This window comes from Aliarcobacter butzleri (assembly GCF_900187115.1).
In the GTDB taxonomy this organism is placed as follows: domain Bacteria; phylum Campylobacterota; class Campylobacteria; order Campylobacterales; family Arcobacteraceae; genus Aliarcobacter; species Aliarcobacter butzleri.
This window is the reverse complement of the sequence record NZ_LT906455.1, coordinates 1,960,829-2,347,607: the sequence shown is the minus strand read 5'-3', so window position 1 is coordinate 2,347,607 and position 386,779 is coordinate 1,960,829. Positions and strand designations below refer to the sequence as shown.

Sequence of the window (386,779 nt, the reverse complement as noted above, 5' to 3'; positions counted from 1 at the left end):
TTATTTATAAACTCTTTATTTAATCGTAATTGTAGATATTATATCGAAATTTTTTATAAAAGAACTTCAATAAGATATAAATAACAAAATTTAGCTAAATATAAGAGTTGTACACGTAGTGAATAAGTTGTGAATAATTTTTTTCTTTTAGATAAAATATTTTTATACAAATACGATATAATCGAATTTTAAATTATGTGAATAAAAATTATGAATAAAGAGTGAAAAGTTGAAAATATTAGGAATAGACCCAGGAACTAGAAATTGTGGATATGCGATTGTTGAAAAAAATGGAAGAGATTTAAAACTTATTGAAGCAGGTCTAATCAAAATAAAAACAAAAATTTTACAAGAGCAAATTGTAGAAATGACAGAAGGCTTAGATTTGCTTTTTAAAAACCATAAAATAGATCAAGTTTCTATAGAAGATATGTTTTATGCATTTAATCCAAAAACAGTTATAAAACTAGCTCAATTTAGAGGAGCAATTAGTTTGAAGATTTTACAAGAGTTTGGAAATTTTAGTGAATATACTCCACTTCAAGTAAAACAAGCAGTTACTGGAAATGGAAAAGCAACAAAAGAACAAGTTGCTTTTATGGTAAAAAGACTTTTAAATGTAAAAAAAGAGATAAAACCACTTGATATTACTGATGCAATCGCAATTGCATTAACTCACGCACAAAGATTGTAATTAAACTTTAGATATAATCAAAACTTTAAAAAATTAGGATGATTTTAATGACAAAAATAGGAATATTAGCTTCATATAATGGTAGTGGATTTGAGACTATTCAAAAGGCTATTGAAAATAAAATACTTGATGCAAAAGTTGTAGTTGTTATTACAAATAATACAAATGCAGGAGTTTTAGAAAAAGCAGAATCTTACGATATTCCATATTTTATAATAAATGATAAAAGATATCCTGGTCAAGACATTGATGATAAAATTACAAGATTACTTTTAGAGTTTGGTTGTGATTATATATTTTTATCAGGATATATGAAAAAAATAGAATCAAAACTTTTAAAAGCATATCCTAACAAGATAATAAATACTCATCCAGCAATTTTACCTTCGATTTATGGAGGAGTTGGAATGTATGGTAGATTTGTACATGAAGCTGTAATTAAAAACGGTGAAAAAGAATCTGGGGTTACAATACATTTTGTAAATGAGGTTTATGATGAAGGTGAAAAAATTTTAGTAAAAAAACTAAAATTAGAAGAAAATGAAACAGTTGACACTCTTGAAGAAAAAATAAAAAATTTAGAAAAAGAGGCAATTGTAGAAGCTTTTAAAAAGATATTAGGTTAAACCTAATATCCTTATTTGATAATATTTGCTAACTCTTGTGGAGTTGAAATTTTAGTTATATTTGTAACTTTTAAGTTATCTAAAGTATAAACTATAATTTTTCCATCTTCTTTAGTAAAATTATCTTTGTTTGTATCATCTAAAAGTAAAATTGAAAAAGGATATTTTTTCATTTTTGGAAGAGCTATATATTTTGAAATTAAACTTGGCATTCCTGAAATATCAGCAATATAAACAGCATTGTTTTTTTCTAAAATATTCTCTTTTTCGCTTAATGGTAAAAGATAATCTCTTATCATATCACTTGTTGCTTTATCACTAGCAAATAAAATTGTTTTGATATTTGCGTTTAATGTATGTTCTTTTTCAAATTGGTCTTTGATTTTTAGTTCAGAAACTGTACTATCAACAGCCAAAGGATTAGCAAATGCAACAACACCTAAAAAAATTGTAAGTAGCAATTTTTTAATCATAAATTTTTTCCTTTAATTAAAAATATCAAAAGTTTATCTATAAAAAGTAAATGAAAAGTTAATTTTCTTTTGATAAAGTTGGAAGATGCCATTTTCTATAATAAGCAATAATTCTCAACGCTACACCCAAAATAAAAACTATTGATAAAGTAAATAAGTTTCTTATTTCAAAAAGTTCTAAAATATAAACAGCAATACCTACAATCAAAGCTACACTTGCATAAAATTCTGAAACTAATATAAATGGAACTTTATTGATTAAAATGTCTCTTATAGTTCCACCACCAACAGCAGTTATAAAAGCAAGAATTAATACACTTAAAAAATTAAAACCACTATTTATTGCAATAATTGCTCCAGCAATAGAAAAAGATACCAAACCAATAGCATCAGAAATAACAAATGCCCATTTTCCTTCTAAATCATCAATCTTATGAAGTTTGAATAACATAGCGATTAAAACTGTAGTAATAACCAAAATTAAAGGAAGATTTGAAGTAAAAACATAAGGTGTTCTATCTGCAAGAACATCTCTTATCATTCCTCCACCAAAAGCAGTTAAAAATGCAGCAATAAAAACTCCCAAAATATCAAGTTTATTATAGACCCCCATTAGAAATCCACTAAGAGCAAAGCAAATAATTCCTATAATATCAGCAATTTCAAATGCACTCATTTATAAAATCCTTAAAATTTAAAAAATTGATAGACCAGTTTTTGTAGTAAATAATTCTAGAGCTTTTGTTCCAATTAGTGAATTTCCTTGAGTATTTAGTTTTGGAGAATATACACAAATTGCCATTTTTTTAGGAACAATTGCGACAATTCCTCCTCCAACACCGCTTTTTCCAGGAAGTCCAACTTTATAAGCAAAATCTCCACTTGCATCATAATGACCGCAAGTAAGCATAAGTGAACTTATTCTTTTTGCTTTTGATTCAGTGAGAATTCTTTCATTTGTTATTGGATTTATTCCATGATTTGCCAAAAAAAGCATTGAACTTGCAAGTTGAGACGGGCTCATCATAATAGAACATTGTTTAAAATATGTTTTTATAACTTCGTCAATATCATTGTGAATATTTCCAAAACTTTTAATCATATTTATTAGCGCGTAGTTTCTGAATCCATGTTCTAGCTCAGAGTGAAAAATCTCTTCATTAAAATCTATGGTTTTATCATTTGAAACCATTTTAATAAAATCTAAGATTTGATTAAAAGTGTCATTTTTATAAATAGAAACCAAAGTATCAGCTGTTACTATCGCACCAGCATTTATAAATGGATTTCTTGGAATTCCATTTTCATATTCAAGTTGAACTAGTGAATTAAAAGGATTTCCCGATGGTTCATGACTAACTCTTTTATATAACTCTTTTCCATAATAGTTTAAAGCCAATGTAAATGTAAAAACTTTTGAAATGCTTTGTATGGAGAATTTTTTATCTATCTCTCCAACTCCAAAAGTTTGACCATCAAACATTTTGATTGCCATAGAAAATTGATTAGGATTTACATTTGCAAGAGCTGGAATATAACTAGCAACTTTTCCTTCAACAAAAAGAGCTTGAATCTCTTTTTCAATCTCTTCTAAAATAGTTTGATAATTCATTACTTTTCTAGTAATTCTTTCATTGCAAGAGCAGTTTGTCTAATTTCCCATTGTGCGTGAGAATCATCTCTTAATCTAAAATAGTTTGCAAGTTGAGTTGGTTGAAAAGCTCCCCAAATTTGTGAATAACCAGCTTGTGGGATTATTCTTCTAGCTTCTTGAGGTTTAACACCATTTTCTAGTAGTTCAAAATATAACTCTTCACTTTGTTTTATTAAAGCTTCAACTTTTGGATTATTTTGTAGTTTTTCACTAATATAAAATTCAAAAGGAACTCTTTTCCCACTTACATATCTTCTACTTAATTCTTGCCAATTTACTCTGTGTCTCACCATTTGGCTTCGTGTTGGGAAATCAACTTTGTATAAAAATACTTTGAAGTATTGTTTTATAATTTCACACTCAATTTCTGTATTGTAGATAGTTCTAATATCAAAACTATAGGCATTTTCATTGTTTTCAAAATCATAAACTAAAGCTCTATAATTTGTAAGAAGATATTTTCCATCACAAATAAGTTCACCAAATTTTTTTACATTTGAGTATTCTAAAGCTAATATCTCTTTATGTTTTTCATTTGTTGGGTCAAGTAATACTGGTACAAACTCAAAACTTGAACTTGGAAGCCCTTTACTTTCAGCTGCAAGTCTGTTGTATAATGATTCACTTCCTAAAGCATTTGGATTTTGATAACAAATTGAAGCAACTTGAGTAATAGCTAAGATTCTATTTTCTTCATTTAAGTTTGCTTTTGAAAAATCCCAATTTTCCACAAATGCAATATTGTCTCCAAAAATATTCTCTTTTTTATTTATCAATTGAATCATTTTATACCCTTTTTCTTAATTGGATGAATTATACAAAAAAAAGTATTTGAATTCATTAAGTATGAAGTTATAAATATTAGTTTTGATATTATATTAAAATTATTTTATTATCGAAATGAATAAAAATGAACATAAAGAAGATTATAAAAATTAGTTTTATGATAATGTTATTTATAGTTTTAGTTATAGGAATTATAAATACAATAATTATTTATCAAATCAGAGAAAACAATTTCACAAAAGAATTAATCACAAACTTAGTATCAATGCAAGAAAATATGAATGAGTTACTAAAAGATATTACTAATGTAACTTCCGTAAAAGAGTTAGAAATTAAAAAAGAAGCTTTTATAAAATATGAATTAAAGTTTGAAGCTATTGAAAAGAAATTTAAGCTTAAAGATGAAAAAGATTTTGTTGATTTATTTATTCCAGATATTTATAAAGATGAAGTTATTTCTACAAAACTTACTCTTTTATATGAAAATGAAAAAGAGATAGAAGATGCCTTTTATATTATTTATGATTTAGAAAATAAAAAGTTAGATTTAAAAGAGGAGTTTGATAAAAATTATCCTATTGAAAATCAAATAAGAAAAGAGCTTGATTTAAAAATACAAGAGTTAAAAAGTTACAAATTATTCAAATTATTTAGTGACGTGAAATATTATAGTAAAGAGACACTTTATCAATATAAAAATCAAATAACTTTAAATAAATGGATAGAAAAGATAGAGTTATTACAAGCAGAATATAATCAACCAGAAATCGATGAGTATAAACAAATAGTTTCTAAATTAGGAAATCAAGTTGTATTATTAAAACAGATAGAAGAAAAAGAGAATGAACTAAAAAATAAGGTTTTTGATGTAATTAATCAAAATAAAATTTATAGTTCTGAGATTGAAAAAAAGATAGCAGAATTGTCAGCTGATTTTATTAATTATACATATTTTAGTGTTTTATTTTTACTTTTAATAATTGGTTCTTTCATAATAATTTTAGAATATAAAGTTTACAAAAATATAGGTTTATCTGTTGATGAGATTGAAACAAAAGTGCAAGAGGGTTTAGAAGAGATAAAAAATCTAAATCAAGAGATAGAAAATACTCAAAAAGAAGTAGTTTTTACAATGGGTGCAATTGGAGAAAGTAGAAGTAAAGAGACAGGAAATCATGTAAAAAGAGTTGCAGAATACTCAAAACTTTTGGCTTTATATTATGGTTTAGATGAAAAAGAAGCAGAACTTTTAAAACAAGCAAGTCCGATGCATGATATTGGAAAAGTCGCAATTCCTGATGCAATATTAAATAAACCTGGTCGTTTTGATGAAAATGAGAGAGAAATTATGAATACACATGCAGCCTTAGGTTATGAAATGTTAAAACATTCAAATAGACCTTTACTAAAAATGGCTGCAATTGTAGCAAATGAACACCATGAAAAATGGGATGGAACAGGTTATCCAAAAGGATTAAGTGGAGAAAATATTCACATTTATGGAAGAATAACTGCACTTGCTGATGTTTTTGATGCTTTGGGAAGCCATAGAGTTTATAAAAAAGCTTGGGATGATGAAAGAATTTTTAATCTTTTTAAAGAAGAGAGAGGAAAACATTTTGATCCAAAGCTTGTAGATATTTTCTTTGAACATTTAGATGAGTTTTTAAAAATTAGAGAAACTTTTAAAGATAAGTTTTAAAAAGATTTATTATGACTTATATTGTTCCAAACTATTTTATAGAAAAAAATGATAGTAGAATTGTTGATTTAGAAGAGATTTATTGTATAAATTATATTACAAAATATCGAGAAGATTTTTTATCGATTAGAAATACAATGCACGCTCTTATGATTCCTTTGATTGGTCAAAAAATCATAACTACAAAGGAAGAAAAACTAGATATAAACTCATCAAATATCTGTTTTTTGTATCAAAACAACTATTTTTTAAGTAAAAGAGTAAATGAAAATCTAAAATACAAATCAATAGTTTTGTTTTTTAGTGATAAGTTTATATTGGATTTTATAAAAAAATATAAAATAAAGAGTGATAAAAAGCTTGAAACTGAACTTTTTAATTTTGATTATTCAAAGTTTGAAGAGTTAAAAATAGCTATAAAATCTTTTGAAAACTATTTGGAAAAGGATTTTTCAAAAGAGCTTTTAAAACTAAAAATAGAGGAGTTATTTCTTTTAGTTTTACAAAAAGATGAAAAGAGTTTGATACAGTTTTTTAATAAAATTATAAATACTACAAAAGATAGAATCAAATATATTTTAGAATCAAATCTTGATTTTGTAAATAGTTTTGAAGATATTTGCAGTTTAACAAGACAAAATCCTTCAAAAATTAGAAAATATTTTAAAGATGAATTTAACACAACACCAAAACTTTGGATAAATGAAAAAAGATTGGAAAAAGCAACTTTGTTATTAAAAACAACAGATGAAACAATCTCTCAAATTGCAACTTCATGTGGATATTCAAGTGTATCTTGGTTTATTTTAGAGTTTAAAAAAAGATATAACTTAACACCAAAAGATTACAGATATAAAATATAACTTTTCTTATACTATTAATTTTTCAAAAAATATAAAATTTCTTAAAATAAAAAGGAATTAATTATGAATAAAAATAGTTGGAATGCAGATGATTATTCACAAAAAGCAAGTTTTGTTTCAAATTTGGCTTTTTCTTTAGTTGATATTTTAGATGTGAAAAAAGATGAAAAGATTTTGGATTTAGGTTGTGGAGATGGAACTTTAGCAATAAAGATACAAAATCAAGGTGCAAATGTAATTGGAATTGATTTAAGTGAAGAGATGGTTTTAAAAGCAAGAGAAAAAGGTATAGAAACTTTTGTTATGAGTGTTACAGATTTAAAATTTGAAGATGAGAGTTTTGATAAAATTTTTTCAAATGCTGTATTACATTGGGTTAAAGATTTAGATAAAAGTGCAAAAGAAATAGCTAGAGTTTTGAAAAAAGATGGAAAGTTTGTAGCTGAATTTGGTGGTTATGGAAATATAAAATTTTTATGTGAAGCGATGGATGAAGTTTTTTTAACGCATAAAGATTTTGGAGAGTTTAATAATCCTTGGAATTTTATAAGTGATATTGAATATAAAAAAATATTAGAAAAAAATGGTTTTGAAGTTGAATCAATAGAGTTGATAGATAGACCAACAAAAATTGAAGATATAAAAGTTTGGTTGGATATTTTTGCAAATGGAATCACTAAAAATTTAACAACAAAACAAAAAGAGATTTTTAAAGAAGAGGTTGAAAAGATTTTAAAAAATAAAATCTACTCAGAAGAGTTTGGTTGGCTTGCTGATTATGTAAGATTAAGAGTTGTTGCAAATAAATTATAAAACAATTTTAAAAATATTATAGTGATTTTCATAAGAGTAAAGTAGCTGAAAATTGTGTCTATCAAGTATTTTTTTTACGATGCTTAAACCCAAACCAAAACCATCTCTTTGAGATAGTTCTTGTGTAAAAGGTTTTAGATAGTATTCAAACTCTTTTGAGAGTTGTTTTCCTTTATTTGAAATAGAGATTTGGTTTTTATCTACTTTTATGATTATTGGAAATGAAATAGCGTATTTTAAAGCGTTATCAATCAAGTTTTTGAAAGCTATTGAAAGATAATATAAATCGGCATTTATTTTAAAATCTTCATTTATATCTATTTGGATTTTTGATTCATCTTCTAAATAGAGTTTTCCTAAAGATTCTAAAACTAAAGTTTCTGCACTAAATGTTGTTAGATTTAATTTTGCAAGATTTAGTTTTTCAAGTTCAATTAGTTCATTTGTTAAACTCTCTAAATCTGAAAAAATCTTTTTTAGTAACTCTTTTTGTGAAAAATCATCTATTTTTTCAATCGCAAATTTTCCTTTTGCTATTGGAGTTCGTAGTTCATGTCCTATATCTCTTAAAAGCTCTTCTCTTGTTTTTATAGAGTTTTCAAGTGAACTTGCCATACTATTAAAAGTTTTTGCCAAAGTTCCTATTTCATCTTTTGAGTTTATATTTATTCTTGTTGTTAAATCACCATTTGCAAAGTTTTTTATCTCTTTTGTTATTGTTTTTAAAGGAGAAAGGAGTTTTAAAAGATATAAAAAAATTAGAAAAAGTGCAAAAATATCTAAAAATACAAGGAAATTTAAAATTATTTTATCGTTGAGGTTTTGCTCATCTGGTGTTTTTAAGATATATTCTTCATCTAAATAGTTTAATTTTATAATAAATTCATCTTCAAAATGTTTTTTTAAAATAGTAATATTTCCAAAAGTATAATTTTGCTCATAAATAATCTTTGCATCGGAAATTTTAAAATCTTTCATTATTTTTAGATTGTTTTTATGAAATAGGTAATTTATATGGTTTTTATTTTCAATATTTCTAAAAACTTCTTCTATTACTTTTAAATATTTATCTTTTATTAGATTGTCCATTCTTTTAGAATTTATATTATCAACCCATAAACCAATGATTGTCATTAGAATTAGACTTATTACAAATAAAAAAGAAATTTTTTTAAAAATTGACATTTTAACCTACAAACTTATAGCCAATACCCCAAACGGATTTTATATATTTAGGGTTTTTAGAATCATCACCAATTTTAAATCTAATATTTGATATATGCATATCAATAGTTCTATTTTTTGTATTTATATCCAAAGAGCTTGCATTTAGAATCTGCTCTCTTGAAGAGATTTTATTTTGATTTTCAATTAAAAATAGAAAAATCTCAAACTCAATTTTTGTTAAATCTACTGGATAATTATCTACTAAAACTGTACGATTTTCTTTATCAATGATAAAATTACCAATATTTATTGTTTTATTAAAATCTTTTTTTAAAATATGTTCTATTCGTAAAACTAGCTCTCTTGGTTCATAAGGTTTTGCTAAATAATCATCTGCTCCAAGTTCAAATCCATGGATTTTATTTCCAATATCTCCTCGTGCACTTGAGATAACAATAGGAATATCTTTTATCTGTTTTAATTTTTTAAATAAATCAAATCCATCCATTTCAGGAAGCATCAAATCAAGAATGATTATAGAGTAGTTATTATCTATTTTAAAATGTTCTAATACATCTTTTGGTTGGTCAAATGCAACACAATCAAAGTCGTATTCTTTTAGATATTCAACTATTAGTTTTTGCATATCTTTATCATCTTCAATTAATAAAACTCTTTTATTCAATTTCCCATTCCTCTAAATAATCTGCAAACTCTTCTCTTTGTTTTTTATTCAAAACTTCATGTATTTTTTTTATTCGTTTTACTTCAAGTTTTGTAGCTTTAGTTTTTAAATCCATAAGTATTTTATAATATAACTCTTCATTAAAATTGTCAGATTCAATTATATCTTCTAAAATATCTTCTTGTTCATGTTTATATTCATAAAACTCTTTATAATCTTTTTTTAAATCAAGTAAAGCTTTTTTTATAACCTTTACTTGATCTTCATTTAAATCTAAATAGTCTAAATCTTTGTATGAATATTTATGCTTATTATCTGCATTTAAAATTAAAACAAAACTAATTAAAAGTAGAAATATCTTTAATATTTTCATATTCAATTAATCCTTTTTCAATATCACTATGACAAGCTTTGCAGTTTGCTTTACTTTTAACTTGTGGATTTTCAAAAACCTTTTCTGGAATCTTTCTATGTTTTTTCTTCCAGTAACTCGTTTGGCTTAGAGCTATTATATCTTGATTATTAATTGAATTCAAAAAATTCCAACTTGCTTTATAAGAAGAGTTTTCTGCACTGTTTTTTATTAAAAAATCTAAAATATTTTTATTTGTTTGAACATCAAGAGAAGCATCATCTCCAAAATGATTCTCTAAATCTGCCATAATTAGTTCCCATGACTTTTTAGGTAAAAGATTTGGTGGGATAAAGAGTATGGCAACTTCCACACTCGCTTACAAAAACTTCATTTTGTGCTTTGTAATCTATTGGTTCAAATTTTGAAGCAATAAATATATTTTTTGGCTCTATTAAATTAAATACCAAAAATCCAATAAAAAGTATAAACATGAAAAGAGCAAATAATTTTTGGAAAATATTTAATTTTATACTTTCACTCTCATTTGTCATTTTATAACCTGTAACAATTGAGTTTAAAGTTTGATGTTTCTTATGTAAAAATCTATCTAGCATTACACCACTTATATGAGCAACAATCAGTGCTATAAGAAGATTTGCTAAAATCTCATGAATCTCTTTGAATAGTTTCATATTTTTGAAATAAGAGTCATTTAAAAAAGCTAAAATACCTTTTCCCTCTTGTATCCCAAAAGCTAAAATACCAGTAACAATTACTAAAAAAGTTACTATTAACATAGCTATCATTACATAAGATGCTAAAGGATTATGACCAATATATTTTTGATTTTCTTCAAAAATATTATTTAAAAACTCTTTTATATTCTTTTTACCTCTTGGAAAGTCTTTAAATTTTGAATATTTAGGTCCAAAAAATCCCCAAAACAATCTAAAAGCTAAAAGAATTAATATAGCATAACCAGCAACTGCATGATAATTTAATAATTTATCATCATCAGTTAAAAATGCTAATAGTATAAAAACTGCAAACAAAGAGTGAAAGACTCTTGTTGGCAATGACCAAATATATGATTTCCCCATAATTTCCTCCTACTTTTTATCCCATTTCCCATAATTTGGAATATCTACATCTTTGTCACTAAAAACACCTTTTTGTGCATTTTTATGACAAGCAGTACAGTTAAATAATCCTTTTACTTCTTTTTGTGTGATTAAATCTTTTCTAATTTCCTTATGCTTTCTTTTTATATAAGGCATAGTTGAAATAGCATCTGGAATTTCATTTGGTGCTAAACTCTCAACTATTTTTTTACTTCTTTTGAAATTCATATTTTTTTCAGCACTATTATCATTTAAATATTTTGATAAAGTTTTGAAAGTTTCTTCATCAACTGAAGCATCATCACCAAAATGATTACTTAGATTTTCCATCATTTTATTCCATGCGTTACTTGGTAAAAGACCAGCTGGATATGCAAAATGGCAACTTCCACACTCTTTTTTGTAAACTTCATTATTTACAGGTGCTACGCTTATTTTTAAATTCTCAGCGTATAAACAACAACTAATGATACTCAAAAAGATTAACTTTTTCATATTTTCCCCTTATTTATTTATGATATATGTTATAACATCACCTTTTTGAATAGCTGTTCCTTCTTTGTTATAAACATCATTGAAATTTCTTTTTAACCATTTTTCAATTTCATTGATATCGGTTAATCTTTTTTGATTTGTTTTTGGTGAAAGTGGTTCTATAGTTTTACCTGTAAAGAAATTTTCATGCGATTTTGTCAAATCAGTACCATGACATGATGTACATGAAATCTCTTTACCTTTTTTTCCTATATGTTTTGAAGTGAAAATTTCTTCACCTCTTTTTGCATCAAAATTTTTAAAGTTTGGGTCTTCTTTTAAAGCTTCTTGTTTTAAAGAGTTTAAATATTCATCAACAGTTGAACTAAAACTAAAGCTTATCAGTAAAGCAGTAAAAATTAGAATTTTCATAAAATACTCCTAAATATTTTTATATTTAGAAGTTTAGAATAATAGTTTAAAGTTTTATTCTGAATTTACTTGACAATTTCTTGACATATATATATTCAGATTGTGGTTGATTTTTTAAATTTTACTTTTTCTAAAAATGAAATAGATTTTACGATGAGTAAAATAATGAGCCAACCTAAAATCATTGATATTAATGTATGACTTAAAAAATGATCACCAATAGACATTTTATATCCACCAGTCATCCACGCAAGAACTAAAGCAATTCCTAAAGCAATTTTTTGGTTTCGTGGTTTTTTAAATAAGAAAAATAATGCCATTAAAGAAAACCCCATACTTGCGTGACCTGCTGGCCAACATTTTATTTTTGATTTTTGTATAAAATCTTTTGGATATGAATCAAAAATTCTAACATCAGGATATCTTCCCCCATATTCTGCAAGATTATTTGGACAAGGCATATTTGTAACACCTTTAATTGATACAGTAAGAGCAGGAACAAGAATCATAGAAAGAAGTAAAATAACTAAACCTTTTTTATACTGTTCAATTATGTTAATCTTTTTAAATAAAGATATAACAACTAAAATTAAAATTAAAATAGAAAATATTTTAAATAATTTTTTAAATCCATCATAAAAAATATATTTCAAAATACTATCTTTTCTATCAACAATCCAAGACTTGCCTTCAAAATTATAAAAATAAGATTGAAGACTCATATCCCAATTTGTAAATTGAAAGAATAAAACGACAGCTATTAATAAAATAGCTGTAATTATTATTTGTTTATTGAGGTTTTCTTGCGTCATTTAAAATATCCATGTCCTTTTTATAAATTTTTGTTTCAACTTCAAATAGCCCTAAAAGAGTATGAAATAGATTATCTTGAGAAAAATCTCTATTTTTATATGAATTTAATTTATCTATATCATAATCTTTAGACATTTCTCCATCACCTAACCAAATAAATGATGCTACATTTATTTGTTCTTTTGGAGCTATTGCATATGGCATACCATGTAAATATATACCATTTTCTCCTAAACTCTCACCATGATCACTTATGTAAACAAGTGCAGTTTTTTTCGTTTTAGAATAAGGTTTTAAAAAGTTTATTGCTTTTGATAAAAAATAATCTGTATATAAAACAGCATTATCATAAGCATTTTCTATCTCTTCTTGAGTACATTCTTCTAGTTGATTTGTTTTACAAACGGGAGTAAATTTTTCAAACTCTTTTGGATATCTTTTATAGTAAGCTGGTCCATGATTCCCCATTTGATGAAGTACTATCAAAATATCTCTATCTTTATTTTTTTCAATATAATTTTCAAGTCCAACAAGCATACCTTCATCTCTGCACTCTTCTTCATTACAGATTGTATTCGTAGCAGGTGTTTTAAAATCTTCATAATCAACTCTTAAAGCAACACCTTTTGAATCTGAATTATTATCTCTCCATAACACAGCTATATCTTGTGTATCTTTTAAAACATCTAAAACATTTTCAGTTGAAATACCTTTTTTATAACTATAATTATCTTTTCCAAAAATTGAAAACATACAAGGAATTGAATGTGCAGTTGAAGTTCCACAAGAGTACATATTTGGAAAATTTATAATCTTTTCTTGTTTTAAAAGAGGATTTGTCTCTTTTTTATAACCATTCATAGAAAATCTATCTGCTCTTGCTGTTTCTCCAACTACTAAAATAATTAGTTCTTTTTGTTCTTCTATTGGTTCTACTATTTTTGAATCTTTTCCAATCTCTTCAAGAGTTGTTGGAGCTACATCCATAGATTTATTTATATAATTTCCTATACTATACATCCAAAATATTGGATTTATATTATATCTTAGAGGTTTATGCTCTCTAAAAAATGAAGTATAAAATTTACTAAAACTAAAGATTATTACTAAAATTAAAACTAAAGATAAAAGTATAGTTTTTAGTTTTGAAAATAGTTCACTTTTAAAAGATTTATATTTGATTTCTGTTTTATATATAAAATATGCTGGAAGAATTGCTAAAAAAATTACATATAAAACAAGTTTGAAACTAAATAAATCTTTTGATTCATTTAAATTTGTTTGTAAACTATTTCTAATCATCTCTGTATCAATAACAACACCATAACTATCCATAAAATAAGCAGTAAATGCTGATATTGCAAATAGAGTAATTAAAATTGGTTTTGTTGTATATTTAGAGCTAAAAATTGTAAAAATAAAAGTTAATAAACTTACCAATAAAATTGTCATTGATAATATATAAACTATATTTAAACCACTAAAACCATAAGTATTTATAACATTCTTAAAAAATGAGAAATTATAAAAAAGAGTAAAGAAGATAGAACTAAATAATATTAGTCTTTGTTGAGATAAATCCTTCAAAAATTGCCTTTGCATTTAATATTTACGAATTTTAAGTTTTAATAATTAATAAATAATAAATAAATTTTTGAATTTGATTAACAAAGTTTTTTTAAACTATTATTACTTTATTTCTTCCCGCAGCTTTTGCTTCATAAACTGCTTCATCTGCTCTTTTTATTGTTTTAATAATATCTTCATTATTTTGATATATCGTTCCTCCAATCGAACAAGTCTTTTTACCAATTTTAGGAAAATCGTAATCTTCAATAGCTTTTCTTAAGTTTTCAAGTATTTTAGAAAGAGTATTTTCTGAATTTAGTTGTAAAACTAAAATAAATTCTTCTCCTCCCCAACGAATAAGAATATCATTTTTTCTAGAAGAGTTATTTATTATTTCAACAAATTGAATTAAAACTTCATCTCCAACATCGTGCCCATAAGTATCGTTTACTAATTTAAAATGGTCAATATCTAACATTGCAACAGCAAGTTTAGAGTGATTTGTATTATATTCATAAATTAGTTTTTTATAATTTTTATCAAAAAATTCTCTATTATAAGAATTTGTAAGTTTATCTCTTATGATTTTTTCTTCTAAAGATATATTTTTTAAAATAGTTTCAGAAATATCAGTAAAACTAACTATCATCTCTTCTTCATCAAAAATATTTACTGAAACAGAAAAAGCATGTTCTTTAAAATCTTTATCAATCATAGAAACAATTCTTTTTGATTCTTCTATTGTTTTTATTTCATTTATCCAATGAGTATCTTTTTTATAAAAGAATTTATCTTTTTCTAAAAAGAATTCACAAATACATTTATGATATTTTCTGAAATTATCAAGATTTTCAAATCCTAAAAAGTCAAAAAACTTTTGATTTGCAAACTTTATATTTTCTCCATCCGTTAGTATCACAATATTATCTTGAGATTCAATCAATCTTTCAAGATTTTTATAAGACTCTTCTAATTTCTTTTGTACGATTTTTTCATTTGTAATATCCCTTGCTGAAGAGTATATAAACTCTTGCCCATCAAGTTTTATTTTTACAAGGCTTATTGCAGCATCATAATAAGAGCCATCTTTTCTTTTATGAACTCTTTCTATAAAAGTTGTATCATATTTTATAGTAGAGATAAGATTTTTAAAATCTTCAATTGTTTTTATGTCTCTATCCCAATCCAAAATTGTAAGATTTTGCATCTCTTCATCGTTATAACCTAAATATTTCTGAGTTTGTTTACTATATTCTAAAAGTTTTCCTGTGTTTATATCAGTTACAAAAATAGCATCTGAAGATAGATTGATAAATGTTTGAAATTTTGTTTTCTCTTTTAATATCTCATTTTTTAATTCTTGCTCTTTTGTTACATCTTTTATTATAGAAAATAGTATAAGACCACTTTCTGTTTCAATTGGTGAAGAGTTTACTTCAACAGTTCTGATAGTTCCATTTTTTAGCTTGTGAAAAAAGATAAAAGAGTTTTTTGTTAAAGTTTTTGCTTCTGTGTATTTTTCCTTTAATTTTTGATGAGCTAATAAATTTATTTTTGAAATATCCATTCCTTTTATTTCATCGATAGAATATCCATAAAAATCAACTGCACTTTGGTTTGCATCAATTATTTTTTGATTATTTGGATTTATTAAAAGCATTACTGAAGAGTGAGTTTTAAACATATTCTCAAATCTATTTTTTACAATTTCCATTTCTTGAATTAATATTTTTTCTTTAGTTACATCTATGTGTGTTCCCATCATTATGATAGGTTCATTCTTTTTACTCCACGATATTACTTTTCCTCTTGCTTCTATCCAAATCCAAGAACCATTTTTATGTTTCATTCTCATTTCAGATTCATAATAATCAAGTTCTTTATTAAAGTGCCTTCGTAAAAGTTGTTTACTTTTTTCTAAATCATCTGGTTGTACAAATCTCATCCATGTGTTTATAGTTGTAGGCGAAATCTCATCTAAAGTATAACCAATCATTTGTGCCCATTTTTCATTAAAGATAACTTCGTTTGTTTGAACATTCCATTCCCATGTACCAGCATTTGTTCCTGTTATTATATTTGCTAATCTATTTCTTTCTATAATTAAAGAATCTTCTTTTTCTTTTAAATTGCTTTGATCAAACATATAACCTACTATTCTAGTAACACTATTATGTTCATCTCTGATTAGATTTGTGTAGTCATAAAAATATTTATATATACCATCTTTCATTTTTATTCTATATGATTGTTCAAAATTATTTATACCATTTTCTATAAAATCTTTAACTTCTTTTTCAACTTTATTTATATCATCTGGATGTATTAAATCCATATAATTAAAATAACTAGATAACATCTCTTCTTTTTTGTATCCTAAAATATTTTCACAATTGTTAGAAATGTATTTTATAGGAAAATTCTCTTCATAAGCCCACTCTATTGTTATAACTGGACCTGATGAAAATAAATCTCTATTCTTTTTTAATTCATTAATAGCAATTTGTTCTTTTTTATAGCTCTTTTTAACAATGATAAATACAAAAATAGAAGCTAAAACAAATAAAATTAATAAAATAGTAACTGTTAATAGATTTTTTTCCCATCTAGCTAAATAATCTTCTTGGGATAAAGCAACTTGTACATAAAATGGATATTTATCCATTACTATGAAACTTCCAACTCTTTTTTCATTATCAGTTGAAGCTATATATTCTAAACTTCCTGATTTTTCTCCAGCTTTTATCTTTAATGCAATAGGATTATTTGAGGGTAAAGGTTTATTTATCTCCGATTCATTAAGTAATGGATATTTTGCTATTAATTCTGTATTTTCAGAATTTCTTAATAAAGCCACTCCTTTGTCATTTGTATTTATTGAAGATAAAGTTTTGTTTATAGTATCTATATCAATAAGAGCAGTTAGAACACCTATTAACTCTTTATTTTCATCTCTTACAGCAAGAAGTTGTGCTAGTGAGTTTTTACCTGTTGTACGAGAAACTATAACATTAGAGAAACTTTCTGTTAAATCTTTATTATCTTTAAATATTTGGAATTGTGGTCGATCTGATATATTTATATTATAATTTAAAGGGTTTGAAGAGTATAAAATATATCCATTTTTATCTATAAAATTTATAACACTGATGTCTTTAAAATTTTTTACTAATGAGTTAAACTTTTCAAAAACAATTTGTCTTCTTATTTTGTCATTTCCTTCTAAAAATAGTTTATTCTCTTTTGGTAATGTAAGTATTATATTTTGTGCAAAATTAAGTATATTATCTATTTGTTCAAAGTCATTCTCAAGTTTCTTTGTAAGTAAAATTGTAAGGTTATTTGTTTTTATTATTCCCGTTTCAACAGATCTTTTGTATTCAAGATATCCTTGAAATAAAATAACAGTTAAAACAATAAAAATAGAAAGTATAAACCAAATATTTGTAAAATTTTTTATATTAATCTGTTGTTTCAAGTTATAAATTCCTATATTTAATGTGATTATTTATTATATTGATGGTTTTCAAAAAAGCGACGCATTATATCTTATTTATATTGAGTTCATAATTATAAGTGTTTAAGCTCTTTATTCGTTATTTATAATTATAATAATTGCTATTAATAGTAGGAAATGATTTAAAAATGATAGATTATTATAAAGAAATTTTTCAATATATAAAGAAAAATATTTTTGACAAAGATTTAGCCCATGATGTTACTCAAGAGACTTTCGCAAGAGCTATAAAAAGTGCTGATTTAAATCAGATAGAAAATGAAAGAGCTTTGTTATATAGGATTGCTAAGAATGTAATGTTTGATTTATACAAAGAGAAAAATAAAATAAATAAAATAAGTTTTGATGAAGAAGAGTATACAGATAATAGTAATACAACAGAAGAAAATATAATAAAAGATGAAGAAGTTATGTTATTAATGAAAAGTTTAGATAATTTACCTAAAAAAAGAAGACAAGCATTTACTTTGCACATAGTTGATGGTTATACAAGAGAAGAAGTAGCTGAGCTTATGGGAATATCTTTAAATGCTGTTGAACAACATATAAGTAGAGCAAGTAATCAAATAAAAGAGAATTTAATTAAAGAAGAAAACAATGCCAAATAAAAATATTATATTAGAAAAAGCAAGATATTGGTTGAGTTGTTTTCAAGAAGGACAAAATATCTATTTAAATAAAGAGTTTTTGTCTTGGATAAATAATGAAGAACATCAAAGAATTTTTGAAGAAGAAAAAAGATTTAGACAAATGTTCTCAAATCTCTCAAAAGAGTGTAAAAAAGAGTTAACAACAAGAGTAAAAGAAGAATTAAGAAGAGAAAAGTTTTTAAATAAAATCAAAATTATAACTCCATTTGCAGCCTGTTTTTTGATAGTTATATTTGTATATGTTTTATATTTTAAAGATAATTTTTCTCAAAATATATATAGTGAAAATAAAATAATTCAAGATATTTTAATGCCAGATAATTCAAAAATAACTCTTGATGCAAAAACAAATATAAAAGTGGCATATTCAAAAAATAAAAGAGAAGTTTTTTTAGAAAAAGGAAAAGCTTTGTTTGAAGTAAGTCCAAATAAACAAAAACCATTTTTTGTAAAAAGCGATGATATTTTTGTAAAAGTTGTAGGAACGAAATTTGAAGTAAATAAAAAACAAGATAGAGTTAATATATCTGTTTTAGAAGGAATTGTAGATATAAATCATAGTGATTTAAAAATAACTCAACTTAAAAAAGGTGATGTTTTAGAGATAAAAAATGATGGAAAAATAGAAAAACTAGGAAAAGTATCTGTTGATAAAATGGCTTCTTGGCAAAGTGGAAACTTGATTTTTCATCAAACACCTTTATTTGAAGTAATAAATGAATTTTCAAAATATAGTAATAAAAATATAGAATTAATATTAGTAAAAAATGATAAATTTCCAATAACTGGTGAATTTAATATAAATGAATTTGATAAATTTGTAAATTTATTACCTTTAATTTATCCTATAAAAGTTGAACAAATACCAGAAAATAGGGTAATTCTAAAAGATTAAAAATTTATTTAAAAATTTTGTCAGGAATTTTCATTTTTAAAGACTTCCATTATAGAGATTAATTCTCATAATTAATAGATATAAAAAAGGAAGCAAATATGAATTTTTCTAAAAGAATAGCAATATCTACTTCACTTTCTATTATTTTAAGTTCTTCGCTTTTTGCAGCAGAATTTAATATAGAAAGTGGAACTCTTGAGAATGCTATAAAAACTATTTCAAAAACGTCAAATATGACATACTTAGTTGACACAAGAATTTTAGAGGGGAAAAAAGTTTCTAAAATAGAAAATATTGAAGGTATTGAAAATGCTTTAAAAGAGGTATTAAAAGGTACAAATCTTGAAGCAGTAATCAAAGATAATACAATTATTATCAAAAAAAAGGATATTTTAGGCAAAGGTTCTGTTTTGGAAGAAGTTTCTGTAAATGAAACTTATTCTACAGCTTCAAATTCATATACGATAAAAGAGACAAGTAGTGCCGCAAAACTTGATTTGTCTTTAAAAGAAACTCCTCAATCAGTTACAGTTATTACTCAAAAACAAATACAAGAGCAAAATCTTCAAGATTTAAATGAGGTTTTAACTCAAACTCCTGGTGTAACGATAAGTCAAATGGGACAATTTGGAGCAGGATATACTTCTTATTATGCAAGAGGAACAACAATTACTAATTTTCAAAGAGATGGTTTACCTTCATCTGAAATCAATATTGGTAGATTTAATGGTTTTGTGGGGCTAGAAGATACTGCTATTTATGAAAGAATTGAAATTATAAGAGGTTCAACTGGACTTACAAATGGAGCAGGAAATCCAAGTGCTAGTATAAATTATGTAAGAAAAAAACCAACAAAAGATTTTCAAGGAGATGCGAAAATATCTTATGGAAGTTGGGATACATACAAAGGAACACTTGATATATCTGGTGGATTAAATCAAGATGATAGTATAAGAGGGAGATTAGTTACTTCTTATAGTGATGGAGGGAGCCAACAAGATAGATATAATAAAGAAAATAGTTTATTATATAGTGCACTAGATTTTAATTTGTCAGATAATACACTTTTAACAACATCTATCACATATCAAAAAACAGATGTAGACAATGCTTCCCCTCATGGATTTAGCTCGGTGACAACTGACCCTATATCACAAAAACAGACAACTTTTGGAAGACATGATAATGCTGCTGCAGATTTTACATACACTAATATAGAAAGGTTAAATTTATCTTTAGGTTTAGAACATTATTTTAATAATGATTGGAAAGCATCTGCAAATTATTCATATACGAAAACAGAAACAGAGAGACTTTATGCTGTTGCTGGTTCAAGCTCTTTTTCTTATATTACTGGAAAAATGGGTGGACAGATGGGATACGTAGAAAGAAATCCTGATACTCACTCGATTGATTTATATGCAAATGGAGATTTTAATGCATTTGGAAGAGAACATAAGTTATCTTTTGGAGTAAATGGGCATCAATCTAAAACAGATGATCCTGCAGAGGTTAGAAAAGCTTTTAGTGTTGATATAGATGGTTGGAATGGACATATAGCAAATAAACCAGTATTACCTAAAGCAACAAGTAGGTATGTTTTTGATGAAAAGCAAATTGGTGCTTTTACTGCTTTAAATCTTGAATTGTCTGATCCTTTACATTTAATTTTAGGAAGTAGAATATCTAATTTTGAAAGAGTAAACAATAAAGGAACATCAACAGAACAAGAACAAAAATATAATGGGGAAGTTACTCCATATTTAGGTTTAGTATATGATATAAATGAGAATTTTGCTACTTATGCTAGTTATACATCTATCTTTAATCCAACTTCTAGTGCCAAAGATACAAGTGGTAATTATCTTGAACCAGAAGAGGGAAATACAGTTGAATTTGGTATAAATTCAGAGTTTTATGATGGAAAATTAAATAGTAGTATTGCTTACTTTATAACAAAACAAGATAATTTAGCTGTTACAGATGCTCCAAATCTAACTCCAGAGGGTAATACGGCTTCTAAAAGTGTTGATGGTGTAGAGATGAAAGGATGGGATTTAACTATTGGTGGAGAAATTTTACCAAATTGGGATATGACAGGTGGATATACATACACAGATGCAAAAGACCAAAATGGAGATAGATTAAATTCAGGTTCTGTACCTAAGCAAACACTTAAATTCTTTACTACTTATAAATACAACAAATTAACTCTTGGTGGTGGATTAAATTGGCAAAGTGAAATTCATAGCTCAACAAATAATTTGAATAAACAAGAAGCTTATACTGTAGTAAATGCAATGGCAAAATATGATATCAAAAAAGATTTCAGTGTTATTTTAAATGCTAATAATATTTTTGATGAAGAGTATGTTTTAAATACTGTTGGTTCTCAAACTTGGGGTGCTGAAAGAAATTATACTTTATCTCTAAATTATAAATTCTAAATAATAAAATAAAAAAGGATTAAAAAATCCTTTTTTATTAGGAAAGACAATGATAAAACAATTAACAAAACAAGAAGAAAAAAAACTATTTAATCAAAGACTTCAAAGAGTACATATAGCACTTGGGATTAGTTTTTCCTTTTTAATGTACACAGCACTATTTTTTGGGATTTTTGCAATAATGCTTCCATATATAGAAAACTGGGAAAATCCTTCACGACATCTTAAAATTGTTGATGTATCAAATATTGATTATACAAAAATGGTAGATAAAGTTTTAAATGATTCTGATTTTCCAAAAACTAAACCAATAACTATAACACTTCCTGGTTATATGAAAGACCCAACTTTAAAAATATCAACACAATTTGTTGCACCAAAAGTTTTTGACCCAAATACTTCTTTAGAAATAAAAGAAGAGAGTAAAGTTTTTGAACTTGCAAAGTTTTTAAATTATATGCATTATGGAAGACCATTTGGAGAATTTGGTTGGTATATTTTTGGAATTATGGCTGTTGCCTGTATCATTTTAATGATAGGTGGTTTATATCAAATCTTAACATTAAAATACAAAAATAGTACAACTAGTCAAACAGGAACATTTTCTAAATGGCATAGAAAAATTCTTCTTTGGACTATGTTACCATTTATTATTATTACAATAACCGGAGCTTTTTTTAATCTTGGTAAAAAATTTGCTCCAGCAATGGCTTATGTTGTTACAAAAGGAGAGATTTATGAACCTTTTAAATTGATTAGTCCCGTTTATAATCTACCTGAACCCAAAAAAGAGAAAAAAAATGACAATGTAGAGATGCTTTCTATAAATGAACTATTTAAAAAAGCTCAAAGTATAGCTCCAGAGATTAATTTTTATAGAATTAAACTTACAAATTGGAGTGATTCTAATGCAATGATAAAATTTGAAGGTTATAATCCATATATCCCATTTTTAAATGGAATTACAAATAGACCAAATGTGATTTTAAGCGCAGTTGATGGAAGCTTGATATATGAACAAAAAGTAATGGATAAAAATTGGGGTTCTATGTTTTATGATGCTATGGTTTATATTCACTTATTGTTTAGTGTAGATGATTTAACTAGGTTATTTGTGGCTTTTCTTATGATTACAACTATTTTAGCAATAGGTTTTGGGAATCTATTATATCTTGAAAAAAGGGCTAGAAAGTTTCCTTTAAATATTCCAGTTTATCAAGGCTTTGGAAAACTTTCTCTTGCAGTTATGATTGGTGTTATTCCTGCAACTGGATTATTATTCTTTTTACAATGGATACTTCCTTTTGATATGGAAAATAAAAGTTTAATTCAACAAGGTCTTTTTGCAACTTTTTGGGTAGGAACATTTACTTATTCTTTTTATAAACTTAATTCTTATAAAACGGCAAAAGAGTTTTTATATCTTGGTGGAATATTATTTATTTTAAGTCCAATTGTTCATTTTATAAATAGTGGTTTTTCTCCTATAAAACTTTGGAATCAAGAGGTTTATACAGTTTTAGGTACTGATATAGGACTTTTTATTTTTGGTTTGATTTTACTAATTATTGCTAAAAAGTTACCAACTAATAGAGAAAAAATCCAAGCTTTTTGGACTTCAAGAGGTGTTAAATGAAAGATTTAATTCAAAAATTAAAAATACCAGAAAATAGTGGAAAAAAAATAGGTTTATTTAGAACTATTTGTGCAATATTTGGTGGACTGTTTATCTCTTATTCTGTGATGGCAATTTTTACTATGATTATACCATTGAGGTTAAATGATTTAGCACTATTTTCTATAATAATGAGTGCATTGCTTTGGGCTTTTATATCTCTTTGGATAAGTTTAAGTTCTAGTAGATATATAGCACTTTTAAGAACTATTGTTCCAAGTATAATATTTGGAATATTACTAATAATACTTTATAATATTTAAGGATAGAAAATGAAAAAAGCAATTATATTTTTGAGTTTAAGTGTTAGCTTATTTGCACATAATTTGATAATGAATGTAATAGATAATAAAGATAATACAATAACAGTAATCGGAGAATTTAGTACAGGAGAAGATGCAGCAGGAGCATTAGTAAGAGTAGAATCTTTAATAAGTGGAGATGTGTTGTATAAAGAGAGACTACCAGAAGCAAGTGAACTTACTATTACTATTCCAAAAGAGCCATATCAAGTAGTTCTTGATGGAGGACCAGGACATACAATAGTAAAAGAGGGAATAGCTCCATTAGAAGGGTTTAAAGAAGAATTAAAAAGTAAGAATGATTCTACAAAGAAATTATCAGTAGCACAAAATGCAAATAATGAATGGGATTTAATAACAATAGTGTTTTTTGTATTGTGTTTAATATTATTTGCAATGGCTATTTATTTTAGTAATAAAAATACAAATAAGATTTTACAACAGCTAAAAGAGAATTGATTTCCTCTTTTAGTTTATAGTCTATTTTTGTATGATGTATCTAATTGTTGGACCATCACTATCTATTAGTAAAACTTTATAACCGTGATTTTTAGCATCTGCTGGAATATTATTTATACTTTGCGGGCAGTCACTAATAACTTCTAATATTTCACCATCTTTTAACTCTTTCATTGCTTCAAGAGTATTTATTGCAGGATATGGACAAGGTTCACCTTGCATATCTATTCTATAATCTGGAATAATTTTATCTTTGTTCATAATATTTCCTTTATCTATTTCTTGATTTATTTAGGTATCTTTTTTCTAATACTAAAATAACTATAAAGAAGATTAATAATAATCCGTAATTTATAAATAAACCACCATAATTTCCAAATTCTTGAAGTAGATTTATTTTTGGCCAAGATGTAGCTAGTACAGGTGAAATATCATCCCAAACAAAGGCTAAAAGAGTAGCTCCTATAATATTTCCAATTCCAACTATCCAAAAATGAACTTGTCCTTCTACTGCTCTATACATCCATCCACATTCACAACCACCAGCAAGAACAATTCCAAATCCAAATAAAAATCCACCAATAATTACATTTGGTCCAGTCCAAAATATTTTTGGAGGTTGTCCCATCATAATATAAGTAAATACACCTAAAGTTGCAACAGCCATACCTATAATAATAGCTTTTGCTAATTCACTTCTTCCTGTTGTGAATATATCTCTAAATGCAGATGTGAAACAAATTTGTGCTTTTGCAATAGCTAAACCAAAAGCACTACCAAATAACATTGCCATTCCAAGTTTTGTAGCTTGTTCAATAAATATTAAGTATGTTGCCCAAATAATAATTCCTATAAAAACAACTGTTCCAAAAGTAAAGAATTTTTTAACTTTTTCTTCATTATGTTCTAAAGGTTTAGCACAAGATACTTTTTGCATTTTTATTTTTGATTGGAAAAAAGAGCTCATAGCCAATTTTACTCCAAAATAAACTCCTACAATCATTGCCGCTGTAAATACCCAAGCATGAAAACTAAATTGAGGAATACCAGTAAAGAAACTTGCTAAATTACAACCCATACCAAGTCTTGCTCCAAATCCTGCAATAATTCCACCAATTAATGCTTGCCAAATTCTTATATTATTCACTGGTAGTCTGAACTTTACATTATTTCCCCAAAATGCAGCAGCAATACAACCTGCAAACATTCCAATAATCATAACACCATCAACTCTAGTAAATATATTCCCATCTATTTTCATAAGTTTGTAGTATCCCCAAGATGATACATCTACATTAAATAATTGTAAAAAATGACCACCCCATCTTGTAAATTCTCCTGTAACAGCCCAATAAGTGCCAGTTATTCCAAAATAATACGCACTTAAAACTCCAAGTGCAATAACAGCAGGAATTGGTGCCCAAAATTTAACTAAAAAATCTCTTTTGAAATTTTGCCAAAAGTTCATTTCTTCTCCTAACAGTAAAAAGTTTAAAATTGATATTTTTATAAGACAGTGCTTGAATATTTGAAAGTTCTATGAAGTCAAGATGTCAATTTGTACCACAAATCTAAAATGTCCATAATATCGAAAATAAAATTAATAATATTTAAAGTGGTAAAAAAATATTTACTTTTTATTTTTTAAAGTTCGTTTAACCATATTTTAAGCAATTATAAGAACTTAAGTTTTTTTTGGATAAAATCCGCGAAAATTTTATATAAAAAAGAAGAAATATGAGAGATATTAGAAACATAGCCGTAATTGCACACGTTGACCACGGTAAAACAACACTAGTTGATGAATTATTAAAACAATCAGGAACATTTTCATCTCACCAAAATGTAGAAGAAAGAGTAATGGATAGTAATGCTATTGAAAAAGAAAGAGGGATTACAATTCTTTCAAAAAATACAGCAGTTGATTATGAAGGTGTAAGAATTAACATCATTGACACTCCGGGACACGCCGATTTTGGTGGAGAAGTTGAGAGGGTTTTAAAAATGGTTGACTCTGTTTTACTTCTTGTTGATGCACAAGAAGGAGTAATGCCACAAACAAAATTCGTTGTTAAAAAAGCACTATCTTTAGGACATAGACCAATCGTTGTTGTAAATAAAATTGATAAACCAGCAGCTGAGCCTGATAGAGTTGTTGATGAGGTATTTGACCTTTTTGCTCAAATGGATGCAACTGAAGAACAATTAGAATTCCCAGTTATTTATGCAGCTGCAAGAGATGGATATGCAAGATTTGATGCAAATGATGGAAATATGGATTTAAAACCGCTATTTGAAACAATTTTAAAAGAAGTTCCAAAACCAATTGGTGCTGATGAAAATGGTTTACAACTTCAAGTATTTACACTTGATTATGATAATTTTATTGGAAAAATTGGTATTGCAAGAATTTTTAATGGAACAATTTCTCAAGGTGAAACAGTTTTATTATGTAAAGCAGATGGTGAAAAAGTAAAAGGAAGAGTATCTAAACTTATTGGATTTAAAGGTTTAGAAAGAGTTGAAATTAAAACGGCAGGAGCAGGAGATATCGTTGCAGTTGCTGGATTCGAAACAATTGATGTTGGTGATTCTTTATGTGATCCAACAAATCCTATGCCACTTGACCCAATGCACATTGAAGAACCAACACTTTCTGTTACTTTTGCTGTAAATGATTCTCCACTTGCTGGAACTGAAGGTAAATTTGTAACTTCAAACAAAATTGATGAAAGATTAAAAGCTGAAATGAACACTAATATTGCGATGAATTATGAGCAAATTGGTGAAGGTAAATTTAAAGTAAACGGAAGAGGTGAGCTTCAAATTACTATTTTAGCTGAGAATATGAGAAGAGAAGGCTTTGAGTTTTGTATAGGAAGACCTGAAGTTATCATTAGAGAAGAAAATGGTGTAAAAATGGAGCCATTTGAGCACTTAGTTATTGATACTCCAGATGAATTCTCAGGTGCTATTATTGAAAAACTTGGAAAAAGAAAAGCTAATATGACAAATATGGTACCAATGGGGCAAGGATATACAAGATTAGAGTTTGAAATTCCTGCAAGAGGATTGATTGGTATTAGAACAGAATTTTTAACAGAAACAAAAGGTGAGGGTGTTATGAACCACTCATTCTTAGAGTTTAGACCATATTCTGGAACAGTTGAATCAAGAAAATATGGAGCTTTAGTTTCTATGGAAAATGGAGAAGCTCTTGCATACTCAATCTTTAACTTACAAGATAGAGGAGTAATGTTCGTAAAACCTCAAGATAAAGTATATATCGGAATGGTAATTGGGCAACATGCAAAAGATAACGATTTAGATGTAAATCCTATAAAAGGAAAACAACAATCAAACGTAAGATCTAGTGGTGCTGATGAAGCAATTAAATTAATTCCACCAAGACTTATGTCTTTAGAAAATGCTTTAGAGTGGATTGAAGATGATGAATTAGTTGAAGTTACACCTCTTTCTGTAAGAGTTAGAAAAAGAGAACTTGATCCAACAGTAAGAAAAAGAACAGCAAAAAAAGAAAAGAATGCTTAATTTTTTTCTTTTAAGTAAAACTTTTAAGAAAGTGAAGCATTAAGAAAAAGATTATTAATACAAAAAAATTGTCATTTTGTTTAGAAAGGTAAGAAGATATATTATTTTCTTACCTTTTTTTATGTCTATCTCATACCAATTTGTATATTTAGTGTACAATAAAGAGTAAATATTTTTTACAAATCGCACTAAAATTTATACTATATAGGAGGTGTGGGATGCTAGAAATAAAAAATGAGAAAAGGGAACTCTTTTGGGAAATATTCTCTAAGCAAAATAGATTATTAATAGATGAATTCCAAAAGTATATGGATAAGTTTGCTGTAAATTTCAATCTTTATAAAGATGGAAATTTTATTGAAAGGTCTCTTCCTTTTGATGTTATTCCTCGAATTATCGACTCAAAAGAGTTTGATAAAATAGATAAAGGTCTATCTCAAAGAATAAAAGCTTTAAATCTTTTTTTAGAAGATTTATATACACAAAAAAAGATTATTAAAGATAAAGTAATCCCCGAAGAGTTCATCTTCCAAGCCAAAGGTTACTTAAAAGAGCTAAATGGCTTCTCACCGAATAAAAAAATCAGAACACACATAAATGGTATAGATTTAGTAAAAGACACAATTACAAATGATTGGGTTATCTTAGAAGATAATTTAAGAGTTCCAAGTGGTGCTAGCTATCCTTTATCTATTAGAGATACATATAGAAAAATTTACTCAGATTTTTTTGAGGAATTAAAAATAAAACCAATAAAAGGGTATCCTCAAATTTTAGAAAATGCTATGGATTATGTAAGTTGTGGAGGAATAAATGTTGTTTTAACTCCAGGAAGATTTAATTCTGCATATTATGAACACGCATATTTGGCAAAAAAAATAGGTGCCCAACTTGTAAGAAATGATGAGTTGATTGTAAAAAATAAAATTTTATATTTTAAAAATTATGATGGAAAACTTATAAAAGTTGGGGCAGTTTATAGAAGATTGGATGATGAGTTTTTAGATCCAAAATTCTTCAATCCTGAGAGTTTAATTGGTGTTTCTGGAATTATGGAAGCATATTTAGCTGGAAATGTAGCAATTATGAATGCTCCTGGAAATGGAGTTGCTGATGATAAAGGAATTTATTATTTTGTTCCAAAGATGATTAAATACTATTTAGGAGAAGAACCAATTTTAAATAATGCTCCAACATATTTACCATATTTTGAAAAAGATAGAAAATATATTTTTGAAAATATCCATAAGCTTGTTATTAAAGATGTTGCAGAAGCTGGTGGGTATGGAGTGATGTTTGGGCATACAATGACAAATATTCAAATAAATGATTTAAAAACAATCATAGCTTCAAATCCAAGAAGATTTATTGCACAAGAATTAATAGAGTTCTATGATGAAGAGTGTTATATCAACAATGAAATAGTTTCAAGAAAAGCAGACTTTAGAGCTTATGTTGTGATGGCTGATGAACCAAAAGTTTGGCAATGTGGCTTAACAAGATATGCAATGGAAGCAGGGAATTATTTGGTAAATTCATCTCAAGGTGGTGGATTTAAAGATACTTGGGTAATGGAGGCTTGAAATGGAACAATTGCTTACAACAAATGTTGCAAATAATCTTTATTGGTTTGGAAGATATTTAGAAAGAGTTGAAGCTACTTTGATAGAGACACTTTTTCATTTTGATAAAATAGTAGATATAGATAAAGATTCTGGAAAGAAATTTTACAAAAAACTAGGCATTGATATAGAGTACACAAATGCAAAAGATTTTTTAAAAGAGTCTATCTTTGGAAAACACGATGCAAATATCTATAAATTAATATCTTATGCAAAAGAGAATGCAATTATAAGTCGTTCAAATATTGATACTGAAGCTTTTGGTTCTGTTATTGAACTAGCAGATTTATTAAAACATTCAAGCCATGCAAATTTTAGTATTGATTGTAGATTTATCGAATATATTTTATCTTTAATTAGCCAAATTTGGGGAGAACTAACGAGAAGAGAAAAAAGAGACACTAGTGATTATTTCATTAGATTGGGAAAGTTTGTTGAAAAAGTAGATTTTCATTTAAGAGTTGGACATGATAAAGAATTTTCTTTAGTTGTAATAGAAGAAATAGATAAAATTGCAACAATACTTGCTCCAAATGCTAAGTTTAAAACATATGATGAAAATGATACATATGAAGCAATTTTAAATTCAGTTAATTCAAAAATAAATAAAATAATAGTTGAGGAAGAATGATTACAAGAGAGATATTTAAATCAAATTTACCAGTTGGAGAAAAACTATCTATAAAAAGAAGTAGGTTTGAGCCAAAAAGTAGTTATAAAAATAGTGAAAAACTTAAAAGAATTTCTATTGTTAGTGGAATTCATGGAGATGAATTAGAAGGGCAATTTGTTATTTTTCTTTTAGCTCAATGGTTAAATGAAAATAGTGATAAATTAAGAGGAATAGTAGATATTTATCCTGCTGTTAATTCCCTTGGAGTTGATACTATAACAAGAGGGTTTCCTTTATATGATATTGATTTAAATAGAGCTTTTCCTGGAGATGTAAATGACTTTCTTCCTGGACAAGTTGTATATGCTTTAACACAAGATGTAAAAGGAAGTGATATAGCTATTGATATTCATTCAAGTAATATTTTTTTAAGAGAGATACCTCAAATTAGAATAAATAAAGAGTTTTCAAAAGATACACTACCTCTTGCAAAAGAACTTAATTGTGATTTTATTTGGATTCATGATGCAGTTACTGTTTTAGAAGCTACTTTTTCTCACACTATGAATTCAATGGGAACAAAAACACTTGTTGTTGAAATGGGTGTTGGTATGAGACTTACAAAAGAGTATGGTGAACAACTTTTAATAGGAATTCTGAATCTTATGAAAAAAGAAAAAATCATAGAGTGTGATGAAGATTTTGATGTAAGAAAACCATTTAGTTCTGAAGTTGGAGGAGTTTTTTATTTAAATGCTCCTAAAAGTGGTTTATTTGTACCTGCACTTGATCATTGTGCGATTATTCAAAAAGGTACTAAAATAGGTGATATTGTTGATCCTTTAACTGGAACTGTACTTGATACATTAATTGCACCAAATAATGGAATATTATTTACATTAAGAGAATATCCTGTAGTTTATGAGGGTTCTTTAATAGCTAGAATTTTTGGAGTTAATAATGGAAAAAATTGAAATCCTAAGAATAGAGTCATTAAGTAGAGAACCTTTAGTTGTAGAAGGGTATTTATTTAAAGGTACAAATCCAAAAGCTCCAAAAATTGCAATAATTGGGGCAATGGGAGGAGATTCAATCCTTCCTTTATATTGTGCTTCAACTTTAGTTGATTTTTTTAACAATAAAGTAAAAAAAGAAAAAATTAAAGGAGATATATTTATCATACCTTCTATAAATCATTATGCTTTAAATATTGGAAAAAGGTATTGGCCTTTAGATAATACAGATATAAATATGATGTTTCCAGGATATGAAGAGGGAGAAACGACACAAAGAATTGCAAAAAAAGTTTTTGATGCTCTTAATGGTTATGATTATGGAATTATTTTAGAGAAACGACATGATACAGCAGTTTGTTTACCTTATATAAAATTATATAAAAGTGGATATGAAGATTTGGAAGCAGCTAAAAAATTTGGTTTTAAATTAATTCACCATAGAGTTATGAAATCAATTGATAGTGTTACTTTACAATATAATTGGCAACTTTGGGGAACAAAAGCTTTTTCTATTATTTGTCCAAGTATTAATCAAGTAGATAAAAAAACTGCAAATCAAATAAATCAAGCAATTATTAGATTTATGGATAAAACAAAGATTTTGAATTATCATATATTTAATGGATATGAATCAACAGTAATGGATAGAAAAATAATAAATGTAGTTAAAGCACCTAAAAGTGGTATATTTATTCCAACAGAAATACCTGGAAATTATGTATCGAAAAATCAAGTAATTGGAGAGGTTGTACACTCTTTAGAAGGCAATGTTATCCATCAATTTTTAGCACCATGTAATGGAATGATTACTTGTTATTACGCAAATTCTTTGATTTTTGAAAATGCGATTGCATTTAGAATTGCAAAAATCGGCTAAAATTTTAGTTGATTTTTTCTAATTCCAAAAAAAACTATTGACAATATTTCGAAATTAAAATATAGTTCTACCAATTAAGTAGGTGATAAATATGAAAGTTTCAAAAAAGACAGATTATGCGTTAAGAGCTTTGTTTGCAATAGCAGAAGCTGATAATTTAATTTCAATAAGAGAACTATCAGAATCTGTTGATGTTCCAAGAAGATTTTTAGAAAATATTATGCTTGAAATGAATAGAGCAGGTTGGGTAAAGAGTATTCCTGGTCGTTATGGTGGTTATGTTTTAGCAAAAGGTTCTGATGAAATAACTTTAGGTGAAGTAATAAGATATTTTGAAGGTATGATTGCTATGATATCTTGTGTTTCAGTATCAAATTATGAACCATGTAGCCAAGAAGGAAAGTGTTACTTTAGAAGAGTATTTTTAAATATTAGAAATTTAACAGCACAAATTCTTGATAAAACAACAATAGCTTCTTGTTTAGGACAAGCACCTGTTACAAAAGAAGATATTTATAAAGAAGAATTTATCGGTGGATTGGGTATTTAAGGATGTTTTCTAAATACCTTTTTTTTGATATAAAAGAATTAATTTAAAAAGTTTTTTTAAAAACTATTGACAAATATTTTTTTTACTATTATAATTTCACCAATTTAGTAGGTGATAGATTAAAATTTAAAAAATATCATCTAAAGACAAAGGATAAAAAATGATGTGCGACATGTGTAAAAAGATTAAATATAAAAACAAGAAAAAGGTGAGATTTTTTTAAATCTTTAATTATCACACATTTAGTGTATACATATAAAAAAGAGAAAATAAAATGATAAAAAATATAAAAAACATTGCATTAGCATCATTGCTAATTTCAACATTAGGTTTTGCAGATGATTTTGCATACGATAAAAAAGCTGAAGCAGAAAAAAAATCGATTGAAATCTTAAATGTTTCATATGATCCAACAAGAGAACTTTATGAAGAGTATAATAAAGCATTCTCAAAATATTGGAAAGAAAAAACAGGACAAAATGTAACAATTAAACAATCACATGGTGGTTCTGGAAAACAAGCAAGAGCAGTAATTGATGGATTAAAAGCAGATGTTGTAACTTTGGCACTTGCTTATGATATTGATGCAGTTGCTGAAAAAGGACATTTAATTCCTAAAGATTGGCAAAAAAAATTAGATTTCAATTCATCTCCTTATACTTCTACTATTGTTTTTTTAGTTAGAAAAGGAAATCCAAAAGGAATAAAAGATTGGAATGATTTAATTAAAGATGGTGTTGAAGTTATAACTCCAAATCCAAAAACTTCAGGAGGTGCTAGATGGAACTATTTAGCAGCTTATGCTTATGGTTTAAAACAAGAACTTGGAAGTTTAGACAAAATTGATTTTAACTCACAAAAATATAAAGTTGCTGATGAAAAAGCAAAAGAGTATGTTTCAAAACTTTTAAAACATGTTCCAGTTCTTGATTCAGGTGCAAGAGGAGCTACAAATACATTTGTACAAAGAAAAATTGGAGATGTACTTTTAGCTTGGGAAAATGAAGCATTCTTGGCAATAAACGAGCTTGGAAAAGATGAGTTTGAAATAGTTGTTCCATCTATTTCAATATTAGCTGAACCACCTGTTAGTGTTGTTGATGTAAATGCTAAAAAAAGAGGAACATTTACTGTTTCAACTGAGTATTTAAATCATCTTTATTCAAAAGAGGGACAAGAAATAGCTGTTAAAAACTATTATAGACCAAGTCTTCCTGAATTAGTAAATAAAGAAGATTTAAAAATATTCCCAAAACTTGAATTATTTAAAATCGATGATGTTTTTGGAAGTTGGGCAAATGCACAAAAGGTACACTTTGATGATGGTGGAACATTTGATTTAATTTACAAATAGTAAATAAATCAAAAAATAAAAGGAGTTTTAAATGGCAAAAGTTTATATACCTAGAACTCTAAGATTATTTACGAATGGCGATTTTGAGATAATACTAGGAGGAGAAAAAATATCTGATGTTGTATCAAATTTAGTTGGCAAATATCAAGATTTAGAAAATTATATATTTACAAATGAAGGAAGATTAAAAAGTTTTGTAAATATTTATTTAAATGAAGAAGATATTAAACGTTTAGATAACTTAGAAACAAAAGTTTATGATGATGATAAAATACTTTTAGTCCCATCTATTACAGATTAATCGTAACTATGGCAAGATAATAAAGATGATAAACTTTTATAAAAGAAAAGATAAAGTTTCATATAAATTATCAGAATTAAAATAGCCAGTTATAAGGGAAGTAAAAGTGGAGAAGATTGAAGATATTGATAGTGAAATTTTATTTCCAAATAGAAAAGATTTTATAAAAGATAATATAGCAAAAGAGTTTAATAAAGTAGCAATATTTGATATAAGTGGATTTGGAAATATAAATCACTATTATGGATATGATTTTGGAGAAAAAATCCTAAAAATGGTATCTATAAGATTAGAAAATAAGTTTTTAAATGGAAAGATTTACTATTTAGGAGCAGATATTTTCGCAGCTACTTCAAATGAAACTGTTTCAAAAGATAGATTTGTTCAAGCTGTAAAATCTATTATTTGGTATTTTGGATATTCTCCTATTGAATTAAATGGATATAAAGTTTATATACCATTAAGAGCAGGAGTTGCAATAAATTATGCAGAACTTCTGTTTTGCGCAGAGTATGCTTTAAAACAAACAAGAGTTTTAAAACATAATTTAGTTGTATATGATAATGAAGAGCATCATATTTGTAATCCTTCTTCTTTATCAATAGAACAAGAACTATATTGGGAAATGCAAATAATTCAAGCTATAAAAAAAGATAAATTTGAGATTTTTGCGCAATCAATAAATAGCCAAAATGAGAAAAAATATGAAATATTAATTCGTATGAAAGACTCAAAAGATGAAATTGTAAGTCCATATTTTTTTATTAATAGGGCTAAAAAAATAAATTTATATAATGAAATCACAAAAAAAGTAATTCAAAAATCTTTTGAGTTTTTTGAGGACAAAAATGTTGAGTTTAGTATAAATTTTTCAATTAGTGATATTTTAGAAAAAGATGTTGTAGATTTTTTGATACAAAAAATTTATGAATTTGATATAGGATATTTTTTAACAATTGAAATAACAGAGAGCGAAGGTATTGATAATATCGAAGAAGTTGTCTCTTTTATTAAGATTGTAAAAAATTTGGGTGTGAAAATAGCAATAGATGATTTTGGTACAGGGTATTCAAATTTTTCTTATTTAGTAAAACTTCAAGCAGATTTTATTAAACTTGATGGTTCAATTATTCAAGAGATAAATAAAACAAAAACAGCTAAAGCTGTTGTTGAAGCAATAGTGTTTTTTGCCCAAAAAATCGGTATTAAAACTGTTGCAGAGTTTGTTTCTTCAAAAGAGATTTTTGAAACTTGTAAAGAGTTAAATATTGACTATTTTCAAGGTTATTGGTTTGATGAACCAAAAAATGTAAAAGAATTAAAATTATAAGAAAAGGAATAAAAGATGGGATACGCAAAGAATATAACAGAATTAATAGGAAATACACCACTAGTACAATTGCAACAAGCAAGTAATGAAAGTGGAGCGACAGTATTAGGTAAATGTGAATTTTTAAACCCAACACATTCAGTAAAAGATAGAATTGGAACAAATATGATTAATACAGCTTTGAAAGAAGGATTAATCAATAAAGATACAATAGTAATCGAACCAACAAGCGGAAATACAGGAATAGCATTGGCTTCAGTTTGTGCAGCATTAGGAATAAAACTAATCCTTACAATGCCAGCATCAATGAGTATTGAAAGAAGAAGACTTCTTCAAGCATTAGGAGCAAAACTTGTTTTAACTCCACCAGAAAAAGGTATGAAAGGTGCTATTGAAAAAGCAAATGAATTAAAAGAGGAAACACCAAACTCTTTCATTCCTCAACAATTTGCAAATAAAGCAAATCCAGAGATTCATAGATTGACAACAGCTCAAGAGATATTAAAAGATACTGATGGAAAAATAGATATCTTTATAGCAGCTGTAGGAACAGGTGGAACATTGACAGGGACAGGTGAAGTTCTAAAAGCACATAACCCAAATATAAAAATAATAGCAGTAGAACCAGAAGCAAGCCCAGTGCTAAGTGGAGGAAACCCAGGACCACATAAAATCCAAGGGATTGGAGCAGGATTTGTACCAGATATATTAAATACAAAAATATATGATGAAATAATTCAAGTGTCAAATGATGCAGCAATAGAGACATCAAGACAATTAGCACAAAATGAAGGGTTGCTTGTAGGTATTAGCGCAGGGGCTAACGCATATGTAGCAAGTCAAGTAGCTGCAAGACCAGAGAATAAAGGTAAAACAATAGTAACAATTTTATGTGATACAGGTGAAAGATATTTAAGTTCAGGATTATATAATTACGAAGAAGAGTAAGACCTCTTCTTCATCTCTCTTTGAGGAAGATCTTCAAAACTTACTTACAGAATATATCTTTTTGACAATTTAAATTTAAAGAGATATAATTTCACCTATCTTGTAGATGATTATTTTAACCATCTATTTTTTTTTTATGAAAATTTTATATTTCACCTATTGAGTGGATTATATATTTAAGGGATTATTTAATGAGATTAAATTTTGGCATATTAAAAAGACCAAAATCCACAATTCCTGGATTTGGTTTGACTTTAGGATATACAGTTTTTTATTTAAGTATTATTGTAATTATTCCACTTATAGCTCTGTTTACAGAAGCTTTTAGTATGGGATGGCAAGCTTTTTTAGATGCAACAACAAATGATAGAGTAATTGCAAGTTATAAACTAACTTTTTTTACATCTATAATAGCAGCACTTATAAATACTTTTTTTGGACTTATTGTTGCTTGGTGTTTAGTTAGATATGAGTTTTTTGGAAAAAGAGTTTTTGATGCAATCGTTGATTTACCTTTTGCTTTACCAACAGCTGTTTCAGGGATTGCACTTACAACACTTTATTCATCACAAGGTTGGTTTGGACAAATTTTACAACCACTTGGAATAAAAGTTGTTTTTACTCCTATTGGAATAACAATAGCTTTGATTTTTATTGGTCTTCCTTTTGTTGTAAGAACAATTCAACCAGCATTTGAAGAGTTAGAAGTTGAACAAGAAGAAGCAAGTGCAAGTTTGGGAGCAAGTAGATGGCAAACATTTTATAAAGTGATACTTCCTACTATTTTTCCAGCACTATTAACTGGATTTGCTTTATCTTTTGCAAGAGCTTTAGGTGAATATGGTTCGGTTGTTTTTATAGCTGGAAATATGCCAATGAAAACAGAGATTAGTACACTTTTGATTATTACAAAACTTGAACAATATGATTACGCAGGAGCAACAGCGATTGCGGTTGTAATGTTATTAATCTCTTTTGTAATGTTACTTTTAATAAATATTCTTCAAAGATGGAGTTCAAGAAGAAGAGGAATGGAGGCAATATGAAAACACGAAGTAATTCACAAACATCACTAGATGAATCAAAAGTTGTAAAATATTTATTAATAGGAACAGCTATAACATTTTTAATGGTTATGTTAGTAGTTCCTTTGATTACAATATTTGCAGAAGCTTTTAGAAAAGGAGTTGAAACATATTTTTTAAGTTTTGAAGATGAGTATGTTTTAAGTGCAATTAAACTTACATTTATAACTGCAATTATTGCTGTTCCTCTAAATTTAGTTTTTGGGCTTGTAGCTTCTTGGGCAATAGCAAAATACTCTTTTTTGGGGAAAAGTTTTTTAATAACTTTGATTGATTTACCTTTTGCGGTTTCACCAGTTATTTCAGGATTTGTTTATGTTTTATTGTTTGGAGCACAAGGTTGGTTTGGTTCTTGGTTGATTGAAAATGATGTACAGATTATTTTTGCAGTTCCTGGAATTGTATTAGCAACTATATTTGTAACTTTTCCATTTGTTGCAAGAGAGTTAATCCCTTTGATGCAAGAGATGGGAAATGATGAAGAACAAGCTGCTTTACTTTTAGGAGCAAGTGGTTTTCAAACATTTTTAAAAGTTACTTTACCAAATATAAAATGGGGACTTTTATATGGAGTTATTTTATGTAATGCAAGAGCAATGGGAGAATTTGGAGCAGTTTCAGTTGTTTCAGGACATATTCAAGGTGTGACAAATACGATGCCTTTGCAAGTTGAGATTTTATATAACGAATATAACTTTGTAGCAGCTTTTGCAGTTTCAACACTTTTAGCAATTTTGGCTTTATTAACTCTTGTTTTAAAATATATTTTAGAGTGGAAAGTACAAAAAAGAGCAAAAAAATTAGAGAATGAAGAATAATTTATAGGAAAAAATATGAAGATTGAAGTAAAAAATTTAACAAAAAACTTTGGAAATTTTGTAGCACTTGAAAATATAAATTTAGATATTGTTGATGGTGAATTATTGGCACTTTTAGGACCATCAGGAAGTGGAAAAACAACTCTTTTAAGAATGATTGCTGGACTTGAAACAGTTGATGATAAAGATAGTGGAGAGATTTTATTTAATGGTATAAATGTTGCAAAAAAAGATATTGGTGAACGAGATATTGGTTTTGTTTTTCAACATTATGCACTATTTCGTCATATGACTGTTTTTGAAAATATTGCTTTTGGTCTTAGAGTAAAACCTAAAAAACAAAGACTTTCAAATAAAGAGATTGAAGAAAAAGTAAATAAACTTTTAAAACTTATTCAACTTGATGGTTTTGCTTCTCGTTTCCCTTGGCAATTATCTGGTGGTCAGCGACAAAGAGTTGCACTAGCACGTGCACTTGCAGTTGAGCCAAAAGTTTTACTTTTAGATGAACCTTTTGGTGCGCTTGATGCAAAAGTGCGAACTGATTTAAGAAGATGGTTAAAAGAGCTTCAAGAAGAACTTGGAATTACGACTATTTTAGTTACACATGACCAAGAAGAAGCACTTGAAGTTGCAAATAGAATAGTAGTAATTAGTAAAGGAAAAATAGAGCAAGTTGGAACTCCTGAAGAGGTATTTCATAGTCCTAAAAATGAGTTTGTAATAAACTTTTTAGGAAATGTAAATCTATTTCATGGACGAGTTGATGATGGAAAGTTAAATCTTGAAGATAACTCAGATAATAAATATTTGATTAGACCTCATGAGTTAGAAATAATTTCTGTAAATGATAAAGAAGCAATTTTACAAGCAAAAGTAAAATATATTCAACTTGCAGGTTCTTTTGTGAAAATAGATTTAAGTCATTTAAATGATGAAACAAAAACTTTGATGGTTGAGATATCACACTCTGAGTTTAAAGAGAAAAATATTCAAAAAGGAAATATTGTAGGTATTCGTCCAAGAACTTTAAGAACATTTGAAGATGGTGCAGGAATATAATTTATATTAAAGTTAAAGTAATTTAACATTTACTTTAACTTTTAAACTACTTTCTCCACTACTTTGAATAATACCTTTTAAAGGGGCAATATCTAAATAATCTCTACCATAACCTAAAATAATATACTCTTCATTTGGTAGTTTATTATTTGTTGGGTCAAAATCTGCCCAACCATAAGTAGGAATATAAATAGAAAACCAAGCATGAGAAGCATCTGCTCCAAATAGTTTTTCTTTACCTTTTTGAGGAATAGTTTGGATATAACCACTAACATAACGTGTTGGAATTCCAATACTTCTAAGAGCAGAAATTGCAAATTGTGCAAAATCTTGACAAACTCCTTTTTTCTCTTTGAAAACGACTTCCGTTGGTGTTGTTATATCTGTGAAGCCTGATACGAAATCAAAATCATTATATATTCTTTGCATAAACTCATTTGTTGCTTCATAAAGATTTCTTTCATCCCAAAAAGATTCTAAAGCATAATTAATTATTTCATTTGATGCAACTGGAATTGATTCTGTTTCAAATAAAAAAAGTTTAGATAAAACATCATCTTTATAATATTTGTTAAGTCTCTCTTTTGCTTCGCCAAAAGTAATAGAAACATTTTTCAACTTTTCTAACTCTTCATTTATGTTTTCTTCAATTCTTTCAACTTTTGATTTTGCTACTACTTTTAAAGTTGTATGCTCTTCTCTTATGAGCATAAAGTTATTTGTATTTTCAAAATAATCAATAAATTCATTTGTTTCATAAGGTGTTGGTTCAATATTTAAAGAGTATTCTAATAGCTTTTGTGTATCACTATTTTTTGGTTTTAGTCTTGCAATATTATGGCTAAAAGTTACAAGTCCAGCATAATCAAATTTTGTTTCGTGGTAAATTTCATAAATCATAATTACTCGTTATAGTGTGAAAAATATGTTTTTGTAAGTTCTTCAGAAGTTTTACTTAATAAATCTGAAATGATTGAAAGAAAATTTTCTAACTCTTTATAAATAAATTCATCCTCTTTGGTTTCTAAGAGTTTATCTGTATTTGTTAAAGTTATCATAGAAAAAGCTTTAAATACAGGTTCTTCAAAATTACTTAATCGAGAATTGTTTATTGTTTTTGGTAACTCTTTTAAGTCTTCTAATAACTCTTTAATTATATAAATCAGTGATTTTGGATATTTAGTATTAAAAAGTAAAAAATCTAAAACATTTTTTAAATCTAAAGAAGATTTGTAATATGTTCTATATGAATTATAACTCTCATAAGAGTTAAGCATGGAATCAAGTACATCATACTCTAAAAGTTTGTCCAACTTTAAAGTAAGAAGAGAACGAAGTTTAGAGATTAAAAGTTGAGAAATTTCAACTTTACATCCAATATCAAAAAGAATTAGCCCCTGTTCTTTAAAAATACTTTCATCAATTAATTCTTTATATGCCATAAGATAAATTAGTAATTTATCAAGTTCATTAATATGGTCTTTGTATGAAAAAACTTCTCTTTTATTATAACTATTCCACTCTTTTTGCATTTTTTCATAAATTCTCCATGCATCCATTGTTAAAAGATTTTTAACACTTGTATTTAGATTTGAGAGTAAACTAAGAGAAAAAGAGAGGCTTCCTACTCTATTTTTATCTTTAATTAATGAAATGATTTCAGTAAGTGGTTGTTTTAATTTTTCCTCTAAAAAGCCAGGATAAGTCATTGTAAGATGAGTTAATGCGATATTTAATATTTTTGAAGTCTGTTTTGAACTTATGTTATTGTCATATCTATTTATATTTAACATAGCTTTTAGATTAAATCTAAGCATCCTTGCTGTTGTAATGGCTCTGCTTAAATATCTACCCATCCAAAATAGATTTTCAGCTCTTTTTGTTGAAATATTTTCAAGTTGAGAATCTATAAAAGTTCTATTTTTGAAAATATAATTTCCAATATAAGTATCATCTTTTCCTAAAATCCATAAATCTTTACTTGTTCCTCCTTTTTGATTTGAAACAACTAAAGAGTCTTTTGAAGGAGAAACTCTAATTAATCCTCCTTGTAGGACATTATATTCACCATCTTGTAAATATGAAAAAGCTCTAATTACAGTATTTCTTGGTTCAACTTTTCCTTTTGAAAAAGAAGGAGTTGTAGAAAAATCAATAATCTCTTGTCCCACATAATAGTGAGGTGCTTTTTTTATTTTTTCTATTAAATCTAATAGTTGTTTATCATTTAATTTATTTCCAAAATATACTTCAATATTATCTGTTCTATCTATTTTTTTTACAATTAAAGTTTTTAAATTCTCTAAAACAAAATCTAACTCTTTTTTTTGTCCACACCACCAAGTAGCAATTTGTGGTAAAATCAATTCCTCATCTAATAAAAATTTTGAGATATTTTTCATAAATGGATTTAATCCAATATTCTCTAAAATACCAATTCCAATAGGATTTATCATTGATAAATTATTTTCTCTTACAACATTTACTAATCCAGCAACTCCCAATTGTGAATTATTTTTAAGTTCAAGTGGATCACAATATTGTGCATCAACTCTTCTAATTAAAGTATCAACTTTCCTTAGCCCTTTTAGACTTTTTAGCCAAAGATGATTGTTTTTTACAAGTAAATCTTCACCTTGAACTAGAGTTAAATCTAAATATGAACTAAGATATGAGTGCTCAAAATAGGTTTCATTTAGTGGACCAGGAGTTAAAAAGGCTATTAGAGGATTATCTTGATTTGAAGGAGATAATGACTTTAGCATATTTTTATAACCTTCTATAAAATTTGCCATTTTTTTTATCTCAATATCAGGATATAAATCATTTGAAATAGAGTTCATTGTAAGACGATTTTCTATTGCGTATCCTAAACCTGAAGGTGATTGAGTTCTATCATTTATAACCCAAAATTTACCATCAGGACCTCTACTTATATCACTTGCATAAAATCGTAAAGAGTAGTAATCTTCATTTTTAAAGTTAAAAACTTCAGGAATAAAACTCTTATGTCCAAAGACTATTTCAGCAGGAACAATTCCCTCTTTTATGAGTTTTTGTTCCGTGTATAAATCTTTAAAAATTAAATTTAAAAGTTTTGCTCTTTGTTTTAAACCTTTTGTTACTTCATTCCACTCTTCTTCTGTGATAACCAAAGGAATTGGATCTAAATTCCATCTTCTATTATTTCCTTCTGGGTCATTGTAGATATTGTAAGTAACTCCATTATCTTCAAGTCTCCAATCAATTTCTAGTTGTTTTTGTTCTAATTGTTTGATACCAGCTTTTTCTAAACCTTCTATTATTTGTTTCCAATGTGGTCTAATATTACATTTATTATCAAACATTTCATCAAAAGATGATTCTAATTTACAACTATCAAAAACTGACATCTAATTTTTTATCCACCTTTGTCTTAAATCTAATGTATGAGGGTATTCTTTATTTTTTGGCATTTCATGGAAATATAGTTTTTTATTTCCAACTTTATTTTTTATACTTCTTGAAGCTTCAAGCGCAAAAGAAGAAGAGTTTGCCTCTCCAAAAAGTTGAGTTTCCATAGGAGTTACTTCTCCTTGAGAGTGATTAAAATCCCAATATCTGTTTATTCTTCTTGATTCTGCTTCATAAGAGTTTACAGGGAAAGTTTCATAACTTCTTCCCCCTGGATGTGAAACAAAGTAGTTAAATCCACCAATAGACCTCATATTCCATTTATCTATTATATCAAAAGTTAAAGGTGTATCTACTTTAATAGTTGGGTGAAGTGCTGACCAAGGTTGCCAAGCTTTATATCTTACACCACTAACAAACTCTCCTTCAACTTCAGTTTTTGTTAATGGAACTTGAACTCCATTACAAGTTATTACATATCTCTCTTCATTAAAATCTTGAATTTTTATTTGAAGTCTTTCAAGTGAAGAGTCCACATATCTTGCTGTTCCTTGAGAACTTGATTCTTCTCCTAAAACATGCCAAGGTTCAATTGCTGCTCTAATTTCTACATGCATTCCATTTATCATAGTCATTCCATATAATGGGAATCTAAACTCAAAAAATGGGTCAAACCAATCAAGTTTAAACTCATATCCTTCATCATTTAGATACTCAACAACACTTTTTAAATCTTCTCTTACATAATGTTCAAGTAAAAATTTATCATGAAGTCTTGTTCCCCAACGAATAAGATTGTGTTTATATGGTTTTTTCCAAAAACAAGAAACTAAAGCACGAACTAATAACATTTGTAAAAGTGCCATTTGTGAATGAGGTGGCATATCAAATGCTCGAAGTTCTAAAATTCCTAATCTTCCACTTGAACTATCGGGTGAATATAATTTATCTATACAAAATTCACTTCGGTGAGTATTTCCTGTAATATCTGTTAATAAGTGTCTAAATAATCTATCTGTTAGCCAATAAGGAACATCTCCATTTTCAGGAATTTGTGAAAAAGCAATTTCAAGTTCATAAAGATTTTCAACTCTTCCTTCATCAACTCTTGGCGCTTGAGAAGTTGGTCCTATAAATGCTCCTGAGAAAAGATAAGATAAACCAGGATGGTGTTGCCAAAATGTGATTAGACTTCTAAGTAAATTGGGATTTCTTAAAAGTGGTGAATCACTTGGCTCCATAGCACCAATAGTTACATGGTTTCCTCCACCAGTTCCTGTATGTCTTCCATCAATCATAAATTTTTCAGTTCCAAGCCTACAAACTCTTGCATCTTCATATAGTTTTAATAAGTTATCACTTAACTCTTTCCACGAGCTTGCTGGTTGGATATTTACTTCAATAACACCTGGATCTGGAGTTACTTTGATTCTATCTGTTCTTAAATCATAAGGTGGTTCATAACCTTCAATAATAACAGCCATATTTAATCTACTTGCAGTCTCTTCAATAGAGGCGATTAAATCCAAAAATACTTCTGTTTTTTCAATTGGTGGCAAGAAAATACAAAGTTTATTATCTCTTACTTCAATACTTAAAGCTGTTCTTACAAAAGCTGAATATTTATTGTTTAAAGTTGTTTTATTATTTATATTTTTAGCTCTTTTTTCAACTTCACTTATATAATCTCCAAGTATTGGATATGAAGCAAATAAGTCTGCTTGAAAATCTTGGTCTAATTCAACTTGTGGTTTTACTATTAAAGATTCTAAAGGAAGCCTAAATCCAATAGGTGAGTTACCTGCACTTAAAAATAGATTACCTCGTCTAAATTCCCATTTTGATGTAATCCATTTCGTAAATCCAAAATTAAGAGGAAGAACATATCCAACTTCATTATTTAATCCATAAGTTAATTTTTGTGCAATTGTTTTTCGCTCTAAAGGATCTTTTAAATCATATTTTAATGGGTCTATATCAATAGGAAGTTCAGCCTCTTTCATAATATAATATATTGGGTCTTCAAAAGCTGGAATTACATTTTCATCACTAACTCCTAAAATTAAAGCTAAAGTTGAAATAAATGTTTTTGCATCTGCCGTTGTGTAAGGGTAACTTTTATTCATATTGGCTAATAAATCTGGATTTTTCCATACTGGTTTTCCATCTTTTCGCCAATAAATTGTAGTTTGCCATCTTGGAAGTGGCTCTCCTGGATACCATTTTCCTTGAGCGTGATGTAATAATCCACCATTTGTAGAAGAACTTAAAATTCTTCTTGAAAGATTATTTGCTAACTCTCTTTTATGTTCTCCATCTGCTTGAGTATTCCATTGAGCTGATTCCATATCATCAATAGATACAAAAGTAGGTTCTCCTCCCATTGTAAGTCTTACATCATTTTTTATTAAATCTTCATCAACTTTAAATCCAAGATTATAAATAGCTTCCCATTGTTCATCTTTATATGGTTTTGTAACCCTTGGTGATTCAAAAATTCTAGTAACTTTGTTTTCAAAGAAAAATTCAGTTTCACATTTATCACTAAATCCTTCAATAGCGTGAGCACTATTATAGTGAGGTGTACAAGCAAGAGGAATATGACCTTCACCTGCAAAAAGTCCACTTGTACTATCAAGACCAATCCATCCTGCACCTGGAATATAAACTTCTGTCCAAGCATGTAAATCTGTAAAATCTGCTTCAGGACCACTTGGACCATCTAGTGATTTTACATCTGCTGTTAATTGAACTAAATAACCAGATACAAAACGGCTAGCAAGTCCAAGATGTCTTAAAACTTGAACAAATAACCAAGCAAAATCCCTACAACTTCCAAGTTTTTTCTCTAAAGTTGTTTTACAAGATTGCACACCTGGTTCTAGTCTAACTGTATAATCTAAATAAGAGTTGATTTTTTGATTTACTTCAACTAAAAAATCGATAATTGATTTCTCTTTTTTATCAATACTATCAACAAAATCTTTTAAAATCTTATTCTTTTCATCAATTTTTAAATATGGTTTTAACTCTTCTTGTAAATCTTTTTTATATTCAAATGGATAGTTTTTTGCGCTATCTTCAACAAAAAAATCAAAAGGGTTTATTGTAATCATATCTGCAATGATTTCAACATCAACACAAAATTCATCTGTTTTTTCAGGAAAAACAAGTCTTGCTAAATAGTTTCCAAAAGGGTCTTGCTGCCAATTTATAAAGTGATTATCAGGTTTTATTTTTAAAGAATAAGCTTCAATTGGCGTTCTACTATGAGGAGCTGGACGTAATCTTATAATATGAGGAGATAAAGATATTTTCCTATCATATTTATAGTGCGTTTTATGGGAAATTACTACTTTTAAAGCCATTGTAAATCCTTAATCTTTGATATAGATATTATATAAATATTGGATATGATATTTTTTAAAAAATTGTATAAAGAATATACCTTATTAAATTAAAAAATAAGATTATATTTTAAGATATAAAAAAGATTATCCAAATGAGTGTTTTGGTATCCTTTTATGATAAATTAAAAATAAAGAATATAAAAGATTTTATAAATGGATTATAATTATGAAAAAAGAGTATAAGCATGATAAACTCTCATCAGAAGAGATAAATAGATATAGTAGGCATTTGATTCTACCAGAAGTGGGATTAGAAGGGCAACTAAAAATAAAAAATTCAAAAGTTTTGGTCGTAGGAACAGGAGGACTTGGAGCACCTGTTATTTTATATCTTGCAGCTGCTGGAGTTGGAACTATTGGTTTGATTGATTTTGATACAGTAGATGAATCAAATTTACAAAGACAGATTATTCACTCAACAAAAGATGTAGGAAGACCAAAAGTTGATTCAGCAACGAATAGTATAAAAGGTATAAATCCAAATGTTGAGGTTATTGCATATAATGATAAATTGACAAGTAAAAATGCTTTAGAGATTATTGAAAAGTTTGATATTGTTGTAGATGGAACAGACAATTTTCAAACAAGATATTTAGTAAATGATTCTTGTGTTATTTTAAAAAAACCATTTGTTTATGGTTCTATTTTTAGATTTGAAGGTCAATCAAGTGTATTTAATGCTTATGATGGTCCATGTTATAGATGTTTATATCCTGAGCCACCACCAGCTGGATTAGTTCCTTCTTGTTCTGAAGCCGGAGTAATAGGAGTATTACCCGGAATTATCGGAACAATACAAGCAAATGAGACTATAAAATTAATTTTAGGAATAGGTGAAGTTTTAAAAGGAAGACTTCTAACTTTTGATGCTTTAAAAATGCAATTCAAAGAACTAAAACTAAGAAAAGATGATAAGTGTCCTGTATGTAGTGAACATAAAGTAATAACAGAACTTATTGATTATGAAGAATTTTGTGGTTTGAAAGCAGCTGGTGAAAAAGTTGATATTGAAGAAATAAGTATATTGGATCTAAAAAATTTAATAAATGAAAAAGAGCCTTTAGAACTGATTGATGTTCGACCAAGCTCTGATTTCCAAATTCAACATATTGAAGGTTCAAAAAATATTCCATTTGCACAACTAGCACATAGAATAAATGAAATAGAAACATCTAAAAAAGTTGTAATAGTTTGTAAAATAGGTTTTTTAAGTAAACAAGCTATTTTAGAACTTGATAAAATAGGTTTTAAAACTAAAGCTTATAGTCTAAGTGGTGGAATCACTTCTTGGATAAATAGTTTAAAATAAAAATAATTTATTTGAAAAGATTAAATAATAATCAAATCAAATAATTTATAATTAAAGTTATTGTTATATAAGCTTATACAACCAATATAATGTATATTTATAATAATTTATATCTTAAAAAATAATTTATTTGATATTAATATTACTTTGTTATTATTCCTCCAAAATATAGTCTATCGTAGGAGGATAAGGTATGAATTCAGTGATAAAGAAGGTATCACTTTTTCAAAGTTTAGCTGTAGCAGTAATATTAGTAATAGCTGTTTCAAGTATTAGTGTAATTGTAAAAAATTCTATAATATCAGATGTAAAATTAGGCTTTAAAGAAAGAGTTATAGATATAAGAGCAACTTTTGAAGTTTTAAATGATTCTATAAAAGAATCAGCAAAAACTGTTTCAAATGTATTTAGTGCAAAGTTAAATAACATTGAAATAGATTATTCAGAAAAAATTGAATTAAATGGTGTTCAAACTGCAACTTTAAAATCAAATGGAATTATTTTAAATAAAAACAATGAATTAATAGATGAATTTACAAAAACTACTGGAGCAGTTGCAACAGTATTTGTAAAACAAAATGATGATTTTTATAGAGTTGCTACTTCTTTACATAAATTAGATAATTCAAGAGCTGTTGGTACTTTTTTAACAAAAGAAAATCCAGCTTATGAAAAAATAATAAAAAAAGAAAAATATATTGGAACAGCAAAATTATTTGGTAAGAATTATATGACAGTATATGATCCTATAATTAAAAATGGCGAAGTTATAGGAATACTTTTTGTTGCTTACAATTTCGATGGTTTATATAACATTTTACAAAGTAAATTAGAAAAAATCAAATTTGGTCAAAATGGATATTTATTTGCAATAGATACAAAAGAAGAGATTTTAACTCTACATCCTACATTAAAAAATAAAAAAATCAGTGAATTAGATAGTAATAATCAAACAATATTAAAAAATATTATTACTCAAAAAGATGGTGTTTTAGAATATGATTTTATTGATAAAGATGGTAAAAATAGAAAACTTTCTGCTTTTACTGTTTTTGAAGATTGGAATGTTATTTTAGTATCAAGTGCGAATTTAAGTGAATTATTAGAACTAAATAACACACTAAGAAGTTATTCAATATTTGGTGGGATTTTATTGTTATTTATACTATTAGGTGTAAGTTATTTTATCATTAAAAAGACAGTTAATGAACCATTAGTTCTTATAAACCAAGGATTAAATGAATTTTTCTCTTACTTAAATAGAGAAAAAAATAAAATAAGTTTGATTGATTTAAATTCAAAAGATGAATTTGGTCAAATGGCAAAAGTATTAAATACAAATATTGATAAAACAAAAATGGGAATAGAAGAGGATAGAAAGCTAATTGATGAAACTATAACAGTTTTAAGTGAGTTTGAACATGGAGATTTATGTCAAAGATTACATATTAATGTTTCAAATCCAGCATTAAAACAGTTAAAAGAAGTAGTTAATAATATGGCAGATAATTTAGAACATAATATTGATAATGTACTTGAAATTTTAGAAGAGTACTCAAATTACAACTATATAAATAGTATTTCTACTGAAGATTTAAAAGAGCATTTATTAAAATTGGCAAATGGAGTAAATAGTTTAGGTAGTTCTATTACAACAATTTTAAAAGAAAATAAATCAAATGGATTAACTTTAGAAAATAGTTCAAATGTACTTTTATCAAATGTAGATAAGTTAAATACAAGTTCAAGCGAAGCTGCCGCAAGACTTGAAGAAACAGCTGCTGCAGTAGAAGAGGTAACTTCTAATGTAAGAAATAACACTCAAAGTATTCAAAAAATGGCTACTTTATCAAGTAGTGTTACTGCTTCTGCAACTCATGGTGAGAAATTAGCAAATCAAACAACTCAAGCAATGGATGAGATAAATAATCAAGTAAATTTAATAAATGATTCTATTTCTGTGATTGACCAAATAGCATTTCAAACAAATATTCTTTCACTTAATGCAGCAGTTGAAGCTGCAACTGCTGGAGAAGCTGGAAAAGGATTTGCAGTAGTTGCACAAGAGGTGCGGAACCTAGCAAGTAGAAGTGCTGAAGCGGCACGTGAGATAAAAGCAATAGTAGAAAATGCAACATCAAAAGCAAATGAAGGTAAAGAAATTGCTAATAATATGATAGAAGGATATAAAGAGTTAAATATAAATATATCTGAAACAATAAATTTAATAGGTGATATTCAAAATGCAAGTAAAGAACAGCTTTTAGGAATAGAACAAATAAATGATGCTGTAAATAGCTTAGATAGACAAACACAGCAAAATGCTATGATTGCAAGTCAAACAAATGATATAGCAATTGTAACAGAGAAAATTGCTAAATTAGTTGTAAAAGATGCAAATGCAAAAGAGTTCATTGGGAAAAATGAAGTAAAAGCTAAAAATATTGATATTTTAGAAGAAAAAAGTGTAAAACCAACACAAAATGATATCTCAAAAAAAGCTGAAACAAAAAGCAATAACATTTCTAACAACGACGAATGGGAGAGTTTTTAAACTCTTCTTTCAAATATTTCATAAGTCTCGTTGATTATAATCAATTCAATCTTTATAAAATTTAATTAAAATCACAACAAACCTAAGGAGATAAAAATGCTTATAAATAAAGAATTACTACCATTAGTTGATATGGATTTTATGAATGAAACACATTTTGAAGATGTAGATTTGATAAATGAACTTCATCAAAGTATTGTGACTTATGAAAAAGATAGCTCAAATGAGAATTTTGAAATTTTAAAATTGCAATATAAAAATTGGCAAAATCACACAATAAATCATTTTAAAACAGAAGAAGATGAAATGCAAAAAAAAGGTTTTTTCGCATACCCTTTTCATAAAGGTGAACATGATTCTAATTTGTATGAAATAGATACAGTTTGGAAAAACTTTGAAGCAAAAAAAGATATAAATGAACTAAAAAATTATATAGAAAAAGATTTAGTTGATTGGTTAACAAATCATATTTTGAGTATGGATACTGTAACTGCAAGATTTTTTAAGACAGGAATGAGTCCTTGTGGAATGCATTAGTTAGCAATATATAATATCAATTGCTAATTAATTAAGCTCTATAAAATAGTAACTTTTAAAAACAATTAGCACTTAATATTGACAAGTGCTAAAAAATTTGTTAAAATTTCATCAACTTGATAAAATTAAAATCAAGTATATAATTTTAAAAGGAGTTTGAAATGCTTTTAACAAAATTTGACCCATTTAAACAAATAAGAGAATTAGAAAAAAATTTTTATAACCAATCAAATAGTGAAGGTGTAACTGCTTTTGTTCCTGTTGTAAATACAAGAGAAGGCGAGTTTGCTTATCATGTAGATGTTGATCTGCCAGGTGTTAAAAAAGAAGATATTAAAGTTGATATAAATAAAAATGTTTTAACAATTAGTGGTGAAAGAAAAACAAAAGAAGAGGTAAAAGAAGAAGATTATTACAAAGTAGAAACATATTTTGGGAAATTCTCAAGAAGTTTTACTCTTCCAGATAATGCAGATATTGAAAATATCGAGGCAAGTAGTGAAAATGGCGTTTTAGAAGTGATAATTCCAAAACTTAAAGATGATACTACTAAAAAAACAATCGCAATTAAATAAATATTAATAGTAGTAATTTCTGCTTTTCATTAAATCTTTAGGACGAATTCCAAAAAATTGCATAAACGCAGTTGAAAAGTTTTGTTGGTGTTTGTAACCAACAAAACTTGAAATCTCAGAAATAGAAAACTCACTTGTTTCAAGTAACTGCTTTGCATAAAGCATCTTTTGTTCCAATATCATTTGTCCTATTGTAGTATTAAAAAGTTGCTTAAACCCATACTTTAATTTAAACTCATTTAATCTTACCTTTTTTGATAAGCTCATCAAATCAGAAAAATCATTCTCTAATAAAATAAGATTCCGTACTTTGTGTAAAGCTTCGATATCATCTTGATTAAGCTTAACTTTTTTATTCTCTTGCTCTTTAAAATTTAACATTTCACTAAATTCATTATAGATTAATTCTAATACTTTACTTTGTAAATAGATATTTTGAAGTTCACCTTCAAAAGGTGAATTATATAATTCATTTGCTAGATGGATATTTTTTGAAGTTTGATTTTTCAAAGTTATACTTGGAAGTGAAGTAAAATCTTTTGAGTGAATTTCGAGAAGTTTTGAAAAATTTTGCTCAAGAAAATCTTTTTTTATCATTATTTCAATAGATTTAGAAGAATTTTTATTAAACATCAATGAAACATTACATTCATTTAAATATTTTACATAAGAGTTATTTCCATTAACAATATCAATTTTATTTTTGTTTTTAAATTGTATAGTTCCATTAATTAAAATATTTATGAATAAACTATCGAATTTTGCATTTGGATTTTCGATTGTAACATTCCCATATGAATTCGATAATCCATGTTTAAAAAGATAAATGTATTCGGAAATAATTTCTTTTTCAGAATACATAAAACCTAAATGATTAGGTAATGAAAATAGGTGTTTTTTAGATAATGAAGAACAAACGAATTCATTCATATTATCAAATGAAAATCTATTTAACACTTTTTCCATAAAAAGTAATCCTTATATAATAAATTATTTATTGAAACTAATAATACATATCATTATAATTCAACCTTATTAAAAAACACATAATAAGGAAAGAAAATGTTGAAAAATAAGAAAATCTTGTTTTTGTCTTTATTTGTGAGTTCATTTTTATTTGCAAATGAAACTACAAAACTAGATGAAATTAAAGTAAGTGAAACTTCAGAAAATTCTCAAACAATTCAAAATGGACAAATATCAAGAGAAAATAACTTAGGCATTCTTGGAAATAAAGATTTTATGGAGACACCATTTAATACCATAAGTTATACAGCTGAATATATAGAAAATTTACAAGCACAAAATATTCAGACTATTATTTCAAAAATAGATCCTTCTGTATATAGTTCTGGTTCTATTGGTATGTTAACAGAAAATTATAATATTAGAGGATTTTCAAGTCTTCCTAATGATAATATATTAAATGGCTTATATGGAATGTCTCCTCATTATCGAACAAGTCCTGAGTTTTTAGAAAAAATCAATGTTCTAAAAGGACCAAATGCTTTATTGAATGGTATGGCACCGGGAGGAAGTATTGGAGGAGCTGTTAGTTTAGTAACAAAAAAAGCTCAAAACACTCCAACAAGAAGTATCAGTACCTCTTATAGCTCAGATTCTTTATGGGGAACTCATCTTGATTTGGGGCAAAGATTTGGTGAAAAAAATCAATTTGGTGCTAGATTTAATGGTGTATATAGAAGTGGAGATACAGCAGTTGACAACCAAGAAGCTAAAACAAAATTAGCTCATATTGCATTTGATTATAAGGCAGATAGAGGACAATTATCAGCGGAATACTTACATTCTTATGATCATATTGATGGAATAAATAGAGGAATCACTCTTGTTAACGGCTTAAGTGTTCCAAATCCTCCTAAAAATACTACTTTGTTTGCACCAAATGATACTTATATAACAACAATAGATGATATGTTTATGTTGATGGGAGATTATGATATTACAGATAATATTTTTATTTATGGTAAATATGGACATAGTGAAACTGATATGGATGCATTGGCTGGTTGGAAGAGACAAGTAGTCAATAAAAATGGTAAATATGATGATACTTTTGTACATCAAAGAATGGAAATGGATAAAGATTCTGCAGATATTGGAACTAGATTTAATTTTAATACTTTTGGCATAAATCATGAACTTACAACAAATTTAACATACTATCACAATAATAACCATTTTGAAATGAAAATGTATCCTACTATATATTCTACAAATATTTACAATCCAAATTACAGTGGTTTAAAATTAGATAAGAGTTTTAGTAATGTAAAACCTAAAAAAAGCGCAGAGACTGAATTATTTAGCTATGGTTTTGCAGATAATATGAGTATGTTTGATGATAGACTAAATATTATATTTGGTTTAAGAGAACAAAATGTCATACAAGAAAGTTTTAGTATTGTAACAGGACAACGAACTTCAAAATATGATGAAAATGAACTAACACCCGCTGTTGCAGTTTCTTACAAATTTACAGATTCTGTGATGGCTTATGCAAACTATATAGAAGGATTAACTCAAGGTCCAACTGCACCAACAACAGCAGCAAATGCTGGAGAAATGTTTTCTCCTTATCAAACAAAACAATATGAAACTGGTATTAAACTAGATTTTGATCACTTTACAAATGCATTAAGTATTTTTCAAATTGAAAAACCAAATGGTTATACAGATCCTATATCAAATGTATATAGTGTAGATGGTGAACAAACAAATAGAGGTATAGAATACAACTTTTTTGGAGATATATTTACTGATTTAAGATATATGGGAGGATTTTCTTATATTGAAGCTAAAAATACAAAAACAGCTGGTGGAGTAAATGAAAATAAATATGCTACGGGTGTTCCAAAATATCAAGGAAAATTAGGTCTAGAATATGATATTACGAATAGTTTTAGTGTGAATGCAAATGCGAGTGCCATGTCAAAACAGTATATAAATGCTGATAATTCACTATCAATTTCTGGAAGAACTATTTATGATGTAGGTGCAAAATATAAATCGAAAATTGGGAATTTCCCTACAACTTTCAAAGCAGATATTTATAATGTTATGGATAAAGATTACTGGGCTGGAGAGTTAGGTAGTGGTTTGGGTGCACCTAGAACATTTATGTTCTCTGTTAAACTTGATTTCTAACAATATAAAATATAAGGATAAAAAATGAAAAATATAAAAAAATTACTGTTTGTTAGTGTAATGTTTTTTTTAAGTTTAGTAAACTTAAATGCTCACTCACTTTGGGTAAATTCTTTTGAGTCATTTACTCATAAACCTGCCCATATTATAGTTGGTTTAGGTTGGGGACATTTAATGCCAATTGATGATATTTTAAACTCTCCAAATGGTAGAGTTATTGTTGAAGAGTTTAAAATAACTTCACCAAATGGTGAAATAATAAATCTTGATATTCCATCAAGTGACCCTAAGGAAGCAACAAAAAAAGTAAAAGATTTTGATGTTCTTAGTGCAGATTTGGGATTGCAAAAAATTGCATTAAAAGAGAATAGTCAAAAAGGTGTTTATAAAATAGAGGCAAAAAGTAAACCTACTTTTTATACTGAATATATAGATACAAAAGGTAATAAAAGATTAAAATTAACAACAATGGATAAACTTGATGATATTCAAAAGATTTTAATGTCTGTTAAATATGAAGCATTTGCAAAATCTTATTTAACTATTGATAAATGGGAAGAACAAAAAGCTACAAATAAAGGTTTAGAAATCATTCCAAAAACAGATTTATCAAATGTAAAAGTAGGAGACTTAGTAGAATTTGAAGTTTTATTTGAAGGAAAACCTCTACATTTAACTGCATCTAGTATGGATTATATAAGTGCGAATAGTAACTCATTTGGACAAAATGATGGATTTTCTTTGATGTCATATATTGAAAATGGAAAAGCACAATTTAGAGTTCAAAGTGCAGGACAGTGGAGAGTTTCATGCAATCATAGAGATACTGTAACTAAAGATGGAAGTTTTAAAGATTTATTTGGAAAAGTAGAATATGTTTTTAATGCATCAACTATAACTTTTAATGTTAAAGAGTAAAATATTTATAAGTGTGGGTTTGAAAAGTATTCCACACTTATATGATTTACAAATTTTAAGACAATCTTAAAACAGTTATCTCACTTGAAGCTCCTAATCTCATAGGTGGTCCCCAAAATCCAGTTCCTTTATTTACGTAAACTTGAGTTGTATCATTATGTTGGTGAAGTCCTTTTACATAAGGTTGTTCAAGTTTTACCAAAAAATTAAATGGAAAGATTTGTCCACCGTGAGTGTGTCCACAAAGTATTAAATCAATATTTTTCGTATCTTTTATTTCATTTATATATTTTGGTTGATGTGCTAATAAAATTGTAGGATTATTTTCACAATTTTCTAAAGCTTTATTTATATCAGGAATATATGAACCATATCTAAAACCAAATCTATCGTAAACTCCAGCTAAATAGAAACCTTCATCTTTTTCTCCAATATAAACATTTTGATTTTCTAAAGTTTTAATTCCCAAAGAGTTTACATAATCAATGATTGGTTTTACTCCGTGAAAATATTCATGATTTCCAACTATAAAATATGTTCCATATTTTGATTGTAAATTTTTTAATTCATCAAGTGCTGGACGCGCAAACTCTAGTTTAGTATCAACTAAATCACCAGTTATCACAACTACATCTGCATTTAAAAGATTTATTTTATCAACCATTGATTTTATAAAATTTTTTGTAATCAATCCACCAATGTGAATATCGCTTATTTGTATTATTTTATAAGGTTTTTTTAGATTATTTATTTTTACATCAACTACTTCAAGTTCAACATGTCGTGCATTATCGATAGCTTTAACATTTGTTGCAATAACTGCTGATATAACACCGATATCTAAACCTTTTTTAAAAAATTCTCGTCGATTTTTAGTATATTTTGTTTTTGAAATCCCAAAAGAGATGATTTCATGTAATAAAGTAATAATAAATGTTAAAAAAATCATCCCAATTGGTAAAGATAGGAGAAAATAGAGCCAATTTGGCACTACGGGGAAATATCTAGCCATTGGATACATAAGTACCCCAAAAAATGTTAGATATAAAAATAGGCTAAGATATTTTTTGGTCTTATAATTAAAATCAAGTTTATTTATAAGACGCTTTTTGATTATCAAAGTTTGGAAAGCAAATACAATAGTAAAAAGTATAAAAAACAATGATATATTCATGGGGAATTATATAAATTTTTGGTTAACAGCTTTTTAATAGAAGATTAATAATTAATTAAATCTAAAAATAATTTTATTAGTAAACAAGTAATTCAATGGTATTCTAAAATATATAAAAATATATTTATTTCTCATTTTGATAGAAATAGTATAAATTAAAAAAAGGATAAATATGATTAAAAAATTTAGTTTAATAGTTCTATTTAGTATAATAGCATCAGTACAAAGTGTAGCTCATGATTTTTGGATACATTCTACGAGTTATACTCTTCCTTGGAATAAATTGGGAGCTATAACAAATTTATATATGGGACATGGACATTTATATCCTGTAGATGAAGTCTTTGATGGTGATGTTAAATTTAAAATAGTTCAACCAGATAATAAAGAAAAAGTTATCGAAGAAAAACTTTTAGGTTACAAAGAGATATTAAAAAAAGAGGGAACTTACATAGTTTCAGGTAAAACAAATCCTGCTTTTTGGACATATTACTTTGATGAAAAAGGAAATAAAAGTTGGAAAGCTGGAACAAAACAAGATGTAAAAAATATAATCTCAAGTAAACAATATAACAAATTTGCAAAAGCAATTTTAAATGTTGGAGAAACAAAAGATGAAAATTACTCAAAAGTTCTAGGAGATACTTTAGAAATAATTCCTATGGAGAATCCAAATAAACTTGTTGGAAATGGTCAATACTTAACAGTAAAAATACTATTTAAAAATGAGCCTTTGGCTTCCTCAAAAGTTTATGGTAGTTATGCAGGATTTTCAAATAATGGAGATTATGCTTTTGTAACAACTACAAATAAAGATGGACTTGCAAAAATTAAGTTAAGTCACTCTGGATATTGGATATTAAAAACAGACTATTCTGAAGCTGCATCAAAAGAGCTAGAAGATAAGGTGAATGAAATTTTTTATGTAGCAACATTAACTTTTCAAGCCCAATAAATATAATAATGATATTAAAAATCATAAAACTATGCTATAATTTTGTACATTTTTAAAGGAGTAAATATGAAAAAAATCTTTGGATTGATTGCTTTATGCGGAACATTTCTTTTTGGTGCTATTAATTTACAAACAGCTTCAAAAGAAGAACTTATGAGTATTAAAGGAATAGGTGAAAAAAAAGCTGAGCAAATTATGGAATATAGAAAAACAAATACTATAAAAAGCGCAGATGACTTGAAAAACATCAAAGGTTTTGGTGATAATATTGTTGCAAATGTAAAAGAAAACAATATAGATACTATAAAAGAACAAGCTAAAAATGAAGTAAATGAAAAAGTTGATGAAACAAAAAAAGATGCTCAAAAAAAATTAGATGAAAAATCTGAAGAGTTGAGTAATAAACTTAACGAAAAAGCTTCAAGCTTCTTCAAATAATATTTTAAAACTAAGGCAAATCTCTTGCTTTAGTTTTTTACTTCATTTATGTTAAACTTAAATAAAATTTTTTAAGGTCATAAATGAAAATCCTATTTTCTCCAAGTGAAACAAAAAACTCTGGAGGCTTGAATAAATCTTTTGATAATTCTTCTTTTATTTTTCCTGAACTTTACAGTTTTAGAGAAGAAATTTTAAATAAATATAACAATTTTATAAAAACTGCTTCAAAAACACAACTTGAAAAACTTTTTGGAACAAAAAAAGATGAAATAATAAATTCATATAAAAAAGATATCTTCCAAAGTCTAATTATGAAAGCAATTTTAAGATATGAAGGTGTTGCTTATGACTATTTGGAATATAAAGTTTTAGATAGAAACGAACAAAAATATATAGACGAAAATGTTTTGATTTTTTCGAATCTTTTTGGAGTTTTAAAAGCAAGTGATGAAATTCCTGACTATAAACTAAAACAAGGTGAAACTTTTGACAATTTAAAAATAGAAAAGTTTTACTGTGATAGTTTCTCTTCAAAACTTGATGAGTTTTTAAAAGATGAAGATATTATTGATTTAAGAGCTGGATTTTATGAAAAATTTTATCAAATCAAAAAACCATATATAACAATGAAATTCATAAAAGATGGTAAAGTTGTAAGTCACTGGGCAAAAGCTTATAGAGGAATTATTTTAAGGTTATTAGCTCAAAATAATATTCAAAATATAGATCAATTAATGAGTATGGAAATTGAAAATCTTTCAATTGAAGAAATTAAAAAACAAAAATTAAAAACGGAAATTATATATTCTATAAAATAAAGGAAAATGAGTGAAGAGAATTCCATTTTTAGGATTTTTACTTGATAAAAAAGGCTCTGCTTTAGAGCTAAAATATGAAGAACTAAATAGTGTAGAAGCAACTGATAAAATTTTATGGGTTCATTTTGATTATTCTACACAAGAAGCAAAAGATTGGATAAGAAATCAATGTAATAATTCTATAGTAGCTGATGCTCTTTTAGCAGATGAAACAAGACCAAGAACTACACTTTTAGGAGATTCTTTACTTCTTGCTTTAAGAGGTGTAAATTTAGATCCTCAGTCAAGACCTGAAAATATGATATCTATTCGATTATTTATCTCTTCAAATATGATTATTAGTACAAGTAGAAGAACTTTATTGTCTGTTACTGAGATTATTGAAGAGTTAAGAAAAGGTACAGGAGTAAAAAGTACTTCTGAATTTTTAGTAGAGTTGACTTATCGTATGATTGATAGAATGGATGATGTTATTGACCAACTTCAAGATAGAACGGATTATTTAGAAGAAAATATAATTGATATGAAAAATCAAGAGTTTAGAACAGAGATTTTAAATGTAAGAAGAGAAACTATTATTTTAAAAAGATATTTAGCTCCACAAAAAGAGGCTTTAATCAAATTAAGTAATGAAAAAATATCTTGGATTGATGAGTATAAAAAAGTAGAGATTAGAGAGACTAATGACCAGTTGATAAGACATATAGAAGAACTTGATACTATTCGAGATAAAGTTATTTTAATTCAAGAAGAATTAGCAAATAGTTTAAGTGAAGAGATGAATAAAAAAATGTATATGTTATCTATTATATCTGCAATTTTTTTACCACTTACTTTTTTAACTGGGCTTTTAGGAATAAATGTTGGTGGAATACCAGGTGCTTCAAATGATAAAGCATTTTATATATTTACTATAATTTTACTTTTAGTGATATTTTCTCAATATGTCATTTTCAAAAAGAAAAAGTGGATTTAATCTTTTTTTACAAAACTTATAGAAATAAAAGAAAATAGTGCAAAAATTGCACTATATAAAAATAAGTATTTTCCATAAGTAGCTCCAGCACTCAATGCCCCTACAAATCCACCCAATCCATAACCAACGCCAAACATAAATTGTTGAGCTAGTTTTTTATTATCATAAAGTGAATATAAGTAAATAACAACAGCACTATGAAATAAAGCAAATGAAAAAGCATGAATAGCTTGAGTGAAAAATACAACTTCTAAAGAATTAGGATACAAATATAAAAGTATCCATCTAAAAGCTGTCACACCAACACAAAATTTTATGATATTTAAAAGATTATTTTTTAAAATTGGTGCTTGATAATAAAGCATTAAAATTTCACAAATAACACCAAATGCCCAAAGATATGAAATAGTTTCTAAAGATAAACCATGTTCTAATTCATAGATTGTAAAAAAGTTGTAGAATGAACCAAAACTTACTTGCATAAAAAATATGCTTGCCCAAAAAGCAAAGTGTTTCATAAATGAAAAAACTTCATTGCTAATTGGATTTATTTTTTCTTCAAAATCATTTTTTAAAAGTAATAATGAAAAAATTACTGTTAGAACAACAACTCCTAAATAGTAATGAAGAGCAATAAAAGGTGTTGTTAAAACTTTTGCTAAAACTAAAGCAATTATAGTAAAACCAATTGAGCCAAAAAGTCTTGCTTTTCCATATTTGTCTTTTCCCAATATTGTCACAGCAGTAACTTCAAGATAAGGTAAAATCAAAGATAAACAAGCTGCTAAAAAAGCATTATTTAACATAAAAATATAAAAATGTTCTATTGTGATATAAAAAAGTGCAACCGCAATAACTGTTAAAAACAGTGCTTTTTTAAACATTTTTTTATTTAAACTAATATGTTTTAAAAATAAAAAAGGCATAGCAAATTTCATCAAAGGAGCAACAGCTAAAATAATACCAATATCAAAAGCACTATATCCAATATCATTTAGAACTTTTGGTAAAAATATTACATATATTCCAACAGCAGCAAAATAAAAGAAATAAAAAGCAGATAGGTTAAAAAATAGCATTATTTTTTATCTATATCAATCACAATTGTACCAGATACTAAATCTTGAAAAGTTTTTTTATCTTTTCTTAAAAATGGAAGAAAGGCTAAAATGATAGTCATAGAACTAAATAAAAAAGCTATATATCTTAAAATAGCTTTTGGTAGAGATATTTTTTCTTTTGTTTTTTCGTTTAAAAGTTTTAAACTATAAGCTTTTAATCCAGGAGTTTGTCCTTTTGCTATCCAAAAGATTATAATAATAAGTCCATATGTTAAAGAAAGAGTCCATCTTGCTTCTTGACTACCTTGGAAATCATCTTTTCCATCCATAAATATATAAGTAGTTAAATATGCAAGTGGCATCATAATCATAAACATATCGACAATGAAAGCTTTAATTCTTGAAGGGATTGATGCACAAATAATTAAGCTATCTTCAGTTGTAGTATTTTCTAAAGAACTATTTTTTTTGTGCTTTACATCTCTCCATTTTGCCATTAGTTTCCTCTACTACCTGGTTTTATAGCAACACTTCCTTCTTTACACATAGGACAATCTTCTGGGCTATACATCTCAAAAGCAAAATCTTCTAGTGCAAAAAGTGGTTTATCTAAAGGTAATTTACAGTTGTCTTTTCTCTCAATTGAACTTCCAACTCTTGAACAAAAACCTCTATTTGCTAAAGCAGCGTAAGCTACTACAATTCCACCAGCTTTTTCGATTTCTCTTGCAGCTTCTAAAGCGCTTCCACCTGTTGTGATTATATCTTCACAAACAAGGTATTTTTCACCTTCTTTTACTTCAAATCCTCTTCTGATAGTCATTTCACCATCAGCTCGTTCTGCAAAAATAAATCTTACATCAAGTGCAGTCGCAAGAGCAAAACCAGCTATTAGTCCACCAAGAGCAGGTGAACAAACAGCATCTATTTCTAAATTAGATTTTTTAATCTCTTTTGCTAACTCTTCAGTTAAATATTTTGCAGTCTTTGGATCTTCTAATACTTTTGCTGATTGTAAATAAAATCTTGAGTGATTTCCACTACTTAATTTAAAATGTCCTTCTAGTAGTGCAGAAGCATCTTTATATATTTGTTCTATTTTCATAATCAAACCGTTAAAATTTCTTTTTCTTTTGCTTTTAAAGTTTCATCAGCTTTTAAAACATAAGAATCAGTGATTTTTTGAATTTCATCTTGAGCTTTTTTACTTTCATCTTCAGTAATAGCTTTATCTTTTAAAAGAGTTTTCACTTTATTATTTGAGTTTTGTCTAATATTTCTAATAGCAACTTTTGCATTATCTGTCATAGTTTTTGCATGTTTTGCTGTTTCTTGTCTTTGTTCAACTGTCATTGGTGGGAAAAATAGTTTAATTATTTGACCATCATTATTTGGATTTACTCCAATATTTGCATTTTGGATAGCTTTTTCAATTGTTCCTAAAAGATTTTTTTCCCAAGGATTGATTGTAATAGTTGTTGCATCTGTTGCTAAAACAGAACCAACTTGACTTAAATCAGTCATTGTTCCATAATAATCAACTTTTATACCATCTAAGATATTTGTATTAACTTTACCTGTTCTTAAAGATTTATAATCTTTTTTTAAAGCTTCTATAGATTTTTCCATATGTTCTTTAGTTTGTGCATATACTTCTTGTAGCATTTATGCTCCTTTAATTAATAAAATTTTCTTCTTAAATAAAAAGAGATTTTTATCTCTTTATTATTTTTCAGAAGATGTTGGAATTTGGCTTGTTGGTGCAACTGGTGCAGTTGGAGTTTGTGTTACTGGAGTTGCTGGGATTAAAGATTCTGTTTTTACTGAATCGATAGCACTTTTATTTCTTTGTTCATTATAAAAGTATCCAAGAACTAAAGTATTTATCACAAAAGCTAATCCTAATGCCATTGTTGCTTTTGTTAAAAAGTTTGCTGGACCTTTTGCTCCAAAAACTGATTCGTTACTTCCGCTATATGCTCCAAGTCCTATACTTGAGCTCTTTTGAAGTAAAACAGTAATAGTTATAAGTACAGCTAAAACAAATTGAACTATTAAAAGTGTAGATGTCATAATCTAATATCCTTTTTAAAAAATAGCATTAATTTTATCAAAAACTTGTTAAAATCTTGTTAAAATCAAAATTACAAAGAGAAAAATTGCAAGTTAAAAATCAATTTTCAAAATATGCTAATGAATATAAAACTCACAATATTATTCAACAAATTGTAGCAAAATCACTTGTTCGAGAGTTAAAATCTAAACCAAAAAGAATTTTAGAATTAGGTTGTGGTTCTGGACAAGTTTTTTCAAATATTTTTTGGGAAATTGAGTTTTATAAAGCAATAGATGCTTCATTTTCGATGTGTGAACTTCATCCAAAAGCAAAAAATATAGAAGTAAAATGTCTAAATTTTGATAGTGAAGAATTTTTTAATGAGATAAAAAATGATAGTTATGATATGGTTTTATCATCTTCTGCATTACAATGGTCAAGCGATTTATCTAAAATTATTGAGTCATTATCTAAGATTACAAAAGAGATAAATACTGTTTTATTTACCTCAAATACTTTTAAAACTATACAAAAAATCACAAATACAAAATCACCAATTTTAGATGAAGATAGTATAAAAAACTCTTTTTCTAAATATTTTGAGTGTGAATTTGAAACTATTTTATACAAATTAGAATTTGATAATAAAAAAGATTTATTTGATTATATTAAAAAATCAGGAGTTAGTGGAGAAAAATCTCTTTCATATAGTGATTCGAAAAAATTATATAAAGAGTATGATTTAAATTATTTAGAATTTGAAGTGATTTTTGTTAAAACAATCTCTAAATTATAGAGTTCATATCGTATATATTTGAAATTTTCACTATCTTTTATAGAAGTTAATTTTATAAATTCTTCTAAAACTCTAGCACTTTCTTGTGCCCTTTTGAAGTTTGCTATTAGAATTGAATTTAGATTATCTCTATTTTGTTCACTTTTAATAGACTCTCTTAAGACATCATTTTTTACATCTCTAGTTTCAAGAAGTTCATAGTAGTTTTCAGTACGAGCTAAATGTCTAAGATTTTTAAGTTTTGTAGCGACTTCTTTATTATTATATACATATCTAAATATATCTTCTACTACTCGAATGCCTTCTCGTAATCTATTTAAATTCGCATCAATAAGTCTTAAAGAAGAATTATTATCCATAATTTACAGTAAAAAGAATAAGACTAATAAGTCTTATTCTCTATCTCCACTATTCATAATCCCAAGAATTTGTAATAATGATATAAATAGATTAAAGAAATCTAAATATAAAGATAGTGCAGCTTCTACTGGTGAATCATATCCACCTTTTATAATATTTTGTGTATCAAATAAAATAAATGCAGAGAATAGTAATGCACTAACACTAGCAATTGCTAATTGCATCATAGATGATTGAATGAAGATATTAGAAATACCTGCAACAATTACTATAATTAAAGCAATGAATAAAAATTTACCCATAAATGAGTAATCTTTTTTAGTTGTCATTGCAAACATTGAAATTCCACCAAATGCAATTGATGTCATTAAAAAAGCTTGACCAACAATAGAAGCACCGCTAGGCATTGCAAAAATTGCAGCCAATAATGGAGCAATAGTTAATCCAGTAATAAATGTAAATACAAATAATACTGCTAAATTAACACCTGGAGTATGTTTTACTCTTGGTATTACAAAGAATATTAAAGCAAGTTCAATTGCAAATAAAACCCATTTCATTGGTCCCATAAGTAAACTTACTATTCCTAATCCAACATATGCACCAGCAGTTGCAGCTAATAATGAACCTGCAAATAGTTGGTAAGTAGCTTTTAAAAAGCTCATTAATTGTACTTGAGAAGATTCTTGTGAATATTGAGATGATTGATTTGATAAATAATCTCTATTATACATTTTCTTTTCCTTTCTAAATTTTGTACAATTATAGTACTAAAAAAAAGTAAATCAAAGATTAATAAATCAACAGTTTTTACAAATTCAAAAATTTAAGCTACATTTTAGCAAAGTACTCTTGACAAGAGAAGAAAAAGGTATTATAATTCCCGTCCAATTTGACAAGACGAAGTTCAAAATCAAGTTATGATCTTTAAAAGAAGAAGTTTAAGAAGAAGTAATCTTTGTAAACTAAATATGTTAATCAAACAAACAAAGAGAAAAAAAACAAGAAGTAAAACTCTTGTCTATTCAAAAAAACATGAGTGATAATTTTGTAATTTAAGTAATTATAAAATATGTCAGTTTCAAAACTACATAAAGATTAAAGAGATTTAATCAAAAAATTTATGGAGAGTTTGATCCTGGCTCAGAGTGAACGCTGGCGGCGTGCTTAACACATGCAAGTCGAACGAGAACGGATTATAGCTTGCTATAATTGTCAGCTAAGTGGCGCACGGGTGAGTAATGTATAGGTAATATGCCTCTTACTAAGGGATAACAATTGGAAACGATTGCTAATACCTTATATTCCTTTTTATCAAAAGATAAAAAGGGAAAGATTTATTGGTAAGAGATTAGCCTGTATTGTATCAGTTAGTTGGTGGGGTAATGGCCTACCAAGACGATGACGCATAACTGGTTTGAGAGGATGATCAGTCACACTGGAACTGAGACACGGTCCAGACTCCTACGGGAGGCAGCAGTGGGGAATATTGCACAATGGACGAAAGTCTGATGCAGCAACGCCGCGTGGAGGATGACACATTTCGGTGCGTAAACTCCTTTTATATAAGAAGATAATGACGGTATTATATGAATAAGCACCGGCTAACTCCGTGCCAGCAGCCGCGGTAATACGGAGGGTGCAAGCGTTACTCGGAATCACTGGGCGTAAAGAGCGTGTAGGCGGATTGATAAGTTTGAAGTGAAATCCTATAGCTTAACTATAGAACTGCTTTGAAAACTGTTAATCTAGAATGTGGGAGAGGTAGATGGAATTTCTGGTGTAGGGGTAAAATCCGTAGAGATCAGAAGGAATACCGATTGCGAAGGCGATCTACTGGAACAATATTGACGCTGAGACGCGAAAGCGTGGGGAGCAAACAGGATTAGATACCCTGGTAGTCCACGCCCTAAACGATGTACACTAGTTGTTGTGAGGCTCGACCTTGCAGTAATGCAGTTAACACATTAAGTGTACCGCCTGGGGAGTACGGTCGCAAGATTAAAACTCAAAGGAATAGACGGGGACCCGCACAAGCGGTGGAGCATGTGGTTTAATTCGACGATACACGAAGAACCTTACCTGGACTTGACATAGTAAGAATGATTTAGAGATAGATTAGTGTCTGCTTGCAGAAACTTGCATACAGGTGCTGCACGGCTGTCGTCAGCTCGTGTCGTGAGATGTTGGGTTAAGTCCCGCAACGAGCGCAACCCTCGTCCTTAGTTGCTAACAGTTCGGCTGAGAACTCTAAGGAGACTGCCTACGCAAGTAGGAGGAAGGTGAGGATGACGTCAAGTCATCATGGCCCTTACGTCCAGGGCTACACACGTGCTACAATGGGGTATACAAAGAGCAGCAATACGGTGACGTGGAGCAAATCTCAAAAATGCCTCCCAGTTCGGATTGTAGTCTGCAACTCGACTACATGAAGTTGGAATCGCTAGTAATCGTAGATCAGCTATGCTACGGTGAATACGTTCCCGGGTCTTGTACTCACCGCCCGTCACACCATGGGAGTTGAACTCATTCGAAGCGGGGATGCTAAAGTAGCTACCTTCCACAGTGGATTCAGCGACTGGGGTGAAGTCGTAACAAGGTAACCGTAGGAGAACCTGCGGTTGGATCACCTCCTTTCAGAGAAATACTTTAAGATTTGTTTCTTAAAGTATGAAAAAAAAAGATTGATTACATATTTAGTTTATAAAGATTATTTAGAACTAATAAGAAATGAATAGGTGAAGGGGCCTATAGCTCAGCTGGCTAGAGCGCTCGACTGATAATCGTGAGGTCTCAGGTTCAAGTCCTGATAGGCCCACCATGAATAATCTTAGAATCGGGTCCTAAAAGAATGAATATTTTTTTGGGTGATTTTGGGGAATTAGCTCAGCTGGGAGAGCGCCTGCTTTGCACGCAGGAGGTCAGCGGTTCGATCCCGCTATTCTCCACCATCTTATTAATAGATAAACTATAGAAGAAGAATAAATTCTAATATAAGTTTTATATAGAGATATATAAGATTTATATTAGAACTTATAAAAAGTAAGTTTCTAATGATATTTAAAAACATAATGTTAAAGTCTTTAATTTTTTCGTAAAGATTAAATAATAGATATAAAGAAGAGATTTTTTATAAATATTAAATAATTAAAACAAAAAAAATTTCATATCTTAAAAATGTTTATTATGAAAATAATAGATATAACATAGATAGAACACAACTAAATTATTAGATATATTGAAAAATGTACTTAATAAGATAGTAGCCAAAGAATATTATCAAACTAAAAGTATTAATTTACTTTTAAAAGGCAAATAACTCTTTCGAGTTATTTATTAATAAGCTATTAAGGGCTAATGGTGGATGCCTAGACTGTAAGAGGCGATGAAAGACGTATTAGGCTGCGATAAGCCTCGGGGAGCTGCCAAAGAGCTTTGATCCGGGGATTTCTGAATGGGGCAACCCAATATAATGAGAATTATATTACCCTACGGGGAGCGAACCTAGTGAAGTGAAACATCTCAGTAGCTAGAGGAAGAGAAATCAAACGAGATTCCCAAAGTAGCGGCGAGCGAAATGGGATTAGGACAAACCCAATGCTTGCATTGGGGGTTGTAGGACCATGATATGAGACTAAAGAGGATAGATGAAATACTTGGAAAAGTGTAGCATAGAAGGTGAAACTCCTGTAATTAAAATTCTCAATAGCTCTAATGGTATCCTGAGTAGGTCGGAACACGTGATATTTTGACTGAAGCCGGGGGGACCACCCTCCAATCCTAAATACTACTTACAGATCGATAGTGAACAAGTACCGTGAGGGAAAGGTGAAAAGTACTCCAGCGAGGAGAGTGAAATAGAACCTGAAACCATTAGCTTACAATCATTCAGAGCCCTATGATTTATCAGGGTGATGGACTGCCTTTTGCATAATGAGCCTGCGAGTTGTGGTATCTGGCAAGGTTAAGTCAAGTACGAAGCCGTAGCGAAAGCGAGTCTTAATAGGGCGAATTAGTCAGATGCTGCAGACCCGAAACGAAGTGATCTATCCATGAGCAGGTTGAAGCTGGTGTAAGAGCCAGTGGAGGACCGAACCCGCAGGCGTTGAAAAGTCTTGGGATGACTTGTGGATAGGGGTGAAAGGCCAATCAAACTTCGTGATAGCTGGTTCTCTCCGAAATATATTTAGGTATAGCCTTGTGTTGTAGCATATGGGGGTAGAGCACTGAATGGGCTAGGGCTGCTTACCGCGGTACCAAACCCTATCAAACTATGAATACTATATGTGGAATCACAGGAGTCAGGCGGTGGGTGATAAAATCAATCGTCGAGAGGGGAACAACCCAGACTAACAGCTAAGGTCCCTAAGTTACATCTAAGTGGAAAACGATGTGGAGTTACTGTGACAACCAGGAGGTTGGCTTAGAAGCAGCCATCCTTTAAAGAAAGCGTAACAGCTCACTGGTCTAGTGATTCTGCGCGGAAAATATAACGGGGCTAAGATGTACACCGAAGCTTTAGATTCAATTTTTAATTGAGTGGTAGGAGAGCGTTCTATTCAGCGTAGAAGATGTACCGGTAAGGAGCGTTGGAGCGGATAGAAGTGAGCATGCAGGCATGAGTAGCGATAATTGAGGTGAGAATCCTCAACGCCGAAAACCCAAGGTTTCCTACGCGATGCTCGTCATCGTAGGGTTAGTCGGGACCTAAGTCGAGTCCGAAAGGGGTAGACGATGGCAAATTGATTAATATTTCAATACCAACATATAAGCGCGATGTGGGGACGCATAGAGTTAATCGAGGTCACTGATGGAATAGTGGCTCGAAGGACGTAGGCTGTTAAGTAGGCAAATCCGCTTAACATTAGGCCGAGATCTTACAGGCTCTTGACACTCTTCGGAGGAGATGGAGAATCGATGATACTGTCGTGCCAAGAAAAGCCACTAAGTTTATTATATGTTGCCCGTACCGTAAACCGACACAGGTGGGTGGGATGAGTATTCTAAGGCGCGTGGAAGAACCCTGGTTAAGGAACTCTGCAAACTAGCACCGTATCTTCGGTATAAGGTGTGCCTACTTTTGTATATGAACTTGCTTCAAAAAGCGAAAGAGGTTGCAACAAAGAGTCCCTCCCGACTGTTTACCAAAAACACAGCACTTTGCTAACACGTAAGTGGATGTATAAGGTGTGACGCCTGCCCGGTGCTCGAAGGTTAACTGATGATGTCAGCGCAAGCGAAGCATTTGATTGAAGCCCGAGTAAACGGCGGCCGTAACTATAACGGTCCTAAGGTAGCGAAATTCCTTGTCGGTTAAATACCGACCTGCATGAATGGCGTAACGAGATGGGAGCTGTCTCAACCAGGGATCCAGTGAAATTGTAGTGGAGGTGAAAATTCCTCCTACCCGCGGAAAGACGGAAAGACCCCGTGCACCTTTACTACAGCTTGACACTGTAGCTTGGATATTCATGTGCAGGATAGGTGGGAGGCTATGATGACTAGACGCCAGTAGAGTCGGAGCCATCCTTGAGATACCACCCTTGAATATTTGAGTTACTAACTGCGTACAATTATCTTGTATCAGGACAATGTCTGGTGGGTAGTTTGACTGGGGCGGTCGCCTCCTAAAAAGTAACGGAGGCTTACAAAGGTTAGTTCAAAGCGGATGGAAATCGCTTGTTGAGTATAATGGCATAAACTAGCTTGACTGTGAGACATACAAGTCGAACAGAGACGAAAGTCGGTCATAGTGATCCGGTGGTTCTGTGTGGAAGGGCCATCGCTCAAAGGATAAAAGGTACGCCGGGGATAACAGGCTGATCTCCCCCAAGAGCTCACATCGACGGGGAGGTTTGGCACCTCGATGTCGGCTCATCGCATCCTGGGGCTGTAGTCGGTCCCAAGGGTATGGCTGTTCGCCATTTAAAGCGGTACGCGAGCTGGGTTCAGAACGTCGTGAGACAGTTCGGTCCCTATCTTCCGTGGGCGTAGGAAAGTTGAAGAGATTTGTCCCTAGTACGAGAGGACCGGGATGAACGTACCACTGGTGTACCAATTGTTCTGCCAAGAGCATCGTTGGGTAGCTACGTACGGATGTGATAAGAGCTGAAAGCATCTAAGCTCGAAGCCAACTCTAAGATTAACTTTCCCTGAAGTTCCCAGCAAGACTAGCTGGTTGATAGGCTGGATGTGTAAGCGTTGTAAGACGTTTAGCTGACCAGTACTAATAGAACGTTTGGCTTATTTTATACATTTCTTTGGTTTACTATCTTATTAAGTATTTTTACTTAATATGTGTTTGAAATTTTTTAGACTTTAACATTATCTTTTATTCACACTTAATCTTCGAGTTAAGTAATAAGATCAATTACTTCTTTATTTGCTTTTATTACTTAACTTGCTGGTGGTACTAGAGAAGAGGAAATACCCAGCTCCATTCCGAACCTGGAAGTCAAGCTCTTCATCGCCGATAATACTGCAGGGTCCCCTTGTGGAAACGTAGGTCATCGCCAGCTCTTTAAGTTTTTTCTCAAAGCCTTTCCTAAGTTAGTACTTCCTTACTACCTTTGGTGAGGCTTTTTTTTAGCACTTCCTTCCTTTATTTACTCTCTTTGTATTTATTCCAAGTAGTATATTGTGTTATGTACTCTTTTTTAGATTTTTTATCCCTTTATGTTTCAGCATATCTTACATTGACACACTATTAAAAATTCCTTCTCTCTACTATCTAGTGCTAAGTTTTATTTTTATTATGCCTTCCTTCCCTTTTATCTTTTTAAGCATATTTTATTTCATTATTTCTTGTTTTTTATATATTATTTGATTTTTCAACTGTGTAGTTCTATTTAGAGTTATTTTTATTAATCATTATTGCTTCTTTTATATACGTTAATCCTCTACGTTTTAATTCTTCAATATAACAGATTAAACAAAAGAAATACAACTCTCCTAATTTTATAGGCATAAAAAAAGCCAAGCTTTTATAGCTTGGCTCCTCTTATTTTGGAAACAACAAATCTTATAATCTTGACTCGTATCTTCTTAACATATATAGTTTTTTTAACATTTTTTTTCTAGCAGAAATTTTTTGCTTTTTTCTGATTTCAGTCATTGGTTCAAAATATCTTCTAGCTCTAGTTTCAGTAACGATTAGGTTTCTGTCACATTGTTTTTTAAATCTTCTATATGCTTCGTCAAAAGATTCATTATCTTTAACTTTAATGCCTGGCACTAAAATCACCCTCTTTCTTTTTAAATTTAGGGGTTGATTATATTTAAATAATACTTAATTCCTATTTAACTTATATTTTAATAGAATAAGCTTTAAAGAAAAAAGGATTATATTTTGGAATTAACTCATTTAGATGATAAAAATAGACCTAAAATGGTTGATGTTTCAAGCAAAAGTGAAACAAAAAGAGTTGCTGTTGCATCAGGCGAAATAAAAATGTCTAAAGAAGCTTATCAAGCAATTATTTCAAACAATACAAAAAAAGGTCCTGTTTTACAAACAGCAGTTATTGCTGCCATTTTAGGAACAAAAAAAACACATGAATTAATTCCTATGTGTCATCCGTTGCTTTTAACTGGAATTGATTGTGATATAGAAGAAATTCCCCAAAACAATACATTTAAGCTTTATGTTACTGCAAGATTAAATGGACAAACAGGAGTTGAAATGGAAGCTTTAACTGGTGTTTCTATAGGATTGCTTACAATTTATGATATGGTTAAAGCTATTGATAAATCAATGATAATTTCAAATGTTCAGTTAGAAAGTAAAAGTGGTGGAAAAAGTGGAGATTTTAAGAGGTAAAAATGATAGATTTAAATGATAAAAAATTAGAATTAGATTATCCTTGTAGTTGGGAATATAAACTTGTTGTTTTAGAGACTACGAATATAAAACAAACGGTAAAAGAAGTTATATTCGAAAGAGAACATAAAGTAAAAGAATCAAAAGTGAGTAGCAAAGGAAAATTTAAAAGTTATACTTTAGAGATGCTTGTTCATAATGAAGATGATAGAAAAGAGATTTTTAAACTCTTAGGTGAACATAGCGATATAAAAATGATTATCTAATTTATAGCTTTATTCAAAAGATAAAGCTATAAGTTCTCTTTTGAATAATTCTTGGTTTAATTTTTTTATTGCAGTTTGATAGTGTTTTTGAATAGTTTCTTCATCATCTCTTACAATACTTTTAATTTCATCTATAGATTTTCCTTCTTCAAAAGCGATAAAAGTTTTGTACTCTTTTCTTGTAAATTTTCTTTTTAGTACTTCTTGTAATTCTTCTTCACTTTTTAGTGTTCCAACAAGTTTTGTAATATGTTTTTGAATTGAATTTGTGAAATTCATAATAAGTATTTTCCTTTTTAGTTATTTAACCAATTTTCTAAGTTTTTTAGATCATCATAAGATGTCATATCTAATTTAATTGGAGATATTGATACATAATTTTCTTTTATTGCTTCAAAATCACAACTTTGATCTTCTGAAGCTTTCCAAATAAGTGGATGAAGACCAATCCAATAGTATTCCTCACCTCTTGGATTTATATGTCTATCAGAATCTGTTCCATACTCTCTAAATCCTGCTTTAGTAATTTTCATACCTTTGCATTCATTTGGTTTTATTGGAGGAATATTAACATTTAAAAACTTTCTTTCATCTAATGGAAAAGAGTTATTTAAAATTCTAGTTGCAAGTTTTACAATAGTATCTTTTGCTAATTCAAATTCCCATCCATTTTGGATATCTTGACATCTATTTTGACATACTTGAGAAATCGCAATAGCTGGTATTTTATGAATCACTGCTTCCATTGCTGCACTTGCTGTTCCACTATAAGTTATATCTTCACCCATATTTGCACCAATATTTATTCCACTTATTACTAAATCAGGTTTAAATCCTTCTTTAAATAAATTTCCTAAAGATAAAAAAATACAATCTGTTGGGCTACCATCATCAATTTTATAAAAATCATCTTTTATACTAATAAGTCTTAATGGTTTATCTAAAGTTAAAGAGTGACCACATGCTGATTTATTATTAGCAGGGGCAACAACTGTTATTTTAGCAATTGGACTTAAAGCATCTATTAAAGCTTTTAATCCAACGCTATCATATCCATCATCATTTGTCAGTAGTATATGCTTCATCTACTAAATAAACTCCTTCTAATTGTTTTATTAAATTTTCTACATTTGAAGTTACTTTAAAACCTGTTTCAAGTTCTAAATCTGCTAATTTTGATTTAATTATAAGTTTTAGTTCTCTTTTTCCTTGATTATTGGCAATAATATCAAATAATTTATACATAATATTTTCATCTTCACTAAAAGCAATAGCGATATTTAAAGGTGGTTCTTGAACTTCTTTTTGTTTTATTTTTAATTTTTCTTTTTGTGCATCAAATATAGTTTCTATTTTTAAAACACTAATTCTTGTAAAACTTTCATTTTTAGAAATTCTTACTTTAAATGCAATTGGTTCTTCATGATTGTATTCATCTTGAAGCTCTTTTAATTTATCTTCAAAAAGCATAAATTCGATTGTTCCATGAAAATCTAAAATTGAAACAATTCCAAATTTATTTCCTTTTTTTGAAGTTTTTTCTGTAATTGATTCAATTTTCCCTACAAAAAGTGCTTGGCTTCCATCTTCAAGTTCATCAATTTGAGAAGATAAAGTAAAGTTTATTTTTTCTAAATCTTTTTTATACTCATCAAGTGGGTGTCCTGAAACATAAAAACCTAAAGTGGCTTTTTCAAATTCTAAAAGTTCTTTAGGATCAAATTCATTTAGATGTTCTAATTCAATATCTATTTTTGTTAGTTCTTCACTATCTCCAAAAAGTGAACCCGTCATCATTTTTTTAGCTGTTGCTGCTTTTCCAACTGTATCAACTATCTTTTCTATTTGGTTTAATAAAGATTTTCTTGTATAACCAAAACTATCAAATGCACCAGCTTTTGTTAAAGATTCTATAACTCTTTTATTTACTTTACTTCCATCAATTCTTGATATAAAATCTGGTAAGTCTTTAAATGGAGCATTTCCTCTTGCATTCAAAATAGCATTTATTGCAACATCACCAGCACCTTTAATTGCACCCATTCCAAACATAACAACTTCTTTACCATCTATTTTTTTTGCAGAAAATACTAAATCTGATTTATTTATATCTGGTGGAAAAAGTTCTAATCCTAACCTTTTTGTTTCATCAACATATTTTACAACTTTATCAGTATTATCTTTTTCAAGTGTTAATAGTGCGGCCATAAATTCTGCTGGATAATAACATTTTAAATAAGAAGTATAAAATGTTACAAGTGCATAAGCAGCTGAGTGAGATTTATTAAATCCATATCCAGCAAATTTTACAATTAAATCAAAAAGTTCTTCTGCATAAGCTCTTGTATAACCTTTATTTTGTGCACCATCTGCAAATTCACCTTTTAATCTATCCATCTCTTCTTTGATTTTTTTACCCATTGCCCGTCTAACAAGATCGGCTCCTCCAAGTGAAAAGCCTCCTACGCTTTGAACAATTTGCATAACTTGCTCTTGATAAACGATAACTCCATAAGTATTCTCAAGAATTGGTTTTAATGCAGATTCAAGTTCATCATGGAAATAGTCAATTTTTGCACGACCGTGTTTTCTTTCGATAAAATCATCAAGCATTCCTGATTCCATAGGTCCTGGTCTATAAAGTGCAAGAACGGCAATAATATCCTCAAAATTTGATGGTTTTAATCTTTTACATAAATCTTGCATACCATCAGACTCTATTTGAAATAATCCAATTGTATTTCCTGTTTGAATTAAGTCGTAAACACCTTTGTCATTTACATCTGTTGTGATGAAATTTACTCGTTTTCCATGTCGTTGTTCGATTAATTTATTTGCTTCTTCAATAACAGTTAAAGTTTTAAGTCCAAGAAAGTCAAATTTAATTAAGTCTACATCCTCAATATATTTTCCATTGTATTGTGTTGCCAAAGTATCAAGACCACTTGGTTTAAAAAGTGGTGTTTTTTTCCATAAAGGTTCATTTGAAATTACAACTCCAGCTGCATGAGTTCCAGCATTTCTATTTAATCCTTCTAATGCTAAAGCATATTCCCAAACCCTTGCAGCTTGTGGATCTGCTTCACAAAGTTCTTTTATTTTTGGTTCTTTTTCCCAAGAATTTTTTAAATCTATTCCTAATTCGTCAGGAATTAATTTTGCCATTGCATCTGCTTTTGAATATGGCATATCAAGAACTCTTGCAACGTCTCTAATAACTCCTTTTGCTAAAAGTTTACCAAAAGTGATAATTTGAGCAACGTTAGCACGACCATACTGTTGAACAACATAATCAATAATTTCTCCTCGTCTACTTTGACAAAAGTCCATATCAATATCGGGCATTGAAACCCTTTCTGGATTTAGAAACCTCTCAAAAAGTAAACCATAAGGAATAGGGTCAATATCTGTGATTTTTAAAGAAAATGCAACTAAACTTCCAGCAGCCGAACCCCGTCCTGGACCAACTGGAATTCCCATTCTTTTTGCAACAATTACGAAATCCCAAACGATTAACATATATCCTGGGAATTTCATATTATTTATAATTTCAATTTCAACTTCAAGTCTATCTCTATATTCTTGATGATGTTCAGCTGGAACAATTTTTAACCTATCTTCTAATCCTATTCTACATTCATGAATGAATAAAATTTTGTCATTTTCAAGTGAATATTCATTGTCTGGCTCAGGTAAAGTCAAACCAGCTTCTTGTGATTTTTGTCTTGTAAATTTAAAATTTGGAGGAGTTGGATTTCCTAGTTTTATAGTTAGATTACATTTATCAGCTATTTCTTGTGTTGTTTCTATGGCTTCTGGAATATCAGAATATAATTTTGCTATTTGTTCTGGTGATTTCAGATAAAATTCATGAACACTATGTCTTAATCTATTTGGGTCATCATAAAGTTTATTCATTGCAATACACATAAATGCTTCGTGTGCATCTGCATCTTTTTGTTCTAAATAGTGAGTATCATTTGTGGCAACTACTTTTATTCCTGTCTCTTTTGAAAGTTTCAAAATTTGATCATCAACAAAAAGTTGGTCAGATATTCCATGACGCATAATTTCTAAATAAAAATCGTCACCAAAAATCTCTTTATATTCAAGTGCAATTTTTTTTGCCTCTTCATAACCTTTTGCACCAAATTTTACATTTCTTTCACTTTGTGTATTTAGATGCCAATTTATTTCACCTTGTAAACAAGCTGCACTACAAACTAAACCTTCAGAATTTTCTTTTAAAATTTTTTTATTAATTCGAGGATAATAGTAAAAACCATTTATATACGCTTGAGAACTTAGATACATAAGGTTTTTGTAGCCAATTTCATTTTTTGCATACAAACATAAGTGATATCTTTGTCTATTTGTTTTATCACTTATATCTTCACTATTGTGAATATATGCTTCCATTCCAATGATTGGTTTTATTCCTTCATCTCTCATGGCATTATAAAAAGCAATCGCTCCAAACATATTTCCATGGTCTGTCATTGCTACACTTGTCATTCCAAGTTTTTTTAATTTTTTTGCTAGAGGTTTTATTTTATTTGCACCATCAAGTAATGAATATTCAGTATGTAAATGTAGATGGGTAAATTGTGGAATTTGTGACATTTTATAATCTTTTTATTTTTAGTATATCCAAAAAATGATTTTGGCTACTTTAACATAAGAAGAGATTAACTTCTTATGCTAATAATCCATTTTTTACATTTTCATAAGTTTCTTTTGACGTAAGAGTTTTTACTATTTCAAGTGCAAATTTCATAGCAGTTGCAGGACCTCTTGAAGTTATTACATTTTCATCTACTACAACATCTTCTTTTGAGTAACCATCAAGTCTAATTTTTTCTTCAAAACTAGGATAACAAGTAAAATTTTTGTTTAAAACATCAGCTTTATGTAAAGCATAAGGTGCAGCACATATAGCTGCAATTTTTTTTCTTTTTACTTTAAACTCTTTTAATAAATTTTGTACATTAATATCTTCAGCTAGAGTAAAAGCATTTGGAAGACCACCTGGTAAAACAATCATATCAAAATCATCGGCTTTTACATGTTCTATTTTACAATCAGCTTCAATTTTTATATTATGAGCACCAATTATTTTTATATTTTCAACACTTGCAATTATAACTTCAATATTCGCTCGTCTACAAATATCAATTATTGAAATAGCTTCAATCTCTTCAAAACCATTTGAAATAGGAATAATAATTTTTGGCATTTGTGCTCCTTTTAAATTTTTATTAAAATATTATATATAAGTTAGTTTTAACTTCTCTTATATAAAGTAGATATAAGTAATTTTTAAATAAAATCTTAACAATTATAAAAAGGGGTTTTTATGTTTAAAAATATTTTTTTAGCAGCTACACTTTTATTTTTTATGTCAGGATGTTCATATAAAGATAAAGATGTTCAAAATGAACATGAAAAAGTAGAAACTATGAAAGATGGAATGTCTGTTGCAAACTATAAACAAGAAAATATTACACTTCAAAATAGTTTAGAAGCTACGATATCTTCTCTTGCGACTCAAATAATGACAAATAAAAAACTCGATACAACTAAACCTGTTCTTATTACATCTTTTGTTAGATTAGATCAATTTAAAACAACATCAGAGTTTGGAAGAGTAGTTGGAGAAAGTTTAATAGATGAACTTTCGAATAGAGGTTTTAATATCATTGAGTTTAGAGGACAAATGGCAGTTTCTATAAACGATAAAGGTGAATATTTTTTATCAAGAAAACCTCATGAAATCAAAAATGAAGTTCCTAGTACATATATAGTTGTTGGAACTTACTCAAGACAAAATGGAAAAGTTATATTAAATGCAAGAGTAATTGATAATATCACTGGAAAAGTAATATCTAGTGCAAGATCAACTTATGTTCATAATCTAGCACATGATTGTGTTTTATTTGGAGATTGCCCTCCAATGAGAACTGTAAAAATAGTTAAAGAGAAATAATCTTATGAGATTTAAAATGTTAAGAGTATTGAAACTTTTTTTAGTTTCAATACTCTTAAGTACTATTTTCACTTCTTGCTCATATAAAAATCCTGTTACAAGAATTACAGATTTTCATTCAATGATTTCAGATATGGTTGATAAATCTGCAATAAAAATAAAAAGAAATATCCTTTTAGGAGAAGTTGTATTAGTTTCTGATTTTGTAAATTTGGATAAACTAAAAAATAAATCTCAGTTAGGCTTTTTATTATCAAATATTTTAAAAGATAAATTATCTTCTTTAAATATAATAGTTCGTGAAATAGAACTTGGTAAAGAGTTTGAATTTGGTAGTTCAGGATTTAATTTACTTACAAGAGAAAAAGACAAGATTCTTTCTGATAAAGTAAAATCAAAATATGCAGTTGTTGGAACTTATTCTATTTCTAATAAAAGTTTAAATGTATTTATAAAACTAATAGATATCAATACAGGTAACATTTTATCTTCATCATTTGCTAGAACAGATATTGATGATGAAATTGTGAATCTTGAAGGAAATTATTCTATTGAAGAAAAAGATAAACCAAAAGAACCAATTATTAGACAACCTTTGGTTTTATAAAATCTCTTGAATTAAGAATTGAGGAGTTATAACTCCTTTAAATTCATTTTTGGCAACTGACACAATTAAGTTTAGAATATTTGGAATATTTTTATTTGAATCATTAAATTTTATAGCTTCAAAGATTACTCCATTACTATCTAAAGTAAGTTTTAGATGATTTTTATCACGACCAATTAAATCATATTTTACTAAATTTACATTTGAGATTTTGAAAATTGGACGATGATTTTCTAACCCGTAAGGTTCAAATCCTTCAATAATAGATAAAAACTCTAAATCAACACTAGAAACATCTAATTCTCCAAGTGTATCAATTTCAATATGTAAATCATCTTTAAAATTTTCTAATTCTTCATTTATTATTTTTTCAAATTCTTCTATATTTTCCAATTTTAGAGATAATCCTGCAGCATTTTTATGCCCACCAAAACCTATAAGTAAATGAGAAGCTTTTGAGATAAGTTCATATAAATTTATATTTGAATTTGCTCTTACACTTCCTTTTGCAATATCATTTTCTTGAACTGTAAAAATAAAGGCAGGTTTTTTATATAAATTAGATAATTTTGAAGCAACTATTCCAATAACTCCTTCATGCCAGTTTTCATCCCAAACAATAATGGCATTTTTATTTTTGTCAATTTTTAAGTTTGCTTTATTTGAAATATCTTCTTGCAAAGTTTTTCTATAATTGTTTAGTTCATCTAATAAACTTAAAGATTCATTTGCACTAAAAGAGTCTTCAGATAATAAAAAATCTAAAGCAATAGTTGCATCATCCATTCTTCCTGCACTATTTAGTTTTGGAGCAATAAAAAAACCAATATCATCACTTATTAAAGACTCTTTTGACAAAATACTATTTAAAAGTTTAAAAGCTTCTCTTGAAGATGATTTTAGTTTTTTTAATCCTTGTTTTGTAATAGTATAATTTAGTGCAGTCATAGGCATAATATCTGCAATTATAGCAATACATAATAAATCAAGATAGTCTGACATATTTACATTTAAATTCATCTCTTTTTTTATTGCAGCACATAAATACCAAGCAACTTGAGCTCCACAAATATCTTTAAATGGAAAAGTACAATCTTTTTGTTTTGGGTTTATTATTGCAAGAGCTTCTGGTATTTTTTCACCAACTGTATGATGATCTGTTATAATTAAATCAATATTTTTTTCTTTTAATTTTAAACTTGCTTCATAAGCAGATATTCCATTATCTACTGTAATTACTAATCCTTTTTCTATTAAATCAACAATTTTAGTAGATAATCCATAACCATGTTCAAATCTATTTGGAATTATGTGATTTACTTTTATGTTTATTTGTTTAAAAAAATCAAGCATAATGGTTGTGGAAACAATACCATCTACATCATAATCACCAACTATAGTAATAGTTTCATTCTCCAAAATTGCTTTTTTAATTCTTTTTGTAGCAATATCTATATCTTTAAATGAAGTTGGAGGGGGAATATCTGCAAGCTTTGAATAAGGATTATTTACATGCCTTGCAGATAATAGTTCAAAAAGTCTATCTTTAGTTATTTTTGACATTATTTAGGTGAATTTGCTTGTCTTACAAATTCTAAAATAATTGGGTTTGGAGTTTCCAAATGAGAAGTAAATTCAGGATGGAATTGAACTCCAACAAACCATGGATGTTCTTTTAATTCAACGGCTTCAATTAAACCATTTGATTGTCCAGAGATTATCATTCCTGCATTTTCTAAAGCTTCTTTATATTTTGGATTTGCTTCATATCTATGTCTATGTCTTTCATAATATACTTCATCATTTCCATAAGCTTTTTGTAATTTTGTACCTTTTAACGGTTCAAATGGATATTCTCCAAGTCTCATTGTACCACCCATTGGTGATTCATGAGTTCTTAATTGTTTATTTCCACTTTGGTCAATAAATTCATCAATTAAGTATATTAAAGGATTTTTTGTTTGTGCATCAAATTCAATAGAATTTGCATCTTCAATTCCTAAAACATTTCTTGCAAATTCTATGATAGATAGTTGCATTCCAAGACAAATACCAAGATAAGGGATTTTATTTTCTCTTGCATATTTAATTGCTGCAATTTTACCTTCAACACCTCTGTGTCCAAATCCACCAGCAACTAAAATTCCATCTGCATTTCCAATAACATCGTAAACACCAATATCTTCTATTCTTTCACTATCACACCAGTGAATGTTTATTTTTGTATTTAGATGTGCTCCTGCATGAATTAAAGCTTCAATAAGAGATTTATATGACTCTTTTAATCCTAAATATTTACCAACAAAAGCAATTGTAACTTCATCTTGTGGAACTAAAATATTTTTTACTAAAGTATCCCATTTTTCCATATTTGGTTTAATTTTTATATTAAAGTGTTCTGATAATGGAGTTAAAATACCTTCTTTTATAAATTGAAGAGGCACTTGATATATTGATTGTGCATCACCAGCTTCGATAACAGCATTTCTATCTATATCGCAAGATAATGCTAATTTATCTTTTAATGCTTTTGGTAACTCTTTTTCAGTTCTACAAACAAGCATATGAGGAGTTATTCCAATTCTTCTTAACTCTTGAACAGAGTGTTGAGTTGGTTTTGTTTTTAGTTCCCCTGCTGCTTTTATAAATGGAACTAAACTCACATGTAAATTCATAGTATTTGATTTTGGAAGTTCATGACGAATAGAACGAATAGCCTCTAAAAATGGAAGACTTTCTATATCTCCTACTGTTCCACCAATTTCAATAATTAAAAATTCATTATCTTCAGCAGCATCAAAAATTCTATTTTTTATTTCATCAACTACATGAGGGATTACTTGAATAGTTTTTCCTAAATAACCACCTTCTCTTTCTCTTTTTATAACACTTAGATAAACTTGTCCTGTTGTAAAACTATTCTTTTTAGATAATGATTTGTCAATAAATCTTTCATAATTTCCTAAGTCAAGGTCAGTTTCAGCTCCATCTGCTGTTACAAAAACTTCTCCATGCTCTAAAGGACTCATTGTTCCTGGGTCTACATTTAAGTATGGGTCAATTTTTAACATGCTTACTTTGAAGCCTGATTGTTTTAATATTGTTGCAATAGATGCAGAAGTAATCCCTTTCCCCAGTGAACTTAAAACTCCACCCGTTACAAAAATGTATTTTGTCATTTAAAATTTCTCCAATAAAAATTATTCAAATATAAAGTAAAAAAGTGATTGTATCTAAGATATGATAATAAGTAAGTTATACAAGATAAGAATTAACCTATCTTATATAAAAATTATTGAAGTTTATCCAATCTCGGATAGATAAATGTTGCTTTTCTATAAACTACAACTTTTTCTGGATTCTCTTTTGCATAAGCTTTTAAAGTAATAGTTATAGGAGTATCTTTTGTATTATCACTAACTAAAATTTTATTCGTTTCAAGAATAACAACTTTTTTAGCTAATTTCCCTGGGCTTAAAGTAAATGGTTCAAATCTAGTGATTTTAATATCAGGATTATCAACTATTTCTAAATCATAAGTCAATGTTTGAGACTCTGTATTTTGGAAAAGTAATAAGAAGTTATTTGTTACAACATTATCCTCTTTAACTTTATATAATTCTGTTGTTTTATTTACATTTAAAAGCATATGCTCTTTTTCTCCACCCATAACAAAAAGTAAAGAAATTACGATTAATAAAGCAACAAAATACATAATTGTAGATTTTCTTACAAATTTTGTTGGAGTGTTGTATTTTATAGCATTTGTACTTGACCATTGAACTAAAGAAGGTTTTCCTAATTTCCCCATAACTTGTGTACAAGCATCAACACACTCTAAACAGTTGATACATTCAAGTTGTAAACCTTTTCTAATATCAATATGTGTTGGACAAACAGTTACACATGATTCACAAGTTGTACATTCATTTTCGTTACTTGCTAAATCTTTTAGTTTAAATACCATTTTCTCTTTTTTGTCATTATAGATATTTCCACCTCTATTTGTAGAATAAATTGCTTGATAAGTATTGTTATCATATAAAACAGATTGAACTCTTGAATAAGGACAGATATATACACAAAAATCTTCTTTTAGCATTACAACATCATATACTAAAAAACCTGCAATTGCCAAAACAAAACCGATTAAAAATAAGTGTTCGCTAGGATCTTGTAAATAAGCGAAGAAATCATCAGGTGGAACAAAATACCACATAAAGTTTGAAGCAGCAAGAAGTGCTAAACAGGCCCAAATTAATATTCCGATAATTTTTTTTACTTTATTTTCAGCTTTACTTAAATCAGGCTCTTTTTGTTTATTTTTAATTCTTCTTAAACCTAAAAGTTTAGATTCAATTAAATCTCTATAAATAACTCTAAATATTGTTTGAGGACATGCCCAACCACACCATGCTCTACCACCTAAAGATGTAACAGCAAATATTCCTAAAAATAGCAACATTAATAAAAATGGCATCAAATAAAGTTCTTGCATATCAAAAGCAATTCCAAGTAAATGTAATTGTTTTTTATCAAAAGATAGTAAGAAAATTTGATTTTCATTTATTTTTATAAATGGTAAGCTAAGTGCAACAATAGTAGCTAAGATATATCCAAAATATCTTCTGTATCGATAAGGAGTCTTATCTAAAAACTCATTTTTTTCTTCCATTTTACAACCTTTACGACTTTTTTTAAAATTTTATATAAAACAACCTTATGATTTGCATAATCAATTATAATTTTTACTTATATTGTATTATTTAATGATATTATAACTGATATGTCTTATCAAATAAAATAAAAAACTTTTTAATGATATAAAAATTTAAACTAATTTTAAGAAATGTTGTGAAATAATTCTATTATAAATTTAGGGTTTGATTAAATCCGAAGAGAGCAAAGAAACTTGCAACTCTATGCTTGGTAAGACAAGAAGTGTTTTCCGGTGTGAATTATACCTTCGTAGAATTTACAATGTGTCATAATTAAAAAGGATTTATTATGAGAATTAATACAAACGTATCATCTTTAACAGCTCAAGAAGCAGCGGTAAATACAAATAAAAATATTTCTACTTCATTAGAAAAACTTTCTACTGGTTTAAGAATTAATAAAGCAGCAGATGATGCTTCTGGTCTTGCGATTGCAGATAAATTAAGAACTCAAGCTACTTCAATTAATCAAGGTATTTCAAACGGTAACTCTGCAGTTGCTCTTTTGCAAATTACAGATAAATCAATGGCTGAGCAATCAACTATTCTTGATACAATTAAATCTAAATTAATTCAAGCAAATACTGATACAACTTCAGTTGCAGGTAGAACGGCTATTGCAAAAGATATTACAAAATTGTTACAACAATTAAATAATATTGGTGAGCAAACTAACTATAATGGTACTAACCTTTTACAAAATGCTAGAACAACTGCAAATGCTTCAACAGAAGGAAACCTTACTGCTGCAAGAACTGCATTAGGTGGATTATCTTTCCAAATTGGAGAAGGTACTCAAGATTTAATCAAAACTAAAACTATCAACTCTAATGTTGCTGGTCTTAAATTATCTGCTCTTGCAAAAGCTGTAAGAAGTGGTGGTAAAATGTCAGCTGGTGCAACTGCTGGTACAACTGGGGTATTTACGAGAACTATGGCTCAATCTGGGCAAAAAGCGATTGATACAGCTATTTCAATTCTAAATGGATATAGAGGGGATATCGGTTCTACTCAAAACCAAGTTGAATCAGCTATTAGAAACTTAACAACTCAAGCAACTAATATTAAAAATGCTGAGTCTACAATTAGAGACGTTGATTACGCACAAGAATCTGCAAACTACAATAAATTAAATATTATTGCACAAGCAGGGTCATACGCAATTAGTCAAGCTAACTCTACTCAACAAAATGTTTTAAGACTACTTCAGTAGTTATAAAAAACTGGAAGAAATTCCAGTTTTTTTAATTAAACTTTTAATCTCATAGCATTTGTTATTATTAATTTTATCTTACTTTCAGAATTAATATGAAATAATAAACCAAGAATAAATAACATATTATTATTTATGTTATAAATTAAGGGATTTATTATGAAAATCAATACAAATGTATCATCTTTAACAGCTCAAGAAGCAGCTTCAAATACGAATAAATCGATAACGAACTCGTTGGAAAAACTTTCTACAGGATTGAGAGTAAATAAAGCAGCAGATGATGCTTCTGGTCTTGCGATTGCAGATAAATTAAGAACTCAAGCTACTTCGATTAATCAAGGTATTGCAAATGGTAACTCTGCAGTTGCTCTTTTGCAAATTACAGATAAATCAATGGCTGAGCAATCAAGTATTCTTGATACAATTAAAGCTAAGTTAATTCAAGCAAATACTGATACAACTTCAGTTGCAGGTAGAACGGCTATTGCAAAAGATATTACAAAATTGTTACAACAATTAAATAATATTGGTGAGCAAACTAACTATAATGGTACTAACCTTTTACAAAATGCTAGAACAACTGCTGATGCATCTAATATGGATAATCTTACTGCTGCAAGAACTGCAAAAGGTGGATTGTCTTTCCAAGTTGGTGAAGGAAGTTCCGATTTAATTACAACTAAAACTATCAACTCTAATGTTGCTGGTCTTAAATTATCTGCTCTTGCAAAAGCTGTAAGAAGTGGTGCTAAAATGTCAGCTGGTGCAACTGCTGGTACAACTGGAGTATTTACAAGAACTATGGCTCAATCTGGACAAAAAGCGATTGATAAAGCTATTACAACGCTGAATGGATATAGAGGGGATATCGGTTCTACTCAAAACCAAATTGAATCAGCTATTAGAAACTTATCTACTCAAGCAACTAATATTAAAAATGCTGAGTCAGTTATTAGAGATGTTGATTATGCACAAGAATCTGCAAACTTTAATAAATTGAATATCATTTCTCAAGCGGGATCATATGCAATTAGCCAAGCTAATGCGGTTCAACAAAACGTTCTAAAATTACTTCAATAATTAGAGAAAGGAGAAGATTAAAATATAATCTTCTTCTTTTAATTTTTTAAATAACTCTTTCTAAACAAGTCTTATAGTCTTCAATTATATTTTTTAGTTGTTTTAAAAATATCTTTTTTATAGCTTTTACTTTTTTTATTTCAGCTTTTATTTTTTTGTCATTAAAATAGTATGATAAATAAGGTAGATATGCTTCACAATATAAATTAACTATTTGATGAATATTTAAAAAATTATTTTTATCAAGTTCTAAAATAACATTTTCAATCTCTTTTAAAAATCCTATATATAAAACTTTATCACTTTTTTCGACATTTTTTAGAGTAAGATTCAACTCTTTTTTTATATAGTCTAATTCTTTTTTGATAGCTTCTTTAGAAATATTATCCAAAGAGTCAAAAGAGTTTGAATCAATAAAGTTTGATATTTCAAAGTTATCATAGATTTTATATTTCGTTAAATCGATTTTATCTGCTTTTTTTGCCGCTATTCCTAAGAATTTAGCACCATTTTCTGCTAAATTATATACTTTTGTAGATTTGTTTTTTCTTTTTAATTTATCTTCTACTATTTTTATAGAACCATAAAATAAAGGAGTTGTGTAAACTACTTTTTTAAAGTTTCCTTTAACTTTTATTAGGCTTTCTCTTGCTTCAAATTTACTTCTATTATCTTCTTTTTCTAAATTTAATTTTCTTACTCTAACTCTATCTTCATTTGAATGAGTAGCACCAGTTTTTTGGTTTAGAGCTAAATCCAAACCTACGATAAATATCTCTTTAGGATTAAAACTATAAAGCATTTCAAGAGTAATTTCTCCAATACTAAATCCACCATAAGATATATTGCCTTTGTATAAAGGGTAAAATACTTCAAAAAGATATAAATTCTTTTTTGGAAATTTTTTTAATAAATTTTCATTTGTTATTGAACCTGCAAAGATTATTGTATCTTTACTCATTTTCTTCATAGTTTCATCATCAAATTGTGTTTCTGCTAAAAAACCTTGTTCATCAAGAGTTGTTACAATATCTACTCTGATATTATTATCTAATAATTTTCTTAATGACCTTCCTATACATACTATAAAGAATTTATTTTGATTTTCTTTTATCCAGTCTAAATTTTCATCCAAAGATGGACCAGCAGCTATATATAAAATTGGTTTTTCATCAAATAATTTTGAGTTATTTCTTATACTTCTAAGATTTAGAAATTTATAGTTTTCTTGAAGTCTTTTAGTTGTTCTATTTGTATGAATATATATTCTTCTATTATAATCATATGCCATTGGATTCATCGTGTGAAGTAAATTTAGTATTGTATCTATATAACTACTTATATTTACATTTGTTATTGATAATTTTAAAAGATAGTTATCTATTCTATATGCATCTAAGTATGTATAAATCTTCTTTTCTTCATCTTGTACACTGTCCATGATAGAAAAAACAGCACCATTTTTTGCAAGAATTGTATAATCAACAGTAAATAAAGAGAGTCTAAAAATTTCTAAATTTCTTTCTAAAATCAAGTATGAACTAGCATTAATTTTTTTTGCAATTTTAGGGATATGTCTTCCTAATAGTGTTCCTAAAAATATAAATTTATCAATTTTCTTAAATTTTTTATTTTCTCTTTTTTCTAAATATTCTTTGGTAAAACTTGTATAATCTTGAACATCTTTAAGTGTAAGATTATTTAAATCATTTAACTCTTCTAATTCAAATCTTTTTTCATAATCTATTTTAGGTGGATTTTTCATAGCAAAATATGGCTGTATTTCAAAGATAGATTGTTTCTCATCAAAATTTACTTTATTTATTAACTCATCATTGAATTTTTTTGGATTTTTGTTATATAGATATTTGTCATTTACTATATCATATATGTCAAATTCACCATTTTCCATAAGAAATTCTAGAGCATATTTTTCTTGATAAGTTCCATTTTCTATCATTCTTGATAGCTCATCTACTCTATGATATAAATTTCTATCATACTCACTAAGAAAAACTAGATTTGCTAAAAAAGTTGTTGTTAGCGCATTTTGTAATTGTATTTGTGCTTCAGTCATATTTTAACAACAATTTATTTACAAATAAATCTAGCAACATGTGCATCATCATTTTTATATTTTGCATAACCGAATCCTTCGGTAAAATATAAAACATCAAATCCAATTTTCATTATATCAGATGTGAATTTAGTCGGAGATATGTATCTTCTATAATGAGTTGAAGTTGTTTTTTCTTGAAATTCATCTCTATTTGTTCTAAATTCAAAAAAGCAAAGAGATTCATTGTCTTTTATTTTTTTTAGGCTATTTAAAAGGATATTTTGTTGATTATCGTTTATAGCATGTAGAAAGAATCTAGAATAAAAAACTAGCTTTTTATTTTGTGAAGTTATTATTTCTTTGATTTTTTCGTAAAGTGATTGTTCTTCAATATCATAACAAAAGAAGTCCAATAAATCATGGTTGAAATTTTGTTTACAATTATTTATAGCCTCTAAAGAACCATCTATACCAATAGTTTGAAATCCATGAGAGCTGAAAAAATAGCTATCTCTTCCATCTCCACAACCTAAATCAATGATTATCGTATCTTCTTGATTACCAAATTCTTGTATTGCAAAAGCTGCAAATTGAGAAGGTACAGTAATTTGTTTCTTTTTTGTCTTATAGTATGTATTCCAATAATCAGTCATTTTGTATATTTCCTTTTTTGTTATAGATTGTTGTATTTGTCGTAAGTCCAGTTTTTGATTGGTTTTTGCCAATCGCCATATAAATTACTTAAATATGCTATTTTGTCATTTGGAACATTAATAGAATGATTTTTGTAAACAATTTGACTTGTTGGGAAACAAATATTAATTGGAGCTTTTAAATATTTACCACAAACACCCCAATAAATTATTGAGTCTCTTTTATAACGAAACATCAAGTCTAAGGCTACTTCATCTTCTTTAAAAATTGAATCATTAAATATTTGTAATTCAATAAATAAAGTTTCTTTTATTCCCTCTACTATAATCTCTTCTTTTTCTATTTTATATTTCCAATTATTAGTTTTACAAAGAGGATGAATAAAATTATTTAAATAAGATTTTAGCATAGTTTCTATTTTTTCTTTATCTTCAATAAGAACTGCAAAATCTATATCTTTATCCCAAGGAATTAGAGCTTCATCTCTAATAATTCCTAATAATGTACCGTGATCTATATAATAACTAATATGATTTTCTTCTAATAGTTTACAAATTTCAAACATAAAATATTCAGATTTTTCAACTTTTTCTTTTGAGTAAAATTGAACTTTTGATTCATTTACATATAATCTTCTTATTTTATTTTTATCCAAATTTAAATCTTCAACAAGTTGTTGATATATCTCTTCAGAATAAGAACTTGCAATGATTATTTCATCAAAGTCCATAGATATTAAATCTTTTGGTGCAACAACAAGTTTTTCGAAAAATAAAGTGTTATGTTTATCTTTATTATTGTCAGAAAAGTTAATAATATTTAAGTCATTTTTGTACTGATTATAGATATTTTTAGCAAACTCTCCAGTACCAAATATAATTACATTTTTCATAAATATTCTTCTCCAATTACATAATAATATCCAAGGCTTTCGTGTAGATTATTTGCCATAAAATCTTGTTTTATATTAGAAATCTGGTTTGGTTCAAAGATTATAATATTCTTTTTATTTTTATCTTCTAAATACTCTTCAAACATGTTTGTATCAACTATAAATTTACACCAAACACCTCTTGAAGGTTCTATTTTATTTTTAAATTCTACTCCTAAAGAAGATAGTAGTAATAATTGCGAAAAGTTTATACCATAAGATAAGTTTATCATCTCAGTTCTCATACCACCAGTTCTACTTGCTAATTCTATTATATAAATTTCATTATTACTTGTGATTTTTAGTTCTATATGACAAGCACCAAATTTTATTTTAAAACTATTCAAAATATTTTCAACTATTTTTGAAATGCGTTCTTTCAAATTAGTATTTAAACTTGCAGGAATATAATGTTTTTTTTCTATAATATTTGGTACTTCTCTAAAAAATTCATGTGTAATTGCAATGATAGAGTGGTGACCCTTGCAACTAATAGTTTCAATACTATACTGTTCACCTTGAATATATTCTTCAACTAAGAATTTTTCTTCTTTTGAATATTTAGAAATCTTTTTAATAGCTTGATTTAATTCTTCTTTTGAATTAACAAAACTTAAACCTCTTCCTCCTGAACTATCTATTGGTTTTATGATTATTGGAAAGTTTTGTGGCTCTTTAAAATTTGAAACTGATTCTATTTTGTAGTTTGCTGTTGGTATAGAAGATCTAACAAGAGTTTCTTTCATCAAAAGTTTGTTTGTTGTTAAAAGAGCTGTTTCGTAGGTATTTGTATTTAATCCCATAGCTTCACCAACATAACAAGCTGAAACATTTCCAAGTTCTGTAGCACTAGTTAAAATCATGTCTATTTTATATTCTAATGCTTTTTCTAATACAAGTTCTTTATTTGAGAAGTCTATATGTAAAAATTCATCACACCATTTTGAACCTATACAATTTTTATCTCCATCTAAAACAATTGTATAAAAAAACATTTTTTTTGCTTCAAGGATTAAATCCATTTGAAGCTGACTTCCTCCGAGAATAAAAACTTTTCTCATTAATTTATAGTTCCCCAAATAACAACATCACTATTATTTACTTTTACACCATTTTGGATATTTTCATACTTTATTGACATAGTTTGAAAATCTCTTAGATTAAGTTCTTTTTCTAATAAATCTACTATTTCTTGTTTAGTATAAAATTTACAAAAAGCTCCATCTTCTCCTGTAATACCATTTTCTAAGATATAACTATTCTCTTCAATTTTTGTTCCTTTATGATTTCTAAAGTCATCGATTTCTCTAAATCTAATAAAAAAAGGAATCTCTTCTTTTATTAGATTATTTACTTTAATATCTTTTAGAAGTTTTATGAAATCATTTTTAGGAATATAATAAATAGAATTTGGAAGAACTAATACATCAGCATTTATGTTTTTATTGTTATTACAGAATTTTCTCATATCATCATTATAAAATTGATATTCTTCTTCTTGTTTGAGATTTATAAAATTTTCTTTGGCAAATTTAATAAGTTCACTATTAAAATCTACTCCTATAACATTGTTGTTATATTGATAAGGTAAATTTAGATTGCAACCATTAGAACATCCTAATTCTAAGTAAGTAAGATTTTTTTGAGTATGTAGTTTATATTTAAAAAAGAATTTTATGAAATATTCATCAGGAAATTTAAGTCCTTGGATATTTTGGATACTCATCACTAAACCTTTATTAAATTCTTATTTATTATATCTGTAACTTTATAAGCTTTTTCTTTATTAAATCTAAAATCATTAAAAAGATTAATTATGCGGTTATGGATTTTTTGTGCATTTGAATTTTTAATTGGATTTGATGAATAATTATAATCTACTTGAGGATAATGACTACTAGCAAATAGTCCTTCTATTTTAAAAATATCATCTAATATTTTTTCTTTGTTATCAACTAAAATAGAGAATCTCCAATTATTAAATTCTTCTCCTAAAAAAATATCTTTAGGTAAATTATTTATATAGATGCTGTTTAATTCACTTTTATGTTTTTGCATAATAGGTATTTGAGTCAATATTTTATTTTTATATTCTAAAAAATCAGTATCTTTTGTTTTGTCTTCAAAAATATTTGAGAAAGAATGTCCTTTTAAAAAACCATATCCACCATAACCAATATCAACATATTTAGAATAACCTGAACTAAATAAAACCATATCGGCAACTGTTTCTTCAATGTTTATATCAAATTGTTGAATTGATGGACACATATCATTTATGATAAATATATTGTTATTTATAGATTTTATATTTTTAAAAAAATCCTCTGTATTAATATTTATTCCAAAAGTTTTAACAAATAAAATACCATCAATATTTTTATCTTTTTTTATTTTTTCTAAAACAATATTTTCATCCATACATAAAGTTTTAAGATTGATATCAATAAATTCAAAATTTATATTAGCTTTAATAAATGTATCTGGTACAATCGGACAGATATTTAAAGGTAATAAAAATTTATTTTTATTTTTCAAACTTTTTAATGTTTTATATAAAACTGTTGCTGCTCTATCTTCAAATATTATCATTTAAGCTTTCCAAAATCTCTTTTACTAACATTTGACCACCATTTTTACTAATATATTTATGAGCATTTTCTTGAGCTTTTAATCTATTTTCTTGTGTTAATAAGCTTTTAATTGCAGTTATTAGTTTCTCTTCTAAATGTAAATCGCAATATGTACCAATATAGTTTAAAAATCCTACTTTTGACCATCCCATGGTATCTGCTTTTGCATTCTCAACTAATAAAATTCCTATTGTTGGTGTTCCTATGTGAGCTAACTCATATAAGGTTTGTCCACCTGCTGCAATAGCTATATCAGATGTTCTCATTGACTCAATCATTTGTTCTGTAGATGCATTTGTTATTAGATTTATATTAGCATTATTTGAGTGCCTTTTTATCTCTTCTAAATTATTAAAGCCAGGACCAATAATCACATCTCTTTTGATATTTGGGAAGTTTATATTCAAAATTTCTAAAATCTTAGGTGTTAAGTTTCTAACATCTGAACCACCAAAAGTTATCATAATTTTAGATACATTTTCTTTGATAATATTTTGGATATTTTCTTTATAAAACTCTTTTCTTAATGGTATATATTTACTTCCTAAAAGATATTTAACATTTTCTTTTCTATTTTCAAATGAGTTTTCTTTTTCTCTCAATATTGTCCAATCAACAACAAATCCTTTATTTAAAATGTTTCTTTGTTTCTCATCATCAATAAATATAATTGGTATATTAAAAGATTCAATTTTTTTTATTTGATTATCTTTTACTAAAATGGAGTCTAAAAGTATCAAAGACTTATTTTTTAAATTTTCTTCTAATCTTGATTGTTCAGTTTGCCAATCAAAAATTTGATAAGGATAGTTCATTATGTTATCTATTGAAGAATCACCATTTATTATATATTCTATTTCATATCCAAAAGAAGCAAAAATAGTACAAATGGAAATAGTTCTTGTAATATGCCCAAAGCCTAAAGTTTTACCTCCTTCTGTAATGACTAGAATTTTTTTGTTATTCATTGTTCTAATCTATCTGCAAATTTGTAATCTTTTTTTGCAACTTTTCCTAAAATATCATTTAAGTATTTAGGATGAAGTCCATAAAAAGGTCTTACACTTTTTATATTTTCAAGAGTAAAAACTTCACCTTTTTTTATATCAGAATTTATATATAAACTTCTTGCAAATCTTCTTTGTTTTTTTCTTTTCTCATTTAAACTATAATCAACAACTCCAATTAATTTTTCAGCATCTTTTATAGCTTCTACCATTTGTTTAAACTCTTTTTTATCCATAGAAAATCCACAATCAGCTCCACCAATAGATTTATCTATAATAAAATGCTTTTCTATAACTTTTGCTCCTAAAGTCACTGCAACTACTGGTGCAACAATTCCTAATGTATGATCAGAAAATCCAACTTCAACACCAAAAGTTTCTTTCATATTTGAAATAGTTTTCAAGTTTGCTTCATTTAGTGGTGCTGGATATTCACTTGTACATTTTAGAAGAATAATATTTTCATTTCCAACACTTTTACAGATATTAACAACATCTTGAATTTCATCAATAGTTGCAATACCAGTACTAATGATAATTGGTTTTTGTTTACTTGCAGTGTATCGAACCAATTCATAGTCAGTTATTTCAAAAGATGCAATTTTATATGCAGTTGGATTGAGTGTTTCTAAAAAATCAACAGCAGTTTTATCAAATGGAGTTGAAAAAATATCAATATTTAAACTTCTTGCATAATCAAAAAGTTCTTTATGCCATTCCCAAGGAGTATAAGCCTCTTGATATAGTTCATAAAGATTTCTTCCATCCCATAAAGTTCCACCACTTATCATAAAGTCTTCATTTCGGCTATTTAATGTTAATGTATCAGCTGTATATGTTTGAAGTTTTATTGCATTTGCTCCACACTCTTTAGCTGCTTTAATTGAATCCAAAGCTGTTTGTAAACTTCCATTATGGTTTGCACTAAGTTCAGCAATGATGAATGTTCCATCTTTTTGTAAATCAAATTTTCCAATTTTCAAAATTCACTCCTTTTAATAGCTTCATACATAAATTCAGCTCTTTGCCAATCTTCTAAAGTATCTATATCTTGAACTAAATATCTTGGTAATATTATTGGAATACTATCTTTACCAAATGTGATTTCATCTGATTTTATATTTAAATTCGTCCAGTAAAATTGTCCCGCATCTTGAAAAGCTTCTTCTAGGTCTTGACTACGTTTCATAAAATTTTCTGGCCAAAACATCTCACATCTTTCATTTGATGTTATTTTAAAAGTTCTTTGAATTGGAAATGGCATCGAAGTACAAGAAAAAGCATTTTTAGCATTTGAGTCTTTGAGTCTTTCATAGGCTTTTATTAGATATTTCTCTTGTAAAAGTGGAGCAGTTGCATAAATAGTGCAAACAAAATCTATATTTTCTCCTTGTTCTTTTAAAAAATTAATAGCATGATTTATAACTGCACCAGTTCCTGTAAAGTCATCACTTAACTCTTTTGGTCGTAAAAAAGGAACTTCTGCTCCAAACTCTTTTGCAATTTTTGCAATTTCTTCATCATCAGTTGAAACTACTACTTTATCAAAAAGTTTAGATTTTAATGCAACTTCAATACTATAAGCAATAAGCGGTTTTCCATGAAAGTTTTTTATATTTTTTTTAGGAATTCGTTTACTTCCACCTCGAGCTGGAATTATGGCTACACATTTAGTCATTTAGAATTTCCAATAAATTTTTTATAACATATTTTTGTTCGTCTATTGTTAAACTTGGATACATAGGAAGAGAAAAGCATTCTTCATAATATTTATCCATGATAGGTGTTTTTTCATTTCCAAAACCTAAATTTTTGTAAAAAGGTTGTTTATTTATAGGAATATAATGAAGTTGTAATCCTATGTTTTTTTCTTTCATTTTATTAAATAACTCTATTTTTGAAATATTTAGTTTTATAAAATCCACTCTTACGACATAAAGGTGATAAGATGAATTTTCATTGTATAAATATAGAGGTTTTACGATGCTATTGATGAAGATTTCATCATATCTTTTTGCTATCTCTTTTCTTTTTAATATAAAACTATTTAATTTTTTTAATTGACTTATTCCTAATGCACAAGCAATATCTGTAATTCTATAATTAAATCCTAAAGAGTGCATCTCATAATACCAAGGAGCAATATCAGGAAATCTTTGCATACCATGAGATCTAAGTTCTAATAACTTTTCATAAATCTCTTTTGAATTTGTAGTAATTGCACCACCTTCACCAGTTGTTATATGTTTTACAGGATGAAAAGATAAAATACTGCAATCGCTATTTTGGCAACTTCCTGCTTTTGTATTTTCAAAAATTGCACCTAAAGAGTGGGCACAATCTTCTAAAATCTTTATATTATAAGTATCTTTTAAATGTTTTAATTTTTTCTGATTTATAGGATTTCCACTAAAGTGTACAACATAAATAGCTTTTATTGAACTATCTTTTTTTAATTCTTCTTCACATAAATCTAGATTAATATTTCCATCTTCTTCAATATCAACAAAAATCGGTTTTGCTTCTACATAAAGAATAGCATTTGAAGTTGCTAAAAAAGAGTTAGCAGTTGTTAATACTTTATCATTTTTATTTAAAAGTGCTAATGAAGCCAAATGAAGTGCAGCTGTTCCATTTGATACAGCTACACAATATTTTGCATTACAATATTTTGCAATATTTTCTTCAAATTCTTGAACTTTTGGACCAGTCGTTAAAAAATCTGATTTTAAAGTTTCAACTAAACTATTTATATCATCTTCATCAATAGTTTGTTTTCCATAAGGTATAAAATTTATCATATTCTTTTTACCATTTCTAAAAATTCTTCACTACTTAGCCATTGAGTATTGTTACCTGAATTATATTCAAATCCTTGAACAACAGGTTTGCCTACTTCTCCTAATAAATTTTTTTGATAATCCATTCTTGTTGTAAAATGAATAGTTGGTTTTATCACATAATGATCTTCAAATTCTAAAGTTAAATGGCTATCATCTGCTGGACACATAATTTCGTGCAGTTTTTCTCCTGGACGAATTCCTATGATTTGATGAGGTAAATTTGGAGCAATGGCTTTTGCCATATCAACTATTTTCATAGAAGGAATTTTTGGTATAAATATTTCTCCACCTTGCATTCTTTCAAAGTTTTTTAATACAAAATTAACTCCATCTTCTAAAGTTATAAAAAATCTTGTCATTTTTTCATCTGTTATTGGAAGTTCTTTAACTCCTTCATTAATAAGTTTTTTGAAAAAAGGTACAACTGAACCACGGCTTCCTACAACATTTCCATATCTAACAACACTAAATTTAGTATCTTGAGTTCCAACAAGATTATTTGCTGCTACAAAAAGCTTATCTGAAGCTAATTTTGTTGCGCCATAAAGATTTACAGGATTTGCTGCTTTATCAGTAGAAAGTGCAATTACTTTTGATACACCATTTTCAATTGCTGCATCAATGACATTTTGAGCACCGTTTATGTTAGTTTTTATACATTCCATAGGATTATATTCTGCTATTGGAACATGTTTAAGAGCTGCTGCATGAATTATGAAATCAACATCTTTTGTAGCTTTTTTTAGTCTTGCTTCATCTCTTACATCACCAATAAAATATCTCATACATTTATCATTATATTCTTGTGCCATTTCATATTGTTTAAGTTCATCTCTACTATAAATGATTATCTTATTTGGTGTATATTTTTCCAGTAAAATTTTTGTATATTTTTTACCGAAACTTCCCGTTCCACCAGTTATTAATATATTCTTACCATTAAACATTTATTATTCCTTAGATGAGTCTTTGTCTTAAGAACATAATATCAAATATTACATTTATTTTATATTTTAATAGTATATATGTAATAATTAAAAAGTACATTTTATATTAAGGTGAATTTTAAATATGCAAAATACAATTCCACAAGATATTTTGAAGATACAAAAGAAACTTGCAACTTTTGAAAAAGATTCAAGAAATTATAAAAAATACACAAAAATACTAGCAAAACATATAAAATCTCACTCTATGCAAAGAAGAGTAAATTCCCACATAAAAACAATTGAAAGTATTGAAAAAATAGAAAAAGAAAATATCTAAAATAAAAAATATTACAAATTGTAATGAAATTTATGAGTTAAAAAAAAATCTGCTAAGATTCCAGCATAAATATAAAAAGAACAATAATAGGAAGTAAATTATGGATGAAAATCAAAAAAAATCGTTAGAACTAGCTATAAAACAAATAGATAAAGCTTTTGGTAAAGGTACTTTAATTAGACTTGGAGATAAAGAAGTTATTCCTGTTGAAACTATTAGTACTGGTTCTTTAGGACTTGATTTAGCTTTAGGTGTTGGAGGACTTCCAAGAGGAAGAGTTATTGAAATTTATGGACCTGAAAGTTCAGGAAAAACAACTTTAACTTTACACGCTATTGCAGAAGCTCAAAAAGCTGGTGGCGTTTGTGCATTTATAGATGCTGAACATGCACTTGATGTAAAATATGCAAAAGAAATAGGAGTTGATACAGATAATTTACTTGTTTCTCAACCAGATTTTGGAGAACAAGCTTTAGAAATACTTGAAACTGTTATTAGAAGTGGAGCTGTTGATTTAGTAGTTGTGGATTCAGTTGCTGCACTTACTCCAAAAGTAGAAATTGATGGAGATATGGACGACCAACAAGTTGGAGTTCAAGCAAGACTTATGAGTAAAGCATTAAGAAAAGTAACTGGACTTTTAAGTAAAATGAATTGTACGGTTATTTTTATTAACCAAATAAGAATGAAAATTGGTATGACAGGATATGGAAGTCCTGAAACTACTACTGGTGGAAATGCACTTAAATTCTACTCTTCAGTTAGACTTGATATTAGAAGAATTGCAACTTTAAAGCAAGGTGAAAATTCTATTGGAAATAGAGTTAAAGTAAAAGTTGTAAAAAATAAAGTTGCAGCTCCATTTAAACAAGCAGAGTTTGATATTATGTTTGGAGAAGGTATTTCAAAAACTGGTGAACTTGTTGATTATGGTGTAAAACTTGATATTGTTGATAAAGCAGGAGCTTGGTTTAGTTATGGAGATTCAAAAATTGGACAAGGTAGAGAAAACTCTAAAGTATTCTTAAAAGATAATCCAGAAGTTGCACGTGAGATTGAAAATAAAATCTTAGAATCTATGGGTGTAAATGATGAACTTATAACAAGTGGAACTGATGATAGCGATGATATATCTGGTTTAGACGACTAAAAAATCAAAGGATTTTTCCTTTGATTAACTTCTTAAAAATTTCTACATTAAAACCTTACAAAAGCAAATAACAAATCTTTTTTAGCTATAATCTTACAAATTATGAAAATAGGAGACCTAGTGGTATTTATTGATAATATTTACGCTGATGAAGTATTAGATTCAAGAGGAAATCCAACTGTAAGAGCTACAGTAATTTTAAGTGATGGAACAAAAGGAAGTGCTATTGTTCCAAGTGGTGCTAGTACAGGAAAAAGAGAAGCTTTAGAACTAAGAGATGGTGATAATAGATTTTTAGGTAAAGGTGTTTTAAAAGCTGTTGAAAATGTAAACACAAAAATAGCTGATGAACTAATTGGATTGAGTCCATTTAATCAAGCAGAAGTTGATGCAACTATGAAAGATATTGATGGAACACATAACTATTCAAATCTTGGAGCAAATGCAGTTTTAGGTGTATCTATGGCAACTGCAAGAGCAGCGGCTAATTCTTTACAAATCCCATTATATAGATATTTAGGTGGAGCAAATGCTATGACTATGCCTGTTCCAATGTTTAATATTATAAATGGTGGAGAACACGCAAATAACTCTGTTGATTTTCAAGAATATATGATTATGCCAACAGGTTTTGAAAACTTTAATGATGGATTAAGAGCTGTTGCAGAAATCTATCAACACTTAAAAAAAGTTATCGATTTTATGGGTGAAAGTACAGCTGTTGGTGATGAAGGTGGTTTTGCTCCAAATTTAAAATCAAATGAAGAACCAATTTCTGTTATTATGAGTGCAATTGAAAAAGCTGGATATAAAGCTGGTGAGCAAATCTCTATTGCTCTTGATGTTGCAGCTTCAGAATTAATCGATGAAAAAACAAAAAAATATGTTTTAAAAGGTGAAAACAGAGAATTAACTTCTGCTGAGCTTGTTGATTATTATGCTGATTTATGTTCTAAATATCCAATAGTTTCAATTGAAGATGGTTTAAGCGAAGATGATTGGGATGGATGGAAAATTTTAACTGAAAAATTAGGTTCAAAAGTTCAATTAGTTGGAGATGATTTATTTGTTACAAATGCTTCAATAGTTGCTGAAGGTATCAAAAAAGGTATTGCAAATGCAGTATTAATTAAACCAAATCAAATTGGAACTGTAAGTGAAACTATGCAAACTATTAGACTTGCACAAAGAAATAACTACAATTGTATTATGAGTCATAGAAGTGGTGAAAGCGAAGATGCATTTATTGCAGATTTTGCAGTTGCTTTAAATTGTGGCCAGATTAAAACAGGAAGTACTGCAAGAAGTGATAGAATTGCAAAATATAACAGACTTCTTGAAATAGGTGCAGAAATAGGTTATGCTGAATATTTAGGAAAACAACCTTTTTCAAAAAAATAGTATATGAAACAAAAAAAAACTAAAGGATATCAAGGATTTATCTTAGTAGCAGTGATATCACTGCTAGCTACGATATATCTTTCTTATCATACAGTTAATGTTCTCTTTGGTGATAACTCTTTGCAAGTTTATAGTGATTTAAAACACAAAAAAGAGTGGTTAGAAAGTGAAATATTGAGATTACAAAGAGAAAATGCTTATTTACAAAAAGAGTATTTTGAACTAAAAAATTTGGAGCCAGAAGAATGAAAACTTTATTTTTATTTACATTGGGTGCTTTATTAGCAATAAGTTTAAATGCAAGAGAAAATCCATTTGCTTTGTATGAAGAAGAAACAGGTAAAATGTATGAATTTAATGAAAATTTAACTACACCTGAAGCAATTCAGGAAGCTGAATATATAAAAAAAGTACAACAACAAATGCAAAATGCAAATAAAAATGAAAAAAAGAGTACTCCTGTGCCTCCAACACCAGTTGTTCCAAAAACATATACTAAACAAGAAGTTGATTCTTTAATTCAAAAAACAAAACAACAAACTGAACAAAAAGCAAAAGAAATTGTAAAAAAAGAGATTGCAAAAAAAGAGCCTGAACAAGTTGTATATGTTAAACCAAGAGCAGATGTTGCAGATGATAATGAAGCTTTGACGACAAAAAATATTTTACCATTTGTTAAAATTGAATTTAATGATAATAAAATATTAATTCATACTACTCATGAGATGTTTAAAAAGTTCTCTATTGAAAAAGAGAAAAAATTAGCTCTTGATTTTAAAGGAAAAGTTTCATTTAACTCAAAAAAAGACAACTTAACTTCAAAAAATTTTAAATCAGTTGCAGTTGGAAATCATGAGAAAGCAGGGTTTTTTAGAGTTGCAGTTGAGTTAGCAAATAAACCTTCAAAATATAGCGTAGATTATAAAGAGAATATTGTAACAATTACTTCTAAATAAAAGTAAGAATTTCTTACTTTTATTATTGATGACAAGCGAAAGCTATTTCATATCCTAAAGCTGTAACAGCATCTATATCATCTTGAGCATCTCTTCCACCTGTTGTTAAATAATCTCCAACAACTAAAGCATTTGCTCCATGTTTAAATACATCATATTGTTCTTCACCAAACATTAACTCTCTTCCTCCAGCAATCATTAACATTTGATTTGGAAGATAACTTCTTGCAAGTTTTACTAAATCAAAAGCTTCTTGTTTTGTTAAAGGATTTTTAACCAATGGAAGTGCATCATTTGGATGGAAAAAATTGATTGGAACTGACATAGGTTCTAAACTTGCAATTGATTTAAGCATTGAAATTCTATTTTCTTGAGTTTCACCTAAACCAAAAATTCCACCAGTACATAAATATAATCCTGCTTTTTTTGCATTTAAACAAGTTTCATATCTATCATCCCAAGAGTGTGTTGTACAAATCTCATTGTAAAACTCTCTAGCAGTTTCTAAGTTATGGTTATAATTTTCTATTCCATGTTTTTTTAACTCTTTTAATTGCTCATAACTTGCAATTCCATTACAGGCAATAAGTGAAATATCTGGAACAGCTTTATGAACAGCATCAGCTGCACGACATACATAATCAAGCCTTTTATCATCAAGACCAGTTCCTGCTGTAACTAAACAAAATCCAACAGCTTTATTTGCTCTTGCTTTTTTTGCTTCATTTACAATATCTTCAATCTCTTTTCTTCTATATCTTTCTATATCAGCTTTGTACTTTACACTTTGTGTACAGAATTTACAATCTTCATTACAAGTACCACTTTCTATATTTGATATTGCACATAAATAAATTTTATTATCGCTCATATTTAAACTCTTCTTTCATAAAATTGTTTTCATTTATATTTCTAAAATAGCGAGTGATTATATACTCATTTTCATTAATTTCAAGTTGCATACACGAAATTATTGGTTCTTCTCTTGCACAAACTTCTCCTGGATTTAAAAACAGAGTTTTATTTGTATATTCACAATGAAATTTGTGTGTATGCCCAAAAATAACTATATTACTATCTGGAGTTAAGTGATATGGTAAGTGCATAAGTTTAAATTTTAAATCTTCTATTTTGAAATAATATGGTTCAGATTTAATATTATATTTAGAAGCTAAATCAAATAAATCTCTATCGTTATTTCCAAAAACTACAATATATTTTAGATTTGATTCTTTTAAAAGTTGAAGATTCTTTTCACAACAAAAATCTCCAGCATGAATCAGATATTCACAATTTTTTTCTTTTAATAAATCAATTACCTCTTTTGCATAGCCACTTTTTAGGTGACTATCCGATAGAATACCAATCTTCATTATTTTTTATCAGTACTTTTTTTTGTAGTTTTTTTTGCCGTAGTTTTCTTCTCTGTAGCAGATTTTTTTGTCGTTGTTCTTTTTGTTGAACCTTTAGAATCTTTTTCTATAATTTCTAAACACTCTTCTAAAGTTAAATCTTCAGCATTTTTACCTTTTGGGATTTTGAAGTTTTTTCTTCCTTGTTTAATGTATGGACCATATTGACCAACAAGAATTTGGATTTTTTCTTTGTCAAAAGTTTTTATAGTTGATTTCTCTTTTGCTTCATCTATATCTTTTATTATCTCTAATGCTCTATTTAAATCGATAGTATAAGGATCATCAGTTTTAAGTGAATAAAACTTAGTTTTTACTTGTAAATATGGACCAAATCTTCCAATATTTGCTTTTATTTCATCACCATTTTCTGTGTTTCCAACAACTCTTGGAAGGTTAAATAAAAATAAAGCTTCTTCAAGCGTAATTGTATCCATATTCAAATTATCAGGAATTGCTACAAATTTTGGTTTTTCTTCATCATCTTTTGTTCCAATTTGTACAAATGGACCAAATCTTCCAACTCTTGCACTTACTGGTTTTCCTGATTTTGGGTCAATTCCAAGTTCATTTACTTGTAAATAATCCTCTTTACTTACGCTACTTTCTTTTTCATCGATAGTTTTTTTGAAACCACCATAAAAGTTTTTCATTACTTCTTCCCAAGCAATTTTTCCTTCTGCAATTTCATCAAACTCTTCTTCAATTTTAGCTGTAAAACCTAAATCTACGATATTTGAAAAATGATCAACTAAGAAACTATTTACAATTTCTCCTGTTTGTGTAGGAATTAGTTTATTATCTTCTGTTTTACTTACATATTCTCTTGCTTGAATAGTTGAAATAGTTGGAGCATAAGTTGATGGACGTCCAATTCCTTCACTCTCAAGTTTTTTAACTAAAGAGGCTTCTGTATAACGAGCAGGTGGTTTTGTGAAATTTTGCTCACTTTCTAGTTTTTCTAACTCTAAAATAGTACCTTCTTTTATATTTGGTAAAATTTTCTCACTACTATCAAGTGCAGCCTCTGGATTATCACTACCTTCTGTATAAGCTTTCATAAATCCAGCAAAAATAATTCTTTGACCTTTTACTTGAAATTCAAACTCTTTATTTTTACCAGCTTCAATTTTGTAAGTTGTATTTGCTATTTTTGCTTGAGCCATTTGAGTAGCAAGTGTTCTTTTCCAAATAAGGCTATAAAGTCTATATTGAGCAGGTTCAACAAACTCTTTTATTTGACTTGGTCTTAAAGCAAGATTTACAGGACGAATTGCTTCGTGAGCTTCTTGTGCACCTTTTGATTTTGTTGTATAAACTCGAGGTTTATTTAAAGCATACTCTTTCCCATACTCTTCTTCAATTACAGCTTTTGCTGCAGTTGTAGCAACTGTTGAAAGATTTAAAGAGTCTGTTCTCATATAAGTTATAAGTCCACCTGTATGATTTGGAATATTTCCTACATTTCCTTCATAAAGTTGTTGAGCTATAATCATTGTTTGTTTAACTGAAAAACCAAGTTTTCTACTTGCTTCTTGTTGTAAAGTTGAAGTTGTAAAAGGAGCAGCAGGATTTCTAGTGCTCTCTTTTTCTTCAATATCTACTAATTTATAACTTCCTTGTTTTAATGAAGCTTCAATTTCTAAAGCTTGTTTTTCATTTGAGATTTTTAGAGTTTTTCCATTTTCTTTTGCAAGTTCAGCTTTTAACTCTGGATTTATAAAATCAGCTTTTATTTTCCAATACTCTTCAGGAACAAAGGCTCTTATTTCATTTTCTCTATCTACGATTATTCTAACTGCAACTGATTGAACTCTTCCTGCACTTAACCCATATCTTACTTTTTTCCATAAAAGTGGTGAAAGTTCATAACCAACAGCTCTATCTAAAATACGTCTTGCTTGTTGAGCATCAACTAAATTTTGATCAACATCTCTTGGATTTTCTAAAGCCTTTAAAATGGCATCTTTTGTAATTTCGTGAAAAACTATTCTTTTTATTGGATTTTTTTCGATTTTAAGGGCAGGAATTAAGTGCCAAGCAATAGCTTCTCCCTCTCTATCTTCATCGGCAGCTAGGTAAATTGTGGTGTCTTTTGATATATGTTTTTTTAAATCAGTTATAACTTTTTTCTTATCTGTACTAATTTGATATTTTGGTTTAAAATTATCATTTGGATCAAATCCTAAACTCGATTTTGGTAAATCTCTTACATGCCCCATAGAAGCCATAACAATAAAATCATTACCTAAGAATTTTGAGATTGTTTTTGCTTTTGCTGGAGACTCCACTATTACTAAATTTTTCACTTAAACTGCCTTCGTATTTTCTAAAAGTTTGAATTCTAACATAAAAAGTGTAATATTATAATAATGTATAGATACTTTTTACAAATATTTATTATATTTAGGAATAGGTAAAGTCTAAATTTTAATTTTAAATAAAATTAATTATAAATGATAATTTCTTCCTCTATATTTATGTCAAATGCTTTTTTGATTTTTTCTTTTGCTAAATTTATCAAAGTTATGGCATCTTCAAAAGTTCCATTTCCATAATTTACTAAAAAATTTGCATGTTGTTCAGAAAATCCCATATCCCCAACTTTATGACCTTTTAGTCCAACTGCTTCTATAAGTCGTCCTGCAAAATCACCTTTTGGATTTTTAAAACAGCTTCCAGCACTTGCCATATTTGGTTGGTTATCTCGCATTTTTGTAAACTCTTTTAGCATATCTTGTGAAAAGCCATACTCTTTACGAAAAACTACTTCATAAACTATAGTATTTATTTTTGTTTCTCTATATGAAAAATCAATATCTTCTTTATTGATATATCCATCTTTTGTTTTTATTTTTTCAATATAGTTAAAAACTTCCCAAGATTTAAGTCCAGCATTCATTTTTACTAAACCGCCTAAATTTCCAGGTAATTTTGCTAAAAATTCTAAATTTGCTATATTATTTTTTCTTGTATATGTTAGAAGTTTTCCACTTGTTGTTGCACAACCTACATATAAAAAATTTTCATCTTCTTTTATGTAATCAAATTCTTCACCTAAAATGGCAAATCTTTTTTCACAATTTGGAGAAATAAGTAGATTATTTGCTCTTCCAATTATTTGATAATCTTTATAATCACCTATTTCATTTATAACTAAAACTTCTTTTAAAGGACCTATATGAATAGATGAATATCTTTTAAAGTCAACTATTTTTACGCTATTCATCTACTTCTTAACTCTTCATATTCGCTTGGAATTAAAAAATCTTCTGCTTTTATCAAATTTTGATAGTGCCCATGTTTATAACCTAAACTAAAAAGTTTATCCAAGGCTTTATATTGGATTTCACTCATTTTTACTGAAGTATCGTTTGCATAAAGGTCTAAATATTTATCTAAAGTTGATGCATCAACTCTGATAAGACCTTTTTCAAGTAACATTGGAGCTAAAGTTTTTCTATTTTTGTTTGCAACATCAACAGCTTTTATTAAAGCATTTTCATATTTTATAGCATCATGAAGTGGAATAGAACGTCTTAAACACATTCCACCAAGTGGAAGAGGTAAATCTTCTCCTTCACATAATTCAACCCAAATATCCCAAATTTCTCGTTCAACTTCTAACTCATTATTATAAGTTAAAATAGATTCATGGATTAAAACTCCAGCATCAACAGTTCCATCAAGAACTGCTTTTTCTATATCTAAAAAGTTCATGTAAGTAATTCTTGCATCGGGATAAGCAATTTTAAATAAAAGGGCATTTGTTGTAAATTCACCACTAAGTGCTACTTTGAAGTTTCTTTTTAAAGTAGTTCCTTTTCTCTTTATAAGTTTTGGTCCATAACCTTGTCCAAATGAAACAGCAGTTTTAAGTAAAGCATAATCATCTTTTACAAATGGATATAAAGCAAATGAAATAGCACAAATATCATAAATGCCTTTTAGTGTTGCTTGATTTAAAGTCTCTATATCTAAAGCAATATTTTCAAATTTTGCGTCATCTAAACTTACCCAGCCAAATTTAATAGCATAATACATAAATATATCATCGGCATCAGGTGAATGACCTACACTAATAATTTTGCTCATATATTACTCCTTTTCAATCTTTACTTGTTTATATTTGTATTCATTTGGACTATTCTTTACATTTAAAATAGCAACTGTTCCTGTTAGTTTTTCATCTATTTTTAGAATTTTATTTATCTTTTCATTTTTAGAGATAATTTGTATATTTTCGCCATCTTTTACTTTTGCTATATTTGCAAATGTTTGACTTGCTTGTAATATAGGTAAATCAACTCCAACTAAAGAATAAACTAAAGTTCCATTAAAAGATTTTAACTCTTCAATCTCTTCTAAATCAAAATCTTCACAAGAGTTTATTTTATTTTCTAAATCTTCATCTAAAATGAGAAAATCAAAATCTGAATATTTTTTTATAGTTGCTAATAATTTGATGATATTATCAACTCTTTCGTGATTTTTTATATCTTCACCAATAATTAAAATTTTAGAATTTGAATTTTTATAATCTTCAAATGCTTCTTCAAACTCTTCTTCTCCAGCGCTACTTTCTGCTGAGATATATCCTAAATCAAGATTATTTATAAACTCTTTTGTTTTTTCATCATAGTTTTTTGCAAAAGTATCAAGAAGTAGGGCACAAATTCCTTCTTCACTTCCAACTTCATATTTTATAAATTGAGTGTAAAAAGGTTTTAAATTTGCATTATCAATAGGAAACATATATACAAATTTTGTTTGATTTTTTTCTATACTTTTTAAAACTTCATCTTTTAATTCAAGATTATTTTCAAAAAATGTTCCAAAAGATATGATAAAATCACTTGTTTTTATATTTTCAAATTTATTCATTTTCATTTGCCTTTATTAAAAAAATCCAACTTTAGTTTCACTATCAAATTGACCTTTTTGTTCTTTTGTTATTTGTTCTTTAAAATCTTCAAGTTTAAAAATAGGATTGTCATTTACTGCTATTTTATATGCTGTATTTTTTATAACAAGTTCTATTTGCCCACCAGTAAGTTCGTATTTTGCTAACTCTTCTATATCAAAATCTTTTTCAAGTGGTAAATTTGAAGGAAGAAGTTTTTTCCAAAGAGCAATTCTTTGATTTTTATTTGGTTTTACAAACTCAATTTTGTAGTTGAATCTTCTTGAAAAGGCTTTGTCTAAATTTTCAAGTAAGTTTGTAGTTGCGATTAATATTCCATCAAATCTTTCAATTTGTTCTAAAAAGATATTTTGCATTTGATTGTGCATTTTATCACTACTACTTGTATTTCCACTACTTCTCGCACTTAAAAATTGGTCAGCTTCATTTAAAAGTAAGATTGGCTCACTTTTTGTTTGGCTTCTTAGTTCATAATATTTATCAAAAATACTTCTAACATTTTTTTCACTCTCACCAATATACATTGATAAGATTTTTGAACAGTCAAAGCTTAAAACCTCTTTTTTCAAAGATTTTGCTAAAGCAAGGGCTGTTAAAGTTTTTCCAGTTCCAGCAACTCCATAAAAGATTATTTTTGCTTCAATTCCTCTTTTTTTATCTTTTATTCCCCACTGTTTCAATCTATTTATTACATCTTTATCAACTTGTTTTAAAAGTAAATCTAAAGTCTCTTTTGTTTTTTCATTTAAAATTACATCATCTAAATTTTTTGTTGTAGAGATTAGCTCAAACATATCTTGCTCTTTTATGATTGTATCAAGTTTGATTTTTCCAACAGATGTACTTTTTTTAGTAGGATGAGAAATTTTGTATAAAACTTCATCTGGAATATAAAAATTTCTATTTATTCCACCAAAAGGAGTTAAAACTTCATCATAATCAATAAGTGATTTTGAAACTAAAGTGGAACTCTCTTCAAGTAAACTTCTATATTTAATTTTTTCATAATCATCACTTGAGATTAATTCAATTAAAGAATTCATATCTCTTAAACTTCCATCTCCTCCAGAATATTCCTCTTTTAGAAGTGCTAAAAATAGAGTTTGTTCTTGTTCATTTAGATTATTTTCTTTAAAAAAATCTTCAAGCATAATTGAGTTAGAAGTAACTTTTATTCTCTCTTTTATTCTATTTTCTAAAAGTAAAAGTTTTGATTTTAGCCTATTTGAACTAGGACTGTTTACATCAAAATTTTTCTTAACTACATTTAGCTGTTGAGCTAAATCTATTCTAAAAAATTGGTCTTGTAAATATTCCAAATGGTCTGAATAGTTTTTGATTTCTGGTAGTACAAAATCGCTACTTCCATTTTCTAACATTTTTAAATAAGCACTTGATAAAGATACATTTGAGTTGATTAACTCAAGTTTTGAAGCTTCACTTAACTTTACTTGGTCAAAAGAAACTTGTATTAACCAACCAAACTCTAAAAGAGATTTTATTAAATCTAATTTTTCTAAATGTTCATAGTTTTTTGTATCATAAAATTCAGTCAATATATCAATTACGCAAAGTGTATCTCTTCCATTTACAAACTCTTTTGACATAAATTGTAATATTTTAGCTTCTTCAACCGAACATTTTAGTTGGGCAAAAAAAGTCGTATCCTCAATATTTTTTGCCTTTATAAAATTTATTACCTCTTTCATTTCTCTCCTATAATTTTACTATTTAGTTTTTCTTTAAACTTTTCTAAATCACTTTTTTCTTTGAATTGGATTTTAAAATCTTCATTTGTTGTTAAAATATGTAGATTTTCATTCTCTTCTTCCAATTTTTTGATATTTTTATAATCTATTTCTAAAATCTGATTGTTTTTTAAATCTAAAATAAAATTATTTTTTACTTCTAATAGTTTATCTTCACAAAAAGCTTTATATGAACCTTTTGAATATATAAAATCTTTACAATTAATAGTTTTTAAATAATCTTCAATTTTGTCTGAATTTATATGATTATAAACGTTTAAAGAGATTACAATTGTAATAATTCCAAAAAATAGTCCTATGAAAATCATTTGAATTCCTTTAAAAATTATTATCATATCTCAATATCTCTTAACTACAAATGAATAAAAAAATGCTAGAATATGAGCATTTATAAAAAAGGAGTTATATGATTAAAATTATTACATTTTTTACAAAGTTATCTTTACCACTTTTATCCCTTTATGTTTTTAGTGGATGTTCAAATTATGGTAAAAATGCAGATGTTTTATCAAGTGAACTTGCAATTGCAGAACAATGTAGAAATATGAATATAACATTTGAAAAAGATTGTTATGATTTGATTTCATATAAGAACTCTTTTGCTCAGCTAAGACTTGGATTAGACGCTCAATATAGGGGATTGTTTGACGAATCACTAAAAAGATATACTATGGCTAAAGAACAAGGTAATTTTTATGCAATATCTTTAATTGCTGATTTGTATAGTAATGGATTAGGCGTTGATATGGATGATAAAAAAGCATTTAACCTTTTAAAAAGTACAAAAGATATCGATCCAATAGCTGCTTATAAAATATCATATTTCTATTTTTCACAAGGAAACTATGTAGATGGAGTTAAATATTTGACTCTTGCTGGAGAAAATGGCGTAAAAACTGCACAAAATGAATTAAGTATTCTTTATTCAAATGGGCAATATATTGAGCCAGATTTAGAAAAAAGTGAGTTTTGGACTCTTCAATATCAAGAGAACAATGACGATTTTATGAAAAGAATTTATGGAAGATAGATGATAAAACAAATTTTACTCTCAACCGTAGCTGTATTTTTATTTACAGCTTGTTCATTTAAAATGCCATCATTTTTAAGTTTTGATTTTTTTGGTTCGACTGATTACACAGCACTTTTAGATGAAGCAAATAAATGTCAAGAAATAGAAAATGAAGCTACAAAATTAGATTGTTATAAAAAAATAGAAAATACTAACTCTTTTGCACAAATTAGATTAGGAACTTATTGGGCTGATAAAAAAGATTATAAATCGGCTTTAAAATATCTGAATCAAGCAAAAAACAATGACAATATTTATGCAAATTTACCTTTGTCTTTTTTGTATTATAAAGGTGAAGGTGTAGAAAAAGATTTAAATAAATCTTTTGAATTATTAGAAAAATCTAGTGATATTGATCCAACATCTGCTTATCAACTTTCAAGATTTTATCTTCAAGGAATAAATACAAAAGTTGATAATGAAAAAGGTGTTGAACTACTTGAATTTGCAGCTTCACAAGGTGTTTTAGAAGCACAAAAAATGCTAGTAAATACATATAAAAATGGACTTTTTAAACAACCAAGAGATCAAGTAAAAGTTGATTTCTGGCAAAAGAAAATAAAAGAAAATAAAGAGGATATAAATCGTAAAATTTATATCTTATAAAAAAATTTATACTTATGTTTAGGTCGCAAATTATAATTTTATTCTAAGCGGGTATAAAATGAAAGATAATATTTTATCGGGTTTAACAGTCGGAATAATTGCTCTTCCTTTATCTATGGCTTTAGCAATTGCAACTGGTGTTCCACCTGAACTTGGTCTTTATACAGCAATTATTGCAGGGATATTTGCAGCACTTTTTGGAAGTAGCAAAATAAATATCTCTGGACCAACGGCCGCATTTATAGTAATCTTAATTCCTATTGTTCAAGAGTTTGGAATTACTGGATTACTTCTTTGTGGTTTATTATCTGGAATTATTTTAGTTTTAATTGGGGTTCTAAAACTTGGAACTTTAATAGAGCTAATTCCTTATCCTGTAACTGTAGGTTTTACTTCTGGAATTGCAGTTGTGATTGCAACTTTTCAAATAAAAGATTTTTTTGGATTAACAATTCCTAATTTTGAAGGAAGTTATTTAGATAAAATTTATTTAATTTTTAACTCTTTTCACACGTTTAATATTTACGAATTTTTTATAGGTGCATTAACTCTTTCTTTACTTATTTTTTGGCAAAAAACAAAAAGTAAAATACCTTCAGCTTTGATAGCTTTGACTATCACAACTATCGTAGTTGCATTTTTGAATATCTATTTTAATATAGATATTTCAACGATTAATTCTACATTTAATTATAAAATTGGTTCATTAGAAGGAACAGGAATTCCTCCTATACCGTTACAATTTTCTTTACCTTGGTCTTTTTTAGCTCCTGAAGATATAAATTTTGCTTTGATTTATAAACTACTTCCTCATGCAATTGCAATTGCAATTTTGGGAGCTTTAGAATCTCTTTTATGTGCTGTTATAAGTGATGGTATGACAGGAAATAAAACTGACCCAAATAAAGAGTTAATTGGACAAGGAATCACAAATATGATTGTTCCATTTTTTGGAGGAATTCCTGCAACTGCGGCGATTGCAAGAACAGTTGTAAATATAAAATCAGGTGGAACTTCAAAGTTATCTTCAATTGTTCACTCTTTATTTATTTTAGTTTCAATTACATTTTTAGCAAAATATCTTTCATATTTACCTATGGCGTCACTTTCAGCCCTTTTACTTATGGTTGCTTGGAATATGTCAGAGGTAAAACACTTTGTAAATATTATAAAAATTGCTCAAAAAGATGATGTATATGTTTTATTAACTTGCTTTTTTTTAACAGTGATTATTGATATGCAAATTGCTGTTGCTGTTGGAATTGGACTTGCATCAGTTTTATTTATAAAAAGAACAATTGATTTATATTCAATTGAACTTGTATCTAATCAATCACGAGAATATCAAGATAATTTAGAAAATATATTAATTTATGATATTAATGGACCTATGTTTTTTGGAGCCGCACAAAAAGCTCTAAAAACACTTTTGAATATTAATGAAAAAACAAATATTGTAATTTTAAATATGAAAAATGTTTCAATGCTTGATGTAACAGCAATGGTTGCTTTGAAATCAATAGTTAATAGTTTTGAAACAGAACAAAAGAAACTAATATTTTGTGGACTCAATCAAAACATTCAAAACAAACTACAAAGAGCAAAATTTGACTATGTAACAACCTTTTCAAATCTTGAAGATGCTATAAAATATTCAAAACAACTAGGAAAAATAAAACCTTAATTACTTAAAGTTTTTTATTATTAAAAACTATATAAGTAAATAAGAAAGATAAAATTCCTAAAAAAAGAATAATTCCTAACCAATAAATAATTGATATTTCTACTAAATATCCTGCTACCAAAGTTGCACTTGCTGGAAGTAAAAGTTGTAATGAACCTAATAGTGCAGCAGTTGCTCCAACTGATTTTTCTTGAGAAGACATAGCCATAGAAAATAGACTTGCTTCACAAAGTCCTAAACCAAAAAATGAGATAAAAAATCCTGCAACTATTCCATCAAAACCAATAAAAGTAATATTTGCACTAAAAAAACTAATAATTGAGCCAATAACTAAAATAAAAGCTCCTGAAATTGATAGTTGTTTCATATTAAATACTTTTAATAGTTTAGTAGAAAGTAACGCTCCAAACAAAAGTGCACTTCCTGTTAGTCCAAATATTAAACCAAATGTTTTTGAATCAAGTTTATAAATTTCTTGGTAAGCAAAACTAGCTCCTGCAATATATGCAAATACAAACATATACATCAAACAAGCTGTAATAGCAGGAGTTAAGAATTTTCTGTCTTTTATAATTTTGAAATAGATAATAAAAATATTTTTAAAATTTATTTTTACTTTCTTTTCCTCTTTTAAAGTCTCTTGTAGTGTAAAAAAAGACATTATTGATAAAAGAATTGCTAATGAAAATAGTGTATAAAATACAGTTTTCCATCCAAACTCTTGTTCTATATATCCTCCAAAAGTTGGAGCTAAAATAGGAGTTATTGCTCCAATAGTAATTAATATTGCAAAGATATTTGCTGCAACTCTTCCTTTTGATACATCTCTTACCATACTTATAATACAAACATATATTAAAGCGACACTTAAACCTTGAATAATTCTAAAAAGTAAAAACAGTTCAATATTTGTTGAAAGTGTAATTAAAATGGAACATAAAGAGTAGAGTAGAACTCCTAATATTAAAGGTATTTTTCTTCCAAAATAATCTATTATTGGACCAAAAAATAGTTGACCAATTCCCATTGAAAATAGATAAAAAGTAAGGGTTAATTGTACTTTTGAATAAGAAGTTCCAAAATATGATGCAATATTTGGCATAGATGCTAAATACATATCAACTGCCATATAACAAAGTACTTCTATTAAAGCAATAGTAAGAATAAATTTAAAATTAATTAATCTTTTTTTCATAAAATTCTTTCAAAATATATTTCAATACAAGTGTATTGAAAATGAACTTTATCGAAAAATCAATTAAGATAGCTTTATAACAGAAAAGTTTTTAAATCTTCAAAAATCTCTTTTTGTTCTTTAGGAGATATGTTTATATATTTTAAAGTCATTAATGTGAACATTGCTTCTGAAAATAAAAAAGCTAATCTTAATTTTTTACCTTCATCTGTATTTGTATCAATAGAATTTAAAGATGCACTATACCAATCTTGTAGTCCTTCAAAAACAAATTTTTCTTGTAAAAGAATAGTAATAATTTTAGATATTTTATCAAATTCTTCGTTGTCATTGTGTTTTGATATATATTCAATATGTGCTTTTAATTGAGAATATTTTGAATTGTCATCTTTTAATAAAATCTTTATTTGACGATTATAATCCTCTTCATTTTTTTCTAAAACGGCTTTTATCATTCCCTCTTTATTTCCAAAGATATATTGAACTCCACCTATTGAAATATTTGCTTTTGTAGCAACTTTTCTAATACTTAAGCCTGAAATCCCATCATTTAAGAGAATTTCTTCAATGATATTTATCAAATAATTTTTATCTATTTTATTTTTTGTACTCAAGTTATAACTCCTATATAATTGCATATTATTTAATTAAGATTTAATTTATCTTTAAATAGTATTCTGAGTATTAAATACATACGTATGTATTATTATAAAGGTTAAATAATGTCTTTTTACTTAAAAAAAATATTTTTATTTTTATTAGTTAGTTTATTTTTTGGGTGCAATAATGAGAATAATAATGATATTTCTTCTGAAATACAGCAGATTGAAGTAGGATATATAACACTAAAAAGTGAAGAAGTTCCATTACAACAAGAGTTATCAGGAAGAATAAAAGCTATTTATAAATCAGAAGTTAGACCTCAAATTGACGGAATCATAAAAGAGCAACTTTTTAAAGAAGGAAGTTTTGTAAAGAAAGGTGATATTTTATATGTAATTGATCCAGATTCATATCAAGCTATTTATGAAGAAGCTTTAGCAACATTAAAAAGTTCAGAAGCAAACTTGATTACACTAAAACTAAAAAATGAGAGATATGAAGAGTCTGTAAAGTTTGATGTTATATCTAAACAAGAAGCAGATGATGCCAAAGCTGCTTATTTACAAGCAATTGCTTTAGTTGAACAAAATAAAGCTTTAGTAAAAAGTGCCAAAATCAATTTAGATAGAACAAAAATAAAAGCACAAGTTTCAGGATTTATTGGAATATCAAATTATACTGTTGGATCATTAGTCTCTCAAAATCAAACAAATGCATTAACTACAATAAGAGATACAACTAAAGTTTATGTAGATCTAAGTCAGTCTAATAATCAATTATTTAAATTAAAAAGATTAAATAAAGATAGTATAAAAGAAAATGATATAGATGTAAATATTATTTTACCTGATGATACTGTATATAAACATACTGGAAAACTTAAACTTCAAGAAATATCAGTTGATGAAGATACGGGATATGTAACTTTAAGAGCAGAATTTCCAAATCCAGATGGAGAACTTTTGGATAATATGTTTGTAAATACAATAGTTGAAAGTGGTAAACAAAATGCCTTTTTAGTTCCTCAGCAAGCTGTTACTTTAGATGCAAAATCAAATTATATTGTTACAACTATTCAAAAAGATAATACGATACAAACAAAAAATATAACAGTAATAAGAGCAATAGATAATAAATGGCTTGTAACAGATGGTATTACTCAAACAGATAAAATTATAATTGAAGGCTTGGGTAAAATAAATGAAAAAAGTATTGTTATTCCAAAAGATGTTAATAATTTATATATAAATAGCTTAAAAGAAGAAATAAAATGATAGCTCGTTTTTTTATAAATCATCCTATTTTTGCTTGGGTTATATCATTGATTATAATGCTGTTAGGAATACTTTCTATAAAAAATTTAGCAGTAGAACAATATCCTGATATTGCTCCTCCAACTATTGAAATAAGGGCTACTTACTCAGGAGCAACAGCTAAGGCTATTGAAAATAGTATTACTCAAATTATAGAACAAGAGTTAAGAGGATTAGATGGTTTATTATATTTTTCTTCAACAAGTGGTTCAAGTACTTCAACAATAAATGTTGTATTTGAAAAAGGAATTGATCCTGATATTGCTCAAGTTCAAGTAAATAATAAAGTACAACAAATTTTACCAAGGCTTCCTGAAGATGTTAGAAAAGAAGGAGTTAGTGTTGTAAAAGCTCAAACTGACTATTTAATGATACTTTCTATTCATGATGAATTAGGAAAATCTAGCGAAAATGATATTTCAGATTATATGATTAGTAATTTAAAAGATGGACTTGCAAGAGTAGATGGTGTTGGAGGAGTTGAACTTTTTGGTGCAGAATATGCAATGAGAATTTGGCTAGACCCTAAAAAATTAAAATCATATAATTTAATGCCATCTGATATAAATAAAGAAGTTACAATACAAAATACTCAAGCATCAGGAGGAAGTATTGGAGCAAGACCACACTTAAATGGTCAAGAGTTAAATGCAGATGTTGTATCAAGAACAAAATTAGAGAATGTAAGAGAGTTCGAAAATATTGTTATAAAAAGTAATAATGCTGGATCTAATGTACTTTTATCTGATGTTGCAAAAGTAGAGATTGGAAGTCAAGATTATTCATTTATATCAAAATTAAATGGTTATCAAGCAAGTGGTATAGGTATAAAGTTATCATCTGGTGCAAATGCCATAGAAACAGCTAAAAAAGTTAAAGAGTACATATCTTCATTTGAGAGTTATTTGCCAAGTGGTTATAAAATTTCATATCCATATGATACAACTATTTTTGTCGAAGAATCTATAAAAGAAGTTGTAAAAACACTTTTTGAGGCAATATTTTTAGTAGTTATTGTGATGTTCGTTTTTTTAAATAGTTGGAGAGCAACTATAATTCCTGCTATTGCTGTACCTGTTGTATTGCTTGGAACATTTGCTATTTTAAATTTTTTAGGATTTTCTATAAACTCATTGACAATGTTTGCTATGGTATTATCCATCGGTTTATTAGTTGATGATGCTATTGTTGTAGTTGAAAATGTTGAAAGAAATATGAAAGAAAAAAATCTTTGTGCGAAAGAAGCAACTATTATTGCAATGAGTGAAATAACAAGTGCTTTGATTGGTGTTGCTACTGTTCTTTCGGTTGTATTTTTACCAATGATATTTTTTAGTGGTTCAACTGGAATTATATATAAACAATTCGCTGTTACAATTATATCTTCTATGTTATTGTCAGTTATTGTAGCAATTACTTTATCTCCTGCAATTTGTGCAACATTTTTAAAACCTCACAGTCCTAGTGAAAAACAAACAGGTCCTATTGTATGGTTCAATAATAAGTTTGATAGTTTGACAAGAAAATATAAAATGAGTATTTTTAATTTTATAAATAGACCTCTAAAATGGATGACTGCTTATATTGTAATAATAGCTGTAACGATTTTATTTTTCTTAAAGTTACCAACAGGATTTGTACCATCAGAAGACCAAGGTGATTTGATGATTCAATTTACTCTTCCAGTTGGAGCTAGTGCAACTCGTTCTGAAAATGTTGAAAAAATAATAAGAGATTATTTTTTAAAAGAGGAAAAAAACAATGTTAATTCAATATTTACTATTGTTGGATTTACATTTACTGGAAATGGACAAAATGGTGGTTTAGGTTTCATTGAGTTAAAAAATTGGAAAGAAAGAGCTGGTAAAGAAAATAAAGCAGATGAAATTGCTCAAAGAGCAATGATAGTTTTTTCTGATAGCAGTTCAGAATATTTTATTAGAGATGCAGAAGTTTATGTGATGAATCCATCTTCTATTCCAGGGCTTGGAAATTCAGATGGTTTTGAGTTTCAGTTGCAAGCTGGAGCAAAAATGTCAAGAGAAGAGTTACTTAAAGCAAAAGATTCTTTATTAGAAACACTAAAATCAAGTGAAATAATAGTTGGCGCAAGAGTTGAAGGAACAGAAGAAACACCTCAAATCAAACTTGATTATGATAAAAAGAAGATATATTCATTAGGTTTATCTTATGAAGATATTGATAATACATTAAGTTCTGCTTGGGCAGGAACTTATGTAAATGATTTTATTGATAGATCAAGAGTAAAAAGAGTTTATATACAAGCTGATGCACAATATAGAGCAAAACCAGAAGATTTATATTTATGGAATGTTAGAAATAAAGAAAATAAAATGGTCTCTTTTGAAGAATTTACTAAAATATCTTGGGAACCAGCTGAAAAATCACTGACAAGATATAATGGTTTAGCTTCATATTTATTTCAAGGACAAGCTGGTTATGGGATAAGTTCTGGAACTGCTATGGATGAAATGGAAAAGTTAGCTAAAGCTAATAATAAAGATACTAATTACTCTTGGAGTGGCTTATCTTATCAAGAAAAATTATCAGGGGGACAAGCAATTTATTTATATAGTTTATCTTTGATAGTGATATTTTTGTGTTTAGCTGCCTTATATGAAAGTTGGAGTATTCCAATATCTGTACTATTAGCTGTTCCATTAGGAATTATTGGCGCAGTTATAGCAGTTTATTTTAGGGAATTAAATAATGATGTATATTTTCAAGTTGCACTTTTAACCACAGTTGGTCTTGTATCTAAAAATGCAATTTTAATTGTAGAATTTATTGAAAATGCTTATAAAAATGGAAAACCATTAGTTAAATCCGCAATTCAAGGAGCAAGTTTAAGATTTAGACCAATAATTATGACTTCATTGGCTTTTATTGCTGGAGTTATTCCTTTAGCAATTTCAACTGGAGCTGGAGCAAATAGTAGAATTTCAATAGGTACTGGAATTATTGGAGGAACTCTAACAGCAACTATTTTAGCAATATTTTATGTGCCACTTTTATTTATTTTGATTAAAAAAATATTTGCAAATCAGAGTGAACAAGCGAAGCTTTCAAGGAAAAAAGAACAAAAAGGTATAAAAAATGTTTAAACTTTTATTTATATTAATAAGTATTTTTATCTTTTCAGGTTGTAGTTTAAAGCCAGAAATTGAATATAATGATTCAGTAATACCAACAGAACTAAAAAACAGTCTAGACAAAAATAGTAATTTAGAGTATATGCAACCAAATTGGGAAAATTTTGTAAAAAATGATAAATTAAAAGAATTGATTAAAATAGCACTTGAAAATAATAAAGACTTAAAAATAGCAATTTTAAATATAGAATCAGCAAGAGCTACTTATAGAGTAGAAAAGGCAAAATATTTCCCATCGATTGATGCAAAAGCAAGTAATACAAATGCAAGAGATGTTACATCTAACAATAATACAGAAACTTCTCGTACGTATTCTGCTAAATTTGGAGCTTCTTATGAACTTGATTTATTTGGAAAAACAAGAAGTTTAAATGATTCGGCATTAGAGAGTTATTTAGCTACAAAATATGCAGCAACTTCAACAAAAATTAGTTTGATATCAGAAATTATTAATACATGGAATACTCTTTCTTCAAATATTGAACATTTAAAAATATTAGAAGATAGTATTGCAAATTTAAAATTATCAACACAATTAACGCAAAAAAAATTTGATATGGGAATTATTTTAATTGATGATGTTCTTAGTTCAAAAACAAGTTTAAAAGAAGCAGAAGTTACTTTATTGAACTATAAAACAGTTGTTGAGAAAAATAAAAATATGTTAGAGTTATTAGTATCAACAACTATTCCTGAAAATTTATTACCAACTAGTTTTAAAGATACTGAAAATAGTTTGATGTTAATACAAGCTGGTATTTCATCAAAAGTTTTATATTCACGTCCTGATATTATACAAGCAGAATATAATTTAAAAGCAAAAAATGCAAATATAGGAGCAGCACGAGCTGCATTTTTCCCTTCAATTACTTTAACAGCTGATTATGGTTTAGCGAGTAACTCTTTGAGTTCATTATTTAGTGGAAATAATCAAACTGTATGGTCTTTTATTCCAAGTATAAATTTGCCTATTTTTAAAGGTGGAGAAAATATAGCAAATTTAGATTATGCAAATGCACAACAAAAAATAGCTCTTGCTCAATATGAAAAAACTATACAAACAGCATTTAAAGATGTATCTGATGCTTTGGTTGAAAGAGCAAATATAAATGAACAATTAAATGCACAAGAGGATTTAGTAAATACGGCAAAAAAAAGTTATGAAGTAGCATTAAACTCTTACAAATATGGGATAGGAAATTATTTAAATGTATTAATTTCACAAAAAAAGTTTTTTGACTCACAAAGAGCCTTAATAGATACAAAATTAAGTGATTTGATAAATAGGGTAAGTTTATATACTTCTTTGGGTGGCAATGAGAAAATAGATTAAATCTATTTTCTTTATTATTTAATAAAATTATATAAAGTTTTTATCTCTTCTGCCCAAATAGATTCATCAATTGTTTCTAAAACTAGAGGAATATCATTCATTCTTTTATCATTCATTATAAATTCAAAAGCATCCCAACCAATTTTTCCACAGCCTAAACTATCATGTCTATCAACACGACTACCAAGCTCTGGTTTTGAGTCATTTATATGCATTCCACTTAAGTATTTAAAGCCTACGATTTTTTCAAATTCATTCCAAGTTTTATCATAAGCTTCTCGTGTTCTAATATCATAACCAGCAGTGAACATATGACAGGTATCAATACATACTCCCACACGGCTTTTATCCTCGATTTTATCTATAATATAAGCTAAATGTTCAAATTTATATCCAAGATTACTTCCTTGACCTGCTGTATTTTCAATCACAAGTTTTACACCACTTGTTTTATCTATTACTCTATTCATTGATTCAGCAATATTATCTAAACACTCTTCTTCACTTATTTTTCGTAAATGACTTCCTGGATGAAAATTTAGTCTATCTAAAGCTAAAATTTCACATCTTTGTACTTCATCTAAAAAACTTTCAATAGATTTTTCTCTTGCATCACTATCTGGATGCCCTAAGTTTATCAAATACGAGTCATGAGGCAAAATATGTTTTGGTTCTATTTTTGATTTTTCTAACTCTTTAAACCATAAATCTATTGTTTTATTATCAAGTGCTTTTGCACTCCATTGTCTTTGGTTTTTTGTAAAAAGAGCAAAAGCTTTTGCTCCTATTTGAGTAGCATTTATTGGAGCATTAAAAACTCCACCACTTGCACTTACATGTGCTCCTATGTATTTCATTATAATTCCTATTATTTATGAGTTTATTTTTATAAATTTTTATTATCTTATTTAAAAGTAACATTTATAAACATTAGTAGATTTTTTCTTATACTTTTTTTAAGCTTTTATATTATCCTAAAATGGCTAAGTATAGAATTACTATTTAAAACAATACAAAAAATTTTATTGTACAAAATATATATTTACAAAAGGTCAATTTTATATGGAAAAGGTAGTAATTATTGGTGGTGGATATGCGGGAATTTACGCATTAAGAGAATTAATAAAAAATAAAAATATTAAAATAACTTTAATTGATAAACATACTTATCATAACTTGCAACCAGAAGTTTATGATTTAATAGCAAATAAATCTACGTTTGCTGATGTAACTATCGATTTAACAACTTTATGCAGAGGATTTAATCATAATTATTTAGAGTTTAAAAATCTAAAAGTGAGAAAAATAGACCAACGTGCAAAAAAGATTTACACAGAAGAACAAGAAATAGTTGAATTTGATTATTTGATTATGGCAGCAGGAACAAGAACTTTTTTCCCTCCAACTATTCCAGGTCTTAATAACGCAGATGATATAAAAAAACTTCATAGAGCAATCACTTTTAAACAAAGTTTTGAAAGACAACTTTTTGAAAAAATAAAAAATGAAGCAAAAGAGTGTGCAGATACACATATTGTAGTTGTAGGAGCTGGACTTTCAGGAGTTGAAATAGCAGCTGAAATGGCATATTATTCAAATAAATTTTTCAAAAGAGGAAATTTTAGTTGTGATAATCTAAAAATTTCTTTGATTAGTAGTTCTGTTTCTATTCTTCCTGGATTAAAACAAGAGTTAATAAATATTTCACAAGAAAGATTGAAAAACTTGGGAATAAATATTATTACAAATACAAAACTTCAAAAAGTTGAAGATGGATATTGCTATTTCTCAAATGGAACAAAAGTAAGCCACTCTTTTGTAATTTTTACAGGAGGAGTTGAAGCTTCAACAATAACTTCAGAATTAGAAGATGTTTCGAAAAATGCAAAAGGTCAAATTGTAGTAAATGAATTTATGCAAACTGATAAATATGAAAATATTTTTGCTATTGGTGATATGGCTGAGGTTAGAAATTTAAAAGGTGAGATTATGCCTCCAAATGTAACAATTGCAAGAATTAGCGGTACAAATGCTGGAAGAAATGTTTTAAATATGATTGCAAATAAATCTTTAGAAAAATGTGATCCAAAACTTGATGGGATTTTAATTGCCCTTGGTGGACAATACGCAGCTGGTGATATTTATGGGATATTAACAGTTAAAGGAAGATTGGCTTATGAGATTAAAAAATATGTATTTAGTTCTTATCGAGCACCACTTATAAAATTGATTAAAAAAGGTTATGCAAAACTTAGAAGACTCTAGGTTTTACATCAATCCCTTAATATTTTTATTAAAATATCATTTGTTTTATCTCTAAAAACAACCTCTTTTTCATTTCTTTCAAATAACTCTTTTAAGAAATTATCAGGATAAGTAGCTGATAAATTTTCTTTATTAAATGTTTTTAAATCTTGACATTTAAAAGTACTTCTACAAACTTTATCATCATATATTTTCATATCTAAAATAGCAGTTCCTGCACTAAAAACTTGAACTTGTGTGTAATCATTGTATTTGAAAATAAACCCTTTATCATAAAACTTCATTTGTGGAGTTTTAAATAAAATAGTAGCACTTGAAGTAAGTTGCGGCTCATTTGTACTAAAACAACCTGTAAATAAAAATATAGAAATAATTGTAATATATAAACTTTTGATAGCTAATCCTTTGTTTTAAAACTTTTGACTATAATTATAACTAAAATAAAAATATATTTAAAAGGAAAATTTTTTGTTAGTACATATTTGTTGTGCAGTTGATAGTCACTATTTTTTAGAAAAAATACAAGAAGAATTTCCCGATGAAAAATTAGTTGGTTACTTTTATGACCCTAATATTCATCCTTATAGTGAATATAGACTTAGATATTTAGATGTAGAATACTCATGTAAAAAGTTAGGAATTCCATTACTTGAAGGTCCATATAACCTTGAAGAGTGGTTAAAAAAAGTAAAAGGGATGGAACATCTTCCTGAAAAAGGTGATAGATGTACTGTTTGTTATGATGATCGACTTGATGTTAGTGTTCAAAAAGCAATAGAACTTGGACATGATAAATTTACAACTTCGCTTTTAATTTCTCCAAAAAAATCTCAAGAAAAATTAGAAAAAATTGGTGAGAAATTGACACAAGAAACTGGTGTAGATTTTATATTTAGAGATTATAGAAGTGGAAATGGTGGAGTTGTTCAAGGAGAACGTGTAAAGGAAAACTCTTTATATAGACAAAATTATTGTGGTTGTCTGTTTGGATTAAGTGCTCAAAGAGAGATTCAAAAAAAGATTATGGATGAGATGTTTAATCCAATTTCAAATCAAATAATGCCTGAATCAATAGAAGAAAGACTTGAACTTTATCAAAGAAGAAACGATTTAGAAGATTCAGGAGAAAAGTATAAACTTATAAAACAGAGATTTTTAAACTATAGACTTTTAAGTGGTAAAGTAAGTGTTGCAAAAAAAGTTGTTCCTTCATATATTATGTGTTATTCAACTTTAAGCAAAAAAGCTACAAATGGAAGAGTAGAATATGAAAAAGATGGAATAAATTATCTAAATCGTGATGAAGTAAAAATAATCGATATTCAAACTTTTAATTCACTTTCAAATAGCAATTTTAAAAATGTTTTAGAACTTTTATACAAACCTTTAAGTTTTCAAAAAGAGTTAGAAATTAGAAACAAAATAGTTAAAAATTCATATGATTTAAGTAGTGTAATAGTTCTTGATGAAATCATTGATGAAAAATATGAGATAGAAATAGATTCACAAACTTACGAAGATATAAAGGAAGAAATCATATGAAACTATTAGTTTGTGCTATGGAAACTTCATCAAATATTCATTTAAAAGAGCTAAAAAAATATTTAGATGATGATATTGAACTTATTGGAGTTTTTGATAAAGAACTTGGAAATCCACTTTATGATTTGACAACTCTAGCAATTATGGGATTTGTTGATGCTTTAAAAAAATTAAGATTTTTTTTCCGTCTTCGTGATGAGTTAGTTGAACTTGCTTGTGATTGTGATAAAGTCTTATTGATGGATAGCTCAGGTTTTAATCTTCCTTTGGCAAAAAAATTAAGAGAAACTTATCCTAACAAAGAAATAATCTATTATATTCTACCTCAAGCTTGGGCTTGGAAAAAAGGAAGAGTGAAAAAACTTGAAGCTTATTGTTCAAAACTTTGCTCAATCATTCCTTTTGAGAGTGAAATTTATAATGATAAAAATAAAATCACTTATGTAGGACATCCGCTTTTAGATGAAATAAAGGAGTTCAAAACAACATTTATAGAAACAAATAAAATAGCCTTTATGCCAGGAAGTAGAAAAACAGAAATTACAAATTTACTTCCTATTTTCAAAGAGTTAGTCAAAAAAATCCCAAATAAAGAGTATATTCTGATAATTCCATCAAAATTTGATGATGAATATATCAAAAAGATTTATGGAGATATTAATGAATTTTCAATTTCAAGAAATGCACATGAAAGTTTATTAGAAGCGGAATATGCTTTTATTTGTAGTGGAACAGCAACTTTAGAAGCTGCACTTATTGGAACACCATTTACTCTTTCATACATTGCAAAAAGATTTGATTTTTTTATAGGTAAATTATTTGTAAAACTAAATTTTGTTGGACTTGCAAATATATTTTTTGAAAAAATGGGTAAAGAGCCACTACATAGTGAATTCTTACAAGAAAACGTTACTGTAGAGAATCTATTTAATGATTATAATACTCTCAATAAAGAACAGTTTTTCAACAATTCTAAACTCTTAAGAGAGTATTTAAAAAATGGAAGCTCACAAAATATGGCGCAGATTATAAAAAACTAATACTTTTTTAGATATAATAGCTACCATTTTAATAAAATATAGTTAAATAATAATATAGTTCTTTATTAGTAAGAACAATTGAAAAAGGAATTATTGTATGTTAGATATTATGCAAATTCAAGAGATTCTACCTCATAGATACCCGTTACTACTTGTGGATAGAATTACAGATATGGAAGTAAAAAAATCTATTAAAGGTTATAAAAATATTTCTATTTCAGAACCAGCTTTTCAAGGACATTTCCCTGGACATCCAATTTATCCTGGTGTTTTAATTTTAGAAGGAATGGCTCAATGTGGTGGTGTTTTAGCTCTAAAAAGTTCTGATTTAACAGACGAAGAGATGAAAGAAAAAGTAATTTATTTTATGAGTATTGATAATGCAAAATTTAGAAATCCAGTTCGTCCTGGAGATAGATTAGATTATGAATTAACAGCGGTTAAAATGAAAAGTACATTGATGGTACTTGAAGGAAAAGCTTATGTTGATGGGAAACTTACAGCAGAAGCCGAATTTAAAGCTATGATAGTAGATAAATAGGCTAAATAAATGAACAATATTCACAAAACAGCAATAATTGAAGAAGGTGCAATTTTAGGTGATAATATCACTATTGGTGCATTTACAATTATTGGTAAAAATGTAAAAATTGGTGATGGAACAATAATTGATTCTCATACACTAATTGATGGTAAAACAACTATTGGTAAAAATAATCACATTTTTTCTCATGCAAGTATCGGAACAATTCCTCAAGATTTAAAATTCAATGGTGAAGATGTTGAATTAATTATTGGGGATAATAATAAAATCAGAGAATATACTTTATTTAATCCAGGAACAATTGGTGGAGGAAGTGTAACAAAAATTGGAAGTAATAACTTATTTATGGGTTATGTTCATGTTGCACATGATTGTATAATTGGAGATAATTGTATTTTTGCAAATGGTGCAACTTTAGCTGGTCATGTTGAGTGTGATGATTTTGTAGTTGTTGGTGGATTAACTCCTATTCATCAATTTTGTAAAATTGGAACTCAAGTAATGATTGGAGGAGCAAGTGCTGTTGCTCAAGATATACCACCATTTTGTTTAGCAGAAGGAAATAAAGCAGTTCTTAGAGGCTTAAATCTAACAGGGCTTAGAAGAAGATTTGATAATAGAGAAGATATTGATGCTATAAAACATGCCTATAGAGAACTTTTTGAAGTAGGAAAACCTTTACAAGATGTAGCACGTGAACTACTTGATAATGATAAAAATAAATATGTAAAAGAATTAGCTAGTTTTGTATTAAATACAAAAAGAGGAATTCCTTTTAATAGAAAGTAGATAATAAAAAATGAGTAAATTAATATGTGATTTTTGTGGAGCAACAGATACAAAAGATAATCCAGTAATTACTGGTGATAATGCTTGTATATGTAAATCTTGCGTAAATGCAGCTCACGATATAATGAATGGTAATATTATTACTGAGAATGATAAAAAAGACGAAGAGTTAAAAGAGATAAAAATAAAGACTCCACAAGAACTAAAAAATATTTTAGATGAATATGTAATTGGTCAAGAAAGAGCAAAAAAAGTTTTATCTGTTGCTGTTTATAATCATTATAAAAGAATCTTTAGACAAAAAGAGATTAATGATGATATTGAATTAAATAAATCAAATGTTTTATTAATCGGACCAACAGGTTCTGGAAAAACTCTTTTAGCACAAACTATTTCAAAATATTTAGATGTTCCTTTAGCAATTGCAGATGCTACAAGTTTAACTGAAGCTGGTTATGTTGGTGATGATGTTGAAAATGTAGTAACAAGACTTGTTCAAGCTGCAAATGGCGATATAAAAAAAGCTGAACGAGGAATAATTTTTATTGACGAAGTTGATAAAATTGCAAGAATGAGTGAAAATAGAAGTATCACTAGAGATGTATCTGGAGAAGGTGTTCAACAAGCACTTCTTAAAATAGTTGAAGGTGCTGTTGTAAATGTACCACCAAAAGGTGGAAGAAAACATCCAGGACAAGAAGCTCTTCAAGTTGATACAACAAATATTTTATTTATTTGTGGTGGTGCTTTTGATGGACTTGAAGATATTATTAAGAAAAAACAAGGTGCTAATGTTCTTGGATTTAATCAAGATAAAAAATCAAAAAACAACGAAGATAAAATCATATCTAAAGTAGAAACTGATGATTTAGTAAAATATGGACTTATTCCAGAATTGATTGGAAGATTACATATGATTGCTACTTTAAATGAAATAACACAAGATGATATGGTTCATATTTTAACTGAACCTAAAAATGCTCTAATCAAACAATATGTTAAACTTTTTGAGTTAGATAATGTAGTTTTAGAATTTGAAAAAGATGCTTTAAAAGAGTTGGCAAAACTTGCAATTGTTAGAAAAACAGGAGCAAGAGGATTAAGGTCAATTTTAGAGGACATTATGCTTGATATTATGTTTGATCTTCCAAAATATAAAAATAAAACAGTAGTAATTACAAAAGAAGTTGTTGAAAAAACTCAAGAACCAAAAATAGTAAATAACAAAGGATAGAAAATGATTTTAGATAAAATAATAGGTCTTTTTTCAAATGATATGGCAATAGATTTAGGAACAGCAAATACGATAGTTTCAATAAAAGGAAAAGGTATCATTATAAATGAACCATCAGTAGTTGCAGTACAAACTGATAGACAAGGTAAAGATAGAATCTTAGCAGTAGGACAAGAAGCAAAAAGAATGATAGGAAAAACTCCTTTAAATATTCAAGCAGTTCGTCCTATGCAAGATGGAGTTATTGCAGACTTTGAAATGACTGAAAGAATGATTAGATATTTTATTGAAAAAGCGCATTCAAGAAAATCTTTTGTTAGACCAAGAGTAATTATCTGTATCCCTTATGGAATCACTCAAGTTGAGAAAAAAGCAGTTGAAGAATCAGCAATGAGCGCAGGAGCTAGAGAGGTATTTTTAGTTGAAGAGCCAATGGCAGCAGCAATTGGTGCAGGAATTCCAGTTTCTGATCCTGCTGGTTATGTAGTAGTTGACATCGGTGGAGGAACAACTGAGATTGGAGTTACTTCTTTAGGTGGACTTGTTTTATGCAAATCAATTAAAGTTGCTGGAGATAAAATAGATAGATCAATAGTTGAGTATGTAAGACAAAATTATAATCTATTTATTGGAGAAAGAGCAGCTGAAACTATAAAAATTGAGATTGGAACAGCAGTTAAACTTGATACTGAATTAAAAATGAAAGTAAAAGGAAGAGATCACTCTGGATTCTTATCTACTATTGAACTTGGAAGTGAAGGTGTTAGAATCGCTATAAAAGAACCTTTAAAAGAGATAGCTTCAGCTATTAGAAGTGTTTTAGAAAATATGCCACCAGATTTAGCAGGAGATATTGTTGATAATGGAATTATTATAACTGGTGGTGGAGCTTTAATTAGAGGAATTGATACGTATTTAGCAGAAATTGTAAAAATTCCAGTAAAAATTGCAGATGAGCCTTTATTATCAGTAGCTTATGGAACAAGTCAAGTTCTTGACGAACCAGAGTTATTAAAAGTAATAAACGATATGAAAAACTCTCAATAATTAAATGAAACATCTTTTATTTATTTTTCTTTTTGTGGCTTTAAGTTTATCTTACCTTTTCGAGGTAGATGAACTTTTGGTTAAACATTTTACATTTTTTTCAAATCTAAAAAGTATGTATGTTGAAAAATATATCGAAGCTTCTGAATTTTTCAAAAAACATCTTGAACATGAAAAAAAGATTAAAGAACTTGAAACACAAAATTTAGAATTAAAAGAGTACAAAATTCTTTATAATACTGTAGAAACTCAACTTAATACTTTAAAAGAGTTTTTAATTCATGTAGAAATCCCAGAAGTTAAACCACAAATTGAATTAGTAAAAGTTTTATCTTATGTTGATTTTAATGATTTTACGAGAGTTTGGTTGGATAAAACTCCTCAAGATGAAAAAATTTTGGGTTTAATTTCTGAAAATTTTGCAGCAGGAATAGCAGTAAATAGAAATGGAAAATCAGTTGGATTATTAAATGGTAATAAAGATTGTACTTATGCTGTATTTGTAGGAGAAGCAAGAAGTCCAGGAATTGTTACAACTGCTGGAGCAGGTACTGATGAATTAAAAGTTAAATTTATTCCAATTTGGTCTGATATAAATATAGGTGATGAAGTTATAACTTCAGGAATGGATAATATCTTTTTTGAAGGATTAAAAGTTGGAAAAGTTTTGGAAGTATCTGAACAAGCTAATATGAAAGTAGCAACGATTAAACCTTATGTAAATGCCTTGAAAAAGAAATATTTTTATATATATAATGACAATTATCAACAAGAGCAATTAATAATGCAAAGTCATCAAAAGATTCAATAACTAGCCATTATTCTATCAACATCTCCCCAAGAAAGATTATCTTTTTTATTTTTAAACATATTATAAATATATCTTGCAAACATATCTGTTTCAAGATTTACTTTTGTTCCTATTTTATAGTTTTTAAAAAGAGTATTTTCTATCGTATGAGGAATAATAGTAAGTCTAAATTCATCTTTTAAAACTTCATTTACTGTAAGTGAAACTCCATCTATTGTGACACTTCCTTTTGGAATGATATATTTCGAGTACTCTTTTGGTAAACTAATAAAAAAATCAGTTGAATTTCCATTTTGTTTTATTGTTTTTACTGTGCCTAAACAATCTACGTGACCTTGAACAATATGACCTTCAAATCTATCTCCCATCATCATAGCTGGTTCGATATGAACTTCATTTTTGTAGTTTTCCATTGCTAGGATTTTTTGAGATTCAGGTGAAAGTTCAACTGTAAAAGTTTCATTTGTAATTTTTACAACTGTTAAACAAGCTCCATTGATTGCAATAGAATCTCCAATTTTTGGATGGTATTTTGCTTTTAAAGTTAAAAAATTGTTTTTAAAACTAACAACTTTTGCCATCTCTCTTATAAGTCCTGTAAACACTTAAAAAACCTTTTTTCAAATTTTAGATATAATATCGAAAAATTGTTAAGAAGCTAATTTTAACTTACTTAAATAAAATCTTATAAAGAAACAGTTGATTTATAAAAAATTCAAACAAATTTTCTCTTATTCAAAAGGAATAAAATGAATTATGATGTAATTGTTGTAGGTGGTGGACATGCTGGAATTGAAGCATCACTTGCAAGTGCAAGAATGGGCAAAAAAACTCTATTAATTACGATGTTAGTAGAGCAAATAGGAGCAGCAAGTTGTAACCCTGCAATTGGAGGTTTAGCAAAAGGTCATTTAGTTAGAGAACTTGATGCTATCGGTGGAGAAATGGGGCTTTGTACTGATAATACAGGAATTCAATTTAGAATTTTAAATGCTTCTAAAGGAGCAGCTGTTCAAGGAAGTCGAGCTCAAATTGATATGGATAAATATAGAGAATATATGAGAAAAGTTTGTCATAATACTCCTAATTTAGAAGTTTATCAAGATGAAGTTACTGCACTTTTAGTAAAAAATGATAATGAAGTTTGTGGAGTAAAAACAAAATTAACTGAAGAATTTATTGCAAAAAAAGTTGTTTTAACAACAGGTACATTTATGAGAGGACTTGTTCATATAGGTGAAAATAAATATGAAGCTGGTCGTGCTTGGGAATTACCTTCAACAACTTTATCAACTCAACTAAAAGAGTTAGGTTTAAGAGTTGGAAGATTAAAAACAGGAACACCTTCTCGTCTTGATGCAAACTCTATTGATTTTTCAGTAATGGATATGCACGGAGGTGATGTAAATCCTGCTCCGTTTTCATTTAGAACTAATAAGTCAGATTTTGCTCCAACACAATTTCCATGTTATATAACTTATACGAATGAAAAAACTCACGAAATAATATCTTCAAATTTTTATAGAGCACCACTTTTTACAGGTCAGATTGAGGGATTGGGACCTAGATATTGTCCAAGTATTGAAGATAAAGTGAATAGATTTGCTGAGCGTGATAGACATCAATTATTCTTAGAACCACAAACTGCAATGTGTACAGAATACTATATAAATGGTATGTCAAGTTCTCTTCCAATTGATGTACAAAAAGCTATGATTCATTCTGTAAAAGGATTGGAAAATGCAAAAATTATTAGATATGGATATGCTATTGAATATGATTATGTTGATCCAACTGAATTAAAACATACTCTTGAAACTAAAAAAATTAAAAATTTATATCATGCAGGGCAAATCAATGCTACAACAGGTTATGAAGAAGCAGCAGCTCAAGGGTTAATTGCTGGAATAAATGCCTGTTTATCAATAGATGAAAAAGAGCCTTTTATTCTTAGACGTGATGAAGCTTATATTGGAGTTTTAATCGACGATTTAGTAACAAAAGGTACAAATGAACCATATAGAATGTTTACAAGTAGGGCTGAATATAGACTTCTTTTGAGAGAAGAAAATGCTGATTTAAGATTAAGTCAATATGGACACAAGTTTGGTTTGATAGATGATGAAACTATAAAAAAAGTTGAAAACAAAAGAAAAACCATTGAAGAAGCTATTGAATTTATGGCAAATGAATGGATGACTTCTAAAAAAGAGACTTTAGAACTTCTTGAAAGTATTGGTGAAGAGAAAATCAATGACAGAGTTTTACTTGTAGATTTGATTGGAAGAAATAGTATTGATATTTTCAAATTTGAAAAACTTGTTCCAAGTTTTGCACACCTTGATAATTATTTAAAAGAACAGATAATTATTGAAGCGAAATATTATAGATATATTCAAAAACAACAAAAACAAATAGAAAAAATGAAAAAAATGTTAAAAGCAACTATTCCTGAAAGTTTTAGTTATAAAGGACTTCCTGGTCTTTCAAATGAAGTTGTAGAAAAGCTTGAAAAACATAGACCACCTACGATTTTTAATGCTAGCCTCATATCGGGTGTTACACCTGCAGCTTTAGATATTATACATTTGAACTTAAATATATTTGTCACAAATACTAAAAAATGAGAATGGACATTAAAAAGTGATAATATGTACATTAAAATTTGATAATGAAAGTTTAATCTAACTATGGCAACTAAGAAAAGTATCATTTCAGAGTTTATGAAAAATAATCCTGATGATATTTTTCAGTTCTTATTTCCCCTTAAAATAGTACTTGATGAAGTAATTTATAAATTTTATTGTTTTTGGCAATCATTTAAAAAAAGATTTTTTGTAGTATGAATTTTTTGTATATATTTGGATATTTAACTCTTTTTTTAATTTTGATATATATTTTTTTTAAGGTATATCAAAAAAGTGGGATTTTCAGAGTTTTTAAGAAAAATGAAGAAATTAGTAATAGATTAAACTCTGATAAAAGATTTCTGTTTAGATTATCTATCCTTTATTCAATAAGTATTTCATTGTTCTTTTTAGGGACTATTTTAATTTTTAGTTTAGATACAGTCCATGTAGTAGAAAATTGGGAATTGCTAAAAGTTAGTTTTAAAATCTCAAGTGTATTTATTTTTATATATCTTCTTACTATATTATATTTAATTGGTATTTTTTCATCAATAATTAAAGTATTATTTGGATTAATTTTATTTAGTTATTTGGGATTAATATTTATTTTCTCAAGTATAATAAATCATATAAATTATAAATATGATATATCTAAGCCAATATCTTTTTCTGTTTAAATTTTACAAAAGAATAAAAATTCTGCTGGAAAAGGACCAATAACTTATTATTTATATGTAAACAATTATAAAAACTATAAAGTAGAAAAATTACAAGTATCAAGCAAAATATATAATAGCTTTGATGATTTCTCTTTTGTTACAATCGGAATAAAGAATGGTTTTCTAGGTTTTGAATATATAAATAGCATAAGAAATGTTACAGAAGATGAAGAAAAAGAATTAAAAACAAAATTAGAAAAAAACAAAAGTTTAGTTGATATAAGTGAAAAAACAAAAGAACGAGTAATATTAAATAGTACATATGAACGTGCTGAAATGTGGCTTGAAAGAAAAAATTGCTCTAAAGCATTATCATTTCTTAATCACACAATAGATTATAATTTTTATAAATCATTGAAAAAATTAAGTGATATGTATGCACATGGTGATTGTGTTGAAAAAAGTCAAAAAGAATCAGAATATTGGTATAAAAGATACAATGAGAGTTTAAGTAAGTCAAGGTAATAATCCAGAAGATATATTAATGATATTAATTTTAGTTATTTTATTAATTAATATATCTTATGGCATAATCCAACTACCTTATTATAAATATTAAATAAAGTATAAATTAAAAAGAAATGATTATTAAATGAATTATGTTGTAGGCATCGTAACTGATGGAAGTAAAATTTTATTATTAAGAAAAAACAATCCTGATTGGCAAAAAGGCTTATATAATGGAGTTGGTGGAAAAGTTGATTTAGATGAAACACCATTAGAAGCCATAATAAGAGAGTGCCAAAAAGAAGTAGGATTGGAAATCTCAAATTGGAGTGAGATAGAAACAATTCCTTTACAAAGTGGAGTAGATTTAACATATTTTTTTGCAGTTATTGAAGAAGAAGAGCTAAAAAAGGCTCAAGGATTAGAAGATGAAAGAGTAGAATTTTTTGATATAAATAATCTTCCTAAGAATATTTTAAAAGATTTAAAAGAGCAAATAGATAAGATATTTTTAAAAATTGAATCAAAAAGTCATAAAAAAATAAAAAGAATTGCTGCATATGTATCAATAGTAATGGTAGTTTTTCTTTTATCTTTGATGATAATAGGAAAAGTTGCTAAAGGAAATTATTTATATTTTCTTGTAAAAGAAAAAGCTGAAGAAGATATAGATAAAAAAGCTAAATTCAAAAAAGGTTTTTATGAAAGAATGGGAATTACTGAGTAAAATTAAAAGATTAATCTTTTAATTTTCTTAAGATTACACCACTTTCTATGTGATTTGTAAATGCAAATTGGTCAAATAAAGCAAACTTTTCAATCTCATGAGTTTTAGTTAGTTCTTCCAAATCTCTATGTAAAGTTTCAGGATTACATGAAATATATATTATATTTTCAAAATCTTTTGCTAAATTTCTAGTTGTATCATCAAGTCCAGATCTTGGTGGATCCATAAAAATAGTATCAAACTCATAATCATCAAGATTTATATCTTTTAGTCTATTAAAAGCTCGCACTTTATTTAAAGCTTGTACAAAATCCTCTGCACTCATTCTAATAAAACTTATACTTTCTATTTTATTTAAAGAACAATTTCTTAAAGCTGATTTTATAGATGTTTTAGAAATCTCTGTTGCTAAAACTTTTCTAAATTTTGTTGAAAGTGGAATAGTGAAATTCCCACCACCACAGTATAATTCACATAAATCTTTTGATGAATTTTTTGTATTTTCTAAAACCCATTCAATCATTTGAACATTTACATTTGTATTTGGTTGAGTAAATCCATTTTCTTCATAAGCAAAAAAGAAATTTTGATTTGAAATATTTAAAGTTTCATTTATATAATCATTTGTTAAAACAAGTCTTTGTTTTTTACTTCTTCCAATGATTTTAATATTTAATTTTTTTTCAATCTCTTTTGCTTTTTGTATCCAAGATTCTTCTAACTTTTTGTGATAAATCAAAGTTACAAGCATATCTTTTGTACTACTTCCTAAAAATTCAACAGCAAATAGTTTAAAAGATAGTTCTAAATCATTTTGAAGTTCATCTATTAGTTTTGGCATAAGTTCTTTTATATGAAAACTTACCATCTCACATGAATTTATTTTTAAAATATTTTTTTTAAAGTCATTCATTGCATATGATAAAATCTCTTTATTATTTTCGCCTTTTTCCCACCAAATTCTAAATTCAGCTCGATTTCTAAAGTTTGATTCATTACTTTTTATGATGTCAAAATCTATATTTGTAAAATTTGAGAATCTTTCTTTTTCTCTTTGTATTTTATAGTTTAATTGTTCTTCATAAGTTTTATCAAAAAGAGTACAAGATGCGCAAATTCCAAAATAGTTACAGTTCATTAAATTAGATTCCCCTAAATTTTTTGTTTAATCTAGTATTATATTCTATTGTATATAATACGCCTATGAAAGAAAATTGGCAAGAACAACTACAAACCTTATTAAAGTGCGATTTAAAAACACTTTATCCTTTAGCAAGAAGCATAAATAGAAAATTAGAATTTTATGTAGGTCCTACAAATAGTGGAAAAACATACAACGCAATGCAAAAATTGAAAGAAGCAAATAGTGGATTATATTTAGCACCTTTGCGACTTTTGGCTCTTGAAGGATATGAAGATTTAAAAGAATCAAAAATAAATGCTTCTTTAATAACAGGAGAAGAACAAATTTTAGATATTGAAGCTTCTCATGTTTGTTCAACGATTGAAATGTTAGATTTTGATTTAGATGTTGATGTTGCTGTTATTGATGAAGTTCAAATGCTTGAAGATGATGATAGAGGTTGGGCTTGGGTAAATGCAATTATAGGATGTCCTGCAAAAAAAATCATTATGACAGGAAGCGTAAATGCTCTTGATGCAGTTAAAAAAATAGCTGCTTATTTAGATGAAGATTTAGAAGTTATAAAACATACTAGAAAAAATGAATTAAAAATTCTTGACAAATGGACTTCTTTGGAAAAATTAGAAGATGGAACAGCTTTGATAGCTTTTTCAAGAAGTGATGTTTTAAAACTCAAACAAAGACTTCAAAAAAAATACGCTGTTTCAGTTATTTATGGAAATTTATCTCCTGAAGTTAGACGTGATGAAGCAAAAAGATTTAGAGAGAAAAAGAGTCAAATCTTAATAGCAACAGATGCAATTGCAATGGGTTTAAATCTTCCAATTAAAACAATTTTATTTACAACTGATACAAAATTTGACGGAGTTAGTAGAAGAAAAATAACAGTTAATGAAATAGTTCAAATAGCAGGACGTGCAGGACGATTTGGACATTTTGAAGCTGGATATTTAGGTGCAACAAGAAGAGATATTTTAGCTTATATAAAAGAGGAATTTGAATCTTCAATAAAAACAATAAAACCACCTTTTAAAGTAAAAATAAATAACAATCAATTAGAAGCACTTTCAAGTCATATAAAAACAAATTCATTGACAAAGATTTTGAAATTTTTTGCAGACAATATGTCTTTTAATGGACCTTTTGTAGCTGCAAATATCTCTTCTATGATAGAAGCAGCAAGAATAGTTGATAATAAAAATGGTTTGAGTTTAGAAGAAAAATATCTTTTAGCTCAAGCTCCAATTACTACAAAATCAACTATTATTTTACAAGCATATGATTCATATATTGCAAGTGTGATAAAAAAAAGAGTAAATCACTATAAACCTTCAATTACTTTACCTAAAAAGGCAATTACTCAAAAAGATTTACTTTTAGTTGAAGATGAGGTAAAAAAAATCTCTTTATATCTTTGGCTTTCATATAAACTTCCAGAGCTTTTCCCTGACCATGACAAAGCATATATTTTAAGAAACTCTTTTAACAGTTTTATTGAAAAATCTTTAAAAGGAAATTTAGTTGAAGAGAGTGGTTTTGAAAAAGATTTTCATAAAAAAAGATTTCCAAAAACAAATAAAGAGAAAGACGAAAAAAGAAGCAATAAATCAAGAAGACAAAAACAATTTAATAAAAAATTAGCTAAAATCTAAAATTTATTAGGATTTATAATTAATTATAAGGATATTTTATAGTGTTTAAATTTTTCAAAGTTGATGAAGAAGATTTTTACAATGAGCTTTTTTCTGACAAAATAGACCTTAAAAAAATCCAAAGATACATAGATAAAGGCATAGATATAAATAAAAAAGATGAAAAAGGTAGAAATATCCTTTTTTCATTAGTAGTAAAAAAAAGATTTGAATCTATAAAAATATTGTTAAAAAATGGTATTGAAGCAAATATAGAAGATAAAGATGGGAAAACAGTCTTAGGTGAAGCAGTAGAAAAAGCTGATCCTATGACAGTTAGATTTTTACTTGAAAATGGTTTTGATATAAATAGAAAAAATAGTCAAGGAAGAACTATTTTACAAGAATCTGTTCTTTTAGGTGGATATAAAATATTCCAGTTACTAACAAAGTATGAGCCAGATTTTAATTCAAAAGATAATACTGGAAAAACTATTTTATTTGATGCCATTGAGAGTGAAAATATAGATATTATCAATGATGTTTTAGAAAATATCGAAGATTTTAATATATTAGATGAAAATGGACAAACAGCTCTTTTTAAAGCAGTTTTAAAAGATGATATAAATATCGCATTAAATCTTTTATCAAAAAATATCAATGTAAATATAGTAGATAAAAATGGACAAAATGTACTTTTTTATGCCATCTTAAAAGGTGCTAGAAATATACCAATTATAGAAAAACTAATTGATAAACGTATTGATATAAATATAGTAGATAAAAATTATAAAAATATAATTGATGAACTTTTAAATATCGTAAATATACAAAAAAATGAACTGAAATTTGAAGATAAAAGATATGAGCTAATCAATCCAAAAAATGATTATTTAGCTCTTGCTCTTTTATTTATAAAAAATGGATTAAAAGTTGATACAGTTGATGCTGATGGAAAAACAACTTTACAAAAAGAGATTGAAAATAAAAATTTTGCAAATGTTGAATTTTTAATAGATTGTGGAGCTGATTTAAATATAGTTGATGAATATAATAGGAATTTATTTCATATTGAAACATTAAAGGGTTATTCAAACTATAAAATGATGGATTTATTGGTTGCAAAAGGTGCAAACATTGATTCAAGAGATTTAGATGAAAAAACTGTAGTTGACAATGTTGTAGAATTGATTGCTATTACAAGAGGATTTAAAAAATCAAATCCAACATTAGCACCATATATAAATGAAAAAGAGAGATATGATATTTTACTAAAAAAAGTTTTATCATATAAGCCAAATTTAGAAGCTAAAAGATTAGATGGGAAAAATATTTTATTTGATTTGGTTATGTATAATGATTATGAAACTTTAGAAATTATTGTAAATCACGGTATAAATCTGAATCTAACAGATAAAGAAAATAAAACTGCTTTAATGTGTATGGTTGAAGAGGGATTAAAAATAACTGAAAAGTTAGATAAAGCTTACTTTATAAAAAGATTGGTGAATTTCTTAAGATATAGAGTAGATGTTGATATTCAAGATAATAATGGAAGAACAGTAATTCATAATGCTGTAATTGCCGATGATTTATTGGTAGTTGAAAAACTTTTGACAAAAAAAGCAAATCTATCTTTAAAAGATAATTACGGAAGAACAGCACTTCATCACACACAATGGAAAGGAAACTATCAAATTGCAAGATGGTTGATCGCTTCAGGTGCTGATATGAACCAACCAGATAATAGTGGTTTTAATATATTAAATTATGCAACAATTTTAGGACACATAAAATTGGTTGTGACATTGGTAAATTCTGGAGTTTTGATGTATAACAAAAATCCAAAAAATAAAAAAGTTGCAGAATTTTTCAAAAGTAAAGAGAAAAATTTAGATAAGTTATTAACAAGTGAAATAAGCGATTATAAAATGAAAAATGCTCTAATAGAAGTAATTCAAAACTTAAAAAAAGAGCTAAATGAAGCAGTAAAAGGTTAAAAATGGGTAAAAAGTCAATTATTATTTTAGCAGCAGGAGCAGGTACTAGAATGAAATCTGATACTCCAAAAGTATTACATAAGATTTCTGGTAAACCTATGCTTTATTACTCTATAAAAGAGGCTTTAAAATTGAGTGATGATATAACAGTTGTTTTATATCATCAGTTTGAAAAAGTAAAAGCAGAAATTGAAAAATATTTTTCAAATATAAATTTTGTAATTCAAGACCATAAAAACTATCCAGGAACTGGTGGAGCTGTTATGGGAATCACTCCAAAGTATGAAAAAGTTTTAGTTCTAAATGGTGATATGCCTTTAATTCAAGCAAATGAATTGGAAAAATTTGAAATAAATGCGACTATTGTAATGTCAGTTTTAGAGCTAGAAAGTGCTGATGGTTATGGAAGAGTAATAATTGAAAATGGAAATGTTAAAAAAATTGTTGAACAAAAAGATGCTTCAGAAGATGAACTAAAAATCACAACTGCAAATGCTGGAATTTATCAGTTTGAAACAAAATTTTTACTTGAAAACTTACCAAAATTAGATAATAACAATGCTCAAAAAGAGTATTACATCACTGATTTAGTTGAAATGGCAATTAGTCAAGGAAAAGTTTTAAAACCTTTAGTTGTAAATGAAGAGAATTTTAAAGGTGTTAATTCAAAAGTTGAATTAGCAGATGCTGAGGTAATTCACCAAAATAGAATCAAAAAAGAGTTTATGAAAGCTGGAGTAATTATGAGATTGCCTGATACTATTTACATCGAAGAGGGTGTTGAAATTGAGGGTGAAAGTATCATAGAAAATGGTGTAAGTTTACTTGGAAATGCAAAAATTATAAATTCTCATATTAAAACAAATTCAGTTGTTGAAGATTCAATCGTAAAAGATAGTGATGTTGGACCAATGGGACGAGTAAGACCAGGAAGTGAGTTAACAAATACTCATATTGGAAACTTTGTAGAAACAAAAAAAGCTAAATTAACGGGTGTAAAAGCAGGGCATTTATCATATCTTGGAGATTGTTCAATAGATGAAGGAACAAACATAGGATGTGGGACAATTACTTGTAATTATGATGGAGTTAATAAACATCAAACAATTATAGGAAAAAATGTTTTTGTTGGAAGTGATACACAATTTGTTGCACCTGTAAATATTGAAGATGATGTTTTAATAGGAGCTGGTTCAACTGTAACTGGAAATGTTAAAAAAGGTGAATTGTATCTTACACGAGCAAAAGCAAAAACTATTGATGGTTTCTTTTACAAACATTTTTCAAGTAAAAAGAAATAAAAATGCTTTTAAAAAATAAAAAAATATTAGTTGGAGTTACTGGTTCAATTGCTATTTATAAAGCTTTGGATTTGATTAGACTTTATGTAAAAGCAGGTGCACAAGTCCGAGTTATTATGACTGAAAGTGCAAAAAAGTTTATAAATCCAATTACATTTGAAGCTATTTCACAAAACAGAGTTTTAGATGAAAGTAGTGAAAACTGGGATAAAAGCCAAGATTATAATCATATAGATATTGGAAAATGGTCTGATATTTTTGTGATTGCTCCAACTAGTGCTAATACTATAAATAAATTAGCTTGTGGTTTGGCTGATAATTTATTACTTCAAACGGCTTTAGCTTATACAAAAACTAAATTAATTGCACCAGCAGCTAATACAAATATGATAAATAATCCTATTACAAAACAGAGCCTTGATAAATTAAAACATCTTGAATATAAAGTAGTCTCTTCTCAAATAAAAGAACTTGTTTGTAAAGATGTTGGCGATGGAGCAATGGCAGAACCAACTGATATTTTTGATGCTACTTGCAAAGAACTTTTAAAAGATGAGTATTGGATAAATAGAAAAGTTGTTTTAAGTGGCGGTGGGACAATAGAAAAGATAGATGATGTAAGATATATTTCAAACTTTTCATCAGGAAAAATGGCATCAAACTTAGCAAAAGCTTTATATTATAAAGGTGCAGATGTTTGTTTAGTAAGTTCTCGTGGTTATGAAAATTTACCAAATGATATTCATTTAATAAAAGTGCAAAGTTCATTTGAAATGTACGAATCTTTAGTAAGTTCATTAGAAATTGCAAAAAAAGAGAGTAAAAAACAGAGTTTTTTATTTATGGTAGCTGCTGTTAGTGATTATCTTCCAACTTTTGCACAAGAAGGAAAACTAAAAAAAGATTTAATAGGAATAAACTGGAATTTAGAGTTAAAACAAAATATTGATATTTTAAATTCTTTAGATAAAAGTGAAATAATTTCTATTGGATTTAAAGCAGAAATGGATGAATTAATAGCTCAAAATAGTGCAATTTCAATGTTAGAAAAAAAGAATCTTGATGGAGTTTGTTTAAATATTTTAAACGAAGAAAATAGTTTTGGAAGTGAAAATAATAGTATTGAACTCATTTTAAAAAATAAGAATAAAAGTTCTACATTTAAAGGTTCAAAATTAGACATATCTTTAGAAATTTTAGAAAAATTACAAGATGAGTTTAAATAATATGAATGATGATAAAGGCTTTCCTTCTCATATTGCCATCATTATGGATGGGAATGGAAGATGGGCAAAACAAAGAGGATTAAAAAGAACTGCTGGACATGAAGAAGGTGCGAAAGTTGTAAGAGAGATTACAAAGTTTTGCGCAAAAATTGGAATAGAATATTTAACTTTATATGCTTTTTCAACTGAGAATTGGGCAAGACCAAAACTTGAAGTTGAATATTTGATGAAACTTTTAGAAAAACATCTAAAAAATGAGTTAGAAGTTTTTTTAGAAAATAATATTAGATTTAAAGCAATTGGAGATCTTAGTAAATTCTCAAAATCTTTACAAAATATTATAAACCAAATAGAAGAAAAAACTTCTTCTTGCAGTGGTCTTACACAGGTTTTAGCTTTAAATTATGGCTCAAAAGATGAAATTATTAGAGCAATAAAGAAATTGAATGAACAACATCTTGAAATAACAGAAGAAAATTTAGAATCATGCCTTGATACAGCAGGTATGAGTCCAGTTGATTTGCTAATACGAACTAGTGGTGAAGTTAGACTTTCAAATTATCTATTATGGCAAAATGCTTATGCAGAGATGTTTTTTACAAAAACTTATTGGCCAGATTTTAGTGTTGCTGAACTTAAAAAGATTTTAGATGATTATAAAAATAGAGAGAGAAGATTTGGTGGGATTTAGATTTTTACAAATAGTAATTTGTATTATTTTAACAATATTTCTATTTTTAAAATTATCTCTAAACCTACAATTTTTATTTTTTTGTATATTCTCGTATCTTTTAGTTTTTTTATCTTTTATTGATTTAAAATATAAAGCTGTTCCAGATTATTTGCTTTTGCTTGTATTTGTTTTATCCTTTTTTATTACAGATTTTTCTTTAGAAGATAGTTTTTTAAATGCTTTTATTGCGAGTGGAGCTATTTTTTTATTAAACTTTATCGTAACTTTTTATATCCAAAATATAAAATCAAGAATTTTAAAAGATGAAAATCTTAAAAATCAAGTGGCTTTGGGAGAAGGTGATATCCCTATAATTGCAAGTATGGCTGTTGTTTTAGGATTAAATTCGCTAACTTATGCTATATTGCTATCAGCGATTATTGCTATTTTACATACAATTAGCATAAATTTTATAAAAAAAGATATTCAAATTCCATTTATTCCATCATTAGTTTTAGGATTTTTTATCGAGTATTTTTTTAATTTAGAACATTTTATAAAGGCATTTTAGTGAAGTTACAGCGCTATTTATATTCTCAACTAGCAATTACATTTTTCCCTATATTTTTTGGATTATTTTTTATTACAGCAGTAATATTTTTGGTTAAAATCTCAGCTTTAACAGCAATTATAACTGTAAACTTTTTTGAATTATTTAGAATTTTTAGTTATACAATTCCTGATATTATTTTTTATACTATGCCAATATCTTTTTTTATATCTATGGTTATAACTTTATCAAAACTTTCAAGTGAATATGAACTTACTGTTATTACTTCATTTGGATTAAATCCATTTAAAATTTTGAAGATTTTTTTACCATTAACTCTTCTTTTAACACTTTTACTTTTAGTTGTATCTGTTGGACTTATTCCAAAAAGTGATTTTGAAAGAAAGCAATTTGTAAATATTAAAAAAAATGAAGCAAATTTTAATATAAAATCTGGTGAATTTGGTCAAAAATTTGGTGACTGGCTGATTTTTATAAATGACAAAAAAAATAATCTTTATGAAGATGTAAAACTTTTGAAAGTTCAAAAAGACAATGATCAATTTGTGATTAGTAAAAATGCTGTTTTAGACAATGACAATGGTGTTTTAAGCATTAGATTAGACGAGGGAAAAGCTTTTTTGATTGATAAGGAAGAGTTTAATCAAATAAATTATGAAGCAATGTACATAAATGATTCTATTTCCACAGCTAAAACAACTGTTTTTACGACAACTTATGATTATTGGAAAAATAATATAAAAAACAAAGTTGATTTAGATGATTTGACATTCTTTATTTTAACTTCTTTTTTTCCTTTGATGTCTTTATTTTTAGTAATTACTTTTGGGTATTTTAATCCAAGATATGAAAAAAATAGAGCAATTATGTATTCATTAATTTCGATAGTATTATATTATGTTCTAATCAAATCAATAGGAGATAAAATATTTTTACACACGCTTTATATTATTCCTATTCTTTGGCTTAGTGGGACATATCTTTTATACTCTAAAACTATAAAAAAAGAGTATTAAAACTCTATGAACTTAAAGTTTGTTGTCGCTTATGATGGAAGTTTATTTCAAGGAAGCCAAAAACAACCAAATGGCAAAACAGTTGAAAATGAACTTTTAAAGGCTTTTGAAAATATAAATATTAAAACTCAAATAGTTTTAAGTGGAAGAACAGATAAAGAAGTTCACTCATCTGGACAAGTGTTTAATTGTCAAATACCTTCGTATTGGGAAGATTTTTTTAAATTAAAAGAGATTTTAAACAAAAATCTTCCAACTTCTATAAAAATAAAAAAAATATCAAAAGTAGATGAAAGTTTTCATTCAAGATTTAGTGCAAAAAAAAGGGTTTATAGATATTTAATTACTACAAAAGAGACAACACCTTTTAATGATAAATTTATAACTTATGTAAAAAGTGTAGATGAAAAGCTTTTAAAAAAGGCTATAAAAGAGTTTATTGGAATTCATGATTTCAAATATTTTCATAAAACAGGAAGTGATAAAGAGAATACAAATAGAGAAATTTTTGATACAAAATTTTATAAATATAAAGATATTTATGTTTTTAAGTTTACTGCAAATTCATATTTACGAAGTCAAATTAGGCTTATGGTTGGATTTTTACTTGCAATAAATGATAAAAAATTAACTATTGAAGATTTAAGAAAACAACTAAATTGTGAAAAAATTATTTTTAAAACTCCTATAAAACCAAATGGTTTGTATCTTGCGAAGATAAAATATTAGTTTATGAAATCTCTAATTTTATTAATTTTATTCTTATTTTCAAATAGTTTTGCTTATGAGTTTAAATTAAACCAAAAAGATAAAAATTTAATAGAAAAATCAACTCAAAAATCTTTTATATTAAAACGATTAGCAAAATATGAAGAAGTAAAAAATAAAGCTAAAAATCTTGATATAAATAATAAATTGACTCAAATAAATCTTTTTATAAATGGAAGTCTTGCTGAATTTGATAATGCTTCAATGGGAATTGATGATTATTGGATGACACCTAAAGAATTTTTTATAAAAGGTCATGGAGATTGTGAAGATTATGTAATAGCAAAGTATTTTACACTTTTAGAATTAGGGGTAAAAAAAGAAAATTTATATCCAGCTATTGTAAAAGTGCAAGGAAGTGCTAGTTTTCACTTAGTATTACTTTATGTAGAAGACAAAAATAAATCACCACTTGTGTTAGACAATCTTAGTTTTAAAATTTTACCATTTTCGAAAAGAACAGATTTAACTCCAAAAGTTGCTTTTAATGAAATTGACTCTTATACCTTAACAAGAGAAAAATTTCTTCAAAAAGCAAATGTTGATTGGGGAAAAGAGAATAAATGGGAAAAACTACTAAATAGAGTTTATAAGTTGGATGAATAGATAAATAGCTTTTTTTAACTATTTATAAAAAACACTTGACAAATATAGACTCAATAAGTTATAATTCTTTAGCAGTTTAAGATATAGAGTGCTAAATTTACAAAATGGTCGTTTTATGATAGATAAAAAAGAGTTTTTATTACAGTCTATTATTAAAGCTTACATAGAGCATTTAGAGCCAATAGGTTCAACACAGCTTAAATCTATGTATGATATTACTTATTCTCCTGCAACAATTAGAGGTTACTTTAAAAAACTTGGAGATGAGGGATATCTTGCACAAGAACATATAAGTAGTGGACGAACACCTACAAATGAAGCTTTAAAACAGTATTGGAAATCAAAACTTAACTTTAAAATTGATGGTGTAAATTTACGAGCATTAGAATATTATGCCTCTAAAATTGGACTGAGTATTTTTATAAAAAAAGAGAAAACTGATATACTAAAAAATATTATAAATGTTGAAAATAGATATATGATATTGGAGTTTTCTTCATTTGCAATTAGTGTTAGATATAGTGAAGCTCTTTATAGATTTTTAGTTGATTTGATAGATTTACATATAAAAGATATTTTAAAAATATCAAAAGATGTAGGTGCTTTTGAAGTTTATAACTCAATAAATCAAAGCTTATTAGCTTCAGATTTTCAAATCTTTAATTATAAAGAGTTTTTATCAATAGCATTAAATTATAGTTTTGATGAATATACAATAAATAGATTTCTAAAAGGTCAAATTTTAGATGATTTAAAAGAAGGTTTATATTTTGATAAACTATTACCAGCAGATTATATTGGAATATGTAACTATTGCAAAATAGATAACGAAGAAGTAAAAATGTTGGTTATTGGTGAATTACCAAAAGATTATGAATATTTTTATGAAAAAATTACAAATTTTTAGGAGTTAAATGTGAGTGAAGAAAAAAAAGATGAAATTTTAGAGCAAGAAACTGTTGAAACAAAAGAAGAAATAAAAACAGAAGAAGCTGAGCAAAAAACTGAAAGTTTAGAAGAAAAAGTTGCTAGACTTGAAAGTGAATTAAAAGAGAGTGAAGAGAAATTTTTAAGAGCTTATGCTGATTTTGAAAATATGAAAAAAAGATTAGAAAAAGAGAAATATCAAGCAATAGATTATGCAAGTGAAAAATTTGCAAAAGATTTATTAACACCTCTTGATACTTTAGAGATGGCATTAAATTCAGCTAAAGCTGATGTTGATGCAAATGAGCTTTTAGAAAAACTAAAAGAAGGAATTGAGCTTACACTTAAAAACTTCATAACGACTTTTGAAAAACATAATATTACAAAGGTTGAAACTGATGGTGAGTTTGATCCAAATGTTCATAATGCTGTAATGCAAGTTGATAGTGCAGAACATAATTCTGGACAAATTGTTCAAGAGTTACAAAAAGGTTATGTATTAAAAGATAGGTTATTAAGACCTTCAATGGTAAGTATAGCAAACTAAAAAATGACCGTAATGTCACTAAACTAATGATTTAAATAGAAAATTAAAATAAGAAACAAAACTTGAGGAATCAACACAAGTTCTCTTGTGCTTTAGATTGGTTCTTAGGTTGGATTTATTCAACCGCTAAAGAACATATAAAGATGAAAGGTTCCTTAATTTTATAAAATAAAATAAAGGACTAAAAAATGAGTAAAGTAATTGGAATAGATTTAGGAACAACAAACTCTTGTGTTGCTGTTTATGAAAATGGTGAAGCAAAAATTATCCCAAATAAAGAGGGGAAAAATACAACTCCATCTATCGTTGCATATACAGATAAAGGTGAAGTTTTAGTTGGTGATCCAGCTAAAAGACAAGCAATAACAAATCCAGAAAAAACTATTTATTCTATTAAAAGAATTATGGGACTTATGATGAATGAGCCAAATGCAAAAGAAGCTCAATCAAAAGTAGGTTATAAAATTGTTGATAGAAATGGTGCAGCAGCAGTTGAAATTGCTGGAAAAGTTTATACTCCTCAAGAAATTTCTGCAAAAATTTTAGGAAAATTAAAAGCTGATGCAGAAGAGTATTTAGGTGATAAAGTTACAGATGCAGTTATTACTGTTCCTGCATATTTTAATGATGCACAAAGAAAAGCTACTCAAGAAGCTGGAACAATTGCAGGTCTTAATGTATTAAGAATTATCAATGAACCAACTGCAGCATCACTTGCTTATGGTTTAGATAAAAAAGGTGAAGAAAAAGTTTTAGTTTATGATTTAGGTGGAGGAACTTTTGACGTTACTGTTTTAGAAATTGGAGATGGAACATTTGAAGTACTTTCAACTGATGGAAATGCTTTTTTAGGTGGAGATGACTTTGATAACGCGATTATTGATTGGTTAGCAAAAGAGTTCAAAGATGAAAATGGTTTTGATATTAAAAATGACAAAATGGCATTACAAAGATTAAAAGATGCGGCTGAAAATGCTAAAAAAGAACTTTCATCTGCTGAATCAACAGAGATTAATTTACCATTTATCTCTATGGGAAATGCAGGGCCAATTCACTTAGTTAAATCTTTAACTAGAGCAAAATTTGAATCTATGACTGAAAAACTAATTGATGAAACTTTAGACCATATTAAAATTGCTCTTAAAGAAGCAGGATTAAGTAAAGGTGACATCGATGAAATTATCATGGTTGGAGGAAGTACAAGACTTCCAAAAGCAAACCAAGTGGTAAAAGAATTCTTTGGAAAAGATTTAAATAAAGGTGTAAATCCTGATGAAGTAGTTGCTGCTGGTGCTGCAGTTCAAGCTGGAGTTTTAAGAGGTGATGTTAAAGATGTTCTTTTACTAGATGTTACACCATTAAGTTTAGGAATCGAAACTTTAGGTGGAGTTATGACAAAACTTATTGATAAAGGAACAACAATTCCTGTTAAAAAATCACAAGTTTTCTCAACGGCTGATGATAATCAACCTGCTGTTTCTATTCATGTATGCCAAGGTGAAAGAGAGTTTGCAAAAGATAATAAATCTTTAGGTATGTTTGAACTTTCTGATATTCCAGCAGCTCCAAGAGGTGTTCCTCAAATTGAAGTAACATTTGATATTGATGCAAATGGTGTTTTAAATGTAAGTGCAAAAGATAAAGGAACTGGAAAAGAAAACAAAATTACAATTTCAGGTTCATCTGGATTAAGTGATGCAGAAATTGAAAAAATGGTTGCAGAAGCAGAAGCAAACAAAGAAGCTGATGCTAAGAAAAAAGCAGTTATTGAAGTAAGAAATCAAGCAGATGCATTATTACACTCAACTAGAAAAACTTTAGAAGAAAATGAAAATGCAATTAGCGAAGATGAGAAAAAAGCTATTATTGATGCAGCAGCTGATTTAGAAGAGACTTTAAAAGATGAAAATGCAACAAAAGAGCAAATTGAAGAAAAATTAAAAACTTTAACTGATAAATCTCATAAATTAGCAGAAGCTATGTATAAAAAAGAGCAAGGGGAGCAAGCAGGTGCTCAACCAAATCAAAAAGCAAAAAAAGATGACGATGATGTTATCGATGCTGAAGTAGAGTAAAAGCTCTACTTCATGCAAACTATATTTATTTTACTTATTTTTGTTTTTCTTAGTTATATTTTATGAAAAGCTTAATACTTATTCTATTTTTAACTTTTTTGGTTACAGGATGTTCTACTAAAAAAGAGGTTTTTGAAGAAAAAAAAGAAGTTAAAAATAGAATGGAACCAGTTTCTTTTACTGAGATAAAAGGTTTTTTTGAAGATGATTTAAATTATGCTTTAGAAGTTTTCAAAAAAGATTGTCAAAAATCAAAAAAATATGAACAATTTAAAAGTGTATGCCAAAAAGCTCAGTATGAGACTGATGGAAGAAAATTTTTTATAGTAAATTTTCAACCATATAAACTTTATGATAGTAATTCACATGATGAAGGAACAATTACAGGATATTATGAACCTTTATTATATGGTAGTTTGAAAAAAAGTGCCAGATATAAATATCCAGTTTATAAAATACCAAAAAATTTAATTACGTCAGATAATGCAAATTTAGAAGGTTACAAATCTCGTGGAAAATTAGTTGGTAAAAAAATAGTTCCTTATGATACAAGAAAAGAGATAGAATCAAATCCAAATAATCCAAATCTTGAAGTTATAGCTTATGTAGATGATAAATTTGATCTGTTTTTCCTTCATATCCAAGGTTCTGGAAAAATCCAGCTGGATAATGGAAAACTAATAAATGTTGCTTATGCTGAGCAAAATGGAAGAGCATATACAAGTATTGGTGGTTATTTGATAAATCAAGGACTTATGACAAAAGATGAAATGTCTGTTCAATCAATGAAAAAGTTTTTTGCAAATAACCCTTCAAAAATGGATTATATTTTTAATTTAAATGAAAGTTATATCTTTTTTAAAATCTCTAATCAAGGAGCAACGGGAGCTTTAAATACTGTTTTAACTCCAAAAAGAAACTTAGCTGTAGATAAGAGTTATATACCTTTAGGAACACCTGTATTTTTAAATACACAAAATCCAGTATCAAAACAGCCAATAAATCAAATGATGGTTGCAGCTGATGTTGGTGGAGCGATTAAAGGTGAAATTAGAGCTGATTTTTTCTGGGGATTTGGAAAAGATGCTTTTGAATATGCTGGAAGAATGAAAGAAAAAGGTAAAATGTACATTCTTCTACCTAAAAATTAGAAAATGGTTGTTACATACAACAACCATTTCCACAGCAGTAAGTTTTTTGTTCTTCTTTATAAAATTTGATTATAAAATTATTAAACATCTCTTGAATTTCAAAGATATGTTTTTTACAAAATTTATTATTCATAATATTTTTCATCTCAATAGCTTTTAATAAAGCATCATCTTTTGAATCAAATTCTAAATTATTTTTTAAATCACTTTTTTGAAAACAGCTGCATCTATCTTGTACAACAATTTTATACATAAATATCCTTTAATAAAAAACAAAGAGTATCAAAAACTTTATTAAAGCAATTTAAGAAGTAAAAAAAGATAAAATATCTACCAATAAATTTTTTAAAGGCAGATGATGCACATCACAAATCAAATATCTCAATATTTTGGAAAATTTGCTAAAAAAGAGTTTCCTACACCTATCCAAAAAATTATAAATTTAAGTTATGTAAAACTAATGAAGCTAAATATGGCTGAATTTAAACATCCTAGATATTATAAATCTTTAAATGATTTATTCACAAGAGAGTTAATCATAAAAAGAGAGATAGATAAAGACAAAGATTCAATTATTTCTCCAACTGATAGTTTTATAACTGAATGTGGAACTCTAAAAGATGACACTGCTTTACAAATAAAAGGTATGGAATATAGTGTTGAAGAGTTATTGACTTATTATTGTAGTGAAAACTTTGAAAAAGTTAAAAATGGTTCTTTTATGAACTTTTATTTAGCGCCAAAAGATTATCATAGATATCATGCTCCTTGTAACTTTAAACTAAAAAAGCTTATTCATGTTCCAGGAAAGCTTTATCCTGTAAATTTAAAATATCTAAATAAAGAATTTGAACTTTTTGTACAAAATGAAAGAGTTATTTTAGAGTGCGAAAACAATGGAAAACTTTTTTATATGGTATTTGTTGGAGCTTTAAATGTTGGTCAAATGGTATTTGAATTTGAAAATAGAGTTGAGACTAACAAAAATGCAAAAGAGATAAAAGTTTACAATTATGACAATATCGAAATAACAAAAGGTGAATGTTTAGGATATTTTAAAATGGGTTCAACTGTTGTTATGATTTGGGAAAAAGATAGTGTTCAAATTGATAATTTACTAAATCAAAATGTGAAATTTGGTCAAAGAATTGGAAAATTATAAAGTTTTAATTTTTTTACTAATCCTACTTGGGATTTCTATTTTAATTATATATTTGCTAGCAAAAGCTAAGAAAAGATGTGAAGAAGAAGTTCTTCAAAAAGTAAAAGAAATAGAAGAAAAATTATCAGTTGATAAGCTAACTGGTTTAAAAAATAGGGTTGCTTTAGATAATGATATAAAAAATGCAGAATTTGTATCAATTGCTTTACTTGATTTAGACTCTTTTGGTGATATTAATGAACTTTATGGATTTGTATCAGCTGAACTAGTTTTGGTTGAAGTTGCAAAAATTTTAAAAGAGTTTGAAAAAAATTATAATGTAAGCGCTTATAGATTAAGTGGTGATATTTTTTGTTTATTAGATAAAGATAATATGCCATTTTTTCAATTTGAACTATTTATTGAAGATTTGATTTTAACATTTAAAAATAAATTAGTTCATATTGATAAATTAGGAATAGATGTTTTAATTAGTATGACATTAGGAATTTCTATTGTACAAGAAGAGCCAGTTAGAACAGCTGCAATTGCACTAAAAAAAGCAAAAAAAACAAATCAAAGATTTCTTGTTTATAACAATGAGATTGATACAAAAGAAGTTGTTAAAAAATCTATTTATTGGCGAGAAAAAATACAAAAAGCTATTTTAGAAAATAATGTAATACCTTTTTATCAACCAATTTTCGATAGAAATAAAGAAATTGTAAAATATGAAACTTTGATGAGAATAAGAGATATTGATGAAAATGAGAAAGTGATATACTTTACACCAAATCTATTTTTATCTGTATCTTTTAAAACAAAACAGTATTTACAATTGTCTCATATCATTATCTCAAAAACATTTGATAATTTACTAAAAACAAAAAAACAAATATCATTAAATATAAGTTTTAAAGATATTTTAAATAATGAGTTTATAGAGTTTTTAGATAATAAAATGGATAGATTAGAGAAAAAAGATAAACAAAGAATAATATTTGAGATACTAGAAAGTGATTATATCTCTGATTATGAACATTTAGAAGAGTTTATTTCAAAGTATAAAAAGCATGGTGTAAAAATTGCAATAGATGATTTTGGAACAGGTTATTCAAACTTTATAAGAATTATGAGAATAAGACCAGATTATTTAAAAATAGATAGTTCTTTAATAAAATATATAGATATAGATAAAAACTCTTATGAAATTGTAAAATCAATTATTGCCTTTTCAAAAGCATTAAATATCAAAACTATTGCTGAATATGTACATACAAAAGAAATTCTAGATTTACTTTTAGAAATGGGTGTTGATGAATTTCAAGGTTTTTACTTAGGCGAACCTTCTTTAAACATTGAATAGTTTTAATTAAACAAAAGTTTATTTTTGTACAATTTAGAAATATTTATTAAAGGAGAGAAATATGTCAGTTATTACAGAAATTGGAACATTAGCATTAGCAGGTACAAAAAAAGGAAAAATAACAATCTCTAATGTAACAGAACCTTATGGAAAAGATACAGATGATATTGTAAGCATAGGTGTTTCATTAAATGGAATAGATGTTCAATGGAAAGCTCATATTCCTTATGAAAATTTAGAAGAAGTTATTGCTATTTTACAAAAAGCTAGCGATAGCAAAAAATAGCCTAAAAAAATCTTTTGTGATATAATAACCTTTATTAAAGAGGTAAGTTATGTCACAAATGAAAGTTATTGGAAGAAGAGAAGTTATTGATATTTTAGACTTAGAGCTTTATGGCTTAGATGCTAAAATAGATACTGGCGCAGATTCAAATTCGTTACATTGCGATGATATATTTATTGATGATGAAAAGTTTGTTCACTTTTCTTTATTAGATGAAGTTCATCCAGCTTACCATGGTAAAAAAATAAAAATGCCTCTTTATAAATTAAAAAAAGTTAAAAGTTCAAACGGAATAATCCAATTAAGAGCATCAATTCAAGTTGTAGTATCTTTTTTTGGGAAAAATTATAAAACAGTGATATCTTTGACAGATCGTTCAGATATGAAATATCCAATGTTAATTGGAAGAAAATTTTTAACAAATCGTTTTTTAGTAGATGTTTCAAAAGAGTATTTATCAAAGGTTAATTAAAAGGTAATAATATGAGAATCTATATCTTATCAAGAAATGAAAATTTGTATTCAACAAAAAGACTAGTACAAGAAGCAACGGCAAAAGGCTGGGAAGTAAAAGTAATAGATTATTTAAAATGTACGATTGAGATTATGAAAGGTGAATTACTTGTGAACTATGAAGGAAAATTGTTACCAATTCCCGATGCTATAATTCCTAGAATTGGTGCAAGTAAAACTTTTTATGGTGCAGCAATGGTTAGACACTTTGAAATGCAAGATGTATTTAGTACAACAGGAAATCTAGCACTTACAAGAAGTAGAGATAAACTTAGAAGTTTACAAGTTTTATCAAAAAATGATGTGGATTTACCAAGAACAGTTTTTGCTTCAAATAAATCAAATGCAAAAGATGTTATTGCTTTAAGTGGAGGAGCACCTTTAGTTTTAAAAATTTTAGAGGGAACTCAAGGTGTTGGAGTTGTTTTAGTGGATAGTAAAAAAGCTGCTAAATCAGTTCTTGATGCTTTTTATGGGATGGATGTAAATTTACTTGTTCAAGAGTATATTGAAGAAGCCAATGGTACAGATATAAGAGCTTTTATTGTAGATAACGAAGTTGTTGGTGCGATGAAAAGACAAGGGGCAGAAGGAGACTTTAGGTCAAACTTACATCAAGGTGGAAGTGCAGTCGCTTATAAACTTAGTAGAAAAGAAAAAGCAACTGCAATAGCTGCAGCAAGAGCAATGGGACTTGGAGTTTGTGGTGTTGATATGATACCTTCAAAAAGAGGACCGTTAGTTATGGAAGTAAACTCGAGTCCAGGACTTGAAGGAATAGAAAAGTCAACAAATATAAATATAGCTCAAAAAATAATGGATTACATAGAAAAAAATATAAAACCAAAATCTTCAAATACTCAGAAAAGAAAAATAAAAAAAGATAATATAGGTGCATGATGAAAAAAATTTTATTGCTTTTAACGCTTTTTATATACTCTTTTTCTTTAGAACTTGGAAATAAAGTTTTAGAGCCAGAAGAGGCATTTAAAGTAAAATTTATAAAAAATGAAGATAGTTTAAATATCAAATTTGAATTAGGAAAAGATATATATTTATATCATGATAAATTACAAATAAATATATTAAAACCACAAAAAATAGAGATTACAAAAGAGTTAAATATCCCAAAACCTGTAAATTATGAAGAATTTATTGTGCATTTTGATGATTTAAATTTAACTATTCCTTATAATCTTTTGAAATCAAAAGTTGATTCAAAAGAGTTTGAAATTGAGTTAAAATTTCAAGGATGTTCAAAAGCTGGACTTTGTTATGCTCCAATCAATGAAAAATATCTATTATCTTTAGATGAAATTGCACAAAAAGTCGAAGCAAAAAAAGATTTAGAACAAAAAATTGAAACAAATAAAAATCTTAATGAAACAGATAGTATTGCAAATAGTTTAAAAGAGAAAAACCTACTTTTAGTTTTACTTACATTTTTTGGATTTGGCTTACTTTTATCTTTAACTCCTTGCGTTTTTCCGATGATTCCTATTTTATCATCAATTATTGTTGGTGCTTCAAAAAATGAAACTATGACGGCTAGTCGTGGTTTCTTTTTATCTTTGGTTTATGTTTTATCAATGAGTGTTGCATATACAATAGCTGGAGTAATTGCAGGAATTTTTGGAGCAAATTTACAAGTAGCACTTCAAAATCCTTATGTATTAGTTATTTTTGCTTTAATATTTGTTGCCCTTGCATTTTCTATGTTTGGTTATTTTGAAATTAGACTTCCTCAAGCTATTCAAAATAGAGTAAATAAAACAACTGATGGAAAAGAAAAACAAGGAATATTAGGAATTGCAATTATGGGATTCTTATCTGCTCTCATCGTTGGTCCTTGTGTTGCACCTCCACTTGCAGGAGCATTAGTTTATATTGGACAAACAGGTGATGCAATTCTTGGTGGATTAGCTTTATTTGTTATGAGTTTAGGAATGGGAGTTCCATTACTTCTAATTGGTTTAGGTGCCGGAAAATTTATGCCAAAACCTGGTGGCTGGATGGAAAGTATTACAAAAATTTTTGGAATAGTAATGTTAGGTGTTGCAATTTGGCTTTTAGATAGAGTTTTAGATGCAAGTATAATTATATATTTATGGGCATTATTACTTTTAGGAAGTGCTATTTATCTAAAAATTTATCAACATATTTTAACTCAGTTGATTACTGTTATGATTTTTATTGTGGGTGTTATTTTATTTGTTGGGGCAATTAGTGGTGCAACAAATCCTTTAAATCCTTTGGAAAAATTTACTTCATCAAAAATGACACAAGTCTCTGATGAAAAGTTGATTTTTAAAAAAGTAAAAAATATTCAAGAACTTGAACTTGCAATTAAAAACTCAAATAAACCAGTTATGTTAGATTTTTGGGCATCATGGTGTGTTTCATGTAAAGAGTTAGAAGAGATTACTTTTCAAGATGAACAAGTTATAAATAAACTTCAAGAATTTACTTTATTAAAAGCTGATGTAACTGAAAACAATGATGAAGACAAAGCTTTACAAAAAAAGTTTGGTGTTGTTGGACCGCCTGCTTTAATATTTTGGGATAAAGATAAAAATGAAATTCAAGCTTCAAGAATTATTGGTTACAAAAATCCAAAGGACTTTTTGGAAATAGTAAACAAAAATTTTCAAAATTAAATGATATTCATATATAATAAATCCTTCTTTTTTAGGATTTATTATGGACTTAAATATTGATTTTTTAATCATCTTTTCAATAATTTTATTTTTTTCTTCTTTGGTTCAAGGAAGTATTGGTTTTGGTTTTCCTTTAATCTCAACTCCTCTTTTAGCAATGATTACAGATATGAAAACAGCTATTTTGTATGTTGCTATTCCTACTCTTTTGATTAATTTGATAGCTATTTTTAGTGAAGGAAACTTTTTAAGTGCTATAAAAAGGTTTTATCCTTTAGCGATTTTTGCGATGATAGGAAGTGCTATTGGTACACAAATATTAATCTATAGTAGTTCTGAAATCTTTAAATTATTATTGGCAATTTCAATTATATTTTATTTATTAATTCAAAAATTCAAATTTGAAATGGTTTGGGTAAAAAATAAACCTAAAACTTCACTTGTTATATTTGGATTGAGTGCAGGAATTATAGGTGGTTTAACAAATGTTATGGCTTTGGTTTTAATAATATATTCTTTAGAATCAAAACATTCAAGAAAAGAGATAATTCAGTCTTCAAATATATGTTTTTTGTTTGGAAAACTTATTCAAATTATACTTTTTGCAATTCATGGTTCATTTACGCAGGAGTTGTTAACAATTTCTTTTAGTAGTTTAATACTTGTTGTAGTTGCAATGGTTATTGGACTCAAAATAAAGAACAAAATTCCACAAGAAAATTATAATAAAGTTATAAAAGGATTTTTATTTTTGATGGCAATAGCATTAATTTATCAAACGATTTTTTAAAAGGAAGTTAAAACTTCCTTTTAAATTTTTTAGATGAATAAGAATGCACCTAAAATAATAACTGCAAGATAAAGTGCTCCAAAAACAGCACCTAATGCCCACCATTTTGCTTGAGAAATATATCCAGCTCCATACCAAATTGGCGATGGTCCTGTTCCATATGGAGTTATAATTCCCATTACCCCTAAACTTCCTGCTAGAATAATTGTAAATGGTAAAATTTGTTCAGCAGGTAATAAACTTGCTGCAATAACCATAAATACAGGTACAAGTGCAGTTACGTGTGCAGTTACACTTGCAAAAAAGTAGTGTAATAAGAAAAACAATACAATCAATGCAACTAGCAGTGATGTTGTATGTAAATCAGATAATGCAGTTTGTGCATTTTTTCCAATATAATCTAAAATACCAACTTTTTTCAATCCATCTGCCATAGCAACTAAAGTTGAGAACCAAATGAATACGTTAAATGCTGCTTTATCTGAAAGTAAATCATCCCAAGTAATAACACCTGTTAAAACCATTACAGATACAATACAAATAGCAGTAGTTGTTGCATCAATTCCAAACTCTTTTCCAAAAATCCATAAAACTAAAGCAACAGTTGCAAGTCCTGCCATTAAATACTCTTTAAATGTAATAGCACCAAGTTTTTTTAACTCTTCTGCTGCCCAAGCTGGAGCTTCAGGAGATGTTTTTTGTGTTGGTGGATAAATTACATAAGTTAACCAAGGAGTCAATAAAAATAAAGGAATCATAAGTGGTAACATAACGCTTGCCCACTCTCCCCAAGTAATTGCATGACCAGTATTTTTTGCAATTAAATCAACAGCAAGTAAATTTGGTGCAAGTGCAGTTAAGAACATAGAACTTGTTACACAAGTAGTTGCAATAGCAACCCAAGTAATATAAGCTCCAAGTTTTCTTGGTTCTTTATCTGGCCAAGAATCAAAAATATGAGGAATATTAATAGCAACAGGATATACTGAACCACCACTTCTTGCAGTGTTTGATGGCATAAATGGTGCTAAAATTAAATCTGAAAATGCAACTGCATATCCAAGACCTAATGAACTTTTTCCCATATATTTAACCATTATAAGAGAAACTCTTTTTCCTAAACCTGTTTTTTTGTAACCAAGTGCAAACATAAATGCAGCAAAGATTAACCAAATAACACTATTTGAAAAACCTGATAATGCCCAAGTGATACTCTCTTTAGAGTTTCCAATTAATCCTAAAACTGCTACAAATGAAACACCTGCAAAACCAACAAGAGCAGCTGGAACTGGCTCAAGAATAAGTCCTACTACAACAGCAAAGAATATTGCTAAAAAGTGCCATGCGTTTTGTGTCAATCCTTCTGGTGCAGGAACGAACCATAGTGCAATTGCAACAATAATTGGCACGAATAATTTTAAAGTCTGTTTTGACATATTATGCTCCTTCTAAAGTCATACAAGAATTATAATATAATTTTGTTACAAAATAAATATAAGAAAAATTTAAAGAACGTATCAATTTATATAATATCTGTTATACTTCGCAAAAATTATTTTTATAAAAGGCTTCAAATGAACTTTAAAACAATTTTAGGAAAAGCTGATTTTATAGAGTTTCTAAGAGGTAAGAAAGCCACTTTTTTGCTTGGTTGTAGTGTAACAAAAACTTGTGAGATTCCAAATATTTCACAAGCTGGAATTCCTCAAAAATTATTTCTTACTCCAACTTTGGATGCAGAGTTTTTATGTATAAAACAAGTAAAATCTTTACCTGATATTGCAAAAACTCCAAAAGGAGTTCCAACTCCTGCAATAATAACTAGAGCAATTCATGAGCTTAAACCTTTTTCAAATATAGAAATTTTAAATTTGGGATTGGAAGTAGTTCCACAAATAGAGTATTTTAAAATACATAATTTTGATATAAACCCAAGTAATAGTATAGATAAAAATGCAAATATACCTGCTATGGAGACTTTCCAAAAAGGAATAGAGTTCGCGCAAAGCTATGAAACAAAAGATGATTATATTATTTTAGCTGAAACAATTCCAGCAGGAACTACAACAGCAAATGCGACAGCAAAAGCTTTGGGATATGATTGTGATGGATATTTTTCAAGTTCATTTAAAAATAATCCAAATGATATAAAAGAAAAAACAATCAAAAATGCTTTAGCAAATATCAATTCAAATGATGATTTATTTGATAAATTATCAAAAGTTAGTGATAATATGATAATTTTTTGTGCAGGATTTATTTTAGGTAGTCAAAATAAAAATCTAAAGATTGTATTAGCTGGTGGAACACAGATGGCTTGTGTTTTACTTGTTGTGAATTCTATTTTAAAAAGTATGGATGGAGTTCTTGATTCTTCAAATCTAGCACTTTTTACTACAAAATGGATAAAAGAAGATAAAAATTCAAATATCAAAGCACTTTTAGAACAACTTGATTTTCCTATAAATGCTTATTCAAGTGATTTTGATTTTAGTTTATCTTCACATCCAGCTTTAAAACTATATGATGAAGGAGAAGCTAAAGAGGGTGTTGGCTGTGGTGGCGCATTATGTTATGCTTCAATAAATGGTTTATCAAAACAGATAGTTACAAAAAAAATAGAAGAGTTTTTAGGAGAGTAAAATGAAAAATAAAATATTAATAGCTTTATGTGGTTTACTATTTTTAAATAATTATAATCTAGAAGCAAAAGAGATACAAAAAGTTGAAGAGTGGAAAATACAAAATGATCCATACTATAAACATAAAAAAAGTCAATTTGAGGTTTTGATGAATAATAGTAAATACACAACTATGATGTTGGGTGATTCAATAACTGATGAGGGAAGATGGGATGAACTTTTAAATAATAATACAGTTCAAAATAGAGGAATAAGTGGAGATACAACAAGTGGAGTATTAGATAGATTATCAACAGTTAGTCCTAGTATAAAACAAGTTTTTATTATGATTGGTGTAAATGACATAATGAGAGGAAAAAATGAAAATGAAGTTTTTGAAAATTATAAAAAGATAATCAAATCTTTTGAAGAAAAAAATATAAAAGTTCATATTCAATCAACTCTTTATATTGGAGAAACAAGAAAACAAAATTTTAATCCTAAAATAGAAAAATTAAATGAAAAATTAAAAGATTTTGCTAAAAACAATAATATTGATTTTATAGATTTAAATCCAATTTTTGCACCAAATAAAGTATTAAAGTCAGAATTTACAACTGATGATTTACATCTAAATGGAAAAGCTTATACTCTTTGGGTAAAAGAGATAGAAAAATATTTTTAATTATTTAGAAAATTTAGAAGGAAGAATTTGAAAATATTTTATTTTGGTGGACAAAAATCAGGAAAAACAAAAGCTGGAATAAAAAAAGCTTTTGAATTATCTACAACTAAAAAACCATATTATATAGCAACTTATGATAATTCGTTTGGAGATAGTTCTATGAGTGAGCGAATAAATAAACATATAATTGAACGAAAAAATGATTTTATAACCATCGAAGAACCCAAAGATTTAACAAAAGTTATAAAAGAAAATAATACTTATTTAATAGATTGTATTTCAATGTGGCTTTTTAATAATCTTCAGAACAATGAAGAAAGTTTGAAGCTACAACTTTCAGAGATTTGTAAAATAGAAGCAAATATCATTTTTATTCTAAATGATGTTTCTTGTGGAGTAATTCCTTTTGACAAAGAGTCAAGAAGATTTGTTGATTATTCAGGAATTATTGGACAAGAATTAGTAAAATTATGCGATGAGGTTTATGAAGTGAAATATGGAATTGAAAGAAAAATAAAATGAAACAATTATTAAACGCTTTTTTCTTTGCCCTTTCATATTTTTCAATTATTCCAGTTTTTGTAAGAAATATGGAAATAAATAATATTACATATAAATATACTCTTGCATTACTACCTTTAGTTGGAGCTATTTTGGCTTCAATAGTTGTATGTTTTAATCTTTTTTTTAATCAATTCTTCTCACCAATATATGCAGCTTTTGTCTCTTCTGTTATCTATTTATTTTTATATGGATTTATTCATACAGAAGCAATAATTGATGTTGTTGATGCTTGGTTTGCTTCTTATAGTGGAAAAGATGCTTATAAGATTATGAAAGAATCAACTATTGGAGCAATCGGAGCTTTGTATGCCTTTTCTTTTGTACTTTTAAAAGTTGGAATTATCACTTATGTTTTATATCAAAAAGAGTATGTTTTATTTTTAATAGTTTGTACTTTTTCAAGATTAAACCTTTTATATTTACTTGAATATTTTAAATTTAGTAAAGATAGCTTTTTATCTTTGGCTTTCCAAAGTGGGGGGATTTTTAGACTAAAAATCTATGCTTTGATTTATATTATTATTGCTTTTTTTATAGGTAAAAATATTTTTATTATTTTGCTTTTATCCCTTTTGAGTTTTTATTTTATATTAAAGATTTTAAATAATAAGTTTGGTTTTGTAAATGGTGATTGTTTAGGATTTACTTTAGAACACACTGAACTAATAGTTTTGAATATTGGTTTGGCTTTAATTTTATAATGTTAATAAATAATAAATTTTTAAAATATCTATCCTTTTTTATTTCAATAGTTTTTGTTATAAATTTGATTTATATGATATATTCTTCTTTTTTTATTGTAAAAAATCAGTTTACAGATATAGGTGATACAACTTATGTAAATCAAGTAAGAGAAGATGACTATACTATAAAGTTAGCTTCATATCTTACTAAAAATTGTAATAAAGATAAACTTTGTGAAGTTCAAAATTTATTGGATTTTGTTACAACAATTCCATATAAAATAAATGAAAGTATTGCAAAAAGCCCAAAACAAGTCGTTGAACAAAATTTTGGTGATTGTGATGATAAGTCCAATTTACTGATTTCTCTTTTAAAAGTGCTTGGATATGAAGTTTATTTTGTACTTGTTCCCGAACATATTTTTGTTATTATCAATCTTGATAATTTGAATATTTCTAAAGAAGCTTTATATATAAATGATAAAAAATTTTATATTTTAGAAACAACAGCAACTCTTTCAAAAATAGGATTCCCTTTAAAATATAAATTAAGCGATATAGAAGCTGTAATAGAGCCTTTTAAGAATAAAAAAATCCTTATAAATAACTTAGAATATAAATAAAAAATAATTATCTTTCTTATTAAATGTCACCCCTAGGGGTGATAGACAATAATAATTTAAAGTTATATAATCTTCTTAGTAAATTAACAAAGGGAGAACTTACATGGCACAAGTAGGGATTGTTAAAACTTTAGAAGGAGGAGTATTTTATGCAAAAGACTCTTCGGGAAATATCAGAGAATTAAGTATTGGTGATAGTATATCAGAAAATGAGGTAGTTTATGGTGATAGTTCAAATCAAATTTCTGCGAAAGTAGAGATGGAATTATCTGGAAATGATATTATTGTTTTAAATCAAGCACAACAGCAGCTAATAGATTCTTCTTTGAATCAAGTTACTTTTGGAAATGAAGAAGTAATTTTTTCAAAAGGTGATATAAATACAACATTTGAGAATGCAGATTTAGGTGCATGGAATAATACAACAAATGATGTAAGTGATGATATGGAAACAGCTGCAGGTGATCCAACGCAACAAGAGACACAAGCTGGAGAAGAAGAACCAACTGAAGAAGGAAGAGTTACTGCTAGATTTAGCACAAGAGATGGTTTTTCTACAAACGTTGAAAGTGATTTAATAGAACCAGAAGCTAATAATATTAGAGAAATAATTATTGAGCAAGGAGCAATTGATACTAGTCTTTTGAATCCGCAACTTATTACAGAAAATCCAGTAATTTCGACAGATAATACAGCACCAGAAGTAGAAATAACAGAAGTAAGTGTAGTAGATACAAACTCTCCAGCAGATGGAAAAGCAGATGAAGTAACAATCAAAGGAACTTCAGATGAACCAAATGCACAATTTACTGTAAAAGATAAAGATGGAAATACTATTGGAACAGGAACAACAGATTCAAACGGTAACTTTGAAATTACAATCCCAACAGATAAAGTACAAGCAGGAAATCAAGTAACAGTAGAAGTAGTAGATAAAGCAGGTAATACTGGAAGTGATAATGAAAATGCTGGAAAATTAACTTATACAGATAATACAGCACCAGAAGTAGAAATAACAGAAGTAAGTGTAGTAGATACAAACTCTCCAGCAGATGGAAAAGCAGATGAAGTAACAATCAAAGGAACTTCAGATGAACCAAATGCACAATTTACTGTAAAAGATAAAGATGGAAATACTATTGGAACAGGAACAACAGATTCAAACGGTAACTTTGAAATTACAATCCCAACAGATAAAGTACAAGCAGGAAATCAAGTAACAGTAGAAGTAGTAGATAAAGCAGGTAATACTGGAAGTGATAATGAAAATGCTGGAAAATTAACTTATACAGATAATACAGCACCAGAAGTAGAAATAACAGAAGTAAGTGTAGTAGATACAAACTCTCCAGCAGATGGAAAAGCAGATGAAGTAACAATCAAAGGAACTTCAGATGAACCAAATGCACAATTTACTGTAAAAGATAAAGATGGAAATACTATTGGAACAGGAACAACAGATTCAAACGGTAACTTTGAAATTACAATCCCAACAGATAAAGTACAAGCAGGAAATCAAGTAACAGTAGAAGTAGTAGATAAAGCAGGTAATACTGGAAGTGATAATGAAAATGCTGGAAAATTAACTTATACAGATAATACAGCACCAGAAGTAGAAATAACAGAAGTAAGTGTAGTAGATACAAACTCTCCAGCAGATGGAAAAGCAGATGAAGTAACAATCAAAGGAACTTCAGATGAACCAAATGCACAATTTACTGTAAAAGATAAAGATGGAAATACTATTGGAACAGGAACAACAGATTCAAACGGTAACTTTGAAATTACAATCCCAACAGATAAAGTACAAGCAGGAAATCAAGTAACAGTAGAAGTAGTAGATAAAGCAGGTAATACTGGAAGTGATAATGAAAATGCTGGAAAATTAACTTATACAGATAATACAGCACCAGAAGTAGAAATAACAGAAGTAAGTGTAGTAGATACAAACTCTCCAGCAGATGGAAAAGCAGATGAAGTAACAATCAAAGGAACTTCAGATGAACCAAATGCACAATTTACTGTAAAAGATAAAGATGGAAATACTATTGGAACAGGAACAACAGATTCAAACGGTAACTTTGAAATTACAATCCCAACAGATAAAGTACAAGCAGGAAATCAAGTAACAGTAGAAGTAGTAGATAAAGCAGGTAATACTGGAAGTGATAATGAAAATGCTGGAAAATTAACTTATACAGATAATACAGCACCAGAAGTAGAAATAACAGAAGTAAGTGTAGTAGATACAAACTCTCCAGCAGATGGAAAAGCAGATGAAGTAACAATCAAAGGAACTTCAGATGAACCAAATGCACAATTTACTGTAAAAGATAAAGATGGAAATACTATTGGAACAGGAACAACAGATTCAAACGGTAACTTTGAAATTACAATCCCAACAGATAAAGTACAAGCAGGAAATCAAGTAACAGTAGAAGTAGTAGATAAAGCAGGTAATACTGGAAGTGATAATGAAAATGCTGGAAAATTAACTTATACAGATAATACAGCACCAGAAGTAGAAATAACAGAAGTAAGTGTAGTAGATACAAACTCTCCAGCAGATGGAAAAGCAGATGAAGTAACAATCAAAGGAACTTCAGATGAACCAAATGCACAATTTACTGTAAAAGATAAAGATGGAAATACTATTGGAACAGGAACAACAGATTCAAACGGTAACTTTGAAATTACAATCCCAACAGATAAAGTACAAGCAGGAAATCAAGTAACAGTAGAAGTAGTAGATAAAGCAGGTAATACTGGAAGTGATAATGAAAATGCTGGAAAATTAACTTATACAGATAATACAGCACCAGAAGTAGAAATAACAGAAGTAAGTGTAGTAGATACAAACTCTCCAGCAGATGGAAAAGCAGATGAAGTAACAATCAAAGGAACTTCAGATGAACCAAATGCACAATTTACTGTAAAAGATAAAGATGGAAATACTATTGGAACAGGAACAACAGATTCAAACGGTAACTTTGAAATTACAATCCCAACAGATAAAGTACAAGCAGGAAATCAAGTAACAGTAGAAGTAGTAGATAAAGCAGGTAATACTGGAAGTGATAATGAAAATGCTGGAAAATTAACTTATACAGATAATACAGCACCAGAAGTAGAAATAACAGAAGTAAGTGTAGTAGATACAAACTCTCCAGCAGATGGAAAAGCAGATGAAGTAACAATCAAAGGAACTTCAGATGAACCAAATGCACAATTTACTGTAAAAGATAAAGATGGAAATACTATTGGAACAGGAACAACAGATTCAAACGGTAACTTTGAAATTACAATCCCAACAGATAAAGTACAAGCAGGAAATCAAGTAACAGTAGAAGTAGTAGATAAAGCAGGTAATACTGGAAGTGATAATGAAAATGCTGGAAAATTAACTTATACAGATAATACAGCACCAGAAGTAGAAATAACAGAAGTAAGTGTAGTAGATACAAACTCTCCAGCAGATGGAAAAGCAGATGAAGTAACAATCAAAGGAACTTCAGATGAACCAAATGCACAATTTACTGTAAAAGATAAAGATGGAAATACTATTGGAACAGGAACAACAGATTCAAACGGTAACTTTGAAATTACAATCCCAACAGATAAAGTACAAGCAGGAAATCAAGTAACAGTAGAAGTAGTAGATAAAGCAGGTAATACTGGAAGTGATAATGAAAATGCTGGAAAATTAACTTATACAGATAATACAGCACCAGAAGTAGAAATAACAGAAGTAAGTGTAGTAGATACAAACTCTCCAGCAGATGGAAAAGCAGATGAAGTAACAATCAAAGGAACTTCAGATGAACCAAATGCACAATTTACTGTAAAAGATAAAGATGGAAATACTATTGGAACAGGAACAACAGATTCAAACGGTAACTTTGAAATTACAATCCCAACAGATAAAGTACAAGCAGGAAATCAAGTAACAGTAGAAGTAGTAGATAAAGCAGGTAATACTGGAAGTGATAATGAAAATGCTGGAAAATTAACTTATACAGATAATACAGCACCAGAAGTAGAAATAACAGAAGTAAGTGTAGTAGATACAAACTCTCCAGCAGATGGAAAAGCAGATGAAGTAACAATCAAAGGAACTTCAGATGAACCAAATGCACAATTTACTGTAAAAGATAAAGATGGAAATACTATTGGAACAGGAACAACAGATTCAAACGGTAACTTTGAAATTACAATCCCAACAGATAAAGTACAAGCAGGAAATCAAGTAACAGTAGAAGTAGTAGATAAAGCAGGTAATACTGGAAGTGATAATGAAAATGCTGGAAAATTAACTTATACAGATAATACAGCACCAGAAGTAGAAATAACAGAAGTAAGTGTAGTAGATACAAACTCTCCAGCAGATGGAAAAGCAGATGAAGTAACAATCAAAGGAACTTCAGATGAACCAAATGCACAATTTACTGTAAAAGATAAAGATGGAAATACTATTGGAACAGGAACAACAGATTCAAACGGTAACTTTGAAATTACAATCTCAACAGATAAAGTACAAGCAGGAAATCAAGTAACAGTAGAAGTAGTAGATAAAGCAGGTAATACTGGAAGTGATAATGAAAATGCTGGAAAATTAACTTATACAGATAATACAGCACCAGAAGTAGAAATAACAGAAGTAAGTGTAGTAGATACAAACTCTCCAGCAGATGGAAAAGCAGATGAAGTAACAATCAAAGGAACTTCAGATGAACCAAATGCACAATTTACTGTAAAAGATAAAGATGGAAATACTATTGGAACAGGAACAACAGATTCAAACGGTAACTTTGAAATTACAATCCCAACAGATAAAGTACAAGCAGGAAATCAAGTAACAGTAGAAGTAGTAGATAAAGCAGGTAATACTGGAAGTGATAATGAAAATGCTGGAAAATTAACTTATACAGATAATACAGCACCAGAAGTAGAAATAACAGAAGTAAGTGTAGTAGATACAAACTCTCCAGCAGATGGAAAAGCAGATGAAGTAACAATCAAAGGAACTTCAGATGAACCAAATGCACAATTTACTGTAAAAGATAAAGATGGAAATACTATTGGAACAGGAACAACAGATTCAAACGGTAACTTTGAAATTACAATCCCAACAGATAAAGTACAAGCAGGAAATCAAGTAACAGTAGAAGTAGTAGATAAAGCAGGTAATACTGGAAGTGATAATGAAAATGCTGGAAAATTAACTTATACAGATAATACAGCACCAGAAGTAGAAATAACAGAAGTAAGTGTAGTAGATACAAACTCTCCAGCAGATGGAAAAGCAGATGAAGTAACAATCAAAGGAACTTCAGATGAACCAAATGCACAATTTACTGTAAAAGATAAAGATGGAAATACTATTGGAACAGGAACAACAGATTCAAACGGTAACTTTGAAATTACAATCCCAACAGATAAAGTACAAGCAGGAAATCAAGTAACAGTAGAAGTAGTAGATAAAGCAGGTAATACTGGAAGTGATAATGAAAATGCTGGAAAATTAACTTATACAGATAATACAGCACCAGAAGTAGAAATAACAGAAGTAAGTGTAGTAGATACAAACTCTCCAGCAGATGGAAAAGCAGATGAAGTAACAATCAAAGGAACTTCAGATGAACCAAATGCACAATTTACTGTAAAAGATAAAGATGGAAATACTATTAGAACAGGAACAACAGATTCAAACGGTAACTTTGAAATTACAATCCCAACAGATAAAGTACAAGCAGGAAATCAAGTAACAGTAGAAGTAGTAGATAAAGCAGGTAATACTGGAAGTGATAATGAAAATGCTGGAAAATTAACTTATACAGATAATACAGCACCAGAAGTAGAAATAACAGAAGTAAGTGTAGTAGATACAAACTCTCCAGCAGATGGAAAAGCAGATGAAGTAACAATCAAAGGAACTTCAGATGAACCAAATGCACAATTTACTGTAAAAGATAAAGATGGAAATACTATTGGAACAGGAACAACAGATTCAAACGGTAACTTTGAAATTACAATCCCAACAGATAAAGTACAAGCAGGAAATCAAGTAACAGTAGAAGTAGTAGATAAAGCAGGTAATACTGGAAGTGATAATGAAAATGCTGGAAAATTAACTTATACAGATAATACAGCACCAGAAGTAGAAATAACAGAAGTAAGTGTAGTAGATACAAACTCTCCAGCAGATGGAAAAGCAGATGAAGTAACAATCAAAGGAACTTCAGATGAACCAAATGCACAATTTACTGTAAAAGATAAAGATGGAAATACTATTGGAACAGGAACAACAGATTCAAACGGTAACTTTGAAATTACAATCCCAACAGATAAAGTACAAGCAGGAAATCAAGTAACAGTAGAAGTAGTAGATAAAGCAGGTAATACTGGAAGTGATAATGAAAATGCTGGAAAATTAACTTATACAGATAATACAGCACCAGAAGTAGAAATAACAGAAGTAAGTGTAGTAGATACAAACTCTCCAGCAGATGGAAAAGCAGATGAAGTAACAATCAAAGGAACTTCAGATGAACCAAATGCACAATTTACTGTAAAAGATAAAGATGGAAATACTATTGGAACAGGAACAACAGATTCAAACGGTAACTTTGAAATTACAATCCCAACAGATAAAGTACAAGCAGGAAATCAAGTAACAGTAGAAGTAGTAGATAAAGCAGGTAATACTGGAAGTGATAATGAAAATGCTGGAAAATTAACTTATACAGATAATACAGCACCAGAAGTAGAAATAACAGAAGTAAGTGTAGTAGATACAAACTCTCCAGCAGATGGAAAAGCAGATGAAGTAACAATCAAAGGAACTTCAGATGAACCAAATGCACAATTTACTGTAAAAGATAAAGATGGAAATACTATTGGAACAGGAACAACAGATTCAAACGGTAACTTTGAAATTACAATCCCAACAGATAAAGTACAAGCAGGAAATCAAGTAACAGTAGAAGTAGTAGATAAAGCAGGTAATACTGGAAGTGATAATGAAAATGCTGGAAAATTAACTTATACAGATAATACAGCACCAGAAGTAGAAATAACAGAAGTAAGTGTAGTAGATACAAACTCTCCAGCAGATGGAAAAGCAGATGAAGTAACAATCAAAGGAACTTCAGATGAACCAAATGCACAATTTACTGTAAAAGATAAAGATGGAAATACTATTGGAACAGGAACAACAGATTCAAACGGTAACTTTGAAATTACAATCCCAACAGATAAAGTACAAGCAGGAAATCAAGTAACAGTAGAAGTAGTAGATAAAGCAGGTAATACTGGAAGTGATAATGAAAATGCTGGAAAATTAACTTATACAGATAATACAGCACCAGAAGTAGAAATAACAGAAGTAAGTGTAGTAGATACAAACTCTCCAGCAGATGGAAAAGCAGATGAAGTAACAATCAAAGGAACTTCAGATGAACCAAATGCACAATTTACTGTAAAAGATAAAGATGGAAATACTATTGGAACAGGAACAACAGATTCAAACGGTAACTTTGAAATTACAATCCCAACAGATAAAGTACAAGCAGGAAATCAAGTAACAGTAGAAGTAGTAGATAAAGCAGGTAATACTGGAAGTGATAATGAAAATGCTGGAAAATTAACTTATACAGATAATACAGCACCAGAAGTAGAAATAACTGGAAGCACGGTAACAGAATCTAGTAATGGAACAATAACAGGGGATAAAACAGTAGGAACAGTTACTATATCATTTAACAAACCATTAATTGAAGATTTAACTGTTACATTAAATAACGGTCAAAAAGTTGATTTTAAAGCTGGAGAAACAAGCAAAACTGTTGAAGTTGAAACATCAAGAGTAGATGATGCTTATAAACAAGGTGTAACAAAAGAGACTATATCAATAGTAAGCACATCAGATTCTGAAATAAACATAGTAGACAAAAAAGCAACTATTACAATAGATGACGATAATGATGGAGTTTATGTAACTGTAAGTGCAACTGCAACAACACCAAAAGTTATTGATGTAAATACTGAATTTGGTGGAACAACTGGTATAAAAATGTATGCAACTGATACTTTTGGAAATCCAAAAAATATTGCTATTGTGAAAAATACAGATCATGATGGATTTGGAGTTGAAGGAAAAACAACTGGTTCAGGTGACACAAAAGAGTTAGGTAACCTTGGAAATGGTAATAGTGAAAAAATAGTAATAGAATTTGACAAAGATGTAAATTCTTTAGATATAGCATTTGCTTGGAGAAATAATACAGAAACTGCAAGAGTTACATTTGTAGATAATGGTAAAGTTGTAGGATATGCAGAAGTTACAGGTGGTGGAGATAATACTAAAGCAAAAGTAAACTATTATAGTCCAGATGGAGAATTAATCAAATCTGTTGAAGCACAAGGTGGAACAGATAGAGTTGATTTATCATATACATTTGAATTACCAAATAAAGATGGTGGTTTAGTATCTTTTGATAAAGTTGAATTTACTGCTCCAAATCATGATGATGATTATTTGATTAATAAAATTGCATATAAAGAAGTTGTAAATCCTGATGTTACTGATATAGTAACTGAAGGTGGAAAAGTAACATTTGATATTCAAATTGATGAAAAATATCCACCTCAAGGAAAAGCAACAGCTATTGTGGAAATTGGTGGTACACAATATGAAGTTCAATTAAATGCTACAGGTAGAGGAACTTTAACTATTGATGCAAAAAGCCTAGGTGATTTATCAAAAGTAGAAGTAAAAGTAGTAGAAGTAAAAGGTGGAAATTATGAAAAAGTAAATTCAGTAACTAAAGAATTTGACTTCACTTCATCTGGTGATAATTCTACACCAAGTTCTTCTGATGATAGTATTATTACAGAAGAAGATACAGCTCATATCTTAAAAGTGACTGATTTTGGTAATGTATCTGTAAATACTAAAGAATTTAAAATTACAGAGTTACCAACGAATGGAAAACTTTATCTAATAGTTACAAAAGGTGAAACTATAATAGATAAAGATGGAAATAAAACTATAGCTACAGAAGATACAAAAGTTGAGATTTCAAAAAATCAAATTGTAACTTTAGCAGATGTTGGTGCAGGAAGAGTTGTATTTGAGCCAACTGCAAATAGCGATGCTGATGGACAGTTTAAATTCCAAGTAGGTGATGGAAAAGGTCATTTTAGTAGTGAATATACAACAACTATTGATGTAAAAGCAGTAGCTGATACTCCGGAAGTGACTATATCTATAACACAAAGTACTAATAATCCAAGTTCAGATGAAAGTGATAATAATCAAAATGGTGGAAATAATTCTTCTGATTGGTGGGGTGGATATAGTTCTAAAGAGGATATTATAGATACTTCTAGGAATTATACAAAAACAGGTGATTATAATAGTTGGAAAAATTATACAAACAATTCAGATTCAATAGAAATAAATGGAAATCAAAGTCAATGGATAAGTACTGAAGATGGAAATGATAATGTATATATATCAGGAAATAATAATGGAGGAATGAATACAGGAACAGGTGATGATAGGGTATTTATTCAAGGTAATTCAACACAACAAATTAATCTTGATGATGGAAATGATGAATTACATATAAAAGGGAATTCTTCTACAATAAATGCTGGAGCAGGTGATGATAAAATATTAATAGAAGGTGAAGCAACAAATAATATTAATCTTGGTTCAGGTAATGATGAATTACATATAAAAGGGAATTCTTCTACAATAAGTGCTGGAGATGGAAATGATAAAATAAGAATTGATGGAAATGCAAATGGTACTATTGAATTAGGAAGTGGAAATAATTATTTAGAGATTAAAGGAGATGCTTATTCTATTCAGGTAAGTCAAAATTCTGGAAATGATAGAGTTATTGTTAGTGGAAATGCAACAAACAATATTAGTTTAGGAGCAGGAGACGACTATTTAGAATTAGATGGAAAAATCCAAAATTATGTTGATGGTGGAGAAGGAAATAATGATTCAGTTTATCTAAAAGGGTATACTCTTTCTGAATATCAAGCTTTAATAGCAAATGGGAATGAATGGAGAGTTCAAAATTTTGAAAATATTAAGTTAGGAGATGGAACTATTGTTAAAGGAGATGGAAGTGTCTTTGATGATACAACAACAGTTTACAAATATGATATTTCTCTAAGTGCAGCTCTTACGGATACAGATGGAAGTGAAACTTTAAGTGTAATTATTAAAAATGTACCAGCAAGTGCAACTTTAGAAAGTAGCAAATATGAAGTATCAAAAAATAGTGATGGAAGTTATACAGTAAAAGTACCACAAGGTGAAACATCTATTTCTGATAAGCTTACTATGAAAGTACCACAAGAAGATGCAAAAAATATTAATCTTCAAATAGAAGCAAAAGCTACAGAAGCTAGAGATAATGAAGATGGACAAAACTTCAAAACAGCAACAGATAGCACTACTGATAAAACACCAACTCTTGTTGTAGGTTCTAATAAAGATAGTGTTATAAATGGTGGAGCAGGAAAAGATATTTTAATTGGTGATACAGGGGGAACTCAATTAAATGTACAAGCAGGTAAAAATTATAATATTGCTTTAGTTGTAGATACTTCAGGAAGTATGAAAGAAGCTTCTGGTTCTAAAACAGCTTGGGGAACAACAATTAGTAGAATAGATTTACTAAAAGATGCTCTTAAAAATTTAGCTGATAGTTTAAAAGGACATGATGGAAAAATAAATGTTTCGATTATAGACTTTGATACAAATGCTAAAGAACCTATCACGTTTAATGACTTAACGTCAAAAAATATTAGTGATTTAATAACAAAAATAGATGCACTAAAAGCAGAAGGTGGTACAAACTATGAAGATGCATTCTTAAAAACTACAAGTTGGTTTGATACTCAAAGTGTAACTTATGGAAAAGCACAAGGTTATGAAAATTTAACATATTTCCTAACAGATGGAGATCCAACTTTTAGTAATAGAAATACTACAAGCACAGGTACAACAACAGAATATTCTGATATGAAAGATGCTGTTGACGCATTTAAAACACTAAGTGGTCAAAGTACTGTTCATGCAATAGGTATAGGTAATGGTATAAATGAGAATTATTTAAGATTCTTTGATAATACAGATATTATAGGACAAGGAGATGTGAGTTTTGGATATTGGTTCTGGAAACAAACAGTGTCTGGTAATATTGGAAAACCTGATATTGTAAATACTGCTGAGGATTTAAAAGCAGCTTTACAAGGTGGTTCTGTATCTGAAGATATATTAGATGTTGGTTCAGATACTATAAATGGTGGAGATGGAGATGATATAATCTTTGGAGATAGCATAAATACAGATAATCTTTTATGGAATGGAAGATTTGTAGAAGGGCATGAAAATTATATGTCAAAAGGACAAGGAATAAATGCTCTTGATAAGTATTTAAGTCTTACAAAATCTGGTTATGAAGATATGACAACTTTAGAAAAAAATATGGCTAAATTTGACTATATCAAAGAACACCATAGTGATTTAAATGTAGAAGGTGATACAAGAGGTGGAGATGATATCATAAGTGGTGGAGCAGGAAGAGATATCATTTATGGTCAAGGTGGAGATGATACTATCATTACAGATTTAAATACAAATAATGGTAAAGAAGATGGTGATATTATCATAGATGGTGGAACAGGATATGATACGTTGATTTTAGAAGGAGATAATAATATTGATTTCTCTTTATTAAAAGATGCAAGCATAACAAATATAGAAGCCATTGATTTAACACAAGGTAATCATAAACTTCAAAATTTAACTTTAGATGATGTTCTAAAAATAAGTGGTGAAGATAACACTATTAAAATTTCTGGAGATGAGTTTGATAGTGTTACATTTAAAAATACTGTTGGAGACGATGGTAAAGAAAATGCTTGGTCTAAAACAGAAGGAACAGGTGTAGATAAAGGTTATGATATTTATATGAATAGTGGAGATCCAACTGTTCAAGTAAAAGTTGAACAACCTATATCAGATGGTATTACAAACTAACTTCTTAAAGCTGGGATTTTATCCCAGTTTTTTTTTAATTAAATTAATTAATAACTTTTTTAATACTTTCAACCAAATTTTTTATATCATCTTTTGTTTGTGAAAAGTGAATAGATACTCTAACCCATCCAGGACGATTTGTTCTATCAAGTTTTTCTATTCCAAGTAAATCATGCCCATAAGGTCCTGCACAAGAGCATCCTGCTCTTGTTTGAAAACCATCTTGAGAAGATATTTTATTACATAAATCATAAGGACTTAAACCTCTTATATTAAAAGAAATAATCCCTATATTTTGGGCTTCTTGATTTCCATAAATTACACAATTTGGTATTTTTTTCAGTTCATTTATCAAAAACTCTTTTAATTCATCTTTTTGTTTTTTTATAAAATCAAAACTAATTTCATTTCTTAGTTGATATGCCAATGAAGCACGAATTAGTTGTAAAATACCTGGAGTTCCCGCATCTTCTCTTGCTTCAATCTCTTTTTGGTAAAGTTGTAGATTTTTATTTACATATTCTACTGTTCCACCACCTGCAAATGTAGGAGCAATTGAAGTATCTATTAAATCTTTTCTAATAACTAATAAACCACAACTTCCAGGACCACCAAGAAGCTTGTGCGAAGACATAAACATAGCATCAAAAAGATGACAAGGTATATTCATATATGGGCTACTTGCTGCTGCATCAAAACAGATAATTGCATTGTAAGCTCTTAATATTTTTGAAATTTCTTCGTAAGGAGTTATTATTCCAGTTACATTAGAAGCAATACAAAAAGAAGCAATAATCTCTCTATTTTTATTTTTTTCTAAAATCTCTTTTAAGTGATTTAAATCAACAAGTCCATCTTTATCCAAATTTACTCTTTGAGTTTCACATAAAGCTTCTCTAAAAGAGACCTCGTTTGAATGGTGTTCATAAGGTCCTACTATAACTAAAGGAGCATTTTTTTCATCTATTTCAAAGTTAAATCTCTTTTTAGTTGCAGGAGGAATATAAAGTCCTAATAGTTCTTGAAAATGCTTTATTGCAGCAGTTGAACCACAGCCACTTGGAAGTATTGCAAAATCATCAGTCAATTCCAAATTATGAGCTAGATTAATTCGAGCTCTTTCATAATAATTTGTTGTTTTATCTGCATTAGAAGCTTCTTTTGAATGCGTATTTGCATAAGTTTCTAAAACATCGTGTATTCTATTTTCTATTTGTCTAAATCCAAGTCCTGAAGCTGTATAGTCAAAATACTCTTTTTTATTTTTTCCAATAGTGTTATATCTAATGAAATTTAATATGTCAGCATTTTTATCAAAAAAAGGACGAAAAATATCTTTATTCATAAATTTTCTCTTTAAAAATTAATAATATTTATATAGTGCATAATTTTATCTTATTCTTAATTAGCATTTGTTTTTTATCATAGGCTTATTTTATCGAATTGATTAAATTGATTTTATAAGAGCTTAATTCTCTTTTTATTATATCATTTGTAACAGGACCTAAAATAGATGGTAATTTTTCTGTTACTAAAACACCTTTTATATCATTAAGTTTTTGGTTTAATAGTGTATAAAATATCAAAATTCCTGCGCCAATTCCTGTTGGATAAGAAATATAAGTTGAACCAGAATAGTTTGTTTTTATTAAATTAGTGTATTTATTAAAAGATATTCCAATAGATTCAACATTTTTTATTTTTTTAGAATTTTGAGGATAAGAGATTTCTAAATATATATCTGCAATAGCGCAAAATTCAGCATACTTTATAGTTTTGTTTTTTATATAATCTTCTATTATTTGAGGAGATTTCATTTTTGGTATAACATCTTTAATAATACTATTAATAGAAATTTCTGAATCTTTATATCCATAACAATATTTATTTGATAAAAGATTTAGTTGATAGAGATTTTTCATCAGTTCTATCTCATTTCCTCCAACAAACATTTTAATATTTTCTATATCTTTAAAGCTTTGTTTTAAAGATATTATCTCTTCTTGAAAGACAGGATAAAGCTCTACAAAGTTCTTAAAATAAGGAAATTTATAAGTTTTTGATTTTGAAAATGGTTCAATTTTTTTTAGTTTATTTTTTTTGAAAAATAGTGGTGAATAAGATATCTCTTCAATTGCTACTTTTGGTGACCAAGAAAATATTAGTTGTTTTGACTGAATTTCTTCTAATAAATTTATCTCTATTTTACTTACTTTTGTTTCATAAGGTAAATTTGAAAGAGAATAAATTCGTTCACCTATTAAAAAGTTAGTAATTCCTGGAGATATTCCTAAATTTATCAATGCAAAAAGAGAATTTTTTTCAAACTCTTCATTTAAACTTTGTTGTTCAAACTGTAAAGATGAGATTACATTATCATTATAAATATCACTAGCCAAATCTGCATAGTTTGTTTTAAAAGCTAGTGCTAATTTCATTATAGAAAGATTATAATCAGGAATAGAAGTATTTATAAAAATTGTTGATTTTTCTAAATACTTTGTATAGTTATTGTAGTTTGTAAAAATTTCTTCGAAATCTTTTATTTCTAAAAATTCAGAGTTATTTAAAACTTCTGTATTTTTAAAAAAGTGTGATTTTGCTTTTTTTATATCTCTTACAACAAATAAAAATTTTATTTCATCGTTTGAGCTTTTTTTACTTAAATCATATAATAATCTAGCAATAACACTACAAACAGCTCCTACTCCAAAAAAAACTATTTTCACAAAAGAGCTCCACTAAACAAAAGGATTAAAGTTTGTTTTTTCTAAATCACTAGCTAAATTTTTAGCATTTATTGCTGGTACATCAAGGATAATAATAATATTACCTTTATGTGTGATTTTTATTCTTGAAGCATTGTATTTTTCAAATAAAGCTAATAAATTATCAATTGTTGAACTAGAAAATTCATTTGAACCTAGTCTACACCCAATGTAGCTTTGTCCTTCAATTTTACTTTCATTTATTCCAAATCTTGGTTTTTTTGGTGTTTTATCTTTTGAAATGATGGCACTTTTTTGTACTTTATAATCCATCATAGAGTTTAAAATATCAAAAAATCTAACATAACCTAAATCTTTAATCAGATATTCGAAACTACTTTTTTCAATATCATCTCTATCTCCAAAATCTTTATAAATATTTGCAATAGAAATAGCACATTTTACAACAGAAGAAGGAGTAATAAATCCTATATTTTTATCCAAAATATTTAAAGCAAAGATTATTTTACCTTTAGAATCTTTTGTTGCATTAAAGCTAATGTCAGGAGTAAAAGCTACATCGCATCCCTCTTCATAACCACTTATTGCAATATGTAGTTTATTTGGAAGATTTGAAAAATTTCTATTTCCTATAAAAGTATCATTTAACTTATTTGCAAGAGGTTCTACATCTAAAATTTGTGTTTTATCAATACCATTTACAGGACAAGTTAGAACTCTTCTTACTGTATGACCATTTTCAAAAAAAGTATTTAAATTTACTTCATTAAGTTCTTTGAAAATATCTGGAATATTGTTTATCTTTAGGTTTTTTAATATAACTTTTTGCTCTTTACAAAACATCAAACTGCTATTACTATATTTTTTTGAAAGTTCATTTAATGTTTTTAATTGAATTAGATTTAATTCTCCTAAGAATAAAGGAATTCTTAGTTCAAAAAATTCTTGTTTTTCATCTTGTGCATAAATTCCATACCAATTGAATCTTTCTAAATCTTCTACTGGTATTAACTCTCCAAAAATAGCATAAAAATAGATATCAGTTAAGATATCTATTGTTTTTTTTTCTTTTTTAATTTTTTCAATATTTAGATTTTGTGACATAAAAACCTTCTAAAAAATCTCTTTACATTCCCAATGTGGAAAATGTTTTCTAACAAGTGCATTAAATTCAATTTCAAAATCTGAATAGATACTATCTTTTTTGCTTTGATCTTCTGATTTATTTCTTATCATTCCTGCACCAACAGTATTATTCGTAATTCTATCAATTATAATAAAACTTCCCATAACTTTATTTTTATCATAAGAGTCAAATGCAATTACTTGTTCTAAATCAAGTTTTGCTCTTGAAATTTCATTTAAATTTAAGACATTTGCTTCACTTTGTTCTAAAGTATTAACATCTGTTTTATAATAAAAATGATCAATTGACCCAACTGTTACAGTTGTTGCTCTTTTTATAAAATATTGTTTTCCTTTTATTAAAGGTTCTTCACTCATCCAAACAATATCAACATCTAAATTACTAGCATGATCTGGTTGTTCATCGCTTTTTACGATGATATCACCTCTACTAATATCAATTTCATCATTAAGTGTAAGTGTAATTGCTTGTTGAGAATAAGCATAATCTAAATTGCCATCATAAGTAACTATCTCTTTTACAGTAGAACTTTTTCCTGAAGGTAAAACTGTAATTGCATCACCAACTTTTATAACTCCACTTGCAATCGTTCCACAAAAACCTCTAAAGTTTAAATTTGGTCTATTTACATATTGTACTGGAAATCTAAAATGAACTAAATCTCTATCTTCATCAATTTTTATTGTTTCAAGAAGATTCATTAGTGTATCACCTTTATACCAAGGTGATTTTTCACTTCTTTTTACGATATTGTCACCATTTAAAGCAGAGATTGGAATAAGTGTAATATCTTTTGTCATTCCTAATTCTTGCGCAAATTTTAAATAATCTGAGCTAATTTGATTAAATATATCTTCTTTAAAATCAACTAAATCCATTTTATTTACTGCAACTACTATATGTTTTATTCCAAGTAATTTAGTAATAAAAGAGTGTCTTCTTGTTTGTGTTTGAACACCATATCTCGCATCAATTAAAATAATTGCTAAATCAGCTGTACTTGCACCAGTTGCCATATTTCTTGTATATTGCTCATGACCTGGAGTGTCTGCAATAATAAATTTTCTTTTATCTGTTGTGAAATATCTGTAAGCAACATCAATAGTAATACCTTGTTCTCTTTCGCTTTGTAAACCATCAACTAAAAGCGCTAAATCAAATTCACCTTCTGTTGTTCCAACTTTTTTACTATCTTTTTTTATTGCTGCTAATTGGTCTTCAAAAATCATTTTTGAATCATGTAATAATCTTCCAATTAATGTAGATTTTCCATCATCAACACTTCCACAAGTGATAAATCTTAATAATTGTTTGTTTTCATGCTCTTTTAAGTAGCTTTCAATATCTGTTGCTATTTTATTTTCTAAATCTGACATCTTAAAAGTATCCTTCTATTTTTTTCTTTTCCATTGAACCAGCTGAGTCATTATCAATAACTCTTCCTTGTCTTTCACTTGTTTTTGTTAATAACATCTCTTGAATAATTTCTGGTAATGTTGTTGCCGTACTATCAACAGCACCTGTTAATGGATAACAACCAAGAGTTCTAAATCTAACCATTTCTTCTTTTATTACATCATCTGGGCCAATTGGCATTCTATCATCATCAACCATGATTTTTACACCATCTTTTTCAAGAACAGGTCTTTTTGCTGCAAAATATAATGGAACAATTGGAATTTGCTCTAAATAGATATATTGCCAAATATCAAGTTCTGTCCAGTTTGAAATAGGGAAAACTCTTATACTTTCATCTTTATGAACTCTACCATTGTAGATATTCCAAAGTTCAGGTCTTTGATTTTTTGGATCCCATCTGTGATTTTTATCTCTAAAAGAGTAGATTCTCTCTTTTGCTCTTGATTTTTCTTCATCACGTCTAGCTCCACCAAAAACAGCATCAAATTTGTATTTATTTAATGCTTGTTTTAAACCTTGAGTTTTCATAATATCTGTATGAACTGCACTTCCATGAGTGAAAGGGCTAATATTCATAGCAACACCTTCAGGATTTGTATGAACTAATAGTTCAAATCCTTCTTCTTTTGCTCTTTGGTCTCTAAAAGCAATCATCTCTTTAAATTTCCATAAAGTATCCACATGAAGTAATGGAAATGGTAATTTTGCAGGTGCAAAAGCTTTAAGTGCAAGATGCAACATAACAGCTGAGTCTTTTCCAACTGAATACATCATAACTGGATTACTAAATTCTGCAACAACTTCTCTAATAATATGAATTGATTCTGCTTCAAGTTGTTTTAGATGAGTTAATCTTTCCGTACTTATCATTTTTTTATTTTCTCCATTATTTTTTATGTAAACCACACTCTTTGTGTTCAGGGTTTTCCCACCACCATCGTCCTGCTCTTATATCTTCACCATCCTTAATGGCTCTGGTACAGGGTGCACATCCAATACTTGGGAATCCTTGATCATGAAGTTTATTATATGGGACTTTGTTTGTTTTTATATAATCCCAAACATCTTCTTGGCTCCAATTGATTAAAGGATTAACTTTTATAACATTAAAGTTTTCATCCCATTCAACTAAAGGCATATCTGTTCTTGTAACACTTTGAGAAGCTCTTAAACCTGTTACCCAAACTTCAACATCTTTTAAAGCTCTTTTTAAAGGCTCAATTTTTCTTATATTACAGCAATTTTTTCTATTTTCTATACTTTCATAGTGTCCATTTACACCTTGAGTTTTATATAATTTTTGTACATTTTCATTATCTGGAAAAAATACATCAATTTTTATACCATATTTTAAATTTGTAGCATCCATAACATCATAAGTTTCAGGATGAAGTCTTCCTGTATCAAGTGTAAAAATAGATGCATTTTTGTCTTTTTTCAATAAAATATCTGTTAATACTTGATCTTCTGCTGCTAAGCTCGAACTTAAAGCAACATTTTTAAAATTATCTAAAAAATAAGCAATTACATCTATTGTTGTTTTATTTTCAAGTTCTTTGTTAATATTTTTTAAATCTTCTTTTTTACTCATTTATTAGCCTAAATTTGATAATCATTTCCTGTTTCTTTTACTTTTCCAAAAGATAACTTATTCCAAGCTCTTTCATGAAAATAGTATAAAGCCATTTTAGTAATTACTTCAATAGAACCAATTGAAGCTGCCATTATTAAATTACCAGTTACAAAATATGAAACAATCATTGTATCAAGTGTTCCTACTGTTCTCCACGATACTGCTTTTACAACTGACCTATAAGGTTTTTCGTGCATTAATTTTCCTCAAAGAGAGATGAAGAAGAGGTCTTACTCTTCTTCGTAATTATATAATCCTGAACTTAAATATCTTTCACCTGTATCACATAAAATTGTTACTATTGTTTTACCTTTATTCTCTGGTCTTGCAGCTACTTGACTTGCTACATATGCGTTAGCCCCTGCGCTAATACCTACAAGCAACCCTTCATTTTGTGCTAATTGTCTTGATGTCTCTATTGCTGCATCATTTGACACTTGAATTATTTCATCATATATTTTTGTATTTAATATATCTGGTACAAATCCTGCTCCAATCCCTTGGATTTTATGTGGTCCTGGGTTTCCTCCACTTAGCACTGGGCTTGCTTCTGGTTCTACTGCTATTATTTTTATATTTGGGTTATGTGCTTTTAGAACTTCACCTGTCCCTGTCAATGTTCCACCTGTTCCTACAGCTGCTATAAAGATATCTATTTTTCCATCAGTATCTTTTAATATCTCTTGAGCTGTTGTCAATCTATGAATCTCTGGATTTGCTTTATTTGCAAATTGTTGAGGAATGAAAGAGTTTGGTGTTTCCTCTTTTAATTCATTTGCTTTTTCAATAGCACCTTTCATACCTTTTTCTGGTGGAGTTAAAACAAGTTTTGCTCCTAATGCTTGAAGAAGTCTTCTTCTTTCAATACTCATTGATGCTGGCATTGTAAGGATTAGTTTTATTCCTAATGCTGCACAAACTGAAGCTAGTGCTATTCCTGTATTTCCGCTTGTTGGTTCGATTACTATTGTATCTTTATTGATTAATCCTTCTTTCAAAGCTGTATTAATCATATTTGTTCCAATTCTATCTTTTACTGAATGTGTTGGGTTTAAAAATTCACATTTACCTAATACTGTCGCTCCACTTTCATTACTTGCTTGTTGCAATTGTACTAGTGGCGTATTTCCTATTAATTCTGTTATATTCTTTGCGTATCCCATCTTTTATTCCTTTTCTTATAATTTTAATTTTTAAATACTGTAATGTAAAACTTCGTTATATTTTTCTTGATATTCATCTAATTTAGATAATTTTATATCAAAAATTTTTTTCATACTATTTTTTGATTCATCAAAAAATATGTTCAAAATAGGGTTTTCAGATTTAGAATCGATAATTTTTATATCATCTTCTAAAGCTATCAAAATATCAACTATTTTTATCTCATCCGGTTTTTTGGCAAGAATATATCCGCCTCTTGCACCTCTTATACTATTTACCAAATTTGCTTTTCTTAACTTACTTAAAAGTTGTTCTAAATAGTTTTGAGGAATATTCGCATTAGCCGATATATCCTTGATTTGCATGGGAGTATCAGCTTTATGCTTACTTAACTCATACATGGCACTTAGTCCATATACCCCTTTTGTCGAAATTAGAGGCATATCTAACTACTTATCCAAAGCTTGTGTTAAATCAGCAATTAAATCAGCTGTATTTTCTAAACCAATAGAAAGTCTTACTGTTACTGGATTTACTCCAGCTTTTGCCAATTCTTCTTCACTTAATTGAGAGTGAGTTGTTGATGCTGGATGAGTAATTAATGATTTACTATCTCCGATATTTACAACAACACTAAATAGTTTTACACTATCAATAATTTTTTTAGCTTCTTCAAAAGTGCTAACTTCAAATGAAATTAATCCTGATGATTTACCATCTTTAAAATATTTTTGAGCTTTGTCATAATATTTGTCATTTTTCAATCCAGGATAACTTACACTTTTTACTTTAGGATGAGACTCTAAGAATTTTGCAATTACTAAAGCATTATCAGAGTGTTTATCAACTCTTAATGCTAAAGTTTCTAATGTTTGAATTAGTAACCAAGAATTAAGTGGTGATTGAGTTGCTCCAATATCTCTTAAAAGTGACAATCTAATTCTCAAACAAAAGTTTGGAAGTGGAACATCTGTATAAACTAATCCATGATATGACTCATCAGGTGTTGTAAAATGATAATATCTTTTTGAATTTGCTTTGAAAAATTCAGCTAAACCATCTCTTTCAACAACAATTCCACCAATAGCTGTACCTTGACCATTTGTATATTTTGAAGTTGAGTGAACTACAACATCAACTCCCCATTTGATTGGGTTAAATAAAGCTGCTGTTGCAACTGTATTATCACAAATAGTTATTACACCATGTTTTTTAGCAACTTCTACGATTTTTTCAACAGCAGGAATTGCAATTTGTGGGTTTGATAATGATTCAAAATAGATAGCTTTTGTTTTATCATCAATTAACTCTTCTAAATTTGAAGCATCATCACTTTTAAATACTTTTGTTTTTATTCCAAATCTTTTAAGTGTATAAGTTAATAAAGTAACTGAACCACCATAAAGTTTGTCTGAAATAAGAATATTATCTCCAGCTTCAGCAACATTTGCAACTGCATAAAAAGATGCAGCTTGTCCACTTGATGTACAAATCGCAGCAGCTCCACCTTCAAGTGCAGCATATCTTTGCTCTAAAACATCAGTTGTTGGATTTGTCAATCTTGTATAAATTGGTCCAAGTTCTTTTAATGCAAATAGATTTGCTGCATGTTCACTATCTCTAAATGCATAAGCAGTTGTTTGAGAAATAGGAACTGACATCTCACCATTACCTTGCTTTTTGTTATAACCTAAATGTATAGCAATAGTTTCTCTTTCCATTTTTTAATCCTTTTTAATTTAATCAACTTTAAATATGTTGAAATTATAGAATATTTTTTTTATTATGTCAAGTAATTTAATCAAAATTATATAAATATAGAATATATTTTATAAAATTATAGTTGATTAAATTTATCAATATTTACTTTTTAGTGTTAAGTATTTATTTGTTAAAATACCTAAAAATCAATACTTGGATAGATAAAGTTGATAGAAAAATATAATATATTTGATGAAATTCCTATTGATAAAAATCAAGAAATTTTTTTTGAAATTTTTAAAAATGAGAAGATAAAAATAGAAAAAATTGTTTCAAATGGACAAAAATCACCAGAGAATTTTTGGTATGAACAAGAAAAAAGTGAATATATTTTACTTCTTGAAGGTTTTGCAATTCTACAATTTGAAGATTTTGAAGTTGAACTTAAAAAAGGTGATTGCCTAAATATAAAGGCTTTTCAAAAACATAGAGTAAAATTTACAAGTTTGGATGAACCAACTATTTGGTTTGCAGTATTTTATTAAGGAAAAAAATTTGAAAATAGCAATTATTGGTTGCGGTGCAGCTGGAATTATGGCTGCAATTACAGCTAAAAGATTAAATAAAGATTTACAAATAGATATGTTTGATGCAAATAAAGGTATTGGGAAAAAGATTTTAGCTAGTGGAAATGGAAGATGCAATATCTCAAATAGCAAGATAACTTCAAAAAATTTTATAGGTGAAAATCCTGAGTTTGTAAATTTTGCTTTAAAAGAGTTTGATTTTAAAGCCTTTGAAAAATTTTGTAAAAGTATAGGACTTTTTCTTGATGTTAAAGAGAGTGGAAAAGTTTATCCTCTTTCAAATGAAGCAAAATCGGTAATAAATCTTTTGGAGTTGGCTTTAAATGAGTTAGGAGTAAATATTTATTTAGAGAGTTTTGTAAGAGATATTGAAAAAGTTGAAGATAAATTTAATATCAAACTTGATGAAAACGAATACAAAGGTTATGACAAAGTTCTAATTTCAAATGGTTTAGGTGCAGCTCCTCAACTAAATGCAAATGAGAGTGGTTTGGATTTTGCTTCAAAATTTGGACATTCAACTAATCCAACTTATCCATCACTTGTGGGACTTCAAACTGATAACAACTATAATGGAAAACTTCAAGGAGTAAAAAAAGAGTGTTTGGTAAGTTTGTTTGTAAACAACAATTTAGAGGAAGAGATATTTGGAGATGTACTTTTTACAAGTTATGGAGTTTCAGGTTTTGCAATACTTGATATTTCACAAATGGCTGTTTTAAATCTAAGCTCATATCAAGATGTAAAAATCGCTATTAACTTCTTTCCAAAACTTCCTAAAAATGATTTAGCTGACCAAATACAAAGTTTATTAAAAACTGTCCCAAATCAAAGAGTTGTAGATATCTTAACTGGGATGGTTTCAAATAAAATAGCTCCAGTAATACTTGATATTTGTAAAATCAATTTTGAAACAAAAGCAAATGAAATAAATGCAAAACAGATAAAAGCAATAGCTTATCAACTAAATCAATGGAAACTAAAAATCATAGATACTCAAGGTTTTGCCCATGCAGAAGCAAGTGGCGGAGGAGTAAGAACTGTTGAAGTTGATAATAAAACTTATGAGAGTAAGTTGGTAAGTGGTTTATATTTTGCAGGAGAAATTTTAGATATAGTTGGAAATAGGGGAGGGTATAATCTTCATTTTGCGTGGGCGAGTGGGTATCTTGTAGGAAAATCGTTAGGAGAAAAGTAATGAAACTTTATAAAATTGATAATATTTTGTTTTTTGGTGATGAATGTTTGGGTGAATTATCAGAGGAAGAGGACATAGATTTAATAGAGCTTAATTCAAGTGAATTTGGCAATAAGTTCTTGAATCTGAGAGATGAAGATATTATAGATAATATTCATGTAAATATTTATGAAGGACATATAAATTATATAAAAAAAGTTTCAAATAAAACAATAATAGAATTATCAAATAATTATCTTTTAAGCGAATGGAATTTTGAATTAACTCCAAACGCTTATGCTGATTTTATGAATAAGAATAATATAGATTCTTTCGTTGAAGATGGTTGTGTTTTTAATTCTTTAAAAAAAGAGTTAGTAGGTGAGTTGAGTATAGAAGATTGTATAAATGATTTCATATTAAAAATTAATGAACTAAATACTGAATTGGTATTAAAAAATAAAATTAATCAATCAATAAGTTTTTCACAAGAGCATTTATCGGCAGGAATATCTATACTTCAGTATTTTGGAAAATTACTACAAGAAAAATATCCAAGTGAAAAAGTTAGTGTTTCAATTAAACAAGAAGGTTTAAAAGTTACTATGAATATAGAAACTCCTGATGGTAGAAAAGAGGAAATAGAAGAATATTTAAATAGATATGGAATGGTTATAACAAATCAGATAACGCCACAAGAATTTACTTCAAATCCTATTCAAGTTTTAGAATTAGAAACTAAACTAAGAGCTGCTGAAATGGAAATAGGATTTCAAAAAAAACTTTTAGCTTTACAAGATAAAACTTATGATAAAAATATAATTTCATTAAAAGATGAGATTAAATATCTGAGAGATGAATTATCCGCTTTGAGAAATTTGAATAATGAGAATATACAAATCTTATTAAATTCTTTACTTAATAAAGATAGGATGATTAATAAATTAACAAAATCTATAAATAATAGAAATGATATTGAAACTAAACAACTGTTATTAGAATTAAAAGAAAAAGATTTAAAAGGATATGTTAGTTTAAAACAGCATATCGATAATGCAATAATTGGAGGAATAGTAAATGCTCCTTCTTGGATTCAATTTACAGTAGGAATATTATCAAAAGTTGGATGATATTGAAAGTGAGCATTTTCAAAATAGCGTAAAGAAAAATCAAATTAAATCTGTTTTTACTTATCATGATCGACTTTTTGATAAGTGAAAATTAATTTTTGTTTTGATACCTTATCTCAAAATCAATTAATGAAGAGTGAAATGTTAGAATACTATAAAGAGATATTAAACTATGTTTCCAAACTTGTAGGAGATAAGGAATCAGCAAAAGATATTGCTCAAGAAACTTTTGTAAGAGTGATGGAACTAGATTCCAATAAACAAATCAATCGTTCTTTTTTATATAAAACTGCAAGAAATATTGTAATTGATGAGCTGAGAAAAAATAAAAAATTTTCTCATGTTGAATTTTTGGAAGAGACATATTCTATTCCAAAATACGAACAACCTGATGAAATAGTAATAGAAGATAACCAATATAAAAATCTTATGAAAATAGTAAATACTTTACCATCAAGAAGTAAAGAAGCTTTTATTTTTCATGCTATTGATGGATATAGTAGAAAAGAGATAGCTGAAATTATGGGAATAAGCCAAAATGCAGTAGAAAAACATATAACAAGAGCTACTAAAAAATTACAAGAAAAATTAACAAATAAAGTAGGACAACTTGAAAGATAAAATCAAAGACAAAGCTATACATTGGGTTGCCTGTAAAAAAGAGGGTTTGACTTTCGAGCAAGAAAAAGAGTTTGAAATCTGGCTAAAAGAAGATGAAGAACATCAAAAAGCTTTTGAAGAAGCAAATCTAGTTTATAGTATTTTTCAAAATATTCCTAAAAATCACACTCAAACATTAAGTAAAAATGCTTTAAAAGAAGCAAAAAAAATCAAATTTATAGAAAAAACTGTTAAACCTTTTATTGGAATGGCTGCTATTTTATGTGGATTATTTATAGGATATAAGTTTTTTATTCCAGAATATGAAAAAGATTATAAAACACAATTTAGTAGTTTAAAACAAGAGATTTTACCTGATGGTTCAAAACTTTCAATTGATACAAAATCAAATTTACAAATAGAGTATTTCAAAGATAAAAGAAAAGTTTTTTTAGAAAATGGGCAAGTTTTATTTGAAGTTGCAAAAGACAAATCAAGACCATTTATAATAACTTCAGGAAAAACATCAATAGAAGTAGTTGGTACAAAGTTTGAAGTTAAAAATTTAGAACATATTACAACTGTTAGTGTTGAAGAAGGAGTTGTAAAAGTAAGTTTCAATAATCACACATTATTACCAAATCAAGATATTTCACTTTTAAAAAAAGGTGAAAAAATAGTAATAAGTGATTTAGGAAAGATAACTTATCTTGGAAAAACAGATATAGAAGAGATTGCTCCTTGGAGAAATGATGAACTTATTTTTAGAAAAATCACTTTAAAAGAGGCTTTTGATACTTTTTCTAGATATCAAGATTTGAAAGTTGAATTTCAAAATAAAAATTTTGAAAATAAACTTTTTAGTGGAAAGTTTAATACTCTTGAAATAGACAAATTTTTATTTGCTATCCAAAAAATCTATCCTATTAAAATAGTAAAAAGTGAAAACAAAATAACTGTAAATTAGTTATTTTGTCTCATTTTTTATATTTATACTTCAAATAATCAATAAATTTTAAAATTTGTAAAAAATAGTGTCCGATTTTGGAGTTCTATTTCGTTTTAATTAATACGAAAACAATTCTCATAATTGTAATTTAATTAAAAAGGAAAAATAAATGATGCATTTAAAGGCGAAGATTATAACTTCTGCTAGTGCAATACTACTTTGTGGTAGTTTATTTGCACAAGATGTTTATACAGTAAAAAATATGAGTTTGAAACAAGCTTTAGAAAAAATCTCAAAAGAATCAAAACTTGCATATATCGTAGATGAAAGTTTAATAAGTGGAAAAACTGCTCCAAATATAGAAAATGTTCAAGGTCTAAAAAATGCACTAAATCAAGTATTAAAAGGAAGTGGACTTGAAGCAACTATCGAAAAAGGTACTATTATCATAGAAAAAATTGTTGGTCAAGGAACAGTATTAGAAACAATTTCTGTAAATGAAGGTTATAGTAATGGAAGTGCGGAAAATGGTTATGTAACAAAAGAGATAAGTGGAGTTGGACTTTGGGATAGAAGAAGTTTACAAGATACACCTTACCAAATGAGTGTAGTTTCACAAGATATGCTTGAAAATAGTGCAAGTGGAGTTGACCAAATTTTTAAGATGAATCCTGTTGTTCAAGTTACAAGAAGTTCGACTTCTTCTCATAGTTGGAATACACCAGAAATAAATATAAGAGGTTTTAGTGCATCAGGAAATCATATTCTAGATGGAATACCTTTTTCTTGGGTAGAAGGGATTATGCCAGAAGAACTTGAGCGAATGGAAGTTTTAAATGGTTTATCAGGTTTTTTATATGGAGTTGGATATGTGGGTGGATCAACTAACTATGTAACAAAAAAGCCAACGTTAGAAAGACTTACAAATGTTACAGTAGGAACTACTGGAAATGAAGCAGCTTATGCACATATAGACTTAGGTGGAAAAATAGATGAAAAAGGAAAATTCACTTATAGACTAAATGCTTTAAAACAAGATGGTGAAACTTCTATAAAAGATCAAAATATTGATAGAGAATTAATTACAGGAGCACTAGATTGGAGAGCTACAGATAATTTAATTTTATCTTTTGATGCTTCTCATAAAAAGACAAGAATAGATAAATTGACGGCTTCATTTAGTAGTAATCAATCGATAAATAATTTAGATCCAAAACAAGGTTATGCCCCTGATTGGACTTATTCTGATGCTTCTCAAGATAGATTGGGATTCAAATCTTTATGGCAAATCAATGATAATGTTAAACTTAGAACGGGATATATTCATCTTGATCATGAAAATGATATGAATATGCCATATGTATATGATAATTATGATGGAACATATAGACTTAACTATTATAGAACATGGCCTCATACATCAACAACACAAGGAGCTTATGTTTATACTGATATTGACTTTGATACTTTTGGAGTTGAACATACTTTGACTATTGGTGGTTCAGGAAACAAAACTAAAAGTAAAAGTATAGATGGTGCATATGAATGGGATTTAGTAGGAAATTACACTTTAAATGAGTTAAATAATGCTCTAGAACCAATTTATAGAGGAAGTTCAGATAATAAAAAATATGTATCAGGACGTAATGAAAAAACAAATCTTATGATAGGTGATGATATTAGATTCAATGACCAATGGAGTGCTTTAGTTGGATTTAACTATGCAAAAACTGAAGAAAAGAATTATAATATAAATGGAGATAGAACTGGTGGATATGATGCAGATGAAGTAACTCCGAGTGTATCTTTAATTTTTAAACCATTTGAAGATTTAACAACTTATGTTACATATATGGAATCTTTGGAAAATGGATTGAAAGTTGAATGTGCAAATTGTAATAATAATGGAAGTGTTCTTGACCCTTATGTAAGTAAACAATATGAAGCTGGAGCAAAATATTCAGTGTCAGAAAATCTACTTTTAAGTTCAGCATTGTTTAGAATAGAAAAAGCAAATAGATATGATAAGGATTTACCAAGTGGAATGAAAGAGGTAACTCAAGATGGATTGGAAATTCATGAAGGTTTAGAGTTAACTGCAACAGGAAAAGTAACTGATAATTTAACAATTGTTGGTGGTGGAACAATTATGAATTTAGAAATAGATAAAGCTGCATCAAATGAAGGTAAGAAACCGACAGATACTGCTTCTAAAATGGCAAAACTTTATGCAGAGTATGATATTTCTGCAGTTAAAGGTTTAACTCTGACTGGTGGAGCATATTATACAGGAGAGTCTTATAGAGATGGTGCAAATACAGATGTTATACCTTCTTATACAGTTTATGATGGAGGACTTAGATATAAAACTAAGTTAGATAAATATCCTACAACTTTTATAATGAATGTTACAAATTTAACTGATAAAAAATACTGGAGAAGCTCAACATCTTTTGGTGAGCCAAGAAATCTTGCATTTTCTATGAAAATGGAGTTTTAAAATATGAAGAGAGTTTTCTCTCTTTATTATAAAATTAGTTCATGGGTTCTATTACCTTATGTTTCCTTTTGGTAATTATGATTAGTCTCATTTAGAGCCCATGACCTAGTTTTAAAAAGTATTAGACTAATTAATTTATTTTTTCATTCCCGCCAAAAACACTATATAAATTTACTCTATTTGTTAGTTCTAAAGAATAGTTATTTATAAGAGTTTGTTGAGCATTTATAAGTGTTCTTTGAGAAGTTAAAACATTTAAAAAAGAACCAATACCTATTTTATACGAATTCAAAGATATCTCATAACTTTTTGATACAGCTTCAACTAACTCTTTTTGTTTTTGAATTTGCTCATTTATAGTTTTTCTAATAACTAAAGTATCATTTACTTCTTTAAATGCAGTTTGTATAGATTTTTCATATTCTTGTAAGGCAATATCTCTTTGTGCATAAGTGTAATCTAAATTTGCCATATTTTCTCCACCACTAAAGATTGGAATAGATATATTTGGAGAAAAACTCCATACATTTTGAGCATTTCCATTAAATAAATCACTTAAACTTCGACTTGCTATTCCACTATTTGCAGTTAAAGAAATAGTAGGGAAAAACGCAGCTCTTGCTGCTCCTATATTTGCATTTTTTGATTTTAGATTATATTCTGCTTGCATTATATCAGGACGTCCTAATAAAATATTTGATGAAATAGCTGGTTTTACTAACATTAGCCAACTTGTATGAGTTTCAAAACTTTTAGGTAATAAATCATCGTTTAATGGCTGAGCAACTATAAGTTCAAGTGCATTTTTATCTTGTTCTACTGAATTTGAGTATGAAATAACACTAATTTGTGCTTCATTTAAAGAGGCTTTTGCATCAAATACATCTGTTTTTGAAACAACACCAGCTAAATATCTTTTTTGTGTAAGTTCATAAACCTTTTCAAGATTTTTTACCGTTTCAGTAGCAAGTTTTAGCTGTTCTTGATGAATTGCTAAAGTTATCCAAGCAGTTATTGTTTCAGATATTAAACTAATTTTTGTTGCGTTTGCTGCGTATTGAGTAGAAAGAAAACTATCCAAAGCACTTTGACTTAAACTTCTTACTTTTCCAAATAAATCTATTTCGTAAGATGCACTTATATTTGCGGAATAGTTATGTGAAATAGAAGTGCTATTTTCTGAGTTCATACTTTTTGAGTGTGTTGCACTTCCTTTTGCATCAAAAGTTGGAAAGTTATCTGCTCTTGCAATTCTATAAGTTGCACGTGCAGATTCTATATTTAAAAGTGCAATTTTTAAATCCTTATTATTTTCAAGTGCTAAACTTACAACTTTTTTTAATGTTTCGTCTTGTACAAAGTTTTCCCAATTTGGTTTTACTAAAGATAGATCATCTGAACTATTTTCTACTGAATTATTTTTAAAAGTTTGAGGAATAACATTTGAATCAAGTGTTTCTAAGTTAGGAGTTAAAGTACAACCACTAAATAAAATAGTCGTTAGGATTATAGAGATATTTATTTTATTCATGAGTATTCTCTTTTTTTGAAAAAATATTTTTTATTAAAACAAAAAATAGTGGTACGAAAAATATAGCTAGGATTGTAGCAGTTATTGTTCCTCCAATGATTCCTGTTCCAATAGAAATCCTACTATTTGCTCCTGCTCCTGTTGATATTGCAAGAGGAATAATACCTGCAATAAACGCTAATGAAGTCATAACAATAGGTCTTAGTCTCAAAGTTGCTCCCTTTATGGCAGCTTCTATCAAGGGAACACCTTTTTTATATAAAGTATCAACAAACTCTACAATCAAAATAGCATTTTTTGCAACTAATCCAATAGTTGTTAAAAGTGCAACTTGAAAATATACATCATTGTCTAAACCTCTAAAATAAACAGCTAATACTGCTCCAACAACTCCTAAAGGAATGACCATCAAAATAGAAAAAGGAACTGACCAACTTTCATAAAGTGCAGCAAGACATAAAAATATTACTAAAATAGATATTGCATATAATATTCCAGCTTGTCCTGAAGATAGCCTTTCTTGATAAGAAGCTCCACTCCAAGCGTGCATTGTTCCAGATGCTTGAGAATCAGCAATTTTATCCATTTCATCCATAGCAACTCCAGAACTAACTCCAAGTGCTGCTGAACCTTCTAACTCATAAGATGCAAAACCATTATAGCGAGTAAGCTCTGTAGGACCATATTCCCATGAAGTAGTAGCAAACTCTCTAAAAGATGTCATCGTACCATTTGAGTTTTTAACTTTCCAAGTATATAAATCTTCAGGTTTTGATCTATAAGGAGCTTCACCTTGGATATATACCCTTTTTACTCTTGAACGGTCTATAAAGTCATTTACATAAATACCACCCCAAGCAGCGCTTAAAGTACTATCAATATCTTTTATAGATAATCCTAATGAAAATGCTTTTTCCATATCATAAACTATTTTTAATTGAGGAGTATCTTCAGAATCATCAGAACGAATTGAGCTGATTTTTTCATTTTGTTCTGCTTGTTCTAAAACTTTATCTTTTACTTGGGCTAATTTTTCTCTAGTTGTTCCAGCATCTGCTTGAAGTTGGAAAGTAAATCCATCTGTTGCACCCAATCCTTGAACTACAGGAGGACTCATCGTAAATATTTTTGCATCTCTAATAAAATAAGGTGAATTTGGATTTGAAAATGTCTTAGATGCTCTTTGTGCTATAACTTCAGAAGTATTTTCATAACCACTTCTTAAATCCCAACTTTTTAGTGAAACATATGCCATACCAGAATTTTGACTACTAATTCCTGAGATAGTAAATACACTATTTACATTATTTTTTTCTTCTGTTAAAAAATAATTTTTTATATTCTCTGCAATATCAACCGTTCTTGAACTAACTGCTCCAACAGGTAAAGTGTATCGTACCATTAGACTTCCTTGGTCTTCTTTTGGTAAAAAACTTGTAGGAAGTTTCATAAAAAAGACAGCTAATATTCCAATAATTAAAATATAAATAAACATATATTTTTTGGGTGATTCTAAAATTTTATGTAATATATTTTTATATCTTTTTGTGAGTTCTTCAAATTTTTTTGTAAACCAATAAATAAAACCTTTTTTGTTACTCTCTTCTTGTTCTTTATGTGGTTTTAAAATAGTTGCACAAAGTGCAGGAGTTAAAGTTAAAGCGACAACAACAGAAAGAACCATTGATGAAATAATTGTAATAGAAAATTGTCTATAAATAACTCCTGTTGAACCACTAAAAAATGCCATTGGTAAAAATACAACAGAAAGTACAGTTGCCACTCCAATTAACGCACTTGTTATTTCCTGCATTGAAAGGATAGTTGCTTCTTTTGGTGAAAGATTATTTTCACTCATATTTCTTTCAACATTTTCAACAACTACGATAGCATCATCAACTAAAAGTCCAATGGATAAAACCATTCCAAACATAGTAAGAGTATTTATTGAATATCCTAAGATATTTAAAATACCAAAAGTTCCTAAAATTACAACTGGAACTGCAATTGCAGGAATAAGTGTAGCTCTATAATTTTTTAAGAAAATATACATAACAGCAATAACTAATAAAATGGCTTCAAAAAGCGTTTTAACAACTTCTTTTATTGAAGCTTTGATGAATAAAGTTGAATCTCTTGGATAATCTATTTTATAACCTTCAGGAAGTGAAGCTTCTGATTTTGCTAAAAAATCTTTAATTGCATTTGCAGTTTTTACAGCATTTGCTCCACTTGCAAGTTGTATTGCAATTCCTGAAGATGGATATCCATTTAAACTTGTAACAACATTATATGATTGTGAACCAATTTCAACTTTTGCTACATCTTTTATTTTTACAAATGAGCCATCAACATTGCTTTTTACTATAATATTTTCAAACTCTTGAACAACTTTGAATTTTGATCTAGCAGTTACTATAACAGAGAGTTGTTGATTTTCTAAAGTTGGTAAAGCACCTAAACTTCCGGCACTAGCTTGTGAGTTTTGAGCATTTATTGCTGATTGGATATCTGATGGCATAAGGTTATAAGATTCTAATTTTATTGGGTCTAACCAAATACGCATAGCATATTGACCACCATAAACTTGGACTTCTCCAACTCCATCAATTCTTGCAATACTATCTTGTAAATTACTTACTAAATAATCAGCAATATCAATTTTTTGTGCTTTTCTAGTTTCATCATATACAGAAGCTAATAATAAAAAATCTGTTTGAGATTTTACAACTCTAACACCTTGTCTTTGTACATCTTCTGGAAGTCTTGAAAGAATAGCTGAAACTTTGTTTTGCACTTGAACTTGTGCAGTATCTGGGTCTGTTCCTTGTTGAAAAGTTACACTTATTCTTGCATTTCCTGTTGATGAACTTGATGATGAAAAATATATCATTCCATCAAGTCCTGTTAGTTGCTGTTCTATTATTTGTGTAACACTATTTTCAACTGTTTCAGCAGAAGCACCTGTATAAGTTGTAGAAATATTTATCTGTGGAGGTGCAATATCAGGATATTGTTCTACTGGAAGAGTATAAAGTGATACTGTTCCTGCAATCATAATAACTAAAGAGATAACCCAAGCAAAAATTGGACGATTAACAAAAAATTTAGCAATCATTTATCAATCTTTTTTTAAATATTTTGAAGTTACATCAATAGGTTTTACAATAGATTTTGGATTGATTTTATTTAATCCTTCGATTATGATTTTATCATTTGATGTAATTCCAGAAGTTACAAGCCAATAATTTTCAATAGCTCTATCTATTATAATTTGTTGTTTTTTTGTAGAGTTATCTTCATTTACAATTGTAATAATAGGATTTGCTTTTGAGTCTCTTGATACAGCTTGTTGAGGTAATAAAAATGCTTTTGAATCAACTGCACTTTGAATAGTTGCTCTTACAAACATTCCTGATAATAACAATCCTTCATTATTTGGAAATTCTGCTCTTAAAGTTACAGTTCCAGTATTTTCATCTACATTTATCTCTTGAAGTTGTAAAATGCCTTTGTATGGATAAATTGAATTATCACTTAAAGTTAAAGTAACTTCAGCATTTCCTTTTTTTATATTTTCTTTACTAAGAAGTTTTTTTAAAGCTAAGAGTTCATTTTGTGATTGGTTTAAATCAACATAAACATTTGAGTTATCTCTTATTGTTGTTAATGCATCTGCTTGATTTGCTGATACTAAAGCACCTTTTGTTACACTTGAAATACCAATATAACCTGAAATAGGCGCTTTTATTTCAGTTCTTTCTAAATCAATTTTTGCACTTTCAAGTGCCGCAATCTTTTCTTCAACTAAAGCTTTTGCTTGTAAATAGTTAGCTTTTGCATCATCTGTTTCTTGTTGTGAAATACCATCAACTTTTAATAATTCTTCATATCTTTGACTTTTTAGTTGAGCTGTTTGTAAGTTGGCTTTTGCACTCTCTAAAGATGCTTTTGCTTGATTAAAAGTTGCTTTATAAGTCGCTTCATCAATTTTATATAAAATATCACCTTGTTTTACAAAAGTTCCTTCTACAAATAACCTATCTTTTATAATTCCACTAATTTGTGGTCTTACTTCTGATACAAGTTTTGCTTTTACTCGTCCTGATAAATTTTGTTGTAAAGCGACAGTTTGTTCTTTTAAAGTAATAGTTCCAACTTCAATTTGTTGAGTTTTAAAATCATTTGATTTGTTATCACAGCCTAAGAATAATAAAGAAAATAGTGTAAAAATAAGAAGTTTTGATTGATTTAGCACACAATATCCCGAATAATAAATTTCAGAAATTGTAATCTATTATTATTAATAATATCTTAATAACTTTTATTCATAAAAGGCTATAACTTTATCTCTTCCTTCTTCTTTTGCTTGATATAAAGCTTTATCAGCATTTAAAATAATATCATCAACATTTTTAATGTGTTTAGAAAATGTTGCAACTCCTAAACTTATAGTGACTGTATTTGGATAAGTTGTGAATTTATGGAGTTTTATAGCTGCATTTATATGAGAAGCAACTTTTATAGCATCTTCTATTTTTGTTTCAGGGCAAATAACAAGAAACTCTTCTCCTCCCCATCTTCCTAAAATATCAACATTTCTAATATTTTTGCTTAGAACTTGCGCACTTTCTATTAATACTTCATCACCAATTTGATGTCCAAAATTGTCATTTACTTTTTTGAAATAATCAATATCTAATAAAATAATTGAAAAGTTTGTATTATATCTTTGACTTCTATTTATTTCATCTTGTAATGATTTATCTAATTTTACGCGATTATATAATTTTGTTAAGTTATCTGTAATAGACAATTTTAATAACTCTTCATTTTTAGCTAAAAGTTCTTCTGTTCTTTGTTTAACTTTATCTTCCAATGAATTTTGATAACTATTTATAGATTGAGCCATATTTTCAAAAGAAGCAGACAATAAAGCTATTTCAAGTATTGGACTTTCAATTTGAGAAACATCATTATATTTTCTATTTTTTATCTTTATACTTTGTTTAACTAAATTATAAATAGGTTTTATTATGATGCCAGATAAATATATCATTATTGGAAACATTAAAAAAGCAATTATTATAAAAGTAAGTAGCAATTTAAATGTTTGAGACAAATAAGGTTCAGTAATTTTTTCATAATCTGCAAAAATCACAATATATTCTTGTTTATTAAGTGTGTCAAGTTGTACTATTTTTGTAATATACTCTTTTTTATTTATATCAACAACTTTTAACTCTTTATAATCATTTATATTTTTATTTTTTTCAAAAAACTTTTCAAATAAAGAGTTATCTTTATTTGAAGAAGATAGAACTAAACCATCTTCTTGAAAAATAACCACATTTATAAAATCTTGATTTATATGTTTTTTATAAAGAGTTGTAAAATCCTGAGTTAATACATCAATACCAACTACATTTTTGCTTTTTTTTACATCTTTTGCATAAGTAATACCTACATTATTTATGTGAGAATATCTATATGGAGGAGTTTTTATTGTATTTTCATTTAAAATAGCAGATTTATACCAAGGTCTATTTCTTGGATCATAACTATTGTCTTCAATTTTTGAAGAAGTTAAATTTAAGTCTTCATCAAATAAAAGTAGTTCTCTTTTATTTGGAGTTTGAGCTGAAATTTTTATAAGTAACCATCTATCTATATTTTTTGTTTTATATGTAGTTTTTAGAAGTTCATTAACATCTAAATTGATTATTTCATAAAAACTTCCATCGCTATAACCTGTATAAACAGAGTATAAATGAGGATGCGATTTCAAGACATTTATATAAAGGTTGAAATGGTCTTTTTCATTCATCAAACTTAACATATTTACAATATTAATATTTAGATTTTCGTTATCTTTAATAGTTGTTTGTATATTTTGAACTAATCCATTTAATTGTAAATCTATGCTTTCAATAGATATTTTTTTACTAAAATAAAGAAGTTGAGAACTCAATACTATAATCAATATAGTTAATATAAATGAAAATAATGATAAAATAGTACTTTTTAAACTCAACTCTTTTTTTAAAATCTTACTAATAAGTTTGTCCACAAATAATCCTAAATAAATAATTTTATAATTAAAATGGCGGATTATAGCTAAAAGATAGTTTGAAATATTTTAAAAAATAAACATAAAGGAATGATATGAAAAATAATAAATTAAAGGAACTAATCCAATCACAATATAACGTGAATGTGGCATTTTATATACATTTAAAAGAATATAATAATAAAGTTAGAGAGGACTTAGAAAAAAGAATTAGTGAAGTTTTTTTCTTCTCAAAAGGTGTAGATTGGAAATTTGATAGTTTTGGAATAGAAAAAGCAGGGGAGAGAAAAACTGATATTTTGGGATATTTTATTTTTAGAAGTGTTGAAGTAGAAAAATTGAAAAAGTTATTCTTAGAAGAATTTAAATCTTATGATAATGCTTTAAAAATAAGTTGTTCAATAGCAAAATATGAAAAAACACAAGAGGATTTTTTTGAATTAGATGTATAAAATACATCTAATTTGTTTTATAGGTTCTTATAATAAAATAACTAATGATAGAAATGAGTGTAATACTCACAGAAATAACTAAAAATCCATTATCGCTAAAATTTAGTGCAATAGAAGATATCAAAGCACCAAGCCCAAATTGTAATACTCCAATAACACCAGAAGCAACACCTGCATTTTTAGAAAAATGTTCAATAGCAAGTGCCATACAATTACCAAAAATAAATGCCATCATACTCATATAAGATGCTAAAATAAACATAGTCATTATTAAAGTTAAATCTTTATGAACAAATATAAATATTAAACCAACTAACACTTGTATTAAAATGGCTGTTTTTATTATAGTAAGAGCATAATATTTTTTTAGCAGATTTACATTTACCTTTATCATAAATATTAATATAACAAAATTTATACCAAAGAATATTGGGAAATAATCAGTTGATATTTTAAAATATTCAATATAGATGAAAGATGTTTTAGAAATAATGATAAAAAATCCACCAAAACTTAAGGCTAAAACTATCATAGCTTTCATTGCTAATTTATGCGTTAAAACTATTTTATAAGATTCAAATACAGATTGTTTTATGTATGTAAAACTTTCTGGTAAATCTTTATATACAAAAAATGTAACAATTAGTGCATATATTGTTAAAAAGATAAATACACCTTCCCATGGAAAAAAATGGATAATTGCTGCACCAAAAACAGGAGCTAAAAGTGGAGCTAAACTTCTTACCATTCCAATAAGAGAGAATACTTTTGCAGCTTCTTGCCCTTTAAATCTATCTCTAACAGATGCACTAGCATTTACAACTGTAATTCCACCAAAAAATGCTTCAAAAAATCTATAAAGCCATAATTCATAAACAGTTGAACTAAAAATTATTAAGAAACTAAAAAAAGCATATCCTAAAAGCCCAAGAATAGAACCAAATCTTCTTCCATATCTATCAGAGATTGGTCCTCCAAAAATTTGTCCAATAGAAAATCCTATTAAAAAAATTGATAAAGATAGTTCAATTTTATGAATATCTACTTCAAAGTATTTTGCTATTTCTGGAATTGATGGTATGTAAGTATCAACTCCCATTGGTGCAACTGATGATAGAACCGAGATTAAAATTATGAGATATATGTGGTTAATTGATTTTTTAATAGTGTATCCTTTTGAAAATTCTAGTATAAATTATAATTATTATTATGGATATGAGTAGTAATGTAACTTTATAATATAAAAATAATTATTTTCTTATAAAAAATAAATATCCAGAATAAATATTTATTATAATAAAACTTACCAAAAAATAAAGGATACTTATGAAGAAAATGGTTATATTTGCATTGCCTATTTTAGGTGCTATCATGTTTAGTGGTTGTGCTACTATTTTAGGAGGGGGAAATCAACAAACTATTAGTATAAATTCTGACAAGCCTATGAAAGGTAAATTAGTTTATGAAGATGGTAAAGGAGAACAATATTTTACAACTCCAGCTACAGTAAATGTTGATAGAAGAAGTAAAGATATTATTTTATCAAGTGATAATGATGAGTTCTCTACAAAAACTCAAAACTCAAATGTTAATGGTTGGTTTTGGGGAAATATTTTAATTGGTGGTTTATTAGGTTCAACTACAGATATGGCAGGTGGTGCTGCTTGGAAGTATGATGAAACTGTAAATCTTTCAAGTAAATAAATGATTAGAAGATTTTTTCTTCTAATCGTTACTCTTTTTTCTTTTCTATATTCTTCTGATTTAAAAGTTATTTCATCTGCAAATAAATTAAAACTATATGAAAAAAATGAGTGGAAATCTTTACTTCATTTTAAAGATGAACTTAATATAAAAGATAATAATTTTATATTAAGCATTAATAATTTTTCTCTAAAAAATGAAATGGAACAAACTATAAAAGGTTTTTTTGAACCTCAGTCTAATTATGAAAATGTTAATCAACATTTTCAATGTAAATTTCCTGCAAGATTTTTATTTATTAAAAAAGAATTAGATTTAAAAGATGATATTTTCCCAAAAATTGATTGTTTTGAATTTGAAGAATATAAAAAGAAAGCACCTTCTGATAAAATTTATATGGTTTATGCTTCTGAAAATGTAAAAAATCCATCAAGCATGATGGGACATACTTTTTTAAAATTTGAAGGTAAAAATGAACAAAATGAAATAAAAGCACATTCTATATCTTTTTATACAACAATAAATACGATAAATTTGTTTGAATTATTTTATGAAAACTTTATATCTGGAATGGAAGGAACATTTGTATTAAGACCATATAAAGAGACTTTAGACAGATACATAAAAGATGAAAAAAGAAATGTTTGGGAATATGAATTAAATCTAAACAGTTATCAGCAAAAATTATTGTCTTATCATATATGGGAATTAAAAGATGTTGATATGAAATACTTTTTTACAAAATATAATTGTTCAACAGTACTCTTTTATACTTTAAGTTTAGTAAATCCAAAGATTTATAATGATGAAAAATTATGGGTAACACCACTTGATATTACTAAATATCTTTATAAATATGACTTAATAAAATCTAGTCAATTAATAGCAAGTGATGGCTGGATGAATAGAATGCTAAAAGAAAACTTTGATCAAAATAATACAGAGATTAAAAGTGGGTATTATGATATTTCAGCTTATAAATCACCAAATAAGATTCCAGATGAAAGACAGATTAGATTTTCTTATAAAAAAGTTGATGATGAAAAATATGCAAAAATTTCTTTTTTACCCGCATCTCATTTATTAAGTGATGATAACAGGGAATATTTTGGAGAAAGTGAACTAAAAATAGCATACTTATCTCTTTTAGGAAATAAAAATAAACTTAGTATTGATGAATTCACACTATATGGTATGAAATCTTTATTACCTTATCAAAGTTTAGCAAAAGATTTGTCTTATGAATTTGAAATGACATTTAAAAAAGATTTTGATACAAAAATGAATTATGTAAATAATACCAGAATTGATGGTGGAGTTGGATATGATTTTAAATTGAGTTATGATATGGATATTTATTTTTTATTAAATACTGGACTTAATCATAATAAAGAAGATAAACTTAAATTAATAGTTAATCCTAAAATGGGTTTAATTATTTATGAAATATTGAATATGAAAAGCATATTGAATTATGAAAAATTTTATTTAGAGACAAATAGAGTATATGATAAATATTCCTTATCACAAGATATATTTTTTAGTAAAAATAAGAAAATATATTTTGATTTACAAAGATATGAATCAGAAAAAGATAAAACAAATTTAGAAATAGGAGTATCTTTTAATTTTTAAAAATTTACTAAAAGAGAAAAACTCTTTTAGTAAACAAGAAAATGGTTATTTAACCATATTTCCTAACATCCATAAATCTTTTTCAAATTTTGCAACTTTTTCATCGGCAAAAGCTTCAGTTCCTTTATCGCCTTCTTTAGCTGCTGATTCACTTAATTTTTTGAATGCTTTTAATAAATATTCAAAATCAGTAATAATCTTTTCTACAATCTCTTTTGATTTAAAGCTATCTTTTGTTTCAGTTTCTATTTTAGTAGCTTTTGCTAATTCATCAATAGTTAAATAAGGTTTATCTCCTAATATGATAACTCTTTCTGCCATATCATCATATAGTTCTGACATTTGGTTATAAACACCTTCTGTGTAGCTATGAACTGGGTGAAAATCCATACCTTTTACATTCCAATGAAAATTATGAATTTTCACATATAACGCATGAGCGTCAGCTTGAATTTGTTTTAGTTGTTTTATAACATTTGACATAGTAAATCCTTTTTATAAATTTACAAATTATTATAACAGAAAATAGTTATTTGTCAATAAAACAATAATAAATATTAGATAATAAATATTATTTTATAATATTTAAAATTTCTAAAGGATGGTTTACTATAAAATCTGCTCCAAATTCTTTTAACTCTTTTTCATCTCTAAATCCCCATAAAACACCGATAGCTTTCATTTTTGCATTTTTTGCTGTTTGCATATCAACTTTTGTATCACCAATAAAGTAAATTTCTTCACAAGGGATATTCAAAGCTTTTGCGATATTTATAGCTGCAATTGGATGTGGTTTTTTGGGAATATCAACTTTTTGTCCATGAATCTCTTTAAAATCATAATCTTTAAAAAAATGATTTACATAAGAAACTGTAAATTCATGTGGTTTATTAGATAAAACAGCTAGATTACAATTTAATTTTTTTAATTCGTTTAACAAATCATAAATTCCATCATAAGGAAGAGTTTTTAAGTGCAATTTACAATCATATTCAACTTTAAATCTTTTTATAACTTCATCTTTTATCTCTTGTGAATGATTTCCTAAAGCATTTTCTACTAAAACATCAACACCACTACCAACAAAATATTTATAATCTTCTATTTTGTGTATTGGAAGATTTAAACTTTCCAAAACTTTATTCATACTAACAGCTATATCTTCTATAGAATCTAAAAGTGTTCCATCTAAATCAAAAATTAGTGTTTTTTTACCATCTACCACTAGCTCCTCCTCCGCCAAAACTTCCTCCTCCACCTGAGAATCCACCACTTGTTGAAGAATCGAAACTACCAAATGATGATGAATTTTTTGAACTATTTATATATTCAATTTTTGAAAGTTTATCAAAATCTACTTTTTTTATGTTTATATAATTAAAAATAAATACAACGACAAAAATAATAAGCGCAAGAACTAGACTATAAGAGACAAAAGATTGAGAAGCTACATAAGTAAAAAATGCAAAAAATGATGATGACATTGAAGAGTTTGTAATTTTATATAAAACTTGATTTCTCAATTTTCTTGAAATACCATTCATTAACATAGAAACAAAAATTAAAGTAAAAAATCCTAAATGTACAGTTACATTAAAAAATGAACTAAAATCAGTATTTTTTGGTTTTGCAACATATTCGCCTTGTGTAGCTTTTATTATTTCATTTACAGCTTTTAAAATACCTAGTTCATATTGACTTGCTTTAAAATTGGGTTTTATAGTGTAGTTTATTATCTCATGAGATATTTTATCTGTTAGTGCACCTTCAAGACCATATCCAACTTCAATTCTTATCTCTCTTTCTTTCATAGAAACTACAAGCAAAACACCATTATTTTTATCTTTTTGCCCAATACCCCAGAAACGACCTAATTGATAAGAAAATTCTTCAATAGAATAACCATTTAAAGAATTAAGAATTACTACAACAATTTGATTTGAACTTTTATTCTCTTCATTTTTTAAAATATTATTGATATCTTTTTTTACTTCAGGTGATAGTAAATTTGCTTCATCAATTACTCTTCCTTCAAGTTTTGGAAAATACTGCGAAATATCTGCATTTAAGAAATTAAGAATTAATAGTAAGAAAATTATAATTTTTTTCATTTTAACTCGATTACTTCATTTGGAAGTTCATTTGTATCATTTTCTAAAATTGGAAAATGTTGAATTAATATTGCTTTTGAAGCTTTTAATGCTTTTAAATAACCAGTCAAAAAATCTTCATTTTTAATATCATATGTAAATTCTGAGATAACTTGATGCCAAAATTCATTTGGGATTTTTTTTGATATTTCACTATCAGTAATAATTTCAACATATTTTTCATCTAAACTTACGAAAAACATAATAGCTTGTTTTGTTTTTGTTCTGTTTAGTCCTAGATTATAAAACTGTTTTTTTGCATAAAGAGATGCTATTTTATCTTTATAAAATCTAGGAAGCAGTTTCATAAATAGATTATGAAATGTTTGGAAAAAAAGGTTCATTCCTATAAAAATTACGATTTGATATTGAATTAATTCTAAAACATATAAATCATCTTTAATAAAAAACAGCAAAAAAGAGATTAAAAAAACAGATGATATAGAAAACATCAACATAACACTTTTATAATTTGAACTTTTTTGTGTTATAACTGTTATAAGTTCAGCTGAGGTTAATTTTTCAAGATTTTCTATCTCTTTTGAGATTAACTCTTTTTCTTTATTTGTTAAAATCATTAAAATTTTACTTTTGGAGCATCTTGCTCTGTTGGACTTGCAGTAAAAGTCTCTTTTATTTTAGCTTCAGGATGAGCAATCGCTGCTACAAATTTTCCTGGCATTGTTCTAAGTTCTAAATTGTAAAGTTTTACAGCTTCAATAAAATCTCGTCTAGCAACTGAAATTCTATTTTCAGTTCCTTCAAGTTGTGATTGTAAACTTAAAAAATTTTCATTTGCTTTTAATTCAGGATATTTTTCAACTACAACCATAAGTTTTGATAAGGCACTTGTTAAATTTGATTGTGCATTTTCAAATTGTTGTAAAAGTTCAGGATTATTTAGTGTATTTTCATTTAAAGTAATTTGTGAAACTTTACTTCTAGCTTCTGTAACTTCTACTAAAGTATTTTTTTCATGATTTGCATATGCTTTTACTGTTTCAACTAAATTTGGAATTAAATTAGCTCGTCTTTTATATTGATTTTGAACTTGAGACCATTTTTCTTTAACATTTTCATCAAGTTTTGGAATATTGTTATAATTCGTAACAGTTAAATATATAATAGCTAGCAAGATAAGCCCTAAAACAAGGGATATTTTTCTCATAGTGTAACCTTTCGTTAATGTCAACTTATAATATTTAAAATAATATTAAGATTATCTAAACTAAATCTATTAATGTGGTTATAATGTTAAAGATTTCGCAAATTAATTATAAAGTGTAGATTATATACATAATATATTTTTTTGAGAATAATATTAGTATAAATTAAGACAAATTAACTATATGTTGAATATCATTATTCATATATTTTATAAAATACAAGATGGAGTAAAACAAAATGAACGCATCAGAATTATTTATTAAAGCGTTAGAAAACGAAGGTGTTGAGTATATTTTTGGAATTCCTGGAGAAGAAAATCTTGATTTTCTTGATGCTCTTAGAGAATCAAAAATTAAATTAATTTTAACAAGACATGAGCAAGGTGCAGGCTTTATGGCTGCAACTTATGGAAGATTAACTGGAAAAGTTGGAGTATGTTTATCAACTCTAGGCCCTGGTGCAACTAACTTTGCAACAAGTGCTGCTTATGCACAACTTGGTGGAATGCCTATGATGATGATTACAGGTCAAAAACCAATCAAAAAATCTAAACAAGGTAGATTCCAAATCATTGATATCGTAAGAATGATGAGACCAATGACTAAGTATACTAAACAAGTTGTAAATGGAAATAACATTCCATCTATGGTTAGAGAAGCATTTAAAATTGCAACTACTGAAAGACCAGGTGCAGTTCATATTGAATTACCAGAAGATATTGCAGCTGAAGAAGTAGAATTTAATATCTATCCAGTACAATCTTTCAAATATGCAGTAGCTGTTGATGATGTAATTGCTGATGCTGTATCTATGATTGAAAAAGCAAAAAGACCATTATTATTAATTGGTGCTGGAGCAAATAGAACAAGAATTGGAAATGCATTAACTGATTTTGTAAACAAAACAGGAATTCCTTTCTTCTCTACGCAAATGGGTAAAGGTGTTATTGATGAAAATCACCCATTGTGTTTATCAACTGCTGCATTATCAAAAGATGATTTTGTACACTGCGCAATTGAAAGAGCAGATTTAATTATTAATGTTGGACATGATGTTATTGAAAAACCACCATTTTTTATGGAAAATAAACCAGACTCTACAAAAGTTATGCACGTAAACTTCTTCCCAAGTGAAGTTGATGATACATATTTCCCACAAATGGACGTTATTGGTGATATTGCTGGAAATATTACTAAATTTACAGACAAAATTTCAAAACAAGCTCATTGGGATTTTGATTATTATGTTAGATTGGCAGATGAAATTAGAACTAGATTATCTAAATATTTTGGAGATGATAGATTCCCAATTTTACCTCAAAGAGCTGTAAGAGCTATCAGACAAACTTTAGGAGCTGATGATATTTTAACATTAGATAATGGAGTTTATAAAATTTGGTTTGCTAGAAATTATAGATGTGCAAAACCAAACACTTTATTATTAGACAATGCATTAGCAACAATGGGAGCTGGACTTCCTTCTGCAATGGCAGCAAAAATGATAAACCCAGATAGAAAAGTAGTTACTGTATGTGGTGATGGTGGATTTATGATGAATTCGCAAGAGATGGAAACAGCAGTTAGATTAAAACTTGATTTAACGGTTATCATTTTAAATGACAATGCTTATGGAATGATTAAATGGAAACAAACAGGAATGGGATTTGAAACATTTGGTTTAGATTTAGAAAATCCAGATTTTGTTAAATATGCAGAAGCATATGGAGCAAAAGGTTATAGACCAACTTCTGTTGCAGATTTCGCACAAACATTAGACAAATGTGTAAATACTAAGGGTGTTCATTTAATTGACTTAGCTGTTGATTACTCTTTAAATCACTCAATTTTAAATGAGCTTTTAGCAACTAAAACTTGTTTAATATAAAAAATTTAAAAGGATAAGATATGAGTACAATAGAAGTTACATCGCCATTTGACGGTAAAGTTGTAGGATCTGTTCCCTTCACATCAGTTGAAGGAGTACAAAAAGCTATCGACACTGCATATGAAAGATATTTAGATGTTGATAACTGGATTCCAAAATATAAAAGAGTTGAAATTTTAGAAAACTTGATGAAGATTATGTCTTCTCAAGTTGAAGAGTTAACAATTCTTTGCGCAAGTGAAGGTGGAAAACCATATATAGACTCAAAAGTAGAAGTATTAAGAGCTATCAATGGAGTAAAAATTGCTATTGAACAAATTGGTCTTCAAGAAGGTCATGAAATTGCAATGGGACACACTCCAACAAGTACAAATAGAATTGCTTATACGATGAAAGAGCCAATAGGTGTTGTTGTATCAATTTCAGCATTTAACCACCCATTAAATTTAGCAATTCACCAAGTAATTCCTGCAATTGCTGTTGGTTGTCCAGTTATTATTAGACCAGCAACACAAACTCCAATGAGTGCAGTAAGATTAGTAGAATTATTAAAAGAAGCTGGATTACCTGAAGGTTGGGCACAAGCTGTTGTTTGTGATAGACAAGGTGGAGAACTTTTAGTTACAAGCCCAAAAACAGCATTTTTCTCATTTATAGGATCTGGTCCTGTTGGTTGGTATTTAAACTCAAAAGCTAGTGCAGGAACAAGAAGTGCATTAGAACATGGAGGAGTTGCTCCTGTTATTGTTGAGCCAGATGCTGATATCGAAGCTATGATTCCTGATCTTGTAAAAGGTGGTTTTTACCATGCTGGACAAGTTTGTGTTTCTGTTCAAAGAATTTTTGTACATGAATCAATTGCTGATACAGTTGCAGCAAAAGTAGCAGAAAAAGCTTCAAAACTTGTAGTTGGAAATCAATTAGATCCAAAAACTGAAGTTGGACCACTTATCAATCATAATGAAGTAAATAGAGTTGAAGAGTGGGTTAATGATGCAGTTACTAAAGGTGGAAAAATTTTAACTGGTGGAAAAAGAATAGGTGATTCTTGTTTCGAACCAACTGTTATTTTTAATCCATCTGATGATGCAATTATTTCTCAAAAAGAGATTTTCGGACCAGTTGTAGTTGTATATCCATATAAAACTTTAGATGAAGCAATTAAAAGAGCGAATGCTTTAGAAGTTTCTTTCCAAGCAGCAGTATTTACAAAAAATCTTGATACAGCTTTAAAAACTGTAAAAAGATTAAATGCAACAGCTGTTATGGTAAATGACCATACTGCATTTAGAGTTGATTGGATGCCATTTGGTGGAGCAAAAACTTCAGGTTTAGGATTAGGTGGAATTCCAGATTCTATGAAAGAGATGCAAAATCAAAAAATGATGGTTATCAAATCACCAGTTTTATAATCAAATATATATGATTTTTTAAAGCTAAGGTTTTTATACCTTAGCTTTTTTTATTTATAGAAAGCTTTATTCTTGAAACTCTTCAGAATTTTGCTACTTTTTAGAAGGATTTAATTATGACTTGGAAAGATATTATCGAGAATGAACAACAAAAACCATATTATGGGAAATTGAAAGAAGAGATAGATAAAAGATATGAAAATAGTATAGTTTTTCCAGAAAAACAAAATATTTTTAAAGCGTTTTCTTTGACAAAATTTGAAGATTTGAAAGTTGTCATTTTAGGACAAGACCCTTATCATGGAATTGGACAAGCGCAAGGATTATCTTTTTCAACTCCAAGTAATATAAAAAATCCACCTTCAATGGTAAATATTTTAAAAGAGATAAATGATGACTTAGGAAAAAAATCTGTTTGTGAAGATGGTGATTTAACTCCTTGGGCAAAACAAGGAATAATGTTATTAAATACAATTTTAACTGTTGAACAAGGTTTAGCAAAATCTCATCATAACTTAGGCTGGGAAATTTTTACAGATAACATAATCAAATATATTAGTGACAATAAAGAAAATGTAATTTTTTTACTTTGGGGAAGTCCTGCTATATCAAAGACAAAGTTGATAGATAAAAATAAGCACTTTATTCTAACAGCACCACATCCAAGTCCTCTTTCAGTTTATAGAGGTTTTTATGGTTGTAAACACTTTTCAAAAACAAATGAGATTTTAAAAAAACTAAATAAAGAAGAAATAATTTGGTAATTAGCTAAATATATTTAAAACTCTATTTTTTATTTTACTAAGAGATAATTTGATAGCTGAGTACTTCATTATTTTAGCAATATTTTTCCATTTTGATTTTTCATAACAAGGATTTGAACAGTTTCTACAACGTGGTTTTATTTCATGGGGACAAGCTTGTAATCTATCAAAAGAGTAATTTATTGCTTCAAAACATTCATCACATAAATATAAATCCAAGGAAAAAGAGCTAGTTTTATATTTTAAATTAACATTTCTAATTTTTAAATTTGTATGTTTATCTTTACAAAAAAGTTCAAAGAATTTTTTTAGAGTATCTATCTCTGAGTTATATTTTTGTTCAGTCATTTCAATTTCTTTATCTTGTTTTATACTATTTTTACATAAAATACTAAATTAAGCATTGATAATAATCAATAAAAAGAGATAAAATGATAAAAATAGATTTAAATGATTTAAAATTTTTTAATTTTTTAAAAGAAGAAGACTTATTAAGATTAAAAGATATTTCTATAAAAAAGTTTTTTAATAAAAATGAGATACTGTTTTACAAAGGTGACGAACCAAAGTATTTACATCTTTTATTAAAAGGTATCGCAAAACTTTATACCTATGATTATAAAGATAATGAAGTCATTATTCACAATTTAATGGCTCCAAACTTAATTGCAGAAATTGCAAACTATGAAGAGATGAATTTTTTAGCAAACTGCTCTTTTGAAACAAATGCTGAAGTTTTATTAATTGATTATAAAAAATTTAAAGAGGAATTTTTGTTAAAACCTGAAATATCTATGTTTTTTATAAAATCTTTAACAAAAAAAATAAAAGCTTTGCAAAGCTTTATTAATTATAATATTAGTCTAAATAGTATGGAAAAAATTGCTAAGTTTTTATATGACAATGAATCGATTTTAATGAACTTAAAACAAGTGAAGATTGCCCAAATTCTCAATATAACTCCTGAAACTTTATCTAGGAAAATTGCTAAATTGAAAAGAGAAAATATTATACAAAATGAAAAAGGATATATAAAAATTTTAGATTACAAAAGGTTAGAAACCTATGTAAATAGTCAATCTTGACAATTAAAATTTTTTTTTATATAATCCAAGATACTTAAAATTAAAAAAATGATACTTCAATAAAAGGGAAAAAAATGAAATTAAAAAATGTGTTTTTTCTAACTGTTACTTTTTCCTTTTTATTTACAGGTTGTTCTTATAAGACTAATGAAGAAGTGGTAAATATGTCAAATTATCCAAATGCTTCTTATAGTACTTCAAATAATAACAACAACTATGGCGAAAAATATTTAAAATCATCTAAAAATAGCTTCTTCGATGAGTTAACACATCAAAATTATATAACTAAAAAAGACAAAATAAATGAAGGACTTTTTAGTGTTTATAACCAATGGAAAGGTACTAGATATAAGCTTGGAGGAAGTACAAAAAGCGGAATTGATTGTTCAGGTTTTGTACAAAAAGTTCTTCAACAAGGATTTGGTTTAACTATGCCAAGGGATACTGTTTCATTATCAAAAGTTGGAACTTCTATAAAGAAGAATGACTTGAAAATGGGAGACTTAGTTTTCTTTAAAACGAAAAGAAACAATCATGTTGGAATTTACCTTGAAGATGGGAAATTTATGCATGCATCTACTAAAATTGGCGTAACTATTTCTGAAATTGACAGTGATTATTTCAAAAATAGCTATTGGAAAGCTCAAAGAATTTTTAACTAATCTTTTTAAATCTTCACTTGTAAATAATCAAATCTATCACATAAGCGAAACTTGTTTTTTATATATTTAAATATTTGGATAAAACAAATAGACAAATAACACAGACAATATACATCTTTAAAGCATAAAAAATATTTAACATAAATATCTCTTTTGCACTGCAATTATATCTTGCAACTATTGTTAAATTTAATCCAGAAATTGGTGAAGTAGAAACAGTTGTTGACCAAGCCATCAAGAATGTCATAGCCAATAAAGTATGATTTGCATTTGAAAAGAAATCACCAATCATTGCTATTGTAATAATTGGATGAATACCAATAAAAGCTAAAAGTATAAAAATAAGAAGTAAAAGTGAAGCAACTTTATAATCAAAAACTTCAAATGGTAAAGAAAAATTTAGTCCAGTTAAAACTGAGCCAATTAAAATTCCAAATAATCCAGCAACTAAAAATAAAGATATTTCTGATTTCATTTTAGGAAGTTCATTAAGAATATGATATTTTAAAATTTTTAGTGCTTCAGAAAAGTTTTTCTTTAATGGTAAAATAAATAAAGTTATTAAAATAGAAAAAGTTGATATTAAAACAATAACTTTTAAATTTGGGAAAAAATAATGCGTTGATAAAACTAATATTGCTAAAATTATTGGTAAATACAAAGTTTCTAAAGATAATGGATAGCCATTAAATTCATCAATATTAAACTTTTTATCTTTTGTTACATCAAAATAAGTAATCATAAAAGCAGTAATAGCTAAAAATATTCCAAAAGATATTATCGTATATGTTTGTAAATTTGGTGCATAAGTAATAGCTGCGGCAAAAGCTACAAAAAATGGTGACCAATAAGCATCACTTGCAAATGCTCTTGTAAGAAGCACTATTTGAGCAGGATTTAAAGGTGATTTTTTGTACATTTTATCTGCAACTAACAATAAAGAAGAGATATTTATAACTGAACCAAAAAGATGAACACTCAAATAAGTTTTTATAAATGATTGTTTACCTTTTGGTAAAAGATGATTCTTTTCTTTTTTAGGGGTTGCAATAAGTTTTAAAAATCCAACGGCAATAAGTAAAGTCAAAAGATATTGATTTACTGTAAAAGCTTTTACAAAGTCAATTTTAAAGCCATTTATATAACTAAATAAAAAAGCAGAAAAAGATAAACTAAGTAATATTAAAAGTATTTTTTTATGCTTTAAAGTAAAAAAAAGTAAAGCTGATGAAAGCCAAGCTAGAACTCCTGCAACTATTAAAAAATCATTTTGAAAAAAATAGGCATAAATAGTTGTTAAAAAAGAGAAAAATATCAAAATGCCTGAAATTTTATTTATAAAAATCATTGTTTTTTTCTTTGTTTATTATAAGAAAACTCTAAAATAGTTGAAACTGCTCTTGTATATGGAGCATCTAAACCTTGTTTTTCACAGTTTTTTATAACAACTCCACAAATGTCTTCAAGTTCTAAATCTCTATTTTTTTCCAAATCAATCAACATTGAAGGTTTAATTGATTCAAACTTTGTCATAAGTTCAAACATCTTATCTACATTCTCTTTAGTTATATCAACACCTGCAACTTTTGAAGCTAGTGCGGTTTCACTCATAAGTCCATAAATTAGTTTTGAAACTTTTTTATGATTTATTAAAATACCTGTTTTCTCACCTAAAAGTGCACAAATTGCATTTAGACCATTGTTAATAATAAGTTTATTCCAAAGTTCAAGTTTAATATTTGGACTTAAAAATGTAGTTGTATCAGTTTTATCAAGCTCTTTTTTTAGATTTTCTAAAAACTTTTGATTTTGTTTAGTTGGATACATTGTTCCTAAAATAGTTTGAACTTCTCCTGTTGATTCCACATGACCTAAAGTTATTGTATGAGCTGCAATAAGTCTTGTTAATCCACCAATTACAAACTCTTTATTATAATGTTTGCACATAATATCTTCATTTTCAACACCATTTTGTAAAGAGATAAAATATGGTATCTCTTTTTTATTTTTTGTCCACTCTTCTAATTTTAAAGAGATGTTTTCTGTACTCATAGATTTTGTTGCTAAAAAAATAATATCTATATCTTTTGGATTTAATTGCATAAGCTCTTCTATACTTAAAGCCTCAATTTTTTCATTTAAACTAAATGTTGAATGTGTTAATTTTATTTTATTCTTTTTTAAGTATTCAAGATTTTTACCACGAGCTACAAATTTTACATTATGTCCTAATTTATGAAATAATACTCCATAAAATACTCCAACTCCACCAGCGCCTATTACAACTATATTCATTTTACTTTTCCTAAATTGTATTAATATTTTTAAAAATTTATTATATTCAAATTGAGTATAATCCAAATAAAAAAGGACTATTTTGATAAGACTTGGTTCAAATTCACCAACTCGTGCACTAATTTTAAAAAGTTTTGGAATAGATTTTATTCAAAATGGTGGAGACTTTGATGAAGATAGTATAAAAACAACAAATCCAAAATCATTTTGTTATGAAGCAACCTTAGGAAAATTCAAAGAACTTTATAAAAAATATGGAGTTGAAGATATGCCTCTTTTAGTTGCAGATAGTGTTGTAACTTGTGAAGGAAAACTTTTAAGAAAAGCGAAAGATTATGATGATGCTAAAGCTATGTTAGAGCTTCAAAGTGGAAATAAAACTTCGGTTATTACTTGTATGATTTACAAATCAAAAGAGAAAGAATTTATTGATATTTCTATTACAAGTTATGAATTTGCGAAGTTTGATGAAGTTGATATGAAAAACTATTTAAATAGTGGTGAGTGTTTTGGAAAAGCTGGAGCAATAATGGTTGAAGGATTTTGTAAGCCATATATAAAAAATGTTATTGGATATGAAAGTACAGCTATGGGACTTTGTGTAGAAAAGTTAAAAATGTTTTTATAATTTAAGAGGAAAAATCCTCTTAAATTTTTTAGTTAAATGATGGCTTTTCAGTATCAAGAGTTGATTCTGGAAGTTGTGGATAAGAGATTGCTGGTTTTTTACCTTTTAATGTTTTCAAAAATGTTACAATTTTTGCTGCATCATTATCAGAAATATCAATACCTAATTGAATTGAACCCATCTCTTTTACTGCTTCGTTAAGTGACCAAATTTGTCCATTATGGAAATATGGTGCTGTTTCTGTTATATTTCTTAAAGTTGGAGCTTTAACCATACCATTTGCATCACCTTTAAAATCTCCAACATTTGTAAATTTATATTTTGAAGCAACTTCAAATGGTTGCATCGTTCCACCTAAAGCTATACCATTGTGACAACTTACACAACCTTTATCTATAAATAAATTTAATCCTTCTTTTTCTTCATTTGATAAAGCTTTTGTATTTCCATTTAAGAATTCATCAAATTTTGAAGGAGTAACTAAAGTTTTTTCAAAAGTTGCAATAGATGAAGTGATTTTTTCAAAATCAATTTTTACATCATTTCCATAAGCTTTTTTAAATTCAGCAACGTATTCTGGAATAGAGTTGATTCTTTGTTCAACAAGTGCTGGAGGTGCAGCCATTTCTGGACCTGCTTGAATTGGACCTTGTGCTTGATCTGCTAAATGAGGACTTCTTCCATCCCAAAATTGTGCTTTGAAAAATACTGAGTTATAAACTGTTGGAGAGTTTAAATGGTGTGGATTTGCTGTCCAACCATGACCTATTGCAACAGGAATTCCATCTGCTCCACCTAAACCTAAGTTATGACATGTATTACATGAAATAATTCCACTTTTTGAAAGTCTTGGATCAAAGTATAATTTTTTCCCTAAATCTACTTTTTCTCTTGTGATTGGATCTTTTGGATCATCAATTAATTTCATCAATTGTGCTTTTTGAGCAGGAATTGCTTCTAAACCACTATCTTTTGCTTTTTGTACCAATGAAGTTGCAAATAAAGAACTTGCACCTAATAATATTGATAACGTGATTGCTAATTTCATAATAAATCCTCCTTAATGAAATGTAATTTATTATAGGAAAAAAGTTATTAAGCGAAAATAAATTTTACACAAAATTATAAGTAATTTTATAATTTTTACTTATAATATAGGATATAAAATATCCTATTTAAAGTAGATAATAAGAGGATATTATTTTATTTTTTGAACTAATTGTTCAGGAAGTAAACCTAGACTTTGTTCTACAAGTTTTGTATCACCATGTTCTATAAATTTATCATTATATTCAAAAGAAGTTAGTTGAACATTGTGTATTTTTTCATCATTTAGAAATTCTAAAATAGCACTTCCAACACCACTTTGTTTTTGTGAATCACTGAAAATATACCAATCATTATATTTTTTAGAGAGTTCTAGTAATAAATTTTTATCTAAAGGTTTTACAAATCTTAAATCTACAACTGTTATATCTTCATTATGCAAAGCTTCTGTATCGATTGCTCTTGATACTCCTGCTCCATAACCAATGAATAATTTATTTGATATTCCTGTTTTTAATATTTCAGCTTTTCCTAAAACAAAAGGAGTAGGGACAAAATTTAATTTTTTAAAAGCTCCTCTTGGATATCTAATAGCACAAGGATTATTTAAATTATATGCAAATTCTAAAGATTGTTCTAAAGTTTCATTATCTCTTGGAGCAAATAAAACCATATTTGGGATAAATCTTAAAAATGAAATATCAAATGCACCTTGATGTGTTTCTCCATCATTTCCAACAATTCCTGCTCTGTCCATCGCAAAAACTACAGGTAAATTCATCAAACAAACATCATGTATAATTTGATCAAAACCTCTTTGTAAGAATGTAGAATAAATAGTGATAAATGGTTTAAATCCTTCTTTTGCCATTGCTGCCATTGAAGTAATTGCGTGTTGTTCAGCAATTGCAACATCCCAAAATCTTTCAGGAAATTCATCCATAAGTTTATTTATTCCTGTACCACTTGGCATTGCAGCAGTTACTCCTACTACATTTTCATATTTACAGGCTAAGTTTAAAAGGGCATCTGAAAATACTGCAGTTGCAGATTTTGGAGCTTCTTTTTTTATAAATTCGCCATCTTCAATATTAAATGGTCCCACTCCATGCCACTCTTCATGTTGACCTTCTGCTATTTTATAACCTTTACCTTTTATTGTGTGAGCATGTACAATTACTGGTTTTTGCATAGCTTTTGCTATTTGTAAAGTTTCAATAACTTCTTTTAAATCATGTCCATCAATAGGACCAATATAGTCAATTCCCATCTCTTCAAATAAAATACCAGGAGTTATAAGTTTAAATGCCTCTTCAAATCTTTTTGCTAGATATGTTGTACCTTCTGGCATATTTTTTCTTATAAATTTATCAACTTTTGATTTAAAACTTTGATAATATTTACCAGCTAAAATTTTAGATAAATATTTTGAAATAGCACCAATTGGTTTTGCAATACTCATCTCATTATCATTTAAGATAATTACAACAGGAAGTTTTAAATCTCCAAGTTCATTTAGTGCTTCATAAACCATTCCTGCACTCATAGAACCATCACCAATCATAACTATTGGAACTTTATTTTCTTTTTTTAGTTTTATTGATTTTGCTGCACCAACTGCAAGTGAAATAGAAGTTGAACTATGTCCTGCTACAAAATAATCAGCAGGACTTTCTTTTGGTTTTGTAAAACCACTAAGTCCACCAAATTGTCTTATTGTTTCAAATTCATCCCAACGAGAAGTAAGAAGTTTATGAGGATAACATTGATGAGATACATCGAAAATAAAAGGATCACTATAAGCGTCAAATACATAGTGCATTCCAAGTGTTAGTTCAACTGCACCAAGAGTAGATGAAAAATGTCCACCTTTTCTTGATACAACATCGATTATTCTCTCTCTAATTTGGGAAGAAAGTTCTTCTAACTCTTTTAGTGATTTATCTTTTATATCCATTTTAAACTCTATTATAAATTTTGTAATACTTCATCTAATAATTGAAATAATTTTGTATTTTGTTCAGGTTTCCCTATTGTAACTCTTATTGCATTTTGTTTATAACTTGTCAAATCTCTTACTATCATACCACGTTCTAATAGTTTTTGTGCTACTTCTTTTGACACATATTTATCACCAAATTTTATTGTAATAAAGTTTGTATATGAAGGTATATATTCAAAACCTTTTTTTGTTACATACTCTTCATATCTTTTCATCTCTTCAAAGTTTTTAGAAATACAATCATTTACAAACTCTTCATCTTTTAGTGCTTCTATTGCTGCTGCTAAACTCAAAGTTGTTATATTAAATGGAGCTCTTATTTTATACAGGTTTTGGATAATTTCATTTTGTGCAAATCCATAACCAACTCTCATTCCACCAAGAGAATAAGCTTTTGAAAATGTTCCAAGGTATATAGCATTTGGGAAAGTATCTATTAAATCTTTTGGACAAATTCTTTTTTTCTCATCTTTAAATGCTGCATATTCTTGGTAAGCACCATCAACTACAACTAAAGTATTTTTATCAATAGTTTTTAAAAACTCATAAACATCATTTTTATCTAAACATTCACCTAATGGATTATTTGGAATACACAAGAAGATTATATCTGCACCATGTTTTTTATATAGTTCTGAAAACTCTTCAAGGTTATGTTGTTCTGAGTTTGTTTTTATAATTTCTGCACCAACATGTTTTCCATAGATTTCATACATTGCAAAAGTTGTTTTTGCCATAAGTATTTTCGAATCTTTTTTACATTTTGCATGAATACAAAACTCTAGTATTTGGTCACTTCCTGAACCAATGATTATATTAGAGCTTTCTAAATTATATTTTTTAGCCAAAGCATCTTTTAATTCATACATAGAATCATCTGGATATAAACACATATTTTTAGCTAATTCTTGAATTTTTGCAATAACTTTTGGGCTTGTTCCATATGGATTTTCATTTGAAGCTAATTTTATTACATCTTTTGAATCTATTCCATACTCTCTTACTACTAATTCTATTGGTTTTCCTGCTTCATATGTTGAAACATCTTTTAATACTTCATTAAATCTCATCTTTTCCTCTTTTAAATATCTTTTATCTCTTTTACATAAGAACCTAAAATTTTTACACTAGGTTTATGTTTTTCTAAAACTTTTTTTACATTTTCATCATCTTTATGACCATCAAAATCTATAAAAAATATAGAGTTACCTTCAACTATATGCGATTTTATTTTTGTTAAGTTTATACCTGCATTGTTAAAATCATTTAAAAACTTAACTAATCCGCCTTGTTCATCTGGAAGATTTACTAAAATAGAAGTTTTGTCATTTCCACTTGGTGCATTTTCAAAATCACTTAAAATAAAAAATCTTGTTTTATTATTGTCTTTATCTTCTATATTTTCAAATAAAATAGGAAGATTATATAGTTTTGCAGCAACATGAGCACAAATTGCAGCACTATTTGCTTCATTGGCTGCTAATTTTGCTGCTTTTGTTGTTGATTCTACTGGAATTAACTCAACTTCATCAAGTCCAAAATTTGTTAAAAATTTTCTACATTGATCAAACGCGATATCTTTTGAATATATTTTTTTAATATCGCTTATTTTATCACAAGTTGTTGCTAAAGTATGATGAATGTTTAAAATAACTTCAGCAACAATTTTTGAGTCATAATTTGTAAATCCATTTATAGTGTCATTTACAATTCCATTTGATGAATTTTCTATTGGAACAACACCAAATTTTATTTTTTTAGATTTTAACTCTTTAAAAATACCTTTTATTGAACTAACTGAAACATAAGAACTCATAGCCCCAAATCTAGCTTCTGCTGCTTGATGAGTAAAACTTCCTTGAGGTCCAAGATAACCTATATTTTCTGGTAATTCTATATTTCTTGATATTGCAAAAATCTCTAAGAATAGTGCTTCTATTGCACTTCTATTTAATAGCCCAGAATTTTCCTGATTAATTTTATCAAGTCTATCAATAATAGCTTTTTCTCTATCTGGTCTATATATTGCTCCACCACTTTTGGCTTTTAAACTACCAACTTTATGGACAATTTTCATTCTTTCATTTAGTAAATCTAAAAGTTTATTATCAATATTATCAAGTTGATTTCTTAACTCTAATAATCCATCTTCATTTGCCATAGATTTTGCCTTTATTTTATAAATTCTTCTTCTAAAGCAATTAAATCCTCAAAAGTTTCTCTTTTTCTAATTAATCTATCTTTTCCATCTTCAATAGCAATTTCAGCAACTTTTCCTCTTGTATTATAGTTGCTTGACATTGTAAATCCATAAGCTCCAGCACTATAAATTGCTACTAAATCATTATGTTCAGTTTTTGGTAATTGTATGTTTTTGGCAAAAAAATCTCCACTTTCACATACTGGTCCAACTAAATTACAATCACTAAAATCTTGATTATCATTTAAAACTTCAATTCTATGATAAGCATTATATAAAGCTGGTCTAATCAAATCATTCATAGCTCCATCAACAATAACAAATCTTTTATTTCCATTTATTTTTTCATATAGAACTTTTGTTACAAATATCCCTGAGTTTCCTATTATAAATCTTCCTGGTTCACAAATAATAGTTATATCAAGACCAAACATAGTTTCTAAAATTGATTGAGCATACTCATAAGTATCAATTAATTTTTCGTCTTTATAAATGATTCCTAATCCACCACCAATATCTATAAAAGATAATTCAATTTTTATAGCTTTTAAGTTTCTTACTAAATCAGCAACAATTTTAACTGCTTCTTTTATTGGTTGAAGTTCAGTTAATTGAGAACCAATATGACAGTGAATTCCAACTGGATCTAAAAAATCACTATTTTTACATTGAATATACATTCTTTTTGCTGTATCTATATCAACTCCAAATTTATTTTCATGTAATCCAGTAGAGATATATGGATGTGTTTTTGGGTCAATATTTGGATTTACTCTTATAGAAATTCTTGCAACTTTTCCTAACTCTTTTGCAATTATTTCTACTCTTTGTAATTCTGCATCACTTTCAACATTTATCATTAAAATATCAAGTTCTAAGGCTTGTCTTATTTCATCATCAATTTTCCCAACACCTGAGAATATGATTTTGTATGATGGAATACCAACTTTTAAAGCTCGTTTAACTTCACCAATACTAACACAATCTGCTCCTGCACCAAGATTTGCTAAATGTTTAATAACACTTAAATTTGAGTTTGCTTTAACTGCGTAAGCAATAAGTGATTTTCTTGCTCTAAATGCACTTTTTAGTTCTTCATACTGATTTGTAATATAGTTAAAATCATATACATAATATGGTGTTTGATATTTATTTGCTAATTCTTTAAAATTAATACTCATTTTTTTCCTAAATATAATTAAAATTTTAAATCTAAACTTTTATAAAAAAATTCAGAATTAAAACTTTCAAAATAGTCAAAGCTTACGCTTATTGACTATTTTTCTCCATTCCAAGCAATTTTTGGTTTTTCACCTGAAAAATCAACTGCTGGCATTCCCATAATATTGTATCCACTATCAACATAATGAATTTCACCAGTTACAGCACTACTTAAATCACTAAGTAAATACATTCCTGAATTTCCTACTTCATCTATAGAAACATTCTTTTTAAGTGGTGAATGAGCTTCATTCCATTTTAACATAAATCTGAAATCACCAATTCCAGCAGCTGCTAAAGTTTTGATTGGACCTGCACTAATTGCATTTACTCTAACACCATCTTTTCCTAAATCTTCTGCAAGATATTTTGTTGTCATCTCTAAAGCTGCTTTTGCAACTCCCATAAGATTATAATTTGGAATGTATTTTACTCCACCATAATAAGATAGAGTTAAAATAGATGAATTATTAGATAAAAGTGGTTTTAATTCTCTTGTAACTTCGATTAAAGAGTAAACAGAAACATCCATAGCTATATCAAATGCTTCTTTTGAAATATCATAGAATCTTCCACTTAAGCCTTCTTTTGGAGCAAAAGCAATAGAATGAACGATAAAATCAAGTTCACCTAAATCTTTTTCTAAAGACTCTTTTAATGCTTTTATCTCTTCAGGTTTTGAAACATCACAAGGATAAACTAAATTTTCACTTCCAAATTCAGCAGCAATTGGTTCAACTCTTTTTTTTAGTGCATCATTTAAGTATGTAAAAGCTATTTTAGCTCCTTGTGCTGCGCAAGCTTTCGCTATTCCATAAGCAATTGACTTATCATTTGCAACACCTAAAATTACACCTTTTTTACCTTTCATTAACATCTTATAAATCCTTTGTATTTTCTAAAATTTCTATAAAATCTTCAACTTTCCATGAAGCAGTTCCAATTAAAGCACCATCAACATTTTCTATTTGGCAGATTTCTCTTACATTTTCTACTTTAACACTACCACCATATAAAAGTGGTTTATTAATTTTTTGTTTTATTGCATTGTGAACATTTTTTATATCATCTATTGTAGCAGTAACTCCTGTACCAATAGCCCAAACTGGTTCATAAGCAAGTATCAAATTAGAGTAATTTACATCAATTCCAATAAATTGTTCATAAATATATTCTAAAGTTTTTTCAATACCTTGTTTTTTTATCTCTAAAGGTTCACCTATACAATAAATGATTTTATATCCTAAATTTTTGTAAAACTCATATTTTTTTGTAATTGTTTCTTGAGTTTCGCCTAAGATATGTCTTCTTTCACTATGACCTATTAAAATTGTTTTAATTTCAAATTCATTTAATTGAAAAGTTCCTATTTCTCCAGTAAATGAGCCACTTGTCGTTGGATAAGCATTTTGTACTCCAATCATAAGATTAGGAACAGTCTCAAAATGATCCAACGAAGTTGATGTTGGAAAAATATAAACTTCATTAGAAATTTTATTCTTTTCCAAAAAATTATTTACTTCATTTACAAATAAAGTAGTTGATTTTCTTGTATGATTAGTTTTGAAATTACTTGCAATTATAGGCATTAATCATTTTCCTCAATAACTAAAGCTTTAACTCCTGGTAAAACTTTTCCTTCTATTAATTCTAAAGAAGCTCCTCCTCCAGTACTAATAAATGTCATATCATCTTCATCACCAGTTACTCTAACTAAGTCAGCAGTATCTCCACCACCTACAACAGTTGTTGCATAAGAGTTCGCAACTGCATGAGAAATTTTTGTACTACCTTTTGCAAATCTATCCATTTCATAAACACCCATTGGTCCATTCCATAAAATAGTATTTGCATCACTTAAAGCTTCACTAAATAAAAGTGCTGATGCTGGTCCGATATCTAATCCCATCCAACCTTTTGGCATCTCTTGAATAGTAGCAATTTTTGCAATTGCTTCAGCATCAAAAGCTTCAGCTGCTACAACATCAACAGGTAAATATAGTTTTACACCTTTTGATTTTGCCTCTTCCATAATTTTTAATGCTTCAGGAATTAAATCATCTTCAACTAAAGAGTTTCCGATTTCATGCCCACGTGCTTTTAAGAATGTAAATGCCATTCCTCCACCAATTATAATTTTATCAACTTTAGGGATTAAATTATATAAAGCTTCAAGTTTACCAGATACTTTTGAACCACCAACTATTGCAATAAATGGTCTTTTTGGATTGTGAATTATATGGTGAAAGAATTTAATCTCTTTTGCCATTAAAAACCCAGCTGCTTTATGTTCAATATCAAAATATTTAGAAATTCCTTCAACTGAAGCATGAGCTCTATGTGAAACACCAAAAGCATCATTTATATAAATTTCTGCCATTGAAGCTAATTTTTTAGATAACTCTTCATCATTTTTTGTTTCACCAGCTTCAAATCTCATATTTTCAAGAAGTAATATTTCTCCTGCTTTTAGCTCTTTAGCCATTTGAAGTGTTTCGTCACAAATAACACCTGGAGCCATTTTAATATCTTGTTTTAGTAAAATGTGTAGTCTTTTTGCAATCGGTAATAAAGAGTATTTTTCTTCAAATCCACCCTTTGGTCTTCCAAAGTGTGATGACAAAATAACAGAACAATCATGGTCAATACAATATCTAATAGTATTTAAAGCACTTCTAATTCTTCTATCATCTGTTATATTGTTGTATTCGTCCATAGGAACGTTAAAATCACATCTAATAAAAACTTTTTTCCCTGTGATGTCAATATTTTTGATTTCTTGTAATTTCAATTTATATCCTTGAAAAATTATTTTGTAGCTATGTGAACACCCATGTCCACTAATCTTGTTGAATATCCCCACTCATTGTCATACCAAGATAAAACTTTTACCATGTTTCCTTCAATAACTTGAATTGTATCTAAAGGAACTACTGTTGATAGTGTTTCACCATTGAAATCTGAACTAACTCTGTACTCTTCATCAATACCTAATATACCTTTTAAATTACCTTCAGCTGATGCTTTAAACGCTGCACATACCTCTTCTAAAGTTACATCTTTTTTAAGTGTTACAGTTAAATCAACTAAAGATACGTTTGGTGTTGGAACTCTAATTGCTTGACCATTTAATTTTCCTTTTAAATGTGGCAATACTTTTCCAATAGCTTTTGCTGCACCTGTGCTTGAAGGAGTTAAATTTGTAGCTCCTGCTCTTCCTTTTCTTGGATCTTTTTTATCTTTTGCATCTAGAATTGGTTGTGATGAAGTATATGAGTGAATTGTAGTCATTAGACCTTTTTCAATCCCGAATGCATCATCTAATACACGTGCTACTGGTGCTAAACCATTTGTAGTACAAGAAGCATTTGATATAATTGCTTCTCCTGCATAACTATTTTCATTTGCACCAATTACGAATGTTGGAGTATCATCTTTTGCAGGAGCAGAAATAACAACTTTTTTTACACCATTATCAATGTAAGCTTGGCATGATTCTTGTGTTAAGAATGCACCAGTACACTCTAAAACAACATCTGCACCATATGCAGCAAAATTGATTTTAGAAGGGTCTCTTTCACTTAATAATTTAGCTTTATCTTTACCAATATAAATATATCCATCTTCAACTTTTACATCAAGTTTTGGTCCGTGAACTGTATCATATTTTAAATTATATTGAATCATCTCTTCACTACCACTAGCATTCGCAGCTACTAGTTCAACATCATTTCGACTTGCAATTATTCTTGCTACGCATCTTCCGATTCTTCCTAAACCATTTATTGCAACTTTAACAGCCATAATTTCCCTTTAATATAAATCTAAGCGATAGATATTTTATCGAAAAATTGCTATAATAATATTTAAGTATATTACAAAGGTTTTAAATAGGTGAAAATTGCAATTTTTGGTGGTAGTTTTGACCCAATTCATATAGCTCATAAAGCTATTGTGAAAAGAGCGTTAGAAGAGTTGGAAATTGATAAACTTATTATTGTTCCAACATACTTAAATCCTTTTAAAAGTAGTTTTTATTTAGAACCAAAAGTTAGATTTGAACTTTTAAAAAAAGTTTTTGAAAAAGTTGAAAAAGTTGAAATCAGTGATTATGAAATAAACCAAGAAAAATTAAGTTACTCTTTTAATACAGTAAATTATCTAAAAGATTTATATAAAGCTTCTAAAATATATTTTATTTTAGGTCAAGACAATGTTGAAAATTTAGATAAATGGTATAAAATTGAAGAGTTAAAAAAAATGGTGGAATTTGTAATTGCAACAAGAAGTGGTTATAAATCTGATAAATTAAAGGATTTTAGAACCTTAAATATAGATATCGATGTTAGTTCTACATTATTAAGAACTCAAATTGATACAAAATATATCCCAAAAGAGATAAAAGAGGATATATTAAATTTAGATAAAGGCAAAAAGAATTGAATACAAGATTAGAAGATATAAAAACAATATTAAGCGATAAAAAAGCTGAGAATATTGAAATTTTTGATTTAACATCAAAAAACTATTTAGTTGATTATGTTGTTATTGCAACAACTTTAAACTCAAAACATGCATTTGCATTATTGGATTATTTAAAAATTGGTCTAAAACCAAAAGGTGAAGAATTTTTAAGAGTTGATGAAGATGAAGATTGGACTATTATTGATTTAGGAGATATTTTTATTCACTTAATGAGTGAAAAATATAGAATAAAATACTCTTTAGAAGAATTTTTAGCAACTTTTGGTAAAGAAGAAAAGTAAATAGAAAAAAGAGATTACATAATCTCTTTTGCTTCTATTCCTAGTAGTTTTAATCCTACTTTTATACTTAATGCAGCAATACTTAAAACTTTTAAATAAAGATTTTGTTCATCACTTCCTATTATTTTATGTTCATTGTAAAATTTATGAATAGATGAAGCTAAATTATACAGATACTCAGTAATTTTTTGCATATCTCTTTTTGCAAATGCTTCAACTAAAATTGATTCTAAAAGTAATGATTCATAAACTAAGTTTAAACCATCTTGATTAAGTTTTTCAAAACTAATATCTTTTATATCATCAAAATTTACTCCAGCTTTTACAAAAACTTGATTTATTCTGGCATGAGCATAATTTATATAAAAAATTGGATTAGATGAATCTTGATTTTTAAGTGTATCAATATCAAATTCTAAGTGTGTATCACTTTTTTTTGTCAAGAAAATAAATCTTAAAGCATCACTTCCAATTTCTTCTGTTATTTCTGACATCAAAATAACATTTCCTTTTCTTTTACTCATTTTATATGGTTCTCCACCTTTTAAAAGTTGAACCATTTGTGATAAAAGAACTTCTAGTTTTGAAGAATCATTTCCTAAAAATTCAATAGCTGCTTTTACTCTTGTAATATATCCGTGGTGATCTGCACCCCAAATATTTATATATCTATCAAAATTTCTGTCATATTTATTTTTATGATAAATAATATCTCCAGCTAGATATGTTGGAATTCCATTATCTCTTACAACAACTCTATCACTATCATCACCATATTGTGTTGATTTTAAATAAGTTTTATCATCTTTATCATAAAGAGAGCCATTTTCTTCTAAAACTCTTTTTGTTTCATTCCACGATGAATATAAAGATTTTTCTGAAACAAAATTATCAAATTCTATTCCTAAATCTTTTAAATCTTTTATTATAAGATTCATAACAAAATCTTTTCCTAAAAGCGCTATATCTTTGAAGTTTTTCTCATCATATAAATAATCTTTACCATAATCTTGAATTATCTGGTTTGCAATATCTATTAAATAATCTCCTCGATAATAAACTTCTGGATAAGAAACATCTTCACCATAAATAAAATCTCTAGCTGCAAGATTTACTGAAAGTCCTAATAAATCCATTTGTGAACCAGCATCATTGATATAATATTCTGTTGTAATGTCATAACCTAGATATTTACCAACACGAGCTAATGAATCCCCAAAAATTGCACCTCTTGCATGACCTATATGAAGAGGACCAGTCGGATTTGCAGAAACATATTCTAATAAAATTTTTTCACTTTTTTTATGTTGTTTCGCAAAATTCTCTTTATTTGAAAGTGCATCATCAACTAAAGATTGTAAAAATAAAGGTGATAATTTAAAATTAATGAATCCATTTACAGCTTCAATTTTTTCAAAAAGCGAAGGATTTTCAAGTTTTGTAACTAATTCCTGAGCAATAAGCATAGGAGACTTTTTTAACTCTTTTGCAAGAGAAAAAGCAACAGGTGTTGCATAATGTCCCAAAGAAACATCTTTGGGTTTTTCTAAAACTATATTTGTTTCTAATACTTTTTCTATAAATTCTTTTACTAAATTTTGCAATTTATTCTCTTATGATTGTTTTGTTTGTGTTGATTCAGATGAATTTGCTGTTGTTTGTTCTTTTTTTTCTATTTCATCAACTTTTTTTACTTCAGCAGTTTCTTCTTGGTCGTCTTTCATGGCTTTTTTAAAGTTTTTAATTCCAGAACCTAAACCTTTTGCAAGCTCAGGTATTTTTTTACCACCAAATAAGATTAAAACAATTAAAACAATTATTAACAATTCCATACCGCTAGGCATACTCATAACTTATCCTTTTTATTATATTACGATTGTTTTGTTTCTGTTTTAGACGATGTTTCGCTCTTTTTTTCATCAGCTTCAACTTTTTTTATTTCAGTTGTTTCTTCTTCATCTTCTTTTACAGCTTTTTTAAAGTTTTTAATTCCAGAACCTAAACCTTTTGCAAGTTCGGGGATTTTTTTACCACCAAATAAGATTAAAATGATTAAAACAATTACTAATAATTGCATACCGCTTGGCATATGCATGGCTCATCCTTTTTTTGATATTCAAAATATTATAACTATAAAATGCTTAAATATTTTTCTTTTATATTATTTTAAAAAAAATTGTATAAGTTTAAATCCACTTGCAGTTGCTATTAAAGAACCAAATAAATTTAAAAATATATTTAAAATAGCTAAATTTAAAGAAGTTCCAAATAATATATAACTATCCCAAGCAAATGTAGAAAATGTAGTTAATCCACCAAGAAATCCTGTAGTTAAAAAAGCTTTTGTATTAGTTGAAACTTCAAAACTCGTAAAGTATGCAAATAATCCTCCAATGATAAAAGCACCAAGAATATTTACTAATAGGACTCCTACTGGGAATTCAAGTGGATAAAATTTATTTGAGTAGTGAACTGCATAAGCCCTTAGAATTGAACCAAAAAAACCTCCAACTCCAACTGCTAATATAGTTTGCCAACTAAGAGACATATTTTTTATACTCTGCATCAAATCTTGTTCTCATTTTAACTTCTAAATCTTCATACCATGATGTCTCTTTTGAAGCTTGAACTGGCTCAAGATATACAACTTTTACAATTCCAGGAGCTGCTTCAGCTTTTTGTGAATTTACAATATTTCTTGTATTAAACATAATTACTGGCTGAACTCTTAGATTATATTTGTTTGCAACCATTTTTGCACCAGGTTTAAATTCTCCTATGAAAGTTCCATCGCTTCTTGTACCCTCTGGAAACATAGCTATTGGTCTTCCTCTTTCCAATCTATCTTTTGTTTCACTTAATAGATGAATAAGTCCAGCTTTATTTTCCCTATCAATACTTATCATTCTTGGTGCTTTTATTATATGGCCAAAGAAAAATAGATCAGTTATCTCTTTTTTTGCAACCCAAGCGATATCTCTTGAGTGGATATATTCCATTACTATAATATCGAGTAAAGATTGATGATTAATTATTATCATATCACAAGATTCGTCTAGTTTTCCTTCTGTTTCAAGAGTTATTCCTAAAACAAACATTTGGAAATTCATCCATATTTTTATAACTTTATGAGTATGATTCCTAAAGATATACATAAACATAACAGTAATTGCAACAGTAATTGAAAACTGTATAAATAAAACTATTCCTCTAATTCGTTTCAAAGCTCTCTTCCTTTATCCAACCTATAAATCCATTATCTACACCTAAAACTTTTATAAAACCATTTTTTGTTTGTAAAACTTCAACTTTTTCTTCTTTATCTACTTTAAAGAAAATTGTTGAGTTTTTTGTAGGTAAAATATATACAAATGAGTCTGGTTTTACAATTCCTGTACTGTTTGGTAAATTATATAATACAGCAGTAATTAATGAAATAATAGTTAAAAATAGTACTATTTTATATCTTTTCCAAATAAAAATCAGCAAGAAAATAACAAAAACAACTATTGCTGCTATTTTTTTATATTTTTCAAAAGTTGAGTCATTTGGATTTAAATCCGTTTGAGTGCTTACTAATTCATTTTGTAAAACTAAAGGAACTTTAACATCTTTAAAACTATTTGTTTTTGTGTTGTAATATGTAAAAGTTAAGTTTTTTTGGTAAATTGGAGTAACAAAATAGTAAACTAGATTTTGAATATCTTCCCACTCTTTTAAATTTGATAAACCTTGTTCTTCAACATTTTTTAATTTAAAATCTTCTAAATTTGAGTTAATTGCATCTATATCAATTATAGTAAGAGCTGAATTATTATTGTATTGTTTTGTTTTATATGCTTTTAAAATGATATTGTCTGCAATAATATTAGAAAATCTTTCATCACTTTTTCCAATTTCTGAATATCTAATTAAACTTGGGCTAAGTTGTGATGAGTCAACTAAAAGATTTTGGTTCCATAAATTTACTTCAATATTTGGTAATTTAAAATTCCCATTTTTAACTTTAAAAAAATAGCTATTTTCATAAGTATCATTTGAAATTTTTTTCCAAGGGTTATTTTCATTTAACAATTCAATATTTGAAGAGTTTGAAAAAGTTGTAGTTAAATTTGTAAAACTGTCTGTCGTGATCAATGCTTTTACTGTAACTTCAAATCTTTGATTTTTATAGACGCTATCAGGAATTTGTTTGTAAGAAAGATATAGATTTTTTGCTGCATAAAGATTTAGTGATAAAAAGATGTTTATTAGGATTATTAGAAAAAGATTTTTCTTCATTTTTTGCTTTTACAATAAAGAATTTTCTTTATTGTAAAAAACCTTTCAGCATATTTACACCATCAGTTGAACCTAAAATATCTTCGATAGCTCTTTCTGGGTGTGGCATCAATCCAAAAACATTCTTTTCTTTGTTACAAATTCCTGCAATATTAGAAACAGAACCATTCATATTTACCAAATTACCATCTTTATCACAATATTTTAAAAGAATTTGATTATTATCTTCTAACTCTTTTAAACCTTTTTCATCTATATAATAATTTCCATCATGATGTGCAACAGGAATATTTAACACTTCATCTTTTTTTGTTAAAGATAAAAATGTATTGTCATTATTTATAACTTTTAGTGTATGAAATTTAGAGATAAAATGTAAAGTATCATTTCTTTTCATAGCACCAGGTAATAAACCAGCTTCTAGTAATATTTGAAATCCATTACAAATCCCTAAAACTTTTCCACCTTTTGAAGCAAATTCTTTAACTGATTCCATAACATTTGCAAATCTTGCAATTGCTCCACTTCTTAAATAATCTCCATAAGAAAATCCTCCAGGAATTACAACTAAGTCAGTGTTTGAAGGAATTTTATCATTTTTGTGCCATATAATTTCTACATCACATCCTAATTTTTCAAAAGCATATTTTGTATCATATTCACAGTTTGTTCCAGGAAATTGTAATACTGAAATTTTCATATTAACCTACTATTTCTATATTGTAGTCTTCAATAACTGTGTTTGCTAAAAGTTTTTCACACATTTTTTTTACTTCAACTTCTGCATCTTCTTTGTTTGAAGAGTTTAATTCTATAATAATTTGTTTACCAATTCTTACATTTTTAATAATTTCTTTGAATCCTAAAGTATCTAAAGCATGATGTGTTGCTTTACCTTGATCATCAAGTACACCTTGTTTTAATCCTACATTTACTATTGCTTTCATTTGTCACCTTACATTTAATATTTTTGCGATTATATCTAAAACTACTTTATAGCAGTTTATTTGCTTAATCTATTTAATATTGTGCTATACCCATCTAATATTTTATTTTTTATACTATCTGGAACTATAACATTAAGTTTTTCACCAGCTTTTAAATCTTTAGCTTTTTCTTTCCAATTTTCTGATTTCCCAAAATCTCTCAAAATTTGTTTATCCATAGAGATATAATTTCCTGCATCAAAATCTTCTTTAGAGATAAATCTTGAACTTTCAGGAGTTAAAACTTCATCCCCTAAAACCCATTCACCTTTTGAATTAACAAAAACTTCAAGTTTTGTATCAACTACAATAATTCCATTATCTTGCGCAAATTTAGTAAAATCTTTAAATAATTTTTCTAAACTTGAAACAATCTCAGGGAAAGTTTCTCTTACTTTTTGAGAATTTAAAGGAATGTCTTTTACACCTTTTGTCGTAGGAGTAAATAATGGTGTTTCAAATTTTGACCACTCTTTTAAATCAGAAGAAAGATTTAATCCATAAGGGTCTTGTCCTTTTTGTGTTGCTTCAAATAAAGAACCAGTTAAATAATTTCTAAAAATTAATTCAAATTGAACTACTTCACCATCAATTTGTGCTTCTAATGGTTTACACAATTCCATCATTTGGCATCTTGGTGCGATACTTAATGATGAATCAACATTTTCAGATAAAATTGCAGTTCTAATTCCAGCTTTTTTTGCGAAATCTGCTCCAAAATTTGAAATTGCAGTTTGAGAAACACCTTTTCCATTTATTTCTAAATTTAATGGAATATCAAATACTGAACATCTATCACTTCTTACTAATAATACTTTAGGTTCTTCACCTGGACAGCTATATAAATCTGCATTTTTTCCTATATAAAAAAGATTATAACCTAAATCTTCTAACTCTGAAATACCTTTTAAAGTTGTAGTTTTCTTTGTTTTTGGCCAAAGATTAAGTTCTATAATTTTATCTATTTTCATTCTTTCTCCAGTTATTTATTCATAATTACTAAGCTTTTTAAAATTGCTAAAGATGTATTTAATTGATTATCATCTAATAAATCATCTTTTGAAATCGTTTTTTTAGTTTCATCTTTTAAAGCTTTTTCTTCTTTTTTAATAGCATCTTTTGTTTCATCAACTTTTTGAAGTTCACCTTCAAGATGTTTTTTCAAATCAGCTTCTTTGATTTTAAATGAGTTATCATCATTTTGAGTAACTTTTCCAGCATATGCTGTTACATCAGGAGTTACTCCTTCTGCTTGAATAGTTCTACCACTTGGTAAATAATATTTTGCAATAGTTAATTTTATATTTTCTGTTCTACTTTCATTTATTGGAAGTACTGCTTGAACTGAACCTTTACCAAATGTTTTTTCACCAATGATAACTGCTCGTTTATGATCTTGTAAAGAACCACTAACAATTTCTGAAGCAGAAGCTGAACCTTCATTTACTAAAACAACTAAAGGAAGTTTTGTTTTTGTTCCAGAAGTTGTAGCTTCAAATTTCTCTTCATCTTCTGCATTTCTTCCTTTTTGAGAAACAATTACACCTTTATCAACAAATAAATTTACAACACCAATTGCTTGATTTAATAAACCACCTGGATTATTTCTTAGGTCTAAAATAAGTCCTTTTACATTTTTATTTTCTTTGATGATTTTTTCTAAGTCATTTGTAACTTTTTCATCAAAGCTAGCAATTCTAAGATAAAGTAAATCTTCATTTTCTATTTTTTTAGCAAAAACTGATTGGATTTTTATAATATCTCTTTGCATTTTAAATTCTAAAGGTTTTAGTTCACCTTTTCTTACAACAGCAATTGTTATATTAGTTTTAGGTTCACCTCTCATTAAAGTTACTGCTTCATCTAAAGTCATACCAATAGTTGATGTTTCATTGATTTTTAAAATAATATCACCAGATTTAATACCAGCTTTAAATGCAGGAGTATCATCTATTGGAGAAATTACAGTTAAAGCACCATCTCTCATTCCAACAGTAATACCAAGTCCCCCAAACTCACCTTGAGTTTGAATACTCATCTCTTTTGAAGCTTTTTTATCAAGATAGCTTGAATGTGCATCAAGTTCTTGCATTAAGCCTTTTAAAGTTTTATCAACAATTTCTTGTAGTTTTATATCATCAACATAATATTTTTCAACAGTTCCTATAACTTTCGTCAATTTTGATAACGATTCAAATCTCGTTTGTTCAGTTTCTTCTACCTTTTCTTTTGCAAAAAGTGAGTGAGATAGAACTAATGCTACAGTTGTAGTTACTAGAAATAATTTATTCATTTTTTTATAGCCTTTAAAATTTATAGGGAAATATTATACAAAAAAGTTCATAAAAGAAAGTAAGATTTTATCAAAAATTTTGTACCATATCAATTAGTTTAAAAAAAGGTTTTTAAAATGAGTTTAAAAGAAGATGTTGGTTATATCAAAAATGAATTGAGTAGCGAAGAAAAATTTATTGAAAATTTTGTAAAAGGCGAAAGATTTTTTAAAAAATATAAAACATTAATTATTGCAGTTGTAGTTATTTTAATTATAGGTTTAATTGGTTTTACAGTTAAAAAAAGTATTGATAATTCAAATAAACATGATGCAAATATTGCTTTAAGTCAATTTTTAGAAAATGGTGATGAAAAAGCACTTGAAACACTAAAAAATAAAAATGAAAAACTTTATGAAGTTGCGTTATTTTTACAAGCTAAAAAAGATAATAAGATTGCGTCAATAGAACTTCCTTTATTAAAAGAATTAGTAAAGTTTCAAACAGCAACAGCTTCTAATAATATCGAAGAATTAAACTCTTTATCTATGCAAAATGATTTTTTGCTAAAAGAGTTTGCTTTATTTAATAAAGCTTTGATTTTGGTGAATGAAGGAAAATATGAAGAGGCAAAAAAAGAGCTAAGTCAAATTTCTCAAACTTCAAAAGCCTATGAATTAGCAACTTTATTAAACCACTATTTATTAACAAAATAAGGAAAAAATATGAAATATATCTTAGTTTCATTACTGTCAGTTTTTTTATTTACAGCTTGTTCTGGTAAAAAATATTTTGAGCCAGAAGATACAAGTAGTAACATAGAATTAAATGAAAAATCTATTCCTGCAACTATAAAATCATTTAACAAAATAGGTGCTACTTTAGAAGACAATAAAGTTATTACAAAAAATGGAATCTCACAAAATGAACTTCCTGAAGGTTTTGAATTTTTAAATTTAACAGAAGATGGAAGAATTATTGCAACAAACTATATTGATAAAATTTTAATTGGAAATCAAGAAAGAAAAGTAAGCGAAGTAGTTGTTGCAGCAAGTTTAAGAAATGAAAAATTAGCACTTATTTATTCTAATAATTCAATGGAATTAATAGATATAAATACAAATAAAACTCTATTTAAAGAGTATTTACCAATTTCATTAGCAAATGACACAAGAATTACAAATCCTTTTTTTATGGGAAATTTAATTTTATTTCCTAGCTTAAATGGAAGAGTTATAATTGTTTCTTCTGTAAATAATGAAGCAGTTAGAAATATTTCTGTTGATCCAGATAGTCAATTTAATAATATTATTTACATAGGTGTAATTGAAAGTAACCAAACTTTAATTGTTGCTAGTCCAAATAGAGTTGTATCTATTTCACCAAGAGATGTTATTTCTAAAGAGTATGATTTAAGAGATATTATTGTAAACAATAATGATATTTATATAGCAACAATTGATGGTCAAATAATTAAATTAAATGTAACTTTAGATCAAGTTGCAAAGAAAAAGTATAAATATGCAAAAATTCATGCTTTAGCTTTCTCTGACTCTTTATATGCAGTTGAATCTCAAGGTTTCTTAATAAATATAGATGAAAACTTTGATAAAGATGTAATTTATGATTTCAGTTTTGATAATGAAGAAAGAATGATTGCTATTGGAAACAAAATTTATTTTGGGTCTGATTATATAACTTTACCGTAACTATAAGCCTATTTTAGGCTTATAGAAACTCTCTTAAGAAAAATTTCTATTCGCTAAAAACTCCACAAAAACAGTCGCGTAAGAGCCTTTTTGTAAAACAAAATCTAAACTGCAAACTTTTTTTGAAGCATCATATTTACATGAAATATTTTTTGGGAAAACAATTGCTTCTCTTCTATATCCTTTTTCTTGAATATATGAATCATCATATTTTGATTCAATTTTTGAAGCTTCGCTCATTGCTTTAAATACATTTCTTCCTGGAAGTAATCCTGTTGGAATGATTTTTTCATCTTTAAAATCTTTAATGATTTTTTCAGTGATTGTTTTTGGAGTGAAAAATTTGTTTTTTTCTAAATCTAAAAAAACATCTCCATCTAAAAGTTTAAATTCCTCTTTAGATAGTTTTAGTCTTTCAACTAACCAAGCATTAAAAAAGCTACTTTGGTAAGCAGAAACTAACATTTTAGATAATTTCTTATCTTTTATTATCTCTTTGCCATAAACAACATTTTTTGCTTTTTCAATATTATCTACAACTTCTTTTCCAAATCTTTGGTAACCAAAATAGTTTGGCATTCCATTTTTAGAAATTATTTTGATAATTTTTTGAATATGATTAATATCAGAAATTTCAACATCGTAAAGATTTATCTTAAATCTATTTCCTTCTAAATCACCAATATTTAGTTTTTCATTATGTAAAAAAGTTTCTAAAATCTCTATTTTTTTACTTCTGAAATTTTTTATCTCTTTTGAGTATTTTTTAGGAATAGTTATATATTGAGTAGTAGTTGCTCTTTTATCTTTTAATCCTGCATAACCAATTTCATTTGAATACACGTTTAGAAATTTTGCAATTCTATCTATAAGTTCCCAAGTATCACAGTTTGTTTTTTTTATTTTTAAGACTAAGAAGTTACCAGATAAAGAGAATTTTATTGGTTGTTCTTCAACTATAAAATCCTCTTCATTCTGGATAAATTTAAAGTTTAGAGTTTTATCATTTGATGGATAAAATCTCTTTATCAATTTTTTACTCTTTTTAGGTTTTCTTGTTCGTAAACAGTTCTACACTCTGTACAAAATTTTGCAAAAGGTTTCGCTTTTAGTCTTCCTAAAGGAATATTTATTCCGCACATATCACAAATCCCATAAGTTCCTAAAGTGATCTTTTTTAGAGCCTCTTCAATTTGTTTTAATTCATCTAATTGATGATTTGTAATCATCCCTTCGATAAATGAATCACTTACAAGTTCAGCATAATCTAAGTCGTCATTTATGTCTTGCTCTTTTAATTGATCAATATTTTCTCTGCTGCTATTAACATGAGATAAAATATTCTCTTTTCTTTCAAGTAAAATAGCTTTTAATTCGTCAATCTGCGTTTTATTTGCCATATTCTCTCCTTAAATTTGCGCGATTATATCTTTTTTAATATATATAAATGGTTAAAGTGATATAAAAGCTAATTTTTATACCATTTCTTTCAATTTAACGCATGCTTAACTTAAAGTTGGTACAATAATTTTTTGACATAAGGAGTCAATCATTTCTGTATTATCAAAATTTTTCATATTCTTTATTTTAGCCTTTTCATCAATTTTTATATATCTGATTTTATTGAATAACAAAACTAACTATTCATCTAAGATTTCAAAGATTACTAAAAATTCTAATTTTGCATTTTCAAATAATATATTTGAATCAAGATTTAAAGAAAATGAAAATAATAATTCGAATTTAGTTTTGATTCCATTACAAATAAGTTATTTGGATTTTGTATATGAAAAATAGTGTTTTTTTCAATTTCATTTTTTTGCTTTTAGTAAAACATAAATCAAAACATTTTGCTATTTTTTTAATATCAATTTTTATTGTGTTTTTAACTTCATCAATTTTATTTATCAAAAATAGTTTACAAAAAGAGATTTCCCAAGCTTTAGAAAATCAAAGTGATTTTATAATACAAAAAACTATAGCTAATAAAATAAAAGATATTGATACCTCTTTAATAGATGAATTTTATGAAATAAATGGAGTTTCAAAAGTAACTCAAAGAGTTTATGGTCAATATTATTTTATGCCAGAAAATGTCTATTTTACTATTATTGGAATTGATTTTTTTGAAGAAACTACAAATCAAAATTTAAAAGAGCTTTTAAACTTTTTAAATATTTCAAAGTTTTTAGAAAAAGATTCTATGATTATTGGAAATGGTGTTAAAAAAGTATTAGATAAATATGCTTATTTTGACTCTTATGATTTTAAACTTGAAAATGCAAATTCAAAAAATATCAAAATTTTTAAAGATTTACCAAAAGAAGCAAATTTAATAGCAAATGATTTGATAATTATGGATATAAATATTGCAAAAAAGATTTTAGATATTAAACCAGATTTTGCAACAGACATAGTTTTAGATGTTCCAAATCCACTTGAAAGACAAAATGTAAAAGAACAGATTCTTTTAAAAGAGTCAAACATAAGAATTTTGCAAAAGGATGAACTAAAAAAAGAGTATGAAAATATGTTTAACTATAAAGGCGGGATTTTTTTGATTTTATTTATAGTTGTAATATTTACATTTATTTTAGTTTTATATCAAAGATATTCAATGATTAGTTCAAATGATAAAAGGGAAATAGGTATTTTAAAAGCAGTTGGTTGGAGTATAAAAGATATTATAAAACTTAAAATTATAGAAAATTTTATAGTTGCTTTTATGGCATTTATTATAGGAGTAATTTTTGCTTATATTTTTGTATTTATTTTACAAGCACCAGTATTAAAAAATATTTTTATAGGTTTTTCAAATATCAAAAATGATTTTATTTTAAATCAGAATATAAAAGTCTCAAATCTTATTACATTATTTTTATTTTTTATGGTTCCATTTTTAAGTGCAGTTTTAATTCCTGTTTGGAAAATAGCTGTAATTGATGCTACAAAGAGTATGAAATGATAAAAATCAAAAACCTAAATAAAATCTTCTATGAAAATACAAATAAAGAATTTTATGCTTTAAAAGATATAAATTTAAATATAAAAAAATCATCTTGTGTTGTTTTAAAAGGAGTTAGTGGAAGTGGGAAATCAACTTTATTATCTCTTATTGCAACTTTACAAAAACCAACTAGTGGTGAAATTGTAGTTGAAAATGAAAGTATTGCAAAACTTCCTGATTTTCATGCTTCAAATTTTAGAGCGAGAAAAATAGGATTTATTTTTCAATCATTTAATCTTTTTAATGAATTAAGCGTTAAAGATAATATTAGTCTTCCTTTAATTCCTCTTGGATTTTCTCAAAAACAAATAGATGAAGAAGTAATAAGCACTTTAAAACTTGCAAATATTTTACATAAAAAAGATGAATTAGTCTCAAATCTTTCAGGTGGAGAAAAACAAAGATGTGCAATTGCAAGAGCTTTAGTAAATGATTGTGAAATAATACTTTGTGATGAGCCAACTGCAAACTTAGATTATGAAAACTCTAAAAATTTTATAGAGATTTTAAAAGAGTTAAAAGAACTAAAAAAAACAATTATTATTGCAACTCATGACCCAATTTTTGATAATCTTGATTTTGTAGATTCTGAAATTCTTATAAAAAATGGACAAATTTGTGAATAGCATATTTTTATCAAATGAGATAATCATTTTTTTATTTGTACAACTAACTCTTTTTATTCTTTTATTTGTAGCTTTTTATTTTTCGTTTTTTATTATAAAAAATTGGGATTTTAGTAAAACTTCAAATAAACAATATAAGCTAGAAAAAACTTCATATTTAGTCATTTTAATCATAACATTTACACTTATTGTAAAAATATTTTTATTTCTTTATTTTGCTTATACTTTAGACAATTTGTCAAATGTTGTTCCAGGCGCTATGTGTGCTGCTGGAATTGTCGGAGCAAATAAATATGGACAGATAAATTTATTTCTCAAAATTGTAATTTTATTTTTTATAGGAATTTGGCTTATTATAAACTCTTTTGATATAAAAGAAAAAACTTATCCATATACGAAGAAAAAATATTTTTTATATATTTTTATTTTTATTTTGTCTATTTCTGAACTTATTTTAGATTTTCTGTTTTTATCAAATATTCCCACAAAAGAGCCAGTTTTATGTTGTTCAGTAATTTTTGGAGTAAATAGTATCGGAAGCAAAATACCATTTGATTTATCAATATATACTCTTTTAATACTTTTTTATATGATATATTTGTTGATAATTTTTCTAAATCTTCAAAAAAAAGCATTTTTAAATTTGCTTACAAATTTTTTATTCTTGTATATGGCGTATTATGCAACTACTTACTTTTTTTCAACATATATATATGAATTACCAACTCATCAATGCCCATTTTGTATGCTTCAAAAGGAGTATTTCTTTGTAGGTTATTTTATCTGGGGAACTTTATTTTTAGGAACTTTTTTTGGAGTAGCAAGTTTTGTTTTAAAATTAATTTTGAAAAAAGATTTTGATTTTATTTATAAATATTCGATTATTTTTAATACTTTATTTGTATTTTTGAACTCTTTTTATGTGATTAGGTATTTTATTGTAAATGGAGTTTTTTTATAAATCCGTAAATTTTACGGATTTATAAATATAATTATTTATTTTCAGTTGTAGTTGTAGCAGCTTTTTCTTCAGTAGCTGGAGTAGCTTCTTCAGTTTTTGCTTTTTCTTCAGTAGCTTCAGCTTTAACTTCTTCTTTAACCTCTGCTTTTACTTCAGCAGCTGGTGCTTTAACTTCTGCAGCAGGAGTTTCAGTTTTTGTTTCAGTAGTTGCTGCTGGTTTTTTTTCTTCTGTACAACCTGTTAATAAAGCCATTAATACAGCTGTCCCTAATAATACTTTTTTCATTTTGCGTCCTTTTAAATATATTTGTTAAAAACAAGTGGAATAGTACCAAAAAATTGTTAATAAATTGTGAAGAAAATTTAATATTTTTAGTAAAAATTTAAAATAGGATAATTTTGATACAATATTTCTATAATAAAATATAAAATGTTTTAATAGTTAAGCATCAAGTTTCAAAAATAGGGAAAATTCGAGTAGATTATAAGTTTAATTTAAAAGTGGAGGTAGTCTCCCTCGAAAATATTTATAAAAGCTCTATTAAATAGAATCTTGTAGCAATATAAATTCTTAATATGTACCAATTTATGTACCAATATAAAAACTTACTATTTACCATAATACTTTACTATTTTAATAAAAGTTTTATTATTCAAATGGAACTTTTTAGAGTTGTATGGAAAGAATTATTATGTAGAAAAGCCTTAAAATAGACATTTTAAACTAACGATAAAGAACTTTTATCTTATATAAACTTTCGTCCAGTATAATTTCAATGGTGCTAAAATGTAGCAGTAAGAAACACTTAGTTAATTTGTTATTAGCCGTAACAAAAAGTAACTAAGTGTTTAAGGTTTAGAATTAAATTATATGTAACCCATTCTAATTTATATTAATTCAATATTACATTGTCATATTATGAAAAAAGAATAGTAAAAGTCAAGATTTTATATGAAATATTGTATAAAAGTAACTAGCTAATTACAAAAAGTTACATATTTTAACTTTTAATAACAATAGATAATAAAATATCTTTAATTTATCAAAAGGATAAATATGGCAAAACAAGAATTTAAAGCATTAGAAGAAAAAAGAGAACATTCTCGAAAAATGAGAATGAAAGAATTAAGTAAATATGTAGGTATTCCAAAAAGTACCCTTTACCTCTACATCTCAAAAGGTCGATTTTCAGGAATTAAAGTAAGTGAAAAAGTAGTTGTATATGATGTTGCAGAAGTTGAAAAAGCATTATTTGGAGATGTTGCATAATGAACTCTTATACTACTAATAAACTCAAAAGAGTATTATCATTAATAATTGATGATGTAAATGAAAATGATTTAACTCATTTATTTTATAAAGATATTAATTCTAATTTATCAGATGATGCAGTGATAGAGATTAAAATAAAAGAAATACAAGCTAATATAAAAGATTTAGAGTGTTATTCTAGTTTTGAACTTTATGTAATAATCGCTAAATATTATAAATGTGATAATTTAATTGATTTGGAGTTATTTCATTCTATTTTATTTGATAAGGTACAAAATGAAAAAAATACCTCTAAATAAAACAGATATAAAAATCTTATCTATGGCTTTAAATTATGATGATAGAGTGCAAAATCATTATTCAAAAGAAATGTTTAATTGTCATTACTTATCTGATTATGTTTCAAAATTAAGAATGAAATTAAGCAATTATTTTAATGAAGATGGCTTTTCAATAATTGAAACAGAAACACACTACATAACAAAATCAGATGGAACAAAAGCAACTATTGGAATTTATAGAATAAGTAAAAAATATTATTCTAAGATAAGAGAGCTAGTAAACACAAACAAGCCAAAAAATAAGATATTTTCTCTTTAAGTTTAGAAAAAATACCACTTACAATGTATAACAATGTAATCCAAGCACTTAAAGAAAAATGTTATCACAGTAACAGCATAAAGCCCTTATATCGTAGGGCTTATGTTGATTTTAAAATAAAGGTTTAAGAAATGATGTTCTTAATGCAATGGAAATTATACAATGAATGTACTTATAGAACTAGAAAACTTTATCAACGAGTTTAATTCAAATAATAATGAAGATTTTTCAATAGACAGCTTAAGGATAGATTTTAGTAAACAGCATAAGAAAGAGCAGTTGGAACAATTAGGGAGTTGGAAAAAGCTACAAAAAAATTCTAATATCTTACACAAATTAAAAAAGCGTTTGATTGATGAAGAAATTACAAGCGTGATGAGGTTAGAGAAATATAATATCTACTATTACAACAGCAACAAGGACAAACCAAGATACAGAATAGCTACTATGGTTATATTTGGATTGTTTCAATATAAAACTGATATGAGTAAAAAAACAAATATACCTCAACAATTGGTTACAAAAATATTATCTATCTTGAAAGATATTTCTAATATTGATTTATGCTTAGATATGAAGCAAAAGCCAAACATAGAACTATTAAAAAATCATTTCAATTTAAAAAGATTTGTAACAAAAGATGGAGTTGTTACAGATACTTATTATATCAATAATCCTAGTATCTCAATGATAGATAAAATCTGTATTTATGATAAGGCATTAAAAAATAAATTAACTGGTATTTTATGGAGGATTGAAGTAACTATCTCAATTCCTAATATCAAATACTTAGCTTTACCACTTCACGAATTTAAGCAAATTACAGATTTAGCAAAAGGTAATTAATGACTAAGCAACAAGTAGAACAGAAAATAAAAGAGCTATTGGAAAAAGATAAAAGATTTATTGGTGCAACTATTGAAATAAAATTCAAAGATAGAAAGAAAAAGAATACTAAGTAAATATTATAATATTTGTAAAATATTTTAAATAGGTGGTTGATTTGTATGGATGAAAATCAAATAAATAAAGCAATAAAAGAAATGTTATCAAAAGATAAAAGATTTGCAGATAAAAATGTAAAAGTAAATTTTGATAGTAAAGCACTAGACAAAGAGATAACTAAAGAAGTTAATTCATTAAAATTATTTTTAAATAAAAAGATAGGTTAATTTTTCTAATATTTATAATATTTTGACTTATTTTTGAGTAGAATATTCGCAAGTTTTTAACTATTACTATCAATGGTATAGGATATTAATAACAATAGTTACACAAATAAACAAAGGAGTTAAGGATGATTAATTTTATAATGGTTATTATACATATACTGGCGTTTTTATTTTTTTTACCAGCATTATTAGTAACTATACCATTACATATACTAATTGTAAAAAGTGGCTTAAAATAAAATTCAGTAAAAGCTCTCTAATTTATAAAAGTAAATAATTCAAAGGAAAAAAATGAAAAGATTATTTAGGTCGAAATTTCTTGGTATAAAATCAAGTAGTATATTGTTATTATTTCTAGTAAATAATTCTTATGCTAAAGAAATTGAATTACCCAAAAATAGTGGAGATAAAGGAAATTATTATTTGGTAAATGTAGAAAAAACAGGTAGTACATTCACAGTGCTACATAAAAGAGTAGGTACCTATGAAACTGTATATTCAAAAACAGAAATTAATTGTTCAAAAAAACAATTTAAAGGATTAGGAGAAAGCGAAATAGGATTTGAAGAAATTACACATTATAAAGGTTCAAATTGGGTTGATATTTTAGATGGTTCATCGAAGGCATATCTAGTAAATTATATTTGCAAAAATTATAAATAAAATTATTAGAATTTAAGTTTATACATAATTTTGTTTAGTTTAAATATAAAAAGAAGTTGCAAAACTTTCAATAATAGTAACCTAAATGGTATTAAATGGTTGCTACTTGATAGGTAGGGGAATCTTCAAAAGATACAGTTCTAAGTCCTTATACTATCGGTGTGTTCATTTTCTTAATAACGCTTCAATACCTTTAATTAAAAGGTGTTAACTCAAGATAGTGTTTATCGGCTCTAAACTATCATAAAACCGATATTAAACACTAATAAAGCTACACGTAGTTTACACCTATGAAGCTTCACAAATTTGTGAAGATTAAACATTCATAATATGAATAAAATCATATTATAAATTGGAGTAGCCAAAATAGATACTTTAAAAATTGAAGTGAATAAAATGGCTATTATTAACTTAAACTATTTTAATACTCAATTTTTTAAACTAAGGATATAATCACTCCAAAAATTCATCAAAGGGATTAATTGATTTATATAATCGCTTTTATGTGTATAAGCTCTAACAACTTTTGATTTTTCGTGATGGTCTAATGCTCTCTCTTTTGTTTCAAAGCTAAAATTACTATCAATATCTAAAGTATCAATCAAACTCCTAAAAGTACCTCTGAAACCGTGCAAAGTAATTTTTCTACCGTTTACTTCATCATCAAACCCCATAATTTTTAATGCTTTATTTGGACTTTCTACATTTATTGGAGTTCTATTATTTGTTCCTAAAAAGATAAACTTTTGATAACCCGTATAGCTTTTTTGTTCATTTAAAATATTTATAACTTCATCAGTTAAAGGCATCCTAAAATCATCAAAATTTTTATCTTTTACTTTCATTTCATCTCTTGAGATAATTAGAAGTTTGTTATCAAAATCAATATTACTCCATTGTAAATTACATAAATTTCCTGCTCTTAATGGTAAATGTAAAACCAATTTCAAAGCATTTTTTACTGAATAAAATCCTTGATAGTTATAAATACTATTTACTAAATCTTTTAAATTTTCTTTTTCTGTGATTTTTGGATAGCTAATTACTTGAGATGAACTAATAATATGAGTTTTATTTATATCTGATAATAGATTTATTTCAATATAACCTTTTGTTTTTGCATAACTATAAATACTTTTTAAATATCCAAATAATTTAGAAGCTGTAACAGGTGCTGTTTTATTTTTTTCAATTAGTACATTTGTAACATCTTGGATTTTAATATCTTTTATTTTTTTATTTCCAATAAAAGGCAAAATATCATTTTCAATTCTTGTTTTCTTCCATTGATATTGAGCTAAACCACTTTTTGATTTTTCCATCTCTAACCATTGAGTAAAGATATTTTTAAAACTGCTTGTATCTTCAATTTGCTTTAGTTCCTTTTGTTCTTTGTAGTATTCAATAGGGTCAATTCCATCAAAAAGAAGTTCATTATAATTATCTCTTTTTTTTCTTGCTTGTTTTAGTGAGACTTTAGGGTAACTTTGAAATGATGTTTTTTTTCTTTTACCGTTATATGTATATCTAAATTTCCAAATTTTAGCATTATTAGGAGTTACTTCCAAATATAACCCTAATCCATCAAAAAGATAATATGTTTCTTTAGTTGGCTTTGCTTGTTTTACTTGTATATCTTGTAATTGATTATTTTTACCCATTAATAGAAATCCTTGTAACAGTATTGGTTAAGGTCTTTACAGCATTTTTTGGTACATAAAAATTCATATTTTTATATTTCTTAGTTTATATGTACCAATTTATGTACCAATAATTATTAGATGATGTTAGAATACATTAGATTAATAATTCATTAAATAGGATTAAAAGTTCGATTTTTTCGTGGTTGTTTGGATTATGTTAGATTATGTTAAATTAGTTAGTGGAGGAGGTAGTCGGACTCGAACCAACGCATGTCGGATTTGCAATCCGAGGCATTACCAGCTTTGCTATACCTCCAACAAAATATTGGATAAGTTAAATCAAATAATGATAAAAAGTTAAATGATTTAATTTTGAAAAAATGGCAGAGAGCAAGGGATTCGAACCCTCGGAGGCGTGAACCTCGCCGGTTTTCAAAACCGGTACAATCGACCAACTCTGTCAACTCTCTACACATCAATGGTGCGAATGGTGAGAATCGAACTCACACTCCGAAACCGGAACGGGATTTTAAGTCCCGCGCGTCTACCTATTCCGCCACACTCGCATTTGGTAAGTCATTTTCAAGTCGTTAAACTCAAAATGGACTGGAAGTATATACATTTTTTTATTTTTTGTCAAGAGTATTTTTTAGAAATTTTAGAATTTATAAAATAGACCAATATTTTAATAAAAAACAAAAAGCAATAAATGTATAATCTAAGCATATTATTTAATGAAAATCAAAAGGATTAGAAATTGAGAAGTGATGAAGTAAAAAAAGGATTTGATAGAACTCCACATAGATCATTATTAAGAGCAACTGGCTTAAAAGATGAAGATTTTGATAAACCATTCATTGGTGTTGCAAACTCTTTTATAGAATTAATTCCAGGCCATTTTTTCCTAGATAAAGTATCAGCTATTATAAAAGAAGAGATTCGTGCGAATGGTTGTGTACCATTTGAATTTAATACTATTGGTGTTGATGATGGTATTGCAATGGGACATGATGGGATGTTATTTTCACTTCCTTCAAGAGAGTTAATTGCAAACTCTATAGAAACAGTTATGAATGCACATAAATTAGACGCAATGATTGCTATTCCAAACTGTGATAAAATTGTACCAGGTATGATTATGGGAGCATTAAGAGTAAATGTTCCAACTATTTTTGTAAGTGGTGGACCTATGCAAAAAGGTTATACAAAAGATGGAACACCAATTGATTTAGCAACTGCTTTTGAGGCTGTTGGGAAATTTGAAGCAGGTGATATTAGTGAAGAACAATTAAAAGATATTGAATGTAATGCCTGTCCAAGCGGTGGTTCATGTTCTGGAATGTTTACAGCTAACTCTATGAATACACTTATGGAAGCTATGGGAATTGCATTACCTGGAAATGGAACTATTTTAGCTTTAACGCCCCAAAGAGAAGTTTTATATAGACAAGCTGCTAGAAGAATTTGTGAAATTGCAAAAGATAAAGCATCAAGAGAAAAATATAAATTAAAAAATATTTTAAATGAAAATGCAGTTAAAAATGCTTTTGCTGTTGATATGGCAATGGGTGGAAGTTCAAATACAGTTCTTCATATGCTTGCTATTTCAAAAGAAGCTGGTGTTAATTTTGAATTAAAAGATATAAATGCAATTTCTAAAAGAGTTTCTCATATTGCAAAAATTTCTCCATCTTTATCAACTGTTCATATGGAAGATATAAATAAAGCTGGTGGTGTAAATGCAGTTATGAAAGAGATGACAAAAAGAGGTAATGATATATTAGCTGATAACCTTACTATCTCTGGTGAAACTGTATTAGAAAAAATCAAAGATGCATATATCAAAGATACAAATATCATTCATACTATTGATAATCCATACTCACAAGTTGGTGGATTAGCAATTCTTTATGGTAATTTAGCCGAACAAGGTGCTGTTATTAAAACTGCTGGAATTACAGGTTCAAGAGTATTTACAGGAACTGCTGTTTGTTTTGATGGACAACCTGAAGCTATCAAAGGAATTGTAAGTGGTAAAGTTAAAGCAGGGAATGTTGTAGTTATTAGATATGAAGGTCCAAAAGGTGGTCCTGGAATGCAAGAGATGTTAGCACCTACAAGTCTAATCATGGGAATGGGATTAGGAAGTTCTGTAGCACTTATTACTGATGGAAGATTTAGTGGAGCAACAAGAGGAGCTTCTATTGGTCACGTTTCTCCAGAAGCAGCAGAGGGTGGAATGATCGGATTATTAAAAGATGGTGATGAAATTCATATTGATGTTGACCAATATATTTTGTCTGTAAATTTAAGTGATGAAGAAATTGCAAAAAGAAAAGCTGATTTTAAACCACTAAAAAAACCATTAAATTCATCTTGGTTAGGTCAATATAGAGCACTTGTTACAAATGCAAGTAGCGGAGCAGTTTTAAAAACTGATTTATAGTAAATTGGGCAAAATAGCCCAATTAAATTAATAATTTATTAACTATTTATTCAAAAATAGTTTACTTTTTTGCTTTAACATATCATAATAATTTATTTAAAAAAGGATATAAAAGTGAAGAAAAAACTTTTACTTATTTCTACATTAATAGCAACTCAACTTTTTGCAAAAACAATAGAGTTAGAGATGATGGAAAAAGATCCACAAAGAGTTACTCCAAATTCAACAAGCGAAATCTTATCATTTAACAATAGTATAAAAGATTCTATTCATTCTATAGTAAATATATCTGCAAAAAAAAGTGTTGATTCAGATATGGATAGTTTACCTTTACAGATGTTTAATGATCCATTTTTCAAAAGATTTTTTGGAGACCAATTTGGAAATCAATTTAAACAAAATAGAGTTCAAAGATCATTGGGTTCAGGAGTAATTGTTTCAAAAAATGGATATATTGTTACAAATAATCATGTTATTGAAAATGCAGAAGAGATTACAGTAACAATTGGTGATGATACAACTGAGTATAATGCAAAATTAATAGGAAAAGATGCAGATAGCGATATTGCAGTAATTAAAATAGATGTAAAAACGGATTTAACTCCTATTAAATTTGCTCATTCAAGTAGTGTAATGCTTGGGGATGTAATTTTTGCAATTGGAAATCCATTTGGTGTTGGAAGTACAGTTACTCAAGGTATTGTTTCAGCTTTAAATAAAAATAAAGTTGGAATAAATAAATATGAAAACTATATTCAAACAGATGCTTCTATAAATCCTGGAAATAGTGGTGGAGCACTTGTTGATAGTAGAGGTGCATTAATTGGTATAAATACAGCAATTATTTCTAAAGGTGGTGGAAATAATGGAATAGGATTTGCAATACCAGTTGATATGGTAAAAGATGTAGTTGAAAAACTTGTAACTGATGGAAAAGTTGTAAGAGGGTATCTAGGTGTTGTAATAGCTGATTTAGATAAGGAAATGCAAAAAGTTTATAAAAGAAAAGAGGGTGCATTAATTTTAGATGTATCAAATGACACACCAGCTTCAAAATATGGTTTAAAACGAGGGGATTTAGTATATGCAATAAATGGTAAAGCTGTAAAAGATAGAACAAGTTTACAAAATACTATTGCATCATTTAAACCAAAAGAAAAAGTTAAGTTAGATATTGAAAGAGATGGCAAAGATATAACATTAAACATTGTTTTAGAGGATAGAGCAACTAATCTTGGTCAAACTCCAACAGCAGAAGGTAATCTTTTCTTAGGTGGATTAAAACTAAGTGCGATTGATAGTGTTACTCAAAAACAATATAGATTGTCATCTGATACAATTGGTATACTGATTTCAGATGTTGAACCAAAATCTAAAGCTGAAAAAGCTGGTTTTGAAGCAGGAGATGTTATCATTCAAATAGAAGATGTAGAGATTAAAAATTTTGCAAACTTAGAAAATGCAATAAAAAAATATGAGAATAAAAATAAAAGAGTTTATGTAAATAGATATGGTCAAACGATTTTATTTATTATTCAATAAAAAGGATTTCCCATTATTAAAGTACTCATGATAGAAGATGATTTAGAATTAGCTCAAATCATTACAGATTATTTAAAATCATTTGATATAGAAATTACAAATACAGATAGTCCCTATAATGGACTATCTATGTTAAATGTTCATAAAGATTATCAGTTGATAATTTTAGATTTAACGCTTCCTGAAATTGATGGATTAGAGTTGATTCCAAAAATTAGAGAAAAATCAAATATTCCAATTATTATTAGTTCAGCACGTGATGATATTTTGGATAAAGTTATGGGATTAGAAAGAGGTGCTGATGATTATCTTCCAAAACCTTATAATCCAAGAGAACTTCAAGCTAGAATAAAAACAATTTTAAAAAGAGTTGATTTACAAAATGAGCCTAAAAAAGCTGAACAAAGCTCTTTATTTGAAATAAGAGAATCTGATATGCAAATACTTTTCAAAGGTGTGCATTTAACTCTTACTTTAGCAGAATATGATATTTTGAAACTTTTAATACAAAGAAATCACGGAGTTGTAGCAAGAGAAGATTTTATATATGCAAGTGATAATATCGAAGATGATTCTTCTTTAAAAAATATTGATGTAATTATCTCAAGAATTAGAACAAAACTAGCAAAAATTGATGATAGTACAACTTATATAAAATCAGTAAGAGGTATTGGATATCAACTTATATGATAAAAAATATCTCTATTTCTACTTTTGTAAATATAATATTTGCATTAGCTTTTTTATCTATTTTTGTAACTTTTACAATATTTGTTAATTATGATAAACAAAAACATGAATTAACTTTACAAAATAGATATGAGTTAATTGCAGAAAATATTTTGATTACATTTCAAAATAATCCAACTGTTGAAATCCTTTTATCTTTATACAAAAAATTTCAAGTTTCTCCTATTGAAGATAAAGATGAAAAACTTGAAATTATAAAAAACGCTCAAGAACTAACTATTACTCAAAATTATTTAGGAACTTATAGAGTTTATAAATATAATGATATATATTATATTTATGTGCAACAATATGGCTACAATGTTATGTTAAAAGATTCTGCTAATCATCGATATAATATGGCATTTATTGTTTTAGGATTTATTGTTTCAATTCTTACTTTTTTAATTTTATATGAAATATTAATGAAAAAGTTAAAACCACTAAAAATGTTAAATAAACAAATTATTGAATTTTCTCAAGGAAATAAAGATATAAAATTAAATTACACGAGTACTGATGAGGTAGGAACAATAGCAAGAAATTTTAATGAAGCAATAAATATTATAAATAATCAGTCAAAATCAAAAGATTTATTTATGAGAAATATGATGCATGAATTAAAAACTCCTATTACAAAAGCGATGTTTATTGCTGAAACTTTAGAAGATGATAAAACAAGAGAAAATCTTCAAAGAGCTTTTAAAAGAATGGATGATATTATCAAAGAACTTGCAACAGTTGAGAAATTAACTTCAAAAAATACTATGATATATAAAGAAAAAACAAATTTCATGAATATATATAAAAAAACTTTAGAAATTATGATGATAAATCCACAAAGTGTTGAGGCGAATATAGATAACTTTAACTTTGAAGTTGATACTTATATGATGTCAATAGTTTTAAAAAATCTAATTGATAATGCTATCAAATTCTCGTCAGATAAAAAAGCAGTGATAAATGCAAATAAAAATTTTATAGAAATTATCTCTTTAGGTAAACCTTTAAAAAATGATTTATCACACTATACTGAAGCATTTTGCCAAGAAGAGAAAAGAAGTGAAGGTTTTGGATTAGGGCTTTATATTGTAAAAACTATTGTGAATCTACACAAATATAAACTAGAACACAAATATCAAGATGGAAGAAACTATTTTATTATTAATATGACAAAATAGTTATATTCTACAATCTTTCATTATTTCAAACCAATTTTTATTAAAATTCTTTTTAATAAATTTTTCTTTATGAGGAATAGTGCAATTAGAACAATCATGATGTATAAAATTCTCAGATTCAAATTTTGAACCATTTTTTGAATCAATACTACAATAAGAATATAATATTTTATTGTCTTGCTTTTTTAAACCTTTGTCATTAAATCTAAAATATGGACAAGCACATAAGTAGCAGTTTAAATTCTCTATATTGTGACACTTTTTATTTTCTTTATAAAGAAGACAAAAATTTGGTTCATTAATCACCATATTTTCAAATTTAAAATATTCTATTATTTCATCTATAGTATAATCTTTCAGTTTTGTTATAATTTTTTGATGTTCTTTCCCTTGATTTAAAAACCACTCTTCATAAGTCATTGAATTTCCTATATTTTCTTGTCAAGTAGTTTACAATTAATATTTTTAAGGGTAGAATAAAAATATATTTTAAGGAGAAAAAATGCTTAAAAATATATTTCTTTTAGCAACAATTTTTATTCTTTCTGGTTGTATTCCAAAAACAACACCTTCAATTATTGAAGAAAGATTTTCAAATCAAAAAGAGATATCAACATTTGATAGTTGTACAAACTTTTCATATATTTCACAAATTGATGATATAAAACATGGAAAACTTTTTATTGAACATATAAATTTAAATAGTGATTGTAAATGGAATGGCTTAGCAAGAGGTTATTTTATATCTCTTTTTATGGATACTATAAAAGCTAAATCATATAAATTAGTTGAAAGATTAAATTTTTCTAATATAGAAGTAAATACTTATTTGGTTGATGATATGTATTATGTAAATATCGTAAATCAATATAAAGTTTTTGAAGATATTTTTATAATAGATTATAAAGGATTTTATACAACAAATCTAATAAAAAAATATGACAGTAACTACACAAATATTTATTTGCAAAAAACAAGATTGGATACAAATTATTCAAATAGTTTAGTAAGAATGAATTTTATAAATTCATATTTCTCAAAAGAGAGAGAATCTTTTGCGAATTAATCTTCTAATTATTATTTATTGCCTTATCGTTGTAATGTCAGTTATGTATGCAACACAACCATTGCAACCACTTTTGGCAAAAGAGTTTAATATTACAGTTATTCAAGCTTCTTGGTTTACAGCAGTTATTTTACTTTTTATGGCAATTTCTCCTATTATTTACGGATACACTTTGGAAAAAATGTGTGCAAAAAAAATGTTGATAAATGCTTCTTTTATTTTACTGATAACAAATATTTGTTTGGGATTATCTACAAATTATGAAATGTTTTTATTTTTTAGAGTTTGCGAAGCTTTAGTTGTACCTGCTATTTTAACTTCTTTGATGAGTATTTTGGCAAATATTGATAAAGAAAATGTAAAATTTAATATGTCAATATATGTTGCAGCAACTGTTTTTGGTGGACTTGTAGGAAGAATATTTTCTGGATTTATTGCTACAACATTTTCTTATGAATATGTATTTTATTCACTTTCTTTAGCAATTTTAGTATCTATTACTTTGATAAAAAAGTTAGATTATAATGGTGATGCAACTATTATAAAACCAAAAATAAATGATGTAATAAATATTTTACAAGATAAAAGATTTGTTATAATTTATTTCGTAATGTTTTGTATATTTTTTGTTTTTGCTGGTGTTTTAAATGTATTACCATTTAGAGTAAAAGATATCTCAGAACATTTTTCGGAGTTTCAAATATCATTGTTATATTTAGGTTATGGAATGGGTATTTTGGTATCTTTAACTTCAAAAAAGATTATAAAATTTTTTAAAAATGAAATAAATACTATTTTAGTTGCATGTGGTTTTTTTATATTTGTAACAATATTTCTAACAAATAATGACATTATATATTTATTTTTACTTCTATTTTTATTTTGTATTGGAATGTTTACAGCTCATACTGTAAGTACACAACTTGCAAATTCTATGAAATCTTCTCAAAAATCTTTAACATCTGGAATGTATTTAACTTTTTACTATTTAGGTGGAGCAATGGGTTCTTTTTTACCTACAATTATTTATAAAAACTTTGGTTGGGATTTTATGATATATTTATTTGCGCTTATTTTAGTCGTAGTAGAAGTAGTTGTTTTTATCAATAAAAAATTGTTTTGATATAATCTATAAAATAGAAAGGAATTTCAATGGAAAAGTTAAGTTTAAAATCATCTTTTGTTTTAGGTTTTTTTATTTTTATCGGTTTAGGAACTTTGGGATATTTTATTTCGAGTAGTTTTTTGAAATCAAAAGAGCTAGAAAGAACAGTTATTGTAAAAGGTTTATCAGAAAAAGAGGTACAAGCAAATATTGTATTGTGGCCTATAAAATTTTCTGCAACAGCATCAACTTTAGATGAATTATCAAAAAAGGTTGAAAGTGATACAAATAAAGTTTTAGAGTTTTTAAATAAATATGGAATAAAAAAAGAAGATATTACAGTAAATTCTCCATCAATCATAGATAAAAATGCAAATGAATTTACAGAAAGAGACTATACTTTGAGATATTTAGCAAATAGAACTATAAATATATATTCTCAGGATATTGAAAAAATAAGAGATGTAAGTGGAAAACTATTTGAATTATCACAAAATGGAATTTTATTTAGAGTAGATGATTGGGATTCAAAAATAGAGTATTTATATACAAAATTAAATGAAATAAAACCAGCTATGATTGAAGAAGCAACAGCAAATGCTAGAGAAGTTGCACAAAAATTTGCTCAAGATTCAAATAGTAAATTAGGTAAAATCAAAAAAGCAACTCAAGGACAATTTGAGATAACTAGTAGAGATAAAAATAGCGAACACATAAAAAATATTAGGATTGTATCAACAGTTGAGTATTATTTAAATGATTAAGAGATAGTTTAATACTATCTCTTAAAATTATAAGTTTTCTTTTGCGTAGTCTAAAGCTTTAGTTTTAGCTTCTTGGATTTTAGAAGTGTCTTTTCCACCTGCTTGTGCAAAGTCAGGTCTTCCACCTCCACCTCCACCAACGATTGGAGCAATATTTTTTATCCAATCACCAGCTTTGATATTTGTATTTTTACTTCCAGCTACAATCAAAACTTTGTCATCTTTTGCTTGTAATAAGAAAATTGCAACTTTTTCGTTTGCATTTTTTGTATCATCAACAATTTTCTTTAAATCACCATTTTCTACTACTGAAACTATAACTTTTGTATCATTTATAATAGTTTCTTCAATAGGAGAAGAAGTTTTACTTTGAGAAGTTTCTATCTCTTTTTTCAAATCTTTGATTTGCTCTTTTAGTTTTTTTATACCTAAAATTACATCACTATTTTTAACTTCTGCTTGAATTTCATTCATTTTTGAAATTATATCTTTAGTATATTTTATTGCTGCAGTTCCACAAACAGCTTCTATTCTTCTTACTCCCGCACTAACACCTGATTCTTTTACTATATAAAAACTTCCAATATCAGCTGTATTTCTTACGTGAGTTCCTCCACAAAATTCAACAGAAACATCTTCAAAACTTACAACTCTTACAACATCACCATATTTTTCACCAAACATAGCAATAGCGCCTTTTTTCTTTGCTTGTTCAATAGGAAGTTCTTCAACATTTCCTGAAATTCCTCTTGCTATCATAGAGTTAACTAAGTCTTCAACTTCATCAATTTGTTCTTTTGTCATAGCTTTTGGATAAGTAAAGTCGAATCTTAGTCTTGAAGCATCATTTAAAGAACCAGCTTGAGAAACAGTATCTCCTAAAACTATTTTTAGAGCACTTTGAAGTAAATGTGTAGCACTATGGTGTTTTGCAACTTCATTTCTATTTACAACGATTGCATCAACACTTTCACCTTGTTTTAAAGATGAATTAACAACTTTTACTTTTGAAAGATTTAACCCATGAAATTTTGTAGTTTCTTCAACAATAGCAATATGTTTATTATCTTCTAAAGCTCCAATATCTCCATTTTGTCCACCACTTGTAGCATAAAATGGAGTTTTATCTAACATTACCCATCCAGTAGAATCTTTTTCTAAAATTTTTACTTCTTTAAAATGTTCATCTAAAAGAGCGATAATTTTTGATTTGTAAGTTGTATTGTTATATCCAACAAATTCATTTGAACCAAATTTTTCTAATAATTGTTTAAAATCACCTTCGTTTGAAGTGTCACCACTTCCTTTCCAAGCTGCTTTTGCCATAGCTTTTTGGTTATTCATTAATTCATCAAATTTAGCTAAATCAACTTTTAAACCTCTATCTCTTAACATATCTTCTGTTAAATCTAAAGGGAAACCATAAGTATCATATAATTTAAATGCAGTAACACCAGAAAAAATATCTTTTGTTTTTTCTAGTTCTTCATTAAATAAAGACATCCCTAAATCAATAGTTTTAAAGAATCTATCTTCTTCTAAAGTTAATTGTTCTTCAATGAAATTTTTATTTTCAACAAGTTCTGTATAGTGTCCACCCATTATTTCTATTAAAGTGTCAAGAAGTTTCGCCATAAATGGTTTTCTAAATCCTATTAAATAACCATGTCTAACTGCACGTCTTAAGATTCTTCTTAAAACGTAAGGTCTTCCTTCATTTCCAAATAATATTCCTTGTGAAAGCATAAAAGAACAAGCTCTTAAATGGTCAGCAATTACTCTATATGAACCAATATTTTCTGAAGTTGCATTTTTAGAAGAAATTTCTTCAATTTTTTTAATTATTGGTTTGAAATTAGACGAATCAAAGTTATTAAAAACACCTTCTTTAATTGCAATTACTCTTTCAAGTCCCATCCCTGTATCAATAGATGGTTTTGGAAGAGGATTTAGTTTTCCATCAGCTGTTCTTTCGTATTGCATAAATACTAAATTCCAGATCTCTAAAAATCTATCTCCATCTCCTCCCATATAATCTTCTTCACCATTGAAGTTTTCTTCTCCTTGGTCATAAAAGATTTCACTACAAGGTCCACAAGCACCTGTATCTCCCATTGACCAGAAATTGTCTTTATCTCCAAATCTCATAATTCTTGATGGATTTATGTACTTTGACCAAATATCAAAAGCTTCATCATCATTGTTATGAACAGTAACCCATAATTTGTCTATAGGAAGCGCTAAATTAACTGTAACAAATTCCCAAGCATAAGCAATAGCATCTTCTTTAAAATAATCTCCAAATGAGAAATTTCCAAGCATTTCAAATAAAGTGTGATGACGTGCTGTATAACCTACATTTTCCAAATCATTATGCTTTCCCCCAGCCCTTACACATAATTGGCATGATGTAGCTCGTTTGTTTTTAGGTGTTGGAACAGCTCCCGTAAATATATCTTTAAACTGTACCATACCAGCATTTGTAAACATTAATGTAGGGTCATCAGGAACTAAAGGCATAGATGAAATAACTTCATGTCCTTTACTTCTAAAAAACTCTAAATATTCTTTTCTAATATCCATTAAATTATCCGTTATTTTTATAAAATTTTTCTATTTTATCTAAAAGTTTATTTAGCCTTGATTAGTGAACTTTATAAAATATAAAACTATATTTAAGTTTTTAAAAGTTATAATTTTTTATGTTTTAACAAACTATGTATATATTTAATGATAAATAAAATTTAATAAAAGGATAAATAATGGGAAAATATATTGAATTAACAGCTTCAAATTTTGACGAAGTAACAAGTAAAGGTGTATCTATGGTAGATTTCTGGGCTCCTTGGTGTGGACCTTGTAGAATGATTGCTCCAGTTATAGAAGAATTAGCTTCTGATTTTGAAGGGAAAGCAAATATTTGTAAAGTAAATACTGATGAAGAGCAAGATTTAGCTGTAAAATTTGGTATTAGATCAATTCCTACTGTTATTTACATAAAAGATGGTAAAGTTGTAGATCAAACAGTTGGTGCTTCTTCAAAACAAGCATTTACTGATAAAATTAATTCTCTTTTATAATTAGTTAGAAGATTTAAACTTAAGAAGGAAGATGTTTTTGCATCTTCCTTTTTTTATTTAAAAAATTCAATATTTTAAGATAGATATAAATTATTAAATGATAAAATTTTTCCATAATGTTTGTTTTTATATAATCTATAACTTACAAATATTTTAGTATCATATTATTTTTATAAAATATATGAGATGAATTAAAATTAAATTAAGGATTTCAATATGTTAGATTTAGCAATTATAGGTGGAGGACCAGCTGGCTTAACTGCTGGGTTATATGCTACTAGAGGTGGCTTAAAAAATGTTATTATGTTTGAGATGGGAATGCCTGGAGGTCAAATAACAAGTTCTTCAGAAATTGAGAATTATCCTGGACAAGTTGAAATTGTTTCTGGAATGGATTTAATGATGAAATGGCCAGAGCAATGTCAAAGATTTGGACTAAAACATGAAATGGCACAAGTAGAAAATGTTACAAAAAATGGTGATATTTTTAAAGTAACAACATCAGATAAAAAAGAGTATGAAGCAAAATCTGTTTTAATAGCGACTGGTTCTGTTCCAAGACGTGCAGGATTTAAAGGCGAAAATGAATTCTTTGGAAAAGGTATTTCTACTTGTGCAACTTGTGATGGATTTTTCTATAAAGGAAAAGAAGTAGCTGTTGTTGGTGGTGGAGATTCTGCAATTGAAGAAGCTATATATTTAGCAAAATTATGTAAAAAAGTATATTTAGTTCATAGAAGAGATACATATAGAGCAGCACCTAGTACAGTTGAACATATGAAACACACAGAAAATATTGAAGAAGTTACAAATGTTAGTGTTGAAGAGGTGTTTGGCGATGCAAGTGGAGTTACAGGATTAAAAGTAAAATGTAATAAAACAGGTGAAATTAGAGATTTACCAACTCCAGGTGTATTTATTTTTGTAGGAAGAGATGTTCTAAATGCACCTTTAAAACAAGCAGACGGGTCTTTTTTATGTGATGTAAGAGAAAGTGGTGAAGTTGTAGTTGATTTAAAAATGAGAACATCAGTTGCCGGACTTTATGCAGCAGGTGACATCAGAATTGATGCAGCAAAACAAGTTGTTTGTGCAGCAGGAGATGGTGCAACAGCAGCAGTTAATATTATTGAGTATTTAGGATAAGGAAATAATTTAAATGGTTAAAATAGGTATTTTAGGAAGCACTGGAAGAGTTGGTTCACTATTAATTGATGATTTACAAAATGATAAAGATGCTAAATTATCAGCAGTTCATGTTACTAGCAAGTTATTAAAAACTTTGCCACAAGATACAATTGTTACAAATGATATAAAAGTTTTATTTGATTCTTGTGATGTAATTATTGATTTTAGTAAACCTTCTGGAACAGAGGCTCTTTTGACTGAAGTTATTGAAAATGGTGCAAAAAAACCATTGGTGATTGCAACAACTGGATTAAATAAACATCAGCAAAATTTGTTGCTTGAAGCTAGCAAATTAGTACCTATTTTATATGCGACTAATATGAGTTTAGGAGTTGCTGTTTTAAATAAACTTGTAACTTTAGCATCTAAGACTTTAAGAGATTTTGATATTGAAATTGTTGAACAACATCATAGACATAAAATTGATGCACCTTCAGGAACAGCTTTAACTTTAGCTGAACATGCGGCAAGTGCAAGAGATTTAAACTTGGATGATGTAAGAATTTCTGGACGTGATGGAAATATTGGTGCTAGAACTAAAGATGAAATTGCTGTTATGGCATTAAGAGGTGGAGATATAGTAGGACGACATACAGTTGGTTTATACAATGATGGAGAATTCTTAGAATTAAACCATACAGCAACTGCAAGAAATACTTTTTCTAAAGGTGCAATTAAAGTTGCTAAATGGATTGTAGGAAAAGATGCAAAATTATACTCAATCAATGATGCTTTAGGTCTATAAGGAAAAATAACATGTGTGCAATAGTTGGAATTTTTGGAAATGATAATGCGGCGAGACTAGCCTCAGTTGCTCTGTTTGCAATGCAACATAGAGGACAAGAAGCTACTGGTATTTCTTCATCGTGTGATGGAAAAATTTATACAAAAAAAGATAGAGGTTTAGTTTCAGAGGTTTTTACTGATGATGCCTTAAAATATCTAAAAGGGAATATGGCTATTGGACATAATAGGTATTCAACAGCTGGTGGAGATTCTATTTTAGATGCACAACCAGTTTATGCAAAATATAAACTTGGTGAAATATCAATTGTTCATAATGGAAATCTGATTAATAAAGATGAAGTAAGACAAGATTTAATTAATAAAGGTGCAATTTTCCAAACAGGAATGGATACTGAAAATCTAATTCATTTAATAGCTAAAAATACAAAAGATAGACTAAGAGATAGAATAAAAGAAGCTTTAGAAAAAACTATTGGTGCATATTGTTTTATTGTTCAAAGTAGAAGTAAACAGTTTGTAATTAGAGATAGATATGGAATTAGACCTTTATCTATTGGAAAATTAAAAAGTGGTGGATACATAGTTGCTAGTGAAACTTGTGCTTTTGATTTAGTTGGTGCAGAATTTATTAGAGATGTAAGACCTGGAGAAATGCTTATTTTAGCTGAAGGTTATGAACCAGAATCTATTCAACTATTTGAACCAGAATTTAGACCATGTGCTTTTGAATACGTATATTTTGCTAGACCAGATTCTGTAATAGATGGTAAAAATGTGTACACAACTAGAGAAAATATGGGTAAAGCATTAGCCAAGAATGATAAAAATAAAAATATTAAAATAGATATGGTTGTTCCTGTTCCAGATAGTGGAGTGCCTGCCGCACTTGGTTATGCTGCACAAAGTGGAGTACCATTTAAGTACGGAATCATTAGAAATCACTATGTAGGAAGAACTTTTATTGAACCAACTCAAGAGATGAGGGATTTAAAAGTAAGAATGAAATTAAGTCCTATGAGATCTTTGATTGAAGGTAAGTCTTTACTTGTAATTGATGATTCAATTGTTCGAGGAACAACTTCAAAAAGAATAGTTAAACTTTTAAAAGAAGCTGGTGCTAAAGAGGTTCATTTTAGAGTTGCTAGTCCAGAAATAAAATTCCCATGTTTCTATGGAATTGATACTCCACATAAAGAAGAATTAATTTCAAATAATATGAGTAAAGATGAAGTTTGTAAATATATAGAAGCTGATAGTTTAGAATATTTATCTATAGATGATTTAGTAAATGCAATCGGAAATGATAGAAATTATGCACTTGAAAGTTTTGATGGAGATTACTTCGTAAAAGCGTAATGAGTGAATTAAAAAATGTATTAACTATCGGAAGATACTTAAAAAATAAATTTGGTGAAAAAGTTTACAAAATTCCTATTTCAATATCTGGATTTACTTGTCCAAATATTGATGGAACAGTAGCTCGTGGTGGTTGTTCTTTTTGTGAAAATGATTCTTTTAGTCCAAATTTACAAGAAAAAAGAACAAAGTTCAAACTTAATCCTAGAATCAGTGAAAATCCATATTTAGAAAATCAATTAAAACAGCTAGAAATGCAGTTTTTTGCTACAAAAAAAAGACTTGAGAATAAATTTGGTGTAAAAAAATTTATAGTTTATTTCCAATCTTTTACAAATACTTATGCTCCATTTAATACTTTAAAAGCTTTATATGAAAAAGCTTTAAGTTTTGATAATGTTATTGGTTTGAGTATTGGAACAAGAACAGATTGTATGACTGATGAAATTTTAGATTTTTTAGTTGAAAAATCTAAAGATAAAGAGATTTGGATTGAGTATGGAATCCAGTCATTTTTTGATGAAACACTTGTAAAAATAAATCGTGGTGATACGGTATCTAATATGAAGTACTGGATAAAAAGAACAAAAGATAGAGGATTGAAAGTTTGTGGACATTTAATCTATGGTTTGCCAAATGAAACACAAGAGATGATGCTTGAAACTTTTAAACAAACTTTAGAGTTAGAAGTTGATTCGATAAAATTCCATCCTTTATATGTAGTGAAAAATACACTTTTAACAAATGATTTTAGAAAAGGAAGATTCACTCCAATTTCTGAAGAACTATACATTGATACAGTTGTAAAATCTATTATAAATTTACCAAATAATGTATCAGTTCAAAGAGTAACTGCTGGAATAGATGATAGTACTTTATTGTCACCACAATGGTGTAAGGATAAACATCAACAAATGAAAAATATTAGATTAGCTTTAGGAAAAGAGGGATGGAACTATTAAATAGTACCAAAAGGTACTATTTCATTTTTAAAAGGTAGTCAACTACATTTTCAATAAATGCATCATGTTTTTTATCTTTTCTATATGCAATATAAAGTTTTCTTAACATTTTTTGATTACCAATTCTTGATTCATATAAAGCACCAGCTTTTAATAGTGATTCAATTGCATTTCTTGAAACAATAGAAACAGTTGGAGTTAGATTTTTATCTGAGTGTAAAACAGTCTGAACTATTGTTGTTGCTGATGTAACTTCACTAGTTACATTAAACGTATCACAGTCAGGATAGTTTGCTTTTTCAAGATTTTCTTTAAACAATAATCTTGTATTTGATTCAGGATTTCTACAAACCCATTTGTAAGATAATAAATCTTCAGCTTTAGCTTTTAGTGGAAGTTTTTGATTAGAGAATATTACTATTTCATCTTCCATCCATTCTCTATAGATGATTTCTTCATTTGGAATATAGTTTTCAACTAAAGCTATATCTATTTTTTTATCAAGCAAATCTTGAATAGCTTCATGAGAAACTGATACATTTATAGATACATCATTATGAATATTTTCTTTTAAATTATTTAAAAATCTAGGAAGAATATAATTTCCAATTATAAAAGATGCACCAAATACAAATGTCACATTTTTATTCATTATTTTTAATAGTTCTTTCTCTGCATTGGCAACACATTTTTCAATTTTAAGAGCAATTCCGTGAAGTATTTGACCCTCTTTAGTCAGTTTTATACCATTTTTTTTCCTATCAACAATTTGAACGTCTAAATAATCTTCAATAAATTTCATTTGTTGAGTTACTGCTGGTTGAGAAATCCCAAGTTTAGCAGAAGCTTTTGAAAAAGATTTTTCTCTAACAACAGTTAAAAAAGTCTCTAATTTTGCAAAATCAGTGAGCATTATAATCTCCAATAAATAAATTGAAAGAATAATAACATTTATTTATATATAGAATAATTAAGAGAAATAATGAATTTATATTATATATGGTATAATAAGTAATAATTGGAGAGAAAATGTTTGAAAATCTGTTAATATCATTGAATGATTCACAAAAAATTGCTGCTCAACATGTTGATGGTCCGCTACTTATTCTTGCAGGAGCAGGAAGTGGGAAGACAAAAACTATCACAACAAGACTTGCTTTTTTAATATCTATTGGTATAGATCCAAGTTCAATTTTAACTTTAACTTTTACAAATAAAGCAGCAACTGAGATGAGAGAAAGAGCTTTTTCTTTGCTTGATTCATCTAAGATATTTACTCCACCTTTACTTTGTACTTTTCATAAATTTGGTTTACTATTCCTAAAATTTCATATGAGTGAATTAGAGAGGAAAAACAATTTTATTATAATTGATACAGATGATAAAAAAAGAATTTTAAAATCAATCAACAAAGAGATACCTTCTGCTCTTTTAGCTTCGGAAGTTTCAAAATATAAAAACTCATTAATGTCTCCAAGTGAAGTTAAGGCTACTGCTCAGTTAAAACTTTATCAAGAAATAGCACAAATCTATGAAGATTATGAAAACTATTTAGAAAAAAACAATCTAGTTGATTTTGATGATTTACTTCTTCTTCCTTACAAAATATTGAAAAACAATGAGAATTTAGCAAAACAAATTAGTCAAAAATATCAGTATATTATGGTAGATGAATATCAAGATACAAATGAGTTGCAATATAGACTTTTAAGACTTTTATGCTCAAGCCATAACAATCTTTGTGTAGTTGGTGATGATGACCAATCTATTTATGGATGGCGTGGTGCGACTATAAAAAACATATTGAACTTTTCTGATCATTTTGAAAATAGTTTAGTTATAAAACTAGAAGATAATTATCGTTCAACAGATACTATTTTAAATCATGCAAATCAATTAATAGAGCATAATAGAGATAGATTAGGAAAAAAATTAATAGGAACTAGAACAAAAGGTGATTCTATAAGAATTTATGAATCAAATGATGAAAATGACGAAACAAGAAAAATTGTAGAAGACATAAAAAAACTTATAGATAGTGGAGAAAATCCTAAAAATATAGCAATTTTATTTAGAGTAAATGCACTCTCACGTTCTTTAGAAGAAGGATTTAATAAAGCTGGATTACACTATAAACTTGTTGGTGGAATGAAGTTTTACGAAAGAAGTGAAATTAAAGATTTAATTGCATACTTTAGAATCTTAACAAATTTAAATGATAATTTTTCTATAAAAAGAATCATAAATAAACCAAAAAGAGGTATTGGAAAAACTACAATTGAAAAACTTGAAGAAAAATCTATTGAAACTGGTAAATCTATTTTTGATTTGATTCAAGAACTTGATGCTGAAGGTATTAGTTTAATTGTTGGTAAAAAAAATGCAAGAACACTAAAAGTATTTGAAGCCTCTATTTTAGATTTAAGAGAATCTTTAACTCAATCAAAAATGAGATTTTTAGATAACTTTGAGGAGACTTTTGATTATAGAGCATCTTATGATAATCTTCCTGATGGTTTTGAAAGACAAGCTAATATTGATGAGTTCTATGGATATATAAGAGATTATTTTATTCAAAATCCTCATTTAGATTTAAAAGATTTTTTAAATGAAATCGCACTTGAAAGTGAAAATGATGATTATAGTGGTGAAGCTGTCTCAATGATGAGTGTACACGCATCAAAAGGTCTAGAGTTTAAAAATCTATTTATTATTGGTTTAGAAGAAGGTTTTTTCCCAATTACTGGTGATGGAAGTGATTTAGAAGAAGAAAGAAGATTAGGTTATGTTGCAATTACAAGAGCTAAAGATAATCTTACTTTATCTTTTGTTCATTCAAGATTTTATAAAGGAAAAAGAACAGTTCTTTCAAAAAGTAGATTCTTAAGTGAATCTGGACTTATAAAAGGAAGTTTAACTATTCAAAAACAAGCAGATTTTAAAAAAGGTGATATTGTTTCTCACAAAATTTTTGGAATGGGAAGAGTAGAAAAAGTAACGAGTGCGGGTAAAGATTACAAATTGACTATTAATTTTGGTGGAACAAAAAGAGATATATTATCTTCATTTGTGGAAAAAGCATAAGTTGTAGGATAAGCTTTTGCAAGTAAGATTTTATGAAAAAGAACAATTAAATAAATTGTTAGTAGTGAATAAACCTATATTTATGAGTTCAAATTTTTATTTGAACAGAATAAAAAGAAAATATAAAAATAAAAAAGCTGGATTTAGTGGAACACTTGACCCTTTTGCCAAAGGTTGTTTGATTGTTGCTTTTGGACAATATGCAAAGCTTTTTAAATATTTATCAAAAACTCCAAAAACATATAAAGCAGTAATTTGGCTTGGAGTAAAATCAAAATCTTTAGATATAGAAGAGATTGAAAGTATAGATTTAATAGACAAATTAGATAAAAGCCATATTATAAAAGAGTTAAATCTCCTAAAAGGAGAAATAGAATATATTCCTCCAAAATTTAGTGCAAAAAAAATTGATGGAAAAAGAGCTTATGAATTAGCAAGAAATGGAGTTGAAGTTGAATTAAATAAAACAAAGATGACTATTTTTGATACAAAATTTGTTTTATATAATCATCCATTTATAACTTTTGAAGTAACTGTTAGTGAAGGAACTTACGTTAGATCTTTTGCACAAATACTTTTAGAAAAATTAAATAGTTTTGGAACTTTATCTTATCTTGAACGATTAAATGAAGGTGAATTTTTTTATGAAAATGAAAAAGAGTTAAATCCATTAGATTTTATAAAATTACCTGTAAATAAATATTTGGGTACAACTGAATGGTTAGAAAAAGGTAAAAAGATAGGAATTGAGTATGTTGAAAAGAAAGATAATGGAAAATATCTTATACTAACTGAAAAGTTTTTTTCTATTATTGAAATAGTAGATAATGATGTAAAATATTTAATAAATAAAGTACCAAAATATGGAATATAAAATGACTGAAAAATCTTATGCAAAAGTAAATATTTTTTTAAAAATAGCAAATAAAAGAGATAATTACCATGAACTTGTATCAAGATTTGTACGAGTTCATAGCCTTTATGACAAAATCTCTTTTATTAAATCTAAAAGGAAAGCTTTTGAAATAATAGGAAATTTTGGTTGCAAATTGGAAACAAATACTATTTTTAAAGCATATCAACTTATAAAAAGCTATAAAGGTGTTGAAGATTTTTTTCAAGAATATAGCGTTGAAGTAGAAAAAAATATTCCAGAGTTTGCAGGGCTTGGTGGCGGAAGTTCCAATGCAGCTACATTTTTGATTATGGCAAATAAATATTGTAAACTAAACTTATCAAAAGATGATTTATGTAAAATTGCAGTTAAAATTGGAGCTGATGTACCATTTTTTGTATATGAATATGATAGTGCAAATGTTACAGGCATCGGAGAAATTGTTGAAAAATTTGATGAAGAAATTTTAAATATAGAAACTATCACTCCTAATATTAAATGTAATACCGGTCAAATTTTTAAAATATTTAGAGAAAAGTTTTATAAAGAGATATCAAAAGAAGAAGCCAATAAATTGCTTAGTATGAAATCTATTGATATATTAAAACAATTTGGTATAGAAGATGCAAATGATTTGTATGAAAGTGCATTGAGTTTATATCCACAATTAGGTGATTATGAAAAAAAAGATTGGTATTTTAGTGGTAGTGGAAGTTCATTTTTTAGGATAAATAATGGCAAATAAAAAAGATACAAAAAAGAATTTAGTTTTTAAAAATAAAAAAGCATTTCATGACTTTACTATTTTAGAAACTTTAGAAGCTGGAATTGTCTTAGAAGGTAGTGAAGTAAAAGCAATAAGAGAAGGTAGAGTTAATCTAAAAGATTCTTTTGTTCGTATAATTAAAGGTGAAGTATTTTTACTTAATGCTCATATTTCTCATTTAAGTACAACTCACTCAACTTATAGACCTGATGAAAGAAGGTCAAGAAAACTTTTACTTCATTCAAAACAAATAGATAAAATGTACTCTAAAGTTACAAAAGATGGAATAACATTAGTTGCATTAAAACTATACTTTAATGATAAAAATATGATTAAAATTGAAGTTGCAACAGCTCAAGGTAAAAAACTCCATGATAAAAGAGAAGATTTAAAAGCAAAAACTATGAAACGGGAAACTGAGCAAGTTTTAAAATCTTTTAAATAGGATATTTTTTATCTCTTTTTATAAGTTAAAATTATAATTAAAATAATAACTCATTTGTTAATTAATTGTTAATTTTTTTGTTAATTTTAAGTTTCTCTTGGCTATCATTTTGTTCAATGAGTGACTTTTTGTGACTTGTATATAAAATTAGTAGGAGGAGATTGATGCAAAACGGTGCACAAATTGAGTATGACTACTCAGTTGCAAAAGCCTTTACATTTGCAACAATATTGTTTGGTATCATAGGTATGACAATCGGTGTTGTACTTGCGTTTCAATTAGCTTTCCCAGAGCTAAATTATTTAGCTGGAGAGTATGGTACATTTAGTAGATTAAGACCTTTACACACAAATGGTGTTGCTTTTGGTTTTGCTTTAAGTGGTATTTTTGCTGGATGGTATTATATATCTCAAAGGGTATTAAAAGTTTCATTAAAAGAATCACCTTTTTTAATGGCTATTGCAAAACTACACTTTGTTCTTTATTTTATTACTATTCTTTTAGCTGTTGTAACATTATTTATGGGGATTACAACATCAAAAGAGTATGCAGAATTAGAGTGGCCACTAGATATTTTAGTTGTTGTTTGGTGGGTTTTATGGGGTATTTCAATTTTTGGAATAATTGGAATTAGAAGAGAAAGAACTTTATATATTTCAATTTGGTATTTCATTTCTACATTTATTGCTGTTGCAATGTTATATTTATTTAATAATATGGAAGTTCCAACTTATTTAGCTACTGGATATGGTTCATGGATTCACTCTGTTTCTATGTATTCTGGAACTAATGATGCTTTAGTTCAATGGTGGTATGGACATAATGCTGTTGCATTCGTATTTACTACTCCAATTATTGCATTAATTTATTATTTCTTACCAAAAGAGTCTGGACAAAACGTTTATTCTTATAAATTATCTATCTTAGCATTCTGGGGATTATTATTTGTATATTTATGGGCTGGTGGACACCACCTTATTTATTCAACAGTTCCAGATTGGATGCAAACAATGGGATCAGTTATGTCAGTTGTTTTAATTTTACCATCATGGGGATCAGCAATTAATATGCTTTTAACAATGAAAGGTGAATGGCAACAATTACAAACAAATACATTAATCAAATTTATGGTTTTAGCTTCAACATTCTATATGTTATCAACAATAGAAGGACCAATTCAATCAATTAAATCAGTAAATGCAATTGCACACTTTACAGACTGGATTCCAGGGCACGTACATGATGGTGTATTAGGATGGGTTGTATTTATGATTATGGCAGCTTTATATCACATGGTACCAAGAATGTATAAAAAAGAGTTATACTCAAAATCTTTAATGGATACACAATTCTGGTTACAAACAACAGGGATTGTTTTATACTTTACTTCAATGTGGATAGCAGGTATTACACAAGGTATGATGTGGAGAGCATATGATGAGTATGGTTCATTAGTATATTCATTTATTGATACAGTAAATGTATTACATCCATATTACACAATTAGAGCAGTTGGTGGGTTATTATACCTAATTGGATTCTTTATATTTACATATAACATTTATAAAACAATTAAATGTGGTAGAGTACTTGATAAAGAGCCAGTAAATGCAACTCCAGTAGCTGCGTAAGAAAAGGAGAGATTATGTTTCATTGGTTTGAACAAAGACCGTTTTTCTTTGCGGTACTAGTATTTTTATTTGTTGCATTTGCAGGGATTATAGAGGTAATTCCAGACTTTGCAAAACAAAGTAGACCAACAGTTGGTACAAAACCATATTCAGTATTAGAATTAGCTGGAAGAAATGTTTATATTAAAGATTCGTGTAACGCGTGTCACTCTCAATTAGTAAGACCATTTAAATCTGAGACAGATAGATATGGAATGTATTCTTTATCAGGGGAATATGCTTACGATAGACCATTCTTATGGGGATCAAAAAGAACAGGTCCAGATTTAATGAGAGTTGGAAATTATAGAACTACTGATTGGCATGAAAACCATATGTGGCAACCATCGGCTGTTGTTCCTGGAAGTATTATGCCAGCATATAAACATCAGTTTTCAAATATAGCAGATGTTGAAACAGCTTATGCAGAAGCTTTAACAGTAAAAAATGTATTTAATACTCCATATGATCAAGAAGGTATGCCTAAACTTGGTACTTGGGAAGAAGCAAAAGCTGCTGCTTTAGAAGAAGCGAAAGTTATTGCTGCTGATATGAAAAATGAAGATGTTAAAAAAGCTGTTGCAAACGGTCAAGTTCCTGAAATAGTTGCATTAATTGCATATTTAAATTCTTTAAAGTAAGAGGTTGATGATGGATTATGAAACACTTTTAACAGTACAAGGCTATACTAAATTCTTTTTGATTTTAGCTGTGTTCATTATATTTTACTCATATGCTTATTCTATCTATAGAAGGGATAAAAAGGGGGAAAGAGATTTTGAAAAATATTCAAAGCTTGTACATGATGATTCAAGTGTTTCAATTCCTCTTGAAGAGAGAAAAAGAGATAAAGATATAGATAATAAGGAGAAATAAAATGAAGTCTATGATTATAGGTGGAATAATTCTTATCATCGCATTAATGGCAGGAACTTACTTTGTAGCGGGTGATGCTTTTAACAGTGATGATTATATTAATAGCCTAACAATGTTAGGGGCAGTAGCAATTATTACAATTAGTGTATTTGTTGTTTTAAAATATGTTAATCAAATGAAAAATGATACTGCAAGTGGAGAGTTAGCTGAAGAGAAATGGGATGGTATTGGTGAATATAAAAATCCTATTCCAACTGGATGGGGATTGGCATTTATCGGTTCTATTTTATGGATGTTCTGGTACTTTACTGTTGGTTATCCAATAAATGGATTTTCACAAATTGGTCAATGGAATGAAGAGACTAATGAATATAATGCTAAATTTGAGCAAAAATGGGTAAATCCATCTGAAGAGACTTTAAAAGCTATGGGTCAATCAGTTTTCCTAGTTCAATGTGCTCCTTGTCACGGTGTTGATGCAGAAGGAATTGAAGGAAAAGCTCATAATTTGACAAAAAGAGTTTCTAAAGAACAAGTTGTTTATGCTATTAAAAATGGTGCAAATAATTTAACAACAGATTTCCCTGCAGGAATGCCACCAATGATGTTAACAGAAGATGCTGATATTAATGAAGTTGCTACTTATGTTGCAAGTGGATTTAAAGGTCAACAACCTGCTGCTTATGCTGTTTGTGCAACTTGTCATGGTGAAGATGGAACTGGTATGCCTTTTGTTGGTCCAAATATTAAAGCTTATGATGATGCACTAGTTATAGCTGTATTAAAAAATGGTAAAAAAGGTTTAATTGGAACTATGCCAAGCTTTAATGAAAGACTTAACGAAACTCAAGAAAGAGCATTGGCTTCATATTTAAGAAGTTTAGGAGAGTAAGATGGCTGGAAATACACAAATGAATGAAAATGAAAGAGGTATTTTTAAACTAAATGGAATTTCAGGTATGTTAGTAGCTGTTGTTTTATTATTATCAATCCTTGCTATTTTAGTAGTAAATGCTGTACTAGTTCAACAAAGAGAAGCTACAAATTACTATAAAATTAATCAAGACTTAAATGGTTTAAAAATGAATAGTGCAGAGAATCATACACATTACCAACTTGTTGGTAGTGAAAAATAAGGAGTAAAATATGGAAAAAGTTATTGGTATTTTACTTGTAGTTGCAGCTGTAATGACTATATATTTTGGTTATTTTGATGCAGCAAAAGTATATGTTGGTTAAATGAAAAAAGTTAAATTTTTTAAAGTAGGAGTGATTTTTTCACTTTTACTTTTTTTCTGCACAAATCTAAATGCTGAAAATTATATTCTAAACGATGATAAATTAATCGATGACAGAGCAAAAGAAAAAATTAATCAAATTGGTGATGAAGTTAAATCTAAATTAGGTGTTAATATATATATTTATGCAAAATCTACTTTAGGTTTAGATGATAACATTAAAACTAAAGAGAAGATTGAAATAGTAAAATCGAATGAAAATCAGATTTTACAAAACTTAAAAGCTCCATATATTCTAATGACTATTTATGTTGAAGAAAATATGGTTAATTTAATATTTACTGAAGATTTTAAAAATATAATTGATAAAAATGAGATTTTAGATGGCTATGTTGTACCACTTTTAGCTTCAAAAGATAAAAATTCACTTTATGCAAAAGTTAGCGCTGCTACATTAAATGGTTATGCAGCTATTGCTGATACTTTAGCCGATTCTAAAAATATAAAATTAGAAAACAGTATAGGAAATTCTGGTAAAGTCTCTGGTACAATTTGGAGAGTATTTATGTATACTCTTGTTGTTGTAGCATTATTAGTATATACTTATGCAGTTTTAAGAAAGAGAAAATAAATTATGAAAAGAAATTATTGGCCATTGTTTTTTATAGGAATTTTTAGTTTTGTATTTTCAATGATTATTTGGACTATTACAAAGGCTGTAAGTGTTCCAACTGTTGAAGACAGAAGTTTTATGAAAAAGTATCAAGATGTAGATGAACATTTTAATGTAATGATGGAATCAAATCAAAAATTTTTATCAAAATACAATTTTGAAATGTATTTAAATGATAAAGAATTTGATTTAACTACAGAAGATATAAAATATTCTCAAAGAGTAATTGAAAAATATTCTGAAAATAAAAATCTTCTAAAAATAGGTCAAAATAATATAAAAATTGTTATAACTGATAAAGTTACAAAAGAAAAAAAAGATGTAAAAATTGATTTGATAGTTTCAAAAACTATGACAAATGATAGTGATATATCTATTTCAAATGATAATTTTACAAATGTAAATAATACTTTCTTTTCAAATTTTGATATAAAAGAGGCAAATAATTGGATTATAACAGGTAGTTTCAATGTTGATGAAACGATAGGTTATATTTATATTAAAACAAATGCTATTTAAAAAAAAGCTTTTAGTTTTTCCCACTTCAAGAGCAATCAGAGATTATATCTCTAAACAAAAGAGTAATAATACTCTTTTGCCTTTCATCTTAACTATTGATGAATTTTTAAAAAAATCTATATCTTTATCAAACCTAAAATATTGTGAAGAAGAACATAGAGTTCTTTTTCTAAATGAAGCAATAAAAAATATTGATATAAAAAAGCTAGGAATTTCAGATAATTTTACAAAGTTTTTAAAACAAAGTGATTATATATATAGATTTTTTTTGGAATTAGCAAGTGAAAAAGTTGAAATTGAAGAGATACAAAATGTTGATACTTATGATTTTTATTTAGAACATTTGGAAATCTTAAAAGCTATTAAAAAAAAGTATATAGAAATTTTAGAAAATAACTCTTATGTTGATAAAATAAATTTAGATAAACATTATGAAATAAATAAAAACTTTTTAGATAAATTTCAAGATATTGAGTTACATTTTGAAGGATATTTTACAAAAGTAGAGTTCGAAATTGTAGAAAAAATATCCCAAAAAATAGATACAAAAATTATATTTTATTCAAATTCTTACAATCAAAAATCATTAGAAGTTTTTAAAAATATTAATATTAATCTAAAAATTGATTACAAATATAAAATAGATTTAACAAATAAAATTATTATAGATGAAGAAGAGATAAAAAGCTTATTAGAAAGTTATGAAATAAAAGGGTTTTCTTCAAGATTAAATCAAATAGCATATATAAAATCTTGTATAGAAAAATCTGTTTTAAATGGAGTAAATCCTAAAGATATTGCTTTAGTTTTACCTGATGAGAGTTTTGTAAGTAGCATTGAATTATTTGATGATGAAAGGTATTTCAATTATGCTATGGGAAAAAGCATAAAAAATAAAGAACTTTACCAAATATCAAATGCAATCTATTTATATCTTAGTGAAGATGAAGAAAAAAATATTTCAAATATGAGTTATTTGAAAATTGATAAAGAGTTTATTGATAAAAATATAAAACCTTTTTGGAATAAAGTTACAAATAAAGAGTTATTTGTAAGTATTACAGATTTTATAAAACAAAAAGAAAAAAATATAGAACTAATTGAAAAATATGACGAATTACTTTATAAGTTAAATATTACACTCTTTTCAAATGAGAACAAAATTTTATTAAAAGATGTATATAAAATATTTTTGCAGAAACTATCCTCAATTACTTTAGATGATATAAACTCTGGAACAATTACAGTTTTAGGCTTGCTTGAAACAAGAGCCGTTTCTTTTGATACTGTAATAATCTGTGATTTTAATGAATCTTATATTCCAAAAATATCAGTAAAAGATAAATTTTTATCTACAAGATTAAAACAATTAGCTAATCTTCCAACTCAATTTGATAGAGAATCTTTACAAAAGTATTATTACAAACGATTGATAAGTTCTTCAAAAAATGTTTTTATATCTTATGTAAACTCTGAAACAAATCAAATTTCAAGATTTGCTAATGAACTATTTGAAAAGAACATTGTAACTGATACAAATGATAGTTTTTATAAACATATTTTATATGATAACCACAAAATATCATATTTTGATGAAGATATAATTTCAAAAATAGATCTAACAAAATTTATTTGGTCTGCAACCTCATTTAAAAACTTTTTAGAGTGTAAGAGAAGATTTTATTTACAATATATTTTAAAAATAAACGAACATACAATTTCTTTAAAACCAAAAGGTTACGAGCTAGGAGATATTATTCACTCTATTTTAGAAGATTATTATTCTAAAGATAATAAAAACTCAATAGAAGAATTATTTTTAAAGTATAAAAGTTCAAATCCTTTTTTAACTTTGGATTTAGAAGTGTGGAAGAAGAAGCTTCTAAATTTTTATGAATTTGATAAACAAAGATTAAAAAATAGAAAAATTATTATGATAGAAAAAGAGTTTAACTGCTCTTTTAATAATATAAACATAAAAGGAATAATAGATAGAGTTGATAAGTTTGAAGATAATTATGAAGTAATTGATTATAAAACTTCTTCAACGTTAAACGTTGATACTTTAAAAACTTATGAAAAAAGTGTTGATTTTCAATTAGAATTTTATTATATTGCCTTACAACAATTATTTAAAACTCCAAATATAAAAGCTTTTTATTATGATTTAAATGAGTATCTTTTAAAAGAAGAAGTAGCAATACAAGAAAAACTTGAATTATTATCATCAAAGTTTGATGAACTCAAAGAGTTATCTAAGAATGAGATAAATTTTTTAAAGTGCGAGGATAAATCAAACTGTTTATATTGTGCATATAAAGTTGTTTGCAATAGGGAGTAATATGATAAATATTTTAAATCTGGATCATTTAGTGTTGACTGTAAAAGATATAGAAGAAACAGTTAAATTTTATGAAAAATTAGGAATGAAAAAAGAGATTTTTGGTAAAAATAGAGTTGCACTTAAATATTCAAATCAAAAGATAAATCTTCATAAATTAGGTAGTGAATTTGAACCAAAAGCAAAAAATGTGAAAGAAGGAAGTGCTGATTTATGTTTTATTGTAGAACAAAATTTAGAAGATATTGTTTTATATTTGCAAAAAGAAGAAATTAAAATTGAAGAAGGAATTGTTGAAAGAACAGGGGCAAATGGAAAGATAAAATCTATCTATTTAAGAGACCCTGATTTGAATTTAATAGAGTTATCAAACTATATTTAGTTTGTATTTGTTGCTATTAAAACATCTTCTATCATTTTAGTAATATCTCCATCAAGTATTGCATCAACATTTGAATATCCAATATTACTTCTACTATCTTTTACTTGTTGGTATGGTTGTAAAACATAAGATCTGATTTGATGACCCCAACCATTATCACTTTTTTCTATACCATCTTTACTTGCTCGTTGTTTTTCAAGTTCATATTCATAAAGTCTTGATTTTAGCATTTTAAAAGCACTGTCTTTATTTTTATGTTGACTTCTATCATTTTGACATTGAACAACAATTCCTGTTGGAATATGTGTAATTCTAATAGCTGATTCTGTTTTATTTACGTGCTGACCACCAGCTCCGCTTGCTCTATATGTATCGATTCTAATATCTTTATCTTCAATTACAATATTAATATTATCATCAATTTCTGGACTCACCATTACTGATGAAAAAGATGTATGTCTTTTTGCATTTGAATCAAATGGAGAGATTCTCACCAACCGATGAATACCATTTTCTGCTTTCATATATCCATAAGCATTTTCACCTTTAATGATAAAAGATACATCTTTTATTCCTGCTTCATCTCCTGCTTGATAATCAAGAAGTTCAACTTTAAAATCATTTCTCTCTGCCCATCTTAAATACATTCTATAAAGGATACTTGCCCAATCTTGTGATTCTGTTCCTCCAGCTCCTGGATGAATAGAAACTATTGCATTTGAACTATCATCTGGATTTGAAAGCATTACAGATATTTCAGTTGATTTGATTAAATTTTCTAAATCACTAGCTTCTTCGTAAAGCATCTCTAAAGTTTCATCATCTTTCTCTGCTGTTGCCATTTCATAAAGTTCATTTGTTCCAGTTAATGAATCAAATGCTTTATTAAATTTATTTAGTTTTCCTAAAATTCTATTTTTTTCGATACCTATTTTTGTAGCATTTTCAACATCATTCCAAAAATCTTGAGATGCTTCTTCATTTTTTATCTCTTCTAATCTTTTATTTAAAATATCAGGCTTTAGAATACCTTTTATATTATTTAGTTTTGTATTTAGAAGTTTTAATAGTTCCGAATATTCGTATGCGTCCATTTATTTTTTAATCCTTTGAAAAGTGTTTATAAAAGTTGTTTTGTTAAAGAGAGTTGAAAGAGGGCTATTGCCCTTTTTTCATTTTTTAGAAGGATTATTTAAATCTTTTAAATAAGCGTAAATACCTTTAATTGTTTTACTATTTAAATTACTTGTATGTATTGCTGCATTTAAAGAACTTTCTTTACCATTTCTACCTAATTCATAATCTTTTAAAGAACTTTGCATATCTTCAACTGATAAAGAATTTAAAGCTACACCAGCTTTTACAACTTCACCTTTTGCACCATGGCAAGTTTGGCATTGGTTAACATAGATATTTTGAGCATCTACTTTTGCTTCTTGAACCTCTTTTTCAATTTTTGCTTTTTCTTCAGCTTGTTTTTTTTGCTCTAATTTTGCAAGGATATTTGCTTCCATTTGAGCTTGATTTCCTACAAATTGAGTTGTTCCAAACTGTTGAGCTGTTGGAGTTTTTAGAATATAGATAAAATTCATACCTGTTGGTGTTTGAGAAATTTTAATATCATCAACTGCCCAACCTTGTTTTTTCATATCATTTACAGAGAATTTTCCTGCACATGCACCACCATTAAGTGGAATATTTTCAATAGTACTCATAGAAGAATGGTTTTCTTTAAAGCACATAGTTGTATCAGCTAAAATAGAAGTTGTTCCTAATAGTAAAATAGAAGAAAGAATAGCTTTTTTCAAGATAAAATCCTTTTTTTTAAATTGCAAGATTTTATCATAATAAGATTAAATTTTTATAAGAAATTAAATTTCATACATCAAACAATTATCCATTTTTAAATATACAAGATATGATTTTACATTTGAAGTTTTAAATATCTCTTTTATAGCTTCTTTATAATATAAAACTTGATTTTTATGTTCTTCATCTAATTCTTCTTTTGTAGTTTTATAATCTAGTATATAATAAGTGTCATCTTTATAAATTAGTAAATCAATAATCTTTAATTCTTCTTTATATATCAAAGATTGTTCACTAGTTAATACAGAATTTGTTATTAAGAATTTAAAAAAATCATTGTTTATTAGATGAGTTAATCTATTTTCTATATCGACAAAATCTTTATCACTTAGATAATTTGAAAATCTTGTTCTTGCTAAGTTTAATGTATATTTTAAGTCATTAAAAGAAAAATTATTTAACATTTCTAAACAATAGTGTGTTGCCAATCCAAAATATCTTGAGTGCAGATGATTTTCTTTTAACTCTTTTTCTTTAACTATTTGTTTTTCTTGAATTCCTAAATTAAGAGGAGTGTATGAAATCATAGATTTTTCTTCGATATTTTTTACAAGATTAGAACTATTAATTATTTTCCCAATTTTACAAACATTCATATTTAATATATCAAAAACGCTTGATTTCTCTTTTTTAAAAATAATCATATTGTTTTTTGCTCTTGTCATTGCAACGTATAAAATATTTATTTCATCTTCTAAGCTTAATTTTTTTTCTTTATCGATAGCTTTTTTATAATCTTCGTTGAAATTCTCATAACCTTTTATTTTATAGAAAATATTTTTTAATTCTAAGTTTTCATAATCAAAAAGAAGTGAAGATTTATCAACATTTTTTCTTTTTATTCTATCAAGAAGTATTACAGTATGAAACTCTAAACCTTTTGATTTAAAAATAGTTAATATTTGAAGCCCTTTTGATTCACTATTTTCCATAATAGCTTCGAGTTTATCAATTTCATAAACAAAATCAACAATATTATTAAAACTCGAACTTACTTCTATTAGTTTTATTATATTTTCATCTATAATTTTTAGTTTCTTTGATAACTCTTTTATAACTTCTTGAACAGATTTTTCTTCTAAATTAATTTCCAAATCTAAAGTTGTTAAAAGTTTATTTCCAATTATTGCATTAAGATTTTCTTTATAAATCTCTTCTTTAAAATAGATATATTTTATTGCATTTATAACTGCTTTTACATTTTGTTGATTTATGAGTTTTGAAGTCATTTCAGTCGAAATTTTAATACTTGGAAACTTTTGTTTTAAGTAATAATATAAAGATAAAACATCATCATTTGTGTAAGTTAATATTGCAATATCATTAAAATTTACTCCACTTTGCAATAATTCTTCAATTTTTTTTGCAACATTTACAAACTTTTCTTCTTCAAAAGCAGTGTCAACAACAACTTCTACATAACCATTTGCTCTTACTGATTCTTGTTTAAAATACTCATAATTTGGCAAATTTAAAAAAAGTTCATTTACAAAATTTATTACATTTTCACATGAACGATAATTTGTATTTAGAACTTCAACTTCTAAAATCTTATTTGTATTTGCTACATAATCAAAAAGTTCTCTTTTTCCACCACGAAATCTATAAATTGATTGTTTTGTATCTCCCACATAAAAAAATGTTTTGAATTTTGTAACATCGCCTGATAAAATTTCATCAATTAATGGTTCTAAAATTTTGTATTGTAAAAGTGAAGTATCTTGAAATTCATCTATTAAAATATGAGAATAGTTTGAATCAAGTCTAAAATATAAAAAATCTTTATCTATTTTTGTAGATAATAAATCATAAACTAAATTTGAAATATCATTAAATTCTAAATAGTTTTTATTTTTATTAAACTCAAATTTAAAATCTCTAAATTTTAAATATACCTCAAATATCTTGTTTAAACTAAAGCCAGCTCTTATTTTATAGTAAATTGACAACTCTTCTTTTAACTTAAGAAAATCACTTTTGCTTGATTCATTTGCACATTTTTTAAAATATGAATAATCTTCAAAATTTTCTTTTTCAAGCCAAGTTCTTCCAAATAAATCCTCAAATGTTTCAAAATCAACTGCATTTTTTGCACTATTACTTGCATTTATACAAGATAAAATTGACTCTTTTATTTTAAAAGCCTCTTTTAAAATATTCTCTTTTTGTAATTCAATCAAACTTGCATCGATATTTATAACTTCTATATCTTCATTTTTTTCCAAAATAGTTTTAAATAACTCGAAAATAGAGTTGAATTTCTTTTTTTCATAAAAGGATAAATCTATCAAAGTTTGAAAATCTTTTTCATTAAGTGATTTTAAAAATTCATAACTAAGTTTTTCAATATCATCATTTTTTATTTCAAAATCATCACTTATTCCGATATATCCACAAAATTCTCTTAAAATTTTATTTACAAATTTATCTATTGTAAAAATAGATAAGTTTGCATTTGAAAATTGTTTGATTAAGATATTTTTTTTACCAAGAATTTCTTCTTTACTTAAATTTACTTCATTTTCTATTGCATTTAAATATGCTTCATCATCTCCTAAAGTAAGAAGAGTTTTATAGATTCTTTCGCTCATTTCATTTGCAGCTTTATTTGTAAATGTTAGAGTTAAAATCTCATTTGGTTTTGCACCAAGAAGAAGTAAACAAATATATCGAACTGTTAGTGCAAAAGTTTTACCACTTCCTGCACTTGCTTTTAATGCTAAGTAATTTTTCATGGACTAATAATACTAAAGTAATACTTTTTTGTTAATAAGATTGTTTTAGCTATAATCTTAACTTTAAAAATCTCAAGGATATTTAATGGCACAAACAAATCCAAAAGTTCAAACTCTAATAGATGCTATTCCATATTTTAAAAAATTCTATGGAAAAACGATAGTTATAAAATATGGTGGATCTGCACAAACAAGTGATGATTTAAAAGAAAAATTTGCTCAAGATATAGTTTTATTAACTCTTTTAGGAATAAAACCTGTTGTTGTTCATGGTGGCGGAGCAAGAATTACAGAACTTTTAAATAAACTTGAAATTCCATCATCTTTTGTTGATGGATATAGAGTTACTTGTAAAGAGAGTATGAGAGTTGTTGAAATGGTTTTAAGTGGAGAAATTAATAAAAATATTGCTTCTTTATTAAATTTTCATGGTGCAAAAGCTATTGGAATTTCAGGAAAAGATTCTGGAATTATAAAAGCAGTTCCAAAAGATGGTGGAAAGTTTGGTTATACAGGAGATATAACTTCTGTAAATGGCGAACTTATAAATAATCTAATAAAAGAGGGATTTATTCCTGTAATTGCACCAATAGCAAATGGAGATGAAGCAAATCATCCAGGATTTAATATAAACGCTGATGTTGCAGCTTGTGAAATAGCAATGGCATTAAAAGCTCAAAAAGTTATATTTTTAACTGATACAATTGGTGTTTTAAATAAAAGCGGTGAATTAATTCAAACTTTAGATAAAGCAAATGTTGAAATGTTTAAAAAGGATGGAACAATTGCTGGTGGAATGATACCAAAAGTTGATTCTTGTATTGAAGCTATTCATAATGGTGTAAATAAAGCACATATTATTGATGGTAGAGTTGAGCATTCAATTTTATTAGAGTTATTTACAAGTGACGGAATTGGAACACAATTTATCAGAGTTGATAATCCAAATAATGGTATTGATATCGAAAAATTATTAAACAAACAAGATTAAAAGAGAAAAGGAAAGTAAGTGAATTTTATAGAAACAAGAGGAAATGACGGAATAAAACCTGTAGAAGTTCCATTTAGTGAAGCTATTTTAAATCCAAGTACATCTTTTGGAGGGCTTTATGTACCTAAATATTTGCCAAAATTAGAAGAGAATTTTATTCAAAATCATGTAAATAAAAGCTACAAAGAACTGGCTTATGATATTTTAAAAGCTTTTGAAATTGATATCGATGAAAATGAAATCAAAAAAGCTTTAGATTTATATGATAATTTTGATGATGCTTCAAATCCTTGTCCAGTTGTTAAGGTAAAAGAAGATTTATTTGTTCATGAACAATATCATGGACCAACACGAGCATTTAAAGATATGGCATTACAACCTTTTGGTTCAATTTTAAGCTCAATTGCAAAAAAAAGAGATGAAAAGTACCTTATTCTTGCTGCCACTTCAGGAGATACAGGACCAGCTGCATTAAATACATTTAAAAATAAAGAGAATATTCAAGTAGTTTGTCTTTATCCTGATGGTGGAACAAGTGATGTTCAAAGACTTCAAATGGTTTGTGAAGATGGAAAAAACTTAAAAGTCTTAGGAATAAAAGGAAACTTTGATGATGCTCAAAATGCTCTTAAAAATTTACTTGCTTCAAAAACTTTTAAAGAAGAGTTAGAAAAAGATAATATTAAATTAAGTGCTGCAAATTCAGTAAACTTTGGAAGAATTATATTTCAAATAATTTATCACTTCTGGTCATATATTCAACTATTAAAACAAGATGAAATTACATTTGGTGAGAAAATTTATTTAGTTGTTCCAAGTGGAAACTTTGGAAATGTTTTAGGGGCTTTTTATGCACAAGAAATGGGCCTTCCTATAGAAAAACTTTTAGTAGCATCAAATGAAAACAATATCTTAACTGAGTGGATAAATACAGGAATTTACGATATTAGAAATAAAGAACTAAAACTTACAAAATCTCCAGCAATGGATATTTTGAAATCTTCAAATATTGAAAGAGTGATTTATTCACTTTTTGGAGCAAATAGAACAAAAGAGTTAATGGAAGAGTTAAACAAAAATAATATATTTGAAATGAGTAAAAAAGAAACAGAACAACTACAAAAATATTTTTCTGCTATTTACTCAAATGACACTTTTGGAGCTAAAACGATTAAAGAATTTTTAGATATTGGATACTTGATGGATCCTCATACTGCAACTTGTATAAAAGCATATAATGAACTAAAAGAAAAACCTTTAAAAACTGTTATTTATTCAACTGCAGAATGGACAAAATTTTCGCCAACTGTGTTAAATGCTTTAAATGAAAACTCTACAAAATATGCTGATAAAGAAGCTTTAGAAGAAATTTCATTGAAATATAATGCAACTTTACCTCAAAGCATTAAAGATTTATTCACTGCAAAAGTTAATCATTCTTTAGTAATAAATAAAGAAGATATTGAAACTCAAATCGTAAAATTTATTAGAGAATTATAATTTTCTCTAATAAAAAATTTATATAGATAGTTTATACAATTAAAATAAAAAATCACAAGCTTATTCCTTAAAATAATTTGATTTACATCAATATATTTTAAGAAAAATTATTATAAAATCAAGCCTAATTCTAAATTTTATATAAAGGAAGCCAAATATGTCTAATAAAACAAATAGACGAGATTTTATTGGTTATTCATTTGCTGCAGTTGCTGCGGTAGGTGGTGCTGCGTCTCTTGTTGGAATGAAACAAGTATGGGATCCACTTCCAAGTGTTCTTGCAGGTGGATTTACTGAAATAGATTTATCTTCAGTGAAAGCGGGTGAACCAGAAACTTTTACATGGAGGGGGAAACCAATCTTTGTTTTGAAAAAAACTGCTGAGATGGAAAATAGTGATAGAGATTTAATAATTGGTAATGATAGATATACTGTTGCTATTGGTCTTTGTACTCACTTAGGTTGTATTCCTGCTTGGAAAAAGGATAAGTGGAAATGTGCATGTCATGGTGGGGAATTTAATCCTAGTGCTAAAAATGTTTTTGGACCACCACCTAGACCGCTAGATTTACCTCCATTTGAAGTAAAAGGAACTACAATCGTTCTTGGTAACGAAGGTCCTGAATATCAAAAAATCGCTGCAACGTTAAAAGCATAAGGAGTAATAAATGGCAAAATTTGAAAAAGCTAACTCTGTTGGAGAATGGTTAGACCAAAGATTAAATCTAACTACATTCAATAAAGTTATGATGACTGAATATTGGATTCCTAAAGATATAAATTTCTTATGGGCGATGGGAGTTTTACTAGCTACTACTTTTGGTATTTTAGTAATTTCTGGACTATTTTTAATGATGTATTACAAACCAGATGTTAATTTAGCGTTTGATTCTGTTAACTATACAATTATGCAAGAAGTTGCATTTGGTTGGTTATTTAGACATATGCATGGTGTTGCAGCTTCTGTTGTATTCTTAATTATATATATTCACATGTTTACAGGAATTTATTATGGTTCTTATAAACAAGGAAGAGAAATGATTTGGATTTCAGGTATGTTATTATTTATGACATTCTCTGCCGCTGGATTCTCTGGATATATGTTACCTTGGGGACAAATGTCTTATTGGGCTGCAATGGTTATTACAAACTTATTTGGTGGAGTTCCTGTTATTGGTGATGCTTTAGTTGTATGGATTAGAGGGGATTTCAATGTTGCTGATGCTACATTAACAAGATTCTTTATGTTACACGTATTCTTATTACCAATTACTATTATGGGAATTATTGGTTTACACTTCTATACTTTAAGAATTCCTCACGTTAATAATCAATCTTCTGATGAATTTGATTTTGATGCAGAAGCTGAGAAATATTTATCTGGAAATAAAAAAGAATCAAAAGTTATTCCTTTCTGGCCAGTATTTATCTCTAAAGATTTAGCGGTACTTGGAATTTTCTTAATTTTCTATTTCTACTTAGTATTCTTCCATTATAACTTTGCAATGGATCCAGTAAACTTTGATCCAGCTGATTCAATGGTAACACCAGCTCACATTTATCCTGAGTGGTATTTCTTATGGTCATATGAAGTGTTAAGAGGTTTCTTCTTTGATATAGCTGGAATTAAAGCTTTTGATATTGGATTAATGGCATTTGCTTTCGCTAATGGTATTTTCTTAGTATTACCTTGGTTAGATAGAGATCCAAAAATTTTACCAGCACACAGAAGACCAGCATTCTTTATTTGGTTCTGGTTATTAATGGTAGATTTAATTGTTTTAACTGTTTATGGTAAATTACCTCCTACAGGTGCAAATGCATGGGTTGGATTCTTTGCTGCAGTTACATTTATTTTATTATTCATTGTACTTCCAATAATTACAAAAATTGATGCAAAAAGAAGGGGAACACTATGAGAGAACTTAAAATTTTAGCAGTAGTAATAGTTTTAACACTAATTACTTACTGGGGAGTTGAACCATTTGCTCACTCACAAATGCACCCACATGTATCTCCTGCAAATTTTAATTTTGCTGCAGCTGATAAAGATTCAGCAAAAGAAGGTATTGAAAAAGCTGAAAAAGCTTTAGCTGAAGCAGAAAAAGCTGGAGTTGAAAAAGCTATTCATTCAGCAAAAACTGATTTAGAAGCTAAAAAAACTTTTGAAAAAGAGATTAATGATTTCTGGGCTTCAAATGAAGAGTCTATTAAAGCAACTGGAGATGTAGCTAATGGTGAAACTTTAGTTACAACTAACTGTACAGCTTGTCATAGTATTGAATCAAAAGGTTTCCCACAAATTATGGATAATGCAAGTGCAGGAGCAGCTTATGGTGTAACTCCTCCTGATTTAGGAACTGCTGGAAAATTATATACTAAAGAATATTTAGTTGCATTTGTTAAAAATCCAGCTCTTGCTTCAAAAACATCTCATAAATTTGTAGATGGAAAAGTTCATCCAATGCCAGGATATGATTGGATGCCAGCTCAAGATGTTGCAGATATTGTTGCATATTTACAATCAATTGCTCCAAAAGAGATGACTAATAAAGAAGTTTTCCATGATGCTTGTCAAAGATGTCATGATATTAAATATGCTGATATGAAAGGTAAAACTATGTCTTCATTTACAGCACATAGTGATATTAAAGCTTATATGGGTAAATTACCTCCTGATTTATCTCAATATATCAGAAGTAGAGGACATGAATATTTAGAAACATTTGTTAATGACCCTCAAAAACAACTTGAAGGTACAGCTATGCCAAGAGTTGGTTTATCTGAAGAATCACAAAAACAAGTAATCTCTTATTTAGAAGAGGTTGGAGATTCTAAAAAAGTACAAAGAGAAGAGTTAGGACCTAAATTCTTAATCTATCTAGTAGTTTTTGCAATATTTGCATTCTTATGGAAAGCAAGTAAATGGAGAGATGTTCACTAAGAACATCTTTTCAAAATAAAAAGGTATAGATTTTAAAATCTATACCTTTTTTTATTTATTAAAGAATAATTTTTGAGCTAGCAGAAATAATTGCTGTTTCAGAACGAAGTATTAAGTTTGAATCAAATCCAACAATAAAATTTTTATTGAATTTATCTCTTTCATTTTTAGAAAATCCACCTTCACAACCAATAACTAAAGTTTTTATATTCTCTTTTTTTTCATCAATTGAAGTAGTTGAAAAATCAAGAAAATAAACTTCATCATTTTTTTTCATAAATTCATCTAAATTTTTACAAATTTCTAATTTAATAATACTCGAACGACCACACTGAGAAGAAGAATTGATAAGTATTTTTTCTAGTTTTTCTATATTTATTTTGAAGTTCTTTTGTGAAAAATCACTATAGATAAAAGTGATTTTTTCAATTCCAATTTCATTTAAAGATGTTATATACTTTTCAATAGTTTTTGGATCAACTATACACCAACCAAGGTGTAGTTTTTTTTCATTTTCTAAAACTTTTTCTTCTTTTGAAAGTAAGTTTAAAAGAGCTTTTTTCTTATCAATAAAAGAGATTTTATATAAATAAATATATTCATCTTTTAAATTTCTAAAATAGATTTCATCATCAATCTTATGCCGTCTAGCTTTTATTAAATAATTGTAAACTTCATCTTTTATTTCTAAAGATTCATTTCCACAAAATTCATCGTAAGTAAATTGCATTAAAATACCTTAGAAATTGCATAAACAAAAATCAAAACTGAAATTTCAATAATATAGATCTTTTTTGCATATTTATAAAAATCATTTTGAAGTTCGATTTGCTCACTTTTTATAACTCTCATTTTTTTATATCTTTTTATTTCAATTACAAGTAAAAATATTGAAGCTGGAATCATCAAAGCTATTGTAAGACTAAAGTGTTGAGCATAAAAAGCTATAATTGTTCCTGTATAAATAACAATTGCGTTTGTTAAATGATATAAAGGTGTCATAAATTTAAGTCTTTTAGCTAAGCTAATAAAGTTTTTTTGACTTAAAACAGAGTATAAATTAAATAACATTATACATAAGAAAAAATATATTGTGTAAACATGAGTTTGAATTGCATCTTGCATTAGTTCCATTAATCGTTTATCTCACTTTTAAAAAATTTTGGTATTATAGCCAACTTGTCATAAGTTTTAAATTTTAAATTTTAATATGATTTTAGTGTAATCAAAGGATTTATATATAATATGAATAAAATATCAACAAAAAAAGCAATATGTATTTTAAGTGGAGGAATGGATTCTACTTTAAGTTCATATATTGCAAAAAAAGATGGTTTTGAAATAATTGCTGTACATTTTAATTATGGACAAAGAACTCAAAATAGAGAATTAAAAGCATTTAGAGATATTTGTAATGAACTAGATATAAAAAGTAAATATGAAATTGATATTCCATTTTTTACTCAAATTGGGGCAAATGCCTTAACAGATATGAGTATTGATGTTCCAACTGGTGGTTTAGAAGCTGGTGTTCCTATAACTTATGTTCCATTTAGAAATGGTATTTTTTTAGCAATTACTGCTGCAATTGCTGAAAAAGAAGGAGCAACTGCTATGTATATTGGTGTTGTACAAGAGGATAGTTCTGGTTATCCAGATTGTACAGAAGAATTTATTCAAGATATGAAAAAAGCAATAAATCAAGGAACTAAAGAAGATACAAAAATAGAGATAATTACGCCTTTAGTTCATCTGTCAAAAGCTCAAATTGTGCAAGAAGCTATAAAACTAAATGTTCCACTTGAACTTACTTGGTCTTGTTACAAAGAGGAAGAAGAAGCTTGTGGGGTTTGTGATTCTTGTAGATTAAGATTAAATGGATTTGAACAAGCTGGAAAAAAAGATCCAATAAAATATAAGGAATTTCAATGAAATGGGAAATTTCAAAAGAGTTTGACTTTTGTTATGGACATAGAGTTTGGTCTCAAACTTTAAATATTGATTTTTCTTTAGATGCTTGTTTGAAATGTAGACATCTTCATGGTCATCAAGGAAAAGTCATTGTATATTTAGAATCAAATGAATTAAATAATTCAATGGTTACAGATTTTAAACACTTAAATTGGTTTAAAGCTTTTTTAGATGATGTACTTGACCATAAATTTATTTTAGATATCAATGATCCATTATTTTCTACTTTGGTTCCAAATATAAAAAAAGAAGACTTAATAAAATTTGATGAAGGTTATTTCTCAATAAATTTAATAAATTTCAAAAACGAAGAATTAGAATTGTATGAAAGTTATGTAGTGGTTGATTTTGTACCTACAAGTGAAAATTTATCAGCATGGTTTTTAAAAATCGTACAAGAAAAAATGAATGGATTAAATATTAAAGTATCAAAAATTGAATTTTTAGAAACTCCAAAAAGTAAAAGTACCTTTTATGCTTGAAATAAATGAGATATTTGGACCAACAATTCAAGGAGAAGGAAAACTTGTTGGAACACCTTCTATTTTTATAAGATTTGGAAAATGCAATTTTAGTTGTACTGGTTTTGGTGTCGTTTATGAAACTCCAAGTGGTATAAAAAAGTATGCTTGCGATTCTTATTATGCTGTAGATAAAGAGTTTAAGGATACTTGGACGAAATATCAAAGTTATAATGATATTGTGGCTGAAGTTGATAATTTAATTTCAACGTATAATTATAATTACAAAATTGATATTGTAATAACTGGAGGAGAACCTCTTTTATATTGGAATAAAAAAGAGTTTCAAAAATTATTAAAACACTACATAGAAAATGGGCATAAAGTTACTATTGAGACAAATGCTTCTTTAAATATAAATTTTGAATTTGATTACCAAAAAGAAATTTTATTTTCAATGAGTGTAAAGTTAAGTAATTCTTTGGAACCTTTAAATAAAAGAATAAATAAAAATACCTTAGTAAAAATTTTAGAAAATACAAAAGATTCTTATATGAAATTTGTAATTGGAAAAGATTTTTTGAATAAAGCAAAAACTGAAATTATTGAAATATTAAAAGATATTCCAAAATGTGAAGTTTATTTAATGCCATTAGGTGATACAGCTGATGAAATAAATAAAAATTGTGAAGATGTTATAAATATGGCAATAGAAAATGGTTTTAAATATTGTGATAGGTTACACATCAGAGTTTGGAATAATAAAAGAGGAGTTTAAACTCTAATAAAAATATTGATATAATAAGTATCAAATGTAAAAAATAAAAGGATTAAGATGAAATTTACTGGTTCAAATGTATTAGTTACAGGTGCAAGCAGAGGAATTGGAGCTGAAATTGCAAAGACACTTGCAAGTTTCGGATTAAAAGTTTGGATAAATTATAGAAGTGGTGCACAAGCTGCTGAAGCAATAAAAGAAGAGATTGAAAAAGCTGGTGGAAAAGCTGCAATAATTAAAGCTGATGTTACAAATGAAGAAGAGTTTGTAAATGCTATTAAAACAATTATTGATGCTGATGGAGAATTAGCATATTTAGTAAATAATGCAGGAATTACAAAAGATAAATTAGCTTTAAGAATGAGTGTACAAGATTTTACTGATGTTATAAATGCAAATTTAACTTCAGCTTTTATTGGATGTAAAGAAGCTTTAAAAGTTATGGGTAAAAAAAGATTTGGTTCTGTTGTAAATATTTCTTCAATTGTTGGAGAAATGGGAAATCCTGGTCAAACAAATTATTCTGCGTCAAAAGGTGGATTAAATGCAATGACTAAATCTTTTGCAAAAGAAGCAGCTTCTAGAGGTATTAGATATAATGCAGTAACTCCTGGATTTATTCAAACTGATATGACAGATGAATTAAAAGAAGAAGTAAAAGCTGAATATGAAAAAAATATTCCACTTTCAAGATTTGGACAACCAAGTGAAATTGCTGATGCAGTAGCATTTTTATTAAGTGATCACTCTTCTTATATTACAGGGGAAATTTTAAAAGTAAATGGTGGATTATACGTTTAATTACTATAATCAAAAAAATATAATTTTATAGTTTAAAAGAGTTTTTAAAAACTTTTTTGCTATAATACAGCGATAATTTTATAAAAGGAAATAAATATGGCATTATTAGATGATGTAAAAGCGGTAGTTGTAGAGCAATTAGATTGTGATCCAGCTGAAGTAAAAGAAGATTCAAAATTCATTGAAGATTTAGGTGCTGATTCACTAGATGTAGTTGAACTAGTAATGGCTTTAGAAGAAAAATTCGACATCGAAATCCCTGATGAAGATGCTGAAAAAATCTTAACTGTTGCAGATGCTATAAAATACATCGAAAATAACGCGTAATTTTAACGCTTTTAAATAGAAGATTAAATCTTCTATTTACATATTTAAAATATTGAGTTTTTTTATTATAAAAATTGAATAATTCGAATAATTAATTTATATTGGAGCATATTTAGATGAAAAGAATTGTTATTACAGGTTTGGGTACTATAAATTCAACAGGACACAATGTAAAAGAATCTTTTGAAGCAGTTACAAATGGTGTTTGTGGTATTGATACAATAACATTATTTGATGCGAGTGAATTTCCTGTACAAATAGCAGGTGAAGTTAAAAATTTTGACCCTGAAACTGTAATGGATAAAAAAGAAGTAAAAAAAGCTGATAGGTTTATTCAATTAGGAATTAAAGCTGCATTAGAAGCGATGATTGATTCTGGTTACGTAACACAAGAAGATAAAAAAGTTGATTCTTCTATTGCAGATAGATTTGGAATTATCTCAGGTTCGGGAATTGGTGGATTATCTACAATAGAAAAAAATTCTGTAACTTGTGAAAATAAAGGACCTAGAAAAATTTCACCATTTTTTATTCCATCTTCTTTAGCAAATATGCTAAGTGGTTTTATCTCAATCGAGCATAATTTAAAAGGACCATCTTTAGGACATGTTACAGCTTGTGCTGCTTCAACTCATGCTTTAAATGATGCAGTTAAAACAATTATGTTAGGTGGTGCGGATAGAATTTTAGTTGTTGGAGCTGAATCTGCTGTTTGTGGAGCAGGTGTTGGTGGATTTGCTGCAATGAAAGCATTATCAACAAGAAATGATAATCCTAAAAAATCATCAAGACCATTTGATATCGATAGAGATGGTTTTGTTATGGGTGAAGGTGCTGGAGCATTAGTTGTAGAAACTTTAGAATCTGCGTTAGCTAGAAATGCAAAAATTTATTGTGAAATTATAGGTTTTGGAGAGTCAGGTGATGCAAATCATATAACTTCTCCTGTAATTGATGGACCATTAAGAGCAATGAAAGCTGCTTTTGAAATGGCTAAAAATATAACTGGAGAATATCCAAAAATTGATTATATCAATGTACATGGTACTTCAACACCAGTTGGTGATAAAAATGAAACATCAGCAATAAAAGAATTATTTGGTGGAAAAGAAAAATGTCCTCCAGTTTCTTCAACAAAAGGTCAAATTGGTCATTGTTTAGGAGCTGCTGGTGCAATTGAAGCAGTTTTTGCAATTAAAGCACTAGATGAAGGAATTATTCCTCCTACGATAAACGTTGAAAATCAAGATCCAGAATGCGATTTAGACGTAGTTCCAAATGTTGCAAGAAAATTAGAGTTAACTACTGTTATGAGTAATAACTTTGGTTTTGGTGGAACAAATGGTTCCGTAATTTTTAAAAAATATACAAAATAATTTATAAACCTAACCATTAAAGAGCTAAGTTGTTTAGCTCTTTTTTAAGGAAAAACTTTGGCGACTTACTTAGAATTTGAAGAAAAAATCAAAAAAATAGAAGAAGATATTATTGTAGCAAAAACAAAAGCTGACGAACCTGCTGTGGATATCTTAGAAAAAAAATTAGAAAAAGAAGTTGAAAAAACTTTTAAAAATTTAAATGACTATCAAAAATTACAATTAGCAAGACATCCTGATAGACCTTATGCTCTTGATTATATCTCAGGACTTTTGAAAAATGCCTATGAAGTTCATGGAGATAGACATTATGTTGATGACCATGCAATAGTATGTTATTTTGGTTTTATTGATAATCAAAAAGTATTAGTAATTGGTGAACAAAAAGGAAGAGGAACAAAAGAGAAACTTCAAAGAAATTTTGGTATGCCAAGTCCTGAAGGATATAGAAAAGCTTTAAGAGCAGCTAAGATGGCTGATAAGTTTCAAATTCCAATTCTTATGTTAGTTGACACTCCGGGTGCATATCCTGGAATTGGAGCTGAAGAGAGAAATCAATCTGAAGCTATAGCAAAAAATTTATTTGAATTTGCAGATTTAACAACACCAACTATATCTGTTGTTATTGGAGAAGGTGGTTCAGGTGGAGCTTTAGCTATTTCAGTTGCTGATAAATTAGCAATGATGAGATATTCAGTTTATGCAGTTATTTCTCCTGAAGGCTGTAGTGCAATTTTATGGAATGACCCAACAAAAGTTGAAACAGCAGCAAATGCTTTAAAAATAACAGCTGAAAACTTAAAAGAATTAAATTTAATAGATGATGTTATAAATGAGCCTTTAATTGGTGCTCATAGACAAAAAGAACAAGCAATTTTTGCTTTAAAAGAGTATTTTATAAAATCTTTAGCTGAGTTAAAAAAACTAACTCCTCAAGAACGATTAGATAAAAAATATCAAAAACTTATGAACTTAGGTTCATTTACAAAATAGACAAAAAAGATTAAATATCTTCTTTGTCTCTTACCAATCTTCCAACTGATTCTCCACCAATCATATGAAAATGTAAATGATGTACTTCTTGTCCGCCATGATTTCCTATATTTGTAATTAATCTATAACCACTTTCATCAATATTAAGTTTTGTAGCTACTTTTTGAATAAATTCACTCATTGAAGACATGATATTTGTAGGTGTTACTTGAAATGAATCATAGTGTTCTTTTGGAATGATTAGCACATGAATTTTTCTTGTTGGATTTATATCATTAAAAGCTAAAAAATTTTCATCTTCTAATATAGTTTGATTTGGAATTTCACCTTTTACAATTTTGCAAAATATACACATGTTTTTTCCTTAAAAATTGGATTAAAAGCGATTATAACCAAACTCTAATAAAATCTTATGTATAATCGCAAGCTTATAGTATTCGATAAAATTTTTATAAAAGTCAGGAGAAAAAGTGACTCAGTGGATTGAAAAAATTAACAATGCGAAATCACTTGAAGAGTTAGAAAATTTAAGAATTGACACTTTGGGAAAAAAAGGTGTATTAACTTTAGAATTTGCTAAAATGAAAAGTGTTCCAAATGAAGATAAAAAAGCTTTTGCAGAAAATTTAAATATACAAAAAACTTTAATAACGCAAGCTTTAGATACAAAAAAATTAGTTTTAGAAAAAGATGCTTTAAATGAAAAATTAGAAGCCGAAAAAATAGATGTAACAAAATTTAACAATGAACTATCTTGTGGTGCAACTCATCCTGTTGTTGAAACAATGAATAAAATTATTACTTATTTCCAAAATTTAAATTTTGCAGTGGAAGAGGGACCACTTGTTGAAGATGATTTTCATAATTTTGAAGCTTTAAATTTACCAAAATATCATCCAGCACGTGAAATGGCAGATACTTTTTATAATAAAGATTTTACACTTTTAAGAACTCATACTTCTCCTGTTCAAATTAGAACTATGCTTAGTCAAAAATCTCCTATTAGAATGATTGCTCCAGGAACAGTTTTTAGAAGAGATTTTGATATTACACACACACCAATGTTTCACCAAATTGAAGCTTTAGTTGTTGATGAAGCAGATAAAGTATCTTTTGCTAATTTAAAACATGTTTTAGTTGAGTTTTTACAACATATGTTTGGTGAAGTTGAAGTTAGATTTAGACCATCGTTTTTCCCATTTACAGAACCATCAGCAGAAGTTGATATCTCTTGTGTTTTCTGTAAAGGTGAAGGATGTAGAGTTTGTTCACAAACTGGTTGGCTTGAAGTTTTAGGCTGTGGTGTTGTAGATGAAAATGTATTTAAAGCAGTTGGTTATGAAAATAAATCTGGATATGCTTTTGGATTAGGTATTGAAAGATTTGCAATGCTTATTCATAATATTGGAGATTTAAGATCACTGTTTGAAAGTGACACAAGATTATTAGGACAGTTCAAATGATTATTACAAGAAGTTGGTTAGAAGAGTTTATTAATATTTCAAATATTTCTACAAAAGATATTTGTAAAACGCTAAATGCAATAGGTCTTGAAGTTGATAGTCTTGAAAGCTTTGATATTGCATCAAAAGTTGTAGTAGGAAAAGTTTTAGAAAAAGAAAAACACCCAGATGCAGATAAATTAAATGTTTGTCAAGTTGATTTAGGTGATAAAACAGTTCAAATAGTTTGTGGAGCTTCTAATGTTGATGCTGGACAATTTGTAGCAGTTGCTAATATTGGCTGTGATTTAGGAAATAATTTTATAATAAAAGAAGCAAAATTAAGAGGTGTTGAATCAAACGGTATGATTTGCTCTTCTACAGAACTTGGACTTCCAAAATTAAATGATGGAATTATGGTTTTAGATAATTCAATTGGTGAATTGGTTTTAGGAAAAGAATTAAGAGATTATAAAAAATTATGTGATGATATTATAGAAATTGGTTTAACTCCAAATAGAGGTGATTGTTTAAGTATTTATGGAATTGCTAGGGAATTAAGTGCTTTTTATGATATAGATTTAATAGAACAAGATAAACAAATAAGTTACAGTGAATTTAGTATAGGTCAACTTTTAGAAATAAATTGTGATAGTCATATTAATGCAGATTTAACATACAGAGCTATTGATTTTAGTAATTTTAAATTATCATTAATAAATAGATTAAGAACAGCAATTATTGGAAAATATGAAAATAGTAATGATATAAAAAACATATTAACTTATGCCACTCATACAATGGGTGTAATATTAAATGCTTATACAAAAGAAAAAGCAATTAAAAATGGTGAACTTTATATTTTAGATGTTAAAAAAGATGAAAATGGCTTCGATGCAGTTTATGGAAATGAAAAATTAAGTACTATTTGTGTGGAACATAAAGAAATAGATGTTTCTAATATTAGTGATTTTATAGTTGAAGCTTCATATGTAAATCCAGATTTAATATCAAAAAGAGTGTATGAAAAAAAGATAAAAACAGGTGAAATTTATTATAAAGCGACAAGAGGAAGTGAACCTGATATAGAATTTGGAATGAATTATTTTTCATCGTATATTTCTAAATTAGGTGCTTTAATTTATAAAGGAAATGAAAATTTCATTGAAGATAAAGAAAAGGCATCAATTGATGTTAATGTACATAAGGTAAATTCTATTATTGGTCAAACAATAAATAAATTTGAAATAGAAAGAATTTTAGTATCTTTAGGATTTGAAGTAAAAGAGTCTATTGATGATATTTTAATAGTTAAAATTCCTCATTTTAGACATGATATAAAAAACATCGCTGATATAACAGAAGAAATTGTAAGAATAATTGGGATTGATAATATTATTTCAAAACCTTTAGAGATTGATGAAGTAAACAGAGTAAATAAAACTTCAAAAGATTTAATCAAAAAAAATAAACTTAGATTTAAAGCTATTGAAAATGGTTTTTTCGAAACTTTAACTTATGTTTTTGCCTCTAAAGAAGATCTTCAAAAATATGGATTCAAAACAGTAAAAGATGATTTAGAACTGATAAATCCTATTGTAAAAGAGTTGAATACATATAGAACAACAATACTTTTAAATCTTGTTGAGGCTTGTTCAAATAACTTTAAAACAGGTTCTCGTTCTACAGCTTTTTTTGAAATTGGAACTATATTTGATGAAAATAGAAATGAAAGTAAAAAAATTGCTTTCATTCAAACTGGAGCAATGGAACTTGAAGATATTTCAAATGCTGGAAAACCAAAAAATATTGATTTTTTTGCTTTTGCTAAAAAAATATTAAATACTATTGGAAAATTTGATTTAGAACCAATGAGCGAAATTTCAAATTCATTTATTCATCCATATCAAAATGCGAATGTTTTTATTGATGGAAAAAATGTAGGGTATATTTGTAAATTACATCCAAGTGTTTGTTTAGATTTTGATTTAAATGATACATTTGTTGCTGAAATTGATTTTGAAGCTGTAAAAGATGAACTTTTAAAAACTTCTTCTTATTCAAAATTTCAGTCATCTAAAAAAGACTTAAGTATTATTGCACCAAAATCTTTAGAATATAAAGAGATAAAAAAAGCAATAAATTCTTTAAATAATCCAAATATCAAACAATATAACTTAATTGATATTTATAGTGATGAAAAGTTAGGTGAAAATGAAAGTTTAACAATTAGATTTGTTTTACAAAGTGATGAAAAAACTTTAGAAGAAGATGATATTAATTCAATAATAAACTCTATCTTAGAAGTTTTAAAACAAAAATTATCTATTGGATTAAGGTAAAAAGGATAAAAAAGTGGAAAAATTTAACATCAAAAAATTGACAAAGCCATTCAATATTGAAATAGATTCAATAGCAAGTGACAAATCAATATCACACAGATGTGCTATGTTTTCACTTTTTTCAAATCAAACTTCATATATAAAAAATTATTTAACAGCAGAAGATACTTTAAATACTTTGAGTATTGTTGAGCAACTTGGAGCAAAAATCAAAAGAGATGGAAGTTATGTTGAGATAACTCCCACTTCAACTTTAACTGAACCATCTGATGTTCTTGATTGTGGAAATTCTGGAACAGCAATGAGACTATTTTGTGGTCTATTAGCAAGTGTTGAAGGAAGTTTTATTTTGACTGGTGATAAGTATCTAAGAAATAGACCAATGAAAAGGGTTGCGGATCCTTTAAGAAGTATTGGTGCACTTATTGATGGAAGAGAAAATGGAAATAAAGCACCACTTTTTATAAGAGGTGTAAAAGAGCTTAAACCATTTACTTATCATTCTCCTGTTGATTCAGCACAAGTTAAATCAGCTATGATTTTAGCAGCTTTAAGAGCAAACGGAATTTCAAGATACAAAGAAAATGAATTAACAAGAGATCATACAGAACGAATGCTAAATGGAATGGGTGCAACTTTAGAGTATGATAATGATGGTTTTATAAATATTCATCCTTTGAATGGTCATTTAAAACCTTTAAATATTACAGTTCCTACTGATCCAAGTTCTGCATTTTTCTTTGCAGTTGCAGCAGCTATTACTTCAAAATCAAGAGTTTTAATTAAAAATGTAACATTAAATCCAACTAGAGTTGAAGCTTATCAAGTTTTAAAAAGAATGGGTGTAATTGTAAATTTTATTGAAAAAGAGAATGTTTATGAACCAATTGGTGATATTGAAGTAATTAACAACGAATTAAATGGTGTTGATGTAAGTGAAAATATCTCTTGGTTGATTGATGAATTACCAGCTCTTTCAATTGCTATGAGTTTAGCAAAAGGCAAATCAAAAGTTTCAAATGCAAAAGAGTTAAGAGTAAAAGAAAGCGATAGAATCTCAAGCGTAGTAAATAATTTAAAGCTTTGTAAAGTTGATTTTACAGAATTTGAAGACGGTTATGAAATAGTTGGTGGTTCTTTACAAAAAGCAGTTATAGATTCACATGGAGACCATAGAATTGCTATGAGTTTTGCAATTGCTGGATTAAATTGTGATATGGATATTGAAGATATCCAATGTATAGAAACATCTTTCCCAAATTTTAAAGAGATTTTGGACTCATTATACTAAAAACAATTTGTTGTTTTTTTTAGAGAAAGAAATAACTAAAATAAAAGTTTCTAAAAATTGGAACGATTTTAAGGGTAAGTGATGGAAGTAAAATTAGCATCTAATTATGGATTTTGTTTTGGTGTTAAAAGAGCAATAAAAATAGCAGAAGAACACCAAAATTCAAGTACAATGGGACCTTTGATTCATAATCAAGATGAAATAAATAGATTAAAAAATTCATTTAATGTTGGATTATATTCAAATTTAAGTGATGTAAAACAAAATGATACAGTAATTATTAGAACTCATGGAATACCAAAAAATGATTTAAAAAATTTAAAGGCATTGGATGCAAAAATAATAAATGCAACTTGTCCTTTTGTTACAACTCCTCAGCAAATAGTAAAAAAGATGTCAAGTGAAGGATATTCTATTCTTATTTTTGGTGATGCAGAACACCCTGAAGTAAAAGGTGTACAATCATATGGTGAAGATCAAGAGGATGTTCATATTGTATTGGAAGTAGCAGACTTAGAAAAAATTACTTTTAAAAATAATAAAATTGCTACGGTTGCTCAAACAACAAGAAAAAAAGAGAAATATCTTGAAATTGTAAATGCATTAATTTTAAAAAACAAAGAAGTTAGAGTTTTTAATACAATTTGTGATGCAACTTTCGAAAATCAAGACTCTGCAAGAGAGCTTTCAAAAGAAGCAGATGTTATGATTGTAATAGGTGGAAAAAATTCGTCAAACACAAAACAACTTCATTCAATTTGTTTAGAAAATTGTCCAGACTCTTATCTAATTGAGAATGAAAATGAATTAAAAGATGCTTGGTTTTTAAATAAAAAGTTATGTGGAGTAACAGCAGGTGCGAGTACGCCAGACTGGATTATAAAACAGGTTATAGATAAAATCAAATCAGTCAACTAGGAGTTTTAAGTCAAATTTTTGTATAATCGTCCCATTTAATAAAACTGGTAAATACGAAGGAATAATATGGGTATCGAAGATATAGATTTAGGTGAAGACTTTGATTTTGAGCAAATGCTTAATGAGTCTTTTGAGAATGCGGAAAATAATTCTGTAGTTGATGGTGTAATAGTTGAAATTTCTAACGATAGAGTTTTAGTTGATGTTGGTCAAAAAATTGAAGGACAATTATCAGTTTCTGAAATTACAATTGGCGGTCAAGTAAAATATAATGTTGGTGATGTAATTCCTGTTATGTTAATGGGAAATAAAGGTGAAAGACCTAACATTTCACATAAAAAAGTTCTTCAAAAAGAAAAATTTGACAATTTTGTAAAAACTCACGGTGAAGATTTTGAAGATGTTACAATCGAAGGTAAAATAGTTTCAGTTAAACAAAAGGGTGGTTTTGTAATTGAAGACGCTGCTGGTTGTGAATACTTTATGCCAATGGCACAATCTTATTTAAAAACTCAAGGTGCTATTGGAAAAACTGTAAAAGCTAAAGTTATAAAAGTTAACAAAGCTCAAAATTCAATTATAGTTTCAAGAAAAAAATTAATAGAAGAATCAAAAAATATAAAAGATAATAAAGTTGCAGAAATTTTAGAGAAAAAAGAAGCAATTAACGGAACAATCAAAAAAATAACTTCTTATGGTATGTTTGTTGATTTAGGTGGAATTGATGGTTTAGTAAACTACAATGAAATCTCTTATAAAGGACCAGTTAATCCTGCAAATTATTACAATGAAGGTGATGAAGTTTCAGTTGTAGTATTAGCTTATGATAAAGCAAAACAACATTTAAGTTTATCAATTAAAGCAGCACTTTCAAATCCATGGAAAGAGATAAAAGACCAATTAGAAGTTGGAGATACAATTACTGTTACTGTTTCTAATTTTGAATCTTATGGTGCATTTGTTGATTTAGGAAATGATATTGAAGGTTTATTACATATTTCAGAAATTTCATGGAATAAAAACTTGAAAAATCCAAAAGAACTTTTAACTATTGGTGATGAAATCAATGTTGAAGTTATTGAATTAAATGTTGAGCAAAAAAGATTAAGAGTATCTTTAAAAAATTTACAAGAAAAACCATTTACTAAATTTGTAAATGAGCATAAAGTTGGTGATGTTATTAAAGGTAAAATTGCAACTTTAACTGATTTTGGTGCTTTTGTAAATATTGGTGATGTAGATGGATTATTACATAATGAAGAAGCTTCTTGGGAATCAAATGCTAAATGTAAATCGCTATTTAAAAAAGGTGATGAAGTTGAAGTAAGAATTATAAAAATTGATAAAGAAAAAGAAAATATTTCTCTTTCAATCAAAGATATTTCTGATTCTCCAGCTAAAAGATTCCAAGACGCTTATAAATTAGGTGATATCGTAAAAGGTCCAGTTAAAGATATAAAAGATTTTGGTATTTTTATAAAATTAGAAAATAATCTTGATGGATTAATTAGAAATGAAGATTTTGGACCATTAAAAGCTGATGAAGTAAAAAATGGTGATGAAATTGAAGCTGTAATTATAAATATTGATACTAAAAAGAATAGAGTAAGATTATCTGTAAGAAGATTAGAACAACAACAAGAAAGAGAAGTTTTAAAATCTGTTAATGATGATACGTCTATGACTTTAGGTGATATTATAAAAGATCAAATAAAGTAGGTTATTTAAAATGAGTAAGTATACAATTGTAGTTTGTGACCATATACATGAAGCTGGTTTAGAGATTTTAAAAAATACTGACGATGTAAATTATGTATATGCAGCAGATATTGATAAAACAGAATTATTAAATGTTATAAAAGATGCTCACGTAGCAATTACAAGATCTTCAACTGATGTTGATGAAAAGTTTTTAAATGCAGCTGTTAATCTAAAAGCTCTAATTAGAGCTGGAGTAGGTTATGATAATGTTGATATTGATGGTTGTAGTAAAAGAGGAATAATCGCTATGAATGTTCCAACTGCAAACACAATCGCAGCTGTTGAATTAACAATGACACATATGTTATCTTGTATGAGAAAATTTCCTTATGCTCATAATCAATTAAAAAATGAGAGAGTTTGGAAAAGAGAAGATTGGTATGGAAATGAACTTTATGGTAAAAAATTAGGTGTTATTGGTTTTGGTAACATCGGTCATAGAGTTGCATTAAGAGCTAAATCATTTGAAATGGAAGTAATTACTTACGATCCATATATTCCTTCAACTAAAGCAACTGATTTAGGTATCAAATATACAACTAACTTCGATGATATTTTAGCTTGTGATATTATTACAATTCATACACCAAAAAATAAAGAAACTATCGATATGATAAGTTTTGATGAAATCAAAAAAATGAAAGATGGTGTTGTTTTAATTAATTGTGCAAGAGGTGGATTATATAATGAAGAAGCATTATATGAAAACCTAAAATCAGGAAAAATTGCAATGGCTGGAATTGATGTATTTAAAAAAGAGCCTGCAACTTCAAATCCTTTATTAGATTTACCAAATATAACTGTAACAGCTCACTTAGGAGCAAATACAAAAGAATCTCAAAAAGAAATTGCTATTCAAGCAGCAAACAATGCTATTGAAAGTGCACGAGGAATTGCTTATCCAAATGCTTTAAATTTACCAATTGATGAGAGTAAAATACCACCTTTTGTTAAACCATATATTGAACTTACTCAAAAAATGGCATTTTTATTAGCACAAATAAGTAAAAGTGAAATTAGATCAATAAATGTTTCAGCTGAAGGTGAATTAGCTGATTATTTAGACTCTTTACAAACTTTTGCAACTTTAGGCATTTTAGCAGTTAGTTGTGGAAGTGAAGTAAATTATGTAAATGCAAATTTTATAGCAAAAGAAAAAGGTATAGATTTATCAGTTTCTGCTTTAGCAAATCATAGTGGCTATAAAAATAAAGTAACAATAAAAATAACTACAGTAAATGGTATCAAAACTATATCTGGAACAGTTTTTGCAGATGATGTTCAAAGAGTAATTGAACTTGATGGTTTTGCAATTGATGTTGATCCAAAAGGTAAAATGATTGTTATGAAAAATAAAGATATTCCAGGTGTTATTGGTACAGTTGGAAAACTTTTAGGTGACAACAAAATTAATATTGCTGATTTTAGATTATCAAGAGGAAAAGATGGTATAGCTTTAGCTATTGCTTTAATTGATGAAAAAGTAACTTCAGAAATAATAAAAAATCTTGACAACTTAGAAGCTACAATTGCTGTAGCTTATGCAGAAATTTAAGGAGAGAAATATTATGGCAATAGGAATGAGCGAATTAAAGAAGGGATTAAAAATCGAAGTTGATGGAATTCCTTATAAAATTACTGAGTACCAACACGTAAAACCAGGGAAAGGTGCAGCATTTGTTAGATGTAAAATAAAATCATTTTTAAATGGAAAAGTTATTGAAAAAACTTTCCATGCAGGTGATAAATGTGAAGTTCCAAACTTACAACAAAAACAAATGCAATTTTTATATGATGATGGTGAATTATTACAATTCATGGATACATCAACTTATGAACAAGAAGGATTAACTTACGAGCAAGTTGGTGATGCATTTGATTGGATTATTGATGGAATGCAAGTAGATATGATGTATTTTAACGGAAAAGCTATTACTGTTGAACCACCAATGGTTGTTGAGCTTAAAATAGTTGATACTCCACCAAACTTTAAAGGTGATTCTCAAGGTGGAAGAAAACCAGCTACTTTAGAATCAGGTGCAGTTGTACAAATTCCTTTCCATATCTTAGAAGGTGATATAATCAGAGTTGACACTAGAACAGGTGAATACTTAGAAAAAGTAAAATAGTAGCAAAGCTACTATTTTCTTTTTAGAAAAACTATCTTATCTTCTCCAATGAAATTTTCATGAATTATTTCAAAATCTAAATCAATCTCATTTAAAGCATTTTGTCCTTTTCTTATTTTTGGGCTTATTATTAAAATAAAAAAATCAATTCTTTCTTTTAATTTATCAAGTAGATTATATACGCCTTCTATCATAATAAATTTATAATCAAGTAATTTATATAAATCATCACTTATCAACACTTTTCTATTTGGAATTTTAAACAAAGGAATATTAGTATCAAATACTTTATTTTTGCTATATATAAATATATCAGGATTTTTTCCTTGAATATATCGAGTATCAAGTGTCGGTTTATCAATTCTTACGCTATTTCCGCCAATAACAAGTAAATCAATCTTATCTCTTAATGTATGAACATATGCTAAAGCTCTATTTGAAGATATTTTTCCATCAATACTTCCATTTAACGTTTGTGCCATTTTAAAAAATATACAAGATTTATTTTGCCAAGAGATAAATGGTAAAATTAGATTTAAACCATCTTTTTTTAATATGTCTAATGTAACATTAATATTTTCATTTCTAAGCGTTTCTAAGCCTCCTGTTGCTTGTTTATTAGGATCTTTTACGCTAATAATTACTCTTTTGGGTTTTAACTCTTTTAAGAGGTTTGCACAAGAAGGAGTTTTACCTATATGATTGCAAGGTTCAAGTGTTACATATATTTCACAATCATTAAAAAAACCATTATGATTTTGTAATAAAAATTGGTGAATATCAAAAGATGAATTTTTTGTTTTTAAAATACTATTTGGATTATCTTTTAAATAAGCAGTTTTAAGAGCATTTACTTCAGCATGAGGCATACCAGCTTCTTTATGTGCTTCAACAGCTAGTAATCTTTGATTTTTTACAATAACACAGCCAACAGCAGGATTAGGATAAGTTAAAAGTTGATGTTTCCAAGCTTCATCAATGGCAAGTCTCATATAAAAATTATCATCAATTTTCATAATTTGACTCTATTTTACCATTCAAAATAAGTTGCAGCACTTAAGATATTATCATAAGTTAATTCTTCGTTTCCAAATTCAGTTTTAATTACGATTTTTTCTTCATCTGCACAAATCAGTTCCCCTTTGAAAACTTCTGTTGCAAAATTTTTTACTTTTACTTTTTCTCCAATTGAAGCAAGAAAATGATCAACTTTTTTCAATTTTCTTTCAATTCCAGGAGAACTAACTTCTAAAAGATATTCACCATTCATAGGTTCTTCAACATCTAAGATTGGAGATAACATTCTTGAAATTTCTGCACATTTATCAAGGTTAACTCCACCTTCGCAAGTTATGCTAACTCTAAAAATATTTTTGTCATGTTCTCTTAAAGTTGATATGTCATATAGCTTAGCACCAAGACTTTCAACCGTTAATTTTATTGATTCTTCTAAACTCATTCTTCACTACTTTTTGTTTTTTTAATTTGTGCAAATAAATCTTCAATATGTTTTGACTTTTCTAAACTAGTATCATTTACAAAAGTAAAATTAGGACATTTATACCAACTTGTACTTGCTAATACATCACTTTTTATTCTACCATTTGCTCTATTTAATAAAGAAATAATAGCTTTTATTTCATCTTTATCAAAATCACTACCATCAAAATATACTATTGCATCATATTTACCATTTTTGCAGTTCACACCTGTAATAGGTAAAGAATTAATTCTTTCATCATCTAAATTAGATAATGCTTGAGGAATTAATTCCATTAAAAGTGATTCTGTTCTTTGAAGATTTATACTTTTCATCTTAATCGTCTACTGATACTTTCTCTTCAATTTGAATAAATGTTTCAATAAAATCTCCAACTTTAATATCATTAAATTTGTCAAACATAATTCCACATTCATAACCATTAGCAACTTCTTTAACATCGTCTTTAAATCTTTTTAAAGATGAAATTTTACCAGTATATGTAACAACACCATCTCTAATAATTCTTGCATGACCACCTCTGATTACTTTTCCATCAGTTACTAAACATCCTGCAACTGTTCCAACTTTTGGAACAACGAAAGTATCTCTAACTTCAGCTTGACCAGTATTTTCTTCTCTTATTACTGCACTCATCATTCCTGAAAGTGCATGTTTAACATCATCAATTAAATCATAAATAATTGAGTAAGTGTTGATTGTAACTCCGTCAGCTTTTGCTTTTGCTTTTACTGAACCAGTTGGTCTTACATTAAATCCTAAGATAATACATTCACCACTAGCTCCGGCTAGTACTAAATCAGATTCAGTTATTCCACCAACAGCTGCATGAACAACTTTTACTTTAACTTCATCATTTGCTATTTTTTCTAAAGAACCTTTAATTGCTTCTAATGAACCACCAACATCAGCTTTGATAATTACTGGTAATTGTTTGATTTTCCCTTCAGCAATTAATCCACTCATCTCTTCTAAAGAAACTTTTGTAGATTTTGATAACTCTTTTGCACGTGCATGTTCAGCTCTTGTTGTTGCGATTTCTCTTACTTCTTTTTCTGTATCCATAGCAACTAAAACAGAACCAGTAGTTGGAACTTCATTTAATCCTAATACAGTACCTGTTTGACTTAATCCAAGTTCTTTAACAGGTTTTCCATTATCGTCAGTAATTGCTTTTACTCTACCAAAAGTAGTATCACAAACTATATTATCACCAATTTTTAAAGTTCCATTTTGAACAATAACATTAGCTACTGGTCCTCTACCTTTTTCTAAGCTAGCTTCTATAACAGTTGCTTTTGCTTTTGCAGTAGGATCAGCTTTTAATTCTAAAATTTCTGCTTGTAATAAGATATTTTCAAGTAAATCTTCAATTCCATCACCAGTTCTAGCAGAAACTCCAATAAATTCAATATCTCCACCCCAATCAATAGGAGTAAGACCTTTTTCTGCCATTTGAGCTTTTACCATATCTGGGTTTGCTGTTTCTTTATCCATTTTATTCATAGCAACGATAATTGGACAACCACTTGCTTTTGCGTGAGAAATAACTTCTTCTGTTTGCATTTTAACACCGTCATCAGCAGCAACAACGATAATAATAATATCTGTTACATTAGCTCCTCTTGCTCTCATAGCTGAGAAAGCTGCGTGACCTGGAGTATCAACAAATGTAATTTCTTGACCATTTTTAGTAACTGTATAAGATGTGATATGTTGTGTAATTCCACCAGCTTCACCAGCAGCAACTTTTGAACTTCTAATTTTATCTAAAAGTGAAGTTTTACCGTGGTCAACGTGTCCCATAATTGTAACAACTGGAGGTCTTGTTACAAATGATGATGTATCAATATCTTCTTCATCATTATAAGTTTCAACATAATTTACGTCTTCTAAAGCATCTTTAACAGTTACTTCAATTCCAAACTCTTCACCAAGAATTTCTAACTCATCTTGTTTTAAAAAGTCATTTTTTGTAACCATCATTCCTAAACTAAATAAAACTGTAATAACTTCTGCTGGAGATTTACCACAAGCTTCTGCAAATTCATAAACTCTGATATCTTCAGGAATTGTAACTGATGTAATTTCAGCTTTTTCTTGAGTTCTAACGATTCTTTTTTTTCTTTTTCCTCTTTTTAAACCTTGAGGAACATTTCCAAATGCAGCTGGTTTTGAACTTCTTGATTGATTTACAATATTTTGAGGTTTTGGCTCATCAAATATTTTATAAGAATCGCTTAAATCCATATCTAATAAAACTATTTCTTCTCCTAAAAGAGAATCATCACTGCTTGCAAATTCATCTGAATATTCTCTATCTACATCAAGTTTTTTTCCGTGATCTTGAGTTTTTATAAGAGGTTTTTTCTTCTCTTTTTTAACTTTTTGTTTTTTTATGTCATCATTTTCTTTGTTTTTTGGTTCATTGTATGATTTTTCTTCATCATCTACGCCACCAAGTATTTCACTTAATGATTTCATTTGTTTTTTAGATTGATTTTCTGTTATAGTTTGTTGCTCTTCTAATTCTTCTTCTTTAGGTCTTTTTTTCTTGATAATAACTAGACCTTTTCTTTTAGGAACAATTTTATTTGGATTTTCTAAGTTTTCAGATTCTTCTTCAGATTTTTGAGGCGCTTTTGAAATTGGCTTTGAAATTTCTACTTTTTTTAGTTCTGGTTTTTTAATAATCTCTTTTTCTACTTTTTGTACAGTTTCTATCTTTTCTTTTGGAGTTTCAATTTCTTCTGTCTCTTTTTTTACTTCTTCTTTTTTTACTACTTTTTTTACTTTGGCAGGTTTAGTAGCTAATCGCTCACTTTTTCCTGTCATCATATATTTTGTAATCTCTTCTGCATCTTCATAAGAAACTGCTGTTTGAGGAGATTTAAGTTCTATTCCTAAATCTTTAGCTTTTGCAATAACATCTTGGCTACTTGCACCTGCTTCTTCTGCAATTTCATAAACTCTTACTGTATCTGACATCTGTTAGAATCTCCTTAAGTTGTATAACATACTCATCTTTATTTTTACACTCTTTACAAAGTGGTTTTTCATATTTTTTATAATCTTTTTCATTCATAGTTTGAAATTTCAAAATACAAGCTTCACAGACATAAAAACTTCTTCCTAAATTGTCATAAAGGGACAACTTTTTATCTTTACATTTTAATCTTAATAACTCTTTTTGTTCAAATTTCCCTTTACAAAAAATACAAGTTCTTAAGATTTTTTTTAAATTAGCCAAGCATTATACCCAAAATATACTTAATTGCAAAAAATATCAAAGTTCTATTTTCACACCAGTATTATCAAAATCTACAACAAAAACTCTAAAATGAGGGAATTTATTTTTTAGAGCTTTTTCAAGATTTCTACTGTCATCAGTGTATGCCATTGAAAATAAAGTTGAACCAGAACCTGATAATGTACTCATTAAAGCACCTTCTTTTAAAGCAGTTTTTTGAACTTCAAAAAGTTCTGGCATCTGCTTCATTCTATATTTTTGATGAACCTGATCATTTGAAGCATATTTTAACATCTCCCAATTTTCACTCATAAAAGCTGCTGTTAAAAGTGATGAATGAGAAATATTAAAAATAGTATCTTCTTTTGAATATTTGAATGGTAAAGTTTTTCTTGACATAGCAGTTGAAATAGCTCTATTTGGTACAACAATAACGGCTTTTAAACTTTTTGGGATAGGTTTATTTATATATTTTACTTCATTTTCTTGAACACAAGCAACATTAAATCCACCCATAACTGCAGGAGTAATATTATCAGGATGACTTTCATAAGCAAGTGCTAAATTCAACAGCTTATCTCTTTCTAATTTTATTCCTTCTATTGCATAAGCACTTGCAATTGCTGAAACAATAACAGCAGATGAACTTCCTAAACCTCTTGATAATGGAATTTCATTTTGAAATTCAAATCTAAAAAATCTTTTTTTATGAGATAAATTTTGATAAAAATCATTAAAAATAGAGATAAACATATTGTTGTCTTTAAGTGCTGGATTATTTGCACCTTCACCTTTTAATGATACACTATGAAACTTTGAAGGTCTAATAATTACTTGATTTTTTAATGATACTGCAAGACCTAAGCAATCAAATCCTGGTCCTAAATTTGCACTCGTAGCGGGAACGCTTACTTTCATAATTGAATATTCCTTTAAACAGCTGGTAAATTATAAATTGGCAGCGTTTCTTTATTAAAATTATATTTTTCTATACACAAAGGTAATTTAAAGTCGCAGATTATACAATCTTTTTCTAAAAAATCTACTTTAAGGTTATTTGTTTCATTTATAAAGTATTTTTGACCTAAAGCTTTTATAGGTGAATTATTATTAAATTCAAAACCACTTACAGAGTTTAATTCTATATTTTTTGTAAGGCAAACGGTTTTTAAAAATATATAAGCTACTTTTATAGCCATAAAAGAGCCAGGAGTATTAACATAAATTATTCTTTTAATATTATAATGATTTAATAGTTTTTGAAAAAGAGTGGGTAAAACATCACTTGTTTTACCATCTAATTTATACTCTTTGATTAGTTTTTTATTTTCATAAATTCCTATTAATAAAGGGTTTGAAATAGTTATAACTAAAATTTCTATCAATTTTTATCAACTTTCAACTTTTGAATAAGCCATTTCAAATACACTAGCTTCACTACTAGCTTCTTCTAAATCAATTATTTCATAGTTTGCTTCATCTTCATAAAGTTTTTTAGTTAATAAATGGTTTAAGTGATGGCTTCCAGCAACTGCATCATATTCACCAACTAAAGTATATTCTAAAAGTGCCATATCACCAATTGCATCTAAGATTTTGTGTCTAACAAATTCATCATCAAATCTTAAACCTTCTGGATTTAAAACTTTTGTTTTATCAAGTACAATAGCATTTTCCATAGAACCACCTTGTGCTAATCCTATACTTCTTAAATATTGTACTTCATGTAAAAATCCAAAAGTTCTTGCACGGCTAATATTATTTTTATATTCTTCAATTGAGTAGTCAAAATGGAATTTTTGTTTTCCAATAGCAGGATGTTCAAAATTTATTTCAAAATCATAAACTATTCTATCTGATGGTTTTAAAGTTACTCTTTTTCCATCCTCTGTTGTGATTTCAATCTCTTTTTTGATTTTTATTGCTTTTTTACTTTTTTCAAGTTCTTTTATTCCAGCTTCTTCGATAAGCATACAATAACCAGCAGAACTTCCATCAAGTACAGGAACCTCGTCATTATCTAATACTATTCGTAAATTATCTATACCATAAGCATAAATAGCTGATAAAAGATGTTCTATTGTAGAAATAACTACTCCATCTTTTCCAATAACAGTTGCCATTTTTGTATCAACAACAAACTCTTTTTTTACTGGAATTGTAACACCAGCATCACTTCTGTAAAAGATGATTCCCATATCACTATCAAGTGGCTCTAGTCTCATTTTTACAGGAACGCCTTTATGAAGTCCTATTCCAACAATATCTACATTTTTTGCTATTGTTCTTTGTTTCATTTACTATTTTTTCCCATCTATTATTTTTATTGCATCTTTCATTGTTTGGTCAAGATTTTTATTCATCCAACTAACATCTAACCATTCATTTGGATTTGCTTCTATTCCTTGAATTAAGATTCCAAAGTGTAAGTGATCTCCAAATACCGCACCAGTTGCTCCAGTATTTGCTATATGTTGACCTGTTGTTACAAAATCTCCAACTTCAACATTTTGACTACTTGTATGAGCATAAAGTGATGCAAGACCTAATCCATGATCAACAATAATACTATTTCCATAAATTCCTAAGTAGTCTTTAAATATAACTTTTCCAGGATTTGTTATATTAATATCAGCTCTTTTAACACTTGCCCAGTCCATACCTAAGTGCCAAGCTTCATCAATTTTTTGATCACCATAAAAATAGTGTCTTCTTTCACCAAACATAGCAAAAGTTGCTGCATTTGGAAGTCTAACAAATGGTTTTACATTAAAAGGAATTTGTTCATTATTTTTAAAATTCTGAACTACAACTTCTTTCATAGTTTGAAGATTTTTTTGTCTTAATTCTTTATTTGCTTTTACGAAAATTTCTGCAGGTTCTAATGGAACAGGCATATTACTCTCTTCTAATACTTTTTTACTAATATTATTTGCAAACTCATCAGAAATTTTTAGTTCATCAACTTTTTCTTTAAATGGTTGAATATAATATGGAATTTTTGTAACAGATTTATTTCCAGCCATATCAATAGCTACAAGATTAACTCTTTTAAACTCTTTTATATCAATTGGCCAAGTAATGATTGATATGTAGTAATTTTTTTTGTAGAAAGGGAAAAGTTCAAAAATAACTTCATCATTGAAAGTTACATAATAGTCTTTTAGATTGTCATCAGCTACTTCAACAATTAAAACACCACTTCCTCCTTGTCTTAATAAATAAGAGTTTGTAATAACATTTGCAATTGGACTTCTTCTATCAATTATTACATTAGTAGTTTTAGTAGCTTCATTTCCTTTAAAAAAATTCCATTTGCTATTATCAAAAGCTACAATTTTTAAAGTACCATTTGTAGCTTTTAAAAATTCCGAATTTTTTGGTGAAGATATTTCAAGAGAAACACTATTTTGATCCTCTTTTACTACTTTTGTATCTAAATTTATTTGACTTTGACCATCATTAAAAGTTACTTCATAAGATTTAATTCCACTTGCATCACCGATATCAATTTTTATAGGATTTTGTAAATTCCAATAAATATCTTTACCCATAACTTCATTTTGAACAATAATCTTTGGAGCACTTCTATCCAAAGTTAAAGCATATGCTAACACACCAACAACAACAAACATAATAGCTACAAGAATATATAGCCAACTACTTTTTTTATTTATATAACTCAAGAATTTCCTTTAAAACTATATTTTTTGCGATTTCTACATCTTTCATTTCTAAAGTACAACCAGCGGCATTAAAATGCCCACCACCATTAAACTTAGACGCTATCAAAGCAACATCAATTTTTCCTTTTGATCTTAATGATACTCTTGACACACCATTTACAATCCTTACAAAAAAAGCTATTCTCACTATAGCCATACTCATAATCATATCAAGAGCATCTTCACAATCTCTATTGTGAGCTCCTGTTTCCTTGAACCACTCTTCTTTAGCAATAATTGAAGCAACAGCTCCTTCTTGATAAAGTTCTAAGCTATTTAAAACTTTTGGAATTATTCTATATTTTGCCAAAGAATCTCTTCGTAAAAGTTTATTTGCTATATCAGATGGACTTGCTCCGCACTCAACTAAAAAATTTATTTTTTGGAAAGTTATTTCATCACAACGATTTAATGAAAAAGCTAATGTATCATCATAAATTCCAACATAAAGAGCTGTTGCACTAGCTTTTGTGATATATAATCCATTATGTTTGAAAAATTCATAAACAAGTTCTGCTGTTGAACTTTTCATTGAATCTACGATATTTACTGCTCCAAAATTATCATTTGATTTGTGATGGTCAAAATTTATAAGTGGAATATTTGAAGGAAGTTCAAATCCAAGTCTTCCATAAGTTCCACAATCAACACTAATAGCTAAATCAAAAAAACTAGGAAGTTCTGATGTTATTTTTTCAAATCTTGGAATAAAATCAAGATTTTGTGGTAAATCAGAACTTATATTAAAAACCTTATGTTTTATTTTATTTTCATAAAATAGATTTGATAAAGCTAAAGCTGAACCAATAGAATCAGGATCTGGATTAACATGAGTAATAATTAGAATATATTTGCTTTTTTCTATTAATTCTAAAGCTTTAGTATATTCTGACATATCAACTTTATTATTTAGAATAAAATCTTTTTTCAATATTAACCCTCCTTTCTCAAAATTAAATCTAACAAAAACTTACTAACCAAAAGTTAATCAACTCTCATTGAAAAGTCAAGCCAAGTTGCTTGATGAATGATACTTCCACTACTGATTGCATCAACACCTGTTAGTGCAAATTCTCGAATTGTTTGAAAATTTATATTTCCACTAGCTTCAAGTAAAATATGTGGGTAATTTTCATTTCTAAAAGTAACAACACCTTTTATTTGTTCAGGAGTCATGTTATCACACATGATAATATCTGCACCAGCAGCCATAGCTTCTTTAACTTGGTCTAAAGTTTCACACTCTATTTCTATTTTTGTAACCCAAGATATTCTTTTTCTAGCTTTTTTTACAAATTCTGCAAGATTATCAATTGTTCTTAAGTGAGTATCTTTTAACATCAAACAATCATCAAGTCCAAGTCTATGATTTATAGCTCCGCCAATTCTACTAGCATATTTTTCAAAATCTCTAAGTTGAGGTCTTGTTTTTCTTGTATCTAATAATACAACATGAGTATCTTCAATCATTTTTGAGTATTTGTTTGCCATTGTTGCAATTCCAGAAGCATGTTGTAACATATTTAAAAGTGTTCTTTCACTTGAAAGTAGTTTTGAAGCTCGTCCTTCTAAAGTTGCTAAAACATCACCTTTATGGATAAAATCTCCGTCTTGCTTTAAAAATACTATTTTAAATTTTTCAGTTTTAGCCAGAATATTTGCATATTTTACACCTGCAAGTATTCCTTCACTTTTTGATATGATTTTTGCTGTAAAGTTACCTTCAGGAGCTATATCAAAAAATAAATCTCCTCTTCCATTATCTTCATTTATTGCGTTTTTTACAAACTTTCTTATATTTATCATACTTCAAACATCCTTTCTAATGCTACTTTTGCCCATTTTATAGTTTCTTCATCCACATAAATTTCAGTTTCTTTTGAAATATTATCATCTTTTATAGATTTTAAAGTTCGGTAAACGTCTTCTAAAGTAGTTTCATTCATAGTTGGACATTCTGGTTTTGTAGAACTTAAAATATAAGTATTTTTTGTTCTTAATCTATTTACCATATTAAACTCTGTACCAACAACAACTTTTTGTTCTGGGTCTAAATTTTTAATATATGTTATTAATTGAGAAGTTGAACCTACAAAATCAGCCTTATCACAAACACTTGGATCACACTCTGGATGAACAGCTACTAAAATTCCTGGAAATTTTTCTCTATAAAACTCTATATCATCAACTGAGAATTGTTGGTGAACAGAACAAAAACCGTTATAACAAATAATATCAGCTTCTTTTAGATCAGTTCCATCTCCCACAACAGCAGATTTTAGATTTAGTGATTTAGCAAAATTTTGTCCTAAACAACGGTCAGGTACAAAAAATATTTTTTTATCTGATTTTAGACCTTTTTCTATTATTTTATAAGCATTTGATGAGGTACATACCATTCCACCCATCATTCCAACTCTTGCTTTTACTCTTGCACTTGAGTTTATATAAGTAATTGGTAAGATATTTTCATTTGGGATTCCAGCTTCATTAATTTTTTTTAAATTTTGTTCAAAATATCCTTCGTCAATCATTCTAGCCATCGCGCAACAGGCAACTTTTGGCATTAAAACTCTTTTTTGCGGGCTCATTATTTTTACACTTTCACCCATAAAGCCAACACCACAAAAAACAACAAATTTTGTATTTGTATTCATAACTTTTTTTGCTAACTCTAAAGAATCACCAGTAATATCTGCTAATTCAAAAACTTCATCTCTTTGATAAAAGTGAGCAACTAAAGTTACGTCTAATTCTTCTTTTAGTTTTTTAATCTCTTCTTTTAAATTCAAAATAAACCTTCATATTTTTATTAAGTGAGAATATAACAAATTTTTAGTTATAATCTGATTTATTTTAAACACAAATCAAAGGTTATTTATGGATTTTTTAACAAATCAAAATATAGTTTTTTATCTTCTTGCTTATTTAATAGGTTCTATTCCATTTGGATTGATTTTAGCAAAAACTTTTGCTGGAGTTGATATAAAATCGCAAGGTAGCAAAAGTATTGGTGCTACAAATGTATTAAGAGTTGTAAAACAAACGAACCCATCTTTAGCAAAAAAATTAGGAATTGCTACAGTTTTACTTGATGCTTTAAAAGGTACTTTAGTTTTATTGGTTGGAATATATTATGGAGTAACTAATGAAACACTTTGGGCAATAGCAGTATTGGCTGTACTTGGTCACTGTTATTCTATTTATTTAGGACTTGAAGGTGGAAAAGGAGTAGCAACTGGACTTGGTGTTTATATTGTATTAATTCCTTATTCAACACTTATTGGTGCAGTTGTTTGGATAGTTTGTGCAAAAGTTTTAAAAATATCATCATTATCATCTTTATTAGGATTGATTGCAGCAGTTATAAGTGCAATTTTTATTTATAATGGTTTAGGAATAAACTCAAATATTCCTATGTATCTAATAGCATTTATTATTCTATATAAACATATTCCAAATATTGTAAGACTTATAAAAGGACAAGAAGGTAAAGTTATATGAAAATAGATATAGAAGGCCTTGAATTTAAATGTATTATTGGAATACTTGATTTTGAAAGAGTAAAAAAACAAAAAGTTATTATAAATTTGTCATTTGAGTATGATTTCTCAAATGATAAGTTTATAGATTATTCTGAAGTAGTAGATTTGATAAAACAAACTATGAAAAAAGAAAAATTTCAATTAATAGAAGATGCAGTTCTTTATCTGACAGAACTTCTAAATCAAACTTATGAGATAAAAAATCTCAAACTAAAAATCTCAAAACCAACTATATTAAAAGATTGTATCGTTAGTTTATCAAATTAAATAAAAATAAGTTTTTTTAAAATTATTATATTTGTAATCAAATTGAAATAAAAGTCAATAAATATATTAATTTTTGAAGCATAAAATACGAGTAAAAAAGTCCTAAATAGCATTAGTGTAGCATATTTTAAAGGTTAATTGAAATCTAACTTAAATTAACAGTTAATTAACTAAAAAATAACAATTTTAAGAAAACTTTAATTTTAACTCGTATAAAATGCCCGTCATGGTGTACTAAAACTAACTAGTTCTTGTATATCGATTAGAATTTCGAAATTTTAGGAGAAAAAAATGAGAAAGATCTCAAAATTAAGTTTAGTAGCTGCTGTTGCAGTAGCTGGTTTTTCAACTGCTAATGCTCAACCATTAGAAGAAGCTATCAAAAATGTAGAAGTATCAGGTTCTGTTGTTTATAGATATAATGACTATAACAATGATTCAACTGATGGTGTAACTGCAGGAGAAGGTTCTACTACGCAAAATAATTATAAAGTTGCTTTAAATTTAACTTCAAAAGTTAATGATTATGTTAAATTTAACTCAAGATTTATAGTTGGTGGAGCTGATTCAGGATTTGCAGGATTAGATACTTCAGATAATGGAGACACAAATGTTGATGTAACGTTATCTCATGCTTATTTTGGTTTAACAGCTATTCCTAATACTACTGTTAATATCGGTAAACAAGGTTTAACAACTCCATGGACTGTTGCAGTTGATTCTGATGGAAATGAACAAACAGGAACAGGAGCATTAGCTCTTAGTACTTTTGGACCTGTAACTGCAGCTGCAGGTTACTTTAACCAAACAAATTTAGGAAAATCAGGTGATATTTTACCTAAATTAAATTCAACTGATGTAATTACTCTTGGTCTTACTGATGGAACAGGTACAGGAAATACTATTGGTGATTTTGAACTTACTACAACAAATGATGATTTTGGTCATAAAGATATTGTTGTTGGTGGATTAATTGCTGATTTAAATCCAGTTAAACTTGAAGCTTGGTACTTAGATATGGCTGATTTATTTGATACATATACTTTAAGTGCTGATTCTACTTTCAAATTTGATGGTGGGAAAGTTGGTTTAGAAGCTAGATATGTATCATTAACTTTAGATGATAATGTAGCAGATGCTGTTACAAATGGTAAAGAAGATAATGCTACTACTATTCTTACTTTAACAGGTAATGTTGGTATAGTAAATGCTAAAGTTGCTTATGCAAATACTGATAAAGATGGTGGTATAACAGCTTTAGATAATGATTCAAAAAATACATTACTTGGATGGAATATTACTTCTTTAGGAAAAGCTGATGCTGATTACTGGCAAGCTGTTTTAGGAGTAAATATCTTAGATAACTTAAACTTATCAGCTAATTATGGAAATATTCAATATAAAGTAAACAACAATACTTCAGATGAAAGAGAAGAAGAAGAAATCTATGCTCAATTAACATATAAAATGAGCAAAAACTTAAATACTTATGTTAGATATGGAACTTACACTAAAGAAAATAAATTTGGTGGAAGTAACGATGAAATCAATGATGACGTAAGAGGAAGATTACAAGTTGAATATACATTCTAATATTTGTTAGAAGTTAAAAAACTTATCTTTCAAAGGTTGGGCTTAGGCTCAACCTTTTTTTATGCAAATAGAAAACTATATAAAATACCTAATAGAAGCAAATCCATAAGCTTTTGTTTTTTCTATTTTACTCACTTGAGTTTCATCTATTATTCCACCCAAAGCTATGATTTTCGTATCTTTAAAGCTATTTAATATTAACTCTAGATCTTTGATACCTTTTGCTTTTCCTTTGTTTGGTGTATCAAAAATAGGAGAATATGTTATATAATTTGCTTCATACTTTTTAGCAGTTTCAACATCCTCTATATTGTGGCAAGAGATGATTATTTTAAGATTTAGTTCTTTTGCTCTTTTTATATCTTCAAATTGTGTTGAAGTTAAATGAACTCCATAAAATCCTAATCTTTGTGCTAAAAGAAAATCTGAATTTAAAAAAGTATTTTTTATGTTTCTTTCATGGCAAGTTTCAATAAAAGTTTTAGCTAAGGCTTCAAAGTTATTTGACTGTTTATCTCTAAAACAAGCAAAATCAACTTTATGCTTTTCAAAAGCATTTGATAATGTTTGTTTAAATATTAGTTCATTATTTGTGTAGTAGTTTGGGTCTGTTATAAGATATTTTTTCATGGAATTAAAAAAGGGAATAAGTAAAAACTTATTCCCTTTAATATAAGCCTTATTTTGATTTTTAGTGCTCTTCGTGTTCCATCATAATAGATCCAGCAATATAAACATAAGTTAATATACTGAAAATAAATGCTTGTAAAACACCAAATGCAGTTAATAAGAAAAACCCAGGTAAAGGTAAAATCCAAGGTACTAACATTAAAAGTACCATTAAGAACATATCATCACCTCTGATTGATCCAAAAAGCCTAAATGATAAAGAAACAATTCTTGATAAGTGAGAGATTATCTCAATAGGGAACATTAAAGGTGCAAGCACAGGCATTGGTCCCATAAAGTGTTTAAAGTATGCAACAAAACCATTTTTCTTAATACCTAAATAGTTATAGTAAACGAATACTATTAAAGCTAAAGATAAAGTGAAGTTAATATTTGAAGTTGGAGCTTCGAAACCAGGAATTACTCCAATCATATTACTAACAAAAATTACTAAAGCTAATGAACCAATTAGTGGCATATAAGTTCTTGCATTTTTTTCACCCATTGTATCAGCTCCCATTGAGATGATACCACCTACAAAAGCCTCTAATACATTTTGGCTTCCAGTTGGAACTAATTGTAATTTTCTAGTAGCAGCTCTTGCTATTATAAAAATAATTCCAATAACTAAAACATAGTGTGATAAGATTATCCACTCTTGCCCGTGTCCACCAATAGCACCCAAGAATGTAAACAGTCTTCCTTCCATACTCTTCCTTTTTTGTTTTCTACATTTACTAAATTATGCGCCTATTATATTATTTGTTTTCTAAAATTTTTATAAATAAAAAAATTTAGTTTAGATTTGTTTAAATCTATAACCGTTTTGTTTCAAATTTTCTCTTATTTGTTCTTGATGTTCTTCACCTTTTGTTTCAAGGGCGATTGTTACGTAAGCTTCACCAAATTCAAGTTTTAAAGAGTTTCTATTAAAATCTATTTCTATTATGTTTGCAGAACATTGTGTAAATATTTCTGTTAATTTCATCAATGAACCTGGTTTATCCATAAGTGTAACGATTAAGTTCATTTTTCTATAAGATTTTACTAGACCTTTTTCAATAATAAGTGACAACATCGTAACATCAATATTTCCACCACTTACAACAGCACAAACTTTTTTATTTGAAATATCAACTTTATCATGCATAATAGCTGCCACACTAACTGCACCTGCTCCTTCAACCATAAGTTTATGTTTTTCAAGTAAAAATAAAATTGCATTTGCTATTTCATTATCACTTACTTCTACAACTTCATCAACATACTCTAAAATCAAATCAAGTAGTTTTGGAGTAACATCTCTTACTGCTATTCCATCAGCAATAGTTTTAACAGAAGCTGAATCAATAGGAATTCCAGCTAAAAAAGAGTCTTTCATTCCTTTTGCACCACTTGCAACAACACCAGTTATTTTTATATTTGGATTTATACTTTTTGCAGCAATAGCAACACCTGCTATTAAACCACCACCACCGATTGGTACAATGATTTGTTCTACATCTTCAAGTTTTTCTAAAATTTCTAAAGCAATTGTTCCTTGACCTGCGATAACTGCATTATCAGCGAATGGATGAATAAATTCTTTATTATTTTCTTTTGCAAATTTTGTTGCATTTGCATAAGCTTCATCAAAATTCTCACCAATCAAAACAACATTTGCACCATAAGATTTTACTCCTAAAACTTTTGTAAGAGGTGTAGCTTCTGGCATAAAAATAGTTGCTTCACAGTCAAAATATTTAGCTGCAAAAGCTAAACCTTGTGCATGATTTCCTGCACTTGCTGCTACAACTCCATTTTTTCTTCTTTTTTCATCAAGTAGGGCAACTCTATTAAATGCACCACGAATTTTAAAACTACCAGTTATTTGAAGGTTGTCTTCTTTTAAATAGATTTCTGCATTTTTTTCTTTGCTTAAAATTGGAGCTTTCATCAAAGGAGTTAGAGAAATTGCTTTTTCAAGCTGTCTTTTTGCGTCTTTTATATCGTTTAATGTAATCATTTTACTTTTCTCGTTTTTTTTATTTAGAAACGAAATAGTACCTAAAAATATGTTTTATCATAATTAAGTTATAACAAAACATATTTTTAAACTAGAGCAAAAGCTCTAGTTAGAATTTTTTACAATTTTTACAGCTTCAACTAAGTTTATTAAACTTTGTTTTACTTCTGGCCATTTTCTAGTTTTTAGTCCACAATCTGGATTTATCCATAATTGTTCTTTTGGTAAAACTTCAATTAATGCTTTAATTTGATTTACCATTTCTTCAACACTTGGAACTCTTGGGCTATGAATATCATAAATTCCAGGTCCAATTTCTTGTTTATATGCAACTTCTTTAAAGATTTTTAAAAGTCTATTTCCACTTCTTGCAGTTTCGATTGAAATTACATCTGCATCCATTGCTTCAATAGTTTTTATAATATCATTAAATTCACTATAACACATATGTGTATGAATTTGAGTATCAGCTTTAGCACAACTTACACTTAGACGGAAGTTTTCAACTGCCCAGTTTTCATAAGCTTTTATATTCTCAATTCTTAAAGGATAACCTTCTTTAAATGCTGCTTCATCAACTTGAATCATTTTTATTCCAGCATTTTGTAAATCATCAACTTCTTTATTAATTGCAAGTGCAATTTGTTTTGTTACTTCATTTCTTGGAATATCATCTCTTACAAATGACCAATTTAAAATTGTAACAGGTCCAGTTAACATACCTTTCATAACTTTTTTAGTTTTGCTTTGAGCATATTTAATCCACTCAACAGTCATTGGATTTGGTCTTGAAACATCTCCAAAAATTAAAGGTGGTTTTACGCATCTACTTCCATATGATTGAACCCAAGCATTTTGAGTAAATGCAAAACCTTCCATTAATTCACCAAAATATTCAACCATATCATTTCTTTCTGGTTCTCCATGAACTAAAACATCAAGTCCGATTTCATCTTGGAATGCTACACAATCATCAATATATTTTTTGATTTCAGCAACATATTGCTCTTTTGAAATAGCATTTGCTTTATATTGTTTTCTATTTTCTCTAATTTCAGGTGTTTGAGGAAATGAACCAATAGTTGTAGTTGTAAGTGCATCATATTTAAAAAATTCTCTTTGAACTTTTATTCTATCTTGGAATTTATCAGCTCTTTCAAATACTTTTAAATTTTTGATTTCGTCTTGAACTACTTTATTATGAATTTTTGAAGATATTTTTCTTTGTTTATTTTCTTCAATATTTCTTTTAATGATTGCGCTATCTTCAAGTGATAGTTTTAAATCAAAAAATTGTTTTGTTACAAGTGATAACTCTTTTAATTTTTCTACTGCAAAAGCTAACCAAGATTTGATTTCAGAATCTAATTTTTCTTCATAATTTAAAGTAAATGGAACGTGCAATAAAGAGCAAGAAGTTCCTACAATAATATTCTCTTTAGAAATAACATTTGAAATTTTATTTAGTAAAGCTACTTTATCTTCAAAATTACTTTTCCAAATATTTCTTCCATCAATAACTCCAGCAATTAAAACTTTATTTGAGTTTTTGATAAATTCTAAAGCTTCAAGATTTTTATTTCCATGAATAAAATCTAAACCTAATGCCCAAATTGGAGTATTAACTAAAATTTTTGTAGCTTCATTTGAGTGTTCAAAATATGTTGTTACAACAATTTTGATATTTTTAGAAACTTCTGCTAAAGCATCATAAACTGGTTTGATTAAAGATAAAACTTTAGTATCTAAATCTTTTACAAATAAAGGCTCAGCAAATTCAACAACAATTTCATCATCAAGTTTAGAAATTTCTAATAAAAGTTCTTTATAAACTTCTACTACACTATTAATATGAGTAAAAATATCACTATTATCTATACTTTTTGAAAGTCCAAGATAAGTGATTGCACCAATTAGATTGATTTTTGTTTTTACTCCTAACTCTAAAGCTTCTTTATACTCTTCAATTACTTTTTTTGAATTTAAAGTAAATTTTGTATCTTTTGAAATTTCTGGAACGATATAGTGATAGTTTGTATTAAACCATTTAGTCATTTCCATAGCAACACTAGTTTCATTTCCTCTAGCCATTGCAAAATATAATTCTTCATCTTTTAAGTTTTGAAATCTTTGAGGAATTGCTCCTAATAAAATAGTAGTATCTAACATATTGTCATAATATGAAAAATCATTTGATGCAATAAAATCTATTTTTGCATCTTTTTGATAATTCCAGTGTCTTTTTTTTAGTTGTGATGCAACATATTTAACTTCATTAAAATCTGTTTGTTTAGACCAATATTGTTCTAAAACTTTTTTTAATTCTCTTTTTTCTCCAATTCTTGGAAATCCTATTACATAATTTTTTGACATTCTTTATCCTTTTTCAAAAGTTCCATTTTTAAATGGAACGATATATAATTTGACTACTTTTTATAACATGGATTAAAAATCCAACAAAAAGTATCGAAAACCTAAATAGCTTTATTTTAAAAGCTAAAATAGAAACAAAGGTATCTTATTTAAATGATACGAAATTATAAAGAATGTAAGGGAGGATGAACGCCAGTTCTTCTAAAAGCAAAAAATGTACAATAAAATGGACATCTAGGAATATATCTAAAAAGCCTTACTGCTAATGCAGTTTTTCTTTTGAAAAGGCAATCACAATGGCAAGGTTTAGTTTTTATTGCAAAACAAGATAATAAACTTTGCTCTAATCCTTTGGAAACTGTTTCTTCTTCATCTTCTGAAGAAGATAATTGTAGTTTTATTTGTAAGTGATTTTTACAAGAAACAGCGATATTGTGCAGTGTTATAGCAACACTATATGCTTGAATAGATGACAATGAGAAGTATTTTTTTCCAAAACCATTCAACACTTTCAAGTAAAAACCTTATAAATATAATTAAAAATGAAGTTTAAGTTAATAATACTTAATAATAAATAAAAATAAATATGATAGTATTCCAAGTAAAAATGGATTTAGAATTTTGAAATTTACATTTGTAACACTTTTCTCTAACTTAATTGAACCATATTTTCATGACTCTATCCTAAAAAGAGCAGTTGAATCTAACTTTATTAGTTATGAGTTTTATAATCCTAGAGATTTTACAACTAATAAACATAAAAAAGTTGATGACCAAATGGTAGGTGGTGGAGCAGGAATGCTTCTATCTTGTCAACCATTATTTGATTGTTTAGATGAAATAAAAAGCAAAAATGAAGATGCTTATATAATTTTCCCTCTTGCAGCTGCAAAACCTTTTAAACAAAATGATGCAAAAAGATTAGCAAAGAAAAAAAATATAGTATTTGTAAGTGGAAGATATGAAGGAATTGATGAAAGAGTTATAGAAAAGTATGCCAATGAAGTTTTTAGTATTGGAGAATATATACTAACAGGAGGAGAATTAGCTTCAACTGTTATGGCAGATGCAATTTCAAGAAATATTGAAAATGTTTTAGGAAATGCTGATTCTTTAGAAGTTGAAAGTTATGAAAACAACCTTCTAGAAGCGCCTTCTTTTACAAAACCTGAAAATTACCAAAATTTAAGTGTCATTAAAGAATATTTAAAGGGAAATCATATTAAAATTCTCGACCTAAAAAAAAACCTGTCTATTTGCAAAACAAAATACTTTAGACCAGGTTTAATTACAAACAAAAAATTTAAATAAAAGTGTGATACCCCGCAAGTTGCAAATGCGGGCACTTTCGCCAAAGGGAAATACGATGAAAAATAGATATATTGCAAGCTTTGAAGCAGCGCAAATTGCAGAAAAACAAATTCCTCAATTCAGATCAGGTGATACTGTAAGAATCGGTGTTGAGATTAAAGAAGGTGAGAAAAAAAGAATTCAAACTTTCGAAGGTATTATCATTGGAAGAAGTGGTAATGGTGTAGATGCTACTTTCACAATTAGAAAGCTTGGTGCTAACTCTATTGGTGTTGAAAGAATCTTTCCATTATATTCTGAGTCTTTAAAATCTTTTGAAGTAATTAGAAGAGGAAGAGTAAGAAGAGCTAAACTTAACTTCTTAAGAGGATTAAAAGGTAAAGCTGCAAGAATTAAAGAGTTAAAAAGATAAATTAAGGCATCGCCTTAATTTTGACTCTATGTCAAACTTCAAAAAATACAAATCTTTTCAAAAAACTTTTTTAAATACAAATCCTAATTCAAGGAAATCTTTTGTTATCGAGTATAATTAATTTTATTGTTGAAACTGTTAGTAGCTTAGGTTACTTTGGAATTTTTATAATGATGTTTTTAGAAAGTTCTTTTTTCCCATTTCCTTCAGAAGTTGTGATGATACCTGCTGGTTATTTAGCTTCAAAAGGTGAAATGAATATCTATCTAGTTTTATTATTTGGAATATTAGGTTCGCTTGCAGGTGCATTATTTAACTACTATTTTGCCATAAAACTTGGACGTGCATTTTTATTAAGATATGGAAAATATATTTTAATAAGTGAAGAGACTATTTTAAAAATGGAAGAGTTTTTTAAAAATCATGGACATATTTCAACATTCTCAGGAAGATTAATACCTGGAGTTAGACAATATATTTCACTTCCTGCTGGATTAGCTCGAATGAATATTTTTGTATTTAGCTTATATACAAGTTTAGGTGCAGGAATTTGGGTATTGATTTTGACAATTTTAGGATATTTTTTAGGCAATAATCAAGCTTTAGTAAAAGAGTATTTACATATAATTGTTATAGTAATTCTAATTTTATTAGCAATATTTGCCTATTTTTATTATAGAAGAGTTAAAAAAACAAAAAGATAGAATATGTATAAACGAATAATAAATTTTCTTTTAATATTTTTAGTATTTGTTTATATAATTTTTGAAGAGTTAATTTGGGATAAATTTGCAAAACCAATTATCTCTTATATATCAAATTTTTCACTTTTTAAAAATCTAATTCCTAAAATTTTAGCTTTAAACTCTTATATCATTTTGATTATTTTTATAATTCCATTTTTTTTAGTTGAACTTTTAGGTGTTTATGCAGGATTTGTATTTATATCAGGACATATAATCTTAGGAACTTTTTTATATCTTTTAAAAATTCCAATTGCTGCGCTTATTTTTTGGTATTTTAATACAACAAAAGAGAAATTATTGGAGTTTGTTTGGTTTAAATATATTTATGAAAAGCTTGTTTTATTTATAAATAAAATAAAAAATTCAAAAGCATATTTGTTGATAAAAGAGAAAGCATCAATTATAAAAAAAGAGATAAAAGAGAATCTTTTTATTTCAAAAAGTAGATTAAAAGAGAAGATTGTAAGAATTTATAAATTACTAAAAAGTAAATTTGTAAAATAGATTTTTCTATTTTACAAACAACTTTTAATAAGTTTTATACCTTTTTCAATTTGCTCAAAGTTTGAGTGAGTGTAGTTAAATCTTATCTCACCATTTGGAACTTTATCTATATAAAATTGGTTTCCAGGAACATAAACTACTTTTTTCTTTAAGCACTCTTGAACAAGTGCAAAAGTATCAACTCCTTGTCCAAAAGTTCCATATAAAAACATCCCACCTTTTGGTTTTTCGTGTTTAAACTCTGGCATTATTAAGTTTAATTGTTCTGAAAAATAAGATGCTTTTTTATTGTAATCATCTCTTATTTCTTGAAGATGTTTTTCATATTTAGCTTCATCTTTTAAATATTCTGCAAGTATATATTGTGAAAATCCACTTGAGTGTAAATCAATACTCTCTTTTATAATCATAATAGATTGAATTAATTTTTCATCAGCTCTTATCCAACCAATTCTATAACTTGGAACTAAAGTTTTTGAAAAACTTCCTAAATGAAAAGAATTTTTTGGAAGTTTTGCACTGATATAAGGCATTTTTTTATCAAAAAATAGTTCACTATAAGGACTATCTTCTATTAAATATCCATCATTTTTTTCTACTATTTTTACAATTTCATATCTTTTTTCTAAACTATAAGTTGTTGCACTTGGATTTTGAAAATCTGGAATTAGATATGCTAATTTTGTATTTTTAAAACTTTTTTCAAAATCTTGAATATTTACTCCATCATTTTCAAGTTTAACACCATGCATTTTTAGATTATTTAGTCTAAAAATATTCATAGCTCCTAAATATGATGGCTCTTCAATAGTAATATCTTTATTTTCAAAAAACTTTGCCAAAATATACATGGCTTGTTGGCTTCCTGTTGTTATCAAAATATTATCTTTTGTTGTTGGAAAGCCTTGTTTTGTATATCTTAGTGCAATTTGTTCTCTTAATTCATTTATTCCATTACTAATTGTATATTGATAAATTTTTGGATTATCTAATATTTTTAATGTTGCTTCTTTTAAATCTTGTGTTGGAAATAGATTTTCACTTGGAAGTCCACCAGCAAATGAAATAGTTTCTTCATCTATTGCTTCTAGGATTTCTCTAATAAATGATCTTTTGATACTCATGGATAAAAATTCCCTTATAAATTATTTTTGAAAGTCTACAAAAAAACTTTGATTTATACTTTACAAAAAATGCTTTTATTATTATCTATTTTTGCTAATTTTATATACATTAAATGCTATACTCTATTTATGAAAAGAGTTACCTTCGAAAAACGAGCCAAAATATCAAATGATGTTATGAACTATATTTATAAATATATAGATACAAATATAAATATTGATGAGTTATGTTTGGAGTTAAAAATAAGTAAATTTCATCTTCATAGAATTTTTAAAGAAGAGTTTGGCAAAAATATTTATGAAAGCATAAAATCAATAAGGCTTGAAAAAGCTGCAAATTTGCTTATTACAAATAGATATTCAACGATAACAGATATTGCAAAAATGACTGGATATAGCTCTCAAACTTCATTTCTAAGAAGTTTTAAACAAAGATTTCTAATGACACCAAAAGAGTGGAAAAATGGTGGTTATAAAGAGTATTCAAATAAAATAGTTGAAAAAATATCTACAAATAGCCAAGCAATAGATTTTTCAAATATAGAACCAAGTATTGTAAAAATGCCAGAAATAAAAGGGTATTATATAAGACACAAAGGATATGATAAAAGCATTAAAAAAACTTGGCAAAAACTTCAAACTTGGATATATACAAATGATATAAAAGAGTATAAACAAATGGCTCTTCATCATGATAATCCTATTATCACACCACTTGAAGATTGTCAATATATTGCGATAGTTGTTTTGGAAGACAAAGAAAAAGCTTCTTTGGATTTTTTACTTCCTAGTTTGATTATTCCAAAAGGAGTTTATGCAAAATTCTCTTTAAGTGGAAAATATGGAGATGTTATAAAGCTAATTCAGTGGGTTTACCACACTTGGCTAATAGAAAGTGGTTATGAAACAACACCTAATCCATCTTATACAATTTATCATAAAAACCATTTTTTAAGTGATGATGGAGAATTTATTTTGGATTATTATTTACCTATTAGGTATGTTTAAAAAGGGCATATTATGAATAATACAAGTATTGAATATATATTTGATTTTAAAACAAGTCTTGACCCATATAATGGTTTGACTATACAAAGTGAAGATTTACCTAAAACAAAAGAAGAGTTTGAAACTAATTTAGCTTATTTGATAGATGAAGTAAAAGATAAAAGAAATCTAATTTGGATTTATATAGATATAAAAAAATCATCATTTATTTCAATTGCTACAAACTTTGGTTTTACTTTTCACTCTTGTAATAGTGATTATTTACTTTTAGTAAAAGTTTTAAAAGAAAATGCAATAGTTCCAACTTTAGCAAATCATACTTTAGGAGTTGGTGCAGTTGTTATAAATAAAAAAGATGAGATACTTTTGATAAAAGAGCAAATACGAAATGAGTATTATAAACTTCCTGGTGGACATATTGATGATGCTGAGATGATAACAACTGCTTTAAGTAGAGAAGTTTTTGAAGAAACAGGAGTAGTTGTAGAATTTGAGAAGATTATTTCTTTGGGGCACTTTTATCCACATCAATTTCATAAGTCAAATTTGTATGTTTTATGTAAAGCTATTCCAAAAAGTACAAAAATAGATATAAAAGATAAAGAAGAAATCAGTGAAGCTATTTGGCTAAATGTTGATGAAATGTTTGTTCGAGATGATATTCATAACTATACAAAAGCTATCGTAGAAGCAGCTGTAAAAAGTGGTGGTTTATATATGAGTGAAACACCAATTTTAAATCATCTTAAAAATGAATTTGAGCTGTTTTTTTCTAAAAACAAGTAAAAACTAAATATAATACAAATTTTAAAATAAAGGATAAAAAATGAAAAAAATAGTAAGTACACCAGATGCACCAAGTGCAATAGGACCATATAATCAAGCAACAACTTTTGAAAAGTTAGTATTTACTTCAGGACAAATCGCACTTGACCCAAAAACTATGGATATAGTAAGTGGTGGAGTTCAAGAACAAACAAAACAAGTTATGGAAAATCTAAAAGCTGTATTAGAAGAAGCTGGAAGTTCTTTTGAAAATGTTTTAAAAACAACTTGTTATTTATCAGATATGGATAACTTTGTAGCTTTCAATGAAATCTATGGTCAATACTTTAAAGCTGAAACTGCACCTGCAAGAAGTACAGTTGCTGTTAAAACATTGCCAAAAAATGTTTTAGTTGAAGTAGATACAATAGCTTTTAAGAACTAAAAAATATTTATGTTTTTAGGAAAATGTCCATATTGTGATGATGGACAAATAGAAGTTAGAAAAAAAGAAGTTCGAGGTAAAAAAGTCGAACTTTATGCTTGTTCAAATGCTTCTTGGGTAAGTGAAGATGGCGAACTATTTGAATTGAGTGCAGATTCTAAATGTGGATTTAAGATTTGGCAAAATGCATTAAGTCGATATGGTCACTATCTAAAACATAGTGAAGTAAGAGCTATATTAAATGGTGAAGAATTAGAGTTAAAGTTCAAATCTCAAAAAAGATATGGACAAAAACAAAGAGTGGATTACTTTAAAAAAGTAATCCTTCATCCTGAATATGGTGTTGAGGTTTTGTTTGGTGATTAATTCTTTGAGTTAATTTTTTAAACTTAACCCAACTCTTTGTTTTTCTAAATCTACACTTATTACCTTTAGATTTTCTAGATTTTGATTTATACTTAAAACATCACTTGCATGAGATATTCTTTTTTCACTGATTTGTGAGATATGAAGTAGGGCATCATTTTTTAGACCAATATCCACAAAAGCACCAAAATCTGTGATATTTCTTACTATTCCACTTAAAATATAGCCTTCTTTTAAATCATTTATATCTAAAATATCATTTGCAAATTTTACTTGATTGAACTCAGTTCTTACATCATATCCAGGTTTTAAAAGTTCAGTTACGATATCTTTTAGTTTTAGTAAACTTGTATTTATCTCATTTGAAACTTTTTCAAAATCTTTTATCTCTTCAACTTTATAGTTTTTTTGAAGTTTTGCAGTTACTTCATAATCTTCAGGGTGAATGGCAGTGTTATCTAAGATTGATAATCCATCTTTGATTCTTAAAAATCCAACACATTGCTCATAAGCTTTTTCTCCAATACCTTTTACTTTAAGCAGTTCATTTTTAGTATTGAACTTTTTGATTTTATTTCTATGTTCAACTATGTTTTTTGCTAATTTTTCGGTAATCCCAGAGATAAAAGATAGAAGTTTATATGAAGCAGAGTTTAAATCAACTCCAACTTTATTTACTAAGTCAATAGTGATATTTTCAAGTTTTAAAGCTAACTCTTTTTGGTTTACATCGTGCTGATATTGACCAATCCCAAGTGATTTTGGGTCAATTTTTACCAAAGCTGCCATTGGGTCACGAAGTCTTGAAGCTATAGAAATTGCACCTCTTATTGTAACATCAAGATTTGGATACTCTTCAATAGCAATTTTTGAAGCAGAATAAACACTAGCTCCTATTTCACTAACGATTGCGTAGTTTACATCTAAATTATTTTGTTTGATTAGTTCATTTATAAAGTTTGCAGTTTCTCTTGAAGCTGTTCCATTTCCTATTGCAATAGTTGTGATTTTATATTTTTTGATTAAATCTAATACAACTTTTGATGAGCTTACTATATCCTCTTTTGGTTTTGTTGGATATATAACTGCACTATCTAAATAAAGTCCATTTTCATCAATAACAGCTAATTTACAACCAGTTTTATATCCTGGATCCATTCCTAAAATCATTTGATTTACAAGTGGTGCAGTTAAAAGTAGTTCTTTTAGATTTTTTCCAAAAAGTTCTATAGCTTCACTACTTGCTTTTTCTTTTAAAGCTGTTATAGCTTCTCTTTTTAGACTTGGAAGAAGTAGTCTTTTTAGTCCATCTTTATAAGCATCAAAAACTAACTCTTTTGAACTTTCTGCATTTATTGGGATTTTATATTTTTTAATATTTTCTAAAATATGATTTTCATCAATTTCAACTTTTATTGAGAGTTGTTTTTCATTTACACCTCTTAATATTGCTAAAACTCTATGAGATTTTATATATTTTATTTTTTCATTACTATCTACAAATGAAGCATAAAGACCATTTTTATCAAGCTCTTTAGTTGCTTTTATTTCAAGTGTTCCCCAATTTGCTATTAGGTTTCTTAAAACCTCTTTTGATTTGAAATCATCTGCATATCTTTGTGCGATGATATCTTTTGCACCATTTATTGCTTCATCAATAGTTGTAATATTTTGATTTAAAAATTGTTTTGCTTTTTGATTTATCTCTTCAAGTGAGTATTTCATACTTTGGATTATATTTGCCAAGGGTTCTAAACCATTTTCAATAGCAGCTGTTGTTCTTGAAGATTTTTTCTCTTTAAATGGAGCATAAATATCTTCACAAGCTTGAAGTGTTGTTGCACTTTCAAGATTTTTTAAAACTTTCTCATCTAAAAAATTTTTCTCTTTTAAAAGAGCTATTATCTCTTCTTTTCGTACAAGAAGTTTTTTAGAGTATTCATAAACTTCTTCAAAGATACGAAGTTGTTCATCTGTTGCACCATCTGTAAAATCTTTTCTATATCGTGCAATAAATGGGATAGTACAACCTTCGTCTAAAAGTTTTATGATATTTGAAATTACTTTAGATGAAAAATTTGTTTTTTCTTTTAAAATTTCTATTAAATGATTGTTCAAAATAAGCCTTTGTTTTATATAAAAGTGAGTGTTTATTGTTAAAAAAGATTTATAAATCTTTCATAAACATTAAGTTTATGAAAGTTGTTGAATAAGTGTTTTTAAATCACCAAGTACCCAAATATCTATAATTTTTCCATCTTTAAATTTAAAAAATGAAGCACCATTATAAGTGATTTTATTGTTAGTTGGTTCATAATCAAGTAATTTTCCAGTATGTCTTCCGTTATATAAAGCTCTTACAGCGATATTATCTTCTTCACAAACCATTGTTATAATACTATGAAAAAGATTTGGAATAGCAGTTATCATACTATCCATATATTTTTCAAACTCTTTTTTCCCTTTTACAGTTATATCTAATGAACCGTGAAAGGTGATATTATCATCAAATACGATGTCAATATACTCTTTTTTATGTTTATTCCATAATTCATCATAATACAGTTTTACTAACTCTTTATTAGTCAATTTCTTCATAATTTCCCTTGTTTGTAGGACTATAATTATCATAATCGTAGTTGTCATAGTCGTCATAATCAACAGTGAATATTTTAGGATAACCTAACTTTACAAGTTCTTTATCAATATTCTCTTCAGTTAATCTATTTTTTACTCTATCCATAATTAATTCAATATGCTCTTCACTTACATCATTTGCTCTTAATTCGTAAATAATAGCCAAATTCATAGTTTTAATTTCCTCTAAATTAAATTGTTTATTTTTTTAAGCATTTATCGATATATAAACTGCTTAAGATGTGTAAAATTGCTTTAACAGACTTTATTGAAGCTGTTTCTTCAACTGTGTGATAACCAGTTGTTGGTATTTGTAAAGTTGTACCTTGAATAGTTCCATTTGATTCCATAACTATTCTTCCAAGTTCTGTACTTCCTAAAGATAAAATAGGTAATCCATTTTCTTCTCTAATTTTATTTTTTTCTTCAATAAAAGTATCTTTACAAGAAAAATCAATATCATTTTTATGACAAAACTCTTTTAGTTGTTTTAAAATAGGAGATTTAAATTTTGCATTTACATCTTTATTTCTCAAAACTACTAACTGCTTATCTGCTTCATCTCTTGTATCATACGGACTTGTATCTAAAACTAATAGTTCATTTGTTGATAGATTATTTTTTTTAAACCATTCATATACATATCTCCAAGATTTTCCAGCTTCTTCTTGTGCTGTAAAAAATGCAGTACCTTGAAATCCGTTTTGATATAAATAGATTATTATTGCAGCAGAGATAACATTATCAAGTTGAGCAGATATTAAATCATCTTTTCTTTTTAGTTTGTCACTAAAAGCTATTGGAGTTCCTGGTTGTAAGTGAGATAAACCTTCAATTTCAAAAATTAGATTGTTTATTTCTTCACACATAAAAGCATCTTTTATTTGACCAATACCAAGATAACTTCCACTCCAAGGTTCGTAAGCAAGAACTTGTTGATTTATATATCTTTTTGCAATCAACTGATATGTTTGTTCTGATAGTGAATTTCCTCTTAAATCTGAACGATTCTTAGCTAAAAATGCAGCAAACTGAAATTCATTTGGTCCAGTACAAATAACTCCGTGTCTATCGATGTGTGCACTTAATATTCCTTTTGTAGGATTATTTCCTTGTGCAACGAGTAAACCATCGTAATATTGTGTTTTTATTCCTATCTCTTCTAATTCTCTTTTTAAATATAATAAAAAAGAGTGTTCAGCACCAGTTACTGATGGAACTCTTATTAGTTGTTTTAAAAGGTCAAGAAAAGGAACAAAATTTTCTGGCTCATTTATAAATGAAGCGCTCAATATATTCTCCTGAAAAATTTAGATAGAATAAAGAAAATTGTTTTATTCTACGTCGTAATTATAAACTATAAAAAATTAAAAAATTTCAATTTTTGTAATTGAAATTATATATTAGTAATTTAATCAAGATTATTTTAATACTTGTTTAAAGTTAAAGGAATATAATATCACATTTTAAAACAAAAAATTTAACTATTTTGTGGAGTTATTATGGAAAAAGAATTATCAGCTTTAGAGCAACTAAAAGCTTCAAGAAATCCATTAAGAGTAATAGATGATGTATATAAAGAGGCAAATGAAGGAATACCATTAAAAGATGAGTATATTGGACTTTTAAAATGGTATGGAATGTATCCTCATGTAAATAGTGATGGAACAGAAGATAAAAAATATTTTATGAAAAGAATCAAATTAGTTGATACTAAAATGAATTTAGAGCAACTAAGAGTTATGAGTGAAATAGGGCAAAAATATGCTCAAGGACTTGTTGATTTTACAACAAGACAAAATGTACAATTTCACTATATTCAAATAAAAGATATTCCTGCGATATTTGATTTATTAGGTAGTGTTAATTTAACTTCAAGAATGGCATCAGGAGATGGACCAAGACCAATTATGACTTGTCCTGTTAGTGGAGTAGATGAAGGTGAAATTTATGATGTAAGAGCACTTGTAAAAGAAGTTGATAACTATTTTGATAAAAATGATGATAGATTCTGTAATTTCCCTAGAAAATATAAAATAGGTATAAGTGGCTGTAAATGTCACTGTGCATCTCATGAAATACAAGATGTTGCTTTTACTGCATTTAAAAAAGAAAATGGTGAAGTTGCTTTTGATTTAACTATTGGTGGAGGTTTATCAAAATCTAAGCAAATAGCAACAAGAGCTTCAAGATATGTAAAACCTGAGCAAGTTTTAGATGTAGCAGTTGCTTGTGCTGAGATTTTTAGAGATAATGGAAATAGAAGTAATAGAAATAAAGCAAGAGTTAGACACCTTTTAAATGATTGGGGAATTGAAAAATTTGTTGATGAAATAGAAAAAGTTATTGGTTATAAACTTGAAGTTGGAGAAAAAGAACCAAAAGTTGCATCTTTTGAAAATAGAAATCACTTTGGAATAAATAAAGAAAAAACAAAAGGTTACTCTTATGTTGGATTTGCAACAAATTCTGGAAGAGTTGCAGGAAGTGATTTTGCTAAATTTTATGAAATCTGTAAAAAATATAATGCAGGTGGAATAGCTTTAACAGCAACTCAAAATTTTGTAGTTTATGATGTAAAAGATGAGGTTGTTCAAGATTTAGCAAATGAGTTTGTAGCTTTAGGTTATCCTTATGAACCAACACCATTTAGAGCAAGATTACAATCATGTACTGGAAAAGAGTTCTGTAAATTTGGAATCACTGAAACTAAAGAGTATGCAAAAAAAGTTGTAGTTGAACTTGAAAATAAATTCCCTGATTTTAAAGAAGATGTGACTATTTCATTTTCTGGATGTGGAAATGCTTGTTCTCATCCACAAATTTCAGATATTGGATTTGTTGGAGCTATGATTAGACATGAAGGACAAAGAGTTGAAGGATATGAAGTTTTATTAGGTGGGAATTTAGAAGGTACACAAAAAAGTAGAATTTCAAGAAAAATTGGTGTAAAAGTTCCTGCTAGCGAAGTGGTGAATTATATAGAAAAATTGATAAATGATTATAAAGCTGATAATTTAGGACAAAAAAGATTCAAAGATTATTTAGCAGCATTAGAACCAGTTGGTGCAGTTAGCGATGATGAATAAAATAGATATGTGATTTTCACATATCTATTTTTGTATCTCTTTTAAAAGTTTATTTGTATTTTTTATACTTACAAAAATTGTTGCAAAAAGTAAAACAAAAGCTAAAATTATACTAATAGTTACAGCAGGACTAGAAGAGATTTGCATCAAACTTCTACTTGGTTTTTCTTCTTTTTTTGTTTCAGTTTTTAACTCTTTTTTTTCTTCTACTTTTTCAAAACCATGTTGTGGAGCAATTCCCATTTTTTCTTCAGTATGACCAGGACCTCCATCTAAAATAACTTTATATGGAATTTTTGGAATTTGTACAACTAATTCATCATCTGATAGTCTTTGCTGAAAAAGAATTTCTCCTGAATGAATAGCTACTAATTTTACTAAAGCTCCAGCAGCACTTTCACCTGTATTAAACTCTCCTACAACGCTTATTGTTCCATCATTATTATCATATAAACTCAAAACTAAAGAGTGAGCAAAAAGATATATAGGTGTAAATAATATAAGTGAAATTTTAAATAGTTTTTTCATCTGTTTTTCCTTTGTTAAATATTTTAGTTAATGTAAAATCTTTTCTATTTTTTGGTAGTTTTTTTGAAATATAAATCAATAATAATCCAAATAAAACTAAAGTTATATCAACTCCAAAATAGCTATTTAAAAGTGTTTGAAAATTGAAACTTGTTAAGTGCATGAAAACAGCTACAATAAATAAAACTCCACCAATAAATAAAAACTCTTTACTTGCTTGATACGAATTTATTCTATAAAATGACCAAAATAGAGTGAAAAGCCAAACATTATAAAAAAGTCCTTGTTGCCATAAAACTCTATCTTCTAAAGTAAATGGTAAAGTCCATTGTAATATGAATAAAATTGCAGTTGCAGGAACAACTCCGACCATTGTCGCTAAAGATAATTTCCCCATCCAATGATAAAAAGTGATTTTTCCTTCAAACTTTTTTGCTTTTTTTTCAAGCCATAACATTACTCCAAATCCAATAGCAACTCCACAAAGCGCCATTATAAGTGCAACAATTACTCTTGAAAAGATATCAATACCAAATAAAAAATGTAAGAAAAATAGTCCTTCAGCTACAAATACAGGAATTATATTATCAAGAACTTTTTTATTTTCAAGTAGTTCACCTGTGTGTGCATCTAAGGCTACATAAGGAATATTAAATATTCCACCATTTAAAAATGGTTTATAAGGGTTATATCCTATAAACTCAACTCGTGCTGTTTTATCATTCCAGTTTATAAGTTTTATTTGTTTAAATGTTAGTTGTGGATTTATCTCTTGTGCTTTTATCAAAAGTTGATTCAAAGGTAACATTGAAACTTCAATATTCTCTTTTTTTATAGGTTTATTTTGTGGGAAAAGTGTACTTCCTACAAGTTCATCTATTGCCTTTGCTTCACCATGGGTTAACATTTTTGCCATTGGTGGAGCAGAAATAAGTCCTACATTCATAACTGCACCACTAATTGTAATAAGTAAAAATGGTACAAAAGCCCAAGTAAAAATTTTTACATGAATTGTAGAGAATAGGGCTTGTCTATTTTTTGCTTGATATTTAAATTTAAATAAATATATTAAAATAAGTCCAGTTACTACTAAAGCCAAAGTTCCAACAGCTGTAAATCCAAAAGCCAATCTACCAATTAATTTTAGTGGTTGTCCATAATGAAGTTCATTTAAAAAAGCTGCTAAATATGTAATTTCTTTAGATTCATCTTCTATTTTTTCATTTGTATTAGGATTAAATACTATTGGTTTTACAAATCGATTTTGTACACTAACTGCTGTATCTCCAAGTCTTCCTGGAAGATTTATAAGAATATTATCTCTTGGAAAGTCTGGATTTTTTAAAACTTCTTCCACCATATAGTTATAATCAATTTTTGTTATATCACTTTTTTCTATATAACGAGATGGTTTTTCCCAGTTTTGAATATATGGTAAAAATATAGCAAATATACCAAAAAATATTGCTAAATACATAATAATAGAAAAAGTAATACCAGCTGCTATATGTAGAGCAAAAAGTCTTTGTTTAAATAGTTTTAATTTTGATTCTTTCATTTATAATCCTTAATATAAAATATAAAGTGATATAGAAAAAATCACAGTTGGTATTAAAACTTTTAATAAAGCACTAAGTTTTGTGTAAGATAAAGCAATCCAAGTAGCAGTACAGGCCCAAGTAAAAGTATTAAACATAATAGAGATAATTCCAGATTGTGAAACTTTCATTGGTAGTAAAAAAGCTACGAGAGTCATACCTAAATAAGCAACAATTAAACCGCCAAAAATGGCGGCTAATGTTCTAAATAATCCTATTTTTTTTCCTGAAGCTTCTGGAATAGCTAAGTAATTATAAAATTTTTTTAACATAATTTATTCTTTTAAAACTTGTAGCCAATAGTTGCTAAAATAGTTCTAGGAGTTCCTACATATACTCTCGTTCCTGCTGCATTGCTAGCTAGAGCACCATCAACATATTCTTCATCCGTTAAGTTTTGTACACTTAAATTTGCTTTCCAATTTCCTTTTTTATAACCAATTGTTGCATTGTAAATAAGTGCTGAATCAAGTTGTATGTTATTTGCATCATCAGCATATTTATTTCCTATATATTTAGCTCCTCCACCTATATAATAATCAGGTAAATTTAAAGCTGTTAATTTATAAGTTGTAAATAGATTTGCTGTATGATTTGGAATATTTCGTAAATCTTTATTATTTGCATCTTTATTTTTTGTATCTACATATCCATAAGAAGCAATAACTGATAAATTTGATGTAATATCTCCACTTAAATCTATTTCAAATCCTTGACTTTCTTGTTTTCCACTTGAAATAGACCAACCTCCAACAGCTGGAGCATTTGGATCAGCTAAAGCTATATTTTCTTTTTCTATTTTAAAGAAAGCTGTTGTTAAATCGAATTTATCATCAAATAGTTTTTGTTTAACTCCAAATTCATAACCTTTCCCTGTCTCTGGATCTAAAATCTTTCCATTTTTATCCATTGCACTATTTGGAGTGAAAGATTCTGAATAATTTGTATAAAATGAAGTTTGTGATGATAGGTGATAAACTAAACCAAATGATGGAGTAGTTGCATCTGTTCTTTGTCCATTTTGTGGTTTTGATTCACTATATCTTACTCCTGCACTAAAAATTAAATCATCAGTTAAATTTATATTATCTTGAATAAATGTTCCCCATGACTCTACATTTGTTTTTGGTGTTGTCATATTCATTGCATTTGGATGATCACTTAAACTTGTAAGATGTTCATATATTGGATGAGATAAGTTTATATTATATGGCACTGTTGGTACATAAAACATAGTAGTTTTTGAATAAGCCTTATTATAATCAGCCCCAATACTTAAATTATTTTTTTTGCCAAATAAATCAAATTCTTTATTTATAGTTTCTTGTAAAGCATGTTCTTGAAACTCTTGTTTTTGGTATGCATATGCTCTTGTTACGATATTTGTTACTTGATTATATCTTTGTGGCATATGAACATCACCATTAACTCCTTTATAATCAATATATCTATATTTTAAGTTTGAATTCCAAGTGTCAAAAACACTATCTAAATCAAAGCCAGCAATTTTTTGTGTTTTTTCAAACTCTTCATCTGGATGTGAAATCATATTTTTAATTGGAGCGATTAATTTACCTTTATTATTTACATAAGTTCCAAAATCAGAAGGTTCTGTTTGATCTGTATATTCAGTCACAAAAGTAATAGTATTATTATCATTTATATCATAAGCTAGACTGGGAGCTACAAAAATTTTATTTGTATCTGTATTACTATTTGTCCAACCTTCATCATACTTTAAAAGAGAAGTCAATCTAAAATATAAAGATTTATCGTTATTTAATGCTCCACCTAAATCAATCTTAGGGCTATATGATGGATTATCATTTGCTTCAAGCTCAACTTGAGCTAAAGAGTTTTTTGTTGGTTTTTTCTTAACCAAATTTACTAAACCACCTGGACTTGATTCTCCATATTGAAGAGAATCTGGACCTTTTAGAATCTCTATCGATTCATAAGCAAAAATTTCAGGACGGGCTATTTTATTTGTAATTTTCATTCCATCCAATAAAATAGGAACGCCTGAAAATCCTCTCATAGATATTTGATTTGTTCTTCCATGACTACTTCCTGTATAAATAGTATTTGATGACATAGTTATAACATCATCAATATTTTGAAGCTGAGCATCTTCTATAAAATTTTGATTAAAAGTTTGAATAGACTTTGCCATATCTTCTTTAGACATTTTTGTTCTATTTAGATTAGCTTTTTCATCACTTTGATAATTAGAGTTAGAAGTTCCACTTACAGTTATGGTTTCAAGTAATGTTGTATTTTGTTCTTCTTGTGCAAATAATGCCGAGCTTGACAATAAAATAACACAAAGTTTAATTGATAGATTTTTTTTAGAAAAATCATTTTTCATTAATTACTCCTTGTTTTTTGTCAGGAATATTACAAAAAATGATTTTTGTTATCAATACAAAAAAATCATAAACAGGAAAAAAACAACTAAAAAAAGGAAAAATTAAAAACTGTAAATTTGTTTTTTATAAGTATTAGGTGAGATATTAAAATAGTTGAAAAAAAGTTTACTAAAATGACCAGTGTGTTTATATCCAACTTTCGTAGCAACTTCATTTATACTAAAATCATCTTTTAGTAACTCTTTTGCAACTTCTAGCCGTCTTTTTTGAAGCATCTCTAATATAGTCATTCCATAATATTTTTTAAAATCTTTTTTTAAATAACACTCATTTATAGCAGATTTATAAGCTATATCTTTTATAGAGAGATTTGAACTATATTCACTCATTATTATCTCTTTTGCTCTTTCCAAATTTGAAACTCTATTTTTATCATAGTTTGTTGATAAAGCATTTAAGTTTTTTGCTATTTTTTCAATTGTGTAGTGAAGTAAATTCATCCCTTTTGATTCTAAATACAAATTCTTTAATAAATCTTCATCAAAACAACTGCTATTAAGTGTATTTAAAATTTCAAATTGTTCTAAATCAATATTTCCATTATAAATGTGATACCGATTTTTTTCATAAGCTTTAGTCATATAATCTTTTATATTTTTTATAGGAGAACCAAGTTTTAAAAAAAGTTCTTCTTTTATTGCTATCATCAAAGTTATATATTTTTTGCCTTTTTTCAGATGATTTTGGGCATAAAATTTATCAGAAATAAGTTCTAAGAAAAAGTCTTTATTTTTAAGGGTGAAGTTTTTATCCTCAAATGAGTAATTTAGTTCTTCTCCAAGATTAAAAATAAAAGTAGCTCCAGCAACTCCACCGCTTTCTTCTATTAGTGTGATATCTTGATTTGGTATAAAGTTTCTAATTAAAACACCTATGCCATTTCCCATATCGTACCAAAAATAAGTTCCTTTTCCTAAACTTTTATTTATAGTTCTTATATGAATTAATCTTTCAAATGGATTTAATATCTCTTTTTGCAACTCTACCCAATTGTGAAAATCAACTTTTGGATTATTACTCATAAAATATCCTAAACAAATTTAAAATTTCAAAATTTTATTTTCAAAACTTAAGTTTACTTTTTGTCCAATCTCTAAAGTATCATCAAAGCTATGCAATATAAAATGTTTTTCATCTGCTAAAACAGTTATTTCATAAAAACTTCCATAAAAAATGATATCTTTTATTAGACCTTTTATTTTTCCATCTGGAGAAATTTTTATACTTTCAGGCCTTATATAAGAATTTTCATCAATTTTTGTAATTTTACCCAAGAAATTTGCACAGTATAAATCTATAGGATTATTATAAATCTCTTTTGAAGTACCAACTTGTAGTATATCTCCTCCATAAATTATAGCAATTCTATCTGATAGATAAAATGCATCTTCTTTATCATGAGTTATAAATATAGCTGTAATATTAAAAGCTTTTATCATCTCTTTTAATTCAGCTCTTAAGTGAGTTCTTAATTCTGTATCAATATTACTTAAAGGCTCATCTAAAAGTAAAATTTTTGCTTTATTGATTAAAGCTCTTGCTAGGGCAACTCGTTGTTGTTGTCCACCACTTAATTCATGAGGAAATTTATTTTCTTGCCCTTTTAGTTTTGTTTTTTTTAAAATTTCTTCTAAATCTTCTTTTGAAGCATCACTTCCAAAAGTTATATTTGAAGCAATTGTTAAGTGAGGTAAAAGAGCATAGTTTTGAAAAACAATAGCGATTTTTCTATTTTTTGGTTCAACATTTGTATCTTCAGAAAAAACTACTTTATTATCAATGATTATCTCTCCATTATCAGGAGTTTCAAGTCCAGATATCATTCGTAAAAGAGTAGTTTTACCGCTTCCACTTCTTCCTAAAATTGTAAAAATCTCACCTTCTTTTATAGATAGGTTTATTTTATTTGCAACACAAATATTTCCTTTACAGAATACTTTTCTTAAATTTTTTATTTGAACTATTTCATTCATTTTTTTCTTCTCACAAATTTAGAGTTTAATAATAAAACAGCAACAGCTGTTGTAAGTACAAGAACAAGAGATGGAAATCCTGTTTTATAAAGCATTTCATTACTTGCAAGTTCACTAATTCTAATAGCTAAAGTATCAAAATTAAAAGGTCTTAATATCAATGTAGCGGGTAATTCTTTTGCAATATCTATATAAAGAATTAAAAAACCACTTAATAAATAAGGTTTCATCAAAGGTAAATATACTTTTAAAATATTGCTAAATTCACTTTTCCCAAAAATTTTACTTGTATCATCAATACTACTATCAATTTTACTAAAACCATTTTCAACAGAACCAATACTTGAAGCGAAATACCTTGTTGTATAAGCAAATACTAAAAGTATAAAAGTTCCACCTAAAACAACATGGTTTAGTGTTTTATCGACAAAATTACTTATTACTAATAATCCAATACCAACAATAGCACCAGGAATTGAATATCCTAAAATTGATAATTTATGAGTAAAAACTCCAATTTTTGAAGGATAAAATCTAAGCATATATACTACAAAAAAAGATAATAAAATTATACAAATAGATGATATTAAGTTTAAAGTTAGTGTATTTGATAAATAATGAAAAGTTGTAAAATCAAGAGTATGAATATCTAAAATAAACCAATATATCAAAACAGCTGTTGGAATAAATAAAGTTGTAGTTGCGATTATAAAAGATATAAAAAATGCAATAAAATTGTATTTTCCTTTTAACTTTATTTTATTAGATTTTTTTTCACTAAAAGTTGAACTAGCAAATCTATATTTTTTTCTAATCAAACTTTCAGTCCATAAAATAGCAAATACAAAAATCAATAGTACTATTGCTACATTTATAGATTGGATAAAATCTCCATATCCGAACCAACTTTTAAATATTCCTATACTAAAAGTGTCTATACCAAAATATAAAACTGTTCCATAATCACTTAAAGTTTCAAGAATTGCTAGAAGACTTCCTGCAAAAATAGCTGGATAAGCAAGTGGAAGATATACAGTAAAAAAAGCTTTTATTGGATTTATTTTGTATAAAGAGATTAATTCTGTAACTGTTGAAGATATTGAAGCAAATGATACTCTTGCTAAAATATAAACATAAGGAAACATTCCAATTCCAAAAATGAATATTGCTCCATACATATTTAAAATATCAAGTCTTGCACTTGTACTTCCCACGATTTCAGATAAAATCCCTCTATATTCAAAAAAACCTACATAAGCATATCCTAAAATATATGTTGGATAAGCAAGAGGTAAAATAAAACAAATAGAGAAAAATTTACTACCAAAGTATTCAAACTTAGCACTTAAATAAGAAGTTGTTGTTCCGATGATTAAAACTAAAAAGAAAGTTCCTATAACTAAAATTGTAGTATTAGTTAAGTATTGACTCATTAATTTTCCAAATAGAAAATCAAAGTCAAACTCATTTGTTAGTATAAAATATATTAGAAGTGCTAGTATAGGTGAAGCAATGAATAGCCCAAAAAATGGAGCTACATAGTTTTTATATTTACTTATTTCCAATCTGCTTCCGTTGCTATTTCTACTGCTTTTTTAGTATATTTACCAACTTCATTTAGTGAAATTGGATCTTGCTTAAATGTTCCCCAAGATTGAACAATTTCAGAAGCCTTTGCATTTGGATTTACAGGAAATTCTTGGTTTGCTTCAGCAAAAACTTCTTGTGCTTCAACTGAACTTAGATATTCTATAAATTTAATAGCATTTTGTTTATTTGTTGCAAAGTTTGTAACACCAGCACCTGTAATATTCATATGAGTTCCAGTTGTTTTTTGTGCAGGGAAAAAGATTTTTAAACTTTTTGCAATTTCTTGATCTTTTTTATCTTTACTTATTAACATAACACCTAAATAATAAGTGTTTACAATAGCAATATCAGCGTCTCCAGCTCCAACAGCTATAATTTGATCTTTGTCTGCACCTTTTGGATTATGTGGCATGTTTTCAACTAATCCTTTTGCAAAAGCTAAAGCTTTTTCTTCTCCATAGTTTGCAATTATTGAAGCTAATAAAGATTTATTATAACCGCTTGTTGATGAACGTGTAACAATTTTATTTTTAAATTTTGGGTCAGCAAGACTTAAATAATCACTTAAATCATCTGGATTTACTTTTTTAGGATTGTATACAAAAACTCTTGCTCTTTGAGTGAGTGCAAACCAATTATTATCTGGATCTCTTAATTTTTCAGGTACATTTTCTGTTAATATTTTCGATTCAATTGGTTGAAGAAGATGTCTTTTTTTTGCTTGATATAAGTTTCCAATATCTGCAGTTATAAGTACATCAGCAGGAGTGTTTGCTCCTTCAATTGCCAGTTTTGCTACAAGTTCTTCTGCTTGAGCTGTTATTACATTTACTTTTATTCCTGTTTCTTGTTCAAATTTTTTATATATTATCTTGTCTGAATCATAATGTCTTTGAGAATAAACGTTAACTTCATTTGCTCCAAATAGAGAAGAAGCAAGTAAAATAGTGCTTAGTGTTAATTTTTTTATCATTTTAAACTCTTTATAAATATTTTGAATTTTGGTCGAATGATACACTTTCTAAACTTTGATAACTCTTAATACTAAGAATGATTATCAAATGTTGATAAACTTTATCATAAAGCATATTATTGCTATAATAACTAAATTAAAAATTAGGAAAAATAAATATGGTGCTGATGATTGATAACTATGATAGTTTTACATATAATATAGTTCAATATTGTTTAGAACTAGGGGCTGATTTAAAAGTAATTAGAAATGATGAATTAACTTTAGAAGAAATCGAAAAATTAAATCCTTCAAAAATTATAATTTCTCCAGGACCAGCAACTCCTAATGAAGCTGGTGTTTGTTTAGATGTTATAAAATATTTTGCGAATAAGAAACCAATATTTGGTATTTGTTTAGGACATCAAGCTATTGGACAAGTTTTTGGTGGAAAAGTTGTACGAGCAAAAAATATGATGCATGGTAAAACATCTTTAATAAAAGTTGTAAAAGATACAAAAATCTTTGAAGGATTACCTCAGGAATTTATTCAAACACGATATCACTCTTTAATAGTTGATAAAAATGATTTGCCTGAAGATATAATAGTTACTTCGTACAGTACAGATGATGATGAGATTATGTCTTTAGAGATAAAAGATAAACAAATTTATGGAGTACAGTTCCATCCTGAGTCAATTATGAGTGAACATGGTTACAAAATAATTGGAAATTTTTTAAAATTGTAGATAAATTATGATTTCAAAAAATAGATATACTCTTTACTTTTACACTTTTTTATTAGTAATTGTTTCTATTTTACTATTTAAAGTAGAATTGTCTCTAAGTATTTCGTATAAAGAAGCATTGAATGTTTTTATAAATAATTCAATGTTGACATTTATAACAAAAGCTTCTTTATATTTTTTTGGACAAAATGATATTGCTTTAAGATTGCCTTTTATCCTTTTTTATTTTTTTAGTGTTATTTTAATGTATGAAATAACTGAGAATTACTTCAAATACGAAAGTGATAGGCTCATTTCTATAATCATTTTTATGGTCTTGCCAGGAGTATTAAGTGCATCACTTTTAGTAAATAGTGCAATTATTGTAACTTTTTTTACTCTTTTATATATCTATTATTATCAAAAATATAATAAACATCTTTACATATTATTATTTGTTTGTCTTTTTATTGACAACTCTTTTGTAATTCTTTTTTTAGCACTTTTTTTCTTCTCTTTTAAAAATAAGGATAAAACTTTACTATATATTTCTGCAATACTTTTTGTATTGTCTTTATATATTTATGGTTTTCCTACTGATGGAAAACCAAGAGGATTTTTGATTGATACTGTTGCAATTTATGCAGCTATATTTTCCCCTGTACTTTTTATATATTTTATCTATACTATTTATAGAGCAGGAATAAAAAAAGACAGAAGTTTAAGTTGGTATATATCTATTACAGCTTTACTCATATCTATTATTTTTTCATTTAGACAAAAAATTTATATAGAAGATTTCGCTCCTTATGTTGTAATTGCCATTCCTTTAATGTTAAAAACTTTTTTACACTCATATAGAATTAGATTAGAACAATTTAGAAAAGTTCATAAGATTATGGCAATAATAATTATTGGAATGTTAGCTTTAAATGTTGTTTTTACATTTGTAAATAAACCTTTGTATCTAATTATTTCAGAACCAAAAAGACATTTTGTTTATCAATACCATTTTGCAAAGGAGTTAGCTTTTACTTTAAAAGAACAAAATATAGATGAAATTCTTTGTGATGATGAAGAGTTGCAACTTCGATTAAAATTTTATAATATAAATAAAGGTGAAAACTATTACTTGTCAACAAAAGAGTTTTTTAATTATGATGAGAAAATTAGTATAAAATATTACAACAAAGACCTTTTTGATGTTTATATAAAAGATTTAAAAAACCTGAAATGAAAAAGGCTTTTTCTTTATTAGAAATGGTATTAGTTGTCGTTTTAATTGGTTTATTGTATGTTTTATTTATTCCTAAAAAGCAAATAAATAAACTTGAAGAAGCAACAAATAGAATATCTATGTATTTATCTTATGCAAGATATCAAGCATTGATTGATGATAAATATTCAAATGAAGATTTATGGCATAAAAAAAGATGGACTATGAAATTTTTTAGATGTAGAGAAAATGAAGGTGGAGGAATTTACTTTTCTATTTATAGTGAAAAAAATGATACAGGACATCCAAATCAAAAGGAAAGTTTAAAAGATCCACTAACAAATAAATATATTCATAGTAATAATTTTTGTAAAGAGAATAATGAAAATAGTAAATATGCACTCTTAAGTAAAAATTTTGATATTGAAAAAGTAAATATTAGTTGCAATAATACAGATTCACTAGGACAAATATCTTTTGGAAATGATGGAAAAGTTTATTCAAAATTATCACATAAACCAAATGAAGCTTATGAATATGAGATAAACACGCCTTGTTTTATACAATTAACTTCAAAAAAACAAGAAAAAAAAGAGATAAAGATTTATCCAAAAACTGCATTTATAGAGTAAAAAACACAAATTCCAAAATTTAAGCTACATTTTAGCAAAGTACTCTTGACAAGAGAAGAAAAAGGTATTATAATTCCCGTCCAATTTGACAAGACGAAGTTCAAAATCAAGTTATGATCTTTAAAAGAAGAAGTTTAAGAAGAAGTAATCTTTGTAAACTAAATATGTTAATCAAACAAACAAAGAGAAAAAAAACAAGAAGTAAAACTCTTGTCTATTCAAAAAAACATGAGTGATAATTTTGTAATTTAAGTAATTATAAAATATGTCAGTTTCAAAACTACATAAAGATTAAAGAGATTTAATCAAAAAATTTATGGAGAGTTTGATCCTGGCTCAGAGTGAACGCTGGCGGCGTGCTTAACACATGCAAGTCGAACGAGAACGGATTATAGCTTGCTATAATTGTCAGCTAAGTGGCGCACGGGTGAGTAATGTATAGGTAATATGCCTCTTACTAAGGGATAACAATTGGAAACGATTGCTAATACCTTATATTCCTTTTTATCAAAAGATAAAAAGGGAAAGATTTATTGGTAAGAGATTAGCCTGTATTGTATCAGTTAGTTGGTGGGGTAATGGCCTACCAAGACGATGACGCATAACTGGTTTGAGAGGATGATCAGTCACACTGGAACTGAGACACGGTCCAGACTCCTACGGGAGGCAGCAGTGGGGAATATTGCACAATGGACGAAAGTCTGATGCAGCAACGCCGCGTGGAGGATGACACATTTCGGTGCGTAAACTCCTTTTATATAAGAAGATAATGACGGTATTATATGAATAAGCACCGGCTAACTCCGTGCCAGCAGCCGCGGTAATACGGAGGGTGCAAGCGTTACTCGGAATCACTGGGCGTAAAGAGCGTGTAGGCGGATTGATAAGTTTGAAGTGAAATCCTATAGCTTAACTATAGAACTGCTTTGAAAACTGTTAATCTAGAATGTGGGAGAGGTAGATGGAATTTCTGGTGTAGGGGTAAAATCCGTAGAGATCAGAAGGAATACCGATTGCGAAGGCGATCTACTGGAACAATATTGACGCTGAGACGCGAAAGCGTGGGGAGCAAACAGGATTAGATACCCTGGTAGTCCACGCCCTAAACGATGTACACTAGTTGTTGTGAGGCTCGACCTTGCAGTAATGCAGTTAACACATTAAGTGTACCGCCTGGGGAGTACGGTCGCAAGATTAAAACTCAAAGGAATAGACGGGGACCCGCACAAGCGGTGGAGCATGTGGTTTAATTCGACGATACACGAAGAACCTTACCTGGACTTGACATAGTAAGAATGATTTAGAGATAGATTAGTGTCTGCTTGCAGAAACTTGCATACAGGTGCTGCACGGCTGTCGTCAGCTCGTGTCGTGAGATGTTGGGTTAAGTCCCGCAACGAGCGCAACCCTCGTCCTTAGTTGCTAACAGTTCGGCTGAGAACTCTAAGGAGACTGCCTACGCAAGTAGGAGGAAGGTGAGGATGACGTCAAGTCATCATGGCCCTTACGTCCAGGGCTACACACGTGCTACAATGGGGTATACAAAGAGCAGCAATACGGTGACGTGGAGCAAATCTCAAAAATGCCTCCCAGTTCGGATTGTAGTCTGCAACTCGACTACATGAAGTTGGAATCGCTAGTAATCGTAGATCAGCTATGCTACGGTGAATACGTTCCCGGGTCTTGTACTCACCGCCCGTCACACCATGGGAGTTGAACTCATTCGAAGCGGGGATGCTAAAGTAGCTACCTTCCACAGTGGATTCAGCGACTGGGGTGAAGTCGTAACAAGGTAACCGTAGGAGAACCTGCGGTTGGATCACCTCCTTTCAGAGAAATACTTTAAGATTTGTTTCTTAAAGTATGAAAAAAAAAGATTGATTACATATTTAGTTTATAAAGATTATTTAGAACTAATAAGAAATGAATAGGTGAAGGGGCCTATAGCTCAGCTGGCTAGAGCGCTCGACTGATAATCGTGAGGTCTCAGGTTCAAGTCCTGATAGGCCCACCATGAATAATCTTAGAATCGGGTCCTAAAAGAATGAATATTTTTTTGGGTGATTTTGGGGAATTAGCTCAGCTGGGAGAGCGCCTGCTTTGCACGCAGGAGGTCAGCGGTTCGATCCCGCTATTCTCCACCATCTTATTAATAGATAAACTATAGAAGAAGAATAAATTCTAATATAAGTTTTATATAGAGATATATAAGATTTATATTAGAACTTATAAAAAGTAAGTTTCTAATGATATTTAAAAACATAATGTTAAAGTCTTTAATTTTTTCGTAAAGATTAAATAATAGATATAAAGAAGAGATTTTTTATAAATATTAAATAATTAAAACAAAAAAAATTTCATATCTTAAAAATGTTTATTATGAAAATAATAGATATAACATAGATAGAACACAACTAAATTATTAGATATATTGAAAAATGTACTTAATAAGATAGTAGCCAAAGAATATTATCAAACTAAAAGTATTAATTTACTTTTAAAAGGCAAATAACTCTTTCGAGTTATTTATTAATAAGCTATTAAGGGCTAATGGTGGATGCCTAGACTGTAAGAGGCGATGAAAGACGTATTAGGCTGCGATAAGCCTCGGGGAGCTGCCAAAGAGCTTTGATCCGGGGATTTCTGAATGGGGCAACCCAATATAATGAGAATTATATTACCCTACGGGGAGCGAACCTAGTGAAGTGAAACATCTCAGTAGCTAGAGGAAGAGAAATCAAACGAGATTCCCAAAGTAGCGGCGAGCGAAATGGGATTAGGACAAACCCAATGCTTGCATTGGGGGTTGTAGGACCATGATATGAGACTAAAGAGGATAGATGAAATACTTGGAAAAGTGTAGCATAGAAGGTGAAACTCCTGTAATTAAAATTCTCAATAGCTCTAATGGTATCCTGAGTAGGTCGGAACACGTGATATTTTGACTGAAGCCGGGGGGACCACCCTCCAATCCTAAATACTACTTACAGATCGATAGTGAACAAGTACCGTGAGGGAAAGGTGAAAAGTACTCCAGCGAGGAGAGTGAAATAGAACCTGAAACCATTAGCTTACAATCATTCAGAGCCCTATGATTTATCAGGGTGATGGACTGCCTTTTGCATAATGAGCCTGCGAGTTGTGGTATCTGGCAAGGTTAAGTCAAGTACGAAGCCGTAGCGAAAGCGAGTCTTAATAGGGCGAATTAGTCAGATGCTGCAGACCCGAAACGAAGTGATCTATCCATGAGCAGGTTGAAGCTGGTGTAAGAGCCAGTGGAGGACCGAACCCGCAGGCGTTGAAAAGTCTTGGGATGACTTGTGGATAGGGGTGAAAGGCCAATCAAACTTCGTGATAGCTGGTTCTCTCCGAAATATATTTAGGTATAGCCTTGTGTTGTAGCATATGGGGGTAGAGCACTGAATGGGCTAGGGCTGCTTACCGCGGTACCAAACCCTATCAAACTATGAATACTATATGTGGAATCACAGGAGTCAGGCGGTGGGTGATAAAATCAATCGTCGAGAGGGGAACAACCCAGACTAACAGCTAAGGTCCCTAAGTTACATCTAAGTGGAAAACGATGTGGAGTTACTGTGACAACCAGGAGGTTGGCTTAGAAGCAGCCATCCTTTAAAGAAAGCGTAACAGCTCACTGGTCTAGTGATTCTGCGCGGAAAATATAACGGGGCTAAGATGTACACCGAAGCTTTAGATTCAATTTTTAATTGAGTGGTAGGAGAGCGTTCTATTCAGCGTAGAAGATGTACCGGTAAGGAGCGTTGGAGCGGATAGAAGTGAGCATGCAGGCATGAGTAGCGATAATTGAGGTGAGAATCCTCAACGCCGAAAACCCAAGGTTTCCTACGCGATGCTCGTCATCGTAGGGTTAGTCGGGACCTAAGTCGAGTCCGAAAGGGGTAGACGATGGCAAATTGATTAATATTTCAATACCAACATATAAGCGCGATGTGGGGACGCATAGAGTTAATCGAGGTCACTGATGGAATAGTGGCTCGAAGGACGTAGGCTGTTAAGTAGGCAAATCCGCTTAACATTAGGCCGAGATCTTACAGGCTCTTGACACTCTTCGGAGGAGATGGAGAATCGATGATACTGTCGTGCCAAGAAAAGCCACTAAGTTTATTATATGTTGCCCGTACCGTAAACCGACACAGGTGGGTGGGATGAGTATTCTAAGGCGCGTGGAAGAACCCTGGTTAAGGAACTCTGCAAACTAGCACCGTATCTTCGGTATAAGGTGTGCCTACTTTTGTATATGAACTTGCTTCAAAAAGCGAAAGAGGTTGCAACAAAGAGTCCCTCCCGACTGTTTACCAAAAACACAGCACTTTGCTAACACGTAAGTGGATGTATAAGGTGTGACGCCTGCCCGGTGCTCGAAGGTTAACTGATGATGTCAGCGCAAGCGAAGCATTTGATTGAAGCCCGAGTAAACGGCGGCCGTAACTATAACGGTCCTAAGGTAGCGAAATTCCTTGTCGGTTAAATACCGACCTGCATGAATGGCGTAACGAGATGGGAGCTGTCTCAACCAGGGATCCAGTGAAATTGTAGTGGAGGTGAAAATTCCTCCTACCCGCGGAAAGACGGAAAGACCCCGTGCACCTTTACTACAGCTTGACACTGTAGCTTGGATATTCATGTGCAGGATAGGTGGGAGGCTATGATGACTAGACGCCAGTAGAGTCGGAGCCATCCTTGAGATACCACCCTTGAATATTTGAGTTACTAACTGCGTACAATTATCTTGTATCAGGACAATGTCTGGTGGGTAGTTTGACTGGGGCGGTCGCCTCCTAAAAAGTAACGGAGGCTTACAAAGGTTAGTTCAAAGCGGATGGAAATCGCTTGTTGAGTATAATGGCATAAACTAGCTTGACTGTGAGACATACAAGTCGAACAGAGACGAAAGTCGGTCATAGTGATCCGGTGGTTCTGTGTGGAAGGGCCATCGCTCAAAGGATAAAAGGTACGCCGGGGATAACAGGCTGATCTCCCCCAAGAGCTCACATCGACGGGGAGGTTTGGCACCTCGATGTCGGCTCATCGCATCCTGGGGCTGTAGTCGGTCCCAAGGGTATGGCTGTTCGCCATTTAAAGCGGTACGCGAGCTGGGTTCAGAACGTCGTGAGACAGTTCGGTCCCTATCTTCCGTGGGCGTAGGAAAGTTGAAGAGATTTGTCCCTAGTACGAGAGGACCGGGATGAACGTACCACTGGTGTACCAATTGTTCTGCCAAGAGCATCGTTGGGTAGCTACGTACGGATGTGATAAGAGCTGAAAGCATCTAAGCTCGAAGCCAACTCTAAGATTAACTTTCCCTGAAGTTCCCAGCAAGACTAGCTGGTTGATAGGCTGGATGTGTAAGCGTTGTAAGACGTTTAGCTGACCAGTACTAATAGAACGTTTGGCTTATTTTATACATTTCTTTGGTTTACTATCTTATTAAGTATTTTTACTTAATATGTGTTTGAAATTTTTTAGACTTTAACATTATCTTTTATTCACACTTAATCTTCGAGTTAAGTAATAAGATCAATTACTTCTTTATTTGCTTTTATTACTTAACTTGCTGGTGGTACTAGAGAAGAGGAAATACCCAGCTCCATTCCGAACCTGGAAGTCAAGCTCTTCATCGCCGATAATACTGCAGGGTCCCCTTGTGGAAACGTAGGTCATCGCCAGCTCTTTAAGTTTTTTCTCAAAGCCTTTCCTAAGTTAGTACTTCCTTACTACCTTTGGTGAGGCTTTTTTTTTAGCCCTTCCCTCTTTATTCTATTTTTTTATTGTCTTATATTCTTATTTAGTTGTTCTTTATCGTATTTGTTCATATTCCTTTATTTATTCAAGTTTTAATTTGCTTTTTATTGATATTAATCAATGATAATAAGTATTAATTCTATTAAAATAATAGAAATTCATAAGATTAGGATTTAAATGAGATTTATACTTAAAATACTTAAAGATTTTCCAGCTTATTTATGGAGTGGCTGGGGTTCATTAGCTTCAATATTTTTATTTTTAGCTTTATGGGATTTAGGAAATCAACTTTATGGAAATTTAGTTTTACCAAGTCCAAAAGATACATTTACAACTCTATTTTCAATTTTAACAGATGATTCAACTATTGAAAATGTTTTAATTACAATAAAAAGAGCTTTTTTAGGTTTTGGTATATCTTTAGTTATTGGATCAATTTTAGGTTTAGTAGCAGGACTTTTTGTAACAGCTTCAATTATGAGTAGACCAATAGTAACAATATTAGTTGGAATGCCACCTATTGCTTGGATTGTATTAGCCATGATTTGGTTTGGTATGAGTGATATGACGGTTGTTTTTACTGTTATTATTGCCTCTTTTCCTATTATATTTGTAGGAGCTTTACAAGGGACAAGAACAATAGAAGGTGACTTAAAACAAATGGCTGATAGTTTTCATTTACCTTTTAAAATGAAAATATTTGATTTATATTTACCTCACATATTTTCTTATATTTTTCCTGCATATATCAGTGCTTTAGGAATGTCTTGGAAAATTGTTGTTATGGCTGAACTTTTATCAAGTAGCAATGGAATTGGTGCAAGTTTAGCAATAGCAAGAAGTCAACTTGATACGCCGGTTGCTTTAGCTTTAGTTGTGATTATGATAGGAAGTTTACTTTTTATTGAATATTTGATTTTTGAACCAATAAAAAGAGAGGTTGAAGCATGGAGAAATTAGAAGAATTAATTTTAGAAAATGTCTCTTTTTCTTTTGGATTTAAAAAGATATTAAAAGATATAAGTTTCAAATTAAAAAAAGGAGAAGTTGTTTCTATTGTTGGTCCTAGTGGTGGAGGCAAAACAACATTACTTCATCTTTGTGCAAAGTTATTAATACTTGAAGAAGGAAAAATAAAAAATAGTTTTAAATCATCGTCTTTTGCTTTTCAAGAATCTAGGCTTTTACCTTGGAAAAATGTACTTGATAATATTAGTTTAGGATTAAAAGCAAATGGTATAAAAAATGACGAAAGAATAAAACTAGCAAAAGATATATCTTTAAAATTTAGTTTAAATGAAGATGATTTTTATAAATTCCCAAAAGATTTAAGTGGTGGAATGAAACAAAGAGTATCTTTTGCAAGAGCATTAGTTTTAAAACCATCGCTATTATTTTTAGATGAGCCTTTTTCTGCACTTGATATTGGTTTAAAAAGAGAACTTCAAAATTTACTTATAAATACAATAGAAGATGAAAAATTAAGTATTTTATTTATAACTCATGATTTGATGGAAGCTGTAAAGTTAAGTGATGAGATTTTAGTTTTAAAAGCTTATCCTGTTGGGCATATAGTAAAAAGTTTTAAAATTTCTAGACCAAGAAAACAAAGAGATGATATTTTTGTATATGAACAAACTGCAAAATTATTAAGTGATGAAAGTATTATAAAAACTTTTGAATTGGAGTTAAAATGACAGAATCAAAAAAAGAATATGCACAAAAGCATTATTTATTTTATCCAAAAGGTGATGTTCCAATATATTTAGCTTATGGATTTCGACCTATATTTTTATTGCTTGCTCCTTATATAGTAATTTCTATTATTTTGTGGGCATTTACTTTTAGTGGAATAATAAATTTGCCAATAAAAAATCTTTTAAATTGGCATATGTATGAGATGATTTTTGGTGTAGGAATTGCTGGAGTAATTGCATTCTTTTTAACTGGAGTTCCTGAAATGTTTGTAGGAACTATACCAATTGTCGGAAGAAAACTATTTTTTATTGTTGCTTTATGGCTTATATGTAGAATTAGTTTTTGGTTTATAGATTTTTTTGGAGTTTATTTTGTAGGTTTTTTAAATATAAGTTTAACTATTTGGATAATAGCTCTTGTGATAAAACCAATATTTCAAGATAAAAATAAAAGGCATATATCTTTAGCTTTTGCACTTTTTGCTATTTTATTTATACAAATACTATTTTTTTTAAGTATTGCTGATATTTTAGCTATTGATGCTTATTCTATTTTACTTTTATCAATAGGATTTTTTATAGTTTTAATATTTTTGGCTCTAAGAAGAATAACTATGGAATCTATAAATGAGTTACTTGAAACACAAAATATTGATGAAACTTTTTATTCAAAAGCTCCAAGATATAATCTTGCAATTTTTTGTTTGATTATTTATACAATAATTGAGTTTTTATTTCCAAATAATTCAACACTTGCATATCTTGCTCTTGCTTGTTTTGCTTCAATTTTAAATATTTTAAATGATTTTATTTTAAAAGATAACAATATTTTGTTTAAACCTTTTATTATTTATCTGATGAGCATTTTTATAATAACTGCTTTTGGATATCTATTTTTAGCTTATGATTATTTAAATGATGAAATATATGGAATAAATCACTTTAGACATTTTTTAACAACTGGAACTTTTGGTTTGGTTTTTTATATTGTGATGATAATTATTTCAACTATTCACACTGGAAGAAAAATATTTACAAATATTTGGTTAAATCTTGGAGTTATTTTAATAATTATTGCAACACTTATTAGAAGTTTAATTCCATTTTATGAAGAGTATTTAATACAAGCTTACATTTTATCTTCAATTCTTTGGGCTTTTGCTTTTATTATTTATATGAAGATATTTTTTCCATTTTTACTTTCAAAAAGAGCAGATGGAATAAAAGGTTAATTTTATAAAGGAGTATAAAAATGAAAATTTTTTTAATTTGTTTTATTTTTTTAAGTTCACTTTTTGCAAAGGATGAAAATAAAATAGTTGTTGCTGGACCAATTGCAACAGTTTCTCATCCAATCTTTCATATGATTCAAAATGATGCATTAAAAGATTTAGGTAAAAAAATAGAGTTTAGACTTTGGAATAATCCTGATGAGTTAAGAGCAATTATTTTAAAAGGTGATGCAGATTTTATAGCACTTCCTACAAATGTAGCTTCTAATTTATATAATAAAGGTGTGAATTTAAAACTTTTAAATGTTTCTGTTTGGGGAATTTTGCAGATGATTAGTAGAGATCCTAATTTAAAAACTATAAAAGATTTTAAAGACAAAGAGATTGTTATTCCTTTTCGTGCAGATATGCCTGATATTGTTTTTCAAGAGTTGGTTAAAAAGAGTGGTTTAAATCCTAAAAAAGATTTTAAAATCCAATATGTAGCAAATCCAGTTGATGCAATGCAAATGCTTATTTTAAGAAGAGTTGACCATGCACTTTTAGCTGAACCTGCTGTTTCAATAGCTTTGAGAAAAACAAAATCATTTCCTGTAAAACTTGTAGCACCAGAACTTTATAGAAGTGTCAATTTGCAAGAAGAGTGGGAAAAATTATTTAATGTAGAAGCAAAAATCCCACAAGCTGGACTAGCTTATATTGGGGATACAAAAGGTAAAGAAGAGTTAATAAATAAATTTTTGATTGAGTATGAAAAATCTCTTTTATGGTATAAACAAAATCCAAAAGAAGCCGCAACTTTAGTAGTAAAAAATCTTCCAATGCTTGATGCTGAAGGACTTGCTGATTCAATAGAACATGTAGTTTTTGAAAATATAAAAGCCCAAGATGCAATAAATGATTTAGAATTTTTCTTTGGAATTTTAAAAGAGAATGATGCAAAATTAATTGGAGGAAAATTACCAAATAAAGAGTTGTATTACAAATAGCTTAATAAAAAGTATTGATTCTAGTCAATGAGTTTATGGTTTAATTATATTATGATACTCGTTATTATTATAATTAAAAAGGAAAAACATGAAAAGAATTTTTTTATCAAGCACTCTTGCTATGAGTTTAGTAACAACTGGATTTGGACAAACAAAATTAGATGAAGTTTTTATTACAACTGCAACAAAAACTGAAAAAAATATAGATGGAGTTAGTGCATCGGTTGTTGTTATCACAAAAGAAGATATTGAAAAAATTTCAGCAACTACATTAAAAGATATATTAGACAAAGTTCCTTCAATAAATGCTCAATTTGGAAGATTTCCACATGCAAGTGCTTTATCAAAAGGTGCAATTTCAATAAGAGGTGTTGGACCTAATGGAACTTTAATATTGCTTGATGGAAAAAGATTAAGTGGAGAAACAGAACAACCTTATGAAATGAGTCGAATACCAGCTTCGATAATTGAAAGAATAGAAATAGTTAAAGGTTCTATGAGTACATTATATGGAAGTGATGCCATTGGAGGAGTAATTAATATAATTACAAAAAAAAGTATCGATACAAACAGTACAACTTTAGATGTGAAATATGGAGCAAATTCGCACTCACAAGCAAGAGAAAAAAATGCAAATTTCTCAACTTTTGGAAATATTGATGGTTTTAAGTATAAAGTTTTTGCTTCAACTATAGATACATCATCTTATAAAATAAATAAAGATTACACCCAAAAAGTTATCAATCCAAATACGGGAGCAACAATTCCATCAATGATGAATCCTCAAAGTGGTAAAAGTGGAGTTTTAGGTGTAACTTATGGTGATGATTCAACTGTAAATAATGCAGGTATCTCTTTAGAAAAGAATGTTACAGATAATCTTACATTAGGAGTAGATTTAAATTATTTCAAAGAAGATAGAGAAGGTTCTTATTTAGGTTCTTCTCAAGCAACTGGTTTACCAGGTATAGTTTTAAATACTCCTGTTAATTCTAAAGATGATAATAGAAGAGTTGATGTTTCAACTTTTGCAAAATATTATGTAAATGATGATTTAACAACTACTTTAAAACTTTATGAATCATATTATAAAAAAAGAAATGAAACAACTCCTTCAAATTTTGCAGCTCCAGTAAATAAAAAATTTAGTGCAAATGTAAAAATTGATGATATTGAATCAATTACAACTTATGCTTTAAATGATGTAAATCTTTTAACTTTTGGGCTTGATTATAGAAAAGAGACAAGAGATAGTGCAGCAATTAATCCAGATCCACAATCAAGTGATTTTATAAAAAAGAATATAGAGTATAAATCTGTATATTTACAAGATGAAATAGAATTGACAGATACTTTAAATGCAATAATTGGAACAAGATATGATGACATCTCAAATGCTGATTCAAAAACAACTTTTCAAGCAGGAGTTGTACAAAAACTAGGTGAAAATACAAGAATAAGAGCAAATTATGCTCAAGGTTATAGAGCACCAGATATTGCAGAATTATTTGTTGTTGCACCACTTTATAAAGATGGAAAAAGATATGGTTCTGAGGTTGTAAATAATTTTAAAACTTCTGCTTATGATTTAAAACCAGAAAAATCAGATACTTTTGAACTTGCTCTTGCTAATAATTTTGAAAACTTTAATTCTGAAATTGTTTTATTCAAAACTATAATTAAAGATAAAATAGAATCAGTTGCTTATGGAACAGGAGGAAGTAAGTATTATACTTCTGAAAATTTAGATAAAGTTGATATAAATGGAGTTGAAGTAAATCTGGATTACAAATTTACTGAAAGTTTTGATACACAATTTAATCTTACATACTTAGATACAGAAGATAAAAATACAAATAAAGAACTTACATATACTCCAAATTTAAGTGCATCTTTGAATCTAAATTATAAATTGTTAGATGATTTAACTTCGAATATTGCACTTAGATATATTGGAAAACAATATGAAGATCAAGCAAATGATAATAAACTAGATGATTATACATTGGTTGATTTAGGCTTAAATTATAATATAAATAAAATTACGTCTATTTATGGTGGAGTTGATAATATTTTTGATAAAAAAGTTGATGAAAGAGTAAATATAAATGTTGGAACATATTATTTTGCTGGGGTTAAAGTTAGCTTTTAATATTTAGAATTTTTGCATTAAAATTTATTTTTAATGCAAAATTCAATATTTATATTTTTTGTAAAAACTTATAGTTAATATAAGTCCTAAAGTTGCAATACCTGCTCCAACTAAAGATGGATAATTAAAAGAAAGACCAAATATAAGTGGAATTCCTCCCACGAAAGCACCAATAGAATTTGCAACATTAAATGATGCTTGTACAAAAGCAGCACCTAACATTTCAGAATGTTTTGCATTTTTTAGCATAATCATACTAATAGGTGTTCCCATTGACATAGATAAAACACCACAAATAAATGTAAGAATTATAGAAATTATTTTATTCTCTGAAAATAAAAAAACGAAAACTAAGAAAATTATCATCAAAAAAAGTATAGTAATTATAACTTTTACAGGATCTTTTTTATCGGAAAAATATCCACCCATAATATTTCCTACAACCATTCCTGCTCCTGCAACTATCATCAAATAAGATACCGTTGAAGGATCAAATTTTGAAACATGAATTAAAAGTGGAGCAATATAACTAAACCATGCAAAAAGTCCACCAAAACCTATAATAACGATTGATAAAATATGCCAAGCTTTTATAGTTTTAAAAAACTCTATCTCTTCTTTAAATGTAACACTTTTTAAAGACTTTAGTTTTGGCATCCAAAGGTATAAAAAAGTTATCGTTAAAAGACCTAATAAAGAGACAATTCCAAACGCATATCTCCAATGTAAATGATGACCAATATATGTAACCAAAGGAACCATAGCAAGATTTGCAACTGTAAGTCCAGTAAACATAGATGCTATTGCTTGGGCAGCTTTTCCTTCTTTTGCAAGTTTAGCTGCAACAACAGTTCCTACACCAAAAAATGCACCATGTGGAAGACCTGCAAAAAATCTCGACATCAAAAGTGTATTATAATCAGGTGCAATAATTGAAAGTGCATTAAAAAATGTAAATAAAATCATAAATGTTATTAAAACATATTTAGGAGGAAATTTTGCACTAAGTGCAACTAAAATTGGAGCTCCTACTACAACTCCAAGAGCATATGCAGATATTAAATGTCCTGCAACTGGAATTGAAATTGCTAAATCATTTGCAACATCAGGAAGTAATCCCATAATTACAAACTCTGTTGTTCCTATACCTAATCCACCTAAGGCAAGGGGAAATAATTGTTTAGTCATATTGTGCCTTAAAATTTTTTTTGAATTTTAGTAAAAAAAGTTTATTACTAACTTAAAATAAAGTATTTAAATATCAATGAATCCATGATTCTATTTTTGAAGCAAAAAGTACTGGAGATTCAATCATCGGATAATGACCTGCTTCTTTAAATTCTACTATTTCAACATCATCAAATTGCTCAAAATATTTTTTTACTTCTGCTGAAGAAAAAACAGGAAAATCATAGCTTCCTGTAATGATTTTTATAGGAATATTTAAACTAATTTGAGTATTTGAAGTACTTAAAAAGTTTTCATTTAAGTACATACTCATATAACCTAATCTTGCCTCAAGTATAGAACAATCATAGGCTAATTTTATTCTATAATCTTTCCAAGTTTGATTATATCTTTGACTAGATTGTTCAACAATTTCTTCTATTTTTCCACTATTTTTTTTCATTTGTGATAATAAATTTTCTTTTGCTTTTGATGTACTTTTTACTCCTAAGAAGCTAATTGGTGTTATTAAAATAAGTTTATTTATTCTTTTATCTTCAAAAGCTATATGTTGAGCTATCATAGTTGACATAGAGTGTGCAACTAATGTATATTTTTCAATTTTAAGATGAGAAATTAGATTTATTACATCATTTGTAGATTCTTTTAAATTATATTCACCTAATATATTTTTTGATAATCCATAACCTCTTAAATCAACCATAAAATAAATAAAATCATTTTTATTTAGATATGGAATACAAGCTTCATAATTAGTACAATCTCCCATTAATTCATGCAAAAAAATAATTGCATTTTCACCTTGACCAATTTTTTTGTATTCTAGTATTTCCATTAATATCCTTTTTAACTAAGCGATTTTAGTAAAATATGACTAAGAATTTGATAATTAATCAAATAAAGGAATTTTTAAATATTTTTAGATATAATCCAACACTTTTTTAGAAAACTCACAGGTTTCCTAGAATGGTAGTATCGTTTCAAAAATATTTTGAAGTACACGAGAAGCATGAGTGGGGCTATAACTACTCAAACCAAATTTTAAAAAGGAAAGAAATGCCTACAATCAATCAGCTTGTAAGAAAAGAGCGAAAAAAGGTGATCGATAAATCAAAATCACCAGCTTTAAAAAAATGTCCACAAAGAAGAGGTGTGTGTACAAGAGTATATACAACAACTCCTAAAAAACCTAACTCGGCTTTAAGAAAAGTTGCAAAAGTTAGATTAACAACAGGATTTGAAGTTATTTCATATATTGGTGGAGAAGGGCATAACCTTCAAGAACACTCTATCGTATTAGTTAGAGGTGGAAGAGTAAAAGATTTACCTGGGGTTAAATACCACATTGTTAGAGGTGCTTTAGATACAGCTGGTGTAAATAACAGAACAGTTTCTAGATCTAAATATGGTACTAAAAGACCAAAAGCAGCGAAAAAATAAGTAGAAGGATAGAAAGATGAGAAGAAGAAAAGCTCCAGTTAGAGAAATTATGGCTGATCCTATCTACAATAGTAAAGTGATCACAAAATTTGTTAATGCAATTATGTTAGATGGTAAAAAATCTGTTGCTGAAAAAATCCTTTATGGTGCTATTGCAAACTTAGATGCAAGAGGTGAAGAAAAAGGTTTTGATTTATTCGAAAGAGCAATTGAAAATGTTAAACCATTATTAGAAGTTAGATCAAGAAGAGTTGGTGGGGCAACTTACCAAGTTCCAGTTGAAGTAAGAGCTGTTAGAAGACAAACTTTAGCTTTAAGATGGTTAATTGATGCTTCAAGAAAAAGAAATGAAAGAACAATGGTAGAAAGATTAGCTAATGAGTTATTCGAAGCTGCAAATGAAAGAGGAGCATCTTTTAAGAAAAAAGAAGATGTACATAGAATGGCAGAAGCTAATAAAGCATTTGCACACTACAGATGGTAGGATAAAATTATGGCTAGAAAAATACCACTACACAGAGTTAGAAATATCGGTATTGCTGCACACATTGATGCAGGAAAAACTACAACAACTGAAAGAATTTTATTCTATACAGGTGTTTCACACAAAATTGGTGAGGTTCATGAAGGTGCCGCAACAATGGACTGGATGGAACAAGAGCAAGAAAGAGGTATTACAATTACTTCTGCTGCTACAACTTGTCACTGGAATCACCCAAAAACAAATGAGCAATTACAAGTAAATATTATTGACACTCCAGGTCACGTTGACTTTACAATTGAAGTTGAAAGATCTATGAGAGTTCTTGATGGTGCTGTTGCTGTATTTTGTTCAGTTGGTGGGGTTCAACCACAATCTGAAACTGTTTGGAGACAAGCAAACAAATATGGTGTTCCAAGAATTATTTATGTAAATAAAATGGATAGAACAGGAGCAAATTTCTTTAATGTTGAAGCACAAGTTAGAGATAGATTAAAAGCAAATCCAGTTCCAATTCAAGTTCCAATTGGTGCAGAAGAAAACTTTAGAGGTATGGTTGATTTAATTAAAATGAAAGCATATACTTATAATCTTGATGCACAAGCTGGTGAAATGTATAAAATCGAAGATATTCCAGCAGATTTAGAAGATGTTGTTGCTGAATATAGAGAAAAACTTATTGAAGCAGCTGCTGAATCAAGCGAAGAGTTAATGGAAAAATACCTTGAAGGTACAGAATTAACTGAAGATGAAATCGTTGCAGGTCTTAAAAAAAGATGTTTAGCAATGGAAATTACTCCAATGGTATGTGGAACTTCATTTAAAAATAAAGGGGTTCAACCTTTACTTGATGCTGTTGCTATGTATTTACCAGCACCTACTGAAGTTGCTGATATCAAAGGTGAAACTCAAGATGGTGATGCAATTATCGTTCCTTCAACTGATAAAGGTGAAGTTGCAGCATTAGCATTCAAAATCATGACTGACCCATTTGTTGGACAATTAACATTTACAAGAGTTTATAGAGGAGTTTTAGAATCTGGAACTTATGTATTAAACTCAACTAAAATGAAAAAAGAGAGAATCGGAAGATTACTTAAAATGCACGCAAACTCTAGAGAAGAGATTAAAGAGCTTTATGCTGGAGAAATTGGTGCAGTTGTTGGTCTTAAAGATACAATCACAGGAGATACACTAGCAAGTGAAAAAGATCCTGTTATCTTAGAAAGAATGGATTTCCCGGATCCAGTTATTTCTGTTGCAGTAGAACCAAAAACAAAAGCTGACCAAGAAAAAATGGGTATTGCTTTAGGAAAACTTGCAGAAGAAGATCCATCATTTAGAGTAAATACTGATGAAGAGTCAGGACAAACAATTATTTCTGGAATGGGTGAATTACACTTAGAAATTCTTGTAGATAGAATGAAAAGAGAGTTTAAAGTAGAAGCTGAAGTAGGTGCTCCACAAGTTGCTTATAGAGAAACTATCAGAAATGCTGTTAAACAAGAGTATAAATATGCAAAACAATCTGGTGGTAAAGGTCAATATGGACATGTTTATTTAGAAATTAAACCATTACCTTCTGGAAGTGAGCCAAACTTTAAATTTAACAACGAAATCAAAGGTGGGGTTGTACCAAAAGAGTATATTCCAGCTGTTGAAAAAGGTTGTGCAGAAGCAATGTTAGGTGGAATTTTAGCTGGATATCCAATGGTTGATATCGAAGTTACATTATATGATGGTTCTTACCACGATGTTGACTCATCTGAGATGGCATTTAAACTTGCTGCTTCTATGGGATTTAAACAAGGTTGTAGAAGTGCAGCTGCTGGTGCAGTTATTCTTGAGCCAATTATGAAAGTTGAAATTGAAACTCCTGAAGATTATATGGGAGACGTAATTGGTGATTGTAATAAAAGAAGAGGACAAGTTCAATCTATGGATGATAGAGCAGGTATCAAACTTGTTACTGCAATGATTCCATTATCTGAAATGTTTGGATATTCAACAGATTTAAGATCAATGTCTCAAGGTAGAGCAACATACTCTATGATTTTTGATGCATACCAAGAAGTTCCAAGAAATGTTTCTGAAGAGATTATGAAAAAAAGAAATGGATAATTTCTAAATTTTCTTTTTATAAAGGGATATGCTTTGCATATCCCTTTTTTTTATTTTAAATATTAGAAAAATATTTCATTTTGTAATATTTTTTTGATATTTACTAAATAATTGCTAAAATATATAAAATGAATATTTGAAATATTTTTTATAATAAGATAAAATAGAATAAATTTATAAAAATGAGTTAAATTTGAGAGTTGAAAAAAATTTCGAATTATTGAAAAACATAAATAGTGTGGGAATTATATTAAGACCTGAAAGTCCAGAATTAAAAGATATTTATCAAAATATAAAAGATTTATTTAATAAAGCAAATATAGATACTCTTTTAGAAAAAGAATCTGCAAAAATGATAGATTTAGATGGATTTGAATTTGATGATATTTGCAAAAAAGTAGATTTTTTGATATCTGTTGGTGGAGATGGAACTTTATTAGGAGTAGTAAGAAAATCTTTTAAATATAATCTTCCAATTTTAGGAATAAATCTTGGTACTTTAGGTTTTTTGACAGATATTTCTATGAATCAGTTAGAAAATTTTATAGTAGATTTAAAAAAAGATATTTATAAAATTAATACAAGAATGATGATTGAAGGCTGTATTAATAAAAATAGTTTTGTTGCATTTAATGATATAGTAATTTCAAGAAAGTCAATTTCTTCTATGATAAAAATAAGAGGAAAAATTGATGGAAAATCTTTTAATACTTATTATGGTGATGGAGTTATAGTTTCTACTCCAACAGGTTCAACAGCATATAATTTATCTGTTGGAGGTCCAATAGTTTACCCTTTAACTGAAGCATTTATCATTACTCCAATAGCACCTCACTCTTTAACTCAAAGACCGATTGTTATGCCAGCTGATTTTGAAATTGAGTTTAAAATAGTTGACAATCAAGGTGCAGTTGTAATAGTAGATGGACAAGAAATTTTTGAAATTGAAGAAAATCAATCTGTAAAAATAAAAATTGCGCAAAAAAAAGTAAAAATGTTACATAGAATTCAAAGAAACTATTTTGAAGTTTTAAGTGAAAAATTAAGATGGGGAAATTAAAAATTGATTACTAGAGTTTATTTAAAAAATTGTTTATCATTTGATGAAGTTGATTTAGAGTTTAAATCAGGATTAAATATATTTACAGGACCTAGTGGTGCAGGTAAATCTATATTAATGCAAGAGATTTTATCTTTATTTGCATTAACAGAAGTAAAAGCAGATATTGGTGAAGTTAATTTAAATAATTCAAAAATTTGTGACGAGATTTATGATATATCTTTTGAAGAAGATATTGTTATTAAAAGTATAAAAAAAGATAAAACTAGATATTTTTTAAATAATCAAACTATTTCAAAAAAGAATCTTTATGATTTTTCTACAAAACTGATAAAACACTTAAATTTAAGAGATACTTCAGAATTTGATAGTGTAAAACTTGTTGGATTTTTGGATAGATTATGTGCTGAGAAAAATAGTAATTTTATTCAAATAAAAAATAGTTTTGATAACTTATATAAAGATTTTATTCAAACAAAAAAAGAGTTAGATAAAATCATAGAAGATGAAACAAAACTTGAAGATTTAAAAGAGTTTGTGAAATTTGAAATTGATAAAATCGAACAGATAAATCCAAAAATTGATGAATATGAAGAATTAAATGAAATAAAAAAGAGATTAGCAAAAAAAGAAAAAATTGAAGTTGCAATTAACAAAGCCTCAGGAATTTTAGAGTTTAATCAAAGTGTTAATAACGTTTTAGAATTGATGGAAGTTGATTCTTCATTTTTTGATGAAACTATGAATGAGTTAAATAATATCTTTGAAAAGTTTAATGATAGTTTGATTGAATTAGATGATATTAATATAGAAAATGTTTTAGATAGAATTGAAAAACTTTCATCATTACAAAAAAGATTTGGCTCTATTAAAGAGTGTTTAGAATATAAAGAACAAAAAATAAAAGAGTTACAATCATATGAAAATATCTCTTTTCAAAAAGAAAATTTAGAAAAAAAATACGAAAATTTACAAAAAGAAATAAAAGAGTTATCTCAAAAGATTTCAACTTTTAGAAAAGAAAATAGCAAAATCTTAGAAGAAAAAATCAATCAATATTTGCAATTTTTATATTTAAGTAATGCAAAAATCATTTTTGAAGAAAAAAACCTTGATTCAACAGGAATTGATGAAATCAAATTTCAACTAAATCATGTTGCACTTGAAACTATTAGTTCAGGAGAATATAATAGATTAAGATTAGCTCTTTTAACTTCGATGAGCGAGTTAGATATTGGTGAAAATGGTATTTTATTTTTAGATGAAATAGATGCAAATTTAAGTGGAAAAGAGAGTGAAGCAATAGCAAAAGTTTTAGTCAAATTAAGCTCTTCATATCAAATTTTTGCTATTTCTCATCAAACTCAATTAACTTCAAGTGCGAACCAACATTTCTTAGTTGATAAACAAAATGGAAAATCTAGTGTAAAATTATTAAACAAAGAAGAGAAGATAAATGAAATAGCAAGAATGATAAGTGGTGAAAAGGTTACATCTGAAGCTTTAGAATTTGCAAAAAATCTATTAAATAATTAAATTAAAGTTATTCTACTATAATAAGAACTTATAAACATCATATGGGAGAGATATATGTTAACGAATTTAACTATAAAAGCTAAGATTTTAATTCTTTCTTTGATTGTTATTATTGTTGTAACTGTTTCAATTACTATTGACTCAATTATTTCAATAAAAAATCTTTCAGGAAAAAATATTGAAAATTATAAAAAAGAGGCATACTTAAAAAAAGAAGTAGAACTTAAAAATTATGTGACATTAGCATATAAAATAGTAGAAATCTATTATAACAAAGTAGATGCAGATAAATCTAATGAAAAAGAGATACAACAACAAGCACTTAAAGCAATTGCTGATTTAAAATATGCAAATAATGACTATTTTTGGATAAATGATTCAAGTCCTAAAATGATTATGCATCCAATAAATGCTGCTTTAAATGGCAAAGATTTATCTAGTTATGCGGATCCATATGGCAAAAAGCTATTTATCGAAATGGCAAAAATTTCAACGGAAAATAAATCAGGTGGTTTAGTAAAATATTGGTGGGATAAACCAAATAAGAAAAATGACCCAAAAGAGAAATTTTCTTATGTTCAAAAATTTGAGCCTTGGGATTGGATTATTGGAACTGGAGCTTATGTTGATGATGTAGAAACTGAAGTTTCCTTAATGAAAGATATAGTAAACAAAGAGATAGAAAATATTATTTTTAATCTTTTAGTATTTTCACTTTTTCTAGCAGTAATCTTTATTATTATGTACAACTATTTTGTAAATCAAGCAATTATCAAACCACTTACAAATATTAATGAAGCAATAGTTGATATGACTGATGGAAAAGGAAATGCAGACCATATTGATAAAAAATCAAATGACGAAATAGGTAAATTAACAGATAGCTTTAATAACTATATCAAAAAATTAAAATCAGGATATATGGAAGATGCAAAAGTTATTGAAAATGTTGATGAAGTTATTGAAAAAGTAATAAATGGTTTTTATGTTTATAAAGTTGAAACTGAATCTTCAAATCCACAAATAGAAAAATTAAGAAATTCTATTAACTCAATGATTGAAAAAACAAATCAAAACTTATTAGGGTTAAATAATATTCTGATTGATTATGGAAGCTCAAATTTCTCATTAAATGATTCAAAAATTGATACATCAAAAGTTGGAGGAATAGTTTCTTCTTTAGTAGCAAGTACACAATTAATAGGTGCTTCTGTATCAGAATTTTTGTCAATGATTGTAAATAGTGGTAAAAAATTAAATGAAGATACAGAAATTTTATCAAGTTCAGCAGGTAAATTATCTGATTCAGCTAGTACTCAAGCAGCTTCTTTAGAAGAAACAGCAGCTGCAATTGAAGAGATTACTTCAATTGTAAAATCAACTGTACAAAAAACTAAAACTATGTCTTCTTTGGCAGAACAATTACAACTTTCTTCAAAAGATGGCGAACTTTTAGCTTCTAAAACAAATAAAGCAATGGATGATATAGATAATCAAGTAAATTCTATTAATGAAGCAATTAGTGTAATTGATCAAATAGCATTTCAAACTAATATTCTTTCACTTAATGCCGCTGTTGAAGCAGCAACTGCTGGAGAAGCAGGAAAAGGATTTGCCGTTGTTGCTCAAGAAGTTAGAAACCTTGCAAGTAGAAGTGCAGAAGCTGCAAAAGAGATAAAAAATATAGTTGAAATTGCAACTTCTAAAGCAAATGAAGGAAAAGCAATTGCGAATGAGATGATAAATGGATACACTATTTTAAATAGTAAAATTAATGAGACAATAAATCTAATTGAAGATGTATCAAAAGGAAGTAAAGAAGAAGAAAAAGGTATCTTACAAATAAATGATACAATTAATGCCTTAGATAAAGCTACACAATCAAATGCTAGTTCAGCAATTGATATTAGTAGATTAGCAAACGATGTGTCGAATCTATCTAAAAATTTATTAAAAATTGCAGATAGAGCTAAATTTAATAAAATAAATCAAAAAGAGATAGAAGACATTGATTTAGTATTTACTGTTTCAAAATTAAAAAATGATCATATTAAATTTAAATTGTTAAATTTAAGTAAAATTGCAACAACAAAAACTGCTTGGAGTGTTACTAAACCAACAGAGTGTGATTTAGGTAAATGGTTAATAGAACAAGAAAAAAATGCTAAACATTTTACAAAAACACAAAATTGGAAAGACTTAAAAGCTAACCATGAAATAGTACATAATAGCATTCAAGAATATATAAATGAAGAGTGCAAAGATAATTCAAATAATGAAGTATTAAACTCTTTATCTCATAAAATGGATAATGCAATATTTGAGGTATTTAAAGGATTAGATCAACTAAAAAAAGATAATATATTTGAAGCTAAAGTTGAAAAAAATACTTTAGAAATAACTCAAAATACTACTAATGAAAAAACTTCAAAAAATGATGAATGGGAAAGCTTTTAAAAGCTTTCTTATTTAACACATAATCAAAAATATTACTATTTATAGATTTATCAAAAAGAAGATATAATATCTCCTAAAAATAATATATATAGAATATTTAAAGGAATTTAATGAATAATCAAAAAGTAGAGTTACTTTCACCTGCAGGAAATTTAGAAAAATTAAAAATAGCTATAAAATATGGTGCAGATGCAGTTTATGCTGGAGTTAGTCACTTTAGTTTAAGAATTAGAGCAGGAAAAGAGTTTACGTTTGAAACTTTTAAAGAAGGTATTGATTACGCTCATGCTCATGGAAAAAAAGTATATGCTACAATAAATGGATTTCCATTTAACTCACAAATTGAGTTATTAAAAAAGCATATAGCTACGATGGCTGCACTTAAGCCTGATGCTTTTATTGTTGCAGCTCCTGGAGTTGTAAAATTGTGTCGTGAAATTGCACCACAAATTGATATACACCTTTCTACACAAGCGAATGTTTTAAATTATCTTGATGCACAAGTTTATTGGGATATGGGTGTAAAAAGAATAGTTGTTGCTAGAGAAATTTCTCTAAAAGATGTAACTGAAATCAAAAAACATTTACCTGATATGGAAATAGAAATTTTTGTTCATGGTTCAATGTGTTTTGCTTATAGTGGAAGATGTTTAGTAAGTGCAGTTCAAATGGGAAGAGTTCCAAATAGAGGAAGTTGTGCAAATGATTGTAGATTCCAATATACTTTATATGCTGCAAATGAAGATCACAATACTTTGTTTAGACTTGAAGAAGAACCAGGCGTTGGAACATATATTTTTAATTCAAAAGATATGAACTTAGCTTCTCATATAAAAGAGATTTTAGATTCAGGTGCAGTTGATTCACTTAAAATTGAAGGAAGAACAAAATCACCTTATTATGCAGCAGTTACAGCAAAAGCATATAGAAATGCAATAGATGATTATTATGCTGGGAAATTTGAACCAGATCTTTATCAAAAAGAGTTACATACTACAAAAAATAGAGGATTTACAGACGCATATTTAATTCATAGACCATTTGAGAAAACAGACTCTCAAAATCATGATTATGCTTTAAGTAAAGGAAGTTACGAAGTAACAGGACTTGTAACTGAAGATGAAGAACATTTCTTCTGCAAATATAAAGTTTATCCAAATGAAGATATAGAAATTTTTACACCAAATGATGAAGTTTTACAAGAGTGTGAAAATGAAATAGGAAAAATTTTCAAAAAAGATGATGGTTTATATTATATTAATTTCAAAAAGATTTTAACTGAAACAAATAAAGAGTTAGAATCTGTACATAGTGGAAATATAAATAAAATTAAGTTACCAGGCAAATTACCATATTTAACAATGTTTAGAGTTGAAAATATTGATCAAATTGTAGAATAATAAAACAATACTATTTAAGAAAATGATTTTTTTTAGAGTTTCTCAAAATATTAATATAAAAATAACTGATGGAACATTAGTTAATTATCTAAAATTTAAAGCACCAGTGTCTTTAGAAAATGAAACAGTTTATATGACTACTCGTGAAGATTTTAATGACTTAAAAGATATTTTTCAAAAAGTTGATAAAGATAAATATTTAGTAAAGCCATTAAATGAAGAAAATATTAGAAAAAATCCTAATTTCCCAATCGAATTAGGAATCTTAAATGAATTTGAATATGAAAGAGATAATGAAAACTTCTTTGAATTAAAAGCTACTGATATTTATAAACAGTTAAAAAATATTGATAAAGAAGAAGTTTCAATTGCAATAATTGGTGGAGTTGGAAAAAGTATTAGCCAAATTATTTCATCATGCGCTTCTTTGAGAATTTTATATAAAAAATTAAAAGAAATTTATAAAAATATTAAATTCGATATTTTTATAAATGCTTCAAATAATAGTTATTATAGTAGAGATAAAGATATTTATAAAACTCAAGATTACATAAATAATATTTTTCCTTTGAGCATAAACTCAAAAAAACTTTGTGAATATGACTATTTTATTGATAATAGTTTAAATGTTACAAATTTATTAAGTGAATTAAATAGCGTTGATGCTTGGCTTTATAAATTTGGCATAAATTATAAAAAAATAGATGAATTAGAAAAATATAATAGTTTAGATATATCAAATTATAAAATACAAAATGATTTAAAAACAAAAATAGAACAAGCTAGAAAAAAAGGAAAATTACTTTTATTTCATCCTTATTCTGCAAATATAAACAAATCAATTCCTCAAGTTATTGCAATTGATTTATTAAAAGAGTTATTAGAATTAGAAGAGTATGTAATAGTTACAACTTTACAAATTGACTCTAAGTTTAAACATAATAATTTTATTGATTTAACAAATGAGTCAAAATCTATTAATGATTTTATTTATATTATTTCAAATATGGATAAAATAATTACTGCTGATACATCAACTTATCATATAAGTGATGCTTTTATGATACCGACAGTTACTATATTTACAGATAAAAATTATGCACAAAAGATAAAATATTATAAATATATAAAGCCAATTTTTATAAAAGATAAATCGAAAAATTTTTCAAATTTTATATATGAAAATGAAAATTTGACACTTTATAAATTGGAAGCTTGGAAAAAATTAAAAGTGGATAAGATTATAAAGTTATTAGATAATTTTTGATATAATCTTAGTCTTTTAAAAAATAAAAAAGGTGAAAAAAATGAACTTTGTATCAATAATTATGGGTAGTAAATCAGATTATGAAATTATGAAAAATTGTGCAGATACATTTGCAAAATTTAATGTTAAATATGAAATGATAATATCTTCGGCTCACAGAAGTCCTGAAAGAACAAAAGAATATGTAAAAGAAGCAGAAGAAAAAGGTGCAGTTGCATTTATTGCTGCTGCTGGAATGGCTGCACACTTAGCTGGTGCATTAGCAGCAACAACAACAAAACCAATTATTGGAGTTCCAATGAAAGGTGGAGCAATGGATGGAATGGATGCTATGCTTTCAACTGTTCAAATGCCAGCTGGTATGCCAGTTGCAACTGTTGCTTTAGGTAAAGCTGGTGCAGTTAATGCTGCATATTTAGCTATGCAAATTTTAGCAATTACAGACAAAGAGTTAGCTATAAAATTGAAAGAAGATAGAATAGTAAAAGCAAAAGCTGTTGAAAGTGATTCTAAAGATATTGAAGTACTTTTATAATGAAACCTATTGCACTTTTTACTTTACCAAATTGTAAATGGTGCAAAGAGGTTATCTTTTATTTGAAGAGCAAAAACTTAAAATATAATCTTATAGATTTATCTAAAAATAAACAAGCTTTAATAGATTGTCAAAAGCATTGTTCTGGCGCTCCAGTTCTTTTAATAGGAAACAAATGGATTTGTGGTTTTGACAAAAATAAAATAAATAAAGAGTTAGGAATAAAATGATTACATTCTCACAAATGTTATTAAAATTACAAGAATTTTGGGCAAAACAAGGTTGTAATATTGTTCAACCTTATGATATTCCTGCTGGAGCTGGAACATTCCATCCTGCAACATTACTTAGAAGTTTAGATTCAACTCCTTGGAGTACAGCTTACGTTGCACCTAGTCGAAGACCAACTGATGGAAGATATGGTGAGAATCCAAATAGATTAGGTGCTTATTACCAATTTCAAGTTTTAATAAAACCAAGCCCTGATAATATTCAAGATTTATATTTACAATCTTTAGAATTTTTAGGTTTAGATGTATCTAAACATGATATTAGATTTGTAGAAGATAATTGGGAATCACCAACATTAGGAGCTTGGGGACTTGGTTGGGAAGTTTGGCTTGATGGTATGGAAGTTACTCAGTTTACATATTTTCAACAAGTAGGAGGACTTCCTTGCTCTCCTGTTGCTGTTGAGATAACTTATGGAACAGAAAGACTTGCTATGTATTTACAAGGTGTTGATTCTGTATTTGATATTGTATGGAATGAAAATGAATTTGGAAAAACAACATATGCTGATGTTCATAAAGAAGGCGAGTATGAATTTTCTAAATATAATTTTGAAATAGCAAACACTGAAATGTTATTTAGACATTTTGATGATGCTTTTAATGAATGTAAGTCTTGTTTAGGTGCTGGACTTCCTCTTCCTGCATATGATCAATGTATGATTGCAAGTCATGCTTTTAATACTTTAGATGCAAGAAAAGCAATTTCTGTAACTGAAAGACAAAATTATATTCTAAAGGTGAGAGAATTAGCACAAGGCTGTGCTGTTTTATATAAAGAACAAGAAAGTGATAGATTAAAACGAGTAGGAAGATAAATTTGAAACTTCAAGAAATTTATGATGTTTTAAATGAAATTTCTCCTTTTGAATTACAAGAAAAATGGGATAATTCAGGAATTCTTGTAGGTTCTTTTGAAGATGAAATAGAAAATGTGTATATTAGTATGGATTTGGATTTAGAACTTGCGAAAGATTTAAAGCCAAATTCACTTATTATTACTCATCATCCTTTGATTTTTTCTGGAATAAAAAGAGTAAATTTTGATACGTATAGTACAAAAATTTTGAAAGAATTAATAAAAAAAGATATTTCTCTTATTTCAATGCATACAAATATTGATAAAACACATTTAAATAAATATGTAATAGAAAAAATTTTAGGATTTAAAATAGAAAATTCATCAGAATTTATATCTTATTGTAATGTAAATATGAATTTTGATGAATTGGTAAAATATGTATCTAATAAATTAAATTTAAAAACTACTAAAGTAGTTAGAAGTAAAGAGTTTATAAAAGATATTGCCGTTGTAACAGGCTCAGCAATGTCTTTGCTTGACCAAATAAAAGCTGATTGTTTCTTAACAGGTGATATAAAATATCATGATGCGATGGAAGCAAAAGCAAGAAATATATCTTTGATTGATATAAGACATTATGAAAGTGAGTGCTATTTTAATAGCTTAGTTGAAACTCTTTTAGAAGAGTATTTGAAAAAAAATAAATTAAAAGCTATAATTACAGCTTCAAAAAATCCATTTGAGTTTTTTATAGAAGGAGAAACGGTTGAATAAGTATTTAGAAGATTTGATAAAGTTATCAAAATATGATACGGCAATAAGTTCATTTGAACCAAAAATTGAGAGCCAAAAAGCAAAACTAGCAACTTTCGTTGAAACTGCAGAAGTTATAAAAGCTTCAATAAATTCAATTTATTTAGAAATTGATGATGTAAAATCAAAAAGAACAAAAAACAATATTCATTTAGCAGAATTAAAATCAAAATTAGACGGAATTGCTAAAAAAAATAAAGATGTTCATAATGAAAAAGAGTTAAAAGCTTTACAATTAGAAGAAGAGATTGCAAAAGAACAAATTTCATTTGCAAATGAAGAAATAGATAGACTTGATAATCTTGCAAAAGCTAAAGAAGAGACTTTAAAAGAGTTACAAGAAAAACTTGCAGCTGAAGAAGCTGATATAAAAGAGATTAAAGTTGTAGTTGATAGTACAATTGAAGAGATTAGCAAAGAAAGAAATGTAGTTTATCAACAAAGAAGTGAACTTCTAGAGCAATTTGATAATAAAATTTTAACATTCTATGAAAAAATCAAAAGATGGGCAAAAGATACAGCTGTTGTTCCTGTAAAAAAACAAGCTTGTTATGGATGTTTTATGAAAATAAATGACAAAACTTATGCTGAAGTTTTAAGAGGCGAAGAGATTGTTAATTGTTTGCATTGTGGAAGAATTCTTTATAAAGAAGATGAAGAAGACGAACAAAAGGCTTAATTTTGAGCTTTTTGTTTAGTATATTTTATACTCTTATATTAACTATTGTATATATACTTGCAATTCCTTATTTAATATTAAAATCAAGAAATCCAAAATATAAAAAAGCAATTCCGTCAAAATTTTTTTTAGTAGATAATAAAAAGTTTGAAGAAAATAAAATTTGGTTTCACAGTTGTTCTATGGGTGAAACAAGAGCTATAAAACCATTAATTGAAAATTACAAAGATAATGTAAATCTTTCTGTTATTACAAATACAGGTTTTGATGAAGCAAAAATGATAACTCAAAACGTAAGATTTTTACCTTTTGAGATTTTTTTACCTTTTTGGATAACTAAACAAAAAGTTTTAGTTGTTATGGAAGCAGAACTTTGGTATATGCTTTTTTTAGTTGCGAAAAGAAAAGGTGCAAAAACTTTTTTAATAAATGCTAGAATTTCAGATAAATCATATAATTCTTATAAAAAATTTGCATTTTTTTATAAGATGATTTTTAAAGATATTGATAAAGTTTTTGCACAAAGTGAAGTAGATAAAACTAGACTTGAAGAATTAGGTGCAAGAAATATTCAAGTTATTGGAAATATAAAATTAGCGCAACTTCCTTCTAAAAAACTTGATTTAGAAAAACCTGAAGGGGTTTTAATAACAGCAGGAAGTACACATGAAAATGAAGAAGAATTAGTTTTAAAATCTTACAAAAAAGAGTTTGGAAAGTTGGTTATTGTTCCAAGGCACCCTGAAAGATTTATTAAAGTTGATAATTTAATTAAAGAGTATATAAAAAATAAAAATTTAACATATCATAAATATAGTGATAATGAAAACTTTAATTCAGATATAATTTTAGTTGATAAAATGGGGATATTAAATGATATTTATGCAATTTCAGATGTTGTGATTCTTGGTGGAGCATTTGAAAAAATTGGTGGACACAATCCAATAGAGCCTGCATATTTTGGTTGTAAATTAATAAGTGGAAAAAATATTTTTAATCAAAAATCACTTTTTGAATGTATAAATAATTATTACTTAATAGAAGAAAATGAGTTGGGTAATTATTTAGAAAAGTTAGAAGAGTTAGAAAAACCAAGTTTAACAAAAGCAGGTTCATTTGAGCCTATTATTAAGGAGATAAATAAATGGCTGTAACATATGATAAAGCATATAAATTACTTGCACTTCAAGAAAAAATATCAAATTCTAAAGCAAAAGAATTAATAGATAAAGGTGTTGTAAAAGTAGGTGATAAAAAAGTTTTAATAGCCCGAGGTGAAATTAGAACTGATACAAAATTTACAATTAAAGAGATAAATAAAGTAAAAGTTATATTTGAAGATAAAGATATTTTAGTTGTAGATAAACCAGCTTTTTTAACTGCTGATGAAGTTTGTAAAAAATTTGAAAATGCAATTTTACTTAATAGACTTGATAAAGAAACAAGTGGTGTTATGATGTTTGCAAAAAATGAAGAGTTTCAAAAAAAAGCAATTAAAGAGTTTCAAGCTAACAGAGTTTATAAAGAGTATGTTGCTATTGTTGAAGGGAAAGTTGTTGATGAAATAGAAATTGATAAACCAATTTTAACAACAAAAGATAGAGGAATGGCAAAATCAAAAATCGATGTAAAAAGAGGAAAACCTGCAAAAAGCACGGTTTATCCTTTATTAGTTGAAGGAAATAAATCAAAAATAAAAGTTGTAATAGAAAGTGGAAGAACTCATCAAATTAGAGTTCATTTAAATTCTGTTGGGCTACCTATTATTGGTGATGCTATTTATGGAAGAGTTAGTTCAAATGTAAATAGAGTTTTACTTCACTCAAAAATCACAAAAATATTTGATTATACATTTGAAGCACATGAACCAAAAGAGTTCAAAGTGTATGATTTTAATTAATTTTTAAGCTTTTAAAAAATATCAAAGTCCATAATAATGGGCTTTAATATAAGTAAAACCTAAAAATAATCTTAAATACTATTCTTTTTAAACTATTTTAAAGTAAATCTTTTGTAAACTCACAAACTTTAATTAATGTGGAGAGAAATTTTGTTTGATTCAATAACAGGTTCGATACGAAATGCAGTAAATAAAATTAGATATCAAGATGATATAACAGCTTTAAATAAAGCAACAGCTGAATTAAAAAAAGCTTTGTTAAAAGCAGATGTTCATCACAAAACAACAAAAGAGCTAATAACTGCTGTTGAATTACAAACAAAAACTGCTGGTATTGGACAAGACTCATTTTTAAAAGCTTTAAAAAGTGAGCTAACAAGACTTTTAACAGCTAATGGAAATCAAGGTTTTGTTTTTGCTTCAACTCCTCCAACTACTATTTTAATGACAGGATTACAAGGTAGTGGAAAAACTACTACTACTGGAAAGTTAGCAAACTATTTAAAAATTAGAAAGAAAAAAGTATTAGTTGCTGCTTGTGATTTACAAAGATTAGCAGCAGTTGAACAGTTAAAACAAATAGCAGCTCAAATTGAAGTTGATATTTATTTTGATGATAATGAAAAAAATCCAGTAAAAATTGCATTAAAAGCAAAAGAAAAAGCTATAAAGGAACATTATGATGTTTTTTTAATAGATACAGCTGGAAGGCTTGCTATTGATGAAGAGTTAATGAAGCAATTAAAAGATATCAAAGATGCAATTAATCCAAATGAAATTTTTTATGTAGCAGATTCATTAACAGGACACGATGCAACTAAAACGGCAATTACTTTTAAAGAAAAAATTGGAATTGATGGAGTTATTTTATCAAAATATGATGGTGATACAAAAGGTGGGGTAGCACTTAGTATTGCAAATCAAGTTGAAGTTCCTTTAAGATTTATTGGTATTGGTGAAAAAATGCCAGATTTGGAGGTCTTTATTCCTGATAGAATAGTTTCAAGACTTTTAGGACTTGGAGATATTGAAGGACTTGCTGAAAAAACTTCTGCAATAATGGATGCAAAAAAAGCAAAAGATGTTAGTAGAAAAATCAAAAAAGGTACATTTAACTTTAATGACTTCTTAGAGCAACTTTCTATGATGAGCAAACTAGGAAGTATGAAATCTATTATTGGAATGATTCCTGGACTTTCTTCTATGGCTCCAGCTTTAAAAGATATGGATTTTGAAAATTCAGTTGAATTAAAAAGAATCAAAGCACTTATTAGTTCAATGACTCCAAAAGAGAGAGAAGACCCAGAACTTATGAACGCAAGTAGAAAAAAAAGAATTTCTTTAGGTTCTGGATTATCTGAAGTTCAAGTAAACAAGATATTAAAACAGTTTAAAAATGCTTCAAAAATGGCAAAACAACTTTCTTCTAAAGGTGGAATGAAAGGTTTACAAAATATGTTGTCTCAAATGGGACCAGGTGGAATGCCAAAAATTCCAAGATAATTTTATTAAATAGTGTTGAGCTGTGAACTTAAAAAAAGAGTTTAGAATTCAATACTATAATTCGAAAAAGGAAAGAAAACATGACAGTAATTAGATTAACAAGAATGGGAAGAAATAAAAAACCATTTTACAGAATCGTTGTAACAGATTCAAGAAAAAGAAGAGATTCAGGATGGATTGAATCAATTGGTTATTTTAACCCAGTTGTTGAACCAAAAGTTTTAAAAATTGATGAAGAGAGATATAACTATTGGTTAAGTGTTGGTGCAAAACCATCTGAAAAAGTTAAAAAATTAGCTTCAAAATAATTTGTAGAAAAATATGATAACTCAATTTATAGAAAATTATGCGAAACTTATTGTTGGCGTACCAGAAGATGTTACAGTTAAAAAAGAGATAATTGATGATAATTTTGCTGAGATAACGATTGTTGTAAATAGCATTGATATTGGCAAGCTTATCGGTAAAAATGGTAATATGATAAATGCTTTAAAAACTATGGCTAATGGTTGTAAAGCAAAAGATGGTATTTCTTATAAAATACAAGTAGTAGTAAAATAATTGTCTATGAATAGTAATGTCTATGTTGCAAAACTTGGAAAAACAGTTGGTCTACAAGGTCATTTAAGACTTTTTATTGACTCTGATTTTCCTGAGCAATTTAAAAAAGGTGTTACTTTTACAACAAATAGAAATCTTCAACTAAAAGTTTTAGAATATAACTCTTCAAGAGAACTTGTAAAATTTGAAAACTATGAAGATGTAGAACTAGCAAAAAAACTTACAAATCAAGAACTTTATGCAACTATAGAACAAACAAAAGAAAATTGTAAATTGGCTAAAAATGAATTTTTTTGGTTTGATTTAATTTCATGTGAAGTTTTTGAAAATAATTTAAAATTGGGTACTGTAAAAGAGATACATAGATATCCATTAAATGATTATTTAGAGATAATAACAGATAGTGAACTTGTAAAAAAAGCTTTGCCTAAAAACTTTTTAATACCTCATATCTTTGATAAATTTATTTTAAATATTGATATTGAAAATAAAAGAATTGATGTAATTAATTCTTTTGATATTTTAGAAAACTCTTAATAATTACAACTTTTATCAAATGCTTCTTGAGTCATTTCTAATTCATAAGCCTCTTTAAAACCCTTAGAAACTAACTTATTATATAACTCTTTTCTTGTTTGATCATCAGAAAAAGGTCCAAAGTATAACTCTATAATATTCTCTTCATCTCTACATAAATGAACGTTTGGATTTATAGAAATAACTTTATCTAGGAAATTTTTCTTCAATTCACCTTTTATTTTAGCTACATTTATCAATTTTATAAAAGTAGGAGTTGATGTTTCTGTTGTTTGTTGCGTTGAAGTATCTTCTTTTTTTATAGTCTGTTCGCTCGATGTTTTAGTAGTTATTTTTTCATTATTTGATGGGCTTTGGTTTAAAACAGGATTACTGTTTTTTAAGGTATCATTATTTTGAGTCTTATTATTTTCAGTTTTTGTTGTTTCATTTTGTACTGTTGCATTGTCTTTTAAAACAGGTTCATTTATCTTCTTTTCTTCAAGTAATTTTTTTTCATTTTCTGCTTTTAATTTTTCCAATCTACTTTGTTCAATATTTTTGTTTGTAAGTAGTGATAACTGCTCATTTAGTTTATCTGGATCTAAATTATTAAAATCAAAGTTATACTCTTCATGTTTTGCAGGTTCTTCATGTTTTGCAACTGCTTGAGGCTCTTCTTGAGTAGTTGTTGTTTGTGCTGGAGTTTCTATTACTACTTGAGTATTTTTTTCTTCTTTATTTGAAACAAAAAAATCAAAAATGTAAAAAATAGATATTATAACAAGAATAGATATTAAAAAAGCTATCACATATATTAGAATTTTTCTTAAAAAATTATTGCTTTTTAACCCATCTTTATTTTCAGAATTTTCTTCTATTGTCTCATCTACTGTATCAGTAGCTTTTTTCTCTTCAACATTAGGATTCTTATTTTCAGATTCTTTATTTGGCATTTTTACTCTTTTTTTAATTTATTTTCTTTCATTAATTCATAGTACTTTTTTCTATATTCTCTTAATTCTTCTTTTTTTCTTTCTCTGTACTCTTTGTCATATTCAAGTCTTTTTGCCTTATTTTGTTCATAGTAAGCTTTTTTTGATTCTTTATAATCATTTATCTTTGCTACTATAGATTCTTTTCTATTGTCAATATATTGCTTTTGTTGAGAAGCAATACTTTTCATTTTCAATAAAAAGTTATCGTCATTTAACTCTTTTTCGTAATCTATCTCTTTTTTCATCTTATTTTTAAGATAGTATTCTCTTTTTTTCTTTTTATGAGATAAAAAGTTTTGTTCTCGCCTTTTCTTTAATTCATCTAAATTCATTGCTAAATTTTTAAACTAATTAATTTTTTAATCTATTAACTATATCCAGCATATTATCAGCAGTTGTAATTGCTTTTGAGTTAGCTTCATAAGCTCTTTGTGCTGTTATTAAATCAACCATTTCATTAACCAATTTTACATTTGAACTTTCAAGCATTGATTGTTTTAAACTTCCAAATTGTTCTGTTGTTGGATCTCCTTCTATTACATCACCTGAAGCTTCACTTTGCATAAATAGTGAATCTCCTAGTGGTGTTAATCCTGCTGGATTTATAAAATCTGCAAGAGTTATTTGTCCTAATTCTATGGTATCACCTGTTTGTGGATCTTTTGCAGTTACAAGACCATCTGTTCCAACAGATATATCTTTTACATTATTTGGAACAACAATTTCAGGTTGTAATGGATATCCATTTCCATTTACTATTGTTCCTTCTTCATTTAGTTTAAAATTACCATTTCTTGAATAAGCTGTTTCTCCACTTGGAAGTGTAATTTGAAAAAATCCCTTTCCAGCTATTGCAATATCAAGAGGATTTCCTGTTGATTTTAAGTCACCTTCTGTAAACTCTTTTTGTATGTTTGATATCCTAACTCCTAGACCAACATCAATACCAGTTGGATTTAAAGTTGTTTGAGTAGTTCTACCTGCTGTATAATTTAGCGATTCGTACATCAAGTCTTGAAATTCGGCTCTGTCTTTTTTAAAACCTGTTGTATTTACGTTTGCAATATTATTTGAAGTAACATCAATTTGATGTTGCATCGCATTCATTCCTGTTGCTGCTGTATAAAGTCCTCTAATCATAGAATATCCTTTCTATTACATATAGCATTAATTATATTTTATATAGCATTAAATTCTGATAAAAATTTAAAACTTATCATTTTATAATCTTAAGTAAAAATTTAAAACAAATTATATATAATGCATAGCTTATTGATATATTAATATATAAAGGGAATCAAATGAGAATTCTAATAGTTGATGATAGCTCTACAATGAGAAGAATCATTGCCAATGTAGTTATGCAATTAGGATTTACTAAGGAAAACTTTGATGAAGCAGAAGATGGATTAAAAGCTTGGAAGCTTCTTAGTGAAGGACACTATGATGTAATTTTAACAGATTGGAATATGCCAAATATGAATGGCTTAGAACTTGTAAAAAAAGTCAGAGCTGAAGGAACACATCAAAAAACCCCAATTATTATGATTACAACAGAAGGTGGGAAAGGTGAAGTTATTACTGCTTTAAAAGCGGGTGTAAATAACTATATTGTTAAACCTTTTAATGCAGAAGTTTTAAAAGAAAAATTAGATGGTGTATTAAAAAAATAATATAAGGTTTTATCATGAGTATGAGTCAAGAAGACATTGAAGCTTTGATGAGTGGTTTAGACATTGCAAGTGATGGAAATAGCGAACAAACAGAAGAAGCTATAGAACCTGCAAAAGTCAATACAAAAGAGATAGAAGAACTTCTATCTCAAACAGAAGAGATCAAAGATAAAGATGACACAACAAAAGTACAAGAGAGCATAGAAACTTCGGTGGCGAATATTCCAAATGAAGATAATGCAAATAAAAACAATAAAATAAATGAAATAGAAAATTTATTAAATGATATTGAAATTAACTCACCAAAAGAATTAGTTTCTTCTTCAGAAAATGTTAAAAAAATTCAAGATGATGATAAATCAGATAGAACAGAAGATGAAATAGTAAAAGATTGGACTTCTTCAAAAATAAATGAAGGAGTTTTCCCTTTCCCTGCTGAAAGTGATACGAAAGTTGTAACTCAACTGAGTCAAGTTGCAAATGATTCTGAAGAGAAAGTTTCTCAAATATTTGACGTTTTGAGTTTAGGGCTTGATAATAATAATGAGCTTAGAAAAGCATTTAAAGAGTACGATAGTTTTATTACAGCTGAAACTAATCTATTAGTCTCTTTAAATAATAAATTTCCTAATATAAAGATTTTTGATGAACATTTAAAAAATATTCATACCGTAAAAGATTCATTAGAGAAATTAAAAGCTCTATTAAATGATGAAGATATGCATATTTTCCAAGGAATGGAATTGATGCAATTTAATGATATTAACAGACAAAAAATTGAAAGGGTAATGTCAGTTATTAGAAAATTATCTATTTATTTAAATAATTTATTTGAAGATGATGGTAAAACTACAAATTTACCTATGGCAAAACATATTCATGGTGATGAGACAGAAGATTTAGTAGGTGATGACCTAGATAAATTAATAGCAGAGTTTTCTCAAAAAGATTAAAGAAAGGAAGTATTATGAATCAAGGTGTTTATCCATTAGCTGCGTCTATGATCAATCAAATTAATAGATTGGATCAAATTAGTAACAATCTTGCAAACGTAAATACTCTTGGATTTAAACAAGAAGGGACAACAGAAACAACATTTAACTACTATTTAGATAAAATGGAAAGCCAACAAAAACTTATGTTAAAAGAGAGTGTTGTAACAAATAATATTCCTAAAATTGATTCAAGATATACAAATGCAGAAATGGGACCTATTGTAATGACAGGAAACTCTTTGGATTTTGCACTAAATGAACCAGATACTTTTTTTAAAATTCAAAATGAAAATGGAGATATTGTTTATACTAGAGATGGAGCATTTAAAAACTTAGATGGTTTTTTAGTTGACTCAAATGGAAACAATGTTTTAAATGCTGATAATGAAGCTATTGTTGTAGAAGATGGTTTTGAATCACAAATAGGAGTTGCAAAAACTCCTTATACAAATCTAGAAAAGATGGGTGATAATACATATTTAGTGAAAAATGTTGATGAAGCTGAACAAATTGAAAATAATGATGGAAGGATTGTAAGAGGTGCTGTTGAACAATCAAATGTAAATTCTGTAACAGCTATGGTTGAATTAATTGATGCACATAGAAGATTTGATCAATCACAAAGAGCAATTAAAACAATTGATGATTTAAATGCAGGATTGATAGAAAAAGTTGGAGGCAATACTAGATAATGGAAGCAAGTAAAGTAACTGGTAATCTTTTTGAGCAACTAAATTTTAGAGGTGAAAAACAAAAAGTTATTTCAAGTAACATAGCAAATGTAAATACTCCAAACTATAAAACAAAAGATTTAGTATTTCAAGAAGAGTTGGATAAAAACTCTAATATGTTACAACTAAAAAGAACAACAAATAATCATATGTATAATCTCGATTTTACACAAAGCTCAAATCAAAAGTTGATTCAAGTTCCAGGTTTAGTTGAACAAAATGATGGCAATAACGTAAACTTAGATAGCCAAATGAGCGAACAATCAAAAAATAAAATTTTATTTGATGGAATTCAAGCAACAATTAAAAGAGATTCAAATCTTTTTAAATCAGTAATTGATTCTTCATCAAAAAATTAATTTAGGATAAGTATTTTATGGATCAACTTTTAAAGTTTATAAATAATTTAAATAAATCACAAAGAATAATTTTAGTAAGTGGATTTGCTCTATTATTTATAATTGTAGTTGGTTTCTTGATATATTCAAGTATAAAAGCAGAAGATAAAAAGTTGAACTATACAATTGCTTCAAACCTTACACAAGCTGATGTTATGAGAGCAAGTGAAGAGTTAGAAGCTTCTGGTATTCAATTTGTTGTAAGTGGTTCAGGAAATAATCTTACTTTAAAAACATCACAAGAGTTTATAAATATTGCAAAAATCAAATTAGTTACAAGTGAAGCAGCAACAAATAAACATGTTGGTTGGGAGATTTTTGAGAAATCTTCATTAGGAACTACAAATTTTGAAAATAAAGTGAAGTATTTAAGAGCTTTAGAAGGGGAACTTTCTCGTTCATTAGAGTCTCTTTCTGGTGTTTTAAAAGCAAATGTAAAAATAGCTATTCCAAAAGAGACAATTTTTACAGAAAAAAGAGCTGATACGACAGCGTCAGCTGTTATTTCATTGAAACAAGGAATACATTTAACTAAAAAACAAATTGATGGGATAAAAAATTTTATTGCATCAGCTGTACCTGATTTAAAGCAAGAAAATATTCAATTAATAGACCAAGATGGAAACTTATTAGAGCAAAATATAGATGAAGAAAATACTATAAAATCGGCAGCTCAAAATAAATATAAAGACAAAATTGAAAAGGACTATGAAGCAAAAATTATATCTTTATTAGAGCCTGTTGTAGGAACGGGAAGAGTTGTAGCAAAAGTAAATGTTGCTTTAGATTTTGTTAAAAAAGATGTTGAAGAAGAAATTTATAGTCCAGAAGGAAGTATTCGTTCACAACAAGTGATAGAAAATACAAATAATACTCAAGGAATGTTACCGAATAATGGTGGAGTAGCTGGTGTTGATAATAATATACAAGTTCCAACAACTGTTGGAGATGGTTCAAAAATATCTTCAAATAGTGAAGGTTCAAATACAGTTACAAATTATGAAATTTCAAGAAAAGTTATCTCTCAAAAAGATGGTAATTATACAAATATAAAAAGAATTACGGCTTCTGTTACTTTTGATTCAGCTATCTTAAAAGATCATCCTGATAAAGGTGAATTTATAGCTTCATTAGAGTCACTTTCAGGAGATGCTATAGGTTATGATAGAGGAAGAGGTGATACCATTACCGTTAAAGATTTTAAATTTGTAGGTGCAAAAGCTTTAAATGAGAATGGGCAATTAGTTGACGAATTTGGAAATGTAATAAATTCTGGTGATGGTATATCAGTTGTAGGAACAATGTCTACTATAAAATCAATTTTGCAAGATTATAAAGATTATATTCAATACTTGATTGTTGGAATTTTATTATTTGTTTTTTATAAAAAATTTATAGCCTCAAGTGACATTGTTATTTTAGGTGATGGAAATAAGAAAAAACTTGAAGCTGATGATGACGATATTGTAAAAGAGATGCTAACAAATTATGAAAGTGAATTTGATACTGCTACTGCACAAGGAAGATTAAAGTCAAAAGTAAAAAGTCAGATTTTGAATAATATTGAAGGTTTAGATGAAGAATCAGCTGCAAAATATGAAGTTTTTATAGAAGAATTGGATAGAGAAATAAATAATAGTCCAGCAGAAATGGCAAGAATGATAGAGTTGTTACTAAGTGAAGGTAATGCAAATTTTAAATAAGGAATAAAGTAAATGGCTTCAGATGTTTACGAAGATATTGACATTCTAAAAGGAATGTCAATGTTGGAAAAAATTGCAAGATTTTTTGTTTTAATAGGTGAAGAATCTACTGTAAAAATATTCCAATATTTAGATAAAGATTATGTTGAACAGATTTCAACTGCTATTACTCAAATTAGATCAATAAATAAAGATGTTTCACTAGCTATTCTTGAAGAATTTCATCTTTATACTAGAACAAAAGGATTTATCAGTTCTGGTGGATATGATTTTGCAAAAGATATTTTATATAAATCAATAGGACAAGAAGCAGCGGATGAAGTTTTAGAAAAACTATCAAGAATGAAAATGGCTTCACAAGCCTTCTCTTATCTTGATGGAATTAATCCAAAACAGTTAAGCGATTTTATAAAAGATGAATCTCCACATACAATAGCAGTAATTTTAGCACATATGGATCCATCAAAATCAGCAGATGTTCTTATGGAATTAGATGAAGAAATTAGAGTAAAAGTAAGTATTCAAATTGCTACAATAAAAGATGTTTCTCCAGATGTTGTAAGAACGATTTCTGTTGTTTTAGAAAGAAAGCTTGAATCTTTATTGTCTTCTATTGTTGATGTTGGTGGAGTAAAAGTTGTTGCTGATATGTTAAATAAATTAGGTCCAAAATCAATAGATATCTTAAAAAATATTAATGGTATTGATACTTCTTTAGCAACTAGAATCAAAGATAATATGTTTGTATTTGAAGATTTATTAAATTTAGATGTAGAATATATTATGAAAATTTTACAAGGTGTTGAGTCAGCTGATGTTGCAGTTGCTATGAAAAATGCAACAGAAGAACAAATTGAAAAAGTAACAAGTGCAATGTCTCAAAGGGTAAAAGATAGATTTAAAGAAGAGTCTGAGATGCTTACAAAAGTTAAAATTAAAGATATTGAAGCTGCACAAAGAAGAATGCTTGATGTTGCACAAAAGATGATGGAAGATGGAATAATTGAAAGAGAGAATATATAAAAATGGCTGAAAATGTATATTCAACTGCCAAAATTGTATCAAAAAAAGATGATGTAGAAAAATATGAATTAGTAAGTTTTATAAAAAATGATCCTGAACCTGAAACTGTAATTATTGATGAAGAACTAGGTCAAGATGTTGTAGATAATAAAGACTCAAAAGAAAGCAGAATTAAAGAAGAAGAAAAAAGAGTAGTAGTAAATGAAATTATTGGCAAAATTGATCCAATATTACAAGAAGTTCAGAATCTAACTATAAAATTAAATGAAATATCTCAAAAAGTTACAAATATAGAACAAGAGGGTGTTACAAAAGGAAAAGACCTTGATGCTCAAGTTGTAAAAGCAATAAAAGATTTGAAACAATATGCTGCTTTTTTTGAGCAGGCAACTTTTCAAATGGAAACTAAGTTATTAAAAACATCAATTTCAATTGCACAAAAAATTATAAATATTGAAGTTGGTGAAAATTCTTCAAAGATTGCAAAACAGACTATAAATCAACTTTTAGAGAAAGTAAAATCTGCTTCAAAAGTAAAAATTCATTTAAATCCAAAAGATTATCATATACTAAAAGCAGAGTTATCACTTGAACCATTTATAGAACTTTGTGAAGATCCAAATGTTATTGCAGGTGGAGTTGTAATAGCAAGTGATTTAGGTAATTTTGATGGAAGTGTTGAAGCGAAAGTGACTTCAATGTTAGAGTCTTTAGATTTGGTGATATAAAAAGCATTTTTATGCTATAATGTAAAAATAATAAAAAAAAGTATTAATTATGGAAATAAGTGAAAGAGTTTACGATTTATTAGTAGATACAGAAATTGTTGTTGATGTTATGTTAGGGAGCACAAATATTTCGGTTGGAGAGTTCCTTAAATTAACAGAAGGTGATATAATTTCATTACATAAACCAGCAGGTTCTGGTGGAGAAATTTATGTAAATTCACGTATTATTGGAACTGGTGATATAATCGTAATAGATGAGAAACTAGCAGTTAGAGTTCAAGATGCTATGGATTCTGATAATGTTGTTAGATATTTCTTTGATGAGCATATGATATAAAAGGAGATAACATGGCAAGTACTATTTCATCAACTACATCAACAGATGCAAGTGGAAACACATATACAACAAGTGTAAGTAATGATTCTTTAACAACAAATGATTTTTTAAAACTTATGATTGAGCAACTAAAACTGCAAGATCCAACAAAACCTTATGACTCTGCAAAAATGCTTGAAACACAAATGCAAATGTCAACTTTAAATGCAAATATGCAAATGATTTCAACTTTGGAGTCAATCTCTACTGCATTTCAGCAAACTTCAATAAGTAATGCTGCTGGATTAATTGGAAGTAGTATTGAAAATGGTTCTAAAAATTCTAGTGGAAGTTTAAAAAGTTACTATGTTGAATCAATTGAAAATGTTGATGGAAGTCTTATTGTAAAAGGAAGAGAGTTACTTTATGCAAAAGATAAAATTCAATTAAATGTTGATGGTGAAGTAAAAGCTGTTAATTATGACGATAGTGGGAATATTTATAATGAAAAAGGTGAAAAGACAGGAGAGACATTAGTATTGGACTCTATTGGTCAACCTTCAGTTGGTACTGATGGAAAATTAAAAGTAAAAGATGCCAATGGAAAAGAAGTGAGTAGTCATAATTATGAATTAACTGGTACTTATACTCTGGTTTATTCAACAGAATTAACTGATATCCCATATTCTTCAATAACAAGAATATCTGCATAATAATTAAAAAGGATAAACAATGATTAGTGCATTATGGAATGGAGTTTCTGGTATTTCAAACTATGATAAAGGAATTTCTGTTGAATCAAATAATATAGCAAATTCAAGCACTACAGGACATAAATTAGATGAAATAACTTTTGCTGATATGTTATATACTAACAGTGGATATGGAAAAGGAGTGTCAACTCAAAGTATATCAAAGCAATTTGCACAAGGTAGTATTAATTCTTCAGGTGGAACCTTAGATATGGCAATTGACGGTAAAGGTTTTTTTATAGTAAGTGATAAAGCGGGAGAAATTTACTATACAAGAGCTGGAGATTTTCAGCAAACTAAAGATGGTTGGCTACAAACTCAAGATGGAATGAATGTTTTGGGACTTGTTCCTCAAAGTAAATTGATTTCTTCTACTAATCCTCAAGATACTATGTTTACAACAGAATACTCTAAAAATGTTGTTTCAACAAACATAAATGATGGAAATGGAACAATAAATAATATAAATGCAAAAACTACAGATTACACTAAAACAGCTACTGCGGATGATTCTTCTTTAAAAGGTGATAACTATAAATCTGCACAAGCAAAAATAAATGATGTTGATGCTTTAATTACTGATTATTTGAATAAATTGAATAAATATGATGGGACACAAGCATCTGTTGCCTCTGTTTCTCAGATTTCAAAAGTAGATTTTTCATCAAAGTTTTCAAATCTTTTAAGTGAAGGGAATAGTATTTCTCTTAATATTGATGGGAAAAATTTTAGTGTTGCTTTTAATAATGATGGAACTGCATCACAACAAGATATGCAAGATATATATAATTTTTTAAGTCCTGAAGGAAGAGCTACTTATGGATTAAGTGATCCTTCAACAATTCCAACTCAAACACAAGTTGATGATTTGTTTTCAGCGATTCCTGATCAAGCAGTTATAGATGCAATGCCAACTTCAACACCAGCAGAAATAGCAGCAAAAGCTGCAGCACAAGCACAAAAAGATCAAGCAGTTACATCATATCAAACAGCATATCAAGCAAGAGTTGATGCTCAGACATCTTATAATACAGCAAAGAATGCAATATCAGCTTATAAAGATCTAGCAGATAAAATATCAAATACAGCAGGCTATAGTGCAAGTGTAAAAGATGGAGTTTTAACTGTTGAAAGTTTGATAGCAGGTAAATCATTTAATATAACAGATGCAAAGCTGAACGATACTGGGGTAAATGCTACTGTGTCTCAAGAAGCAGTCACTGGTTCTGGAATGGCAATGGTGGATAGTGCAAAAGATGCTTTAAAAGAAGCTGTTGAAAAAGCTGGTGGGAAATTTCTAGAAATAACAAATGTTATGGAATATGCTAACTTAGGAAGTTATGGAACAAGTGATTTAAATTTAAGACTTGATACTTTAGGTTTAGTTGAAGGTGATTTCGGGGAGGCTAGTGTTTCTGATGATGGATTTGTTTTTGTTACAAGTGGAGATAATAAATTTTTAGTTGGAAGAGTTAGTACAGCTGCGTTTAGAAATGAACAAGGATTAGAAGCTGTTGGTGATAATAAATATTCTGCAACAAAATCTTCTGGTACAGCATACAATGCAGATGGCATGAATAAAATAAAAGAAAAATCATTAGAAAGATCAAATGTAAGTTATTCATCAACTTTAACATCTTTGATGGTTTATCAAAGAGCTTATGAAGCTAGTTCAAAGTCAATCACAACTTCTGATGATTTTCTAAAAACAGCAATAGATATGATAAAATAAAGGATTAATAAAATATAGTGTTCATACTTTAGTGTAAACTTTACATTAGAGTATGAACATTATGTTCATCAACCTTAATATAAAGGAAAAATTATGATAGGCGCATTATGGACAGGAGTATCAGGACTTGCTTCTCAAACAACAGCAATTGATAATGAATCAAACAATGTAGCAAACGTTAATACAGTTGGATATAAAGCTTCAAGAATATCTTTTGCAGACCAAATTTATCAAAATCAAATAGGTAAAGGATCTTATGTACAAGATGCAGAGAAACTTTTTACTCAAGGTTCTATGAAAGTAACTGGAGTTGATTATGATGTTGCGTTACAAGGTGATGGATTTTTTACTGTAATAAATAAAAATACACTAGGAACAGCAGAAACTTTTTATACAAGAGCTGGAAATCTTAGAATGGGTGACTCTGGAACATTACAAACAGCAGATGGATATGAAGTACAAGGTTGGGCAATGAGCTCAATTGATGAAAAAAATGATGTAATAAGTACAAATTCAAATGCTACGAGATTTACAAGTGCTTTTACAAAAAACATAGACTCAGCTATTATAAAACATAATGATTATATTGAAACAATAGCCGCAAAAACTACAAATGTTGATGAAACTACAAAATCTGATTCAACAGCTGTTTTTAGTGGAGCTGGACAAAAAACAAAAGCATCAAAACTAAAAGATATTGAATTAGCAACGGAAAATTACAGTAATTTATTAACAAAATATCAAGAAGATCCTGATGCATCATCAAAAGGTTCTATTTCTCAAGTATCTCAAGTGAATTTTAGAACGGGAGTTCCCCCTACATCAATTATTGGAAAAGAGGGTGATTCAATAAAAGTTGTAATTAATGGAAATACTTATACTCAACCTTTTGTAGTAACAAAATCGACAGAAACTTATAGAACAGATATTTGGAATTCATTGGATGCAACAGAAAGAACACTTTATGGATTAGTAGATCCAGCTACAATATCAGGTTTACCTGCAGCTAATCAGGAAGTAGAGATAGCAAAATATGATAAAATAGCTGGAAAAATAGAAACATATAAAGCAATGGCAGATAAAATTTCAAATTCTGGTTCTGGTGGAATGGTTGCATATTTGGCAAAAAATACATCAAATCCAACATTAGATA

Annotated in this window: 363 protein-coding genes, 7 tRNA genes, 6 rRNA genes and 2 pseudogenes (1 of these 378 only partly in view); 222 read left to right on the top strand and 156 right to left on the bottom strand. The window is 27.7% G+C overall.

Features of this window, described 5'->3' with window-relative positions; translation table 11 throughout:
- Window positions 1–229 precede the first annotated feature (229 nt).
- Together ruvC and purN are read left to right on the top strand one after the other, a co-directional pair.
- Window positions 230–694 carry a crossover junction endodeoxyribonuclease RuvC gene (gene ruvC / locus CKV87_RS11665; RefSeq protein ID WP_004510037.1) on the top strand — a complete coding sequence of 155 codons (465 nt, stop codon included), beginning with the start codon at window positions 230–232 and terminating at the stop codon, window positions 692–694.
- A 47-nt stretch (window positions 695–741) separates the two neighbouring features.
- The gene (purN, locus tag CKV87_RS11660) at window positions 742–1,320 is read left to right on the top strand and encodes a phosphoribosylglycinamide formyltransferase (protein WP_012148154.1); all 579 of its coding nucleotides are present in this window, start codon (window positions 742–744) and stop codon (window positions 1,318–1,320) included.
- A gap of 11 nt (window positions 1,321–1,331) precedes the next feature.
- On the opposite strand, the gene CKV87_RS11655 is transcribed toward purN, so the two are convergent.
- The 4 genes from CKV87_RS11655 to CKV87_RS11640 are packed head-to-tail and all read right to left on the bottom strand — an operon-like array spanning window position 1,332 to window position 4,232.
- Window positions 1,332–1,793: a hypothetical protein gene (locus CKV87_RS11655; protein ID WP_012148153.1), complete on the bottom strand. Its 462-nt coding sequence runs from the start codon at window positions 1,791–1,793 to the stop codon at window positions 1,332–1,334.
- 58 nt (window positions 1,794–1,851) lie between these two features.
- Window positions 1,852–2,469, bottom strand: a complete 618-nt coding sequence (locus tag CKV87_RS11650; RefSeq protein ID WP_012148152.1) for a trimeric intracellular cation channel family protein — start codon at window positions 2,467–2,469, stop codon at window positions 1,852–1,854.
- An 18-nt stretch (window positions 2,470–2,487) separates the two neighbouring features.
- On the bottom strand, window positions 2,488–3,405 hold the full coding sequence (locus CKV87_RS11645; protein WP_012148151.1) for a glutaminase: 918 nt from the start codon (window positions 3,403–3,405) through the stop codon (window positions 2,488–2,490).
- Window positions 3,405–4,232 carry an FAD-dependent thymidylate synthase gene (locus CKV87_RS11640; protein WP_012148150.1) on the bottom strand — a complete coding sequence of 276 codons (828 nt, stop codon included), beginning with the start codon at window positions 4,230–4,232 and terminating at the stop codon, window positions 3,405–3,407. Before CKV87_RS11640 ends, CKV87_RS11645 begins: the two co-directional genes overlap by 1 nt.
- Window positions 4,233–4,357: 125 nt before the next feature.
- On the opposite strand from CKV87_RS11640, the gene CKV87_RS11850 reads away from it, so the two are divergent.
- The 3 genes from CKV87_RS11850 to CKV87_RS11625 all read left to right on the top strand — a co-directional run bounded on the left by CKV87_RS11850 (window position 4,358) and on the right by CKV87_RS11625 (window position 7,611).
- Complete coding sequence (locus CKV87_RS11850; protein ID WP_012148149.1) at window positions 4,358–5,935, top strand: HD-GYP domain-containing protein; 1,578 nt, start codon at window positions 4,358–4,360, stop codon at window positions 5,933–5,935.
- 11 nt (window positions 5,936–5,946) lie between these two features.
- Window positions 5,947–6,798: a helix-turn-helix transcriptional regulator gene (locus CKV87_RS11630; protein WP_012148148.1), complete on the top strand. Its 852-nt coding sequence runs from the start codon at window positions 5,947–5,949 to the stop codon at window positions 6,796–6,798.
- Window positions 6,799–6,861: 63 nt separating this feature from the next.
- Window positions 6,862–7,611: a class I SAM-dependent methyltransferase gene (locus CKV87_RS11625; RefSeq protein ID WP_012148147.1), complete on the top strand. Its 750-nt coding sequence runs from the start codon at window positions 6,862–6,864 to the stop codon at window positions 7,609–7,611.
- On the opposite strand, the gene CKV87_RS11620 is transcribed toward CKV87_RS11625, so the two are convergent.
- The 10 genes from CKV87_RS11620 to CKV87_RS11575 form a co-directional block, all read right to left on the bottom strand.
- Window positions 7,606–8,796 carry an ArsS family sensor histidine kinase gene (locus tag CKV87_RS11620; RefSeq protein WP_012148146.1) on the bottom strand — a complete coding sequence of 397 codons (1,191 nt, stop codon included), beginning with the start codon at window positions 8,794–8,796 and terminating at the stop codon, window positions 7,606–7,608. The two genes, CKV87_RS11625 and CKV87_RS11620, sit on opposite strands and share 6 nt — an antisense overlap.
- A 1-nt stretch (window position 8,797) precedes the next feature.
- Window positions 8,798–9,463, bottom strand: coding sequence for a response regulator transcription factor (locus CKV87_RS11615; RefSeq protein WP_012148145.1), 666 nt, complete (start codon window positions 9,461–9,463; stop codon window positions 8,798–8,800).
- On the bottom strand, window positions 9,456–9,836 hold the full coding sequence (locus CKV87_RS11610; RefSeq protein ID WP_014469577.1) for a hypothetical protein: 381 nt from the start codon (window positions 9,834–9,836) through the stop codon (window positions 9,456–9,458). Before CKV87_RS11610 ends, CKV87_RS11615 begins: the two co-directional genes overlap by 8 nt.
- Window positions 9,802–10,125, bottom strand: coding sequence for a cytochrome c (locus tag CKV87_RS11605; RefSeq protein ID WP_004510024.1), 324 nt, complete (start codon window positions 10,123–10,125; stop codon window positions 9,802–9,804). The genes CKV87_RS11610 and CKV87_RS11605 overlap by 35 nt, the downstream gene beginning before the upstream one ends.
- A 19-nt stretch (window positions 10,126–10,144) precedes the next feature.
- Window positions 10,145–10,918 carry a cytochrome b/b6 domain-containing protein gene (locus CKV87_RS11600; protein WP_012148143.1) on the bottom strand — a complete coding sequence of 258 codons (774 nt, stop codon included), beginning with the start codon at window positions 10,916–10,918 and terminating at the stop codon, window positions 10,145–10,147.
- Between the two features lie 9 nt (window positions 10,919–10,927).
- Complete coding sequence (locus tag CKV87_RS11595) at window positions 10,928–11,434, bottom strand: diheme cytochrome c (protein WP_012148142.1); 507 nt, start codon at window positions 11,432–11,434, stop codon at window positions 10,928–10,930.
- A 9-nt stretch (window positions 11,435–11,443) separates the two neighbouring features.
- Complete coding sequence (locus CKV87_RS11590; RefSeq protein ID WP_012148141.1) at window positions 11,444–11,845, bottom strand: DUF1924 domain-containing protein; 402 nt, start codon at window positions 11,843–11,845, stop codon at window positions 11,444–11,446.
- Between the two features lie 95 nt (window positions 11,846–11,940).
- The gene (locus tag CKV87_RS11585; protein ID WP_012148140.1) at window positions 11,941–12,657 is read right to left on the bottom strand and encodes a phosphatase PAP2 family protein; all 717 of its coding nucleotides are present in this window, start codon (window positions 12,655–12,657) and stop codon (window positions 11,941–11,943) included.
- Window positions 12,635–14,245, bottom strand: coding sequence for a phosphoethanolamine transferase (locus CKV87_RS11580; protein WP_041645031.1), 1,611 nt, complete (start codon window positions 14,243–14,245; stop codon window positions 12,635–12,637). The genes CKV87_RS11585 and CKV87_RS11580 overlap by 23 nt, the downstream gene beginning before the upstream one ends.
- A 91-nt stretch (window positions 14,246–14,336) precedes the next feature.
- A complete protein-coding gene (locus CKV87_RS11575; protein ID WP_012148138.1) occupies window positions 14,337–17,705 on the bottom strand; it encodes a sensor domain-containing diguanylate cyclase in 3,369 nt (1,122 codons plus the stop codon).
- A gap of 167 nt (window positions 17,706–17,872) precedes the next feature.
- On the opposite strand from CKV87_RS11575, the gene CKV87_RS11570 reads away from it, so the two are divergent.
- The 6 genes from CKV87_RS11570 to CKV87_RS11545 all read left to right on the top strand — a co-directional run bounded on the left by CKV87_RS11570 (window position 17,873) and on the right by CKV87_RS11545 (window position 24,172).
- Window positions 17,873–18,352 (top strand): RNA polymerase sigma factor, encoded by a 480-nt coding sequence (locus CKV87_RS11570; protein WP_012148137.1) that lies wholly within the window; start codon window positions 17,873–17,875, stop codon window positions 18,350–18,352.
- Window positions 18,342–19,289: a FecR family protein gene (locus CKV87_RS11565; protein ID WP_012148136.1), complete on the top strand. Its 948-nt coding sequence runs from the start codon at window positions 18,342–18,344 to the stop codon at window positions 19,287–19,289. The genes CKV87_RS11570 and CKV87_RS11565 overlap by 11 nt, the downstream gene beginning before the upstream one ends.
- Before the next feature lie 98 nt (window positions 19,290–19,387).
- Window positions 19,388–21,736, top strand: coding sequence for a TonB-dependent siderophore receptor (locus CKV87_RS11560; protein ID WP_012148135.1), 2,349 nt, complete (start codon window positions 19,388–19,390; stop codon window positions 21,734–21,736).
- A gap of 49 nt (window positions 21,737–21,785) precedes the next feature.
- Window positions 21,786–23,372, top strand: coding sequence for a PepSY-associated TM helix domain-containing protein (locus CKV87_RS11555; protein WP_012148134.1), 1,587 nt, complete (start codon window positions 21,786–21,788; stop codon window positions 23,370–23,372).
- Complete coding sequence (locus CKV87_RS11550) at window positions 23,369–23,674, top strand: hypothetical protein (RefSeq protein ID WP_012148133.1); 306 nt, start codon at window positions 23,369–23,371, stop codon at window positions 23,672–23,674. Before CKV87_RS11555 ends, CKV87_RS11550 begins: the two co-directional genes overlap by 4 nt.
- 9 nt (window positions 23,675–23,683) lie before the next feature.
- Complete coding sequence (locus CKV87_RS11545; protein WP_012148132.1) at window positions 23,684–24,172, top strand: hypothetical protein; 489 nt, start codon at window positions 23,684–23,686, stop codon at window positions 24,170–24,172.
- A 21-nt stretch (window positions 24,173–24,193) separates the two neighbouring features.
- Here the strand turns inward: CKV87_RS11545 and yedF are convergent, their stop codons facing one another.
- Both yedF and yedE read right to left on the bottom strand, forming a co-directional pair.
- The gene (gene yedF, locus CKV87_RS11540) at window positions 24,194–24,433 is read right to left on the bottom strand and encodes a sulfurtransferase-like selenium metabolism protein YedF (RefSeq protein WP_004510011.1); all 240 of its coding nucleotides are present in this window, start codon (window positions 24,431–24,433) and stop codon (window positions 24,194–24,196) included.
- A 10-nt stretch (window positions 24,434–24,443) separates the two neighbouring features.
- Window positions 24,444–25,640 (bottom strand): selenium metabolism membrane protein YedE/FdhT, encoded by a 1,197-nt coding sequence (gene yedE, locus CKV87_RS11535; RefSeq protein ID WP_012148131.1) that lies wholly within the window; start codon window positions 25,638–25,640, stop codon window positions 24,444–24,446.
- A gap of 269 nt (window positions 25,641–25,909) precedes the next feature.
- Here yedE and typA point away from each other — a divergent pair, with 269 nt between their 5' ends.
- The 13 genes from typA (at window position 25,910) to CKV87_RS11470 (ending at window position 39,300) form a co-directional block, all read left to right on the top strand.
- Complete coding sequence (gene typA, locus CKV87_RS11530; RefSeq protein WP_004510009.1) at window positions 25,910–27,724, top strand: translational GTPase TypA; 1,815 nt, start codon at window positions 25,910–25,912, stop codon at window positions 27,722–27,724.
- Window positions 27,725–27,942: 218 nt separating this feature from the next.
- Window positions 27,943–29,307: a circularly permuted type 2 ATP-grasp protein gene (locus CKV87_RS11525; protein WP_012148130.1), complete on the top strand. Its 1,365-nt coding sequence runs from the start codon at window positions 27,943–27,945 to the stop codon at window positions 29,305–29,307.
- Between the two features lies 1 nt (window position 29,308).
- Window positions 29,309–29,977 carry an alpha-E domain-containing protein gene (locus CKV87_RS11520; RefSeq protein ID WP_012148129.1) on the top strand — a complete coding sequence of 223 codons (669 nt, stop codon included), beginning with the start codon at window positions 29,309–29,311 and terminating at the stop codon, window positions 29,975–29,977.
- On the top strand, window positions 29,974–30,933 hold the full coding sequence (locus CKV87_RS11515) for a M14 family metallopeptidase (protein ID WP_012148128.1): 960 nt from the start codon (window positions 29,974–29,976) through the stop codon (window positions 30,931–30,933). Before CKV87_RS11520 ends, CKV87_RS11515 begins: the two co-directional genes overlap by 4 nt.
- A complete protein-coding gene (locus CKV87_RS11510) occupies window positions 30,920–31,852 on the top strand; it encodes a M14 family metallopeptidase (RefSeq protein WP_012148127.1) in 933 nt (310 codons plus the stop codon). Before CKV87_RS11515 ends, CKV87_RS11510 begins: the two co-directional genes overlap by 14 nt.
- A 91-nt stretch (window positions 31,853–31,943) precedes the next feature.
- Window positions 31,944–32,402, top strand: coding sequence for an RrF2 family transcriptional regulator (locus tag CKV87_RS11505; protein ID WP_004510004.1), 459 nt, complete (start codon window positions 31,944–31,946; stop codon window positions 32,400–32,402).
- Between the two features lie 274 nt (window positions 32,403–32,676).
- Window positions 32,677–33,756, top strand: a complete 1,080-nt coding sequence (locus CKV87_RS11500) for a sulfate ABC transporter substrate-binding protein (protein WP_012148126.1) — start codon at window positions 32,677–32,679, stop codon at window positions 33,754–33,756.
- Window positions 33,757–33,787: 31 nt separating this feature from the next.
- On the top strand, window positions 33,788–34,057 hold the full coding sequence (locus CKV87_RS11495; protein ID WP_004509990.1) for a MoaD/ThiS family protein: 270 nt from the start codon (window positions 33,788–33,790) through the stop codon (window positions 34,055–34,057).
- Window positions 34,058–34,163: 106 nt separating this feature from the next.
- Window positions 34,164–35,387, top strand: a complete 1,224-nt coding sequence (locus tag CKV87_RS11490) for an EAL domain-containing protein (RefSeq protein ID WP_012148125.1) — start codon at window positions 34,164–34,166, stop codon at window positions 35,385–35,387.
- A 15-nt stretch (window positions 35,388–35,402) separates the two neighbouring features.
- The gene (gene cysK, locus CKV87_RS11485) at window positions 35,403–36,335 is read left to right on the top strand and encodes a cysteine synthase A (protein WP_012148031.1); all 933 of its coding nucleotides are present in this window, start codon (window positions 35,403–35,405) and stop codon (window positions 36,333–36,335) included.
- Window positions 36,336–36,526: 191 nt separating this feature from the next.
- A complete protein-coding gene (gene cysT, locus CKV87_RS11480; RefSeq protein WP_012148124.1) occupies window positions 36,527–37,381 on the top strand; it encodes a sulfate ABC transporter permease subunit CysT in 855 nt (284 codons plus the stop codon).
- Window positions 37,378–38,238, top strand: coding sequence for a sulfate ABC transporter permease subunit CysW (cysW, locus tag CKV87_RS11475; RefSeq protein WP_012148123.1), 861 nt, complete (start codon window positions 37,378–37,380; stop codon window positions 38,236–38,238). Before cysT ends, cysW begins: the two co-directional genes overlap by 4 nt.
- 15 nt (window positions 38,239–38,253) lie before the next feature.
- Complete coding sequence (locus CKV87_RS11470; RefSeq protein WP_012148122.1) at window positions 38,254–39,300, top strand: sulfate/molybdate ABC transporter ATP-binding protein; 1,047 nt, start codon at window positions 38,254–38,256, stop codon at window positions 39,298–39,300.
- Window positions 39,301–39,312: 12 nt separating this feature from the next.
- Here the strand turns inward: CKV87_RS11470 and CKV87_RS11465 are convergent, their stop codons facing one another.
- From CKV87_RS11465 to CKV87_RS11455, 3 genes are read right to left on the bottom strand one after another with little or no spacing between them, the layout of a single operon-like run.
- A complete protein-coding gene (locus CKV87_RS11465) occupies window positions 39,313–40,200 on the bottom strand; it encodes a transglutaminase family protein (RefSeq protein ID WP_012148121.1) in 888 nt (295 codons plus the stop codon).
- Window positions 40,201–40,202: 2 nt separating this feature from the next.
- Window positions 40,203–42,692 (bottom strand): circularly permuted type 2 ATP-grasp protein, encoded by a 2,490-nt coding sequence (locus CKV87_RS11460; protein WP_012148120.1) that lies wholly within the window; start codon window positions 42,690–42,692, stop codon window positions 40,203–40,205.
- Complete coding sequence (locus tag CKV87_RS11455) at window positions 42,693–46,061, bottom strand: transglutaminase family protein (RefSeq protein ID WP_012148119.1); 3,369 nt, start codon at window positions 46,059–46,061, stop codon at window positions 42,693–42,695.
- A 208-nt stretch (window positions 46,062–46,269) separates the two neighbouring features.
- On the opposite strand from CKV87_RS11455, the gene moeB reads away from it, so the two are divergent.
- The 5 genes and pseudogenes from moeB (at window position 46,270) to CKV87_RS11435 (ending at window position 51,078) form a co-directional block, all read left to right on the top strand.
- Window positions 46,270–47,412 carry a molybdopterin-synthase adenylyltransferase MoeB gene (gene moeB, locus CKV87_RS11450; RefSeq protein ID WP_012148118.1) on the top strand — a complete coding sequence of 381 codons (1,143 nt, stop codon included), beginning with the start codon at window positions 46,270–46,272 and terminating at the stop codon, window positions 47,410–47,412.
- A 193-nt stretch (window positions 47,413–47,605) separates the two neighbouring features.
- A pseudogene (locus CKV87_RS11895) lies at window positions 47,606–48,529 on the top strand (Cache 3/Cache 2 fusion domain-containing protein); the annotation flags it as partial.
- A gap of 495 nt (window positions 48,530–49,024) precedes the next feature.
- Window positions 49,025–49,966: pseudogene (locus CKV87_RS11890) on the top strand (methyl-accepting chemotaxis protein); the annotation flags it as partial.
- Between the two features lie 96 nt (window positions 49,967–50,062).
- Window positions 50,063–50,503 carry a hemerythrin family protein gene (locus CKV87_RS11440; protein ID WP_012148116.1) on the top strand — a complete coding sequence of 147 codons (441 nt, stop codon included), beginning with the start codon at window positions 50,063–50,065 and terminating at the stop codon, window positions 50,501–50,503.
- A gap of 161 nt (window positions 50,504–50,664) precedes the next feature.
- Window positions 50,665–51,078: an Hsp20/alpha crystallin family protein gene (locus CKV87_RS11435; protein ID WP_004509979.1), complete on the top strand. Its 414-nt coding sequence runs from the start codon at window positions 50,665–50,667 to the stop codon at window positions 51,076–51,078.
- A gap of 3 nt (window positions 51,079–51,081) precedes the next feature.
- Here the strand turns inward: CKV87_RS11435 and CKV87_RS11430 are convergent, their stop codons facing one another.
- The gene (locus tag CKV87_RS11430; RefSeq protein ID WP_012148115.1) at window positions 51,082–52,044 is read right to left on the bottom strand and encodes a helix-turn-helix domain-containing protein; all 963 of its coding nucleotides are present in this window, start codon (window positions 52,042–52,044) and stop codon (window positions 51,082–51,084) included.
- 96 nt (window positions 52,045–52,140) lie between these two features.
- On the opposite strand from CKV87_RS11430, the gene CKV87_RS11425 reads away from it, so the two are divergent.
- Both CKV87_RS11425 and CKV87_RS11420 read left to right on the top strand, forming a co-directional pair.
- Window positions 52,141–54,246 (top strand): TonB-dependent receptor, encoded by a 2,106-nt coding sequence (locus CKV87_RS11425; protein ID WP_012148114.1) that lies wholly within the window; start codon window positions 52,141–52,143, stop codon window positions 54,244–54,246.
- A gap of 24 nt (window positions 54,247–54,270) precedes the next feature.
- Window positions 54,271–55,164, top strand: a complete 894-nt coding sequence (locus tag CKV87_RS11420; RefSeq protein ID WP_012148113.1) for a DUF4198 domain-containing protein — start codon at window positions 54,271–54,273, stop codon at window positions 55,162–55,164.
- Between the two features lie 55 nt (window positions 55,165–55,219).
- Here CKV87_RS11420 and CKV87_RS11415 read toward each other — a convergent pair whose 3' ends face one another.
- Window positions 55,220–56,113 carry a metallophosphoesterase gene (locus tag CKV87_RS11415; RefSeq protein WP_226807148.1) on the bottom strand — a complete coding sequence of 298 codons (894 nt, stop codon included), beginning with the start codon at window positions 56,111–56,113 and terminating at the stop codon, window positions 55,220–55,222.
- A gap of 397 nt (window positions 56,114–56,510) precedes the next feature.
- Here CKV87_RS11415 and CKV87_RS11410 point away from each other — a divergent pair, with 397 nt between their 5' ends.
- The 4 genes from CKV87_RS11410 (at window position 56,511) to CKV87_RS11395 (ending at window position 59,528) form a co-directional block, all read left to right on the top strand.
- The gene (locus CKV87_RS11410) at window positions 56,511–57,293 is read left to right on the top strand and encodes a DUF4198 domain-containing protein (protein WP_012148111.1); all 783 of its coding nucleotides are present in this window, start codon (window positions 56,511–56,513) and stop codon (window positions 57,291–57,293) included.
- A gap of 66 nt (window positions 57,294–57,359) precedes the next feature.
- Window positions 57,360–57,731: a ComEA family DNA-binding protein gene (locus tag CKV87_RS11405; protein WP_004509976.1), complete on the top strand. Its 372-nt coding sequence runs from the start codon at window positions 57,360–57,362 to the stop codon at window positions 57,729–57,731.
- A gap of 83 nt (window positions 57,732–57,814) precedes the next feature.
- Window positions 57,815–58,552 carry a YaaA family protein gene (locus tag CKV87_RS11400; protein ID WP_012148110.1) on the top strand — a complete coding sequence of 246 codons (738 nt, stop codon included), beginning with the start codon at window positions 57,815–57,817 and terminating at the stop codon, window positions 58,550–58,552.
- A gap of 10 nt (window positions 58,553–58,562) precedes the next feature.
- Window positions 58,563–59,528: a zinc transporter ZntB gene (locus tag CKV87_RS11395; protein WP_012148109.1), complete on the top strand. Its 966-nt coding sequence runs from the start codon at window positions 58,563–58,565 to the stop codon at window positions 59,526–59,528.
- On the opposite strand, the gene CKV87_RS11390 is transcribed toward CKV87_RS11395, so the two are convergent.
- The 5 genes from CKV87_RS11390 to secG are packed head-to-tail and all read right to left on the bottom strand — an operon-like array spanning window position 59,525 to window position 62,662.
- A complete protein-coding gene (locus CKV87_RS11390) occupies window positions 59,525–60,607 on the bottom strand; it encodes an MFS transporter (RefSeq protein ID WP_012148108.1) in 1,083 nt (360 codons plus the stop codon). The genes CKV87_RS11395 and CKV87_RS11390 overlap by 4 nt on opposite strands.
- Window positions 60,607–61,086: an RDD family protein gene (locus CKV87_RS11385; protein ID WP_012148107.1), complete on the bottom strand. Its 480-nt coding sequence runs from the start codon at window positions 61,084–61,086 to the stop codon at window positions 60,607–60,609. The genes CKV87_RS11390 and CKV87_RS11385 overlap by 1 nt, the downstream gene beginning before the upstream one ends.
- On the bottom strand, window positions 61,086–61,694 hold the full coding sequence (gene pyrE, locus CKV87_RS11380; protein WP_041645027.1) for an orotate phosphoribosyltransferase: 609 nt from the start codon (window positions 61,692–61,694) through the stop codon (window positions 61,086–61,088). The genes CKV87_RS11385 and pyrE overlap by 1 nt, the downstream gene beginning before the upstream one ends.
- Before the next feature lie 2 nt (window positions 61,695–61,696).
- Window positions 61,697–62,254: a ribosome recycling factor gene (gene frr / locus CKV87_RS11375; RefSeq protein ID WP_004509969.1), complete on the bottom strand. Its 558-nt coding sequence runs from the start codon at window positions 62,252–62,254 to the stop codon at window positions 61,697–61,699.
- A gap of 60 nt (window positions 62,255–62,314) precedes the next feature.
- Complete coding sequence (secG, locus tag CKV87_RS11370; protein WP_004509968.1) at window positions 62,315–62,662, bottom strand: preprotein translocase subunit SecG; 348 nt, start codon at window positions 62,660–62,662, stop codon at window positions 62,315–62,317.
- An 86-nt stretch (window positions 62,663–62,748) separates the two neighbouring features.
- On the opposite strand from secG, the gene CKV87_RS11365 reads away from it, so the two are divergent.
- Window positions 62,749–63,441, top strand: coding sequence for a methyltransferase domain-containing protein (locus CKV87_RS11365; RefSeq protein ID WP_012148105.1), 693 nt, complete (start codon window positions 62,749–62,751; stop codon window positions 63,439–63,441).
- Here the strand turns inward: CKV87_RS11365 and CKV87_RS11360 are convergent.
- A complete protein-coding gene (locus tag CKV87_RS11360) occupies window positions 63,393–63,800 on the bottom strand; it encodes a hypothetical protein (RefSeq protein WP_012148104.1) in 408 nt (135 codons plus the stop codon). The two genes, CKV87_RS11365 and CKV87_RS11360, sit on opposite strands and share 49 nt — an antisense overlap.
- A gap of 33 nt (window positions 63,801–63,833) precedes the next feature.
- On the bottom strand, window positions 63,834–64,535 hold the full coding sequence (locus tag CKV87_RS11355) for a Bax inhibitor-1/YccA family protein (RefSeq protein WP_004509965.1): 702 nt from the start codon (window positions 64,533–64,535) through the stop codon (window positions 63,834–63,836).
- 386 nt (window positions 64,536–64,921) lie between these two features.
- Here CKV87_RS11355 and CKV87_RS11350 point away from each other — a divergent pair.
- The 5 genes from CKV87_RS11350 (at window position 64,922) to rrf (CKV87_RS11330) (ending at window position 70,319) form a co-directional block, all read left to right on the top strand.
- Window positions 64,922–66,438 (top strand): 16S ribosomal RNA (locus CKV87_RS11350).
- A 107-nt stretch (window positions 66,439–66,545) separates the two neighbouring features.
- Window positions 66,546–66,622 (top strand) — tRNA-Ile (locus tag CKV87_RS11345).
- A 54-nt stretch (window positions 66,623–66,676) separates the two neighbouring features.
- Window positions 66,677–66,752, top strand: a tRNA-Ala gene (locus CKV87_RS11340).
- 386 nt (window positions 66,753–67,138) lie between these two features.
- A 23S ribosomal RNA gene (locus CKV87_RS11335) occupies window positions 67,139–70,052 on the top strand.
- 151 nt (window positions 70,053–70,203) lie between these two features.
- Window positions 70,204–70,319, top strand: a 5S ribosomal RNA gene (rrf, locus tag CKV87_RS11330).
- Together the 16S, 23S and 5S rRNA genes with 2 tRNA genes alongside form the textbook arrangement of a ribosomal RNA operon.
- A 503-nt stretch (window positions 70,320–70,822) precedes the next feature.
- On the opposite strand, the gene rpsU is transcribed toward rrf (CKV87_RS11330), so the two are convergent.
- Window positions 70,823–71,035 (bottom strand): 30S ribosomal protein S21, encoded by a 213-nt coding sequence (gene rpsU / locus CKV87_RS11325; RefSeq protein WP_004511155.1) that lies wholly within the window; start codon window positions 71,033–71,035, stop codon window positions 70,823–70,825.
- Between the two features lie 114 nt (window positions 71,036–71,149).
- On the opposite strand from rpsU, the gene moaC reads away from it, so the two are divergent.
- Window positions 71,150–71,620: a cyclic pyranopterin monophosphate synthase MoaC gene (gene moaC, locus CKV87_RS11320; RefSeq protein WP_012148102.1), complete on the top strand. Its 471-nt coding sequence runs from the start codon at window positions 71,150–71,152 to the stop codon at window positions 71,618–71,620.
- Between the two features lie 2 nt (window positions 71,621–71,622).
- On the top strand, window positions 71,623–71,886 hold the full coding sequence (locus CKV87_RS11315) for an HP0495 family protein (protein WP_004511153.1): 264 nt from the start codon (window positions 71,623–71,625) through the stop codon (window positions 71,884–71,886).
- 9 nt (window positions 71,887–71,895) lie between these two features.
- On the opposite strand, the gene CKV87_RS11310 is transcribed toward CKV87_RS11315, so the two are convergent.
- The 4 genes from CKV87_RS11310 to CKV87_RS11295 form a co-directional block, all read right to left on the bottom strand.
- Complete coding sequence (locus CKV87_RS11310; protein WP_004511152.1) at window positions 71,896–72,165, bottom strand: hypothetical protein; 270 nt, start codon at window positions 72,163–72,165, stop codon at window positions 71,896–71,898.
- Window positions 72,166–72,182: 17 nt separating this feature from the next.
- Window positions 72,183–72,971 carry a 5'/3'-nucleotidase SurE gene (surE, locus tag CKV87_RS11305; protein ID WP_012148101.1) on the bottom strand — a complete coding sequence of 263 codons (789 nt, stop codon included), beginning with the start codon at window positions 72,969–72,971 and terminating at the stop codon, window positions 72,183–72,185.
- A complete protein-coding gene (gene dnaE / locus CKV87_RS11300; protein ID WP_012148100.1) occupies window positions 72,946–76,509 on the bottom strand; it encodes a DNA polymerase III subunit alpha in 3,564 nt (1,187 codons plus the stop codon). Before dnaE ends, surE begins: the two co-directional genes overlap by 26 nt.
- A gap of 73 nt (window positions 76,510–76,582) precedes the next feature.
- The gene (locus tag CKV87_RS11295) at window positions 76,583–77,122 is read right to left on the bottom strand and encodes a DJ-1 family glyoxalase III (RefSeq protein WP_012148099.1); all 540 of its coding nucleotides are present in this window, start codon (window positions 77,120–77,122) and stop codon (window positions 76,583–76,585) included.
- A gap of 120 nt (window positions 77,123–77,242) precedes the next feature.
- Here CKV87_RS11295 and CKV87_RS11290 point away from each other — a divergent pair, with 120 nt between their 5' ends.
- Together CKV87_RS11290 and CKV87_RS11285 are read left to right on the top strand one after the other, a co-directional pair.
- On the top strand, window positions 77,243–77,872 hold the full coding sequence (locus tag CKV87_RS11290) for a FlgO family outer membrane protein (RefSeq protein WP_004511148.1): 630 nt from the start codon (window positions 77,243–77,245) through the stop codon (window positions 77,870–77,872).
- A gap of 4 nt (window positions 77,873–77,876) precedes the next feature.
- Entirely contained in the window at window positions 77,877–78,479 is a 603-nt protein-coding gene (locus CKV87_RS11285; RefSeq protein ID WP_004511147.1) for a FlgO family outer membrane protein, read from the top strand.
- Here CKV87_RS11285 and recJ read toward each other — a convergent pair.
- The 3 genes from recJ to ccoG all read right to left on the bottom strand — a co-directional run bounded on the left by recJ (window position 78,474) and on the right by ccoG (window position 83,154).
- Window positions 78,474–80,042 carry a single-stranded-DNA-specific exonuclease RecJ gene (recJ, locus tag CKV87_RS11280; RefSeq protein ID WP_012148098.1) on the bottom strand — a complete coding sequence of 523 codons (1,569 nt, stop codon included), beginning with the start codon at window positions 80,040–80,042 and terminating at the stop codon, window positions 78,474–78,476. The two genes, CKV87_RS11285 and recJ, sit on opposite strands and share 6 nt — an antisense overlap.
- The gene (locus CKV87_RS11275; protein WP_004511145.1) at window positions 80,042–81,658 is read right to left on the bottom strand and encodes a CTP synthase; all 1,617 of its coding nucleotides are present in this window, start codon (window positions 81,656–81,658) and stop codon (window positions 80,042–80,044) included. The genes recJ and CKV87_RS11275 overlap by 1 nt, the downstream gene beginning before the upstream one ends.
- A 113-nt stretch (window positions 81,659–81,771) precedes the next feature.
- Window positions 81,772–83,154: a cytochrome c oxidase accessory protein CcoG gene (ccoG, locus tag CKV87_RS11270; protein ID WP_012148097.1), complete on the bottom strand. Its 1,383-nt coding sequence runs from the start codon at window positions 83,152–83,154 to the stop codon at window positions 81,772–81,774.
- A gap of 332 nt (window positions 83,155–83,486) precedes the next feature.
- Between ccoG and CKV87_RS11265 the strand changes: the two genes are divergently transcribed.
- Together CKV87_RS11265 and CKV87_RS11260 are read left to right on the top strand one after the other, a co-directional pair.
- Window positions 83,487–84,410, top strand: a complete 924-nt coding sequence (locus tag CKV87_RS11265) for a flagellin (RefSeq protein WP_012148096.1) — start codon at window positions 83,487–83,489, stop codon at window positions 84,408–84,410.
- A 159-nt stretch (window positions 84,411–84,569) separates the two neighbouring features.
- Complete coding sequence (locus CKV87_RS11260) at window positions 84,570–85,493, top strand: flagellin N-terminal helical domain-containing protein (protein ID WP_004511142.1); 924 nt, start codon at window positions 84,570–84,572, stop codon at window positions 85,491–85,493.
- Between the two features lie 46 nt (window positions 85,494–85,539).
- Here CKV87_RS11260 and CKV87_RS11255 read toward each other — a convergent pair whose 3' ends face one another.
- The 11 genes from CKV87_RS11255 to pseB are packed head-to-tail and all read right to left on the bottom strand — an operon-like array spanning window position 85,540 to window position 96,567.
- Entirely contained in the window at window positions 85,540–87,570 is a 2,031-nt protein-coding gene (locus tag CKV87_RS11255; protein WP_012148095.1) for a motility associated factor glycosyltransferase family protein, read from the bottom strand.
- Between the two features lie 14 nt (window positions 87,571–87,584).
- The gene (locus CKV87_RS11250; protein ID WP_012148094.1) at window positions 87,585–88,205 is read right to left on the bottom strand and encodes a class I SAM-dependent methyltransferase; all 621 of its coding nucleotides are present in this window, start codon (window positions 88,203–88,205) and stop codon (window positions 87,585–87,587) included.
- A 20-nt stretch (window positions 88,206–88,225) separates the two neighbouring features.
- Complete coding sequence (locus tag CKV87_RS11245; RefSeq protein WP_004511139.1) at window positions 88,226–89,098, bottom strand: LicD family protein; 873 nt, start codon at window positions 89,096–89,098, stop codon at window positions 88,226–88,228.
- Entirely contained in the window at window positions 89,095–90,159 is a 1,065-nt protein-coding gene (locus CKV87_RS11240; RefSeq protein ID WP_041645107.1) for an ATP-grasp domain-containing protein, read from the bottom strand. Before CKV87_RS11240 ends, CKV87_RS11245 begins: the two co-directional genes overlap by 4 nt.
- Before the next feature lie 38 nt (window positions 90,160–90,197).
- The gene (locus tag CKV87_RS11235; RefSeq protein ID WP_012148092.1) at window positions 90,198–90,863 is read right to left on the bottom strand and encodes a class I SAM-dependent methyltransferase; all 666 of its coding nucleotides are present in this window, start codon (window positions 90,861–90,863) and stop codon (window positions 90,198–90,200) included.
- Between the two features lie 2 nt (window positions 90,864–90,865).
- The gene (locus tag CKV87_RS11230; RefSeq protein ID WP_012148091.1) at window positions 90,866–91,729 is read right to left on the bottom strand and encodes a hypothetical protein; all 864 of its coding nucleotides are present in this window, start codon (window positions 91,727–91,729) and stop codon (window positions 90,866–90,868) included.
- Window positions 91,716–92,738 carry a PseG/SpsG family protein gene (locus CKV87_RS11225; RefSeq protein ID WP_012148090.1) on the bottom strand — a complete coding sequence of 341 codons (1,023 nt, stop codon included), beginning with the start codon at window positions 92,736–92,738 and terminating at the stop codon, window positions 91,716–91,718. The genes CKV87_RS11230 and CKV87_RS11225 overlap by 14 nt, the downstream gene beginning before the upstream one ends.
- Window positions 92,735–93,760 carry a pseudaminic acid synthase gene (gene pseI, locus CKV87_RS11220; RefSeq protein WP_012148089.1) on the bottom strand — a complete coding sequence of 342 codons (1,026 nt, stop codon included), beginning with the start codon at window positions 93,758–93,760 and terminating at the stop codon, window positions 92,735–92,737. The genes CKV87_RS11225 and pseI overlap by 4 nt, the downstream gene beginning before the upstream one ends.
- Entirely contained in the window at window positions 93,757–94,455 is a 699-nt protein-coding gene (gene pseF, locus CKV87_RS11215; protein ID WP_012148088.1) for a pseudaminic acid cytidylyltransferase, read from the bottom strand. Before pseF ends, pseI begins: the two co-directional genes overlap by 4 nt.
- Window positions 94,448–95,578, bottom strand: a complete 1,131-nt coding sequence (gene pseC, locus CKV87_RS11210) for a UDP-4-amino-4,6-dideoxy-N-acetyl-beta-L-altrosamine transaminase (RefSeq protein ID WP_012148087.1) — start codon at window positions 95,576–95,578, stop codon at window positions 94,448–94,450. The genes pseF and pseC overlap by 8 nt, the downstream gene beginning before the upstream one ends.
- Window positions 95,575–96,567: a UDP-N-acetylglucosamine 4,6-dehydratase (inverting) gene (gene pseB, locus CKV87_RS11205; RefSeq protein WP_012148086.1), complete on the bottom strand. Its 993-nt coding sequence runs from the start codon at window positions 96,565–96,567 to the stop codon at window positions 95,575–95,577. Before pseB ends, pseC begins: the two co-directional genes overlap by 4 nt.
- Window positions 96,568–96,691: 124 nt before the next feature.
- Between pseB and CKV87_RS11200 the strand changes: the two genes are divergently transcribed.
- From CKV87_RS11200 to CKV87_RS11180, 5 genes are all read left to right on the top strand, one after another.
- Complete coding sequence (locus tag CKV87_RS11200; protein WP_004511130.1) at window positions 96,692–96,886, top strand: hypothetical protein; 195 nt, start codon at window positions 96,692–96,694, stop codon at window positions 96,884–96,886.
- 100 nt (window positions 96,887–96,986) lie between these two features.
- Window positions 96,987–98,036, top strand: a complete 1,050-nt coding sequence (gene recA / locus CKV87_RS11195; protein ID WP_012148085.1) for a recombinase RecA — start codon at window positions 96,987–96,989, stop codon at window positions 98,034–98,036.
- Window positions 98,037–98,156: 120 nt separating this feature from the next.
- Window positions 98,157–99,437: a phosphopyruvate hydratase gene (gene eno / locus CKV87_RS11190; RefSeq protein WP_012148084.1), complete on the top strand. Its 1,281-nt coding sequence runs from the start codon at window positions 98,157–98,159 to the stop codon at window positions 99,435–99,437.
- 3 nt (window positions 99,438–99,440) lie between these two features.
- Window positions 99,441–99,686 carry an FtsB family cell division protein gene (locus CKV87_RS11185; RefSeq protein WP_012148083.1) on the top strand — a complete coding sequence of 82 codons (246 nt, stop codon included), beginning with the start codon at window positions 99,441–99,443 and terminating at the stop codon, window positions 99,684–99,686.
- Complete coding sequence (locus CKV87_RS11180) at window positions 99,683–100,393, top strand: AMIN domain-containing protein (RefSeq protein ID WP_012148082.1); 711 nt, start codon at window positions 99,683–99,685, stop codon at window positions 100,391–100,393. The genes CKV87_RS11185 and CKV87_RS11180 overlap by 4 nt, the downstream gene beginning before the upstream one ends.
- 22 nt (window positions 100,394–100,415) lie before the next feature.
- On the opposite strand, the gene CKV87_RS11175 is transcribed toward CKV87_RS11180, so the two are convergent.
- The 8 genes from CKV87_RS11175 to CKV87_RS11140 form a co-directional block, all read right to left on the bottom strand.
- Window positions 100,416–101,264 (bottom strand): biotin synthase, encoded by an 849-nt coding sequence (locus tag CKV87_RS11175; protein ID WP_012148081.1) that lies wholly within the window; start codon window positions 101,262–101,264, stop codon window positions 100,416–100,418.
- A complete protein-coding gene (locus tag CKV87_RS11170; RefSeq protein ID WP_004511124.1) occupies window positions 101,254–101,766 on the bottom strand; it encodes a YfcE family phosphodiesterase in 513 nt (170 codons plus the stop codon). Before CKV87_RS11170 ends, CKV87_RS11175 begins: the two co-directional genes overlap by 11 nt.
- Window positions 101,766–104,114, bottom strand: a complete 2,349-nt coding sequence (gene topA, locus CKV87_RS11165) for a type I DNA topoisomerase (protein WP_041645026.1) — start codon at window positions 104,112–104,114, stop codon at window positions 101,766–101,768. The genes CKV87_RS11170 and topA overlap by 1 nt, the downstream gene beginning before the upstream one ends.
- A gap of 137 nt (window positions 104,115–104,251) precedes the next feature.
- Window positions 104,252–105,034, bottom strand: coding sequence for a UDP-N-acetylmuramate dehydrogenase (locus CKV87_RS11160; protein WP_012148079.1), 783 nt, complete (start codon window positions 105,032–105,034; stop codon window positions 104,252–104,254).
- Window positions 105,031–105,900, bottom strand: coding sequence for a menaquinone biosynthesis family protein (locus CKV87_RS11155; RefSeq protein WP_012148078.1), 870 nt, complete (start codon window positions 105,898–105,900; stop codon window positions 105,031–105,033). The genes CKV87_RS11160 and CKV87_RS11155 overlap by 4 nt, the downstream gene beginning before the upstream one ends.
- Before the next feature lie 3 nt (window positions 105,901–105,903).
- The gene (locus tag CKV87_RS11150; RefSeq protein WP_226805835.1) at window positions 105,904–106,689 is read right to left on the bottom strand and encodes a Rossmann-fold NAD(P)-binding domain-containing protein; all 786 of its coding nucleotides are present in this window, start codon (window positions 106,687–106,689) and stop codon (window positions 105,904–105,906) included.
- A 15-nt stretch (window positions 106,690–106,704) separates the two neighbouring features.
- Entirely contained in the window at window positions 106,705–108,438 is a 1,734-nt protein-coding gene (locus tag CKV87_RS11145) for an ATP-binding protein (RefSeq protein ID WP_004511119.1), read from the bottom strand.
- Window positions 108,435–108,806 carry a hypothetical protein gene (locus CKV87_RS11140; RefSeq protein ID WP_169712284.1) on the bottom strand — a complete coding sequence of 124 codons (372 nt, stop codon included), beginning with the start codon at window positions 108,804–108,806 and terminating at the stop codon, window positions 108,435–108,437. Before CKV87_RS11140 ends, CKV87_RS11145 begins: the two co-directional genes overlap by 4 nt.
- Before the next feature lie 98 nt (window positions 108,807–108,904).
- On the opposite strand from CKV87_RS11140, the gene CKV87_RS11135 reads away from it, so the two are divergent.
- Genes CKV87_RS11135 through dauA form a run of 3 tightly spaced genes read left to right on the top strand, consistent with a single transcriptional unit; the run spans window position 108,905 to window position 111,860 of the window.
- Window positions 108,905–109,528 carry a tetratricopeptide repeat protein gene (locus CKV87_RS11135; RefSeq protein ID WP_004511117.1) on the top strand — a complete coding sequence of 208 codons (624 nt, stop codon included), beginning with the start codon at window positions 108,905–108,907 and terminating at the stop codon, window positions 109,526–109,528.
- Window positions 109,529–110,176, top strand: a complete 648-nt coding sequence (locus tag CKV87_RS11130; RefSeq protein WP_012148076.1) for a tetratricopeptide repeat protein — start codon at window positions 109,529–109,531, stop codon at window positions 110,174–110,176.
- Window positions 110,177–110,234: 58 nt separating this feature from the next.
- Window positions 110,235–111,860, top strand: coding sequence for a C4-dicarboxylic acid transporter DauA (gene dauA, locus CKV87_RS11125; RefSeq protein WP_012148075.1), 1,626 nt, complete (start codon window positions 110,235–110,237; stop codon window positions 111,858–111,860).
- A 4-nt stretch (window positions 111,861–111,864) separates the two neighbouring features.
- Here dauA and CKV87_RS11120 read toward each other — a convergent pair whose 3' ends face one another.
- Together CKV87_RS11120 and CKV87_RS11115 are read right to left on the bottom strand one after the other, a co-directional pair.
- Window positions 111,865–113,055, bottom strand: a complete 1,191-nt coding sequence (locus CKV87_RS11120) for a multidrug effflux MFS transporter (RefSeq protein ID WP_012148074.1) — start codon at window positions 113,053–113,055, stop codon at window positions 111,865–111,867.
- Window positions 113,056–113,129: 74 nt separating this feature from the next.
- Window positions 113,130–113,669: a TetR/AcrR family transcriptional regulator gene (locus CKV87_RS11115; protein ID WP_012148073.1), complete on the bottom strand. Its 540-nt coding sequence runs from the start codon at window positions 113,667–113,669 to the stop codon at window positions 113,130–113,132.
- Between the two features lie 108 nt (window positions 113,670–113,777).
- Here CKV87_RS11115 and CKV87_RS11110 point away from each other — a divergent pair, with 108 nt between their 5' ends.
- The 3 genes from CKV87_RS11110 to CKV87_RS11100 are packed head-to-tail and all read left to right on the top strand — an operon-like array spanning window position 113,778 to window position 119,477.
- On the top strand, window positions 113,778–114,932 hold the full coding sequence (locus CKV87_RS11110; protein ID WP_012148072.1) for an efflux RND transporter periplasmic adaptor subunit: 1,155 nt from the start codon (window positions 113,778–113,780) through the stop codon (window positions 114,930–114,932).
- On the top strand, window positions 114,929–118,096 hold the full coding sequence (locus CKV87_RS11105) for an efflux RND transporter permease subunit (RefSeq protein WP_012148071.1): 3,168 nt from the start codon (window positions 114,929–114,931) through the stop codon (window positions 118,094–118,096). The genes CKV87_RS11110 and CKV87_RS11105 overlap by 4 nt, the downstream gene beginning before the upstream one ends.
- On the top strand, window positions 118,089–119,477 hold the full coding sequence (locus CKV87_RS11100; RefSeq protein ID WP_012148070.1) for an efflux transporter outer membrane subunit: 1,389 nt from the start codon (window positions 118,089–118,091) through the stop codon (window positions 119,475–119,477). The genes CKV87_RS11105 and CKV87_RS11100 overlap by 8 nt, the downstream gene beginning before the upstream one ends.
- 14 nt (window positions 119,478–119,491) lie before the next feature.
- Here the strand turns inward: CKV87_RS11100 and nfo are convergent, their stop codons facing one another.
- A complete protein-coding gene (gene nfo / locus CKV87_RS11095; protein WP_012148069.1) occupies window positions 119,492–120,334 on the bottom strand; it encodes a deoxyribonuclease IV in 843 nt (280 codons plus the stop codon).
- 205 nt (window positions 120,335–120,539) lie between these two features.
- Here nfo and CKV87_RS11090 point away from each other — a divergent pair, with 205 nt between their 5' ends.
- Window positions 120,540–121,742, top strand: coding sequence for an NAD(P)/FAD-dependent oxidoreductase (locus CKV87_RS11090; protein WP_012148068.1), 1,203 nt, complete (start codon window positions 120,540–120,542; stop codon window positions 121,740–121,742).
- A gap of 8 nt (window positions 121,743–121,750) precedes the next feature.
- Here CKV87_RS11090 and CKV87_RS11085 read toward each other — a convergent pair whose 3' ends face one another.
- Window positions 121,751–122,026, bottom strand: coding sequence for a hypothetical protein (locus tag CKV87_RS11085; RefSeq protein ID WP_004511107.1), 276 nt, complete (start codon window positions 122,024–122,026; stop codon window positions 121,751–121,753).
- Between the two features lie 184 nt (window positions 122,027–122,210).
- Here CKV87_RS11085 and CKV87_RS11080 point away from each other — a divergent pair, with 184 nt between their 5' ends.
- From CKV87_RS11080 to mreC, 7 genes are all read left to right on the top strand, one after another.
- Window positions 122,211–123,284 carry an epoxyqueuosine reductase QueH gene (locus CKV87_RS11080; RefSeq protein WP_012148067.1) on the top strand — a complete coding sequence of 358 codons (1,074 nt, stop codon included), beginning with the start codon at window positions 122,211–122,213 and terminating at the stop codon, window positions 123,282–123,284.
- Window positions 123,281–124,324 carry a lipid-A-disaccharide synthase gene (gene lpxB / locus CKV87_RS11075; protein ID WP_012148066.1) on the top strand — a complete coding sequence of 348 codons (1,044 nt, stop codon included), beginning with the start codon at window positions 123,281–123,283 and terminating at the stop codon, window positions 124,322–124,324. Before CKV87_RS11080 ends, lpxB begins: the two co-directional genes overlap by 4 nt.
- Before the next feature lie 97 nt (window positions 124,325–124,421).
- On the top strand, window positions 124,422–124,865 hold the full coding sequence (fabZ, locus tag CKV87_RS11070; RefSeq protein WP_012148065.1) for a 3-hydroxyacyl-ACP dehydratase FabZ: 444 nt from the start codon (window positions 124,422–124,424) through the stop codon (window positions 124,863–124,865).
- Between the two features lie 9 nt (window positions 124,866–124,874).
- A complete protein-coding gene (gene lpxA / locus CKV87_RS11065) occupies window positions 124,875–125,657 on the top strand; it encodes an acyl-ACP--UDP-N-acetylglucosamine O-acyltransferase (protein WP_012148064.1) in 783 nt (260 codons plus the stop codon).
- Window positions 125,658–125,667: 10 nt separating this feature from the next.
- A complete protein-coding gene (gene clpX, locus CKV87_RS11060; RefSeq protein WP_012148063.1) occupies window positions 125,668–126,891 on the top strand; it encodes an ATP-dependent Clp protease ATP-binding subunit ClpX in 1,224 nt (407 codons plus the stop codon).
- 3 nt (window positions 126,892–126,894) lie between these two features.
- Entirely contained in the window at window positions 126,895–127,938 is a 1,044-nt protein-coding gene (locus CKV87_RS11055) for a rod shape-determining protein (protein ID WP_004511099.1), read from the top strand.
- A gap of 4 nt (window positions 127,939–127,942) precedes the next feature.
- Window positions 127,943–128,749 carry a rod shape-determining protein MreC gene (gene mreC / locus CKV87_RS11050; protein WP_012148062.1) on the top strand — a complete coding sequence of 269 codons (807 nt, stop codon included), beginning with the start codon at window positions 127,943–127,945 and terminating at the stop codon, window positions 128,747–128,749.
- Here mreC and ribE read toward each other — a convergent pair.
- Window positions 128,743–129,354, bottom strand: coding sequence for a riboflavin synthase (gene ribE / locus CKV87_RS11045; RefSeq protein ID WP_012148061.1), 612 nt, complete (start codon window positions 129,352–129,354; stop codon window positions 128,743–128,745). The genes mreC and ribE overlap by 7 nt on opposite strands.
- A 144-nt stretch (window positions 129,355–129,498) precedes the next feature.
- Between ribE and mnmG the strand changes: the two genes are divergently transcribed.
- From mnmG to CKV87_RS11025, 3 genes are all read left to right on the top strand, one after another.
- The gene (gene mnmG, locus CKV87_RS11040) at window positions 129,499–131,376 is read left to right on the top strand and encodes a tRNA uridine-5-carboxymethylaminomethyl(34) synthesis enzyme MnmG (protein ID WP_012148060.1); all 1,878 of its coding nucleotides are present in this window, start codon (window positions 129,499–129,501) and stop codon (window positions 131,374–131,376) included.
- 998 nt (window positions 131,377–132,374) lie between these two features.
- Window positions 132,375–132,563, top strand: a complete 189-nt coding sequence (locus CKV87_RS11030; protein ID WP_041645023.1) for a hypothetical protein — start codon at window positions 132,375–132,377, stop codon at window positions 132,561–132,563.
- A gap of 127 nt (window positions 132,564–132,690) precedes the next feature.
- Complete coding sequence (locus CKV87_RS11025; RefSeq protein ID WP_012148059.1) at window positions 132,691–133,272, top strand: NUDIX hydrolase; 582 nt, start codon at window positions 132,691–132,693, stop codon at window positions 133,270–133,272.
- Window positions 133,273–133,282: 10 nt separating this feature from the next.
- Here the strand turns inward: CKV87_RS11025 and trmA are convergent, their stop codons facing one another.
- Entirely contained in the window at window positions 133,283–134,410 is a 1,128-nt protein-coding gene (gene trmA / locus CKV87_RS11020; protein ID WP_012148058.1) for a tRNA (uridine(54)-C5)-methyltransferase TrmA, read from the bottom strand.
- A gap of 65 nt (window positions 134,411–134,475) precedes the next feature.
- Here trmA and CKV87_RS11015 point away from each other — a divergent pair, with 65 nt between their 5' ends.
- The 13 genes from CKV87_RS11015 to mltA all read left to right on the top strand — a co-directional run bounded on the left by CKV87_RS11015 (window position 134,476) and on the right by mltA (window position 148,908).
- Window positions 134,476–136,068 (top strand): helicase-related protein, encoded by a 1,593-nt coding sequence (locus tag CKV87_RS11015; RefSeq protein ID WP_041645021.1) that lies wholly within the window; start codon window positions 134,476–134,478, stop codon window positions 136,066–136,068.
- Window positions 136,069–136,109: 41 nt separating this feature from the next.
- A complete protein-coding gene (locus CKV87_RS11010; protein ID WP_012148056.1) occupies window positions 136,110–138,047 on the top strand; it encodes an ankyrin repeat domain-containing protein in 1,938 nt (645 codons plus the stop codon).
- A gap of 2 nt (window positions 138,048–138,049) precedes the next feature.
- The gene (gene glmU, locus CKV87_RS11005; RefSeq protein WP_012148055.1) at window positions 138,050–139,348 is read left to right on the top strand and encodes a bifunctional UDP-N-acetylglucosamine diphosphorylase/glucosamine-1-phosphate N-acetyltransferase GlmU; all 1,299 of its coding nucleotides are present in this window, start codon (window positions 138,050–138,052) and stop codon (window positions 139,346–139,348) included.
- 2 nt (window positions 139,349–139,350) lie between these two features.
- Window positions 139,351–140,574 carry a bifunctional phosphopantothenoylcysteine decarboxylase/phosphopantothenate--cysteine ligase CoaBC gene (coaBC, locus tag CKV87_RS11000; protein ID WP_012148054.1) on the top strand — a complete coding sequence of 408 codons (1,224 nt, stop codon included), beginning with the start codon at window positions 139,351–139,353 and terminating at the stop codon, window positions 140,572–140,574.
- Window positions 140,561–141,265 carry a di-trans,poly-cis-decaprenylcistransferase gene (locus CKV87_RS10995; RefSeq protein WP_004511087.1) on the top strand — a complete coding sequence of 235 codons (705 nt, stop codon included), beginning with the start codon at window positions 140,561–140,563 and terminating at the stop codon, window positions 141,263–141,265. The genes coaBC and CKV87_RS10995 overlap by 14 nt, the downstream gene beginning before the upstream one ends.
- The gene (locus CKV87_RS10990) at window positions 141,225–141,818 is read left to right on the top strand and encodes a prepilin peptidase (RefSeq protein ID WP_012148053.1); all 594 of its coding nucleotides are present in this window, start codon (window positions 141,225–141,227) and stop codon (window positions 141,816–141,818) included. Before CKV87_RS10995 ends, CKV87_RS10990 begins: the two co-directional genes overlap by 41 nt.
- Window positions 141,818–142,834 carry an LptF/LptG family permease gene (locus tag CKV87_RS10985; RefSeq protein WP_012148052.1) on the top strand — a complete coding sequence of 339 codons (1,017 nt, stop codon included), beginning with the start codon at window positions 141,818–141,820 and terminating at the stop codon, window positions 142,832–142,834. Before CKV87_RS10990 ends, CKV87_RS10985 begins: the two co-directional genes overlap by 1 nt.
- A 6-nt stretch (window positions 142,835–142,840) precedes the next feature.
- Window positions 142,841–143,563, top strand: coding sequence for a tRNA pseudouridine(38-40) synthase TruA (truA, locus tag CKV87_RS10980; protein WP_012148051.1), 723 nt, complete (start codon window positions 142,841–142,843; stop codon window positions 143,561–143,563).
- A gap of 3 nt (window positions 143,564–143,566) precedes the next feature.
- Window positions 143,567–144,208 carry a transglutaminase-like cysteine peptidase gene (locus tag CKV87_RS10975; protein WP_012148050.1) on the top strand — a complete coding sequence of 214 codons (642 nt, stop codon included), beginning with the start codon at window positions 143,567–143,569 and terminating at the stop codon, window positions 144,206–144,208.
- Between the two features lie 115 nt (window positions 144,209–144,323).
- Window positions 144,324–145,115, top strand: a complete 792-nt coding sequence (locus tag CKV87_RS10970) for a heat-shock regulator (protein WP_012148049.1) — start codon at window positions 144,324–144,326, stop codon at window positions 145,113–145,115.
- A 9-nt stretch (window positions 145,116–145,124) separates the two neighbouring features.
- Entirely contained in the window at window positions 145,125–145,682 is a 558-nt protein-coding gene (gene grpE, locus CKV87_RS10965) for a nucleotide exchange factor GrpE (protein ID WP_004511081.1), read from the top strand.
- Between the two features lie 188 nt (window positions 145,683–145,870).
- The gene (gene dnaK / locus CKV87_RS10960; RefSeq protein WP_004511080.1) at window positions 145,871–147,757 is read left to right on the top strand and encodes a molecular chaperone DnaK; all 1,887 of its coding nucleotides are present in this window, start codon (window positions 145,871–145,873) and stop codon (window positions 147,755–147,757) included.
- Window positions 147,758–147,819: 62 nt separating this feature from the next.
- The gene (gene mltA / locus CKV87_RS10955) at window positions 147,820–148,908 is read left to right on the top strand and encodes a murein transglycosylase A (protein ID WP_012148048.1); all 1,089 of its coding nucleotides are present in this window, start codon (window positions 147,820–147,822) and stop codon (window positions 148,906–148,908) included.
- A gap of 10 nt (window positions 148,909–148,918) precedes the next feature.
- On the opposite strand, the gene CKV87_RS10950 is transcribed toward mltA, so the two are convergent.
- Window positions 148,919–149,161, bottom strand: coding sequence for a hypothetical protein (locus CKV87_RS10950; RefSeq protein ID WP_004511078.1), 243 nt, complete (start codon window positions 149,159–149,161; stop codon window positions 148,919–148,921).
- A 105-nt stretch (window positions 149,162–149,266) separates the two neighbouring features.
- On the opposite strand from CKV87_RS10950, the gene CKV87_RS10945 reads away from it, so the two are divergent.
- The 7 genes from CKV87_RS10945 (at window position 149,267) to CKV87_RS10915 (ending at window position 155,661) form a co-directional block, all read left to right on the top strand.
- Window positions 149,267–150,070: a phosphatidylserine decarboxylase gene (locus CKV87_RS10945; protein ID WP_012148047.1), complete on the top strand. Its 804-nt coding sequence runs from the start codon at window positions 149,267–149,269 to the stop codon at window positions 150,068–150,070.
- Window positions 150,045–151,415 carry an EAL domain-containing protein gene (locus CKV87_RS10940; protein ID WP_012148046.1) on the top strand — a complete coding sequence of 457 codons (1,371 nt, stop codon included), beginning with the start codon at window positions 150,045–150,047 and terminating at the stop codon, window positions 151,413–151,415. The genes CKV87_RS10945 and CKV87_RS10940 overlap by 26 nt, the downstream gene beginning before the upstream one ends.
- A 61-nt stretch (window positions 151,416–151,476) precedes the next feature.
- Window positions 151,477–151,701, top strand: a complete 225-nt coding sequence (locus CKV87_RS10935) for a hypothetical protein (protein ID WP_004511075.1) — start codon at window positions 151,477–151,479, stop codon at window positions 151,699–151,701.
- 49 nt (window positions 151,702–151,750) lie between these two features.
- Window positions 151,751–152,173 (top strand): ATP-dependent zinc protease family protein, encoded by a 423-nt coding sequence (locus CKV87_RS10930; protein ID WP_004511074.1) that lies wholly within the window; start codon window positions 151,751–151,753, stop codon window positions 152,171–152,173.
- Between the two features lie 11 nt (window positions 152,174–152,184).
- A complete protein-coding gene (rimK, locus tag CKV87_RS10925; protein ID WP_004511073.1) occupies window positions 152,185–153,114 on the top strand; it encodes a 30S ribosomal protein S6--L-glutamate ligase in 930 nt (309 codons plus the stop codon).
- Window positions 153,114–154,871, top strand: a complete 1,758-nt coding sequence (gene dsbD / locus CKV87_RS10920) for a protein-disulfide reductase DsbD (RefSeq protein ID WP_012148045.1) — start codon at window positions 153,114–153,116, stop codon at window positions 154,869–154,871. The genes rimK and dsbD overlap by 1 nt, the downstream gene beginning before the upstream one ends.
- Before the next feature lie 43 nt (window positions 154,872–154,914).
- On the top strand, window positions 154,915–155,661 hold the full coding sequence (locus CKV87_RS10915; protein WP_012148044.1) for a sulfite exporter TauE/SafE family protein: 747 nt from the start codon (window positions 154,915–154,917) through the stop codon (window positions 155,659–155,661).
- Window positions 155,662–155,690: 29 nt separating this feature from the next.
- On the opposite strand, the gene CKV87_RS10910 is transcribed toward CKV87_RS10915, so the two are convergent.
- Entirely contained in the window at window positions 155,691–157,097 is a 1,407-nt protein-coding gene (locus tag CKV87_RS10910) for a DASS family sodium-coupled anion symporter (protein WP_012148043.1), read from the bottom strand.
- Between the two features lie 138 nt (window positions 157,098–157,235).
- Here CKV87_RS10910 and cobT point away from each other — a divergent pair, with 138 nt between their 5' ends.
- From cobT to CKV87_RS10880, 6 genes are all read left to right on the top strand, one after another.
- Window positions 157,236–158,303, top strand: coding sequence for a nicotinate mononucleotide-dependent phosphoribosyltransferase CobT (gene cobT, locus CKV87_RS10905; RefSeq protein WP_012148042.1), 1,068 nt, complete (start codon window positions 157,236–157,238; stop codon window positions 158,301–158,303).
- A 1-nt stretch (window position 158,304) separates the two neighbouring features.
- On the top strand, window positions 158,305–158,967 hold the full coding sequence (locus tag CKV87_RS10900; RefSeq protein ID WP_012148041.1) for a GDSL-type esterase/lipase family protein: 663 nt from the start codon (window positions 158,305–158,307) through the stop codon (window positions 158,965–158,967).
- 27 nt (window positions 158,968–158,994) lie between these two features.
- Window positions 158,995–159,489: a bifunctional adenosylcobinamide kinase/adenosylcobinamide-phosphate guanylyltransferase gene (locus tag CKV87_RS10895; protein ID WP_012148040.1), complete on the top strand. Its 495-nt coding sequence runs from the start codon at window positions 158,995–158,997 to the stop codon at window positions 159,487–159,489.
- Complete coding sequence (locus CKV87_RS10890; protein ID WP_012148039.1) at window positions 159,486–160,232, top strand: adenosylcobinamide-GDP ribazoletransferase; 747 nt, start codon at window positions 159,486–159,488, stop codon at window positions 160,230–160,232. The genes CKV87_RS10895 and CKV87_RS10890 overlap by 4 nt, the downstream gene beginning before the upstream one ends.
- A complete protein-coding gene (locus CKV87_RS10885; protein WP_012148038.1) occupies window positions 160,232–160,837 on the top strand; it encodes a transglutaminase domain-containing protein in 606 nt (201 codons plus the stop codon). Before CKV87_RS10890 ends, CKV87_RS10885 begins: the two co-directional genes overlap by 1 nt.
- Before the next feature lie 103 nt (window positions 160,838–160,940).
- Window positions 160,941–172,904: an Ig-like domain-containing protein gene (locus CKV87_RS10880; RefSeq protein WP_095065860.1), complete on the top strand. Its 11,964-nt coding sequence runs from the start codon at window positions 160,941–160,943 to the stop codon at window positions 172,902–172,904.
- A 43-nt stretch (window positions 172,905–172,947) separates the two neighbouring features.
- Here CKV87_RS10880 and CKV87_RS10875 read toward each other — a convergent pair whose 3' ends face one another.
- The 10 genes from CKV87_RS10875 to CKV87_RS10830 form a co-directional block, all read right to left on the bottom strand.
- The gene (locus CKV87_RS10875; protein ID WP_012148036.1) at window positions 172,948–174,249 is read right to left on the bottom strand and encodes an aminotransferase class V-fold PLP-dependent enzyme; all 1,302 of its coding nucleotides are present in this window, start codon (window positions 174,247–174,249) and stop codon (window positions 172,948–172,950) included.
- A gap of 85 nt (window positions 174,250–174,334) precedes the next feature.
- Complete coding sequence (locus CKV87_RS10870; RefSeq protein ID WP_012148035.1) at window positions 174,335–175,633, bottom strand: saccharopine dehydrogenase C-terminal domain-containing protein; 1,299 nt, start codon at window positions 175,631–175,633, stop codon at window positions 174,335–174,337.
- A gap of 12 nt (window positions 175,634–175,645) precedes the next feature.
- Window positions 175,646–176,737: a sulfite reductase gene (locus CKV87_RS10865; RefSeq protein ID WP_012148034.1), complete on the bottom strand. Its 1,092-nt coding sequence runs from the start codon at window positions 176,735–176,737 to the stop codon at window positions 175,646–175,648.
- 9 nt (window positions 176,738–176,746) lie between these two features.
- On the bottom strand, window positions 176,747–178,156 hold the full coding sequence (gene cysN, locus CKV87_RS10860) for a sulfate adenylyltransferase subunit CysN (protein ID WP_004511054.1): 1,410 nt from the start codon (window positions 178,154–178,156) through the stop codon (window positions 176,747–176,749).
- A 1-nt stretch (window position 178,157) separates the two neighbouring features.
- On the bottom strand, window positions 178,158–179,069 hold the full coding sequence (gene cysD, locus CKV87_RS10855; protein WP_012148033.1) for a sulfate adenylyltransferase subunit CysD: 912 nt from the start codon (window positions 179,067–179,069) through the stop codon (window positions 178,158–178,160).
- A gap of 16 nt (window positions 179,070–179,085) precedes the next feature.
- Window positions 179,086–179,790, bottom strand: coding sequence for a phosphoadenylyl-sulfate reductase (locus tag CKV87_RS10850; RefSeq protein ID WP_012148032.1), 705 nt, complete (start codon window positions 179,788–179,790; stop codon window positions 179,086–179,088).
- Between the two features lie 8 nt (window positions 179,791–179,798).
- Window positions 179,799–180,029, bottom strand: a complete 231-nt coding sequence (locus CKV87_RS10845) for a DUF2061 domain-containing protein (protein ID WP_004511051.1) — start codon at window positions 180,027–180,029, stop codon at window positions 179,799–179,801.
- Between the two features lie 33 nt (window positions 180,030–180,062).
- Window positions 180,063–180,995 carry a cysteine synthase A gene (gene cysK, locus CKV87_RS10840; RefSeq protein WP_012148031.1) on the bottom strand — a complete coding sequence of 311 codons (933 nt, stop codon included), beginning with the start codon at window positions 180,993–180,995 and terminating at the stop codon, window positions 180,063–180,065.
- Window positions 180,996–181,025: 30 nt separating this feature from the next.
- On the bottom strand, window positions 181,026–181,439 hold the full coding sequence (locus tag CKV87_RS10835) for an RrF2 family transcriptional regulator (RefSeq protein ID WP_004511050.1): 414 nt from the start codon (window positions 181,437–181,439) through the stop codon (window positions 181,026–181,028).
- 6 nt (window positions 181,440–181,445) lie between these two features.
- Complete coding sequence (locus tag CKV87_RS10830) at window positions 181,446–182,717, bottom strand: O-acetylhomoserine aminocarboxypropyltransferase/cysteine synthase family protein (protein ID WP_012148030.1); 1,272 nt, start codon at window positions 182,715–182,717, stop codon at window positions 181,446–181,448.
- A 207-nt stretch (window positions 182,718–182,924) separates the two neighbouring features.
- On the opposite strand from CKV87_RS10830, the gene CKV87_RS10825 reads away from it, so the two are divergent.
- From CKV87_RS10825 to CKV87_RS10800, 6 genes are all read left to right on the top strand, one after another.
- Window positions 182,925–183,242: a cupin domain-containing protein gene (locus CKV87_RS10825; RefSeq protein ID WP_012148029.1), complete on the top strand. Its 318-nt coding sequence runs from the start codon at window positions 182,925–182,927 to the stop codon at window positions 183,240–183,242.
- A 10-nt stretch (window positions 183,243–183,252) separates the two neighbouring features.
- The gene (locus CKV87_RS10820; protein WP_012148028.1) at window positions 183,253–184,482 is read left to right on the top strand and encodes a BaiN/RdsA family NAD(P)/FAD-dependent oxidoreductase; all 1,230 of its coding nucleotides are present in this window, start codon (window positions 183,253–183,255) and stop codon (window positions 184,480–184,482) included.
- Window positions 184,482–185,591, top strand: a complete 1,110-nt coding sequence (locus CKV87_RS10815; RefSeq protein ID WP_012148027.1) for a hypothetical protein — start codon at window positions 184,482–184,484, stop codon at window positions 185,589–185,591. The genes CKV87_RS10820 and CKV87_RS10815 overlap by 1 nt, the downstream gene beginning before the upstream one ends.
- A 141-nt stretch (window positions 185,592–185,732) precedes the next feature.
- Window positions 185,733–186,212 (top strand): RNA polymerase sigma factor, encoded by a 480-nt coding sequence (locus CKV87_RS10810; RefSeq protein ID WP_012148026.1) that lies wholly within the window; start codon window positions 185,733–185,735, stop codon window positions 186,210–186,212.
- Window positions 186,202–187,158 carry a FecR family protein gene (locus tag CKV87_RS10805; RefSeq protein ID WP_012148025.1) on the top strand — a complete coding sequence of 319 codons (957 nt, stop codon included), beginning with the start codon at window positions 186,202–186,204 and terminating at the stop codon, window positions 187,156–187,158. Before CKV87_RS10810 ends, CKV87_RS10805 begins: the two co-directional genes overlap by 11 nt.
- Before the next feature lie 151 nt (window positions 187,159–187,309).
- Window positions 187,310–189,640: a TonB-dependent siderophore receptor gene (locus CKV87_RS10800; protein ID WP_012148024.1), complete on the top strand. Its 2,331-nt coding sequence runs from the start codon at window positions 187,310–187,312 to the stop codon at window positions 189,638–189,640.
- Between the two features lie 130 nt (window positions 189,641–189,770).
- Here CKV87_RS10800 and CKV87_RS10795 read toward each other — a convergent pair whose 3' ends face one another.
- From CKV87_RS10795 to CKV87_RS10780, 4 genes are all read right to left on the bottom strand, one after another.
- Window positions 189,771–191,171 (bottom strand): efflux transporter outer membrane subunit, encoded by a 1,401-nt coding sequence (locus tag CKV87_RS10795; RefSeq protein ID WP_012148023.1) that lies wholly within the window; start codon window positions 191,169–191,171, stop codon window positions 189,771–189,773.
- Window positions 191,164–194,289 (bottom strand): efflux RND transporter permease subunit, encoded by a 3,126-nt coding sequence (locus CKV87_RS10790; protein WP_012148022.1) that lies wholly within the window; start codon window positions 194,287–194,289, stop codon window positions 191,164–191,166. Before CKV87_RS10790 ends, CKV87_RS10795 begins: the two co-directional genes overlap by 8 nt.
- 3 nt (window positions 194,290–194,292) lie before the next feature.
- Window positions 194,293–195,429 carry an efflux RND transporter periplasmic adaptor subunit gene (locus CKV87_RS10785; protein ID WP_004511038.1) on the bottom strand — a complete coding sequence of 379 codons (1,137 nt, stop codon included), beginning with the start codon at window positions 195,427–195,429 and terminating at the stop codon, window positions 194,293–194,295.
- Window positions 195,430–195,495: 66 nt separating this feature from the next.
- Window positions 195,496–197,241 carry a sensor domain-containing diguanylate cyclase gene (locus tag CKV87_RS10780; RefSeq protein WP_012148021.1) on the bottom strand — a complete coding sequence of 582 codons (1,746 nt, stop codon included), beginning with the start codon at window positions 197,239–197,241 and terminating at the stop codon, window positions 195,496–195,498.
- A gap of 95 nt (window positions 197,242–197,336) precedes the next feature.
- Here CKV87_RS10780 and CKV87_RS10775 point away from each other — a divergent pair, with 95 nt between their 5' ends.
- A complete protein-coding gene (locus CKV87_RS10775) occupies window positions 197,337–197,693 on the top strand; it encodes a hypothetical protein (protein WP_012148020.1) in 357 nt (118 codons plus the stop codon).
- 7 nt (window positions 197,694–197,700) lie between these two features.
- Here CKV87_RS10775 and CKV87_RS10770 read toward each other — a convergent pair whose 3' ends face one another.
- Entirely contained in the window at window positions 197,701–198,825 is a 1,125-nt protein-coding gene (locus tag CKV87_RS10770; RefSeq protein WP_265588061.1) for a multidrug effflux MFS transporter, read from the bottom strand.
- A 194-nt stretch (window positions 198,826–199,019) separates the two neighbouring features.
- On the opposite strand from CKV87_RS10770, the gene CKV87_RS10765 reads away from it, so the two are divergent.
- Both CKV87_RS10765 and CKV87_RS10760 read left to right on the top strand, forming a co-directional pair.
- Complete coding sequence (locus tag CKV87_RS10765; RefSeq protein ID WP_012148018.1) at window positions 199,020–199,397, top strand: hypothetical protein; 378 nt, start codon at window positions 199,020–199,022, stop codon at window positions 199,395–199,397.
- Window positions 199,398–201,032 carry an Lnb N-terminal periplasmic domain-containing protein gene (locus tag CKV87_RS10760; RefSeq protein ID WP_012148017.1) on the top strand — a complete coding sequence of 545 codons (1,635 nt, stop codon included), beginning with the start codon at window positions 199,398–199,400 and terminating at the stop codon, window positions 201,030–201,032.
- A 45-nt stretch (window positions 201,033–201,077) separates the two neighbouring features.
- Here the strand turns inward: CKV87_RS10760 and CKV87_RS10755 are convergent, their stop codons facing one another.
- The 5 genes from CKV87_RS10755 to CKV87_RS10735 form a co-directional block, all read right to left on the bottom strand.
- Window positions 201,078–201,515, bottom strand: a complete 438-nt coding sequence (locus CKV87_RS10755) for a Dps family protein (protein ID WP_012148016.1) — start codon at window positions 201,513–201,515, stop codon at window positions 201,078–201,080.
- Between the two features lie 88 nt (window positions 201,516–201,603).
- A complete protein-coding gene (locus tag CKV87_RS10750; RefSeq protein WP_041645018.1) occupies window positions 201,604–202,257 on the bottom strand; it encodes an HAD family hydrolase in 654 nt (217 codons plus the stop codon).
- Entirely contained in the window at window positions 202,244–203,143 is a 900-nt protein-coding gene (locus CKV87_RS10745; protein ID WP_012148014.1) for a TPM domain-containing protein, read from the bottom strand. Before CKV87_RS10745 ends, CKV87_RS10750 begins: the two co-directional genes overlap by 14 nt.
- Window positions 203,140–203,760 (bottom strand): TPM domain-containing protein, encoded by a 621-nt coding sequence (locus CKV87_RS10740; RefSeq protein ID WP_012148013.1) that lies wholly within the window; start codon window positions 203,758–203,760, stop codon window positions 203,140–203,142. The genes CKV87_RS10745 and CKV87_RS10740 overlap by 4 nt, the downstream gene beginning before the upstream one ends.
- Window positions 203,760–204,350, bottom strand: a complete 591-nt coding sequence (locus CKV87_RS10735; protein WP_012148012.1) for a LemA family protein — start codon at window positions 204,348–204,350, stop codon at window positions 203,760–203,762. The genes CKV87_RS10740 and CKV87_RS10735 overlap by 1 nt, the downstream gene beginning before the upstream one ends.
- A 236-nt stretch (window positions 204,351–204,586) precedes the next feature.
- Here CKV87_RS10735 and CKV87_RS10730 point away from each other — a divergent pair, with 236 nt between their 5' ends.
- From CKV87_RS10730 to ung, 3 genes are all read left to right on the top strand, one after another.
- The gene (locus tag CKV87_RS10730; RefSeq protein WP_012148011.1) at window positions 204,587–206,233 is read left to right on the top strand and encodes an acetolactate synthase large subunit; all 1,647 of its coding nucleotides are present in this window, start codon (window positions 204,587–204,589) and stop codon (window positions 206,231–206,233) included.
- Window positions 206,234–206,253: 20 nt separating this feature from the next.
- Entirely contained in the window at window positions 206,254–207,645 is a 1,392-nt protein-coding gene (locus tag CKV87_RS10725; RefSeq protein ID WP_012148010.1) for an aldehyde dehydrogenase family protein, read from the top strand.
- A gap of 116 nt (window positions 207,646–207,761) precedes the next feature.
- Window positions 207,762–208,409 carry a uracil-DNA glycosylase gene (gene ung / locus CKV87_RS10720; protein ID WP_012148009.1) on the top strand — a complete coding sequence of 216 codons (648 nt, stop codon included), beginning with the start codon at window positions 207,762–207,764 and terminating at the stop codon, window positions 208,407–208,409.
- Here the strand turns inward: ung and CKV87_RS10715 are convergent, their stop codons facing one another.
- Window positions 208,410–208,757: a nitrous oxide-stimulated promoter family protein gene (locus CKV87_RS10715; RefSeq protein ID WP_012148008.1), complete on the bottom strand. Its 348-nt coding sequence runs from the start codon at window positions 208,755–208,757 to the stop codon at window positions 208,410–208,412.
- Between the two features lie 83 nt (window positions 208,758–208,840).
- On the opposite strand from CKV87_RS10715, the gene CKV87_RS10710 reads away from it, so the two are divergent.
- Window positions 208,841–209,494: a Crp/Fnr family transcriptional regulator gene (locus CKV87_RS10710; protein ID WP_012148007.1), complete on the top strand. Its 654-nt coding sequence runs from the start codon at window positions 208,841–208,843 to the stop codon at window positions 209,492–209,494.
- Window positions 209,495–209,568: 74 nt separating this feature from the next.
- A complete protein-coding gene (locus CKV87_RS10705; RefSeq protein ID WP_012148006.1) occupies window positions 209,569–210,156 on the top strand; it encodes a C40 family peptidase in 588 nt (195 codons plus the stop codon).
- Window positions 210,157–210,214: 58 nt separating this feature from the next.
- On the opposite strand, the gene CKV87_RS10700 is transcribed toward CKV87_RS10705, so the two are convergent.
- Together CKV87_RS10700 and CKV87_RS10695 are read right to left on the bottom strand one after the other, a co-directional pair.
- A complete protein-coding gene (locus CKV87_RS10700; RefSeq protein ID WP_012148005.1) occupies window positions 210,215–211,504 on the bottom strand; it encodes a hypothetical protein in 1,290 nt (429 codons plus the stop codon).
- Window positions 211,501–212,451 (bottom strand): ketopantoate reductase family protein, encoded by a 951-nt coding sequence (locus tag CKV87_RS10695; RefSeq protein ID WP_012148004.1) that lies wholly within the window; start codon window positions 212,449–212,451, stop codon window positions 211,501–211,503. The genes CKV87_RS10700 and CKV87_RS10695 overlap by 4 nt, the downstream gene beginning before the upstream one ends.
- A gap of 82 nt (window positions 212,452–212,533) precedes the next feature.
- On the opposite strand from CKV87_RS10695, the gene maf reads away from it, so the two are divergent.
- Window positions 212,534–213,079, top strand: coding sequence for a septum formation inhibitor Maf (maf, locus tag CKV87_RS10690; protein ID WP_012148003.1), 546 nt, complete (start codon window positions 212,534–212,536; stop codon window positions 213,077–213,079).
- Window positions 213,080–213,107: 28 nt separating this feature from the next.
- Here the strand turns inward: maf and CKV87_RS10685 are convergent, their stop codons facing one another.
- The 9 genes from CKV87_RS10685 to gap form a co-directional block, all read right to left on the bottom strand.
- A complete protein-coding gene (locus CKV87_RS10685) occupies window positions 213,108–214,127 on the bottom strand; it encodes a cytochrome-c peroxidase (protein WP_012148002.1) in 1,020 nt (339 codons plus the stop codon).
- 150 nt (window positions 214,128–214,277) lie between these two features.
- Window positions 214,278–216,083 carry a 1-deoxy-D-xylulose-5-phosphate synthase gene (gene dxs, locus CKV87_RS10680; RefSeq protein ID WP_012148001.1) on the bottom strand — a complete coding sequence of 602 codons (1,806 nt, stop codon included), beginning with the start codon at window positions 216,081–216,083 and terminating at the stop codon, window positions 214,278–214,280.
- A gap of 11 nt (window positions 216,084–216,094) precedes the next feature.
- A complete protein-coding gene (hisC, locus tag CKV87_RS10675; protein ID WP_012148000.1) occupies window positions 216,095–217,198 on the bottom strand; it encodes a histidinol-phosphate transaminase in 1,104 nt (367 codons plus the stop codon).
- An 11-nt stretch (window positions 217,199–217,209) separates the two neighbouring features.
- Window positions 217,210–218,289, bottom strand: a complete 1,080-nt coding sequence (gene pheA, locus CKV87_RS10670) for a chorismate mutase (RefSeq protein ID WP_004511018.1) — start codon at window positions 218,287–218,289, stop codon at window positions 217,210–217,212.
- 11 nt (window positions 218,290–218,300) lie between these two features.
- The gene (lysA, locus tag CKV87_RS10665; protein ID WP_012147999.1) at window positions 218,301–219,509 is read right to left on the bottom strand and encodes a diaminopimelate decarboxylase; all 1,209 of its coding nucleotides are present in this window, start codon (window positions 219,507–219,509) and stop codon (window positions 218,301–218,303) included.
- Between the two features lie 95 nt (window positions 219,510–219,604).
- Window positions 219,605–220,426, bottom strand: coding sequence for an enoyl-ACP reductase FabI (fabI, locus tag CKV87_RS10660; protein WP_012147998.1), 822 nt, complete (start codon window positions 220,424–220,426; stop codon window positions 219,605–219,607).
- Window position 220,427: 1 nt separating this feature from the next.
- A complete protein-coding gene (locus tag CKV87_RS10655; protein WP_012147997.1) occupies window positions 220,428–221,138 on the bottom strand; it encodes a triose-phosphate isomerase in 711 nt (236 codons plus the stop codon).
- A complete protein-coding gene (locus CKV87_RS10650) occupies window positions 221,138–222,340 on the bottom strand; it encodes a phosphoglycerate kinase (protein WP_012147996.1) in 1,203 nt (400 codons plus the stop codon). Before CKV87_RS10650 ends, CKV87_RS10655 begins: the two co-directional genes overlap by 1 nt.
- A 17-nt stretch (window positions 222,341–222,357) precedes the next feature.
- Complete coding sequence (gene gap, locus CKV87_RS10645; RefSeq protein WP_004511013.1) at window positions 222,358–223,353, bottom strand: type I glyceraldehyde-3-phosphate dehydrogenase; 996 nt, start codon at window positions 223,351–223,353, stop codon at window positions 222,358–222,360.
- Between the two features lie 90 nt (window positions 223,354–223,443).
- Between gap and nadD the strand changes: the two genes are divergently transcribed.
- Window positions 223,444–223,992, top strand: coding sequence for a nicotinate (nicotinamide) nucleotide adenylyltransferase (nadD, locus tag CKV87_RS10640; protein WP_012147995.1), 549 nt, complete (start codon window positions 223,444–223,446; stop codon window positions 223,990–223,992).
- Window positions 223,989–224,315 carry a ribosome silencing factor gene (gene rsfS / locus CKV87_RS10635; protein WP_004511011.1) on the top strand — a complete coding sequence of 109 codons (327 nt, stop codon included), beginning with the start codon at window positions 223,989–223,991 and terminating at the stop codon, window positions 224,313–224,315. Before nadD ends, rsfS begins: the two co-directional genes overlap by 4 nt.
- 14 nt (window positions 224,316–224,329) lie before the next feature.
- On the opposite strand, the gene argS is transcribed toward rsfS, so the two are convergent.
- The 10 genes from argS to CKV87_RS10585 form a co-directional block, all read right to left on the bottom strand.
- Window positions 224,330–225,919: an arginine--tRNA ligase gene (gene argS / locus CKV87_RS10630; RefSeq protein ID WP_012147994.1), complete on the bottom strand. Its 1,590-nt coding sequence runs from the start codon at window positions 225,917–225,919 to the stop codon at window positions 224,330–224,332.
- Window positions 225,920–225,928: 9 nt separating this feature from the next.
- Window positions 225,929–226,165 carry a Sec-independent protein translocase subunit TatA/TatB gene (locus CKV87_RS10625; protein ID WP_012147993.1) on the bottom strand — a complete coding sequence of 79 codons (237 nt, stop codon included), beginning with the start codon at window positions 226,163–226,165 and terminating at the stop codon, window positions 225,929–225,931.
- A gap of 20 nt (window positions 226,166–226,185) precedes the next feature.
- The gene (locus tag CKV87_RS10620) at window positions 226,186–226,410 is read right to left on the bottom strand and encodes a twin-arginine translocase TatA/TatE family subunit (RefSeq protein ID WP_012147992.1); all 225 of its coding nucleotides are present in this window, start codon (window positions 226,408–226,410) and stop codon (window positions 226,186–226,188) included.
- 66 nt (window positions 226,411–226,476) lie between these two features.
- Window positions 226,477–226,863 carry a fluoride efflux transporter CrcB gene (gene crcB / locus CKV87_RS10615; protein ID WP_041645106.1) on the bottom strand — a complete coding sequence of 129 codons (387 nt, stop codon included), beginning with the start codon at window positions 226,861–226,863 and terminating at the stop codon, window positions 226,477–226,479.
- Window positions 226,853–227,539, bottom strand: coding sequence for a lysophospholipid acyltransferase family protein (locus CKV87_RS10610; RefSeq protein WP_012147990.1), 687 nt, complete (start codon window positions 227,537–227,539; stop codon window positions 226,853–226,855). The genes crcB and CKV87_RS10610 overlap by 11 nt, the downstream gene beginning before the upstream one ends.
- The gene (locus CKV87_RS10605; protein ID WP_012147989.1) at window positions 227,526–228,596 is read right to left on the bottom strand and encodes an SH3 domain-containing protein; all 1,071 of its coding nucleotides are present in this window, start codon (window positions 228,594–228,596) and stop codon (window positions 227,526–227,528) included. Before CKV87_RS10605 ends, CKV87_RS10610 begins: the two co-directional genes overlap by 14 nt.
- A gap of 28 nt (window positions 228,597–228,624) precedes the next feature.
- A complete protein-coding gene (purQ, locus tag CKV87_RS10600; RefSeq protein WP_012147988.1) occupies window positions 228,625–229,296 on the bottom strand; it encodes a phosphoribosylformylglycinamidine synthase subunit PurQ in 672 nt (223 codons plus the stop codon).
- A gap of 1 nt (window position 229,297) precedes the next feature.
- Window positions 229,298–229,543: a phosphoribosylformylglycinamidine synthase subunit PurS gene (purS, locus tag CKV87_RS10595; protein ID WP_004511003.1), complete on the bottom strand. Its 246-nt coding sequence runs from the start codon at window positions 229,541–229,543 to the stop codon at window positions 229,298–229,300.
- A 56-nt stretch (window positions 229,544–229,599) separates the two neighbouring features.
- On the bottom strand, window positions 229,600–230,553 hold the full coding sequence (locus tag CKV87_RS10590; protein WP_012147987.1) for a phosphoribosylaminoimidazolesuccinocarboxamide synthase: 954 nt from the start codon (window positions 230,551–230,553) through the stop codon (window positions 229,600–229,602).
- An 11-nt stretch (window positions 230,554–230,564) separates the two neighbouring features.
- On the bottom strand, window positions 230,565–231,875 hold the full coding sequence (locus tag CKV87_RS10585; protein ID WP_004511001.1) for a S41 family peptidase: 1,311 nt from the start codon (window positions 231,873–231,875) through the stop codon (window positions 230,565–230,567).
- A 117-nt stretch (window positions 231,876–231,992) separates the two neighbouring features.
- On the opposite strand from CKV87_RS10585, the gene CKV87_RS10580 reads away from it, so the two are divergent.
- Together CKV87_RS10580 and CKV87_RS10575 are read left to right on the top strand one after the other, a co-directional pair.
- Window positions 231,993–232,571: a tetratricopeptide repeat protein gene (locus CKV87_RS10580; RefSeq protein ID WP_012147986.1), complete on the top strand. Its 579-nt coding sequence runs from the start codon at window positions 231,993–231,995 to the stop codon at window positions 232,569–232,571.
- A gap of 9 nt (window positions 232,572–232,580) precedes the next feature.
- Window positions 232,581–233,564: a hypothetical protein gene (locus CKV87_RS10575; RefSeq protein ID WP_012147985.1), complete on the top strand. Its 984-nt coding sequence runs from the start codon at window positions 232,581–232,583 to the stop codon at window positions 233,562–233,564.
- Window positions 233,565–233,597: 33 nt separating this feature from the next.
- Here CKV87_RS10575 and CKV87_RS10570 read toward each other — a convergent pair whose 3' ends face one another.
- Window positions 233,598–234,596 (bottom strand): tRNA pseudouridine(13) synthase TruD, encoded by a 999-nt coding sequence (locus CKV87_RS10570; protein ID WP_004510998.1) that lies wholly within the window; start codon window positions 234,594–234,596, stop codon window positions 233,598–233,600.
- A complete protein-coding gene (gene dksA, locus CKV87_RS10565) occupies window positions 234,593–234,964 on the bottom strand; it encodes an RNA polymerase-binding protein DksA (protein ID WP_004510997.1) in 372 nt (123 codons plus the stop codon). Before dksA ends, CKV87_RS10570 begins: the two co-directional genes overlap by 4 nt.
- A gap of 386 nt (window positions 234,965–235,350) precedes the next feature.
- Here dksA and CKV87_RS10560 point away from each other — a divergent pair, with 386 nt between their 5' ends.
- The 3 genes from CKV87_RS10560 to CKV87_RS10550 are packed head-to-tail and all read left to right on the top strand — an operon-like array spanning window position 235,351 to window position 238,158.
- Window positions 235,351–236,529, top strand: coding sequence for an ABC transporter permease (locus CKV87_RS10560; RefSeq protein WP_012147984.1), 1,179 nt, complete (start codon window positions 235,351–235,353; stop codon window positions 236,527–236,529).
- Window positions 236,526–237,197, top strand: coding sequence for an ABC transporter ATP-binding protein (locus CKV87_RS10555; RefSeq protein WP_012147983.1), 672 nt, complete (start codon window positions 236,526–236,528; stop codon window positions 237,195–237,197). The genes CKV87_RS10560 and CKV87_RS10555 overlap by 4 nt, the downstream gene beginning before the upstream one ends.
- Window positions 237,190–238,158 carry a hypothetical protein gene (locus CKV87_RS10550; RefSeq protein ID WP_144267020.1) on the top strand — a complete coding sequence of 323 codons (969 nt, stop codon included), beginning with the start codon at window positions 237,190–237,192 and terminating at the stop codon, window positions 238,156–238,158. Before CKV87_RS10555 ends, CKV87_RS10550 begins: the two co-directional genes overlap by 8 nt.
- 31 nt (window positions 238,159–238,189) lie before the next feature.
- Here the strand turns inward: CKV87_RS10550 and CKV87_RS10545 are convergent, their stop codons facing one another.
- On the bottom strand, window positions 238,190–238,444 hold the full coding sequence (locus CKV87_RS10545; RefSeq protein ID WP_012147981.1) for a hypothetical protein: 255 nt from the start codon (window positions 238,442–238,444) through the stop codon (window positions 238,190–238,192).
- A 771-nt stretch (window positions 238,445–239,215) separates the two neighbouring features.
- Here CKV87_RS10545 and CKV87_RS10540 point away from each other — a divergent pair.
- The 6 genes from CKV87_RS10540 (at window position 239,216) to CKV87_RS10520 (ending at window position 241,866) form a co-directional block, all read left to right on the top strand.
- A complete protein-coding gene (locus tag CKV87_RS10540) occupies window positions 239,216–239,428 on the top strand; it encodes a helix-turn-helix transcriptional regulator (protein WP_012147980.1) in 213 nt (70 codons plus the stop codon).
- Window positions 239,428–239,730, top strand: a complete 303-nt coding sequence (locus tag CKV87_RS10535) for a hypothetical protein (RefSeq protein ID WP_012147979.1) — start codon at window positions 239,428–239,430, stop codon at window positions 239,728–239,730. The genes CKV87_RS10540 and CKV87_RS10535 overlap by 1 nt, the downstream gene beginning before the upstream one ends.
- Window positions 239,708–240,031 (top strand): hypothetical protein, encoded by a 324-nt coding sequence (locus CKV87_RS10530; RefSeq protein WP_012147978.1) that lies wholly within the window; start codon window positions 239,708–239,710, stop codon window positions 240,029–240,031. The genes CKV87_RS10535 and CKV87_RS10530 overlap by 23 nt, the downstream gene beginning before the upstream one ends.
- 162 nt (window positions 240,032–240,193) lie before the next feature.
- Entirely contained in the window at window positions 240,194–240,877 is a 684-nt protein-coding gene (locus CKV87_RS10525; RefSeq protein ID WP_012147977.1) for a hypothetical protein, read from the top strand.
- Between the two features lie 161 nt (window positions 240,878–241,038).
- The gene (locus CKV87_RS11745) at window positions 241,039–241,203 is read left to right on the top strand and encodes a hypothetical protein (protein ID WP_012147975.1); all 165 of its coding nucleotides are present in this window, start codon (window positions 241,039–241,041) and stop codon (window positions 241,201–241,203) included.
- A gap of 291 nt (window positions 241,204–241,494) precedes the next feature.
- Window positions 241,495–241,866 carry a hypothetical protein gene (locus CKV87_RS10520; RefSeq protein ID WP_012147974.1) on the top strand — a complete coding sequence of 124 codons (372 nt, stop codon included), beginning with the start codon at window positions 241,495–241,497 and terminating at the stop codon, window positions 241,864–241,866.
- Between the two features lie 428 nt (window positions 241,867–242,294).
- On the opposite strand, the gene CKV87_RS10515 is transcribed toward CKV87_RS10520, so the two are convergent.
- From CKV87_RS10515 to CKV87_RS10500, 4 genes are all read right to left on the bottom strand, one after another.
- Window positions 242,295–243,527, bottom strand: coding sequence for a tyrosine-type recombinase/integrase (locus CKV87_RS10515; protein ID WP_012147973.1), 1,233 nt, complete (start codon window positions 243,525–243,527; stop codon window positions 242,295–242,297).
- A 222-nt stretch (window positions 243,528–243,749) separates the two neighbouring features.
- Window positions 243,750–243,825 (bottom strand) — tRNA-Cys (locus tag CKV87_RS10510).
- 65 nt (window positions 243,826–243,890) lie between these two features.
- Window positions 243,891–243,979 (bottom strand) — tRNA-Ser (locus CKV87_RS10505).
- A 9-nt stretch (window positions 243,980–243,988) separates the two neighbouring features.
- A tRNA-Leu gene (locus CKV87_RS10500) sits at window positions 243,989–244,075 on the bottom strand.
- 191 nt (window positions 244,076–244,266) lie between these two features.
- On the opposite strand from CKV87_RS10500, the gene ilvD reads away from it, so the two are divergent.
- The 4 genes from ilvD to CKV87_RS10480 all read left to right on the top strand — a co-directional run bounded on the left by ilvD (window position 244,267) and on the right by CKV87_RS10480 (window position 249,407).
- A complete protein-coding gene (ilvD, locus tag CKV87_RS10495) occupies window positions 244,267–245,955 on the top strand; it encodes a dihydroxy-acid dehydratase (protein WP_012147972.1) in 1,689 nt (562 codons plus the stop codon).
- A gap of 114 nt (window positions 245,956–246,069) precedes the next feature.
- On the top strand, window positions 246,070–247,497 hold the full coding sequence (locus tag CKV87_RS10490; protein WP_012147971.1) for a Do family serine endopeptidase: 1,428 nt from the start codon (window positions 246,070–246,072) through the stop codon (window positions 247,495–247,497).
- 12 nt (window positions 247,498–247,509) lie between these two features.
- Window positions 247,510–248,187, top strand: a complete 678-nt coding sequence (locus tag CKV87_RS10485) for a response regulator transcription factor (protein ID WP_216081123.1) — start codon at window positions 247,510–247,512, stop codon at window positions 248,185–248,187.
- Window positions 248,184–249,407 carry an ArsS family sensor histidine kinase gene (locus CKV87_RS10480; protein WP_012147970.1) on the top strand — a complete coding sequence of 408 codons (1,224 nt, stop codon included), beginning with the start codon at window positions 248,184–248,186 and terminating at the stop codon, window positions 249,405–249,407. Before CKV87_RS10485 ends, CKV87_RS10480 begins: the two co-directional genes overlap by 4 nt.
- Here CKV87_RS10480 and CKV87_RS10475 read toward each other — a convergent pair whose 3' ends face one another.
- Entirely contained in the window at window positions 249,408–249,827 is a 420-nt protein-coding gene (locus CKV87_RS10475; RefSeq protein WP_012147969.1) for a hypothetical protein, read from the bottom strand.
- 82 nt (window positions 249,828–249,909) lie between these two features.
- Here CKV87_RS10475 and CKV87_RS10470 point away from each other — a divergent pair, with 82 nt between their 5' ends.
- From CKV87_RS10470 to CKV87_RS10460, 3 genes are read left to right on the top strand one after another with little or no spacing between them, the layout of a single operon-like run.
- The gene (locus CKV87_RS10470) at window positions 249,910–250,473 is read left to right on the top strand and encodes a hypothetical protein (protein WP_012147968.1); all 564 of its coding nucleotides are present in this window, start codon (window positions 249,910–249,912) and stop codon (window positions 250,471–250,473) included.
- Complete coding sequence (locus CKV87_RS10465) at window positions 250,463–251,596, top strand: MFS transporter (protein ID WP_012147967.1); 1,134 nt, start codon at window positions 250,463–250,465, stop codon at window positions 251,594–251,596. Before CKV87_RS10470 ends, CKV87_RS10465 begins: the two co-directional genes overlap by 11 nt.
- Window positions 251,597–251,625: 29 nt before the next feature.
- Entirely contained in the window at window positions 251,626–252,342 is a 717-nt protein-coding gene (locus CKV87_RS10460; protein WP_012147966.1) for an SIMPL domain-containing protein, read from the top strand.
- Window positions 252,343–252,369: 27 nt separating this feature from the next.
- On the opposite strand, the gene alaS is transcribed toward CKV87_RS10460, so the two are convergent.
- Complete coding sequence (alaS, locus tag CKV87_RS10455) at window positions 252,370–254,925, bottom strand: alanine--tRNA ligase (protein WP_012147965.1); 2,556 nt, start codon at window positions 254,923–254,925, stop codon at window positions 252,370–252,372.
- 179 nt (window positions 254,926–255,104) lie between these two features.
- Between alaS and trxA the strand changes: the two genes are divergently transcribed.
- From trxA to CKV87_RS10430, 5 genes are all read left to right on the top strand, one after another.
- Window positions 255,105–255,422: a thioredoxin gene (gene trxA, locus CKV87_RS10450; protein WP_004510979.1), complete on the top strand. Its 318-nt coding sequence runs from the start codon at window positions 255,105–255,107 to the stop codon at window positions 255,420–255,422.
- 216 nt (window positions 255,423–255,638) lie between these two features.
- The gene (trxB, locus tag CKV87_RS10445; protein ID WP_012147964.1) at window positions 255,639–256,568 is read left to right on the top strand and encodes a thioredoxin-disulfide reductase; all 930 of its coding nucleotides are present in this window, start codon (window positions 255,639–255,641) and stop codon (window positions 256,566–256,568) included.
- Window positions 256,569–256,581: 13 nt separating this feature from the next.
- The gene (gene dapB, locus CKV87_RS10440; protein ID WP_012147963.1) at window positions 256,582–257,355 is read left to right on the top strand and encodes a 4-hydroxy-tetrahydrodipicolinate reductase; all 774 of its coding nucleotides are present in this window, start codon (window positions 256,582–256,584) and stop codon (window positions 257,353–257,355) included.
- A gap of 11 nt (window positions 257,356–257,366) precedes the next feature.
- A complete protein-coding gene (purF, locus tag CKV87_RS10435) occupies window positions 257,367–258,713 on the top strand; it encodes an amidophosphoribosyltransferase (protein ID WP_004510976.1) in 1,347 nt (448 codons plus the stop codon).
- Entirely contained in the window at window positions 258,713–259,675 is a 963-nt protein-coding gene (locus CKV87_RS10430; protein WP_012147962.1) for a TIGR01212 family radical SAM protein, read from the top strand. Before purF ends, CKV87_RS10430 begins: the two co-directional genes overlap by 1 nt.
- Before the next feature lie 16 nt (window positions 259,676–259,691).
- On the opposite strand, the gene CKV87_RS10425 is transcribed toward CKV87_RS10430, so the two are convergent.
- On the bottom strand, window positions 259,692–260,588 hold the full coding sequence (locus tag CKV87_RS10425) for a LysR family transcriptional regulator (RefSeq protein ID WP_004510974.1): 897 nt from the start codon (window positions 260,586–260,588) through the stop codon (window positions 259,692–259,694).
- Window positions 260,589–260,704: 116 nt separating this feature from the next.
- Between CKV87_RS10425 and CKV87_RS10420 the strand changes: the two genes are divergently transcribed.
- The 13 genes from CKV87_RS10420 to CKV87_RS10360 all read left to right on the top strand — a co-directional run bounded on the left by CKV87_RS10420 (window position 260,705) and on the right by CKV87_RS10360 (window position 272,564).
- A complete protein-coding gene (locus CKV87_RS10420; protein WP_012147961.1) occupies window positions 260,705–262,759 on the top strand; it encodes an ATP-dependent helicase in 2,055 nt (684 codons plus the stop codon).
- 16 nt (window positions 262,760–262,775) lie between these two features.
- Window positions 262,776–263,633: a tRNA pseudouridine(55) synthase TruB gene (gene truB, locus CKV87_RS10415; protein WP_012147960.1), complete on the top strand. Its 858-nt coding sequence runs from the start codon at window positions 262,776–262,778 to the stop codon at window positions 263,631–263,633.
- Between the two features lies 1 nt (window position 263,634).
- Window positions 263,635–264,399: a 4-(cytidine 5'-diphospho)-2-C-methyl-D-erythritol kinase gene (locus CKV87_RS10410; RefSeq protein WP_012147959.1), complete on the top strand. Its 765-nt coding sequence runs from the start codon at window positions 263,635–263,637 to the stop codon at window positions 264,397–264,399.
- Window positions 264,389–264,865, top strand: a complete 477-nt coding sequence (smpB, locus tag CKV87_RS10405) for an SsrA-binding protein SmpB (RefSeq protein ID WP_012147958.1) — start codon at window positions 264,389–264,391, stop codon at window positions 264,863–264,865. Before CKV87_RS10410 ends, smpB begins: the two co-directional genes overlap by 11 nt.
- Before the next feature lie 164 nt (window positions 264,866–265,029).
- Window positions 265,030–266,496 (top strand): cytochrome-c oxidase, cbb3-type subunit I, encoded by a 1,467-nt coding sequence (ccoN, locus tag CKV87_RS10400; protein ID WP_014469365.1) that lies wholly within the window; start codon window positions 265,030–265,032, stop codon window positions 266,494–266,496.
- Between the two features lie 14 nt (window positions 266,497–266,510).
- Complete coding sequence (gene ccoO / locus CKV87_RS10395) at window positions 266,511–267,176, top strand: cytochrome-c oxidase, cbb3-type subunit II (RefSeq protein ID WP_004510968.1); 666 nt, start codon at window positions 266,511–266,513, stop codon at window positions 267,174–267,176.
- Window positions 267,177–267,186: 10 nt separating this feature from the next.
- Complete coding sequence (locus CKV87_RS10390; protein WP_012147956.1) at window positions 267,187–267,411, top strand: CcoQ/FixQ family Cbb3-type cytochrome c oxidase assembly chaperone; 225 nt, start codon at window positions 267,187–267,189, stop codon at window positions 267,409–267,411.
- Between the two features lies 1 nt (window position 267,412).
- The gene (locus CKV87_RS10385; RefSeq protein ID WP_012147955.1) at window positions 267,413–268,303 is read left to right on the top strand and encodes a c-type cytochrome; all 891 of its coding nucleotides are present in this window, start codon (window positions 267,413–267,415) and stop codon (window positions 268,301–268,303) included.
- A 1-nt stretch (window position 268,304) separates the two neighbouring features.
- Window positions 268,305–268,547, top strand: a complete 243-nt coding sequence (locus CKV87_RS10380) for a DUF4006 family protein (RefSeq protein ID WP_012147954.1) — start codon at window positions 268,305–268,307, stop codon at window positions 268,545–268,547.
- A 103-nt stretch (window positions 268,548–268,650) separates the two neighbouring features.
- Entirely contained in the window at window positions 268,651–269,280 is a 630-nt protein-coding gene (locus CKV87_RS10375; protein ID WP_012147952.1) for a hypothetical protein, read from the top strand.
- A 3-nt stretch (window positions 269,281–269,283) separates the two neighbouring features.
- The gene (locus tag CKV87_RS10370; protein WP_012147951.1) at window positions 269,284–269,841 is read left to right on the top strand and encodes a hypothetical protein; all 558 of its coding nucleotides are present in this window, start codon (window positions 269,284–269,286) and stop codon (window positions 269,839–269,841) included.
- Window positions 269,831–272,182 (top strand): PD-(D/E)XK nuclease family protein, encoded by a 2,352-nt coding sequence (locus tag CKV87_RS10365; protein ID WP_012147950.1) that lies wholly within the window; start codon window positions 269,831–269,833, stop codon window positions 272,180–272,182. The genes CKV87_RS10370 and CKV87_RS10365 overlap by 11 nt, the downstream gene beginning before the upstream one ends.
- A 1-nt stretch (window position 272,183) precedes the next feature.
- Window positions 272,184–272,564, top strand: coding sequence for a VOC family protein (locus CKV87_RS10360; RefSeq protein WP_012147949.1), 381 nt, complete (start codon window positions 272,184–272,186; stop codon window positions 272,562–272,564).
- Here the strand turns inward: CKV87_RS10360 and prfB are convergent.
- From prfB to CKV87_RS10345, 3 genes are all read right to left on the bottom strand, one after another.
- Window positions 272,561–273,658 (bottom strand): peptide chain release factor 2, encoded by a 1,098-nt coding sequence (gene prfB, locus CKV87_RS10355; protein ID WP_004510959.1) that lies wholly within the window; start codon window positions 273,656–273,658, stop codon window positions 272,561–272,563. The two genes, CKV87_RS10360 and prfB, sit on opposite strands and share 4 nt — an antisense overlap.
- Before the next feature lie 78 nt (window positions 273,659–273,736).
- Window positions 273,737–274,372, bottom strand: a complete 636-nt coding sequence (locus CKV87_RS10350; protein WP_014469358.1) for a c-type cytochrome — start codon at window positions 274,370–274,372, stop codon at window positions 273,737–273,739.
- Window positions 274,373–274,435: 63 nt separating this feature from the next.
- Window positions 274,436–277,168 (bottom strand): RecB-like helicase, encoded by a 2,733-nt coding sequence (locus tag CKV87_RS10345; RefSeq protein ID WP_012147947.1) that lies wholly within the window; start codon window positions 277,166–277,168, stop codon window positions 274,436–274,438.
- Window positions 277,169–277,253: 85 nt separating this feature from the next.
- On the opposite strand from CKV87_RS10345, the gene argB reads away from it, so the two are divergent.
- From argB to CKV87_RS10320, 5 genes are all read left to right on the top strand, one after another.
- Window positions 277,254–278,159: an acetylglutamate kinase gene (gene argB, locus CKV87_RS10340; RefSeq protein WP_012147946.1), complete on the top strand. Its 906-nt coding sequence runs from the start codon at window positions 277,254–277,256 to the stop codon at window positions 278,157–278,159.
- 18 nt (window positions 278,160–278,177) lie between these two features.
- Window positions 278,178–279,659, top strand: a complete 1,482-nt coding sequence (gene thrC, locus CKV87_RS10335; RefSeq protein WP_012147945.1) for a threonine synthase — start codon at window positions 278,178–278,180, stop codon at window positions 279,657–279,659.
- Between the two features lie 157 nt (window positions 279,660–279,816).
- The gene (locus tag CKV87_RS10330; protein ID WP_004510954.1) at window positions 279,817–280,317 is read left to right on the top strand and encodes a Rieske 2Fe-2S domain-containing protein; all 501 of its coding nucleotides are present in this window, start codon (window positions 279,817–279,819) and stop codon (window positions 280,315–280,317) included.
- Between the two features lie 10 nt (window positions 280,318–280,327).
- The gene (locus tag CKV87_RS10325) at window positions 280,328–281,578 is read left to right on the top strand and encodes a cytochrome b (protein WP_012147944.1); all 1,251 of its coding nucleotides are present in this window, start codon (window positions 280,328–280,330) and stop codon (window positions 281,576–281,578) included.
- On the top strand, window positions 281,575–282,603 hold the full coding sequence (locus tag CKV87_RS10320; protein ID WP_012147943.1) for a c-type cytochrome: 1,029 nt from the start codon (window positions 281,575–281,577) through the stop codon (window positions 282,601–282,603). Before CKV87_RS10325 ends, CKV87_RS10320 begins: the two co-directional genes overlap by 4 nt.
- 58 nt (window positions 282,604–282,661) lie before the next feature.
- On the opposite strand, the gene CKV87_RS10315 is transcribed toward CKV87_RS10320, so the two are convergent.
- Window positions 282,662–283,333 carry a 16S rRNA (uracil(1498)-N(3))-methyltransferase gene (locus CKV87_RS10315; protein ID WP_012147942.1) on the bottom strand — a complete coding sequence of 224 codons (672 nt, stop codon included), beginning with the start codon at window positions 283,331–283,333 and terminating at the stop codon, window positions 282,662–282,664.
- Window positions 283,333–283,737, bottom strand: a complete 405-nt coding sequence (locus CKV87_RS10310) for a hypothetical protein (protein WP_012147941.1) — start codon at window positions 283,735–283,737, stop codon at window positions 283,333–283,335. The genes CKV87_RS10315 and CKV87_RS10310 overlap by 1 nt, the downstream gene beginning before the upstream one ends.
- A 111-nt stretch (window positions 283,738–283,848) precedes the next feature.
- On the opposite strand from CKV87_RS10310, the gene queC reads away from it, so the two are divergent.
- From queC to accA, 7 genes are all read left to right on the top strand, one after another.
- Complete coding sequence (gene queC, locus CKV87_RS10305) at window positions 283,849–284,535, top strand: 7-cyano-7-deazaguanine synthase QueC (RefSeq protein WP_012147940.1); 687 nt, start codon at window positions 283,849–283,851, stop codon at window positions 284,533–284,535.
- Window positions 284,532–285,056, top strand: coding sequence for a 6-carboxytetrahydropterin synthase (locus CKV87_RS10300; protein WP_012147939.1), 525 nt, complete (start codon window positions 284,532–284,534; stop codon window positions 285,054–285,056). Before queC ends, CKV87_RS10300 begins: the two co-directional genes overlap by 4 nt.
- Window positions 285,049–285,813 carry a 7-carboxy-7-deazaguanine synthase QueE gene (locus CKV87_RS10295; RefSeq protein WP_012147938.1) on the top strand — a complete coding sequence of 255 codons (765 nt, stop codon included), beginning with the start codon at window positions 285,049–285,051 and terminating at the stop codon, window positions 285,811–285,813. The genes CKV87_RS10300 and CKV87_RS10295 overlap by 8 nt, the downstream gene beginning before the upstream one ends.
- Window positions 285,814–285,870: 57 nt before the next feature.
- Window positions 285,871–286,614, top strand: coding sequence for a 3-oxoacyl-ACP reductase FabG (gene fabG, locus CKV87_RS10290; protein ID WP_004510945.1), 744 nt, complete (start codon window positions 285,871–285,873; stop codon window positions 286,612–286,614).
- A gap of 96 nt (window positions 286,615–286,710) precedes the next feature.
- A complete protein-coding gene (gene acpP, locus CKV87_RS10285) occupies window positions 286,711–286,941 on the top strand; it encodes an acyl carrier protein (protein ID WP_004510944.1) in 231 nt (76 codons plus the stop codon).
- Window positions 286,942–287,057: 116 nt separating this feature from the next.
- Window positions 287,058–288,317, top strand: a complete 1,260-nt coding sequence (locus tag CKV87_RS10280; protein WP_004510943.1) for a beta-ketoacyl-ACP synthase II — start codon at window positions 287,058–287,060, stop codon at window positions 288,315–288,317.
- 57 nt (window positions 288,318–288,374) lie between these two features.
- Window positions 288,375–289,310, top strand: coding sequence for an acetyl-CoA carboxylase carboxyl transferase subunit alpha (gene accA / locus CKV87_RS10275; RefSeq protein WP_012147937.1), 936 nt, complete (start codon window positions 288,375–288,377; stop codon window positions 289,308–289,310).
- Window positions 289,311–289,320: 10 nt separating this feature from the next.
- Here accA and CKV87_RS10270 read toward each other — a convergent pair whose 3' ends face one another.
- Window positions 289,321–289,665, bottom strand: a complete 345-nt coding sequence (locus CKV87_RS10270) for a histidine triad nucleotide-binding protein (RefSeq protein ID WP_012147936.1) — start codon at window positions 289,663–289,665, stop codon at window positions 289,321–289,323.
- Between the two features lie 115 nt (window positions 289,666–289,780).
- On the opposite strand from CKV87_RS10270, the gene CKV87_RS10265 reads away from it, so the two are divergent.
- The 7 genes from CKV87_RS10265 (at window position 289,781) to efp (ending at window position 299,193) form a co-directional block, all read left to right on the top strand.
- Window positions 289,781–290,773, top strand: a complete 993-nt coding sequence (locus CKV87_RS10265) for a phenylalanine--tRNA ligase subunit alpha (protein ID WP_012147935.1) — start codon at window positions 289,781–289,783, stop codon at window positions 290,771–290,773.
- Window positions 290,770–293,094: a phenylalanine--tRNA ligase subunit beta gene (gene pheT / locus CKV87_RS10260; RefSeq protein WP_012147934.1), complete on the top strand. Its 2,325-nt coding sequence runs from the start codon at window positions 290,770–290,772 to the stop codon at window positions 293,092–293,094. The genes CKV87_RS10265 and pheT overlap by 4 nt, the downstream gene beginning before the upstream one ends.
- Window positions 293,095–293,107: 13 nt before the next feature.
- A complete protein-coding gene (gene aroA, locus CKV87_RS10255) occupies window positions 293,108–294,385 on the top strand; it encodes a 3-phosphoshikimate 1-carboxyvinyltransferase (RefSeq protein ID WP_012147933.1) in 1,278 nt (425 codons plus the stop codon).
- An 81-nt stretch (window positions 294,386–294,466) separates the two neighbouring features.
- Window positions 294,467–295,303, top strand: a complete 837-nt coding sequence (locus CKV87_RS10250; protein ID WP_004510937.1) for a 4-hydroxy-3-methylbut-2-enyl diphosphate reductase — start codon at window positions 294,467–294,469, stop codon at window positions 295,301–295,303.
- A gap of 66 nt (window positions 295,304–295,369) precedes the next feature.
- On the top strand, window positions 295,370–297,022 hold the full coding sequence (locus CKV87_RS10245; RefSeq protein ID WP_012147931.1) for a 30S ribosomal protein S1: 1,653 nt from the start codon (window positions 295,370–295,372) through the stop codon (window positions 297,020–297,022).
- 10 nt (window positions 297,023–297,032) lie between these two features.
- Complete coding sequence (gene serA / locus CKV87_RS10240; RefSeq protein ID WP_012147930.1) at window positions 297,033–298,619, top strand: phosphoglycerate dehydrogenase; 1,587 nt, start codon at window positions 297,033–297,035, stop codon at window positions 298,617–298,619.
- A gap of 13 nt (window positions 298,620–298,632) precedes the next feature.
- Entirely contained in the window at window positions 298,633–299,193 is a 561-nt protein-coding gene (gene efp / locus CKV87_RS10235; RefSeq protein WP_012147929.1) for an elongation factor P, read from the top strand.
- An 11-nt stretch (window positions 299,194–299,204) separates the two neighbouring features.
- On the opposite strand, the gene ribD is transcribed toward efp, so the two are convergent.
- From ribD to nadA, 12 genes are read right to left on the bottom strand one after another with little or no spacing between them, the layout of a single operon-like run.
- A complete protein-coding gene (ribD, locus tag CKV87_RS10230) occupies window positions 299,205–300,209 on the bottom strand; it encodes a bifunctional diaminohydroxyphosphoribosylaminopyrimidine deaminase/5-amino-6-(5-phosphoribosylamino)uracil reductase RibD (RefSeq protein ID WP_012147928.1) in 1,005 nt (334 codons plus the stop codon).
- A 14-nt stretch (window positions 300,210–300,223) separates the two neighbouring features.
- Entirely contained in the window at window positions 300,224–300,652 is a 429-nt protein-coding gene (gene rimP, locus CKV87_RS10225) for a ribosome maturation factor RimP (RefSeq protein ID WP_012147927.1), read from the bottom strand.
- Window positions 300,649–301,008, bottom strand: coding sequence for a 30S ribosome-binding factor RbfA (gene rbfA / locus CKV87_RS10220; protein WP_012147926.1), 360 nt, complete (start codon window positions 301,006–301,008; stop codon window positions 300,649–300,651). Before rbfA ends, rimP begins: the two co-directional genes overlap by 4 nt.
- A 1-nt stretch (window position 301,009) precedes the next feature.
- Window positions 301,010–303,682, bottom strand: a complete 2,673-nt coding sequence (gene infB / locus CKV87_RS10215) for a translation initiation factor IF-2 (RefSeq protein ID WP_012147925.1) — start codon at window positions 303,680–303,682, stop codon at window positions 301,010–301,012.
- Entirely contained in the window at window positions 303,657–303,944 is a 288-nt protein-coding gene (locus CKV87_RS10210; RefSeq protein WP_004510929.1) for a YlxR family protein, read from the bottom strand. The genes infB and CKV87_RS10210 overlap by 26 nt, the downstream gene beginning before the upstream one ends.
- Before the next feature lie 36 nt (window positions 303,945–303,980).
- A complete protein-coding gene (gene thrB / locus CKV87_RS10205; RefSeq protein ID WP_012147924.1) occupies window positions 303,981–304,862 on the bottom strand; it encodes a homoserine kinase in 882 nt (293 codons plus the stop codon).
- Window positions 304,863–304,876: 14 nt separating this feature from the next.
- A complete protein-coding gene (locus CKV87_RS10200) occupies window positions 304,877–305,329 on the bottom strand; it encodes a hypothetical protein (protein ID WP_012147923.1) in 453 nt (150 codons plus the stop codon).
- Between the two features lie 6 nt (window positions 305,330–305,335).
- The gene (lpxC, locus tag CKV87_RS10195) at window positions 305,336–306,241 is read right to left on the bottom strand and encodes a UDP-3-O-acyl-N-acetylglucosamine deacetylase (protein ID WP_004510926.1); all 906 of its coding nucleotides are present in this window, start codon (window positions 306,239–306,241) and stop codon (window positions 305,336–305,338) included.
- A gap of 3 nt (window positions 306,242–306,244) precedes the next feature.
- Entirely contained in the window at window positions 306,245–307,630 is a 1,386-nt protein-coding gene (locus CKV87_RS10190) for a M23 family metallopeptidase (protein WP_012147922.1), read from the bottom strand.
- A complete protein-coding gene (locus CKV87_RS10185) occupies window positions 307,614–308,600 on the bottom strand; it encodes a DHH family phosphoesterase (protein WP_004510924.1) in 987 nt (328 codons plus the stop codon). The genes CKV87_RS10190 and CKV87_RS10185 overlap by 17 nt, the downstream gene beginning before the upstream one ends.
- A 53-nt stretch (window positions 308,601–308,653) precedes the next feature.
- Window positions 308,654–309,475, bottom strand: coding sequence for a carboxylating nicotinate-nucleotide diphosphorylase (gene nadC, locus CKV87_RS10180; protein WP_004510923.1), 822 nt, complete (start codon window positions 309,473–309,475; stop codon window positions 308,654–308,656).
- Window positions 309,472–310,461 (bottom strand): quinolinate synthase NadA, encoded by a 990-nt coding sequence (gene nadA, locus CKV87_RS10175; protein WP_012147921.1) that lies wholly within the window; start codon window positions 310,459–310,461, stop codon window positions 309,472–309,474. The genes nadC and nadA overlap by 4 nt, the downstream gene beginning before the upstream one ends.
- A gap of 88 nt (window positions 310,462–310,549) precedes the next feature.
- Between nadA and plsY the strand changes: the two genes are divergently transcribed.
- The 3 genes from plsY to CKV87_RS10160 all read left to right on the top strand — a co-directional run bounded on the left by plsY (window position 310,550) and on the right by CKV87_RS10160 (window position 313,074).
- A complete protein-coding gene (plsY, locus tag CKV87_RS10170; protein ID WP_012147920.1) occupies window positions 310,550–311,173 on the top strand; it encodes a glycerol-3-phosphate 1-O-acyltransferase PlsY in 624 nt (207 codons plus the stop codon).
- The gene (locus CKV87_RS10165) at window positions 311,170–311,481 is read left to right on the top strand and encodes a dihydroneopterin aldolase (RefSeq protein ID WP_012147919.1); all 312 of its coding nucleotides are present in this window, start codon (window positions 311,170–311,172) and stop codon (window positions 311,479–311,481) included. The genes plsY and CKV87_RS10165 overlap by 4 nt, the downstream gene beginning before the upstream one ends.
- A 291-nt stretch (window positions 311,482–311,772) precedes the next feature.
- The gene (locus tag CKV87_RS10160; RefSeq protein WP_012147918.1) at window positions 311,773–313,074 is read left to right on the top strand and encodes a major outer membrane protein; all 1,302 of its coding nucleotides are present in this window, start codon (window positions 311,773–311,775) and stop codon (window positions 313,072–313,074) included.
- Between the two features lie 75 nt (window positions 313,075–313,149).
- On the opposite strand, the gene CKV87_RS10155 is transcribed toward CKV87_RS10160, so the two are convergent.
- The 5 genes from CKV87_RS10155 to CKV87_RS10135 form a co-directional block, all read right to left on the bottom strand.
- Complete coding sequence (locus tag CKV87_RS10155) at window positions 313,150–313,704, bottom strand: thiamine phosphate synthase (protein WP_012147917.1); 555 nt, start codon at window positions 313,702–313,704, stop codon at window positions 313,150–313,152.
- 61 nt (window positions 313,705–313,765) lie between these two features.
- Entirely contained in the window at window positions 313,766–314,452 is a 687-nt protein-coding gene (locus CKV87_RS10150; protein WP_004510917.1) for a F0F1 ATP synthase subunit A, read from the bottom strand.
- A 90-nt stretch (window positions 314,453–314,542) separates the two neighbouring features.
- Entirely contained in the window at window positions 314,543–315,748 is a 1,206-nt protein-coding gene (ilvA, locus tag CKV87_RS10145; RefSeq protein ID WP_012147916.1) for a threonine ammonia-lyase, read from the bottom strand.
- Between the two features lie 105 nt (window positions 315,749–315,853).
- Window positions 315,854–318,121: a 5-methyltetrahydropteroyltriglutamate--homocysteine S-methyltransferase gene (gene metE, locus CKV87_RS10140; RefSeq protein ID WP_012147915.1), complete on the bottom strand. Its 2,268-nt coding sequence runs from the start codon at window positions 318,119–318,121 to the stop codon at window positions 315,854–315,856.
- A 164-nt stretch (window positions 318,122–318,285) separates the two neighbouring features.
- Window positions 318,286–318,630, bottom strand: coding sequence for a hypothetical protein (locus tag CKV87_RS10135; RefSeq protein WP_226800214.1), 345 nt, complete (start codon window positions 318,628–318,630; stop codon window positions 318,286–318,288).
- A gap of 112 nt (window positions 318,631–318,742) precedes the next feature.
- On the opposite strand from CKV87_RS10135, the gene trmD reads away from it, so the two are divergent.
- The 4 genes from trmD to CKV87_RS10115 all read left to right on the top strand — a co-directional run bounded on the left by trmD (window position 318,743) and on the right by CKV87_RS10115 (window position 321,094).
- Window positions 318,743–319,432 carry a tRNA (guanosine(37)-N1)-methyltransferase TrmD gene (gene trmD, locus CKV87_RS10130; protein WP_012147913.1) on the top strand — a complete coding sequence of 230 codons (690 nt, stop codon included), beginning with the start codon at window positions 318,743–318,745 and terminating at the stop codon, window positions 319,430–319,432.
- Between the two features lie 55 nt (window positions 319,433–319,487).
- The gene (gene rplS / locus CKV87_RS10125; protein WP_012147912.1) at window positions 319,488–319,844 is read left to right on the top strand and encodes a 50S ribosomal protein L19; all 357 of its coding nucleotides are present in this window, start codon (window positions 319,488–319,490) and stop codon (window positions 319,842–319,844) included.
- Window positions 319,845–319,945: 101 nt separating this feature from the next.
- The gene (locus tag CKV87_RS10120; RefSeq protein WP_012147911.1) at window positions 319,946–320,548 is read left to right on the top strand and encodes a DedA family protein; all 603 of its coding nucleotides are present in this window, start codon (window positions 319,946–319,948) and stop codon (window positions 320,546–320,548) included.
- A gap of 3 nt (window positions 320,549–320,551) precedes the next feature.
- Window positions 320,552–321,094, top strand: a complete 543-nt coding sequence (locus CKV87_RS10115; RefSeq protein WP_012147910.1) for a hypothetical protein — start codon at window positions 320,552–320,554, stop codon at window positions 321,092–321,094.
- A gap of 11 nt (window positions 321,095–321,105) precedes the next feature.
- Here CKV87_RS10115 and CKV87_RS10110 read toward each other — a convergent pair whose 3' ends face one another.
- Complete coding sequence (locus CKV87_RS10110) at window positions 321,106–322,218, bottom strand: aminotransferase-like domain-containing protein (RefSeq protein ID WP_012147909.1); 1,113 nt, start codon at window positions 322,216–322,218, stop codon at window positions 321,106–321,108.
- Between the two features lie 129 nt (window positions 322,219–322,347).
- Here CKV87_RS10110 and CKV87_RS10105 point away from each other — a divergent pair, with 129 nt between their 5' ends.
- The 4 genes from CKV87_RS10105 to CKV87_RS10090 are packed head-to-tail and all read left to right on the top strand — an operon-like array spanning window position 322,348 to window position 324,802.
- On the top strand, window positions 322,348–323,226 hold the full coding sequence (locus CKV87_RS10105) for an AraC family transcriptional regulator (protein ID WP_012147908.1): 879 nt from the start codon (window positions 322,348–322,350) through the stop codon (window positions 323,224–323,226).
- A 12-nt stretch (window positions 323,227–323,238) separates the two neighbouring features.
- On the top strand, window positions 323,239–324,012 hold the full coding sequence (locus tag CKV87_RS10100) for an NUDIX hydrolase (protein WP_012147907.1): 774 nt from the start codon (window positions 323,239–323,241) through the stop codon (window positions 324,010–324,012).
- Between the two features lie 40 nt (window positions 324,013–324,052).
- Window positions 324,053–324,436: a RidA family protein gene (locus tag CKV87_RS10095; RefSeq protein WP_004510906.1), complete on the top strand. Its 384-nt coding sequence runs from the start codon at window positions 324,053–324,055 to the stop codon at window positions 324,434–324,436.
- A 9-nt stretch (window positions 324,437–324,445) separates the two neighbouring features.
- Window positions 324,446–324,802: a hypothetical protein gene (locus CKV87_RS10090; RefSeq protein ID WP_004510905.1), complete on the top strand. Its 357-nt coding sequence runs from the start codon at window positions 324,446–324,448 to the stop codon at window positions 324,800–324,802.
- A 9-nt stretch (window positions 324,803–324,811) separates the two neighbouring features.
- Here CKV87_RS10090 and CKV87_RS10085 read toward each other — a convergent pair whose 3' ends face one another.
- The 4 genes from CKV87_RS10085 to CKV87_RS10070 form a co-directional block, all read right to left on the bottom strand.
- Window positions 324,812–326,920, bottom strand: a complete 2,109-nt coding sequence (locus CKV87_RS10085; protein ID WP_012147906.1) for a helix-hairpin-helix domain-containing protein — start codon at window positions 326,918–326,920, stop codon at window positions 324,812–324,814.
- 75 nt (window positions 326,921–326,995) lie between these two features.
- A complete protein-coding gene (locus CKV87_RS10080; RefSeq protein ID WP_004510902.1) occupies window positions 326,996–327,400 on the bottom strand; it encodes an ester cyclase in 405 nt (134 codons plus the stop codon).
- Window positions 327,384–327,611 carry a hypothetical protein gene (locus CKV87_RS10075; RefSeq protein ID WP_004510901.1) on the bottom strand — a complete coding sequence of 76 codons (228 nt, stop codon included), beginning with the start codon at window positions 327,609–327,611 and terminating at the stop codon, window positions 327,384–327,386. The genes CKV87_RS10080 and CKV87_RS10075 overlap by 17 nt, the downstream gene beginning before the upstream one ends.
- Before the next feature lie 28 nt (window positions 327,612–327,639).
- Window positions 327,640–328,731, bottom strand: a complete 1,092-nt coding sequence (locus CKV87_RS10070) for a hypothetical protein (RefSeq protein WP_012147905.1) — start codon at window positions 328,729–328,731, stop codon at window positions 327,640–327,642.
- 210 nt (window positions 328,732–328,941) lie between these two features.
- On the opposite strand from CKV87_RS10070, the gene CKV87_RS10065 reads away from it, so the two are divergent.
- Window positions 328,942–330,528, top strand: a complete 1,587-nt coding sequence (locus CKV87_RS10065; RefSeq protein WP_012147904.1) for a nitrite/sulfite reductase — start codon at window positions 328,942–328,944, stop codon at window positions 330,526–330,528.
- 24 nt (window positions 330,529–330,552) lie between these two features.
- Here CKV87_RS10065 and CKV87_RS10060 read toward each other — a convergent pair whose 3' ends face one another.
- The 8 genes from CKV87_RS10060 to CKV87_RS10025 form a co-directional block, all read right to left on the bottom strand.
- A complete protein-coding gene (locus CKV87_RS10060) occupies window positions 330,553–331,056 on the bottom strand; it encodes a hypothetical protein (protein WP_012147903.1) in 504 nt (167 codons plus the stop codon).
- On the bottom strand, window positions 331,040–332,614 hold the full coding sequence (locus CKV87_RS10055; RefSeq protein WP_012147902.1) for a PepSY-associated TM helix domain-containing protein: 1,575 nt from the start codon (window positions 332,612–332,614) through the stop codon (window positions 331,040–331,042). Before CKV87_RS10055 ends, CKV87_RS10060 begins: the two co-directional genes overlap by 17 nt.
- 9 nt (window positions 332,615–332,623) lie before the next feature.
- A complete protein-coding gene (locus CKV87_RS10050) occupies window positions 332,624–332,926 on the bottom strand; it encodes a hypothetical protein (RefSeq protein WP_012147901.1) in 303 nt (100 codons plus the stop codon).
- Window positions 332,927–332,937: 11 nt separating this feature from the next.
- Window positions 332,938–335,022: a TonB-dependent siderophore receptor gene (locus CKV87_RS10045; RefSeq protein ID WP_012147900.1), complete on the bottom strand. Its 2,085-nt coding sequence runs from the start codon at window positions 335,020–335,022 to the stop codon at window positions 332,938–332,940.
- 102 nt (window positions 335,023–335,124) lie between these two features.
- Window positions 335,125–336,105 carry a helix-turn-helix domain-containing protein gene (locus tag CKV87_RS10040; RefSeq protein WP_012147899.1) on the bottom strand — a complete coding sequence of 327 codons (981 nt, stop codon included), beginning with the start codon at window positions 336,103–336,105 and terminating at the stop codon, window positions 335,125–335,127.
- Between the two features lie 18 nt (window positions 336,106–336,123).
- On the bottom strand, window positions 336,124–337,056 hold the full coding sequence (locus CKV87_RS10035) for an ABC transporter ATP-binding protein (protein WP_012147898.1): 933 nt from the start codon (window positions 337,054–337,056) through the stop codon (window positions 336,124–336,126).
- Window positions 337,053–338,621: an ABC transporter permease gene (locus CKV87_RS10030; protein ID WP_012147897.1), complete on the bottom strand. Its 1,569-nt coding sequence runs from the start codon at window positions 338,619–338,621 to the stop codon at window positions 337,053–337,055. The genes CKV87_RS10035 and CKV87_RS10030 overlap by 4 nt, the downstream gene beginning before the upstream one ends.
- Entirely contained in the window at window positions 338,612–339,619 is a 1,008-nt protein-coding gene (locus CKV87_RS10025; RefSeq protein WP_012147896.1) for a Fe(3+) ABC transporter substrate-binding protein, read from the bottom strand. The genes CKV87_RS10030 and CKV87_RS10025 overlap by 10 nt, the downstream gene beginning before the upstream one ends.
- A gap of 158 nt (window positions 339,620–339,777) precedes the next feature.
- Here CKV87_RS10025 and CKV87_RS10020 point away from each other — a divergent pair, with 158 nt between their 5' ends.
- From CKV87_RS10020 to CKV87_RS09960, 13 genes are all read left to right on the top strand, one after another.
- Window positions 339,778–340,347, top strand: coding sequence for an anthranilate synthase component II (locus tag CKV87_RS10020; RefSeq protein WP_012147895.1), 570 nt, complete (start codon window positions 339,778–339,780; stop codon window positions 340,345–340,347).
- Between the two features lie 7 nt (window positions 340,348–340,354).
- Window positions 340,355–341,563: a glycosyltransferase family 39 protein gene (locus tag CKV87_RS10015; protein ID WP_012147894.1), complete on the top strand. Its 1,209-nt coding sequence runs from the start codon at window positions 340,355–340,357 to the stop codon at window positions 341,561–341,563.
- Window positions 341,560–342,174, top strand: a complete 615-nt coding sequence (locus CKV87_RS10010) for a hypothetical protein (RefSeq protein ID WP_012147893.1) — start codon at window positions 341,560–341,562, stop codon at window positions 342,172–342,174. Before CKV87_RS10015 ends, CKV87_RS10010 begins: the two co-directional genes overlap by 4 nt.
- Window positions 342,175–342,487: 313 nt before the next feature.
- Window positions 342,488–344,004 (top strand): 16S ribosomal RNA (locus tag CKV87_RS10005).
- Between the two features lie 107 nt (window positions 344,005–344,111).
- Window positions 344,112–344,188, top strand: a tRNA-Ile gene (locus CKV87_RS10000).
- Window positions 344,189–344,242: 54 nt separating this feature from the next.
- Window positions 344,243–344,318: transfer RNA gene (locus CKV87_RS09995), tRNA-Ala, on the top strand.
- 386 nt (window positions 344,319–344,704) lie between these two features.
- Window positions 344,705–347,618: ribosomal RNA gene (locus CKV87_RS09990) — 23S ribosomal RNA — on the top strand.
- A 151-nt stretch (window positions 347,619–347,769) separates the two neighbouring features.
- Window positions 347,770–347,885: ribosomal RNA gene (rrf, locus tag CKV87_RS09985) — 5S ribosomal RNA — on the top strand.
- Window positions 347,886–348,135: 250 nt separating this feature from the next.
- Window positions 348,136–348,918, top strand: coding sequence for an ABC transporter permease (locus CKV87_RS09980; RefSeq protein ID WP_012147892.1), 783 nt, complete (start codon window positions 348,136–348,138; stop codon window positions 348,916–348,918).
- A complete protein-coding gene (locus CKV87_RS09975; RefSeq protein ID WP_012147891.1) occupies window positions 348,906–349,655 on the top strand; it encodes an ABC transporter ATP-binding protein in 750 nt (249 codons plus the stop codon). The genes CKV87_RS09980 and CKV87_RS09975 overlap by 13 nt, the downstream gene beginning before the upstream one ends.
- Complete coding sequence (locus CKV87_RS09970) at window positions 349,652–350,887, top strand: NnrS family protein (protein WP_012147890.1); 1,236 nt, start codon at window positions 349,652–349,654, stop codon at window positions 350,885–350,887. Before CKV87_RS09975 ends, CKV87_RS09970 begins: the two co-directional genes overlap by 4 nt.
- A gap of 20 nt (window positions 350,888–350,907) precedes the next feature.
- Window positions 350,908–351,876, top strand: a complete 969-nt coding sequence (locus CKV87_RS09965) for an ABC transporter substrate-binding protein (RefSeq protein WP_012147889.1) — start codon at window positions 350,908–350,910, stop codon at window positions 351,874–351,876.
- 88 nt (window positions 351,877–351,964) lie between these two features.
- Window positions 351,965–354,028: a TonB-dependent receptor plug domain-containing protein gene (locus CKV87_RS09960; RefSeq protein ID WP_012147888.1), complete on the top strand. Its 2,064-nt coding sequence runs from the start codon at window positions 351,965–351,967 to the stop codon at window positions 354,026–354,028.
- Between the two features lie 42 nt (window positions 354,029–354,070).
- Here CKV87_RS09960 and CKV87_RS09955 read toward each other — a convergent pair whose 3' ends face one another.
- Together CKV87_RS09955 and CKV87_RS09950 are read right to left on the bottom strand one after the other, a co-directional pair.
- A complete protein-coding gene (locus CKV87_RS09955; RefSeq protein ID WP_012147887.1) occupies window positions 354,071–355,216 on the bottom strand; it encodes an MFS transporter in 1,146 nt (381 codons plus the stop codon).
- A gap of 73 nt (window positions 355,217–355,289) precedes the next feature.
- On the bottom strand, window positions 355,290–356,051 hold the full coding sequence (locus tag CKV87_RS09950; protein WP_012147886.1) for an alpha/beta fold hydrolase: 762 nt from the start codon (window positions 356,049–356,051) through the stop codon (window positions 355,290–355,292).
- A gap of 221 nt (window positions 356,052–356,272) precedes the next feature.
- On the opposite strand from CKV87_RS09950, the gene rpsL reads away from it, so the two are divergent.
- The 19 genes from rpsL (at window position 356,273) to rimM (ending at window position 374,598) form a co-directional block, all read left to right on the top strand.
- The gene (rpsL, locus tag CKV87_RS09945; RefSeq protein WP_012147885.1) at window positions 356,273–356,656 is read left to right on the top strand and encodes a 30S ribosomal protein S12; all 384 of its coding nucleotides are present in this window, start codon (window positions 356,273–356,275) and stop codon (window positions 356,654–356,656) included.
- 16 nt (window positions 356,657–356,672) lie between these two features.
- Window positions 356,673–357,140, top strand: a complete 468-nt coding sequence (gene rpsG / locus CKV87_RS09940) for a 30S ribosomal protein S7 (protein WP_004511351.1) — start codon at window positions 356,673–356,675, stop codon at window positions 357,138–357,140.
- Between the two features lie 9 nt (window positions 357,141–357,149).
- Entirely contained in the window at window positions 357,150–359,258 is a 2,109-nt protein-coding gene (gene fusA / locus CKV87_RS09935; protein WP_012147884.1) for an elongation factor G, read from the top strand.
- Between the two features lie 193 nt (window positions 359,259–359,451).
- Window positions 359,452–360,318, top strand: coding sequence for an NAD(+)/NADH kinase (locus CKV87_RS09930; protein ID WP_012147883.1), 867 nt, complete (start codon window positions 359,452–359,454; stop codon window positions 360,316–360,318).
- 3 nt (window positions 360,319–360,321) lie between these two features.
- Complete coding sequence (locus CKV87_RS09925; protein ID WP_012147882.1) at window positions 360,322–361,854, top strand: AAA family ATPase; 1,533 nt, start codon at window positions 360,322–360,324, stop codon at window positions 361,852–361,854.
- A 54-nt stretch (window positions 361,855–361,908) separates the two neighbouring features.
- A complete protein-coding gene (locus CKV87_RS09920; RefSeq protein ID WP_012147881.1) occupies window positions 361,909–364,311 on the top strand; it encodes a methyl-accepting chemotaxis protein in 2,403 nt (800 codons plus the stop codon).
- A 110-nt stretch (window positions 364,312–364,421) separates the two neighbouring features.
- Window positions 364,422–365,711: a peptidase U32 family protein gene (locus CKV87_RS09915; protein ID WP_012147880.1), complete on the top strand. Its 1,290-nt coding sequence runs from the start codon at window positions 364,422–364,424 to the stop codon at window positions 365,709–365,711.
- Between the two features lie 22 nt (window positions 365,712–365,733).
- Entirely contained in the window at window positions 365,734–366,978 is a 1,245-nt protein-coding gene (locus CKV87_RS09910) for a glycosyltransferase family 9 protein (protein ID WP_012147879.1), read from the top strand.
- Between the two features lie 40 nt (window positions 366,979–367,018).
- Window positions 367,019–367,513, top strand: a complete 495-nt coding sequence (gene purE / locus CKV87_RS09905) for a 5-(carboxyamino)imidazole ribonucleotide mutase (protein WP_012147878.1) — start codon at window positions 367,019–367,021, stop codon at window positions 367,511–367,513.
- Window positions 367,513–367,743, top strand: coding sequence for a glutaredoxin domain-containing protein (locus tag CKV87_RS09900; protein WP_004511340.1), 231 nt, complete (start codon window positions 367,513–367,515; stop codon window positions 367,741–367,743). Before purE ends, CKV87_RS09900 begins: the two co-directional genes overlap by 1 nt.
- The gene (gene glyQ / locus CKV87_RS09895) at window positions 367,740–368,621 is read left to right on the top strand and encodes a glycine--tRNA ligase subunit alpha (protein WP_012147877.1); all 882 of its coding nucleotides are present in this window, start codon (window positions 367,740–367,742) and stop codon (window positions 368,619–368,621) included. The genes CKV87_RS09900 and glyQ overlap by 4 nt, the downstream gene beginning before the upstream one ends.
- Before the next feature lie 2 nt (window positions 368,622–368,623).
- Window positions 368,624–369,379: a Nif3-like dinuclear metal center hexameric protein gene (locus CKV87_RS09890; protein WP_012147876.1), complete on the top strand. Its 756-nt coding sequence runs from the start codon at window positions 368,624–368,626 to the stop codon at window positions 369,377–369,379.
- Window positions 369,372–370,097: a zinc ribbon domain-containing protein gene (locus CKV87_RS09885; RefSeq protein WP_012147875.1), complete on the top strand. Its 726-nt coding sequence runs from the start codon at window positions 369,372–369,374 to the stop codon at window positions 370,095–370,097. Before CKV87_RS09890 ends, CKV87_RS09885 begins: the two co-directional genes overlap by 8 nt.
- A 2-nt stretch (window positions 370,098–370,099) precedes the next feature.
- The gene (gene waaA, locus CKV87_RS09880; RefSeq protein WP_012147874.1) at window positions 370,100–371,251 is read left to right on the top strand and encodes a lipid IV(A) 3-deoxy-D-manno-octulosonic acid transferase; all 1,152 of its coding nucleotides are present in this window, start codon (window positions 370,100–370,102) and stop codon (window positions 371,249–371,251) included.
- Window positions 371,242–371,997, top strand: coding sequence for a pseudouridine synthase family protein (locus CKV87_RS09875; RefSeq protein ID WP_004511335.1), 756 nt, complete (start codon window positions 371,242–371,244; stop codon window positions 371,995–371,997). The genes waaA and CKV87_RS09875 overlap by 10 nt, the downstream gene beginning before the upstream one ends.
- 150 nt (window positions 371,998–372,147) lie before the next feature.
- A complete protein-coding gene (gene ffh, locus CKV87_RS09870; protein WP_012147873.1) occupies window positions 372,148–373,500 on the top strand; it encodes a signal recognition particle protein in 1,353 nt (450 codons plus the stop codon).
- 80 nt (window positions 373,501–373,580) lie between these two features.
- Window positions 373,581–373,808: a 30S ribosomal protein S16 gene (gene rpsP, locus CKV87_RS09865; RefSeq protein ID WP_004511333.1), complete on the top strand. Its 228-nt coding sequence runs from the start codon at window positions 373,581–373,583 to the stop codon at window positions 373,806–373,808.
- A 13-nt stretch (window positions 373,809–373,821) separates the two neighbouring features.
- Entirely contained in the window at window positions 373,822–374,061 is a 240-nt protein-coding gene (locus tag CKV87_RS09860; RefSeq protein WP_004511332.1) for a KH domain-containing protein, read from the top strand.
- Window positions 374,062–374,598 (top strand): ribosome maturation factor RimM, encoded by a 537-nt coding sequence (gene rimM / locus CKV87_RS09855; RefSeq protein ID WP_012147872.1) that lies wholly within the window; start codon window positions 374,062–374,064, stop codon window positions 374,596–374,598. It begins immediately after the preceding gene.
- Here rimM and CKV87_RS09850 read toward each other — a convergent pair.
- From CKV87_RS09850 to flgG, 3 genes are read right to left on the bottom strand one after another with little or no spacing between them, the layout of a single operon-like run.
- Window positions 374,595–375,533: a hypothetical protein gene (locus CKV87_RS09850; RefSeq protein WP_012147871.1), complete on the bottom strand. Its 939-nt coding sequence runs from the start codon at window positions 375,531–375,533 to the stop codon at window positions 374,595–374,597. The two genes, rimM and CKV87_RS09850, sit on opposite strands and share 4 nt — an antisense overlap.
- Before the next feature lie 2 nt (window positions 375,534–375,535).
- Window positions 375,536–375,907: a hypothetical protein gene (locus tag CKV87_RS09845; protein WP_012147870.1), complete on the bottom strand. Its 372-nt coding sequence runs from the start codon at window positions 375,905–375,907 to the stop codon at window positions 375,536–375,538.
- 19 nt (window positions 375,908–375,926) lie between these two features.
- Window positions 375,927–376,715 (bottom strand): flagellar basal-body rod protein FlgG, encoded by a 789-nt coding sequence (gene flgG, locus CKV87_RS09840; RefSeq protein WP_012147869.1) that lies wholly within the window; start codon window positions 376,713–376,715, stop codon window positions 375,927–375,929.
- Window positions 376,716–376,876: 161 nt separating this feature from the next.
- Between flgG and CKV87_RS09835 the strand changes: the two genes are divergently transcribed.
- From CKV87_RS09835 to CKV87_RS09785, 11 genes are all read left to right on the top strand, one after another.
- On the top strand, window positions 376,877–377,248 hold the full coding sequence (locus tag CKV87_RS09835) for a response regulator (RefSeq protein WP_012147868.1): 372 nt from the start codon (window positions 376,877–376,879) through the stop codon (window positions 377,246–377,248).
- A gap of 20 nt (window positions 377,249–377,268) precedes the next feature.
- The gene (locus tag CKV87_RS09830) at window positions 377,269–378,201 is read left to right on the top strand and encodes a hypothetical protein (RefSeq protein WP_169712283.1); all 933 of its coding nucleotides are present in this window, start codon (window positions 377,269–377,271) and stop codon (window positions 378,199–378,201) included.
- 14 nt (window positions 378,202–378,215) lie between these two features.
- A complete protein-coding gene (locus CKV87_RS09825) occupies window positions 378,216–378,935 on the top strand; it encodes a flagellar hook-basal body protein (protein ID WP_012147866.1) in 720 nt (239 codons plus the stop codon).
- Complete coding sequence (gene flgB / locus CKV87_RS09820; protein ID WP_004511324.1) at window positions 378,935–379,333, top strand: flagellar basal body rod protein FlgB; 399 nt, start codon at window positions 378,935–378,937, stop codon at window positions 379,331–379,333. Before CKV87_RS09825 ends, flgB begins: the two co-directional genes overlap by 1 nt.
- A gap of 17 nt (window positions 379,334–379,350) precedes the next feature.
- On the top strand, window positions 379,351–381,075 hold the full coding sequence (gene fliF, locus CKV87_RS09815; protein WP_012147865.1) for a flagellar basal-body MS-ring/collar protein FliF: 1,725 nt from the start codon (window positions 379,351–379,353) through the stop codon (window positions 381,073–381,075).
- A gap of 12 nt (window positions 381,076–381,087) precedes the next feature.
- The gene (gene fliG / locus CKV87_RS09810; protein ID WP_004511322.1) at window positions 381,088–382,098 is read left to right on the top strand and encodes a flagellar motor switch protein FliG; all 1,011 of its coding nucleotides are present in this window, start codon (window positions 381,088–381,090) and stop codon (window positions 382,096–382,098) included.
- Window positions 382,099–382,100: 2 nt separating this feature from the next.
- The gene (locus CKV87_RS09805) at window positions 382,101–382,826 is read left to right on the top strand and encodes a FliH/SctL family protein (protein WP_012147864.1); all 726 of its coding nucleotides are present in this window, start codon (window positions 382,101–382,103) and stop codon (window positions 382,824–382,826) included.
- A gap of 49 nt (window positions 382,827–382,875) precedes the next feature.
- Complete coding sequence (locus CKV87_RS09800; protein WP_004511320.1) at window positions 382,876–383,163, top strand: FliM/FliN family flagellar motor switch protein; 288 nt, start codon at window positions 382,876–382,878, stop codon at window positions 383,161–383,163.
- 11 nt (window positions 383,164–383,174) lie between these two features.
- A complete protein-coding gene (locus CKV87_RS09795) occupies window positions 383,175–383,855 on the top strand; it encodes a flagellar hook capping FlgD N-terminal domain-containing protein (RefSeq protein ID WP_004511319.1) in 681 nt (226 codons plus the stop codon).
- A gap of 19 nt (window positions 383,856–383,874) precedes the next feature.
- Window positions 383,875–385,626 (top strand): flagellar hook-basal body complex protein, encoded by a 1,752-nt coding sequence (locus CKV87_RS09790; RefSeq protein ID WP_012147863.1) that lies wholly within the window; start codon window positions 383,875–383,877, stop codon window positions 385,624–385,626.
- A 93-nt stretch (window positions 385,627–385,719) separates the two neighbouring features.
- On the top strand, window positions 385,720–386,779 hold the 5' portion of the coding sequence (locus CKV87_RS09785; RefSeq protein ID WP_012147862.1) for a flagellar hook-basal body complex protein. The gene runs 1,112 nt beyond the window's last position; the window shows 1,060 of its 2,172 coding nt (coding positions 1–1,060); it begins with the start codon at window positions 385,720–385,722; its stop codon lies off the right edge, out of view.

What these genes read in the sequence shown, in the direction of transcription:
- purN (WP_012148154.1), top strand. Translation starts at nt 742, where the DNA reads ATGACAAAAATAGGAATATTAGCTTCATATAATGGTAGTGGATTTGAG.
- CKV87_RS11655 (WP_012148153.1), bottom strand. Translation starts at nt 1,793, where the DNA reads ATGATTAAAAAATTGCTACTTACAATTTTTTTAGGTGTTGTTGCATTT.
- CKV87_RS11650 (WP_012148152.1), bottom strand. Translation starts at nt 2,469, where the DNA reads ATGAGTGCATTTGAAATTGCTGATATTATAGGAATTATTTGCTTTGCT.
- CKV87_RS11645 (WP_012148151.1), bottom strand. Translation starts at nt 3,405, where the DNA reads ATGAATTATCAAACTATTTTAGAAGAGATTGAAAAAGAGATTCAAGCT.
- CKV87_RS11640 (WP_012148150.1), bottom strand. Translation starts at nt 4,232, where the DNA reads ATGATTCAATTGATAAATAAAAAAGAGAATATTTTTGGAGACAATATT.
- CKV87_RS11850 (WP_012148149.1), top strand. Translation starts at nt 4,358, where the DNA reads ATGAACATAAAGAAGATTATAAAAATTAGTTTTATGATAATGTTATTT.
- CKV87_RS11630 (WP_012148148.1), top strand. Translation starts at nt 5,947, where the DNA reads ATGACTTATATTGTTCCAAACTATTTTATAGAAAAAAATGATAGTAGA.
- CKV87_RS11625 (WP_012148147.1), top strand. Translation starts at nt 6,862, where the DNA reads ATGAATAAAAATAGTTGGAATGCAGATGATTATTCACAAAAAGCAAGT.
- CKV87_RS11620 (WP_012148146.1), bottom strand. Translation starts at nt 8,796, where the DNA reads ATGTCAATTTTTAAAAAAATTTCTTTTTTATTTGTAATAAGTCTAATT.
- CKV87_RS11610 (WP_014469577.1), bottom strand. Translation starts at nt 9,836, where the DNA reads ATGAAAATATTAAAGATATTTCTACTTTTAATTAGTTTTGTTTTAATT.
- CKV87_RS11605 (WP_004510024.1), bottom strand. Translation starts at nt 10,125, where the DNA reads ATGGCAGATTTAGAGAATCATTTTGGAGATGATGCTTCTCTTGATGTT.
- CKV87_RS11600 (WP_012148143.1), bottom strand. Translation starts at nt 10,918, where the DNA reads ATGGGGAAATCATATATTTGGTCATTGCCAACAAGAGTCTTTCACTCT.
- CKV87_RS11595 (WP_012148142.1), bottom strand. Translation starts at nt 11,434, where the DNA reads ATGAAAAAGTTAATCTTTTTGAGTATCATTAGTTGTTGTTTATACGCT.
- CKV87_RS11590 (WP_012148141.1), bottom strand. Translation starts at nt 11,845, where the DNA reads ATGAAAATTCTAATTTTTACTGCTTTACTGATAAGCTTTAGTTTTAGT.
- CKV87_RS11585 (WP_012148140.1), bottom strand. Translation starts at nt 12,657, where the DNA reads ATGACGCAAGAAAACCTCAATAAACAAATAATAATTACAGCTATTTTA.
- CKV87_RS11570 (WP_012148137.1), top strand. Translation starts at nt 17,873, where the DNA reads ATGATAGATTATTATAAAGAAATTTTTCAATATATAAAGAAAAATATT.
- CKV87_RS11565 (WP_012148136.1), top strand. Translation starts at nt 18,342, where the DNA reads ATGCCAAATAAAAATATTATATTAGAAAAAGCAAGATATTGGTTGAGT.
- CKV87_RS11560 (WP_012148135.1), top strand. Translation starts at nt 19,388, where the DNA reads ATGAATTTTTCTAAAAGAATAGCAATATCTACTTCACTTTCTATTATT.
- CKV87_RS11555 (WP_012148134.1), top strand. Translation starts at nt 21,786, where the DNA reads ATGATAAAACAATTAACAAAACAAGAAGAAAAAAAACTATTTAATCAA.
- CKV87_RS11550 (WP_012148133.1), top strand. Translation starts at nt 23,369, where the DNA reads ATGAAAGATTTAATTCAAAAATTAAAAATACCAGAAAATAGTGGAAAA.
- CKV87_RS11545 (WP_012148132.1), top strand. Translation starts at nt 23,684, where the DNA reads ATGAAAAAAGCAATTATATTTTTGAGTTTAAGTGTTAGCTTATTTGCA.
- yedF (WP_004510011.1), bottom strand. Translation starts at nt 24,433, where the DNA reads ATGAACAAAGATAAAATTATTCCAGATTATAGAATAGATATGCAAGGT.
- yedE (WP_012148131.1), bottom strand. Translation starts at nt 25,640, where the DNA reads ATGAACTTTTGGCAAAATTTCAAAAGAGATTTTTTAGTTAAATTTTGG.
- typA (WP_004510009.1), top strand. Translation starts at nt 25,910, where the DNA reads ATGAGAGATATTAGAAACATAGCCGTAATTGCACACGTTGACCACGGT.
- CKV87_RS11525 (WP_012148130.1), top strand. Translation starts at nt 27,943, where the DNA reads ATGCTAGAAATAAAAAATGAGAAAAGGGAACTCTTTTGGGAAATATTC.
- CKV87_RS11520 (WP_012148129.1), top strand. Translation starts at nt 29,309, where the DNA reads ATGGAACAATTGCTTACAACAAATGTTGCAAATAATCTTTATTGGTTT.
- CKV87_RS11515 (WP_012148128.1), top strand. Translation starts at nt 29,974, where the DNA reads ATGATTACAAGAGAGATATTTAAATCAAATTTACCAGTTGGAGAAAAA.
- CKV87_RS11510 (WP_012148127.1), top strand. Translation starts at nt 30,920, where the DNA reads ATGGAAAAAATTGAAATCCTAAGAATAGAGTCATTAAGTAGAGAACCT.
- CKV87_RS11505 (WP_004510004.1), top strand. Translation starts at nt 31,944, where the DNA reads ATGAAAGTTTCAAAAAAGACAGATTATGCGTTAAGAGCTTTGTTTGCA.
- CKV87_RS11500 (WP_012148126.1), top strand. Translation starts at nt 32,677, where the DNA reads ATGATAAAAAATATAAAAAACATTGCATTAGCATCATTGCTAATTTCA.
- CKV87_RS11495 (WP_004509990.1), top strand. Translation starts at nt 33,788, where the DNA reads ATGGCAAAAGTTTATATACCTAGAACTCTAAGATTATTTACGAATGGC.
- cysK (WP_012148031.1), top strand. Translation starts at nt 35,403, where the DNA reads ATGGGATACGCAAAGAATATAACAGAATTAATAGGAAATACACCACTA.
- cysT (WP_012148124.1), top strand. Translation starts at nt 36,527, where the DNA reads ATGAGATTAAATTTTGGCATATTAAAAAGACCAAAATCCACAATTCCT.
- cysW (WP_012148123.1), top strand. Translation starts at nt 37,378, where the DNA reads ATGAAAACACGAAGTAATTCACAAACATCACTAGATGAATCAAAAGTT.
- CKV87_RS11470 (WP_012148122.1), top strand. Translation starts at nt 38,254, where the DNA reads ATGAAGATTGAAGTAAAAAATTTAACAAAAAACTTTGGAAATTTTGTA.
- CKV87_RS11465 (WP_012148121.1), bottom strand. Translation starts at nt 40,200, where the DNA reads ATGATTTATGAAATTTACCACGAAACAAAATTTGATTATGCTGGACTT.
- CKV87_RS11460 (WP_012148120.1), bottom strand. Translation starts at nt 42,692, where the DNA reads ATGTCAGTTTTTGATAGTTGTAAATTAGAATCATCTTTTGATGAAATG.
- CKV87_RS11455 (WP_012148119.1), bottom strand. Translation starts at nt 46,061, where the DNA reads ATGGCTTTAAAAGTAGTAATTTCCCATAAAACGCACTATAAATATGAT.
- moeB (WP_012148118.1), top strand. Translation starts at nt 46,270, where the DNA reads ATGAAAAAAGAGTATAAGCATGATAAACTCTCATCAGAAGAGATAAAT.
- CKV87_RS11440 (WP_012148116.1), top strand. Translation starts at nt 50,063, where the DNA reads ATGCTTATAAATAAAGAATTACTACCATTAGTTGATATGGATTTTATG.
- CKV87_RS11435 (WP_004509979.1), top strand. Translation starts at nt 50,665, where the DNA reads ATGCTTTTAACAAAATTTGACCCATTTAAACAAATAAGAGAATTAGAA.
- CKV87_RS11430 (WP_012148115.1), bottom strand. Translation starts at nt 52,044, where the DNA reads ATGGAAAAAGTGTTAAATAGATTTTCATTTGATAATATGAATGAATTC.
- CKV87_RS11425 (WP_012148114.1), top strand. Translation starts at nt 52,141, where the DNA reads ATGTTGAAAAATAAGAAAATCTTGTTTTTGTCTTTATTTGTGAGTTCA.
- CKV87_RS11420 (WP_012148113.1), top strand. Translation starts at nt 54,271, where the DNA reads ATGAAAAATATAAAAAAATTACTGTTTGTTAGTGTAATGTTTTTTTTA.
- CKV87_RS11415 (WP_226807148.1), bottom strand. Translation starts at nt 56,113, where the DNA reads ATGATTTTTTTAACATTTATTATTACTTTATTACATGAAATCATCTCT.
- CKV87_RS11410 (WP_012148111.1), top strand. Translation starts at nt 56,511, where the DNA reads ATGATTAAAAAATTTAGTTTAATAGTTCTATTTAGTATAATAGCATCA.
- CKV87_RS11405 (WP_004509976.1), top strand. Translation starts at nt 57,360, where the DNA reads ATGAAAAAAATCTTTGGATTGATTGCTTTATGCGGAACATTTCTTTTT.
- CKV87_RS11400 (WP_012148110.1), top strand. Translation starts at nt 57,815, where the DNA reads ATGAAAATCCTATTTTCTCCAAGTGAAACAAAAAACTCTGGAGGCTTG.
- CKV87_RS11390 (WP_012148108.1), bottom strand. Translation starts at nt 60,607, where the DNA reads ATGCTATTTTTTAACCTATCTGCTTTTTATTTCTTTTATTTTGCTGCT.
- CKV87_RS11385 (WP_012148107.1), bottom strand. Translation starts at nt 61,086, where the DNA reads ATGGCAAAATGGAGAGATGTAAAGCACAAAAAAAATAGTTCTTTAGAA.
- pyrE (WP_041645027.1), bottom strand. Translation starts at nt 61,694, where the DNA reads ATGAAAATAGAACAAATATATAAAGATGCTTCTGCACTACTAGAAGGA.
- frr (WP_004509969.1), bottom strand. Translation starts at nt 62,254, where the DNA reads ATGCTACAAGAAGTATATGCACAAACTAAAGAACATATGGAAAAATCT.
- secG (WP_004509968.1), bottom strand. Translation starts at nt 62,662, where the DNA reads ATGACATCTACACTTTTAATAGTTCAATTTGTTTTAGCTGTACTTATA.
- CKV87_RS11360 (WP_012148104.1), bottom strand. Translation starts at nt 63,800, where the DNA reads ATGGATAATAATTCTTCTTTAAGACTTATTGATGCGAATTTAAATAGA.
- CKV87_RS11355 (WP_004509965.1), bottom strand. Translation starts at nt 64,535, where the DNA reads ATGTATAATAGAGATTATTTATCAAATCAATCATCTCAATATTCACAA.
- CKV87_RS11315 (WP_004511153.1), top strand. Translation starts at nt 71,623, where the DNA reads ATGATAGATTTAAATGATAAAAAATTAGAATTAGATTATCCTTGTAGT.
- CKV87_RS11310 (WP_004511152.1), bottom strand. Translation starts at nt 72,165, where the DNA reads ATGAATTTCACAAATTCAATTCAAAAACATATTACAAAACTTGTTGGA.
- surE (WP_012148101.1), bottom strand. Translation starts at nt 72,971, where the DNA reads ATGAAGCATATACTACTGACAAATGATGATGGATATGATAGCGTTGGA.
- dnaE (WP_012148100.1), bottom strand. Translation starts at nt 76,509, where the DNA reads ATGTCACAAATTCCACAATTTACCCATCTACATTTACATACTGAATAT.
- CKV87_RS11295 (WP_012148099.1), bottom strand. Translation starts at nt 77,122, where the DNA reads ATGCCAAAAATTATTATTCCTATTTCAAATGGTTTTGAAGAGATTGAA.
- CKV87_RS11290 (WP_004511148.1), top strand. Translation starts at nt 77,243, where the DNA reads ATGTTTAAAAATATTTTTTTAGCAGCTACACTTTTATTTTTTATGTCA.
- CKV87_RS11285 (WP_004511147.1), top strand. Translation starts at nt 77,877, where the DNA reads ATGAGATTTAAAATGTTAAGAGTATTGAAACTTTTTTTAGTTTCAATA.
- recJ (WP_012148098.1), bottom strand. Translation starts at nt 80,042, where the DNA reads ATGTCAAAAATAACTAAAGATAGACTTTTTGAACTATTATCTGCAAGG.
- CKV87_RS11275 (WP_004511145.1), bottom strand. Translation starts at nt 81,658, where the DNA reads ATGACAAAATACATTTTTGTAACGGGTGGAGTTTTAAGTTCACTGGGG.
- ccoG (WP_012148097.1), bottom strand. Translation starts at nt 83,154, where the DNA reads ATGGAAGAAAAAAATGAGTTTTTAGATAAGACTCCTTATCGATACAGA.
- CKV87_RS11265 (WP_012148096.1), top strand. Translation starts at nt 83,487, where the DNA reads ATGAGAATTAATACAAACGTATCATCTTTAACAGCTCAAGAAGCAGCG.
- CKV87_RS11260 (WP_004511142.1), top strand. Translation starts at nt 84,570, where the DNA reads ATGAAAATCAATACAAATGTATCATCTTTAACAGCTCAAGAAGCAGCT.
- CKV87_RS11255 (WP_012148095.1), bottom strand. Translation starts at nt 87,570, where the DNA reads ATGACTGAAGCACAAATACAATTACAAAATGCGCTAACAACAACTTTT.
- CKV87_RS11250 (WP_012148094.1), bottom strand. Translation starts at nt 88,205, where the DNA reads ATGACTGATTATTGGAATACATACTATAAGACAAAAAAGAAACAAATT.
- CKV87_RS11245 (WP_004511139.1), bottom strand. Translation starts at nt 89,098, where the DNA reads ATGAAAAATGTAATTATATTTGGTACTGGAGAGTTTGCTAAAAATATC.
- CKV87_RS11240 (WP_041645107.1), bottom strand. Translation starts at nt 90,159, where the DNA reads ATGGATTTAATCCTTGAAGCAAAAAAAATGTTTTTTTATACAATTGTT.
- CKV87_RS11235 (WP_012148092.1), bottom strand. Translation starts at nt 90,863, where the DNA reads ATGAGTATCCAAAATATCCAAGGACTTAAATTTCCTGATGAATATTTC.
- CKV87_RS11230 (WP_012148091.1), bottom strand. Translation starts at nt 91,729, where the DNA reads ATGATAATATTTGAAGATAGAGCAGCAACAGTTTTATATAAAACATTA.
- CKV87_RS11225 (WP_012148090.1), bottom strand. Translation starts at nt 92,738, where the DNA reads ATGAATAACAAAAAAATTCTAGTCATTACAGAAGGAGGTAAAACTTTA.
- pseF (WP_012148088.1), bottom strand. Translation starts at nt 94,455, where the DNA reads ATGACTAAATGTGTAGCCATAATTCCAGCTCGAGGTGGAAGTAAACGA.
- pseC (WP_012148087.1), bottom strand. Translation starts at nt 95,578, where the DNA reads ATGATAAATTTTATACCTTATGGAAAACAAACTATTGATGAAGATGAT.
- pseB (WP_012148086.1), bottom strand. Translation starts at nt 96,567, where the DNA reads ATGTTTAATGGTAAGAATATATTAATAACTGGTGGAACGGGAAGTTTC.
- CKV87_RS11200 (WP_004511130.1), top strand. Translation starts at nt 96,692, where the DNA reads ATGCAAAATACAATTCCACAAGATATTTTGAAGATACAAAAGAAACTT.
- recA (WP_012148085.1), top strand. Translation starts at nt 96,987, where the DNA reads ATGGATGAAAATCAAAAAAAATCGTTAGAACTAGCTATAAAACAAATA.
- CKV87_RS11185 (WP_012148083.1), top strand. Translation starts at nt 99,441, where the DNA reads ATGAAACAAAAAAAAACTAAAGGATATCAAGGATTTATCTTAGTAGCA.
- CKV87_RS11180 (WP_012148082.1), top strand. Translation starts at nt 99,683, where the DNA reads ATGAAAACTTTATTTTTATTTACATTGGGTGCTTTATTAGCAATAAGT.
- CKV87_RS11175 (WP_012148081.1), bottom strand. Translation starts at nt 101,264, where the DNA reads ATGAGCGATAATAAAATTTATTTATGTGCAATATCAAATATAGAAAGT.
- CKV87_RS11170 (WP_004511124.1), bottom strand. Translation starts at nt 101,766, where the DNA reads ATGAAGATTGGTATTCTATCGGATAGTCACCTAAAAAGTGGCTATGCA.
- CKV87_RS11160 (WP_012148079.1), bottom strand. Translation starts at nt 105,034, where the DNA reads ATGAATAGCGTAAAAATAGTTGACTTTAAAAGATATTCATCTATTCAT.
- CKV87_RS11155 (WP_012148078.1), bottom strand. Translation starts at nt 105,900, where the DNA reads ATGAGCAAAATTATTAGTGTAGGTCATTCACCTGATGCCGATGATATA.
- CKV87_RS11150 (WP_226805835.1), bottom strand. Translation starts at nt 106,689, where the DNA reads ATGAATAAATTTGAAAATATAAAAACAAGTGATTTTATCATATCTTTT.
- CKV87_RS11145 (WP_004511119.1), bottom strand. Translation starts at nt 108,438, where the DNA reads ATGAAAGAGGTAATAAATTTTATAAAGGCAAAAAATATTGAGGATACG.
- CKV87_RS11140 (WP_169712284.1), bottom strand. Translation starts at nt 108,806, where the DNA reads ATGATTTTCATAGGACTATTTTTTGGAATTATTACAATTGTAATCTCT.
- CKV87_RS11135 (WP_004511117.1), top strand. Translation starts at nt 108,905, where the DNA reads ATGATTAAAATTATTACATTTTTTACAAAGTTATCTTTACCACTTTTA.
- CKV87_RS11130 (WP_012148076.1), top strand. Translation starts at nt 109,529, where the DNA reads ATGATAAAACAAATTTTACTCTCAACCGTAGCTGTATTTTTATTTACA.
- dauA (WP_012148075.1), top strand. Translation starts at nt 110,235, where the DNA reads ATGAAAGATAATATTTTATCGGGTTTAACAGTCGGAATAATTGCTCTT.
- CKV87_RS11120 (WP_012148074.1), bottom strand. Translation starts at nt 113,055, where the DNA reads ATGAAAAAAAGATTAATTAATTTTAAATTTATTCTTACTATTGCTTTA.
- CKV87_RS11110 (WP_012148072.1), top strand. Translation starts at nt 113,778, where the DNA reads ATGTCTTTTTACTTAAAAAAAATATTTTTATTTTTATTAGTTAGTTTA.
- CKV87_RS11105 (WP_012148071.1), top strand. Translation starts at nt 114,929, where the DNA reads ATGATAGCTCGTTTTTTTATAAATCATCCTATTTTTGCTTGGGTTATA.
- CKV87_RS11100 (WP_012148070.1), top strand. Translation starts at nt 118,089, where the DNA reads ATGTTTAAACTTTTATTTATATTAATAAGTATTTTTATCTTTTCAGGT.
- nfo (WP_012148069.1), bottom strand. Translation starts at nt 120,334, where the DNA reads ATGAAATACATAGGAGCACATGTAAGTGCAAGTGGTGGAGTTTTTAAT.
- CKV87_RS11090 (WP_012148068.1), top strand. Translation starts at nt 120,540, where the DNA reads ATGGAAAAGGTAGTAATTATTGGTGGTGGATATGCGGGAATTTACGCA.
- CKV87_RS11085 (WP_004511107.1), bottom strand. Translation starts at nt 122,026, where the DNA reads ATGAAGTTTTATGATAAAGGGTTTATTTTCAAATACAATGATTACACA.
- lpxB (WP_012148066.1), top strand. Translation starts at nt 123,281, where the DNA reads ATGAAACTATTAGTTTGTGCTATGGAAACTTCATCAAATATTCATTTA.
- fabZ (WP_012148065.1), top strand. Translation starts at nt 124,422, where the DNA reads ATGTTAGATATTATGCAAATTCAAGAGATTCTACCTCATAGATACCCG.
- lpxA (WP_012148064.1), top strand. Translation starts at nt 124,875, where the DNA reads ATGAACAATATTCACAAAACAGCAATAATTGAAGAAGGTGCAATTTTA.
- clpX (WP_012148063.1), top strand. Translation starts at nt 125,668, where the DNA reads ATGAGTAAATTAATATGTGATTTTTGTGGAGCAACAGATACAAAAGAT.
- CKV87_RS11055 (WP_004511099.1), top strand. Translation starts at nt 126,895, where the DNA reads ATGATTTTAGATAAAATAATAGGTCTTTTTTCAAATGATATGGCAATA.
- mreC (WP_012148062.1), top strand. Translation starts at nt 127,943, where the DNA reads ATGAAACATCTTTTATTTATTTTTCTTTTTGTGGCTTTAAGTTTATCT.
- mnmG (WP_012148060.1), top strand. Translation starts at nt 129,499, where the DNA reads ATGAATTATGATGTAATTGTTGTAGGTGGTGGACATGCTGGAATTGAA.
- CKV87_RS11030 (WP_041645023.1), top strand. Translation starts at nt 132,375, where the DNA reads ATGTGGCTTGAAAGAAAAAATTGCTCTAAAGCATTATCATTTCTTAAT.
- CKV87_RS11025 (WP_012148059.1), top strand. Translation starts at nt 132,691, where the DNA reads ATGAATTATGTTGTAGGCATCGTAACTGATGGAAGTAAAATTTTATTA.
- trmA (WP_012148058.1), bottom strand. Translation starts at nt 134,410, where the DNA reads ATGAACTGTAACTATTTTGGAATTTGCGCATCTTGTACTCTTTTTGAT.
- CKV87_RS11015 (WP_041645021.1), top strand. Translation starts at nt 134,476, where the DNA reads ATGAAAGAAAATTGGCAAGAACAACTACAAACCTTATTAAAGTGCGAT.
- glmU (WP_012148055.1), top strand. Translation starts at nt 138,050, where the DNA reads ATGGGTAAAAAGTCAATTATTATTTTAGCAGCAGGAGCAGGTACTAGA.
- coaBC (WP_012148054.1), top strand. Translation starts at nt 139,351, where the DNA reads ATGCTTTTAAAAAATAAAAAAATATTAGTTGGAGTTACTGGTTCAATT.
- CKV87_RS10995 (WP_004511087.1), top strand. Translation starts at nt 140,561, where the DNA reads ATGAGTTTAAATAATATGAATGATGATAAAGGCTTTCCTTCTCATATT.
- CKV87_RS10990 (WP_012148053.1), top strand. Translation starts at nt 141,225, where the DNA reads ATGATTATAAAAATAGAGAGAGAAGATTTGGTGGGATTTAGATTTTTA.
- truA (WP_012148051.1), top strand. Translation starts at nt 142,841, where the DNA reads ATGAACTTAAAGTTTGTTGTCGCTTATGATGGAAGTTTATTTCAAGGA.
- CKV87_RS10975 (WP_012148050.1), top strand. Translation starts at nt 143,567, where the DNA reads ATGAAATCTCTAATTTTATTAATTTTATTCTTATTTTCAAATAGTTTT.
- CKV87_RS10970 (WP_012148049.1), top strand. Translation starts at nt 144,324, where the DNA reads ATGATAGATAAAAAAGAGTTTTTATTACAGTCTATTATTAAAGCTTAC.
- dnaK (WP_004511080.1), top strand. Translation starts at nt 145,871, where the DNA reads ATGAGTAAAGTAATTGGAATAGATTTAGGAACAACAAACTCTTGTGTT.
- mltA (WP_012148048.1), top strand. Translation starts at nt 147,820, where the DNA reads ATGAAAAGCTTAATACTTATTCTATTTTTAACTTTTTTGGTTACAGGA.
- CKV87_RS10950 (WP_004511078.1), bottom strand. Translation starts at nt 149,161, where the DNA reads ATGTATAAAATTGTTGTACAAGATAGATGCAGCTGTTTTCAAAAAAGT.
- CKV87_RS10945 (WP_012148047.1), top strand. Translation starts at nt 149,267, where the DNA reads ATGCACATCACAAATCAAATATCTCAATATTTTGGAAAATTTGCTAAA.
- CKV87_RS10935 (WP_004511075.1), top strand. Translation starts at nt 151,477, where the DNA reads ATGTCAGTTATTACAGAAATTGGAACATTAGCATTAGCAGGTACAAAA.
- CKV87_RS10930 (WP_004511074.1), top strand. Translation starts at nt 151,751, where the DNA reads ATGTCACAAATGAAAGTTATTGGAAGAAGAGAAGTTATTGATATTTTA.
- rimK (WP_004511073.1), top strand. Translation starts at nt 152,185, where the DNA reads ATGAGAATCTATATCTTATCAAGAAATGAAAATTTGTATTCAACAAAA.
- dsbD (WP_012148045.1), top strand. Translation starts at nt 153,114, where the DNA reads ATGAAAAAAATTTTATTGCTTTTAACGCTTTTTATATACTCTTTTTCT.
- CKV87_RS10915 (WP_012148044.1), top strand. Translation starts at nt 154,915, where the DNA reads ATGGACTTAAATATTGATTTTTTAATCATCTTTTCAATAATTTTATTT.
- CKV87_RS10910 (WP_012148043.1), bottom strand. Translation starts at nt 157,097, where the DNA reads ATGTCAAAACAGACTTTAAAATTATTCGTGCCAATTATTGTTGCAATT.
- cobT (WP_012148042.1), top strand. Translation starts at nt 157,236, where the DNA reads ATGAACTTTAAAACAATTTTAGGAAAAGCTGATTTTATAGAGTTTCTA.
- CKV87_RS10900 (WP_012148041.1), top strand. Translation starts at nt 158,305, where the DNA reads ATGAAAAATAAAATATTAATAGCTTTATGTGGTTTACTATTTTTAAAT.
- CKV87_RS10890 (WP_012148039.1), top strand. Translation starts at nt 159,486, where the DNA reads ATGAAACAATTATTAAACGCTTTTTTCTTTGCCCTTTCATATTTTTCA.
- CKV87_RS10885 (WP_012148038.1), top strand. Translation starts at nt 160,232, where the DNA reads ATGTTAATAAATAATAAATTTTTAAAATATCTATCCTTTTTTATTTCA.
- CKV87_RS10880 (WP_095065860.1), top strand. Translation starts at nt 160,941, where the DNA reads ATGGCACAAGTAGGGATTGTTAAAACTTTAGAAGGAGGAGTATTTTAT.
- CKV87_RS10875 (WP_012148036.1), bottom strand. Translation starts at nt 174,249, where the DNA reads ATGAATAAAGATATTTTTCGTCCTTTTTTTGATAAAAATGCTGACATA.
- CKV87_RS10865 (WP_012148034.1), bottom strand. Translation starts at nt 176,737, where the DNA reads ATGTCACAAAATCTAAATATTGAAAAAATTAAAAAAGAAAAAAAAACA.
- cysN (WP_004511054.1), bottom strand. Translation starts at nt 178,156, where the DNA reads ATGTCAGATTTAGAAAATAAAATAGCAACAGATATTGAAAGCTACTTA.
- cysD (WP_012148033.1), bottom strand. Translation starts at nt 179,069, where the DNA reads ATGATAAGTACGGAAAGATTAACTCATCTAAAACAACTTGAAGCAGAA.
- CKV87_RS10850 (WP_012148032.1), bottom strand. Translation starts at nt 179,790, where the DNA reads ATGAGTAAAAAAGAAGATTTAAAAAATATTAACAAAGAACTTGAAAAT.
- CKV87_RS10845 (WP_004511051.1), bottom strand. Translation starts at nt 180,029, where the DNA reads ATGCACGAAAAACCTTATAGGTCAGTTGTAAAAGCAGTATCGTGGAGA.
- cysK (WP_012148031.1), bottom strand. Translation starts at nt 180,995, where the DNA reads ATGGGATACGCAAAGAATATAACAGAATTAATAGGAAATACGCCACTA.
- CKV87_RS10835 (WP_004511050.1), bottom strand. Translation starts at nt 181,439, where the DNA reads ATGCCTCTAATTTCGACAAAAGGGGTATATGGACTAAGTGCCATGTAT.
- CKV87_RS10830 (WP_012148030.1), bottom strand. Translation starts at nt 182,717, where the DNA reads ATGGAAAGAGAAACTATTGCTATACATTTAGGTTATAACAAAAAGCAA.
- CKV87_RS10815 (WP_012148027.1), top strand. Translation starts at nt 184,482, where the DNA reads ATGAAACTTTATAAAATTGATAATATTTTGTTTTTTGGTGATGAATGT.
- CKV87_RS10810 (WP_012148026.1), top strand. Translation starts at nt 185,733, where the DNA reads ATGTTAGAATACTATAAAGAGATATTAAACTATGTTTCCAAACTTGTA.
- CKV87_RS10800 (WP_012148024.1), top strand. Translation starts at nt 187,310, where the DNA reads ATGATGCATTTAAAGGCGAAGATTATAACTTCTGCTAGTGCAATACTA.
- CKV87_RS10795 (WP_012148023.1), bottom strand. Translation starts at nt 191,171, where the DNA reads ATGAATAAAATAAATATCTCTATAATCCTAACGACTATTTTATTTAGT.
- CKV87_RS10790 (WP_012148022.1), bottom strand. Translation starts at nt 194,289, where the DNA reads ATGATTGCTAAATTTTTTGTTAATCGTCCAATTTTTGCTTGGGTTATC.
- CKV87_RS10775 (WP_012148020.1), top strand. Translation starts at nt 197,337, where the DNA reads ATGAAAAATAATAAATTAAAGGAACTAATCCAATCACAATATAACGTG.
- CKV87_RS10765 (WP_012148018.1), top strand. Translation starts at nt 199,020, where the DNA reads ATGAAGAAAATGGTTATATTTGCATTGCCTATTTTAGGTGCTATCATG.
- CKV87_RS10760 (WP_012148017.1), top strand. Translation starts at nt 199,398, where the DNA reads ATGATTAGAAGATTTTTTCTTCTAATCGTTACTCTTTTTTCTTTTCTA.
- CKV87_RS10755 (WP_012148016.1), bottom strand. Translation starts at nt 201,515, where the DNA reads ATGTCAAATGTTATAAAACAACTAAAACAAATTCAAGCTGACGCTCAT.
- CKV87_RS10745 (WP_012148014.1), bottom strand. Translation starts at nt 203,143, where the DNA reads ATGAAAAAAATTATAATTTTCTTACTATTAATTCTTAATTTCTTAAAT.
- CKV87_RS10740 (WP_012148013.1), bottom strand. Translation starts at nt 203,760, where the DNA reads ATGATTTTAACAAATAAAGAAAAAGAGTTAATCTCAAAAGAGATAGAA.
- CKV87_RS10735 (WP_012148012.1), bottom strand. Translation starts at nt 204,350, where the DNA reads ATGAGAAAAATATCCCTTGTTTTAGGGCTTATCTTGCTAGCTATTATA.
- CKV87_RS10730 (WP_012148011.1), top strand. Translation starts at nt 204,587, where the DNA reads ATGAACGCATCAGAATTATTTATTAAAGCGTTAGAAAACGAAGGTGTT.
- CKV87_RS10725 (WP_012148010.1), top strand. Translation starts at nt 206,254, where the DNA reads ATGAGTACAATAGAAGTTACATCGCCATTTGACGGTAAAGTTGTAGGA.
- ung (WP_012148009.1), top strand. Translation starts at nt 207,762, where the DNA reads ATGACTTGGAAAGATATTATCGAGAATGAACAACAAAAACCATATTAT.
- CKV87_RS10715 (WP_012148008.1), bottom strand. Translation starts at nt 208,757, where the DNA reads ATGACTGAACAAAAATATAACTCAGAGATAGATACTCTAAAAAAATTC.
- CKV87_RS10710 (WP_012148007.1), top strand. Translation starts at nt 208,841, where the DNA reads ATGATAAAAATAGATTTAAATGATTTAAAATTTTTTAATTTTTTAAAA.
- CKV87_RS10705 (WP_012148006.1), top strand. Translation starts at nt 209,569, where the DNA reads ATGAAATTAAAAAATGTGTTTTTTCTAACTGTTACTTTTTCCTTTTTA.
- CKV87_RS10700 (WP_012148005.1), bottom strand. Translation starts at nt 211,504, where the DNA reads ATGATTTTTATAAATAAAATTTCAGGCATTTTGATATTTTTCTCTTTT.
- CKV87_RS10695 (WP_012148004.1), bottom strand. Translation starts at nt 212,451, where the DNA reads ATGAATATAGTTGTAATAGGCGCTGGTGGAGTTGGAGTATTTTATGGA.
- CKV87_RS10685 (WP_012148002.1), bottom strand. Translation starts at nt 214,127, where the DNA reads ATGAAATTAGCAATCACGTTATCAATATTATTAGGTGCAAGTTCTTTA.
- dxs (WP_012148001.1), bottom strand. Translation starts at nt 216,083, where the DNA reads ATGGATATAAAAGATAAATCACTAAAAGAGTTAGAAGAACTTTCTTCC.
- hisC (WP_012148000.1), bottom strand. Translation starts at nt 217,198, where the DNA reads ATGAGATTTAATGAAGTATTAAAAGATGTTTCAACATATGAAGCAGGA.
- pheA (WP_004511018.1), bottom strand. Translation starts at nt 218,289, where the DNA reads ATGGCAAATGAAGATGGATTATTAGAGTTAAGAAATCAACTTGATAAT.
- lysA (WP_012147999.1), bottom strand. Translation starts at nt 219,509, where the DNA reads ATGAGTATTAATTTTAAAGAATTAGCAAATAAATATCAAACACCATAT.
- fabI (WP_012147998.1), bottom strand. Translation starts at nt 220,426, where the DNA reads ATGTTAATGAAAGGTAAAAAAGGTGTAATTTTAGGTGTTGCAAATGAT.
- CKV87_RS10655 (WP_012147997.1), bottom strand. Translation starts at nt 221,138, where the DNA reads ATGCCTATAATTGCAAGTAATTTCAAAACTAATCATACAAGAAAATCA.
- gap (WP_004511013.1), bottom strand. Translation starts at nt 223,353, where the DNA reads ATGGCTGTTAAAGTTGCAATAAATGGTTTAGGAAGAATCGGAAGATGC.
- CKV87_RS10625 (WP_012147993.1), bottom strand. Translation starts at nt 226,165, where the DNA reads ATGAGTATGCCTAGCGGTATGGAATTGTTAATAATTGTTTTAATTGTT.
- CKV87_RS10620 (WP_012147992.1), bottom strand. Translation starts at nt 226,410, where the DNA reads ATGCATATGCCAAGCGGTATGCAATTATTAGTAATTGTTTTAATCATT.
- crcB (WP_041645106.1), bottom strand. Translation starts at nt 226,863, where the DNA reads ATGTCTCTTAGTTGGCAAACTATATTAGCAGTTGGAGTTGGAGGTTTT.
- CKV87_RS10605 (WP_012147989.1), bottom strand. Translation starts at nt 228,596, where the DNA reads ATGAAGAAAAATCTTTTTCTAATAATCCTAATAAACATCTTTTTATCA.
- purQ (WP_012147988.1), bottom strand. Translation starts at nt 229,296, where the DNA reads ATGAAAATTTCAGTATTACAATTTCCTGGAACAAACTGTGAATATGAT.
- purS (WP_004511003.1), bottom strand. Translation starts at nt 229,543, where the DNA reads ATGAAAGCAATAGTAAATGTAGGATTAAAACAAGGTGTACTTGATGAT.
- CKV87_RS10590 (WP_012147987.1), bottom strand. Translation starts at nt 230,553, where the DNA reads ATGAAAATAGATAAAATTATAGAACTTAATCTTTGGCCAAAAACAAAG.
- CKV87_RS10585 (WP_004511001.1), bottom strand. Translation starts at nt 231,875, where the DNA reads ATGAATAAATTATTTCTAGTAACTACAACTGTAGCATTAGTTCTATCT.
- CKV87_RS10580 (WP_012147986.1), top strand. Translation starts at nt 231,993, where the DNA reads ATGAGTTTAAAAGAAGATGTTGGTTATATCAAAAATGAATTGAGTAGC.
- CKV87_RS10575 (WP_012147985.1), top strand. Translation starts at nt 232,581, where the DNA reads ATGAAATATATCTTAGTTTCATTACTGTCAGTTTTTTTATTTACAGCT.
- dksA (WP_004510997.1), bottom strand. Translation starts at nt 234,964, where the DNA reads ATGGCAAATAAAACGCAGATTGACGAATTAAAAGCTATTTTACTTGAA.
- CKV87_RS10560 (WP_012147984.1), top strand. Translation starts at nt 235,351, where the DNA reads ATGAAAAATAGTGTTTTTTTCAATTTCATTTTTTTGCTTTTAGTAAAA.
- CKV87_RS10555 (WP_012147983.1), top strand. Translation starts at nt 236,526, where the DNA reads ATGATAAAAATCAAAAACCTAAATAAAATCTTCTATGAAAATACAAAT.
- CKV87_RS10545 (WP_012147981.1), bottom strand. Translation starts at nt 238,444, where the DNA reads ATGAAAAAAGTATTATTAGGGACAGCTGTATTAATGGCTTTATTAACA.
- CKV87_RS10540 (WP_012147980.1), top strand. Translation starts at nt 239,216, where the DNA reads ATGGCAAAACAAGAATTTAAAGCATTAGAAGAAAAAAGAGAACATTCT.
- CKV87_RS10535 (WP_012147979.1), top strand. Translation starts at nt 239,428, where the DNA reads ATGAACTCTTATACTACTAATAAACTCAAAAGAGTATTATCATTAATA.
- CKV87_RS10530 (WP_012147978.1), top strand. Translation starts at nt 239,708, where the DNA reads ATGAAAAAAATACCTCTAAATAAAACAGATATAAAAATCTTATCTATG.
- CKV87_RS10525 (WP_012147977.1), top strand. Translation starts at nt 240,194, where the DNA reads ATGAATGTACTTATAGAACTAGAAAACTTTATCAACGAGTTTAATTCA.
- CKV87_RS11745 (WP_012147975.1), top strand. Translation starts at nt 241,039, where the DNA reads ATGGATGAAAATCAAATAAATAAAGCAATAAAAGAAATGTTATCAAAA.
- CKV87_RS10520 (WP_012147974.1), top strand. Translation starts at nt 241,495, where the DNA reads ATGAAAAGATTATTTAGGTCGAAATTTCTTGGTATAAAATCAAGTAGT.
- CKV87_RS10515 (WP_012147973.1), bottom strand. Translation starts at nt 243,527, where the DNA reads ATGGGTAAAAATAATCAATTACAAGATATACAAGTAAAACAAGCAAAG.
- CKV87_RS10480 (WP_012147970.1), top strand. Translation starts at nt 248,184, where the DNA reads ATGATAAAAAATATCTCTATTTCTACTTTTGTAAATATAATATTTGCA.
- CKV87_RS10475 (WP_012147969.1), bottom strand. Translation starts at nt 249,827, where the DNA reads ATGACTTATGAAGAGTGGTTTTTAAATCAAGGGAAAGAACATCAAAAA.
- CKV87_RS10470 (WP_012147968.1), top strand. Translation starts at nt 249,910, where the DNA reads ATGCTTAAAAATATATTTCTTTTAGCAACAATTTTTATTCTTTCTGGT.
- CKV87_RS10460 (WP_012147966.1), top strand. Translation starts at nt 251,626, where the DNA reads ATGGAAAAGTTAAGTTTAAAATCATCTTTTGTTTTAGGTTTTTTTATT.
- alaS (WP_012147965.1), bottom strand. Translation starts at nt 254,925, where the DNA reads ATGGATATTAGAAAAGAATATTTAGAGTTTTTTAGAAGTAAAGGACAT.
- trxA (WP_004510979.1), top strand. Translation starts at nt 255,105, where the DNA reads ATGGGAAAATATATTGAATTAACAGCTTCAAATTTTGACGAAGTAACA.
- trxB (WP_012147964.1), top strand. Translation starts at nt 255,639, where the DNA reads ATGTTAGATTTAGCAATTATAGGTGGAGGACCAGCTGGCTTAACTGCT.
- dapB (WP_012147963.1), top strand. Translation starts at nt 256,582, where the DNA reads ATGGTTAAAATAGGTATTTTAGGAAGCACTGGAAGAGTTGGTTCACTA.
- purF (WP_004510976.1), top strand. Translation starts at nt 257,367, where the DNA reads ATGTGTGCAATAGTTGGAATTTTTGGAAATGATAATGCGGCGAGACTA.
- CKV87_RS10430 (WP_012147962.1), top strand. Translation starts at nt 258,713, where the DNA reads ATGAGTGAATTAAAAAATGTATTAACTATCGGAAGATACTTAAAAAAT.
- CKV87_RS10425 (WP_004510974.1), bottom strand. Translation starts at nt 260,588, where the DNA reads ATGCTCACTGATTTTGCAAAATTAGAGACTTTTTTAACTGTTGTTAGA.
- CKV87_RS10420 (WP_012147961.1), top strand. Translation starts at nt 260,705, where the DNA reads ATGTTTGAAAATCTGTTAATATCATTGAATGATTCACAAAAAATTGCT.
- CKV87_RS10410 (WP_012147959.1), top strand. Translation starts at nt 263,635, where the DNA reads ATGACTGAAAAATCTTATGCAAAAGTAAATATTTTTTTAAAAATAGCA.
- smpB (WP_012147958.1), top strand. Translation starts at nt 264,389, where the DNA reads ATGGCAAATAAAAAAGATACAAAAAAGAATTTAGTTTTTAAAAATAAA.
- ccoN (WP_014469365.1), top strand. Translation starts at nt 265,030, where the DNA reads ATGCAAAACGGTGCACAAATTGAGTATGACTACTCAGTTGCAAAAGCC.
- ccoO (WP_004510968.1), top strand. Translation starts at nt 266,511, where the DNA reads ATGTTTCATTGGTTTGAACAAAGACCGTTTTTCTTTGCGGTACTAGTA.
- CKV87_RS10390 (WP_012147956.1), top strand. Translation starts at nt 267,187, where the DNA reads ATGGATTATGAAACACTTTTAACAGTACAAGGCTATACTAAATTCTTT.
- CKV87_RS10385 (WP_012147955.1), top strand. Translation starts at nt 267,413, where the DNA reads ATGAAGTCTATGATTATAGGTGGAATAATTCTTATCATCGCATTAATG.
- CKV87_RS10380 (WP_012147954.1), top strand. Translation starts at nt 268,305, where the DNA reads ATGGCTGGAAATACACAAATGAATGAAAATGAAAGAGGTATTTTTAAA.
- CKV87_RS10375 (WP_012147952.1), top strand. Translation starts at nt 268,651, where the DNA reads ATGAAAAAAGTTAAATTTTTTAAAGTAGGAGTGATTTTTTCACTTTTA.
- CKV87_RS10370 (WP_012147951.1), top strand. Translation starts at nt 269,284, where the DNA reads ATGAAAAGAAATTATTGGCCATTGTTTTTTATAGGAATTTTTAGTTTT.
- CKV87_RS10365 (WP_012147950.1), top strand. Translation starts at nt 269,831, where the DNA reads ATGCTATTTAAAAAAAAGCTTTTAGTTTTTCCCACTTCAAGAGCAATC.
- CKV87_RS10360 (WP_012147949.1), top strand. Translation starts at nt 272,184, where the DNA reads ATGATAAATATTTTAAATCTGGATCATTTAGTGTTGACTGTAAAAGAT.
- prfB (WP_004510959.1), bottom strand. Translation starts at nt 273,658, where the DNA reads ATGGACGCATACGAATATTCGGAACTATTAAAACTTCTAAATACAAAA.
- CKV87_RS10345 (WP_012147947.1), bottom strand. Translation starts at nt 277,168, where the DNA reads ATGAAAAATTACTTAGCATTAAAAGCAAGTGCAGGAAGTGGTAAAACT.
- argB (WP_012147946.1), top strand. Translation starts at nt 277,254, where the DNA reads ATGGCACAAACAAATCCAAAAGTTCAAACTCTAATAGATGCTATTCCA.
- CKV87_RS10330 (WP_004510954.1), top strand. Translation starts at nt 279,817, where the DNA reads ATGTCTAATAAAACAAATAGACGAGATTTTATTGGTTATTCATTTGCT.
- CKV87_RS10325 (WP_012147944.1), top strand. Translation starts at nt 280,328, where the DNA reads ATGGCAAAATTTGAAAAAGCTAACTCTGTTGGAGAATGGTTAGACCAA.
- CKV87_RS10320 (WP_012147943.1), top strand. Translation starts at nt 281,575, where the DNA reads ATGAGAGAACTTAAAATTTTAGCAGTAGTAATAGTTTTAACACTAATT.
- CKV87_RS10315 (WP_012147942.1), bottom strand. Translation starts at nt 283,333, where the DNA reads ATGCAATTTACTTACGATGAATTTTGTGGAAATGAATCTTTAGAAATA.
- CKV87_RS10310 (WP_012147941.1), bottom strand. Translation starts at nt 283,737, where the DNA reads ATGGAACTAATGCAAGATGCAATTCAAACTCATGTTTACACAATATAT.
- queC (WP_012147940.1), top strand. Translation starts at nt 283,849, where the DNA reads ATGAATAAAATATCAACAAAAAAAGCAATATGTATTTTAAGTGGAGGA.
- CKV87_RS10300 (WP_012147939.1), top strand. Translation starts at nt 284,532, where the DNA reads ATGAAATGGGAAATTTCAAAAGAGTTTGACTTTTGTTATGGACATAGA.
- CKV87_RS10295 (WP_012147938.1), top strand. Translation starts at nt 285,049, where the DNA reads ATGCTTGAAATAAATGAGATATTTGGACCAACAATTCAAGGAGAAGGA.
- fabG (WP_004510945.1), top strand. Translation starts at nt 285,871, where the DNA reads ATGAAATTTACTGGTTCAAATGTATTAGTTACAGGTGCAAGCAGAGGA.
- acpP (WP_004510944.1), top strand. Translation starts at nt 286,711, where the DNA reads ATGGCATTATTAGATGATGTAAAAGCGGTAGTTGTAGAGCAATTAGAT.
- CKV87_RS10280 (WP_004510943.1), top strand. Translation starts at nt 287,058, where the DNA reads ATGAAAAGAATTGTTATTACAGGTTTGGGTACTATAAATTCAACAGGA.
- CKV87_RS10270 (WP_012147936.1), bottom strand. Translation starts at nt 289,665, where the DNA reads ATGTGTATATTTTGCAAAATTGTAAAAGGTGAAATTCCAAATCAAACT.
- pheT (WP_012147934.1), top strand. Translation starts at nt 290,770, where the DNA reads ATGATTATTACAAGAAGTTGGTTAGAAGAGTTTATTAATATTTCAAAT.
- CKV87_RS10250 (WP_004510937.1), top strand. Translation starts at nt 294,467, where the DNA reads ATGGAAGTAAAATTAGCATCTAATTATGGATTTTGTTTTGGTGTTAAA.
- CKV87_RS10245 (WP_012147931.1), top strand. Translation starts at nt 295,370, where the DNA reads ATGGGTATCGAAGATATAGATTTAGGTGAAGACTTTGATTTTGAGCAA.
- serA (WP_012147930.1), top strand. Translation starts at nt 297,033, where the DNA reads ATGAGTAAGTATACAATTGTAGTTTGTGACCATATACATGAAGCTGGT.
- efp (WP_012147929.1), top strand. Translation starts at nt 298,633, where the DNA reads ATGGCAATAGGAATGAGCGAATTAAAGAAGGGATTAAAAATCGAAGTT.
- ribD (WP_012147928.1), bottom strand. Translation starts at nt 300,209, where the DNA reads ATGAAAATTGATGATAATTTTTATATGAGACTTGCCATTGATGAAGCT.
- rimP (WP_012147927.1), bottom strand. Translation starts at nt 300,652, where the DNA reads ATGAGTTTAGAAGAATCAATAAAATTAACGGTTGAAAGTCTTGGTGCT.
- rbfA (WP_012147926.1), bottom strand. Translation starts at nt 301,008, where the DNA reads ATGAAAAGTATAAATCTTCAAAGAACAGAATCACTTTTAATGGAATTA.
- infB (WP_012147925.1), bottom strand. Translation starts at nt 303,682, where the DNA reads ATGTCAGATACAGTAAGAGTTTATGAAATTGCAGAAGAAGCAGGTGCA.
- thrB (WP_012147924.1), bottom strand. Translation starts at nt 304,862, where the DNA reads ATGAAAGTAAGCGTTCCCGCTACGAGTGCAAATTTAGGACCAGGATTT.
- lpxC (WP_004510926.1), bottom strand. Translation starts at nt 306,241, where the DNA reads ATGAAACAAAGAACAATAGCAAAAAATGTAGATATTGTTGGAATAGGA.
- nadC (WP_004510923.1), bottom strand. Translation starts at nt 309,475, where the DNA reads ATGATAAATATAAGAAAGTTTGTAAAAAACGCAATAAATGAAGATAAT.
- plsY (WP_012147920.1), top strand. Translation starts at nt 310,550, where the DNA reads ATGGATTTTTTAACAAATCAAAATATAGTTTTTTATCTTCTTGCTTAT.
- CKV87_RS10165 (WP_012147919.1), top strand. Translation starts at nt 311,170, where the DNA reads ATGAAAATAGATATAGAAGGCCTTGAATTTAAATGTATTATTGGAATA.
- CKV87_RS10160 (WP_012147918.1), top strand. Translation starts at nt 311,773, where the DNA reads ATGAGAAAGATCTCAAAATTAAGTTTAGTAGCTGCTGTTGCAGTAGCT.
- CKV87_RS10155 (WP_012147917.1), bottom strand. Translation starts at nt 313,704, where the DNA reads ATGAAAAAATATCTTATAACAGACCCAAACTACTACACAAATAATGAA.
- CKV87_RS10150 (WP_004510917.1), bottom strand. Translation starts at nt 314,452, where the DNA reads ATGGAAGGAAGACTGTTTACATTCTTGGGTGCTATTGGTGGACACGGG.
- ilvA (WP_012147916.1), bottom strand. Translation starts at nt 315,748, where the DNA reads ATGATTACATTAAACGATATAAAAGACGCAAAAAGACAGCTTGAAAAA.
- metE (WP_012147915.1), bottom strand. Translation starts at nt 318,121, where the DNA reads ATGTCAAAAAATTATGTAATAGGATTTCCAAGAATTGGAGAAAAAAGA.
- rplS (WP_012147912.1), top strand. Translation starts at nt 319,488, where the DNA reads ATGAAAAATAGATATATTGCAAGCTTTGAAGCAGCGCAAATTGCAGAA.
- CKV87_RS10115 (WP_012147910.1), top strand. Translation starts at nt 320,552, where the DNA reads ATGTATAAACGAATAATAAATTTTCTTTTAATATTTTTAGTATTTGTT.
- CKV87_RS10110 (WP_012147909.1), bottom strand. Translation starts at nt 322,218, where the DNA reads ATGAGTATCAAAAGATCATTTATTAGAGAAATCCTAGAAGCAATAGAT.
- CKV87_RS10105 (WP_012147908.1), top strand. Translation starts at nt 322,348, where the DNA reads ATGAAAAGAGTTACCTTCGAAAAACGAGCCAAAATATCAAATGATGTT.
- CKV87_RS10100 (WP_012147907.1), top strand. Translation starts at nt 323,239, where the DNA reads ATGAATAATACAAGTATTGAATATATATTTGATTTTAAAACAAGTCTT.
- CKV87_RS10095 (WP_004510906.1), top strand. Translation starts at nt 324,053, where the DNA reads ATGAAAAAAATAGTAAGTACACCAGATGCACCAAGTGCAATAGGACCA.
- CKV87_RS10090 (WP_004510905.1), top strand. Translation starts at nt 324,446, where the DNA reads ATGTTTTTAGGAAAATGTCCATATTGTGATGATGGACAAATAGAAGTT.
- CKV87_RS10080 (WP_004510902.1), bottom strand. Translation starts at nt 327,400, where the DNA reads ATGAAGAAATTGACTAATAAAGAGTTAGTAAAACTGTATTATGATGAA.
- CKV87_RS10075 (WP_004510901.1), bottom strand. Translation starts at nt 327,611, where the DNA reads ATGAATTTGGCTATTATTTACGAATTAAGAGCAAATGATGTAAGTGAA.
- CKV87_RS10065 (WP_012147904.1), top strand. Translation starts at nt 328,942, where the DNA reads ATGGAAAAAGAATTATCAGCTTTAGAGCAACTAAAAGCTTCAAGAAAT.
- CKV87_RS10060 (WP_012147903.1), bottom strand. Translation starts at nt 331,056, where the DNA reads ATGAAAAAACTATTTAAAATTTCACTTATATTATTTACACCTATATAT.
- CKV87_RS10055 (WP_012147902.1), bottom strand. Translation starts at nt 332,614, where the DNA reads ATGAAAGAATCAAAATTAAAACTATTTAAACAAAGACTTTTTGCTCTA.
- CKV87_RS10050 (WP_012147901.1), bottom strand. Translation starts at nt 332,926, where the DNA reads ATGTTAAAAAAATTTTATAATTACTTAGCTATTCCAGAAGCTTCAGGA.
- CKV87_RS10045 (WP_012147900.1), bottom strand. Translation starts at nt 335,022, where the DNA reads ATGAAAAATGATTTTTCTAAAAAAAATCTATCAATTAAACTTTGTGTT.
- CKV87_RS10040 (WP_012147899.1), bottom strand. Translation starts at nt 336,105, where the DNA reads ATGAGTAATAATCCAAAAGTTGATTTTCACAATTGGGTAGAGTTGCAA.
- CKV87_RS10035 (WP_012147898.1), bottom strand. Translation starts at nt 337,056, where the DNA reads ATGAATGAAATAGTTCAAATAAAAAATTTAAGAAAAGTATTCTGTAAA.
- CKV87_RS10025 (WP_012147896.1), bottom strand. Translation starts at nt 339,619, where the DNA reads ATGATAAAAAAATTAACACTAAGCACTATTTTACTTGCTTCTTCTCTA.
- CKV87_RS10020 (WP_012147895.1), top strand. Translation starts at nt 339,778, where the DNA reads ATGGTGCTGATGATTGATAACTATGATAGTTTTACATATAATATAGTT.
- CKV87_RS10015 (WP_012147894.1), top strand. Translation starts at nt 340,355, where the DNA reads ATGATTTCAAAAAATAGATATACTCTTTACTTTTACACTTTTTTATTA.
- CKV87_RS10010 (WP_012147893.1), top strand. Translation starts at nt 341,560, where the DNA reads ATGAAAAAGGCTTTTTCTTTATTAGAAATGGTATTAGTTGTCGTTTTA.
- CKV87_RS09980 (WP_012147892.1), top strand. Translation starts at nt 348,136, where the DNA reads ATGAGATTTATACTTAAAATACTTAAAGATTTTCCAGCTTATTTATGG.
- CKV87_RS09975 (WP_012147891.1), top strand. Translation starts at nt 348,906, where the DNA reads ATGGAGAAATTAGAAGAATTAATTTTAGAAAATGTCTCTTTTTCTTTT.
- CKV87_RS09970 (WP_012147890.1), top strand. Translation starts at nt 349,652, where the DNA reads ATGACAGAATCAAAAAAAGAATATGCACAAAAGCATTATTTATTTTAT.
- CKV87_RS09965 (WP_012147889.1), top strand. Translation starts at nt 350,908, where the DNA reads ATGAAAATTTTTTTAATTTGTTTTATTTTTTTAAGTTCACTTTTTGCA.
- CKV87_RS09960 (WP_012147888.1), top strand. Translation starts at nt 351,965, where the DNA reads ATGAAAAGAATTTTTTTATCAAGCACTCTTGCTATGAGTTTAGTAACA.
- CKV87_RS09955 (WP_012147887.1), bottom strand. Translation starts at nt 355,216, where the DNA reads ATGACTAAACAATTATTTCCCCTTGCCTTAGGTGGATTAGGTATAGGA.
- CKV87_RS09950 (WP_012147886.1), bottom strand. Translation starts at nt 356,051, where the DNA reads ATGGAAATACTAGAATACAAAAAAATTGGTCAAGGTGAAAATGCAATT.
- rpsL (WP_012147885.1), top strand. Translation starts at nt 356,273, where the DNA reads ATGCCTACAATCAATCAGCTTGTAAGAAAAGAGCGAAAAAAGGTGATC.
- rpsG (WP_004511351.1), top strand. Translation starts at nt 356,673, where the DNA reads ATGAGAAGAAGAAAAGCTCCAGTTAGAGAAATTATGGCTGATCCTATC.
- fusA (WP_012147884.1), top strand. Translation starts at nt 357,150, where the DNA reads ATGGCTAGAAAAATACCACTACACAGAGTTAGAAATATCGGTATTGCT.
- CKV87_RS09920 (WP_012147881.1), top strand. Translation starts at nt 361,909, where the DNA reads ATGTTAACGAATTTAACTATAAAAGCTAAGATTTTAATTCTTTCTTTG.
- CKV87_RS09915 (WP_012147880.1), top strand. Translation starts at nt 364,422, where the DNA reads ATGAATAATCAAAAAGTAGAGTTACTTTCACCTGCAGGAAATTTAGAA.
- CKV87_RS09910 (WP_012147879.1), top strand. Translation starts at nt 365,734, where the DNA reads ATGATTTTTTTTAGAGTTTCTCAAAATATTAATATAAAAATAACTGAT.
- purE (WP_012147878.1), top strand. Translation starts at nt 367,019, where the DNA reads ATGAACTTTGTATCAATAATTATGGGTAGTAAATCAGATTATGAAATT.
- CKV87_RS09900 (WP_004511340.1), top strand. Translation starts at nt 367,513, where the DNA reads ATGAAACCTATTGCACTTTTTACTTTACCAAATTGTAAATGGTGCAAA.
- glyQ (WP_012147877.1), top strand. Translation starts at nt 367,740, where the DNA reads ATGATTACATTCTCACAAATGTTATTAAAATTACAAGAATTTTGGGCA.
- CKV87_RS09875 (WP_004511335.1), top strand. Translation starts at nt 371,242, where the DNA reads ATGGCTGTAACATATGATAAAGCATATAAATTACTTGCACTTCAAGAA.
- rpsP (WP_004511333.1), top strand. Translation starts at nt 373,581, where the DNA reads ATGACAGTAATTAGATTAACAAGAATGGGAAGAAATAAAAAACCATTT.
- CKV87_RS09860 (WP_004511332.1), top strand. Translation starts at nt 373,822, where the DNA reads ATGATAACTCAATTTATAGAAAATTATGCGAAACTTATTGTTGGCGTA.
- CKV87_RS09850 (WP_012147871.1), bottom strand. Translation starts at nt 375,533, where the DNA reads ATGCCAAATAAAGAATCTGAAAATAAGAATCCTAATGTTGAAGAGAAA.
- CKV87_RS09845 (WP_012147870.1), bottom strand. Translation starts at nt 375,907, where the DNA reads ATGAATTTAGATGAATTAAAGAAAAGGCGAGAACAAAACTTTTTATCT.
- flgG (WP_012147869.1), bottom strand. Translation starts at nt 376,715, where the DNA reads ATGATTAGAGGACTTTATACAGCAGCAACAGGAATGAATGCGATGCAA.
- CKV87_RS09835 (WP_012147868.1), top strand. Translation starts at nt 376,877, where the DNA reads ATGAGAATTCTAATAGTTGATGATAGCTCTACAATGAGAAGAATCATT.
- CKV87_RS09830 (WP_169712283.1), top strand. Translation starts at nt 377,269, where the DNA reads ATGAGTCAAGAAGACATTGAAGCTTTGATGAGTGGTTTAGACATTGCA.
- CKV87_RS09825 (WP_012147866.1), top strand. Translation starts at nt 378,216, where the DNA reads ATGAATCAAGGTGTTTATCCATTAGCTGCGTCTATGATCAATCAAATT.
- flgB (WP_004511324.1), top strand. Translation starts at nt 378,935, where the DNA reads ATGGAAGCAAGTAAAGTAACTGGTAATCTTTTTGAGCAACTAAATTTT.
- fliF (WP_012147865.1), top strand. Translation starts at nt 379,351, where the DNA reads ATGGATCAACTTTTAAAGTTTATAAATAATTTAAATAAATCACAAAGA.
- fliG (WP_004511322.1), top strand. Translation starts at nt 381,088, where the DNA reads ATGGCTTCAGATGTTTACGAAGATATTGACATTCTAAAAGGAATGTCA.
- CKV87_RS09805 (WP_012147864.1), top strand. Translation starts at nt 382,101, where the DNA reads ATGGCTGAAAATGTATATTCAACTGCCAAAATTGTATCAAAAAAAGAT.
- CKV87_RS09800 (WP_004511320.1), top strand. Translation starts at nt 382,876, where the DNA reads ATGGAAATAAGTGAAAGAGTTTACGATTTATTAGTAGATACAGAAATT.
- CKV87_RS09795 (WP_004511319.1), top strand. Translation starts at nt 383,175, where the DNA reads ATGGCAAGTACTATTTCATCAACTACATCAACAGATGCAAGTGGAAAC.
- CKV87_RS09790 (WP_012147863.1), top strand. Translation starts at nt 383,875, where the DNA reads ATGATTAGTGCATTATGGAATGGAGTTTCTGGTATTTCAAACTATGAT.